General features: G+C 42.0%; 402 protein-coding genes, 25 tRNA genes, 3 rRNA genes and 3 pseudogenes (1 of these 433 only partly in view). 178 read left to right on the top strand and 255 right to left on the bottom strand.

Translation table 11 applies throughout. The features are described from left to right. Positions 1–134: 134 nt before the first annotated feature. The 4 genes from AC2CZC_RS13245 to AC2CZC_RS13230 all read left to right on the top strand — a co-directional run bounded on the left by AC2CZC_RS13245 (position 135) and on the right by AC2CZC_RS13230 (position 7207). On the top strand, positions 135–1415 hold the full coding sequence (locus AC2CZC_RS13245; RefSeq protein WP_484582124.1) for a PKD domain-containing protein: 1281 nt from the start codon (positions 135–137) through the stop codon (positions 1413–1415). Between the two features lie 546 nt (positions 1416–1961). After that, positions 1962–4259, top strand: a complete 2298-nt coding sequence (locus AC2CZC_RS13240) for a serine protease (protein ID WP_484582123.1) — start codon at positions 1962–1964, stop codon at positions 4257–4259. 341 nt (positions 4260–4600) lie between these two features. Further along, positions 4601–6667 carry an LruC domain-containing protein gene (locus tag AC2CZC_RS13235; RefSeq protein ID WP_484582122.1) on the top strand — a complete coding sequence of 689 codons (2067 nt, stop codon included), beginning with the start codon at positions 4601–4603 and terminating at the stop codon, positions 6665–6667. Positions 6668–6676: 9 nt separating this feature from the next. Beyond that, on the top strand, positions 6677–7207 hold the full coding sequence (locus AC2CZC_RS13230; RefSeq protein WP_484582121.1) for a hypothetical protein: 531 nt from the start codon (positions 6677–6679) through the stop codon (positions 7205–7207). 105 nt (positions 7208–7312) lie between these two features. Here the strand turns inward: AC2CZC_RS13230 and AC2CZC_RS13225 are convergent, their stop codons facing one another. The 4 genes from AC2CZC_RS13225 to AC2CZC_RS13210 all read right to left on the bottom strand — a co-directional run bounded on the left by AC2CZC_RS13225 (position 7313) and on the right by AC2CZC_RS13210 (position 12550). Further along, on the bottom strand, positions 7313–9019 hold the full coding sequence (locus AC2CZC_RS13225) for an ATP-binding protein (protein WP_484582120.1): 1707 nt from the start codon (positions 9017–9019) through the stop codon (positions 7313–7315). A 565-nt stretch (positions 9020–9584) separates the two neighbouring features. Continuing rightward, positions 9585–10949 carry a serine hydrolase domain-containing protein gene (locus AC2CZC_RS13220; protein WP_484582119.1) on the bottom strand — a complete coding sequence of 455 codons (1365 nt, stop codon included), beginning with the start codon at positions 10947–10949 and terminating at the stop codon, positions 9585–9587. Between the two features lie 171 nt (positions 10950–11120). Continuing rightward, positions 11121–11843: a L,D-transpeptidase family protein gene (locus AC2CZC_RS13215; protein ID WP_484582118.1), complete on the bottom strand. Its 723-nt coding sequence runs from the start codon at positions 11841–11843 to the stop codon at positions 11121–11123. A gap of 260 nt (positions 11844–12103) precedes the next feature. Next, on the bottom strand, positions 12104–12550 hold the full coding sequence (locus AC2CZC_RS13210) for a DUF4174 domain-containing protein (protein ID WP_484582117.1): 447 nt from the start codon (positions 12548–12550) through the stop codon (positions 12104–12106). A 126-nt stretch (positions 12551–12676) separates the two neighbouring features. Here AC2CZC_RS13210 and AC2CZC_RS13205 point away from each other — a divergent pair, with 126 nt between their 5' ends. Together AC2CZC_RS13205 and AC2CZC_RS13200 are read left to right on the top strand one after the other, a co-directional pair. Then, positions 12677–14680, top strand: coding sequence for a protein-disulfide reductase DsbD family protein (locus AC2CZC_RS13205; protein WP_484582116.1), 2004 nt, complete (start codon positions 12677–12679; stop codon positions 14678–14680). Further along, on the top strand, positions 14664–15272 hold the full coding sequence (locus AC2CZC_RS13200; RefSeq protein ID WP_484582115.1) for a thioredoxin family protein: 609 nt from the start codon (positions 14664–14666) through the stop codon (positions 15270–15272). The genes AC2CZC_RS13205 and AC2CZC_RS13200 overlap by 17 nt, the downstream gene beginning before the upstream one ends. 57 nt (positions 15273–15329) lie before the next feature. Here AC2CZC_RS13200 and AC2CZC_RS13195 read toward each other — a convergent pair whose 3' ends face one another. Then, entirely contained in the window at positions 15330–16016 is a 687-nt protein-coding gene (locus AC2CZC_RS13195) for a cupin domain-containing protein (RefSeq protein ID WP_484582114.1), read from the bottom strand. 463 nt (positions 16017–16479) lie between these two features. Between AC2CZC_RS13195 and AC2CZC_RS13190 the strand changes: the two genes are divergently transcribed. The 4 genes from AC2CZC_RS13190 to AC2CZC_RS13175 all read left to right on the top strand — a co-directional run bounded on the left by AC2CZC_RS13190 (position 16480) and on the right by AC2CZC_RS13175 (position 19595). After that, positions 16480–16893 (top strand): LexA family protein, encoded by a 414-nt coding sequence (locus AC2CZC_RS13190; RefSeq protein ID WP_484582113.1) that lies wholly within the window; start codon positions 16480–16482, stop codon positions 16891–16893. Beyond that, positions 16881–18140: a Y-family DNA polymerase gene (locus AC2CZC_RS13185; protein ID WP_484582112.1), complete on the top strand. Its 1260-nt coding sequence runs from the start codon at positions 16881–16883 to the stop codon at positions 18138–18140. The genes AC2CZC_RS13190 and AC2CZC_RS13185 overlap by 13 nt, the downstream gene beginning before the upstream one ends. Positions 18141–18553: 413 nt before the next feature. Then, positions 18554–19348 (top strand): substrate-binding periplasmic protein, encoded by a 795-nt coding sequence (locus tag AC2CZC_RS13180; RefSeq protein ID WP_484582111.1) that lies wholly within the window; start codon positions 18554–18556, stop codon positions 19346–19348. Between the two features lie 73 nt (positions 19349–19421). Beyond that, on the top strand, positions 19422–19595 hold the full coding sequence (locus tag AC2CZC_RS13175) for a hypothetical protein (RefSeq protein ID WP_155401410.1): 174 nt from the start codon (positions 19422–19424) through the stop codon (positions 19593–19595). A gap of 80 nt (positions 19596–19675) precedes the next feature. Here the strand turns inward: AC2CZC_RS13175 and AC2CZC_RS13170 are convergent, their stop codons facing one another. Genes AC2CZC_RS13170 through AC2CZC_RS13150 form a run of 5 tightly spaced genes read right to left on the bottom strand, consistent with a single transcriptional unit; the run spans position 19676 to position 25291 of the window. After that, the gene (locus tag AC2CZC_RS13170) at positions 19676–20707 is read right to left on the bottom strand and encodes a sugar phosphate isomerase/epimerase family protein (RefSeq protein WP_484582110.1); all 1032 of its coding nucleotides are present in this window, start codon (positions 20705–20707) and stop codon (positions 19676–19678) included. 20 nt (positions 20708–20727) lie between these two features. Beyond that, positions 20728–21645 carry a myo-inosose-2 dehydratase gene (iolE, locus tag AC2CZC_RS13165; protein ID WP_484582109.1) on the bottom strand — a complete coding sequence of 306 codons (918 nt, stop codon included), beginning with the start codon at positions 21643–21645 and terminating at the stop codon, positions 20728–20730. Positions 21646–21690: 45 nt separating this feature from the next. Continuing rightward, positions 21691–22209 (bottom strand): hypothetical protein, encoded by a 519-nt coding sequence (locus tag AC2CZC_RS13160; protein WP_484582108.1) that lies wholly within the window; start codon positions 22207–22209, stop codon positions 21691–21693. Next, a complete protein-coding gene (locus AC2CZC_RS13155; protein ID WP_484582107.1) occupies positions 22209–23372 on the bottom strand; it encodes a ferritin-like domain-containing protein in 1164 nt (387 codons plus the stop codon). The genes AC2CZC_RS13160 and AC2CZC_RS13155 overlap by 1 nt, the downstream gene beginning before the upstream one ends. Then, positions 23369–25291: a GMC family oxidoreductase gene (locus AC2CZC_RS13150; RefSeq protein WP_484582106.1), complete on the bottom strand. Its 1923-nt coding sequence runs from the start codon at positions 25289–25291 to the stop codon at positions 23369–23371. The genes AC2CZC_RS13155 and AC2CZC_RS13150 overlap by 4 nt, the downstream gene beginning before the upstream one ends. A 434-nt stretch (positions 25292–25725) precedes the next feature. Here AC2CZC_RS13150 and AC2CZC_RS13145 point away from each other — a divergent pair, with 434 nt between their 5' ends. From AC2CZC_RS13145 to AC2CZC_RS13135, 3 genes are all read left to right on the top strand, one after another. After that, complete coding sequence (locus AC2CZC_RS13145; RefSeq protein WP_484582105.1) at positions 25726–27162, top strand: glycoside hydrolase family 15 protein; 1437 nt, start codon at positions 25726–25728, stop codon at positions 27160–27162. A 338-nt stretch (positions 27163–27500) separates the two neighbouring features. Further along, positions 27501–28331 carry an MBL fold metallo-hydrolase gene (locus tag AC2CZC_RS13140; RefSeq protein ID WP_484582104.1) on the top strand — a complete coding sequence of 277 codons (831 nt, stop codon included), beginning with the start codon at positions 27501–27503 and terminating at the stop codon, positions 28329–28331. A 32-nt stretch (positions 28332–28363) separates the two neighbouring features. Then, positions 28364–30019, top strand: a complete 1656-nt coding sequence (locus tag AC2CZC_RS13135) for an alpha-keto acid decarboxylase family protein (protein WP_484582103.1) — start codon at positions 28364–28366, stop codon at positions 30017–30019. 105 nt (positions 30020–30124) lie between these two features. Here AC2CZC_RS13135 and AC2CZC_RS13130 read toward each other — a convergent pair whose 3' ends face one another. Further along, a complete protein-coding gene (locus AC2CZC_RS13130) occupies positions 30125–31357 on the bottom strand; it encodes a DEAD/DEAH box helicase (protein ID WP_484582102.1) in 1233 nt (410 codons plus the stop codon). A 143-nt stretch (positions 31358–31500) separates the two neighbouring features. Between AC2CZC_RS13130 and codB the strand changes: the two genes are divergently transcribed. Next, complete coding sequence (codB, locus tag AC2CZC_RS13125; RefSeq protein ID WP_484582101.1) at positions 31501–32709, top strand: cytosine permease; 1209 nt, start codon at positions 31501–31503, stop codon at positions 32707–32709. On the opposite strand, the gene AC2CZC_RS13120 is transcribed toward codB, so the two are convergent. Together AC2CZC_RS13120 and AC2CZC_RS13115 are read right to left on the bottom strand one after the other, a co-directional pair. Beyond that, positions 32704–33381: a hypothetical protein gene (locus AC2CZC_RS13120; RefSeq protein ID WP_484582100.1), complete on the bottom strand. Its 678-nt coding sequence runs from the start codon at positions 33379–33381 to the stop codon at positions 32704–32706. The genes codB and AC2CZC_RS13120 overlap by 6 nt on opposite strands. Before the next feature lie 63 nt (positions 33382–33444). Further along, on the bottom strand, positions 33445–34053 hold the full coding sequence (locus tag AC2CZC_RS13115) for a hypothetical protein (RefSeq protein WP_484582099.1): 609 nt from the start codon (positions 34051–34053) through the stop codon (positions 33445–33447). Positions 34054–34404: 351 nt separating this feature from the next. Between AC2CZC_RS13115 and AC2CZC_RS13110 the strand changes: the two genes are divergently transcribed. From AC2CZC_RS13110 to AC2CZC_RS13090, 5 genes are all read left to right on the top strand, one after another. Beyond that, positions 34405–37032 carry a TonB-dependent receptor domain-containing protein gene (locus AC2CZC_RS13110; protein ID WP_484582098.1) on the top strand — a complete coding sequence of 876 codons (2628 nt, stop codon included), beginning with the start codon at positions 34405–34407 and terminating at the stop codon, positions 37030–37032. A 140-nt stretch (positions 37033–37172) separates the two neighbouring features. Then, positions 37173–38027, top strand: a complete 855-nt coding sequence (locus tag AC2CZC_RS13105) for a bile acid:sodium symporter family protein (RefSeq protein WP_484582097.1) — start codon at positions 37173–37175, stop codon at positions 38025–38027. A gap of 266 nt (positions 38028–38293) precedes the next feature. Then, positions 38294–39160, top strand: a complete 867-nt coding sequence (locus AC2CZC_RS13100; RefSeq protein WP_484582096.1) for a hypothetical protein — start codon at positions 38294–38296, stop codon at positions 39158–39160. Positions 39161–39394: 234 nt separating this feature from the next. Further along, on the top strand, positions 39395–39808 hold the full coding sequence (locus AC2CZC_RS13095; RefSeq protein WP_484582095.1) for a hypothetical protein: 414 nt from the start codon (positions 39395–39397) through the stop codon (positions 39806–39808). A gap of 72 nt (positions 39809–39880) precedes the next feature. Beyond that, on the top strand, positions 39881–40525 hold the full coding sequence (locus tag AC2CZC_RS13090; protein WP_484582094.1) for an outer membrane protein: 645 nt from the start codon (positions 39881–39883) through the stop codon (positions 40523–40525). Between the two features lie 67 nt (positions 40526–40592). On the opposite strand, the gene AC2CZC_RS13085 is transcribed toward AC2CZC_RS13090, so the two are convergent. The 3 genes from AC2CZC_RS13085 to AC2CZC_RS13075 all read right to left on the bottom strand — a co-directional run bounded on the left by AC2CZC_RS13085 (position 40593) and on the right by AC2CZC_RS13075 (position 42478). Next, positions 40593–40928, bottom strand: a complete 336-nt coding sequence (locus AC2CZC_RS13085) for an amidohydrolase family protein (protein ID WP_484582093.1) — start codon at positions 40926–40928, stop codon at positions 40593–40595. Between the two features lie 60 nt (positions 40929–40988). Next, positions 40989–41804: an amidohydrolase family protein gene (locus tag AC2CZC_RS13080; RefSeq protein ID WP_484582092.1), complete on the bottom strand. Its 816-nt coding sequence runs from the start codon at positions 41802–41804 to the stop codon at positions 40989–40991. A 185-nt stretch (positions 41805–41989) separates the two neighbouring features. Further along, a complete protein-coding gene (locus AC2CZC_RS13075; protein ID WP_284022446.1) occupies positions 41990–42478 on the bottom strand; it encodes a Fur family transcriptional regulator in 489 nt (162 codons plus the stop codon). Between the two features lie 161 nt (positions 42479–42639). Between AC2CZC_RS13075 and AC2CZC_RS13070 the strand changes: the two genes are divergently transcribed. Next, on the top strand, positions 42640–44013 hold the full coding sequence (locus AC2CZC_RS13070) for an alkaline phosphatase PhoX (RefSeq protein WP_484582091.1): 1374 nt from the start codon (positions 42640–42642) through the stop codon (positions 44011–44013). 88 nt (positions 44014–44101) lie between these two features. Here the strand turns inward: AC2CZC_RS13070 and AC2CZC_RS13065 are convergent, their stop codons facing one another. The 5 genes from AC2CZC_RS13065 to AC2CZC_RS13045 form a co-directional block, all read right to left on the bottom strand. Continuing rightward, entirely contained in the window at positions 44102–44620 is a 519-nt protein-coding gene (locus AC2CZC_RS13065) for a PepSY domain-containing protein (protein WP_484582090.1), read from the bottom strand. An 8-nt stretch (positions 44621–44628) separates the two neighbouring features. Beyond that, entirely contained in the window at positions 44629–46500 is a 1872-nt protein-coding gene (locus AC2CZC_RS13060; RefSeq protein ID WP_484582089.1) for a TonB-dependent receptor domain-containing protein, read from the bottom strand. A gap of 194 nt (positions 46501–46694) precedes the next feature. Continuing rightward, a complete protein-coding gene (locus AC2CZC_RS13055) occupies positions 46695–49967 on the bottom strand; it encodes a WD40/YVTN/BNR-like repeat-containing protein (protein ID WP_484582088.1) in 3273 nt (1090 codons plus the stop codon). Between the two features lie 373 nt (positions 49968–50340). Continuing rightward, a complete protein-coding gene (gene sohB / locus AC2CZC_RS13050; RefSeq protein ID WP_484582087.1) occupies positions 50341–51345 on the bottom strand; it encodes a protease SohB in 1005 nt (334 codons plus the stop codon). Positions 51346–51515: 170 nt separating this feature from the next. Next, entirely contained in the window at positions 51516–53969 is a 2454-nt protein-coding gene (locus AC2CZC_RS13045; RefSeq protein WP_484582086.1) for a VolA/Pla-1 family phospholipase, read from the bottom strand. Between the two features lie 252 nt (positions 53970–54221). On the opposite strand from AC2CZC_RS13045, the gene AC2CZC_RS13040 reads away from it, so the two are divergent. Further along, the gene (locus tag AC2CZC_RS13040; RefSeq protein WP_063362171.1) at positions 54222–54965 is read left to right on the top strand and encodes a YciK family oxidoreductase; all 744 of its coding nucleotides are present in this window, start codon (positions 54222–54224) and stop codon (positions 54963–54965) included. Positions 54966–55027: 62 nt separating this feature from the next. Here AC2CZC_RS13040 and rluB read toward each other — a convergent pair whose 3' ends face one another. The 5 genes and pseudogenes from rluB to rnm all read right to left on the bottom strand — a co-directional run bounded on the left by rluB (position 55028) and on the right by rnm (position 58801). Further along, positions 55028–55888: a 23S rRNA pseudouridine(2605) synthase RluB gene (gene rluB / locus AC2CZC_RS13035; protein ID WP_039607882.1), complete on the bottom strand. Its 861-nt coding sequence runs from the start codon at positions 55886–55888 to the stop codon at positions 55028–55030. After that, positions 55885–56471, bottom strand: a pseudogene (gene scpB, locus AC2CZC_RS13030) (SMC-Scp complex subunit ScpB). Before scpB ends, rluB begins: the two are co-directional and overlap by 4 nt. A 55-nt stretch (positions 56472–56526) precedes the next feature. Further along, positions 56527–57327 (bottom strand): segregation and condensation protein A, encoded by an 801-nt coding sequence (locus AC2CZC_RS13025; protein ID WP_484582085.1) that lies wholly within the window; start codon positions 57325–57327, stop codon positions 56527–56529. A 3-nt stretch (positions 57328–57330) separates the two neighbouring features. Next, the gene (locus AC2CZC_RS13020) at positions 57331–57951 is read right to left on the bottom strand and encodes an L-threonylcarbamoyladenylate synthase (protein ID WP_237138177.1); all 621 of its coding nucleotides are present in this window, start codon (positions 57949–57951) and stop codon (positions 57331–57333) included. Between the two features lies 1 nt (position 57952). Next, a complete protein-coding gene (gene rnm / locus AC2CZC_RS13015; protein ID WP_484582084.1) occupies positions 57953–58801 on the bottom strand; it encodes an RNase RNM in 849 nt (282 codons plus the stop codon). A 503-nt stretch (positions 58802–59304) separates the two neighbouring features. Between rnm and AC2CZC_RS13010 the strand changes: the two genes are divergently transcribed. The 6 genes and pseudogenes from AC2CZC_RS13010 to trpA all read left to right on the top strand — a co-directional run bounded on the left by AC2CZC_RS13010 (position 59305) and on the right by trpA (position 65822). Beyond that, complete coding sequence (locus AC2CZC_RS13010; protein ID WP_484582083.1) at positions 59305–60885, top strand: anthranilate synthase component 1; 1581 nt, start codon at positions 59305–59307, stop codon at positions 60883–60885. Then, entirely contained in the window at positions 60875–61459 is a 585-nt protein-coding gene (locus AC2CZC_RS13005) for an aminodeoxychorismate/anthranilate synthase component II (protein ID WP_484582082.1), read from the top strand. The genes AC2CZC_RS13010 and AC2CZC_RS13005 overlap by 11 nt, the downstream gene beginning before the upstream one ends. An 8-nt stretch (positions 61460–61467) precedes the next feature. Next, a complete protein-coding gene (gene trpD, locus AC2CZC_RS13000; RefSeq protein ID WP_484582081.1) occupies positions 61468–62472 on the top strand; it encodes an anthranilate phosphoribosyltransferase in 1005 nt (334 codons plus the stop codon). Then, positions 62465–63827, top strand: a pseudogene (trpCF, locus tag AC2CZC_RS12995) (bifunctional indole-3-glycerol-phosphate synthase TrpC/phosphoribosylanthranilate isomerase TrpF). The gene trpD and the pseudogene trpCF overlap by 8 nt, the downstream one beginning before the upstream one ends. Before the next feature lie 10 nt (positions 63828–63837). Beyond that, positions 63838–65019 carry a tryptophan synthase subunit beta gene (gene trpB / locus AC2CZC_RS12990; protein ID WP_237138171.1) on the top strand — a complete coding sequence of 394 codons (1182 nt, stop codon included), beginning with the start codon at positions 63838–63840 and terminating at the stop codon, positions 65017–65019. Further along, positions 65016–65822 (top strand): tryptophan synthase subunit alpha, encoded by an 807-nt coding sequence (gene trpA, locus AC2CZC_RS12985; RefSeq protein WP_484582080.1) that lies wholly within the window; start codon positions 65016–65018, stop codon positions 65820–65822. Before trpB ends, trpA begins: the two co-directional genes overlap by 4 nt. A gap of 6 nt (positions 65823–65828) precedes the next feature. Here trpA and AC2CZC_RS12980 read toward each other — a convergent pair whose 3' ends face one another. Next, entirely contained in the window at positions 65829–66104 is a 276-nt protein-coding gene (locus AC2CZC_RS12980; protein WP_039607871.1) for an HU family DNA-binding protein, read from the bottom strand. Positions 66105–66226: 122 nt separating this feature from the next. Between AC2CZC_RS12980 and AC2CZC_RS12975 the strand changes: the two genes are divergently transcribed. Together AC2CZC_RS12975 and AC2CZC_RS12970 are read left to right on the top strand one after the other, a co-directional pair. Beyond that, positions 66227–66838, top strand: a complete 612-nt coding sequence (locus tag AC2CZC_RS12975) for an inner membrane-spanning protein YciB (RefSeq protein WP_484582079.1) — start codon at positions 66227–66229, stop codon at positions 66836–66838. Positions 66839–66963: 125 nt separating this feature from the next. After that, on the top strand, positions 66964–67608 hold the full coding sequence (locus AC2CZC_RS12970) for a CPBP family intramembrane glutamic endopeptidase (protein WP_063362183.1): 645 nt from the start codon (positions 66964–66966) through the stop codon (positions 67606–67608). Positions 67609–67643: 35 nt separating this feature from the next. On the opposite strand, the gene AC2CZC_RS12965 is transcribed toward AC2CZC_RS12970, so the two are convergent. Next, the gene (locus tag AC2CZC_RS12965) at positions 67644–69068 is read right to left on the bottom strand and encodes a sodium-dependent transporter (RefSeq protein ID WP_484582078.1); all 1425 of its coding nucleotides are present in this window, start codon (positions 69066–69068) and stop codon (positions 67644–67646) included. A gap of 176 nt (positions 69069–69244) precedes the next feature. Here AC2CZC_RS12965 and AC2CZC_RS12960 point away from each other — a divergent pair, with 176 nt between their 5' ends. The 5 genes from AC2CZC_RS12960 to AC2CZC_RS12940 all read left to right on the top strand — a co-directional run bounded on the left by AC2CZC_RS12960 (position 69245) and on the right by AC2CZC_RS12940 (position 72283). Further along, positions 69245–69544 (top strand): YciI family protein, encoded by a 300-nt coding sequence (locus tag AC2CZC_RS12960; protein ID WP_484582077.1) that lies wholly within the window; start codon positions 69245–69247, stop codon positions 69542–69544. Positions 69545–69623: 79 nt separating this feature from the next. Further along, positions 69624–69872: a PepSY domain-containing protein gene (locus tag AC2CZC_RS12955; RefSeq protein ID WP_484582076.1), complete on the top strand. Its 249-nt coding sequence runs from the start codon at positions 69624–69626 to the stop codon at positions 69870–69872. 2 nt (positions 69873–69874) lie between these two features. Further along, complete coding sequence (locus tag AC2CZC_RS12950) at positions 69875–70549, top strand: response regulator transcription factor (RefSeq protein WP_484582075.1); 675 nt, start codon at positions 69875–69877, stop codon at positions 70547–70549. Next, positions 70543–71886 (top strand): ATP-binding protein, encoded by a 1344-nt coding sequence (locus AC2CZC_RS12945; protein ID WP_484582074.1) that lies wholly within the window; start codon positions 70543–70545, stop codon positions 71884–71886. Before AC2CZC_RS12950 ends, AC2CZC_RS12945 begins: the two co-directional genes overlap by 7 nt. Then, the gene (locus AC2CZC_RS12940; protein ID WP_484582073.1) at positions 71870–72283 is read left to right on the top strand and encodes a hypothetical protein; all 414 of its coding nucleotides are present in this window, start codon (positions 71870–71872) and stop codon (positions 72281–72283) included. The genes AC2CZC_RS12945 and AC2CZC_RS12940 overlap by 17 nt, the downstream gene beginning before the upstream one ends. Here AC2CZC_RS12940 and AC2CZC_RS12935 read toward each other — a convergent pair. Then, a complete protein-coding gene (locus AC2CZC_RS12935) occupies positions 72273–73304 on the bottom strand; it encodes an AI-2E family transporter (RefSeq protein WP_484582072.1) in 1032 nt (343 codons plus the stop codon). The genes AC2CZC_RS12940 and AC2CZC_RS12935 overlap by 11 nt on opposite strands. 148 nt (positions 73305–73452) lie before the next feature. Between AC2CZC_RS12935 and AC2CZC_RS12930 the strand changes: the two genes are divergently transcribed. Both AC2CZC_RS12930 and AC2CZC_RS12925 read left to right on the top strand, forming a co-directional pair. Then, a complete protein-coding gene (locus AC2CZC_RS12930; protein WP_484582071.1) occupies positions 73453–74349 on the top strand; it encodes a TIGR01777 family oxidoreductase in 897 nt (298 codons plus the stop codon). Positions 74350–74496: 147 nt separating this feature from the next. Then, positions 74497–76530: an EAL domain-containing protein gene (locus tag AC2CZC_RS12925; RefSeq protein ID WP_484582070.1), complete on the top strand. Its 2034-nt coding sequence runs from the start codon at positions 74497–74499 to the stop codon at positions 76528–76530. A gap of 336 nt (positions 76531–76866) precedes the next feature. Here AC2CZC_RS12925 and AC2CZC_RS12920 read toward each other — a convergent pair whose 3' ends face one another. Next, positions 76867–77193, bottom strand: coding sequence for a hypothetical protein (locus tag AC2CZC_RS12920; RefSeq protein WP_484582069.1), 327 nt, complete (start codon positions 77191–77193; stop codon positions 76867–76869). Positions 77194–78346: 1153 nt separating this feature from the next. Between AC2CZC_RS12920 and AC2CZC_RS12915 the strand changes: the two genes are divergently transcribed. Continuing rightward, positions 78347–78634 (top strand): transposase family protein, encoded by a 288-nt coding sequence (locus tag AC2CZC_RS12915; RefSeq protein WP_484582068.1) that lies wholly within the window; start codon positions 78347–78349, stop codon positions 78632–78634. After that, the gene (locus AC2CZC_RS12910) at positions 78621–78872 is read left to right on the top strand and encodes an ISAs1 family transposase (protein WP_484582067.1); all 252 of its coding nucleotides are present in this window, start codon (positions 78621–78623) and stop codon (positions 78870–78872) included. The genes AC2CZC_RS12915 and AC2CZC_RS12910 overlap by 14 nt, the downstream gene beginning before the upstream one ends. 142 nt (positions 78873–79014) lie before the next feature. Here the strand turns inward: AC2CZC_RS12910 and AC2CZC_RS12905 are convergent, their stop codons facing one another. Next, positions 79015–79284: a hypothetical protein gene (locus tag AC2CZC_RS12905; protein ID WP_484582066.1), complete on the bottom strand. Its 270-nt coding sequence runs from the start codon at positions 79282–79284 to the stop codon at positions 79015–79017. Between the two features lie 393 nt (positions 79285–79677). On the opposite strand from AC2CZC_RS12905, the gene AC2CZC_RS12900 reads away from it, so the two are divergent. Both AC2CZC_RS12900 and AC2CZC_RS12895 read left to right on the top strand, forming a co-directional pair. Beyond that, complete coding sequence (locus tag AC2CZC_RS12900) at positions 79678–80580, top strand: IS5 family transposase (protein ID WP_484582065.1); 903 nt, start codon at positions 79678–79680, stop codon at positions 80578–80580. Positions 80581–80813: 233 nt separating this feature from the next. Beyond that, positions 80814–82514 (top strand): AMP-binding protein, encoded by a 1701-nt coding sequence (locus AC2CZC_RS12895; RefSeq protein ID WP_484582064.1) that lies wholly within the window; start codon positions 80814–80816, stop codon positions 82512–82514. A 119-nt stretch (positions 82515–82633) separates the two neighbouring features. Here AC2CZC_RS12895 and AC2CZC_RS12890 read toward each other — a convergent pair whose 3' ends face one another. From AC2CZC_RS12890 to AC2CZC_RS12855, 8 genes are all read right to left on the bottom strand, one after another. Beyond that, positions 82634–82855, bottom strand: coding sequence for a hypothetical protein (locus tag AC2CZC_RS12890; RefSeq protein WP_484582063.1), 222 nt, complete (start codon positions 82853–82855; stop codon positions 82634–82636). 365 nt (positions 82856–83220) lie between these two features. Next, the gene (locus AC2CZC_RS12885; protein ID WP_484582062.1) at positions 83221–86031 is read right to left on the bottom strand and encodes a bifunctional aconitate hydratase 2/2-methylisocitrate dehydratase; all 2811 of its coding nucleotides are present in this window, start codon (positions 86029–86031) and stop codon (positions 83221–83223) included. Positions 86032–86601: 570 nt separating this feature from the next. Further along, positions 86602–89280, bottom strand: a complete 2679-nt coding sequence (locus AC2CZC_RS12880; RefSeq protein WP_484582061.1) for a DUF349 domain-containing protein — start codon at positions 89278–89280, stop codon at positions 86602–86604. Continuing rightward, entirely contained in the window at positions 89270–89551 is a 282-nt protein-coding gene (locus tag AC2CZC_RS12875) for a YeaC family protein (RefSeq protein ID WP_063362201.1), read from the bottom strand. The genes AC2CZC_RS12880 and AC2CZC_RS12875 overlap by 11 nt, the downstream gene beginning before the upstream one ends. A 2-nt stretch (positions 89552–89553) precedes the next feature. Beyond that, positions 89554–89880 (bottom strand): hypothetical protein, encoded by a 327-nt coding sequence (locus AC2CZC_RS12870; protein WP_484582060.1) that lies wholly within the window; start codon positions 89878–89880, stop codon positions 89554–89556. Positions 89881–89952: 72 nt separating this feature from the next. Next, entirely contained in the window at positions 89953–91665 is a 1713-nt protein-coding gene (locus AC2CZC_RS12865) for an alanine/glycine:cation symporter family protein (protein ID WP_211037339.1), read from the bottom strand. Positions 91666–91731: 66 nt separating this feature from the next. Further along, positions 91732–92859 (bottom strand): M14 family metallopeptidase, encoded by a 1128-nt coding sequence (locus AC2CZC_RS12860; protein ID WP_484582059.1) that lies wholly within the window; start codon positions 92857–92859, stop codon positions 91732–91734. A gap of 181 nt (positions 92860–93040) precedes the next feature. Next, complete coding sequence (locus AC2CZC_RS12855; RefSeq protein WP_484582058.1) at positions 93041–94483, bottom strand: glyceraldehyde-3-phosphate dehydrogenase; 1443 nt, start codon at positions 94481–94483, stop codon at positions 93041–93043. Between the two features lie 330 nt (positions 94484–94813). Between AC2CZC_RS12855 and AC2CZC_RS12850 the strand changes: the two genes are divergently transcribed. Further along, positions 94814–95623: a DUF2989 domain-containing protein gene (locus tag AC2CZC_RS12850; protein WP_063362206.1), complete on the top strand. Its 810-nt coding sequence runs from the start codon at positions 94814–94816 to the stop codon at positions 95621–95623. Between the two features lie 12 nt (positions 95624–95635). Here the strand turns inward: AC2CZC_RS12850 and AC2CZC_RS12845 are convergent, their stop codons facing one another. The 3 genes from AC2CZC_RS12845 to AC2CZC_RS12835 form a co-directional block, all read right to left on the bottom strand. Next, entirely contained in the window at positions 95636–96178 is a 543-nt protein-coding gene (locus tag AC2CZC_RS12845) for an MlaC/ttg2D family ABC transporter substrate-binding protein (protein ID WP_484584887.1), read from the bottom strand. A gap of 403 nt (positions 96179–96581) precedes the next feature. Next, positions 96582–98141, bottom strand: coding sequence for a putative bifunctional diguanylate cyclase/phosphodiesterase (locus AC2CZC_RS12840; RefSeq protein WP_484582057.1), 1560 nt, complete (start codon positions 98139–98141; stop codon positions 96582–96584). Positions 98142–98272: 131 nt separating this feature from the next. Next, positions 98273–98509, bottom strand: coding sequence for an HP1242/YdcH family protein (locus AC2CZC_RS12835; RefSeq protein WP_484582056.1), 237 nt, complete (start codon positions 98507–98509; stop codon positions 98273–98275). Between the two features lie 353 nt (positions 98510–98862). Here AC2CZC_RS12835 and purM point away from each other — a divergent pair, with 353 nt between their 5' ends. Genes purM through AC2CZC_RS12820 form a run of 3 tightly spaced genes read left to right on the top strand, consistent with a single transcriptional unit; the run spans position 98863 to position 101268 of the window. After that, entirely contained in the window at positions 98863–99915 is a 1053-nt protein-coding gene (purM, locus tag AC2CZC_RS12830; protein WP_063362209.1) for a phosphoribosylformylglycinamidine cyclo-ligase, read from the top strand. Further along, positions 99915–100559 (top strand): phosphoribosylglycinamide formyltransferase, encoded by a 645-nt coding sequence (gene purN, locus AC2CZC_RS12825; protein ID WP_237139239.1) that lies wholly within the window; start codon positions 99915–99917, stop codon positions 100557–100559. Before purM ends, purN begins: the two co-directional genes overlap by 1 nt. After that, positions 100507–101268 (top strand): DUF3108 domain-containing protein, encoded by a 762-nt coding sequence (locus AC2CZC_RS12820; RefSeq protein ID WP_484582055.1) that lies wholly within the window; start codon positions 100507–100509, stop codon positions 101266–101268. Before purN ends, AC2CZC_RS12820 begins: the two co-directional genes overlap by 53 nt. Before the next feature lie 26 nt (positions 101269–101294). On the opposite strand, the gene AC2CZC_RS12815 is transcribed toward AC2CZC_RS12820, so the two are convergent. The 3 genes from AC2CZC_RS12815 to AC2CZC_RS12805 all read right to left on the bottom strand — a co-directional run bounded on the left by AC2CZC_RS12815 (position 101295) and on the right by AC2CZC_RS12805 (position 104775). Then, complete coding sequence (locus tag AC2CZC_RS12815) at positions 101295–102059, bottom strand: class II glutamine amidotransferase (RefSeq protein ID WP_063367726.1); 765 nt, start codon at positions 102057–102059, stop codon at positions 101295–101297. A gap of 343 nt (positions 102060–102402) precedes the next feature. Then, a complete protein-coding gene (locus tag AC2CZC_RS12810; protein WP_484582054.1) occupies positions 102403–102762 on the bottom strand; it encodes a hypothetical protein in 360 nt (119 codons plus the stop codon). A 9-nt stretch (positions 102763–102771) separates the two neighbouring features. Continuing rightward, positions 102772–104775 carry a methyl-accepting chemotaxis protein gene (locus AC2CZC_RS12805; RefSeq protein WP_484582053.1) on the bottom strand — a complete coding sequence of 668 codons (2004 nt, stop codon included), beginning with the start codon at positions 104773–104775 and terminating at the stop codon, positions 102772–102774. Positions 104776–104989: 214 nt separating this feature from the next. Here AC2CZC_RS12805 and AC2CZC_RS12800 point away from each other — a divergent pair, with 214 nt between their 5' ends. Further along, positions 104990–106582 (top strand): ABC-F family ATPase, encoded by a 1593-nt coding sequence (locus AC2CZC_RS12800; RefSeq protein ID WP_484582052.1) that lies wholly within the window; start codon positions 104990–104992, stop codon positions 106580–106582. 37 nt (positions 106583–106619) lie between these two features. Here AC2CZC_RS12800 and AC2CZC_RS12795 read toward each other — a convergent pair whose 3' ends face one another. Continuing rightward, on the bottom strand, positions 106620–107816 hold the full coding sequence (locus tag AC2CZC_RS12795) for a serine hydrolase domain-containing protein (RefSeq protein ID WP_484582051.1): 1197 nt from the start codon (positions 107814–107816) through the stop codon (positions 106620–106622). Between the two features lie 131 nt (positions 107817–107947). Continuing rightward, a complete protein-coding gene (locus AC2CZC_RS12790; protein WP_484582050.1) occupies positions 107948–109816 on the bottom strand; it encodes a DUF885 domain-containing protein in 1869 nt (622 codons plus the stop codon). Between the two features lie 515 nt (positions 109817–110331). Between AC2CZC_RS12790 and AC2CZC_RS12785 the strand changes: the two genes are divergently transcribed. Beyond that, entirely contained in the window at positions 110332–111897 is a 1566-nt protein-coding gene (locus AC2CZC_RS12785; protein WP_484582049.1) for a polysaccharide deacetylase family protein, read from the top strand. Positions 111898–111976: 79 nt separating this feature from the next. On the opposite strand, the gene mltG is transcribed toward AC2CZC_RS12785, so the two are convergent. From mltG to yceD, 9 genes are all read right to left on the bottom strand, one after another. Then, positions 111977–112957, bottom strand: a complete 981-nt coding sequence (gene mltG / locus AC2CZC_RS12780) for an endolytic transglycosylase MltG (protein WP_484582048.1) — start codon at positions 112955–112957, stop codon at positions 111977–111979. Then, positions 112954–113718, bottom strand: coding sequence for an aminodeoxychorismate lyase (gene pabC, locus AC2CZC_RS12775; protein ID WP_484582047.1), 765 nt, complete (start codon positions 113716–113718; stop codon positions 112954–112956). The genes mltG and pabC overlap by 4 nt, the downstream gene beginning before the upstream one ends. 57 nt (positions 113719–113775) lie before the next feature. Continuing rightward, positions 113776–115014: a beta-ketoacyl-ACP synthase II gene (fabF, locus tag AC2CZC_RS12770; protein ID WP_063362220.1), complete on the bottom strand. Its 1239-nt coding sequence runs from the start codon at positions 115012–115014 to the stop codon at positions 113776–113778. A gap of 81 nt (positions 115015–115095) precedes the next feature. After that, entirely contained in the window at positions 115096–115332 is a 237-nt protein-coding gene (gene acpP, locus AC2CZC_RS12765; RefSeq protein ID WP_010374019.1) for an acyl carrier protein, read from the bottom strand. Between the two features lie 208 nt (positions 115333–115540). Then, positions 115541–116287, bottom strand: a complete 747-nt coding sequence (fabG, locus tag AC2CZC_RS12760; RefSeq protein WP_484582046.1) for a 3-oxoacyl-ACP reductase FabG — start codon at positions 116285–116287, stop codon at positions 115541–115543. A 13-nt stretch (positions 116288–116300) separates the two neighbouring features. Next, positions 116301–117227: an ACP S-malonyltransferase gene (gene fabD / locus AC2CZC_RS12755; RefSeq protein WP_484582045.1), complete on the bottom strand. Its 927-nt coding sequence runs from the start codon at positions 117225–117227 to the stop codon at positions 116301–116303. 155 nt (positions 117228–117382) lie between these two features. Continuing rightward, entirely contained in the window at positions 117383–118423 is a 1041-nt protein-coding gene (plsX, locus tag AC2CZC_RS12750; RefSeq protein WP_484582044.1) for a phosphate acyltransferase PlsX, read from the bottom strand. A gap of 11 nt (positions 118424–118434) precedes the next feature. Next, complete coding sequence (rpmF, locus tag AC2CZC_RS12745; protein ID WP_063362224.1) at positions 118435–118605, bottom strand: 50S ribosomal protein L32; 171 nt, start codon at positions 118603–118605, stop codon at positions 118435–118437. 10 nt (positions 118606–118615) lie between these two features. Next, on the bottom strand, positions 118616–119140 hold the full coding sequence (gene yceD / locus AC2CZC_RS12740; RefSeq protein WP_063362225.1) for a 23S rRNA accumulation protein YceD: 525 nt from the start codon (positions 119138–119140) through the stop codon (positions 118616–118618). Between the two features lie 121 nt (positions 119141–119261). Between yceD and AC2CZC_RS12735 the strand changes: the two genes are divergently transcribed. After that, the gene (locus AC2CZC_RS12735) at positions 119262–119858 is read left to right on the top strand and encodes a Maf family protein (RefSeq protein WP_484584886.1); all 597 of its coding nucleotides are present in this window, start codon (positions 119262–119264) and stop codon (positions 119856–119858) included. Here AC2CZC_RS12735 and AC2CZC_RS12730 read toward each other — a convergent pair. Both AC2CZC_RS12730 and rluC read right to left on the bottom strand, forming a co-directional pair. After that, the gene (locus AC2CZC_RS12730) at positions 119838–120479 is read right to left on the bottom strand and encodes an HAD family hydrolase (RefSeq protein WP_484582043.1); all 642 of its coding nucleotides are present in this window, start codon (positions 120477–120479) and stop codon (positions 119838–119840) included. The genes AC2CZC_RS12735 and AC2CZC_RS12730 overlap by 21 nt on opposite strands. Then, complete coding sequence (gene rluC / locus AC2CZC_RS12725) at positions 120469–121431, bottom strand: 23S rRNA pseudouridine(955/2504/2580) synthase RluC (RefSeq protein WP_063362227.1); 963 nt, start codon at positions 121429–121431, stop codon at positions 120469–120471. Before rluC ends, AC2CZC_RS12730 begins: the two co-directional genes overlap by 11 nt. A gap of 546 nt (positions 121432–121977) precedes the next feature. On the opposite strand from rluC, the gene rne reads away from it, so the two are divergent. After that, positions 121978–125283 carry a ribonuclease E gene (rne, locus tag AC2CZC_RS12720; protein WP_484582042.1) on the top strand — a complete coding sequence of 1102 codons (3306 nt, stop codon included), beginning with the start codon at positions 121978–121980 and terminating at the stop codon, positions 125281–125283. 413 nt (positions 125284–125696) lie between these two features. On the opposite strand, the gene AC2CZC_RS12715 is transcribed toward rne, so the two are convergent. Together AC2CZC_RS12715 and AC2CZC_RS12710 are read right to left on the bottom strand one after the other, a co-directional pair. Continuing rightward, positions 125697–127025, bottom strand: a complete 1329-nt coding sequence (locus AC2CZC_RS12715; RefSeq protein WP_484582041.1) for a transglycosylase SLT domain-containing protein — start codon at positions 127023–127025, stop codon at positions 125697–125699. A gap of 44 nt (positions 127026–127069) precedes the next feature. Beyond that, positions 127070–127648 (bottom strand): LPP20 family lipoprotein, encoded by a 579-nt coding sequence (locus tag AC2CZC_RS12710; RefSeq protein WP_063363913.1) that lies wholly within the window; start codon positions 127646–127648, stop codon positions 127070–127072. Between the two features lie 204 nt (positions 127649–127852). Here AC2CZC_RS12710 and AC2CZC_RS12705 point away from each other — a divergent pair, with 204 nt between their 5' ends. Genes AC2CZC_RS12705 through AC2CZC_RS12695 form a run of 3 tightly spaced genes read left to right on the top strand, consistent with a single transcriptional unit; the run spans position 127853 to position 131175 of the window. Further along, positions 127853–129559: a COG3014 family protein gene (locus AC2CZC_RS12705; RefSeq protein WP_484582040.1), complete on the top strand. Its 1707-nt coding sequence runs from the start codon at positions 127853–127855 to the stop codon at positions 129557–129559. A gap of 13 nt (positions 129560–129572) precedes the next feature. Then, a complete protein-coding gene (locus tag AC2CZC_RS12700) occupies positions 129573–130187 on the top strand; it encodes a penicillin-binding protein activator LpoB (protein ID WP_063363911.1) in 615 nt (204 codons plus the stop codon). After that, complete coding sequence (locus AC2CZC_RS12695) at positions 130177–131175, top strand: hypothetical protein (protein ID WP_484582039.1); 999 nt, start codon at positions 130177–130179, stop codon at positions 131173–131175. Before AC2CZC_RS12700 ends, AC2CZC_RS12695 begins: the two co-directional genes overlap by 11 nt. A gap of 46 nt (positions 131176–131221) precedes the next feature. Here the strand turns inward: AC2CZC_RS12695 and yejK are convergent, their stop codons facing one another. Then, on the bottom strand, positions 131222–132232 hold the full coding sequence (gene yejK, locus AC2CZC_RS12690) for a nucleoid-associated protein YejK (RefSeq protein WP_063363909.1): 1011 nt from the start codon (positions 132230–132232) through the stop codon (positions 131222–131224). Between the two features lie 66 nt (positions 132233–132298). Between yejK and AC2CZC_RS12685 the strand changes: the two genes are divergently transcribed. From AC2CZC_RS12685 to AC2CZC_RS12660, 6 genes are all read left to right on the top strand, one after another. Then, positions 132299–132511 (top strand): YejL family protein, encoded by a 213-nt coding sequence (locus tag AC2CZC_RS12685; RefSeq protein WP_063363908.1) that lies wholly within the window; start codon positions 132299–132301, stop codon positions 132509–132511. A gap of 4 nt (positions 132512–132515) precedes the next feature. Next, entirely contained in the window at positions 132516–134009 is a 1494-nt protein-coding gene (locus tag AC2CZC_RS12680) for a DUF3413 domain-containing protein (RefSeq protein ID WP_484582038.1), read from the top strand. Positions 134010–134106: 97 nt separating this feature from the next. Next, positions 134107–134580 carry a DUF4124 domain-containing protein gene (locus AC2CZC_RS12675; RefSeq protein WP_484582037.1) on the top strand — a complete coding sequence of 158 codons (474 nt, stop codon included), beginning with the start codon at positions 134107–134109 and terminating at the stop codon, positions 134578–134580. A 236-nt stretch (positions 134581–134816) separates the two neighbouring features. Further along, the gene (gene aceK / locus AC2CZC_RS12670) at positions 134817–136550 is read left to right on the top strand and encodes a bifunctional isocitrate dehydrogenase kinase/phosphatase (protein WP_484582036.1); all 1734 of its coding nucleotides are present in this window, start codon (positions 134817–134819) and stop codon (positions 136548–136550) included. Next, positions 136547–137485, top strand: a complete 939-nt coding sequence (locus tag AC2CZC_RS12665) for a LysR family transcriptional regulator (RefSeq protein ID WP_484582035.1) — start codon at positions 136547–136549, stop codon at positions 137483–137485. The genes aceK and AC2CZC_RS12665 overlap by 4 nt, the downstream gene beginning before the upstream one ends. After that, the gene (locus tag AC2CZC_RS12660) at positions 137485–138957 is read left to right on the top strand and encodes a carboxypeptidase M32 (RefSeq protein ID WP_484582034.1); all 1473 of its coding nucleotides are present in this window, start codon (positions 137485–137487) and stop codon (positions 138955–138957) included. Before AC2CZC_RS12665 ends, AC2CZC_RS12660 begins: the two co-directional genes overlap by 1 nt. 30 nt (positions 138958–138987) lie before the next feature. Here the strand turns inward: AC2CZC_RS12660 and AC2CZC_RS12655 are convergent, their stop codons facing one another. After that, on the bottom strand, positions 138988–139350 hold the full coding sequence (locus AC2CZC_RS12655) for a hypothetical protein (RefSeq protein ID WP_484582033.1): 363 nt from the start codon (positions 139348–139350) through the stop codon (positions 138988–138990). Positions 139351–139490: 140 nt separating this feature from the next. Between AC2CZC_RS12655 and AC2CZC_RS12650 the strand changes: the two genes are divergently transcribed. From AC2CZC_RS12650 to AC2CZC_RS12640, 3 genes are all read left to right on the top strand, one after another. Further along, positions 139491–140354: a hypothetical protein gene (locus AC2CZC_RS12650; protein ID WP_484582032.1), complete on the top strand. Its 864-nt coding sequence runs from the start codon at positions 139491–139493 to the stop codon at positions 140352–140354. 107 nt (positions 140355–140461) lie between these two features. Further along, entirely contained in the window at positions 140462–140872 is a 411-nt protein-coding gene (locus AC2CZC_RS12645) for a hypothetical protein (RefSeq protein ID WP_484582031.1), read from the top strand. 63 nt (positions 140873–140935) lie between these two features. Beyond that, on the top strand, positions 140936–141847 hold the full coding sequence (locus tag AC2CZC_RS12640) for a M14 family metallopeptidase (RefSeq protein ID WP_484582030.1): 912 nt from the start codon (positions 140936–140938) through the stop codon (positions 141845–141847). A gap of 27 nt (positions 141848–141874) precedes the next feature. Here AC2CZC_RS12640 and AC2CZC_RS12635 read toward each other — a convergent pair whose 3' ends face one another. Continuing rightward, complete coding sequence (locus tag AC2CZC_RS12635; RefSeq protein ID WP_063363898.1) at positions 141875–142465, bottom strand: CBS domain-containing protein; 591 nt, start codon at positions 142463–142465, stop codon at positions 141875–141877. A 459-nt stretch (positions 142466–142924) separates the two neighbouring features. On the opposite strand from AC2CZC_RS12635, the gene AC2CZC_RS12630 reads away from it, so the two are divergent. Continuing rightward, positions 142925–143881, top strand: a complete 957-nt coding sequence (locus tag AC2CZC_RS12630) for an FHA domain-containing protein (RefSeq protein WP_063363897.1) — start codon at positions 142925–142927, stop codon at positions 143879–143881. A 33-nt stretch (positions 143882–143914) separates the two neighbouring features. Here AC2CZC_RS12630 and AC2CZC_RS12625 read toward each other — a convergent pair whose 3' ends face one another. The 5 genes from AC2CZC_RS12625 to AC2CZC_RS12605 form a co-directional block, all read right to left on the bottom strand. Next, positions 143915–144436 (bottom strand): Mpo1 family 2-hydroxy fatty acid dioxygenase, encoded by a 522-nt coding sequence (locus tag AC2CZC_RS12625; RefSeq protein WP_484582029.1) that lies wholly within the window; start codon positions 144434–144436, stop codon positions 143915–143917. Positions 144437–144681: 245 nt separating this feature from the next. Next, positions 144682–146571, bottom strand: a complete 1890-nt coding sequence (recD, locus tag AC2CZC_RS12620) for an exodeoxyribonuclease V subunit alpha (protein WP_484582028.1) — start codon at positions 146569–146571, stop codon at positions 144682–144684. After that, complete coding sequence (gene recB, locus AC2CZC_RS12615) at positions 146571–150098, bottom strand: exodeoxyribonuclease V subunit beta (protein ID WP_484582027.1); 3528 nt, start codon at positions 150096–150098, stop codon at positions 146571–146573. Before recB ends, recD begins: the two co-directional genes overlap by 1 nt. After that, complete coding sequence (gene recC / locus AC2CZC_RS12610) at positions 150085–153375, bottom strand: exodeoxyribonuclease V subunit gamma (protein WP_484582026.1); 3291 nt, start codon at positions 153373–153375, stop codon at positions 150085–150087. Before recC ends, recB begins: the two co-directional genes overlap by 14 nt. 125 nt (positions 153376–153500) lie before the next feature. Then, on the bottom strand, positions 153501–154529 hold the full coding sequence (locus AC2CZC_RS12605; RefSeq protein WP_237139572.1) for a GGDEF domain-containing protein: 1029 nt from the start codon (positions 154527–154529) through the stop codon (positions 153501–153503). Positions 154530–154873: 344 nt separating this feature from the next. Between AC2CZC_RS12605 and AC2CZC_RS12600 the strand changes: the two genes are divergently transcribed. Further along, positions 154874–155422: a hypothetical protein gene (locus tag AC2CZC_RS12600; RefSeq protein ID WP_484582025.1), complete on the top strand. Its 549-nt coding sequence runs from the start codon at positions 154874–154876 to the stop codon at positions 155420–155422. On the opposite strand, the gene AC2CZC_RS12595 is transcribed toward AC2CZC_RS12600, so the two are convergent. The 24 genes from AC2CZC_RS12595 to aspS all read right to left on the bottom strand — a co-directional run bounded on the left by AC2CZC_RS12595 (position 155372) and on the right by aspS (position 170502). After that, complete coding sequence (locus AC2CZC_RS12595) at positions 155372–157951, bottom strand: protein kinase domain-containing protein (RefSeq protein WP_484582024.1); 2580 nt, start codon at positions 157949–157951, stop codon at positions 155372–155374. The genes AC2CZC_RS12600 and AC2CZC_RS12595 overlap by 51 nt on opposite strands. Positions 157952–158286: 335 nt before the next feature. After that, a tRNA-Ser gene (locus AC2CZC_RS12590) sits at positions 158287–158376 on the bottom strand. A 99-nt stretch (positions 158377–158475) separates the two neighbouring features. After that, positions 158476–159519 (bottom strand): quinolinate synthase NadA, encoded by a 1044-nt coding sequence (nadA, locus tag AC2CZC_RS12585; RefSeq protein ID WP_063363890.1) that lies wholly within the window; start codon positions 159517–159519, stop codon positions 158476–158478. 122 nt (positions 159520–159641) lie between these two features. After that, positions 159642–159717: transfer RNA gene (locus tag AC2CZC_RS12580), tRNA-Lys, on the bottom strand. Between the two features lie 24 nt (positions 159718–159741). After that, positions 159742–159817, bottom strand: a tRNA-Lys gene (locus AC2CZC_RS12575). 23 nt (positions 159818–159840) lie between these two features. After that, a tRNA-Lys gene (locus AC2CZC_RS12570) sits at positions 159841–159916 on the bottom strand. Between the two features lie 26 nt (positions 159917–159942). After that, positions 159943–160018, bottom strand: a tRNA-Lys gene (locus AC2CZC_RS12565). 25 nt (positions 160019–160043) lie between these two features. Further along, positions 160044–160119 (bottom strand) — tRNA-Lys (locus AC2CZC_RS12560). A gap of 22 nt (positions 160120–160141) precedes the next feature. Continuing rightward, positions 160142–160217 (bottom strand) — tRNA-Lys (locus AC2CZC_RS12555). Between the two features lie 25 nt (positions 160218–160242). Beyond that, a tRNA-Lys gene (locus AC2CZC_RS12550) sits at positions 160243–160318 on the bottom strand. 24 nt (positions 160319–160342) lie between these two features. After that, positions 160343–160418: transfer RNA gene (locus AC2CZC_RS12545), tRNA-Lys, on the bottom strand. Between the two features lie 27 nt (positions 160419–160445). After that, positions 160446–160521, bottom strand: a tRNA-Lys gene (locus tag AC2CZC_RS12540). A 22-nt stretch (positions 160522–160543) separates the two neighbouring features. Continuing rightward, positions 160544–160619 (bottom strand) — tRNA-Lys (locus AC2CZC_RS12535). Between the two features lie 24 nt (positions 160620–160643). Then, positions 160644–160719 (bottom strand) — tRNA-Lys (locus AC2CZC_RS12530). A 151-nt stretch (positions 160720–160870) separates the two neighbouring features. Then, positions 160871–161626 (bottom strand): tol-pal system protein YbgF, encoded by a 756-nt coding sequence (gene ybgF, locus AC2CZC_RS12525; protein WP_046356432.1) that lies wholly within the window; start codon positions 161624–161626, stop codon positions 160871–160873. Between the two features lie 17 nt (positions 161627–161643). Further along, positions 161644–162177, bottom strand: a complete 534-nt coding sequence (pal, locus tag AC2CZC_RS12520) for a peptidoglycan-associated lipoprotein Pal (RefSeq protein ID WP_484582023.1) — start codon at positions 162175–162177, stop codon at positions 161644–161646. A gap of 41 nt (positions 162178–162218) precedes the next feature. Continuing rightward, a complete protein-coding gene (gene tolB, locus AC2CZC_RS12515; protein WP_484582022.1) occupies positions 162219–163577 on the bottom strand; it encodes a Tol-Pal system beta propeller repeat protein TolB in 1359 nt (452 codons plus the stop codon). 9 nt (positions 163578–163586) lie between these two features. Continuing rightward, complete coding sequence (gene tolA / locus AC2CZC_RS12510; protein WP_237139407.1) at positions 163587–164525, bottom strand: cell envelope integrity protein TolA; 939 nt, start codon at positions 164523–164525, stop codon at positions 163587–163589. Continuing rightward, complete coding sequence (tolR, locus tag AC2CZC_RS12505; protein WP_039607802.1) at positions 164525–164953, bottom strand: protein TolR; 429 nt, start codon at positions 164951–164953, stop codon at positions 164525–164527. Before tolR ends, tolA begins: the two co-directional genes overlap by 1 nt. Then, positions 164940–165644, bottom strand: a complete 705-nt coding sequence (gene tolQ / locus AC2CZC_RS12500) for a protein TolQ (protein WP_039607801.1) — start codon at positions 165642–165644, stop codon at positions 164940–164942. Before tolQ ends, tolR begins: the two co-directional genes overlap by 14 nt. Positions 165645–166463: 819 nt before the next feature. Then, positions 166464–167465 (bottom strand): Holliday junction branch migration DNA helicase RuvB, encoded by a 1002-nt coding sequence (gene ruvB / locus AC2CZC_RS12495; protein ID WP_046356427.1) that lies wholly within the window; start codon positions 167463–167465, stop codon positions 166464–166466. Positions 167466–167467: 2 nt separating this feature from the next. Beyond that, positions 167468–168085 carry a Holliday junction branch migration protein RuvA gene (gene ruvA / locus AC2CZC_RS12490; protein ID WP_039607799.1) on the bottom strand — a complete coding sequence of 206 codons (618 nt, stop codon included), beginning with the start codon at positions 168083–168085 and terminating at the stop codon, positions 167468–167470. Between the two features lie 2 nt (positions 168086–168087). After that, positions 168088–168609 (bottom strand): crossover junction endodeoxyribonuclease RuvC, encoded by a 522-nt coding sequence (ruvC, locus tag AC2CZC_RS12485; RefSeq protein ID WP_046356426.1) that lies wholly within the window; start codon positions 168607–168609, stop codon positions 168088–168090. A 111-nt stretch (positions 168610–168720) separates the two neighbouring features. Next, positions 168721–170502: an aspartate--tRNA ligase gene (aspS, locus tag AC2CZC_RS12480; protein ID WP_039607797.1), complete on the bottom strand. Its 1782-nt coding sequence runs from the start codon at positions 170500–170502 to the stop codon at positions 168721–168723. Between the two features lie 195 nt (positions 170503–170697). Between aspS and AC2CZC_RS12475 the strand changes: the two genes are divergently transcribed. Both AC2CZC_RS12475 and AC2CZC_RS12470 read left to right on the top strand, forming a co-directional pair. Continuing rightward, a complete protein-coding gene (locus AC2CZC_RS12475; protein WP_484582021.1) occupies positions 170698–171546 on the top strand; it encodes a DUF72 domain-containing protein in 849 nt (282 codons plus the stop codon). A gap of 68 nt (positions 171547–171614) precedes the next feature. Continuing rightward, positions 171615–171812, top strand: a complete 198-nt coding sequence (locus AC2CZC_RS12470; RefSeq protein ID WP_237139404.1) for a hypothetical protein — start codon at positions 171615–171617, stop codon at positions 171810–171812. Positions 171813–172040: 228 nt separating this feature from the next. On the opposite strand, the gene AC2CZC_RS12465 is transcribed toward AC2CZC_RS12470, so the two are convergent. Continuing rightward, entirely contained in the window at positions 172041–172466 is a 426-nt protein-coding gene (locus AC2CZC_RS12465) for a GFA family protein (protein WP_484582020.1), read from the bottom strand. Between the two features lie 66 nt (positions 172467–172532). Between AC2CZC_RS12465 and AC2CZC_RS12460 the strand changes: the two genes are divergently transcribed. Further along, the gene (locus AC2CZC_RS12460; protein ID WP_484582019.1) at positions 172533–173039 is read left to right on the top strand and encodes a M48 metallopeptidase family protein; all 507 of its coding nucleotides are present in this window, start codon (positions 172533–172535) and stop codon (positions 173037–173039) included. A 37-nt stretch (positions 173040–173076) separates the two neighbouring features. Here the strand turns inward: AC2CZC_RS12460 and AC2CZC_RS12455 are convergent, their stop codons facing one another. From AC2CZC_RS12455 to AC2CZC_RS12445, 3 genes are all read right to left on the bottom strand, one after another. Beyond that, complete coding sequence (locus AC2CZC_RS12455) at positions 173077–173874, bottom strand: M48 family metallopeptidase (RefSeq protein WP_484582018.1); 798 nt, start codon at positions 173872–173874, stop codon at positions 173077–173079. Positions 173875–174063: 189 nt separating this feature from the next. Beyond that, entirely contained in the window at positions 174064–174672 is a 609-nt protein-coding gene (gene grpE, locus AC2CZC_RS12450; RefSeq protein ID WP_284022531.1) for a nucleotide exchange factor GrpE, read from the bottom strand. A gap of 58 nt (positions 174673–174730) precedes the next feature. Continuing rightward, on the bottom strand, positions 174731–175675 hold the full coding sequence (locus tag AC2CZC_RS12445; protein ID WP_484582017.1) for an HrcA family transcriptional regulator: 945 nt from the start codon (positions 175673–175675) through the stop codon (positions 174731–174733). 94 nt (positions 175676–175769) lie between these two features. On the opposite strand from AC2CZC_RS12445, the gene nadK reads away from it, so the two are divergent. From nadK to recN, 3 genes are all read left to right on the top strand, one after another. Beyond that, positions 175770–176654 (top strand): NAD(+) kinase, encoded by an 885-nt coding sequence (gene nadK / locus AC2CZC_RS12440; protein ID WP_484582016.1) that lies wholly within the window; start codon positions 175770–175772, stop codon positions 176652–176654. A 62-nt stretch (positions 176655–176716) separates the two neighbouring features. Continuing rightward, positions 176717–177304 carry a hypothetical protein gene (locus AC2CZC_RS12435; protein WP_484582015.1) on the top strand — a complete coding sequence of 196 codons (588 nt, stop codon included), beginning with the start codon at positions 176717–176719 and terminating at the stop codon, positions 177302–177304. 61 nt (positions 177305–177365) lie between these two features. Then, on the top strand, positions 177366–179042 hold the full coding sequence (gene recN, locus AC2CZC_RS12430) for a DNA repair protein RecN (RefSeq protein ID WP_484582014.1): 1677 nt from the start codon (positions 177366–177368) through the stop codon (positions 179040–179042). A 52-nt stretch (positions 179043–179094) separates the two neighbouring features. On the opposite strand, the gene AC2CZC_RS12425 is transcribed toward recN, so the two are convergent. From AC2CZC_RS12425 to AC2CZC_RS12410, 4 genes are all read right to left on the bottom strand, one after another. Beyond that, positions 179095–179700: a cytochrome b gene (locus AC2CZC_RS12425; RefSeq protein ID WP_484582013.1), complete on the bottom strand. Its 606-nt coding sequence runs from the start codon at positions 179698–179700 to the stop codon at positions 179095–179097. Between the two features lie 197 nt (positions 179701–179897). Continuing rightward, positions 179898–181313 carry an FAD-dependent oxidoreductase gene (locus tag AC2CZC_RS12420; protein ID WP_484582012.1) on the bottom strand — a complete coding sequence of 472 codons (1416 nt, stop codon included), beginning with the start codon at positions 181311–181313 and terminating at the stop codon, positions 179898–179900. A gap of 10 nt (positions 181314–181323) precedes the next feature. Continuing rightward, positions 181324–185781, bottom strand: coding sequence for a glutamate synthase large subunit (gene gltB / locus AC2CZC_RS12415; RefSeq protein ID WP_484582011.1), 4458 nt, complete (start codon positions 185779–185781; stop codon positions 181324–181326). A gap of 436 nt (positions 185782–186217) precedes the next feature. Continuing rightward, positions 186218–186556 carry a Grx4 family monothiol glutaredoxin gene (locus AC2CZC_RS12410; RefSeq protein WP_023402222.1) on the bottom strand — a complete coding sequence of 113 codons (339 nt, stop codon included), beginning with the start codon at positions 186554–186556 and terminating at the stop codon, positions 186218–186220. Between the two features lie 235 nt (positions 186557–186791). On the opposite strand from AC2CZC_RS12410, the gene AC2CZC_RS12405 reads away from it, so the two are divergent. The 4 genes from AC2CZC_RS12405 (at position 186792) to AC2CZC_RS12390 (ending at position 192324) form a co-directional block, all read left to right on the top strand. Next, positions 186792–187373: a Fe-Mn family superoxide dismutase gene (locus AC2CZC_RS12405; protein ID WP_063361989.1), complete on the top strand. Its 582-nt coding sequence runs from the start codon at positions 186792–186794 to the stop codon at positions 187371–187373. A gap of 192 nt (positions 187374–187565) precedes the next feature. Next, positions 187566–189488 carry a PrkA family serine protein kinase gene (locus AC2CZC_RS12400; protein ID WP_063361990.1) on the top strand — a complete coding sequence of 641 codons (1923 nt, stop codon included), beginning with the start codon at positions 187566–187568 and terminating at the stop codon, positions 189486–189488. A 22-nt stretch (positions 189489–189510) separates the two neighbouring features. Continuing rightward, positions 189511–190797 carry a YeaH/YhbH family protein gene (locus AC2CZC_RS12395; protein ID WP_484582010.1) on the top strand — a complete coding sequence of 429 codons (1287 nt, stop codon included), beginning with the start codon at positions 189511–189513 and terminating at the stop codon, positions 190795–190797. Positions 190798–190815: 18 nt separating this feature from the next. Beyond that, a complete protein-coding gene (locus AC2CZC_RS12390; protein WP_484582009.1) occupies positions 190816–192324 on the top strand; it encodes a SpoVR family protein in 1509 nt (502 codons plus the stop codon). Between the two features lie 342 nt (positions 192325–192666). Here the strand turns inward: AC2CZC_RS12390 and AC2CZC_RS12385 are convergent, their stop codons facing one another. Both AC2CZC_RS12385 and AC2CZC_RS12380 read right to left on the bottom strand, forming a co-directional pair. Further along, complete coding sequence (locus tag AC2CZC_RS12385) at positions 192667–193638, bottom strand: sensor domain-containing diguanylate cyclase (RefSeq protein WP_484582008.1); 972 nt, start codon at positions 193636–193638, stop codon at positions 192667–192669. A 4-nt stretch (positions 193639–193642) separates the two neighbouring features. Further along, positions 193643–194647: a response regulator gene (locus AC2CZC_RS12380; RefSeq protein ID WP_484582007.1), complete on the bottom strand. Its 1005-nt coding sequence runs from the start codon at positions 194645–194647 to the stop codon at positions 193643–193645. A 188-nt stretch (positions 194648–194835) separates the two neighbouring features. Between AC2CZC_RS12380 and tpx the strand changes: the two genes are divergently transcribed. Further along, positions 194836–195423, top strand: coding sequence for a thiol peroxidase (gene tpx, locus AC2CZC_RS12375; protein WP_484582006.1), 588 nt, complete (start codon positions 194836–194838; stop codon positions 195421–195423). Positions 195424–195561: 138 nt separating this feature from the next. Here the strand turns inward: tpx and htpG are convergent, their stop codons facing one another. Next, a complete protein-coding gene (htpG, locus tag AC2CZC_RS12370) occupies positions 195562–197478 on the bottom strand; it encodes a molecular chaperone HtpG (RefSeq protein ID WP_484582005.1) in 1917 nt (638 codons plus the stop codon). A 216-nt stretch (positions 197479–197694) separates the two neighbouring features. After that, the gene (locus AC2CZC_RS12365) at positions 197695–197997 is read right to left on the bottom strand and encodes a helix-turn-helix domain-containing protein (RefSeq protein ID WP_063361997.1); all 303 of its coding nucleotides are present in this window, start codon (positions 197995–197997) and stop codon (positions 197695–197697) included. 189 nt (positions 197998–198186) lie between these two features. Between AC2CZC_RS12365 and AC2CZC_RS12360 the strand changes: the two genes are divergently transcribed. Beyond that, the gene (locus AC2CZC_RS12360; protein WP_484582004.1) at positions 198187–198639 is read left to right on the top strand and encodes a helix-turn-helix domain-containing protein; all 453 of its coding nucleotides are present in this window, start codon (positions 198187–198189) and stop codon (positions 198637–198639) included. Positions 198640–198677: 38 nt separating this feature from the next. On the opposite strand, the gene AC2CZC_RS12355 is transcribed toward AC2CZC_RS12360, so the two are convergent. From AC2CZC_RS12355 to AC2CZC_RS12305, 11 genes are all read right to left on the bottom strand, one after another. Beyond that, positions 198678–199022, bottom strand: a complete 345-nt coding sequence (locus tag AC2CZC_RS12355; RefSeq protein ID WP_484582003.1) for a hypothetical protein — start codon at positions 199020–199022, stop codon at positions 198678–198680. A gap of 1 nt (position 199023) precedes the next feature. Continuing rightward, complete coding sequence (locus AC2CZC_RS12350) at positions 199024–199575, bottom strand: hypothetical protein (protein WP_484582002.1); 552 nt, start codon at positions 199573–199575, stop codon at positions 199024–199026. A 133-nt stretch (positions 199576–199708) separates the two neighbouring features. Beyond that, positions 199709–200083, bottom strand: coding sequence for a hypothetical protein (locus tag AC2CZC_RS12345; RefSeq protein WP_484582001.1), 375 nt, complete (start codon positions 200081–200083; stop codon positions 199709–199711). Between the two features lie 284 nt (positions 200084–200367). Continuing rightward, a complete protein-coding gene (gene recR / locus AC2CZC_RS12340; protein ID WP_484582000.1) occupies positions 200368–200967 on the bottom strand; it encodes a recombination mediator RecR in 600 nt (199 codons plus the stop codon). Positions 200968–201097: 130 nt separating this feature from the next. Then, a complete protein-coding gene (locus AC2CZC_RS12335; RefSeq protein ID WP_484581999.1) occupies positions 201098–201697 on the bottom strand; it encodes a rhomboid family intramembrane serine protease in 600 nt (199 codons plus the stop codon). Between the two features lie 124 nt (positions 201698–201821). Further along, on the bottom strand, positions 201822–202148 hold the full coding sequence (locus tag AC2CZC_RS12330; protein WP_039607771.1) for a YbaB/EbfC family nucleoid-associated protein: 327 nt from the start codon (positions 202146–202148) through the stop codon (positions 201822–201824). A 59-nt stretch (positions 202149–202207) separates the two neighbouring features. Continuing rightward, positions 202208–204835, bottom strand: a complete 2628-nt coding sequence (gene dnaX, locus AC2CZC_RS12325; protein WP_484581998.1) for a DNA polymerase III subunit gamma/tau — start codon at positions 204833–204835, stop codon at positions 202208–202210. Positions 204836–204840: 5 nt separating this feature from the next. After that, complete coding sequence (gene apt / locus AC2CZC_RS12320) at positions 204841–205386, bottom strand: adenine phosphoribosyltransferase (protein WP_063362005.1); 546 nt, start codon at positions 205384–205386, stop codon at positions 204841–204843. A gap of 386 nt (positions 205387–205772) precedes the next feature. Next, the gene (locus tag AC2CZC_RS12315; protein WP_484581997.1) at positions 205773–206543 is read right to left on the bottom strand and encodes an HvfC family RiPP maturation protein; all 771 of its coding nucleotides are present in this window, start codon (positions 206541–206543) and stop codon (positions 205773–205775) included. After that, positions 206543–207382 carry an HvfB family MNIO-type RiPP peptide maturase gene (locus tag AC2CZC_RS12310; RefSeq protein ID WP_484581996.1) on the bottom strand — a complete coding sequence of 280 codons (840 nt, stop codon included), beginning with the start codon at positions 207380–207382 and terminating at the stop codon, positions 206543–206545. The genes AC2CZC_RS12315 and AC2CZC_RS12310 overlap by 1 nt, the downstream gene beginning before the upstream one ends. A 38-nt stretch (positions 207383–207420) precedes the next feature. Beyond that, positions 207421–207840, bottom strand: coding sequence for an HvfA family oxazolone/thioamide-modified RiPP metallophore (locus AC2CZC_RS12305; protein ID WP_063362034.1), 420 nt, complete (start codon positions 207838–207840; stop codon positions 207421–207423). A 195-nt stretch (positions 207841–208035) separates the two neighbouring features. On the opposite strand from AC2CZC_RS12305, the gene AC2CZC_RS12300 reads away from it, so the two are divergent. Then, positions 208036–209016, top strand: coding sequence for a tRNA-dihydrouridine synthase (locus AC2CZC_RS12300; protein ID WP_484581995.1), 981 nt, complete (start codon positions 208036–208038; stop codon positions 209014–209016). A gap of 44 nt (positions 209017–209060) precedes the next feature. Beyond that, positions 209061–209426: a hypothetical protein gene (locus tag AC2CZC_RS12295; RefSeq protein ID WP_063362009.1), complete on the top strand. Its 366-nt coding sequence runs from the start codon at positions 209061–209063 to the stop codon at positions 209424–209426. On the opposite strand, the gene AC2CZC_RS12290 is transcribed toward AC2CZC_RS12295, so the two are convergent. From AC2CZC_RS12290 to AC2CZC_RS12250, 9 genes are all read right to left on the bottom strand, one after another. Next, complete coding sequence (locus AC2CZC_RS12290) at positions 209413–210429, bottom strand: hypothetical protein (RefSeq protein ID WP_484581994.1); 1017 nt, start codon at positions 210427–210429, stop codon at positions 209413–209415. The genes AC2CZC_RS12295 and AC2CZC_RS12290 overlap by 14 nt on opposite strands. 204 nt (positions 210430–210633) lie before the next feature. Continuing rightward, the gene (locus AC2CZC_RS12285; protein WP_484581993.1) at positions 210634–211896 is read right to left on the bottom strand and encodes a tetratricopeptide repeat protein; all 1263 of its coding nucleotides are present in this window, start codon (positions 211894–211896) and stop codon (positions 210634–210636) included. Positions 211897–211906: 10 nt separating this feature from the next. Further along, complete coding sequence (locus tag AC2CZC_RS12280) at positions 211907–212521, bottom strand: energy transducer TonB (RefSeq protein ID WP_484581992.1); 615 nt, start codon at positions 212519–212521, stop codon at positions 211907–211909. Next, positions 212521–212925 carry an ExbD/TolR family protein gene (locus tag AC2CZC_RS12275; protein ID WP_063362012.1) on the bottom strand — a complete coding sequence of 135 codons (405 nt, stop codon included), beginning with the start codon at positions 212923–212925 and terminating at the stop codon, positions 212521–212523. Before AC2CZC_RS12275 ends, AC2CZC_RS12280 begins: the two co-directional genes overlap by 1 nt. A 14-nt stretch (positions 212926–212939) precedes the next feature. Beyond that, complete coding sequence (locus tag AC2CZC_RS12270; RefSeq protein ID WP_237138993.1) at positions 212940–213464, bottom strand: MotA/TolQ/ExbB proton channel family protein; 525 nt, start codon at positions 213462–213464, stop codon at positions 212940–212942. Continuing rightward, positions 213464–214828 (bottom strand): MotA/TolQ/ExbB proton channel family protein, encoded by a 1365-nt coding sequence (locus AC2CZC_RS12265; RefSeq protein WP_484581991.1) that lies wholly within the window; start codon positions 214826–214828, stop codon positions 213464–213466. The genes AC2CZC_RS12270 and AC2CZC_RS12265 overlap by 1 nt, the downstream gene beginning before the upstream one ends. 6 nt (positions 214829–214834) lie before the next feature. Next, a complete protein-coding gene (locus AC2CZC_RS12260; RefSeq protein WP_063362015.1) occupies positions 214835–215605 on the bottom strand; it encodes a DUF3450 domain-containing protein in 771 nt (256 codons plus the stop codon). Positions 215606–215984: 379 nt separating this feature from the next. Then, positions 215985–216650: a CatA-like O-acetyltransferase gene (locus tag AC2CZC_RS12255; protein ID WP_484581990.1), complete on the bottom strand. Its 666-nt coding sequence runs from the start codon at positions 216648–216650 to the stop codon at positions 215985–215987. A gap of 60 nt (positions 216651–216710) precedes the next feature. Further along, positions 216711–217751 carry a Leu/Phe/Val dehydrogenase gene (locus tag AC2CZC_RS12250; RefSeq protein WP_484581989.1) on the bottom strand — a complete coding sequence of 347 codons (1041 nt, stop codon included), beginning with the start codon at positions 217749–217751 and terminating at the stop codon, positions 216711–216713. A gap of 1064 nt (positions 217752–218815) precedes the next feature. On the opposite strand from AC2CZC_RS12250, the gene AC2CZC_RS12245 reads away from it, so the two are divergent. Then, positions 218816–218992: a hypothetical protein gene (locus tag AC2CZC_RS12245; protein ID WP_155731972.1), complete on the top strand. Its 177-nt coding sequence runs from the start codon at positions 218816–218818 to the stop codon at positions 218990–218992. Between the two features lie 51 nt (positions 218993–219043). On the opposite strand, the gene AC2CZC_RS12240 is transcribed toward AC2CZC_RS12245, so the two are convergent. Next, positions 219044–220570 carry a fumarate hydratase gene (locus tag AC2CZC_RS12240; protein ID WP_211037187.1) on the bottom strand — a complete coding sequence of 509 codons (1527 nt, stop codon included), beginning with the start codon at positions 220568–220570 and terminating at the stop codon, positions 219044–219046. 235 nt (positions 220571–220805) lie between these two features. On the opposite strand from AC2CZC_RS12240, the gene pabB reads away from it, so the two are divergent. The 3 genes from pabB to AC2CZC_RS12225 all read left to right on the top strand — a co-directional run bounded on the left by pabB (position 220806) and on the right by AC2CZC_RS12225 (position 224183). After that, on the top strand, positions 220806–222152 hold the full coding sequence (gene pabB / locus AC2CZC_RS12235) for an aminodeoxychorismate synthase component I (protein WP_484581988.1): 1347 nt from the start codon (positions 220806–220808) through the stop codon (positions 222150–222152). Continuing rightward, complete coding sequence (locus AC2CZC_RS12230; RefSeq protein ID WP_484581987.1) at positions 222149–222706, top strand: CoA pyrophosphatase; 558 nt, start codon at positions 222149–222151, stop codon at positions 222704–222706. Before pabB ends, AC2CZC_RS12230 begins: the two co-directional genes overlap by 4 nt. 100 nt (positions 222707–222806) lie before the next feature. After that, positions 222807–224183: an L-serine ammonia-lyase gene (locus tag AC2CZC_RS12225; RefSeq protein WP_211037189.1), complete on the top strand. Its 1377-nt coding sequence runs from the start codon at positions 222807–222809 to the stop codon at positions 224181–224183. A 54-nt stretch (positions 224184–224237) separates the two neighbouring features. On the opposite strand, the gene cysB is transcribed toward AC2CZC_RS12225, so the two are convergent. Then, a complete protein-coding gene (gene cysB, locus AC2CZC_RS12220; RefSeq protein WP_063362022.1) occupies positions 224238–225215 on the bottom strand; it encodes an HTH-type transcriptional regulator CysB in 978 nt (325 codons plus the stop codon). Between the two features lie 272 nt (positions 225216–225487). Between cysB and AC2CZC_RS12215 the strand changes: the two genes are divergently transcribed. Then, entirely contained in the window at positions 225488–226249 is a 762-nt protein-coding gene (locus tag AC2CZC_RS12215) for a hypothetical protein (RefSeq protein ID WP_484581986.1), read from the top strand. On the opposite strand, the gene AC2CZC_RS12210 is transcribed toward AC2CZC_RS12215, so the two are convergent. Next, on the bottom strand, positions 226250–227539 hold the full coding sequence (locus AC2CZC_RS12210) for an NCS2 family permease (RefSeq protein ID WP_237139002.1): 1290 nt from the start codon (positions 227537–227539) through the stop codon (positions 226250–226252). Between the two features lie 119 nt (positions 227540–227658). Between AC2CZC_RS12210 and AC2CZC_RS12205 the strand changes: the two genes are divergently transcribed. From AC2CZC_RS12205 to AC2CZC_RS12195, 3 genes are all read left to right on the top strand, one after another. Next, positions 227659–228114, top strand: coding sequence for a tetratricopeptide repeat protein (locus tag AC2CZC_RS12205; protein ID WP_484581985.1), 456 nt, complete (start codon positions 227659–227661; stop codon positions 228112–228114). A 113-nt stretch (positions 228115–228227) separates the two neighbouring features. Further along, a complete protein-coding gene (locus AC2CZC_RS12200) occupies positions 228228–228653 on the top strand; it encodes a SulA-like leucine-rich domain-containing protein (RefSeq protein ID WP_484581984.1) in 426 nt (141 codons plus the stop codon). A 15-nt stretch (positions 228654–228668) separates the two neighbouring features. Beyond that, the gene (locus AC2CZC_RS12195) at positions 228669–229124 is read left to right on the top strand and encodes a YchJ family protein (RefSeq protein WP_484581983.1); all 456 of its coding nucleotides are present in this window, start codon (positions 228669–228671) and stop codon (positions 229122–229124) included. An 85-nt stretch (positions 229125–229209) separates the two neighbouring features. On the opposite strand, the gene AC2CZC_RS12190 is transcribed toward AC2CZC_RS12195, so the two are convergent. Next, complete coding sequence (locus AC2CZC_RS12190) at positions 229210–229731, bottom strand: VC2046/SO_2500 family protein (RefSeq protein ID WP_484581982.1); 522 nt, start codon at positions 229729–229731, stop codon at positions 229210–229212. 112 nt (positions 229732–229843) lie between these two features. Here AC2CZC_RS12190 and AC2CZC_RS12185 point away from each other — a divergent pair. The 3 genes from AC2CZC_RS12185 to AC2CZC_RS12175 all read left to right on the top strand — a co-directional run bounded on the left by AC2CZC_RS12185 (position 229844) and on the right by AC2CZC_RS12175 (position 230144). Next, positions 229844–229928 (top strand) — tRNA-Tyr (locus AC2CZC_RS12185). Between the two features lie 22 nt (positions 229929–229950). Next, positions 229951–230035: transfer RNA gene (locus tag AC2CZC_RS12180), tRNA-Tyr, on the top strand. Positions 230036–230059: 24 nt separating this feature from the next. Continuing rightward, positions 230060–230144: transfer RNA gene (locus AC2CZC_RS12175), tRNA-Tyr, on the top strand. A 43-nt stretch (positions 230145–230187) separates the two neighbouring features. On the opposite strand, the gene AC2CZC_RS12170 is transcribed toward AC2CZC_RS12175, so the two are convergent. Next, entirely contained in the window at positions 230188–230850 is a 663-nt protein-coding gene (locus tag AC2CZC_RS12170; protein WP_484581981.1) for a M48 family metallopeptidase, read from the bottom strand. 78 nt (positions 230851–230928) lie between these two features. On the opposite strand from AC2CZC_RS12170, the gene AC2CZC_RS12165 reads away from it, so the two are divergent. Further along, on the top strand, positions 230929–231909 hold the full coding sequence (locus tag AC2CZC_RS12165) for an ion channel (protein ID WP_063362030.1): 981 nt from the start codon (positions 230929–230931) through the stop codon (positions 231907–231909). Here the strand turns inward: AC2CZC_RS12165 and AC2CZC_RS12160 are convergent, their stop codons facing one another. Beyond that, positions 231910–232545, bottom strand: a complete 636-nt coding sequence (locus AC2CZC_RS12160; RefSeq protein WP_484581980.1) for an HD domain-containing protein — start codon at positions 232543–232545, stop codon at positions 231910–231912. 95 nt (positions 232546–232640) lie between these two features. Here AC2CZC_RS12160 and AC2CZC_RS12155 point away from each other — a divergent pair, with 95 nt between their 5' ends. Continuing rightward, positions 232641–233831, top strand: coding sequence for a class I SAM-dependent methyltransferase (locus tag AC2CZC_RS12155; RefSeq protein WP_484581979.1), 1191 nt, complete (start codon positions 232641–232643; stop codon positions 233829–233831). A gap of 35 nt (positions 233832–233866) precedes the next feature. Here AC2CZC_RS12155 and AC2CZC_RS12150 read toward each other — a convergent pair whose 3' ends face one another. The 7 genes from AC2CZC_RS12150 to AC2CZC_RS12120 all read right to left on the bottom strand — a co-directional run bounded on the left by AC2CZC_RS12150 (position 233867) and on the right by AC2CZC_RS12120 (position 245132). Continuing rightward, on the bottom strand, positions 233867–235732 hold the full coding sequence (locus AC2CZC_RS12150; RefSeq protein WP_484581978.1) for a S8 family peptidase: 1866 nt from the start codon (positions 235730–235732) through the stop codon (positions 233867–233869). Positions 235733–237425: 1693 nt separating this feature from the next. Continuing rightward, entirely contained in the window at positions 237426–238466 is a 1041-nt protein-coding gene (locus tag AC2CZC_RS12145) for an IS481 family transposase (RefSeq protein WP_484581977.1), read from the bottom strand. A gap of 171 nt (positions 238467–238637) precedes the next feature. Then, positions 238638–238752: ribosomal RNA gene (gene rrf / locus AC2CZC_RS12140) — 5S ribosomal RNA — on the bottom strand. Between the two features lie 178 nt (positions 238753–238930). Further along, a 23S ribosomal RNA gene (locus tag AC2CZC_RS12135) occupies positions 238931–241812 on the bottom strand. A gap of 387 nt (positions 241813–242199) precedes the next feature. Further along, a 16S ribosomal RNA gene (locus AC2CZC_RS12130) occupies positions 242200–243732 on the bottom strand. Together the 16S, 23S and 5S rRNA genes form the textbook arrangement of a ribosomal RNA operon. 573 nt (positions 243733–244305) lie before the next feature. Continuing rightward, positions 244306–244644: a hypothetical protein gene (locus AC2CZC_RS12125; RefSeq protein WP_237135056.1), complete on the bottom strand. Its 339-nt coding sequence runs from the start codon at positions 244642–244644 to the stop codon at positions 244306–244308. 137 nt (positions 244645–244781) lie between these two features. After that, positions 244782–245132: a hypothetical protein gene (locus tag AC2CZC_RS12120; protein ID WP_484581976.1), complete on the bottom strand. Its 351-nt coding sequence runs from the start codon at positions 245130–245132 to the stop codon at positions 244782–244784. A gap of 245 nt (positions 245133–245377) precedes the next feature. On the opposite strand from AC2CZC_RS12120, the gene AC2CZC_RS12115 reads away from it, so the two are divergent. Continuing rightward, positions 245378–246301: a DMT family transporter gene (locus tag AC2CZC_RS12115; protein ID WP_484581975.1), complete on the top strand. Its 924-nt coding sequence runs from the start codon at positions 245378–245380 to the stop codon at positions 246299–246301. On the opposite strand, the gene AC2CZC_RS12110 is transcribed toward AC2CZC_RS12115, so the two are convergent. From AC2CZC_RS12110 to AC2CZC_RS12070, 9 genes are all read right to left on the bottom strand, one after another. Next, positions 246291–246596, bottom strand: a complete 306-nt coding sequence (locus AC2CZC_RS12110) for an Mpo1-like protein (RefSeq protein ID WP_046354545.1) — start codon at positions 246594–246596, stop codon at positions 246291–246293. The genes AC2CZC_RS12115 and AC2CZC_RS12110 overlap by 11 nt on opposite strands. Before the next feature lie 57 nt (positions 246597–246653). Continuing rightward, the gene (locus tag AC2CZC_RS12105; protein ID WP_484581974.1) at positions 246654–249803 is read right to left on the bottom strand and encodes an efflux RND transporter permease subunit; all 3150 of its coding nucleotides are present in this window, start codon (positions 249801–249803) and stop codon (positions 246654–246656) included. A gap of 13 nt (positions 249804–249816) precedes the next feature. After that, positions 249817–250995: an efflux RND transporter periplasmic adaptor subunit gene (locus AC2CZC_RS12100; protein WP_484581973.1), complete on the bottom strand. Its 1179-nt coding sequence runs from the start codon at positions 250993–250995 to the stop codon at positions 249817–249819. 261 nt (positions 250996–251256) lie between these two features. After that, positions 251257–251610: a hypothetical protein gene (locus AC2CZC_RS12095; RefSeq protein ID WP_484581972.1), complete on the bottom strand. Its 354-nt coding sequence runs from the start codon at positions 251608–251610 to the stop codon at positions 251257–251259. 164 nt (positions 251611–251774) lie between these two features. Beyond that, complete coding sequence (gene fos, locus AC2CZC_RS12090; RefSeq protein WP_484581971.1) at positions 251775–252194, bottom strand: fosfomycin resistance glutathione transferase; 420 nt, start codon at positions 252192–252194, stop codon at positions 251775–251777. Further along, positions 252191–252676, bottom strand: coding sequence for a GNAT family N-acetyltransferase (locus tag AC2CZC_RS12085; protein WP_484581970.1), 486 nt, complete (start codon positions 252674–252676; stop codon positions 252191–252193). The genes fos and AC2CZC_RS12085 overlap by 4 nt, the downstream gene beginning before the upstream one ends. Positions 252677–252688: 12 nt before the next feature. Then, positions 252689–253177: a GNAT family N-acetyltransferase gene (locus tag AC2CZC_RS12080; RefSeq protein WP_484581969.1), complete on the bottom strand. Its 489-nt coding sequence runs from the start codon at positions 253175–253177 to the stop codon at positions 252689–252691. Positions 253178–253329: 152 nt separating this feature from the next. Further along, the gene (locus AC2CZC_RS12075) at positions 253330–253782 is read right to left on the bottom strand and encodes a YaiI/YqxD family protein (protein ID WP_484581968.1); all 453 of its coding nucleotides are present in this window, start codon (positions 253780–253782) and stop codon (positions 253330–253332) included. Positions 253783–253863: 81 nt separating this feature from the next. After that, positions 253864–255747: a methyl-accepting chemotaxis protein gene (locus AC2CZC_RS12070; protein WP_484581967.1), complete on the bottom strand. Its 1884-nt coding sequence runs from the start codon at positions 255745–255747 to the stop codon at positions 253864–253866. 84 nt (positions 255748–255831) lie between these two features. Here AC2CZC_RS12070 and AC2CZC_RS12065 point away from each other — a divergent pair, with 84 nt between their 5' ends. Both AC2CZC_RS12065 and nfi read left to right on the top strand, forming a co-directional pair. Further along, positions 255832–257001 (top strand): porin, encoded by a 1170-nt coding sequence (locus tag AC2CZC_RS12065; RefSeq protein WP_484581966.1) that lies wholly within the window; start codon positions 255832–255834, stop codon positions 256999–257001. A gap of 138 nt (positions 257002–257139) precedes the next feature. Continuing rightward, a complete protein-coding gene (gene nfi / locus AC2CZC_RS12060; protein WP_484581965.1) occupies positions 257140–257811 on the top strand; it encodes a deoxyribonuclease V in 672 nt (223 codons plus the stop codon). Between the two features lie 19 nt (positions 257812–257830). Here nfi and AC2CZC_RS12055 read toward each other — a convergent pair whose 3' ends face one another. Beyond that, entirely contained in the window at positions 257831–258616 is a 786-nt protein-coding gene (locus AC2CZC_RS12055; RefSeq protein WP_484581964.1) for a helix-turn-helix transcriptional regulator, read from the bottom strand. 126 nt (positions 258617–258742) lie between these two features. Here AC2CZC_RS12055 and AC2CZC_RS12050 point away from each other — a divergent pair, with 126 nt between their 5' ends. The 3 genes from AC2CZC_RS12050 (at position 258743) to AC2CZC_RS12040 (ending at position 264034) form a co-directional block, all read left to right on the top strand. After that, on the top strand, positions 258743–259147 hold the full coding sequence (locus AC2CZC_RS12050) for a hypothetical protein (RefSeq protein WP_484581963.1): 405 nt from the start codon (positions 258743–258745) through the stop codon (positions 259145–259147). Positions 259148–259232: 85 nt separating this feature from the next. Continuing rightward, positions 259233–259742 carry a GNAT family N-acetyltransferase gene (locus AC2CZC_RS12045; protein ID WP_484581962.1) on the top strand — a complete coding sequence of 170 codons (510 nt, stop codon included), beginning with the start codon at positions 259233–259235 and terminating at the stop codon, positions 259740–259742. Positions 259743–259816: 74 nt separating this feature from the next. Further along, positions 259817–264034: a DEAD/DEAH box helicase gene (locus AC2CZC_RS12040; RefSeq protein WP_484581961.1), complete on the top strand. Its 4218-nt coding sequence runs from the start codon at positions 259817–259819 to the stop codon at positions 264032–264034. A 56-nt stretch (positions 264035–264090) separates the two neighbouring features. Here AC2CZC_RS12040 and AC2CZC_RS12035 read toward each other — a convergent pair whose 3' ends face one another. Next, positions 264091–265272, bottom strand: a complete 1182-nt coding sequence (locus tag AC2CZC_RS12035; RefSeq protein ID WP_484581960.1) for a hypothetical protein — start codon at positions 265270–265272, stop codon at positions 264091–264093. A gap of 249 nt (positions 265273–265521) precedes the next feature. Here AC2CZC_RS12035 and AC2CZC_RS12030 point away from each other — a divergent pair, with 249 nt between their 5' ends. From AC2CZC_RS12030 to AC2CZC_RS12005, 6 genes are all read left to right on the top strand, one after another. Further along, positions 265522–265941: an aspartate/glutamate racemase family protein gene (locus tag AC2CZC_RS12030; protein ID WP_484581959.1), complete on the top strand. Its 420-nt coding sequence runs from the start codon at positions 265522–265524 to the stop codon at positions 265939–265941. Then, entirely contained in the window at positions 265934–266227 is a 294-nt protein-coding gene (locus AC2CZC_RS12025) for a hypothetical protein (protein WP_484581958.1), read from the top strand. The genes AC2CZC_RS12030 and AC2CZC_RS12025 overlap by 8 nt, the downstream gene beginning before the upstream one ends. Then, positions 266224–266865: a hypothetical protein gene (locus AC2CZC_RS12020; RefSeq protein ID WP_484581957.1), complete on the top strand. Its 642-nt coding sequence runs from the start codon at positions 266224–266226 to the stop codon at positions 266863–266865. Before AC2CZC_RS12025 ends, AC2CZC_RS12020 begins: the two co-directional genes overlap by 4 nt. Before the next feature lie 114 nt (positions 266866–266979). After that, a complete protein-coding gene (locus AC2CZC_RS12015; protein ID WP_484581956.1) occupies positions 266980–267300 on the top strand; it encodes a hypothetical protein in 321 nt (106 codons plus the stop codon). Continuing rightward, positions 267290–267538, top strand: coding sequence for a hypothetical protein (locus AC2CZC_RS12010; RefSeq protein ID WP_063360615.1), 249 nt, complete (start codon positions 267290–267292; stop codon positions 267536–267538). Before AC2CZC_RS12015 ends, AC2CZC_RS12010 begins: the two co-directional genes overlap by 11 nt. Before the next feature lie 4 nt (positions 267539–267542). Next, entirely contained in the window at positions 267543–269141 is a 1599-nt protein-coding gene (locus tag AC2CZC_RS12005) for a PepSY-associated TM helix domain-containing protein (RefSeq protein ID WP_484581955.1), read from the top strand. A gap of 68 nt (positions 269142–269209) precedes the next feature. Here the strand turns inward: AC2CZC_RS12005 and AC2CZC_RS12000 are convergent, their stop codons facing one another. Together AC2CZC_RS12000 and AC2CZC_RS11995 are read right to left on the bottom strand one after the other, a co-directional pair. Continuing rightward, positions 269210–269749: a hypothetical protein gene (locus tag AC2CZC_RS12000; protein WP_484581954.1), complete on the bottom strand. Its 540-nt coding sequence runs from the start codon at positions 269747–269749 to the stop codon at positions 269210–269212. A gap of 147 nt (positions 269750–269896) precedes the next feature. Beyond that, positions 269897–271717 carry a cytochrome-c peroxidase gene (locus AC2CZC_RS11995; RefSeq protein WP_484581953.1) on the bottom strand — a complete coding sequence of 607 codons (1821 nt, stop codon included), beginning with the start codon at positions 271715–271717 and terminating at the stop codon, positions 269897–269899. Positions 271718–272057: 340 nt separating this feature from the next. On the opposite strand from AC2CZC_RS11995, the gene AC2CZC_RS11990 reads away from it, so the two are divergent. Further along, positions 272058–272414 carry a hypothetical protein gene (locus AC2CZC_RS11990; RefSeq protein ID WP_484581952.1) on the top strand — a complete coding sequence of 119 codons (357 nt, stop codon included), beginning with the start codon at positions 272058–272060 and terminating at the stop codon, positions 272412–272414. Positions 272415–272474: 60 nt separating this feature from the next. Here AC2CZC_RS11990 and AC2CZC_RS11985 read toward each other — a convergent pair whose 3' ends face one another. Together AC2CZC_RS11985 and AC2CZC_RS11980 are read right to left on the bottom strand one after the other, a co-directional pair. Continuing rightward, on the bottom strand, positions 272475–273872 hold the full coding sequence (locus AC2CZC_RS11985; protein WP_484581951.1) for a hypothetical protein: 1398 nt from the start codon (positions 273870–273872) through the stop codon (positions 272475–272477). Between the two features lie 285 nt (positions 273873–274157). Continuing rightward, complete coding sequence (locus tag AC2CZC_RS11980) at positions 274158–275543, bottom strand: hypothetical protein (protein ID WP_484581950.1); 1386 nt, start codon at positions 275541–275543, stop codon at positions 274158–274160. Between the two features lie 300 nt (positions 275544–275843). On the opposite strand from AC2CZC_RS11980, the gene AC2CZC_RS11975 reads away from it, so the two are divergent. Genes AC2CZC_RS11975 through AC2CZC_RS11945 form a run of 7 tightly spaced genes read left to right on the top strand, consistent with a single transcriptional unit; the run spans position 275844 to position 284260 of the window. Next, the gene (locus AC2CZC_RS11975) at positions 275844–277112 is read left to right on the top strand and encodes an efflux RND transporter periplasmic adaptor subunit (protein WP_484581949.1); all 1269 of its coding nucleotides are present in this window, start codon (positions 275844–275846) and stop codon (positions 277110–277112) included. A gap of 18 nt (positions 277113–277130) precedes the next feature. Then, positions 277131–277826, top strand: coding sequence for an ABC transporter ATP-binding protein (locus AC2CZC_RS11970; protein ID WP_039608773.1), 696 nt, complete (start codon positions 277131–277133; stop codon positions 277824–277826). Between the two features lie 8 nt (positions 277827–277834). Next, the gene (locus AC2CZC_RS11965; RefSeq protein ID WP_484581948.1) at positions 277835–279202 is read left to right on the top strand and encodes an ABC transporter permease; all 1368 of its coding nucleotides are present in this window, start codon (positions 277835–277837) and stop codon (positions 279200–279202) included. Between the two features lie 4 nt (positions 279203–279206). After that, positions 279207–280430 carry an ABC transporter permease gene (locus AC2CZC_RS11960; protein WP_484581947.1) on the top strand — a complete coding sequence of 408 codons (1224 nt, stop codon included), beginning with the start codon at positions 279207–279209 and terminating at the stop codon, positions 280428–280430. 44 nt (positions 280431–280474) lie between these two features. After that, entirely contained in the window at positions 280475–281809 is a 1335-nt protein-coding gene (locus AC2CZC_RS11955) for a sigma-54-dependent transcriptional regulator (protein ID WP_484581946.1), read from the top strand. Beyond that, positions 281809–283158, top strand: coding sequence for a sensor histidine kinase (locus tag AC2CZC_RS11950; RefSeq protein ID WP_484581945.1), 1350 nt, complete (start codon positions 281809–281811; stop codon positions 283156–283158). The genes AC2CZC_RS11955 and AC2CZC_RS11950 overlap by 1 nt, the downstream gene beginning before the upstream one ends. Before the next feature lie 28 nt (positions 283159–283186). Further along, entirely contained in the window at positions 283187–284260 is a 1074-nt protein-coding gene (locus AC2CZC_RS11945) for a hypothetical protein (RefSeq protein ID WP_484581944.1), read from the top strand. A gap of 50 nt (positions 284261–284310) precedes the next feature. Here the strand turns inward: AC2CZC_RS11945 and AC2CZC_RS11940 are convergent, their stop codons facing one another. Next, entirely contained in the window at positions 284311–286185 is a 1875-nt protein-coding gene (locus tag AC2CZC_RS11940) for a S8 family peptidase (protein ID WP_484581943.1), read from the bottom strand. Positions 286186–286897: 712 nt separating this feature from the next. On the opposite strand from AC2CZC_RS11940, the gene AC2CZC_RS11935 reads away from it, so the two are divergent. The 3 genes from AC2CZC_RS11935 (at position 286898) to AC2CZC_RS11925 (ending at position 291940) form a co-directional block, all read left to right on the top strand. Then, positions 286898–290455, top strand: coding sequence for an ATP-binding protein (locus AC2CZC_RS11935; protein ID WP_484581942.1), 3558 nt, complete (start codon positions 286898–286900; stop codon positions 290453–290455). A 157-nt stretch (positions 290456–290612) separates the two neighbouring features. Further along, positions 290613–291377, top strand: coding sequence for a hypothetical protein (locus AC2CZC_RS11930; protein WP_484581941.1), 765 nt, complete (start codon positions 290613–290615; stop codon positions 291375–291377). After that, positions 291374–291940: a hypothetical protein gene (locus AC2CZC_RS11925; RefSeq protein ID WP_484581940.1), complete on the top strand. Its 567-nt coding sequence runs from the start codon at positions 291374–291376 to the stop codon at positions 291938–291940. The genes AC2CZC_RS11930 and AC2CZC_RS11925 overlap by 4 nt, the downstream gene beginning before the upstream one ends. A 238-nt stretch (positions 291941–292178) precedes the next feature. Here the strand turns inward: AC2CZC_RS11925 and AC2CZC_RS11920 are convergent. The 12 genes from AC2CZC_RS11920 to AC2CZC_RS11865 all read right to left on the bottom strand — a co-directional run bounded on the left by AC2CZC_RS11920 (position 292179) and on the right by AC2CZC_RS11865 (position 297522). Beyond that, positions 292179–292265: transfer RNA gene (locus tag AC2CZC_RS11920), tRNA-Leu, on the bottom strand. A gap of 36 nt (positions 292266–292301) precedes the next feature. Next, positions 292302–292375: transfer RNA gene (locus AC2CZC_RS11915), tRNA-Cys, on the bottom strand. 15 nt (positions 292376–292390) lie between these two features. Continuing rightward, a tRNA-Gly gene (locus AC2CZC_RS11910) sits at positions 292391–292466 on the bottom strand. A 19-nt stretch (positions 292467–292485) separates the two neighbouring features. Continuing rightward, positions 292486–292572: transfer RNA gene (locus AC2CZC_RS11905), tRNA-Leu, on the bottom strand. A gap of 35 nt (positions 292573–292607) precedes the next feature. Then, positions 292608–292683: transfer RNA gene (locus tag AC2CZC_RS11900), tRNA-Gly, on the bottom strand. Positions 292684–292691: 8 nt separating this feature from the next. Next, positions 292692–292778, bottom strand: a tRNA-Leu gene (locus AC2CZC_RS11895). A 37-nt stretch (positions 292779–292815) separates the two neighbouring features. Further along, positions 292816–292889 (bottom strand) — tRNA-Cys (locus AC2CZC_RS11890). Between the two features lie 20 nt (positions 292890–292909). Continuing rightward, positions 292910–292985: transfer RNA gene (locus AC2CZC_RS11885), tRNA-Gly, on the bottom strand. Between the two features lie 172 nt (positions 292986–293157). After that, complete coding sequence (gene pgsA / locus AC2CZC_RS11880; RefSeq protein ID WP_484581939.1) at positions 293158–293703, bottom strand: CDP-diacylglycerol--glycerol-3-phosphate 3-phosphatidyltransferase; 546 nt, start codon at positions 293701–293703, stop codon at positions 293158–293160. Positions 293704–293745: 42 nt separating this feature from the next. Then, positions 293746–295569: an excinuclease ABC subunit UvrC gene (uvrC, locus tag AC2CZC_RS11875; protein WP_484581938.1), complete on the bottom strand. Its 1824-nt coding sequence runs from the start codon at positions 295567–295569 to the stop codon at positions 293746–293748. Positions 295570–295583: 14 nt separating this feature from the next. Then, the gene (uvrY, locus tag AC2CZC_RS11870) at positions 295584–296234 is read right to left on the bottom strand and encodes a UvrY/SirA/GacA family response regulator transcription factor (protein WP_023398753.1); all 651 of its coding nucleotides are present in this window, start codon (positions 296232–296234) and stop codon (positions 295584–295586) included. A 139-nt stretch (positions 296235–296373) separates the two neighbouring features. After that, positions 296374–297522, bottom strand: coding sequence for a dicarboxylate/amino acid:cation symporter (locus AC2CZC_RS11865; RefSeq protein ID WP_484581937.1), 1149 nt, complete (start codon positions 297520–297522; stop codon positions 296374–296376). A gap of 198 nt (positions 297523–297720) precedes the next feature. Between AC2CZC_RS11865 and AC2CZC_RS11860 the strand changes: the two genes are divergently transcribed. The 3 genes from AC2CZC_RS11860 (at position 297721) to AC2CZC_RS11850 (ending at position 302342) form a co-directional block, all read left to right on the top strand. Next, positions 297721–300021 (top strand): carbohydrate binding family 9 domain-containing protein, encoded by a 2301-nt coding sequence (locus AC2CZC_RS11860; RefSeq protein ID WP_484581936.1) that lies wholly within the window; start codon positions 297721–297723, stop codon positions 300019–300021. 177 nt (positions 300022–300198) lie between these two features. Continuing rightward, positions 300199–301167 carry a cysteine synthase A gene (gene cysK, locus AC2CZC_RS11855; protein WP_237135093.1) on the top strand — a complete coding sequence of 323 codons (969 nt, stop codon included), beginning with the start codon at positions 300199–300201 and terminating at the stop codon, positions 301165–301167. A 272-nt stretch (positions 301168–301439) separates the two neighbouring features. Beyond that, complete coding sequence (locus AC2CZC_RS11850; RefSeq protein WP_484581935.1) at positions 301440–302342, top strand: substrate-binding periplasmic protein; 903 nt, start codon at positions 301440–301442, stop codon at positions 302340–302342. Positions 302343–302412: 70 nt separating this feature from the next. Here the strand turns inward: AC2CZC_RS11850 and queE are convergent, their stop codons facing one another. Beyond that, positions 302413–303078, bottom strand: a complete 666-nt coding sequence (queE, locus tag AC2CZC_RS11845) for a 7-carboxy-7-deazaguanine synthase QueE (protein ID WP_484581934.1) — start codon at positions 303076–303078, stop codon at positions 302413–302415. A gap of 146 nt (positions 303079–303224) precedes the next feature. Here queE and queC point away from each other — a divergent pair, with 146 nt between their 5' ends. Next, a complete protein-coding gene (queC, locus tag AC2CZC_RS11840; RefSeq protein ID WP_484581933.1) occupies positions 303225–303881 on the top strand; it encodes a 7-cyano-7-deazaguanine synthase QueC in 657 nt (218 codons plus the stop codon). 166 nt (positions 303882–304047) lie between these two features. After that, positions 304048–304278: a hypothetical protein gene (locus AC2CZC_RS11835; protein ID WP_063360638.1), complete on the top strand. Its 231-nt coding sequence runs from the start codon at positions 304048–304050 to the stop codon at positions 304276–304278. Between the two features lie 40 nt (positions 304279–304318). On the opposite strand, the gene AC2CZC_RS11830 is transcribed toward AC2CZC_RS11835, so the two are convergent. Further along, on the bottom strand, positions 304319–305488 hold the full coding sequence (locus AC2CZC_RS11830) for an acyltransferase family protein (protein WP_484581932.1): 1170 nt from the start codon (positions 305486–305488) through the stop codon (positions 304319–304321). A 117-nt stretch (positions 305489–305605) separates the two neighbouring features. Here AC2CZC_RS11830 and AC2CZC_RS11825 point away from each other — a divergent pair, with 117 nt between their 5' ends. The 3 genes from AC2CZC_RS11825 to AC2CZC_RS11815 all read left to right on the top strand — a co-directional run bounded on the left by AC2CZC_RS11825 (position 305606) and on the right by AC2CZC_RS11815 (position 309640). Next, positions 305606–306445 (top strand): LytR/AlgR family response regulator transcription factor, encoded by an 840-nt coding sequence (locus tag AC2CZC_RS11825; protein WP_484581931.1) that lies wholly within the window; start codon positions 305606–305608, stop codon positions 306443–306445. A 271-nt stretch (positions 306446–306716) separates the two neighbouring features. Further along, positions 306717–309236, top strand: coding sequence for a TonB-dependent receptor plug domain-containing protein (locus AC2CZC_RS11820; RefSeq protein WP_484581930.1), 2520 nt, complete (start codon positions 306717–306719; stop codon positions 309234–309236). A gap of 221 nt (positions 309237–309457) precedes the next feature. Further along, positions 309458–309640 (top strand): hypothetical protein, encoded by a 183-nt coding sequence (locus AC2CZC_RS11815; protein WP_484581929.1) that lies wholly within the window; start codon positions 309458–309460, stop codon positions 309638–309640. A gap of 79 nt (positions 309641–309719) precedes the next feature. Here the strand turns inward: AC2CZC_RS11815 and AC2CZC_RS11810 are convergent, their stop codons facing one another. The 11 genes from AC2CZC_RS11810 to rlmE form a co-directional block, all read right to left on the bottom strand. Beyond that, the gene (locus AC2CZC_RS11810; RefSeq protein ID WP_039608751.1) at positions 309720–309947 is read right to left on the bottom strand and encodes a hypothetical protein; all 228 of its coding nucleotides are present in this window, start codon (positions 309945–309947) and stop codon (positions 309720–309722) included. Positions 309948–310064: 117 nt separating this feature from the next. Next, the gene (locus AC2CZC_RS11805) at positions 310065–310802 is read right to left on the bottom strand and encodes a hypothetical protein (protein WP_484581928.1); all 738 of its coding nucleotides are present in this window, start codon (positions 310800–310802) and stop codon (positions 310065–310067) included. 363 nt (positions 310803–311165) lie between these two features. Beyond that, positions 311166–313139 carry a UvrD-helicase domain-containing protein gene (locus AC2CZC_RS11800; protein ID WP_484581927.1) on the bottom strand — a complete coding sequence of 658 codons (1974 nt, stop codon included), beginning with the start codon at positions 313137–313139 and terminating at the stop codon, positions 311166–311168. 154 nt (positions 313140–313293) lie between these two features. Next, positions 313294–315480 carry a TonB-dependent receptor gene (locus tag AC2CZC_RS11795; protein WP_484581926.1) on the bottom strand — a complete coding sequence of 729 codons (2187 nt, stop codon included), beginning with the start codon at positions 315478–315480 and terminating at the stop codon, positions 313294–313296. A 358-nt stretch (positions 315481–315838) separates the two neighbouring features. Beyond that, a tRNA-Leu gene (locus AC2CZC_RS11790) sits at positions 315839–315924 on the bottom strand. Between the two features lie 9 nt (positions 315925–315933). Next, a complete protein-coding gene (gene secG / locus AC2CZC_RS11785; RefSeq protein WP_063360647.1) occupies positions 315934–316272 on the bottom strand; it encodes a preprotein translocase subunit SecG in 339 nt (112 codons plus the stop codon). 4 nt (positions 316273–316276) lie between these two features. Next, positions 316277–317020, bottom strand: a complete 744-nt coding sequence (gene tpiA, locus AC2CZC_RS11780; protein ID WP_484581925.1) for a triose-phosphate isomerase — start codon at positions 317018–317020, stop codon at positions 316277–316279. A 79-nt stretch (positions 317021–317099) separates the two neighbouring features. After that, positions 317100–318440: a phosphoglucosamine mutase gene (gene glmM, locus AC2CZC_RS11775; protein ID WP_284021938.1), complete on the bottom strand. Its 1341-nt coding sequence runs from the start codon at positions 318438–318440 to the stop codon at positions 317100–317102. Beyond that, positions 318437–319282: a dihydropteroate synthase gene (gene folP / locus AC2CZC_RS11770; RefSeq protein WP_484581924.1), complete on the bottom strand. Its 846-nt coding sequence runs from the start codon at positions 319280–319282 to the stop codon at positions 318437–318439. Before folP ends, glmM begins: the two co-directional genes overlap by 4 nt. A 179-nt stretch (positions 319283–319461) precedes the next feature. Continuing rightward, a complete protein-coding gene (gene ftsH / locus AC2CZC_RS11765; RefSeq protein ID WP_484581923.1) occupies positions 319462–321399 on the bottom strand; it encodes an ATP-dependent zinc metalloprotease FtsH in 1938 nt (645 codons plus the stop codon). Between the two features lie 67 nt (positions 321400–321466). Further along, positions 321467–322096 (bottom strand): 23S rRNA (uridine(2552)-2'-O)-methyltransferase RlmE, encoded by a 630-nt coding sequence (gene rlmE, locus AC2CZC_RS11760; protein ID WP_063360652.1) that lies wholly within the window; start codon positions 322094–322096, stop codon positions 321467–321469. A gap of 84 nt (positions 322097–322180) precedes the next feature. Between rlmE and yhbY the strand changes: the two genes are divergently transcribed. Beyond that, positions 322181–322477 (top strand): ribosome assembly RNA-binding protein YhbY, encoded by a 297-nt coding sequence (yhbY, locus tag AC2CZC_RS11755; RefSeq protein ID WP_063360653.1) that lies wholly within the window; start codon positions 322181–322183, stop codon positions 322475–322477. 19 nt (positions 322478–322496) lie between these two features. On the opposite strand, the gene AC2CZC_RS11750 is transcribed toward yhbY, so the two are convergent. Beyond that, positions 322497–323651 carry a serine hydrolase domain-containing protein gene (locus AC2CZC_RS11750; protein WP_484581922.1) on the bottom strand — a complete coding sequence of 385 codons (1155 nt, stop codon included), beginning with the start codon at positions 323649–323651 and terminating at the stop codon, positions 322497–322499. A 224-nt stretch (positions 323652–323875) separates the two neighbouring features. Between AC2CZC_RS11750 and AC2CZC_RS11745 the strand changes: the two genes are divergently transcribed. The 4 genes from AC2CZC_RS11745 (at position 323876) to AC2CZC_RS11730 (ending at position 328490) form a co-directional block, all read left to right on the top strand. After that, positions 323876–324679: a hypothetical protein gene (locus AC2CZC_RS11745; protein ID WP_484581921.1), complete on the top strand. Its 804-nt coding sequence runs from the start codon at positions 323876–323878 to the stop codon at positions 324677–324679. Positions 324680–324821: 142 nt separating this feature from the next. After that, complete coding sequence (locus AC2CZC_RS11740) at positions 324822–325529, top strand: response regulator (RefSeq protein ID WP_484581920.1); 708 nt, start codon at positions 324822–324824, stop codon at positions 325527–325529. Positions 325530–325628: 99 nt separating this feature from the next. Then, positions 325629–326942 (top strand): sensor histidine kinase, encoded by a 1314-nt coding sequence (locus AC2CZC_RS11735; protein WP_484581919.1) that lies wholly within the window; start codon positions 325629–325631, stop codon positions 326940–326942. Between the two features lie 201 nt (positions 326943–327143). Then, positions 327144–328490 (top strand): sodium-dependent transporter, encoded by a 1347-nt coding sequence (locus AC2CZC_RS11730; protein ID WP_484581918.1) that lies wholly within the window; start codon positions 327144–327146, stop codon positions 328488–328490. Positions 328491–328536: 46 nt separating this feature from the next. On the opposite strand, the gene AC2CZC_RS11725 is transcribed toward AC2CZC_RS11730, so the two are convergent. Both AC2CZC_RS11725 and AC2CZC_RS11720 read right to left on the bottom strand, forming a co-directional pair. Then, the gene (locus AC2CZC_RS11725) at positions 328537–328992 is read right to left on the bottom strand and encodes a GNAT family N-acetyltransferase (RefSeq protein WP_484581917.1); all 456 of its coding nucleotides are present in this window, start codon (positions 328990–328992) and stop codon (positions 328537–328539) included. An 11-nt stretch (positions 328993–329003) separates the two neighbouring features. Next, positions 329004–329747: a sporulation protein gene (locus tag AC2CZC_RS11720; RefSeq protein ID WP_063360658.1), complete on the bottom strand. Its 744-nt coding sequence runs from the start codon at positions 329745–329747 to the stop codon at positions 329004–329006. A gap of 193 nt (positions 329748–329940) precedes the next feature. Here AC2CZC_RS11720 and AC2CZC_RS11715 point away from each other — a divergent pair, with 193 nt between their 5' ends. Both AC2CZC_RS11715 and AC2CZC_RS11710 read left to right on the top strand, forming a co-directional pair. Continuing rightward, positions 329941–331509, top strand: coding sequence for a cation:proton antiporter domain-containing protein (locus tag AC2CZC_RS11715; protein WP_484581916.1), 1569 nt, complete (start codon positions 329941–329943; stop codon positions 331507–331509). Positions 331510–331798: 289 nt separating this feature from the next. Continuing rightward, a complete protein-coding gene (locus AC2CZC_RS11710) occupies positions 331799–332083 on the top strand; it encodes a hypothetical protein (protein WP_484581915.1) in 285 nt (94 codons plus the stop codon). 72 nt (positions 332084–332155) lie between these two features. On the opposite strand, the gene AC2CZC_RS11705 is transcribed toward AC2CZC_RS11710, so the two are convergent. The 6 genes from AC2CZC_RS11705 to ilvY all read right to left on the bottom strand — a co-directional run bounded on the left by AC2CZC_RS11705 (position 332156) and on the right by ilvY (position 340587). Beyond that, entirely contained in the window at positions 332156–333133 is a 978-nt protein-coding gene (locus AC2CZC_RS11705; RefSeq protein ID WP_484581914.1) for a sterol desaturase family protein, read from the bottom strand. 83 nt (positions 333134–333216) lie between these two features. Then, the gene (locus AC2CZC_RS11700; RefSeq protein WP_484581913.1) at positions 333217–335436 is read right to left on the bottom strand and encodes a TonB-dependent receptor family protein; all 2220 of its coding nucleotides are present in this window, start codon (positions 335434–335436) and stop codon (positions 333217–333219) included. Next, positions 335429–336715, bottom strand: a complete 1287-nt coding sequence (locus tag AC2CZC_RS11695; protein ID WP_484581912.1) for an imelysin family protein — start codon at positions 336713–336715, stop codon at positions 335429–335431. Before AC2CZC_RS11695 ends, AC2CZC_RS11700 begins: the two co-directional genes overlap by 8 nt. A gap of 87 nt (positions 336716–336802) precedes the next feature. Next, positions 336803–338623 (bottom strand): DUF4856 domain-containing protein, encoded by a 1821-nt coding sequence (locus AC2CZC_RS11690; RefSeq protein WP_484581911.1) that lies wholly within the window; start codon positions 338621–338623, stop codon positions 336803–336805. 298 nt (positions 338624–338921) lie between these two features. Then, the gene (locus AC2CZC_RS11685) at positions 338922–339629 is read right to left on the bottom strand and encodes a winged helix-turn-helix domain-containing protein (protein WP_484581910.1); all 708 of its coding nucleotides are present in this window, start codon (positions 339627–339629) and stop codon (positions 338922–338924) included. 64 nt (positions 339630–339693) lie between these two features. Continuing rightward, entirely contained in the window at positions 339694–340587 is an 894-nt protein-coding gene (gene ilvY / locus AC2CZC_RS11680; protein ID WP_484581909.1) for an HTH-type transcriptional activator IlvY, read from the bottom strand. A gap of 128 nt (positions 340588–340715) precedes the next feature. Between ilvY and ilvC the strand changes: the two genes are divergently transcribed. The 4 genes from ilvC to AC2CZC_RS11660 all read left to right on the top strand — a co-directional run bounded on the left by ilvC (position 340716) and on the right by AC2CZC_RS11660 (position 346444). Next, a complete protein-coding gene (gene ilvC / locus AC2CZC_RS11675) occupies positions 340716–342188 on the top strand; it encodes a ketol-acid reductoisomerase (RefSeq protein WP_484581908.1) in 1473 nt (490 codons plus the stop codon). Between the two features lie 182 nt (positions 342189–342370). After that, positions 342371–344275 carry a methyl-accepting chemotaxis protein gene (locus AC2CZC_RS11670; RefSeq protein ID WP_484581907.1) on the top strand — a complete coding sequence of 635 codons (1905 nt, stop codon included), beginning with the start codon at positions 342371–342373 and terminating at the stop codon, positions 344273–344275. 101 nt (positions 344276–344376) lie between these two features. After that, a complete protein-coding gene (locus AC2CZC_RS11665; RefSeq protein WP_484581906.1) occupies positions 344377–345564 on the top strand; it encodes a tetratricopeptide repeat protein in 1188 nt (395 codons plus the stop codon). Continuing rightward, positions 345545–346444, top strand: coding sequence for a M28 family peptidase (locus tag AC2CZC_RS11660; RefSeq protein WP_484581905.1), 900 nt, complete (start codon positions 345545–345547; stop codon positions 346442–346444). Before AC2CZC_RS11665 ends, AC2CZC_RS11660 begins: the two co-directional genes overlap by 20 nt. Positions 346445–346455: 11 nt before the next feature. On the opposite strand, the pseudogene AC2CZC_RS11655 reads toward AC2CZC_RS11660, so the two are convergent. Further along, a pseudogene (locus AC2CZC_RS11655) lies at positions 346456–346656 on the bottom strand (GIY-YIG nuclease family protein); the annotation flags it as partial. A gap of 155 nt (positions 346657–346811) precedes the next feature. Between AC2CZC_RS11655 and AC2CZC_RS11650 the strand changes: the two are divergent. Then, a complete protein-coding gene (locus tag AC2CZC_RS11650) occupies positions 346812–347171 on the top strand; it encodes an outer membrane protein assembly factor BamE (RefSeq protein WP_063360670.1) in 360 nt (119 codons plus the stop codon). A 66-nt stretch (positions 347172–347237) separates the two neighbouring features. Here the strand turns inward: AC2CZC_RS11650 and AC2CZC_RS11645 are convergent, their stop codons facing one another. Then, positions 347238–348572: an ankyrin repeat domain-containing protein gene (locus tag AC2CZC_RS11645; RefSeq protein ID WP_484581904.1), complete on the bottom strand. Its 1335-nt coding sequence runs from the start codon at positions 348570–348572 to the stop codon at positions 347238–347240. A gap of 273 nt (positions 348573–348845) precedes the next feature. On the opposite strand from AC2CZC_RS11645, the gene AC2CZC_RS11640 reads away from it, so the two are divergent. After that, positions 348846–349037 (top strand): DUF2897 family protein, encoded by a 192-nt coding sequence (locus AC2CZC_RS11640; RefSeq protein ID WP_484581903.1) that lies wholly within the window; start codon positions 348846–348848, stop codon positions 349035–349037. A gap of 39 nt (positions 349038–349076) precedes the next feature. On the opposite strand, the gene AC2CZC_RS11635 is transcribed toward AC2CZC_RS11640, so the two are convergent. Then, positions 349077–350447, bottom strand: a complete 1371-nt coding sequence (locus tag AC2CZC_RS11635) for a YjiH family protein (RefSeq protein WP_484584885.1) — start codon at positions 350445–350447, stop codon at positions 349077–349079. A 66-nt stretch (positions 350448–350513) separates the two neighbouring features. Then, entirely contained in the window at positions 350514–351575 is a 1062-nt protein-coding gene (gene bamC, locus AC2CZC_RS11630; protein WP_484581902.1) for an outer membrane protein assembly factor BamC, read from the bottom strand. A 310-nt stretch (positions 351576–351885) separates the two neighbouring features. Here bamC and AC2CZC_RS11625 point away from each other — a divergent pair, with 310 nt between their 5' ends. Then, positions 351886–352419, top strand: a complete 534-nt coding sequence (locus AC2CZC_RS11625; RefSeq protein ID WP_484581901.1) for a glycine cleavage system transcriptional repressor — start codon at positions 351886–351888, stop codon at positions 352417–352419. Between the two features lie 9 nt (positions 352420–352428). Beyond that, the gene (gene bcp / locus AC2CZC_RS11620; RefSeq protein WP_284021912.1) at positions 352429–352899 is read left to right on the top strand and encodes a thioredoxin-dependent thiol peroxidase; all 471 of its coding nucleotides are present in this window, start codon (positions 352429–352431) and stop codon (positions 352897–352899) included. 54 nt (positions 352900–352953) lie between these two features. Here bcp and pdxJ read toward each other — a convergent pair whose 3' ends face one another. From pdxJ to rpoE, 10 genes are all read right to left on the bottom strand, one after another. After that, complete coding sequence (pdxJ, locus tag AC2CZC_RS11615) at positions 352954–353688, bottom strand: pyridoxine 5'-phosphate synthase (RefSeq protein WP_484581900.1); 735 nt, start codon at positions 353686–353688, stop codon at positions 352954–352956. A 4-nt stretch (positions 353689–353692) separates the two neighbouring features. Further along, positions 353693–354439, bottom strand: coding sequence for a DNA repair protein RecO (gene recO, locus AC2CZC_RS11610; RefSeq protein WP_484581899.1), 747 nt, complete (start codon positions 354437–354439; stop codon positions 353693–353695). Beyond that, on the bottom strand, positions 354440–355339 hold the full coding sequence (gene era / locus AC2CZC_RS11605; protein ID WP_484581898.1) for a GTPase Era: 900 nt from the start codon (positions 355337–355339) through the stop codon (positions 354440–354442). Continuing rightward, positions 355329–356006, bottom strand: coding sequence for a ribonuclease III (gene rnc, locus AC2CZC_RS11600; protein WP_039608714.1), 678 nt, complete (start codon positions 356004–356006; stop codon positions 355329–355331). The genes era and rnc overlap by 11 nt, the downstream gene beginning before the upstream one ends. A 2-nt stretch (positions 356007–356008) precedes the next feature. Then, on the bottom strand, positions 356009–356944 hold the full coding sequence (gene lepB, locus AC2CZC_RS11595; RefSeq protein ID WP_484581897.1) for a signal peptidase I: 936 nt from the start codon (positions 356942–356944) through the stop codon (positions 356009–356011). A 15-nt stretch (positions 356945–356959) separates the two neighbouring features. Beyond that, entirely contained in the window at positions 356960–358747 is a 1788-nt protein-coding gene (gene lepA, locus AC2CZC_RS11590; RefSeq protein WP_063360682.1) for a translation elongation factor 4, read from the bottom strand. Positions 358748–358814: 67 nt separating this feature from the next. Further along, on the bottom strand, positions 358815–359264 hold the full coding sequence (locus tag AC2CZC_RS11585) for a SoxR reducing system RseC family protein (protein WP_484581896.1): 450 nt from the start codon (positions 359262–359264) through the stop codon (positions 358815–358817). Beyond that, positions 359261–360184: a MucB/RseB C-terminal domain-containing protein gene (locus tag AC2CZC_RS11580; RefSeq protein ID WP_484584884.1), complete on the bottom strand. Its 924-nt coding sequence runs from the start codon at positions 360182–360184 to the stop codon at positions 359261–359263. The genes AC2CZC_RS11585 and AC2CZC_RS11580 overlap by 4 nt, the downstream gene beginning before the upstream one ends. A gap of 33 nt (positions 360185–360217) precedes the next feature. Continuing rightward, positions 360218–360823 carry a sigma-E factor negative regulatory protein gene (locus tag AC2CZC_RS11575; protein ID WP_484581895.1) on the bottom strand — a complete coding sequence of 202 codons (606 nt, stop codon included), beginning with the start codon at positions 360821–360823 and terminating at the stop codon, positions 360218–360220. Continuing rightward, positions 360824–361405, bottom strand: a complete 582-nt coding sequence (gene rpoE / locus AC2CZC_RS11570) for an RNA polymerase sigma factor RpoE (protein WP_063360685.1) — start codon at positions 361403–361405, stop codon at positions 360824–360826. 247 nt (positions 361406–361652) lie between these two features. Here rpoE and nadB point away from each other — a divergent pair, with 247 nt between their 5' ends. Then, on the top strand, positions 361653–363248 hold the full coding sequence (nadB, locus tag AC2CZC_RS11565) for an L-aspartate oxidase (RefSeq protein ID WP_484581894.1): 1596 nt from the start codon (positions 361653–361655) through the stop codon (positions 363246–363248). A 1-nt stretch (position 363249) separates the two neighbouring features. On the opposite strand, the gene AC2CZC_RS11560 is transcribed toward nadB, so the two are convergent. Further along, positions 363250–363660: a hypothetical protein gene (locus AC2CZC_RS11560; RefSeq protein WP_484581893.1), complete on the bottom strand. Its 411-nt coding sequence runs from the start codon at positions 363658–363660 to the stop codon at positions 363250–363252. Continuing rightward, on the bottom strand, positions 363641–363892 hold the full coding sequence (locus AC2CZC_RS11555; protein ID WP_484581892.1) for an FAD assembly factor SdhE: 252 nt from the start codon (positions 363890–363892) through the stop codon (positions 363641–363643). The genes AC2CZC_RS11560 and AC2CZC_RS11555 overlap by 20 nt, the downstream gene beginning before the upstream one ends. Positions 363893–364122: 230 nt before the next feature. Between AC2CZC_RS11555 and ygfZ the strand changes: the two genes are divergently transcribed. Next, on the top strand, positions 364123–365031 hold the full coding sequence (gene ygfZ / locus AC2CZC_RS11550; protein WP_484581891.1) for a CAF17-like 4Fe-4S cluster assembly/insertion protein YgfZ: 909 nt from the start codon (positions 364123–364125) through the stop codon (positions 365029–365031). Positions 365032–365041: 10 nt separating this feature from the next. Next, positions 365042–365527 carry an FKBP-type peptidyl-prolyl cis-trans isomerase gene (locus AC2CZC_RS11545; protein ID WP_063360690.1) on the top strand — a complete coding sequence of 162 codons (486 nt, stop codon included), beginning with the start codon at positions 365042–365044 and terminating at the stop codon, positions 365525–365527. A 9-nt stretch (positions 365528–365536) separates the two neighbouring features. Here AC2CZC_RS11545 and AC2CZC_RS11540 read toward each other — a convergent pair whose 3' ends face one another. Genes AC2CZC_RS11540 through AC2CZC_RS11530 form a run of 3 tightly spaced genes read right to left on the bottom strand, consistent with a single transcriptional unit; the run spans position 365537 to position 367153 of the window. Further along, positions 365537–365986, bottom strand: coding sequence for a hypothetical protein (locus AC2CZC_RS11540; protein ID WP_484581890.1), 450 nt, complete (start codon positions 365984–365986; stop codon positions 365537–365539). A 6-nt stretch (positions 365987–365992) separates the two neighbouring features. Next, positions 365993–366772, bottom strand: a complete 780-nt coding sequence (locus AC2CZC_RS11535) for a DUF481 domain-containing protein (protein ID WP_484584883.1) — start codon at positions 366770–366772, stop codon at positions 365993–365995. Between the two features lie 60 nt (positions 366773–366832). Then, positions 366833–367153 (bottom strand): DUF440 family protein, encoded by a 321-nt coding sequence (locus tag AC2CZC_RS11530; protein ID WP_484581889.1) that lies wholly within the window; start codon positions 367151–367153, stop codon positions 366833–366835. Positions 367154–367402: 249 nt separating this feature from the next. Here AC2CZC_RS11530 and AC2CZC_RS11525 point away from each other — a divergent pair, with 249 nt between their 5' ends. The 6 genes from AC2CZC_RS11525 to AC2CZC_RS11500 all read left to right on the top strand — a co-directional run bounded on the left by AC2CZC_RS11525 (position 367403) and on the right by AC2CZC_RS11500 (position 374910). Then, positions 367403–368200 carry a crotonase/enoyl-CoA hydratase family protein gene (locus AC2CZC_RS11525; protein WP_484581888.1) on the top strand — a complete coding sequence of 266 codons (798 nt, stop codon included), beginning with the start codon at positions 367403–367405 and terminating at the stop codon, positions 368198–368200. Between the two features lie 35 nt (positions 368201–368235). Then, a complete protein-coding gene (locus AC2CZC_RS11520; RefSeq protein WP_484581887.1) occupies positions 368236–368589 on the top strand; it encodes a CidA/LrgA family protein in 354 nt (117 codons plus the stop codon). A gap of 1 nt (position 368590) precedes the next feature. Then, a complete protein-coding gene (locus AC2CZC_RS11515) occupies positions 368591–369271 on the top strand; it encodes an LrgB family protein (protein ID WP_484584882.1) in 681 nt (226 codons plus the stop codon). 31 nt (positions 369272–369302) lie between these two features. Beyond that, positions 369303–370142 (top strand): mechanosensitive ion channel family protein, encoded by an 840-nt coding sequence (locus AC2CZC_RS11510; RefSeq protein ID WP_484581886.1) that lies wholly within the window; start codon positions 369303–369305, stop codon positions 370140–370142. Positions 370143–370288: 146 nt separating this feature from the next. Next, a complete protein-coding gene (locus AC2CZC_RS11505; RefSeq protein WP_484581885.1) occupies positions 370289–372835 on the top strand; it encodes an Ig-like domain-containing protein in 2547 nt (848 codons plus the stop codon). Between the two features lie 233 nt (positions 372836–373068). Next, the gene (locus AC2CZC_RS11500) at positions 373069–374910 is read left to right on the top strand and encodes a methyl-accepting chemotaxis protein (protein ID WP_484581884.1); all 1842 of its coding nucleotides are present in this window, start codon (positions 373069–373071) and stop codon (positions 374908–374910) included. A 3-nt stretch (positions 374911–374913) separates the two neighbouring features. Here AC2CZC_RS11500 and mrcB read toward each other — a convergent pair whose 3' ends face one another. From mrcB to AC2CZC_RS11480, 4 genes are all read right to left on the bottom strand, one after another. Beyond that, positions 374914–377241 carry a penicillin-binding protein 1B gene (gene mrcB / locus AC2CZC_RS11495; RefSeq protein ID WP_484581883.1) on the bottom strand — a complete coding sequence of 776 codons (2328 nt, stop codon included), beginning with the start codon at positions 377239–377241 and terminating at the stop codon, positions 374914–374916. A 109-nt stretch (positions 377242–377350) separates the two neighbouring features. Continuing rightward, the gene (locus AC2CZC_RS11490) at positions 377351–378580 is read right to left on the bottom strand and encodes an ammonium transporter (protein WP_063360700.1); all 1230 of its coding nucleotides are present in this window, start codon (positions 378578–378580) and stop codon (positions 377351–377353) included. Between the two features lie 11 nt (positions 378581–378591). Then, complete coding sequence (locus tag AC2CZC_RS11485; RefSeq protein WP_023399545.1) at positions 378592–378930, bottom strand: P-II family nitrogen regulator; 339 nt, start codon at positions 378928–378930, stop codon at positions 378592–378594. Positions 378931–379061: 131 nt separating this feature from the next. Then, complete coding sequence (locus tag AC2CZC_RS11480) at positions 379062–380330, bottom strand: GGDEF domain-containing response regulator (protein WP_484581882.1); 1269 nt, start codon at positions 380328–380330, stop codon at positions 379062–379064. A gap of 248 nt (positions 380331–380578) precedes the next feature. Here AC2CZC_RS11480 and AC2CZC_RS11475 point away from each other — a divergent pair, with 248 nt between their 5' ends. The 5 genes from AC2CZC_RS11475 (at position 380579) to serA (ending at position 385483) form a co-directional block, all read left to right on the top strand. Beyond that, complete coding sequence (locus AC2CZC_RS11475; RefSeq protein ID WP_484581881.1) at positions 380579–382102, top strand: S10 family peptidase; 1524 nt, start codon at positions 380579–380581, stop codon at positions 382100–382102. 211 nt (positions 382103–382313) lie between these two features. Continuing rightward, the gene (locus AC2CZC_RS11470; protein ID WP_484581880.1) at positions 382314–382856 is read left to right on the top strand and encodes a hypothetical protein; all 543 of its coding nucleotides are present in this window, start codon (positions 382314–382316) and stop codon (positions 382854–382856) included. After that, on the top strand, positions 382856–383476 hold the full coding sequence (locus tag AC2CZC_RS11465) for a 5-formyltetrahydrofolate cyclo-ligase (RefSeq protein WP_484581879.1): 621 nt from the start codon (positions 382856–382858) through the stop codon (positions 383474–383476). The genes AC2CZC_RS11470 and AC2CZC_RS11465 overlap by 1 nt, the downstream gene beginning before the upstream one ends. 111 nt (positions 383477–383587) lie before the next feature. Next, positions 383588–384241: a ribose-5-phosphate isomerase RpiA gene (gene rpiA / locus AC2CZC_RS11460; RefSeq protein ID WP_484581878.1), complete on the top strand. Its 654-nt coding sequence runs from the start codon at positions 383588–383590 to the stop codon at positions 384239–384241. A gap of 12 nt (positions 384242–384253) precedes the next feature. Continuing rightward, positions 384254–385483: a phosphoglycerate dehydrogenase gene (serA, locus tag AC2CZC_RS11455; protein WP_063360706.1), complete on the top strand. Its 1230-nt coding sequence runs from the start codon at positions 384254–384256 to the stop codon at positions 385481–385483. Between the two features lie 126 nt (positions 385484–385609). On the opposite strand, the gene mdh is transcribed toward serA, so the two are convergent. After that, positions 385610–386545 (bottom strand): malate dehydrogenase, encoded by a 936-nt coding sequence (mdh, locus tag AC2CZC_RS11450; RefSeq protein ID WP_039611712.1) that lies wholly within the window; start codon positions 386543–386545, stop codon positions 385610–385612. A 242-nt stretch (positions 386546–386787) separates the two neighbouring features. Here mdh and argR point away from each other — a divergent pair, with 242 nt between their 5' ends. After that, on the top strand, positions 386788–387255 hold the full coding sequence (gene argR / locus AC2CZC_RS11445; RefSeq protein ID WP_046354427.1) for a transcriptional regulator ArgR: 468 nt from the start codon (positions 386788–386790) through the stop codon (positions 387253–387255). 2 nt (positions 387256–387257) lie between these two features. Here the strand turns inward: argR and AC2CZC_RS11440 are convergent, their stop codons facing one another. The 5 genes from AC2CZC_RS11440 to AC2CZC_RS11420 form a co-directional block, all read right to left on the bottom strand. Continuing rightward, the gene (locus AC2CZC_RS11440; protein WP_484581877.1) at positions 387258–388187 is read right to left on the bottom strand and encodes a Dyp-type peroxidase; all 930 of its coding nucleotides are present in this window, start codon (positions 388185–388187) and stop codon (positions 387258–387260) included. 24 nt (positions 388188–388211) lie between these two features. Beyond that, positions 388212–389243 carry an ABC transporter ATP-binding protein gene (locus AC2CZC_RS11435; RefSeq protein WP_484581876.1) on the bottom strand — a complete coding sequence of 344 codons (1032 nt, stop codon included), beginning with the start codon at positions 389241–389243 and terminating at the stop codon, positions 388212–388214. Further along, positions 389243–390874: an ABC transporter permease gene (locus AC2CZC_RS11430; protein WP_484581875.1), complete on the bottom strand. Its 1632-nt coding sequence runs from the start codon at positions 390872–390874 to the stop codon at positions 389243–389245. The genes AC2CZC_RS11435 and AC2CZC_RS11430 overlap by 1 nt, the downstream gene beginning before the upstream one ends. Further along, positions 390874–391878, bottom strand: coding sequence for a Fe(3+) ABC transporter substrate-binding protein (locus AC2CZC_RS11425; RefSeq protein WP_063360710.1), 1005 nt, complete (start codon positions 391876–391878; stop codon positions 390874–390876). The genes AC2CZC_RS11430 and AC2CZC_RS11425 overlap by 1 nt, the downstream gene beginning before the upstream one ends. Before the next feature lie 704 nt (positions 391879–392582). Next, complete coding sequence (locus AC2CZC_RS11420; protein WP_484581874.1) at positions 392583–393257, bottom strand: tRNA-uridine aminocarboxypropyltransferase; 675 nt, start codon at positions 393255–393257, stop codon at positions 392583–392585. Positions 393258–393325: 68 nt separating this feature from the next. Here AC2CZC_RS11420 and AC2CZC_RS11415 point away from each other — a divergent pair, with 68 nt between their 5' ends. Next, positions 393326–393925 carry a GNAT family N-acetyltransferase gene (locus tag AC2CZC_RS11415; RefSeq protein WP_484581873.1) on the top strand — a complete coding sequence of 200 codons (600 nt, stop codon included), beginning with the start codon at positions 393326–393328 and terminating at the stop codon, positions 393923–393925. Here the strand turns inward: AC2CZC_RS11415 and AC2CZC_RS11410 are convergent. Genes AC2CZC_RS11410 through folB form a run of 3 tightly spaced genes read right to left on the bottom strand, consistent with a single transcriptional unit; the run spans position 393910 to position 395551 of the window. After that, positions 393910–394713 (bottom strand): undecaprenyl-diphosphate phosphatase, encoded by an 804-nt coding sequence (locus AC2CZC_RS11410; protein WP_484581872.1) that lies wholly within the window; start codon positions 394711–394713, stop codon positions 393910–393912. The two genes, AC2CZC_RS11415 and AC2CZC_RS11410, sit on opposite strands and share 16 nt — an antisense overlap. Before the next feature lie 6 nt (positions 394714–394719). Next, positions 394720–395199: a 2-amino-4-hydroxy-6-hydroxymethyldihydropteridine diphosphokinase gene (folK, locus tag AC2CZC_RS11405; protein ID WP_484581871.1), complete on the bottom strand. Its 480-nt coding sequence runs from the start codon at positions 395197–395199 to the stop codon at positions 394720–394722. A gap of 1 nt (position 395200) precedes the next feature. Beyond that, positions 395201–395551 (bottom strand): dihydroneopterin aldolase, encoded by a 351-nt coding sequence (gene folB / locus AC2CZC_RS11400; protein WP_484581870.1) that lies wholly within the window; start codon positions 395549–395551, stop codon positions 395201–395203. Between the two features lie 105 nt (positions 395552–395656). On the opposite strand from folB, the gene plsY reads away from it, so the two are divergent. Beyond that, complete coding sequence (gene plsY / locus AC2CZC_RS11395; RefSeq protein WP_484581869.1) at positions 395657–396253, top strand: glycerol-3-phosphate 1-O-acyltransferase PlsY; 597 nt, start codon at positions 395657–395659, stop codon at positions 396251–396253. On the opposite strand, the gene tsaD is transcribed toward plsY, so the two are convergent. From tsaD to AC2CZC_RS11380, 3 genes are read right to left on the bottom strand one after another with little or no spacing between them, the layout of a single operon-like run. Next, complete coding sequence (tsaD, locus tag AC2CZC_RS11390) at positions 396250–397266, bottom strand: tRNA (adenosine(37)-N6)-threonylcarbamoyltransferase complex transferase subunit TsaD (RefSeq protein WP_237135194.1); 1017 nt, start codon at positions 397264–397266, stop codon at positions 396250–396252. The genes plsY and tsaD overlap by 4 nt on opposite strands. Before the next feature lie 24 nt (positions 397267–397290). Beyond that, on the bottom strand, positions 397291–397890 hold the full coding sequence (locus AC2CZC_RS11385) for a YjaG family protein (protein ID WP_063360718.1): 600 nt from the start codon (positions 397888–397890) through the stop codon (positions 397291–397293). Further along, entirely contained in the window at positions 397883–398233 is a 351-nt protein-coding gene (locus AC2CZC_RS11380) for a putative signal transducing protein (protein WP_231098055.1), read from the bottom strand. The genes AC2CZC_RS11385 and AC2CZC_RS11380 overlap by 8 nt, the downstream gene beginning before the upstream one ends. 35 nt (positions 398234–398268) lie before the next feature. On the opposite strand from AC2CZC_RS11380, the gene AC2CZC_RS11375 reads away from it, so the two are divergent. The 3 genes from AC2CZC_RS11375 to AC2CZC_RS11365 all read left to right on the top strand — a co-directional run bounded on the left by AC2CZC_RS11375 (position 398269) and on the right by AC2CZC_RS11365 (position 401270). Beyond that, complete coding sequence (locus tag AC2CZC_RS11375; protein WP_484581868.1) at positions 398269–398667, top strand: DUF2721 domain-containing protein; 399 nt, start codon at positions 398269–398271, stop codon at positions 398665–398667. 57 nt (positions 398668–398724) lie between these two features. Beyond that, the gene (locus AC2CZC_RS11370; protein ID WP_484581867.1) at positions 398725–400251 is read left to right on the top strand and encodes a DUF3369 domain-containing protein; all 1527 of its coding nucleotides are present in this window, start codon (positions 398725–398727) and stop codon (positions 400249–400251) included. Positions 400252–400361: 110 nt separating this feature from the next. Beyond that, positions 400362–401270, top strand: coding sequence for a LysR family transcriptional regulator (locus tag AC2CZC_RS11365; RefSeq protein WP_284021874.1), 909 nt, complete (start codon positions 400362–400364; stop codon positions 401268–401270). Between the two features lie 54 nt (positions 401271–401324). Here AC2CZC_RS11365 and ubiA read toward each other — a convergent pair whose 3' ends face one another. Both ubiA and AC2CZC_RS11355 read right to left on the bottom strand, forming a co-directional pair. Next, on the bottom strand, positions 401325–402188 hold the full coding sequence (gene ubiA, locus AC2CZC_RS11360) for a 4-hydroxybenzoate octaprenyltransferase (protein WP_484581866.1): 864 nt from the start codon (positions 402186–402188) through the stop codon (positions 401325–401327). Beyond that, positions 402189–402722: a chorismate--pyruvate lyase family protein gene (locus AC2CZC_RS11355; RefSeq protein ID WP_484581865.1), complete on the bottom strand. Its 534-nt coding sequence runs from the start codon at positions 402720–402722 to the stop codon at positions 402189–402191. It abuts the gene before it with no gap. 155 nt (positions 402723–402877) lie between these two features. On the opposite strand from AC2CZC_RS11355, the gene AC2CZC_RS11350 reads away from it, so the two are divergent. Continuing rightward, the gene (locus tag AC2CZC_RS11350; RefSeq protein WP_063360724.1) at positions 402878–403273 is read left to right on the top strand and encodes a flagellar basal body-associated protein FliL; all 396 of its coding nucleotides are present in this window, start codon (positions 402878–402880) and stop codon (positions 403271–403273) included. Here AC2CZC_RS11350 and glpG read toward each other — a convergent pair. The 6 genes from glpG to AC2CZC_RS11320 form a co-directional block, all read right to left on the bottom strand. Next, the gene (gene glpG / locus AC2CZC_RS11345; RefSeq protein WP_484581864.1) at positions 403251–404075 is read right to left on the bottom strand and encodes a rhomboid family intramembrane serine protease GlpG; all 825 of its coding nucleotides are present in this window, start codon (positions 404073–404075) and stop codon (positions 403251–403253) included. The genes AC2CZC_RS11350 and glpG overlap by 23 nt on opposite strands. Beyond that, positions 404072–404389, bottom strand: a complete 318-nt coding sequence (gene glpE, locus AC2CZC_RS11340) for a thiosulfate sulfurtransferase GlpE (RefSeq protein ID WP_284021870.1) — start codon at positions 404387–404389, stop codon at positions 404072–404074. Before glpE ends, glpG begins: the two co-directional genes overlap by 4 nt. Before the next feature lie 85 nt (positions 404390–404474). After that, positions 404475–405503 (bottom strand): L-threonine 3-dehydrogenase, encoded by a 1029-nt coding sequence (tdh, locus tag AC2CZC_RS11335; RefSeq protein WP_484581863.1) that lies wholly within the window; start codon positions 405501–405503, stop codon positions 404475–404477. 42 nt (positions 405504–405545) lie between these two features. Next, a complete protein-coding gene (locus AC2CZC_RS11330; protein WP_063360728.1) occupies positions 405546–406742 on the bottom strand; it encodes a glycine C-acetyltransferase in 1197 nt (398 codons plus the stop codon). Between the two features lie 308 nt (positions 406743–407050). Beyond that, positions 407051–407599, bottom strand: a complete 549-nt coding sequence (gene gmhB, locus AC2CZC_RS11325) for a D-glycero-beta-D-manno-heptose 1,7-bisphosphate 7-phosphatase (protein WP_484581862.1) — start codon at positions 407597–407599, stop codon at positions 407051–407053. Beyond that, positions 407596–408639, bottom strand: coding sequence for a glycosyltransferase family 9 protein (locus tag AC2CZC_RS11320; RefSeq protein ID WP_484581861.1), 1044 nt, complete (start codon positions 408637–408639; stop codon positions 407596–407598). Before AC2CZC_RS11320 ends, gmhB begins: the two co-directional genes overlap by 4 nt. A gap of 128 nt (positions 408640–408767) precedes the next feature. On the opposite strand from AC2CZC_RS11320, the gene AC2CZC_RS11315 reads away from it, so the two are divergent. Then, positions 408768–409493 carry a 3-deoxy-D-manno-octulosonic acid kinase gene (locus tag AC2CZC_RS11315; protein WP_484581860.1) on the top strand — a complete coding sequence of 242 codons (726 nt, stop codon included), beginning with the start codon at positions 408768–408770 and terminating at the stop codon, positions 409491–409493. On the opposite strand, the gene hldE is transcribed toward AC2CZC_RS11315, so the two are convergent. The 3 genes from hldE to AC2CZC_RS11300 form a co-directional block, all read right to left on the bottom strand. After that, positions 409490–410938, bottom strand: a complete 1449-nt coding sequence (hldE, locus tag AC2CZC_RS11310) for a bifunctional D-glycero-beta-D-manno-heptose-7-phosphate kinase/D-glycero-beta-D-manno-heptose 1-phosphate adenylyltransferase HldE (protein ID WP_484581859.1) — start codon at positions 410936–410938, stop codon at positions 409490–409492. The genes AC2CZC_RS11315 and hldE overlap by 4 nt on opposite strands. Continuing rightward, the gene (locus AC2CZC_RS11305) at positions 410935–411528 is read right to left on the bottom strand and encodes a D-sedoheptulose-7-phosphate isomerase (protein WP_484581858.1); all 594 of its coding nucleotides are present in this window, start codon (positions 411526–411528) and stop codon (positions 410935–410937) included. The genes hldE and AC2CZC_RS11305 overlap by 4 nt, the downstream gene beginning before the upstream one ends. A gap of 62 nt (positions 411529–411590) precedes the next feature. Further along, positions 411591–413030: a capsule assembly Wzi family protein gene (locus tag AC2CZC_RS11300; protein WP_484581857.1), complete on the bottom strand. Its 1440-nt coding sequence runs from the start codon at positions 413028–413030 to the stop codon at positions 411591–411593. Between the two features lie 145 nt (positions 413031–413175). On the opposite strand from AC2CZC_RS11300, the gene waaA reads away from it, so the two are divergent. Both waaA and AC2CZC_RS11290 read left to right on the top strand, forming a co-directional pair. After that, positions 413176–414438, top strand: coding sequence for a lipid IV(A) 3-deoxy-D-manno-octulosonic acid transferase (gene waaA, locus AC2CZC_RS11295; RefSeq protein ID WP_484581856.1), 1263 nt, complete (start codon positions 413176–413178; stop codon positions 414436–414438). Beyond that, on the top strand, positions 414439–414984 hold the full coding sequence (locus tag AC2CZC_RS11290; protein ID WP_484581855.1) for a DUF1415 domain-containing protein: 546 nt from the start codon (positions 414439–414441) through the stop codon (positions 414982–414984). A 51-nt stretch (positions 414985–415035) separates the two neighbouring features. On the opposite strand, the gene AC2CZC_RS11285 is transcribed toward AC2CZC_RS11290, so the two are convergent. The 5 genes from AC2CZC_RS11285 to purL all read right to left on the bottom strand — a co-directional run bounded on the left by AC2CZC_RS11285 (position 415036) and on the right by purL (position 424193). Next, entirely contained in the window at positions 415036–415356 is a 321-nt protein-coding gene (locus tag AC2CZC_RS11285) for a YdbL family probable chaperone protein (RefSeq protein ID WP_484581854.1), read from the bottom strand. An 11-nt stretch (positions 415357–415367) separates the two neighbouring features. After that, positions 415368–415547 (bottom strand): YnbE family lipoprotein, encoded by a 180-nt coding sequence (locus tag AC2CZC_RS11280; protein ID WP_023399504.1) that lies wholly within the window; start codon positions 415545–415547, stop codon positions 415368–415370. Between the two features lie 15 nt (positions 415548–415562). Next, positions 415563–418118, bottom strand: a complete 2556-nt coding sequence (locus AC2CZC_RS11275) for an intermembrane phospholipid transport YdbH family protein (RefSeq protein WP_484581853.1) — start codon at positions 418116–418118, stop codon at positions 415563–415565. 214 nt (positions 418119–418332) lie between these two features. Beyond that, positions 418333–419667, bottom strand: a complete 1335-nt coding sequence (locus AC2CZC_RS11270) for a hypothetical protein (RefSeq protein WP_484581852.1) — start codon at positions 419665–419667, stop codon at positions 418333–418335. Between the two features lie 641 nt (positions 419668–420308). After that, the gene (gene purL / locus AC2CZC_RS11265; RefSeq protein ID WP_484581851.1) at positions 420309–424193 is read right to left on the bottom strand and encodes a phosphoribosylformylglycinamidine synthase; all 3885 of its coding nucleotides are present in this window, start codon (positions 424191–424193) and stop codon (positions 420309–420311) included. Positions 424194–424437: 244 nt separating this feature from the next. Between purL and mltF the strand changes: the two genes are divergently transcribed. Further along, positions 424438–425820 (top strand): membrane-bound lytic murein transglycosylase MltF, encoded by a 1383-nt coding sequence (gene mltF / locus AC2CZC_RS11260; protein ID WP_484581850.1) that lies wholly within the window; start codon positions 424438–424440, stop codon positions 425818–425820. A 249-nt stretch (positions 425821–426069) separates the two neighbouring features. Here the strand turns inward: mltF and tadA are convergent, their stop codons facing one another. Beyond that, entirely contained in the window at positions 426070–426588 is a 519-nt protein-coding gene (gene tadA, locus AC2CZC_RS11255) for a tRNA adenosine(34) deaminase TadA (RefSeq protein WP_484581849.1), read from the bottom strand. Positions 426589–426760: 172 nt separating this feature from the next. Here tadA and AC2CZC_RS11250 point away from each other — a divergent pair, with 172 nt between their 5' ends. Next, the gene (locus AC2CZC_RS11250; protein WP_237135221.1) at positions 426761–428065 is read left to right on the top strand and encodes an inosine/guanosine kinase; all 1305 of its coding nucleotides are present in this window, start codon (positions 426761–426763) and stop codon (positions 428063–428065) included. A 40-nt stretch (positions 428066–428105) separates the two neighbouring features. Here AC2CZC_RS11250 and glsB read toward each other — a convergent pair whose 3' ends face one another. The 8 genes from glsB to AC2CZC_RS11210 form a co-directional block, all read right to left on the bottom strand. Beyond that, on the bottom strand, positions 428106–429023 hold the full coding sequence (glsB, locus tag AC2CZC_RS11245) for a glutaminase B (protein ID WP_484581848.1): 918 nt from the start codon (positions 429021–429023) through the stop codon (positions 428106–428108). Positions 429024–429137: 114 nt separating this feature from the next. Continuing rightward, positions 429138–429701 (bottom strand): phosphoribosyltransferase, encoded by a 564-nt coding sequence (locus tag AC2CZC_RS11240; protein ID WP_063360746.1) that lies wholly within the window; start codon positions 429699–429701, stop codon positions 429138–429140. Between the two features lie 222 nt (positions 429702–429923). Next, positions 429924–432212 (bottom strand): DNA topoisomerase IV subunit A, encoded by a 2289-nt coding sequence (gene parC / locus AC2CZC_RS11235; protein WP_484581847.1) that lies wholly within the window; start codon positions 432210–432212, stop codon positions 429924–429926. An 18-nt stretch (positions 432213–432230) separates the two neighbouring features. Continuing rightward, positions 432231–434120, bottom strand: a complete 1890-nt coding sequence (gene parE / locus AC2CZC_RS11230) for a DNA topoisomerase IV subunit B (protein ID WP_063360748.1) — start codon at positions 434118–434120, stop codon at positions 432231–432233. Positions 434121–434153: 33 nt separating this feature from the next. Continuing rightward, positions 434154–434711 (bottom strand): YqiA/YcfP family alpha/beta fold hydrolase, encoded by a 558-nt coding sequence (locus AC2CZC_RS11225; protein WP_484581846.1) that lies wholly within the window; start codon positions 434709–434711, stop codon positions 434154–434156. Then, a complete protein-coding gene (locus tag AC2CZC_RS11220) occupies positions 434696–435460 on the bottom strand; it encodes a metallophosphoesterase family protein (protein WP_484581845.1) in 765 nt (254 codons plus the stop codon). Before AC2CZC_RS11220 ends, AC2CZC_RS11225 begins: the two co-directional genes overlap by 16 nt. Then, on the bottom strand, positions 435447–435929 hold the full coding sequence (locus AC2CZC_RS11215; protein ID WP_484581844.1) for a DUF1249 domain-containing protein: 483 nt from the start codon (positions 435927–435929) through the stop codon (positions 435447–435449). The genes AC2CZC_RS11220 and AC2CZC_RS11215 overlap by 14 nt, the downstream gene beginning before the upstream one ends. Positions 435930–435944: 15 nt before the next feature. After that, positions 435945–436565 (bottom strand): NUDIX domain-containing protein, encoded by a 621-nt coding sequence (locus AC2CZC_RS11210; RefSeq protein WP_484581843.1) that lies wholly within the window; start codon positions 436563–436565, stop codon positions 435945–435947. A gap of 211 nt (positions 436566–436776) precedes the next feature. On the opposite strand from AC2CZC_RS11210, the gene tolC reads away from it, so the two are divergent. The 3 genes from tolC to AC2CZC_RS11195 all read left to right on the top strand — a co-directional run bounded on the left by tolC (position 436777) and on the right by AC2CZC_RS11195 (position 439815). Further along, positions 436777–438126, top strand: coding sequence for an outer membrane channel protein TolC (gene tolC, locus AC2CZC_RS11205; RefSeq protein ID WP_484581842.1), 1350 nt, complete (start codon positions 436777–436779; stop codon positions 438124–438126). 125 nt (positions 438127–438251) lie between these two features. Next, positions 438252–439175 (top strand): LpxL/LpxP family Kdo(2)-lipid IV(A) lauroyl/palmitoleoyl acyltransferase, encoded by a 924-nt coding sequence (gene lpxL, locus AC2CZC_RS11200; protein ID WP_484581841.1) that lies wholly within the window; start codon positions 438252–438254, stop codon positions 439173–439175. 31 nt (positions 439176–439206) lie between these two features. After that, positions 439207–439815 carry a TcpQ domain-containing protein gene (locus tag AC2CZC_RS11195; protein ID WP_484581840.1) on the top strand — a complete coding sequence of 203 codons (609 nt, stop codon included), beginning with the start codon at positions 439207–439209 and terminating at the stop codon, positions 439813–439815. 19 nt (positions 439816–439834) lie between these two features. Here AC2CZC_RS11195 and glnE read toward each other — a convergent pair whose 3' ends face one another. After that, positions 439835–442630 carry a bifunctional [glutamate--ammonia ligase]-adenylyl-L-tyrosine phosphorylase/[glutamate--ammonia-ligase] adenylyltransferase gene (glnE, locus tag AC2CZC_RS11190; protein ID WP_484581839.1) on the bottom strand — a complete coding sequence of 932 codons (2796 nt, stop codon included), beginning with the start codon at positions 442628–442630 and terminating at the stop codon, positions 439835–439837. Between the two features lie 80 nt (positions 442631–442710). Between glnE and AC2CZC_RS11185 the strand changes: the two genes are divergently transcribed. From AC2CZC_RS11185 to ruvX, 6 genes are all read left to right on the top strand, one after another. Further along, entirely contained in the window at positions 442711–443604 is an 894-nt protein-coding gene (locus AC2CZC_RS11185) for a DUF350 domain-containing protein (RefSeq protein ID WP_484584881.1), read from the top strand. A 40-nt stretch (positions 443605–443644) separates the two neighbouring features. Continuing rightward, positions 443645–444127, top strand: coding sequence for a hypothetical protein (locus AC2CZC_RS11180; protein ID WP_484581838.1), 483 nt, complete (start codon positions 443645–443647; stop codon positions 444125–444127). Between the two features lie 97 nt (positions 444128–444224). Next, positions 444225–444959: a 16S rRNA (uracil(1498)-N(3))-methyltransferase gene (rsmE, locus tag AC2CZC_RS11175; RefSeq protein WP_484584880.1), complete on the top strand. Its 735-nt coding sequence runs from the start codon at positions 444225–444227 to the stop codon at positions 444957–444959. 107 nt (positions 444960–445066) lie between these two features. Continuing rightward, a complete protein-coding gene (gene gshB, locus AC2CZC_RS11170; RefSeq protein ID WP_484581837.1) occupies positions 445067–446026 on the top strand; it encodes a glutathione synthase in 960 nt (319 codons plus the stop codon). 19 nt (positions 446027–446045) lie between these two features. After that, entirely contained in the window at positions 446046–446603 is a 558-nt protein-coding gene (locus tag AC2CZC_RS11165) for a YqgE/AlgH family protein (RefSeq protein WP_063360759.1), read from the top strand. A 4-nt stretch (positions 446604–446607) separates the two neighbouring features. Then, positions 446608–447063 (top strand): Holliday junction resolvase RuvX, encoded by a 456-nt coding sequence (gene ruvX, locus AC2CZC_RS11160; protein ID WP_284021841.1) that lies wholly within the window; start codon positions 446608–446610, stop codon positions 447061–447063. Position 447064: 1 nt separating this feature from the next. On the opposite strand, the gene AC2CZC_RS11155 is transcribed toward ruvX, so the two are convergent. From AC2CZC_RS11155 to AC2CZC_RS11145, 3 genes are read right to left on the bottom strand one after another with little or no spacing between them, the layout of a single operon-like run. Next, positions 447065–447958, bottom strand: a complete 894-nt coding sequence (locus AC2CZC_RS11155; RefSeq protein ID WP_484581836.1) for a hypothetical protein — start codon at positions 447956–447958, stop codon at positions 447065–447067. Beyond that, entirely contained in the window at positions 447933–449057 is a 1125-nt protein-coding gene (locus tag AC2CZC_RS11150) for a PilT/PilU family type 4a pilus ATPase (RefSeq protein WP_484581835.1), read from the bottom strand. The genes AC2CZC_RS11155 and AC2CZC_RS11150 overlap by 26 nt, the downstream gene beginning before the upstream one ends. 3 nt (positions 449058–449060) lie before the next feature. Beyond that, a complete protein-coding gene (locus tag AC2CZC_RS11145) occupies positions 449061–450110 on the bottom strand; it encodes a type IV pilus twitching motility protein PilT (protein WP_063360763.1) in 1050 nt (349 codons plus the stop codon). A gap of 2 nt (positions 450111–450112) precedes the next feature. On the opposite strand from AC2CZC_RS11145, the gene AC2CZC_RS11140 reads away from it, so the two are divergent. The 7 genes from AC2CZC_RS11140 (at position 450113) to AC2CZC_RS11110 (ending at position 456390) form a co-directional block, all read left to right on the top strand. Continuing rightward, a complete protein-coding gene (locus AC2CZC_RS11140; protein ID WP_484581834.1) occupies positions 450113–450823 on the top strand; it encodes a YggS family pyridoxal phosphate-dependent enzyme in 711 nt (236 codons plus the stop codon). Between the two features lie 16 nt (positions 450824–450839). Continuing rightward, positions 450840–451661 carry a pyrroline-5-carboxylate reductase gene (gene proC / locus AC2CZC_RS11135; protein ID WP_484581833.1) on the top strand — a complete coding sequence of 274 codons (822 nt, stop codon included), beginning with the start codon at positions 450840–450842 and terminating at the stop codon, positions 451659–451661. Positions 451662–451672: 11 nt separating this feature from the next. After that, positions 451673–452206, top strand: a complete 534-nt coding sequence (locus AC2CZC_RS11130) for a YggT family protein (RefSeq protein ID WP_063360765.1) — start codon at positions 451673–451675, stop codon at positions 452204–452206. Positions 452207–452226: 20 nt separating this feature from the next. Next, positions 452227–452667 carry a DUF4426 domain-containing protein gene (locus tag AC2CZC_RS11125; RefSeq protein ID WP_484581832.1) on the top strand — a complete coding sequence of 147 codons (441 nt, stop codon included), beginning with the start codon at positions 452227–452229 and terminating at the stop codon, positions 452665–452667. Between the two features lie 5 nt (positions 452668–452672). Continuing rightward, on the top strand, positions 452673–453266 hold the full coding sequence (locus AC2CZC_RS11120) for an XTP/dITP diphosphatase (RefSeq protein ID WP_484581831.1): 594 nt from the start codon (positions 452673–452675) through the stop codon (positions 453264–453266). Then, a complete protein-coding gene (gene hemW, locus AC2CZC_RS11115) occupies positions 453263–454399 on the top strand; it encodes a radical SAM family heme chaperone HemW (RefSeq protein WP_484581830.1) in 1137 nt (378 codons plus the stop codon). The genes AC2CZC_RS11120 and hemW overlap by 4 nt, the downstream gene beginning before the upstream one ends. A 161-nt stretch (positions 454400–454560) precedes the next feature. After that, the gene (locus AC2CZC_RS11110) at positions 454561–456390 is read left to right on the top strand and encodes a DUF885 domain-containing protein (protein ID WP_484581829.1); all 1830 of its coding nucleotides are present in this window, start codon (positions 454561–454563) and stop codon (positions 456388–456390) included. Here the strand turns inward: AC2CZC_RS11110 and AC2CZC_RS11105 are convergent. Further along, positions 456387–458207 carry a sensor histidine kinase gene (locus tag AC2CZC_RS11105; protein ID WP_484581828.1) on the bottom strand — a complete coding sequence of 607 codons (1821 nt, stop codon included), beginning with the start codon at positions 458205–458207 and terminating at the stop codon, positions 456387–456389. The two genes, AC2CZC_RS11110 and AC2CZC_RS11105, sit on opposite strands and share 4 nt — an antisense overlap. 531 nt (positions 458208–458738) lie before the next feature. Beyond that, positions 458739–458823, bottom strand: a tRNA-Leu gene (locus AC2CZC_RS11100). A 248-nt stretch (positions 458824–459071) separates the two neighbouring features. On the opposite strand from AC2CZC_RS11100, the gene AC2CZC_RS11095 reads away from it, so the two are divergent. After that, positions 459072–459569 carry an RDD family protein gene (locus AC2CZC_RS11095; RefSeq protein WP_484581827.1) on the top strand — a complete coding sequence of 166 codons (498 nt, stop codon included), beginning with the start codon at positions 459072–459074 and terminating at the stop codon, positions 459567–459569. Between the two features lie 29 nt (positions 459570–459598). Here AC2CZC_RS11095 and lptG read toward each other — a convergent pair whose 3' ends face one another. Further along, a complete protein-coding gene (lptG, locus tag AC2CZC_RS11090; RefSeq protein ID WP_484581826.1) occupies positions 459599–460666 on the bottom strand; it encodes an LPS export ABC transporter permease LptG in 1068 nt (355 codons plus the stop codon). Next, positions 460663–461373, bottom strand: the 3' portion of a protein-coding gene (gene lptF, locus AC2CZC_RS11085; RefSeq protein ID WP_063360773.1) for an LPS export ABC transporter permease LptF. 402 nt of this gene lie beyond the right edge of the window; the window shows 711 of its 1113 coding nt (coding positions 403–1113); the start codon falls outside the window, past its right edge; the stop codon is at positions 460663–460665. Before lptF ends, lptG begins: the two co-directional genes overlap by 4 nt.

Raw genomic sequence — 461373 nt, 5'->3', positions numbered from 1 at the left:
TTAACTACTATAAAACTTCTGCGTTTGATGAAAATATCAATGAGCACCTTGCATCATCACAAAGTATTCAGTGGAGCACTGGCGGTGATACCAACTGGTACACTGGTCGTACTGATGACGATACGAATGCTTTATTGAGTGGTGATATCAACGACAGTGAGCAAACCTTCGTCGTAGCCGAAATAAATGACCCACATATTGCTACGGTTAGCTTTGAATATCTTATCTCCAGCGAGTCGTGTTGTGATCATATTACTGTCTTCCACAATGGCGAGCAGCTTGCATTAAATACTAGAAATGGTACTGATAACCCCTTTGAAACCATTAATGTCACATTAACTGACGAACAAAATAAAATTGCAATCCACTATACTAAAGATGGATCTGTTTCAGATGGCACAGATAACATCATTATAAAAAATGTCTCTACGACGTTTAAAAATGCGGCACCTACAGCTAGCGTTGATAAAGCAGAAATTGAAGTGCGGAGTGAGCTTGAGTTTACTTTAGATGCGAGCATGTCATTAGATAAAGATGGGGATCAACTTACGTTTCAATGGGTAGATTTAGCACAACCTGATGAGGTTATTGCTACGGATTCTCTTATTTCACTGACAGCAGAGAAAGTAGACCTAGATACGATTAAAACTTACCAAGTGACAGTGAAAGATGAATATGACGCAATTTCAACGGCACAAGTAAGCGTTAATATAATCGCAAACCAAGCGCCAATTATTGAACTTGCACAAGACACAATTCACGTTAGAAGTGAAATGGAATTCACACTAGATGCGAGCGCATCGGTAGATCCAGAGTCAGACGAACTGGCTTTCTCATGGTTAAAGCTTGCAAAAGAAGATGTTATCGTTGGCGATGAAAGCGTAATCTCAGTCAATGCTGACAAAGTAGCTCAAAATTCAACTGTGATCTATCAACTGACAGTAACAGATAGCTTTGGAGCAAGCACAAGTGCACTTGTTAAAGCTGTTATCGCTAAAAACAACGCCCCTGAATTGAGCATTGCAAGCGAAACACAAAGTGTATCCGTTGGTGAAGAAGTACTAATTACATCAACAGCTTCTGACCTTGAAGGAGATGAGTTAACATATACTTGGACACAAACAGCAGGTACGGAGGTAACACTACCTGAAAATACTGATCAACTTAGTTTTACTGCTCCAGAAGTAACTAAGGATGAAACCTTAACATTTGTCCTGACGGTAAAAGACGTTTTTGGCTTATCTCATTCACAAGAGATAAACGTTACTGTGAAAGCGCCAGTTGTACAAGAAAAACCAGCTGAACCAGTTAAAATTGAGGCTGAGAAAAGCAGTGGTTCACTAGGCTCGTTTAGCTTATTAATGATAGCTTTAATCGCAGGTATCAGAAGAGTAACGGCTAAAAAAGCACTTTAAAACACTAAATTTAAAAGCCTTCAATTGATTATTGAAGGCTTTTTTTAACCACTTGACCCTTAATGTACTTAACCTTCATAAGCTTAACTCTTCTACTTAAACCTACCCTCTCAAAATAATTTCATATCCCTAGATTCAATATTGATGACTATTAGAGCGCCTGATTAATACAAATATCATGCTTTAATTAAGTACATCTCACATTCTCTAAATTATTCAACGTGTAACCCAACGATACTTTGATTAATATTACAGAAGATATGAAGCTCGTACTCTGCTGTAAATATAGGAAACATAAACTCAGTCTTCTTGTATCTGGGGTTCAACACTAGAAATGTGAATTTCAAATGTAGATGCAAGGCCAATGAAGACGACCCAGCAACTCAGATTAAAACTTTTCTCTATAGAAAAGCCAACAAGTCAAATAAGAAAACAATATATAACAATTTAAATAATACTTTTATAAGCAAAAGTAATACTCTATCAGCGTAACAAGTTTCTACATTTGATTTTTCATTCTTAGTTTAATTGATAATAGGATTTAACATGAGCGTTAAGATGAAAGGACTGCTTCTTGTCGTGACTGCCACCACTTCAGTCATTGGTAATGCAACAGAGTATAGAGCTTCAAAACAATCTATACATACGCCAAGCACACAGCAACAAATTACGCCCTATATAGTCGGCGGCGGTGAAACAAAGCCCTTTAATTACCCATTTATCGGTAGCCTGCAAAAAGGTGGACAGCATAAATGTGGTGTCTCTTTTATCGGAGAAAATAGAGTACTTACCGCAGCACATTGTGTTGTAAGCGGCTCATTTAGCGACTTTAAAGTCAAATTTGAAGGGCATGATCTGACCGATGAATCCCAATGGCAAACATACCGAGTTCATGAAGTCCTTTGGCATGACGAATATGATTGGGGGTCTCAAGAAAATAATGATATGGCAATTTTAGAGCTTGATAGACCTGTTGAAAATATCAGCCCTATCACATTGGCAGATAAAGAGATTAGAGAAAGCCTTATTACAGGCGAAACTCTGAAAGTATTAGGTTGGGGGCGACTCAGTCATGGAGGAGATGTTCCTAAAAAGCTTCATGAAGTCGACCTTCAATATGTTCCCCGAGATATTTGTAATGATAAAGACCATCACGATGGCGACATCACCGAGTCAATGATCTGTGCAGGTGTACCTGAAGGAGATAAAAGCCCTTGCCATGGAGATAGCGGTGGCCCCCTTGTCGTTAAAAGAGAAGGTGAATGGGTTCAAGTAGGTATTGTCAGCTGGGGAGTTGCTTGTGGTGCGCCAAATAAGCCTGGTGTTTTCGCTGATGTAGCGGCCCTTTCAATGTGGCGACTAGGAAAGACTTTAGAGTTCGGGTTTGATGAAAAAGCACTCAATTCATTCAAATTAGACCAGCCATCTTCTACCTTTACTGGCACATTTAGAAACACTTTAAGCTACCCTATTAGTATTACCAACTTTGCGATTGCAAACTATCCTGAACACCCAAATTTAAATTTATCAAATGCTGAATTAATTGAGCAAACATGTGCTAATTCAACCTTAGAGTCTGAACAAGAGTGTCAGTTTACCGTACTAACCAAGGATCAGCATGCTTATGGCAGCTATCTTATGGAAGTTGAGATGGACTCACCCTCTGACGTTTATTTCCCTGAGCTTTTGACCTACTATAAAACATCAGAGACCAACTCTAACTTTAATCAACACTTATCAACACCAACCAGTATTGATTGGTCAACCGGAGGCGATGCAAACTGGTATACCGAGACCACTGAATCTGGAGAACCTATATTAGTCAGTGGTGACATTGCAGACCAGACTGATGATCCAAACCTAGATGGATTTGAACAAAAGTCATACGTGATGGCTGTCATTGATGATGCGCACATTGATGCTGTCAGCTTTGACTACCTTATCTCAAGTGAATTTTATGTGGACCATGTCACGGTATTTCACAATAACAAAGAGATCCTCAAAGACAGTGGCTTACAAGACAGCTTAAAAAGCGTCAATATAGAGTTGGATGATGGCGAAAATCAAATCGCAATAGTTTACACCAAAGACTACGACTATTCTGCTGGAGAAGATAAGGTAACAATTCATAATTTTAATACAACTTTTACGAACCAAACCCCCATAGCCGAAGTGACACAAAGCCAAATTGATATTCGCAGTGAGTTAGAGTTCACACTAGATGCCAGTGATTCGTCTGACCCTGAAGACGACAAGCTCACTTTTACCTGGATTGAGTTAAACACACCTCAGGAGGTTCTTGGCCAAGAAAGTACAATCACTTTGACAGCCGACAAAGTCGCAGAAGACACAAAAAAAATCTATCAAGTGACCGTCACCGATGAATATGAGGCTTCAAGCGTCGCTGTAGTAACAGTCAACATTGCAAAAAACAATGCGCCTATTGTTGCTCTATCAAGTGACATGCTCGAGGTAAAGCAAGGCGAAAAAGTACTCATCACCTCAGAATTCTCTGATCCCGAGAATGACAGTTTAACCTACCAGTGGTCGCAAACTTCAGGCACAGAAATAACACTGCCACAAAATGCGCAAAACTTGGAGTTTACTGCGCCCAATGTAACGCAAAATGAAACTCTCTCATTTTCGCTCATCGTAACCGATACCTTTGGCCTTGCAAGCTCAGAGCACATAGATATCAAAGTCAGTGCACCTGAAGTAGCAGTAAGTAAACCCACCCCAACGGATAATGGCAGCAGTAGCGGAGGCTCACTCGGCTTCTTAAACTTATACTTGTTTGCTTTATTGCTCATCCAAAGGCGTAAACAAGCTAAAAAAGTGCACTAAACCACTCCACTTAATAGCCTTCATAATATCATTGAAGGCTATTTAACTATCAAAAATTGGAACAAACAGCACACGCTAGTTTGACTCGCTTCCAAAAAAAGTGTGTTAATGAACAGTTTACTCTCACTTCATTACATTTTTATCTCGCAAAACTACTCCCTTTTTTAATTAGCTCACGCCACACCAATTCATTTTTAAAATGAGAGTATCGATTTAAAAATGCTTTGCATTTTGCGATAATGCAAAAATGAATCATAAAAAACACATACAATTCAATAGTTTATTTTTGGCATCAGGATTGCAAACAGTTAAACCAGCAAAATTGCATCTTGGAGAAAGTCATGAAATACAAACTATTGAGCTTGTGCCTTTTGTCTGCGGGCGTCAACGCAGCACCTTTCGATACTTGCCCTTCTAAGGCATTTTTAGTGCAAGGAAACACAGCCGCTATTTACGGCGTTAATTTAGTATCCGGTGCGTACACCGAATTTGCACCCAACGTTGGCACCAATAACAAGCTTAACGGGTTTGGTTTTAACCTCCATGACCGTTATCTTTATGGTTGGGATTACAGCCGTAAAGATATTGGCCGCGTCGGTAACGACTACACATTAGAGCCTCTAACCACAGTTGGCTTTCCAGACACCAACTTTTACGTCGGCGATGTAGCAATCCACGAAAACGCTTATTATGTCTACAAAAAAGGGAGTTCTTATGGCTTGTATCGCGTATCCCTTGACGAATCAAGCAATGATTATTTACAAGCAACACGTGTCATTAATGGTGGTGACCTTAATTTAAATATTTTCGATATGGCATTTGCACCTAACGGTGAAGCTGGCATGGCATACAGTGTTGATAGCAACGGTAATTTGCACCGTATCAATACAACAACTGGCGCCAGCACTGTCCTTGGCAACGTTGGCCAATCAGGCACCTTTGGCGCCGTATATTTTGATGTCGATAACAACTTTTACATCAGCCGAAATCAAGACGGTCATATCTATCAAGTAAATATTGAAGACCCTGCTGATACACAGCTTTTTGCATATGGCCCAAGCTCTGGCTCCAATGACGGCGCACGCTGTGCAACAGCCCCTATTATTGATGAAAGTGAAGATCCAACCATGGACTATGGTGATGCGCCAGAGAGCTACGGCACTTCTTTAGCTGAAAATGGTGCCCGTCATGTCGCAGGTGACCTTTACTTCGGCGATGGTGTTAGTGCAGAGCACTTGCCAAAAGCGCAAGATGATGACGATGGCGTTAGTTTCGTCACAAGCATAGAAACTGGTTATGACGCCCTCATCTCATTTACATTGTCTACCAACGGCTACGTCAACGCATGGGTAGACTGGAATCAAGATGGTGAATTTCAATCTTCCGAGCGCATTATTAGCGAGTTGTCAGGCGTAGCAGGCGAAAACCGCGTGTTAATTCCTGTGCCTGTAGATGCTTTAGAAGGTAATACATGGGCCCGCTTTAGGGTGTCTAACAACCAAGATATCGCGCCAACAGGGGGCGTAGACAATGGCGAAGTTGAAGATATTTCGGTTTCAGTGGTTGCAAGTAGCTTAATTGAGTCTTCAACGGCTTGGCAAACGGCCGCATTTGAAGACTTATGGCCGCAAAAAGGCGATTATGATTTCAACGATGTGGTCGTGAGATACAGAGCAACAACTGGCCAAATTGGTAACCAAATCGTGCAATATAAAGTAGAAGGCGCTTTAGTTGCCGTTGGTGCAGGCTATCACAATGCATTTGCGCTGCGCTTTAAAGACATAGCACGCAACCATGTTAATGAGTCACAAATTAAGTTGACTATCGATGGCGTTGAGGCGCAAAACAGTCCGCTTGAAGCAAATAGAAACGAAGCCATTGCCGTTATTTTTGCAAACACTAGAGAGATGGTACCGACACAAGAAGGCTGCAAATTCTTCCGGACAGAAGAAGGCTGTAGTGATATTCAACGCGCGCCAATTCCATTCGAACTAACGCTGCCATTGTCCACAACTTACAGTGCTAGCGTAGCAACTTTGGACAAGCTCGACCCATTCATTTTCGCAGTCAATGGTCATTATCACGGCCCATATGTAGATAGCAATAACGGTCGCGGATGGGAAGTGCATTTGAAAAACCAGACACCAACAGAAGCCTTTGACAGCAGCTACCTAGACCAAGGTGACGATACGTCATCGACAAATGGATACTTCCAAACGGGTACTGGTTTACCGTGGGCACTGATCATCGATACCGATTGGCAACACCCTAAAGAAAGAGTTGATATGTCCATTGCATACCCTCAATTTGCAGAGTTCGCATCATCAGCAGGCCAAAATAACGTGACTTGGTTCGAAAACCCTGTCGCAAACTACCAATACACTATCAGCAGCGCATCACAGAACTAGGAGCAGACCATGAACAAGTTAATTATCACTCTAATGACATTAGCACTTACAGCATGTGGCGGCGGTTCTGGTGGCTCGGAAGGGCAAAGTAATTCAAGCGCAGCAACTTCAAGCAACATTACTGCAGCAGCGCCAGCGACAACCAGTACAAGTACGCCAACAACGGTAGAGCAAGATACGACTGATACAGGCGATACAGTAGCGGCACAACCTCAAGGTGAAGGTATGGATAGTATGGATGTTGACGTGGCATTTGATTTCAGAAGCAACGTGGCGGTCGAGGTAACCTTAAGCGACAACGTGGTCAGTGAGCGCGCTTTCATCAATATCTGTAAGCAAGGTGAAAGTATCACAAACGCTGATAACTGCTTCTTAAGAGCACCGCTGGACAGCAATGGTTTTACAACACAAATACAGCTACCGCATGCAGATCAGAAGCTCAAAGCAGAAATATGGTTCTACAGCACATCGAAAGAGCCTTTGGTATACAACTGGGAAGTAGATGCCAGTCAACAAACACAAACTTGGGTAATCAACTAACTCCAATTTGCTTAGGAGGCATGACCATCATGCCTCCTGCATTTTCATTGCTAAAGACTCACCTAAAATATCATCGAGCAACATCATCGACCTCACAGCCAATATTCAAATCAGGCGATTAATCGCCTTGAACATTGAATGCATCGCGACTGGCTTACCTATGTGATCGGCAAACCCCAATGCCTTATAATGTGCAATATCTTGGGGCATTACATTGGCGGTTAGCGCTATAATGGGTACGTTTGAGTTTACTTTATGAATTAGCGCAAAGGCTTCCAGCCCATCCATTTCGGGCATTTGAATATCCATCAGCACAATATCATAGTGCGCTTTTTCAAATGCCTGTACTGCTAAGCGGCCATTTTCAACCAAATCGACTTGCGCCCCTGTTTTTTCCAACATCTTTTCAATGACGAGTTGATTTACTTTATTATCTTCCGCAATTAACACTTTAATGCTTGAGAAATCAGGTAGCGTATCTTTGTCAGGCTTTGTGCCTACCTTAGCAGGATCAGCTTGTGCCAAGGGCAAAGTCACCGCGATTTGTGTGCCTTTACCTTCCTCGCTGGCAATGTCGATCTCTCCTTTCATCAAATCGACGAGACTCGAAGTAATCGCCAAACCCAGTCCCGTTCCACCATATTTTCGAGTTGTAGACGAGTCTGCTTGCTTAAAGCGGTTGAAAATAGACTTTTGCGTCTCTTGGTTCATACCGATCCCCGTATCTATCACCACAATAGATAGCCCGTTGCGTCCTTGATACTGCAGCGTTTTCACTTCAATTTGAATACCACCAGCATGGGTAAACTTGACAGCATTTGACACTAAATTAAGCAAAATTTGCCGAACCCGCACTGAGTCACCTAGCCAGATTGGATGACAGCTCTTCTCAATGTCTGTTTCAACAGTGATCGACTTCTCATGCGTTGCACTTTTTAAATCCGCGACTACTGACTCTACGGTTTCTAATATCGAAAAAGGCGCCACTTCTAACTCCAACTTATGTGCCTCTATTTTCGAAAAATCTAATATATCGTTAATAACGGTCAGTAAAGACTTTGCAGAATACATAGCCTTTGAAACTAGGTGCTTAGACTCTTTATCGAGGTTATCTTGCTCTAGCAACTGCAATGTCCCCAAAATGCCATTCATTGGCGTTCGTATCTCATGACTCATATTGGCTAAAAACTCACTTTTAGCACGAGACCCCTGCTCTGCCTTATTTTTTGCTTCTATTAATGCTTGATTTTGCTTACGCATTTTATCGCGAGAACGTCTTAACTGGCCTGAATACTTTCGATTAAAAAACCCCACGTTACAGCAATATAAATAAATACTTGAAGCCGCAACGACTTGAGTTATAAGCGGTGACTGCTCAACAAAATCAAACCCCAATAAAAGCCCACCTGATATGCCACCGACTATTAAACTGACGCTACAGCTGTAAAACCGCTTGATCCCACCTAATATTAAACTATTGAGAGAGTTGACAATTAACAGCGCAAACACCACCCAAACCTGAAAGCCCACCGCGGCAAACCAAGTGCCATAAAACAACGCATCAAGGTGCAAATTGGTATATTCTGCGGCTTTTTCATCGGATACTACTCGACTGTGAAAGCGGGCTAAGTGAGGCCAGATCAGGCAATTTAAAATGATAAAAACAATATAGGTTGGTGTTAGACTGGCATACAGCGCCCCTACTAACATCACCGCCATAAGCACGCCACCGATTACTCGAGGTGCATAATTTTGCTTTGCCAACGTGGGCTTGTGTTCGGTCGTTTTTCTTTTTGTTTGAGCAGACGTCATGTCAAAGGCTTCTGTCTAAGCGCAGCTTATCCTTTAATTTTATACACTAAATCACGCATTATTATCTATTTTTTAACTTAATTTGTTAAAAAGTTTCTTTGAAAAGCACCTCATAGCTGCCTCACGCCTATGAGAGCCCTCTTTTAGGTAGATTCAAAATAACGTAGATAAGGCATGTAACGTCATGACAATAGCCAAACTCAGCGCTTCCCCCACTCCAAGCCCTAAAGTGTGGCTTTTTGATCTAGTTCTTGACCATACAAACCAAGTCATAAGAGAGTAAAGCAGAATTTCGCTTACATACTTAGTCGATAACACACTGATTGATAAAACAGTTTGCCAAAACCCCGGAGATAAGCTCGAGAAAAGCCAAGATCAACTCAACTGATAGAGGACACCTAATGGTACAAAGCATAAAGTCACGACTTTCCATAACGGATAAACGTTTGGTGTACTCTCTTCAAGGTTCGTCTCGTCTTTACTCAAGCTTGTATAAAGCTCTTACTGAGTAAGGGTAAAACACGTGTTTTACCCACATATTTATTATTTAATGCTTTTGACCAATTTATAGCTTGGTATATGCGGCTTGATCACCATGGATAAGGTGCGTTGGCACTAGCTTAATTTTGTTAGCATTTTCCCGTAAAGTAAAATAATGTTCAGTACATTCATAGGAGTAAGCATTGTTCTCTCGCGGTATAATAAGACGCTTTTCTTCTCCTTCATGTTGGGAATAAAGACGATTGTTTTCAAACGTAATAGAAAGGGTTTGGGAGTCAATGGAACGATAATCGCCCACCAATTTTTCAGCCAATGAGGTTATTTTGTCTTGGTCTTTAATCGGCTTCGGAGACAGCTCAAGCGCAATGGCAACCATATCAAGCAATGCAAGACCCGGAAAGTACTTATCCTGATTACTCATACCGGTGGCGACCAAGTCGTGTTCAGGCAAATACACATGCCAAGTAAAAAAGCCAGGCACCATACCAGCATGGTTGTAACTTATCTCTCCCCCTAGCTTATAGACATTCAGCCCCAAACCATAATTTGCAGTTGAGTTGTCATTGAGTCGCACTTTTTGGGTCATCAAGTTCAAGCTTTTTTCACTGACAACTTGCCCAGACATCAACGCTTTATTCCATACCTTCATATCTTGTAAAGTAGATGCGATAGCGCCCGATGCGTGGATCCAGCTACGATCCACTTTCCATGCCCTGTCTTTTGATTTTTCTGCTTTAATGTGCTTTTTCGGCTCATCAAAGTTTGTCGTATATCCAACCACGTCATTCACACGTATCCCTTGTGTGACAACAAATGTATTGTCCATCCCCAAGGGCTTAAAAAATGTATCTTGCATATACTGGTTATAAGGCATATCAGTGGATACTTCGATTGCTTTGCCTAACAGGATATAGCCTAAATTAGAATAGATATGTGTATCGCCCGAGTTAAAACTCAGCGGCAGTCTCGTAATGATCTTTATCACTTTATCAAGTGATGCATAGTTTCCCCAGACACTGTTCACGACAGGGTCGCCTAAGTAATCGGATAGGCCAGATGTGTGGGTTAATAAGCTAGAAAGCGTTAAATCTCTATATTTAGGATTAATCTCAGGAATAAACTTCCCTATCGGATCTTGCAAAGACAAGACGTTGTTTTCAGCTAACTTTAAAATGGCAGCGGCCGTGAACATTTTTGTCACTGATCCTATCTGCATCACATCATCTGTCTTAAGCGGTCTTTTTGTCTTAAGGTCTGCCAAACCAGCCGCACCGCTGTATATGACTTCATCGGATTGCACCAACTGGACAATCAACCCCGGTTCATCAGCAGCACTGTGACACTGTAAAACTGCATCAAACTCTTTGTCATCTGCATGACTCGTAAATGCACATAGCCCTAAACATATACTTAGTACACTCTTTTTCATCTTAATTCATATCCTTTGGGTCTTGTTATTGTTGTGACCGAGATATAACGTGCAAAAGTGATAAAAAGGGTGAAAATTTATTCTTTTTTATCGAAGCAAATGACAGGGCGTGTTAAGGCCAACATATATCAGCCTTTTTAGGTACGTGGTCTACTTTTAATCAATTAAAAGCTAAGAGCTGTGTTGATACCTGCTAAAGTAATCAGTGATATTTGTATAGAGTTCAGAAACCCACTTTGGCTTTCCGTGGGCCAAAGGCAATATATTATGTTGTCTCGGATCATTAGGTGCTATCGCAACCTTCACCGACTCCTTGCCTATTTTTGCCGTTAACACAAAGAGCTCCTCTATGACTTCGTCGCCCATCGCTAAACAACCTACTGACATCGCTTTACCATGAATAAAAATATTGGTTCCTGGCGCTTCTCTCCCTTCCGCGTGGGCATGTATTAAGTCAAAGTCATTTGGATAGTTTAGCTTCATAGATAAAAGAAAAGCACTATTTGGATTTAAATACTCCAAGCTATAAATTCCTTCAGGCACCTGTTCATCACCCTCTTGCAGTTTTGGCCCTAATATCCCACTGGCAGCAAGCACTGGATATGTTCGAATAAATACAGGGTTATCATCATTTGATGCCCATAGCTCAAGTTGATCAGTCCCTTTGATAGCAAGCAATGTAACGCTTTTTGGCGGATATTGAACACCTGCTTGTTGGAAAAATGGACGTAGTCTCGCCTCTGACGTTGCACCATATTCCCTGATCACATCTGATACACTCTGTTTGCCAGCCACTTTGTGATACAGAGGAACCCAATAAGGCCTAAAAAACAAATAAACACAAACAATGCTTACAACCAAAACAGCAAGAATAGTCAATCTAAATATACTCATGGATTACTCATTTTACGCTCCACCTCGACCGCATTATTAACTCAACAACTTAATCAAAAGTTATTGAAACTACACAATCTACAATTTGGAACGCCATCTTAATGGTGCTTTAATTTAACCCATATTCTACCCATTCAAAAACTGGTAATAAAGCAACTTAGGTATCTGACTTTTCTCTCTGCTCAACCACAGAATTTTTGCATTTTTTAAAACAAATTTGATTGATTAATATACTTAAAAAGTAATGGGTTTTAACCATACTACTTATTAATTAACGCATGCCGTCGCATAGGCATAGCATCAATTCGTTCGTAAATGGACTCAAAAGAGAGATCTGAAAGCAAAAATGACGCTTTAACCTTGCTATCTAACCCAATGAGAAATGCATGACCTATAGCGTCTTTGCCACAGTAACCTGAATACCCAGATATATTTCTCAAGGAGCCGCCTATTTGCCATTCGAATAATCTCATAGAGTGCTCAACAAAAATTCGAAGCTTCCTGTCAACTAACTCATCGTTATTTACAGCGTGCGTAAGACTATCTATCTGGTCTAGAGATTTCGAACAGATGACGAGCAACCTATTATGCCATTGATATTGCTCCAATACTGCGCGTTCGCTTGCGAGAGATACCGAAGCCAAAAAACCTATTGCCATGACCGTGAAAACGACCAAAATAATATTAAGTGTATTTTTCAAACGCATGTACCCTCCCAAAACGATTTAATACGTCTTGATTACATAGTAAGCTCATCAATACGGTCATTTTATGATCTAACTTTCTCTGTATTGGTATAACTATTATTAAAAAATAATGGGATAAGCAGTGTCATGGTAAGACTCTTATATTTGTTATTGCTGATTTTCTCTGCAGGTGTATTTTCTCAAAATACAGCGACAGGGCCGCATATTGAAGTGGCACTGGTGTCAGAGCATAATCAAGTACGTGTTGGTGATACTCAGTGGCTAGGGGTTTTACTGAACCCAGATAAAGACTGGCATACCTACTGGCTAAACCCCGGTGATTCAGGTGAGGCGCCTACCATACAATGGCACAGTGATGCAGACATTGAATTTGGAGATATTCACTGGCCGCTTCCAAAGCCAATTCAAGTCGCTCACCTAGTTAACTATGGCTACGAAGGTGCGACCTTGCTCATGATCCCTATCAACCTCAAGCAGGCAACTAAAGAGCGCATCTCTATTAGCGCCAATCTGTCTTGGCTGGTCTGTAAAGAAGACTGCATCCCCGGCTGGGCAACATTAACGATAGATTTGCCTATCGCTGACACGATAACGCCATCAGAACACTCAAACCTATTTGAACAAACGCGATTAAACTTACCTGAAAAACACAAAGACACCGCACAGTTTGAACTTACAAGCACGCACCTAGGTTTACAGACCACCTTGCCTTATCAATCTGACTGGCACGTATTTCCATTTAGAGGAGATGTGATTGCTCATAATGCAGATCAGGCTTGGGCACATCAAGCAAACAGCGCACAAGTGGTCATATCCTTATCAGACTACTTTTCGACCCCAAGCGAACCACTTAACTTTTTAATCAGCGATGGTAAAAATGGCTTTTACGTTGAGGCCATTCCAAATGATACAAGTAGCGCGGATAACAATTCCCCGTCACAATCCCTTTGGTTAATGCTGCTATTCGCGTTTATCGGTGGACTCATTCTTAACATTATGCCCTGTGTACTGCCCATTCTGTCTATGAAAGCGCTGTCTTTCGCACAGTCACAAAAGGCAAATCACTGGGGATATCCTATCGGTGTTTTAGTCAGCTTTTGGTTATTTGCGAGCATCATTCTGGTATTAAAAGAGGCTGGGAGCGCTGTTGGCTGGGGCTTCCATCTGCAAGAGCCATTGCTTATTGCTGGGCTGGCGTTTTTATTCACCTTTATTGCCATGATGTTGTGGGATTTACTCCCAAAAGGCATCAATCTGGCAGGCGTGGGGCAATCGTTAACGGGCGAAAGTACCTTTACTCAGCAATTTTTCACCGGTGTACTGGCTGTCATTGTCGCCTCTCCCTGCACCGCGCCATTTATGGCTACAGCGCTCGGTGTAGCCATGATAAGTCCAATGTTAGATACCCTCGCTATTTTTACCGCACTCGCTGTCGGGTTTGCACTGCCTATGACGCTACTTTCGTTGTCGACTCGTTTTGCTAAATTGCTCCCAAAACCAGGGGCTTGGATGCAAACATTTAAGCATTTTCTTGGCTTTCCCATGCTGGCAACTGTTGTCTGGCTTGCTTGGGTATTTCTGTCTCAGACCAGCAGTTTTGGTCAGCTGTGGTTGTTATCAGGACTATTAGGGTTTACATTTTTTATTTGGTTGTCCGCAAAAGTCAATCGGGCCTATTGTGTGATGAGTCTATTGCTTGCAATAACGTTTGCAACGTTTTGCAGTGTCAAAGGCGCACAAGCAAGCAAAGTAGTCAGCGAGCAAAAAAACAATCACTTTAGTGCACAAAAACTCACCGAACTACGTAATAACAATCACGTGGTGTTGGTGAATATGACCGCAGATTGGTGCATTACTTGTAAAGTAAACGAGCAAGTGGCTTTGAACAATGCTGACCTACAAGCCTTATTTGAAGACAGCAAAGTCGACTATTTAGAGGGTGATTGGACCAACAAAAACCAAGCAATTTACGAGTACTTAGAACAGTATCAACGCTCTGGTGTGCCTTTATACGTTGTGTATGCAGGTAACCACAGTAAGCAAGTTTTACCGCAGGTTTTGACACCTGACATCGTTATAAATGCTATTCAACAAGCAAAGAAGGAGATTAATCATGCAACGTCTAACTAAATGGCTCATGCTGTCTATGCTATTGGCACCATTGCTCAGTATCGCTGCAGCGAAAGTAGACACAAACGCCCCTGATTTTAAACTACAGGACTCATTTGGCAAAACCGTTAGCCTGTCTGACTTTAAGGGCAAGTATGTGGTACTTGAGTGGACAAATCATTTGTGCCCATATGTCGTGAAACACTATGGTAGTGACAACATGCAATCTTTGCAGCGTCAATACACGCAAAAGGACGTCGTGTGGCTTTCCATTATTTCCTCAGCAGAGGGAAAGCAAGGTCATGTTAGCGCACAAAAAGCCAATGAACTAACCCAAAAGCGCAGTGCAGCGCCGTCACACGTATTGTTTGATGAAGATGGACAAGTCGGGCGATTATATAAAGCAAAAACCACCCCACATATGTACATCATAAACCCACAAGGTAAGTTAAGTTACGCTGGTGCAATCGACAGTATTAAATCAGCCAACCCCGCAGATATTGCAAAAGCAACCAACTATGTCACAGCAGGCTTAAACAACTTGCTGGCGGGTAAGCCTGTTACACAAAAAGTAACAAAGCCTTATGGCTGCTCGATAAAATACAAAAGCTAACTCAATATAGAATGTCGAGTTGAGTACCCAACGTGTGCGCTAACTCAATCGAAGCAATCACTCGACTTCTATCTCACCCAAGTTACAAATATACTCATCGCCCCACTCCATCACTTGATGCTCATCTAACTCCAATACGCCTTGGTTTTGCAACGCAATGACTTTAGAGGCAACCAGTTCAAGTTCATTCACTTCGCAGGGCACAAACAATTCAGGGTATGCCTCAGCTATTTTTTTCGCATTTTTTGGACAAACCGTATGTAATGGATGCTCGAATGGCACATAAGGACCCAGCAACACTTCGACCACCATAGGCTCGTCTTCAGCACCCCAAAAGCAATGGGGCGTCGCATGAGGGAATAAAATCACATCTCCCGGACCTACTTCTTTTTTCGCCATTTTTCCTTTGCATGTTTTCACAATAGCGGTACCAAAACCTTCCAAAACAGAAATAAGTCGACTACTTAAAGGATGTACATGCACATCACCTTTGGCCGCTGACTTTGGCGGAAACATATCAAATCCAAATGACAAACCATCTGCTTTTTGCATGACAATTTTAGTCAACATGCAATCTATTTTTTCCCATGCAACTGACTCAAACTCATTGTGGTTAGGCAAAACATGTGTGGGCACGCGCAAAAAGTGATTGCCCAGTTGCCACTGCGATAGAACAAACTTATCAAGCTCAGCTCTCGTTAAGTCACCTCTATTGGCAAGCAAATCGGTTAAGTTAGCAGGCATATTCATATTCCTTTTTGACACTATTCAAATTCCAGTTATCCGATAGCTGTGTGGCTGTAGCTGACAACCTAGACAACCTATTTATGGATGGCACTGACCGTAAAAACTCAAAACGTGTGCAAGGCGCACATATTTTTCGCTTTCCGACTGTTCAAACACAATTTAAAGTTAAAAAAATGTAACCAAAACATATGTAATGGTCAAATAAATACCCACAAAAGATATTAAGATTAAATAATACGAGCCCCAAATCACGCCCTCAAAACTGCGTATCAGTTCATGTAAAAACACTCAACTTGTTAATATTAATAACTTAAATAGCAGATTGGCAGCATCAGATAAGTCGATTCAAGGTGCACAGCTTCTTAGCTTTTATCAATTTTTTAGACACTTGATGACTGTGCTACTTGCACGACACGCAGGCCTCACACTATACTGTATATATAAACAGTATAGGTAACGTATGAAAGTAATCCCCATCAAAGCCCAAGCAGGTATCACTGGGTTTGAATCACCAGCGGCAGAATATAAAGAACTTGGTTTATCGTTAGATCAACTCTTAGTCAATCACCCCAACGCCACGTTTATCGGGCTCGCATCTGGCGACTCTATGCAAGGTGTTGGGATCTTTGATGGTGATTTGTTATTGGTTGATCGCGCTGTTTCTCCTCAGCAAAATGATGTCATTGTTGCAAATTTTAATAATGAATTTGTCTGTAAGCTGCTCGACTTGCACAATAGAGTGCTGCGCTCAGCATCCACCCTTTATGCGCCAGTCAAGATCAGTGAATGTGATCAATTCCAACTAGAGGGCGTGGTCACAGGTTCAATACGTATGCATCGCACAAACCCGGGCTTGACCAGATGTATGCGCTAGTCGATGCCACCTCATTTTATGCCTCTGCGGAGAAAGTCTTTGATCCGAGTATTCGCAATAAGCCTGTTGTGGTGTTATCAAATAACGATGGCTGTATTGTGGCAGCTTCGCCCGAGGCTAAGCGTTTAAATATTCCCAAGTTTCAGCCCTACTTTAAACTGAAGTCGGTTTTGGCTGAGCACAATGTCATTATTCGCTCTTCCAATTATGAGCTGTATGCAGATCTGTCAGACAAGATGATGAAGGTGATTAATCAATTCAGTGATAATCATCATATCTACTCTATCGATGAGTCATTTTTAAAATTCGAGGGGTTTAGCGACCTTGTTAACTCTTGGGAACAATACGGACATGTTATCAGGCGCAGCGTGTGGCGCTCCACCAAGCTGCCGGTTGGCGTGGGGTTTGGCCCAACTCCAACACTTGCAAAAGCGGCAAATCACGCCGCTAAAAAATTTAAAAATGCGACGGGTGTTGCGGTAATAGATAATCAACAAAGCCGCAGGCAAATACTGGCGAATTTAAACGTGGAGGATGTCTGGGGCATTGGCAAACGCCTGACCAAACAGCTCAATCAACAAGGCATCTATAGCGCCTTAGACTTAGCCAATCAAAACCCGCGTTTGATGCGAAAACAGTTTAGTGTGGTTTTAGAACGCACAGTATCTGAGCTCAATGGCGAAGCTTGCCTGTCTTGGCATGAGATCACACAAAGAAAAAAAGAGATATACAGCACACGTAGCTTTGGCGAGCGCATCACAGATCCAAAAGCACTTAAAGCCGCACTCGCAACCCACTGTGCCATTGTCAGTAAAAAGCTCAGAAAGCAAAATTCATTGGCAAAAAATATTGTGATTTTTGCACATAGCTCACCGTTTGAAGACAGCTATTACAAAAAGTCTTTTATTCAGAAGCTCCCCGTCGCTTCGAGTGATGTTAGAGTATTTACACATGCTGTTAGCGACATTTTTCATCAACTATTCAAATCTGGCGTCAAATATTACAAAGCAGGAGTTGGTGCGATTGAGCTTGAAGACGACACATTTTTACAAACTGACTTATTCAGTCAATCTCAAGATAGCCCAGCTCTGATGAAATGCCTAGATGAAATCAATACCAGATTTGGCAATCACACAGCACGCACTGGCGCACAATTACAATCTAACGCTTGGCACATGCGCCGCGCGTTTTTATCGCCTTATTACACCACGCGCTGGTCTGATATTCCCTTGATAAAATGTCAATGACACCAATTTAAGAACAGTGTTCAAATTGAGTCACCTTACTTTAGGAGAACTTAACGCAAAAAAGCCATCGCACCAAAACAGCATTTTCTATCCACAGTTTTTGTTAATAGGCTGTGGTTAACTTTTTTTGCTTCTCAAATTTAATCAAAATATATAACGGTGCAATGCTGTGCTCTATGCAACGCTAAGTAAATACAACAATACTGCTTCCTAATATATAAAACCAACATAACTAAATGAAAAATATAAAGTTTACCTATTTCACTCACAGGCCCACTATCATTACTTTTCACAGCCAAGCAATCAAAAATAAAAATAATGGTGAAAATACAGGCTGATACATCACATGTTTCTCCATATTTATGAGCTAAACTTGCATAGATATTAACTGGTTGTTTTTTGTTCCAAATAAAATGAGAAAGTATCTTTTTTTAATCTTGTTCAGTTGTTGGCATGCCTTTGCAGAAAACAGTATAAACATTGCGACTGGAGAATACCCACCATTTACTGGTAGCCAATTGGTTGATGATGGCTTCGTCAATCATATCATTCGTCTTGCTTTTGCAACGCAAGGAATACCAGTGTCTTTCGTTTATTTGCCATGGAAACGAAGCTTTCATGCCGCAAAACTTGGCCAATTTGATATGGCGTCATACTGGGTATGCGAAAGTGAATATCAAACGCACTTTTACTGTAGTGACGAGATATATCAAGGTGAGCTAAAAATGTACTTTAGAAAAGAGACGCCTTTACCAAACTGGGAAACCCTCAAGGACCTGCAACCCTACCGGATAGGCGCAACACTGGGTTATGAATATGTTCCTGAGTTCCACAAGGCCATTAAAAGTGATGAGTTGGATGTACTCATGGTAAGTAACGATCAGCTCAACCTCAATATGCTCTTAAATAACAGAGTAGATTTAATTTTACTCAATGAAACAGTTATGGAGACACTGTTAAAAGAGCAGTTTTCGAACGAGTACCAGAAACTACTTCAAGCACACCCAAAACCCTTTCTTAAATATCGTGCGCAGGTTTTGTTTCCAAAAGTACTAGAGGGGAGCCCAAAACTCAGGAAAGCTTTTAATTTAGGGTTACAACAGCTCAAAGAGTCTGGAGAGCTGAGCAAGCAATGGCAACGCATGATACGTGGTGATTTTTCCAAGCCTAACAATAAAAAGAAACAAAACCCACAAAATAAGGAATAAAATATTCACAAATGGACAATTAAGTGGTAAGTTTTAGTCTCAGTAAATTGGCTGACATTCATAAAGGAGTAATATGATGAAAAACATGAAATTGAAAAAGACCCAACTTAAATCTTTGTCACTTAAAAATAAAGCGCTTTCACACAAAAATACCCCAGCCGTGGGCGGTGGTGCATCAGGCACTATGTGCATTACGCTTTCAGTAGATGACTGCTGTACGATCCCCCCAACAAAAGATTTTTGTTAATAAGGAAGTGAAAGTAAAAGAAGTGACAGAGATGTCACTTCTATTGAACAACATTAAATATAAGCAACAAATTTACCCGTTCAACACCGGCTCTGCTGCAACTTACTTCTCACCTCATTAAGCTTCGCTTGAGTAAATTCATAAGCTTGCTGTGCTATTTGATAGGCATCAGGGTATTGATTAGGCGTATCCACTTCAGGCACCCAAAACTTGCGTCGGGTCAAACGAAGACCCTGATCAAATGCACCCACCGCATTAAAAATCTCCACCGCAATGGGACCATCAAATCGCGATAAAATAGGCGTAAATATGCCTTCCCATGGCAGCCAACAATGCACTAAATCCCCCCTATCTGGCGGTGATGCTTGTGCGTAGTGCAAACGATTTTGATCAGCAAGGTAATTAATTTGCTGTGCAAAAACCTCAGGCCCATCACCATCTAACGTCTCTTGTGCACTATCGAGTACCACCCCCACAGTAGGATCTTCTATGCCATCTAAAAACGTGATCAACTGCGCCAGTTTATTCGGCCCTGGCGTCTCCCAATGGCTAATAGGCTCAATCGCCAGTTTAACGCCTTTAGAAGAGGCATAAGCGCCAAGTTCAACAAAACTTGACTGTGCCGTTTGATAACGTAGCGCAAGTTCATCTTGTAACTTGTCACTCCATACGGCTTGACCATTTGGCGCATCAAATACAAAACCACCATAGGGGATCACCAAGGGGCCCATCATGATTTCACCACCTAATGCAGCGGTAATATCAATCCGAGATTTTAAATAAGCAATCCCGGCATCGCGAACAGATTTAATCGCAGAGCTTGGGTCACACGAAGTCGTTGCACCGACATTGGTTGCGACTTTGATATGACCGAACCCCTCATCATCCATACGCTGACGAAAAGCCTTATAGGCATTTAGTTCATCCTCGTAAGTGGCAAATGCATAGGCTGTGGTGTCCTCTCTACCGGGATGAAACTCAAAACCGGTATAACCCATTTCAACCAAACGCCGAATATGGGTCATCGCTTGGTCCAAAAATGTATCATCCTCTATTGAGAAGTTTGACCCAAACATAAAAAAGCTAAAATACATCTCCGTATTATGCTGCATGTGATAACTCCTTTATCACTTTAAAGGCCAGTAACTTCTTGAAGATACTTGCGCGCCATTTGCGCATACAGTAGCGGGGTTGCATTGGCAGGATTTTGTTCTGCCTCGACAATCAACCACCCTGCAAAGTTTTTATCTGCCAGCGTCTGTAATATCTCTTTAAAGTCTAAGCAGCCAGCAGGATCTCCCGGCACAGTAAACACCCCTTTTAAAATGGCCTCTTTAAATGACAAGTCATTGGCTAAACTGTAATCCATAATGTCTTTGCGGATATTTTTCAAATGAACATGTCTGATCCGCTCACCGTAAAGTCGAATAAACTCTAAATTGTCGCCACCGGCAAAAAAGAGGTGTCCCGTGTCCAAACAAAAGTGCACACAATCAGGGTCAGTTAACTCCGCAAATCGCGCAATTTCGTCCATCGTCATCACACCTGTGCCCATATGATGGTGATAACACATTTTCACCCCGTGGCAATTGGCTTTATGGCCAAGCTCATTTAAGCCATCGGCCAGTCTACGAAACTGCTCATCTGTAAACTTAGGTGCATTAGGCACTAAGGCAATGGGTTGCTGATGAGATGAACCACCAAGTTCAGCCAGTACTAAGTCCCCACTTTGCATCTCTTTCAAAAACTGGATTTCTTGCTCAAAACTTTGAAACGTTTGCTCTTTCATATCATTTATAGTGAAGTAAGTGCTAACCCATGGCTCAGAAATCACTAACCCGCGCATATCTAATTCACGTTTTAATACCGCGGGGTCAGATGGGTATTTATGGCCACGGCTACACCCTTCGAAGCCAGCCAATGCCATTTCACTGACAATTTGCTCAAATGGGATCCCGATATCAATATCTAAAAAATCATCGTTGACCCATCCAGTTGGGGTAATACCAAATTTTACAGCGCCTTGTGGAAACATTGTTTGTCTGCTCATGATAAACATCCTGTTGGTGACATAAATGAAAGTAAATACTTACATTTATTTTGATTGAACACTTTGCTGCTTTACAAACTGCCAGCTGTTGTCGAAATGAATTCTAGGTGGCTCGCTCCAAGAACCATAACCCGGCCCTTTTGCGCCTGATGGATTGGCATCAATCGCTTGCCAAAGTAAACCCTCTGTATATGAAGCAGAGCTTACAAAAAACGTTTTATCCTGCTCACTCTTGCCATAAGCCTCTCGCCAAGTACGTGGTAATTGATACCAAGTGCCGGTGTACCAAAGCTTGATGATATTTCTGGCGACAGGCCCCAGCTTCACATCCCCCATGATCTGTTGTCGTATACCAGTTAAAAACATTTGCTCGTCACAGGCACATTCATACACGGTTTGAAACACGCAAAGTAACTGTTCAACCGTGTCACGGCCAACAATGTCATTAAGTGTTTTATAGTAATGTTCAACTTGGCCTGTACCATGTAGTGCAAACGCATTGAAATCCGTGAGTGCACCTGATAGCTCAATAAATTGCTGCTGTTGATTTTGCTGAGTATTCATTACGCCCGCCCCTTATGTACACAAGTCTGCTCTACTTTATCGTTCAATGAATCACGGCTACTGGCGTCAATTTCGAATGTAGGGCCTGCGTGCATATTAGGCTCAATCGAAATCGGGTTACGGATCAGTTGGCTGGCGAACTCTTTCAACCGGAACATGTCGCACACTGCACCCAACAAAAGGTTTTGATGACCACTGAACGCATCATTGATGATGCCTAAAAACTCATGGTAACTATGGTTAAAATCTTTCGCGGCTTTTAATAAAGTTGGGTTTTCTGCAAAATCCGACAGCTTGGGGTTTGTCTTGATTGGATATACCTTACTAAAATCGACTTCGAACTTTGCGCCAGTTGGGTTACTTGGCCTATCACCTTTTTGATAATAACGGCCAAACTGTAACTGCTTGAATCGATAGTAATGGGATAGCTCTCCCTCATTATCAAACTCTTGATTCTCTGTATCTTCGCCCAGCTCTGCCTTCCCTTCTCCTTGCTCTTTGATCAAATTCAACGCGGCAATGGCCGATCTTTCATCCGTGACTTCTATGACTTCGCCACCGCCGGAGTAATAGTATTTATTGGAAACCTGATATTTAGGGTCGCCGATAAAAATGGTTTCTCCGCACTCTCTGGCCTGCGTCTCTAAAAATTTAATGCCGTCTATAATGGCATCGTAAAAATCACCAATGCTATAAAAGCTATATGTTGGCGATTTTAGCGGTTTTATCGCATCCAAATGAAAACGCGCATGATTTGCACGTGTGATACAGCCATTAGGGCAAGTACTTGAAGTATTTTTTGGAGGCTTTGAAGGCCGCTCAATATTCAAAAAAGTCTCAAGGGTCTCTGGTGTAAAAGCGGCAATCGAGACTTGGAAGTCTTTCTCACCATCCGGCAAATAAGTTGGAAATGAAGGCATAAAGCCTTCAGTCAATACATTGGGATGTCTACCCAATGCATTGAGCACATTCGCAGACAACGTCATATGAAGCATCTCTTCAACCAAAACCGCTCTAATAACCGCCGTGGCCTCTAAATTGGTTTCAGGATGGATACTATATAATGCCGTTAAATACGGCGGAATTGTCGCATGTTCCAATTGAATCGCGGCATCTAACATCTGATATAAATCATCAATGGTATTGATAATACGTTCGTTCATGAGCGCGCTCCTTTAGCCAGTTTAAAGGCATCATCAGCTACGACATTCACGGGATAACTGCTCAAATGTGCCAAAATATGCTCCGTGGTTTTAAAGCAAAGCGCTGCAAGTGTCAGAGTAGTATTCGACGTACCAATGCTTGGCATACTGCCAGAGCCAATCAGGTATAAATTACTGTGATCCCATGATTGCTGATATTCATTCACCACAGAGTTTTTGGCAGAGGTACCCATAACATGCGTGCCGGAAAAGTGATTGCCACCACGGAAGTAATAACTCTCACCTTGGTAATTGAACGAGCCATAATCAAGCAATGAATAACTTGAAAAGTCCTGCGCACCAAGGCGCTGGAAAAATACCTTTGACGTTTCACGTGCGTAGGCAATGCCCGCTTTGGAGTAATCAGACAAGTTATAATTGACGATTGGGCGCATGTTACCGAGCGCATCGGTATATTCTGGGTCGACCGTAATGCGGTTGCTCTCATCTGCTGGCTGTTCGACCATATAAGCAAACAGCAATTGATTTGATATTCTCTCAACGGTACTTTGGCGAAGTGCCTTACCAAATTTGTTTTCAGTATCGACTAACTCTTCAATATCTGAAAAAGGCGAGCCCGTTGCCCAGCCCCAACCATCATTATGAATGTCTACACCAAACGACGCTTGCTTGGCTCTGCTTTGTCCATATCTAAAGTCCGCAATACCAGAGGTGCATTTTGTCCCTCGCATTGTCCCCGCTGCTTCTGGCAACAAACCCCAAGCGAGCAAATAAGTATGATCCATTAAATTTTTGCCCATTAACCCGCTCGAACTAGGTAAATCAGACGCGAGCATGAGTCGGGCGTTTTCTACCGCGTTGGTCGCCAAAATAAAGGTTTTTGCAGTGATATTACCTGTCGTATGCTCAGGCGAAGAGGTCTTGGTATAGTGCTTGAATTCAATATGACTGACTTGATCAGTACATCCATTGACAAAGACTTTGCTGGCAACCGCTTGTGGTAAAAAGTCAAGGTTACCTGTTTGCGCTGCGCTGTATAAAGTTTTTCGTGCATCATATTTGGCTTGCACAGGACATATCGGCACACAGTTGTTATTACCTTGGCAGCGCCCGCCTTGCTCGCTCTGCACTGCGCCCACAGCTCCGACAGGATTAAACCCCGCACCGTTTTGATAATCCGCATTAGGAATGCCATTTCGACCTTGTGGAAACGGACGCACTTTGACCGTGTGTACTTCGCCAGCTAACTCAAACTCAGCCCCATCAATGCCTTTTCCCACCACTTGGTCAAGATAGGAGGCCGGCAACCCATGCATTGGGTATACGTAGCCAGGTTCGTACTTAAGCCCGTAAAAGCCTTGCTCCTCAACATTAGCAGATACGCCAATTTCACGTTCAGCCATACGGTAATAGGGCATCAAGTCATCATAGCTGATGGGCCAATCTAACCCAACGCCATAGTGGGTTTTGATTTTAAAATCATCTGGTAACATGCGCAGAATTTTGGCTTCCCAGTGCATGGTTGTGCCACCCGTTACCCGCGTGTAGGTGCTATCTAGTGCCAAAGGCCCATTTTGTACCATGTACCCTTGGGTATCCATTTGACCCAAACATAGCTTGCGAACATCAGTCGACCTAGGCATAGGTGCATTTGGGTTATCAGGATATGGCGCGTTGTTATCTTTTGACGCGTTGACATAATAATTAGATATATACTCCTTGAAGCCTTCATAACTTAAGCTTTTTGCGGGCGCAGCTTCAAGCACAAGTACTTGATACCCCTTAGAAGTGAGTTCTTTCGCGGCAATCGCACCGCTAATCCCTGAGCCAACGATCACTGCATCATATTTACCGTCATTCGAATTTTGAATTGCTTGCTCAGGTGTTACTTGCTCTATTGTTGAATTTGATTCACTCATTCAAGTGTCCCCATCTTATTCCATTAACAACAGCATTAACATTCAAGCTAAAAATCAGTGTAGCAGATATTACAAAATGGCAATTATAAATTAAGTACCCGAAAAAATTCCGGCCTGGATATAATAGAAATAGGTTCCTAAAATCGATGTATATGTAGACAAATTAAGCAAATAAGTACAAAAACTCAAAATCAACCATCCAGAAACTAGTCTTTCATAGCTACGTTTTAGTTTCTCCAACCAAATTAATAACTTGTTAAATAAATCGAAATATTTAAGCGGGTAGCTGTTTTTTGTGTATATACTTTCTGATGCACTCAGTGCGACTACAACGGATTGCTAATGTGAGACAGTTAGTGAATGAACTTGGTTGTATGTTTGATTTCTCACACCGACATTCCGAGACAATTAACACCTTTACTCTTGGAACACTTATGACAACTCAAACGAACACGGTACTCAAATCAGAGCAAGAATACCCGACAGCTATTGATGCACAACCACTTGAAAAGTGGGCAAAAGTGGCAAGACAACATGTGCTAGATAGGATGATTGCGAATATTTCACCCGACGATGGAGAGCGTGGCGCTGTACTCGCCTCTCCCTCTCGCACCAACCCAAACTACTATTACCACTGGGTCAGAGATGCGGCACGAACAATGAGCGAAATTGCCAAGCTCAATGGCCTTGATCGTAGAAATTTTAAAGATAACTACTACGACATGATGATTGACTATGTCGAGTTCACCAAAATAAACCAAACAACACCAACCGTCAGTAATAGTTTGGGCGAGCCCAAGTTTTACGTCACTGGACAAGCGTTCAACGGACCCTGGGGCAGACCACAAAATGATGGTCCTGCGCAACGTGCGCTCACCATCACTCGTTGGGCAAATACTCTCTTAGAGAATGGCGAAAAAGGCTATGTCACAGGCACTTTGTACGACTCAAAAGAGCCTTCATTTAGCATCATCAAAGCGGATTTAGATTTTGTTGCGAACCACTGGCAGGACCCTTGCTTTGATCTGTGGGAAGAAGTCGATGGCACCCATTTTTATACTCGACTGCTACAACGCACAGCGCTGCGCGAAGGCGCTGATTTAGCGAATAAGCTTAATGACCCAGGTGCAGCTGATTACTATAACCAACAGGCTGCTTTAATTGAAAGTTCAATAGATGATTTTTGGAGTGAGGAACAGGGCTACTTTCTAACCACGCTAAACCGTGTTGGCGGGCTAGATTACAAGTCGTCAAACCTTGACGTTGCAACAACTTTAGGTATTTGCCAAGCACTGTCTGACACCCATCCATTCCTAAACCCACACGAAGATAGAGTACTGGCAACTGCCTACGCACTCCATCAAGCGTTTGATCCACTTTATCTAATTAACGCCATAGAACACACCTCATCTGGCGATCCTGTTGCACCAGGAATTGGACGCTACCCAGAGGATAAATACGCAGGCAGTGCGCCTCTTGGGCAGGGGAATCCTTGGTTTTTGTGTACCGCCTCTTTGAGCAGTATTTGCTACAAAGCCGCAGCCCTATTTGCTGAGCAAAAAAATATTGAAGTCAACAAATATAACCTCGGCCAATTGAATTTGGCAGTGAAACTGGTCGACCCCAAATGCCAACTAGAAGTGGGCGAATGTTTCAGTAGCAGAACCAAAACATTCAAGTCCATTATCTCTGGCTTAAAAGCGCTTGGTGACGCGTATCTTCGCCGCATACAGATCCACGCAGGGGAGCATACGTCATTGTCGGAGCAATTTAGTCGCTACGACGGCTACATGACCAGTGCTGAGCACCTAACTTGGAGCTATGTATCCGTAGCAATCGCCATTGATTTACGCAATGCGTTAAAGATTTGAAATCACCGACGGCCGCAAGCACTGAGGTTACGGTCGTTATTAGAGTTTATTAAACCGTACTTGGCCAAAAGCAAATAATCACGCTTTTAGGATGTGGCACACAGTAACAGCGGATGTTGATATGGTAAAAGCACAACAACTTTACCCACACTATGCGCAGCGAAAGTTGCGCATAGCATCTGTGTTTACTGCCACATCACCTTGTGAACCAGCCATTTTTAATCGTCATACCCGCTACCTTTGGCCAGTCCTTCTACCGTCTCATTATCTATTTAGCTGTTACAAAGCACGCCGTGCATGTGCTTTGTCTCCTTTATCTATCACAGCGAGTAAATGCTATGAATATACCTATTACCAACCCAATCAAAATTGTTGTTAAACACACAGGCAATGTGAAAATTCACACCTTCATCTCTTCATACGAAGGCGATAATATTGCCAATGCAACACACATTATTGAAAGTGAAAATGTCCTAGTACTGATTGATGGCCAGTTTTTAAGTCCCTACGCGAAAAAGTTTCGTGAATACGCCGACAGTTTAAAAAAGCCCATAGAGCGTTTGTATTTATCACATCGCCATCCAGATCATTGGTTTGGCCTTGGAGATGCATTTGCAGATATTGAAATATATACACTGCCTGAAACCATCGATTTTTTAAAAGCACATGGTGAAGAGTCTCGTGAAGATCATATGGGTAAATTAGGTGATCTCGCGCCAGAAAAAGTCGTTATCCCACAACATGCGGTCAGCCCCGGTATTGAGGTCATCGACGGCGTGAAGTACGTTATCGAACGTATCGTCGATACGGAAATTGACTATGGGATCACCTTAAAGCTTCCTGACCTTGGCATATTTATCGCCCAAGACTTGCTTTACAGCGGCACGCATCTTTATCTCACTAAATATCTCGATCATTGGATGGAACAACATGAAGATATGCTGACATCCAACTATGACTTGTTCTTACCCGGGCACGGCGCGCCTGCAGATAAAAATGAAGTACTGGAAAACCTCAAGTATCTGATTGCAGCTAAGCAAGCCATTGCTGACGGCCTGAAAAATCAGGAATTTAAAGCGTTTATGCTCAACAAATTTCCAACTAGGCAATGTCCAGCCATTTTCGACATTTACCTACCCCGACTCTTTGACGGCGCTAGCGAATATTAATCAACACTAACCAAATTGATAGGTGGATCAGCATGGATACACAATACACAGTAGGACAGTACCTCACTCAAAGACTTGAAGAGCTTGGCCTAGGTCACTTGTTTTCAATCGCGGGGGACTATACCATTGAATGGATCAACAAACATATTGAGCCAAGCAGTATTGAGCTTATTGAAGAGGTCAACGAACTTAACGCAGGTTATGCGGCAGATGGCTATGCCAGATTAAAAGGCATTGGCGCTATGTGCTTTACATATTCTGCCGGTACCCTCAGCGCGGTAAACGCAGTTGCGGCATCCTATGCAGAACGCATCCCCGTAGTTGTGGTCAACGGTGCACCAAGTATACAAAAACGTCTCACCGCTCAACAAACTGGCTTTACATACCACCATATGATTGATGGCGAAACCGACTTAAATATCTACAAAAATATCACTGCGGCAGCAATCAAAATAGATAACCCTGAACTTGCGCCAAGATTGATTGACTATGCACTGACTGAGTGTATCTCACAAAAACGCCCCGCTTACATAGAGCTACTGGAAGATATGGTAGAACAGCCTTGTGCAGCGCCACAAGGCAAGCTTACACCGCTTACGCCTATCCCGCTGCAAGACAATGTAGACCAAGCCATTGATAAAATTCAACAAGCTTTATCACAAGCTGAGCGCCCTATTGTTTGGTTAGGTGCCGAAGTGGACCGTATGGGTCTTCATGAGGAAGCAAACGCTTTAATCAGAAAACTGAACCTGCCTTATGTGACAGAGCTCATCAGTAAAGCGGTATTTTCCGAAAATGACCCGCTCTTTGCAGGTGTTTTTGATGGTCAAGCCTCCTCTGAGGTCACCCAGAAATTAGTCAATGAGTCTGACTTTATTTTAGGCTTAGGTGTTTGGCTATCAGATATCAACTCACTGGGCCAGGCGGTAGATTATGATAAAACTGCACTTATTTCATGGGATACTGTGAAACTGGGCACCTACTTTGTGCCACAGGTGCCACTGGCAAACTTCATCGATGAACTGAATCAAAAGCCACTCTCAAACTTATCTGCATGTGCAATCCCAAGCGAAGCACCAGACAACAGCGAGCAATTTAGCGGAGATATCAGCTACCAAGGCTTTTATGACTTTATCCAGAGCAAAGAGTACATTAACGACAACGTGCTTATCGGCAGTGACGCCAGCTTAAACTTTTTTGGCAGCCTACTGCTCAAAGTCGGCACACCAAGAGGGTTTGTCGCCCAACCGACTTATTCGTCCATTGGCTATATTGGCCCAGCAGCAACAGGCATGAGCCTTGCTAAACAAGACCACCAGCGTGTGTTTGTATTTTCTGGTGATGGTGGATTTCAAATGACACCCCAGTGTTTGTCCACACAAACCAGATTTAAGCTCAACCCGATTATTTTTGTCATGGACAACGGTGTATATGGGGTAGAGCAGTGGCTATATGATGCGGAAATATTCTCAAGCGATCAGCCCTTCTTTGAGTCATGTATTTTGCACCAGTGGGATTACTGTAAACTTGCCAATGTATTCGGCTGTAAAGGCTGGAAAGCCAATACGTACGAAGAGCTCAACGAGGCAATTTTAGGCGCGCTTGAAAACTTGGATAGCCCTTCACTAATACAGGTTCGCGTGCCACCTAAATCACTGCCCGATAATGCTAAGTGGAAGAAAAAATGATTTGATAGCGCTGAATTCAAAGCCGAAAATATAAACACCATAGGTAAATAGGCGAATCATTGCCAAATAGGAAAAAGGGGCTTGTTATCAGCCCCTTATTTTCATTTACTTTTTTCTGCGCCTTGTGCGCTGGCCTAGAACGCGCTTTTTATCCCTTTGCTTTCTCGACTTCGCAGAGTTTTTACGATTGTCTTTGGGCTCTTTGGTTAAATCAGGCTCATACCCTGCCAACCACTGAGGTGTGAGTCGAGTATCGAGCAATACTTCTATTTCTTCTAATAACCACTGCTCATCAATACTCACTAAAGAAATCGATTGGCCGCTGTTTCCAGCACGGCCTGTACGCCCAATACGGTGAATATAATCTTCCGCTACATACGGCAGCTCTGCATTAATGACATAACTTAATGCTTTAATATCAATACCGCGTGCTGCAACATCCGTTGCCACAAGGACGCGTGTTTTACCTGATTTGAATTGCTCTAACGCGCGTTCTCGTGCCCCTTGAGACTTATCACCATGGATAGAAAGCGTCGCCAAACCATCTTTATTCAGCTCACTTGCATACTCATCTGCACTCTTTTTAGTCCGTGTAAATACCAGCACCTGCTGCCAGTTATTTTTACCAATCAGGTGCGAGATCAGTTCACGTTTTCGGTCTTCATCCACCGCATAGAAAGTTTGTTCTACCTTGTCCGCCGTGCTGTTTTGCTGCTCAACACCAACGCGCTCAGGGGTATTCAGCCACATTTTTACTTGCGTCAGCACGCTCTCATCCATTGTTGCCGAGAACAACATTGTTTGACGCTTTTCAGGCATTTTACGCATAATGCGCTTAATTTCGCCGATAAAACCCATGTCTAACATGCGATCAGCTTCATCAAACACCAGGTGAGAAATAGCATTGAGAGACAAAGTCCCTTTGATCATGTGATCCAACAACCGTCCAGGCGTGGCGATGACGATGTCGACCCCTTCTTTTAAGATCTTTTCTTGAGGACCAATATTGGCGCCACCATACAAACAAGCCACCTTTAAGTGACTGAACTTGGCCAAGCGTTTGGTGTCTTTCGCAACCTGTTGCGCCAGCTCTCGAGTCGGTGCAAGCACCAAAGCGCGTACCGCGGGCGTATCAAATTCACTTTGCAATAGGGTATTTAAGATCGGCAGCATAAAAGCCGCAGTTTTACCTGTACCTGTCTGGGCTGTGGCCAGTAAGTCTTTGCCCTGTAGAATGAGTGGAATACTCAGCGCTTGAATTTGTGTTGGCTCAGTAAACTCTAACTGTGCTAGCGCTTGATTGAGTTCATCTGCAAGATTTAAAGATTGGAAAGACATAGGTGCCCATTAGTACTGCCAAAGATTCGCCCAGTATAACAAACCCAGAACACACTTGTGTACAGTGCAATAAAGTTAACTCTCCATAATTGTGCTGCAATTTCACAATACACTTTATACTTACACAGTAAAATGGAGCCCTTATGTCAGCGCATGAATTCGATTTAAAACCTGTCCCCACAGTAGCAAGACGAGCATCAATCGCCATGGTGATGTTAATGTTGGGCCTGACTTTTTTCTCAGCGAGTATGTGGACAGGTGGCAAACTCGGCGTTGGCTTATCACAAGCTGATTTCATAACAGCGGTTGTTGCGGGCAACCTAATTCTCGCCATATACACTGCATTTTTAGCCTATATCGGTGCAAAAACAGGGCTTTCGACTCATTTACTTGCGCGCTTTTCTTTTGGCTTAAAAGGCTCTTGGCTGCCATCCGCACTTCTTGCTGGCACACAGGTTGGCTGGTTTGGTGTTGGTATCGCCATGTTTGCGCTGCCTGTGAGCAAAATTACCGGCTTTGATATTAGCTGGCTCATTCTCATTGCAGGCATATTGATGACCGCCACTGCATATATTGGGATCTCCGCTCTCATGATCCTCTCAATGATAGCGGTACCAGCCATTGCCCTACTCGGCGGATTCTCAGTATGGTTAGCGATTGACGGAGCAGGCGGACTATCCGGTTTGGCAGCTCAACCTATCACTTCACCACTGAGCCAAACTCAAGCGATCACCTTGGTAGTCGGTTCGTTCATCTCTGCGGGCACACTGACAGCAGATTTTATGCGCTTTGGCAAAAATGCTAAAAAGGCAGTGCTGATCACAGTTATCGCATTTTTAATCGGTAACAGCTTAATGTTTGTATTTGGTGGTGCAGGCGCCGCAGCAACGGGGAAATCTGATATTTCTGAGGTGTTGATGCTGCAAGGCTTATTACTACCCGCAGTGATTGTGCTGGGTTTAAATATTTGGACCACCAATGATAATGCACTTTATGCGTCTGGACTTGGGTTTGCCAATATCACGGGGCTTTCAAGCAAATGCCTTAGTGTCATCAATGGTCTCATCGGCACACTTTGCGCATTGTGGCTCTACAATCATTTTGTTAGCTGGTTAACCTTTCTATCCGCAGCAATTCCCCCTATTGGTGGTGTGCTGATCACGCATTACTTAACCCATAAAACGCGCTATCAAAATATGCAAAATGCACAGTGCCAGACAATAAACTGGACTGCCATCATCAGCGTTTTTATCGGTATCGCTGCGGGCCATTGGCTACAAGGGATCACGCCAGTTAATGCTGTGATAGCCAGTGCCACCAGCTTTTACTTGATGAAAAAATTAAAATTATAACGAAGCACTAACAGAATAATGGCCTTTAGCTAGCAAAGGAAAGTCATCCGATATAGCATAAATTTCAACTTGGTATATACCACTTTGCCACTGTTGTTTAGATAGTGTCACATAATGAAGATCATCAGCGGACTTAATAGAGACATTTTTAAATGCCAACAACTGCTGAGTATCTGTATTAATCCATTTCACTAATACTTTGTGACCGTAATCTGCACCAGTTTCAAATGTAGCTGTGATCTTTTTTATCTCAGCGTTAAATTCGTTTTGATTAGCATACCCAGCGAAAACCTGCTCACCATTGCTAAAATACACACGTGAAGGTCCATGATTGAGCATTTCAACTTCGTCACTGCCGTTTTTACCCACCGCTATTTTACTCAAGCGATTTGCGGCTTGTTTGACATCTGTAATTTGACCAATACTGTCTCTGTCTAAAATTCCTTGCTGTAGAGCAAAATGAACAATTTCTTCCTCATCTGCAAATTTCAATGCGAAGTTAGACAATTCATAAAAAGACCCTTCTACACCTTCTTTTTTTGTATTAATCGGAATAATATCCTGTTTGATGTTACATTTGATTTCTTGTGGCATGAGCTCAACTATTTGAGGCTCCACCTTAGTCATCGGCATATTTTCTTGTCGTATTGGTGTATCAAAGAGTATGTTCAAGAAAACACCCGTGAACAGACCCATTATAAATATGGCTAAATTTTTCATGTTCACGGGCAATACCTAATTGTTAAACGCGTTTTTCAGCCAAGTATCTCTTTCGCTAATACAGCTAGCTTTCAGATCAAAGCTTTTCAAGTAATTAACTCTATTGTCTCCACACTGATAATCAAATTGTTTAACTGGACCATAACACGACGCTAGCGCTTTTTTACCATCATTGATATAACCGACACACAAATTGTACTGCTCTTGGGAGGTCTCTGGTACTGCAATGCCACCGCCCGTGTTGCCAGTCGAATTAGTGCCACAGTTCATTTGACCTACGACTGTCAAAGCATAATTGGCCGCTTTTTTATATACCTCATAGGTATCTTTATATGTAGTCACATTTCCTGTATCAGGATCTGTACCAGTTTCACCACTGCGACACGCTTTTACGGCTGCTGCGTAATATACATCAGCATTTGCGATTTGTGATGAAGCTTGTACACCGCATGCATTGGCTGCACTTCTATCTGCCTCCGAAATTAGCTCTACTAGATCACAGTTATTACCGCTGCTACTCAGATCTGCGGTTAAATCATCTTCCCCAGTTCCTTCAGTACAACCACCAAGTAGACTTATACATGACAAGGAGACCAAAATTGTCTTTTTAGAGGTTTTCAACATTTTTTACTCTATCCCACTACATAAAAGCGCCGCATTTTATTGATTAAATAGCAACAAAACAAGCCGAAAAATCGTATAAACTGGGTTTATATAACAGTTGAGTAACTAACATTATGTTTTGTATTTGTTTTAATTAATCAATGTTAGATGAAGTCGACAATTGATAGACGCTCTATTTACATCTTTCGTCAAACAACACACTTTCTACTCTTTTTCTTCATTAAAATCAGCTTTGTTAATTAGTAACTTCATGTAAAGTTTACTTAAAATTTTGTTAGTGCGACAATTTGTCACATCTCAAACAAGGTCAACTTCATTATACTCGCCGCAGTTTTTTTCAGAGTTTTCTTTATGTTTTCGTATTCAAAATTATCTCTTGCGCTACTCGGCCTTGGCCTCTCTCACTTTGTTTCTGCGCAGCAAACAACACACATTGAACGTGTTGAAGTAACGGGTTCAAAAATTCAAAATATCGATTTAGAGTCAGCCAGTCCGGTAACCACCTTAACTGCTGAAGATCTTGCAATCACCGGTATGTCTAACTTAGAAGAGGTATTGCAAAGCTTAAGTGCATCAGCAGGCCCAGCAGGAAATGCCACTAATGCCTACTGGACTAGCAATGGCTACGCCACCGCGCAAGTCAATCTGCGAGGTATGGGCATTAAACGTACTCTGGTTTTACTCAATGGCAAACGCCTCGTTGCAGGGGGCACAGGTGCTAATGACAGCCCAGACCTGAATATGATCCCAATGGGACTCGTTGAGCGCATTGATATTTTAAAAGATGGCGCTTCAGCGATATATGGCGCCGATGCTGTCGCGGGTGTGGTCAATATCATCACCAAGTCTAATTTTGAAGGCACGACACTTGTTGCAAAAGTAGGTCAAAGCAGCAAAAAAGATGCTGAAAATGCAGAGCTAAACCTCTCTTATGGCAATTCATTTGATAAAGGCCATGTCACCGTTAATATCAATTATGTCGACAATGGTAACGCCTTACAATCAACTCGTAACCCCTGCCCATTAAGTGAAGTCGATGGCAAACTTGTGTGTATTTCATCTGGTTCAACCATTGGCGGGCGCGCACTGTTGGCGGATGGACAAGAAGTACAATTTAACCAAGTCGCAGGCCACAATGGTGACCTCTTTGAAGCCTATGACAATGACAAGCACGGCTACAATTGGTTTGAAGCGCTCAATGCATACAGCCCAATGCAGCGCCTGAATTTAGCGGCTTTTGTCTCTTATGAGCTGTCTGACTCTATTGTGCTTGATACATCCGTGCTTTACGCTAATCGACAGTCAGATCAAGTCGTCACACCAAGAGGGTTTAACTCTGTCGACGTTTCTAGATTGTTTGCTTACAACCCTACTGGACAAGATCTCACGTTAAAGCGTCGTCGAAATATTGAAGTACCCAACCCTGAGTTCTATCAAGAAACCAACACCACGCAAACCACATTCGCGCTCTCTGGCACACTAGCAAATAACTGGTTGTGGCAAGCAGGCTATAACTGGGGCAGAAATACCGGAACCGATGGCTGGAGCTATGATTTTGATGACACCAAAGTTGCGCAAACACTCGATGCGAATGTATGTAGCACAGCAAGTAATGCCGCCATTCCCTGTGGAGATTATTTTGGTATCGGTGAATTAACCCCAGATGTCATCGACTATGTGACTTACCAACGCGAAGGAACGGGTGGCAACCAGCTTCAATCTCTTAGCTTTGATTTGACGGGCGATATCACTGAGCTTAAAGCAGGCAGCTTAGCCTTTGCAACGGGTATCACTCTACGTAAAGAAAAAGGCTGGCGTGACCCAGATCCGATTGCGATACAAAACGGCGAAGAGGATGCAATTTCTGGTGACTCCGAAGTCAAAGAAGCATTTTTGGAGCTTTCTATTCCACTTTTAAGTGACTTACCCTACGCGCAATCCGTTAAAACGGATATGGCACTTCGCTACTCTGATTATCAGCATTTTGATGCCGAAACCACCTATAAACTGGGATTAACTTGGCGAGTTAACGACCAATGGCTGTTACGAGGCGTCCGATCTAGTGCATTTAGAGCGCCAACCATTACCGAGCAATTTGGCGGCACCAACATCGAAAACCTCATCACTATGGACCCATGCGATGGCGCAACAGGCATGATTTTAAATAACTGTCTCGCAGCTGGCGTACCTAATGGCTTTGAACAAGATGGCTCAACAATTCGCACAGGTGTGGGCGGCAACACCGAAGTCGGCCCAGAAACTGCGAATACCTTTACACTGGGCGTGGTATACCAAAACGGATTATTTTCAGCCACGCTAGACTATTTTGATATTGACGTTGATAACGCCATCAATAGTGTGTCTGGTTCTAACATGCTACGCCTTTGCTACAGCGATCCACTTGCCTACAAAGCTTATTGCGATAGCATTACCAGAGACACTATTACACACCAAGTCACCTTACTTGAAAAGCGCCCGATGAACGCCGCCAGTGAACAAGTCTCTGGGATAGATTTAAACATCAAATTTGCATCTAGTTATAAGCATCTCGACTACAAGTTCACTTGGGATACAACGCGCTTGCTCAAGCATGAAAACACCGCTTTTGACGGCGCAGAAACAGAAGTGTTACTTGGCAAAATCACCTCAGATAGGGGAAGCTTTGCGAAGTGGAAGTCTAATCTAACTACCAATGTCGCTGCTGCAAAGTGGCAAGGCAGCTATAGCATTCAGTATATCGGTAAAGCCCAAGACGAAAACGAAGGCGGTCCAATTGGCAGCCAAGTACCCAGTATCCTTTATCATGATGTGCAATTGGGTTATGCGGTATCTGACTCACTTGTTGTGTCCTTGGGTATAGACAACTTATTTGATAAGCGACCGCCATTTTTGACTTCATGGAATGATGCCAATACAGATGTATTTACTTACGACACGGTTGGCAGACGCGGCTATCTCAAAGCCACTTATCAGTTTTAAGCTCCTTCGGTGACAAGCATACGCTTGTCACCAAATCACTGCGTCATATAACCTTCACATCCTACCTGTTCATTTCAGTATGACGACATGTTAAATAACTTGTTAATATAAATATAATTTGGCCTAACAAGGATAACGACATGCCACCCGCTTTAATTGAAATAGGCTTACCCGTCGCGCTCATTTTTATCATGGCAGGCGTTGGATTAAGCTTAAAACTTGCTGATTTTCAGCGTGTATGCCTGCAACCAAAAAGCTTTTTCATCGGTGCTTTTTGTCAGCTACTCTTACTGCCTGTACTCGCTATTGCCGTGATTGCCTTAACAGGACTTACAGGGGAGCTTGCCATTGGCTTATTTATCTTAGCTCTGTGCCCGGGCGGTACAACCTCAAACTTGTACAGCTATTTAGCCAAAGGCGATGTCGGGCTCTCTGTGTCTTTGACTGCCGTTGTGGGTTTTATTACCCCATTTACTCTGCCCTTTTTAGCGGCATGGGCAATCGGTTATTACGGCAAAAATGACACCTTGATTGAGTTTCCAATTTTAAAAGCTTGGCTACAACTCATTGTTGTTGGTGTTGTGCCTGTCTTAATTGGTATGGCCATTAATACTAAGTGGCCCGAATTTGCAAAAAAAGCGAGCCCGTATATTAGTTGGTTTTCTGTTGCGGTATTGCTTTTAGTGATCGTCAGTATTTGCTTTAAACTAGGTGATAAACTAATTGATTATCTAGTCATGGCAGGCCCTGCCGTCATCGCGCTCAATTTGCTATCTATGTTGGCTGGGTTGTTGGTCGCCCATTTTTTACTACATAATGCCACACAAACACGCACCATTACTTTAGAGGTTGGTTTACAAAACGGGACGTTAGCACTTCTAGTGACAACCGGCTTATTAAATAGTGAAGTCATGTCTATCGCACCAAGTATTTACGGCCTATTTATGTTCATCAGTGCGGGGCTTTATACCGCTTGGGCCATTAAAAAAGCATAAGACTCGCCGTGTGATTGTAGAGAGTAGTGTTGTTTATTATCTAATACTATTCTCCCCCTCCCGTATAAAAAGAAAGCGCCCCTGAACACCATCTAAAATTCGCATTTTGCATTACTAGATTGCAAACATCCAACTACCACACACAGCTAAAAACCACCTAAAAATTATAAGTACCTAACATATATAAACATTTTCAAAACGTCCATCATGGCATGAGTTTCGCTCACCTCTACATACGCTAGATATATCAACATGGGTGCATCACAATGAAATTAGATAACAGAGAGCTGTCTTTACAAACAATGTATTTAAAGCATGGATTGCTCCCTTTTCAAAACATATATACACAGCAAATAATTGATAAATGGAATAGGTTGTTAGATCCCATTTTTCATGACCGTCAATCGCCGGAAACGAGTTATGTGTACTCAGATGAGCTTGTTGAGCTCGGCATTCTCGATGATGTGTTAAACAACAAACTGCTCAGCGCCATTACCGTATTGGACCCTTGCCCGATACTTTTTCAATGCCACTGCTTTGAGATAGATTGGAGTCAAACGACTAACCAAACCCATTGTGACCTTTTAGAGGGGTGGCACAAAGACCACCGTGATCCAAATATCAAATCTGTTTATGGGTGTCGACCATTCTCAATCTATATCTATCTCAATGATGTAAAAGAAACTCATGAAGGTGCCTTTGAGATTATACCTGGATATGCAACAGGCCCACTTGAAAGTAATCTAAACTACTGTAATTTGAAGGGGCAAAAAGGCACCTGCTTTTTATGGAATCGAGATTTATACCATCGCCTACATGAAAAGAACGGTTCAACAAAGCAACGCGTTTTAAAGCTATCTGTACAGACCAATGGCTGGGCACACTCAAAAACACAGCTAGATGAGTTTCATCAAACCCGTGCTTTATTAAACAATGCAAACCCAACGCTCTCATATTTATTTGGCAGTCACTGTAATAACAATCTAGCAATCCAAACGATCCCTTTTGCGCGAAAAGGTCAGTTACCTCAAATAAGGCCTATAGATTATTCTAGAAAAACACATATGCCTTCCAAAGCGTCAGTGATGTTTCGTCGCTTTAAAAGCAAAGTTGACCAAGCATTAGGATTTTAGCCTCGAAAAAGGGGCGGATATTCAATATGTCATCAACATGATGAAATTATAAACCTCACAACCGCACAGCTAAAAGTAAATTCAGGTTGAGTGGGAAAATAGCGTCTATCATTGCTAATGATAGCAGGATGTAACCGATCGATATGAAAAGACAGTCGATGGATCATGTGAGTATCTAGCTAAGCCGTTTTTACACATGCAGCTATTTACTTGATCTTAGGCTAAGGAGACTCAATGACAGTGCATAAATCCCAGCAACGCCACACTCACGTCAAACAACTGCTTGGCAAGATGGACCCCGAAGTTGCCGCCAGCTTTACCTATAAACAGCGAAAAGCGCTGGATAAAGTCATCAATACGCGAGGTTGGAATAATCACCAGATTGACTTTAGGCCGACGCTCGCCTTTCCATTTTTACCATGGAGTTTTTATATTGTATTTCTTGGCGGTGTGAATAAGCGCAGCTTAAACTCAACGGAGCGCTTTACTGCTGCCATGGTGTTTGTAACTGCATTAACCATTGTTGGAATGATGCTCCTCGGGCTTGTTTTCGTTATCTTGTATTTACTTAAATCTTGGCTGGGCATTGATCTTTTCCCTAATGAGTCTTTGGGAATATGGGACCAATTTAAAGATTTATTTAAATAGCACCGGCCAAGCTTTAATCTAAATACTTTATTCTCTCGTATAGCAGGTGGAGCTAATAATGGAGCCCTAGCCATGAATATTAAATTACTCTCTTTTGGTTGCTGTTGTTTAGTACTCTCCCCAATCTGCAGTGCAAAACATGATTGGTTTGTCAGGCCTTACGTTGGGCTGAGTCAAATGTCAGATATGACGCTCGTCGCACAAAATGTAGAAAGTCAGACGGGCAATAGCGATATACAACTTGATGGCGGGTTTGTATCAGGGCTTGGTGCCGGTTATGTCATACATAACAATTTAGCAATAGAACTGGCTTGGGAGTATCGAAGCAATGAATCAAATACCACATTGCCATCGATTAACGCACCCTATGAAGGCAACATTGCATCAAATTTATTTTTTCTTAATACTTATTATGTATTCAATACACCTAGCTCATGGCAGCCTTATATTGGCGCTGGGGTAAGCTGGGCACAAGAAGTAGACATTGATTTAGAAGAGCAAGGATCAGAGCGCTCCTATTCCAGTGATGGCGACACCGGATACCAAGTATTTGCAGGCATGTTGTTCAAAGTAGATGATACTTGGTCTTGGCAAGGCGAAGTCCGGTATGGGCAAATGAAAGATATAACACTCAATGCAGAAAGCGGCACAGGTGAATTCAATAACCTTGATTACGATACACTAACGCTCCAACTGTCGGCCGTTTACCACTTTTGATTAGACAAAGCGCCTAAATAATTCAGTGAGCAACAATTTAGCCGTCGCTCACTGAATATAAATACAACTAGTCTCTTTCAAACACCAGTGGCATTGCGTTGTCTTTCACTTCAATGACCGCGCCATCTTTGTAAACACATTGGCCGTTGACAAACGTATAGCGAATTTGATGAGAGAATTGATGCCCCACAAACGGTGACCACTGGCAATGGTACAAAGTATTGTCATGACGTACCGTGTCTCCCGCTTTCGCACTCACCACCGCTAAGTCGGCAAAGTACCCTTCTCTGATAAAACCTCGTTGCTGCACTTTGTAGCGTTTAGCAGGGTTATGCGCAGTTTTTTCAACTACTTGAGTCAAGCTCATGGTGCCACGTTTCACTTGGTCAAATAACGTCAGCAACGCATGTTGTACTAAGGGAAGACCCGCAGGAGCTTGTGCAAAGGCTTGCTGTTTTTCATCTCAAGTATGTGGTGCATGATCTGTCGCTATGATATCTAAACGACCATCGTTTAAAGCGCTTATCAAAGCAAGTCTATCTGACTCCGCTTTAATAGCTGGATTACACTTGATCAAATTCCCCAACTTGCCGTAATCATCTTGATTAAACCATAAATGATGCACACAGGCTTCTGCGGTAATTTGCTTGTTATCAATTGGTCCTGGGGCAAATAAATCTAGCTCTTTGGCAGTCGTCAAATGAAGAACATGTAGCTGAGTGCCATATTTTTTTGCAAGACTCACTGCATAAGAAGATGACTCGTAACACGCATTGACATCACGAATAACAGGATGGTCTTCGATGGTCAACTCTCTGCCACCCAGCTTTGCCAGATTGTCGCTGATCACATCCCCCTTTTCACAGTGCGTCGCAATCAGTACTGGGCACTCTCTAAAAATCGCTTCAAGGGCACTTGGGTGTTCAACCAGCAGGTCACCTGTGGATGCCCCCATAAATACCTTCACACCACATATAAAACTCGGATCACAGGCTTTAATTTCATCTAAGTTGTCTGGTGTCGCACCTAAATAAAACGAATAATTTGCAGCTGATGTTTCTGCAGCAATGTGATGCTTTTGAACCACAGCCAGTTTATCCGTCGTTGCCGGGCTCACATTGGGCATTTCCATAAAGCTTGTAATGCCACCAGCCACTGCTGCGCGAGATTCAGTGCCTATGGTGCCCTTCCAAGCAAGACCAGGCTCTCTAAAGTGCACTTGATCATCGATCATGCCCGGAATTAAAAAGTCTCCTTGCAAATCGATAACTTGTTCCATACCCGTTGGTGTAATACTGCTGGCAATTTTATCAATCCTTTGTCCGATAATTCGTACATCACAATGCTCAACTTGACCTTCATTAATCAGCTGAGCATTTTTTAATAGAATATTCGAAATTTCTATTTCACCTTAAGACACGCGTTAACAATAAAATTTCTGTTGCCCTTATAAATAAAGACACTTTAGGCGTTCGAGACCGCCTCTTCTTCCAGTGCCTGACAATCTGTGCAAATACCTTGAAACTCAAACTGAGGTGAGTTTAATTGATAGCCATGAGATTGAATTTGCGCTGATAATTGCGCCATTAGCTCAGCAGGCATATGCACTTCTTCTACTTTTTGGCACAGGGAGCAAATTAAAAACTGAGTATGTGGATGGGGTTTATGACAATCGATATGTGTACAGCAGATGTATTTGTTAACGGTATCCAGCTTATGGACCAAATCAGCTGCAACTAACAAGTCTAAGATGCGATAAATGGAGACAGCTGGCAAGGTAAGTCCCAAATTTTGCTTACAGTACTGAACCAATTCATAGGGTGATAGCGCTTTTCCCGCCATCTTTAAGCCCTTGAAAATAGCTATTCTTTTTTCAGTAGGCTTGATACCTGCGTAATTAAAAATTTCGACAAACTCACTTTCTTGGTTATTTTTATTATTTTTTTGACTCATAAGACCCTATTTACTTGCCACTTCACACTCAATGTTACAGTATAACATATCACAAAATACCTAAATGAATCACTTATTTTCGTGCAATCCACCGTTATGCCACGAAAAAAGCATAAAACATGAGTAAGATAATTACGTAAACGACTTTGGGAGTAGTAAGCATGGTCACACGTAGACAATTCACTAAAGGGACAGTTGCACTTGCATTTGTCGGGTTAAACAGCAGTATGTTGGGTTGTGCGCAAAAGCGCTCTATCACACCCACCCCAACAATCACAGGTTATGGTCCTCTCATCAAAGATCCCAAAGGCCTGTTGGACTTACCTGACGGATTTAGTTACCAAATTATCTCAACATTGCATGACAAAATGGATGATGGGCTCAGTGTGCCAGACAATGCTGATGGCATGGGGTGTATCGGATTAGACGAAAAACGCGTCGCTTTAATCAGAAACCATGAACTCAGCCCAAAGCATTTAAAAAATGCAGCACCAGATATTGCCGCGCATCGCACCGATAACGCTTATGACAGCTTAAACAAAGACATTGCACTACCTGGGGGCACCACAACCATGGTGTATAACCTTGAGACTCAGCATATTGAACAGCAATATTATAGTCTTGTCGGTACTATTAGAAATTGTGCTGGTGGGACAACCCCTTGGGGCACATGGCTTACCTGCGAAGAAACGGTACAACTGGCTGGAGATGGACTGGAAAAAGACCATGGTTACATCTTTGAAGTGCCCGCAAATCAGCAAGGGTTAACTCAACCAGTACCGCTTGTGGACATGGGCCGCTTTAACCATGAGGCTGCCGCAGTAGACCCAAGAACAGGAATTGTTTATCTAACCGAAGACCGAGGGGATGGCCTCTTCTATCGCTTTATTCCTAAACAAAAAGGCCAATTGGCGTTAGGCGGTACTTTGCAAGCCCTCGTGGTTAAAAACACCCAACAGCTCGATACCCGTAACTGGACACAAGCTAACATGCCTTTATCAACTTGGTTCGAGACTGAGTGGGTCACCTTGAATAACCCACAAAGTCCTGAAGATGACCTGCGGCTGCGCGGATATGACTTAGGTGCAGCTGTATTTGCACGGGGTGAAGGCATTCATTTTGGCGACAATGAGCTTTATTTTTGTTGTACCAATGGCGGAGAAAAACAACTGGGGCAAATCATGCGTTATCAACCTTCAGCTTATGAAGGCACCGCGCAAGAAGCCAAGCATCCGGGGCAAATTCAATTGTTTTTAGAAAGCAGTGATAAATCACTCTATGACTTTGGCGATAACCTTACGGTCACACCGCAAGGACACCTACTGGTGTGCGAGGACCAATATACTTTATTGCCAGACAATCACCTACGTGGTGTATCGCCCAAAGGCGAGGTATATCCATTTGCCAAGCTGCGCGCTAAAACTGAGCTTGCAGGCGCCTGCTTTTCTCCTGATGGGTCAACCTTATTTGTCAATATTTACTCGCCCACAAAGACATTGGCAATTCGAGGAGATTGGTCAAGCTATCAAGCTTAATTTGAAGAAAATTGCAGCCAGTTTTCTCTTCAGAACTTACTGGCTGCAAGCGTGATTTTTAAATTTAATTAGACCATTAAAGTAAAAATCATGAGACGACGCTTTGTCGTTTTCGGCGCTTTTTAAGATAAGGGAAAAAGAACAAAATCATACCTGTGATGGAAATAACTAAAGTCACAAAAGAAACAGGTAACATCAGCCATAAATTGGCGTTTTTCTCAAAGAAGGTACCATCATGTAAGCTTTCTATCAGCTCAGAGTTACGTTTTGCAATGTGTAAAATTTCGCCTGTCTGGTTGTCTATTTGAATCTCAATTTTATTATTACTGCGGATTTTAGTGATCCCTTTTGCAGGGCGCACATCTAATCGATTCACATCATCCCAGCTTTTGATTTCGGCTGACTCCACGGACTTAGCAATGTCTAAAATTTGCGTAAAAGTCACTTCAGGCACCGTACCAACCCCTTTTGCTGAAGGCGGCTGGATAAAACTAAACTCTTTTCTAACTAGCAATAAAATACCTGTTACGATGATCACAAGCAGCGGGATAGAAATAATAATACTCGCCCACTTATGAATACTTCTATTATTTTTATTAAAACTCATTGCTTCCTTTAAAATTGTATACTTGTTGATAATTTAACGCTGCGCTCGGGCTGCAAGGCAGCATCTTCGTCTAAACTGCCATAGTAGGTTTCGTCTGTGAGGTTATTAATCGTAACGGACAGCGTTTGCCTATCCGTTAATTGATGCTCAACTGACACATCCCACACAGTAAAAGCATCCCGCTGTGTTTCAGAGCCACCCACTTCATCAGCATCAAAAGTATGTCGGTATGCGTTTGACAGCGACCAATTGTCGAAATGTACTAACATGGTCCAGCTCAGTTTACGTGGATGCAAATCATCTAGTTTTTGTTGATGATTATCCTCACCAGACTGCTGCTGGTAACTCAGTATGTGCTCAAAATGTTCACTGGCGTACCACCTGAGCTCCGCTTCAAAGCCACTAATTTGGGCATGACTCAAGTTTTGATAAGTCAAATAACCTGACGCTGTCTCATAGCGATCAATGTAATTATCTAAGTCATAATGATAGATAGCACCATACACGCTCACCTCTTCAGATACGTGCCAGTGCAAAGATAACTGACTGCCAACACTGGTTTCAGGGTCCAATGCTTGATTACCCACAATAAGCCCTCTTGGCGTTTGACCATAAAATAAACGCTCAGAGAGTGTCGGATATCGAAAGCCCGTGCCAATATCGAGCCCAAGATCAACAGTATCTGAAAGTGGTAGCATGGCTGCAAAAGAAGCATTTAAGCGACCGTCAGTGGCATCTTCCGATTGGTCACTTTGCTGCTTAAGCCAGTCATATCTCAGCCCTAAATCAAAATCAACGCGCTCCCATTGCCAATGGGTTTTACCATACAAAGCGAGATTGTCTTCATCGGCATTCATCTCATTACCAAGTGGGCTAAGTGCAAACTCATCCACCACTAAATAATCGCTGGTAATTTTCACACCTTTACGTGATAGCCAATCTATCCCCCAATGGCTCTCATGGCCCACCAAGTCAACATGCTGTAGCCATTGACCTCCCAGAGTATGTCCCTGGTATTGACTCAGCCCGCCATAACGCTCAAACCTCACTGTCCTGCTATCCCAGTTTTGATAGTGATGATAAAACTTCGCCATCCAGTTTTCGTCACCGTTTAACTGAACCTGCGCCAATGAATGTAACTCCTCAGGGTAGTCACTTAGCTGCTGAGTCGGATATTTGACATTACTTTTACCAATACTCTCGCCATAACTGGGTAGCCAAGAATAAGTGGCTGTAAAGCCTTGGTGCTGCACTTTATACCTTACAAGAGCTGACGCACGCTCAAATTGCGTACTTAACTCATCCCCATTGGGGGCAGTGTCATTATTAGCATGCTGGTAGGCAAAGGCTGAGGTAAAGTCATCCTTTTGATGTTTTATGGAAAAGTTAACGCCTTGATTATTGCTTTGCACTGAACCTGCAACTTGCGTCTTATCTGACATCTCAGAGCTTAGACTGACTACGCCCCCCATTGCTTGTGAGCCATAAAGTGCAGAGCTAGGACCTTTAATCACGTGACCTAAGTTAAGCAAAGACGGGGCAATGAATGATGCTGAGTTACCAGCTCGTCTGTCTGTAATAATGGGAATGCCATCAATTTCAGTCCGTATTCTGCCACGGCTAAAGCCACGAATAGCATAGCTTTGAAATTGGCCGCCTTGACCATTCAAGCTAACACCTGATAAAGAGGTCAATTGATCAGCAATGGTGCGGTTCAAAGAAAAGGTAAAGCGCTCATCCAAATAAGCTGAGGTATGATTCGCGGATGCAATCGTCAGTGATTCTTTTGGTGCAAGCACCTCAATCACTTCAAACTGTTCACCATGTGCGCTCACCACGAACGGGGCGCAGGCACACAAAAAAGAAAATATCGTTTTCATCGTTAATAAACTACTCAATTAACTTGTTATGTGGTCTTGTCGTTATCTCATCAGGACATCTTCGTTGTTAACTGTTAAAAAAGCTAAGAGTGGTCGTCCTAGAAATTCACGCATAGAATGTAATCAACGTGAAGCTTAGCATTTGCATTCAAAATGGCGTCGCTATGTTATGCGACGCCATAATTTGAATAAAGCTACTTTGTCACAACAGCAGCGCCACGAGTCCAAGGCCCACCTGCATCAATCACTGATTGCTGCAGACTCGGAATCGTTTTTTCCTGTAAGGTAGAAACGCGTCTAATCACATCTTCTAGGCCTTGCTGCGCATAGCCAAACTGCTGACGATGCTGCTTTGTAGGACCATAAGTAGACCACAGCGCAGATATCGCATAGCCTAGGCGGCTAGAAATATTTGCAGGCTTTGCGCCTTTGCGATTACGTGACTTCAATCCTGTTAGTTCAAAGTTGATGGCATTGATATCAGCCTGAGCTTGCGCGTATGCCGACTCAAGAGAACTGATGTTACCAGGCGTGCGATCTATCGCTGTACGCAATGATTGCAGTGTCTTAGTGGCTTCATTTAGCGCAGCCGTTGTTGACGTGTAACGTCTTTGTACGCCTTTAAGTTGCTCACTAAATTCAGCGATGGCCTCTGCTGTAGGTCCTGATACAGCACCTTCGGAGATCGCTTGCAATTCAAACTCAACAGGTGTTGCTAACTGAGATACTTCGCCTTTTACACGCTTGTACAGAGTAGCTGTATAAGTGCCAGGCATAACCATACGCGCCATCGCAAACGGGTCCCATCTAGACGCTTTTTCGCCAGTGATAGCCTGATTAGCCGCATACTCCATATCCCAAGTTACACGGTGTATACCTTTGGTTGTTTTACCAGCGACACGGTCTACAAAGTTGCCCTCTGCATCACGAATTTCAAGATAAACAGCAGGCTTTGGTTCTTGGTTTTCTTTCTCAATCGCTTCCCAAGTCGGGTATTTTGGATACTTCTCATCTTTGACTAGCTTCTTCTCAGCTTGCTGACGTTGCTCTTTGGCTGTTAATAAACTGTCTTTTAGGAAGTAAGTTAATGTCGCACCATGCTCAGGGTTATCCGCAACATAGCGATCATCCCCGTCCGTACGGCTGTGATTTGTATCTTCTTGATACCACTTAACCGGGCGGCCAGGGCCCATCAAGATGGCGTCTTGTTCCATGGCTTTTTCAGTCAATGTACGCAGCGGTGTATAATCATCGAGAATATAAATACCGCGACCAAAAGTACCCGCAACTAGGTCATTTTCACGGCGCTGTATTTTAACATCGCGTGTAGAAATTGTTGGAATACCGCCGTTGAGCTCAACCCATTTTTTACCACCATCCACTGTGAAGAAAATACCAAATTCAGTACCAATGAACAGCAGGTCTTTATTTACATGGTCTTGGACAATACGCCAAACTAAGTGATTCTCTGGTAAGTCTTTCGCGAGTGATTTCCAAGTTTTACCTAGGTTCGTTGACTTGATCAGATATGGCTTAAAATCACCATACTTGTGATTATCTAGTGCAACGTACACTGTATTCGGATCAAATAAGTCCGCGCGAATATCATTCACATACGCGGTAGCTGGCACGCCTTTAACACGCTTGAGGTCAATTTTTTTCCAATTTTTACCGCCATCGCGGGTGACTTGAATTAGACCATCGTCAGTACCTGCCCATAAGATATTGTCATCGACCGGACTTTCGGAGAAGTTCGCAATCGTATGGTACTCAGACATTGCATAGAGATCCCAACCGGCTTCAACAGACCAAGTGCGGCCCATCATCGGTGTATGCATACGGTTACCATTTTTAGTCAAATCACCGGAAATAGGCGTCCAACTATCACCTCGGTCATCAGAACGCCACACACGCTGTGATGCAAAGTACACACGCTTAGGATCGTGAGTAGACACATTTACCGGTGCATCCCAATTGAAACGCTCAGCAGGATCGCCCGGCAAAGGTTGAGGTTTAATATAAACATTCTCACGCGTTTTGAAATCATGACGAGTCAAGTTACCCTGCTGCCATTGAGAATACATAATATCTGGGTTGCCCGGCTCAACTGCAGGCTGATGACCGTCTCCACCCAAGGTTAAGAACCAATCTTTATTTTTGATCCCCTCTGAACGCATAGTTCTAGATGGGCCGCCTTGCGTTGAGTTATCCTGTGTACCACCGTAAACCTTATAGAATGGTTTGGAATCATCCGGCGCGACTTTATAGAATTGAGTTAATGGCAAGTTTGCCATGAAACGCCAGTTTGCCATACGGTCATGTGACATATAAATACCGCCATCAGAACCAATCAGTACAAAATCAGGATCGGTTGGATGGAATGCCATCGCATGGTCATCTACGTGCTTGCGCTTGGTATTGATTGGCGTCCAAGTTTTACCGCCATCGTCAGAGACTTTACTGTAGTTACTGGCAATGTATATACGGTCAAATTGATGCTTATCTGCAAAGATTTCTTGATAATAGTGGGGACCGGTACCGCCACCTACTTCATCAGACATCTTAGTCCAGCTCTGACCACGGTTGGCAGAACGATAAAGACCACCTTTACGATTATCAATTTCAACCGCGGCATAAACAACATCAGGATTGATAGGAGAAATGGCTAAACCTATTTTACCCATATTGCCTTTTGGCAACCCAGTTTTAAGCTCTGTCCAAGTCTCACCGCCATCATCAGAGGTATGAATACCAGAACCTGGGCCCGTACCAACGTAAGCCTCAATCTTTCTTTGTCGAGACCAAGTTGCTGCATATAATTTATTTGGGTTTCTTGGGTCAATCAGCAGCGATGTCACACCAGTCCACTCATCTTCTGGCTTTAATACCAATTTCCAAGTTTCACCGCCATCCGTGGTTTTATATAGGCCGCGCTCGCCGCCATCTGTCCAAAGCGGACCCTGTGCAGAAACCCAAACCGTGTTTGAGTCTGTTGGATGAATGATGATATCAGAAATACGTTCAGACTTTTTCAAGCCCATGTTTTTCCATGTTTTACCGCCATCCATTGACTTATAAACACCGTCACCAAAGCTGATATGGCGACCACCATTGTTTTCGCCAGTGCCCACCCAAATAATATCCGAATTGCTCGGATCTATGGTCACATCTCCTGTCGAATAAACAGCCTGTTTATCAAAAATAGGTGTCCAAGTTGTTCCCGCATTAACCGTTTTCCAGATACCACCAGAACCCACTGCAGTGTACCAAGTGGACGGGTTGTTTTGGTCCACTTCAATATCCGCAATACGACCTGACATGTATGCAGGGCCAATATTTCGCAGTTTCATTGCCTCAAAGGTTTTACTGCTAAAGATGGCTTTTTCTTCATCAGATTTAGCGGCCAGCGTATTTGAACTGGCACATGCTAAAGATACAGCAACTGCTGCTTTTAATAATGCATTCATTTTCCCACCGATGTTGGTTTTTGTTTTTTTCAAAATCAACACTAACTTAAAAGATGCTATTAGTATGTAAATAAACGCTGAGATTACAGAAAATAGAGTCTAAAGTTATATTGTAACATTTTGTGTAAAAGTGAAACGCACCTTCACCCTTAAGTACGAAGTAAAATGGAATGAAAGCGTTTGTTCACCAATGAGAAAAAAGCAGAAAAACTCATTAGTTATAAATAGTTAAACCTGTAACAAATAACAGTTGTGGCTAGTCAATGTTTAATGATAGGTAATTCAGGTAGGATAGTAAGGTAATAAGAAACAATTCAGATATTGAGCCCAAACAAGTGTAATCTACTTTATTGGGCCCACTTTCAATTAACAATTATAAGTTGCTTGTTTGGATACGAGACAACATTTTAATGCCAAACTTTTCTGCAACCACACTTAGGCCAAGGCCAAAACGCTCAGCAAGTGCCTTTTTAGTCTTATACTTTACTTTGTAAAGTTGATGCGATTCATTTAACTCTAATAAAAGATCATCACTGGTTTTGATTTCATCAACAAGATCGAACTCTTTCGCATGCGTTGCAAACCAATGCTCACCCGTCGCCACTTTATCAATGTCCATATGAGGTCGATGCTCAGCGACAAACTGTTTAAACAAAGTATGTGTATGTTCAATTTCGCCTTTAAACTTGTTACGGCCTTGCTCAGTATTTTCACCAAACATAGTTAACGTACGCTTGTATTCTCCGGCAGTGATTTGCTCAAATTCAACATCATTTTTCTTCAAAATTTTATTGAAGTTAGGGATTTGAGCAAGTACTCCGATGGAGCCGACGATAGCAAAAGGTGCCGCGACAATTTTATCCGCCACACACGCCATCATATAGCCGCCACTTGCAGCGACCTTGTCTACGCTAATGGTGAGCGGTAAACCAGCCTGTTTAATACGATTTAATTGAGACGCCGCTAAGCCGTAGCCATGAACAACACCACCACCGCTTTCTACATTGACCAACACCTGATCTTTTTCTTTGTTCGCAATGGTTAATATTGCAGTCACTTCTTCGCGTAAGCTTGCCACTTCATGTGCATCAATACTGCCCGAAAAATCAATAACAAACGTCTTTTTTTCCGGCTTCTCTTCAGACTCTTTTTTACTGGCTTTAAGGTGTGCTTTCAGCGCTTTTTTATCTAGCGTTTGATGTAGAAACTCTTCTTTGGTTTCTGCTAATTGAGCAGATAAATCTTTGACCTCAATTTCACCCGATTTACTTTTTGGTTTTTGGCTTGCACCAACAACTAATACAATAATGGCACCTACAGCAATCACGATTGTCACTGCTTTAGCCAAAAATAAGCCATATTCAAACAAAAATGCCAATGCTATCTCCCAAACCCTTGTCTATAGTGTGTTTAATTCAAATCTTCTGACGTTAATCTTGTCTTAAAAAGTGCGACATTGCAATGAAACCTTGATAACTAGTCTCATTTAGAACAAATGAAAGGCATAAAAAAAGCCGCTATCCAGCGGCTTTTTGATGTTCATATGCATTACTTAGCAATAACGGTCGTATCTGTAATTGGTAAGATCAAACCTTTAGAGGCCAAATACGTCGCTACTTGTCTCTGCATCTCTGCTGTTGCCTGTGCATGACCCTGAGCGGTTCCGCCAGTGCGTGCATCAAACGATGGCGTTAACATTGAGCTATGGTGGCCCTGTGAGAAGTTCACTACGTAACGCCCTGCTGTACCATCTGTTGACTGTTTAGGCTCTGTCACAGTCTCTAAACCCATCAGCGCAGCAAGTGGTGTACTACCACCTAGCGGGTTGCGTGGTAGCGTTGTCGCTGGGATCACCTGATCCCCCTTGTTTTCGCCTTCACCACCAACGACAACACTCATGTACATAGGTGTATTTACCGCACGTACAAGTGGTGCATAGTTAAGTGGATCTGCGGTATCCAACACAGTTTGTGATGCATAAGCAAACTGATCAACGGTGCCATTGATGGCCGCAATTGATGCTAAATCGCCTTCAGCTTCTAGGTTTGCAACAAATGTGTTATACGCACATGCCGCAAATGCACTTGCGCTGCCAGCAAACGTACCACAGTCAGCAACTGCTCCTTCTTGAAGGTAACTTGCAAACTTTTTAGACACAGCAAGATCAGATGCGCCTTGCACAACAGCTGTTTTTACAACAGGTCCAAACGATGCAGATTCAACTAAGAAGTTTGCAATACCAGCACCACCGCTAGAAAGTGCCGCTGGCCCTACTTTAAACAGAGGCTCTGCTGCTTTTAGCAACTCATTTTCAATTGGTAAGTTTGCATGCGCAATAAAGCTTGGCGCTACAACTGAACCCAACGACTGACCAACAAAGCTAACATCATTGGTATTAAAGTTTAGAGGCACTTGAGAGAAGGCATTAATTGCATTTAGACCAAATCTTAATGCAAGTAAATCCGCCGTTGATTGACGAAGGTTATCACGAGCAACTAGCAGTGACTGAAGGTTCATGTAATGTAACACGCTCTTAGTCGTCGCATTAAACTCGTCTACACCATCACCGTCTACGTCAATACCGCGCTCACCGTGCATTGGGTGGTCTATCGCCACAGTTGCAAAACCAGCCTGAGACAGTGCTAACGTCAAGCTAAGCATATCTTCTTTTTTGCTGGTAATACCATGTTGCATAATGACCACAGGGTAGCCTGTTTCTGGCGCTTCTGACAGTGGGAATGTGATTTGTACAGGCACATTAGCAACCCACTGCTCTTTAGGAATGACATTGTATTTAGATACAAATTTTTGTGCATCAATACCTAAGTCACGTAATTGGCCGCCTGAAAGCGCATTACACTGCGCATCAACTGTGCCAGCTTCTGGTTCAGGTAACTGACCACCAGCTTGTGCTTTCGCCGCTGCAACGGCAACGCCGTTGTCACATAGTGCCTGCCAATAAGTATCAGCCAGCGCGGCATCTTCGCCATTTTTAGGTTGAGATAAATATTGAGGTAATTGAATGTTACCTTTTAGGTAACGGATACCGCCAGCTGCTTGTAACAACTCAGGTGGCAGTGCAGCAGCTAAACCTAGCTCCGTAAATTTATCAGCAACTGACATAAAGTCTTGATCAGGTACTGCTACAACCGGCTGTTTAGCAGTGCCAAATGTTGACGCTAGCAACTGCTTGATAGTGCCAACAACAGGACCTGTCGCTTGCGTCGTCATTGCCGCTGTGTAGACGATTTCATCCGCGCCAATGGATTCACTTGAGACAAGTGCTTGCTCATAGCTGCGAATAACTGCTTGCAGAGATTTTTGCGCATCTGTCACGAGCGGCGCTTCTTGACGAAGCAGAGTATATGTTGATGAAGGCGTTAAACTTCTGCCGCCATCAATGGTGTCTTTGATGTTGCTTGTTAGTACCGTGATATAGGTCGTATTCGACTTAAACGGTTTAACAGGAATAACATTGATGTTTTGGCCATCTTCACTCAGCTGTGAAACAAAGTCGCCGGTTGGGCCAAATGTCAGCTCACTCACTACGCGGCAAGCTAACGCAGGACTCAGGTTTTGACATGCCTCAGTTTGCGCATCATCACCCATAACGACTTCAAATATACGAACTGCGCCTGGCGCTGCTACTGTCGCCGCATCAATTGTCACGCCCGTCGGTGTATTCAAACCAATTTGATATGGCATTTGTGTAGACCAACCGTCTAAACCACCAAGTGCTAGAGAAGGATCAGCGTAACCCGCACGAGATAACAGTGGCTTAGAGTCGCCATCTAACTCACCAGGAATATTGAGCGTACCATCTTGTGTACCACTAAAGAGAATATCATTAGGTACGGAAATAACACCATTTGAGGGGTCAAATTTAACCGATGCAACTGGCGTTACAGGTTTGGTGTCTTGCTTTACATCTTCTAGCGTTTCACCGCCACCACAGCCTGCTAATGCAGCTGAAACAGCGAGTGGTAGTAACAGTTTCTTCATTGTATTGGCTCCGACATAATTTTATTATTATTGTTACCTCGGCCAGCGCCCACCCTTGCCTCAAGAATGTAAGCATAAATAAGCTGCCGAGAATAATTCGTTAAAACTATGTAATTTTGCTTTTAATAAGACATTAGACCAGTTTAACTTAACGCAAAGTGTAGCCTTTCGCCACTCATATTTGCAATAAATTCGATAACTTGCGTCATGACTATGATAAAATATAGCAAATGTATTTGTTCGAGGTCCAATATGCAAACATATAATGCAGCTAGTAATGCACTAGAAAATAAAGTGATTTTGGTCACAGGTGCGGGTGATGGCATCGGTCGTATTGCCGCTATCAATTATGCCAAGCATGGCGCCACTGTGATTTTGTTAGGGAAAACTACCAGCAAACTAGAAGCGGTTTATGATGAAATCATCAATGCCGGTTACCCACAGCCAGCCATTGTGCCATTGGACCTTAAAGGCGCAACTAAACAACACTACCGAGATCTAGCTTCTACGATTGAACAACAATTTGGTAAGTTAGACGGCCTACTTAATAATGCAGCGATTTTAGGCACTATGGGCCCGCTAGAGCATTTCTGCGTATCGACCTTTGAAAACGTCATGAAAGTCAATGTAACTGCACAGGCGATGATCACACGCTTCTTATTCCCTGTCATGCGAAAAGCCCCCAGTGCTTCTATTATTTTTACCTCTTCAGGTGTGGGACGCCAAGGGCGAGAGTTTTGGGGAGCCTACGCAATCTCAAAATTTGCCACTGAAGGCATGATGCAAACATGGGCTTGTGAAGTGGGTAAAACCAATATTCGCGTCAACTGTATCAATCCAGGTGCAACCCGTACAAGCATGCGCGAAGCCGCTTTCCCTGGTGAAGACAGAGACAAGCTAAAAACAGCGGAAGATTTGATGCCAACTTATTTATACTTGATGTCAGATGACTCATTAGAAGTGAACGGCCAATCGATTGATGCACAACCTAAATAAGTATTTATAGTTGCGCTAAAACTAAAAAAGGGCCAATCGGCCCTTTTTTAACGCATTTACTATTATCGACGCTTAGTTTGCTTCAAACGTTGATTATGCTTGTGTACAGCCTTTCTAATACGATTCACTTTAGCACGCTTATCTTTGCGCTTTTCAGGCATCACAGATAACTTAGTTTGTGTCTCAGGTCTCAGGCTCACTGACTTTCTCAAGTAGTTCACGTCTTCTAGCGCCAATTCTTCCCAGCCGCCTTGTGGTAGACGTTTATTCAGTTCTAACTTACCGTAACGCACACGGATCAAGCGTGATACTTCAACCTCTTGTGATTGCCATAAACGACGTACTTCGCGGTTACGACCTTCTGTTAGCGTTACATTAAACCACTTATTGATCCCTTCACCACCACGCGGCTTAATTGATAGGAACTTAGCAGGACCATCTTCTAACTCAACACCTTGTGAAAGTGTTTTCAAGGTTTGATTCGTAACCTCACCAAATACGCGTACAGAATACTCACGCTCTACTTCGTATTTAGGGTGCATTAAACGGTTAGCCAATTCACCATCATTGGTAAATAGTAATAAACCTGATGTATTGATATCTAATCGGCCGATTGCAATCCAACGATCGCCTTCTAATCGCGGTAATCTATCAAATACTGTACGACGGCCTTCAGGATCTTTACGCGTACACAGCTCACCTTCAGGCTTGTGATACATTAAAACGCGGCAAATACGCTCTTCTTTTTGCTCGATCTTAACCACATGGCCATCCACTCGGATCACCGCATTTTCTTCGACTCTATCGCCTAACTTAGCAACTTTACCGTCAACACTGACACGGTTTGAGTCAATATATTTTTCCATTTCACGGCGCGAGCCAACGCCCGCACGCGCTAATACTTTTTGTAGCTTTTCACTCATTCTGATGGTTCTCTCACAGAAGGATCATTTAACATCTGATCTAGCTTCTCAGTTTGCAGCTCTGGTAGTTTTGGTAACCCATCCAGGCCGTTCAATGAGAAGTAATCTAAAAATAACTTGGTCGTCGCATACAGTGCAGGCTTACCCGGCACTTCTTTGTGTCCCACAACCTTTATCCATTGTCGCTCTAACAAGCTTTTCATAATGTTAGAACTACAGTCACCCCACGAACTTGTTCAATTTCCCCTCGAGTAATTGGCTGACGATACGCAATAAGCGCTAACGTTTCCAAAGTTGCCCGAGAATACTTAGGGGCTTTTTCTTGCCAAAGCATATTAAGCCAAGGGCTTAAACTTGGACATGCTTGAAAGCGATATCCGGTTCCAACTTCAACAAGCCTTACACCACGTGTTTGGTAGTGCTCATAAATCGTTTCTATCGCTTGCCCTATACGCTGATCAGAAACATGAATATCTTGCAGCACGGTCTCTTTCATGTGCTTTTTCGATAATGGTTTATCTGCTACAAAAATCGCAGCTTCAACCAACTCGACAAGTTGTTCATCACTGACTCGGCGTTTCATGTCACTATTTCTTCATAAGGCTAGTAGAAGGCGCGGTATTATGACAGAGCTGACACTACTCTTGTAGCTTTAATGACAAATAAATTGCGCGCTCGAGCTTGATTTGAACAATCGAGATTAATTGCTCTTTAAGCAGCTCAAGCATGGCGATGAATGTCACCACGACACCGCTTCTACCTTCTTGAACACTAAATAGCCGACTGAACTCAACAGGCTCTGTATGCTCACTCAAGTATTGTAAGATCATCGACATTCGTTCGCGGGTTGAGAGGGCTTCTGCACTCACCTGATGATGCTCAAATTGCTTAGCTCTGGCCATCACTTCACTCATCGCCAGTAATAGCTCTTTTAAATCCACATCAGGTAATGAATCGTCATCTTGCTCATTGTCTTCAATGAGTGCACGTGCAATGAATATATCCCGCTCAACACGGGGGATTTTATCCAAGTTTTCCGCAGCCACTTTAAACTGCTCATACTCTTGTAAGCGTCTTACCAGCTCTGCACGAGGGTCTTCCTCTTCTTCGAGTTCTTCATGCTTAGGGAGTAACAAACGAGACTTAATCTGTGCCAATAAAGCAGCCATCACCAAGTACTCACCAGCAAGCTCCAATTGCAGTTCTTGCATCATCTCAACATATTGCACGTATTGCTGAGTAATGCTCAGTATTGGGAGCTCCAAGATGTCTAACTTGTGACGCTTTATCAGATATAACAATAAATCCAGTGGCCCTTCGAAGCTTTCGAGGATCACCTGTAAGGCATCTGGTGGAATATAAAGATCTTCTGGCTTTTCTAATACGGCTTCCCCGTTTAAAAAAGCCAGAGGGGATGTTTTACTAGAAACTTCTGTCATGAATTATTCAAATGGCGTGGTATCACCACATCCATGACGTAAAATTTCGACATTATCTTCAGACATATCAATCACAGTAGTTGCTTGTTCAATTAAATAACCACCATGCACAATAAGGTCAACATGCTTTTCAAGTTGCATGCGAATATCATCCGGATCAGACTCAGTAAACTGCTCGCCAGGTAAAATAAGCGAGCAAGACATTAGCGGTTCATTGAGTTCTTCTAAAATCGCGCAAGTGATTGGATGCTCAGTGACGCGAATACCTATAGTTTTTTTCTTGTCGTTTATCAGTCTTTTAGGGACCTCTTTGGTGCCCTTTAAAATGAAGGTATACGGTCCCGGCGTATTATTTTTTATCAAACGAAACATTTGATTATCAACACGCGCATAAGTCGATAATTCGGATAGATCGCGACACATTAGTGTGAAGTTGTGATGTTTTTCGATCCCACGGATACGCTCAATGCGTTCTTTTGCCTGCTTGTTTCCCAAACTACACCCGATCGCATACCCCGAGTCAGTTGGATACACAACCACTCCGCCTTTTTGGATGATTTCGACCGCTTGACGAATCAATCTGGCTTGCGGATTATCTGGGTGAATATGAAAAAATTGACTCATGCTAACATTCCTCTGTGGCTCCCCAAAACTGCCATACACCTTGGCAATCTTTTGGTAAGTATAGATTTCTTCCTAAATCTAACCAGCTCATAGGGTAATGAAAATCAGAACCTTGGCTGGCTAATAAATTATATTCTTGCGATAGCTGACCAAGAAACTGTCTTTCACTTGGCGCTTGTTGCGGCTGTGCCACCTCCATCGCTTTACCACCAGCACAGGTGAATTCATCCAGTAATTTTCTCAGCCATTTATTGGACATCTGATAACGTCCAGGGTGAGCCAATACCGCAACGCCGCCCGCCCCTTGTATGGCTTCTATGGCTTCTTGCATAGAGCACCAAACACTGGGCACATAGCCGGTCTTATTGCGCGCTAAAAACTTTTTAAATACACCCTGAATATTTTTTGCCACACCACGCTCCACCAGCGCCTTCGCAAAATGAGCACGGGTTATCTCTGCACCTTGTGCCAACTCTAAGGCCTGCGCATAAATACCTTCGTAGCCTCTTTTTTCAAGGCGAGCACCAATTTCTTTGGCTCGTTCACGGCGTTTTTGCTGCTGCTGTGTCAATAATGCCTGCAGATTTGCATCATCGATGTCAATATTTAGACCAACGATATGAATTTCGAAACTTTCCCACTTGGTAGAAATCTCAACGCCTGAAATCAATTCTAATGCTAAGTTTTTTTCTGCAATATAGTCACGTGCAACGGATACACCCGCCACCGTGTCGTGGTCAGTTAATGCCAGTACATCAACGCCTTTTTCTGTTGCCCGCTCAATAAGCTCAGGTACTGCTAAACGCCCATCAGAAAAAGTGCTATGACTGTGTAAGTCATATTTAATCAAAATTTTCCCCTTAAAAACCAAGTGAGCGCAGTATACCACGCCAGTCAGTTCGAGTGCGCTTTTATTTCCTCTCTCAAAACACTGGAGAATTTAGCCATTTTTACTAGGCCAAAAATCGTATTATTGAAATGAATAACGGACGATTGTTTATTTTTTGATATTAGTGCTTGACAGTTTACACCTGAGTAGGGTTTACTGTAGGCACTTAAATTGACATAACGAAAACTTTACAAATGAATCTAACACAAAAAACAAAAATCGTTTGGTGGTGGCGCTCGTAATTGCGGGTGTGATTCGTTGTGTCTAACAACTTTTAAACCCGCGCTGAGTCCGCGGGTTTTTTTATGGAATTTTTATAGTGATTAACAATTTTTGCAACAATTCATCTACAAAATCTTGGTGGTGGTGCCTGAATTAGCGGGAAGGCATTGTTGTAACTAATTACACACCCCCCGCAAGTAAAAATACTTCGGGGGGTTTTTTGTACTAAAGAGGAATGAGGTTTGATTTTTAGTCATATAACTACAACACCGGGTGAGGTGACGAGTATAAGGCAGCGGCGCGATTATATCGAAAGCCCTTTGTCATTATACGCGGCCCTCAATAAACCCAACACACTGTTGTTAGAGTCTGCGGAAATAGACTCAAAAGACAATGTAAAGAGCATCATTTTGGCGGACGCTGCACTACGTATAGAGTGCAACGGCCTTGAAGTGAAAGTACGTGCCCTTTCTAATAATGGCGAGCAATTACTTAATTACTTAGCAGAGCAAGTGAGTAACTGCACGGTTGTTAAAGAATATGCTGTACTGACGCTAACATATGATGCTCAAGACTTATCACTGGATGAATACAGTAAACTAAAAGCAGACAACGCATTTAGCGCACTACGCACCTGTATTAATTCAATTAAAAGTAACTCAGATACGCCATTTTCCGTCTTTTTAGGCGGAGTATTTGCCTATGATATGGTCGCCAATTTTGAAACATTGCCTAACGTACCAGACGGTAAAAATGATTGTCCTGACTATGTTTTCTACTTAGCAGAAACCTTAGTGATGATCGATCATCAAGCTAAAACCACTGAGCTAATTGGCAATGTATTCAATGGTCCAGATGTCCATGCTAATTGCTTTGAGGTAGGTAAACAGCTTGAAGAGCTTAATCGTCAATGCGATGAGTATGAAACATATAAAGAACAGCCAGAGCAAACGACACATGATGTGAGTGTAGATATCAGTGATGATGTATTTAAAGATCAGGTCGTACAACTGAAGAAAAACATCGTTGATGGCGATATTTTCCAAGTTGTACCCTCTCGTACATTTTCGCTGCCTTGTGCAAAGCCACTTGCCGCATACAAGCATCTGAAAAAGCAAAACCCTAGTCCATATATGTTTTATATGCGAGACGAGAAGTTTGTGCTATTTGGTGCCTCTCCTGAGTCAGCCTTAAAGTACTGCCAAGACAGTAATCAAGTCGAAGTATACCCAATTGCAGGCACGCGTCCTCGCGGCAAATTTGCAGACGGCTCCATTAATCCTGATTTAGATAGTCGCATCGAACTAGAGTTACGTGACGATAAAAAAGAACGTGCAGAGCATTTAATGCTCGTCGACTTAGCACGTAACGATGTTGCACGGATAAGTGTACCTGGAACTCGTCATGCTAAAGAATTGCTTAAAGTTGACCGCTACTCACAAGTCATGCACTTGGTCTCTCGAGTCGTTGGTCAGCTAAAACCTGACCTTGATGCTTTGCATGCTTATCAAGCATGTATGAATATGGGTACACTTGTGGGTGCACCCAAAGTAAAAGCAGCACAGCTTGTCAGAGACATTGAAAAGCAGCGTCGCGGCAGCTACGGTGGTGCGGTTGGTTATTTGACAGGTGATGGCGCAATGGATACATGTATTGTCATTCGCTCAGCATTCGTAAAAAATGACACAGCCTATGTTCAAGCAGGCGCTGGCGTTGTTTACGACTCAGATCCTCAAGCCGAAGCCGATGAAACAAAAGCCAAAGCCAGTGCAGTGATCAAAGCCATTCAATCTAGCTATCAAGGAGTGGGTCATGACGCCTAAAGTATACTTTTTAGATAACTTTGATTCATTCAGCTACAACCTTGTTGATGAACTGTCACAGCTTGGCAGTGAGTTAGTGGTTTATCGTAACCATATCGATGCAAGCACTATCTACGACAAAATGTGTAATGAAACCGTACCAGTAGTATTGGTATTATCTCCTGGTCCTGGGAAACCTAGCGAAGCGGGCTGCCTACTCGATTTGATTGAGCTCTGTAAAGGCAAATTTCCTATGTTAGGCATTTGTCTTGGTCAACAGGCATTAACACAAAGCTATGGTGGTACCATCGGCCATGCTGGCGAGACGGTCCATGGTAAATCATCACGTATTGATGTGGAAGAGCACCCTGTTTTTGCAGGTCTTGGTAAACAGTTTCCTGTCGCAAGATATCACTCATTAATGGCAACAAGTGTACCTGAGTGTTTAAAAGTCATCGCTAAATATCAAGATATTCCAATGGCGGTTTACCATACCTCTGACAAAGTGATTGGTTATCAATTCCACCCAGAATCAATTTTAACGCCAGACGGTGCCAAGCTGCTTAAGCAAAGCATCGATTACTTAACCTGTTAGGAGGCAACATGGAAAGTTTAAATCAGCTGATTGATCAGCAATCTCTAAGCTTTGAGCAAGCAACAGAGTTGTTTGGACTAGTTATGCAAGGCGAGTTCTCTGAAATAGAGCTCACCGCAGCATTGGTGGCACTCAAGATAAAAGGTGAAACCGCAGCAGAGATTGCAGGTGCTGCAAAAGCCATGCGTGACCATGCCGTCGCTTTTGATAACCGCGGTTTAAACTGCGCTGATAGTTGCGGCACAGGTGGTGATGGTACTAATACCATTAACGTCAGTACAACCGCAGCTATCGTCGCAGCAGCGTGTGGTATTCCTATGGTAAAACATGGTAACCGCAGTGTTTCTAGCAAATCTGGTTCAGCAGATTTACTGCGTACCTTGGGCATTAATCTTGAGATGAGCCCTGAGCAAGGTGCAAACTGCTTAGAGAAGACCAACTTTGCATTTTTATTTGCCCCGCTCTATCACAGCGGTGTTAAACACGCGATGCCAGTGCGAACACAACTAAAAACGCGTACCTTGTTTAATATTTTAGGTCCACTCGCAAACCCTGCAAAACCGCAGCTACAGCTACTTGGTGTATATGATCCAGCGCTGTGCCGCCCAATGGCAGAAACATTAAAAATGTTGGGGACAGAGCGAGCGATGGTTGTCCATGGTGCAGGATGTGATGAAATTGCACTGCATGGCACAACCCAAGTCACCGAACTTAAAAATGGTGAAATTACTGAATACACGCTGACACCAGCTGACTTTGGTTTAGACAATTACGCGCTTGAAGATATTGCTGGCGATACCCCTGAATATAATGCTCAAGCAACCCGTGATATCTTAGCTGGCAAAGGTAAGCCAGCACATAATGCCGCAATTGCAGCCAATGTCAGTGCGTTACTTGTGATGTCAGGCAGAGCAGACACGCTAAAAGCAGGTACACAACAAGTACTAGATGTGCTGGCGTCTGGCAAATGTGTTGAAACGCTTCAAGCCATTTCGGAGGTCAGTCATGGCTAATGTGTTAGAAAAAATTGTTGATGACAAAAAAGTTGAATTAGTCGAGCGTAAAAAAGCGTTCCCTTTGAGTGAGTTTCAATCTTTGGTTCAACCCAGCGAACGAGACTTTTATGGCGAGATGTCAAAACCCGGCATTCAGTTTATTTTAGAGTGTAAAAAGGCATCGCCTTCAAAGGGCCTGATCAGAGATAACTTTGACTTAGATGAAATTACCTCGGTATACGCTAAGTACGCAACCTGTATCAGTGTTTTAACGGATGCTAAGTACTTCCAAGGCAGTTTTGATTACCTAAGCTACGTACGCAGCAAGGTTGAGCAGCCGCTGATCTGTAAAGACTTTTTCATTGATGAATACCAAGTATACCTCGCGCGCTTAAAAGGTGGCGATGCTATCTTATTGATGCTGTCGGTGTTGGATGATGAAACATATGAAAGGCTAGCAACACTTGCCCACTCGCTCAATATGGCGGTGCTGACTGAGGTCAGCAATGAAGAAGAAGTGCACCGAGCACTTAAGCTTGACGCCAAACTGATTGGGATCAACAACCGTAACTTGAGAGATCTCAGCACTGATCTAGCGACAACGGAACAATTAAGAAAACTGATCCCGAGTGACAAAACCGTTATCTCTGAATCAGGAATTTATACACATAGCGACGTTAAACGCTTAACCGCACAGTGTAACGGCTTCTTAGTTGGTAGTTCTTTGATGGCTGAAGATGACCTAGAAGGCGCTTGTCGTAAGCTGATTTTAGGTGAAAACAAGGTGTGTGGATTAACCCGTGTTGACGATGCCCTTGCCGCTTACCAAGCTGGCGCCGTTTATGGTGGCTTAATTTTCTATCCAAAATCACCACGTTTTGTCGACTTTGATTGCGCTCGTGCAGTCGTAGACAGTGCACCTTTAAAATATGTTGGTGTTTTTGTGGATGCGCCTCTTGAGCAAATTGTGGAATATGCGCAAAGCCTGAGACTAAGCGTGGTACAACTTCATGGTCATGAGTCACAAGACTTCATCAGTAGCCTGCGTAAACAGCTACCTGTCAATTGCCAAATTTGGAAAGCACAAGGCATTGTAGATGAATTTCCTGTGCCTTTTGATGAAGTAGACAAACACCTATATGACACAAACAGCTTCAGCATTTGGCGGAACTGGAAAAGTTTTCAACTGGCAACTACTTAAAAGTGCAAAAAAACCATTTATGCTTGCAGGCGGTCTTAACGCAGACAATGTAAAAGACGCTTCCTATTTAGGTGCGGCAGGCTTTGATCTTAATTCAGGGGTGGAGACGAGCCCCGGTAAAAAGTGTCCGGAAAAATTACGCGATGCTTTTAACAATATTCGAAAATACTGAGGTGGATAGAATGAATACAGGATATTTTGGTGATTTTGGTGGCATGTACGTCCCAGAATTACTCGTACCAGCACTAAAACAACTTGAACAAGAATTTGAAAAAGCACAGCAAGATGAAAGCTTCAAATCTGAGTTCTATGCACTACTAAACGAATACGCGGGCCGTCCAACACCGTTGACGCTTTCTCGCAACCTAGTTAAAAACCCAAAAGTTAAACTGTACTTAAAGCGTGAAGACTTACTACACGGCGGTGCACACAAAACCAACCAAGTATTAGGTCAAGCACTACTTACTAAGCGCATGGGTAAAAAAGAAGTCATCGCTGAAACAGGTGCTGGACAACATGGCGTAGCAACAGCGCTAGCTTGTGCACTACTGGGCTTGAAATGTCGAGTTTATATGGGTGCAAAAGATGTTGAACGTCAGCAGCCTAATGTGTTCAGAATGCGCTTAATGGGTGCTGAAGTTATTCCTGTTACAGCAGGTTCTGGCACGCTAAAAGACGCCGTCAATGAAGCAATGCGTGATTGGTCTGCAAACTATAAAACAGCACACTACCTATTAGGCACAGCCGCAGGCCCTCACCCGTTCCCGACCATTGTTCGTGACTTCCAACGTATGATCGGTGAAGAAGCTAAGCAGCAAGTGCTTGAAGCTGAAGGCCGCCTACCCGATGTTGTGATGGCGTGTGTTGGCGGTGGCTCTAATGCAATTGGTATGTTTGCAGATTTCATCGATGAAAAAGAAGTCAAACTCGTAGGGATTGAGCCAGCTGGTAAAGGCCTTGATACTGACGAGCACGGTGCTGCACTGTGTAAAGGTAGCACAGGTATTTTACACGGTGCTTATACCTACATAATGCAAGACAGTGATGGACAAATTGAAGAGTCATATTCTGTTTCTGCTGGTCTTGATTACCCTGCTGTTGGTCCTCAGCACGCCTACTTACATAAAACAGGTCGTGCTCAATACGTTGGGATCACCGATACCGAAGCACTTGACGCCTTCCAAGCACTGGCAAAACATGAAGGGATTATTCCTGCCCTGGAGTCAAGCCATGCGATTGCGTATGCATTAAAGTACGCAGAGCAACAAACTGAAGAAACCGTTATTGTCGTAAACCTAAGTGGCCGTGGTGACAAAGATCTTGCCCATGTACACAACGTATTGAACGAGCGAGGTGCACTATGAGCCGTTACAGCAACTTATTTACACGCCTAAACGACGCCAGAGAAGGTGCATTTGTGCCATTTGTTACTTTAGGTGATCCGACAAAAGAGATCAGTATTGATATCGTGAAAAGCTTGATCGACGGTGGTGCTGACGCACTAGAGCTTGGGATCCCATTCTCAGACCCAATTGCTGATGGCCCTGTCATTCAAGCAGCGAATATCCGTGCACTTGAAAGTAAAATCAATACACAAGATTGTTTTGATATCATTCGCGAGATCAGAGAATACAATGCAGACATTCCTATTGGTCTGTTACTGTATTCAAACTTAATCTTTGCACAAGGTCTGGAAAACTTTTACCAGCAGGCAAAAGATGCGGGGGTTGACTCTATCTTAGTGGCTGACGTGCCTCTACATGAGTCAAAAATGTTCAGACAGGCTGCACAGCAAGCTGAGATTGAGCCGATCTTCATCGCAACACCCAACGCCAGCGATGATACGCTTCGTCAATGTGCAAGCTATGGCCGTGGCTACACTTACCTATTATCACGTTCAGGGGTTACGGGCACAGAAACTAAAGCGGAAATGCCTGCAGATACCATGATCAATAAGCTACATGAGTACAATGCAGCGCCTACTTTATTAGGCTTTGGTATCTCGGCACCGGAGCATGTACAAGCTGCCATTAAATCAGGCGCAGCGGGTGCAATCTCAGGTTCAGCGGTCGTGAAAATTATTGAAGATAATTTGAGTGAGCCGGCACTGATGTGCGAGCGTTTACGTGAGTTTGTTGCAACCATGAAGGCTGCAACAGCGAAGTAAGCCTACTTAATCAGCTAGGGCATCTTTAAATGCCTTAGCTGGTTTAAATAACACTTTATTTTGACCTTCTATGATAATTTCTTCCCCTGTTTTAGGATTTCTCCCAGGCTTAGCGGGATGGTAGCTTAGCGTCAACGAGCCAAAACCAGACAAAGCAACAGGATCGCCTTCAGACAATCGTTTTGTAATGGCATTTAAAATGCTGTCTAAAGCGGCTTTTGAATCCTTTTTAGTCAGTTCGTTGCGCTCAGACATCGCTGAAACTAATTCACTCTTATTCATTGAGTTCTCAAATTATTTTTAAGGTGTGCGGAGGCTAGAAGTTTAGCAGCTAAAAGTCAATCTTGAACTTATTGTCATAACTTGGTAAAACGCAATAGAGGTATGGTAACGCGAGGTTTTAAATGGCATTTATCGTTGAGTATTTACCCCTGATCCTATTTTTTCTTGTCTATAAATTTATGGATATTTTTTGGGCTACGGGCGTATTAATTGTCGCATCTTTAGTACAGATGGCATGGCAATATTTTAAGGAGGGCGCGATCTCTCAAAGGCACTGGATTTTCTTTGCCATTGCTTTATTACTCGGCGGATTGACAATACTGTTCCAAGACGAACAGTTTATCATGTGGAAAGCCACTATAATATACGCTGCTCTGGGCAGCACACTTTTAGTATCACACCACATGTTAGGGAAAAACCTGACTAAAAAAGCCTTGCTCGGCATCCTAAATAGCGCAATGAAACAAATGCAGCATGCAGACCAACACGACGATAAAGCACCAAAACGACAAAAAGCCGAAGAGCTCCCTATCCCTGAAACGCTCTTTGCACAACTTAACCTCGCATGGTCAGTACTATTTTTTGTTATCGCGATTTTAAATTTAATTGTGGCTTATACTTTTTCGCTCGATTTTTGGGTTAATTTTAAGGTCTTTGGTTTAATGGCAATCACTTTTATCGCCGTTATGTTAACCATTGCCAAGGTATCTAAATACCTCCCAGAAGACGAATAAATTCAACATTGATACCATTACGAAAACAAGCTTTACAGGTAAGAAAATAACTCTGTAAAAGTTCCAGCCAAAATGATGATGCTTGCTATATTTTATGCAGGGCAGATTTTCAGTATGGTGGTCTTTTGAACGCGCATCAATATAGATGGTTTGAGCTATTCTCTGTTTTTATTTTTCTTCCTTGTATCGCTTATCTATTTCGTGCAGAGCTTGCTAATTGGCTCTTCCCTGCATTGATCACTTTAATGGTAGTGTGCACTTACCTACTCATTTCTGATCCGCATTTTAAACGATTCAGACTCACCAGCCTTGGGCAATTCTCAGCCATAAAAAAACGGTTATTTTCGATGTTTTTTATCGGCGCTCTATTCTCTGGCATGCTGTATGGGCTGATAAGTCAGGAAAGTTGGTTTGCACTGCCCATTAACTCAACGTTTGACTGGTTAGTGCTGTTAATTGCTTACCCTATTTTATCAGTCCTGCCGCAAGAACTTATTTTTAGAAGCTACTTTTTCCACCGCTACAAACGAATTTTACCAAGTAAAACCGTAAGGGTTGTGCTCAGTGCCAGTGTGTTTGCACTCGCACACTGTGTATACGATAACTGGATGGCCATCATTTTATCATTTATGGGCGGATTGTTATTTGCGTATACCTATGCACACAGCCGTTCTTTAGCCGTGTGTGTGCTAGAACATAGTTTGTGGGGATTATGGATATTTACAATTGGCGCAGGAAAGTATCTAGATGCAGGTGTGACATTTACATAAATTGTGGGGCAAGCGCCCCACAACTTATGTATCAATTAGAAACCAAATAAGCTGACTGCAAAGTACTTGGTAGCAACCGTATTGACGAATATCACGAGTAATATCACTGGAATAAACGTCGACAGCGAGAAGTTGACATACTTCTCCATAAAGCTGCCTTTGTAACTTTCACAACCTTGAGACAACTCATCTGACAGATTTGCTTTTCTCCAACGGTATGTCACAAACAAACACAGTAACAAACCATTGAATGGTAAGATCGTGTCGTAGAATACGTCAGAAACAATGTCAAAGAAGCTCTTATCAACGCCACCATACTGAGTAAATTTGGTCAGCCACTCGACCATACCAAATGACATAGTACACATCACAGTTAACACACCCGTCGACACAGCAAGTACTGTCAATGACTTCTTACGGCTGTAACCTTTGGCTTCCATTAGGCTTGCAGTTGGTACTTCCACAATGGATACCAAAGATGTAATCGCCGCGAAGAACACCAATAAAAAGAAGATACCCGCAACAATCGATGCACCTGTATAGCCAATATCCGCTTGCATCGTTAAGAATAACTGAGGCAAGTACACAAAGATCATAGACACAGAGGAGTCTGATAACTCGTCAAGCTTAACGTCAGGGTTAAAGCTGAAAATGGCAGGTAGTACCATTAGGCCTGCGATAAATGCCACTAACGAGTCTGTAACTGCCACCATTTTTGAGCTACCGACAATGTCCTCTTTCTTAGAAATGTAAGACGCATAAGTAATTAAGATACCCATACCAAGTGACAATGAGAAAAATGCTTGTGACAGCGCGCCATTTAAGACACTGGCATCCATTTTAGAAAAGTCAGGAACAATGTAATAACGCACACCAGCCATCGCATTGTCGAGCGTAAGTACATAGGCCACTAATCCGATTAGCAGCACAAATAAAGCTGGCATCATAAGCTTTGCAGCTTTTTCAATCCCTTCTTTTACGCCACCAACTAAAATCAGATTCACCAAGATAGCGACGCCGGCCATATAGCCAAAAACACTATACTCGTTAATAAAAATACCAAAATTATTTGGGTTTGCTAGCTGGTCCAAGTTCCCCGTAACAGTTTGTACCAGATAACCAAAAATCCAAACAGTAATAACCATGTAAAAAACCGCTATCATAAACGGGGTTAACACAGCTAGTGCGCCTGCAAACGACCACTTTTTATCACCACCTGTAAGTGAATGATAAGCACCGTACGGATCTTTTTGCGCCTTACGGCCAAGTGCCATTTCGGCGATCATAACAGGTAAACAGATGAAGATAACAAACAGCGCATAAACGATTAAAAATGCACCGCCGCCATTTTTTGCAGCAGAAACTGGGAACCCAACCAGATTTCCGATCCCCACAGCGGACCCTGCCGCTGCCAAAATGAAACCCAGTCGAGAGCTAAATTGCTCGCGATTCGCACTCATTAAAACAACCTTATTATTATTTTTTCACGATAGTCGAAGGACTGTAACAGCCATGACCTGCGGATTTCAAGTATAAATCAGGATTCTCATCAGATAACGTCATTTCATTTACATTTAGGGACAATCCAGTCTATGATACGAAACACAAAATTAATTACGCATTATTTCTGACTATTATGCTTTACATGATTTACTCAACGGATGTGGAAAACTCGCTCGAAAAACGCATGAATGCCAGGCCTGCTCATTTGGTTCGCTTAAATGCGCTGAAGGAAGAAGATAGGCTATTTGTTGCAGGACCACTTCCTGCAATTGATGACGAGAATCCGGGCGAAGCTGGGTTTACAGGTTCTCTTGTTATCGCAGAGTTTGCTTCTTTAGAAGATGCGAAAGCATGGGCTGCAGCGGATCCTTATATCGAAGCAGGCGTTTACGCTGATAGTGTCGTTAAACCTTACAAGAAAGTATTACCTTAACTAAAGTTCAGCACGGGTTAAGACAACTCATCTTAACCTGCGTCACATGATGTTAAGCAACCCAAACGTGGAGCTTAGAATGCAGTTGCCCTTATGTTTTGCGATTTTTACGCTGGTTTTTTCCCTGACATTCACTCAGGTACAAGCAGCACAGCAGGACACCATAAGCAAAAAAGAAGCCGTACAATTAGCAACCACCGAGCAACCGGGGAAAACACTCAAGATTTCCCTTGAAGGTGATTATTTTGTTGTGCGTATTCTACAAAGCGACGGCAGAATAGTTGATGTAAAAGTCCACAAAGTAACGGGTGAGGTTAAGAAGGATTAACAATGCGAATTTTAGTAATTGAAGACGACGTTCAACTGGCTGAAAACCTGAGAAACGTATTAGAGAAAGAAAAGTACAGTGTTGATCTGTGCCATGATGGCGAAAATGGTCTATTTCACCTGACTGAGTATCCGCTTGACTTAGCCGTTGTAGATTTAGGGTTACCTAAACTAGATGGTATCGAGTTAATAAGACGTGCACGTGCTGAGGGGATCAAAATACCTATTTTGATCTTGACTGCCCGAGATCGCTGGCAAGAGAAAGTTGAAGGATTGGATGCGGGTGCCGACGATTACTTAACTAAGCCATTTCATATTGAAGAGCTTATTGCACGCTGTAATGCATTAATACGACGCAGTGCCGGACAGGCAAACCCTGAGATTAGCATTGGCCCAATCACTCTGCATACGCGCTCTCAACAAGTTTTTGTCAATGAACGAGAACTGACTTTAACCGCATATGAGTATAAAGTGCTTGAGTATTTGATGGTTAATCCTCACAAAGTCATTTCTAAATCAGAATTAACCGAGCATATTTACGACCAAGATTTTGACCTAGACTCTAACGTTATCGAAGTCTTTGTTCTACGCTTGCGTAAAAAGCTTGACCCTGATGGCACATTGAACCCGGTAGAAACCTTACGTGGTAGAGGTTACAGGTTTAAAACTCAGTGGTAAGCAGCGCCCAGATCTCTCTTAAAATAAGACAAGGATTTATCCTTGTCTTTGTGCTTATCATTGCGCTTCCCGCTCTCTTTTTCTCTATCGGTCGCGCCTATCATGCAACCTTAGTTGATGCGACAGAAAAAACACTTGAAGCACATCTCTATTCTTTAATATCTGAGGTCGAATTTGTATCCGATGGCATTTCTATGCCTAGAACGATACTGGCTCCAGAGTTAAATCGACTTAATTCAGATACTTACGCATTGGTATACCAAGAAAATACCCTAGTATGGTATTCAGAGTCAGCTGTAAGCCTCACTGTCACCCCCGATGTCTCTCAAACACAAGCGGGGGCATCAGAATTCAAAAAAGTGCGTTACAGTGGGGAAGATTTTTGGCAGCTCAGTTTAACGGTAATATTGGGTAACGCTGATCAATCTCAACAAGCCAAATTCATTTTATTAAAAAAGAACTCCGCCCTACTCGCATTAATGTCTGAGTTTAGAAACACCCTCGTCAATTGGATGTTGATTATGGGGGTTGTGATCGCCGCACTCATGGCATTTGGTTTTGTTTGGAATGCCCGCCCCTTGCAGCGACTAGATAAAGAAATCAAAGAAGTTGAATCTGGTGAACGGGACAAGATAAATGGTCTATACCCTGTCGAACTAACGACTATCAAAGCCGACCTTAATTTACTGCTTGACTCTCAAAGGCGACAAAAAGAGCGGTATCGAGCATCTTTGAGCGATCTGGCACATGCGCTTAAAACTCCGTTAGCAGTGCTTAAATCAAGCTCACTTGCCGCAGACTCAGAAGCGCAAGAACAATTAGATCGAATTAATGCGATGATCGAACATCAGTTAAAGCGCGCAGCCACTGGCGCTTCGGACACTTGGAAAAAGCAAACCAAAGTCAAACCTGTTCTAGATTCTATCCTCAATGCCATGGGTAAAGTCTATTTAGACAAAGAGATAGACTTCTCGGCAACTTGTGAGCATGACGCCGCTTTTCTCGGCGATAAAACCGATTTGATGGAAATTTTAGGTAATATCATCGATAATGCTTGTAAAGCATGTGTGCATAAAGTTGATATCACTGTTAAAACGGACACCACGAAAGGAATTGCATTCATAATTGGTGATGATGGCCCAGGCATTCCTGAAAACAAACGAGAAGAACTTTTGCAGCGCGGCTCTAGACTTGATACCTATGAAGCAGGGCACGGTGTGGGCATGGCAATCGTCTCAGATTTAGTTGCCTCTTATCACGGCCAAATCATTATTAACTACAGTGAGCTTGGCGGTGCCAAATTTACAATTGAGTTTAACTATGATCAAAACCATTAATATTTTTCTGTTGTTCACCGTATTTTCAAGCATCGACGCGTTTGCTCGTACTGAGGCGTTAAAAGATTGTAGTCACCTTGAGTCTGACCACCCTCAAAAAGCAAAAAAATATTTAATGTGCCTCGATGGTAATATTGAGTTGTTAGAAAGAAATCGTCAAACTTGGGTAAATAAATTGGTTATGGACACTGAAGAACTAGAAAAAAATACTGGTAACACACAACTTATGCCAATTATTCAGCGCAGTATCACAAACCAAAGCCGTTATATGGATGACGCCTGCAAATGGCGTTATCTAAAAGAGCTGCCCAACTCGACGCGCGCAGCAAAAGTCTTTAAGCGCTGTAAAATATCCTTTTTACAGCTGCATATCAAAGAACTACAAACTAAGTTTTAGATTCTTCATAACTGCCTAGCATGGTCGCCAACCAGCGGCCGTCTTCGCTATTCTCAAGGCCTATTTTCACAACCATCGTTAGTGGCACAGATAACAGCATGCCTACAGTTCCTAGTAACCACCCCCAAAATATCAAAGAAACAAAAACCACAAGTGTCGATAGACCAACACCTTTGCCCATATATTTTGGCTCAATCATATTTCCCATAATGGTATTGATAGACAAATATCCAGCCGCGACTAAACCACTCACAACTGGCCCATGTGTTACGAGCGCTAATAAAACGGGTGGTACAGCCGCAATAATAGAGCCAATGTTTGGAATATAATTCAGCAAAAATGCCAGTACACCCCAAAGTACAAAATAGTCGACATCGAGTAACCACAGTAAAAATCCTGCTAGTACACCTGTTGCCAGTGAAACACCAGTTTTAATCGCCAAATAACTATTAATGGAATCTAAAAAACGGTCAATTTGCTGCATTTTCATTTGCGGATCATCAAGTGCGAGATGCACTTTTTTACTCAGCATAGGCGCTTCAAACAGCATGAATACGACAGTCAGCAAGATTAAGAAAATATTGGCCATTACACCACCAAATCCAGCAAGCATATTAGTTGCAACATCTATCATCTTACCAGGATCAAACAGTGAGATAAGCTGCTGCTTATCAATGAGTATGTTGTAGTGAGCAGCGGTGTCTACTAACCAAATAAATTTATCTTGAAGTGCCTCGCGATAACTCGGTAATTGCAATGAAAAGTCATTTAAAGACTGCCCAACTAATCCAGCTAGGCTCATTCCTAATAATGCGACTAAGGCTATAATAATCACTATCGCTGCGCCTTTAGGAATACGATAGCTGGCAAAAAATCTTAAAAGTGGATTACAAATTATCGCTATGAATGCAGCCAGTATAAATGGCACCACTATATCATTCGCTAGTTTAATACCTGCCAATACAATGAATAATGAGGCCAATACAACCAAGCTCTTGTTTATTCCCGTCAATGATGACACTGTTGATCCTTATGCGAGGTCGCAACGTTGAAGGTAAAGTTAACACATAACTTTTATATGTATCTGCTACTATTGTAATTGAATTTAAATTCAAAGCACTAGGGCTAATTAAAAAACATACATAAACCAAATCATAATTGAGCGTGGAATGAATATATTGATCACGGGTGGAACCGGGCTAATTGGGCAAGAACTTTGTAAGTTTTTAGTCAATAAATATGACTTGATCGTTTTGACCAGAAACGAGATTAAAGCAAGGCAGCTATTAGGGCAAAACGCACGCTTTGTTGACAGTTTATCTAAAGTTGACTTCAACGATATAGATATCATCATTAACTTGGCAGGAGAGCCTATCGCAGACAAACGATGGAGTGATGAGCGCAAGCAAGCAATCATAGATAGCAGGGTTGGTATCACCAAACAAATATCTGACTATATTAATGCAGCCCAAACACCACCGCATACTTTTATTTCAGGCAGTGCCATTGGCTTTTACGGCAGACAAGCCCCAGAAACATCAGTAGATGAAAATTTTGACCAGCCACACGACGAATTTAGTCATCAATTGTGTCATGACTGGGAGCAAGCTGCACTGCAAAGTCAAAGTGAGCACACTCGGGTCTGTTTGCTACGAACAGGTGTCGTATTATCACGCCGAGGAGGGGCACTCAAAAAAATGTTACCCGCGTTTTCTTGGGGTATGGGTGGTCCTATGGGATCCGGTGAGCAGATAATGTCATGGATCCATATTGATGACATGATACAACTGATCCTTTTCTTGATCCGCCACGATGAATTGCAAGGTGCATTTAACGCAACGGCACCGAGTCCAGTGTCAAATAAAGAATTCTCAGATTGCCTTGCCAGTGTCCTCAATCGTCCCGCTTTTTTCTGGCTACCAGAAAGCTTCTTAAAATGGGCATTTGGAGAAATGTCAGACTTGCTTATTTACGGCCAAAAAGTCATCCCAAAAAAAGCTCTGGACGCAAACTATAGATTCCGCTATCAAACGTTAGAAGAAGCATTGAAACAAATAATGCACTAACTCATAAAGTACAACCCAAAAGGGCTGCAGTTTGAGCGCCCTTTTTGCCCCTTTTTATGAAAGAATCGTTTACAACCACACACATGAACATGCAGATTTCTAGAGTGTGATTATACTTAAACATACTATCTACAAAGAGCCGTATGATTGCCTTACTCTCGATTCAATAAATTCATTCAAACAACACTTCAAAGCAAGTACTTACTTTCGCTTCGTGAAGCTTTTATTGCTCTTTTACCTTATTTTGTCAGTAGTGCTCTTGCACTGCTTATTATTAACAGTGCCCTGTTCTTCAATTTAATCAACAAAAGTAATGGGTTATATGCTGTGCTATTTAATGGTGCGGCACTCATTTTGAGTCTATTTCCACTCATCGTTGCTACGTCTATTGGCTTCTTTATCTGTAAAAACTATGGGCAAAGTGGGATCATTGGTGCCATGCTCGCTTTACTGAGCTTCTCACTACATGGCCAGTATATCATTTCCGTAAATACAGGCTTTGAGCTTAATCCCACTGGCGCAACGCCATTTGCCATTATAATCCCAAGTATTAGCAGTTTGTTACTGGTGCTGTGTATGCGAATTCAACCAAGCTTTGATGGTTATTTATATCGCGTTAGCCACTTCTTAAGCGAAAAGCTACGAGCGATTATCCCATTCTCTTTGGTCTTTTTCAGTTTTTATCTATTTATACCTATCCTCTTTGCCATCGGCGACATCATTGCCTCATGGATCACGCCTGACACCACTAATACCTCTATTGCTTGGTTAACTTATCAAAGAATGCTCATAACACATGGTTTGTGGTTTCTTGGGATCCATGGCGATAATACATTTGATATGTTACTGAGCCCTCAGTTTTTGTCGCAACCCATATTGCCAGGGATCTCGGCAAAAGTATTTTATGACACCTTTGTACTTATTAGCGGCACAGGTTGCTTCGCAGGGCTCATTTTAGCGGCTCTATGCCTTAATCGCAGCGGCCATGAACGCAATATAGCCAAGCTTTCTATTCCTTTCACTGTCTTTAATTTTTGTGAGATTATTGTTTTCGCACTACCTATATTTTTAAACCCGATTATGCTTGTGCCATTTATCTTGGTTCCGAGCATCAATTTTATATTGGCCTACTTTGTCTTAAGTCATGGCTGGGTTGATGTCACAAACATTGAGATTAGCTGGATGACACCTGCGCTTATAAGTGGCTATAAAGTCTCGGGAGGTTTGTCTGGTGTTATTTTGCAAAGTTGCTTAATCATCACTAGTGCATTCATCTATTACCCTTTTCTATACTGGCACAACCGCCAAATTAACTTTGAAAGTGCCATTAACAAGCTGACCGATAAATTAAAAATTTCTGAGCAATTAAGAAGTACGGGAGAGTCTGCATTCATTGCCCACCAACGAGATATTGACTACGCCAGCAAAGAGCTTAATCAGGTGCTTAATGATATTAGTGAAGGCAAGCTCAAGTTGTATTACCAGCCGCAGATTTGTCAGCTCTCAGCAACCGTCAGTGGGTTTGAAGCACTCTTAAGACTACAAAAACCAAGTGGGAATTTAGTCGGCCCATATTTTTTAGATACATTAATAAAACATGACCAAACAGACATCATTGACAAATGGGTCATCGAACAAGCACAGCGCGATCTTGTATATTTTCGAAAAAAAGATTTTTTGCCAATCATTAGCATCAATGTAAACCCTAAGGTCATGACTGACCATGTACTCATTAATTATCTATGCGGAACGTTTCATCAATTTCCTAATCAACTAAAAATAGAAGTTGTCGAGTCCGGTTACTTAAGCGATAAAAATAAGGTTATTAAAAATATCCTCAAACTACGTGCCGCAAAAATAGAAACAGTCATTGATGATTTTGGCACCGGCTACTCCAGTTTATCGATGTTAGCTGATCTACCTATCGACATAGTCAAATTAGACAAATCGCTACTAGACAATGCACAAGAAGAATCTGGTGCAGATTTTTATACCTATGTAGTTGAGCTACTCCATAAAATGGATAAACATTTAGTTGCTGAAGGCGTTGAATCACAACATCAATTAGAGTTTGTTCGTGGTCTGCAAATTGAAACGGTACAGGGATGGTATTATCACAAGGCGTTACCCAAGCAAGAAATCATATCTTATCAGGCAACTTTCTCCTCCAATAGTAACTAGCGCGGTGTTTAGCATAAAATAACTCTTTAATTTCAATGAAGCGATATACCTAAAAATAACGGAGTAAAGTACTTAGATTGACTTTACCGTAACCATATGGATTAACACAGTAAACATTCATCACTCGGAAATATAGCCTGTGCAATGTGCATTGCTATTCACTTCACTATCATGTTTTATGACTTAGCTTTCAATTTTATAAAAATAAACTTTTAATATAAAACTTAAATGTAGACAAATTAAATCATATAAAAACCAAACAACACCAATAGAATTGCACGCGTATTTTTAATATTAAAAGGCGCATGAAAAATCCACGCACCTTTATAATTTAAATTATAAGTACCCTACAGTATAACGAGTACTGACTACATCAAAAACTCTGAGCCTTCTATATATAGGCCCTTTACACCTTGCTACACGTCCCCTTAGCCTAAGGGTTATTCTATCTGGATCCTCAAAGTACATTATGCTATCAGGTGGAAAAGAATATGGGTCTGTGCCAGGTATGCCAGGGTCTCCAATGGAATTACCATTCCATTCATATTCACAAATGGTAATAGGCCCATAATATCTCGATGACTTAATAGTATCGTCATCAATTGAGCTAGCAGAAACTGCAAGAGGTGACAACATAAAAATTAGAGGTAATAGCTTTTTCATAACATCTCCTTATTATTAGAATTAAATAAATTTAAAAAACACAAAAAAACCGCTAAAAATAGAAAAATTTGGTCTATCTAAAATTACAAGCAACCTATCGTATTACGATTAACAACAACACTTAAAATCTTACGAGAAGATCCAATCATTGTCCCCTTACACCTAACATTATGACCTTTTAATTTGATAGAGTAAAAATATGGACTCTGGCACTCTGCTGCACCATTAATATTTCTATAATAATAGAAAATTGGTTAAATAATCCCACCAAGCAAGTCATATTCACAAATATCGTTCAGGCCATAACACCCTAAACATTCAACAAAACCTTCATCAATTGAATTTTACAAAACAGTATTAGGCGAAAAAACAACGTTAAAAAATAACCCTCTTATTTTCACTCCTTATTCACATAAAGGCCAAAAACAAATTAAATCAAAAACCCCCTCAAATCAACACATTATTCAAAGATTAAAATATTAATAAAAACCATAAATGCAAATAACAAAATAAAAAACAAAGTTAAACAACAAAACGATAAAAACCACAAGCATATAAAACAAAAAAATAAAATCCATTAAATATCAATAATAGAATTAAAAAAACAAAATAATAATGATTTAAATGCTCGCTAACTAACAAAACAAATTTTATAATTAACAGTGAAAAAAATTACGAGAATAAACCATAGACCAAACTAATACTGACATGCCGAGCGCACCTCATAAGCAATTGAGTTCTTTTAACTTTATATGAACAGATTAAAAACATAACGCCACCCAAGCCAACAAAACAAAGAAAGTTACAAATAGCTCTGCTAATAATCAAGCAATGATACAAGGTGTCAATATTGAAAATTGGCTCAGCGGCGAGACCATTCAACGATGGCAAACTATAGAAAAACAAAGTGAAAATAATAGTTCAAATAAAATTCTGATTTCGAAATTTAAATTTTTCCACTTCGAGCACTGGAGGGGACGTTCATTCACTTATCAATCAATGAATATAACTGTCAGCTTAAACGAGGAAGAGACTTAAAAATAAATATCGAACCAAGCCAACAACTCGGGGGTTATTAAAGGGCAAGCTCATCAACTATAGCTTGACATAAACTTATGACCTTAAACTACTTTTCAGATTAATCAGCACAATTATGTCAGCCAATACGTTGTTTGAACACATTTCTTCCATTGATGAGCCACGCCAGCAAAGCAAAGTGCAGCATCCATTATCCGATATTCTGTTTCTAACTATCAGTGCCGTAATCGCAGGCTGCCAAGGTTGGGAAGAAATCGAAGATATTTCCCATGACAAACTACCTTGGTTACGTAAATTTATAACGTTAGCTAACGGCGTGCAACGACACGATTGCAAGGGGTATGAGCCGCATCGATATGATTCAATTTCAAACCTGCTTCTCTCAATGAATGCAAAGCTGTAGCGAGCTCACAGACGGAAGTGTGGTTACCATTGATGAAAAAAGGCTAAAAGGTTCATTTAAACAGTCAGATAGAAAAGATGCTATCCACATTATCAGTGCGTTTTCCCTTGAAAATGGTGTGACGTTAGGTCAATGCAAGACCGACTCTAAGTCCAATGAAATCACAGCTACCCCAGAGTTACTTCAGCTTCTAGAGCTAAAAGCAGCTAGGAACGAGAGCTATCTAGAAAAGGCATAGAATAGCATGTGATTTTTCATGTTCTTACCCTGCTAAAAAACCTAAAAAAATGGATTAATAAGAACGTATTAAATTCAGAAGTTTTAAAAAACCAAAAAACCCCGAAAAACGAGGTTTTAATTATATTAAATCTCTTAAAAAGTTACCTATAAGTCCAATATTCTCTATTAATTACGTAAGTAGAGCTGCCTACCCTCATGCGTGTCGGACAATGAATATGGCCATTGTATGTTCTCTCAAAGGCATATCGTCCGCTACCATATACTTTTTCATACTCACAAACAGTTATTTTCTGAGGCGTAGAGCTAAATGTCTTATTTTCCTTTACACCTTCATCGCTCGCAAATGATGATGAAGAGACTACTGCTAATAATGGCGCTGAAAATAATAAAGATATAATTTGTTTTTTCATTTCATTTCCTTTGTTAGTTTATTAATTTACATCCCGAAAACAAATCCAAACAATAAAAACAAAAATATCAACACCCGATTAGAAACCAACATATAAACAAAAATTGAAAATAACAAAACAAATAAAAACAAATTAGGGAAAAACAAATAAAATAAACAACCAATTCATAAACATAAACAACACTAAAATTTTAAAATTCAAAAAAACGCATTAAAAACACTTGTATAAAAAGTATAAATAAAACCATTTAATACAAAGCAATATAGTAAAGTCCAATAGACTTTAAACTAATAAACTTAAAAAAAGGACGCTGCGCGGCCTTGTTTCCTAAATATTTGAACTTCTGACCTTTTGCGTGATCAGATCAAAAAACATAACGCAACTCAAGCCACCATGACAAAGAAAATTAAGAACTGGTCTGCCTATAACCGAGCGTTGATACAGCGTGGCAATATTGCTATTTGGCTCAGCGACGACGCTATTCAACAATGGCAAACCGCAGAAAAACACGGTGGGCGTGGTCGTTCAAATAAATATACTGACTTGGCAATTGAAACTTGCCTGACACTTCGGTCTGTCTTTAATTTGCCACTTCGAGCACTTGAAGGGTTCGTTAATTCACTCCTCAATTTAATGGATGCACCTATTCACTCCCCTGGTTACAGCTGTTTGTGCAAGCGAGGAAAGACACTAGATGTTCAATATCGAACCAAGCCAACCACGCAGGGATTTATTGATATTGTTGTCGATAGCACTGGCCTAAAAGTTTATGGTAATGGCGAATGGCATACCCGAAAACACCGAGCCAGCAAGCGTCGGACTTGGCGTAAGTTGCATTTGGCTATAGATGCAGCCAGTCATGACATTGTCAGTGCAGAGCTATCAATGGTGAATGTATCGGATGGTGAAGTGTTAGGTGATTTACTACGGTCACTTCGGAGAAATGTTGACAGAGTAACAGGTGATGGTGCTTATGATACGCGTGATTGCTATGATGAAATTGCAGCCAAAGGTGCCGTAGCTCGTATTCCCCCAAGAGAAAATGCCCAATATTGGGAGAAAGGTCATCCGAGAAACAGCGCCATAATATTAATGCATCAATTTGGTTTAAAACACTGGAAGGAAAAGTCAGGCTATCATGAGCGTTCGCTGGCTGAAACAGGCGTTTATCGTTTTAAACAGCTTACGGGTGACAAATTAACAAGCCGCACCTTCAACAGCCAACACACAGAAGTAATGATTAAAGCCAAGGTGATCAACACGATGAACAGGCTAGGTATGCCTGAATATAGGTAAAAATAACAAGGCTGTCAGTAAAGGCCTATTTGATCAACAAGGCCACGCTGCGCCTACAATATTAGCTGAACCATTACTCCTTTAGTCTAATTTCGGCTCTACTCACCTTGTCCAGCTTGCATATTGCCGACTTTTAATATTTCTTATAGCTATACCTTATAACAAGGTAACGTGTTTGCAGTCACTCATAGCAGGCAAAGAAGGCACCATGGATACAAGGATTTGAAACCGTTATGACAACAGATAATAAAAAGCAATACAGCCACCAACAAGGTTCATCTGATCTTCCTCTTATAAATTACACAATTGGTGATTATTTAGCGCATATAGCAAATAAATTCCCCAATAACGACGCGATAATAGTAAAGCACCAAAATATTCGGCTCACTTATAGACAATATCTAACCCGCATTGATCAACTTGCCGCTGCATTACTCAATTGTGGTATTCGTTCAGGCGATAGAGTCGGTATTTGGTCACCCAATTGTCTTGAATGGTCATTAGTGCAATTTGCCACCGCTCGTATTGGGGCAATAATGGTGTGTATAAACCCCGCTTATAGGCCGTCAGAGCTTGAATTTGCACTTAATAATGTCGGGTGCAAAATGCTTATTATGGCAGGCCACAGTAAACACTGTGACTATATTGAAATGCTAACAAGCCTATCGCCTGAGCTATCATCATGTCAGTTTGGACAGTTGCAAGCAGCTAAATTACCCACCCTACGTCATGTCGTAATCATAGGCCATGACGAGAGTACGCTTAATTTACCAAGCTTATGTTTATTTGACTCACTATTAGAGCGAGCAACACCACAAGATCTTGAGCATGTAAAGGCATACTCAACACACCTCGTTGCAAATGATCCAATCAACATTCAATTTACGTCAGGCACAACAGGCAACCCTAAAGGCGCAACCCTTAGCCATCACAATATCTTAAATAACGCTTACCTAGCTGCACAGGCAATGCAACTAACAGATAAAGACAAGCTTTGCATTCCAGTTCCCTTATATCACTGTTTTGGCATGGTATTAGGAAACCTTGCATGTATCAGCCAGGGCGCATGTGCCATTTTTCCCAGTAGCAGCTTTGACCCATATAGCACTTTGCAAACAGTCGAGGAAGAGAGGTGCACGGCGCTTCATGGTGTACCGACCATGTTCATAGCCCAGTTAGAGCATGAGCAATTTGACCGCTTCGATTTATCATCTTTAAGGACAGGTATTATGGCAGGCTCTACTTGCCCTGAAAAAGTAATGCGCGAAGTGCAAAATAAAATGCACATGGAGCACGTGTTGATCGGATATGGTCAAACTGAATGTAGCCCACTCAATCACATCACAGACATCGACGCGCCCCTCATAAAACGTGTGACCACAGTTGGACAAGCTATGGCACATACAGAAGTTAAAATCATAGACGAGTTAGGAAACACCTTACCAATTGGCGCGACTGGAGAGGTATGTGCGCGAGGGTATTGCGTCATGCAAGGTTACTGGCAAGATGAACAAAAGACAAAGGGAACAATAGACGAAGAAGGCTGGCTTCATTCCGGTGATTTAGGCGTTATGGACGATGATGGCTATGTCACGATTGTAGGGCGGATCAAAGAAATGATCATACGCGGGGGTGAAAATATTTACCCTAGAGAAATCGAAGAAGTCCTTTATCATCACCCCAGTGTTCAAGACGCCGCAGTATTTGGAGTACATGATGAAAAGTATGGTGAAGAAGTTTGTGTTTGGCTGCAATCAAAGCCAGAGCATGAAATAGATAAGGAAAATATTAGAGAGTACCTTAAAGATAAACTCGCTTATTTTAAGGTGCCAAAGCATATCCGGATAGTGGAAGAATACCCTATGACTGTGACAGGTAAGCTGCAAAAGTTTAAAATGCGCCAGTCCATGGAGCAAGAACTGATAGAGTCGTGATAAGTTGAGCAGTCGCTCTCTAATGCCCAACTATTTTATAAAGGTTGGGCTCAATTCTTACGCTTTATTTTTGACATATTTTCTTTGAGTAGAACGCAGTGCTACAACAATTGATAAAACTAAGCTTCTTGCTCTGCTCTACTAAACCAATCAATCACCTGGTTTAGGTATGCCTCACCATATTTTGCTGCAAATTCTTTTGTATGGGTATCGCTCGCATCATTTAACGCAGCAATACGCGTTCGTGCATATTCTGGGGTGAGAGTGATATTGCAACGCACAGTGATCGCATGGCGCCACTGCTCATAACTTTGGAAATAAAAACTGCTGTGATCATTCATAATACCTGAGCTCCTTATTATTAGCGCTTTGTGAAGAGCACAGTACAGTACTCTACTTATGTTACTATATAACGATTCTGCAGAGCTAAAGTTTAGACTTGCTCAGCAAAAATACCTACCAAGTTCGCCTTTTAATTGAAGCTTCTACTTTTATGGCTCACTCAAATCCGCAGAAAACACACTTTTGAGCTCAAAGCTGCAACAGTTTAAAGCAAAGTATACGGGCTGATAATTAATCCGTGACAAGAAGCTATGGGAGTCAATAAACAAATACAGAAAATTTGAAGCTTGGGATAGCGACTCAAAGAGCAGCCATAAAAAAAGCGCGTTTTAAAACGCGCTTTTTCGTAGTCAGTCTGTAACGATTAAACTACTTTAACAGGCACTGCTTGCTCAAAACCAAACTTAGTTGTTAGCTCTTCTTCAAGTGGAGTAAATGCTGTTAGGTCGATACCTTCAACCGCAGCTTTGTACTCGTCCATCGTTGGGAAGCGACCTAATACAGTTGAAAGTACTACTAATGGTGTTGAACCAAGTAGTGACTCACCTTTCTTCTCTGATGTATCAGCTACAACACGGCCTTGGAATAGACGTGTAGACGTTGCGATTACAGTGTCACCAGGTTCAGCTTTCTCTTGGTTACCCATACATAGGTTACATCCTGGGCGCTCTAGGTAAAGGATATTTTCATACTTAGTACGTGCTGCTGTTTTTGGCTTTTCATCGTCAAACTCAAAACCAGCGTACTTAGCTAGCACTTCCCAATCACCTTCTGCTTTTAGCTCATCAACAATGTTATATGTTGGTGGCGCAACAACTAGAGGTGCTTTAAACTCAATCGAACCATTCTGCTTCTCAAGGTTACGTAGCATCTGTGCAATGATCTGCATGTCGCCTTTGTGAACCATACAAGAACCAACGAAACCAAGATCTACTGGCTTATCGTTGTAGAATGAAACTGGACGAATTACATCGTGCGTGTAACGCTTAGATACGTCTTCGTTGTTTACATCAGGGTCTGCAATCATTGGCTCAACGATTTCGTCAAGATCAACCACAACTTCTGCGTAGTACTTCGCGTTGTCATCTGGTGCAAGCGCTGGTTGCTCACCAGACTTGATACCTGCAATACGCTCGTCAGCAAGATCGATGAGACCTTGTAGTGTCTTCGCTTCGTTTTCCATACCCTTGTTGATCATGATTTGGATACGGCTCTTAGCCAGTTCAATTGACTTGATAAGCGTTTCGTCGTTTGAAATACAGATTGACGCTTTCGCCTTCATTTCTGCAGTCCAGTCAGTGAAGGTGAACGCTTGGTCAGCCATTAGTGTGCCAATGTGTACTTCGATGATACGACCTTGGAACACGTTCTCGCCGCCAAATTGCTTAAGCATCTGCGCTTGAGTTGCGTGTACAACGTCACGGAAGTCCATGTGCTCTGCCATTTTACCTTTGAAGGTTACTTTAACAGAATCAGGAATTGGCATTGCAGACTCACCCGTTGCCAATGCAAGTGCAACAGTACCAGAGTCAGCACCGAAGGCTACACCCTTAGACATACGCGTGTGCGAGTCACCACCGATGATAATAGCACGGTCGTCCACTGTAATGTCATTCAGTACTTTGTGGATAACGTCAGTCATTGAGTGGTAGATACCCTTCGGATCACGCGCTGTGATAAGACCGAACTTGTTCATGAATGCCATTAGCTTTGGAATGTTCGCTTGCGCTTTTTTATCCCATACAGACGCTGTATGACAACCAGACTGGTATGCACCGTCAACAAGTGGAGAAATCGTTGAAGCAGCCATTGCTTCAAGCTCCTGTGACGTCATAGGGCCCGTTGTATCCTGTGAACCTACGATGTTAACTTTAACACGAACGTTAGAACCAGCGTGTAGTGGTGCATCTGAAGCAACGCCTACCGCATTACGGTTAAAGATTTTCTCAACCGCTGTTAGACCTTGGCCTTCATGCGAAATTTCTTTCGAAGGTGCATAAACAGTCGGCGCATCAACACCTAGCGTTTCTGCAGCTAGTGTTTGAAGCTTCTTACCAAATACAACTGCGTAAGAGCCACCCGCTTTCATGAATTCAACTTTTTGTGGTGTGAACGCAGATGAGATATCTGCTAGTTCTTCTTCACCGTTGAAAAGCTTTTTAGCTTTAGTATCGATAGTAAGTACTGTACCAGTTGCAACTGAGTATGCTTCTTCTAATACTGGGTCGCCATTTTCGTCAGTCACTGTATTGCCATCAGCATCTACTTTCTTAACCCAGTTTTTAAGGTCAAGACCAATACCGCCGGTTACATCAACCGTAGTCAGGAAGATAGGTGCAATGCCGTTAGTACCCGCAACCACTGGCGCGATGTTGATAAATGGTACATACGGACTTGCTTGAGTACCAGCCCAAAGTGCGACGTTGTTCACACCAGACATACGTGAAGAACCAACACCCATTGTGCCTTTTTCTGCGATAAGCATCACTTTCGCGTTAGGGTGCTTTTCTTTAAGCTCAACGATTTCTTGTTGTGCTTCAGGTGTGATCATACATTGGCCGTGAAGCTCACGGTCTGCACGTGAGTGCGCTTGGTGACCTGGAGAAAGTAAGTCAGTAGAAATATCACCTTCACCCGCGATGAAAGTAACAACTTCGATTTTTTCAGCAACTTCAGGAAGCTTAGTGAAGAACTCCGCTTTCGCGTAGCTTTCTAAAATAGCTTTAGCAACGGCATTACCTGCTTTAAAAGCCTCTTGTAGGCGAGCAGTATCCGCATCGTATAGGAATACTTGTGTTTTAAGTACATCAGCAGCTTGCTTTGCAACTGCTTCATCATTGCCAAGTGCAAGGTCAAGAAGCACAGCGATTGAAGGACCACCTTTCATGTGTGAAAGTAGTTCAAAAGCAAACTCAGCTGAGATTTCAGCGACAGTTTCTTCACCTAGAATAATTTCTTTTAGGAATTGTGCTTTTACACCAGCTGCGCTAGTTGTGCCAGGAAGTGTGTTGTAGATGAAGAATTTAAGAGAATCTTCGCGGTGCTCGTTCTTTGTGTCTTTAATTTGGGCGATAATTTCTGATAGCAGATCAGCGCTATCAATTGGTTTTGGGTTAAGTCCAAGTTCCGTTTTACGGGTTTGGATTTCTTCCAAGTACTCAGTATACAAACTCATATGAACCTCGTCAGGCAGTAATACGCATATATAAATCAGGGTTATTTTACCCTAAATTTAAAGCGCTAGTAATCATTTAACTAAAAAGCACTTTTTAGTATTAGTTTGCGCCGCAAAATACACTAAATTCACTAGGTTACGCTAATTTATAAAGTTAATGGGCGGTATAAATACTATTTATGTGATAATGATTATTATTTCCGAGATAAATATTTGTCACTTTCCTCGCTAAAAGTAGATGACAGAACGCCCAATTTCAAACCGATTAATGTCAATAACTGCACAATTGAAAGTATAAGTTTCATCAGAAATAACCTTGCACTTGCTCTAGAAATATAAATAAATGAAATTAAATCAATAAATTCAAAGAAATAAGGTTGAACTTTCTGTTCAAAAGAAAGCCAAAAATTGAAACGACTGCAATTGATTAAAAAGGCTAGCAACTTTTGATTGAGAAAAATAAAACAAAGTAAAGCTTTGAGCAATGCATGTAGGAAAGGTTGTGATTTTACACTCTATGCCAACAACACGTGATAGACAAGAAAAAGGCCCTAAACAGGGCCTTCCATATTATGCGTTTAGCACACTTAAAATTCGGCTTGAATTGAATTCAATACCTTCAATCTTAGCTTGTGCAAAATAGCACACCAAGTAAAAATCAAGCTTGCGAGATTCACCTTGAAGCTTCTCATCTAACAGCGCGACCTGCTCCGCCATTCGAGCCTGCTGCTCATCTGCTGGAGATTCTACATTAGTTAAAATTTCAAGCCTCAATAATAACTGTGCTGCACTGATATCCATGGTGTTTTTGCCTTGCCAGCAAGCTGGGATTTCCTGGTTATTTTCAACCGCAGTAACAAGTTCTGAAAACTTTTCACGATTCAAGGTTGAGAATAGCTCATTGAGTTTTACTTCAACCTGTTCAAGCAGTGACTTTTTGATTTTGTTCAAACCACCTAGCACTTCCAGATTGCTGATCTGCTCTTGCAACTGAGTCAACTCCGATTGTGTTTTCGCGTCAATAACCAAACTATCGAAATTGGCTAACTGCTGACGTTGCTCTACTTCTAATGCCGCATTTTCACGCTTTTGCTGAGCAACTATTTCTTCTCGCTTAGCAAACACAGCATCGTTGTGTTGTCTAAACGACTGCCACAATACATGTTCGTTTTTGCTACCCGCAAAGCCGATACCTTGCCACTGCTTTTGCAATGATTTCAGTACCTCACATGCCTCAGCGACATTATCGCTCTCAACCTGCGCTAATGCTTCATCAACCAATTTTTGTTTTTGCTCAGCATTATTTTGATGATGCGCTTTTAAACGTCCATTCACTTTGCCATAAGCATCACGATACTGATTATTTAGAGCCTGATAAGTTTGCGCATCTAAACTACCTGCGCCTCTCCACAGCTTGTTGATACGATTAAACTGACTTTCAAGCTTACGCCAGCTGCCCTCTTCCTCGACAGAGAAGTGTTCAAGTTCTTGCATTTGCGTGATCAGCTTTTCGCGATCAACAATCACCTGCTTACGTGCTTCCTCTTGCTCTGCAAAGTATGCGCGACAAGGTGCGAATAGCAGCTCAATCTTTTCATCGAAGACTTTAGCTTGTTGTTTTTCTTCTTCACTTTCAATGCGGCCAAGTTCATTCCAGCGAATACGAAGCATCTTAACATCAGACGCTCTTACCTTGGGATCAATGTCGGTTTCAGCAAGCTTTTCATCTAATTGCGCAAGCAATTCCGTGCGCTTCGGTGCAGATGCATACTTTTGCCAATCTTTAAATTCAGCCAGCTGCGCTTGCAAGCCTTCATACTGTTTGCTTACTTGCTCTTTGTGTGACTCAGTTAACAACTCATAACTTTCAGACAAGCCACTAAATACACCAAAAGCGATGTTGAAACGACCTTGCTCTATTAACCTCTGCACATCACGCGCTTTCTTACGAGCTTCTTTTAGTAATTTTTGTTGCTGCTCAACTAAAGGCTTCATCGCATCCAAAAATGCTTTCGACACTTCAGCAAGCTCGCTTTTCGCATTTTGCTTTAACTCGCCCGGTAAAGACTTTAATACAGCATTACATGCCTGATATGCAGATTTTTGCGCCGCTAATAATTCGTCTAATTGCGCTAAATCATCACTCGCTTCGATTTGTTTCAGCTGCTCAAGTGTAACTTGAAACTCTTTCGTCGCTGCGATCATCTCAGGCAATGTGTTAAGTAAAATCTCTAACTTAACCAAACGCTGTAATAAATCTTTGACCTCTATTTGGTATTCAGACTCATTAAGCATGCTTTGTAGTTGTTCAAGCTGACTCTGAAGCGCAGCCTGTGATTCAACATCCAGCTTACTGACAGCATCATTTAAAACAGCTTCAAATGCATCTACTTTTGTCGCATAGTCAGCCAGTGCTTGCTGCTTTTCTTGTAGCGCTTTTTCAGCGGCCAAATCAGCATCAAACTGTGCTTTAAGCTTTTCAATATGAGCCGTCAGCTTTTCGGTCAGGACTTGATACTTGCTCGACTGTACATTGAGCGTTTCTTCATCAAGCCACTTTAATTCAAGACTCTGCCACTGCTGGCTCAATTCGTTAAATTGAGTATTGACGACTTGGTAGTCAAGCTTCTCTCTCAGTGCATTGAATTTTGCAAGAATCAATTTAACCTGCTCAGCAACTTGTTTTGGCATTACTTTCGCCAATCGAGCCTGCTCCAGATGCGCGTCTAATTGGTTTTTCGCGTCACCTTGCGCGCTTTTAAGCACGGCTTTCGTTAAGTCGTATTGATACACGAGTTCCAGTAGTGCAACTTGCAGTGCTTCTTCACCTTCTTTGAAAGCTTTTTCAATTAGACGCGCGTTAGCGATGCGCTTTAATAACTTGACTTTCTGAGTCTGCGCAATGTCTGAAAAAGCCAGCTTTTCTAAGGTCTTTTGTGGTGCATACCTATCGATATACTCTTCACGAATATCATTACTTAACATCTGGGAACCAGATAATACAGCTTGGCTAATATGCTGCTCAGCAATATCTTTAAGTTCTTGATCCTGCTTGTAGACTTTCCACCACAGACCTAAATCATCAATCTTGTTAAGGACTTTTTTTCTTATTTGAATTGAGTCGTCCTCTAGGGCTAAAGTTGTTAGCGCTTCGACATCCTTGGTTGTATCTAATTTATCCACCGCCGCTAAGCGCACTTGCGCCTTAGGGTGCTTCCATTTAGGTGTAAATAAGTGTTTAAAGATCATTTTCAGTGAACCTAGCTATTTCGTTTTCTGCTTTAAATTCTTGTTGCAATTCGCGTTTCGATTTTTGAACCATCTCACCGTCTTCATTTATCGTAAACTGCTCGTTAGATTTAGCGATTTTTGCCTGATACAACATGACGAGTTGAACGGTTTGCTCTTTTTGTGCTTCAGTTAATTCAGTGCCATCAGGCCAACGACCTGTAGAGGCACCATACTGCAAGCGTTCGAATACTTCTGGGGTAATGCTACTTACCAAATTATCTACATTCATCGTCACTTTTTCTTTTTCAAAATAACCAACATCACGCGATTAATCAGGTACCAGACCATGCCGATACCAATAGCGGATTTTGCAGCATACATTTCAATACTGCCTTCAACTGGGTGGTGCCAGTAAAGGTATAAAAAACCACCCAAAAATAAAATCAAGGCCAGAAACGAGTAATTCATAATACTCTGCTGTTTCTTTATACGGTTTTTGACCGCAATTCGACGTAATTCATCATCACTTATTTCTCCAATTTCAACATCGCAATGAGGACAAACCGTGTGCTTTGATGAAATTGATTTACTACAACTCGGGCATTGGGCTATTGCCATACTTACGTTACTCCGAATAAAAAATAAGGCGCCATATGGCGCCCTATTCTACTTGTTTTGAGCTACTTTGTCTTATTGGATATCGCGAGATTTTTCTATTTTATCGTCATCTAGCGCTTGACCTTTTCCATTTTCGAACTTTTCCCAATAGTCATCGACGGTTTCTTTCATTTCTTTTCTCAAAACCATGATGCCGAACAGGTTGGGTAAAGTCATCACAACAATACCTACAGCAGCCAGCTTCCAAACTAACTCCGTATCTGCAAAGGATGCCCAAAAGAAACCAGCAACGTAAAAGACACGATATGGCATAACAGAACGCGGGCCCAATAGATAAGTCATCGCTCGGTCACCATAGTATGACCATGCAATCGCCGTAGAAAAAGCAAATAATAATAAACCAATAGAAACGATATACTGACCACTATCGCCGAAGTAGCCTCGTGTAAACGCCTTAGTTGTCAACTCAGCGGAGTGTACCAGTGATTTACCTTGAACAGATATGCTCGGATCGGCTGGAATACCACCTTCAATCTCAACTGTGCCTGTATACTGATGTTTATCCGTGATGCCAAAGCGAATATCTTCACCGATAGAGCGCGAGTGGATCACTGTGAAGTCTTTATTGACTGCGATACCTTGTACCACTTGAATAGAACCACTGTATTCTTCCACTTGATGGTCTGAATAACCGTTCAAGTACTTGTATAACTCAGTTCGATCTGCTTCGTTCGCCTCGTCATAATTCCCTTTAATAAAGGTCATTGAAGAACGTTCAAATTCAGTTTCAAACTTTTCAGTCCAAACACCCGAAGATAAGATAACTAAGCCGGTTAAAGTACAAATGATAATGGTATCGATGAAAGGCTCTAAAATAGACACCATACCTTCAGATACAGGTTCATCTGCTTTTGCTGATGCGTGCGCTATTGGCGCAGAACCTTGACCTGCCTCGTTAGAGAATAAGCCACGGTTTACACCACGGTTAAATGCGTATGCAAACGATGCCCCTAAAAAGCCACCTGCAGCCGCTGAACCAGAAAATGCATTAGTAAAAACAGACGCGAATGATGGACCAATATTTTCAATGTTGTAGAAAATAACAGCAAAAGCACCTAGGATATAAACGACTGCCATAATGGGCACAACTTTAGAAGTGATCGCTGCAATGCGCTTAATACCGCCTAAAATAACCAATGCCAGTAAAATAGATAGCACAGCACCTGTCGCCATTCTTTCAAAACCAAAAGTGGCTTCCATACCAACGGCGATATTATTAATTTGAGGCAAGCTACCAGTACCGAACGAGCTGATAACAGTGGCTATCGCAAATAAGATCGCCAACCACTTCATATTCAAACGTCTATCCATGTAATACATTGGACCACCAGCCATGGTGCCATCTTCTGTTTTTACACGGTATTTATGTGACAATGTGACTTCCACAAATTTGGTTGTCATACCAAAAAATGCAGTCATCCACATCCAAAATAGTGCTGCAGGTCCACCGATTGAAATGGCAAGTGCAACACCGCCGATATTGCCTGTCCCGACCGTGCCGGACAATGCTGTTGATAGTGCTTGGAAGTGGGTCGTATCACCTTCATGAGACTGTTTATCATACTTACCAGAGACTACTCGGCATGCATGTTTAAAATAGCGAATTTGTGGGAACTTTAAATATATTGTGAAAAAGAATCCCACCCCCAGCAATACATAAGGAAACCACCACGAGCCCCCCAGCATGGCATCTAAGCTATCAAGAAAACTTCCTAATACGTCCACGACTTATCCTCTTTTAATTGTTGTTATATAAAAAAAGGCAACCTCATAGGCTGCCTTAGTTTTTGATTATCTCAGATTATCAACAACTTTCACTATTGCTGATAACGTGTCTTGTCCAAACTGATGAGAGCGTCTGTCTGACCAGCCATAGTATGGATCTGGTAGGTCTGCATTATCTTTGAATGGCATCTCAATTGTGTAAGACAGTGCTTTAAACTCTTCACCAACTGCACAAGAAGCGACTGTTAAGTTTGCTTGACCCGGTTCATCTTTTGGATAGCCATACACATCTTGGAAATCAGGTGTAATAGCAAGCAACGCATCTTTAAACTGTGTTTCCAAGCTTTCTAGGCGTGCATCATAGCTTGGGATCCCTTCGCTACCAGCCACAAAGTTATATGGCAAGGCCTCATCACCATGAATATCTAAATACAAATCTAGGCCTACCGCGCGCATTTTCTCAAGTACATAATAGACTTCTGGAGAATTTTCGATGCTAGGTGTCTTCCACTCACGGTTTAAGTTAACACCGTTTGCATTCGTTCTTAAATGACCACGCACACTGCCATCTGGATTCATGTTTGGCACGATATAAAATACTGCTTTTGATAACAGCGCTGCTGCATGTGGATCTTCATCATCTAACAGCTTCTGCAGTAAGCCCTCAACAAACCACTCTGCCATGGTTTCTCCTGGGTGCTGTCTTGCCGTGATCCAAATCTTTTTCTTGTTTTCACTTGGCTCGCCCACTACCAGTAAACTGATATCTCTGCCATCAATGGTTTCGCCAAGTGTTTCAATTTGACATGCATCATGACTTTGAGCCCAGTACAACAAGTCCAAATGACGCTCGTAACTGTATGGAGCAAAGTATGCAAAGAAGGTATGGCTATACTCAGGTTCAAAATCAATAACTAACTGACCGTTTTGATAAGTTGTTGATACTCGAAACCAAGTTTGTCTATCGTATGATGCAACCGCTTGGTAATCATCCCACCCTTCAGGGTATGCAGATGCTTTTAAATTATTAATATGTAATTTATGTTCTACAAAAGGAGTTGACTCTAGACGAAAGTGAAACCACTGAAAAAAGTCTGAGTTGTTGTCTTTGTTGATTTCAAGTTGAATATCGTGAGGCTGCTGTGCCGAAATTACCTTGATATTACCACTGTCAAAATTACTAGAAATTCTCATATATACCCTAAATTTTATGGCAAGATTCTTGCCCTGATATTGCGTTTTTTTCGCTAACTAATGAATTGTTATTCATGTTAGCCAGATGTAGCTAAAAACATTGATGAGCCTACCACACATCACGCAGATCAAAAACTAAAAAAGCCAGCAATTGCTGGCTTTTTTCATCGTCAAAGCGAAATTATGGCAAGCTTGGGAAAGCAACTTCTGCCATGTCACGCATTACGCGTACTACCTGACAGCTGTAGCCAAACTCATTATCATACCAAACGTATAGTACTACACGGTCACCATCTACGATTGTTGCTTGAGAATCAACAACACCCGCATAACGGCTACCTACTAAATCGGTTGATACGATTTCAGTTGAGGCTGTGTAGTCAATCTGATCACGAAGATCAGAATACAATGATGTTTCACGTAAGAACTCATTCAACTCTTCTGAAGTCGTTTCTGCGTTCAAGTTTAAGTTCAAAATTGCCATTGAAACATTTGGTGTTGGAACACGAATTGCGTTACCAGTTAGCTTACCAGCTAACTCAGGTAAAGCCTTAGCAACCGCTTTAGCAGCACCAGTTGATGTGATAACCATGTTTAGTGCAGCACTGCGACCACGACGCTCTGCTTTATGGTAGTTATCAATTAAGTTTTGGTCATTTGTGTAAGAGTGAACAGTTTCAACGTGACCATTCTTAATACCAAACTTATCATTCAATGCTTTAAGTACTGGCGTGATAGCATTTGTTGTACAGCTTGCTGCTGATACAATTTTATCTTCGTTAAGGATATCAAGGTTGTTTACACCGTAAACGATGTTCTTGATGTCGCCCTTAGCAGGCGCAGTAAGTAGCACTTTTGACGCGCCTTTAGATGCTAGGTGCTTGCCTAGACCATCTTCATCTTTCCATACACCTGTGTTGTCCACAACGAGTGCATTTTCAATGCCGTACTTAGTATAATCTACTTCTTCTGGTGAGTTCGCGTAGATCACCTGAATGTAGTTACCATTTGCTTTAATCGCACCCTTCTCATGGTCAACAGTAATTGAACCGTCAAATGGACCATGGATAGAATCGCGACGTAATAAGCTTGCGCGCTTTTCAAGGTCACCATCACGGCCACCACGCACAACAATTGCACGTAAACGTAAATCAGCGTGAGAGCCGCCGCGCTCGATAAGCAGGCGCGCTAATAAACGTCCAATACGACCAAAACCATATAATACAACATCGCGCGGTTCTGGGCCTGTGCCTTTATTTAATAAGTCAGCAAGCTCGCCATTTAAATACTCTTCGATAGAGCGGCCTTCACCTGCATTTTTGTAAATGTATGCATAAGCTAACTTACCTAAATCGATACGACCAGGTGCAAGCTCCATTTTGCTGATAGCTTCTAGGAAAGGGAAGCTTTCACGAAGACGCAATTTAGTCTCTTCAAAACGTGCTACTGTTTTATGTGCTTTAATTACGTCAATTGTGCTTGTGTTAACAAGTGGACGGCCATAAACAGCAATTTCAACACCCAAGTTACGGTATAAGCGACCAATAATAGGTTGCATATTTTCAGCGTAGTCTTGGCGTTCTTGCCAGCTATTTTGATATTCTTGCTCGTGAGATAAGGTCATTTTTTCTGCCTAATAAACAATTTTTTTGAACGGATAGCCCTATTGGGCACCGCCATTCTAATTTAATCTGCAATTATTCTCCACTCTTAGCCATACATTTCCTTTTGTTTTCGTAAAGGGAACGGTAAAAAGACAGAAAAATGTCTTATTTTTTCCCTTTATTGAAGAAAATATGCGTATACCTTATTTTTAATATCAGACTAAACTAGGTAATTAGTAGTAAAATGGCAGTTCTTCTATCAAAGTTAATGGCGTTAGACGCATTGGGGCTGTTTCGAAAGGAGCAAAAGTGGTATGTTGTGCGCGATTAAATATTACGTAGGATAAACAATGGCTAATAAGTGGATGCTAGCCATCGTTAGCGCTTCTTTATTAACATTATTAAGTGGATGTGAAGAACCGTTGACATTGGCAAAGGTGTGTGAGGAAACCCCTGGTTTTTGCAATGATTTGAACAAGGATAGTCATTGTAAAGAGGAAAGAGCATCTGTGATCATCGGTCGTTATGTTGAGTACAAAGATCCAACAGACGAAAATAAATACCAACTTTTAAAGCAGTTCGAAAGTTATAATTCATGTGTTTCCCTTGCTGCACAAATTGAACATATCAAGCTAAAAGAAAAGACGACCTCTCGTGTTGAAGGCCACCTCACCAGCCTAAAAGAAATGAATCGAATATATCAAGATACCAAACAAACCTCTCATCCAGGTTTGCTTTATTATCATTGGTCTCGAAACAATAGTCAGTATGCAATGAATAAATTGCTGCGCCAAGAAGATGAGCCTTATGTGCGTCAAAGCCAAGAGATACAAATGTTTTTGGCAACCTACTATGCCAAATTCGATGATGACAAAACCATCGACTTCCTCTATCGCGTACTGGAACTAAATCAAGCTGGTGAAACACCCGATTTAGAGGTGTACAAAGCCCTTGTGAGTATTTTTTATAAACAAAAGAAATATAAGCACGCATATACATTTGCACGTATAGCACAACTGTCAGGGTTTGAAGAGATTGATATTATAGACATCGAACATGAGCTGACATCACGGGGAAGAAGTATTGGCGTACTTAATCAGCTTGCATTAAAAACCCGCGAAGAAATAGAAACAGGTCAATTTCTATCTCCTCGAGGTTAACAAAAACTTTTACTACACTTTTTTGTTTAGTTCAGCAGTCACTTGAGCTAGGCCAACTTGCGAAATGCGCGAAACAATCTCTTTTTGTTTTGCGCTGAGCAAAGAGATGCCTTCAGCTACTAAGTCATAAACCTTCCATTTACCGTCTTTGCCTTTACGAAACTTAAAATGTAAGTCGATATCCGGTCCTGAGTTTTCTTTAATTACCGCTTTGACCGTCGCATATTTGCTGTCTTGTGGCACAGGGGCTTTCTCGAACACAACTTCTTGCCCTTTATACTGCATCAGTGCACTTGCATATGTCACTTCTAGGTAATGTGTCACTGCATTAATAAATTCTATGGCTTCTTGACGTTTAAGCCCTTTGATGTGTTTTCCAAGTAACTTTCTTGACACAAAACGCGTATCTATATGCGGCATTAATTGTGTTTTAACAATACTGCGCATTTCCTGTGATGTTGCCTTGCCTCCTGCATTGACCTTTTTAATGTCCGCAAAGAGCCCCTCTCCAACTTGATTTATCAATTGGTAAGGCGTCTCGTTGGCCATAGCCATCGTTGAGCAAACAAGTAACAATAAAAAACTGATGACTTTTTTCAATTTATATTCCTCTAAAAATGTTGTCGCTCCACACGGCTCAAATGTGAAAGCATGTTTAATTATTCAACCACCGCCTACAAGCTTGAATAAACGAAGCCATATATTACGGATTTATGATCGCAAAAGTTGTCAAAAATTGTATGGGATTTTACAGAATGATACATTCTCCCAAATAGAATGGACCGGACGACTCTTAAATCGTATTCAGATTCGCATACGTCGCTTTCTGGAACCTTACCGTTTATGTATTTTTGATTGATTTGACTCATTGGGGGTCTGAATGGACGCGCCTCTGACAATTATCTTTGCTTTTTGCCCCTCGCAAAGTAAAAGGCGCGTGACTATATAGATTGAAACCTTAATACTTCCTTAACGCAGTGTGTACTAGGCCATTACTTGATATCCATCGCTTTATTTCGCCCAATGATAGCGGCTCGCTGATGTTGTAGCCTTGTATATATTTACATCCTTGCTTTGCTAAGTAATGTGTTGTCTCATCATTCTCGACGCCTTCAGCAACCACAGAGCAACCTAGCCGCTTGGCAAGAAATAATGTGGTCTCAATGATAGCTCTGTCTTTATCTTGAGATAAGCACTGTGTGACAAAGGATTTATCAATTTTGATTTGTGAAATAGGCAGCTCTTTAAGAATAGAAAATGAAGAAAAACCAGTACCAAAATCGTCAATGCTCACTGCAAACCCCATTTCAATGAGCTGCTCTATCAAGGCTTTTGTCTGCTCTACATCTGTCATTACCATGCTTTCTGTAAGCTCAAAAATAATGCGACTGGGGTCAACATTTTTACTGCTTATCTGGCTATTTAAAACATTAATTAAGTTTTTCCCCAATAAATCTTGGCAAGAAAGGTTGATATGCACTGTGAGTTGTTGATTGAGCTTCAATAACATACCCAAATCACTGAATACAGTATTGATCACATAAGCACTCAAATACTTGATCATATTATTCTTTTCAGCGATCGGTATGAATCGCTCGGGCATGATGAAATTGCCGTCCTCTGATGGCCACCTCACTAAGGCTTCTACGCCATGTACTTTAGACGTTTGGGTATCCACAATGGGTTGATAAAACACCATTAAGTCACCACGAGCTAATGCCCCCTTAAAGTCGTTTAGCATATGAAACTCAGAGACAACCCCTTGATGTAAAGCTTTATCAAATAACACTAAACTTTGCTTACTTCTTTTGGCCGCGTACATGGCAATATCTGCACGCTTGAGTAACTCTGGGGCTGAAATATCTTCGCGTGGTATGCTTAATATTGCACCTGAACTGTAAATAACATCTACTGCCGTTTGTTCAACCACTAATCCATTGTGCAATGCACTTAAAATCGCATTGTTTTGAGCAAATAGCGCCGCCTCATTTCTTGCCTCACTCACAACTGCAAACTCATCTCCCCCAATTCTAAAAAGCTCACTACCGGGTAAAAGACTATTTGAAATCGCCTCTGAAAAGCCGACGAGTAGTTGATCGCCAAAAAAATGCCCCATCGCATCATTGATCTGCTTTAAGTTGTATAGGTCGAATATCACCACTGCGAAGTCGATTTTTTGCTGCTTTCTTTGCTCTATACACGCAAAACATTGAGGGCGATTTTGAAGCTTAGTAAGGTGGTCATGCTGCGCATTGTATTTTTCTAAATCTAAAGAGGCCTGTAGGCGTACTAAACTGCTTTTACCTAAGTGAACAACAACGATGACAAACAAACCGCCTAATGCGAGTATCATAGATAGCGCCAAAACTACTTGTGAGCGATCGACATTCAAATAAACGTATGCCGCAAAACTTGCATAGCCAAAAGTGAATATGCAAATCAAAGACAGAAGTAACCACCACCCTTTAGATTGTGCGATACCACATATCTCTACCGCGGGTCTGACTGATAACAACAAAAAAATCAGTCCCATCAATATTAAGCAAAGACTCAAGGTTTCCAAAAAAGTAGCCTATCAACAAAACCTGTCGTTATTATAGTTCAATATTCATACTCTGCGTGGCAAACTGCACTGATTTAACAGAGAATTCACTCACTATGTTTGAGGCGTATATACAGCCTGTCTTTGAGTGTTAAGCATCGAACTCTTAACTCTTTTAATGCTACTTCATCTTGAACTATATGGCTTTTTTCACAGATCTCAATTTGCTGCTCAAGTGCATAATAATCAGCTAAGAGTCTTGCAAACTCAGCATCTGTTACCTTTCGTTCAATAATTTTAGCTTTAAACTCGGGTAACTCTTTTATCAAGCTGCAACTTTTCATACACATGTTTAGCCCCCACTTAGTGCTATCTATCAAAAGACGTATGCTATTCCCTTGACTAACTTGGGCCCCCGCAGCATTTGTTATCCGCTTGCAGGCCAATTCATTTCATATTGCGTCATGCCGTATCTAAAATACTATGCGCATGCATAAATGGGGCTTTGATCTAACGCAACATCGTAACGGCTTAACATATTGAAAATTAAAGTTAACCCATATTTTTTAAGCGACCAAAGATGAGTAATCTCATGACCTTGGTTTTGGCGACTTATTTCAACTAGCCGCTTGCGCGCAATTGTTGTAAAATACGCGCGTTTCTAAGCAAATCTATACTGTTATTTTGAGGAAAACCTGTGAGCGAACAAAAACAGTCTCTGAGCTACAAAGACGCAGGCGTTGATATTGATGCGGGTAACGCATTAGTAGAGCGCATTAAAGGCGTAGTGAAAAAAACACGTCGTCCAGAAGTAATGGGCGGCATCGGTGGTTTTGGTGCACTATGTGAACTTCCAACTGGTTATAAAGAGCCTGTCTTGGTTGCTGGTACTGACGGTGTGGGCACAAAGCTTCGTTTAGCCATTGACCTTAAAAAACACGACACGGTAGGTATCGACCTTGTTGCAATGTGTGTAAACGACTTAATCGTGCAAGGCGCAGAGCCACTTTTCTTCCTAGACTATTACGCAACTGGCAAGCTAGATGTTGATACAGCAGCTGATGTAGTAAGCGGTATTGGTAAAGGTTGTGAGCTGTCTGGCTGTGCCCTAATCGGCGGCGAGACGGCTGAAATGCCAGGCATGTACGAAGGCGATGATTACGACATGGCTGGTTTTTGTACAGGTGTTGTTGAAAAGTCAAAGATTATTGATGGTACCAAAGTAAAAGCAGGCGACCAACTTATCGCTCTTGCTTCAAGCGGACCTCATTCAAACGGCTACTCTTTAATTCGTAAAGTGTTAGAAGTGTCTGGCGCTGATACAAACGAAGAATATGCGGGTAAACCCCTAGGCGAACATTTACTTGAGCCTACTCGCATTTACGTTAAGCCAATTCTTGAATTGCTAAAAGACGTTGACGTGCACGCATTATCACATATTACTGGCGGTGGCTTCTGGGAAAATATCCCTCGCGTACTACCTGAATCTGCAAAAGCGGTTGTAAAAGGTGATAGCTGGGAATGGCCTGCTATTTTCAATTGGCTTCAAGAAAACGGTAACATCAGCACACATGAAATGTACCGCACATTCAACTGTGGTGTAGGCATGATCCTAGTTGTTCCTGCTGATAAGCTAGCACAAAGCTTAGAAATTTTAACGGCTCAAGGCGAAAACGCTTGGCACATTGGTGAAATCCAGGATGCTGTTGAAGGTGAAGAGCAGGTTGAAATCTTAGGCGGTGCCCAGTAATGGCACCCTCTCGGATCGTTGTTTTGATCTCTGGCAGTGGCTCTAATTTACAAGCAATTATTGACCATTGCCAATCTGGTGATATCAATGGCGAAATCGTCAATGTCATCAGCAATAAAGCGGACGCTTTTGGTCTTGTTCGAGCTGAGCAAGCAGGGATCAATACAAATGTTTTAAGTCACAAAGACTTTGATAGTCGAGAGGCTTATGACGAGCAACTAGCAAAATTAATTGACTCTTGTAATCCAGATTTAGTTGTATTGGCTGGATTTATGCGTATTCTAACTCCTGACTTAGTGCAAAAATTTAAAGGGAAAATGTTGAACATTCACCCATCTTTGTTGCCTAAGTATCAAGGGCTGAACACCCACCAAAGAGCAATTGACGCAAATGATGCGTACCATGGCGCTAGTGTTCACTTCGTAACAGAAGAACTAGACGGTGGTCCTGTGATTGTCCAAGCAAAAGTTGCTATTTTGCCAGAGGACACAGCAGAGACACTAGCGAAGCGGGTGCATGAACAAGAACATGTCATTTATCCTTTGGTGGTCAAGTGGTTCAGTGAACACAGACTAACAATGGAAGCAGACTATGCAGTTTTTGATAAACAACCCCTTCCAACGCAAGGCGTCGATTACAGCTAAAATTAAAATCCACAGCGCTTTGCTCTTTGGCTTAAGCGCTGTTTTCTCTTCTTCCCTTCATGCTTCTACGCTCACCGAATACACAGCCGAGTACAATGTACTTAGAAAAGGGAAAATTCATGGCACCGCAACCAGAGAGTTTCTACAAGTTGCAGAGAATACTTACGCACTGAGCTATGAAACTGATGTGAAGTGGATGATCTTCACAGAAAAACGTACTGAACAAAGCCTGTTTAAATTTGAAGATGGGCAAACAAAACCACTGCACTATAGCTTAAGCCGAGAAGGCACAAGACCAGATAAGAGCTTTAAGATTAAGTTCGATAGAGAAAACAAACAGTTATTCTCCAAAGCACAAGAATATCCGTTAAAAGTTGATTGGGATGAATCCCGACAAGATGTACTTTCTTACCAAAACCAACTTCGAAATGAACTCAAGCAGGGAAAAACACAATTTAGTTATCCAATCATCGACAAAAACGGAAATGTACGCATGTACAATTTTAAGGTCGTTGGAGAAGAAACCATCACCTTACCAATTGGTAATGTCAAAACGGTCAAAGTCAAACGCCTATACGATAATAATAAACGCCATGCACTTGCTTGGTTTGCACCAGAATATGATTACATGCTGGTGCAAATGCTTAAAGGAAAAGATGGTGTAGAGCAGTTTCAAATTCAAATGACTGCCCAAACAGTCAAAAAATAAATAAAACAGGTGCATAAGCACCTGTTTTACATCTTTTCTCCGAGCTTGAATAGCACCGATTCACCCGGCTCCATCTTGGTCCATTGCTCATCATTGGTCAATGGACGAGTCGCTATCACAGAAACGATGTCATTAGGTGTCGTTTCTTTTTGAAAGTCCACCACCATATCAGCATCAATCAAGGTCGCTTTGCCAAACGGTGCTCTGCGCGTTATCCAATGCAAATTATTACTGCAATATGCCAGTACAAACACGCCATCAGTCAACAGCATGTTAAATACGCCTTTTTCTCTAAGTTGATCGGCTAATTTCGCCGCATAACGAAATACCGTTGCCATATTGGATGGCTTTTTTGGGTACTTTTCTCGGATCTTATCTAAGATCCAACAAAACGCCAGTTCACTGTCTGTATTGCCTACCGGTTTATAATATTCAGGCTTCAAGTCTTTATAATTCGACAACTGACCATTGTGCGCATAAGAGATCTCTCTGCCCCACAACTCTCGGGTAAAAGGGTGTGTATTTTCCAAGCACGTCCGGCCTCGGTTTCCCTGCCTGATATGACTTATGACCGAGACACTCTTAATCGGATACGCTTTAACGAGCTTGGCAATTTCGGACTGGCAACTCGGCTCAGGATCTTTAAACGTTCTACACCCTTTGCCTTCATAGAAGGTGATCCCCCACCCATCTTTATGAGGGCCTGTATTCCCTCCGCGCTCCAATAGCCCGGAAAAACTAAAACAAATATCTGTCGGCACGTTCGCTGACATGCCTAATAGCTCACACATTTTCTGGCCTTATCTAACACTATTTATGAGCTAACTTCTAACAACATGTTTGGCTGTAACACCTATTCTAGCCGCTAAATCAACTAATTGGTTGCTCTTAAATAAAAAATCAAACTGAGGTGATTATGGCTAATTTTTTACTTTGAGACAATCCGAAGCAACGCTTAATTAGCAATACCTTGGTCAGAGAAGAGCTGACCCCATACGCAGGATTAAAAAGCACGTTAGTGGAGAAATTCCACCAGCTATCAACAGTGAAAACAACACCTATTTCATAAAGAAAAAGTTCAGGCATGTAGCTTAGCTATATGCCTAAAAGAAAAGGTTCAAGCGATAAAGTATATTACCCACCGCACTTGTTGAATTCTTCAGACGCTTTTTCATATACCGTACAAAAGTCTTCACTGCCATTACTCGCTTTAATTTGCTGCCCGTCAAATAATGCGGCTATCACTTTAGACTCAGTAATAGTTAAGCGCTTATTGCGGCACGATTTTAAAGCCATTTCTCCACACTCTGCTGCTGTGGCGGCTTCTTTAAATTTAGAGCAGCGCTGCTTGCCCTTACATTTTTTATAACTGATTTTTTCTTTACCTGGACATGCGGTTCTGAGGTACTTAATTTCACATGTTCCGGCCTTTACCTCTACTGGCATGGCACTTAAAACCAGTGATACCGTCCCAATTGCTAAAAGTAATTTCATTTTCATCTCCTAAGTTTTAAATTGGCTCATCATCAGCCTAAGTGTTTCGGCCATTTCTGCCAGTTGCTGACTTGCCTGTTTGTTTTCTTGTGCGTGATTTGAACTGAGATTGGTGATGTCATGCATATGCTGCACATTTTCAAATTGACTTACCGCAGCTAGACTCTGTTGCTCAGAAGCCGCGGCTATCTGCTGGCTCATATCTTTGATAGTTTCAACACTGGTTACTATCGAACCTAGCGTGCCTTGAACAGCCTCAATACCGCTCACACATGTATGCGTTTCACGCTGTGAGTTAGACATGGTATCCACAGCCCCCTTGGCACCATCTTGCAAACCCGCAATGGCTTTCTCAATTTCTTCGGTAGCATCCTGTGAACGGCTCGCCAGTGTTCTTACTTCATCTGCTACAACAGCAAAACCACGCCCCTGCTCTCCGGCCCTAGCTGCTTCTATGGCCGCATTTAATGCTAATAAGTTAGTTTGCTCTGCAATGCTTCGGATCACTGCAAGGACCGTATTAATATTTTCAAGCTCATTACTGAGTTGATTAATAGCATTAGCTGAAGTCTCAATGGATGACTCTAGCCCTTTAATATTTTGCACATTCGTTACGAGCAGGCTTTCCCCTGATGCTGCCTCAGAGCTCGCTTGCTGCACTTGCTCCAAAGTGCGATGTATGCTGTCGGTAACGGAGCTCACTGTCTCCTTCGTCTCAGAGATAGAGCTGCTCATTGCGCTCATTTGCTCACTCTGTTGCGTTGCACTACTACAACTTTGCTCCGCTATGATGTTGGTCTGCTCGGCAGTCGATGCAAGCAACTGGGTGTTGCTGGTGACATCTCTGAGGGTTGACGCAAGCGTGGTGATCAACTTTTGTATATTTGTAGCAAGTTGGCCAAACTCGTCTTGTTTAAAGCCAGTCAGTTGCACCGTTAAATCGCCTTGTGCAGCTTGGTTAATTGAATCAATAATTGAATGTAAAGGCTTGCGCACACTGTTAATCACAAAATATGCAATCATCACAGACAATACTATCGTGACCACCGTCAGTGCCGTGGTGACTTGTTGGCTTTCTGCAATCGCATCTTCAGCCGCTTGTTGCGCCTCTTCCGTTGACCCAACAATACGCATATTGAGCTCCTTGAGCTGTGTTTGCAGTTTGTTCGCCGTAATAGAGGCTTCTTCGATTAGCGTTTTTAGACGTTTTTTCTCATTTAATGTCTCTATCCTTGATTTGAGCGCGTTATCTGAGCCCACAACCGCTTCTTTAAACTGTGTAAAGTTGCTCTCCATATCAGCCAGCGACTGGCTATTGGCCACATCAGGTGATTGCTTCAATGCTACTAACTGACCTTCCATTTCCGCTATCGACTCTTTGGCGACACTGGTCACATTCATGATTTCAAACGTGATACTCGAGGCCAACCCCGCATTTACTTCATCAACAAGCGACTCAACATTTTCTATAAGCGCATTTACCATATCTGATATGCTTTGGTCATCAGATATACCATCCAGATCGTAAGCTAGGCTAAGTGTTTCATCACCCATATCTGCAAACTCGCTGGCCAATTCTGATGTTTTCTCTTTTAACTTAATTCCACTGATTGCATTACCAAATGCTTGATCTGCCCGTTGAAAAAAGAGTGCGTTTAGCTTTCTTGAATTATCAAATGGTGTGCTTAATGTAAGTTCTGATTTGGTCAGTTCAGATAACTGACTCAGCGCACTTTCATTTATTTTTCTTTGCGTATCATACTCAGTACGAATCGCATTTACTGCACCAAGCGACGTTGCTTGATCGAGTTGTGTAAGAGACAATCTGGATAACAAAACAGACTGCAACATATTATTGCCAGAGATCAGCGTAGGTACGCTTTGTTTGGAAACCTTCTGAACAGATCCACCGATAGTTATGTTCCCTGTCAGCGCTACTATGTAAATAATGCAAGCTAAAACTACAACTGCCGTAAACCCACTCATTACACGAGCCGAAACGGTTAATTGCATATTGTAATGATCATTTTATGTCTACGTAATTAAACTTATAGTCAACAATCTGCATATTGGCGAGTTTGACACTAAAATTGAACGAATCTGAACAATGCCACAGTTTTCACCGCATCGAATTGCCGAAATCACACATTTATATGGTTCAGCACTTGCAGTTGTAGCCTTCAGCGGGTAACGTGGCGCCGATTTAAACTTTTTAAGGTATGAGATTTTGATTTCTACAGCGAATATCACACAACAATTTGGCTCTAAGCCGCTTTTTGAAAATATCTCCGTCAAATTTGGCGAAGGTAATCGCTACGGCCTGATCGGTGCAAATGGCTGTGGTAAATCAACCTTCATGAAAATTCTTAGCGGTGAGTTAGAACCAACTGGCGGTAATGTAAGTTACGATCCACAAGAGCGAGTAGCCAAACTTAATCAGGATCAATTTGCCTATGAAGAATACACAGTGATCGACACTGTTATCATGGGTTATAAAGAGCTTTGGGAAGTAAAAAAAGAGCGCGACAGAATTTACTCTCTCCCTGAAATGAGTGAAGAAGAAGGCATGATTGTAGCCGATCTTGAAGTTAAATTCGCGGAAATGGACGGCTATATGGCAGAGTCTAAAGCCGGCGAACTTCTCCTAGCTGTAGGTATCCCAACTGAACAGCACTTTGGTTTGATGAGCGAAGTCGCCCCTGGTTGGAAGCTTCGTGTGCTACTTGCACAAGTTCTATTTGCTGACCCGCATATTATGTTGCTGGACGAACCAACCAACAACTTGGATATCGACACGATCCGCTGGCTTGAGCATACCTTAAACGAGCGTAACTGCACCATGATCATCATCTCGCACGACAGACACTTCTTAAACAGTGTGTGTACACATATGGCTGATTTAGACTACGGCGAGCTGCGTCTTTACCCTGGCAACTATGACGAGTATATGACTGCGGCCTCGCAAGCAAGAGAGCGTTTACTAGCAGATAACGCAAAGAAGAAAGCACAAATTGCTGAATTACAAACCTTCGTTGCACGATTCTCTGCAAATGCCTCAAAAGCAAAACAAGCAACATCTCGAGCCAAGCAAATTGATAAAATTCAGCTAGAGCAAGTAAAGGCATCGAGCCGTCAAAATCCGTTTATTCGCTTTGAACAATCTAAAGAACTATTTAGAAATGCACTTGAGATTGAAAACTTATCTCAAGGCTTTGAAGATGATTTATTCAGTGGCTTTAGTGGCATTTTTGAAGTGGGTGAAAGAATCGCCATCATTGGTGAAAACGGCGTGGGTAAAACAACTTTGCTAAATACATTGGCAGGTCAATTACAGCCTCGCGATGGAGCATTTAAGTGGTCTGAAAATAGCAATATTGGTTACTACGCCCAAGATCATGCTGAAGATTTTGAAAAAGACATGGATCTGATGGAATGGATGGGCCAATGGCGACAAGAAGGTGATGATGAGCAAGTCTTACGCAGCTTCTTAGGTCGTATGCTGTTCTCTCAAGATAGCATCAAGAAATCGGTTAAAGTCCTGTCAGGTGGTGAGCAAGGCCGAATGCTACTTGGTAAGCTTATGATGCATAAACCAAATATTTTATTAATGGATGAGCCGACTAACCACATGGATATGGAGTCGATTGAATCATTGAATACCGCACTTGAGCAGTACAAAGGTACTTTGTTCTTCGTTTCTCATGACCGTGTATTCGTTGACTCTTTGGCAACACGTATCCTTGAAATCAAAGACAACAAGGTCACAGACTTTAAAGGCACTTATACTGAGTTCTTAAAGTTCAGAGGTATCGAGGATTAACCTCTTTTGCGCGGCGATTTAGCCGCGCATCTACCTGCTAGGACAGGCTAGCTATATTATCCAAAATCACTGCCTCTATGTCATAAAAAGCATCTTGGCATGGCGCACTTAAACCGCAATTTAGAAAATATACAATACTGGTCTTGAGCTCAAGAATATATAAGTTGTTAGAGATATAGCCATGATTTGCGCCACTATGGTGAAACACTGTGTAACCATGTATCTGCTGTTTAAACAAACCTAATGCATACTCCAATTCCTCAGACTCCCTAACCAGACTCCGCTGACCAATCAATTCATCGCGCTCATTTTTTGACAACCACGCATCATCATGGAAAATATGAGTCATTAACTTTGATAAATCAGCCACGGTGGAGGCCACTGGTGTTGATGCTGCGGTTACCTGACGCAGAATAGGCCAAGTATTCACGTGTACACCATCTTGTAGTTCATAGCCTGGCGTTACGCCCGCTAAATCGGGTTCAACCCCCACTGAAAAAGTTTTGGTGAGTCCTAACCTATCGATGATTTTATCGCGCATTGCATATGCGTTCGGTTGTCCCAATACCTTGTCTAAAATCATGCCAGCAAGCACATAGTTACTATTTGAGTATTCAACCCCTTCCCCCGGCTTAAAATAGGCAGGTTTTCCCAGTGCAAACTCAAGTAAATCCTCATTTGAAATGCCATTTTTATAGTTTGACAGCACAAACTCGACATATGCATCCGCACTGTCGCGATCCGAGTAGTTATATATGCCACTACTATGATTCAGTAGCTGCCTTAAAGTAATTTGCTCTGAGAATAAGATCTGTTGGGTGAGCCTCTCTGGCAACCAAGTGTCGATGGTGGCATCTAAATCAAGTAAACCTTGCTGATCTAGCTTAACAGCCAGCAATGCGGTAAATACTTTACCCGTGCTCGCCAAATGGTAAATAGCCCCCCCTTCAAGTGGTGCTTGTGTTGCCAAGTCAGCGATGCCGCTACTACCGGTAAAAACACTCTCTGGAGTTGAGACATGTAAAATAATCCCGTGCACATCATCTGATACCAAGCCGTCTATGAGTGCTTGGTAGTTTATTGTCTTTACGCCAGATATAGCATTTTCTGGCGAGTTTAGTGTGCTTTTTAATTCTGGGAGGTCAGTATTTAAATTGTGGCTGCCCCCACATGCAGTGAGTATGAATGTGGCAATCAAGGCGTAAATATGCGTTGTTATGAGTTTTGTCATCATTTGAGTCTCCATGCTGTTTTCTTTCTTAGTGTATGGATCTCATGACTTTAATTACGTATCACCTCATTTTTAGATGTACCAATATGTACCCACAAAAAAAGGGCCCAAGGCCCTTTTCTCAATAATGCGTTTTACATCGCTTTTCTTTTTTCTACCCACTTGGCGATATCTTGCTCTACCAAGGCCAACGGGCGCGCGCCTTTGAGTAAAATTTCATCGTGAAAAGCAGTCATATCAAATTTACTACCAAGCGCCTGTTGTGCATCTTTTCTCAACGCCTCAAACTTTAACATCCCAAGTTTGTAGCCTAATGCTTGGCCCGGCCATGCAATATAGCGATCGATAGCAGGTACCACATCACTCATTGCGGTTCCTGTTGCCTCTGCAAAGTATTCAATTGCTTGCTGACGTGACCACTTTTTATAATGAAGACCTGTATCGACTACAAGCCTTGCTGCACGGTATGCTTCCGCTTGCAATCTTCCTAAATCACCAAACGGGTCTCCTTCATACATGCCCATTTCATAAGCCAGTAATTCAGAATACAACGCCCATCCTTCAATATAGCCATTAAATGACGCATTTTGTCTCATCAAACCGATGTCTGTTTGCAGCATGTTTAAAGCAATTTGGAAATGATGACCCGGCACTGCCTCATGATATGTTAACGTCTTTAAACCAAAACTAGGTACAGCCTTCATATCTTTAAGGTTAATGGCAAAGACCCCCGGACGACTGCCATCTAACGACGGGCCATAATAATATCCGCCCGGCGCCCCGGCCTCAACTTCAACAGGGATACGCTTTACTTCCACTTTTTGTGGCGGTAGAGTCGAAAAATACTGAGGGGCTTTTTTATTAATGGTCTCAATTTCGCCTTCCAAGAAGTCAAGCAGGGCTTGCCTACCCTCATCACTGTCTTCAAACAAAAATCTAGGCTCTTCATTAAGTTGCTTCATTCGCTCGCTAACAGAACCTTTGGTATAGCCGTTGGCCTTGAGGATCGCGTCCATTCTGTGTGTAATACGATCCACTTCTGCAAGGCCAATATCATGGATCTGCTGAGCAGTCATATCTGAATCGGCCAAATAAGTGATTGCATGCTGATAAAACGCCTCACCATTAGGTTGTGACCAAATACCAACTTGTTCTGGAGCTTGTTTTTCAAGCGATTTCATCGTCGCCGTGACGCGTTCAAAAGCAGGATAAACTCGCTGCTCAAGTACTTGTGTGGCAGATAAAAGCAAGGCTTGCGTTTGCGTATCTGAGACAGTTGGTGCATTGGCAAGTTTTTGGGCAAATGAGGTGACCAATACATGTTCAGCAGCTTTTGGTTGAGTATATTTAGTTAAGTAAGATAGTGTATTTGGAAACAATGGCTTAGGTAGGATCACACCGCGCTTTGCATCGCTCAACACTTTTTCATTGACTTGGTTTACCATAGTAGCAAAGGCAGACAAGCGCGCTACATACGCTTCAGCATCAGATGCATTATTCACTTCATGCTGGTTTTGTAATACGCCTGGTATATCCATCAAAGGACCTGAAATCTGGTTCACAATGTAAGGCAAATGCCCACCCCAAGTGTCAATGTACCCTGCTGCAAAAACACTGTCTCCGGCATAGTAACGGGCTATGACCTCATTAACCTGCACATGTAAGCGATCTTTGTTACTCAGCGATGCTGATTGAAGTTGCTTGAGCTGCTGTGCCGCATGGGTCATGTCAATCTGCATGGCTTGCATGCCTGCTACAGAATAATCCGGGAGTCGATTTTCATACGCACCATACTGGTCACTGTCTAACTTTAAGGAGGTCGCCATCGCTGGCTGATGATTTATAAATGCTTTAGTATATTGATCAACGACTACATCAACACCGGCCCTGCTTACAACTTCTTGGGTGCTCACTGCATTATTGTTTTGATAAGATGTTGTTTCTTTTGCACATCCCGAAATTGCTAAAAGCACACCTGCTGCTAGCATACTGACCTTTCTCATTTTTATTCCCCAAGGTGTGTTGTCATTTTATTTTTAAAATACTCAGCAACGGATCATCACAGTATTTTAAATCCTCATGTAATCTACATAAGTTCAATTTGTATGTCACTTATAGCTGTAATTGTTTCGTCAAAAAAAGCGTGTGTTCTGTAAATAGTAGTACGTTTTCATAGTCAGTCTGTTCACAAATGCACACAGCTAATTTAACCCTAAGCTTACCCTAAACACACCCAAATACAACACTGTGTTCACACCTCATTTTTCAGTACATTTCAGTGCTTTTGAATATTTAAAAATAATGAATAATCACTTTGTAATGAAAAGCTTATCCAGCACAAAAATTAAACTCATATCATATTTTAAATCAATGTTTTTTATACTTTTATCCAATTGGATTACTTAATTGAGGCAGGTCAAATCCATATCAACTGGCTTACTTGTAGCCCCTATTTTTGGCTCTTTTTTATGTACAATGAAGACATCCCAATATGCAAAACTTTAAGTAAGGACCTACCATGAAGTTTAAAATGTCAGCGCTGTCACTCAGTGTTTTAATGAGCTTTTGTACTCTTGCAAAAACGAACTCACATGAGCTTGAAAACGTTTCATTACAGTCTCAGTCAAATCAGTATGATTATTCAGATAATCAACCGTGGAGTCAGATGCCACCTGCTAATTTAAGACCTGTACAAGTGCCGTTATTTGTTTCGATTGGTTTTGATGACAATGGCTCTAAAGAAGGTATGGATTGGATAAGTAATTATACCCGCCACCTTCAAAATGACATCGGCGCAAACAACCCTGCTACATTTGACGGTGCACCAGTCAGATTTACGTTTTTCCATACTCCATCATACATTGTGAAAGAAGCAGGAGATGAAGTGGGTATCAAACATGCGTGGCGCGATGCTTATGTAGATGGCCATGAAGTAGGTAACCATACTTTTAGCCACCGAGACGGCGGCCCTGACACAGGCAATTTCAGTGAGCAAGAATGGACCGAAGAACTCAGTATTACACAAACTTGGCTGAGTAAACCTTACGATCCAAGTGAAGTAACCAATGGCGCAAACAATGCTGCTGGCCCTGGCGTACCAGCCAATGAAATTATTGGCTTTAGAACACCTTACTTAAACCATAATAACGCCTTGTTCTCTGCTTTAGTGAAAGGTAACTTTGTGTACGATACCAGCATTGAAGAAGGCTGGGATAGCCAATTCAATGGCACCAATAACGCGTGGCCATACACATTAAACAATGGCACACCAACCAAGCGTGTTGGAAAGCCTGATGTGGGTAGCTACCCAGGACTTTGGCAGCTTCCATCTAACGTATTTGAAAAGCCTGAAGGCGGCAAAATGGTCGGCTTCGACACCAATATGTGGGTGAGCACAAATATGAGCAAAAATGCCGTACTTGAGATGCTTAAACATAATTTACATCTAAGGCTTGAAGGAAACCGCTCACCATTACTATACGGCGCGCATGCCCATATTTATGCACCAGCTTACGACCAAGGTGGCCGTGCGACAACCTATTTAGAACGTCAGCAAGCGATCGAAGAATTTATCCAATATGCGCTGAGTATTAAAGTAAATGGCCAACCAGTTGTCCGTATTGTACCGTTTAAAGACATCATAGAGTGGATGCGTAACCCAACGCCATTAACTGACGGTAAAGTTGTTACAGTCAGAAGCATTGGTGCGAGCCCGACTTATATCCAAGGCAATATCTATCAAAGAGGCGATCAGGTATACCACGAGGGTAAATATTACGAGGCGAAATGGTATGCGGATTCTATGCCTGGCTCACAGAGCCCAGATTACGATCCATGGAAGCTAATTACTAGAGATCAAGCAACTAAAGTAAGCCACTTAGGATCTGTAACACCGGTAGGCGACATTTATGGAGATACTTTAATTGCGCCAGATAAAGCACAAACCTTCTTCTTTAATGCAGCACCAGGTGCACAAGTTAAAAGTGTGACACTCAACGGCGTCAATTTAGGCGCAGTTGACCAGTATACATTTAGCAATTTAACAGCGAACCAAACATTAACGGTTGAGTTTAGTAAGCAGTAACCCTTCAAATATAGTCGGCTGCACTATCGTGCAGCCTATCTTAATTAACATCTTTTATATGTACATATATCAATGAACGCTATTGATTAAGTATATACTTTCGAACTGCTCGGTTATGTTCCTTCAAAGATTTAGAGAAGTGATGTGCGCCATTGCCTTTAGATACAAAGTAAAAATAATCCGTTTTCGCGGGTTGCACAGCAGCTAACAGTGCATCATGTGATGGCATAGCGATGGGTGTAGGAGGAAACCGCTCAATTCGATAAGTATTATACGGCGTATACTCTCTAAGATGTGAGCGAGTAATATCTCCTTTAAAACGCTCTCCTAATCCGTAAATAACTGTTGGATCAGTTTGCAATCGCATTCCTTTATTTAAGCGGTTGTGAAACACAGAAGAAATAATATCTCGCTCAGCCTCTTCACCCGACTCTTTTTCAATTATTGACGCTAATATGAGCGCTTCATACTTGTTTTTCAGAGGTAAATTATCACTGCGCTTGGCCCACGTATCTGCAAGCACTCGCTTCATTTTTTGATGTGAGCGTTCAATTAATGCTGACGCCCGAGTGCCGCCTTCATAATGATATGTATCTGGGTACAACCACCCTTCTGGGTGATGGTTATCATACTGTTTAAAGTTTGATCCATCCCCATCTACAATATCAAATACTAAAAAAGCACTGTTTTTAAGATTTTTCAGCACTGTGTTGTAGGTATCACCTTCAATAATCGTAAACGTGAAATCTGCTTTATCACCGTTGTGTAGCCTTTCAATTGCAGATAATACCGATAACCCCTGCAAATTATATACACCCGCCTTCAAGGTAAACTTGTTTGGATATAACTTGCTATAAAGTTTATAAGGTAAACAGCTCTTGAGTGCTTGCTGAGACTGCCATTTTGTACATAAGCTTGTAAATGTTTCGCCCTGTGAGATCTCTACATAATCATCAGACATATTCAGCATTTCACTGCGGATCGGCTCAAGAAAACGGTAGCCACTATAAACGGCAATGACAAAAATCAACGTAGCGGCCCACAACAACAGTCGGATCATAAAGAAATTTCTATTCTCGTTTTTAATTCAAGTGCAGTTTGCAGGTTAAAGGTTTTTTTGTCTATCGATTTTACTGGTACTAATCCCATCAAACTATTGCACATGAAAACCGCATCTGCATTCATTAAATCTTTCATTGAAAGCGTTCTAATGGCAATGTCATGATGATCTGACAACAGACTAAGATAGACCCCTCTAATGCCGCACAATGCTAAGTTAGGTGTAATGAGCTGCCCGTTTTTGACCATAATAATATTGCTTGCAGAGCATTCAATCACATTATCTTGTAAATCCAATACTACCACGTCGTCACCAGGTAGCCCCAAGGCATCTTCTTTGATCAAGACCTGCTCTATGCGATTGAGCGTCTTTAAACCAGCCAGCAAAGGTTGATGACCTAACCTTACATTACTGACTGACAATGAAACACCTTGCGCCTGCCAATGATCATAGTGGCTGGGAAACTCACTTTTAGAGACAACCACCGTCAGGTCAACGTGTTCAGGCAAGGCATAGCCTCTGCCACCTTCACCGCGTGTGATCAGAAGCTTAAGTACCCCTAGACGACAACCTTTAATCGCATTTTGACAGGCATCTAACAAGGCTTGCTCATCAAGCTCAGGGAAACACAGCACCTGCTGACATTGCTTTAACCTCTGGAGGTGATAAGGCCATAATTGAAGTGCCTCATTTTCGACTTTAATGGTGGTAAAAAAACCATCACCATAGTTTAAACCCCGATCTCGATGACTGATTTCCATATATTTCTCCAACAAAAAAGCCTGGCATTGCCAGGCTTTTTCAAATTTTAAATAGACTTAAATCTTTTTAAATAATAGTGAGCCGTTAGTGCCACCAAAACCAAATGAATTACAAAGCGTATATTCTAACTTTGCATCACGTGCTGTATGAGGTACATAATCCAAATCACAGCCTTCATCTGGGTTATCTAGGTTAATCGTCGGTGATACCTTTTGATCAACCAATGACAAGATACTGATGATTGACTCTACAGACCCAGCAGCGCCAAGTAAGTGACCCATCATTGATTTAGATGAGCTTACCATTACGTCTTTTGCTGCATTACCAAAAATAGACTTAACTGCAGATGTTTCTGCAATGTCGCCAGCTGGTGTTGACGTACCGTGTGCATTGATATAGCCAATCTGGTCTGCATTCACACCAGCGTCATTCAGTGCATTTTCCATCGCAAGAGCTGCACCTGAACCATCTTCTGGCGGCGACGTCATGTGGTAAGCGTCACCACTCATACCAAAGCCAACTAGCTCTGCATAGATTTTCGCACCGCGAGCCTTAGCGTGCTCATACTCTTCAAGCACGATCACACCAGCACCATCAGCCAATACAAAACCATCTCTGTCTTTATCCCAAGGACGAGATGCAGCTTGAGGGTCATCATTACGAGTAGACAATGCACGCGCCGCGCTAAAGCCACCCATACCGATTGGTGTAGATGCCTTTTCAGCACCACCGGCTACCATCGCATCTGCGTCGCCATAGGCAATCATACGCGCTGCATGACCAATGTTGTGAAGACCTGTTGTACACGCCGTTACAATTGAAATATTCGGACCTCTTAAACCATGCATGATAGACAAATGTCCTGAGATCATGTTAATTATGGTAGATGGTACGTAGAAAGGTGATAACTTGCGTGGACCACTGGCGATCAACTTATGGTGATTCTCTTCAATCAGAGTTAATCCACCAATCCCTGAACCGACTGCAACACCAACACGGGCGGCATTCTGCTCAGTGATTTCTAAACCTGAATCCTTTAATGCTTGGACACCAGCTGCAATGCCATATTGAATAAACAAGTCCATTTTTTTTGTGTCTTTTTTGGACATGTATTCTGTCGCATCAAAATCATTGACTAAGCCAGCAAACTTAGTTCCAAAACTTGATGTATCAAAATGCGTGATGTTTGAAATGCCACTACGACCTTCTAATAGGCCTTGCCAGGTTGACTGAACATCATTACCTAGCGGCGTCAACATACCTAAGCCAGTTACTACGACTCGACGTTTAGCCACGGTTTCCTCCAAAAAGGGATTTGAAATTTTGCGGGGGTAGAATGAATGAGGGCAGCGAGTGCTGCCCTTCAGATCCGTTAATTACTCAGCGTGAGCAGTAACGTAGTCGATCGCTGCCTGAACAGTAGTGATTTTCTCAGCTTCTTCATCAGGGATCTCAGTGTCGAACTCTTCTTCTAGAGCCATTACTAGCTCAACAGTGTCAAGAGAGTCTGCACCTAGGTCATCTACGAAAGAAGCTTCAGATTTTACTTCTTCCTCTTTAACACCTAGTTGCTCAACGATGATTTTTTTTACGCGTTCTTGGATGTCGCTCATTCTTCTTTCCTTTATTAAAACGCTTTTGCGTTAATTTCAGATTGCGGCGTAGTTTACGGCGCATCATGTATTGATTCAAGGATTGACTAAGACTTTTTTGTCTGGTCAAACCTGTTACTCATTTTTTTTACTCTTTATCGCCTATTTTCAGGGCAAATTCAAGCTTGTTTGCGGCAAGATCACAAAAATTTAAATTATTTTGTAATCTTTATACCATATACATCGCACCGTTTACGTGCAGTGTTTCACCAGAAATATAAGCTGCAGCATCTGAAGCTAGGTATGCAACTGCTGCTGCAATCTCTTCAGGCTGACCCAGACGACCTGCAGGTACATTTGCAAGCGTTGCCGCCTTTTGATCTTCAGTTAACTCATCTGTCATATCAGTTTTGATAAAACCAGGAGCAATCACATTTACAGTGATACCACGTGATGCAACCTCACGTGCCAGTGACTTAGAAAAACCAATCACACCCGCTTTAGCTGCAGCATAGTTAGCTTGACCAGCGTTACCCATAGTGCCAACAACTGAGCCGATATTAATGATACGACCTGACTTTTTCTTCATCATTGGACGCAAGACAGCTTTAGATAAACGATAAATTGCACTTAGGTTAGTGTCAATAATATCAGTCCACTCATCTTCCTTCATGCGCATAAGTAAGTTATCACGCGTAATACCCGCGTTGTTAACTAGCACATCGATGTCACCGAAATCAGCCTTAATTTGCTTTAAAACCGCATCAATAGATTCAACGTCAGTGACATTTAATTTATAGCCTTTACCGTTTTCACCTAGGTATTCACTGATCTTTTCAGCACCAGAGTCACTTGTTGCCGTTCCAAGTACTGTCGCACCTTGTGCTACAAGCGTTTGCGCTACTGATTTACCAATACCGCGGCTCGCACCGGTTACCAATACAACTTTATCTTTCAAATCAAAAATATTTGACATTGTTCTTCTCTAATTATTCTGCACTTTCAACTGATGCTAAATCGTTAGCAGCAGCACATTTAACTGATTTATCGATTCTCTTAGCCAAACCTGTCAATACTTTACCTGGACCAAACTCATAAGCTTGAGTAATTTCCTGCGCTGCTAGTTGTTGCACAGTTTCGGTCCAACGTACTGGGCTAAATAGCTGTCTAATCAAAGCATCTTTTATCTCTGCAGCATTTTGTGCCACTGCAACATCGACGTTGTTGATTACCTGATATTTAGGCTCAGCAAAAGCCAAACTTTCTAAATCTGCCGCCAAACGCTCAGCCGCAGGCTTCATTAACTCACAATGAGACGGCACGCTAACAGAAAGAGGCAGCGCGCGTTTTGCTCCAGCCTCTTTACATGCTTCACTTGCACGCTCAACCGCTTCTTTATGTCCAGCAATAACAACTTGCCCAGGTGAGTTATAATTTACTGGTGAAACGACTTGGCCTTGCGCAGACTCTTCGCACACTTTAGCAATAACATCGTCACCTAAACCGATAATAGCTGCCATCGAGCCCGTACCTGCAGGCACAGCTTCTTGCATATATAAGCCACGCTTTTCAACTAGCTTGACTGCTTCTGCAAGTTCAATAACACCAGCACACACCAACGCAGAATATTCACCTAAACTATGGCCTGCTAATACTAGCTCAACATCAAGGTTTTTGGTTTGCCAATGACGGAAAATCGCAACGCTTGCTGTTAATAGCGCTGGCTGAGTTTTATGCGTTTTATTTAACTCTTCCTCAGGACCATTCAATACCAAATCTTGAAGATCATATCCAAGTGCTTCTGATGCCTCTGCAAAAGTGTTTTTTACAACCTCAGAAGATTCTAGCAACTCTGATAGCATGCCAACGCTCTGAGAGCCTTGACCAGGGAAAAGTAAAGCAATTTTTTGTGACATATGATGCTCTTTTACTCGTCTTAAATTCGTCCATCAACAATGAGTGGAATAGAATAAACCGGTTACACTTACTGAAGACGTTTGACGAAAAATGATTATATAAAAACAACTTTATTTAAATGGACGCGAAATGTGCTAAAAAAGTGGCGTTCTTGCTAGCTTATAGACGTTTCTTCCACATCCGACATTTTTTCAAAAGCTGTTTGTATCTTTTCGGGAATGCGTCGATTAACCTCTCTAACAGCTTCATCGATCGCTGCTAAAAATGCCTTATTCGAAGCATTTCCGTGACTTTTTACGACAATACCACGCAATCCTACCAGACTTGCGCCGTTATACTGGTCGGGGTTCACCTTTTTATACAGTTTTTTTATCACCGGGCGTAATAAAAATGCAAGCGCCTTATAGAAAAAGTGCTTTTTCAAGGCTTTCGTGAATTTTAGCATGATTAACTTAGCAATTCCCTCGCAAGTTTTTAAAGCAATGTTACCAACAAACCCTTCACAGACAATCACATCTGACTTACCAGAGAAAATATCACTTCCTTCGCAATACCCTTGATAATTAATGTAGCTACACTCACTCATTAATTTGGCGGCTTGCTTAATACCTTCATGACCTTTGATATCTTCCGCACCGATATTTAGCAAACTCACTTTTGGGTTTTCTTTATTTAGCGATTCACCAGCAACAATGGAGCCCATAATGGCAAATTGAAATAGTGTTTCAGGGTCGCAAAGTACATTAGCCCCTAAATCGAGTAAGTATACCGGTTGTTTTTTTTCGGTCGGCATGGATGTGATTAATGCAGGTCGCTTGATACCAGGCAGCATTTTTAAGACATAATGCGCCATAGATAATAACGCGCCAGTATTGCCAGAGCTAACGCACGCTTGTGCTTGGCCCGATTTGACAAGATCAAGTGAAATGCGCATTGAGGACTTGCGCTTGTTTCTCAGCGCATGTGCGGGTTCGCAATTATTAGTAACGACTTCGTCGCAATGCTTAATTATCAGCCGAGGATGATTTAATTTTTGTTCTTGGCTGAGAGCTTGACGTAAAACAGCTTCATTACCGCACAGTAATAAAGTGAGATTTGGGTATTTTTCAACTGCTAGAATTGCAGCAGGAATAGATGAACGGGGGCCGTAATCGCCCCCCATCATATCTAACGCAATGGTTAGATTGGTCAGCATAAAGCAATCTCTTAGTTAGAAATTACTTTAACGCCTTTGTAGTAACCATCTGCAGTTACGTGGTGACGACGATGAGTCTCACCTGAAACTTGGTCTACAGTTAAAGCTGGTCCGCTGATTGCATCGTGTGAACGACGCATGCCACGACGTGAACGAGTCACTTTGCTTTTTTGTACCGCCATTAGCCTTCTCCTAAGAATCTTTCTTAAGTTGTTTTAAAATTTCAAATGGATTTGGTTTACTATCTTCTGCTTCGATTTCGCCAAAGCTCACAGGCTTGTTTGAAAACGAACATGAAGCTTCATCATGCATAGGAACTATAGGAATTGCCAAAATCAATTCATCTTCAATTAATTGCCGAAGATTAATTTCGCCTTCTTCATCTAATTCCACTACATCGTAGCTTTCAGGAAGATCATCCGACTCTGCACCTAATCCGACTGGCGAATACGCAAAGTCTTGAGCCAAATCCAACCCTAATTCATCATTACAACGTTGACACACCACAGTTACTTGTGCCCGAGCTGAGCCTCGGATCACAACCAAACCTTGCTGGTCAATATCGCAATGAATAGTTACCGCTATTTCACCTACCTGATCCTGCACAACTTGCTGCAGTCGAGAAAGTTCTTCAAGCGACACAATGCCGTCATAAGTAGCTCGACGTTGCGCTGCCCTGCCTGGATCAAGAGTGATGGGAATTTTCACCTTTTGCATAGGGGCTGCATCATATAGATTGTTAGTGGTTTAGTCAAAGTAAAAATAAACTTTCCTATTGTTTTTCGCTGACTAAGGCTTATCCTTGAGTCAATTACTCAATTCAGACACAAATAGCCTGATGAAAACACCTATTATATTAGCCTCAAGCTCACCTTTTAGGCAGCAAATTTTAAAAAAAATTGCTTTACCGTTCGCTGCTTTCTCACCAGACATAGACGAGTCCGCTCTAGAGGGGGAATCACCGCAATCGTTAGTGCATCGTCTAAGTGAAAATAAAGCACAAGAAGCAGCCAAACACTTTTCTGACGGCTTAGCTATAGGCTCTGATCAAGTCGCTGTATTCAACAATAAAGTACTAGGGAAACCACACACTAAAGAAAATGCGATAAAACAACTTTCTCTATTTAGTGGACAATGTGTTACTTTTTATACAGGACTAAGCGTTTTCTGTATTGAAGAGCAAAGATCAATCACTAAAGTAGTCCCATTTAAGGTCTATTTTAGGGAGTTAACTGAAACACAAATCTCAAATTATTTAGATCTTGAACAGCCATACAATTGCGCTGGCAGTTTTAAAAGTGAAGGTCTGGGAATTTGCTTGTTTAATAAACTGGAAGGAGAAGACCCAAACACATTAATAGGTCTTCCATTAATTGAACTGACAAAAATATTGGCTGAATTTGGTGTAGACGTATTAAGCCAAGCAAGTCAGTAATTGTTCAAATTCATCGATAATGTGAACTGGACTATACTGTGCCAGTTCATTTCGATTTGCCACACCAAACGTCACCCCAATTGCGGCGACCCCGGCGTTTCTTGCCATGTCCATGTCTATCGTTGTATCACCGATCATTACAGCCTGCTCTGGTGAAATATCCAGTTCACTCAAAATTTGCTGGATCATATCTGGACTTGGTTTAGACTCAGCTTCATCAGCTGTGCGCGTTACAGCGAAATAACCACCTAATCCAGATTCTAATAGCAGCCTGTCTAAGCCTGGTCGACTCTTACCCGTTGCAACCGCTAACTTGATATTGTGATTAGAAAGAAACTGCAGTACATCTTCAACCCCTTTAAACAACTCGGTAGGTGTTTGGTCTACATCACGATAAATAGTTTTATATGCTTCTGCTAACTCGGCGCTACGATAATTCTGCGCAGGAAACAATGTTTCCAGCGCAGTCTGTAAAGACAGGCCAATAATGCTTTGAGTTTTTTCTTGAGTTTCTCTGGGAAACCCATATGTATCAGCTACTTTGTTAATTGTATTTACAATTTTTGGCACTGTGTCCATCACAGTACCGTCCCAATCAAAAATGACCAGTTTATAATCCATTATCTTCTCTTAATGTTTTGATACATGAGGTAAGCGCATCGTCAAGCGGCGCTTCAACGTGCAACGTAGTCTCAGTTTTAGGATGTAAAAAACGAAGTTCTCTTGCATGCAGGAATAAACGACCTAACCCCTTGCTGCGCATTTGGGCATCAAAAGCTTGATCACCATATTTGTCATCACACGCAATTGGATGCCCTTTGCACTGAGTGTGAACACGGATCTGATGCGTGCGTCCAGTTACAGGAGACGCTTGTACCAATGTCGCACCATTAAATCTTTCAAGTACACGAAAACGAGTATGTGATGCTTTACCTTCTTCTTGATCCACGCGAACCACGCGCTCACCCGATTTAAGCGTGTTTTTTCTCAAAGGTTCAGTGACGTTTTTATGTTTTGAAGACCATTCTCCAGCAACCAGAGCCCAATAGTTCTTCTCCATGGTTTTTTCTCTTAACTGTTCGTGCAATCCTTTTAACACTGCTCGACGTTTAGAAATTAATAAGCAGCCCGAAGTATCTCTATCTAGACGATGTACCAGTTCTAGTGATTTCTCTTGAGGCCTTAACGCACGAATGGCTTCTATTAACCCATAGCTTAAACCACTCCCACCATGCACTGCCATACCTGAAGGCTTATTTATAACTATCAAGTACTTATCTTCATATATTATGCAGTCTTCAAGCCCAGCTACACGGTCTAAGTTTTTTGGTACAAACTCGGTTTTCTCCGCTGTCTTAATAGGAGGGATCCGCACTACATCATCAATTTGTAGTTTGTATACTGGCTTTACACGCTTTTTGTTTACGCGTACCTCGCCTTTTCTCAAAATTTTATAGACAGCACTTTTTGGTACACCTTTTAAGTGCGTAACTAAAAAGTTATCAATACGCTGACCTAACTGATCTTCGGTGATAGTTACAAAGGTAACTTGTAAACCATTCTTTTCTGACATTGCCTAATCACTGATTTGAGTAATAATTTAGTTGCTATCACACAGTTATTAGTGGGATAATCGACTCGCAAATTTTGCGAGCACTGCTTTTTATCGCAAATAAACTGTCGTGATGCACATCTTGGGTGGAGGATCATACAGATCAGAGCTAAGATTTCCAAAGCTTTTATCTCCGACCTAAGACAATTATTACGTGTAATTGGCATAAGGTGAAGCGTGTAACAGTTCATCTTTTAATCGCCAGACGCGACGTACAAGTAATGTAAAAGCAAAACTATCGTGTCTTGTGTAAATTTGTGGGTATGTTTAACCCGAGCGAGTTCTGTAGGCAAAATGAACGCTATTTTTTAACCCGCCTTTGAGATAATTCAGGCTGTAAGTGTTAAAACAGACTAAGTTCCCTTCTCCCCAGTCGTGAGACTGCATTAGTAACAGGAACATTTAAACTGCCTGCAATGGTACACAAGAATAGTATGAGTAAAATTTTACCCTTCGATGTAATGTAACTATCGGACGGTAAATATAGTAAATAGAGTATATAAGAATATGAAACGCATGCTAATCAATGCGACGCAGCAAGAAGAAATGCGCGTTGCACTGGTTGATGGCCAGCGTCTATACGATTTAGATATAGAGAGCCCTGGTCACGAACAAAAGAAAGCCAATATTTATAAAGGCAAAATAACCCGAATTGAACCCTCTCTTGAAGCTGCTTTTGTCGATTATGGCGCAGAGCGTCACGGCTTCCTTCCCCTTAAAGAAATCGCTAAAACATACTTCCCTGATGGCTACACATTTAATGGACGTCCTAATATCAAAGACGTTATTAAAGAAGGTCAAGAAGTTATCGTTCAAGTTGACAAAGAAGAGCGAGGACAAAAAGGTGCAGCACTGACAACTTTCATTAGCGTTGCAGGTAGCTACCTTGTTTTAATGCCTAACAATCCTCGTGCAGGGGGTATTTCACGTCGTATTGAAGGTGACGAGCGCATTGAGCTAAAAGAAGCGTTAAGCCGCCTTAAACTACCTAAGGGCATGGGGCTTATCGTTCGCACAGCCGGCGTTGGCAAGTCATTTGAAGAGCTTGAATATGATTTGAAAGCACTACTTGTGCATTGGCAAGCGATTCAAGAAGCCGCAGATAGCCGAAAAGCACCTTTTTTGATCCATCAAGAAAGTAACGTTATTTTTAGAGCGATCCGTGACTATTTACGCCGCGATATCGGTGAAATTCTTATCGACAAGCAAAAAGTGTTTGATGAAGCCAGAGCACACATCGAGCGCTTTAGACCTGACTTCATTAACCGCGTGAAACTATACAAAAACGATGTACCTCTATTCACGCATTACCAAATTGAAAGTCAAATTGAGTCTGCATTCCAACGTGAAGTGCGTTTGCCTTCTGGTGGTTCGATTGTCATAGACCCAACTGAAGCTTTGACTTCTATCGATATCAACTCGTCTAAGGCGACAAAAGGCGGTGATATCGAAGAAACAGCGCTGAATACAAATTTAGAAGCGGCTGATGAAATTGCAAGACAATTGAGACTACGAGATCTCGGTGGCCTGATTGTCATTGATTTCATCGACATGACTCCTCCTCGTCATCAGCGTGAAGTTGAAAATCGCTTAAAAGAAGCAGTAAGAGCAGACAGAGCACGCGTTCAAATTGGTAAGATATCAAGGTTTGGTCTTCTTGAGATGTCTCGCCAACGCTTACGCCCATCTCTTGGCGAAGCGAGTCAACATTCATGCCCACGCTGTAATGGACAAGGCACAATTCGCTCGAACGAATCTATCGCGCTGTCAATCTTGCGTTTGATTGAAGAAGAAGCGATTAAAGAAAATACAGCTCAGGTAAACGCACAAGTACCTGTCAAAGTTGGCTCTTTCTTATTGAATGAAAAGCGCCGTGCGGTACAACGCATCGAGAAAAGACATAATTGTCACGTTGTCATTATCCCAAACCAGCACTTAGAAACACCTCACTACGAAGTTGTACGCTTGAGAAAAGACGACGTGCCTGAGCTAGCAAGCTATGAGCAGGTTGCTGAGCCAGAAGCAGATATTGTTGAAGTGCAGATGACTCAGGCTACACCAAAAGAAGAGCCTGTACTCAAAGGCGTTGTTATGCCAACAGCGCCTGCACCCGCTTCACAACCGAGCGCACCAAAAGCAACTGCACCTAAAAATGAGCAACCAGTAGCTGAACAAAAAGCGGGTTTACTAACTCGTGTGAGTAACTGGCTTAAAGGGCTGTTTTCTTCTGAAGAAGAGCAACCTAAAGAAGATGAGAAAAAGCAGCAACCTAAGCGCCGTGGTAAGCCGGATAACCGTCGCCGTAATCAACGTAGAAAAGGTCGCGGCCGTGGTGATGCACAAAAAGATGCAAACACAACGAACGATAATTTGGGCAAAGGTGAGGATAAAGAACGTTCTGACAATCAAGAGCGCTCTGAGAATCGTAATAAGCGCCGCCGTCAGAACAATCGTAAACGTTCAGATTCCGATAAAGCGAAAAATGCGACTAACGAGAATCAGCAACAAGAAACTCAGCAAGAACCAAAAGAAAAGCCTGTTAAACAACGTCGTCAACGTCGTAATTTGCGCAAAAAAGTGCGTGTCGAAAATAAAGTCGATGCAACTCAAGAGCAAGTACAAACAGTAGAGACGCAAACGCCAGCAGAGCCAGTGAAACGTGACACAGTTGAAAGCCCTGTCAACGAACCTGCTGTAATTGAAGATGTTAAAGCGACTGCAGAGACGAATGTAAAAGCAGAGCCTGCCACAGCGCCAAACTCTGAAGTGGTCACACCTGTGATTGAAGACACAGAAACACCAACTGTTAATGCTGAACAAGCAGAGCAAAATGAAGAAGTCGATGCGGACAAGCGTGAAGCTAAGACGCGCTCTAGACGTTCACCTCGCCACCTAAGAGCGGCAGGTCAAAGACGCAAGCGTGGTGAATCAGCGAATCGTCAATCTGAACCGGCATTTGTTCCTGTTGCGGATCAAGCCGCAGCCGAGTTTGAAGCACAGATGCGCTCAAATCAGCCTCAATCAACTGAGCAAGTACCTGTTGCTGAGCAAGCACCTGTTGCTGAGCAAGCACCTGTTGCTGAGCAAGCACCTGTTGCTGAGCAAGCACCTGTTGCTGAGCAAGCACCTGTTGCTGAGCAAGCACCTGTTGCTGAGCAAGCACCTGTTGCTGAGCAAGCACCTGTTGCTGAGCAAGCACCTGTTGCTGAGCAAGCACCTGTTACTGAGCCTGCACCTGTTGCTGAGCAAGCACCTGTTGTTGAGCAAGCACCTGCTGCTGAGCCTGCGCCTATTGCTGAGCAAGCACCTGTTGCTGAGCCTGCGCCTATTGCTGAGCAAGCACCTGTTGTTGAGCAAGCACCTGTTGCTGAGCCTGCGCCTATTGCTGAGCAAGCACCTGTTGCTGAGCCTGCGCCTATTGCTGAGCAAGCACCTGTTGCTGAGCCTGCGCCTATTGCTGAGCCTGCACCTATTGCTGAGCCTGCACCTGTTGCTGAGCCTGCACCTGTTGCTGAGCCTGCGCCTGTTGCTGAGCCTGCGCCTGTTGCTGAGCAAGCACCTGTTGCTGAGCCTGCGCCTGTTGCTGAGCAAGCACCTGTTGCTGTAGCTCAGAGCCGTGTTCGTTATAGCAAGACATCTGCTTCACCAATGACTAAGGCAAGCTCTTCTGAAGCTTTATCAGATGTGGCAGTACCTCAGGCAATGCCAGATGAACTAAGAGCTGTAATTAAGTCAAGTGGTCTAGGAGTTGGATCCAAATCTCCAACGGCACGTGCAAGTGCTCAAATGGCCTCACCACAAGCTGTTGAATAACAACTTGTCACTCTTTTAGAAGCAAAAAAGCCAGTCATTATGACTGGCTTTTTTTTACTCTAAAATCCCTACCTTATCCAATTTAACTCAACTAACACTGTGCTTATTCAATGTTAGCTTTAAACCAAAGATTCTATCGGAGCATCCTTTTCAGGTCAGGTCAGGTCAGGTCAGGTCAGGTCAGGTCAGGTCAGGTCAGGTCAGGTCAGGTCAGGTCAGGTCAGGTCAGGTCAGGTCAGGTCAGGTCAGGTCAGGTCAGGTCAGGTCAGGTCAGGTCAGGTCAGGTCAGGTCAGGTCAGGTCAGGTCAGGTCAGGTCAGGTCAGGTCAGGTCAGGTCAGGTCAGGTCAGGTCAGGATTAATTTGGACCATCATTTACGAAGTAGCAAGCAAAAGCTTGCTACTTCTAATCGATTTAAATATATAACTTTTCAGCAGCCAACACTTTTTTAAGATAGTGCTTTGTTTCATCATAAGGCAAACCAGCTTGTAGAGCCTCTAGTACTCGTTCTGGTGGCATAGAATTGATAACTTTAGCCGCCTCACGGATATTTCTAGAATCATTCGTATTAAAGACTCTAGCGACATTGCCTGCACCAGTATTATATGCAGCAATCATACAATATTTACGACTAAGCGGATCTTTGATTCGGCTTAAATACCTATCGTTGAGTAGATGAAGGTAGGCGGTGCCTGCTTCAATATTATTGTTCACAACGTATAGATACGGTGCGCTCATAGGTGCATCAATTTTAAACAAAAACCGATTAACATCAACTCCCGCGCTGGTCGGTACAACTTGCATTAGTCCATATGCAGGAATATGTGACTTAGCTAACGGGTTGAAGTGACTTTCTGTGTGCATTACCGCCAAGACTAGACTTGAGTCTATCTTAAACCGCTCACTATGCTTGGCAATATCACCGGTGTAATTAGATGCCCTTTTTTTGGCTAGGCTACCCTGCGGTAGTTTGATAGTGACCTTGGTCACTTTTTCATCATTCTGACCCGCTATCTGTCTCACTGACTGTGCTAAGTTTTGGATGCGTTTAACTTCAAGCTGCTCTAACTTTGCTTTATCTTGCGCAAGCTTTTCAGCTGCGATTCTAGCACTCTCTTCATCTAGCGCCAGTTGCTCATCCGCTTTTTTATCTAATAGCTGCTTTTGCTCTACCGTTTGTTGTTTAATTTTTGCTTTCGCATCAATAATTGCATTGACCTTTAAATTTCGATCAATATCGTAATCGTGAATACTGGCCTGCTCTAGCGATACTTGTTCACCACTAAAAAACGTTTGCATTAAAGCAGTTTCGGCTTTTCGAAAGCGCTCGAACTCTTTTTGCACGTCCGATTTTGACGGTGCACCCTCACCTTCATGGCGAATACTTAAAACAATTTCATTGCGCTCAAAATCAACTTCTAACCTCGAACGATTGTCTTCAGAATAAGATACATATTCAGTCTGCGAGGCAACTTTAGCTTCACCCCACTCTTTGATAAGCTCATCTCTGAATGCGTCATATTCTGCAAGGTGCTGCTCAACAAACTCCTCATATTCTCCTAAATGCTGAGCTTTGAACTGTTCAAATTCAGATTGCTCCGAGCTTGATTCTGGGGTTGATTGCGCCTTACTATCATAACCCTGCATCTCTTTTGACAGTTCGCCAAAAAGTGCCGAAGTACTTGCAATAGCAGTACTTACTACAAATTGAGAAGCGATTGTTAATGCGAGTACTTTCTTCACTTTAATATCCTTAAAAGCAAAAACGCGCCAAAAGGCGCGCTGTATTAATTCGTCAATCGAGCAATTTCTTTTTCTAAATCTTTTTCAGCTTTATAAGCTTTAAATTCTTGATATAAGAATTTCTCATCTTGTGGGTTGATTTCTTTCTTTGTCTCTTTGATCACATCTTTAAATAGTGAATGAGTGAGTTGTGGTGATAATACAACCAGAGAACAGTAGTAATCTTTCCCGCCAATTTCCACCACATCTGCTTTATTTACACGAGAACCATTCAGTGTTTGCTTTGTTAGTTGCTTTGATACTGAACTAAACGTAGAACCTACTGTCGTATCGTCATTAGCATCAGTGCGGTTTGCAAATGTTTTGTCCAAACCTTCAATACGAGTTTCAATTTGTTGCGCTAATGCTAAACGCGCATTTGCAACAGAGCTTTTTTGATCGATTGAAATATTACCAGAGAATTTGACACAGTCAGCAGCCGCAATGCCGTTTTCAATCGTTGGGTTCAATACCCAATCTGGAATATTTACTTTAGATTGAGAAGCAGACTGATCTTGCGTCGAGCTACAACCTGCCAAGATCCCTGTAACAAGCACAGTAGTAAGTAGCGATTTAAGTTTCATGGTATTTTCCTTCGTAAGAATGATTGCCTAAGCGATGATTTAAATTTAACAAAAGGCTCGGCTAATTACAGTAATAAATTGTAAGAACGATTTTTTACAACTTTATTCTTTAAAAAAACTAAAAAAATCTTAAACTTGCTGACAATATAACTGAATAAATTGGTATAGTCACTGTCATGTTTTTAACAAGTCATGGATGTCAACGTGCAAAATAACATAACCACTAAACAGCACTTTGCTTTCTTTACAGTCATTTATCTGTTTTTTCTCAGTGGATGCCAAAGTACCCCAGCAAATAAAAATGCAATTCTACTCGCTCAGCAAGGTGAGTTTGAATCAGCGAAACAAACAATACGAGCAGATTACTCGGCTACAGGCAAGAGCAAACTCCTACATTACTTAGAGTTAGGTATGCTTAATCACCTACAAGGTAATTACCAGCTCAGTAACCAACAACTAACCCAAGCACAGCAAATCATAGAAGAACAGTACACCATCAGTGTGTCAGAAAGTGCACTTGCTTTATTAAGTGGACCGTCATTCACCACCTATGCAGGTAAGGTATATCATCGACCGCTCATCAACTTTTATAAAGCGTTAAACTATAATGCACTAGCGAATCAACCTAACGCTGACCGTCAAAGCTTTTTAGATTCAGCCCTTGTCGAAATGCGGCAACTTGATACCTATCTTTCAGGGTTGAAAGACACAACTGGGGGCTATGATGATGAAGAGCAGCCTTCAGGCTTAGATCAATTAACTGAGCAAATAGATAATTTAACAAGGCCATTATTTGCACCAAATGATTTGCTTAAGGATATAGAATATAAAGATGATGCTTTTGCACATTATGTCAGTGGCATCCTTTTTGAGCGCAGCCAAGAGCTAGACTCCGCTAGGATACAGTATCAACGTGCCATCCAAGCTTTTGAGAATGGCTTTGCTAAGCAATACGATATCAATCCGACGGTTATAAGCCAGATCAAGAAAGACCTTATTCGTGTGATGGAAATGGCAGGAGGTTACTCTAATGAAGTGGCACAACTAAAATCTGAGCTTAAAATCGCAACCAGTCAAACTGCTCAACCAATTTTAAACATTTTGCAAGATGTCGGGATTGGACCGCAAAGAAAGCAATTCAACTTACTTTTAAATGTAGATGAAGAAGCCAAAGCACTTGTTATGACACCCATTTTATGGGGTACGCGACGAGAGCAACAAGCGCAAATGCGCTGGTTTCAAATGCTTTATGCAGATACCAGCATATTTGACTTAATCCAAAATTATGCGACTGGTGATATCAGCGACGTCGTTATGGGTGGCCTTACGAAGCGTATACCGCTGGGCCCAATTTGGGATGACGCAGTAGATATCGGCTTGATCAGCGCCCTTCAGTACGGGAGCCGTATTTCAGTTACCTACCTTGAGCCTCTTAAGCAAGAAATAGAGCGCTCTGAAGTATGGGTAGGCGATAAAAAAGTCGCTAACTTAGATAAAATCTATTCAGTTAGCCTGCTGACGTTACAAGATGCGCTAAATAATGCCAACTCAGAAATACAAATTGCCTTGGCAAGAGAGATAGTCAAATCATTAACTGCTCAAAAAGCAATTTCGGCGACTGGGTTAGATGCTTCATTCTCAGGGTTTGCAAAACTTGCTACCTCCGTTGTAAATGCGGTGACGGCGTCTGCTGATTTAAGACAATGGCATTCTTTGCCTGCGCAAATCAATTATGTTCAGCTACCCGTCTCAAAAGGAGAACATACCATTACACTAAAAACCTATTTAGCATCTGGTATCGTTCTAGAGCAGAGCGAAACAATCCAGATTGTTGACGACGTGACGCTTTGGCACACACGTACATTTTTACAAGAAACACGTATCGAAACCCCAGATTCAACTTTTTTATAATGGAAAAATTGTTATGAAATGTAATAAGACCTTACTTAAACTTACTCCGCTTTTTGTTGCTTGTACTCTTGCGGTTTCTGGTTGCTCGTCAACCAAGGTCCAAAGAGTAGATGCAAATCAAGAGGTTGCATTATCAGACAAATGGAATGCAAAGGACTCGCAACTAGTTGCTGAAGCAATGATCAATGACATGCTGAGCTTTCCATGGGTAAACGATCACTTACAAAAAGAAGGTTCTAAACCTGCTATTATCATTCAATCAGTACGTAACAAGTCTCACCAGCACATTGCTGTAGATACTTTTTTGAATGACTTAAAGCGTTCAATTTTACGCAGCGGACAAGCTGACTTCGTCGCAAACAAAGATGTCAGAAAAGAAATCCGCGATGAACGTAAAGACCAAGAGCTGAATTCAAGCCTTGATAGTCAAAATGAAATGGGACAAGAGTACGGCGCTGATTATGCACTGTCTGGTACTATCAACTCTTTTGTTGATGAGCAAGGTGGTGATCGCGTGACTTTTTACCAAGTTGATTTACGTCTTATTGATATGACGACAAACCGTGAGGTATGGAATGGACAAAAGAAAATACAAAAACTGCAGGAACGTTCACGTTTTGGCTTCTAAACCACTTTTAGCGACAATGCTTAGTGTCGCTTTGCTTTCTGGTTGTCAGAGTAATTCAGCGAGCCAAACACAACAAAGTACCACACCACAGTGGATTACTGTGACACCAGCGTCTAGTTATATGGTATACGGTGTTGGCAATGCGCAAAATACAGGTGACATACAACAAGCTAAACTGGCAGCACAAGAGTCAGCCCGACTCGCGCTGGCGAAGCAGCTGAATGTGACCATTTCTGCAAATACGACCATTAGCCAGCAAGCTGACAATAAATCAATGACCTTTCACATTGATGAGTATATTCAGTCAAAAGTCCCAAATATCCAGTTACAGGGCGTAAAAATTGAAGATGAATATATCAGTGCTGATAAACAAACTGTTTATGCCTTGGCTGCATTCAATCGTACCGAAGCCGTCATGCAAACCGAGTTATCGATCAATGCACTTGATGACGAGATCAGTCAATTTTCATTATCTCAAGCTCAAAAAAGTAAAAGCTTAGCACTTAAAAGTGCAGTCGCACTCAAAGAGCTCGGTGTTAAGCGGCACAAACTGAATAATTATTTGCAAATGCTTCAAGCCGCGCACATCAGTATGCCAAATACTGTGCGAGCAAAGCTAGAAATGGCAGATGCACTATTAAATGACATTAGCTTTAGTATTAGTGCAGATAATAGCAAGCACCAAAAAGTCAGAGACATGCTTGCCAAAGCACTGACGAGTCAAGGGATCAAAATCACAAATCAGGGCGCTGATTTCGATTTGAGCTTCCGTGTTGATTGGCAAGATATGAAAAAGTCAGGCACTTTCTATAGCCTTGCTGAAAGCTACCTTGTGGTAAAAGAACAAGGCGAAGAAAAAGCGCACTTTAACGCTAAAGTGAAAGCCGCTTCAAGCTTTAAAGATACTGCAAAAAGCAATGCTATGGGAAAACTTGCCGATAAATTGGGCCAACAGTTGGCGCAATTTGTTGTAACAGGTAAGTCCTAGTCAGCGCTTTTTTGCAATGTAAATAAAAAGGCCATAGTGGCCTTTTTTATTTTTCTTGTGAATATTTTTCTAGCTGATCTTTTAAGTTAGGTGGGACGCCTTTGATAGTAAGCGTATCACTAACTGGATCATAAATGACGCGCTCACCTAAGTGCTTTCTCTCGAATCCAACACTTACGCCACCGCCCATACCCGAAAACTTAACCATTGCAGTCACAGTCTTTTTATCAAGTGGGAATGACTCTTCCAGTTCATAGCCCTGCTCTTTATAAAAATCCTCAAACTGAACATCTGAAGATTTCGAAAGCGTATCTGATAAGCCTTCGATATCAGCATCTTCGCCACTATTAATACAGTCATTGCAGTAATCAAATACTTCTTTTCTGATGACGTCTTTTTCTGATTTTTCAAACTGCTGCTCAGCTAAATAATCTTCAACTGCATGCAACATAGTCTGTGATTGCTGCTTAGGATCAACCCCTTCTGCACACCCTAAAAAGTCTAAGAAAAAGTCAGCAACTTTTCGCCCTGCTCGGCCTTTAATAAAAGAAATATAGCGATTCTCTTCTGCCTGTGTGTCCCATGCTGTCAAATCAATACGCGCTGCTAACTGCATTCGAGAAATATCCAAGTGTCTGGAACTTGCTAAATCAAGTTCAGAAGTGATCGAATAATGCTCTTTAATGCTAATTTGAGCAATCAGCATATAATCGCAACCGACATATTGATAATGGCAAAAAATTAAATAACCCGTTTCATGAAACGCATATTTATTTAGCTCTTCTTTTAACACTTCAGTTGCCTGCTGTGTCAAATGCCAAAAGCCCAGCTCATTATTACGATAACTTTGCATCGCAGATGCCACTGTACTATTTTTGTCACCATCAAATGCGCAAAAACCTTTGCCAGGTTTTCCATTATATGCATGGTGCAACTGCTCAATAAATACATTGACCCTATCATTAACGGCCATCTCGTCTTCACGTAAATGAATTTGCGTTTCTTCGTCTTGCTTGTCTACATAATGTACAACAAGCTTTTTCACCTCAATGCTCATCTTTGTTTTTAACGCCTCTGGTGTTAGAATATGAAGAATTGTAACTCTATTAATTTGAACCAACCGATGCCAATTCAGTCTAAATATTCCAATGAACAAGTAGAACAAATTGTTGATAGTTTAATCACTGTGCTACAAGAGCACAAAGCACCTGTCGACTTGAGTTTAATGTGTTTAGGAAATTCTATCACGCACATCCTAAAAGAGCATGTGCCAGAGAGTAAAAGAGAAGAAGTCGCAGAAAATTTTGCAAAGGCGCTTACTCAATCGGTAAAGTAACGGAATGAATTTAACACCACACAGTCCTTTTTCTTCAAAAGCGAGTCAACTGCTAAGTTGGGGACACTGGTTTACTTTTGCTAACATAGGCTTGGTGCTTGTTATTGCACTGGCCTATCTAGCAGCAGATGCAGCACCAAGCAGTGCGGTTGGCTGGGTATACATGATTGTCACCTGGTTAAGCCACACCAGCTTTATTACTTTTTGTGCCTTCGTGCTAACCGTGTTTCCACTGAGCTTAATCTTCCCTTATCCTCGACATATAAGGGGCATGGCTGCGCTCATTGCAACATTTGGCATTTCTGTTTTATGCCTAGACGCATTTGTATATTATCAACATGGTTACCATTTAAGTTTTCAATCTTTGTCGGAAATAATATCGCTGTTAATCGGCATGCTTAATAGCATGTCCATACTAACTGTCGTTTTCATCTTCCTAGTGTTTATAGCCATATTAGGGTTTGAGCTTGTTGTTGGAAATCATGCATGGCGACATTTAGACAAACTTAAATCTTACAAATTTCCTAAATACGCAACTGCTTTTTTAGTTACTTGTTTTGCCACTAGTCACTTAATGCATGTGTGGGCTGATGCAAATAATTATTTTGATGTCACCAAACAAGATAATGTTTTGCCACTTTCCTACCCCACTACAGCGAAAACATTATTAGCTAGACACGAGCTACTTGATTTAAATGAGTACGAACAAGCCAGAACTGTAAGGTTAGAAAACGCCACGTCTCATTTTCAGGTGCCAAATAATCTGCAATACTGTGCGTTTGACGCACCTGCTGTAGATATTTTTGTCTTGGATTCTATATCCAATGCGGCAAGCCAATTATCCAATGAAGACTTATTTAGTTACTCTCATGTATTAGTGCCCACTGATCCACAAGACCACTATTTTAATCTAATATATGGCCTGCCAGCTTACTATCGCAATACCATCACCGAGCAAAAATTATCCCCAACCTGGAACTCAAAAAACATATTATCTGTTTCCAGTGACAATGTTTTCGGTTACTTCAATGAACCGGAACAAGACAGTAAAGTCAGATTTCACTTTGCCTCAAAGCTGCCTAACCTTTCAGATGTTAGTGCATACATCGTTATCGAATACCCTATGGGTAGTGAAATCGTAACGCAAACAACGATGCACACTAACTTGCCCTACTTCTCAGATCATAACGGATTAATGCAGGGTACCGACATTATGTACACGTTACTGGACAAGCATTTTAGTTGTGGCCAACTCGCGTCTCAAACCATGATAGGTAACGTATCTGGTAGTAGTGAATTAAATCAAGGTGTGAACTATTCACAAGGTGTTCTGATAACCTATAAAAAAGACCGCATTATATTGGTTAATCATGATGGAAGGCATAAGCAAATATCTGCAAAGGAAGGCTTTCCTATTGAGCAAAAAATGGATATTCCCTTTCTCGTTCAGAGCATAAAGTTACTCAAAAGATTCACTGCAAAAGCACCCAATCAATAATTGGGTGCTTTAACTGCAATTTGTGCTCTCATTTCAACGTAACCTTTTATTTTTTGTCTATAGTTAAGTGATGCGCGACTACAGGGAAACGTCAGCTATGAAATTTACTTTACTATTATGCTTTTTATTTTATACCAATATCAGCCTTGCAAAAACGACGGTTTCTTACTATAAATGCGTCACTGACAAGAGCACCATCTTTAGCCAACACCCTTGTTCAAACAACGCACAGCAGTACACCCTGACTCACTCAGATCCACAAGCTACCATACCCTCTGAGCAACATTTTAAAACATTGAATGAGATAGAGCGCAAACAAATTATTCTTAACCTAAAAAATGCACTGCGAGCAAAAAAACAGCATGCTGCAATACTTGGCCGAAAACGTGATGAAGCAGCCAGAAAGCAGCAGCGTCGTGTGACCCGTTTGATGGATGATGACAAAAGAAAAGCCACAGTGAAAGATGTGAAAAAGCAATTAAAAACAATAAATAAAGATTACTTGCAAAGAGTAAAAGTCCTGAATAAAGAAATTGCACAGATTGAGAAAAAGCTGAAGCGGCTAGAATAATAAAATGGCCTATAGTTAGTTTATTTCCCTGAATTTAGAAGTCCCTTCATAAAATACTATGTACCGTGAACTTGTCATGACAGTTATTGTGCATATTTGCAAAAATTGACCAATTCAAGCTAGAGTATAAGCAAATTAAGCTATATGCTCTTTTATTTATGGCTTGAAACCCCTTGGATAATAATCCCTATTTTTAAGTTTGATCAGGGTTAATTTATTCGAAAAAGGAAGCTTTTATGGGCCCTCAAGATATTGCGTTTTTAATTATTTCTGGCTTTAAAAAGCACTATGCTCTTTTTCAAAGCATCACTGCACAGGCACCGGATGCATTCATATCACAGCAATGGGCCAATATAGAGCGGATCAGTAAAGCGCGGATCAGTCATTACGATGAGCGCATACAAGAAACCGTCGAAATACTAAAACTACAATTCCCAACCAAGCAAATTAGTAGTGACTTATGGCTCCAAGTAAAAGAAGCCTACATTGAGTTATTGGCTTTTCATCCTCAAGCAGAGCTTGCAGAAACATTTTACAACTCGGTGTTTTGTCACCTATTCCACCATAGCTACTTCAACAATGACTATATATTTGTTGATAGCTCAAAAAAAGGCATGCCATTACTCCCCATTGAAGCAGAGTATCGAAGCTACTTTCCCGTTATCGAAGGTCTGCGCAAAACAATTGAGCAAATTATTAAAGATACTGGCTTTTTTGATGACTTTCATAACCTTGAGCAAGATATCCGACTTTTACAAAGAGCATTTTTAAAACAAGCGCCCAACACACACCACCAACACTTTAGAATGCGCTTTGATATTTTAAAGGCACCATTTTATCGCAATAAAAGCGCATACATAGTCGGAAGAGTCATTTCTTGTTCTGGTGTGCAGCCGTTTATCATCGCACTATTACACCATCCGAGCGGTAAATTAAAAATAGATGCATTAATTACACAAGCATCTCAAATGAGCTTAATATTCGGCTTTGCTCGCGCTTATTTTTTAGTCGAAACACACGCACCATCAGCAATGGTGGGATTTTTAAATCAATTAATGCCCAGTAAAACTGTTGCGGAGCTATACAATTCAATTGGTTTTCACAAACACGGAAAAACTGAATTTTACCGTGAATTCTTGCTCCATCAAAAACAGTACAGTGAGTGTTTTACTATCGCACCCGGCACACCCGGTATGGTCATGCTAGTGTTTACCTTACCGACTTTCCCATACGTGTTTAAAGTCATAAAAGATAAATTTGCGCCGAGTAAGCCATTTGGTAAAGAAACAGTTTTGGCACGATACCAGCTGGTCAAAAACCATGACAGAGTCGGTCGAATGGCTGACACGTTAGAATATTCTAATGTAGTCATTCCCAAAAATCGTATCGAGCCAGACTTACTCGCTGTGATAAAGGAAAAAATAGCACAAAATATCATAGAAGATGACAAGTTCATCACCATTAAACACTTGTATATTGAAAGACGTATCACACCTCTAAACCTCTTTATACAAGATGCAACAGATGAGCAAATAGAGCATGTTATCGAAGATTACGGCAATGCCATCAAAGAGATGTTACAAGTTAATATTTTTCCAGGTGACATGCTCTTAAAAAACTTTGGTGTAAGTCGACACAATCGCGTGATCTTTTATGACTATGACGAGGTACAATACCTCACACAAATGTCATTTAAAGCACTGCCAAAGGTATCTCTTGACGATTTATATTCAGGACAAGCGACGCCATCGGTTGCACCCAATGATGTATTTCCCGAGCAAATGTGTACATTTGTACTGACAAACCCTAAACTCAAGGCAGCTTTTGAGCGCCACCACCCAGAACTCATGACTCCAATGTATTGGCAAAAAGTTCAACGGGATATAAGACAACATATCACCAAACATGTTTATCCATACCCGCAAAGTCAGCGGTTTGGACATCACAATAACAAGAAAGGAACATTGTGAACATTAGCAAAATTGACCTCAACTTACTGGTATACTTAGACACTCTGCTCAGAGAGTGTAATGTAACACGTGCAGCTAACCAGCTAAGTATCACCCAACCTGCGATGAGTAATGGTCTAAAGAGACTGAGAAACTTATTTAATGATCCCATACTCGTGCGCACCAGTGAAGGCATGGTACCCACCGAGCGAGCGTTAGAGTTGCAACCTGTCATACGCGGGATCTTAATGACTCTAGAGGAAACGCTCGCCCCAAATAGAGAATTTGAAGCAAGCCATAGTAAACGCGTTTTTCGTATTATGGCAAGTGATTATGCTGCTAGCACACTCGCTCCCAAGCTATTGGCCAAACTACATAATGAAGCACCAGATACTACGCTAGATATACTAACTCCCAGCGATGTTACTTTTCATGATGTTGAAAATGGTAAAGTGGATATGGCAATCAATCGATTTGAGAACCTGCCTCAGTCATTCCATCACAAGCAAATTTGGAAAGATAGCTTTAGTTGCCTAGTTAAATCCGATAACCCGATTAAGGAAGACTTCACGCTAGACGCCTATTTAAATGCACGTCATATTTGGGTGAGTAAAACCGGTTTTGGTGTAGGTGTCGGCATGAACCCAGAAGATATCCAAAAGCTAGGTTGGGTGGATGAAGCACTAGCAAACTTTGGTAAACACCGAAACATTGCCACCTTCACACGTAACTATCATGTTGCTATTCATCTTGCCAAAGAACAGAATTTAATTGCGACACTGCCATCAAAGGCTGCCAACATATACAGAGATGATAACTCGTTAGCCATTTTGGAGCCCCCGTTTCCTATTCCTCCCTTTGAACTAGATATGATTTGGAGCCCTCTACTTCACCGTGATGCCAGCCATGTGTGGTTGAGACAAAAAGTTGCAGAAGTGGCTGAGGAAATAAAATAATGACAACAAAAAACTACAACAAGCTCATCGGACACTACCACTCTATTGATAACTTTGAGCACCTGAGTGCAATTTGTAGTTGGGATCAGGCTGCAATGATGCCGTCGGGCGGGGCTGATAGCCGAGCTGAAGCCATGGCAGAGCTAGCTGTTCACCTTCACTCACTTCATACAGCACCGCAACTTGCCGATCTTTTCGACGCAGTTAAAGACGAGGAGTTAAACGAATCTCAACAAGCCAGTGTGAGAGAGATGCGCAGAGCTTGGCAAATGCGTACGGTACTGCCGGCTGATTTAGTCAAAGCAAAAAGCTTAGCGGGAGCCAAGTGTGAACACCAGTGGCGAACACAAAGAACAGAGAATAACTGGCAAGGCTTTGTTAAAAACTTTAAGCCAGTCGTACAGCTTAGCCAAGAAGAAGCGCAGATCAGAGCAAGTGCGAATAACCTGACGCCTTATGATGCAATGTTGGATATTTATGAACCAGGTATGAGCAGCGAAGAACTTGATCAACTGTTCAAAGACATAACTAGCTGGCTACCACAGCTTATCCAAGAAACCAAACAAATACCGCCACCAGCAACACATGCGTCCTACCCAGTAAAACAGCAAGAACTGCTAGCGCATGAGCTCATGACAATACTCGGATTTGATTTTGACCACGGTAGATTGGACACCAGCGTTCACCCATTTTGTGGCGGAACAAGTCAAGATACCAGAATAACAACACGGTATGATGAAGATGAATTTATCAACGCAATGATGGGCGTGATCCACGAAACAGGACACGCATGTTATGAGCAAAACTTGCCAACACCTCTGAATAAGTTACCTGCAGGTAAAGCCCGCTCTATGGCCATTCACGAGTCGCAGTCCTTATTTTATGAAATGCAAATCGCGAGAAGCCCTGAGTTTATCGCGCTAATCAGTGAACTTGCGGCACGCCACTTCCCCAACTATGCATCAATAAATACGACTCAAAAATTACAGCTGGACCTGCAGCGCGTTACCCCTAGTTTGATTCGTGTTGATGCTGATGAAGTCACCTACCCAGCACACATTATCTTACGCTATGAAATAGAAAGAGATCTCATTAACGGCAAGATTAATTGTCAGGACATTCCTGAGCTTTGGGATAAAAAAATGTCCACACTGTTAGGGCTTTCAACAAAAGACAATTACAAAAATGGGTGTATGCAAGACATACACTGGACAGATGGAAGTTTCGGATACTTTCCAAGTTACACGCTAGGCGCTATGTATGCTGCACAATTTAAACATGCTATGAGCCAATCTATCGATATTGCAACACAGATCAATAATCTAGATTTCAAACCTATTTATGATTGGCTAAACACGCATATTTGGCAAAAAGCGAGCTTGTTACCAACAAATGAGCTAGTGGTTAAAGCGACGGGATCTTCGCTTAACGCTCAGATCTTTAAGGAACATTTACAACAACGTTACTCTTAGAACCAAAAGTCGTTAATTTGAGGCAAGCTGCTACGCATTTGCCTCGCGCTTTACTTTATTGGCCATATTAATCTTATTCACCAAAAACTGTGCTGTTTCTTGAAGGGGGGCGTCTTCAATTTGCTGCATTCTATGGTCTATAAAGCCTTGCAATCTACCACTTTTCAATGCCAGCAGACACTTACTTATTGACTCATCCACATACTCGTTTAAAGAGATTGAACCACTCCAATGTAAAGAATTTGCCCATTGCAAAACATGACTCAGCTCACTCGGCTTAATTTCTCCACATATGCATTGTGACATTAATGCAATATCAAGTAGCGACTCTTTTTGCAGCTGTTCAACACACACCCCACTGTCAAGATGAGATAGCAATTGTTCAAACTTCATTTTTGACTCCTTCAATTGACGGCATGCCCTTAATGGCGATAGTACGAACATATAAAACTCCAATGACAATGTCACTTAAAAAATATACAAGTTGTGATCCATGCACTAGCCTTAGAACTGGGTAAATAAAATGGTCCGAAATGTTTAAAAAGCTCGGCATTATCGCATTACTTAGTATTAGTCATTGCAGTTTTTCTAAGGTAAGTAACACTATCTCTGTTCCAGTGAATAGGGACATTTACGGCTACGCTCAAACTATTTTAAATGCACAAGACCTTGATAGTATCTCTCCAGACATCTTTGATCACCCTCTCTGCCAAAGGGATGTTGTAGATCTAATTATTATTCAAAAAGCACTACAAGTTGGCAAAGCAGACGTGACTTTAGATTTTTTTATGATAGATCACGAAGAGCGAGAAGAAATCTTATTGCAATCTGGGATGTCGATGATTAGCGTAGATACAATATGGCTATCTCAAGCAAAAGCTTTGGGTGATAGCGTATTAATCTCTTCGCCTATTATTCGCAAAGGTGAGTACTTTGCAGGCATTTATACTGCTGAGAGCAGGGCTAAAACGCTAGCATTAGAAATAAAGCAGGACTTTTCTAATATAACGGTAGTGAGTAATAAAGCCTGGTCAGTCGACTGGTCTACCATCAAAAAACTCAATCCGAAACGGCTATTTAATGAATCAGACTGGACAATGATGGCGCGCTTGGTGAGTAATGAATGGGTGGATATTATGCTTATACCATTCAACAATCAAGCCCCTTTTAGGTACACAGGAAAAGGCTATAAAGTCGAAGCAGTTCAAGGCGTTAAAGTTGCACTACAAGATAGCCGCCACTTCGTAATAAGCAAAAAGTATCAAAACAGTCAAGCTATTTTCGACTCCCTACAATTGGGAATAAAACAACTCAGAGCCAACAAGTTCATCGAAAAATCATATAAAAAATGCGGCTTTCTAAACATTTTGGTTGATAAATGGAGGGAAATACCCTAGAAAAATCGTATTTTTAACTATTAATGGCCGGATTCATATTTACTCCATTTTGTTCCAATATCTTTCCCAAACTTGAAAAAAACACCAATAGGAAATAGGAATTTAAAATGAAAGAACTTAGGCTACAAGTTAATACTGTATTCTACTTAATCGTAATGCTAGCTTCATTAGTACTGCTAAGTGCTGCAAAATTATTTATGGATATGCAATTATCTCACTTGGCTACTTTACAGTTCTTTATCGCCATTTCAGCAATTTTTATGGCACTTGTGCATCTGATGCTCACCTTATCAGGACAGAAGAAAGTGACTATTTGCAATCAAGGAATCTCATACTTGAATCTTTTTGCGAGAAGAAAATTTGTTCCATCTGAAGAAATCAAAAAGTTAACGACTCGTAATTGCTTAGGGTTAAAAGTGATCCAAGTTCACACCCATGAGAAGACGATTACTTTATTAGCATTCAAAATAACCAAAGCACAAAAGAAATCCCTGGTTCAGCTTGGCTACTTAGCTTAAAAGTTTGCCATCTAAAGATAAACTGCATAGCATGCTGCGAACAGGTCAAAACAGAGTCAAATCATGTCAAAGCAATATCATATAGGCAAAACCGGAATTCCTTGGACAACAACTGAAAAGCAACTTTGGTATCAGTCTCAAACAATTAAACGCTCATACAAAGAGCTTGTATTAAAAGAAGTAAAAGCACTCGATACTTTTTGCGAAATTGAACAGTATGGGTCATTAGACTATCTAGATGGAATATACCCTTTACTTGCAATAAAGAATAAAGATGTTGACACATCACTGCCGACAATCCTTGTTACAGGTGGGGTGCATGGTTATGAGACAAGTGGCGTCATGGGGGCTTTGGCGTTTGCGCGGCACCAAATGCGACAGTTTACAGATAGTTTTAACTTTGTAATTTTGCCTTGTATCAGTCCATGGGGCTTTGAAACGATTAATAGATGGAACCCAGATGCGGTAGACCCTAATCGGTCTTTTTACGATAACAGCCCTGCATTGGAGTCTCACTTAGCAATGCACTTTATTAAACAGCTACAAGCCAATATCATTGCACATATTGACCTTCATGAAACAACGGATACTGACAACAGTGAATTTCGCCCAGCATTGGCAGCACGAGATGGCAAAGTAAACCTCAATTGGAATATACCAGATGGCTTTTATCTCGTAGGACATACTCAAAAGCCTGAGCCAGCATTTCAAAAATGTGTGATCGAACAGGTACAAAAAGTCACGCACATAGCCGATGCCGACGACAACTCACAGTTGATCGGTGTAGATATAGAACAGTTTGGTGTCATTAACTACGATGCGACTAAACTGGGCTTATGTATGGGCTTCACACAAGCTCAGTATGTGACGACCACTGAAGTTTACCCTGACAGTAAAAGCACCTCAGAACAAGAATGCATTGACGGCCAAGTTGCTGCCATACTCGGCGTAATACAATACCTAAAAACCCTTTAACCCTATTCGATAAGTAGCGGCTTTAAACTAAGCCGTTACTTCACCATGTTCATAAATGATTTCGAAAATCTCTTTGAATGAGTGGGCTTTTTGCAAAATGTTCACCGGAATATGCAATGCTCTTGCAATATCAGATGCTGAAATCATACCACGCAACACTTGGTTGTTATCCATAAGTAGCACATGCTGATGCCCCAACTCTTTCAGCGTTTCTAAAATATCGCCAATGCGCGCATCTTTAACACAGTCGTAAAACATTGCATGCAATTCACTTTTTTTGGTCATCACATCTTCTACGGTAAGATCTGAGCGAGAAACGCTGCGCTTTTGTGCAGTAGTGAGTACTTTCCTACCCGTCAAATCTTTCGAGTTAACAACGCCTACAAATGTGTCATCATGATCAATAACTAGCTTACATCGCACATGACCGTTCACCATCATAAATAGTGCGTGATCAATATCGACATCTTTTAATATCATTTGTGGCTGGCGCCTTGAAAAGTCGGTTACTACCTGCTCTGCCGGGCTAAATATCGATAATGGATTCCCTTCATAGTGCTCGCAAAACTGATAAATCCCTTTCAACTTAGTCGTGTTTAATAATCTAAACTCACTCATATACCACCTCTTGTGGACTCATCAACTACCTTTATTAAAAAAGGATGGTTCATTGTTCAGGGGATCGCAAGGTTGATTAGGGGTACGATTTGAATCATAGAAAAGTGCTGTAATCGGCTGTAATAGATAAAATAAGTTATTCTTCGTACAATGTATTTTATAGGTTAGTGAACTAACGAAAAGATCAATTTGGGCTTTATATACAGTCAAACTTGCAGTTTTCCCTTTATTGGTGCCCACCTAGGTTGGCCCACTTTTATGACACTATCTCGTGGAATGAAATATCAGTAAATACGGTTAAACAATGCGATATATGATATAACCAGTATTGCGTTACTTAGGATTTATCTTCGATTGAGATACTTTTTAGTGGCGATTTACTCCTCATATCAGGTAGAATTTCTGCAAATAAAACGTACTGCTGGCCCTTAGCACATATACGGAAATCTAGGAAACTCTATGGCTTACTTAATCGATGAACTCAAACTCGAAAAAATATATTTAAAGAGTTATCACACTTTTGGACGATACAAATTTAATGTAGACACATTTTTAGATAAGCCCGGTATTTCGAGACATCATGCCATCATAGAATACACCAATGACAATTGGTTAATTCGCGATGTAAGTACAAATGGTATATGGATAAATGATCGAAAAATTGATAAAAACCTCCCTTACCAACTCTCTGAAAATGATAAAATCGATTTTGCAGCACCGGGACAAAATTCATTTGTCGTAGGTAGTCTAAATGCCAATTGCCAGTATTTTGTGTCGCAAAATAACCGTAATAACGTCATTGAAGTCGAAAACCAAATGCTGCTTCCTAACGAAGAAGAACCGACTCATATTGTTTACTATGACGCCTTGCTCAATTATTGGTTCCTTGAAGATCTTACGACCTCAGACAGACAAGCCTTAATCGATGGCGGCATTACCAGCCTATTTGGCGAGCAATGGCTGTTCTATTGTGCTGGCATTTCAACCATGACAAAACACCTAGAGCAACAACCAGCGGTGAAACCACTGGCTTTAAGCTTTGCTGTTAGTCTAGATGAAGAAAAAACAGAGCTTTCTTTACACGTTGAAGGCGAGGAATATAACTTGGGTAGTAGAAGCCATCACTATCTCCTGTTACTGCTTGCTAGAACGCGTATTGAAGACAAACAAGCAGGTGTAGATACTGAATCTCAGGGTTGGGTTTACAGAGAAGATCTCGCTAAACAACTTGGTGTACAAATGAATCATATGAACATCATGGTGCATCGTGCACGCAAACAATTAAGTGAAGCAGCACCTGACCGAGCACCTGAAGCTGGTTATATCATTGAAACCAATAACGGGCAGCTACGCATGAATTGTCAAGATGTCACCATTTTAAAAGGCGCTCAACTTGAGACTCGCATTAGCTTGTAGCATATAAACCCTATCTACAATGGGCCCCAACTTTCAATTTCGATAGGGCCCAGCTTGCGCTACGATGCGCTCTTCGAGTTTTTTCATTAACCCAAACATGAATAATACTTCCACAAGTACAAAAAGTGGTCCAATTAAAAGTCCTACTAAATCATCTACAAACGCTGGCTTTTTCCCTTCATAGTAATGACCTATGAACTGAATGACCCAACCTAAAACAAAAACTGCTGCGCCACTCAAATAGAATACCCCTGTTGCAATATCAAAGTTTAAAAACTGTGTATAGATAAACATCGCGAGCACATAGCCCAAACTTAAAAATATCACCATAAGCACACCAAGCTTGAGTGACAAATACAGATAATAAACCGATACTAGGCCAATCAACAGACCTGACACAGTGATCGATACTGTATTTAAGTCAAATAAGGGAACATAGGTCATTAGGATAACGGACAGGACGATCAAGGGAACGCCAAACAAATGTGTGCGTATATTGCGATTATCTCTGTGATAAAGTGCATACTGAACCAGGTGACTTTCTAAATTTTTCATCTCTGTACTCATCAAGAGTAAATACTTTAATTTTCACTCTAACGCCTTACAGGAAAAAATGTCAATAAAACACCACTCACAAAGTAAACAACGTTTAACTTGGATATATTTTCCACACATAAAAAAAGGCCGCCTACGACTTTGGCGGCACATTCACTGGGCAATAAAAGCAGGTTTATCATCTCTTTCTGCTTTGCAAATAACCATAGCTCAACATTCAAAAGAAACAAATAAAAAACATTTTTTTAATTTTTCAGCAACCTTTCGCGCAATCCCGAACTTCGTCCAACGGTTTTTTCCATTGCTAGCCTCAGCACTTGAGGCTGACATACTAGCTCTAAATGGTTTTTAGCTCGGGTAATGCCGGTATACACCAATTGCCTATTAACTCCTTGCCTTGCTCTTTGTATCGGAGGCAATATCATTGCTGTATGAGCGAATTCAGACCCTTGAGATTTGTGAATTGTCATCACATACACCAGCTCGTAACTTGGTAAGCGTGCAGGATTGATAGACCTTAAGTGCCCTTGCTCATCAATGAAGGTAGCGAATAGTTGACCATTCTCATCAGGTAACACTATCCCAATATCACCATTAAAAAGTTTCAGCTGATAGTCGTTTTGCGTGATCATTAACGGCATACCTACGTAATATCGTGTGTACGGCCTAATCAAATTTTGCTGAGCAAGTTTATGCTCGATACGTTTGTTTAACTCATTCACGCCGTACGGGCCTTCACGAACAGCGGCAAGTAATTGATAGTCAGAAAATAGTTTATGTATTTGCGGTACACTTTCTCCTGCTTGAATCGCTCTTAAATACTCGCTATAAGCGATGGCAGCGCGCTCTATCATGTTGACATATGATGCATTTGATAGCCCGTAGAGACTTAATTCAGAGAACCCTTGATGTATTACCCAGTCCAAATGATTTGGATCATTATTGTTAACCGCTGAGGCTAATTGGCCGATACCACTGTCACTTTTAAAGCGATGGCTTTGTTGCAAAAACGCCATCATATCTTGCAACTGAAATTGACTTGCAGTCCCTGATAGCTTTTTAACACCACCAAAGCATACATCATTGAGCAATTGAGCCCGCTGCGAAGAATACTTGGGATGTTGCCCCAATTTTAAATCAGCACATAAATCATTAAGAATGCAGCCAGTATCAACGGACGCGAGCTGATCTTTATCTCCCAATAAATATAGCCGTGCGCCTTCAGGCAACGCGGCCACCAACTTGCTCATAAGTGACAAGTCTACCATTGAGGCCTCATCAACGATTAATAAATCAACGTGAAGCGGGTTTTTATCATGGTGTTTATACTTATTACTATGTGGAATAACACCCAATAATCTATGTATTGTTTGTGCGTCCTCGGGGATCAGATCGGCAAGCTCCGGCGCTAACGCTAACCGACCCTTTGCACCGATGATTGACTCACTGAGTCTCGCAGCTGCTTTGCCCGTTGGTGCCACCAGCTTAATATTGAGCGGTGCTTTGACATAAAGAGACTGTAAAATAGCGAGTAATTTTGTAACCGTCGTTGTTTTACCCGTACCTGGCCCGCCTGTGATAACACAAAATGCACTTGCAGCCGCTATGGCACACGCGACTTTTTGCCAATCAATGACATTGTCACCTTGCACTGGGAAATAGACATTCAACAATGCTTGCAACTGACCTAGGTCCAAATTGATCTCACGCTGAGACATGCTTATGAAGCGCTCAGCCAAAAATGCTTCATAATTGGCTAAACGTGCTAAATACAGCTGATTTTTAAATAGTACAATGGGCTTATCATGCCCAACTGCTTGGTGGCAAGAAAGCGCTTGCAATGCCTTGTCTTTATCCACAAATGGCGTCAGCTCTATGGGATGAGCCAATTGCTCGATATTTAGTTCAAACGGATTAAACCAGTCAATAGTATCCAACAATAAACAGCTATGTTGATTTTGCTCAGCTTTAAGCACTAACAATATAAGATAAAATACATCACAAAATTGAGAGTCACAGAGCAGTTTTGAGAGAGCAATATCAACACTTCGTACTTTTCGTTGCTCAATCAATGCCTCAATAAATAAGGCGTCATCAAAACTATCTTGCGTAAAATCTAAAGAAAATTGCGACATTATGATGCCTCCGACTCAAAAAGCGCATCGAGGGTAAGTAACTCTTGCTCCGTGAGAGCTTTGAAGAATACACCGCCACCCTGCGGTAACGCCCGTAAAAATAAGTAATACACACCACCCAAGTGCGTCTCAATCGTGTAGTCAGCGAGTCGATATTTCAATAGCCGATGCAAAGCAACACTATAGATAAGATACTGTAGGTGATATTGATGAGATGACATCGCAGACATTAAGTTATCATCACTATAATCACCCAACTCATCACCTAAGTAATTGGATTTATAATCTAACACGTAGTATTTACCTTGCCAGCGAAAAATAAGATCGATAAACCCTTTTAACATGCCCTGCACTTGGTCAAATTGTAAAAAGCTTGGCTGACCCGTTATATCCGTTAATACCTTATTTAGTTGACTCGCTTTAAGCGCACTTAATGGCAGGTGAAACTCCATTTCTACCAAGCAATTTTCAGGTGCCAAACGACTCAACGACAAGTCGCCAGCCCCATTAAGTGGACACGCCAAGCTTTGCACTACCCACTCAGTCACGCAGTCTCGCCACTGCTCATCAATCTGATATTTATCTAAGCAGGCTTCAACCACCTCGCTCACTGGTAACTTATCACCAGCCACTGGCGTATGAGGTGAGGTAAAATCAATCTGTTCATAGATTTCATGCAAACAGCTCCCCGCTTTTGCACCTTTTACAAAGCTATATGGCGTTTTAGTTGGGGTTTGTGTCATACGGGGCAGATCTAATTCATGATGCTCATCTAAGGCCCCTGCTGGTCTATCATCATGATGCGCATGATAACTTAATTGGCTGAAGCTGGTTGTCCGCCAATCGGTTTCTATTGCGGCGTTTTGCTCTTTTACCGCCAACGAAACAGAGACTTGAGCTTGCGGTTCACCAAAGTAGGCAGTTGGAGGCGTATCAAATATCTCCATGGACATACCAGAATGCTGCTGACATAGCTGTTCAAGTGCTTGATGCCACTGCTGCGCTTCTTTAAACTCGGTATCACCAAACAACGCAAAGCCCAGTGCTGTTTGACCAATACCCAGCTTTTTACTGCGGCCCAATGCAATGTTAAACAAGCCCAGCTCGCAATAGTGCACCGCACGTGTCAGCGCCACATATAATAATCTAATGTCTTCCGCTAAACGCTCTTTTGAGGCCGCTTGTACGCCATAATCATCTGCATCAAGGTCAATGATTAAGTGTTTATCTTGATGATAGATAATTTCACTCGGATCACGATAACCCAGTGCAAATGGCATATATACAATTGGGTACTCCAACCCTTTTGACGCATGCATAGTAACAATTTTAACCAAATTAGCATCACTTTCTAAACGTAACTGAGCACCATCTAACGTTGCTTCGCTGCATTGAATGCTCAACCACCTCAAGACACGTTGCGTCCCTTCTAACTCAATTTGTTTGTGTTGCAATAATTCGGCGAGATGACGATAATCGGTCAACCAGCGCTCGACTTCATAGCCATTTGCCCGCCAAACACTGGCAAGCTGGTTATGCACCATCAGCTTCTCTAACATGGCCATGGCACCACTTTGATACCAAACTCGCTTCAGTTCAGCAAAAAAGTCTAAATAGCTCTGCCATTGCAGCTCATTCTGAGAGAGGCCGTAGACTTGCTCATAATTTAACGCAAATAAAGGACTGACTAACACGCCACGCAGCGCCGCCTCATCATAAGCGCCATGAAGCACATGTAACAATTGATTTAACGCACTGGCAACGGGTTGCCCATATACGCTATCTCTGGCTAAATACACGGCACTCACACCACACGCATGCAGTGCTTGCTTCATCACGGAGGCTTCGTTTCTGTCTCGGACCAAAACACAGATATCAGCCGCTTTTATCGCTTCTCCCCCTATACTTACTTGGCCTAACTGTGCTTGAGAGAGCAAGGTTGCAATCTTAGCTGAAAAAGCTTGCGCCAATGCCTGATGCGCCTGTGCTTTACTGGTAACGCCATCTCCACTATCAAATACGCAAAAGTTTAAAACCTGTTCTGTATCACAACTAAACGACTGCTGCTCAGACTTACCCTGCGCGTCAACTGCGTAAAATGGAATATCCTCATTAAAGATAAAGCTGCGTTCGTGCTGGGTAAAAATCGCGTTGACGCTATCCACCACAGATTTAGCCGAGCGATAGTTTTTAGCCAAAGTAAAGTGTCTGGTTTCATCCACAGCCTGTTTGGCGGCGATGTAGGTGAAAATATCCGCGCCGCGAAACCCATAAATAGCCTGTTTTGGGTCGCCAATCATAGTCAAAGCGCAGCTAGCGCCGCCCGCGTATACGGTGCTGAAAATACCGTATTGAATAGGATCGGTATCCTGAAACTCATCAATTAATGCTACGGGAAATTGCTGTACGATTTTATTAGCTAAAACCTCGCCAGCATCTCCTTGCAACGCTTCGTATAAATTACTCAATAGGTCGTCTGGAGAAATCGTGCTCTGTATTTGCTTATGCTGTACTAACAGCGCTTTTACTTGCTTCAAAGCGTCTTGAAGCAGTGCTATTGGTAGTAAGTTTTTAACTTGATGGTGTAATTTCGCCATTTCGTCAAATTGCGAAATCATGTGATGGGTTATCAACTGGGCATTTTTTTTGTAATTTTTAGCATCCCCAAGTTGTGCGCTCCCCCACAAATTAAAGGAGTGCTTGCTTGTACCGAACTCAAAATACCAAGCGTCTGAAGCAGCATAATCACCCAGAGCATTAATATTAGCAGCACGCCCAGGCGCCTTATTTTTTGCCAGTGCTGACTCGTTTAGGCAAGTGATAAACTCACTTTCTCGGAGCGCCTGTTTAAACTCGGCAGCCCTCGCCTGATATTGCGTTCTTGCAGCTAAAACATCGTCTAATTTCACCTCAGGTGTCAGTTTTGCACCCGATTTACTCAGCAGTGGTATCAGCTTCTTCATCAAGCTTTGTGGATGTGCAAAATGCTCCAACACCAATGCGGTTTGATCTTTGTCCAATGTGTATAAAAATTTGCGCCAGTGGTCCTCTACCGCCATTTTTAAAAGCTCAGTTTCATCAAGAATAAACTCCAGATTAAAACTCAACTTTGACTCAAAGGCGTGCTGTTTAAGCATCCTCTGGCAAAATCCATGAATAGTGAAAATAGCGGCTTCATCCATGGACTTTGCTGCCGCATCTAGCAATTTAAACGCCGCTTTCTTATCCTTAACTTGCGCCAATAACATTGGAATAAGCGGATCTGCACACTCAGCACCGAGTAAAACATCTCGAGCATCTATTATCCTAGCTCTCACGCGGTCTTTTATCTCTTGCGTAGCAGCTTCAGTGAATGTCACCACTAGGATCTGCTCAACACTTAAGCATGTCGATTCTTGATGCTCTACCAAGCCCAATAAGTATCTAAGATAAAGTGCCGTAATAGTGTATGTTTTACCCGTCCCAGCACTCGCCTCAATCAAATTATGGCCATACAGTGGCATGGTGATTGGATTAAGCATCTCCATGAGACTGCTCCTTTTCTAACGCAATGATTGGCCCTAGTAATGATTTGCTGAGCGACATAAACTCTTCCATGCAGGACTCTAAATTTTTGAAATTGAGTGCCACATAAGGATCTTCAGACTCGCCAATGCCAATATACTGGCCACCAGCAAACTTTAAATTCGCTTTACCAATGTCATCCGTGCTCGCAAATGCATAACTTGAGGCTGGGAAAAATGCCACAGGCTGTGAGATCAATTGCTGATAGAAATCGACCCAGCCTTGCAATAACTGCATTGCATCTGATTTCTCAAGCGCATCAAACGTCACCTGCTCATCTAGTCCAATAATTGATGTGCTGGTCGCTGAGACAGTAATATTGGCCAATAGGTGATAAATGAACGCCCGAATTTTATCTTTGGCCTTAATGCTCGCGGGGCGGTAAAAGATCTGCTCATTTACAAAGATTTTATCAAGCCAACCCACTATCTTCATCCCATTAAGCTCTATACTGACCTCACGCGGTGACTGTGCGTTAATAAGCTTGGGCTTCAACACACCCACCATAGGTAACACGCGTTGCTCTAATAATTCTAACTGTATCTCTCCGACATACGCTTGCGGCAAATGACCCCTTTGCAACATTTGCTCTGTGCTGAGAGTGGTATCATTTACACGGGTATCCAGTATTTCTAGTAAATATTGATAACGTGTCAGAGGATCTAAAGAAAATGGTTCTGTATCATCCTGATACTCAAGTGCAGGATTAATTTTCACCCCTAAACAATTTTGATAAAAGTAGCTTTGCGGCGCCGTACACGCGCGTAAAAACTGCGTTAATTCTAGCTCACCTGGCAATTCAACGGATAAAGGCGCAGGCTGAACTAATGGCTGTTCTGATCCGTTAAATAACCAATTGGGGTTATAACTTTGTATAGGGCCTTGCTGATAGTGTTGTGCGTTAAATGGTTGCAGTGGGGCCTGACTTTTAAGCTGCGTACTAACCTGCGTATCGCAGCCTGAAAAATAAAAACTGCGATCAATATATTCAAACAACTCGCTCACTAACACGGATGGCACTTGTACTTCGTTATTAAAACATGAACGGCCAATGTAACTGACATAGAAGTGGCTTCTAGCACTAAGTAACGCCTCTAGAAATAGATATCTATCATCTAATTTTCGAGATCGGTCACCTTTTCTTCTTGATGAGGCAGGCACTAAATCAAAGCCAATCGGCTGAACCTGACGAGGATAATCGGCATCATTCATGCCAAGCAAACACACCACTTTAAAAGGCACCGCACGCATCGGCATCAGGGTACAAAAATTCACGGCTCCAGATAAAAAACGCTGTCCCACGCCTTTTTCTTGTATACCCTGTTTAACCAGATATGCCAGCACCCCAGGATCTATAGGCTCGCGCATATCTCCGCTTTCATAGTGCTTTTCAATGCCTTCGATCACTTTATTTAGTTGCATTAAATCCCAGCTTTGGTCCGCATCTTGGTGATAGAAGCGAGCTAAAAGTGCACGTAACAACGTGGCTTTTTCGCTTAGGTTTGTGGTTTGCAGTAGTTGTGCCTTAGCATCAGTAAGCGCCTCAATAAAAGCAATTAATTTACTTAAAATATGGATCGCCATGCCTTCAACCAAGTCTGCAGGGTATATGCCGTTAAACGCCCCTTCTTCATTTTCTGAAGCAACGCCAAGCAATAATCGATTTAAACCATGTAGCCAGGTGTTAAGAGAGATTTCTGGTAACCCATGTTCAGATTTGTTCTGTGCATCTAGACCCCACTTAATAACAACTTGGTCTAGCCAATATTTTATCTGCTCAAATTCCGTCGCTTCTAATTCAAAGCGACTAGATATAGATTCAACAGCTAATAAATCTAAAATATCTGTTACGCCAAAGCGACTAAAGGGTAAGTTAACCAAAATCACAAACGATGATAAAACAGGCTTTTCTTGCTCAATAGCCATATCTGCGAGGGCATATGGCATATACCGCTTGCCTTGTGCACTGCCAAATACCGCTTCAATATAAGGGCTATACGCACCTACATCAGGCATCATGACAATAATATCTTTAGGTGTTAAATCTGGATGTCGATTAAATAAATTAAGTAGATGATCATGCAAACACTCAACTTCTCTCAAAGCCGTATGGCAATCTTGTAAGAAAATACTGTCGTCACCTTGTTGAACCTGAAGTTTCCCTTCTTCGCTCACAAACCAATTAGGATCAGCTTGTAGAGATTCGCCTTTAAATGCCAGCTGGTATATCTCACTTTGAATTTTTGACAACAAAGAGTCATTAAAGTCTTCCACAAAGCCATCCAACCAACGAGCATCTAATTGCAATAACTGCTCTAGATAATCTCTGCCCAGTTTGCCCCAGGAGGACAGCAATGGATTCCCAACATTAAAGTAATCGTTTTCCTCATCAAGACTTGCCTCAATTTCTGGGCGCTTTGCATATTTAGCTTGGATTTTTGCCTGTGTTTTTTCATCTACCAAGTCTCCCCAATAATGCTCACTTGGATTGAAAAAAAACAGCAACACTTCAGTTTTACTGGCCAGCGCTTGAAACACTTCTAGTTGACTTGTGGGCATCGCAGATAAGCCAAAAATTGAAATACGCTCAGGTAATTGATGACTGTGAGCATTTTCTAGAGCAGCCAATAACTGTTCATGCATATTGGCACGGTTATAAGGGCTTTGCTCTAATTGATTTGTGTACTCGACCAAAGTGCGCCATAAGTCAGGCTGCCAAGGCGCAATGGTGACATCAACATCAGGTAGCGCATCGGTGCCAGACTCCCAGTAGGCTAACCAATCTGGTCGGTACATCAAATATTGATCGTACACATCCGCAATTTTCTCGCACAAGGTAAATAGCTTTAAGCCATCTATCTCCCCCAACTCAGCCGCTTCAGGATTATCAGCATGTAAGTAATTTGCCAATGGCATATACAAAGCATGATCCAGCTTGGATGGCAGTAAACTGTATAACTTCCAAGCTATATTGCCTTTATTATAAGGAGACTCTGCTGGGACATCTGGCAAAAACTGTTGATACAAACGCCAAATAAAGCTCAGCGGCAACGGGAAGTCGACCTGAGCGGCAACACCAATGTGTTTACTGAGCCCATTTTTCAACCACTGTGACATACCTGGCGACTGAACAAGAACGGTTTCTTGTACAAATGGGTCACTTAAGGGGGCTGTTTGCATTACCGTATTAAATTGCGCTTGCAATGCTTCCATTCGATTAGATTGAATTATATGCAACATGTGAAATTAGCTGAAAATCAATTAGATTGAACAGTTTAAGAGAAATACACAGGGTATGACAGAAAAAAGTGCACAGACTCGTTTAGAAGGCTTAGTTTCAGTACTCTTAAGTAGCTAACCAATTGCTAAAACAAGTCTATATCACTGCTTTCTATGTGATCCTTTATTTGCTTGCGAGAAATCAAATCCTCATAAAATCCGACCTGATCTCGCCCATGCTCTTTGGCAAAATACAGGGCTTTATCCGCGTTTTCTAACACATTAATGGGAAAGTCATAAGGGCTGATCCGCGCAAGACCAACGCTCACAGTTAACTTTTTGATAAAAGGAAAAGATGTTTGTCTCACAAGCTCTAAAAACGAGTTCATACGTTGCTTAATCGATTCATAGTCTGCGGGTTCAAATACAATGACAAACTCTTCGCCGCCAAATCGAAACAACAAATCTGTGCTTCGAAAGAAATCCTGCATACGCTGCGCTAATATCAACAGTACCTCGTCGCCACAAACATGGCCGTATGTATCGTTAACACTTTTAAAGTGGTCAATGTCTAACATCGCGAGCCAAGACGTTGCGCCTTGATGTAGAGTCCGCAAGTCAGAGCCATCTCGAATAGCGCGGTTTTGCTCTAACATTTGTTTTTCGAGCAGTTGCTTGAGCTTTTTATCAAAGGTTTGGCGATTTAAAAGCCCAGTGAGCTTATCTCGTTCATTCTCACGCAATATTGTCAGGTAGTTTTCATAGATACGAATAAACGCATTCAGCATTACTTGCTGTGCACTATCCAACCCCTGACATTGCACTTCTATTGCGCCAACAGGCTTATCATGAATGACGATGGGTAACCAACGCCGCTCTGCACCCGCAGCGTCTTGCATGGTGATACTACATGCAGACTGCAAACAAGAACTCAGCTCTGCGTGAGGGTTGTCTAAAATCACTCTGTCTAACCACTCATACTCGCCGACATCATGCACCATGAGCGCAAGGCTACGCTCCACGGTACATGGCCCATGCCCCTGAATCGTTTTGAACACTGAAATACGCTGACAATTTATAAACTCCTGTATTGTCGACAACAAGCTATATTCCAATGAATCGATGTCACGTGTTTTCGTTATTTTTATAACCGAATTTAATAGTTCTTCTTGCATCGCTTGCCTGTTCTATCTGTTCAGTTATATACCTTCATGGTTATTTAAGTGAAGGTGTATTAGTTCGTCACGTATAAGTATTGGTCAGAAAGTAAGGAACAGCAATGTCACCAAGTAAATTACTCTAAATTACTCACCTTAAGATTTCCCGTACTGCTTTGCCCTTAATTCCTTGATACACACTGTGTTGATGGGCAATTCGAATGCATGGTTTGCATGAGCACTAAGGCAAGCGCGGCCGTGTAATAGCATGTAATAGAATATTCTTCTATTCTCATAGTTGCCCAAAGGGCAAGTAAATACTTGCATAGGCTCGACTTAAATAAATATGAAAGGACATTACAATGAACGATGTGATAAACGAGCTCAACCTAGAGCTGCAAAATAGTGATGAAATCCCGCATTCGGGTTCTATTTTTGACTTCAGCGCGCAATTCAATCCACATAAAAGTGCAGATCAAGCAGTGATCACGTTCGACCCTTCGACATCACAAAAAGAAGCAATCAACTACGCCAATAACCCGTTTGAAGTAGTACTAAATGAAGATCAGTACCAATATGGGATTGCAGTGAACTTTTTATATAAATTAGATGATGATACAGCAAAAAATTACATCATTAGTGCAGCCAATATTAAACAGCTAGATCATGTAGAAAGTTTCAGTACAAGTATTCTAAACAACAGCGCAAGTGGGTACAGCAAAAGTGTACTTAAACTAGCCGTAATAGTACCAAAAGACCTCACATTAGATATCAAAACAGAGCTAAAATTCGATATCGTGTTAGCTGACAGGGTATCAAGCACTCAGCTTAACTCAAATTTGGCAACAGACACTGCAAACTTAATCATTGACCCGGTACTTATCATTGGTCGCCCAATTCCGCCCAGATAAGCACAATCCCTCATGTGATGATTTAAACTGCGGGTATTTACATAGTGGCTTAAACCAAGGCAAGTTAAACCAATTAGATGAATAGCCACCGTTAATCGTCTCGTTATAGTGGAGCAGCGCAGAGTGATGATCACCTGTGAGTGTAAAAATCACCGTTGCTCCATAAGCATATTCTATTTTGTCTGTGGTTAGCTTTATTACCTTGTATAAATAATGTAGAGCATCGCTGTAACGTTCTAGATGAGCCATGGCCTGCCCTGCTGCAATTAACTCATTGACAGACATATCTTCACGCACACCATTGGCTACCTGATTGTATTGCTCGACAGCTCGCTCATTTTGCTCACCCAGCAATAACAAATCCGCATAGTTAAGTCTCATCGCTAGGTTCTCAGGACTTAACACGGTCGCTTCCTTTGCAGCAGACAATGCCAATTCAATTTGCCCAGAGTACAAATAAGCAAGAGAAAGGTTATTATAATCCTCAGAGCTTTGACTATTTTCTAACACTGCTAGGTAACCTGCAGCGGCAGCCTGCCAGTGCCCATCAAACATATTAATATTTGCAATAACCCGATGTGCCCTCGTAAAATCAGGGAATGTCTGAACAACTTCATGTAACAATGATTTAGATTCAATAACTTGACCATTATTAAGATACATGACGGCCAAATTATATTTACTGTTTAAATCAGGTTTGAGTAACACAGACTTCAAATACATCTCTAATGCTTTATCTATTTGATGTCGCCTATAGAAAGAATAACCTTTTAGCTGATAATGCGATGCCGTCTCACCATAGACAGACAAGCGACGAAATAAATCGTCAGCAAGTGCTTGCTGCTGGCTTTCAATTGCCAGCACAATACTATCAACCAAATAAGGCTTAGATGATTTGTAACGCTCTGGTGCTGTGTCGAGTAACACTGTTAACCTATCAATGTACTGTTGTTCCCTATCAATATGATAGCGCTCCAGCAATAAATCTCTTGCAAGGCTATACAGGGGTAAATAATTAGGGTCCTGTTCAATCAACTCCAATGCGCGAGACAAGTTGGAATGAGACAGATCGCCTTTAATATTAACGTCATGATAAACACTTAAGTATTCCTCAAAGAAGGCCGTCTCTGTCGACATAACGCTTTGCCTTGCATCCTGCTGAGGCTGGCCAAGTAATTTAGTTGCAAACCGCTCATAGATTGAGTGAATAGCAAAGTAATTATCTTTACTCGTTTGTGTATTCAGCTCTCCCAAAACTAATTGGCTATCTCCACTGAGTAAGGAAAGGCGAACATTACACTGAGCATGTTCACACCTAACTTCAGGAAGAAAAACCGCTGTTGCGCCGGTTGCCTTTGCTAAATCAGCTACATCTTTGATATCACTATATTCTCTGTGATTAATCAACTCCGCATTAGTCGCAGTTATAATGACTTGTCGAATTGCACTATCAATTGTAGCGTGCAACAAATTAGCGCCAACTCTCTCACTATGGTCGCTAATTGTTATTTGCGGCTCAAGCACCAAGGCATAATGAAGCTCGCTTTTTGGCTGTAAAAAAGACCACCCTAAATAAACAATTAAGCACAACACACTCAACACAAAACCACTATAAACATATTTTTCTCGTATTAGCGTTCTGGGCTCATGTCTCAGCTCCTGTGTAGCTGACAATAACGCCGTATCGTCCGCACCGGTTACTTCGAGTAACGCCAATGTTCTACCAAGCACCAAGAGCACTTCTCTCGCTGATGGGCGTGACTCAGGCGATTTAGACAACATATTGCGAAGTAATTGAATAAATTCAACTGGGATATCAGGCGTTAAACTGCTGGGCTCGATAAAAGCATCGTGTTTAATGCACTCAGCCAGTTCAGTGCCTTTCGTAACACCAAAAGGATGGCATCCAAAGAGAAACTCAAAACAAAGCACACCAAAAGAAAATACATCCGTTGACTGTTCAACGAGCTTTCCTTCAAGTTGCTCTGGTGACATCGTACTTATACTGCCGAAACTCGCACCTAAGGGCTGATCTGATTTGTTGCTCTGTATCGAGTTTGCAATGCCAAAGTCAGACAGTTTCACCTCTGAGGTGTTGGAAATAAGGATATTGCTCGCTTTAATATCACAGTGAATAAGCCCTAGCTGATGAATATAGCAAAGACCATTGGCTACCTTTTCCAACAACGAGAACTTATCAGCAACAGTGAGTAGCTTTTGCTTCATATACTTAGCTAATGTTTGACCAGGAACATACTCCAGAACAAGTAATAAATCTGAGCCAACTTCAAGAATATCGTACAATTGAACGACATTTGGGTGATTAGCTTTGGCCATTAAGCGCGCTTCATAAAGCGCTCGCTCTCTGATTTTGAGGTCATCTGATTGATGATTTAACTTAATTCTTTTTACTGCAACTTGTCTATTTAGGCGAGTGTCATTGGCAAGAAACACATCTCCCATCCCACCCGATGCAATGTGCTTTACTGGCGCTAAGTATGTATCAGAAAAGCATTCTTCACTGCGCATTTATTCTACCTACCCTGGCTCAAAACTATATGAGAACGTCTAATATTCTACTCTAACAATGAATTTAATAGTAAACATTGTAGACAAAAGGTCAGTTTTTTAACCTAGAGGTACAGTTGCATAAAATCAAAAAACAAGCAATGCATACTTTTAAAGTCAATTTGTACAAAAAATCTAAACGATACATATCAAAATGATTTTTCTGACTTAGGAAATTGTATAAAACTCAGATCTACAGAAAGATACTGAAATTACAAAAGAAGATAATTGACTAGGTTAGGACGATGTAGAAATACAAAAGAGGGAATGTAGTTTTTACTTTCTAGGGAAAGAAATGGCGGAGAGGGAGGGATTCGAACCCTCGATAGGGGTTAACCTATACACGAGTTCCAGTCGTGCGCCTTCAGCCACTCAGCCACCTCTCCGCACTGAAAGCGGGCGTAATACTATGAAAACCCCCGCCTTTTAGCAAGTATTTTTTTTGTAATCTGTGTTAACTGCACAGATTACAAGCAAACTTGTTATTAACGCTTTAAACTCGCTGAAAAATCGAGCATACGATTAAGTGAGCGTAATGCTCCTTCACGCAACTCCATATCAACGAATACTTCTTTGCCTTCAGGGTTGATAAGTGCTTCTTCAATCGCCTGTAAGCCATTCATTGCCATCCACGGGCAATGTGCACAGCTACGACATGTTGCACCTTCACCTGCTGTTGGCGCTTCGAAGAACTCTTTCTCAGGGCAAAGCTGCTGCATCTTGTAAAAGATACCGCGATCGGTCGCCACGATAAACTTCTGGTTATCCATATCCTGCGCAGCTTTGATAAGCTGGCTAGTCGAGCCAACTGCATCAGCTAAATCAACGATTTCAGCTGGCGACTCAGGGTGGACTAATACAGCCGCATCTGGGTGAAGCGCTTTCATGTCTTTCAGCGCTTGCGTCTTGAATTCATCATGAACGATACAAGCACCGTTCCACATGATCATATCCGCGCCAGTTTTCTTCTGAATATAAGAACCTAAGTGCTTATCAGGGCCCCAAATAATGGTTTCCCCTTCAGAATCCAAATGCTCCACGATTTCAAGAGCACATGAAGAGGTAACAATCCAATCTGCGCGCGCTTTAACCGCGGTAGATGTGTTTGCGTATACAACAACCTTTCTTTCAGGGTGCTGATCACAAAACTTAGAAAACTCGTCAATTGGACAACCCACATCCAATGAGCAAGTTGCTGCCAATGTTGGCATCACAACGGTTTTCTCCGGCGTTAATATTTTCGCCGTTTCACCCATGAAACGAACACCGGCGACAATAATAATATCTGCATCTTCTTGCTTAGCACCAAAACGTGCCATTTCTAATGAATCTGCAACACAACCACCAGTTTCCTCAGCAAGCGCTTGGATCACAGGATCTGTGTAATAATGGGCAACCAATACCGCGTTTTTCTCTTTTAACAATGACTTGATACGAGCTTTATATTGCTCTTTTTCTTCATCATTCAACGGTGCTGGCTTTGGAGGAAATATATAATCCTCAGGCATGATTTGTTCTGCTAGACTCATTCTCTCGACCACATAGTCCACATTGCATAATTGCCGCGAATTATACGAAAAATACGGAGATAATCCTAGTAATAGACGATATTCACAAAGAATATTTAAGAATAAATGAATCGAAAAGATAATGGTGGGTCATGATGGACTCGAACCATCGACCAATGGATTAAAAGTCCACTGCTCTACCAACTGAGCTAATGACCCGCTCGAGGAGATTTTAAACTTGAATGGTGGGTCATGATGGACTCGAACCATCGACCAATGGATTAAAAGTCCACTGCTCTACCAACTGAGCTAATGACCCGCTCGGGAAGTTTTAGACTTGAATGGTGGGTCATGATGGACTCGAACCATCGACCAATGGATTAAAAGTCCACTGCTCTACCAACTGAGCTAATGACCCGCTCAAGAAATTTTTTAGCTTAATAATGGTGGGTCATGATGGACTCGAACCATCGACCAATGGATTAAAAGTCCACTGCTCTACCAACTGAGCTAATGACCCGCTCGGGAAATTGTTTAAGCTTAAATGGTGGGTCATGATGGACTCGAACCATCGACCAATGGATTAAAAGTCCACTGCTCTACCAACTGAGCTAATGACCCGCTCGGGAAATTTTAAGCTTAATGGTGGGTCATGATGGACTCGAACCATCGACCAATGGATTAAAAGTCCACTGCTCTACCAACTGAGCTAATGACCCGCTCTGATATCCAGGGTTAAGCTAATGGTGGGTCATGATGGACTCGAACCATCGACCAATGGATTAAAAGTCCACTGCTCTACCAACTGAGCTAATGACCCGCTCTGGATATGGATGTGCTTAAATGGTGGGTCATGATGGACTCGAACCATCGACCAATGGATTAAAAGTCCACTGCTCTACCAACTGAGCTAATGACCCGCTCGGGGATATGAATAACACTTAAAATGGTGGGTCATGATGGACTCGAACCATCGACCAATGGATTAAAAGTCCACTGCTCTACCAACTGAGCTAATGACCCGCTCGGGATATTTTAAGCTTAATGGTGGGTCATGATGGACTCGAACCATCGACCAATGGATTAAAAGTCCACTGCTCTACCAACTGAGCTAATGACCCGCTCATATCAAAATTAAGCAAAAGTGGTGGGTCATGATGGACTCGAACCATCGACCAATGGATTAAAAGTCCACTGCTCTACCAACTGAGCTAATGACCCACTCATTGCAGCAAGATGTTTATAACGTATCGCCTGCTGCGGGCGCTTATAATACTTATTTAAAATTCTAGTGCAACTGAATTACGCTGTTTTTTTTAAATTTTATGCCTAAGCGCCTATTTTTACACCACAGTGTTCACAAAGCAGCTTATTACAGCTTAGATAAACGCTCTGTTGCTAATTTTGCAGCAGTGGTGCTTGGGTATTCTTTTATCAACGCATTGAACAATTGTGTCGCTTTTGCCTTGTCTCCGGCATTCGCAGCCAATGTGCCAAGCTTCAACATCGCATCAGGGCGCTTGTTTGAGTCAGGGAACTGCTCAACAACAATGGTAAAGTGCTTAATCGCTTCCGCAGGCTTGCTTTTTATAGATTGTAGCTGGCCTAACCAATAATGCGCATTCGGAATATATACTGACTCTGGGAATTGTTGCAAAAAGCTTTGAAACTCTGGGATCGCCGCATCATAGCGCTTATCCTTCATGATCAGGGCAACCGCGCGATCATAAGCTTCATTCTCAGATAGGTTAGAGCTCACCGCTTGCTCGCCGACAGTAGGAATAGCCGTCGCAGCAATATCAGATTTGGTTTGCTCATAAACTTGGCTAACGCGGTTTTCAATTTCTTGATAAAGCTCACGTTGGCGCTGCAATACTTTTTCCAGTTTATAGCTTTGCTCGTCGGTAAAACCACGAACTTGGCTGACTTCGTCTTGCAATTGCTGCAACTGTAATTGTAGGTCTGCCTGTACTCGATTTCGATTTGTCATCATTTTTTCAAGTTCGGCAACGCGCTGTTCAAGCGACTTTTGATTATTTGCAGCATCATAAACAGTAGCGGGAGCTGCCAAAACCTGGGAGCTCCCGCTAAGAAAGATGATGGCTGCCAAAATAGTTTTCGGCTTCATAACATCTCTTGTCTAAATTAGTATACCAATACCGCGCGACGGTTCTTAGCAAAAGCTTCTTCTGTGCGCGACTTAACCATTGGCTTTTCTTCGCCATAGCTCACTACAGAGATTTGGCTTTCAGAAACACCTAGGCTCTCAAGGTATTTAGCAACTGACTTACCACGGCTTTCACCTAGTGCGATGTTGTACTCAGGTGTACCACGCTCATCCGCGTGACCTTCAACAAGTACTTTTACACTTGGGTTTTTCACTAGGAAGTCTGCGTGTGCTTGTAGTAACTCAACATATTCGCTGCGTACTGTAGAGCGGTCAAAATCGAAGTATACGATTTGCTCTTGACGCAAAGCTTCATACTTCTCTTGAAGTTTCTCTTCAGCAGTCTTCTGACGATCGATAGTATTTACATCTACCTTGTCATTGCTGTTTGAAGAAGCATTTGTCTGCTGGCTATCACCACCATCGACATCACCAGTTGATGAGCTACATGCAGCTAAAGTCATTACAGGCAACGCTACCAATAAAGCCTTTAAAGTTTTGTTAAGTTGCATCGAGTATATTCCTATATCTTTATAAGTCTAACCAGTAAATATTACTGTAAAAACGGCGACCAGGCCGGTGCCTTCACTTGCCCGTCAAGTACTGGCAATCTCGCTTTAAAGCGACCGTCCATCGACACCAGGGCCAAAACCTGCTTATTATTATGCAGGGTACTGTAAATAATCATAGAGCCGTTCGGCGCAATACTCGGTGATTCATCGAGTCTCGTACGAGTTAACACCTGAAACAGCCCTGAATCAAATTCTTTCTTTGCTATATGGTACTGACCTAATGTGCGATTTACCATTACTAATTGCTTACCATCTGGCGTAATTGAACCCGCTAAGTTCATATCGCCATCGAAAGTGACGCGTCTAGATCTACCAGTATCTAAATTTAACTTATAAATCTGGGCATTACCACCCCTTTCAGACGTATACACAATTTCTCGGCCATTTGGGTGCCAACTTGGCTCAGTATCTATACTTCTGTGCTTAGTTAAGCGCTTTTCGACGCGTGTTTCTAAGTCAATCAAGTACACCTCTGTCGCACCGCCTTTGTCTTTAGATAATACAACCAGCATTTGTGACCCATCTGGCGAGAACTGTGGTGCACCATTGATGCCTGGGTAACTGGTTAACTTTTCACGTTTACCAGTGTATATATCTTGAACATAGACCTGAGACTGACGATTTTCAAAGGTAACATACGCTAACTTATTGCCATCAGGTGACCATGCAGGTGACATCAAAGGCTCTTTTGAGCGCAGTAATACTTGCTCATTAAAGCCGTCATAATCAGCAACCACAAGCTGATAAGGCTTATCTTGCTCTTCTCGCACAATCACATACGCAATTTTAGTTCTAAATGCGCCGCGCTCACCAGTCAGGGCTTCATAAACAACGTCACTTATCTGATGTGAATAGTATCTAAATGAATCACTGTCAATCACGCTCTGACGGCTTTCCAAAATATGATCTTGGCTTTTCATCAATTTGCCGTTGCTCATCATGCGCGTTTCACCGCCTGTGATCTGCGCACGTAAAACATCGATCAATTCATATTTCACCAAATAGCGATTCGCTGGCTGTTGGGTGATAGTACCCACAATAATCGCTTCAACACCTAAATTGACCCAGGCGTCATAGTCTACTTCTTCATCTGTGGTTGGCAGTTGCGGCATCTGATCTTCCGATACCGCTTTAAACTTACCACTGCGCATTAAATCTGCTGCAACAACCGAACTAATCTCTGAAGGGACTTCACCGTTACCGATGTATTTAAATGGCACCACACCTAAAGGGCGTGCACTGTCAACGCCCTCAGTGATGACAATTTCTAACGCCGCGTGAGCGAGTGTTGTCATACTGAAAGCAAAAACCAGAACTATGTTTTTTAAATGCTTTAACATGGTTTTCCTTTAAAGATTGGGTTTAATCGTTAAATTAATATTCTTAAGTTGTTCAAACACATCTTTGTCTTTTGAAACAGGCAATGTATCTGCCATGCGAACGGCCCTCAGTGCCGCTTCACACACTAACTTATCTCCGCCTAACGAATTAGCCTGAGTAACTAAGCCATTGAAGCCTAAACGAATGTTCAAACGACACTGCTTACCCTTCATTTTTTCGTCTATTAATAGGTTAGACTGAATACGCTGCATGATCAGGGCTTTATACTTGTCCACTTCACCAAGTACTTGTTGCTGCCTCACTTTCGCACGTGCAGCCTGCTCTTGTGCTAACTGCTCTTGCAACAGCTGCTCTTGCAATGCTTTTTGACGTGCTTGCTCAGCGGCTTCTGCTTTGCGTTTCGCCTCTTCTTCTTGACGCTTACGTTGGGCTTCAGCTTGTCTTAAACGATCCTCTTCAGATTTACGTTTCTCGGCTGCCGCTTTTGCAGCTTGCTCAGCTTGTAGCCTTTCTTTTCTGGCCTTTTCTGCATCAGCGCGCTGCTTTTGCTCGACCTCACGGGCTTTTTTCGCTTGCGCTTCAGCTTTGCGCTTTTCAGCCAGCTTAGCTTGACGTTGCTGTTCAAGCTTTTTAATGCGTCTTGCTTCCGCTTCACGATCTTTGCGTGCTTGTACCGCGCGACGCTCTAAATCACGGATACGTTTTTCTTCTGCACGCTTTTGAGCATCTTCAGCTTGCTTGAGCTCTGCAATTTTGCGCTCGACTGCACGCTGGTCCACAGAAATCGCTGAAACCGCTTTTTCCTGCTCTTCTTGCATAACTGGGTTTAATTGCACCTGCATTACCGTGGGCTTAGACATTTGCAAATTAGCTGAAGCAAACAACATACCCGCTAACGCGATGTGAAGCAGAAACGACTTGATAATTCCGCTTGTTAACGCATCCATTAATTATCCTCAAACGATTTGGTCATCAGGCCAACAGACGGCACACCGGCATTTTTCAAAAAGTCCATAAGTAACAAAACTTCTTGATATGAAACTCGACCAGAACCTTTGATCATCACTGGTGTATCCGGATTTTGTTGCAGCTTTAATTTAATTACCGCAGCCACTTCAACAGCATCCATTGGTGCTTCAGGATCGGTGCCGACAGACACGTAATAACGGCCCTCTGCATCGATACTGGCAATAATCGGCGGTGCGTCTTTAGTCTCGACTAAATCAGACTCCTGCATTTGTGGTAAATCCACTTTAACACCATGGGTAATAAGGGGTGCTGTCGCCATAAAAATGATCAGCAACACCAACATGACATCAATGTAGGGAACAACATTGATCTCTGCAACCGGTCTTCTTTTTTTAGGCTGATACATTGGCTTTTGTCTCCACTAATGTGGCAGCTTGACGATGTAAGATATTGGCAAACTCTTCCATAAAGTTGGCGTAGTTTACTTCAAGCTTTTCAACGTGTTTTGCGAATCGGTTATATGCCATTACCGCAGGTATCGCGGCAAATAAACCCATCGCTGTTGCAATCAGTGCCTCTGCAATACCCGGCGCAACCATTTGTAGCGTTGCTTGCTGCACATTACCCAAAGCAATAAATGCAGTCATAATACCCCAAACCGTACCGAATAGACCGATGTAAGGGCTAATGGAACCAACGGTTGCTAAAAACGACAAACTGGTTTCTAGTTTTTCTACTTCACGGGATAAGGCAACACGCATAGAACGGTGTGTGCCATCTAAAATCATGTTCGCCGAGCCTGTATTATTCTTTTTATGTCTCGCAAATTCTTTAAATCCTGCCACGAACAGTGCTTCTAACCCTTTAGAACTGCCTGAGCGTGCGGTGATTTCGTTGTATAATTTGCCTAAGTCCATACCTGACCAAAACTGTTGTTCAAACTTTCGGGCTTCGCTTTGCGCTTCTGCTATCACCGAACGGCGCTGGAATATAATCGCCCATGATGCGATGGACATACCAACGAGTGTCAGCATAACAAGTTGAACCAACACACTGGCTTCTAAAATTAGATCGATGAAATTTAAACCCGATTCCACGTTTTAACACTCCTAATAATATTGTGTACCCGGCATGGCGCCTTTAAACAGATAGACTTCAAGCACGACAAAAGGTTCAGGTAGTTTAACCACACAAATAAGGCCTTACAACGACAAAGCTATAAAATTAGCTTAAATGTCGATAAATAACACAATGTCTAAGTTAGCAAGACTTTTATAACCCCATATGTTTGTTTCGGTATTTAAATCATTTTATTTTCCGCTTTCACTGATTAATTAACATTTTTATTCCTAACCATCAGACCAAGCGTAATTATTTACTCAGATTGCATAAAGTAAGGGATTTATTCACTTTGCGCGAATAAATGCTCAAAACACCATTGGTAATACCAATTAACAACAAATTATCTAATATTTACATTTTGCGCATAAATAGTACAAACTCATTTAAATCAATTAGATACACCTGCTGATATCAGCATATTCTACCAATGTAAAAAATGGTAAATAGCATTCGCATTAGTTATTTTTATCTGAAAGATATAATTTTTCTAGTTTGATAATAATCCATAAGATCTCTAATATACACCCTGTACTGAGCGCACTGCTTAACGCAATGCAAAGCCAGTTACCGAGTGATAGAGTTCTGATTTACTCTGTTGCTTTTGATGAGAACCTTTTGGATAAAACCTTAACAGACTCATCAGTTCCCTGGATTACTTCCTTCAACTTGTTGTTTTCGCCCGCACATATGTGCGGGCTTTTTTTTGCCTGAAATTTAAGTTCAGATTGAAGGGCTAGCAAATTCAGATGAATACAATCAAAAAAGCCACCGTAAATACGATGGCTTAATCGATGTTATTCTTTAGAAAGGTCAAAATGTAGATACGCTCGGTCAGATACTATCCGCCCTCTCGGCGTGCGTTGTATAAAACCTTGCTGGATCAGGTATGGCTCTATGACATCCTCTATCGTCTCTTTCTCCTCACCAATTGCCGCTGCGAGGTTATCAAGACCCACAGGTCCGCCAGTAAACTTCTCTATAATGGCCAGCAAGTACTTTCTGTCCATATAGTCAAAACCACATTTATCCACATCAACCATATCTAATGCCTGGTTAGCAATGGTTTTATCAACGCTGCCATCACCTTTTACATCAGCAAAATCACGGACACGACGTAACAAGCGGTTTGCGATCCTCGGCGTACCGCGTGCCCTTTTGGCAACTTCACGGGCGCCTTCTTCGGTTGTTTCTAAATTTAAAAAATGTGCAGAACGGCTGACAATTTGTGACAAATCATCCACTGAGTAAAACTCAAGCCTTTGCACAATACCAAAACGGTCTCTGAGCGGTGAAGTCAACGAGCCCGCTCTAGTCGTCGCACCGACCAATGTAAATGGCGGTAAGTCCAACTTAATAGAACGTGCAGCAGGCCCTTCACCGATCATGATATCTAATTGATAGTCTTCCATCGCGGGATATAAAATCTCTTCCACTTGCGGACTAAGACGATGGATCTCATCAATGAATAACACATCACCTTCTTCAAGGTTGGTCAACATAGCAGCCAAATCACCCGCTTTTTCGAGTACAGGCCCTGATGTTGTTTTAATGTTCACACCCAACTCATTGGCTACAATATTTGCAAGGGTTGTTTTACCTAACCCAGGCGGACCAAAAATCAATAAGTGGTCCAGCGCTTCTTCACGTGTGCGCGCAGCTTCAATGAAAATTTCCATTTGCTGTTTCACATGAGGCTGCCCCGTGTAATCACTCAGTAGTTTTGGGCGAATCGCTCTATCAATTTGTTCTTCATTACCCTGAACTTCGGGCTCGATTAGTCTGTCAGCTTCTATCATAATTACATCATAGACCTAAGCGCTTCTTTGATAATGGTTTCAGTATCTAAACCATCGCCTTTTACTGCTTTAACTGCTTTTTGTGCTTGAGCAGCTTTATAGCCCAGCGCAACCAGCGCCGCAATGGCATCATCAGCCGGTAAATTACCCACAGTAGGATCGTCCTGCGGCGGGATAACGGCATTATCACTAAATGGCGTAAACAAGTCATGACCAAAGTCTTTTAACTTGTCTTTCATTTCTAAGACTAGACGCTCTGCGGTTTTTTTGCCTACACCTGGGATTTTGACTAACGTGGATGCATCACCATGATTAACACACTGCACAAATTGCTCAGCTGACATACCTGACAAAATAGCGAGCGCAAGCTTAGGGCCCACACCATTTGCTTTAATCAGCTCTCTAAATAAAGCACGCTCTGTTTTGTTATTAAAACCAAATAATAACTGGGCGTCTTCACGGACAACAAAGTGTGTGAAAATCGCTGCTGGCTGACCCGTACTTGGCAGCTCGTAGAAACAAGTCATCGGCATTTGTACTTCATAGCCCACCCCATTTACATCAATGAGAATTTCTGGCGGCTGCTTTTCTAACAAAGTACCACTGAGTTTACCTATCATAATTATCTTAACCTTCCACGAACTGTTTTTTTAGCATTGCCTGCTAAGCGAATTAAGTTTTGTTCAGAGTGTGCATGACAAATTGCAATTGCCAATGCATCAGCAGCATCTGCTTGTGGGGTGCCCGGTAATTTTAAAATACGTTTTACCATTTCTTGCACCTGAGACTTATTTGCTCCACCGGTGCCCACCACAGCCTGTTTGATCTGCCTTGCCGAATATTCATGTACAACCACATCTTGCATAGTTGCTGCAACAATGGCGGCACCTCTAGCTTGTCCAAGCTTCAATGCTGAGTCTGGGTTATGTGCCATAAATACTTGCTCTATCGCAAAGCTGTCTGGAGAAAACTGCTCTATCAACTGACTAATGCCTTGAAAGATCATTTTTAATCGAGTCGGAAAATCATGCTCTCCAACTTTAATGCAGCCGCTACCCAAGTATTTAAATTTTGCACCTTGGTGCTCAATAACACCATAACCTGTAAATCTCGAACCAGGGTCTATGCCCAAAATAACTGCCAAGGCACTGCCCTCTTTGCTTTTTTCAACATCATGCCAAAATACTGTATGGATTTCCAGTTGTTAAACAAAAAAGGCGGCTATTAAAGCCGCCTTTTCAAAGTAAGTCAGTGACTACTGCTCTTCACTTTGTTCTTGCTGTGCTTGTACTGCAATTGCAAGCTCAGTCAGGGCATCTGGGTTTGCAACGCTTGGCGCATTGGTCATTAAACAAGACGCCTGAGTTGTTTTAGGGAATGCAATGACGTCACGAATGTTGTCTGTACCACATAAAAGCATTACTAGACGGTCAAGACCAAACGCTAACCCAGCGTGTGGGGGTGTACCGTACTTCAGTGCATCAAGTAAGAAACCAAACTTGTCTTGCTGCTCTTGCTCTTCAATACCTAAGATTCTGAATGCGGCTTGCTGCATTTCATTATTGTGGATACGAACAGAACCACCACCAACTTCATAGCCGTTAAGTACCATATCGTACGCATCAGAAATCGCCACAGCTGGATTTGCTTCTAACTCTTGTGCGCTGATGTCCTTCGGTGCTGTGAACGGATGGTGTACCGCGTGCAAGTTTCCTTCGTCATCTTCTTCAAACATTGGGAAGTCAACAACCCAAAGTGGCGCCCACTTGTTCAGATCAGTGATCTCTCTGTCTAGACCTACTTTCAGACGCAGTGCACCCATCGCTTCGTTTACCACGTTGCGCTTGTCTGCACCAAATAGAATGATGTCACCTGTTTGCGCGTTAGTGCGCTCTAGTAATGCACTGATCACATCTTCGTTTAGGAATTTAGCAATCGGTGATTGCACACCTTCCATACCTGCTTCACGGTCATTAACCTTCATCCAAGCAAGGCCTTTCGCGCCGTAAATACCTACAAACTTTGTATACTCGTCGATTTGCTTACGAGATAACTCAGCACCGCCTGGGACTGTTAGCACTGCAACACGACCTTTTTCATCGTTAGCAGGACCAGCTAGAACTTTGAACTCGACATCTTTAACAATATCAGCAACGTCAATAAGCTCTAATGGGTTACGTAAGTCAGGCTTGTCTGAACCAAAACGACGCATCGCTTCAGCATATGGCATGGTTGGGAACTCACCAAGATCAACGTTCAGTAGCTCTTGCCACATTTCACGGATCATACGCTCAGTGACTTCACGCACTTGATCAGAACTCATGAATGACGTTTCTAAATCGATTTGGGTGAATTCTGGCTGTCTGTCAGCACGTAAATCTTCATCACGGAAACATTTTACGATTTGATAATAACGGTCGAATCCAGACATCATTAACAACTGCTTGAACAGCTGTGGTGATTGTGGCAATGCGTAGAAGCTGCCTTTGTGAACACGACTTGGAACTAAGTAATCACGCGCACCTTCAGGTGTTGCTTTCGTCAGTACTGGTGTCTCAATGTCTAGGAAATCATTAGTATCTAAGAAACGACGCACGAAACTTGATGCTTTTGCTCGTAGCTTAATACGATCGCTCATCTCTAAACGGCGAAGGTCTAAATAACGGTACTTTAGACGACGCTCTTCTGAGTTTTGCTGGTTAAAGTCTAACGGCAAAGGCTCAGAACGGTTAATAATCTCAAGGCCTGTGCCCAAGATTTCAACTTCACCGGTTGCCATGTCTTTGTTAACTTGGCTGTCAGGTCTTGCACGCACACTACCTGTCACTTTCACACAAAACTCTTGACGCAGCGTATTTGCAACGTCCATCAAGCCTTCAACTTCTGGGTCAAAAACAACTTGAACCAAGCCTTCACGGTCTCTTAAGTCGACGAAAATTAATCCACCTAAGTCACGGCGCTTATTGATCCAACCACATAATTCGACTTCTTGACCTACGTGGTCCTTATTTAAATTTCCGCAGTATATAGAGCGCATATCGTTCCTATTTGCTTAGGCTTGCATGAAAAAGTGCTATCCAGCCTATAGCTATCGTAATTAACAAAAATAATCGCCAATTATATAAAACTGGGGGGCTTTGTCATCCTTATAAAGCAAGGAATCTTCGCAAAGTTGATTTTTTTAGGTACTCTCAATTTGTTAAACTCGAAAAAAACACTAATGAAGAGAACTATGTTGTATTTAGGTTGCCCACAATGGAGCTCATCGCACTGGAAAGGACGCTTTTTTAGTCAGCACTGTAGTAATGCCAACATGCTCAGTGAATATGCCACCATGTTTAATAGTGTTGAGGGCAATACAACGTTTTACGCTAACCCAAAACCTGACACCGTTTTACAATGGAAAAATGCCATTACCGATGATTTTAGGTTTACTTTTAAGCTCCCTAAACAAATATCTCATGAGCTAGCTTTGCAAAATTGTCACAAAGAACTCGAAACATGGTTAAGCCTGTTTGCGCCGTTGTTTGAAAATATAGGTATGGTCATGCTGCAATTACCCGCTAGCTGTGGGCCCGAACATCTGCCAAGGATACAAAACTTTGTGGCTCAATTACCCAGTGAACTTTGTCTAGGTATAGAAGTACGCAACTTAGCATTTTTTCGTAAAGACGATAATGAAAAGCGCTTAAACCAATTTTTGATGAGTAAAAGCATTAATCGCATTATGATGGATACGCGCCCTTTATTTAGCGAAGCGCCAAGCACACCAGCGATTGAAGATGCACAACGTAAAAAGCCCAGAGTCCCTGTCAACGTCATTGCAACCGGTGAGCGGCCTATGTTGCGTTTTGTGGGTTGCTCTGCACTTGAAAATAATCGCCCTTTTTATCAGCCTTGGCTCAAAAAAATCCATACATGGCTCGCTGAAGGTAAAGAGCCCATCGTATTTTTTCACACTGCGGACAATTACGACGCACCACTGTTAGCGCGACAATTTATTCAAGATTTAGGAATTGACCACAAGGTGCTACTGCCTTTCCCTGCGGAAAAACAACCGCAGCAACAAACATTATTGTGAAATTTGACAGTTCGAACGGAAAGTGGCATTTTGGATTTGGTTATAATAAAAATAGTGAAGGATTGACCATGTTACTAAAACTACAAAAAAAACGAGTAAAAACCTTATCCTATGACAAAGCCAGCTTACCTGACGCGCAAACGCATGATGTTGCGGGCGGAAAATCCGGTGGCAATTCACGCGCTTCGGACTGTTGCCAGGCAGTCTTTGCTTTACCAGGGGGCAACTCACGTGCCTCAGATTGTTGCACGTTAGAGACCAATTAATGCTATGTGGTGAGTGCCTCGCACTCACCTCAAATATAAAGTAACCTAAACGATTCCACTTCAAAGCATGCCTTCATTGCTATAATGCCCAATAACCTCGCATTCGTCATAAAGTGCTCTTCTTTCCTATAGAGCTACAACTTAATCAACGGCCTTTATTGTGCAAGTGATAACTTTAACCTTAAGACACGTTTTTCGTATAAAGTGAACATTAGCACTCAGTTTATATCATCCAGATGATTTGCTTTTCATCCGCCCAGGTTCAAATTCTTCATAATGGGGGATTTGGGCATTTACTTGGTCCCAATTCGCTTTTGAAGCCATAAAATTATGAGATTCAGGACGTTCATTAATGTCAGAATCGAGAATGCCGAGTCGGATCCGTAGCTTTTCGGGTAAATCCGAATTGGAGCTAAACAGAGGAGATGCACAGTTACGACAAAAATGCCTTAACCTGCCAGGTTTAAATGCGTAAGCATTTACCAGCTCTTGACCAGTAACGATTTTCAATGAGGATGTATCAATAAACCCATTTGTTGCATAAGCCGTACCACTTGATTTACGACATAAGGAACAATGACAATGAATAATATTGTCAATAGACCCATTAATCTCTAATTGTACACCTTTGCATAGACAGCTCGCTTTATACATTTGCATTATCCTTGCGCTATAATTCTGCGCTAGATTACCTATTAAAAGACCAAAAACACAATACAAATGCAGCAATTAAAGTATTTTCAACACTATCCTGACAGCTTACAAGCACAAATTGCTTCTTTGATAAAAGAGCATAAATTACAAAGCTATTTCAAAAATAAATACCCATGCAGCCACCAACTACAAAACCAGCAAGCGCTGTATCAATACTGTACTGATATTAAGCAGCGCTTTTTGAAAAATACCCCAAGATTAAATAATGTCAGCTTCACTAAACATACAGACATGATGAAGGGGACGCTTGGCACACACACTCACAAACAGCATCGTCATGGCCAAAAACTCAAAGTACGTTACGACATAGCTTTAAACAACCAACTAAAATATGCGCCCGAAGCCATATTACGCGCACTCATTGTTCACGAATTAGCGCACTTTAAACATGCCGAACATGATAAAGCATTTTATAAACTGTGCTGTAACATGGAGCCCGATTATCATCAATTAGAGCTAGATTTACGCCTTTTTATCGTCTTAGATGAGTTAGCACTTAACTTTTATAAATGATCTAAAGCAAGCAAACCAGTGCTAACTCAATGTTACCTCACACACGGCACTGCGGGCTAAATCCCTTTTGCTTAGCAGCTCTATACAGGGTGTTTGCCTCAACCATTTTGCTGTTGAGCTTTTCAATACGGTTATCCGGCGATGGGTGTGTAGATAAAAACTCCATAGGCCTGTCTCCGCCTAGCTTTTCCATGTTTTGCCAAAGCTCAACGGCACCAATAGGTTTAAAGCCCGCCTTAGCCATCAGGTCCAGCCCTATCACATCAGCCTCACTTTCATGTGCACGGCCAAAAGGTAAGGTTAAGCCCACTTGAGCACCAACACCAAGCCCTTGCATTATGGCGTTGCGCGACTGCACGTTATTCATTTCCATCACGGTATTGCTCAGTTGCAAGCCAGCCTGGACTAACCCACTTTGTGTCATTCGCTCATTGGCATGCTGCGCAATCACATGCCCTACCTCATGACCCATTACCGCTGCGAGTTGATGCTGATCTTGCGCAACTTTTAACAAACCTGTGTGAACGCCTATTTTGCCACCAGGTAGTGCAAACGCATTGGCACTGTCATCTTTGAACACCACCACTTCCCAACTTTGTTCTGCATATTTGTTAGGTAACTGAGCGATAAGTGCATCGGCTATACATTGCACATATTGGTTCGTCCTAGGATCTGCTTCTACCGCTTGCTCTGCTTTGATTTGCTCAAAGCCTGCTGAACCCAGCTCATTCATTTTTTGCTCAGAGTGCATCATAATTTGGGTTCTTCCTGTTGGAGACGTTTTACAGCCCGCTAAAAACATCGCTGCAATAACACAAGCAACAACTCGTTTCATATTACTTCCTATTCATTTCTTTCATCGCTACTCTACTTATCAAATTGCATATCAATAAGACAATGCCCTCGACCAAAATAGAATAACTCTATTGCTGTTCTATTAATAATAAAGCACATTGGAGTTGAGGTGAAAAAAATCCAATAAAAAAGCCCGCTTGATGCGGGCTTCTTTGGACCAAATAACGGTTTATTCAGCCGCTTTTGATACCATAACCATTGCAGGGCGAAGTAGACGACCATTCAACGTATAGCCTTTTTGCATAACAGCTAATACAGTATTTGGCGCAACATCATTACTTGGCTGCATAGACATTGCTTGGTGGAACTCAGGTGAGAAAGCTTCGCCTTGCGGGTTAACTTCTTCAACGCCAAACTTACCAAGTGCATCAGAGAAGCTCTTCAGCGTCATCTCAATGCCTTCAAGAATAGATTTCGTTGCTTCGTTGTCTTTATCAGCAAATTCAATAGCGCGCTCAAGGTTATCGATTACTGGTAATAGTTCATTTGAGAACTTCTCTAGTGCAAACTTATGTGCTTTTTCAACATCCTGTGCCGCGCGACGACGCATGTTTTCTACTTCTGCTGCAGCGCGAACTACGCCATCTTTTTGGCCTTCAATCGTTTGCTTTGCAGCTTCAAGCTCAGCGTATAAACCAGCAATTTCTTCTTCAGGGCTTATTTCGCCTTGTTCAGACTGTGGCGCTTCTTCCTGTGCTTGCGCTTCAGCAGCTTGTTCTACTACTTCTTCTTGTGCAGTTTCTAGTTCCTGCTCTGGTGCTTTTGTCTGCTCAGACATGAAAGTTACTCTCCGATTCTTTACAACTGCCGTAATTATGGGGATTGATTTTTTAGTTTCAAGAGTCTTTTTGCTCTAACCGACTAAATTCGTCAATTATTGCTTCAATTGGTGCCTCAGCTGGACACACGACACAAAATCGACTTTGATATTCTTGGTCCATAAAATAGGGCACACTTAAAATAACGTACCGCGATAAATTGTCCGCATCAACTTCACTACCAAGTATGACAGATAAGCCATCACGAAAAGCCAGCTTGTCTTCTATCTGATGTAAAAAAGGCACCCCTAAACTAATATCATTACTCTTGCCGAGTCGATTGTAGATATGTCGCTCTCCAACCACGATGCTATTATCAGTACCTAATTGCAAACTGAGTTCACGTGTCCACTGCGTTAGTAAGGCCCGACAACCTGGCATCGCAGTGTTGGCCATCGCGCGCATTCGATGCAGTCCCTCTTTTAGCGTGTGCTGACTAAATACAGTGTTCATCCAAAGTGCAAATTGATAACGCATTTCATCGGAATTGTCGGTAGGCTTGTTAATACAAATATTCTGCGACTGCCCAGCTTTATCAATAAGCAGCACTAGCCAATGCTTGCGGTCAAAATCTAACACCTCAACACGAAACACCTGTTGGCTACTCACTTGAGGTAAGCCGACCACACAACACACTTGATAATGCTGGCTCAATGAGTGCGCTAAGGTAACTAAATGTTCTTGCTCTGGCTGCCAGTAGGTTGCTATGTTATCGAGCTCAAAATATTCCTGTAGCCAGTACTTAATACCAACATCAGATGGCACACGCCCCGCCGATGTATGGGGGGAGAAGAGTAGTCCATGGTTTTCTAAACGCGCCATCGCATTGCGCACCGTTGCCGAGCAAATGGCCATGCCTTTCATTTTTGCAATTTTACTCGACGCGACAGGCAACCCCTCACCATTACAGTAAAGTGTCATAACCGCGGAGAAAACTTGTTTATCACGAGCACTTAATTTCATAATTCTTTATGTTGGGACGAATTTCAAAGTTTCAAGCGCTTCAAATTTAAGATAATCTTGGAGGGAGTTTACACACCAAGGATTTGCGTTAAAAATGAGCACTCCATTTAACACCATCGGCCTTATTGGCAAACCGAATCATGACGGCGCGGCTCAGACCTTACATCGCCTTTATACATTTTTGCAAGCACTGGGCTATGAAGTTTTTGTAGAACGCCGAGCAGGCAAACAGCTGGATATTCTGCAAGATGAACAGTTGCTCGACCTTGTCGAGCTTGGGGAAAAGTGCGACCTTGCCGTTGTGGTAGGTGGTGACGGTAATATGCTTGGCGCTGCACGAGTGTTGGCTCGTTTTGATGTTGCCGTGATCGGCGTGAACCGCGGAAACCTTGGTTTTCTAACCGATTTAAATCCACATGATTTCGAACCCGCACTTGAACAAGTACTCAGTGGTAAGTTTGTTGAAGAGCACCGCTTCTTGTTAGAAGTGGAAGTATATCGCCATGCTCAGCTAAAAAGCGCCAATTTGGCAGTCAATGAAGCTGTACTCCATGCCGATAAAGTTGCGCACATGATCGAGTTTGAAGCCTTTATTGATGAGCAATTTGTTTTCTCACAGCGCTCAGACGGATTAATAGTCACCACACCGACAGGTTCTACTGCATATTCATTATCTGGTGGCGGGCCTATCCTGACACCAGAACTCAATGCAGTTGCCTTGGTCCCCATGTTTCCACATACACTATCAAGCCGACCTTTAGTCGTGGATGCGAATAAACAAATAAAACTTAAGCTCAGCCCTGAGAATACCGCGAGTTTACAGGTCAGTTGTGACAGTCATGTAGTTCTTGCACTACTACCTGGAGATGAAGTGGTGATTAAAAAAGCAACACAAAAACTGAGACTTATTCATCCAACGAGCTATTCCTACTACCATGTTCTTAGAGAAAAACTAAATTGGGGCAGTAGGCTTTACTAAAGTGAATTTGTTAAGCAGAATAGGACAGATTTATTTTCTAATTTAGGGAAAAGTAAGACAACATGACTTACATAGTGTTTGTATCGATAGTGTTGCTCATCACTATCCTCGGCGTATACATGGTCATTGAAAACAATCGACAAAAAGCCCGTGACGCTGAGAAAAAAATTTTTAATGAGCGCGTAAAAGACATTACCTCTTTGTATAAAAGAAAAATAGCGGAGTATGTTGACTGTAAACTGATCAGACCCAAGCATGCACCAAAATTTAACGCTATTGTCGGCAATTTTTTCGTAGTTCAAGCGCATAATGAAGAAAACTTGGCACGCCTAGAAAGGGTCAGTGAGCATTTATTAAGCCAAGTTGGCTCAGAATTAAACAAATGCCGCAGCAATGACACGGTAGATTTACTCACTGAACAACTATTTTTGTTTGCTGCTGAGTTGCCTTCAGCTGGAATTGCTTACAATAAAAATTTTTACACAGAGATTCTGCCAGCGCTGATATCTCGAATACAGACACCAGATTCATACGAAGCGATACAACCTGAGCCAGAGCCTGAAGTAAACACTGAGTCTGAAGATGTTTCTAGCGATGGCAATGAGCAAGTGCCCCCTTCATCAAGGCAAGCAGCTGACGTCATCAATTAAAAGTTGATTTTTTAATAAATGCTGTATAAATTAACAGTAAAATACTGTTTGGATATACAGCATGCTTACTAGTTTGCAAATTAAAAACTTTGCCATAGTCAGTGAACTTAACATCGATTGGCGTTCCGGCATGACAGCCATTACTGGCGAAACCGGTGCAGGTAAGTCGATAGCAATAGATGCCCTATCCCTTTGTCTTGGCGAACGCGCTGATGCAAATGCGATCCGCCCTGAAAGTAGTAAAGCAGAAATTTCTGCGCAATTTGATATTCGTAAGCTGCCACAAGCACAAAAATTTCTTTCTGAGTTACTGCTCGATGATGAGGAGCAAAACTGTATTTTACGTCGCGTGATCACACGAAATGGTCGCAGTAAAAGTTTTATCAATGGCTCCTCTGTAACTGCAGCTCAGCTTAAAGAGCTGGGCCAAATGTTGATAGCCATTCACGGACAGCATGCTCACCAATTGCTGCTAAAGCCCGAGCATCAGCTTGGTTTACTTGATGCGTATGCAGGTCACCATAACCTGCTAAGCGCGGTCAAAACCCAATATAACCACTATCACAAACTGCAAAAAGAACACACCAGTTTGTTAAAACAGCAGCATGCACAAGCAGCAAAAAAGCAACTGCTTGAATATCAAGTTGAAGAACTCGATGAATTTGCGCTTCAAGAGGGTGAGTTTGAGCAAATTGAGGCTGAACATAACAGACTCAGCCACGCCCAAACTTTAGTGGAGAGTTCGCAACGTGAGCTAATGAGTCTGTATGAACAAGATGACCAAACAGTACTTGGCCAACTTCAACACAGTGTACAAACTTTTAGTGAACTGAGTACGTTAGATAAATCTTTAGAAGGCATATCTCAAATGCTCAGCGAAGCGGCTGTACAACTAGAAGAAGCCTGCCGAGAGATCCGTAGCTATGGTGAAAGCGTTGAGCAAGATCCTATCCGTTTACAAGAAATCGAAGAGCGGATCACGCAAGCGATGGCGCTTTCAAGAAAACACCAAATTCAACCAGATCAGCTCGCGGCTCACCATTTTGCTTTAAAGCAAGAGCTAGATAACATCTGTTCAGATAACGCGCGTATCGACGACTTAGAGCATGAAATTGCAGAAGCATTACACGCTTATCACATTTCTGCTAGCCAGCTAAGTGAAAGCCGTGCCGTTGCTGCGAGCACACTCAACACGCTGATCACAGACAGTATGCACGAACTTTCTATGGAAAATGGCCGTTTTGCCATTGAGCTTAGCAAAGAGACAGATCGACGCCCCAATGAACTCGGTATGGATAATATTGAATTTTTGGTATCTACTAACCCGGGTCAGCCGATGCAGGCACTCGCTAAAGTTGCTTCAGGTGGTGAATTGTCAAGAATAAGTCTAGCAATTCAAGTAATTATCGCAAATAAAGTCACTACACCTACTTTGATTTTCGATGAAGTAGATGTGGGTATCTCTGGCCCTACTGCGTCTCAGGTAGGAAAGCAATTACGTTTATTAGGTAAATCAACACAAGTTATTTGTGTAACGCACTTGCCGCAAGTTGCCTGTAGTGGTCATCAACAGTTTTTTGTGCAAAAAGCAGTTGAAAATGCGCAAACTTACACCTCTATGGTACCGCTAGACGAGCAAAAACGAGTAGATGAAATAGCCCGCTTACTCGGTGGTGACAGCGTAAGTAATACCACGCGAGCCAGTGCCAAAGAGCTACTCAGTGTACAGGGCTGTTAAGCCACTGTAGACAAGCAAAGAGGTATCCAGATTGATACCTCTCATGAAATAATTAGGGAGCGCTTGAGGTCATTTTTTTAAGGGTGCGATCTTTTTTCACAAAATGGTGGAACAATGCAGCACCGGCATGCCCGACAATCAATATCCACATAAGCCATGCACCTAATATTTCTTTATGAATAAAATCAATCGGCTTTTCAAACTCTTTGAAAGTCAGTCCCCAACTTTCAACTACAAGGTATTGAAACAGCGCTGTATCGGAAAACTTTGGTATATCGAATAAAAAGAAAAACTCAGTATGCACCCCCGTTCCAATATACCCCGTGATCGGCGCGATAATCATGACCGCATAGAGGGCGTAATGGCCTAAATGCGCAGCTAAATGCTCCAAGTTAGTACCCGGTTCAGGCTTTGGTGATTTATTCATTGCTCGCCACACCAATCTCAATACCACAATAGCCATTATCGATACACCAAACGATAAATGTAATTGCAATGCCGTCCAGTTTTCAGGTGTTTTGGTCTCTGTAAACCACTGGCGATAATATACGCTCACGTATGCTGCTAAAAATAACATAGCCATGAGCCAATGGATCCATTTGGCAATACTGCCATAGTCTGTATCGCTATTTTTAAACGCCATAGGTACCTCAATCATTTTGCTACTTAAGTTTAATCTTAAAGCCTATGATAATGCTAAAAACCTCCCTTGTATTGCGGTTAATTATGGACAAAGTATCCAAAAAAATAGAACGTAAGGGCAGTGCTCAGCTGTTAGCAGCTCTAAAACAAAAAAGCCCCATCATTAAAATGACGAGGCTTTAAGCAAAGTACTAAGTTATCTTAAGTTTTTGGTCATACTTCAAGGTAATCTAAAATACCTTCAGCGGCGTTTCTGCCTTCAAAAATTGCCGTTACAACCAGATCAGAGCCTCTTACTGCATCACCACCAGCGAAAATCTTGGGGTTACTCGTTTGATGTGTAAAGGCCCCCTGCTCTGGCGCTACAATCCCGCCCCAGTGATTAATTTCGACATCATACTGAGCGAGCCAATCTAGGTTGTGTGGTTTGAAACCAAACGCAAGGATGACAGCATCTGCATCTATGATATGCTCTGAACCTACAACTTCCTGCGCTCGTCGACGGCCATTACTGTCAGCCTCACCAAGCTCTGTTTTGACCATCTGCACACCTGTCACATTGCCCTGCTCATTTAATACTATGCCCTTAGGCTGCACGTTGAATTGAAAATTAACCCCTTCCTCTTTTGCGTTTTTAACTTCACGCTTAGAGCCCGGCATATTTTCTTCATCACGACGATAGGCACATACCACTGATTTGGCTTTTTGACGCACAGAAGTTCTCACGCAGTCCATAGCAGTATCACCACCACCCAAAACCACTACACGCTTGTCCGCCATACTAATATAGGCTTGCTGAGACTCATCATAACCCATCACACGATTTGTATTACCAATTAAAAATGGCAAGGCATCATATACCTGTTTAGCATCCTCATTCTCCAGGCCTCCGCGCATATATTGATAAGTACCTACACCGACAAATACAGCGTCATACTGGGCAATTAACTCGTCCATTGTCACATCTTTGCCAACTTCCGTATTTAACTTAAACTCCACACCCATTTCAGTGAAGATCTCACGACGCTTTTCCATTACCGTTTTTTCCAGCTTAAAAGATGGAATACCAAATGTAAGCAAACCGCCAATCTCTGGATTTCTATCGTAGACAACCGCTTTAACGCCATTTCTAACTAAAATATCAGCACAACCAAGCCCTGCTGGTCCCGCACCAATAATGGCAACCTTTTTGTCTGTCCAAGTAACATACGAAAGATCAGGTTTCCAACCTTGGGCAAAAGCGGTATCGGTAATGTACTTTTCTATATTACCAATGGTCACGGCACCAAACTCTTCATTCAAAGTACAAGACCCTTCACAAAGTCTATCTTGTGGGCATACTCGTCCGCATACCTCGGGTAAACTATTTGTACGATGAGATAGCTCTGCGGCTTCAAAAATCCGTCCGGTGCGGATCAGCTTCAACCACTGAGGAATATAGTTGTGAACTGGACACTTCCATTCACAATATGGATTTCCGCAATCTAAGCAGCGGTCAGCTTGTGAATCCACTTGCTGCCCTGAAAAGGGCTCATAAATCTCAACAAAAGAGCTCTTGCGTGTTGATATCGGTTTTTTTCTTGGGTCAACGCGCTGAACATCGATAAATTGGTAAACGTTTTCGCTCATAACTCCTCCTTTACTGCGCCTGTACTCTAAGTTCCGCACTACTGCGCGCTCGATGTCCAAGTAAGCTCTTTACATCACTTGACTTAGGTTTCACTAACTTAAACATAGGTACATATAATTCAAAGTTAGCAAGTACTTGCTCAGCTCTATCAGAGCCAGTGCATTCCAAATGCTCAGCAATCATGCCTCTTAAATGCTCTTGATGAGAAGGCAAGTTATCTAACGTTAACACCTCTACTAGTTCTGGATTAAAGCGTTTATCCATATCATTTTCTTCGTCCAAAACGTAGGCGAAGCCCCCTGTCATACCGGCACCAAAGTTCACGCCAATTTGACCAAGTACACACACTACGCCACCTGTCATATACTCGCAGCCGTTATCGCCTAAACCCTCAACGACAGCGTGTACACCAGAGTTACGTACACCGAAGCGCTCACCGACTTTTCCAGCAGCGAATAATTTTCCGCCTGTTGCACCGTATAAACAGGTATTTCCAGCAATCGTTGCTTGATGAGACTTGAAGCTAGAGCCAAGTGGTGGCCTGATCACTAACTTTCCACCTGCCATGCCTTTACCAACATAATCATTTGCATCACCAACAAGGGTTAACTCCAAACCACCAGCATTCCACACACCGAATGATTGACCAGCAGTACCGTGTAGCTCAATTGCCACTGGATCTGCTGCCATTCCCTGATTTCCATACAAGTTAGCAATATAGCCTGACAGCATCGCGCCTACTGATCGATCTGTATTCTTAATCCGGCTAACCAGCGATGTACCACTCTTGTCATCGATGGCTTGCTGTGCCTTATTGAGCAAAGATTCATTCAACTCACCTCGATAGTGCGAGGTATTTTCTGCACTACAGTACAAGGTTTGCTTACTTGGGTTATTCGGCTTGGCCAAAATTGGCGATAAATCCAGCTTTTGCTGCTTACTCGTCTTGCCTTCAAGTGCTTCCAGTAAATCAGTGCGACCAATTAAGTCCGTCAGTTTAGTCACACCTAAGGTAGCCATTAATTCTCGCGCTTCCTGTGCAATAAACTTGAAGTAATTCATCGCCATCTCTGGTAAGCCATGATAATGACGCTGACGCAACGTATCATCTTGTGTTGCGACACCTGTGGCACAATTATTTAAGTGACAGATACGTAAGTACTTACAACCAAGTGCGACCATAGGGCCAGTTCCAAAACCAAAACTCTCTGCACCTAAAATAGCCGCTTTGATGATGTCTAAGCCCGTTTTTAACCCCCCGTCAGTTTGCAAACGGATCCTGTGACGTAGACCGTTTTCAACCAGTGCTTGCTGCGTTTCTGCAAGGCCCAGCTCCCACGGACAACCCGCATATTTAACTGATGTTAGGGGGCTAGCACCCGTACCACCGTCATAGCCTGCGATGGTGATCAGATCAGCATACGCTTTAGCTACACCTGTTGCGATAGTGCCGACACCAGGTTCTGATACTAACTTCACCGAGATCATCGCCTTAGGATTGACCTGCTTCAAATCAAAAATAAGCTGTGCTAAATCTTCGATGGAATAAATATCATGATGAGGAGGAGGTGAAATCAAAGTAACACCCGGTACTGAGTACCTGAGTTTTGCTATATATGGCGTGACTTTTTCACCCGGTAATTGGCCACCCTCACCTGGTTTTGCACCCTGCGCGACTTTTATCTGGATCACATCAGCACTTTGCAAATAGTGGGGGGTAACGCCAAATCGACCTGAGGCAACTTGTTTGATGCGAGAGTTTTTCTCATTACCAAATCGCAGCTTATCCTCGCCACCTTCCCCTGAGTTTGAAAAACCACCTAAACGGTTCATCGCTATTGCCAGCGCTTCATGCGCTTCTGGAGAAAGTGCGCCAATACTCATCGCTGCAGAGTCAAACCGCTTATACAAAGCCTCTGCGGGCTCCACATCTTCAATTGAAACCGCGTTATGTGCTGGTTTTAATTTCAATAAATCTCTTAAATTAGTGACTGGACGATTATTAACAATATCTGCGTACTTTAAATAGTCTTCGTATTTACCCGACTTAACAGCTACTTGTAATGATTGCACGACGTCAGGATTGTAAGCATGATATTCGCCACCGTGGACGAATTTAAGTAATCCACCGTGACTTAATAGCTTACGTTTACTAAACGCCAATTGGTTTAATAGCTTGCTCTCAGCTTCAAAATCACTAAAGTCTGCGCCTTTTATACGGCTCACCACGCCTTTAAAGCAAAGATCGACAACATCATCAGCAAGACCCACTGCTTCAAACAACATAGAGCAACGATATGACGCAATGGTGCTAATGCCCATTTTCGACATGATCTTATACAGGCCTTTGTTTATGGCGTTGCGATAAGCAAGTGTCACATCTCGATATGATTTTTTAATCACACCTTTGTCACATAGAGAAACGAGCGTTTCGTAGGCCAAGTAAGGGTAAATTGCTGTCGCACCAAAACCGAGTAGTACAGCAAATTGATGCGGATCTCGCGCACTGCCCGTCTCCACAATAATATTAGAGTCACAGCGTAGGTTTTCATTCACTAAACGCTGTTGAATGGCACCTACCGCCATGGCCGCCGGTATTGGCAACTGGCCTCTAGTAATATCTCTGTCGCTCACCACAATCATCACACAGCCACTGACGGCTTTTTGCTGAGCCTCATCACACACTCGCACAATGGCATTTTGCAAGCCTTCGTCTGGTGCATAATTAAGATTTACTTTGCCAACTTGATAGTGAGCGTCATCTGCTTCAGTGAGTTGCTTGATATCTGAATACGTCAAGATGGGTGAATCAAACTGCAATCGCTTCGCGTGACCTGTGGTCTCATTAAATACGTTTTGCTCACGACCTATGCATGTTGCCAATGACATCACGTGATTTTCACGTAATGGATCTATTGGCGGGTTAGTTACTTGCGCGAATTTTTGTCTAAAATAGTCATAAATTGAGCGAGTCCCTTGCGAGAGCACAGCAAATGGCGTGTCATCTCCCATTGAACCAGTAGCCTCTTGGCCATTCGCGCCCATGACGCTTATCACCTGCTCAACTTCTTCATTACTATAACCAAATTGCTTTTGATAGGTCAGTAATGTTTCCTCAGAAAAGTCTCTTTGCCCTGCATCTTTCTCATCGAGCTCCTCAAATGGTGTTAAGCGCTGTACATTTTGTTCAAGCCAAGCTCTATATGGATGTCTTGCTTTAAGATCTTGATCAATTTCTGAAGATTGCCAAATTTTACCATGAAGCGTATCAACAACCAGCAGTTCACCAGGCCCTACTCGACCTTTTTCAACCACCTCATCAGCTTCATAGTCCCAGATCCCAATCTCTGAAGCGACTGTGATAAAACCATCTTGTGTAACCACATAGCGCGCAGGACGTAAACCATTTCTGTCAAGATTACATGCAGCGAAGCGGCCATCTGACATCACGATACCCGCAGGTCCATCCCAAGGCTCCATGTGCATTGAATTAAAATCATAAAATGCACGAAGGTCATCATCCATGGCGCGGTTTTTTTGCCAAGCAGGCGGCACTAACATACGCATAGCCCGAAAAATATCCATTCCACCCGCTAAAAATAGCTCTAAAATATTATCTAAGCTGGATGAATCAGAACCGGCTTCATTGACAAAGGGCGCAGCCAGTTGCAGATCTGGTAAAAGAGGCGATGAGAATTTATACGCGCGAGCACGTGCCCACTGCCGGTTCCCCATGATGGTGTTAATCTCACCATTGTGTGCCAAATAACGAAATGGTTGTGCTAGTGGCCACTTAGGCTGAGTATTTGTTGAAAATCGTTGGTGAAAAACACAAATGGCGCTGGTCATGCGTAGATCTGCCAAATCTAAATAGAAGTTTGGTAAATCCGCGGGCATCATCAGCCCTTTATACACAGTGACAAGGCCAGAAAGACTAGCAATGTAAAACTGTTCATCCGATGTGATGCGCTTTTCAATTCGCCTTCTTGCGACATACAAACGGCGTTCTAAGTCCTTTGGTCGCCAGCCTTCAGGCGCACTGACAAACACTTGTTCAAATTGTGGTAATTGTGACTTAGCAATGGGTCCCAACATATTAGGTTGAGTAGGCACCACTCGCCAGCCAACTATACTTAGCGTTTCTTTTTCTAATTCTTCATTAATAATACGTTTAGCAGACTGCGCCAATGCATCATCAGCGTTTAGGAAAACCATACCAACTGCATAGTTTTTGCCTAATCGCCATTCATTTTCCGCTGCTATAGCACGAAAAAAACTATCTGGCTTTTGCAACAGTAAACCGCAGCCATCACCTGTTTTACCATCTGCAGCTATCCCACCTCGATGCTGCATACGATCAAGACCCGTGATCGCTGTACGTATTAATTTATGGCTTGCTTGGCCTTGTGTATGTGCAATCAGACCAAACCCGCAGTTATCTTTTTCTAATGCCGAGTCGTATAACATAGACCCCTCCCCTTGCTACACCTGCCAGCTTGAATGACTTCGACGATTTACTGGCAGATATTCAAAATTAGCGCCGAAATCAAAGTGAGTCAACAAGATATCGAATAAATATTCACTATATTGAATATTTTTCAACGAATCTATAACGTAACCAAAATTTAATATAATGCACTAAACAGGCTTTTTTAGTTCCTTAAAAAGAATTGACACCGGTATCAAATGTTAAACTTTTGATTTAAAGAAAGGAGAAAAGGGCAGTTTACGTAAACGTAAAGAAATACACCAATGAATAAATATTCACTAAAGCAATATTTGACATTTCTTCAACGTATAGGGAGGTAAACACGGGTTGAATGAGTTTAGAGATTGGAAAGTAAATACTACGGACACAAAAAAGCCCGAAATAAATTCGGGCTTTTCAGTATATAGCGGCTGATTACTCTGCGGCTTCTTCTTTATACTTAGCAGCTGTCTCAGTGATCAGTGGTTGAAGTTCGCCTTTTTGGAACATTTCAATGATGATGTCACAGCCACCGATTAACTCGCCTTCTACCCAAAGCTGTGGGAATGTTGGCCAGTTTGCGTAATGTGGTAACTCTGCACGGATATCTGGGTTTAAAAGGATATCTACATACGCAAATTGCTCTCCACATGCCATCAACGCCTGTGAAGCTTGAGAAGAAAAACCACAGTTAGGTAACTTAGGAGATCCCTTCATATATAGAAGAATTGGGTTTTCTGCAATTTGCTGTTTGATCTTATCAATGGTTTCCATATATACCTCAAATGACGATATTAGCTGTTCGCATGCAACATTTTGCTCAAAATTAACGCATACGAAAAATTCACACTACAAGTCTTGGCCTCGGGCATTGCTGTTTACCAAAACTTGAGTAAAATACTCAGGAATTATAGTATCACTATATAGCACTAAAACGTACTTAAAAGTGCCCTAGCAATGGCATCTTTTTTAACTGTTTAGAGTATCCAACATAAAAATGGAGATTAAAATGGCTTTTGAACTACCGTCACTTCCTTATGCTATCGATGCATTAGAGCCACATATTTCTAAAGAAACTTTAGAATTCCACCATGGCAAACACCACAACACATACGTTGTTAAACTGAATGGCCTAGTAGAAGGTACTGACTTTGCAAACAAAACTCTAGAAGAAGTTATTGTTAGCTCTGAAGGCGGCGTTTTTAATAATGCAGCACAAATCTGGAACCACACTTTCTACTGGCACAGCCTTGCACCAAATGGTGGTGGTGAAGCTAAAGGTAAAGTAGCAGAACTGATTGACGCAAAATGGGGCTCATTTGCGGCATTCCAAGACGCTTTCAACGACAAAGCAGTAAATAACTTCGGCTCAAGCTGGACTTGGTTAGTTCAACTAGCTGACGGTTCTTTGGACATCATTAATACATCAAATGCCGAAACTCCGTTGACACAAGATGGTGTAACACCACTTATTACTGTTGACCTTTGGGAGCATGCTTACTATATCGATTACCGCAATGTTCGCCCTGAGTACTTGAAAGGTTTCTGGTCGCTTGTAAACTGGGATTTTGCTAACCAAAATCTAGCTTAATTACAACAGTATAACTGTACCAATTTAAGCAATAAACAAGGCGCGTAAGCGCCTTTTTTGCCCCTCATCAAAAACCTCTATCACATTAAATTCTCATATTTTTTAAGCAAATATCCAAGAACCTGACTAAGCTTTAAGTACGCCTAGCATTTTAGCCCACGCATTTTATTTAACAGGTTATTGGAGTTTGATATGACAATATTTGAGCATTACCAATCCCGATACGAAGCAGCAAAAGAAGAAGAATTCACAATTGCTGAATTTCTTGAAATCTGTAAAGAGGATAAGGCTGCTTACGCCAGTGCGCCTGAACGGTTGCTCATGGCGATCGGTGAGCCAGAAATGATCGACACATCAACAGATGCAAGACTTAGTCGACTATTTTCAAACCGTGTAATAGCACGTTATCCTGCTTTTAACGAATTTTATGGCATGGAGGATGCCATTGAACAAATCGTTTCATACCTAAAACACGCCGCTCAAGGTTTAGAAGAGTGCAAACAAGTGTTGTATTTGCTCGGCCCCGTAGGCGGTGGTAAATCATCTATCGCTGAAAAGCTAAAGTATCTAATGCAACAGGTGCCTGTTTACGCAATTAAAGACTCACCTGTTAACGATCACCCCTTGAGTTTGTTCAACCCTCAAGAGGATGGTGAGTTACTAGAAAAAGAATACGGCATTTCGAAACGTTATCTTAAAACGGTTATGTCTCCCTGGGCTACCAAGCGGTTACACGAATACAACGGAGACATCAGTAAGTTCAAAGTTGTCAAACGCTACCCTTCAATTCTTGACCAAGTTGCGATTGCCAAAACAGAGCCAGGTGATGAAAATAATCAGGATATTTCTGCACTGGTAGGTAAAGTGGACATCCGTAAACTTGAACATTTTGCCCAAAATGATCCAGATGCTTATGCCTATTCTGGGGCGCTATGTTTAGCAAACCAAGGCCTAATGGAATTTGTTGAGATGTTCAAAGCACCTATTAAAGTGCTGCACCCACTATTAACTGCAACACAAGAAGGTAACTACAACGGTACTGAGGGCATATCCGCATTACCATTTAATGGCATCATTCTCGCGCACTCTAACGAATCTGAGTGGCAGACCTTTAAAAACAACAAAAACAATGAAGCATTTTTGGACAGGGTATTTATCGTAAAAGTACCTTATTGCCTGAGAGTGTCTGAAGAAGTTAAGATTTATAAAAAGCTGCTTGAAAACAGTGAACTTAAAGAGGCTCAGTGCGCCCCAGGCACGTTAGAAACACTGGCTAAGTTTTCATCTTTATCACGCATTAAAGAGCCAGAAAACTCTAGTATTTACTCCAAAATGCGCGTGTACGATGGTGAGAGCTTAAAAGATACCGATCCGAAAGCCAAGTCTTATCAAGAATATCGTGACTATGCAGGTGTTGATGAAGGTATGAATGGCCTCTCTACACGCTTTGCATTTAAGATTTTATCTCGCGTGTTTAACTTTGATCATGCCGAAGTCGCTGCCAACCCAGTGCATTTATTCTATGTACTAGAGCAGCAGATTGAACGAGAACAATTTAGCGCAGAAGTACAAGAGCGATATTTGAGCCACCTGAAAGGCTACTTAATTCCACAATACGTTGAGTTTATTGGGAAAGAATTGCAAACCGCATACCTTGAGTCTTATTCAGAATATGGCCAAAATATTTTTGACCGCTATGTCACATATGCAGACTTTTGGATCCAAGACCAAGAATATCGTGACCCTGATACTGGTCAACTTTTCGATAGAGCAGCTCTTAACGCAGAACTTGAGAAAATTGAAAAACCAGCAGGCATTTCAAACCCGAAAGACTTCCGAAATGAAATCGTCAATTTTGTCCTAAGAGCACGAGCACACCATAATGGCGATAACCCTGTGTGGACGAGCTACGAAAAACTTAGAACAGTCATTGAGAAGAAAATGTTCTCAAACACCGAAGACTTGCTGCCTGTTATTTCCTTCAACGCCAAAACATCGGCAGAAGATCAGAAAAAGCATGAGGACTTTGTTAACCGGATGATGGAGAAAGGATACACCCAGAAGCAAGTACGTTTGCTTTCTGAATGGTATTTAAGAGTTCGGAAGTCACAGTAATCTAACGATTGGAGGGTGGTCAATGGCACATTTCATCGATCGAAGATTGAACGGTAAAAATAAAAGTACGCCAAATAGGCAACGCTTCATTAGACGCTATAAAAAGCAAATTAAAGAAGCAGTGTCAGATGCTATTAATAAACGCAGTGTGACGGATATTAGTAGCGGCGAGAGTATATCGATACCGCAACGTGATATTAGTGAACCTGTGTTCCATCAAGGTAAAGGTGGAAACCGTGAGCATATACACCCTGGTAACGATCAGTTTAGTACTGGCGACAAAATACAGCGCCCTCCCTCTGGCCAAGGAGGAGGTGCTGGAGAGGGCAATGCCAGTGATCAAGGTGAAGGCCAAGATGATTTTGTCTTTTCAATTTCTAAAGATGAATATCTTGATCTGTTGTTTGAAGATTTGGAGTTACCCAACTTACAAAAGAGTCAACTTGATAAACTGGTACAAATGAAAACGCACCGAGCTGGGTTTTGCAACGATGGCATGCCCAGTAATCTGGATATTGTTCGCTCGTTAAAAGGCTCTATCGCAAGACGAATAGCGATGACAGCCAGTAAGCGTAACAAGCTAAAGAAGCTCGAAAAAGAGCTTGAAGCATTATTGGCTGAGCCGGTGCCACCACAGCACAAAATAGAGACGCTTGAAGCAGAGATAGAGACCTTGAGAAGGCGCATTGCTGCTGTGCCTTTCATTGATAATTACGATCTCAGATTTAGAAACTATGAAAAACGTCCACATCCTACCAGCAAAGCTGTTATGTTTTGTTTGATGGATGTATCAGGCTCAATGGACCAAGCAACTAAAGACATGGCAAAGCGTTTTTATATTTTGCTTTATCAGTTCTTGACTCGAACCTATAAAGACATTGAGGTTGTGTATATTCGTCACCATACACAAGCAAAAGAAGTGGACGAGCAAGAGTTCTTTTACTCTCAGGAAACAGGCGGCACCATAGTATCCAGCGCATTAAAATTAATGGATGAAATCGTCGCTGAGAGGTATTCCCAAGGTGATTGGAACATTTATGCAGCACAAGCATCTGATGGGGACAATTGGGCAGATGACTCTCCTCACTGTACTGATATTCTTGCAAATAAGCTCCTTAAAGTAGTGCGTTATTACGCCTACATCGAGATAACAACAAGAGCACATCAGAGCCTTTGGAGAGAGTATCAAGGGTTATCTGCAGCCTACAACAATTTTGCTATGCAGCACATACGCTCCGTGGAAGATATCTACCCTATCTTTAGAGAGCTCTTTAAAAAGAACCGCCAAAAACAGCAAGGTGCAGCATAAACAGGAGGGGAAGCGCTAATGACCTATAACCCTTTGAATGATGGTCCAGATTGGACTTTTGAAAGGTTAGAAGTGTATCAAGCCGAGATTGCTCGTGTTGCCGAGCATTATCGACTTGATACCTACCCTAATCAAATCGAGGTAATCACCGCTGAGCAAATGATGGATGCTTACTCCAGTGTAGGAATGCCAATCGGTTACGCACATTGGTCTTATGGCAAAAAGTTCATTCAAACTGAGCAAAATTACAAGCGTGGTCAAATGGGGCTTGCGTATGAAATTGTCATTAATTCTGATCCCTGTATTGCATACTTGATGGAAGAAAACACCATGCCAATGCAGGCATTGGTGATGGCGCATGCTTGCTATGGCCACAACTCTTTTTTCAAAGGCAACTATCTATTTAAAACTTGGACTGATGCCTCTTCAATAATTGACTATTTAGTATTTGCCAAAAACTACGTCGCAGAGTGTGAGCAAAAGTATGGCATTGAGGAAGTCGAAAATTTACTAGATTCATGTCACGCATTAATGAATTATGGTGTTGATAGGTACAAACGCCCACAGCAGATTTCTTTGTTTGAAGAGCAAAAGCGGCAAAAAGAGCGTGAAGATTATCTGCAATCCCAGGTTAATGAGCTATGGAAAACAATTCCAAAAAGCAAGCAAGAGGATACCGAAGATTTACCTCAGTTCCCCTCTGAGCCTCAAGAAAATATACTGTACTTCATAGAGAAAAATGCACCTTTACTTGAATCTTGGCAGCGAGAGATCATTAGGATCGTAAGAAAGATCTCACAATACTTTTACCCACAAAGACAAACGCAAGTCATGAATGAAGGCTGGGCTACTTTTTGGCATTACACCATTCTTAACCATTTATATGACGAGGGTAAGTTAAGTGATGCGTTTATGCTGGAGTTTTTGCAAAGCCACACCAATGTCGTCTATCAACCGCCCTACAATAGTAAGTTTTATTCGGGTATAAACCCTTATGCACTTGGCTTCAATATGATGGTTGATATCAGACGCATTTGCGAAAATCCAACTGCAGAAGACAAAGAGTGGTTTCCTGAATTCGCAGGTAAAGACTGGCTAGATACACTTCATTTCGCGATGGAAAACTTTAAAGACGAAAGTTTCGTTAGCCAGTTTTTATCGCCGAAAATCATTCGTGACTTCAAGTTATTTACGATATTGGACAAAGAGTCATCTCCTCACTTAGAGGTGAAGGCAATCCATGATGAGGCTGGTTATCAGAAAGTAAGGAATAGTCTATCTGCGCATTATAACCTCAGTAATAACGAGCCGAATATTCAAGTGTACAAAGTAGATGTTCGCGGCGATAGATCTTTAACTTTAAGATATGTCCCTCAAGATAAAATCCCGCTAGCAGAATCGAAAATAGAAGTGCTCAAGCATCTATATAGACTCTGGGGCTTTGAGGTTAGGCTCGAACAAGTAGAGGATGATGGCAGTATTAATACGCTTGGCCAATGCCCACCAGCAAGCACTGACAGCGATTAAATCAAAACGGGCTTACGATACAGATTATTCAATACAACTGTATTGTAAGTCCACTTACAACAAGCTTATAAAGTACTTCTCTAAAAATTACCCATATGATGCCATTCATATAGTCGTGTACAGCCCCCCCAAAAAGCAGCGCTAAACTTAAAACTTTTAAAGATGTTAGATGAGGGTCGCCTGAGAGGATAGCTTGCTTGTAAGCAAAAAATAAAGTAAGGACAGAGTGAGTATCATACCTATGAATATAGGAAGTTTATCGACCGTCGTAGCTCTTTGGAATAAAAACTACGACGCAAGCTCGTTAAATATTAACTGAGTTATTACGCTTAAAATATTTAACTACTGTGACATGCTAGGGTCATACACTGTGACTTTATTTCTACCAGTCTCCTTTGACTGATACAATGCAGTATCCGTTGCTTCAATCCATTGCTCATGCTTTTCAAATGCCTCATCATAGCAAGCAATACCCAAGCTCACAGTCAACTTAATTTCTTTACTATCATAATAAATGACAGAGTTTTCTATCATGCTACGAAGTCGCTCTGCAAAAATCAATGCGCCATCAGCATCAGTATCTACAAGTGTCACCGCAAATTCCTCGCCGCCATACCTACCAGCAACATCGGTTTCACGTAATGTCTTTTTCAACAAGTCGGAAATATGGCGTATCGCCTCATCACCGCCACTGTGACCGTATGCATCGTTAATTTTTTTAAAAAAGTCGATATCAAACATAAGCAGACAGCTTGTGCCGTGATTACGCTTTAAACGCTTGAATTCAGTTCTTGAGCATTCTTCCCAATATCCTCGATTGGATAACTTCGTCAGAGCATCTGTACGGCTCATCTCTTCTAATGTCTTATTTGCTTTTTCTAACTCAAGCTTATTCATCGCTTCGTCAGTAACATCGTACAGAATCACGCAAATATGCCCCACTTCCCCTGTCAAAGTAGTAAGAGGGATAAATGTCGCATTTTGATACATATACTCGGCTTTGCCTGTTATTGGCCGATAATTTTTAAACTTGAAGATATAAGGTTGCTGCTCCCAAATAGTAAATGAGCGGTTTTTCAGCACAAATACAGGCTCGGCTTTTCCACGAAACCAAGACTCATCAATACTGGGAAATAAATCAAAGACGTCTTTGTCTTTCACCGCACTGGGTAATAGACCAGAGTGGTTTTCCATAAAGCCGTTCCAAACACACACTCGATAGTCTCTGTCTAAAACAACTAACCCAACATCTACCGTGTTAAACATATCCATTAACCAATGGATTTCATTCATATCAAAATCAGATGCAGGCATAATTCTAATCTTCTAATAAGTATGCGACTTTGTATCTCAACGTCTTCAGAGAGTCTTCTGTGAACAACAACATCAAATCGCAGTTAATATTATGGTGTTCAATTCCGTAGCTAATTTCTATTGCCAATGTCCTCTGCCACCTTGATTTGTTGGCTTTTACCAACTCAGATACTTCACAATGTTGACCAAGAACGACTGGGTGCCCTTGGCTAAAAGGCATGTCTAATTGCTTAGATAATCCCGTAAGAATGGCACCGATCAAGATATTACTAATATCCATGAGTAATTCCAGCTCAACTTTCTGGTTTAACTCCCCGTTATATTTCATCAAAGATGCAATTTCTTTGAAACTAGAGTCATTTAACAGCAGCAGTGCCTCTCCTGAAACTCCTCCGCCAATAAACCCTTGGCAAACGCCGGATGTAGAAGCATTGGCATCTATGGCTTGCAATGCCATGTGCAGTTCATTGACCTCAAGAACGTTTACATTAGGTATTGGCAGTTCAACAAACACATTAAGTAATCTTGCAAGTAAATCACCAGCCTGCCCCATCGCGACATTCGCTATTTCTTGGTAAATGTCACGCAACTCAGGCTCAACTTGCTCGCCTAGTTTATGCACTAAACTTTCTCGGATCGCCTTATCTTTAATGCCATGCTGTGTGATTATTTCTTCCAACTTTTTAGCATCGCAAGGCTTTCTAATAAAGTCTATGGCACCGAGTTCCATGACTCGCTGATGAGCGTTAGGTTGAATATCTCCGGATACCACAACAGTAAGTACATTTAAGTCTTGCTCTTGAATTGCTTGCAGTACTTCATAACCATCCATATGTGGCATATTGAGGTCTAAAAATAGTATTTCAGGTGAGATCTGTTTAATTTTTTCAATACAATCCAATCCATGTTCTGCAAATTCTACTTTGATGTCCCAATCGTCAGGTAAAGAACGCGCGAGCTGCCTTCTTGCAAGTTTGGAATCATCACAGATTAGGACGGGTGTAGACATAAAAGCTCTCTATATATTGGGTGCACTACCCAAAATTCTAATTATAGTTATCAAACAGCAGTGTTCAGACTAAATATGTTAATCAATGCATGATTAATTTACAATCCAAATTACTACCAAAGCTTGGTTATATAAAATCAGTATAATACACTGTCGTGAATTGCGAAAAATTTAAAAAGGAATACGTTATGCGTAAAGTCCCCTTTATTACTACAACCATATTCGCACTGAGCTGCTTTTCTGCCAGTGCATCCCTTAATGAGAACCAACTTGATAAGGGCAAAGTCACTGCTGGCGGCAAACCTGTAACCCTGCTTGGTTCTGGTGTAGAAATTGGTGATCAAGCGCCTAATTTTAAAGTCGTCAATGCTGACTTTACGCCAGTTGCGCTTTCTCAATTTGAAGGACAAGCCGTTTTAATCAGTGTAGTACCAAGCTTAGATACTGGCATTTGCAGTCTACAAACTAAGTACTTTAATGAAAAAGTTGCAAGTGACTATCCGAATATTGCAATGCTCACAATAAGTACTGATTTGCCTTTTGCTCAAAAACGCTTTTGTAAGCAAGAAGGTGTAGATAAAGTCCAAACGCTTTCTGATGCCGTATGGCGCAACTTCGGTGAGCAATATGGTTTGTTGATTAAAGATATGGGCTTATTAAGTAGAGCCGTATTTATCCTAGATAAAAATCACAAAGTAAAATATAAGCAACTGATAAGTAATCTCGCTTCTGAACCAAATTACCAAGAAGTGATAGACACATTGAAAGCACTCTAGTTCAAGCATTTTTAATACCAAATAAAAGAGCCAGCAAATGCTGGCTCTTTTATTTGGTTCTGTTAGGGCTAACTAACCCTGTAATTTAAAAGCACGCTTTAAAAATTAAGTCGTGCTTTAAACAATCATCTCTGTCTACTACTTGCTAAGATCTAGCATTAATTTGTTCAAGCGCGTGACAAACCCTACTGGATCTTTCAAGCTACCACGCTCTGCAAGCAATGCTTGGTCAAGAAGTACTTCAGACCACTGTGCAAATTTATCTTCATCTTGCTCATCATTCAAATGCTTAACCAATTGGTGTTCAGGGTTAAGTTCGAAGATAGGCTTGCTCTCTGGAGCTGATTGGCCGATTGATTCCATCAACTTCTGCATTTGAGAACTCATGTCATGGTCATCGACAACTACACACGCTGGAGAGTCTGTTAGACGATGTGTAAATCGAACTTCTTTTACCTTATCCCCTAGTGACTCAGTGATACGTTCAACCAGACCCGCAACTTCTTTTTCGCTCTCCTCTTGCGCTTTTTTAGACTCTTCATCTTCTAGGTTACCTAAATCTAAATCACCGCGAGTGATAGACTGGAATTGCTTACCGTCAAACTCTGTTAGGTGTCCCATCATCCACTCATCAACACGGTCTGACATAAGTAGAACTTCAATGCCTTTCTTACGGAAAATCTCAAGATGTGGAGAGCTTTTAGCTGTAGCAAAACTGTCTGCAACTACATAATAAATCTTATCTTGACCTTCTTGCATACGTTCAATGTACTGCGCTAAAGATACGTTTTGAGTGCTCTCATCCGTATGTGTTGAACTAAAGCGAAGTAATTTTGCGATAGCTTCTTTGTTTGCTGCATCTTCAGCAGGACCTTCTTTGATAACCTGACCAAACTCATTCCAGAAGGTCTGATATTCATCAGCTTTGTTTTTACCCATTCTATCTAGCATTTTAAGCACACGAGATGTACAGCCTTTGCGGATAGTTTGGGTTATTTTATTATCTTGAAGAATTTCACGAGATACATTAAGCGGTAAATCGTTAGAATCAAGTAGACCTTTCACAAATCTTAAGTAGCTTGGCATAAACTGCTCAGCATCATCCATAATAAAGACACGCTGAACATACAATTTTAGACCTGTTTGACGATCTCTATTCCAAAGATCAAAAGGGGCTTTTTTAGGGATGTAAAGTAAGCTTGTGTACTCAGTCTTACCTTCTACTTTATTGTGAGCCCAAGTTAAAGGCTCTTCCCAGTCATGGCCAACGTGCTTATAAAACTCTTTATATTCTTCTTCAGATACTTCTGACTTGTCACGCGTCCAAAGTGCTGTCGCTTTGTTGATCGCTTCCCACTCACCTGGTTGTGCTTCAATCTTTTCACCGTCAGGACCTTCTGACTCAGGTACCGGCGCTTTAAACATTTCAACAGGAATAGAAATATGATCAGAATACTTAGTAATAATTGAACGCAAGCGGAACTCATCTAAAAACTCGCTTTCGTCTTCACGAAGGTGTAAAACAATTTCAGTGCCACGTTCTGCTTTTTCAATTTCGACTAAGCTATACTCACCTTCGCCTTTAGATTGCCACTCAATCGCAGACTGTTCTCCTGCTTTGCGAGTACGGACAGTAACCTCATCGGCAACAATAAACGCAGAGTAAAAGCCAACACCAAATTGACCAATTAACTGAGAATCTTTAGCTTGATCACCCGTTAAGTTTTGGAAAAATTCAGCAGTACCTGACTTAGCAATTGTACCTAAAGAGTTGATCACTTCATCACGCGTCATACCGATGCCATTATCGGAGATGGTAACTGTATTTGCATCTTTATCAGCACTAACTCTTACTTTAAGCTCAGCATCCCCTTCATACAAATCACCATTTTGCAGGGCAAGATAACGCAACTTATCTGCTGCATCTGAGGCATTAGATACTAACTCACGTAAGAATATCTCTTTATTCGAGTATAAAGAGTGGATCATAAGGTTTAATAGTTTACCTACATCTGTTCCAAACTGGTGATTTTCTTTATTTTTAATATCAGACATCGACTATATCCTAATCTATTTAGTACTCAGGTCTAAACCTGCTAATCGTAATATGAAAAGATATATTGTGCTGAGGCGTTATATTTCAAGGGGGGAATGGAGATTTTTTTCAGATCTCATTTTTCTTTGTAAAGTACTGAGATGAGCGCCCGTTTTTGGTACTGCACTTACTGACAGACAAGTACAGTACACAACTACATATTGAGTCAGGGGAGTTTAAGCGCTTCTCTTGTCTTCAAATGTATTACTCTGAACATCACATTGGTCGAGTAACATTAAGAAGTTAGGCTTGCCAAACAGCATCATAACATCTAAAAGCTGCGAGGCTGACAGCTCAGTTTTACCAGACTCCCAATTAGAAATGGTTGCCTGATCGACAGGTGTTACTAAACTTTTGCCCAATTGTGCTTGAGTTAAGTTCATATCTTGACGCATTCTGCGTATCGTCATCTGGATGTAGCGCTTTGCATCTTGTGTCTGAGCTCTGCGAGAGCGTTCATTTCTAGAGATTATACTCATAACATATCCGTATTATTACATCACCGTACTGACAAATTACTTAACAAATGCTGATTTATTACAAGCTTAATGAAAGCACGTATGTCAGAAAAAATGATTAAAATTAACCCCGACCCAATTAGACAACTTGTTACATTTGATGTAGGCTATCTGGGTCAACTGAGTAAATAATTGATCGGATTGGGTTATATGTCAACATCTTTTGCAACAAGATTGAAACAACTAAGGGTTTCCTTAGAGGAATCTCAAATCAGTTTTTCTGAAATTTTGGATATACCTACAGCCTCTTATCGCAAGTATGAGAAAGGGGAAAGAGAGCCAACACTGTCCGTAATTGAAAAGTTTTTTTCACATCCATTAACAGAAGATCATGCTTACTGGTTAATTACGGGTGAACAACGACCCAATGCGACCACTTCCACCCAGAGCATGAACGCGGATAATGTAACCCAATCGTACAACAAAGACTTTGAAGACGAATTTATCAAAACAGCCAAAGAAAGCTTATTGTTCATTTGCCATTTAGGTTGGTTCAAAAGAGGAAAAGAAGTTAACTTTGAAAGTTGTGGAAAGATTTTACTTAGAGACCTAGAGCCATTCTTAAATAAGCAAATCAATGGTCAGAATAAAAAAATTAGTTAAGTGACCTCAAAGTGGTGGTGTCGCTGCTGATGTGATGTTTACTTTATCACTTTTAGCTGAGCTTTTTTTGGGCTGTGCTCTGTTGACTTTAATTGATAATCCTTAGACTCATCTCTAAAGCCTTCAACACGTTTTAGTGCCACTTGAACGGCATCGTGTTTCGTCATATCGTTGTCTATTTCTAATGCCTTACCTAGGTCCATAACAATCTCATACGCCTCGTCATAAAGCTCATCCGGTACTCCCTCGTCTAAATTAGGCTTAATAAAGAGCGCTCTTATTTTTTCTTCAAATCGATTTAAGTTGTGGCCATTAATAATGGCCGCAAGAATAAAACAAATTACAAGGCAGTGTATCAGCAGAATAACAATCAACAGTGGCATACTAGTAATCCTTTGCGTACTTTCTTTGCATAAAGCAGTTAAACGGATATTTTGCGACCAATAGGCTTTGTGCTGTGCTAAGCACTAATATAGACAGCATGTAGTAAGGAGAAAACCATTCGATATCTAAATAGCCATAAAGAACCAATTGCACCGTTTTTATAAGCATTGCTGCAAACGACAAATAGCAGGCATATCTGGCATCCTGAGAAAATGTGCATTCTCTTATCGCATGCAAAAGGGTTAGTGCGATAATAAATGATGCATTTCCACAGGCAGCAATAAAGTAAAAAATTTGCCTTTTGACCAGTTTATCTATTTGTAAACTAGGCAAAAGCTCTAGCAACTGCTGGAATAGAATAAAACTGGCAACAGTTACAAATGCGGTGAGGAAACATGAGTGCAGTTCATGGTCAGACTTAATTTTTAAGCTAGTATTACCTGCGAAAACAAGCTGCACCCAACGTTCTTTAAAAAGGTATAAGAAACAAAATACGACAATACAGCCAAACCCGATTGAGAACCAAGCCGCTAAATTTATTAATTCATCCATAAAGGCAAACTTTACTAGTGTTTATGACTACATTGATGTACTTAGCCTGTACCAAAATAAACATAAGCGATTTTAATCTCATGAAAAACTTCATTTATGAAATAAAGCTTCATTCAAAAACTACAAAAAAATATTATTTAACGACCCATAGATTGGCTTTCTTTTCACTAGGTAATTCTTCCATTACATCATCGAGTGAATTATTTTTCTTCATAGCATAGTTTTTTTGGTCTCTAAACGCTTCTACACGCTTAAACACACTCTTTACACCATTATACTTAACCATATCATTGTCACATTCCAATACAACGGCAAGATCATCAACTATTTCATATGCTTGATGGTAGTCCTTTTCAGAAATCTCTTGATCTGCAAAATCTTTATTATCTAGAGTTACATTTTTTATTTTTCTTTCAATAAAATTTAAGTTGTATCCTTTCACTATCACAGAAATACATATAGCGATAACAATAATATAAAGCAATATAGCGGCGATGAGCATTATCACAATGAAAACCTTATATATTTAAATAAGATAGAAAATTAGACGTGTCCTCTTTGGCCACTTGTTTAATAACGCCATGTCGATCAAAACCAAACATATATCGTAAAATAACAAGCTATTAGCCGTCTAATGATGCAAAAACTATCAGCTCCTCGATGATAAATTTCTCTATACCTAATTGCAACTTTTAATTTTACAACTTTTAAACAAACCTAATCAAAAGGCGATATTTAATACGATACGGTGCAAAAGAGCATCTATATTTAGGAAAAACAAAATAGTATAAGTTACAGAATCTTGCGACCAGAAAATGCATGCATCAATGTCATACCATCAACTAAATCAAGCTCTCCACCAACTGGCATACCGTGCGCAATTCGAGAAGCTTTCACATTTGAGTTATTACACAACTCTGCAATGTAGTGTGCTGTGGCCTCGCCTTCAACAGTTGGGTTTGTAGCCAGAATAACCTCTTCTATATTCCCCTTTTGCAAAGTCTGTTGCAATTTATCAAGACCAATCTCTTGCGGACCAATACCGTCAAGAGGTGATAAATGCCCCATTAATACAAAATACAAACCCGTATACTGACCTGTTTGCTCGATAGCTAATACATCAGTCGGAGACTCAACTATACACAGTAAACCGGTATCTTGACGTTTGACACTATCACAGATATCACAAATAGGTGTTTCAGAAAAAGTGCGGCAAGACTGACAATGACCAATATCTTGCATCGCTTGTGTAAGACAATTACCTAACTGAGAACCACCCTCTCTGTCTCTTTCTAATAAATGAAACGCTATTCGTTGAGCTGATTTTGGACCGATCCCCGGCAAACATCTCAGTGCTTCAACTAAAGCTGCTAATTTAGGTGATAATTGCATATATCCTCAAGTTAGGTGTTAAACACCAGTTACTTTTATCTTTAAAGCGCGATAATAAGACATCACGCGCTTGATTGAAAGGTATCACAGTACAGTCACTATCAAGCGTTCAAAAATCATCATTGAGTGTTTATTCTTTACTCGAACGCTTTGTCTGGTGAGTGCTTTTTTGTTTTTTAAACCTCAAAAAATAAGCTGTGACCACACCACTGGCAAAACCAAATAAATGACTCTCACTGCTAATATTTTCCGAGAAGTCAAATAATGTAGCAAGCAAGTTTATATTTGCGTAATAGGTAGCCGCGGCTAATAAAATTAAGCTGATTACACTCAGCAAATTTCTTTTGAAAACAGCAAAACCAATCATAAAACCATAGTAGCCCATTACAACGCCTGAAGCGCCAATATGATTACCACCACCCGCAAACAACCAAACAAGTATGCCCGTTAGAGAAATGATCGCTACACTGGCTATCTTAAAACCGGGTAAACAACTAGCTAAGTAGCCACAAATAATTAAGCCAACTAAGTTTCCACCTAAGTGAGACCAAGAGTCATGTACAAAAGGTGCTGTCGCAATACCTGAAATATGATATTGACTAAGAGGAATAATACCCAGTCTTTCAACAGGCACTCCAAACGAACTGACCAACATCACGACAATCATTGTCAAAGATGCATAAAGTACATATTTAAAATTTCTTGGAAAAAGAATATTTGAGATGCGCATTCCAATTTATCTTACTGCCTGATGTCATTGGAATAATATAGCGGCTTGAAGAAGAAGTCTTCATAATTTGCAACTGACAAATAAAAGCCGCTAAAGATTTAGTTAGAAGTTAGTTAGCTTCTAATTAGAAAGGCATTTTGAAGCCTGGTGGCATTTGCATTCCGCCAGTTACATCAGACATACGCTTTTGTGTCTCTTCACCTACACGGCGAACAGCATCGTTTACTGCAGCGGCTAGTAAGTCTTCGATCATGTCTTTGTCGTCTTCCATTAGGCTTTCATCAATTTCTACACGACGAACGTTGTGGCTACCAAGCATAGTTACTTTCACAAGACCAGCACCTGCTTCACCAGTTACTTCTAAGCTTTTGATTTCTTCTTGGGCTTTTTCCATGCGCTCTTGCATTTGCTGAGCTTGCTTCATGATATTGCCCATTCCACCTTTAAACATAGTGTACTCTCTTACTTCAATAATTTAATTGGCTCAAAGATAAAGTCTATTGCTGTCAATTACAATGCCTTTACCGATTTTTCATTTACTACCGCGTCAAACTCAACCACCATAGTCTGAATTATGGGATCTGAGTTTACTGCGTCAACGGCTTCTAAATACCGTTTTTGATCAATATCTTGTTGAATTAAAAATGGCGTTAATTGCACCTGTTCAACAAACTCCATTTGCAACTCCACCGGCTCGTTCAAAGCAAGTGTAAATGATTGCTGCAATTTATCCCTTAACATAGGTGAGTCTAAATGTTGTTGGCTCTGTTCAGCCTTCAAAACACATGTATTACCCTGCTTTTCAAACATGGCATGCAAAGCAAACTGCCTAACACGGCCACTCAATCCCATTTTTTCTATCAAGTTTGCCCAGTCATCTTTCTCATAAGCAAATTTCAAGCTACTAATTGGACTGGTAAAATTCTCGGGGATCGGCATTTCAATCACGTGCTCTGGCTCATCTGTTTTGGCCGGTGCAGGAGATAACTGCTCGAGTAATTCTGGTGCTAATTTACTCTCGTCTTTTTTAAAGCGCTCTGTGATTTCAGGCTTTTTAGCACGAGGTACTGGTACACGATGGGTCGACGCCGTATGTGTATTAGGTCGTTCTGTGCTCTGAGGCTGCGCCGTCGTAGAAGAAGGCTGTGCCTGAGTTTGTGCAGGCATATTCGGATTATTCACAGCAGTTCTGTGAGCGTTAAAACTACTTTGATTAGCCTCAGGCTTTTTTGGCTCTTCAGTGCCGCCCAGTAGCTTGCCTGCGCCAGATATTTGTCTGTTTTGTAAGATCTTGGCTATCGCTGATTGCGCTTGGCCTTGCTTTTGCGAATAAAGCTGACTAGCCGACGGTGCAATCTCAGCATTGCCTGGCGATGACATCTCGCCAGAATTTGAAAAGCCTTCTGATGAACCCGATTCACTAAAGCCCTGCGCAGTCGCTTGAGCCATTATATCATTATACTGTTGATCAAACTCTGATGGGCCTGAGTCTGCCTGCGAAGAATCACTCTCAGGTAAAGAGGGGTTAGCAGGCTCAGGTTGTTGAGGCGCATGTTGCTCAGGTGCCATCTGCGGTGTCTGCATAGATGGTTGCAGAGGCGAATGTTGCTCAGGTACCACTTGCGGTGTCTGCATAGGTGGTTGCTGAGGCGCATGTTGCTCAGGTGCCATCTGCGGTGTCTGCATAGGTGGTTGCTGAGGCGCATGTTGCTCAGGTGCCATCTGCGGTGTCTGCATAGATGGTTGCAGAGGCGAATGTTGCTCAGGTACCACTTGTGGTGGTTGCTGAGGCGCATGTTGCTCAGGTGGCATCTGCGGTGTCTGCATAGATGGTTGCTGAGGCGCATGTTGCTCAGAAATCGCGGCTGGCGACTGCTGAAGCATACCTTGCGCAGCTGCATTTGACGCATTAGCTAAATTCGATTCAGGTGCGTTTTGAACTGTTTTTTTTTGGTTTTTATTCAGTATATCGCGCAGTGCACCAGCCTTAGACTTTTTAACCTCTCCATGATTTGAAGCAGTTGAAACTGGCGCTATGCTCGCTTGTGAAAAATCAGTACCTTCAAAAGCAAGCAATCTCAACATCACCATTTCAAAGCCAAGTTTTGCATCTGGAGCCCAGCTCAGGTCTTTTTTACCACTTAAAAGTAGTTGATATAACAACTGTGCGGTTTGAGGGGATAATTGTTCTGCAAGCGTTTTAATTTGCTGTTGGTCAAATTGACCTATATGTGCAGCTTGTGGCACTAACTGAGTCAATTGAATAACGTGTAATAGCGAGATTAAATCATCGATTACACTGACAAAGTTTCCGTTTTTGAGTGCGATATTTTCAACTTCTGCCATCATGGCATTGCCATCTTGACATAGCACTGCGCTCATCAATAGCATCGCATGGCTACTGTCCATCAACCCAAGCATCTGTTGTACAGCTGTGACGGTCAAATTACCATTAGTCTGCGCAATAGCTTGATCAGTTAAACTCAACGCATCACGCATACTACCATCGGCAGCTTTTGCCAAAATATTGAGCGCATCATCTTCAAATTGAAAACTTTCTTGCGGCAGTATCTTAGCCAGCTGTTCTACAATTTGGCCTTTTGCCATTGCATTAAGGTTAAACTGTAAGCAGCGCGATAAAATTGTAATCGGGAGCTTTTGAGGATCGGTCGTCGCTAGTAAAAACTTGACGTGCTCTGGCGGCTCTTCCAATGTTTTAAGCAAAGCATTAAAACTATGCTTAGACAGCATGTGTACTTCATCAATAAGGTACACTTTATAGCGTCCACGAGTGGGGGCATATTGGACATTATCTAAGATCTCTCTTGTGTCCTCAACTTTTGTCCTTGAAGCAGCATCAATCTCAATCAAATCAATAAACTTACCTGATTCGATTTCTATACATGTGCTACATTGACCACAAGGTGTCGATGATATGCCCTCTTCGCAATTTAGACTTTTCGCGAAGATCCTAGCAATAGTCGTTTTACCCACACCTCGGGTACCTGTAAACAAATAAGCGTGGTGTAACCTTTGCTCATTTAAGGCGTTTATTAATGCCTGTTTTACATGTTCCTGCCCCATCATTTCATGGAATGACTGGGGTCGCCACTTTCTTGCTAAGACCTGATAGCTCATTGATACTACTCGCCGTCGAACTCTACTAATTTTAGAATATTAATGCCTAATGCAGTAACTCGCTCTTCACCGCCTAACTCAGGTAGTGAAATAACAAAAGCTGCATCTGTCGCTTGACCACCTAAGCGAGATACCAATTGTGCTGTCGCTTCAATTGTGCCACCAGTTGCCAATAAATCGTCAACCAACAATACTTTATCACCTTCTACTACTGCATCAGTATGAAGCTCTAATGTATCTTCACCATATTCTAATTGGTAAGACTGACTGATCACTTCTCTTGGCAATTTGCCCGGTTTACGCACAGGGATAAATGGAATACCAAGCGCCAATGCCAGTGGGGCACCAAAAATAAACCCGCGGGATTCAGTACCAATAATCTTATCAAATCCTTGGTCCTTATACGCTGCAACAAAAGCGTCGATTGTTGCTTGGAATGCTTTTGGGTTAGCAAGTAATGTAGTTACATCTCTGAACATGATCCCAGGCTTTGGGTAGTCAGGAACAGTTGCAATGCTATCTTTGATCAAAGACAAGTTTTGTTGTGTCATAATCGTTCGTTTTTCAGATTTCTTTTAGAAAGAAAGTGATTATAACAAGAAAGGATCGACTTTAAACGAGAATGGAAAAAAATCGAAGAAAAAACGAGTAAAGGTACAATAAATGGGCCAAACTCGGTGAATAAGTAACCCATAAAATCTTGCTAATTTGTTATCTTAGACGCATCTAGAAGTTTAGCCACCTAAATAGATCCAGCCAAGGATCGCATTTAAGCATCCGATACCAACAAAGCATGCAAGAAAAGCGAGAAAATAGGAAAGTTTGAATGGATCTTTACGTTCAGAATTAGACATGAGGACAACCTTAGTTTTGTGCCTTGAAACCAAATAAGAGACTCAAGGCGTTAGCACAAATCGCGTTCACATCTTAGTAGAACTTATGACATCAATAAAGGTGAGCGGCTGCTTTTATCTACGACAATTCCTTTTTCAGCGAACTGTTGTAAAGTTTGTAGTGCACCCACTACCAATTGTGTAGCTGTAAAACCAGAAGTTTGTTGGACTATTTGCTCACAAATCTCCGAAACACTCATACCTGGTTGCTGCTCAACGCTCGCCAGCAATAGACTTGTCATTGGATTTAATGCGATAAACTGGATCTCTTCTTCTAAATCTCGATACACGACAAAGCTATATGACCCCTCTTGAGGTTGCTCTGGTTGATAATCAACTTGAATTTGGTGGACTGGAAACCTGTACTGCACACATTGAGCAACACTAGAAAGAAATAAGGGTTGATTTTCGTCGAGCTCAGCATCAAATAGTAAGTCATATTTATCACGCTGCAAAATCGACACGTTCAGCTCTACCCATTCATAATGTGCTAATTCAAACATAAATACCGGATCTGACTCTTTAGGGCGATAACCTTGATCCAAATACTTTAAAAACTCCTGACTGATCTCCAAAAAATAAGGACTTGTACATTCATGCTCAGCAAAAAACTGCCTGACTAATGCTATCCAGCTTTTCTCATCATATAGGCTTTTTAATACAGGAAACGCTGATGCAACAAACCCCTCTACATTATTAAAAAACAACTCTCTGTAAATTTTCATTCTGCGATCTTCAATATCGCTGGGTTTTACTGCATTTTCAGGATCTTTAATATGGGCAACAAAGGCAGCTTGAACTTCTTTAAACGACATTAAGCAATCCCTCTTTGCAGCTTCTGATGCTCAGCTTGAGCTTGATGTATTTGTTGTACTTCAGTGAGCAGTATATTTAAAGGTGGAATATTAAAGTCACGCTCCAATAACGTTGGAAACAGTCCGTGTAACTCATACGCTTTTTGCAGTAACGTCCAAACAGGGTCGCAAACATCTGCTCCATGAGTATCGACTAATAAATCTTCCGCTTCTTCGTAGTGGCCCGCAATATGACCATATGCAATACGTTCTGTTGGCATTGCGGCAAGAAAAGACATGGCATCGTAGCCATGATTAATCGAGTTTACATAGATATTATTGATATCCAATAGCAAATCACAATCTGCCTCTTGTAAAACAGCAAGCGTGAAGTCAAGCTCAGACATCTCTTGTCCTGGCGCCGCATAATACGACACATTTTCGACAGCTATGCGCCTCTCAAGTCGCTCTTGAACTTCAGCAATCCGCTTGGCTGTATGCATGACCGCTTCTTCAGTAAACGGGATGGGCATCAAATCATACATATGCCCATTGCCCGAACAATAACTGAGATGCTCGCTATAGCACTTAACGTTATGCTGTTCAAAAAAAGTTTTTAAATCAGCAATAAATTGAGTATCTAGCGGATCTGAGGAGCCAAGTGATAACGATAAACCATGACAAACAAAATTATGCTGCTCAGTTAACTGCTCAAACTGCTTAGCAAACCGCCCACCCAGTGTCATCCAATTTTCTGGTGCAACCTCGTAAAAATCCACCATATTAGGCGCGCTATTCAAAATATCATCTAACATTTCTCTGCGCAGGCCCAGTCCGACATGGCCGAAACTCTTATTCATTATCACTTCCTAATCTAAATGCCACGCGACACTATTTATTAGTGGCTACCACCACATTTTCCTTCACCGCATTTACCTTCTTTGCTTTTAGTGCTGCCACCACATTTACCTTCGCCACACTTGCCTTCTTTACTTTTTGCTGCGCCACCACATTTACCTTCGCCACACTTACCTTCTTTACTTTTTGCTGCGCCGCCACATTTACCCTCGCCGCACTTGCCTTCTTTGCTTTTAGCACCGCCGCATTTACCTTCACCACACTTGCCTTCTTTGCTCTTTGCGTCACCGCCGCACTTACCTTCGCCACACTTGCCTTCACTCGCATCTACTTGGTAACCCGATGTCATAACTTCATAAGAAAATGGGTTTGCCGAAGCCTCTCCAGAAGCCAAAGCCGCAGAGCTGACAACTGCTGCACTTAAAGTTAACGCTAAGGAATTTTTCTTTACTGTATTCATAATTTTTCTCTCAATCATTAATTCGGGTTCATTTAATAGACCCAGTTACCTGAAAACAAATTTCAAAGTTTTTCTTTTTTGAGTGTACAGCCATACACAGTGGGTACTTAGAGTATGAGGAACAGATAAGATTTATATTAATAATTCGCTCCATCTCATATAGAATAGCCCGAATTTTAATTTGGTGCAGTACTGATGAAGCTTATATTGGCCCCAATGGAGGGCGTTGTCGACTTTAAAATGCGTGAATTACTCACAGATATCGGTGGTTTTGACCTATGTGTCACTGAGTTTGTTCGTGTTGTTGACTTAACTTTGCCTAGACGTGTATTTGTTCGTTACTGTCCTGAATTACTCAATGGGGGCTTAACGAGAGCGGGGACTCCAGTCAGAATACAGTTATTAGGCCAAGTGCCTCATGTACTCGCAGCCAACGCACGTAAAGCTGTAAAACTTGGCTCGCATGGTGTTGACTTAAACTTTGGCTGTCCTGCAAAAACAGTCAATAAGAGTAAAGGCGGTGCCGTATTACTCAAAGAGCCAGAACAAATTTACCAAATCATCAAGGCAGTGCGTGAAGCTGTGCCTAACGAGCATGTGGTAAGCGCGAAAATCCGACTCGGATTCGATGATGATGCAAATAGCAGTGAAATTGTTGACGCAGTGCAAAGTGCAGGAGCGTCTAGCTTAGCTATTCACGCAAGAACTAAACGCGACGGCTATCGTCCTCCTGCGTATTGGGAAAAAATCCCTCCTCTACTTGAAAGACTCACCATCCCAGTCGTTGCTAATGGTGAAATATGGCAAGTAGAAGACGCAATTAGGTGCCAACAGCAAAGTCAATGTGAAGATTTAATGTTAGGCCGTGGTGCCCTTGCTACCCCTGATTTGGCGGCAAAGATAAAAGCACATATCAATAAACAAGATTACAAACCACTTGAATGGCAAGAGGTGGTATACCATATTGTTCATTCATCTATGCATCAAGATGAGAATGTCAGTGAGAAATACTTTTCTGCCAGAACAAAACAGTGGCTTGGTTACCTAAAATTACAATATCCTCAAGCACACGATTTATTCGAGGAAATTAAACGCTTAAAAGCCAAGTCCGAAGTTGTTAGCGTGTTACAGAAATACGCAAAATCTCCGTCTCTTGATTCAAATCATAACGTCTAAGTTACTCTGCAATAGATAATGGGCCTTCAGAGGAGAAGCTGCCCATGAATGAAAATCTACTAAAGCAATGTCAAGAAAAGTTAAGGGAAGAGCTTGCTCGTACACGAGCAAGCTTTGTCCTAGATTTAAAAACAAACACTAACCCCGTTATATTGGCGTTAGCGGAGTTATTAGAAAATACGGCACCGTCTGATTGGATTGATAGCATTAACGAGAAGATATGCCCAAGCCAATTTCCGAGCTATCAACGGTTAGTACAACTAGAAGCTGCCTTGTGTCAAATTGATATTGGCCAATTTGGCTTTTGTTGCGATTGTGAACAAGAAATCGAAGATGCCTTATTAATGCAAGATCCTGCGACACAAAGGTGCACACAATGTTGCCCAGTAACTAAAATTAAAGAGGCTTAAACTGCTCAAGCAATACAAATATCGAAGCAGGATAAAATACGATATTTTTGAGTAAAGCATAGGCTTGCGCTTCATCCAGCGATAATTTAGATTGTAGCCTATGCATTGCTTGTTGCTGTGACCATGAAAATGCATGCACACCTAGGTCTACTTCAGCAACAATGGCGGCAATATAGAGATTATCGTTATCTAATTTATATTCACAACGACTAAATGTTTCACGAATATCAATAAAATGGTCTCGCCAATTTAAACCTGATTTGTATTGACAGGCATTTGCGAGAAAAGCCAACACAAATGGTTTGTTATATCCTACAGAGCGCCATTCAAAAGCGACTTTCGACAAGCCTTTCTTTTTACTGTCTTGTAATATGCGCAAAAAGTCATGTGGCGCTTGCACTGTTCTAGTATAGTAATTTAGCTTACTTTGATACCACTCGGCGCCGTTTGGAAGTTGAGATAACCCAATGCCTGAACGCGTTTTATATTGTGTAAGAAACGCCTTAAACGCATTTACCGTATCACTTTGGTGATCTGAGTCAGATAAATAATCCATTAATTGGCTTTTTTCGATTCTAGAGAGATAGATATTACTCTCGGCCCCATCTTCCAATCGTCTTTTGACATTCAGTAACCATGTATCAATTTCTTGAGGTGAGAAATAGGCTTGTGACAATGCTAGAACATTAGTCTGTACCGGCCAGCTTAAGTAACGCTCGGGATAGCGCTGCTGTATTTTTAAATACATAATTGTGCTCGCGTCGAACTGAGACAACTCTTGTGTATTAATTGAATCGAGCAACGCATGCCTTTGTGATAAATACACCTCATCATATGGCATTGCCTTGTCAAAATCAGACTCTTGAGAGCCAGGCATAAACCAGTTTAGAGCATGAAGCTTTTGCGTAAATTCAGCTAAGTTAACAGGCGCTATAGGTTCGTTACAAGCGCTTAAAATAAATATGCTCGATAGTATGGTGGCAAATACACGACTTTTTGACATTTTCTCTCCAAACAAACGGCTTTCTGATGGCCTAAATTTAACTTGTTAGATTTGAACTTAGCTATATCTCTATTCCAACCGGATAAGAGCTAGATTTACTCAGAAATACAGAACTTGCTAGTTTACGTAAAAAATGCGTTGTGGGTGTGTTTTGAATCAAACTTTTCTGTAGACAATAAAAAAGCCCCTATTGGGGCTTTTAAATTAAAGACTGATGCCTTTACGCTGTGCTTTTTCTTTTATGAAAGCCGCCCAGCTGCGAGCAAATCTGCGAGTCTTAGGGTCTTCTTGAGCCTTAGTAATCGCACGATAAGCTTGCTTGTACTTTTCTTGATAAAGATAAGCCTCGGCTAAATCAGAGTAGATCGTACCCTTCTTCTTAGAGCCCAGCTCAAGCGCCTTGTTTAAACGAACAACAGCAGCTGCATATTGAAGGTCCTGTAGCAACAAGCTACCTGCCTTTCTATACAGCTCTGCATCATTATCAAACTTAGCTGCTTCCTCGTAGTACTTCGCTGCTTTGTCAATGTTCTTCGCTTGGTGGAAGTAACTTGCCGTCGCAGTCACATTTTGCTTTGTGCGCTCAATGTGCTTGTTTTTCATCGCCTTTTCAAACGTAATAGCCGCTTTGTAAGGGATCTCATTCAATGAGTAGTAACTACCAAGAATCTTGTAGTGGTTCTCTTTTTCGAAATAGCCTTTGTCATATGCAACTTCCATCACAGTTTGACCTTTACGGTACTGCTCTGTCTGCATATAGAAAGAACCAAGTTGAGTCCACACTTGCTTATCTTCAGGGAAGATTTTAACAAGCGTTTCTGCAACACTAACTGCGTTCTTATACTGTTTTAGCTCAAAATACGAACCAATTTTCAGCATATAGTAAGACTTGTTAGGCTCTTCTTTATTTAAGGCAATCGCTTGGTCAGCAGGCTCAATTACATCAGCAAACTTTTTAAGTTCATAGTTTGCTTGTGCAATACGACCGTAAACTTTAGCGTCTTGTTCGCCGGTAAAGTCCATCCAGTCATAATAAGCTTTTTTAGCTCCTTCGTACTGCTCGGTACCGATCAACAGGTCACCAAGAAGCTTCATAAGATCCGCATGATCTTTGAAGTTAAGTACATCAGGCGCTACTGCTTGACGAATATACTTGATAGCCGTTTTATACTCTTCTTTCTGAGCATATAGGTTACCAAGGTAGCGATTAACAGTGGCTTTATCAAAATCGTCGGATGCATCGATTTCAAGAAGTAAAGTGATGGCTTCATCAACTTTGTCTTCGTTGTAAAGGTCAAATGCTTTGATGACCTTTTTACCAACACGCTCACCCATGACTTTAGTCTTTGCATTTTTACGCTCTTCGATCTTTGCTGGATCTGGCGCTGCAACAGCCGCGGTGCTAAGAGCACCGCCAGCTAGTGACATCATCAGAGCAAGAGCTGTTGCTTTTGACATTTGCTTCATATCTTACTCCTTAGTCCTGGTTAAGGTTGAAATCAAGTTGAACCTGGATACCAAATTGTTTCTGAGGTTTACCATCAACAATTTTTGGTCTGTATTTCCACTTACGAAGTGCACGTTGCGCTTCGCGGTTGAAGATACGCTTTGGTTCAGCTGCGATAATCTTAATATCTTCTACACCACCTAGCTCGTTGATTGTAAATTCAAGCTGTACCCAGCCTTCTTTACCATCACGCGCAGCTTGCGGTGGGTATTTAGGTTCAATACGAACGATAGGTGTTGCTTCACCATCACGACCGAAATCACCTGGGCCACTTAAGCCACCTGCCGTACCACCAATATTGATGCTAGGCATGTTGAAACCAATTGCACCAGCAGCAGGATTTGACGTCTCTGGCTGTGGCGGCTGCGGTTTAGGCGGCTGCTTTGGCGGTGGAGGAGGTGGAGGCGGTACACGCTTCCTCTCCTGCACATCAGATTCAGGCGGATTCGACATAATCTCGACTATGATCTCTTCCTTCTGGTTGTCTGCCCTTTCAGCTCCACCGGAGATAAGGTAAGACATGAAGAAAAATAAGCCGAAAGTTACTGCCCCACCTGCTAGAAGTGAAAACAGAAATCGAATCATTACTTAGCTCCAGCTATTGAAATCTTCAGTGCGTCATCAGTCGCCTTGATTTGGTCCATTACCTTCACAACAACACCGTGCTTAGCGCCTTTATCCGCTTGGATAATGACTGTTTCAGTCTGTTGTTCAGCTAATAGGTTCTCAAGGTTAGCGCTCACACGCTCAACATCAACTTGACGCTTGTCCATCCAAATCTCACCGTTTTCACGGATAGCGATAAAGATGTTTGCATTTTTCTTAGTTTGAGCCTGTGCAGCTTTTGGCTTTTTAACTTCAATGCCTGCCTCTTTAACAAAAGAGGTAGTTACGATGAAGAAGATCAACATGATGAATACGATGTCAAGCATCGGCGTCATATCTACTGCTGCTTCTTCTTCCTCACGAAAACGCTGTTTACGTGCCATATTTATATCTCTCTCTAGTGATGTGGCAAGCTATCGATTAGTTTTTCTTTAGCCATTTTTGCTCTCGCCTCAAGACGAGTGCTAAAGAATACACCTGATAGTGCCGCAACCATTCCAGCCATTGTTGGTATCGTTGCCATTGAAATGCCTGACGCCATCAAACGCGGATTACCTGTACCTTGTGTAGCCATGGTTTCAAAAACTGAAATCATACCTGTTACTGTACCTAGTAGACCGATTAATGGACACATTGCAACCAATGTTTTGATAATCAACATACGCTCATCTAATTTTTCAGACGCTTCAGAAACCCATGCTTCACGGATTCTGTGTGCGTACCAAGATGTAGTATCTTGGCGGGCATCCCACTTAGTTACAATCCCCTTATGCATTCTAGGGAACTCAACTAGTAGGAACCAATAGCGCTCAATCATTAATACCCACATAAGAAAGAGTGCCATCGCGACAACGAACAGTACGTCGCCGCCTGTAGCAACAAAATCCCTGATAGATTCCCACGTCTCCACCAGGACTAGCATTATGCTTTCTCCTTCTCCGCGTGCGCAGCAACGATACCCGCGCTTTGCTCGTCAAGAATGTGTAGGATTGATTTACTACGACCAGCAACGATTGCGTGAAGTAGGATTAATGGTAGTGCTGCAATTAGACCAAGCGCTGTAGTAACAAGTGCTAGAGAGATGTTACCTGCCATGATCTTCGGATCACCAGTACCGAATAGAGTGATTGATTCGAACGTCAAGATCATACCAACAACCGTACCTAGTAGACCTAGTAGTGGTGCGATAGCTGCAAGGATCTTGATGATGTTGATACCAGCTTCGATGCGAGGCGTTTCACGTAGAATTGCTTCGTCAAGTTTAAGCTCAAGGTTTTCAACGTCTTGGTTCTTGTTATCGTGGTACACTTTCAAGATACGACCAAGTGGGTTGTTATCAGTTGGGTTGCTAGCGTTCTTGATTTGAGATTTGATCTTCGCACCAACAAGCATTAGGTCAACAAAACGTACCAATGCAATTAGAGCACCTAGTGCTAGTAATGCAGTGATGATGTAACCTACTGTGTCACCTTGGTGCCAACGCTCTTCAACACTTGCTTTTTGCGTGTTAAGACGAAGGATAGCGCCACGAGTTGGATCAACTACGAAAGGAACATAACCAGTTGCTGGTGTGTTCAGTAGATCACCAATTGTAGAAACAACGTTTGAAGCAGGCTGCTTACCTAGAGGTACGATTGCTTTGTTCTCTGCATCGTATACAACATAACCATCTTGAGTGATTAGGTTGAAGTTACCGATACGAGTAACAGACTTAACGTTGATGTCACCGCTTAGCTCAGCTACTTCAGCTTCGAAAGTAGACGTCTTTGCAGATTCAGTCATTTCAGTTTGGAATGCAATCCAAAGATCTTCTAGTTCACGTGTAGTAGGTAGCTCTTTAGCAGCAGCTAGTGAACGAAGAACTTCTGCACGTCCTGGCTTTTCAGCACTTACGATTGACGCTTCGATTGAACCGATAGCATCTGCAGCTGAACGACGAACAACACCGAACATCTCACCAAGAGTACCCTGTGCATTTACAAGCTCAGTCTCTTTCTCTGCAAGTGTTACTTCGTTTTGCTTAAACTGCTTGTTCAGACGCTCACCACGTGCTTTTTCAGCAGCAAGGTCACGCTTAGCTTTGTTAAGAAGCGCTTGCTTGTCTGCACGTTCAGACAAGAACTCTTGCTCACGCGCTTTGTTAATTTTACCTTCAGAGATACGGTTTTGCTTAACTTGCTCAAGTATCTGATCTAGTGCTTCCGTGTTTGCGTGTGCATTCAACGCGGCACCAGCAGAAACTGTTAATGCTGCAGCAACTGCAAAACCTTTAAATAGTTTCTTCATGTTTTATTACTCCGCGCCGAAAATAGGAAGTTTAACTAGTTCAGGGGCAGCCTGACCACGTGCGATACGGATCATGTCTTTAACAGGCTTAAGGTACTCTTCACCTAGAGATTGCCACTGTTTTGCACTGTTGTCCCATACCCAAGCATTCTTTTGATCGAATGACTGAGCAACATATGCAATACGACCTAGACGTGCGAAGTCAACATTGATGTTCTTACCGTTGATTTCCAGTGAACCTTGAGAAGCTGTCATTGCTGTACCGTAAGCAGTTTCAACTGTGTATGCTTCAAGTACTTGACGGAATTTCTCAGAAGTGGTTACTTTTGCGTTAGAAAGTGTTACGCGTAGTCTTTCAACACGCTCTAAACGCTTTTCTGTATCAAACGGGACGTCCGCTTTGATGAATTGCTCGAGTGTATCAATCATGCGATACATCAAAGGCACAACGTCTTGCTTAGTTTTATCAACTGTTGCGATCTGACGCTCTAGAGACTCAATGTTTGCATTTTGGTCCGCTACCAAACGTGCAACGTGGTCGTTGTATACTTTTAGAAGCTCTGTTTCATCTACAGTAGTACGATAATCTGCAATCATGTCGATTGACTGACTGTAAATGTTATCAACTTTTTCTTGAGACTTTTGAGCAGCCTTTTGAGTTTGCTGACCTACTTTCTGTATGTCATTCAAAGGATCTGCCATCACATTGCTGCTTGCAAATGCTGCCGCGCCAAATAACGCTGAAGCTACAAGACTCTTTCTGATTTTAACAGACATAGTTCCCAACCAATTAAGTAATGTTACTTTTATAATTTTTGCACTCAACTAAAGAAGAGTACCCCGGATACCTTTTTAGAAGTATCAACCGTGCAATAATGCTAAATGCATTTGCCCATGTCAACTTCATGTTCAAAACTAATTTTGCATCACCACTTTTAATAAATTGAAATAAAACATTGCATTAACAACAAAACAAAGAAAAAAAACTTAAATCACTTACTTTTCATACACAAAGCAACTTAATTAACAATTTATTACAGTCGAAAATTAACCAAAACCAGCTCGAAAATACGTTCTAATATGCACTTTTGGCTTTATAATTCATTACTTTAGACCATTTTTTCAGTAAAAAAGAATTGCATATAACACAATATTATCAACTCTGAAAATTATTTTTACTTTGCAAGTATTCACATAATGCAATGATCTTCAGAAAAAACTCATTTAAAAACAGTGATAAATGATAACCATCAACTAAACCGTGGTGTACCTCTATCGATACAGGCAAACGATTTTCTTCTATATTAAATTTTCCAAAAACAACCTTAGGTATGCCTAAATTATCTCCATTATGTCTAGCGTGCTTAAATCCAGCTATATCAAACCACGGTAAAATGGAAACAAATACCAAATCAACATTGCCACTATAAGATAAAAAGTCATCGCTCAAAAGTGGCTGTCCAAGTCCTCTTTGCTTCTTCTCTTTATTTTTTGCGACAAACTCATCAATGGTGTTGGCGTTATCTAACAAAATAAAACGAAAAGTTTTATCCTCAGCTAAAAATGTACTACTTATCGCTACTTTTTCAACATCTATCGGTAGCTGGTCAACAATTCGAAAGCGCATAAAGTCACATGACTGAAGGGCTTGGCTCAAGCAATAGAGATAACAATCGGTAAAAGAAATATTGGCAGCTTTGGCGTCTGCATAAAGCGTATGGGTATCAACAGAAGTGACAAGATTGAAATTAGGGTCTTCAAAATGCTGATAGAATTTAAAGTGTTCAGCACGTTCCCACTTAGATAGATCTATTTTTTTCATAGGTTACTGCAATAAAAAAGGGCGTAAAACGCCCTTAATTATAGCTGTAATCTATTTAGATTATAGCCCGTTTTCTATGATTTCTTGAGCAAGCTCATCCGCTATGATGTGCGTAGACTTTTGCTCTACATCAGAACGCTTGAAGATCTCAGCCAACGTATCGTAGATACCTTCCACATGTTTTGTAGAAAGGGCTTCATCATAGCCTTCAGGCTTAGTCTCATAGTATACGTTGATAATACCACCAGCATTTATCACATAATCCGGAGCATACAATACGCCCTTTTCACGTAATACATCACCATGTCTTGGCTCTGCTAATTGGTTGTTGGCACAACCAGCAATAATAGAAGCTTTAATGCGCGGAATCGTCTCATCGTTAATGGTCGCGCCCAGTGCACAAGGCGCATAAACATCGACATCTAGGTCATAAATCTCATCAATAGCAACCGCTGTTGCACCAAAATCATTTACCACACGTGCTACCGACTCTTCATTGATATCAGTTACAAATAACTCTGCACCAGCTTCGTGAAGGTATTTACATAGTGTATATGCCACTGCGCCTAGGCCTTGAACTGACACTTTTACACCAGACAAATCTTGATGACCAAACTTATGCTGATATGCAGCTTTCACACCTAAGAAAGTACCTAGCGCAGTAAATGGCGATGGGTTACCACTTTTGCCTTCTAAGCCAAGTACATAGTTTGTTTCTTTATGCATCATCATAACATCACCAGTTGTGATGTTTACGTCTTCAGCTGAGTAGTAGCTACCACCTAGTCTTTCTAAATGCTTGCCAAATGCTCTAAATAGCGCTTCCGATTTAACTGTTTTTGCATCACCAATGATAACTGATTTACCACCACCAAATGGCAAACGCGCAACGGCATTCTTGTATGTCATACCTTTTGATAAGCGAAGTACGTCATACACTGCATCTTGATCTTCTGCATAGTCCCATAGACGACAACCGCCTACAGCAGGGCCTAGTTTAGTACTATGAACCGCGATAATTGCTTTTAAACCCGACTCTTTATCCGAGCAAAACACGACTTGCTCATGGTTATCAAATTCAACTTGGTTAAATACAGCCACTTTGATTATTCTCCGATTTTTGTCTGACAAAGTCAGATAGCGCTGAAATTGCGCCTGACTCTATCATTAACTATTTAGGCAATCCAGCAAATGAGATGATCTAAGCTAACATACGCAACAAAGTACATATATAAACCAAAATAAAAGTAAATATTGATTAAACAATTCATTTAAACTCAAATTTAAAACATCTTTAATTAAAATTATCTCAATTTTTTACAGTCTCTGTTTACGTAAACGTAAAGCAAGATACCCTTGTAAGTATAAATTTACATTTTTGAGTTTACAAAGATATTACCTAGAAAAGTTACATACCAAAACTCCGATGACTATCCATTTTTTATTACTAAATCGCCATTTCTGTACAAAGAAAAAACCTCGCTAGGCCCAATTAATATAAATTTTGAAATCAGTTTTACAAAACATCAAATTCTTCGTTTTTTTGCTTTACGCATGGCAGAGCTTTGCGTGTGCACATTGACACCTTAACTACTCACGCATTCTGATAAGCTTTTCCTGAGTTAATTAGGCCATTAAAGCGCTTGAGGACAGTATCTCGACTAATGAAGTATAACAACAACGTTCCACCCACCTTTCTACCTTGGATGCCGTCATTAGCTATAGGAAATGAACATACTTTTAAGTCAACCTCATTTCATCTGCAGAGTAAGATTACTAACAGATAATCAGTTTGAGAGCCGATAAGCTCAGTAACGCAGCTTGCAAATGCACTATTCATCATGAAGTGCATCAATTGATACCCCTCGCAATTTTCAGGGTGTGTGAAGTTAAAGGCTGCAGGAGCTGGAAAAGATACTAATCAAGTGATCTTAGTCGCGACACCATAGAACAGCATGCTCAGAACACTATATACATCTGTGTCGACGCAGGAGAAGTATGGCAACAAACAATTTAGGCTATTCATTACTGGTTAAAAACCCACCTGTACAAAATAACAGTCTTTATTGACAATATTTGCACGATATTGATATAAAAAAACGGCTTAACCAACAGTTAAGTTAATATAATAACTATTAAAATTATAACTTTTAAAGGAAATGATTATGAAAATTAAGTTATCAAAAAAATCTCTAAAGTCGCTCGCATTGCAGGATTCAGCAATTGACCAAAAAAGAACTCAATTCATTGCAGGTGGTTTTGAGCCACCGGTTATTGTACTGCCAGATGTCACAGACACTCCAAGATGCCGTAAAATTACATTCAACTCGCAATGTTGTTAATTACTTTCTAAAGTAGGGCGGTATTGACCGCCCTTTTGATTTACCGGCTTTTTATTTCAGTTTGCTATCCAGCTCTTCTATCTTAGCTTTCCAAATAGCAGGGCCTTGTGTATGCGCATTAGCACCTTCACTATCTACAGCAACCGTTACTGGCATATCTTCTACTTCAAACTCGTAGATAGCTTCCATACCCAAGTCTTCAAACGCGACAACGCGAGACTTCTTAATTGCTTTAGCAACTAGGTATGCAGCACCACCCACAGCCATTAGATAAACAGCTTTATTTTGCTTGATTGATTCAACCGTTGCAGGGCCTCGTTCCGCCTTACCAATCATGCCAACAAGGCCTGTTTTCTCCAACATCAAGTCAGTAAACTTATCCATACGTGTTGACGTAGTTGGGCCTGCAGGACCTACAACTTCATCACCCACTGCATCAACAGGGCCAACGTAGTAAATAAACTTATTGGTAAAGTCGACACCTTCCGGTAAGCCTTCTCCTGAATTGATCATTTCTTGTAGACGCTTATGAGCAGCATCACGACCCGTTAAAATTTTACCGGATAGCAATACAGTTTCACCCATCTTCCAATCTTGGATGTCATCTTTAGTCAATGTATCTAAATTCACACGACGCGTGTCTTCGCCCACTTCCCACGTTACTTCTGGCCAATCTTCTAGTTTTGGTGCTTTAAGATCTGCAGGACCAGATCCATCAAGTGTGAAATGGACGTGACGAGTAGCGGCACAGTTCGGGATCATTACTACTGGCTTTGATGCAGCATGCGTAGGCGCAGTTTTGATTTTCACATCAACAACTGTTGTTAAACCACCAAGACCTTGAGCACCGATACCGAGTTTATTTGCTCTTTCAAAAATCTCTAAACGTAACTTTTCTTCCGCAGTTTCGGCGCCACGCTCCTGAAGGTCATGGATATCCACTGGATCCATCAAAGATTCTTTCGCTAAGACAGCGGCCTTCTCTGCTGTTCCGCCAATGCCGATACCGATCATGCCTGGTGGACACCAACCAGCGCCCATTGTTGGTAATGTCTTTTCAACCCAAGCTGCCACATCATCTGATGGGTTAAGCATAGCCATCTTAGTTTTATTTTCAGAGCCGCCCCCTTTAGCAGCAATCATCACTTCAACTTCAGCACCAGGTACCAAGTCTACGTGCACAACAGACGGTGTATTGTCTTTGGTATTCTTACGGCTGCCAGCAGGATCTGCAACAATTGAAGCACGAAGAGGATTATCTGGGTTGGTGTATGCACGACGAGTACCTTCGTCTACCATTTGTTGCACAGTTAGATCTGTCTTATCCCACTTAACATCCATACCAACTTTAACGAAACAGGTAACAATGCCTGTATCCTGACAAAGTGGGCGCTTACCTTCTGCCGACATGCGTGAGTTGATTAAGATCTGTGCAATGGCGTCTTTTGCAGCCTTGCTCTGTTCATTGTTATACGCTTTTTCTAGTGCTTGAACAAAATCAAGTGGGTGGTAAAAAGAAATATATTGTAATGCATCTTCAATGCTATCAATAAAATCTTGTTGACGGATAATACTCATGACGGTTCCTTTAGTAACCATTAACTTTATAAATGGTGTGTTCTTAATAAGTGGAAAAATGATGGCCCTACCACTCAAATGCTAGTTAAACGCAAAATGATTTTATGCCCCCATTTTACTAAAACTATTCATTTAGTCGCTGTGGTTATGAGTTATCACTCCTCTACTCTATAGATTCATTTCTAATTATGATAACCTCCTCGCCCGTTTCGGGCTAGTTTTCAGGGTCAAGTAAATGATAAATGCACAGAATAATTGCATTGCCGTTGACATTTCACTCTCTACAGTTGAAGTTTTCGAAAAAATTTCAACTCAAGATCACGCTATTCTTCTAGATTCCAGTGACGCTGCACACGAAAATAGTCGCTACGACATCATCAGCTTTTCACCAGCGCATGTATTAGAAGCCAGAAATGGACAGGTCTTCTTAGATGGCATTGCACAAGGTAAAAGCGTTTTTGAGATATTACATCAAGAATTAGAGCAATTATCCCCTGAGCGCATAGAAACAGTGCCGTTTTGTGGTGGCTGGTTAGGTTACTTTGGCTATGACTTAGGGCGTTATATTGAATCATTGCCACAAAATGCAATATCAGATATCCCTTTGCCAGATACTGTCGTAGGGCTCTACATGGATGCCTTGATTTACGATAACAAACAGCACCAGTGGTACTATGTATCTCAACCTCATGTCGATCGCCTAAACGACTATCTCCTACTCATAGAAAGCGAAAGTACTAAATCCCACTGCTTTGAATTGCAGAGCAATTGGCAATCCAACATGACAGAACAAGAATACCAAACTAAATTTCAGCGTATTCAGGACTACCTACTCAGTGGAGATTGTTACCAAATCAATCTCGCGCAACGCTTCAGTGCTGATTATCATGGCTCTCCATGGGCGGCTTACAAAAAATTAAGGCAGCAAAACCGAGCGCCATTCTCTGCGTTTTTCAATTTAGGAGAAGATGCTGCGATCATTTCAGTTTCACCAGAGCGTTTTATATCCGTTCGCCAAAAGCAAGTAGAAACGAAGCCAATTAAAGGCACCTTGCCACGATTATCTGACAGTCATTTAGACTTAGCGCAAGCCAATAAATTACAAAATAGCAGCAAAGACCGAGCTGAAAATGTCATGATCGTAGACCTGTTACGTAACGACCTCGGTAAGGTTGCAGAACCAGGCTCAGTGTCTGTGCCTAAACTATTTGAAATTGAAAGCTTCCCTGCTGTGCACCACCTCGTTAGTACCGTCACCAGTAAATTAGCCAAGGGTAAAAGTGCCGTAGACCAGCTTGAAGCTGCATTTCCAGGAGGGTCAATCACTGGCGCGCCAAAAATCAGGGCAATGGAAATCATTGAAGAACTTGAACCTCATCGCCGAAGCGCGTACTGTGGGTCTATGGGTTATCTCAGTGCCTGTGGCGATATGGATACATCCATTACCATCCGCACACTAGTCTGTGAAAACAATAAGATACACTGCTGGGCTGGCGGCGGCATTGTCGCTGACTCTCAGGTAGATGCGGAATATCAAGAAACTTATCATAAGGTCAATAAGATTTTACCTATATTGCAATGAAGCTTGAACATGTAATAAGCCGTTTTAGACTCGCTCACAGCCCTACTCCCGACAAGAACTTACAGGGAGTAGAAAGTGCAGTGTTAGTGCCATTGATTAAAGTCAATCAATGCACACATATTTTACTGTGTAAGCGTGATGCCAGCTTAAGATCTCACCCAAGTCAAATTTGTTTTCCCGGTGGAAAAGTCGAGCAAAGTGATCGCTCTGCTATCGACACTGCCCTTCGAGAAACCTACGAGGAAATTAGCTTGTGCAGGAAAGATATTACTGCACTTGGCCAGTTGCCAATTCACAGCACCTTGAGCGGATTTCATATTACACCTGTTGTTGGTAGAGTTCAGGAATATGCAACTTGGGCAGAAAAAAGTAGCGAAGTAGAGCGTGTATTTACCATCCCTTTAACTGCGCTTATGGACCCTATTCGGTGGCAAAGCTATCCATGCAAATATCGCGGCAAGCCCATTAATATCAATGGATTCATGACTTCACATGGACTTTTATGGGGCGCCACAGCCAGTATTATCAAAAAATTCACTGACACACTTTCTTAATCTTATTACATTTGTCAATTTTCCGCTCAATAACGGGTTACTTCTGCAATAATTAACGTTATTATGTGCGCCCGTTCAGAGGCAATGATGAGTAAATTTTATGATTAGTGCATTCGATATGTTCAGCATAGGTATAGGACCTTCGTCTTCTCATACTGTTGGACCAATGCGCGCTTCGCGTCTTTTTGTCAAAGATTTACAAGCTAGTAAGTTGATTGATGACGTCACTTCTGTAAAAGTCGAACTGTTTGGCTCACTGGGACAAACAGGTATCGGCCATGGTTCTGGTAAGGCAGTTATTTTGGGCCTTGCGGGTCACGATCCTGAAACGATAGATGCTGACCTTGTTCCAGAAATCCTAGAAAAAATTGAACAAGAACAAGTTATTTACCTTGATCAGCAACATAAAGCCGACTTTCCAAAACAAGGAGCGGTTGTTTTTCATCGCCGTAAAACATTACCTAAGCACTCTAACGCAATGGAAATCCAAGCGTATAACGGTGATGAGCTTATACATAGCCAAATTTATTATTCTATTGGCGGCGGCTTTATTGTAACCGATCAAGATTTTGAAGCCGAAAAACAAGCTGCACTTGATATCCGTGAGCAAAACCCTGCACCTTACTTATTTGATACCGCAGAAGAGCTACTACAAATTTGTAAAGAAACCGGGCTGAGCGTATCGGCACTTATGATGGCCAATGAAAAAACATTGCGCAGTGAAAAAGAAATAAAAGCAGAGCTTTTTAATATTTGGCAAGTAATGAAAGCGTGTATCGAGCGTGGTATGCGTACTGAAGGGATCCTGCCCGGCGGTCTAAAGGTTAAGCGTCGAGCGCCCAGCCTATACCTAAAACTTAATGTTGAAAACAGTAACGACCCACTTCGTGCTATGGATTGGGTAGACTTGTTTGCACTTGCGGTCAATGAAGAAAATGCTGCGGGCGGTCGAGTAGTTACCGCACCAACTAACGGTGCCGCAGGGATCTTACCATCTGTGCTCATGTACTATCATACTTTTATCAAAGAAGTAGATGAAGAGATTGCAACTAAGTACTTACTGACAGCTGCCGCCATCGGTATTCTTTACAAGAAGAATGCTTCAATATCAGGGGCTGAAGTAGGCTGCCAAGGCGAAGTCGGTGTTGCCTGCTCTATGGCTGCTGGTGCACTAACTGAGATCATGGGTGGGAATGTTGTGCACGTTGAAAATGCTGCGGAAATTGGTATGGAGCATAACCTAGGACTAACTTGCGATCCTGTTGGTGGGTTAGTTCAAGTACCTTGTATTGAACGCAATGCCATGGGCGCGGTAAAAGCAATCAATGCATCAAGGCTGGCATTAAGAGGTACAGGTGAGCAAAAAGTCTCTCTCGATAAAGTTATCAAAACCATGTTAGATACAGGCAATGATATGAAGACCAAGTATAAGGAAACTGCTCGCGGTGGCCTTGCCGTCAATATCATCGAATGCTAATACAAAAAAACCCAACGCAAGTTGGGTTTTTTTATGCTGCTGTCTGATAGCTTTTTATTTTACTGGTAATGTCACTTTCTCAAACAAAGCATCAACATCATCTTGATTTCTCATCAGGCTTGCTTTTTCCACGACATCTTTTGTCAGATGAGGGGCAAATCGCTCTATGAAATCATACATATAACCACGTAAAAAACTGCCTTTTCTAAAGCCAATTTTGGTACTACTCGCTTCAAATAAATGGCTGGCATCAATACAGACTAAATCTTTGTCCGCAACTTCATCAACAGCCATCGTTGCTAATACGCCCACGCCTAAGCCAAGCCTAACGTATGTTTTAATCACATCCGCATCTGTTGCTGTAAATACAATATGCGGTTCTAGACCATGTGCGTTAAACGCCTTATCCAATTCTGAACGCCCTGTAAAACCAAACACGTAAGTGATCAGTGGGTATTTAGCCACATCCTGTACTGTAATATTTTTACCAAGCTGCGCCAGCGGATGGTCTTTTGTCACTACAATGCTTCTGTTCCAGTGGTAACAAGGTAGCATGATCAAATCACCGTACAGGTGAAGTGCTTCTGTCGCGATTGCGAAATCAGCATCACCTCTAGCCGCCGCATCGGAAATTTGTTGCGGTGTGCCCTGGTGCATATGCAATGATACTGCTGGGTATTTTTGCATAAACCCTTGGATTACAGGCGGAAGTGCGTATCTGGCTTGCGTATGAGTGGTCGCGATATTTAATTTACCTTGATCCGGTAAAGTGTGCTCATTGGCAACCGCTTTAATCCCCTCCACTTTTGAAAGGATCTCTCTGGCAATGTTAATTATCTCATTACCAGCACTGGTGACATGTGTGAGGTGCTTACCACTGCGACCAAAAATCTGCACACCTAATTCATCTTCTAGCATACGTACTTGTTTTGAAATACCTGGCTGAGAGGTATATAAGCTCTCGGCAGTGGCAGATACATTCAAATTATGATTGAGTACTTCTACTATGTATTTCAATTGTTGTAATTTCATAACATTGTTTATTTTTTTAGTTGTTATCCAATAAGTGACTAGGTTTACGCTGAGTCGGATCTTTTGTAAGACTAGCATAGTTATTGTTTGCCTGATAGTAATTGTAACATTTACGCAATCATATAAGAAAAACGAATTAGAAACGTCTATACTGAAAAATGGTGTATTTAAAATCGTTTACATACACCTTGTTATTAAAACTATCCAATATACAATTGTTTGATGTAATATAAAAAATTATCGCCTTGGGTAGTTTTCGTAGAGAATCGGGTATGTTTGTTTACATAATAGTATTGTTGATTGTTGCTTTGGTTATTATTGCTGTCTGGGTTAGTGCAATTCAACAACACAAAGAAAAACAAGAAGCAGAAAGACGTAAAGAGCTAGCAAAGCAAAAGCGGATAATCGAAGAATCCGAGGATGTCCTAGTGAATAGTTCAAATATACCTATGTCCAGTGAAATGCTCCGGGTTATCCAAAAAAGAGTGCACAATGCACTAGCCACTATGGTTGAGCTGTCCCCTACGTCACGAGAGTTGAAAAACCGTCTGCATGAATCTACTGAACGAATGAACTCGGAACCCGCCAATCTCAGCGACAGTGATAACGTCGCTTTACCGGATAACGACAAACAGCTAATTGCACTTGTACAAGGAATAAAAAAGCTTCGTCAACTTCTTCGTTCAGAGCACAGTAAAGGCAAAGTTGATACGCAAATCTTTGTTAAAGAAGACCGCCGCTTGGAAAAAATTCAGTTAAGAATTAATGTAGAAAGTCAAATCAAACGAGGGCTCTCTGCAAAAACAGCCAATATGGTTGGCTCTGCAAGACAGTACTTTGAAAAAGCTTATGCAACCATTATGGCAGTGACTTACAACGACGAATATGTAACAGAGAAAAAGAACCAATTAGAAGGTTATCTCAATGAGATCAGTACTGAACTCAAAGCGTCTAATGCCTCAGCAGTAAAGAAAAAAGCAGAGAAGGAAAAGGACGACTTGGACGTCCTTTTCGCACCGAAAAAGAAATGGTGATCAGCTTAGTGCAAATTTCACGATAAATAATATTGTCAGCACCCAGACACTAATAGATATTTCTTCTTTTTTATTGCACGCGAGCTTCACAGCGGTGTATGCAATAAAGCCTAAGGCAATACCATGCGCAATTGAAAAGGTGAGCGGAGTCATCAATAGTACAACGCTCACTGGAATTGCATCAGTCATATCATCCCAGTTCACCAACTTTAGATTTTGCAGCATTAACACAGATACGTACAGAATTGCGCCTGCCGTAGCGTAAGCTGGGACCATTTTAGCCAATGGCGCAAAAAACATCATTAGTAAGAAGCAGCAACCTACGACGACCGCAGTCAGGCCAGTGCGCCCACCGACAGACACCCCTGAGACAGATTCAATATAAGATGTTGTCGTTGATGTGCCCAAGAAAGAGCCTGCTACTGTGGCAGAACTGTCTGCAGACAAGGCACGGCCCAATCTGGGCATGTTGCCTTTATCATCAGCAATCCCCGCTTTTTGTGTCACAGCAACCAAGGTGCCACTCGTATCAAAGAGATCAACAAATAAAAATGCAAATACCACGCTTAGCATTGAAATTTCCAAAGCACCGGCAATATCTAACTGGCCAAATGTTGGCTCAATGCTTGGAGGAGCAGACACTATGCCTTGATACTCAACTAAACCGAGCCCCCAAGCAATTACTGTCACCAACAAGATGCTGATCAACACCCCACTTTTCCATTCTCTATACATCAATGCAGTGATCACAAACAAACTAAAAATCGCCAATAAAGGACCTGGACTGGTAATGTCACCTAACTGAACGAGCGTTGCTGGGCTTGCGACAATAATACCCGCATTTTTAAGCGCGATGAGTGCTAAGAATGCACCAATACCCGTAGCGATTGCTCGCTTTAGCACAACTGGAATTGCCTGTATAACCCACTCTCTGACTTTAAAAAGGCTTAATAGTAAAAATAGACACCCAGATAAGAACACTGCACCCAAAGCAGTCTGCCAGCTATGGCCCATACCAAGTACAACACCATAAGTAAAAAATGCGTTTAAGCCCATACCTGGCGCTAAAGCAAGCGGATAATTAGCAATAAACCCCATGATGAAACAACCAATTGCTGCAGCCAGGCAGGTAGCAACGAATGCCGCGCCGTGATCTATCCCGGCCTCAGCGAGCATTGCTGGATTAACAAATACAATATATACCATGGTGATAAACGTAGTGAGTCCCGCTACAACTTCTGTTTTTACGTCCGTGTGTAACGCCTTAAGCGAAAATAATTTTTCTAGCATGTCTTTGTATTTTAAATGGAAACGAGGTCGGCGATTTTACCACAAATCATCACCATAAACGGACAAATAAAGCAAAAATCAGCTACAATGAAGACTAAGTTGTAATAAGTGAAGTGAGTATGAAAAGCAATCAATCTACAAAAGCGCATGGTGGTGACCTAGAGCAACAATTACTCAATGTGCTCGAGTTTGTGACGCAAGAGCCCGATCCGAAACACAGCTGGCCAAAACAGCAGGATCCCGAGCAAGCTTACAAGAAAGGCCTTTATTACATCAAAGAAAAGCAATACCCGCTAGCCGCAAAGTGGATGAGGTTAGCAGCCATGTCTGGTGATAACAAAGCACAGTTTTATCTAGGCCTACTATTTATCAAAGGGCAAGGAGTACCAAAAAGTGCATTTCACGGCGTTGCTTGGTTGAGCCTTGCCCAAAGTCAAGGCAACATCGCGGCACAGAGCACATTGAATGAAGTTCGGCCACACCTAACTACTAAGCGCTACATTGATGCACAATGTTATGCCGCTACTTTGTTTGAGCAAATTCATCAGCAAATGCATTTTGGTTCAAATAATTAATTAGCAATCGAGTTTCGAACAATAAAAGTACAAAAAAACACCAAACAATACTTGATTAATACCACTGTATGAAATACTGTATATGCACTGTATAGATAATCAGTGGTCTAATCATGTTGCACATATCAGCAAATTTAAATACGTATTCAGAAAACGTTAATCACTATCAAAGTTTTAATGTCTTGGATGCAATTGACGAGCAAAGCACCAATGATATGCTCTTACAAATTTTATACCGTTGTAATTCAAAAGCAGGTTGGACTTTACTCATAGCACCAGACCATGTGCTTAATAAGTCTATGCTAGATAGCTATGACATAGATGCAAACAAGCTGCTGGTGCTTAAACAAAGGGATCTGATAAACTTAGAGCATACTCTGGATAGCGCTTTGTCCAATGGTAATTTTGCAGCGGTCATAACTTGGCCAGGGATTTTATCACATAAGCAAATTGAGCATAGAAGTCTTAGTAAATCTAAAACGACACTATATTGCTTTAAAAATTCAGCTAAATTGCCATTATCAAAGTTTGCACACTAATTATGTAGGTCACTTATGTGTTTTTGTGGTAACACACAAACTTTTGAGCAATGTTGTCAGCCATTTATTACTGGGGCAGCAGCCCCCAAAACAGCTGAGCAATTGATGCGCTCTCGCTTCAGTGCGTACTGCACACACGCTGGGGAGTATATTTTAAAAACATATGCTTCCAAAACGCGCACCGAACATACCGTTGATGACATTTTATTATTTGCCAAACAAGTTGATTTCGTTCGCTTAGATGTCATTCAAACAGATCAAGATGAGCAGTATCAATATGTTGAATTTAAAGCAGCATATATCGAGGGAGGTGTATTGAACGCACTACATGAACGCTCAAGGTTTATTCAAGAAAATGGCGCTTGGTTATATCTTGATGGCGAACTATATCCAGCCGATAGTAAAAAAGTAAGCCGTAACGATCCTTGTCCGTGCTTAAGTGGGAAAAAGTTTAAAAAGTGTCACGGCTAATCATAATACGCTTACGCTTCCTGTGGCTTAGTCAAAAGACTAATGCCACACAAAATACGACTATGCATCCAACTTCAATTACTTGTTAAACAGCAACATTTAACTGAGACTGCATCTCTCCACTTGCGATCTGATCATAAAAAGCAGCGGCATCCATTTCTTTTTCTTGCACATCAATTTCTGGGTTTTTCTGACGATATAATTTTGCTCTGACAGCTGGTTCTAAATTTTCAATAACATTTAGAGGTATGTGTGCTTTATCATCGCGAATATGAAAAGGCTCAGGATCTAAGCATTCGTTTAATTTTATATCTTCGAGACCACCATCTTTTACGAAATAGCGATTGTACTGGCCGATTGAAAAATCAAATTCATCTGGCGCTAATGGCTGTTTGGGACCGACTTGTAGTTCTTTGCGAAGTGCTTCTTCAGATTTATCTGATTCATCTAATGCACTGCGCGGTAAATCAAATTGACTAAAATCCAATGCATCTTGAGAAAGTGCGCTTAGCAAAAGTGCAAAGTCACCTCTTCTTGATTCATGAACACTCAAACTCAATGCATTACCTAATTGAGCTTCCTTGAGTAACAATTGTTCTATCTGCATGGATTTTCGCCAAAAAATATTAATTCTGAAAATTTATCGGCATTTTTTAAAAAAACTTTAGGACATTTCTTTACTTCGTCAAAAACTTTGTTATTATCAGCGCCGTTGTTGAGGAGGGGTTCCCGAGCGGCCAAAGGGATCAGACTGTAAATCTGACGGCTCAGCCTTCGCTGGTTCGAATCCAGCTCCCTCCACCATCAACGACAACAAAGTACAATTGGAGGGGTTCCCGAGCGGCCAAAGGGATCAGACTGTAAATCTGACGGCTCAGCCTTCGCTGGTTCGAATCCAGCTCCCTCCACCACTTTGTACTTGAAAAATCTGTTATGGAGGGGTTCCCGAGCGGCCAAAGGGATCAGACTGTAAATCTGACGGCTCAGCCTTCGCTGGTTCGAATCCAGCTCCCTCCACCACTTCCTTTTATCTCTTTATTTCCATCTATAATTTCTCTTCATTTTATTGAATGTGATGCATCTCGTTTTTTAAATAGTTTTTTGCTTTTTCAAACTCAGGGTAAAAACGCGCTACTATTTGCCAAAACGCATGGTTGTGTGCCATCACATGATAATGTGCTAATTCATGCACTATAACATAATCGATCACCCATTTTGGCGCGCCAAGCAAAGCACTATTAAAAGCCAGAACACCTTTACTTGATAAACTCCCCCAACGACGTTTATAAAAACGTACTTTAAGTACCTTGTATTTTGAGCCCATGCAGGTTTGGAAATAAGGTAAACGCCCTTGTAGGTAGTTCGTCAACTCAACTTGAAAGAGCTGGTTAAGCTCATCAATGTGACTCTCTTTGCTCCCTTTGCTAAATGCTGTCAAATAAATGCATTGATTCATGTGGTCAATAAAGCGAGACTCTGAATCAAAAATCAATTTGTAAGACTCACCATAGACATTAACAGACTTTAACGGTTCAAGGCCCAGCTCTCTTTTTTTAGCGACTATATCTAGTTTTTTCTCAACCCACTCCTGTTTTGTATCTAACCATGCATTTAGCCAATTGTGACAAATACCGTAAGGGGCATGAACAACAACGCCTTGAGGTTTAACAGTAATAGCGACCGTTTTTCTACGGCGGCTTAGTTTGAGTTGGTAATTGAAATTCATAGTAAATTTATTGCTTTTTCATATATCAATCTAAATTGCTGCTAACCTTTATACTTATTACGGAAAAAACAGGCTGCCATGAATAGCAAACCTAAATGTCAGTACACGTCACCTGATGGACACAAATGCCAAGAAATAGACATGGGATCAGGATATTGTTTTTGGCATGACGCTAAGTTCGATAAAAGTGGATTAGAGCTATCTCATAAACTCGAACGTTATGCCAAAAAAGGAGGGCTACTGCAAGGCCTTGAGCTCAAGCGGGCCAATTTAGAAGGGTTAAACCTTGTTAAATTCAATGACCACAATGGCTATGACCTCTCGTACAGTAACTTTTACCGCGCTAATTTGCATGGTGCTCACCTGTTTAACAGCACGATACGTAATGCCTCGCTCATGAAGGCAGATTTAAGAGATGCAAACTTACACTGCTGTAAGATCGAAAATACCAATATATTAGGTGTAAAACTCAATGCGACCAGAATAGATAACTTGGTACTTGGAGACAAACTTCTCCAAGAAAGCCAAGCGATTGAAGCAGCAAAGCAAAAAAAGACCGATGACGCACAAGACTTGTACTTACAGAGCGAAGAAATTTATCGTTTACTAAGAAAAGGTGCAGAACAACAGGGGTTGTTCGAAATGGCTGGAAAGTACACTTACAGTGAACTTCGCATGCGCCATGCACAGTATCCAAAATATTCAAAAAAACGACTCGTTTCAAGTTTTATAGATATGTTATGCGGCTATGGAGAAAAGCCAGAAAATGTCATTCGCTTTAGCCTGGGCATGATTTTACTCTGTGCACTGTGCTATTTTATGCTCGGTATAAACTACAATGGCGACGTCATCCAATTTGCCGCCAATGCACCTCTAAAGCAAAATTTACACTCCATGCTCAATTGCTTTTATTTTAGCGTCGTCACTTTTACAACCTTAGGCTATGGGGATATTACTCCCGTCGGGATCACCCGGCTCATCGCCACCATAGAAGCATTTATTGGCAGCTTTTCTCTTGCATTGTTCGTCGTGGTCTTCGTCAAGAGAATGACGAGGTAATCATGCTTCGTTAGATATTTCCCGCCCTAATTCATCTAAGAATAAGCGCATGAACTCAGTGCGCTTCTTCGCTTCCTTTTGTGCCGCCTGCGTGTGCATTTGTGACTCTATATGCAGTAGCTTTACAAAAAAATGATCTATGGTGTAGCTTTTGTCATCAGGCTCTCGAGTGCGACAGAATGGGTCGTCAGTATGGTAAAGATGTCTGGCAATTGCGCCACCTACTTTCATACAACGACTGACACCAATTGCCCCAAGTGCATCCATACGGTCCGCATCCTGTACTATTTTGGCTTCTAAAGTCGTTGGGGTCACGTTAGCACTGAAGCTATGAGCCACTATGGCATGGTGGATCCCTTCTAGCTTATCCTGCGGATAACCTATTTCTATTAAAAATCGCTCAGCTTTATCCGCTGCCATTTTTGAAGCGAGTGCTCTGTCTGGATGATTTTTTGCAACAGCAACGCAATCATGTAACCAAGCTGCAGGTATAACAATATCTAAGTCCGCACTTTCTGCTATTGCAAGCTGTTTTGCAGTTTTAACCACCCGTTGTATATGAGAAAGGTCATGCGCGGTATCGGCAAAAGGCGTATCAAGCATAAATTCCTTAAATGCTTCTTCAAACTGTTTCATATTTTCCATCATTTTTACGTAAACCTTATGCTTTAGATTGTATGTTGGAACCCCCTTCACTAAAATGACAGGATTCTACTTAGTAAGGAATTTATATGTCTTGCGCGCTGTATTTACAACCCGGCCGAGAAAAATCTCTTAAAAGAAAACACCCTTGGATATTCTCTAAAGCAATTAAAAAAATCAAAGGTAAGCCAGGACTGGGCGATATTGTTAAAATCTACAGTCACGATGGTCAATACTTGGCAACAGCGGCGTATAGCCCGAGCTCCCAGATCAGAGCAAGGATCTGGAGTTTTGATGAAAACGAACAAATTGATCAAGCTTTCTTTAAGCGTCGTTTGGCCCGTGCCTTTGCAGTCAGAGAATATGCGATCTCAGAGGGTGGGCTAACTGGTTTTAGGCTCTCTGCTGCAGAGTCTGACGGCTTGCCGGGAATTACCATTGATAAGTTTGATAACTACCTTGTATGTCAAATGCTAAGCGCAGGTGCAGAACGCCACAAAGGTGAAATTGTTGCCGCATTACGTGAGCTTTTCCCAGATTGCCATGTATATGAGCGCTCAGATGTTGATGTACGTAAAAAAGAAGGTCTTGAGAAAATCACAGGTGTATTACACGGTGACGCACCAACAGAACCTGTGATCATTGAGGAAAACGGCTTAAAATTAGAAGTCGATATTATTGGCGGCCATAAAACTGGGTTTTATCTAGACCAAAGAGACAGCCGCGCCGCATTGGAGCGCTTTTCAAAAGGCAAAAATGTTCTAAACTGCTTTTGCTACACTGGCACATTCAGTTTATATGCACTCAGAGGCGGATGTGATGAAGTGATCAATGTCGATGTATCTCAACCCGCTTTAGACACTGCCAAGAGAAATGTCGAGCATAATAACCTAGATTTAAGCAAAGTCGATTTTGTCAAAAAAGATGTCTTCAAGTTACTTCGTGAATACCGAGACGAAGGACGCCAATTTGATACCATCGTCATGGATCCACCTAAGTTTGCTGAGAGTAAAGCCCAGTTAACAGGGGCATGTCGAGGCTACAAGGATATTAATATGCTTGCAATGCAACTATTAAAGCCAGGTGGTACTTTACTGACTTTCTCATGCTCAGGGTTAATGGATCAAAACCTATTCCAAAAAGTCGTCGCAGATGCAGCGCTGGATGCGGGTAAAGACCTGATGATAATGGAGAGACTAAATCAAGCAGCTGATCACCCGATTGCAGGCTTCTACCCTGAAGGGTTTTATCTCAAAGGTCTTATTTGTAAAGTATATTAAAATAAAGGGAGCTTATGCTCCCTTTATTTTCTGACTTAGAAGCTACCTGTTAAAGTAACACCTGAATACGCATTATAGCCACGTAACATGATGTGATAAGTCGCATCTGTACCAGAATTAGTCAAGCTGCAAGTCTCCGAATTACCACTGCGATATGGTCTACAGTCGTAAGTGCTAGTTGTCGGTGCAGCTCCCTTTCTAACGTATAAATCCGCGTCACCAGAGCCGCCTGATATCTGCACACTTAATGTCGCGTTAGCTGGTACATCAATTGTGTAAGCGACTTCACTACCTGATGCGCCAGAAAGATTAGTGACAGGTACACCGTTCGTTAGACAATTATTACCACAGCCACCACCATCACCAGCCGTGCTTGCGACTAAGCTTGCGCCAGAATAAGCTGAATATCCATGCAACATGATGTACCAATCACCCGCCACTGGATTGTTAAATGTACAGACTTCTTCGTTGCCATTTTTGTATGGACGACAAGAGTAGCTACTTTGAGTTGGTTGCTGACCTTGTTGCACATACAGGTCAGCATCACCTGTGCCACCGGATAGTTTAACTGTTAATGTTGTTTTACCTGCTGGTACCTTGAATACATAGTTTGACTCTTCACCCGCAGCGCCGCTAGCACTGACAGCTACACCATCATCTAATTCTGGTAATGGCGGTGGTGGAGGTGGTGGTGTTGAATCAGCTAATGCAAATAACAGCTCATTTGGAGAACCAGACTTGGCATCACTCACTTTGTTTTTGGAGCTGCGAGAGCTTAGTAACGTATCAATCTGGCTTGGAGTAAGAGACGGATTTTCATCAAGGTATAGTGCAACAACCCCCGCAACATGAGGTGCTGCCATCGATGTGCCGCTGATTGTATTTGTCGCAGAGTCTGAATTGTACCAAGCTGACTTGATGCTTGAACCTGGCGCGTAAATATCTAGACAATTACCATAGTTTGAGAAACTCGAACGTGCATCTGAACTTGTAGTAGAACCTACTGTCACAGCGTCCGCAGCCCTAGCTGGAGAGTAATTACACGCACTGCTGTTATCATTACCTGCCGCTACAACAAATGTTACACCTGATGCTACTGCCGCATTTACCGCATCATCAACTGCTTGTGATACACCACCACCTAAACTCATATTAGCAACAGAAGGGCCTGATGCATTATTCTTAACCCAATTGATACCTGAAATAACGCCTGAATACGAGCCTGACCCATTACATCCTAAAACACGAACACCCACGACGTTGACGTTTTTAGCAACACCATAAGCACCGCCACCAATTGTACCCGCCACGTGCGTACCATGACCGTTACAATCGCTTGAGTCGGCGTCATTATCTACAAAGTCATAACCGTGACTTGCACGTCCACCAAACTCAGCATGTGTAATACGTACACCCGTATCAATGACATAAGCTGTTACGCCACTGCCGTCAAAGTCATAATGATAGTTACTATTTAGCGGTAGATCTCTTTGATCAACTCTATCTAAACCCCAAATTGCGTTACCTTGATCTGCACTCGCATCAACCAGAGGCGTCACTGTGACGATTTGGTCTTGCTCAATGTAATCGATGCTAGGATTGCTCAGCAGTTCTTTTACTTGTTGCTTTGACGCATTAACCACAACCCCATTTAAAACACCTTCAAATTGCTTGGATACTTGTACATTATGCTTTGTTGTCAACGCTCTCGCTTGATCAGCTGCATAACTGGCAATTGCATCACTGCTTGCTGCATTCATAACTGTGGGTGTCTTAAAGACTACGATGTACTGATCTTCAATCGCACTAGTTTGGTCAACAGTCATTAACTGGGCTTGCGCTAAACAGCTTCCTGAAAGACCTGTCAAGACCGCAAATGCTAGTGTGTTTAATTTACGCATACTTGTTCCTTTATTATGTCATTTGGTTAATTTCCAATCAAAATGTAGCTCAAATGTAGAAATAATAAACAATATTTTTAACTAAAAATTAACCAAAAACCAAACACTTTGTAATCAAAAATTTACAATAGAAAGTTTTATTCATTAATTTCAATTCTTAAACAAACTTAATTCAAGTTGAGTAGTTGATGCGACTAGAACACTATATAAAGCGGAGTAATTTATGACTTTAAGGAGGTTTTTCAGATGGTTAATATATTTTTTAAACGTGAGAATATGAAATTTATATCCTTATAATTTATAGCAATAGTGCAAAAAGTTTATACCCAGTCTAAATCAGATGTATTTCAAATTATATCTCGATGATTTAATCTCATAATCAGTTTGTAGATTTATTCTAATTACAGAAGAATAACGCACACTTATAAACACCTTCAGTGCTGCTTTAACCTATGAGTAGATACTTTTCAAAAGCGCCTGGCATGAGTTTTTTCCCTTGAAACTTCTTGCTTCAGTTTCGCGACTATTCCGAGTAACTCCGTGTGGTCAACTTGTCGTATATAAATAGAATTGATTTCTTTTGATAGCCGACTATGTACCTTACTTTTAACAATACCATTGGTAGTGGAACAAACAATCTTGACGACAGCGAGGTATTCAATACACCTCTGTAAACGCAGTAACCAAACCAAAAAGACGGAACATGGACCCTGAAACGAGTTGAGGCAAGATCGTTCAAAACTAGCGACAGCGAACACAGTGAGTACGCATCTTTTGCGCAAGGTGATTAACGTGCAAAATGTAACGACAACGAGCGAAGCGAGTACGTTCAATTTGCGCAAGGTGTAAAAGGTTAGCGACAGTGAACGAAGTGAGTACGCTCTGCTAGTTTAGCTGTTGCTCAGGAAATGTATTTAGCAGGAGTAAAGGGTGAAAGCTGTGAAGGATGCTTCCTTCACCTTGCGCTTATCGTGCAAAAGGCTAGCGACAGCGAACGAAGTGAGTACGCTTCTTTTGCGCAAGGTGATTAACGTGCAAAATGTAACGACAATGAGCGAAGCGAGTACGTTCAATTTGCGCAAGGTGAAATGAGCCGTTTTAGCTGTTGCTGAGAAAATCTTAAGTTTATCTTGTCGGCGGTGAAGGTTACTCCCTTCACCTTGTGCTAATTCGTCTCTTTATCAATGTGCATGAACTCTGCAACGGGTTTGACGTACATGGATGTACTAATGTCGATTAGATTCATGGATGAATTAAGTGCAAAGTACAGTGACATAGAGCGAAGCGAGTACATTTACTTTGCGCAAGGTGAATTGAGCCATTTTAACAGCAGCGGGGTTATTTAATTGGGCCCTTGGTGCGCTACGCAGTAGAATGTCCTACTTTCACATGGACGAAATGAGATCGAAGCGAAGCTTCTCAGTTATGGTGTAAAGGGCTAATGACAGAGAACGAAGTGAGTTCATTCTCTTTGCGCAAGGTGAAATAAGCTATTTTAAACAGCGCCGATTAATGTATTGGCGCGATGGAACCCAGCTTCAGGGGTGAATAGACAACGCAGAACTATCTACAAAGAAATAATGTAATGCAATGAAACATATAACCGTGAAATAAACCAGTTTAACCGATGCTAAGGTGTACTAGCTCAGACTTGATCTGACAGTTACCCGTTTTTCAATCGGTGATTGTCAGCTTAGATTTGAGCTAAATTCTTTTCTGCCCAAATACGTTTTCCATCTTCCAATGTTTCAAGTGGCGTTCTGCCACAGCACATTTTTCCTTGATGAGTTCGGTCATTATTGTAATAAACCATCCATTCGTCCAGATCCTTTTGTAATTCTTCTAGGGAGCTATATAGCTTTTTACGGAATGTAACCTGATAAAACTCATTTAGTATTGTCTTATGGAACCGCTCACAGATACCGTTTGTCTGTGGCGACATGGCCTTAGTTTTTGTATGGTCGATATCGTTAATCGCCAAATATAACTGGTAATCATGATGCTCGACTTTACCGCAATACTCCGTGCCTCTGTCAGTGAGTATGCGTAGCATTGGCAACTCATGCTGTTCGAAGTAAGGTAGAACCTTATCATTGAGTATGTCGGCCGCTGTAATTGGTGTTTTGGTGGTATAGAGCTTAGCGAAAGCTACTTTGCTGTACGTATCTACGAATGTTTGCTGATAGATACGTCCAACACCTTTTAGGTTGCCAACGTAAAACGTATCTTGTGAGCCTAGATAACCAGGGTGAGCTGTTTCGATTTCGCCACAAGCCTCATCGTCATTTTTCTTTTTTTCAAGCGCAGCGATTTGGCTGTCTGTTAAGATAATACCTTCGTTAGCTACTTTGTCTTCCAATGCTTTCAGGCGCTTCTTAAAGTTCTCTAAATTATGACGTAGCCATATCGACCGAACACCACTGCCTGATACAAATACACCTTGCTTTCTTAATTCATTGCTCGTTCTGTGTTGGCCGTGAGCAGGGTAATCAACAGCATATTTTATAACAGCTTGTTCAGTTGCCTCATCGACTCTGTTTTTAATGTTTGGAGACCTACGACTTTTATCAACTAACGCATCGAGCCCGCCATCTTCGACCAGCTCTTGATATCGATAAAATGTATCTCTTGAAACGCCCATAACTTTACAGGCTTTAGAAACATTACCTAATTCTTCAGCAAGATTAAGCAAACCAGTTTTGTGTTTAATGATTGGGTTGTTAGTATGTAACATGAGAGTTACCACCTTTAAGTTGTTTTGATTAAAAGATTCGACACCTTTATCAAAACGGGTAACTCTCAATTTTTCAAATCGAAATGTCAGATCAAGTCGAGACTAATTCAGCTAAGGGACTTAAATGCAAAAAACCCGTCGCATTTCTGCAACGGGTTTCTTTTATTTGGCGCTTGGCAATGTCCTACTTTCACATGGGAAACCCCACACTATCATCGGCGCTATTTCGTTTCACTACTGAGTTCGGCATGGAGTCAGGTGGTTCCAAAATGCTATGGTTACCAAGCAAATTCTTTTCGTGCAAATGGCTAATGACGTCTTTTTGTCATTTCATTTGCGCAAGGTGAATTGATTTCTCATTAGAGCTCATCTATTCACAATGCTAAAATCTGGAAGCGTAATTAAATTCTTATCGTCTACTTTCTATTCTTAACTTCTAACAAGTCAAACCACTTTGGCGTTGTATGGTTAAGCCTCACGGGTAATTAGTACGAGTTAGCTCAATGCCTCACAGCACTTCCACATCTCGCCTATCAACGTTGTAGTCTTCAACGGCCCTTCAGTTAACTTAAAGTTAAAGTGAGAACTCATCTCGAGGCTCGCTTCCCGCTTAGATGCTTTCAGCGGTTATCGATTCCGAACGTAGCTACCGGGCAATGCTATTGGCATAACAACCCGAACACCAGCGGTTCGTCCACTCCGGTCCTCTCGTACTAGGAGCAGCCCCTCTCAATTCTCAAACGCCCACGGCAGATAGGGACCGAACTGTCTCACGACGTTCTAAACCCAGCTCGCGTACCACTTTAAATGGCGAACAGCCATACCCTTGGGACCGACTTCAGCCCCAGGATGTGATGAGCCGACATCGAGGTGCCAAACACCGCCGTCGATATGAACTCTTGGGCGGTATCAGCCTGTTATCCCCGGAGTACCTTTTATCCGTTGAGCGATGGCCCTTCCATTCAGAACCACCGGATCACTATGACCTACTTTCGTACCTGCTCGACGTGTCTGTCTCGCAGTTAAGCTGGCTTCTACCATTACACTAACCGTACGATGTCCGACCGTACTTAGCCAACCTTCGTGCTCCTCCGTTACTCTTTGGGAGGAGACCGCCCCAGTCAAACTACCCACCAGGCACTGTCCTCAATCCCGATTAGGGACCTAAGTTAGAACATCAACACTACAAGGGTGGTATTTCAAGGACGGCTCCACACAATCTAGCGACTGTGCTTCAAAGCCTCCCACCTATCCTACACATGTAGGGTCAATGTTCAGTGCCAAGCTGTAGTAAAGGTTCACGGGGTCTTTCCGTCTAGCCGCGGGTACACAGCATCTTCACTGCGATTTCAATTTCACTGAGTCTCGGGTGGAGACAGCGTGGCCATGGTTACACCATTCGTGCAGGTCGGAACTTACCCGACAAGGAATTTCGCTACCTTAGGACCGTTATAGTTACGGCCGCCGTTTACCGGGGCTTCGATCAAGAGCTTCGACCTAAGTCTAACCCCATCAATTAACCTTCCGGCACCGGGCAGGTGTCACACCGTATACGTCATCTTACGATTTTGCACAGTGCTGTGTTTTTAATAAACAGTCCCAGCCACCTGGTCACTGCGGCTCTCGTCTGCTTATGGAGCAAGTCCTTCACAAACAAGAGCGTACCTTCTCCCGAAGTTACGGTACAATTTTGCCTAGTTCCTTCACCCGAGTTCTCTCAAGCGCCTTAGTATTCTCTACCTGACCACCTGTGTCGGTTTAGGGTACGATTCGATATAAACTGAAGCTTAGAGGCTTTTCCTGGAAGTAGGGCATCAACAACTTCACTACCGTAGTAGCTCGTCTCGACTCTCAGCCTTAGCGACCCGGATTTTCCTAAGTCACCAGCCTACAGCCTTTCACATGGACAACCAACGCCATGCTTGCCTAGCCTGCTCCGTCCCCCCATCGCATTTATACCAAGTACGGGAATATTAACCCGTTTCCCATCGACTACGCTCTTCAGCCTCGCCTTAGGGGTCGACTCACCCTACCCTGATTAACATGGGATAGGAACCCTTGGTCTTCCGGCGTGCGGGTTTTTCACCCGCATTATCGTTACTCATGTCAGCATTCGCACTTCTGATACGTCCAGCAAACCTTACAGTTCACCTTCAGCCGCTTACAGAACGCTCCCCTACCCCGCATACTAAGTATGCAGCCGTAGCTTCGGTGGTATGTTTAGCCCCGTTACATCTTCCGCGCAGGCCGACTCGACTAGTGAGCTATTACGCTTTCTTTAAAGGATGGCTGCTTCTAAGCCAACCTCCTAGCTGTTTTAGCCTTCCCACATCGTTTCCCACTTAACATACACTTTGGGACCTTAGCTGACGGTCTGGGTTGTTTCCCTCTCCACGATGGACGTTAGCACCCACCGTGTGTCTCCCGGATATTACTTTACGGTATTCGGAGTTTGCAAAGGGTTGGTAAGTCGGGATGACCCCCTAGCCTTAACAGTGCTCTACCCCCGTAAGTATTCGTCCGAGGCTCTACCTAAATAGATTTCGGGGAGAACCAGCTATCTCCCGGTTTGATTAGCCTTTCACTCCTAGCCACAGGTCATCCCCTAACTTTTCAACGTTAGTGGGTTCGGTCCTCCAGTCAGTGTTACCTGACCTTCAACCTGCCCATGGCTAGATCACCGGGTTTCGGGTCTATACCCTGCAACTTAAGCGCCCAGTTAAGACTCGCTTTCGCTACGGCTCCCCTAAATGGTTAACCTCGCTACAGAATATAAGTCGCTGACCCATTATACAAAAGGTACGCAGTCACCCTCGAAGGGCTCCTACTGCTTGTACGTACACGGTTTCAGGTTCTATTTCACTCCCCTCACAGGGGTTCTTTTCGCCTTTCCCTCACGGTACTGGTTCACTATCGGTCAGTTGGGAGTATTTAGCCTTGGAGGATGGTCCCCCCATATTCAGTCAAAGTTTCACGTGCTCCGACCTACTCGATTTCACTTCAGATAAATTTTCGTGTACGGGACTGTCACCCTGTGTCGTCCAACTTTCCAGAAGGTTCCACTAATTACACTGAAGCTTAAGGGCTAATCCGATTTCGCTCGCCGCTACTTTCGGAATCTCGGTTGATTTCTTTTCCTCGGGGTACTTAGATGTTTCAGTTCTCCCGGTTTGCCTCTTACAGCTATGTATTCACTGCAAGATACCGCTAAGCGGTGGGTTTCCCCATTCGGAAATCTAAGTCTCAAGTGCCTCTTACTGGCTTGACTTAGCTTATCGCAAGTTAGTACGTCCTTCATCGCCTCCAACTGCCAAGGCATCCACCGTGTACGCTTAGTCACTTAACCATACAACCCAAAATGGTTTTTCTTCGCTTTTGTTTGTTATGCTGCGTTCCTTTCGTTTTTTACTTGGTCACATAACACGTTATGCTTCCGTCGATAAAAAACTCAAGCGCCTTGCCTAACAATCAAAATCATTGAAAAATAAGTTAGGTTGTCTAATCAAAGACAGTTTTAACTTCGCCAGAAGTTAAGTAATACTAAAGTAGACGCTAATTAATCAACTAAATGATTAATCGGCATTTTCTTTCGAAAACTCTGAATAACAATTGCTTGTTATTCGAGAATTTAATTATCAGCTTTCCAAATTTTTAAAGAGCAATATTAATTAGCTATTAAAGCTAACTAACAATCATCTGTGTGGACACTTCGAACAAATCTGTTCTAAATCGTTAAGGAGGTGATCCAGCCCCAGGTTCCCCTAGGGCTACCTTGTTACGACTTCACCCCAGTCATGAATCACTCCGTGGTAAGCGCTCTCCCTAAGGTTAAGCTACCTACTTCTGGAGCAACCCACTCCCATGGTGTGACGGGCGGTGTGTACAAGGCCCGGGAACGTATTCACCGCGGCATTCTGATCCGCGATTACTAGCGATTCCGACTTCATGGAGTCGAGTTGCAGACTCCAATCCGGACTACGACAGACTTTAAGTGATTCGCTTACTCTCGCAAGTTCGCAGCACTCTGTATCTGCCATTGTAGCACGTGTGTAGCCCTACACGTAAGGGCCATGATGACTTGACGTCGTCCCCACCTTCCTCCGGTTTATCACCGGCAGTCTCCTTAGAGTTCCCGACCGAATCGCTGGCAACTAAGGATAGGGGTTGCGCTCGTTGCGGGACTTAACCCAACATCTCACAACACGAGCTGACGACAGCCATGCAGCACCTGTATCAGAGTTCCCGAAGGCACCAAACCATCTCTGGTAAGTTCTCTGTATGTCAAGTGTAGGTAAGGTTCTTCGCGTTGCATCGAATTAAACCACATGCTCCACCGCTTGTGCGGGCCCCCGTCAATTCATTTGAGTTTTAACCTTGCGGCCGTACTCCCCAGGCGGTCTACTTAATGCGTTAGCTTTGGAAAAGTTGTCCGAAGACCCCAGCTCCTAGTAGACATCGTTTACGGCGTGGACTACCAGGGTATCTAATCCTGTTTGCTCCCCACGCTTTCGTACATGAGCGTCAGTGTTGACCCAGGTGGCTGCCTTCGCCATCGGTATTCCTTCAGATCTCTACGCATTTCACCGCTACACCTGAAATTCTACCACCCTCTATCACACTCTAGTTTGCCAGTTCGAAATGCAGTTCCCAGGTTGAGCCCGGGGCTTTCACATCTCGCTTAACAAACCGCCTGCGTACGCTTTACGCCCAGTAATTCCGATTAACGCTCGCACCCTCCGTATTACCGCGGCTGCTGGCACGGAGTTAGCCGGTGCTTCTTCTGTAAGTAACGTCACAGCTAGCAGGTATTAACTACTAACCTTTCCTCCTTACTGAAAGTGCTTTACAACCCTAAGGCCTTCTTCACACACGCGGCATGGCTGCATCAGGCTTGCGCCCATTGTGCAATATTCCCCACTGCTGCCTCCCGTAGGAGTCTGGACCGTGTCTCAGTTCCAGTGTGGCTGATCATCCTCTCAAACCAGCTAGGGATCGTCGCCTTGGTAAGCCATTACCTTACCAACTAGCTAATCCCACTTGGGCCGATCATAAGGCGAGAGCCGAAGCCCCCTTTGGTCCGTAGACATTATGCGGTATTAGCCATCGTTTCCAATGGTTGTCCCCCACCTTACGGCACGTTCCCAAGCATTACTCACCCGTCCGCCGCTCGTCATCTTCTAGCAAGCTAGAAATGTTACCGCTCGACTTGCATGTGTTAGGCCTGCCGCCAGCGTTCAATCTGAGCCATGATCAAACTCTTCAATTAAAAGTTTTTTGAATCCGAAGATTCGTGCTCAATGAATTCTGTATAAATTGACTATATAGCCACTCATAAGAAATTGAGACTCTAATTCTTTTGCTCCTGAATCAAGAGCTGTTAGAACTCAATCTGTACGAGTGCCCACACAGATGATTGCTTCATATTTTTAAAGAACAGTGTAACTAACCCTTGGTTAGTTACCGCAGCGTTGCTGCGAAGAGGAGCGCCATATTAACCGCTTCACTTTTAAAGTCAACTAGAAAATTTAATTTATTTTCAATTAAGCTTTCAGTTTAACTTTAACCTTCACTTTGCTGCTTGCTTTTGTGCGCGTTGCTCCGTGTCAGTGGGTGCGCATTATAGGGACTTAAAGTGTTTGGTCAAGCCTTTTTATAAATTTTTTTATGTAAAGCAAAAGAGATAGTTTGCAGTTAATAGTGATTACGTAAAGAGGGTATATTATGCAGATGCAGATATAAAGGAAGCTGATGTTATCAATAATAAACGAACGCAGGCTTCAAGCTGCGCTCTCTATTGGGGAAACTTACTATAAAAAGCCGCTATGAATTACATTATCACTTAATGACCTATCGCAGTGTCATAAAAGTAATGTTTGCGTTTTAATTTTAGGTCACCGTTTGTCACGATCTCCATTGCTCCTTCATTGTCCAAAGTTACATTGAAGTCTGTTATCCCTCTTTTAACATCTAGCTGCATTTCCAGTTCAGCTGCTGACCAAGACTGACCAAATCCAACTTGTAGATCTTCTAAATGTTCAACCTCTTCAGATAATCTATAAGCCGATCCAGGAAATATTTGCGTTAAAGTTAGCGCTAAAATTTGTTTTCCTTGGCACAAAAACGCAAACATTGGCGTTTTGGTTTTATTAATGAATGTAACTGTAACTTTTGCAGCCATAGCGTTTCCCTCAAACTGAATAATCTATGTGCAACTATAGGGAGATTCAGATTAAAAGCAATTACGGGGCATTACAGCTAGATTGTAATCACCCATCAAGGGCTGTATTTCAGTGAGTCACAGGTATTGTTTCGGTTTCAATGCAACACCCCTTTCATTTCCCACGAACCATATTGATTTTTTATTAGATAGATATCTTCAATATCATCATCAATAATCAACTGCACAGAAGCCAACGCCCCCTGAATTGACATGACCCTTACATCCAGCATAGACATATCGTCTGTGTGACCTTTTTCTCGATCTTTTTTATTCTTCTCGATGTTACCGCCATCATCAACCTGCTCTTGAAAACTATTCGCAATTAATGAATTAAAGTGGTTTCTTATGATCTGCTCAACTTGCAAGTGATCGTTAAATGAATTGGCTTTACTGACATTGCTGGCTAAAAGTGAACTCAGGAACATCACTCTCATTAATAACGCCATATTATTTCCTTTATTAGTCTGCCCAGCTATGCACGTAGGCACAATTGTAATAAACTCGTCCCTGTTTACCTTATACTCTACACTGACTTGCTTTTTGTACTTATGATTTTGTGAAGCTAGAACCAAGATATTCTTATTAAAATAAAATCATAAAAATCATTATTTTAACTTTGTTCATAATTCAATATGCACACTAGTAGTGCATCACAGTGTTGCTTATTATGTTGCAATTAACGAGGAAATTAATGTCTACCGCGGTTTTACAAAACACTTCAAAGAATACAACGGTCGTTTTAGCGCTTATCATGGCAATGCTCGTATGGGGTTCAAGTTGGATATCTGGAAAAATTATTGCGGATATGGCGCCCGCTGAAATCACTGTCTTTTATCGTATCGCACTGGCTACTATTAGTATGGCGCCTATTTTATTTCTGATGCATAAATCTCGGCTGCACAAACTTGCTTTCTCTCGTAAAGCATTATTATGGTCCATTCCTGCTGGTTTATTGATGGCGGCCTATAATCAATTCTTCTTTTTAGGGTTACATGACGGATTACCAGGCAAAGGAGGCATGCTTGTTACTACAACAAACCCTATCTTTACCATTATTCTTAGTACTTTGATTTTACGTAGCACTCTTTCTAATACACAACTCATAGGCTGTATATTGGGGGTCATTGGTGGGCTCTTCATGATTGAAATTTGGCTTTTTGATGTCGCTCAAATACTGGCATCAGGAAACGCATATTTCTTATTAGCCTCTTTAACATGGGCTTTTTTAACACTTATCAGTAAGCAAGGTACTAAATTTAGTGACTTTCTAACGTTCAGCACATTGATGTATTTTTGGGCAATGCTTTTAAGTTATCTATTCGCATATGACTTGTCTCCAATCAGTAATATAGCAAACTATTCAAGTACCTACTGGTACCATATGCTGTATCTGTCAATTATTGTGGTTAGTATCGCCACCAGCATTTTCTTTTTTGCCACTCAGCAATTAGGACCGAGTCGTTCTAGCTCGTTTATTTTCATTGTGCCGGTTACTGCTATGGGCATGTCGATATGGTATTTCGACGAACACCTAAGTTTAACCATGTCTTGTGGCGCATTATTGGCTCTAAGCGCCGTTTATTTGCTTAATAAGCCCACAAAACTTAAATCGTAACTTTTCGGGTAATGATATCTTTGAACATCACCCAGTCTGCAAGAAAGCTGTAGAGTGGATATTGAAAAGTTGCTGGTTTGTTGTGTTCATAATAAACATGTCCAAACCACGCAAATCCATAGCCACATATCGGCAGCGCAAATAAGAGTGCCCAATATTGCGTGATTAACATAACAATCAATATCGATATAACCAGCGCAGAACCAACAAAATGCATTCTGCGGCAATGCTTGTTTTGATGCTCTTGCAAATAAAACTGATAAAACGCTTGGAAGCTCTCAAATTTTCTAGCCATTTTCATGCCCCTTTAAAATATAAAGCTCACATAGTGAGCTTCATATTTAATCATCAATTATGATGTTTCACTATTACTCAACCACTTTTGCCGTGAAAAAGTTGGGTAAAAAATTGGAATGATAATAAGCGTTAAGAGTGTTGAGCTCACCAAACCTCCAATGACAACTGCTGCAATTGGCTTTTGTAGCTCAGCTCCCACACCATGTGATAACAGCATAGGTATAAGGCCTAATGCTGAGGTAATAGCAGTCATTAACACTGGACGTATACGCACACTTGCACCACTTAGCACCGCACTATAAATATCTTTATCACGTTCTTGTTTATTAATGCTCTCTACCATCACAACCCCATTTAAAATAGCTACACCAAACAAGGTAATAAATCCCACGGAACTAGCAACTGATAGATAGAGACCAGAAAAATAGAGCGCGCACACCCCACCTACAATGGCGAGTGGGATGGTGAGCAATATCAATAGAGCCTGCCTGACTGAACGAAAGATGCAAAACAGCATTAAGCTAATTAATATCAAAGATAAAGGTACTATCATCATTAACTTCTGTTGAGCACGCTGCTGACGCTCAAACTGTCCTCCAATCATGACTGAGTAACCAGCAGGAAGTACGACTTGCTCTGCTACTTGCTCATAAATATCAGAGACAACACTGCCCATATCTCGGCCCTCTATATTCGCCTCGATAACGACACGTCTTTGCACATCGTCTCGCCTAATTTGTGGTGTGCCTGTCGTTATTGCCACGTGAGCGACATCACCAAGCCGCACCCACTCTCCACTCGGCGCAACCAATATTAAATTTGATATTGCTTTGGGGTTGTTACGAAATATTTTGTCTAAGCGCAGATATATGTCGTATCGTTCATTTCCATTGACAATTTGGCCCACATATTGACCTCCTACACCTTCATTAACCACTGACATAATATCTGACACTGTCAAATTAAATCTCGCTAGCGCCTGACGATCCGGAGTGATTAAAAGCTGCGCCTCACCATTAACTTGTTCCATCGCGACATCTACAGCCCCCTCGATTTGTCGAATAACGGCCTCCACTTCCGTTCCCTTTTGCGCCAATACATCTAAATCCGGCCCCATTAATTTAATTGCCAATTGCGCTTTGACACCCGATAGCAGCTCATCAACCCGTGTTGCTATTGGCTGAGAGAAGTTAAGTTGTATGCCTGGAAACACCGCAAGCTTATGCTTCATGAGTGCTTGAAGTTCAGTGCGATTGGATGCACTTTGCCACTGATTAATTGGTTTAAGCCCAATATAAATTTCTATATTATTAACCGGTTCTGGGTCCCCGCCAATTTCCGCTCGGCCAATTCGACTAAGTGCATAAGTTACTTCAGGTATCTCTAGTAAATATGCTTCAAGTTTTGGCGCAACCTCGAGTGCGGTTTCTAAACTGGCCGATGACGCAAGCGTAACACGTAAATTAATCGTGCCTTCTTCTAACTCTGGCGCAAATTCAGTACCTAATTTAGTCGTTAAAAAAGCGCTTATGCATATCAAGCTAATTACAGCCACAACCAAAGCCCTGCGCTTATCCATCACTTTTACCAAACACGCTCGATACATCGCCTCTAATTGAGCCGCAGTTTTATTGGGTCGAATGGATATGCCACTTCGATAAGCGATACAGGCAAGCGCTGGCACAAAGATCAAGGCAACGATAACAGCAAAAGCCACCGCTAACATGATGCTAATGGCCATAGGTTCGAACATCTTGGCTTCAACACCCTCGAAACTAAACAATGGCATAAATACGAGTAAAATAATTAATGAAGCAAAGAAAATAGAATGTGTCACTTCTTTAGCTGCAAAAGATACGATGGATAACACACTGTTCTGGTTATTTTTCATATCATCACCTTGCTCTTGAAGCTTTCGAACGATATTTTCAACCATTACTACCGAGCCATCTACTAACATACCAATGGCAATGGCTAACCCTCCCAATGACATCAAATTAGCCGAGATCCCAAGCCACGTCATTGTCATTAGCGCCATACCTATAGACAACGGAATGGATATCAGCACTAATAGCGCCGCTCTTAAATTTAATAAAAATAACGTCAGGACAAGACTGATAAATATAAATGCAAGACCCAATGCGCTAGCAACCGTTTCCACCGCCTTATCTACTAAGTCACTCTGATCGTAAAATGGCATAATTTTTACGCCTTTCGGTAAGGCTTGCTCTAAACGCGCTAATCTTTCATAGATAGCATCAATGGTTGCTTTACTATTGGCACCTGTGCGTTTGAGTACAATCCCAGACACAACCTCCCCCATCACCTCTACTTCCCCAAGGTTATTTCGCCGAGTCATCGTCACCGCACCTTGTCGAATTTCGGCGCCGATCTGAACATCTGCAACGTCGCCGACATGTATCGTTGTGCCCTCAATGACTTTAACTGGGACTTTACTAATTTGCTTTAGCCCTTTCTCACCACTGGCAAACCAACCAGCCCCTCGGATCACTAACTGCTCTTGCCCTCTCTCCATATACCAGCCACCAGCGTTCACATTGTTTTTTTCCAACGCGGATTGAATATCTGACTGTCTAAGTTCGTAGGAAAGTAATTTTTGCGGGTTAAGGTTCACTTGGTACTGCTTTACCTCACCGCCAAATGACAATACATCGGTAACGCCATCAACTGGCATAAGTATCATTTTTACCAACCAGTCATTTAAACTTCTTAGTGCCATAGTGTCGTAACCAGAGTCAGGCTCCGATACGATTAAATATTGAAATATTTGGCCAAGTCCTGAGGTGTTTGGGCCTATCTCTGGTATGCCGATACCAATGGGGATCTGCGCTTTAGCCTGTTGCAACCGTTCAAAAACAAGCTGTCTAGCAAAATAAATATCAACCCCTTCTTTAAAAGCAACAGTGACGCCTGACAGCCCCGTTTTTGATGTAGAACGTACTTGAGCAACATCCGGTAAAGCATACATCACAGCTTCAATCGGGTAAGTGATCAACTGTTCAACTTCATCTGCACCTAGCCCGGGCGCTTCCGTATTTATAACTACCTGAGTATTTGTTACATCAGGAAAAGCATCGAGAGATAACTTTTGTGTCACAGTAATGCTTGCAAGCATCAACGCGAGTACACCAACGAGTATCAAATAGCGGTTATTCACTGACCATGAAATCATATAATTTAACATATTCGATCTCCCATCAGTGGTTATGCGGGTCAAAGTTATTTTTAGCTAGCTCTGAGGCAATAAAAAATGCACCTCTAACCGCTAATCGACTGGGGCTATCTAAACCATAAATCACCCGGTGTTTTCCAACTTGAGCACCTAAACGTATCTGAACAGGTTTCAATGCACCATCGCTCTGTTCCACAAACACAACCCAATTTTGTGCTTGGTCTCTGACCACTGCAGACTCTGGCACCAGCATAGCTTGAGCTGCTGAGTGCATTGTTAACTGCACCTCAACAAACATACCTGCATGTAACACATCACCTTTGTTATCTACTGATAATCGGATCACCTTGGTACGAGTAATGGGGTCGATTGTATGAGTTTGCTGGATCACCTCGGCAGCGTACTTTCTGTCTTTAAACACCACTTCAGCTTGGTCTATATTGTGTGGCTCTATATCAGCCTGAACGGGTAACTTAGCCTCCACCCACAGTGTACTTTCATCCGCTAGCATCATCAGCGCATACCCTGCTTCAACTCGTTGCCCTTGCGAAAAGTCGTCATCGAGCACCACCCCAACTTGCTGCGCAATCAAGGTGTATTCACCCAAGGTCTCATTCGCTAAACTATGTAAGCTGTTAATCGCAGAATCACTTAACCCCAGAGCAATAAGCTGACCATAGGCTGCATCAAAGCGGGTTTTTCCTGCTAGCTTTTCACTTTCACTAACAGCGGTTCCTGTCAATTTCGCCATTCTCAACCACTCACTTCTCGCCAACCGATATTCAGCTTGCGCGCTAGCCACCTCTTGACTAAACAAAGTCACCAATTTTTGACCTTGTGATACTTTATCTCCCAATGTGACATGGCGATTTACAACAACAGAATCAGTTCTAGGAGAGACTATATAACTGGTATAGCCGTTTGCTTTCACTTCAGCTGACGCAGATTGAGTTAATTGATAGTTTGTTTTTTTGACTTCAGCAATTTCAATACCCACGATACGACGCTGTGCTTCATTGAGTACCGCATATTCATTTGTATGTTGATGAGTGTCATCTTTATCTCGGTTTACATCGACGTGATGAGAATGCTCATCCTCTTGATGGTCATGATCATGACCTGTCGTTAATGCGCACGCAGAAAAACTAAAAAATCCGCTAAGAATTACCACGATTAATACATATCTTGTATTTAAAAAGTTCATAATTTAAACCTCCATCTATCCTCCAATACGCTCAATTCACTCTGGTATTGGATGATAAAAGCCACGCACCAGTTCGCTACCTACCAAACAGGTATGCATACTGATGTGAGGCATAACGCAACATGCTGTTTGCGTTAAAACTATGTTTGTCACTTGTACACATGTCACAATACTCAGCAAACATGTGCTATGAACAAACGCCTAATTAATGGCTCACTAAACACGCTCTAAATTTAAAGCGAATGAGTAAAAAAAAGGGATTTAAGAATAGATTGGAGGTTTGTATTTTGATTCCGCCCTTCTGCGGATACGTGTATCAGGTGTATTCACCACAACCAGTGAAGTCATGATTGTGGCATCCTCTTGCCAGTGTCGGCTAAGCCAAGAGGTATGACTGCCAGAGCAATGACCACAGTGATGGCAATCCTGAATGGCATGACCATGCTCATCGAGCTCTACTGTATTGGTCACTTGCAGATCATATTGATGAGAATGTGTAGACTGAAGGTGCTTTACATCAACTAAATGTACATCGGATAGAGATGCCACAAAAGAGACCGACTGCAATGCAATCACGGTCACGAGCACCCAATAAACCAATATCCGACAATTCAAATCTAGCACCTTATCATGATAAATGAGCCGTCAATATAATCATTGGTCGAATTAAAGTCAATCAAGCCAAGACTAAAAAAACAAACCTAAATCATTGTTATGTAATAACATTATCTATTTTAGTTGTGATTAATCGGACAATAATAACTGTTAAGCGAAGTTGTTCAAAGTTCGTTGTACCACACGAGCCCTTGATATGGCTTAGCTTTTAAACTATCGAGACGACTTTGCAATGACCCTACATGCAATTCCAACTTATGCCCATCTGGGTCAAGAATATAAAGCGACTCACCTTCGCTGCGATTCTCTTGCCAAGTCTTTATATTAAGCTCTGACATTTTATGACGGAAGTTCGTTAGCTCAACTTGATCTACGTTCAAAGCAATATGGGTATAGTCACCTTGAGTACTTAATGGGCTATGCGGTTTGTCACACAAAGACAAACATAGCCACAAATCGCCCAGTGATAAATAGGCACCATTTTCCCAACGTACATGGGCTTTAGCGCCGAGCAAACGATAGAATTCAATCGATAAAATAAGATCTGATACTGACAAAGTAATATGATTTACACCCGTTATCATACCGGCAAACTCAGTGATTTTTTCATCACAAGCACATGGTAGCCCTTTGAATATGTCTCAAACATTGGTTCAAAGCCCAATTGACAATATAAACCGCCATCTAATTGCTCTGTTTGCAAGTAGAGCGTATTTATCTGCGCTAATTTCGCTTGCGACACCACATAAGACATCAGCCTTTTACCAATCTGCATGCCTCTCATTTGTGCGTCCACATACACTCCGCCAACCCAATGTTCATATTGTGGGTAGTCATCCATTTCTCGAATTTTTAGCTCCGCAGCCGCAACCAACTGACTGCCCATCATCGCGATAACAATTTTTGGTAACGCGTTTCGATTTAATGAATTGTGTAGTTTTTCGGTGATCTGCGCTAATGTGTAGCGACCACTTTGCTCACACCACTGTGCGTAATACCAACGAGCGACTGTCGGTAGGTATTCAGGTTTATCTGCTAAATAATAAAACACTAATTCCTTGTTCAAGGTTTACTCCTTCTATTTTTTCTCCAACCACTTATACATAATATAACTATCAATAAGCCCCAATTGAGGGTGACGGTAAGCGTTCGGAATAGTACCAATGATCTCATACCCCAACTTTTTCCAAAGCGAAACCGCAATTTCATTGCTCGAAACAACTGAGTTAAATTGCATTGCCTTAAACCCAAGTGCCAAAGCTTGTACCTGTGAGTGCTCACATAATTTTCTTGCTAACCCCTTACCACGCGCTTTCGGTGAAACCATATAACCACAGTTGCAAATATGATCACTGGGGCCCATTGCATTGGCCTTAATATAATAAGTCCCTAATACTTGTTCATTTTCAACATACGCAAATGCTTTTAATGGCTGTGCACACCAAATTTGGTAAGCTTCTTCTTGTGACATATTCGGATGATATGCATAGGTTTCTTGCTGTAATATAATCTCTTTAAACACAGGCCAAAATGCCACAAAGTCTTGCTGTGTCATCTCTCTTATCATATTACTCTCCTTCGATAGACTATGTGCCCTTTATTGATTGGACATCTTACTTTACAAAAAGTGCACCGAAGGTCAATACAAGTATGGGTATTAAAGAGGACAGGTGAATAAGAAAAGTAAGCCTGCATCATCAGCAGGCTATAAAACGAATTTTACTGTGTTTTGTGTTGCTGCAGCCACCGGTCTAGACAATTTGCGAATTGCTGTTTCTCACCTTGACTCAAAGGCGGCGGCCCACCGGTTTGGACACCACTACTTCTCATCGTATCCATAAAGTCACGTATATTTAAACGCGCACGAATATTTTCAGTAGTATACATTTCACCTCGAGTGCTTAGCGCAAGCCCGCCCTTTTCTATGACTTCTGCCGCGAGAGGGATATCACTGGTGATCACCAAGTCACCTACGTTCATACGCTTTACGATTTCGTTGTCTGCAACGTCAAAACCCGCACTCACCTGCAGCTTGCAAATGTAAGGAGACGGTGGCGTTTTCAAATATTGATTTGCCACCAAAGTGACCGTCACCTGAGTGCGCACCGCTGCGCGAAACAAAATTTCTCGAATTACAACAGGGCACGCGTCTGCATCTACCCATATGGCCATGATTTGCTCCTACAATCACTGACTATTTCAACTGAGCAAAATCATACGTGCTTTTGCTTCAGCTGAAAACATCTCACCACACTATAAAGTAAATTTAGACAGGAGTACCTCTTGCTCATGTGATTGCTCAGCCAGCTCTTGGCTCGCTTCATATTGCTGACTAGAGAAATTATCAACTTCAACGCTAATATCATTGATATTCGCAGTGTTTTTATTTATCTCTTCAATGACAACACTTTGCTCTTCAATCGCAGTCGCAATTTGAATATTGCGATCCATGATGTCTTTTACTGACTCAGAAATTTCATTCAGCATTTGCGTCGCATGCTCTGTTTGCTCAACACATAACAAAGTTTTATCTCGACTTGCCCCCATGGCATTTTGCACCTGATTCGACGATACCTGTATTTGTTCAATCATGCTTTTAATTTCGGTTGTCGACTCTTGCGTTTTGGTGGCAAGCGAGCGTACTTCGTCGGCCACAACTGCAAACCCTCTGCCCTGCTCACCAGCTCTTGCCGCTTCAATCGCGGCGTTAAGCGCCAGTAAGTTTGTTTGCTCAGCAATCCCATTTATGACCGATAGAATGTTTTCGATACTATGGCTGTATTCAGCAAGTTGCGTACTCATCGCATGAGACTCATTTATCTCCTCAGATAACGCTGAAATCTCTTTTTTCGTTTCTAAAAATACTTGCTGTCCATCTCGAGTTTTGTCGTTCACTGTTGTAATAGAGCTGGCTGCATTTTGCGCACTGCCCGCTATCTCGCCGGAGGTTGTACTCATTTCATGCATGGCAGTTGCCAAACTTTCCACGAGCCCAACCTGCTCTTGCAAACGCGAGCTTGATTGCGTTGCCAATTCTCGGGCTGCTTGACTGCTCGACACCACCATGTCTGTTCCATGTTTTACTTGTGAAACGAGCTGATGGAGTGACCCTAAAAATATATTAAACTGCTGCGCCACCTTGCCGCACTCATCATCATTTTGAATGGTTAAACGCTGAGTCAAATCACCACTACCCGACGCGATATTGGTAATGGCAGCTTCTAACTCTTTTAATGGTTTTAAAAGGTGTATAGCGAGCGTTCTGATTGTTAATGACCCTAACACAACGGCAATGATTGCCACAACAATCGTATTCAATGTCATCTTGTTGAGCACTTGATAGACTTTGTCTTTATCAAGCATTACAGCCAAGTACCATGCATTACCATATTGGTCATCCAGTGGGTAGTAATACATGATTTTATCTTCACCACCCACTTCTACCTCAAGCACTGTTTTTGACTGAGCCAACGACAAGTTGGGCGAGATGTCACGTAATGTCTTACCGTTTAAATCTTTTTGCTGATGCGAAATGATTTCACCTTGCTTATCCACTAAGAATGCAAATCCAGTTTCGTCAAAATCAACCGCATTGATACTATTTGCAATGGTCGTCAGGCTCAGGTCTCCACCGATCACCCCTTTAAACTGGCCTTGATAATTAATTGGGGACACGACCGAAAGTAATAGTTCACCCGTTGCGGCATCCACATAAGGGCTGGTAAATACCGTTTTGCCTTTTTGTTTTGCCAATGAATACCAAGGGCGCTGGCGGAAGTCCACGCCAGGTGGATTCTGACGATTTGGATTGTTCGACCTGAGCCCAGTTTCCGTATCCACAGTACCAAACGCCAGCAAAAATGAGGTGCTAAAGTAAGGCGTGTTTAACGCTTGCTGAAAATTTTCGACACTAAAATCAACATCTAACTGTGTTTTCACTAAATGTACTTGTGAGGCTTTTTTCGACAGCCAGTTATTAATGCTAATCGCCAGCAGCTGAGTAGTGTCTCCTACATACGCAGCCGTTTTTTGCTTCATTGAATCATTGATAAACCAGTAAGTAGAGCCGCTGAATACAATAATGATGATAAACACCACCAGCGCAGAAGCGACTGAAAACTTGGTTCTAATCTTCATAGTTACTCGCCAGAAAAAAAATCAGTCAACATCGCAAAGTGTTGTCTATAATTCGCTTTATCGCAACTAATTGGTTTAAAGACTATGAAAACAGCGAGCCGTTCTTTATTTGCTCTTTTGCTATCAACGTCATTTGCATCTCCGGTAATTGCAAATGATAACCGTCCCGTCACCATGGATGACATAAAGGCACTTGAAGCCCAGCTTGCGGAACTCAAACGACGATTTACAGCGCAGCACCCAGAACCCGAAAAACCAGCAGACACCAGACAACACACCGCCACTGCCAAAGCAGCACCAAAGCCTGCACCTAAAGTGGCAGAAAAACCTGTGACGCATAAAGTCAATGTCTATGCGACCATGCGCCCAACCTATGGACGCATCGAAGACAAAGGGGAAGATACATACGATGTGCGTGACGCATTATCCCACGCAGGAATTAAAGCCACCCACAGATTCAACGATGACTGGGCCGCAGAACTGCATGGTGAGTGGAGTATCGACATTCAAAATACAGGTGAGTTTGGCCGCTCTCGTCGTGCCTACACCGCCCTAGTAACACCGGTTGGGCGCTTTGGTATTGGTAAACAGCGACCAGCGCAGTACTTGTTTATTGCCGAGTACGTCGATATTTTTAATCATGCTAACAGCCCTTACGCCTATGATAACGAAAGCTTATTTTTCGTTGACAACTTGTTGAGTTACCGCCTTGATAGTGGTCCTATTACTTTCGTAGCTGTCGCACAGTATGACGGAGCAAATAACGAAAACTATGCAGACTTATTCAATGCTGGTGTCAGCTATGACAAAGATGGATTACATGCCGCAATCACCTACCAAATGAATGATGTCTACGACCAGCAAGTCAGACAAGGGGAAAACTCTATCTGGGCAGGCTCATTAGCCTATGATTTTACAGACCGCTTTTACGCTGCAGTTGCCTATCAAGATAAAACATATGAAAGAAACAACATCGCAGATAGAGATGGCTCAACACTTGATCTCTCCTTTGCTTATAAACTGACAAAATTTTATAAGCTAAAAGCGGGCTTTTTCGATTTTGACGACGGCTACAGCGATAACGACCCAGCCAATCAGAGCTACGATGGTTACAACGTCACTTTAGAATGGATGCCAACGCCACCGCTGCGCGTACACCTTGAATACCTCACCAAGTCGTATACGAACGACCAAGATTTTGACTCTTTGTCAGTTGGCTTCAGATATGACTTTAGAACGTCGATAAATTACTAGAACTCAAAGAGCCTCTGTTATTCACGATACAGAGGTTCTTTTATCCATTCATAGATCAAAAAAGTCACATAAACTATTGATAATCATATTTTACGCCCCATGATAATCACAACATCAATACCAACATAAATCATCAGCATGATCCAATACAACGCACCCACAACACAAGAAGACGCATTGCACATTCAAGCATCTTTAGCCAATACCGTCATTATGACTGATCAATTCAATGAGATTGATACAATCGCAGGCGTGGATGTTGCCTATGATGAAGAAAATAACCAAGTGGTTGGCGCAGTGGTACTATTAGACGCAAAAACACTGCAAGTCATCGAGTCATGTAGTGTGGTAGAGACCATCAGCTTTCCTTATATTCCAGGGTTATTTTCTTTTCGTGAAATCCCCCCGTTAATCAATGCCATAAAAAAACTTTCGATAATGCCAGATTTAATTGTCTGCGATGGGCAAGGCGTCGCACACCCTAAGCGTTTTGGTATGGCAAGCCACCTAGGTGTACTTTTAGATATTCCCACTATAGGGTGTGGTAAAACCAAGCTGGTCGGTGAGTATGAAACACCGGATTCATGTAAGGGCAGCATGTCTGATTTAATGCATGATGAGACTCTTATCGGCAAGGTGCTGCGCACGCAAAAAGATATCAAACCAGTTTTTGTCTCGGTGGGGCATAAAATAAGTATTGAAACGGCTGTGCAATGGATTGAAAAGCTCACGCCCAAATACCGCTTGCCTGAAACGACACGACAAGCAGATCAACTGGTTAATCGCAGCTTAAAAGCACTGAAGGCTTAAATACCCATAAATTGGCACACTAGTGCTTTTGACTTTTTCGCCATGCCGCAGGCGTTTGGCCAATATATTTTTTAAATTGGCGAATAAAATGGGTGGTATCACTCCACCCAAGTGTTTCTGCTAATTGACTGATAGGCTGCGAAGTATGCAGCAGGTGAGTACACGCCTGCGATAAGCGCTTTTGTGTGATCCATTGACCAACCGTATGCCCCGTTTCTTGTTTAAACAGTTGAGCAAGATAAGGAGGCGTCACATGAACCGCCTCACTTACTTCATTGAGTCCAATAGATCGCAAATAGTTGGTTTGTATGAACGCGAGCGCCCTTTCAACTTTCTCGTTATACTGAGGCGAATTTGCGCCACACGAGACAGCCAGACTGAGTTCACTCAACAACAAGACAACAAAGCTGCGCTGCACTTCAAGGCTCAATTTTTGTCGTTGAGCCGCAATCAACTCGTAAAATAAAGTTGTAATGAAGGCATGCCGGTCCAAGCTCGCCGCTTTCACAGGCAACACGCCTTTTTTGACCAACTCAAAAGGCGCCAGTAAATCACTGTCGGCTAAACCCAAGCAATCAGGACAAAAACTCAGCCATAAAACCTGCAGATTTTCACCTGTTAACAGCGTATGAGGAACTCCCGGCGGCACAATATTAAATGAGCCAGGCTTAACGTGATAAGGCAGGCGATGGGCAATGGTCATTTCACCAGATACGATAAAAGTCAGTACGCATTCCGCATGTGAGTCATGTTTTTGCTCTGTTAGCGTTTCAAAAAACGCCTCGCCAGCGGCCAATGCATGCATACTGTTACCCCATTTTCTAAAAAGCTTAAAAAAAGCCGATTTTTACTAAATTCTATCAATTATCGTCCAATACATTTAGCTCTAGAATAGCTCCCATATTAAAACACGCATATTTAGAGGTATATTATGGTTGATTCTCCAATGACAATAAACTTTTCCATTGCTTTGATGGGACTGACATTACATATTCTGATCTGGGAAAAGCTACCTGATTGGGGAACGTGGTTTAACACGCTCGTCGATAAACTCCCTAAACCACTTGCTTACCTTTATGAAGCATGGCATTGCCCATACTGTTTTGGTTTTTGGGTCGCCTTAGCGCTGCATGCACTCACTCAACAAGCAACCTTACCCGCGCTGCAAAATATGCCTGAATTTTTAGGGGTAACAGCACTGCCTATAGCCTGGTTTTTGGATGCATTGGTAACCGCCCTCTTCATTTACATAGGCAGCCTACTATTAAAAGCCCTCGCAGGTCCTGCACTCACTGGTCACCAAAAAATGATGGCGTTTAAGCAATCTCAACAATAAGTGCATTAGAGTCAGAAAGTAACTAACCTTTATTAATAAACCAAGCTTGCGGCACTGATGCTGCCGCTTTTGGGGAGCTCAACAGATGTCCTCTTTATTCACTACGCAAAGACTCAGTGTATATCATTGCCAATCTTTATTATCAAAACCAAATCATGCTCAGCAAATTACGCGCATACTCACCCCTGCTGTCACTGCATTTTTACCTAAAGAGTGGCAATCACCGCCGCTAGATGAGCACGCAGTGCAATGGCTCAGCGACAAGCTCAAAGAAGCAGACATATTCATAGCGATGAGCAAAGAAACCGCACTCAAAGACCGCACTCTGCCAATTGGGTTAACCTTAGTCCACCGCTCTGGTGACACAGCACACATCGGGTATTTGGTCGATGAACAAGCTTGGGGACAGGGCTTTGGCAGCGAGCTTTTGTCTGGGCTAATGGCGTATTTATCAGATACCTGTGCCATCAAAACGGTGTATGCTGGAGTAGACCCGCATAATAAAGGCTCTGTTCGTGCACTTGAGAAGTGCCAATTTCATCTCGATTCGACAGCGAAAGACGGGCAAAATGCCTTTTATGTCTATCACTTTTAGTCCCTCATAAAGCTTGTGACATTGACGACCATTTGGTACTTTCCCTGCGTCAGTCTGTACGCATAGGAATACTCTTGCACTCACTTAATCGCCCACTCACTCTCACGACAGATACCAATGTCATCATAGAGCGACTCTATCAAGACTATTTAGCCCTTGATGAAGACTACCAAACACTGGTGCAAGTGCTTGCAGTGGTTTTTAAGTCGGTGTCTACCATAAAAATAAAGCAAATATTAAAGCGTTTAACAGAGCAAAAAGTCATCGCACAAGGTAGGCCTGTTTCTGCCCTCAGCTCAGAACTGGCAACCCTATTAGAAACAAAGCAGCTGGCTATTGTTGAGCACCTCAATGTTCGGATAAACCCACTTATCGCCAACCTTGTGACTCAACATGCACAAAAGCTTGGGCGATTGTTACCAATCTTAAAATATGCAGAAGAGTTTATCCCGGTGCTCAATGCCTACGAGTGGGAGCGAGACCCAGAAGATGAAAATCGTCTCACTCGCGACTTTTTGTTACTTGGTCACCTACCTAAAGCAAAAGCAAGATTGGCTTTTCACAAAAACCCACAAATAGTAAACACACAAAATAATAGTGCACTGGTACAGTTTGTTTTTTTCCCATTCCAACTGGATACTTTTGCTGAGTTACCAGAAGACATGCAATACCAAGCATTTGCAACATTACTTGCGAACCAAAAACACTTTGGTATCAATAACCATGTTGCGCTTGAGCTGCTTATTCAAGCGCAAAAGCACTGTCCAAATAATAGAAACTTGCGCTTTTTGCTCAGTGAAACCTTGTTACTCGATAACCACGTATACCAAGCACAACAATTAATAAAGCCCAGCGATATAACCAGTTATGCGCTGCAGCTTAAGGCCAGCTTTTTACTGCTTAACAATCAAAGCGAGCATGCATGTCAGCAATTTAATAGTGCACTTCAAGCACAGCAAAAGTATTCCAAGAAGAAAGCACCTTATTTGGACGGTGTTTTTGGCTGGCTCCATCTCATTGCCCTTTTAGCGTCGGCGTCAAGTAATAATGATCATACTCAGCAAGCTATGTCCCTTGCCAGTAATCAGCTATCCGATAAAAAAGGGAGTAAAGCGAATTACTATATTGGCCAATTATTTGAGTGCTTGAGTGAGTCTTTATTGACTGCGGCCCCCTTCATTAGCCAGTTTGTAGAGCATGAGCGGGACTTGCAAAATCGTCCTTTGGATTATTACGCATGTCAGCTCTTTTCACTGCTGGCGCTGCACTGGTGTAAGCAATCGCTCAATGAACAACATCTCGAAAGACTGCAAGCATGCCGCGCTTTTTTTAGTAACGCGACACTGGGCTTATTTACCGACATTACCGATCAGCTATACACCTCTGTGACGAATGAACATAGAGAGAGTGGGCTGAGTCTTAACTTCGCAAAACTGATTAAGCAGCAGTCTGAATGGGATCTCGCCCTAGATAGATTGCTCGCGCTTGCGCCAAAAGAAGCCATATCAGATGACGCTGACTCAACAGCCAGTGAACGCTTGATTTGGCTACTTGATATCACCAATGGTAAAGCTTCGTTTCAAGCAAAAGTGCAAAAACGCCAACCTAATGGTTGGAGCAAAGGCAAAGCCATGCCGCTTGAGACGCTATATCAAAATCAACAAGCTTTGACCTATTTAACGGCATCAGATTTGGCCGTTATCGATGCCATGTCCATCGAAAAACATTGGCAAGACACCACCTATCACCTCAATAGCGTTGAAGCGCTTCGTGCGGCAGCACTGGCACCCAATGTATTTACTACCAATGATTTGAACGAACCTCTAGACATCATCGAGTCTCCAGCACAACTCGCCATCACAGCATGTGGGGAGCAATTGTTGCTTAGCTTGACTGATTTACCCGATGACTTTGCAAAGTACTCAACGGCCTATGCCATAAAGCACATTACATCGCATCAATATGCATTCACTTACTTTGATAAGCAACACCTGAAAATTGCGCACATCATTGGTGAAAATGGCTTACTTATACCAAAACAAGCCAAGCCAAAATTGATTGCCAGCATCGCAGCTATTGCGCCGCTACTGAATATCGCCTCTCAAGTAAGCGACATAGAGATCGGGTTAGAAACGGTTGAGCCGCAAGCTCATCTCATCATTAATGTTAGCCCTTATCAACAAGGACTTGAGTTTCACTGCCTTAGTATGCCGTTTGGTGATTTGGGACCCGCATTCCATCCAGGTGTTGGCAATGCCAGTATCAGTGCTGAAATTGAAGGTAAGCGAATAGCCACGAAACGTAACTTAGCCCAAGAGCAAGAGCTGCTCGACAGCTTAGATGCTCATTGTCCTGCCTTTTTAGCCATGGCTGATAACCGCTTGTGCATTGCTGATTTACAGGATGCTCTATGTGCCCTTGAACAGTTAGAGCTGGGCTTGCAAAGCTCGCCGCCCTTACAGGTTAAAATCCGTTGGCCTAAAGGGAAAAAGGTCAATTTATCGAAACCTTTGGAGTCACAACATTTACAATTGGCCATTTCTAGGAAAAACCAGTGGTTTGACTTAAATGGTGAGCTAAAAATTAATGACCAACAAGTCATCGAACTTAAAGAGCTGCTAAAACTGGTTGAACAAAGCCATGGCAGATTTATCGAGCTCAGTGGACAGCAGGTCGTCGCACTGTCTCATGCCCTGCATGAAAAGTTAGTGCAGCTCAATCAAAGTACCGAGCAAGGTCGCTTTCATCCTCTTGCCAGCCCTATCGTCTCTGAGGCTGTTACGGGTATGCGAATGAAAACCCTGCCAGCGTGGGAAGAGCAATCACAAAAAATGCATCAGGCCAATACGCTTAAAGTAACCCCGCCAGCTGACTTAAACGCAACCCTTCGCGATTATCAGCACACGGGTTTTGACTGGGCCATGCGTCTGGCACATTGGGGAGCAGGTGCGTGTCTTGCCGATGACATGGGTCTGGGTAAAACACTGCAATCTCTGGCTGTGCTACTCGCAAGGGCAAAAGAAGGGCCCAGCTTAATCATCGCGCCGACTTCGGTATGCTTTAACTGGCAGCAAGAAGCAACGAAATTTGCCCCCACACTCAGTTTAAAATTACTGTCACACTATGGTGCCGGTGACGCCCGAACAGCATTGTTTGCGCAACTCAAAACGCAGGATGTCGTGATCATCAGTTACGGATTATTGGTGCGCGACATTGAACTGCTCAAAAGTATTAATTGGTCTTGTATCGTGGCAGATGAAGCACAAGCCATCAAAAACCCGCTGTCACAGCGCGCCAAAGCAGCCTGTGCACTCAAAGGGCAGTTTAAAATGATCACCACAGGCACGCCTATTGAAAATAACTTGGTAGAATTATGGTCATTATTTCGCTTTGTTAACCCCGGACTATTGGGTAATCTCAAGCGCTTCTCTGAACGATTCATCCAACCCATAGAGAGCAAAGAAGACAAACCGATTGCAGCACGCTATGCACAGCAAAACTTAAAAACCTTGTTGCAACCGTTCATTTTAAGACGCATGAAACATCAGGTACTAACGGAGCTGCCACCACGCACCGAAATCAATGTCCCGATCCAACTTAGTGATGAAGAGCACACCCTCTACGAGGCACTGCGTCAAAACGCCATTGCCAATATCGCACAGGCCAATGAGCAACAAGATTCGGGCTCTCAACACCTTGCGATGCTCGCTGAGCTCACCAAACTGCGCCAAGTCTGCTGTAACCCCAATTTAGTAGCCCCAGAATTGGGGTTAAGCAGTGCCAAATTAAATAAATTGGATGAGCTGTTACAAGAGTTGAAAGAAAATGGCCACAAGGCTCTGATATTCAGTCAGTTTGTCGGCCATTTACAACTGCTAGCGCAACATTTGAAAACACGGGGTGTGAATTATCAATACCTAGATGGTTCAACGCCTGCGGCGCAGCGCCAAGCACGTGTTAATGCATTTCAGCGCGGTGAAGGTGAGGTATTCTTAATTAGTCTCAAAGCCGGCGGCTCTGGTCTTAACCTCACGGCCGCGGATTATGTGATCCACATGGATCCTTGGTGGAATCCAGCGGTTGAAGCACAGGCATCAGATAGAGCGCATCGCATTGGACAATCTCGACCTGTAACCATTTATCGCTTGATCGCACAGCAAACCATAGAGGAGAAGATCATTGCCATGCATGAGCAAAAGCGCGACTTAGCGCAGCAGCTATTGAGCGGCCAAGATACAACTTACAAGCTCTCAGTAAAAGAAGTGCTAGAACTACTTAAAGATACCCTCTAAGACCCTTTCAATATACGCTTTGATAGAGCAGGCTGTTGCCTGCTCTTATCTGACATTTATGGATATGTCACCGTCAATGGAGTAAGTTTTAAGGTGCCATTGAATGAATCATATATCCCGGTCATCGCAATGCTGCTCGCTTTGTTTTTCGCTTGATACTGCACTTCGGAGTAGCCATTATTCAGTGCGTCTTCAAGGCTGCCAAGCGGATTTCTTTGTATTGCGAAGTTATACAAAAGGTATGTATTGTAATCACGTACGAACGTACCATGACTTAGAAATTCACCATACTCTACTGGGATATCCCATGCAATAGTCGAATTCATTTTGCCCGTGTCTGCGTTCATGCTATGGCTTAGCATCATAAATTGTGACAAAAAAGCTTTACTATTTGGGTGTAATGCACCTAATTGAAATGGCTCAGACACGCCTGCATTCCATACGCCAATGTCTGTTGCCATCACCTTCATATCCGAGGTTATGTCTTCTTTATAAAGGATAGATGACACATAGCCATCTAAGGTTAATTGGCCTTTAAATGGCAGCGCAATACCCATTGTATCCCATCGTGCATCATCGGCCCTTGGATGCTCATAAATAGAATAATCACAATTGTAATAACGACTATTAAGACAATACACAATGTCGTTTTCACCATGCTGCGTTTCCAAATCACTTGGGTGTGCGATAGTTAATTGATAAGGCAAAGTAGTGTCAGACTGATGATTAATTAGCTCTAATAAAGCTTGCTTATCATACGTTATTTCACTGATCCGGTCTTCCTCTACACCATTGACGTTATGAAGGCTGATCAACCATATTGCGAGTTCCTCCTCCTGATTTAATATAGTTGGTACGTCAGAGAGCGGTATGTTGATAGCCCATGCAAAATTGTTCTCTCGTACTGGACCATATACTTGACCACACATTAAAGTGTGATCACCCCAATACACGTCAGCATATGCATATGTCAGTCCGTCACCACCAGCAAAGCGAGCCGTCAGGTTTTTCCCGCCCCCGCTTTCGGTGATGTCAAAGCCCAAAAATCTTATACCTGATTTTTCACTAGACTGCGTGTTAGCAGCATTGGTTAACATACTGTCATATCGAACTTGCTTTGACTCAGGCTGCATTGCACCGCTTGGTCCACACATATTATCTACCTGTATGACCCTTGATTGTCCAAATGCCGAAAAGCAAAGAGCAAATAATAACAAAATACTCTGTAAATATTTCATGTTCAGATCCTTGTAAATATTACGACTAAATATATCTGCGCAATTATCACTCAAATTACGCTTATATAGCCTATCTCTTTAATTAAAATAAAAAACCTAATATTTACATTGAATATACATTATAACTAATATTTATCTACCAAAAACTCTTTTAGTTAATAATTAAGTGTAATATTTGTGTAATAGACTTGATTGGGAATGTATAGATAATCAGCAAAAATAATGTTTACATACGGCTGAATTGTGATCATGCATACCATAAGTATCATCGGAGGTGTTGGACCCAGTGCCAGTGCTCAGTTTTACTTGACCCTACAGCAGCACGCTAACCATCTAACTCATAGACCGCATATTTTACTAGACAGTCTACCCATACCTTTTTGTTTAGAAGAAAACATACTAACGAAAGGGGCAAAGCTGGAACCCTATAAACCACTCTTAATTGAGTCTGCTAAAAAACTCGTCAAAGGCGGCGCAGATTTTATTACTCTACCTTGCAACACACTGTCTTGCTTTATTAGTGAGATTCAATCTCACGTACCAGTCCCTGTGCTCAACATCATTGACCTTACTGTAAAATCACTTGCCCACAACGAAGTAAACAAAGTGGGGGTTATTCGCAACCTCTCAAACCATACAACAGAGCTTATATTTAAATACGTTGAGTGAACATGATATTTCTCTTGAGCTGCCAACCTCATTTGAACAAAAGCAAATAGATCAATTCATTCTCTCTCAAGTATCAAATGCACAGGCATTAAACTCTGATTGCACACCGCGTACCTTACTTTGTATTGCTAAACGTATGATTGAAAGTGGTGCTGAGCACATTATTCTTGGCTGCACCGATCTGCCGCCATTAACAAATAAGCCAACCGTAAACCCTATCTCCTTGCTTGCACAAGAGAGTTTACGCTTAATCTCAAAACCACAAAAAATGGCTTTAACCTCATGACTAAAGAACAAAACCTCATCGAAAAAATGACCAGTAGAGCCGCTCATCTTGACTACAAAGCCTTTAGTCTTGAGTCTATTGGCGGCGTTGATGTATTAGCTGATTACCTTCATCAGGCCTACTGTGAAAATGATTCAGTTGTGCAATTGGGGCATGTTTGCCCGCACTGTAAAGGCAACGAGTTTAATGTTAGCACCGGGACATATCGCGACAAAACACACTGCCCTATTTGCGATACGCCGCTAGTCTCTTTTTGGAGCAAACCCCGTACCCAACATTACTTTTCATCTAAGAGAAATAGCTTAGGCTATCTTGCATTTGACCAAGGAAAACTCATTGGCCTCATTTGGGGGTTTCCAAGAACACTACCAAGCAATACCAAACCCGGCTTGTATGCGGATATGATAATTATTAATAAGAAATTTCATAAAACTAAGCTCGGCATGGGCATAATATTTAAGTTAACTGAGCATTTCTTGAGTGGCGCAAAAGCACAAGGTTACTGTCATATGATTGGCAGAACACAAATCACTAATGCACCACTTATCAGCGCATTTAAACTTATAGGTAGCAAGGAGGTAGGCCCAGATCCCAGCGACCCCAAAACAAGAACGCTGTGGTCTTTATCATTAATTTAAGCCCTACCAATTGCCCGATTTAGCTCTGATTGTAAGATCTTCATACTTTTATTGTTGAAATTTGATTCACTTATTGAAACAATGAACAACAAAACAACAATGATTTTTATTTACATGAGCTTTCTCGCTATTATCCCCATATGGGCAGCTTCTATCCTGTTATACCTGTCTAGCCCAAAACAGCGCTTAATGGCAAAGCCGCTGAATAAACCCGTCGGCTACCTGAGTGCGATAGCACTGTATGTATTTGCAAATGGCCTTTTTGCAAATACCTTCCCACTTGTATCAGCACTTTTAGCGAGCATTGTGGTACTCATGTTGGGGCTGGTATCCGTCACAATTTTATCAGGTAAATCCAAACGTCTGTTTATGTCTGTATCGGTTTTACTCGTTGTACTTTGTACAACAGTTGGAGGAACGATTTATGTGGCCTAAAACCATTCTTGGCTTTTTTGCCGGGTTATTTATTTCAATTTCATTGGCCCTCAACACCAACTTGATTTTACCCTTTGCTGAAGATACGCGGTTGCTCATAGGGCTCATTTTAGGCTTTCCAATTTGGGCTGGAGTTATGGTGTGGGTCTATGCATTTGATACCACACTCAAAGCTGCAAAACATGTGTTTTTAGTTCTGCTCCCATCTGCACTCCTTAACGTTATTTTACTGGTATAACACGATGAAAAACCAAACTTTAAAGACACTCACCAATGCACACGCTTGGATTGGTCTCATCATTTCATTTGTTTTATTTATCGTATTTATTGCCGGATCAATTAGCCTGTTTAGAGCGAATATCGACACCTGGGAAAAAGTGTCTTTGATAGGTGAGCATGCGCCGCATAGTAAAGGTGTGTCCTATGATGCCGTGCTCGCTAAGCTCGATGAGCAATATCACGTAGATACGCACCATGGCTTCTATTTATACGAGCCATCAGAGCGAAACCCATTCGTTCAGGTCTACTTTGCCGTTGAGCTTGATGAACCACACCCAGAAACCGGTGAAGATCACCAAGACATGTACTTATTGCTCGACCCAATAACAGGTGATGTGATTGCCGACGCCAATGACTTTCAATACGCCAATTTTGTATACCATTTACACTATGATTTGGGCCTCGGACGCATTGGCTTATACTTTGTCGGTATTATTACCCTGTTCTTTTTTGTCGCCCTGCTCAGCGGTGTAGTTATCCATTGGCGCAAATTGTTTAAAAACTTTTATCAATACCGCTTTGGCGCAAATAAAGATAAATGGCTTGATGCACATAACTTGATTGGTACCATGGGCTTGCCATTTCATATCATGTACGCATTCACAGGCCTGGTATTCAACCTGGTGATCATCTACCAAATCTCGTACGCACTTATTTTGTATCAAGGTAGCCAAGAAAAAGTACTCCAGGCCGCTGGGTTTAATGAACCCCACATTGAAGAAGCTGACAAACGCATGCCGATGCAAGGCATTGATGCACTATACCCCAGAGCCATGGAAGAAATGGGAGATGTTACGCTTAGGCTGATGATGATCGAGCATTTTGGTGATGAGAATGCTGTATTAGTGTTTATGGCCAAAAGCAATGACGAGTTCTCTAACGAAGTGGATGTGCGTTATACCCTTAAAGATCAGCAGCAAATATATATCACCACTGACAACTACGACAATAACTTGCGTGGTGGTCTTGCAACGATTGCCAGCTTACATTTTGGCGACTTTGCTGGTTATGGGATGCGTATTGCCTTTTTCATTCTTGGGTTAGCAACCGCGTATGTGATCATTACTGGTAATCTCATGTGGATCAGCAAACGCGCCAAACAAAAGAAACAAAGCAAACGTAGTTTGACTTTTGTTACTCGCTTAACCTCGGGGGCATTTATCAGTTGCATGGCTGCTATTGCCTTAGGCGCTGTTGCTGTAAAAGTCATCCCGCTTGACCTAGCAGGTCGTATGACCAGTATTCAAGCAATCGTGTATATAAGCTTTTTCATTAGTATCATTGCGTCGCTGTTTATTAAACAACAATCAATGTTTTGTCACTACACCTTGAAATTATCAGGACTGTTGTACGCCTTGGCTGCACTACTCAATATACCAAATTACCTACAATTTGGTGATGTGTTATCAAACATGGTATTGGTGGATCTTGTGATAGTCGATGTGATGTTAATCACGATTGCCAGCTTATGTTGGTATGGCGCATTGAAGTTTGCGAAGAAAACGGAGCAGGTACAACAGGATATTAGCCAGCCTGACGCTGAGTTAAGTACTACATCTTAGCCACGACCTACGCAAGTTAAAAAGCCCAGCTTAACAGCTGGGCTTGTTAATTAAGTGGGTCACTTTGATTACTCACACTTTTGATTCATGTTATCTGCGTTTAATTCTGCCAATAACTTCCATGAACTTGTGGTCACCAAGGCAAGTGTCCATATGACCAACCCCACAACCAAATATAGCGCTTTATCAATGCCAAGAAACAGCAGCACGGCAACAATGCCGAACATCAAGTAAGTTAACATCGAAAGCAGGTAGATTTTGCTCGCACCTGATACCTGTACGGCATATTCACATTTATCTTTTAATTCAATATGTAGACCTCTTGCAGTAATAACAAATGCATAGAGGGCAACTAAAAATAACGGAATGGTGGTGCCCAATAGACCCGCTTTAGGGATTATAAAAATGAGTGCAAATATCACCAGAAACAAAAAGGCTTTAAAGGTGTGCTGAGCCAGTCGTTTTACTCGAACAAACTCAGGGTGATTGAGCAATTCATGACGCAAAGATAAACTCACAAAGAGCAAACCCGCAAACGTTGCACTGACTTGTGACAAGACGGAGTAAAAGTCATGCCAAGTCTCAATAACGGAATTAAAATCTACCACACTACTTTCCTTAATGCTTTAGGCTATTAATTGCTTATATTTACACAATCCTAAAACAAAAAAAGATCAATAAAAAGCCAGTCTAGACAGTAATTCAATGATTTATATAAATAGCAGGTGTACTCATACACCTGCTTAAAGTTGCGATTACAGCGTATCTCCATCAAGATTTATCGCATCGAATTGGTGGCCATCCGGCCCACCATCACGAAGCGGAATAAGCGCATTAATTTCATTACTACCAGCCAATGCTTCTGGGTCAGTTAACGCATGCAAAAATGCTGCAAGGTAGCTGATTTGTGTCTCGGTGAAACCGCGAATAATGGCTTCATCCCCCCGATCTGAGGCCGCACGATTTTGCGCATTCAATGTCAGAACGTAATCTCCTGCCTCACCAACAACCGAGGCACATTGCTCTGCATTCAAGTGCTGGAATTGAGGTAAACCACAGGTTTCGTGCTCACCATAAAAGCGCTCTAACGACCCTGTCACATCTGAGTAATGCTCAATAACACGCTCTAATGTGGCAAATACCCCTTTGTCTCCATACGGCGCAGTGATGCCCACATTTAGTAAGCTTGGCATTCTAAATTGGTTTTTAAAGTTTCCATCTGCAACACCATGTACACCTATTTGCGGATACAACGGACCGCGAGTGCGTTCAGGTGTAAACATCACACCGTCATGACAATTTGCACAACCTGCTGCGGTATAAAAAAACAAGGCCCCTCGTTTTTGCGCTTCACTTAGTTTTTGCTTCTCGCCATCGATATAATCAAAAAATGGGTTATCTATGAACATGAATGACGCTTGGTAAGCAGCCATAGCACGTGCTATACGCAAGAAATTTATCTGCTCATCGCCAAACGCCGCTACAAAGTGAGGCTTCCAATTATCGGATAGACGCTGTGCGATAAACTCACGGTAAGCTTGTGGCGATTCAAAGCCACTGGGGTCGCCCATTTCTGCTGCTGCGGTTATCGGAAAATGAGCCTGTGCCATCAACAAACGTAATGGTTCTGAACTCTCCACCTCTTCATTCATCAAGCGTGTCACATCAAGTTCTGGTGTTTGTATATCTGCCGTTGAGACAGTACCCACCTCACTATCACGGTTCGCTTCTCGTAACCGTACCCGTTGATCCCAAAACATACTGTCAACCCAAAGTGCAGAATTACATATTGGTGGTGAGTTTCTGCCAACAGCAGGAACCGTCTGCCCATCACTGCGGCCCAGCCCCATGACATCAACATCTTCAGCATTCACACCAATAGATAGCGATAAGCCATCACTGCCGCAACCTTGCGCAGGGTGATGACAGGAAGCACAAGAGGTATCAAAGTTCTGACTTAAGGCTTTACTAAAAAATAAGCGTTTACCAAGCTCTATCATTTGACTGTCTTCTTGCCGACGATAGCGCGCCACATAAGCCTGCATATCCTCTAAGCCCGCTTTGAGCGTATAATGCTCGATCAGCTTATCCATACAAGCATCCAGCGCTTGCGTTGGTATTGCATCCAGATCATTGGTACCACAGTGATCCACCAGCCTTGCAATCCCCACTCTGATCACCGATCCATTACGCATACCATCATTGGCATCATCGGTAAGTGTTTTTACACTATCGGTATTAGAACGTTGACTGATTTGTCTGCCCTGTGCTCTTGCCACAGCCACAACATGATAAGTGTGCTCAAAATTAGGGCTCGCTGACGTATCAACATAAAAGGTCATTTTAGTGCGGCCAATGCGTTTGCCATCACGAAACACGCGATAACCCGTAATGCCTTCAACACCGATAGGTGCCTGCCAACTTAGCCCGACTTCAGTTGCTGAGTGCACTTTAGCAATCAACTGAGTGGGCGCGGAAGACTCTATGGGTATGCTGGCATAAAGTGATGATGCCCATATTGTCAAAGGGATGAGTAAAAGTAGATTTATCAATTGACGGTAGCTTTTTCCAAACATTGCAGTTCCTCCATAACGACTACCAGAATTTGTTGGGGTTATATCGGTAGCCTACCTGGTTTTCCACATATCTATCCCGATAATAACAACAAGTGTATTAAAATCAGGTATTTAACTGGATATAGGCCACCAGCACTGACCATGGGTATAAAACAAGGAAAAAATATGAATTAATTTAAAAAAGGCAACCCTTAAGTATTGTCATTAACTTCAGAATATTAAACAGAACCACTGAAAAGTATCATTGATTTTGCTGGTGGTTATACCTTTCAGCTAGCCTGCGCCACACTAATATGAAATAATTACCTCAATTGGAAACTAATATTTTATAGATTGTTAAATGGATTTAAACTATCCCATAGAGTCTGCTTTCTTAGTCTTATCACTGTTATTTGCCATCACCCTAATACCCGCCAAAGTCACAATCCAGTTTATTGGTGCCGACTACAGCAATATTTTGCGCTGTGCACTCGCTGTATTCATTGCCACAATCACGACCTTATATGCAATAAATACAATTGATCATCTAGTCGGAATCATATTGTCATTCACTTGGCTGGTCTTTATTTTTAATCGAATTTTGGGGATGTCTAAGTCTTGGAGTAGTCTATTTACGATTTGGTTGGTGCTAATACAACTTGCTGTATTGCATGGACTTGGTGAATATGGACTGAAATTAGAGTGTGCTCTACCTTAGCTCAATGTAGCTTACTTTTATGCAGCTTGGCTTCAGCCAAGCTACAATCCAAATTTTTAATTATTGATTTTGATATTTCTCAAAGAAATACACAGCCTGTACAAAAGATTTATACTCTTCTCGGTCAAAATCAACAACTCGAGAAGATTGTCTAAACTCTCTATAATCTTTGAAGCCCTGTGGCGCATTAGGGTGGCCAAATATCGAAATTTCAAAACTTTGCATGGAAGAAAATTCTGCACTGCTAATGTCTAACAGTTCACCAAATTGAAAGGCAGGTATAGTGCCCGATGTATCGCTCACTATATTCCAATCAACTGATTCACCAGCAGAATCCGTAGGATTTAAATACCACGACACAGCATGAAACCTATCATCCAAGTCGCTAAAGTCGTAATCAAAGCTATAGCTGTTATTCATATTCCCAGATAAAAAGCCAGCTTCAATACCTTTCGTTAACTCGGTTGGCGTTTCAAATTCAAGTTGCCCTGTTTCTTTGATGCTCGAACGAGCAGCATAATGCCTGTCAACTGTATACTCGCCTACCGTTACCTGTTCATTCCAACGTGCTCGATACTGGTGCGTATCAGCTAAATCTGGAAAAATGAATTGCATGGCTGTTGTTGAAGCAGAAAAAATAACCTCAAATGGCTGTTCGCTCTCTTGCGCTTTTTTATAAGACACAATTGATGCATTCCCTACAAAGTCACCATCCGTCTTATCAACAGGCACACCATCATAGATAAAATCTTCTGCCACCAGTTCAATTGTTAATGGCGTAATATATTGTGAAGGTTCAACTTGTGCAGCTTTTGCAATCGAGCCATCTGGTGATACCAAGGCAAACCGGAAAACATCATCTCCAGTGCAATTTTCAATTTCTGATAGTCCCGGACCAGCAACCAAATGATCTGATATCGGTAAACCAAGGATCTGGCCCCTTTGGGTAATGACTGAATAGTTTGGATATGTAGACTCAATTGCAGTATAGTCCACTTGCAATGTACGACAAGGCGATACAGTTGGAGCAGCACAACTTTGGTAATCCTGAGGCGCTGAAAAACGAATCGTTCCTAATTTTAGCCCATCTTCTATGTCCATATGTGTCACAACTTTGCTTTGGTGAACTAAGCTCTCTTTGATATCAGTATCGACAATAGAAATGTGCTTAGCATCTGCAGGAATATCCCCTTTAAATATTCCTTCTCCGTTTGATGCCCCTTGCCCAACAATCGCACCCAATGCGTCATGAAACACAATATTGACATTAGATTTCGGTTCTTCGCCAGCACACCCCTCAAACACCGTTTTTAACTCTATGCTTTTTAGGGGGGGTGGTATAACCAGAGTCGGTTTTTCGGTAACAACCGGGCTGGGTTCATCTTTTGATGAAGAGCCGCATCCAGCAAGACCCAATCCAGCAACTACAGGGAGAAGTACAAACAAACTACCTTTCATTTTTTTTCCTTTTTATTTTTATTAAAATTACTTTTTCCTTTATATATTAGAGCATTATGAAGTCTAACCACAACCTAATCAGGTCATTTTTTGTGACGGCTACATCACTGGCTTTTTGTCAATGCTTGTAGTAGATCACTGATTGCGAGAGCTATTTATGGTTTGTTTCACTTCAATACAACTTGCCATTCAACAAGGGTGAGAATAATAGACCTTTGAGTGATATCAAACCTCATGCAGACGGAATTAATACCACTTTTATCAATAGCTCAGCACATGCAGTACTTAATTAATACGACTACTTTTATTTATGAATTTATAGTCAAATTGTATATAAGATTGGTTTTCAGCTTTTGAAAAATCGTCTTTATCCTGAGTCGCTAAAAAGGTCCGGTAATCATTCAATGCCGCAGGGCCTTTTGGATATGCCGACAAACTGATTTGAAATGATGGCAGCGCACTAAACTCAACACTGTCTAAAGTGAACGCGTTACCAAATTGAAACTCTGGTATGTTGCCCGCCGTACCACCCGTAACATGCCATTGATAGCTTTCACCTTCGCTGGACGAAAACGAAAATTGCCAGTCAACCAGCTTTAATCTGTCATCCAATGCGCTAAAGTCATAGCTAAAGCTGAAATTACTGCTGTCATGACCAGACAAAAATGCCTGACCTAAGTCATTATCTAACTCAACAAGATCGGTAAAGTTCACTTCCCCTTCAGAGGAAATGGCAGATTCTGAGTAGCTAGTAAGAATCAGTTGGAAAACATCTAAATCGATATCATCGCCAACTTGTGCACTATACTGCGAATAGTCTGCTAAGTCAGGAAAAATGGCACGTGCTATGGGTGCTGGCATATTAAACAGTAAATCATACCCATCCGTCTCTTGTTTTCCTTTCATATAAGAAGCAATAACTACGTTAGCGCCCTCAGCCAATTCAGGTGTCGTGACCGCTACCCCATCATAACTAAAATCTTCAGCTAACAACTGAAACACTCCCGTATTGGCATCGACATTCGGTTCAACACGGGCGAGTTTGACTATCTCTTTGTCATCTGACACAACAGCAAATGGGATATACTTTTCACTCCCACAAAGATGCGCTTTTTTCAAAGACTCTCCTAACGGCGCTTTATATGCATGGTTCAAAAAGGTGGAATCTAAACCTTTAGTTAGCATCTTATAATCGGGGTATGTCAGCGCAGCATCTCTTACATCAACAAAATAAGTCTGACAAGGTATTGCCGCGGCCACACTGCACTCTTGCGGTGAATCAAATACCATGGTGCCCAAATTGACATCTCCTGAGATATCCATATGCGTATATACTTTTCGCAGCGTACGACTATCTTCTCGAACAACTGTATCAACCACTGATACATGTTTAGCATTTTCGGGGATATCTCCTTGATAGGCGCCATTTTCATCTGGACTCGCAGTCGCAACAACCGCGCCGCTTTCATCATGGAAAATTATTTCGATATCCGTTTGGCTATCTGCCGTAGCACATCCATCAAACACGGCTTTGAGTGTCACTGAGCCTAGCTCTGGCGCTGGCACTACGGGGACAACTTTAACTGTATCATCATCTGAGGAACTGCAGCCCGATAGCGCCATAACTATTGCACTGGTAATAAACGCATGTTTTAGATTTATTTTTTTCATTTTATTTCCTTTTAAAACAACTGGGTAATTCCAATCAAAATCGGAACAAACCTTAGCACGCAGGCTCCCCAATAAGAGTTAACAAATGTTACTCTATGCTATTATTTGCAACCGAAAAACCTGTGAGACATCGTCCGTTGTCCGCCTTCATTTACTGTCCGCGTACTGTCCGGTGTCCGTCCGGCTCCCAAATCCAAGCTTACCCAAAAACAAAATAACACAATAAATACAACAACTTAAATTTTGGCACATTGCTTGATATAGGAATAAAAACGACATAGCTTCAAGGAGTCGGACATCATGATCCGAAATACATCTCAGCAGGACAAGGTAATCACAAAGAGATCAACTAACAAAAAATGGATGCTCTCGAGCATTGGCGCCATTGGACTTATTAGCGCAGTGGCATTCTCGTATGACAGCTTCTCTGCGCTCTTATCGGCAGAGCAAGCAGTATCGACACAGCAGCTCAAAACAGCTCAAGTCGTACGTGGCGATATGATCCAAGATATACGCGTTGAAGGTCGCACCCTTGCCGCCGTCAGCCCGTCACTGTATGCCATTGCTTCAGGTACTGTGACACTCCATGTCAAAGCTGGTGATACCATTGCCAAAGGGCAAGTATTAGCGAGCTTAGATAGCCCAGAATTGCATAATCAGCTACTACAAGAAGAGGCCACATTAAGGCGCATTGAAATGGAAGTAAAGCGTCAACAAATCGCAATCAAACAACAGCAATTAGACAATACGCAAGCCATGGAACTCGCCAAGGTCGAACTAGAAGCTGCACAAAGCGAAATGGCTAGGGCCAATGCCAGTATTGAGAAGCAAATTATCTCCAAGTTAGAACTAGAACAAACCATGGTCGAGCTCAAACGCGCAGAGCTCAATGAGCGTCACGCAATCGATAGTTTAAAACTTTCTCAAGAGCAACTTAACTTTGAATTACAAAGTACCCAACTTGATTTAGATAGACAACGCCATCTGGTAGCTAACTTGCAAAGACAAGTTGATGCGCTCACGCTGACCTCGCCACTAAGCGGTATCGTGGGCAATTTAAACGTCCAGCAAAAACAGCATGTGCAAAGAGACAGTGAGTTAATGTCTTTAGTCGATTTAAGTGAACTTGAAGTGGAAGCTTATATTCCAGAAAACTTAGCGGATGAATTAGGCATCGGTTTAACTGCAAAAGTACAGATCAACAATCAATACTTCCCTGCAACACTGATGGCCATCTCTCCAGAAGTAGAAAATGGGCGTGTATCAGGTCGCATTCGCTTTGATAAACAACCAAAAAGCTTACGACAAAATCAACGTGTTAATGCACGGATCATTATCTCCCATAAGAAAAACATACTCAAAGTTGACCGTGGCGCATTTATTGAAACAGGATCTGCCTCAACAGCCTATAAAATAAGCAATGGCAGTGCGTATCGAACTAATATTCAGCTAGGTGTAAAAAGCATCAGAGAAGTTGAAATTAAAAGCGGCTTGCAGGTCGGTGATACCATAGTAATATCTAGCCTCACACCATTTCAACAAGCGCAACAAGTCATACTAAGTGAATAAAAATAAAAGGATAAACCCATGCTTAAAATGAATAACATCAGCAAAATTTACCGCACAGACTTAGTCGAGACACATGCACTGAGTGGTGTTAACCTCACTGTAGATGAAGGCGAGTTTATCGCTGTGACCGGTCCGTCGGGATCCGGTAAAACAACCTTTTTAAACATTACAGGCTTACTAGAAACGTTTGAGGAAGGTGAATATATCTTGGATGGTGAAGATGTCAGTCAGCTCTCAGACAAGCATCTATCAAGGCTTAGAAATGAAAAAATTGGTTTTATTTTTCAGGGCTTCAATCTAATTGCTGACCTTAACCTCTACGATAATATTGAAGTCCCATTAATATTCCGTGGTATCAACCAAAAGGAGCGAAAGCAACGCATTGAAGAAAGCCTTGAATTGGTAGGTCTAGGTAGCCGTGCCAACCACTACCCCGCCCAGCTAAGCGGGGGCCAGCAGCAACGGGTCGCCATTGCAAGAGCTCTTGCAGGTAAACCACGATTTTTACTCGCCGATGAACCAACAGGTAACTTGGACACCATGATGGCACGTCAAGTCATGGAACTATTGCAAGATATCAACCGTCAAGGCACCACACTTATCATGGTGACACATGACAATGAATTAGCACAGCGCGCGCATCGTAATATCCAGATCTTAGACGGTCAAGTCAGTGACATTGCTAAAAGCCAACTTACAGATTTAGCGGTATAGGTGAATATATGAAAGACGCACTTCACCTTGCATGGCAAGGATTTAAACAAAAATCTAAATTAACAACCTTGATGATAGTCAACCTCGTCATCGGCATTACCTTGCTGCTCACAATGAGTACCATCATAGATCAAAGTGGCCGCTCTGCGATGTCACATAAGCTAAACGAGCTTAATCATATCAGCCTTAACTATATGGACAGCGAATTCGACAGACGCCATGCACTGAGAACACCGCCAATGACTTACCGTGATGCGCAAGCGCTGTCGATGGCCCTTGAACAAAAAGAAGTATCATTAGTAAACCTGAGCTTTAATTACACCACGTCATTTATTTTGGATCTCAATGATAATAGTGCAAGACCTCTTAATGCCACAGGCTCCGCAGTAGATGAGCACTTCTTTGCAATCATGGACGCCCCATTTTTATTTGGCAGCCCTTGGCCAGAAAATATGAATGACTCAGCAATTATAGTGCTAGAGAAAAAAGCCAATGACCACTTATTCGCAGGTCAAAACTCTATCGGCAAATTTGTCGTGATCAATAATCAACAACTCGAAGTCGTCGGTGTTGTAGATTTATCGCATCACACTTTTCGTTTTCAAAATAATAGCTTTAGCAATAGAGAAAATGATCTTGCGTTTATTCCCTTAGACTATGCAATGGCAAATAACTTACCTCGAGTTGGCTACATGCCATGTATGACTAAAGAAGAGCCGCTACGGACTCAGTTCCGTCAGTCAAACATGACGGGGTTAAAAAGTGCGGAATGTGGTTTTCTGCATGCTTGGGCACAAGTCAGCACTGATAACGCGCAGCAACAATTAGACGAATTAACCCTATGGCTGAGGAATTATACCCAACAGCAAATGAGTCAGGGGCGCTTCCCACACAGTGAGCCTTACTATGTCCAATCCTTAAAACTATTACATGACACTATTTATAGCTTTATGGACTGGGAACGTGTTTATCTCAATTTTGCTTATCTGCTTTTTGCCATCACCTTGGTCAACACTGTTGGGATTTTACTGGCTAAAAACCAACATCGTGCAAAGTTAGTGTCTTTATACCGGGCGCTCGGTGCAAATCGCATGTACATCATCAAGCTGCAAGTCATTGAGCTATTAATCGGCGCAACCATTGCCATTATTTTAGGCTTAGTAGGCGCACAGTTAGGCTTATATGTCATGTACCTTTTAGCTATGTATTCGATGGATTACGTCGGTGTTGCAGAGCAAGTACAAAGACTTTACAACATGGATATTTGGTTTGCTTTAAAGGCAGCTCTTAGCATTTATGCCACTATTTTGATTGCCGGCTTGTTCCCTATCATCGCTGCCAGCCGCATTGCGCCTGCATCTCAATTAAGAGGATAAATTTATGGCGATTAAACATATTTTAAAACTCATTTTAAAGCATAAAAGTATCTCTTTGCTGATCACCTTGCAAATTGCCATCGCAGTGACCATTATCGGTAATACCAGCTTTATTAGTTACCGTACCTTGCAAAATTGGCTGATCCCCTCGCATATAGCAGAGCAGCAGATAGTCAATGTCTATACCCGTGTTTTCGATAAAAACCTTGATAAAGGCGCGCTCATTGAGCGAGATTTACAAACCCTACAGTCCATCGCAGGTGTTGAGAGCGTTAGCTATGCCGCAAACGAATTAGTGCTAGCCACAGTGAACGGACGTAACTTTGCTCACGCGACACTGGATGAAGATAAGCAGGGTGAAAACGTTGCGCTTTTTGCGCAAACACCGGGAGGGCTTGAAACGCTCGGTATTAAGGTGACTCATGGCCGTAGCTTTTACGATACAGAATATATATTCGGTCACGCTAGTGAAGGTCAAAGAGCAAGTGTTGTGATGATAAGTAATGCGCTTGCTAAGGCTTTATTTCCTGAGCAAAGTGCGCTTGGGCAAACCGTCTATCTTCATAACGACCGTCTTCCTTATCAAGTTATTGCGACTTATCAAGACATGATGCTAGGTGAAGCAGCGGCTTACACCAACAGCTGGTATCACTCTGCGATTATTCCAGAAGCTCACTTTGGCACTAACAGTCAAGTAAACTATTTGGTCAAGGTGACGGAAAATACTGACGATGCAATCTTTGAAACCATTGAGAACAAACTGTTTGAAGAAGAAGGTCGCTTAGTTCAGCAAGTAGAATTTGCAGCGCGTGCCAAAAAACGTCTATGGGATGGCCGTAGTACTTTTGCATTTATTATGATGGGGATCAGTGCCATCGCCATCCTTGTGACTGGGGTTGGGATCATCGCTCTGGTTTCATTTTCCATTTCTGTTCGTAAAAAAGAAATTGGTGTACTGCGAGCACTGGGCGCCTCTCAAGGCAGAGTAATGAGAACATTATTGTTAGAAAATTCAATCTTAGCCATAGTGGGCATTGCCTTTGGTTTATTTGCAGCCATGTGGCTTAACCAATACTTTGTAACCAACCTGCGTATTCAAGGATTGATAGTCCCATGGCTTGCTGCGGCCGTTGCCCTCTGTGTTTGGGGACTAAGTGCCTCAGCTGTCTATATCCCAGCGCGAAAAGCAGCTAAAATATCTCCAGCACAGGTTACAAAAACCAGTTAAATAACAAGCCGGTACATGGTACCGGCAAAAATAACGATAAGAATATGCAAAATAAAATACTTGTGATTGACGACAATCAGGACGTTATAAAAGCACTTAAGCTGCTGTTTTTACTCAATGACATTGACTGTGATGGCGCAACAAGCCCAGAGCAAGGCCTCGATATGCTCAACAACCAAGCTTACGACCTAGTCATCCAAGATATGAACTTTACCCAAGACACCACCTCTGGCGCAGAGGGTCAGGCGCTTTATCAAGCGATCCGTGCCTTGAACCCTGACTTACCTATTATCCTACTCACCGCTTGGGCAAATTTAGAAACCGCTGTCGCACTAATTAAAGATGGGGCAGCCGATTATTTAGAAAAACCATGGCGAGAAGAAAAGCTACTCAAGTCAGTCACTCAATTACTCGAAATATACCGTCTAGAAAAAGCACAATTCCAACAGCAAACACAAGCCCGAAATCGGGCAAATAAACTGGCAGAACACTACGACTTAGCCGGTCTTATCTATGCAGATCCAGCCATGCTTAACTTGTTGGAAATCGCGACCCAAGTCGCGCACTCAGACGCACCGGTGCTCATAACTGGGCCCAATGGCGCTGGGAAAGAAAAAATAGCTGAAGTGATTGTCGCCAATAGCGCCTACCATAGCAATGCTTTTATCAAAGTCAATGCAGGTGCGCTTCCCGCTGATTTAATCGAAGCAGAATTATTTGGTGTCGTCGGTGGTGCCTATACAGGGGCCAATAAAAGTCGGATCGGCAGATTTGAAGCGGCTGATGGCGGCACCCTATTTTTAGACGAAATAGGTAACTTGCCGCTGTCTGGGCAACAAAAGCTATTGCGCGTGTTACAAACGGGTGAATTTGAACCCGTAGGCAGTAGCCAGACAAAAAAAGTCAATGTGCGCGTACTGAGTGCGACCAATGCAAATTTAACGACTGCAATTGCACAGGGCACATTCCGAGAAGATCTCTACTACCGACTAAACATGATAGAGTTGAAGTTACCTGCTCTGATGGAACGACCAGAAGACATTATCCCTCTTGCAAATCATTTTATAGAGGATAATAAACAACTTAGTTCAGGTGCTGTCAATGCGCTAAAACGTCATACTTGGCCAGGGAATGTCAGAGAACTACAAAATGTGATTGGTCGTGCACAGTTACTTGCAAAAAGTAACCTCATTGAAGCCTCTGATCTAGGGCTAAAAACTAAACCAGCTAATTCTGCAGCCAATACAGAGCTGTCAGCGCAGGATATACAAAGCGCATTAAGCAGCCATCAAGGCAATGTCACGCATGCAGCAAAGAGTTTAGGTCTCAGTCGCCAAGCAATGTATCGACGCATGGATAAATTTGGAATAGCGCGCTGATGAACACAACTTTCACGTCTTTGGCTGGAAAAATGGCCGCATTTTGCACAGCCTTTATTGTGCTTGCAGTGTCAATTCAAACTGCTTTGGTTTTTATTGGCGCACCTATCTTAGTTGCACTCCCTCTCTCATTACTAATCACGTTGCCGTTCATGTTTTTTTGTTGTGAGTTTATATTTCAACAACACAAAATGATTATTGATACACTCACAAATGGCCTCAAAAGCCTCTATGACAATGATTTTTCTATCCGTATAACAGAGCAAACACACTCTGAACTAGATGCAGCTGTACACATGTATAATAAGCTCACCAAACAGTTAAAAAAGCAACGGCAAACACTCAATCAACGAGAGATACTACTTGATAGCATTGTACAGGCCTCACCCATGGGGATTGTTTTAGTAGATCCCTATAAACACATCGTTTACTTTAATAACGAATCTACCCAGTTATTACAATCTGCCCAACTTGATGGCATGACTTTGCACCAATGCTGTGAAAAGCTCCCACCACAACTGCAAAAGTCAATTATTCAGGCTCAATCGGGCTTGATAAGCTTTGAACACAATGATGTAAAGCAAAGCTATTACCTAAGTTTTAAAACTGTCACCTTTAACCACCAACCACATCAATTAATGATCATCAAAAATGTTTCTGTGGAATTAGGGCAAGAAGAGCTACATATGTGGAAAAATGCCATTCGGTTAATTAGCCATGAACTGAATAATTCATTAGCCCCCATTAGCTCGCTGACGTCATCAGCCCAAAATATGATCAAAAAAGGCAAGCATCTCGATTTGCTCCCTGATATATTGCAAACGGTCGACCAACGCGCACAAAATTTAAGTGAATTTATTGCACAATATGCGCGTTTTGCCCGCTTGCCCAAACCAAACCTTGATTACCATGCAATCAAGCCACTACTCGAGCAAGTAAGTGCACTTTATTCATTTAAACTACTTGACTCATTACCTATCGAACACGCTTATTTTGATAGTACGCAAATTGAGCAGGTATTGATTAACATCTTAAAAAATGCCCATCAGTCTGGCAGCGACCCCGAACAAATCGCCGTTAAAATAGTAAAAGATTACAATCGCCTCCGCGTCGCTGTCGTCGATCGCGGTTCGGGGATCAGTAACGGTAACCTTCATCAGGCACTCTTGCCTTTTTATTCGACTAAGCCTGATGGCAGTGGGATCGGTCTCAGCTTGTGTAACGACATCATTCATGCCCACCAGGGACAACTAAAATTAAAAAACCGAGTGCAAGGGGGCTTGATGGTTGAATTTGATATCCCTTTAAGAGACACTCAATGTCATCAAGGATCAAGCGATACAATTTAATACGCTAGCCTCTACAAGGGACTTTATCATGTTATGTTATTCTCGATTTTGGGTCGGTATTGGTGCCTTGACACTCGCAGCCTGCCAAACTACAAAACCAAATAGTACACCTCCCTCTGTTCAAGTTCCCTGTTGGCTACATAAGCCGGTGTCATCACAACAAATCGGCTTTATTGGTACCGCCGCGCCATTCAGCGCTATCAAAGACGGCTCCATTATTGCCAGCAGACAAAGAGCAGTCTCACACTACACTCAATACTATGGACTGCCCAGTGTTCACGAAGAAGTTAAACAGCTACCTGCTACACAAAACAGCTTCACACTCCAAAATGGCCAAATACTATACTTTTCAGAACCATATACAACCTCAGATACCTTATATACCTATGTAAGCACCAGGCCAATCATCAACAGCAATCAATGTGAAGCGGTCACATGCAACTTCAGTTTATGTGAACCAAAATGGCTATGTAGTGGGGAAAATAATCACGTCATCGGTGCAAGTTATTATACAGCCTCTGCACATCAACAACTCCCGATGACAGCAACTAACGCAAAAGCACTAGCTGGTTACCTAGCCCAAGCGAACGTTAACATGCAAGAGCGCTATATTGAATCTTTTTCAGAGCAGCAGCATGCCTCACAATTTTCCCGACAAGGCGAGGTAATAAGTAGCGATTATCAGCACCCCTTACTATTGATACAAAGTTGCCATTACGGCTCAACATTATTTGCGACCTATCAAGCCAACCTGTCGTTTAACAAACAAATAACGCAACAAACATGGCGAGATATACAGCAATATCAAGGGAGAAGTATTGTAATGGGTAACTTTGGCGAAGATGGCACTATCGCACCGGATAACTTAATAAGTAGCGCCATCAGATACGCCATTCATGATGCATTGGTTGAGATTGCAAAGAACAAAGGCGTTACTGTCTCAGCATCAAGCACTTTACTCAATCAAAATGGCCGCTACTATTTAAGTAATGCTCAATTTGATATTCAGCAGACAGTCAGTGGTCAGTTGTTGGATTTACAGATCAACTACAAAGAAGGATTTCCAATCGTTTATGTCTGGCTTCTTGAATCGGAGTCATAACACATGGAATTCGCGTAGTTGGGGCGTGAAAACGCCCCGGAGTTCAAGCTTTAACCTCCACAGGTTAGACTAAGCCCTTTACAACTATAAGTAGAATCTTCATCTTCCAAACCAGAAAAGTCCAAAATACTGAATCCACCATCTGTTGACGTTGAATGCGTTTGATTACTTGAATCACACTCTCCTTGTACTTGCCACATTTTTGTCGCATGACTAGGCGTTGCACCTTTGTTCCAGTAATAAGCACTATAAATCTTACCTTGATAGGTCACCTGCTCACCACCATCATAAGGCTTGTTGTGATACCAATTTTGTGGGCACGCTGGTGTCTTTCCTGATTGTAAATAAGTCAGCGCACGTGCAAAGTTTGGCAATCCATGACCATATACACTGTCTTTGCCTGCTTGACCTAAATCATGGCTGGTCGCTTTAAGCGCATCAATAACTTGCGTTCTACTCCAGCTCGGATTTTGCGACCAAAGCCTCGCAATACCACCAGAGATAATTGCCGTAGCTTGAGAGGTGCCCGCACCCACCACATAGTCACTGTGGTAACTATTAATTGAAACCGATATATTTGACTCATCAGCCTTTGCTGGCCACTGATGTACCAATAACGTTGGGAACTCTGTATAATAATCAATGCCTTTTAAACGCCCCTCTGGATGCTGTGGGTAGTTTATCATCAATACTTTACCACCAGCCGAGACACAGTTAGATTGTGCATTGCTCAACTGCTGACGAGTCTCATAAGACAATGTACGCTCTGTCATTTGCTGCTGCACATCACCAGCAGACAAAGTATATACGCACTGCTCAGGTAGGGTTGTTTGCATTGACTGACTACTAATACCGACATCAATTTGTGTATATTTCAGAACATCAGAAACAGATCCACTGTGCTGAATTACAACTTCTTGAACCGCATAGTGACTTCGATTAGCCGTGGAAATAATTTTACTCCCCGGTGCAACAAAATCTATATTCGGATTCGTTGGCGAAAAAGAGGCGATTGTTCCATCTGTCTCTAACGCACCTATTGATAAAACATTATGATATGAGGCAGGGTAATGTAATACATCATCATGTCGACCTTGCTGTTTTTTCTCTGACGTCCCATGGTTACCAGCCGCAGCAACAAAAATCAGCCCTCGGTCATAAGCTAACCTGTCAATAACTGACATCGTCATTGGAGAAAATTGCTCCCCACTCAAAGACATGTTTATTACTTTTGCACCGGAGTTAGCACAAACTTCAATGGCCTCAATTAAATTACCACCCCATATTGCTGAGTTTTTACCATTGGCTGTTTTAATTAATTTGTGAACTTGAAGGCGAGCAACCCCATTACTTAGTGCTCCCTTTACACCGAACCCATTGCTTTGAGCCGCAATGATACCAGCCATATGCGTCCCGTGACTAAGTGCATCTTGATCCCAAAAGCCAGCATAAACGCTATGGTAGCCATGAATATTAATAGGTAAGTCAGGGTGGTTACTGTCTACGCCTGAATCGATAACACACACTGAAATATCATTCGTTGCAGATGGAAGCTTACTGATTGATGTTGCGCGTAACCAATAGGGCTCAAGCTCACTATTTGCTAATACATCTAAGCTATTAGTAGCAGCATTATAGTAATCAAGTGAATTACTACTTAAAGAAAGGCCATAATCAGCTTCAAAGGTAACGCCTTCAATATGGCTTAATTCATTGATTTGAGTTGATGATAATACACCTTGAGCAATCACTTTATCGCCACTTTGTCCTATCACCTTTAAAGAGCTCAGTATACTTTGAGATAGCTGTCCGTTCTTAAATTGTACCAGATAAGCACCATCGTGACTTTGCTCCTGTGCAATTGCACTCAAGCTCAAACTACCTAATACACTTAAAAAAACTGCATTTCTTTTAAAAAATCCCATACTAACTCCTAGCAAAGCTATGTTTATATTTTTATTTTATTTATCCTTAAACCCCTGTTTTCATGCATTTAACTATTAAACCTTCACTGGATATTTACTTCCTTCAATACGACATTTACTCGATCGCAGCGTCATACCTATTTACAAAAAGTTTAGATTGTTAACCTTACTCTCAAGAAGGTTACCACTCAAGATAATTGTTAAATTCAAGATAGATCTATTCAAGACTTTTTATAAAAACGGATAAGTTACGCGTAAAATAAAGACAAAGTTAATCAATAGACGCGCCTACCCTTCACAATTCGAGACTCAAATCCTGAATAGAAAACAGGCTTTCAACAATTAAAAACGCCAACTTGATTAAAAAATAACAAATCAAACCATAAAAATTAAAAAAAAGTAGATTTATTAAAAAATTCATAGTAAGCAAATTAGAGTTATAGATAGGATATTAACTTTTTCGAATAAGTCGAGAATGTTATGCTAAAAAGTTTCATAAAAGTGAATAATATTCACTAGACCAGTACCTTTTTCTGGTGTATTGGTTTTTTTATCGTATTTGTTATTTTTTACTCTAATTACACGTTTTAATAGACAGCAAGACTCACAATGCATGACTTTTATGTACTTGCCTTGCGCAATGGGTTAAAAATAATATTTAAAAGCAGTGATGATCGTGAGACAGACGATTTACCAATAAGAGCAAAAAAAAATGCACATTCTTTTATCTGATAAGCGCTACACGTATAGTCCCAAATTCAGATTTATAAAACCTAAAGATCGCCAAAAGGTAAAAGTAAAATTTGCCAATGACTTAATACTTGCACTCGGCTACAAATTCAAAGAACAGCGCAACTATTTTGAAATGGCAGCTGAAGCTGCTTTTATGTCTCTCAACCCATTGGACAGGCAACAAAACCAGTTCTTTATTGAATTAGATTTGGTCACTAGCAACCAGCAAACAGTAAACTTACAAGAAGATAGTACCAGTGTTGGATTAGGGTATGCGCTCAGTTGCGCACTGGCATACCGCGCTCACATACAAAAAACAACCGCATTTAATAACACCTGTTTCGCCACTGGTGAGGTTTCACCAAGCGGTAACGTCCATGCAATTGGCCATATAAATAACAAAATCGAAGGTGCGCTTTATGCAATGACATACAGGCATAGTGGACCATTCATTATTTTTTATCCCCGTGCCAATCATGATGAAATCGATGAAGATCTCATCCATAACGTCGAGTTATTAGGCGGGCAGTTATCGCCTGTGGAGCACATAAATGAGGCGCTACAACTATTACTTGGTGAAGAATATGACGGCACACAACAATCAGGCTCATTAACTTTTAAAGGCTTAAGGAGCTTCGAACCCCATGATGCTTATTACTTTTTTGGTCGCGACACACTCACCTCGGATTTGTTGGCTTTATTTAACAATAAGCCGTCACTCATCAAAGTACATGGTGTTTCTGGGAGCGGAAAATCAAGCTTAATTAAAGCGGGACTATTGCCTGCACTCGCTCAACAAGGCGAAAATGTAAAGTGGCATATCGGGTTACCAAAAGATTTTGATAGCAGTGCATCGTTATTAAAACACTTTATTTGCTCCAATGAAGCAGGGTTTGAAGCGGTGTTAAAGACCATGTCGGTCAGCTTAGAGCAGTTTGTCGAAGAGTTACTAAAGTTAAATACAACATTCTTGGATGAACTCGCGCTTCATCTTACAGCTCATAAAACAACCTACGTTTGGTACATTGACCAATTCGAAGAAATTTTTGAGATTGAGCCAGATAATCGACTGCTACAAAGCTTAGCAAAACTATCAGAATATACTCCCTTATCTGTAATAGTCAGCATACGAAGTGAATACTTACATAACACAGATATGATGGGGAGAGACTTCTATGTACCCCATAGTCTCACTGCCGAAGACTGGCTTAAAATTATAAATAATCAAGCTACCGCACTTGGAATTACACTGGAAGAAGGGCTTTCTCAAACAATTCAAACCGAGGCATTAAAGTTGTCCCATGCTCTGCCTGCGGTAGAATATTTGCTTGCACAGATGCATGCACTCGCTATTGACAGTGATCAACCAAAAAAACTTACGTTCAGCCAATATAATCAACTTAATAAATTGACAGGCGTCATCTACAGGCAAGCTGAATATATTTTAGGGCAATTTGAGCCACTCACTGAACAGTTTTTTGAGCTGTTTATTGGCGTGAATATCAATGGTACTTGCTATTCAAAACATGTTGACTTTATTGCCCTTGAGCAAGAAAACCCGCAGTTACTGGAACTTGTCAATGCGCTTATCGAGAAACAACTCGTTATCCGCCATCAAGCTCATAAACTGCCCCCTTACGTAAAATTGACTCACGATTGCCTAATTTCGATCGCTGAGGAACGTACACTTGATCAACAAATTTGGCCACGTTTTTTCATCTGGTTAAGTGCCAGAAAAGAATACCTTCAGTGGTTTCATGGGATTGAAGCTAAATATAAGCAGTGGAAAAACTTTTCAGCACAACCTGAAGAACAAAATAACTTCACTTTAGGTAAGCATGAGCTACAAGATGGCATAAAGTACCTTAGCCAGCCAGGTACTATCAGCCTACAATCGACAAAGAACTATATTCTGTCATCTCAAAGCTATTATCAAACAGCGTTAGAACAGCAGAATAAGACGCAAAAAAGGCGTCTTCTGACAACCAGTGTGCTATTTTTATGTGCATTAGGTACCGCTACTTTTGCTTATCATCAAAAACAGCTTGTAATATCAGAACAGCAAAAAACTGCACAAGCACTTTCTCACCTTAAAGACAACGTACTGCTTAATATAGATGCAATTGAGCCAGTATTGGCGCAATACTTGCCCACATTCCAACGTAAATATCTCAATAACCACATAACAAAGCTCGTTTCTAGTGTCGATAGCATACCGCTAGATGACACTGATAAGCTGCGAATTTTGTTAATCAAGGTAAAAGTTTTAAGACAAGATGACTCCACGCATATTGATGAAATACAACAAATACTCGCAGAATTAGAGAGTAAAATTACCAAGATTGGAAGTGGTGATCAAAAAAACTTACAGCTGACCATCTCCTTCAACTACGAGTTTGGTAGTTTGTTGATAAAGCAAGGCCGAAATGAAGAGGCGAAAACCTATTTAGAACGTGCTTTAGAGCAAGTACAGTATTTGCCGTCAGATCCCGCATCTGCACTTATAGAAGCAAGACTTGTCTCCCAAATTGCTTTTATGGCGCTTTGGGAAGGAGATCTTAATCTTGCCGCCGCTAAATACGGTGAAGCACTACAATTACTCGACAATCAAGTTCCTTCAGACAGCCTTGAATCAGCCTACAATATTGTCAGGATTAATACTTATAGAAATCTAGCTAAAACAGCGCCTTCTGAACAGCAGGCCAGTGACTTTTTACTCCGGGCAAAAACCGCCCTAGAAAAGCAGTTAACCAAAGATCCAAACCATTTAATCTCTCAATACAATTTACTCAGGATATATATTAACTTAGCTGAAAACAGTAGTAACCAAGTAGAAGCGAACCGGTTCTATAATCATGCTCATGAATTAGTAAAGCTCTACTCAATTAAAGATCCTGATAATATTCATGTGCAAGTCGCTCAATTGCTCTTAGCAAGTAGGTTGGGTAGTAGCAAATTAAAGCAAGGCTACTTAGTCGAAGCCCAAACACACTTCTTAGAAGGTTTGGACATAACTAGAAAACTACGTGTATTAAATGACAGCAACATAGATTGGCAGGGGCATAGTATAGAGTTGTACATGGCCTATGCTGATTATTTTACACAAATGAATCAAATCGAGCAAAGTGCTCAGTACTATGAAAAGGCACTCAAAGCTGCGAAACTGCTACACAGTCAAGATACACAGAACCTTGATTTTATAAGCCTTTTGCAAGGTGCTTATTCAAAAGTGGCTATTCATTTATACAATCAAGGCGAGAAGAAATCCGCACAATCTCATCTTGAGCAAGCAAAACAATACGCATTGCATTTAACTGAAGCGACACCAAACAACCAAGGTTATCAAGTTAGCTACCGTAAGAAGCTATTTAATCTTGGCTATATTGCATCAGAAATCGGTGAAATTGACAGCGCCTGCGATTATTTTTTATCTGGGAAGACTCTTTCGGACAAATTCCTGCAGTCTCATACCAGTATTCAATGGCAAAAAGCAAAAAATAAATTTGAACACTATATAGAACTACTTAAGTGTAACTAAAATGGCAACAATCCTTGATAACATCCATTAGGAATAAAAACAATATGCTGAAACTTACAGAGAAGTTGTTATATCGCAAGCAGTTTTCAGGCTATTCCTAGTAGTGTAAAAGAAACGAATGATATAAGGGATACAGCAACAATCAAAGGGGGTATGGATGTGGTTTGATAACAAACAAGCCGTACAAGAAGCATATAAGTTTATAAAGTTTTTGCTTCGGAAAAAAGCGATTACTGATCATAGGATCGACACTGAAGCACTAATTCAAGAGACATTGTTAAAAGTGATAAAAGCGACAAAACAAGAGGATAACAATAGCTCTTGTAGTAATAGCGATAAACAAAAGCTCAATGCTCAAAAAGATTTTAATCATGTTTTAAAAGCTTATACATATCGCGCATTTGAAAGCGTCTATTTAGATATGGGAAGTAATGTCACGTATCGCAGAAAGTCTGCTTCGGAGCAAGCTAAAGCGCCCGAGGAAGGGCGTTCAGTACAAATTGTTCACCTCTACGAGAGCAACAATAATGCAGATGGTTCAAGCAGTAATATTTATGAGTTAATGCCAAGTGATCAGCCTTCCCCTGATCAAGTGGCTAAAATGGATAAAAATGCACGGTTATTTATCAATCTTTTATTGGAAACGATCGCACAAGAAGAAGACAAGAAAAAGCAAGCACTGTTTTATGACTTTTTTTCACTGTCTTTTAGACAAAATGCACTTACTCAGAAGCAACTGGGTGAGCGTCATGGCTTCAAAGGCAATGCCGCTATCACCTATATTTCAAGATTTGTTAGTAAATTATCAAAACGAGTCGAAGAGTCCGGTTTGAGCTTAGAAATAGGCAACAGTCCGCAAGTGGACTTCGACATATACTTTCTCACTCACAGCAATAAAATAAATGAGACGATATCGGTATGAATAAGGTTAAGATCACAGACAAGGTATTAGAGTCGCTTGAAGATCACCTCATTGCAAAATCAATTACGGAGTATGAGCATGAAGAAGACCATGCCCTCACCCCTCAAGAAATCGCAATTATTGAGCGGATCTATAATCAGCAAAAGTCAACAGAACAGGGGGTCAAAGCATTAAGCTTTGAAGTGCCATTGCTTGCTGCAAGTTCCGAGTTAAAGTCCTCAGACAAGCCATGGTGGGATTTTGATACCATCATCAATGATACCTTTCAACTGGCTGTCTTTAGTTCATATGGGCAGGAATTAAGTGAGAACGTTGACTTCGAATTAAACCCCTTAAAAGGCAAAGAGCGTGAATTTAATGACTACTTTGATACTTTTAGAGGAACCAAGCAAGGTATTAGAATTTACTGGGCTAAAAATAGTCGACAAGTCGTCATGGAGGGAGAACTTGTACATTCATATGAAGGCGATTACGTAAGTGGTCATGGTAAGATCATATCGAGTGAATATTTCGGAACTGGGCACTTTAAACTGATGTTAGAGTTTTTCTCACTACCTAACTAAAAAGGACTGTTAGGTAACCAATTTAAATTATGCTGACTCAATTATAATTTAACAAATGACTCCTATTCGCTGTGAATTAACCAATCAACGGGGGCTCACCCGTTGATTATTCACGTTTATACGCCACTATTTATACCCTCCCATGTAATTTTACACAACTATGCTGGAAAACTAACCGTTGCATTACGAAAAATATATCTAGTCTTGAAATAATACAGAGAAGTAATATGGAGTAAAGTGGTGCCCGGGGCCGGACTTGAACCGGCACGCTGTTACCAGCGAGGGATTTTAAATCCCTTGTGTCTACCAATTCCACCACCCGGGCATCGGATGTCTACTGATGTAGAAATTGTGGAGTAAATGGAGGCGGAACCCGGAGTCGAACCGAGGTAGACGGATTTGCAATCCGCTGCATGGCCACTCTGCCATTCCGCCAAACTCTGAAAGAGTTGGAGCGAGTAACGAGGTTCGAACTCGTGACCTCGACCTTGGCAAGGTCGCGCTCTACCAGCTGAGCTATACTCGCATATTCACTTATAAATAAGTGGTGCCCGGGGCCGGACTTGAACCGGCACGCTGTTACCAGCGAGGGATTTTAAATCCCTTGTGTCTACCAATTCCACCACCCGGGCATCGGGTTTTGCAAAAGCCAACCTTAAAATAAAGTTGGAGCGAGTAACGAGGTTCGAACTCGTGACCTCGACCTTGGCAAGGTCGCGCTCTACCAGCTGAGCTATACTCGCACAATAAATGGTGCCCGGGGCCGGACTTGAACCGGCACGCTGTTACCAGCGAGGGATTTTAAATCCCTTGTGTCTACCAATTCCACCACCCGGGCATCGGGTTGCTTTCGCATGTGGATAATATTGAGAAAATGGAGGCGGAACCCGGAGTCGAACCGAGGTAGACGGATTTGCAATCCGCTGCATGGCCACTCTGCCATTCCGCCGTCAATCCAGCATCAAAATTTGGAGCGAGTAACGAGGTTCGAACTCGTGACCTCGACCTTGGCAAGGTCGCGCTCTACCAGCTGAGCTATACTCGCAACATCAGCTAAGCAGGTTAAAGTGCTTTAGCTACGTTTCGTTTTGATGACTGTTGTCTCTCAACACGGACGCATTCTACAGAACTTCTTGATTGCGTCAATATAAAAAATGAATGTTTTTAACTGTTTGCTTATTTTTTATCTAAACCGACCTATAATTGCTCAATATCAATTAAGATTTGAGCAATTCGCTCTTGGCAGCATTCAGATACTGCATCATAGAGACTATCGTCAATAAGGTAGCTGTTGCTAATAGCATATAACTAAGCATCAACATCCAAGGTGAAAACTGCCAAATTAATCCTATTATCGCCAACATCTGCGCGGCAGTTTTAAACTTACCCAAAGAAGACACAGCTACGCTTGCTCTTTTACCAATCCCAGCCATCCACTCTCGAAGGGCTGATATGACTATTTCACGACTAATAATCACAACTGCAGCAAATGTGATCCATACATTTTGATAATGAGCAGCAATCATCACAAGCGCAACGCTCACCATGACCTTATCAGCGACTGGATCTAAAAAAGCACCAAAAGGTGTAGACTGATTTAATTTGCGTGCCAAATAACCATCTAAAATATCTGTCACAGACGCAAGCCAAAAAATAAATGCAGCAGCAAAAAATGCCCATGAATACGGTAAATAAAACACCACAGCAAATACTGGGATGAGAAACAACCTAAATGTTGTTAACGTGTTTGGAATATTCCACATAACTACTTAAAGAAAACTTTTTTTATATGTTCGCATGAAGTATCAAGCTTTGTCATGCAAATGGTTAAATATCTTTTCAGCCAACTGCGGACTGATCCCAGGTACTTGCCCTAATTGTTGAATGTTTGCAGATTTAACGCCCTGTAACCCTCCTAAATACTTCAATAACGCTTGACGACGTTTATTCCCTACTCCACCTATTTCTTCTAACACAGACTGAGTTCTTTGTTTTTGTCTCTTATTGCGATGACCAGCAATGGCAAAGCGGTGCGACTCATCTCTAATATGCTGTATTAAGTGCAATGCAGGTGAGTCACTTTCTAAATTAATTGTTTTACGGCCTGCATCAAACAACAAAGTTTCCAACCCCGGTTTGCGACTTGTGCCTTTTGCAACACCAATCAGCATCGGCATTTTTTCCAATTGCCAATGCTCAAAAAAGGCTTCTGCTCTCGCTAACTGACCTTTTCCCCCATCAATAAAGATGATGTCTGGTACTTTGGACTCCTCTGTGACTTTTGAGTAGCGCTTATTCAATGCAAAGTCCATTGCAGCATAATCATCTCCTGGCGTAATACCGGTGACATTATAGCGGCGATACTCTCTTGTATTGGGGCCTTGTGCATCAAATACAACACAAGAGGCGACGGTATTTTCCCCCATCGTGTGACTGATATCGAAACACTCCATGCGATTAATATCAGCTAACCCCACCGCTTCTTTCAATAAAGCGTAACGTTTGCTGACGGCATCCTGTGTGCTTTGTTTCACCATAATACTATTCATGGCATTTTTAGTTGCTAATGCTAAGTAATTTGCCCGCTCGGCCCGAACATTCGTTCGCACATGTACTTTGCGCTGTGCAAGCTGTGTAAGCGCCTCTGTCAGCTCTTTTTGCTCAGACAACTCAAATGGCAACACGATATCATTCGCAATTCGTGCATTAGAACCGTTCGACACATAATACTGCCCGACAAAAGAAGTTAAGATTTCATCCTCTGAAGAATCCTTTGGTACCTTTGGAAAATACGTTTTACTGCCTAAAATCTTATGATCGCGGATCATCAACATATGGATTGCAGACAAACCATTACGCTGTGCAAAACCAATCACATCCATTTCTGCAAAATTACCAGCAACAGATTGCTGTTCCTGCATTTGTCTTAATAGCGCTATTTGGTCTCGATACTTAGCGGCCGCCTCAAAGTTGAGTGCCATACTCGCACTTTCCATTTTGCTCACCAGGGACTCTATAACTAAATGAGATTTGCCACTCAAAAACTGCCTAACTAAATCGACTTGCTCAGCATATTCACCTTGCGACACTTTATCAACGCACGGCGCTGAGCAACGCTTTAATTGATATTGCAAGCAAGGCCTGCTTCGAGCGCGATAATACGCATCTTCACATTGGCGAACTGGAAATATTTTTTGCATTAGACGCAAGCTTTCTGAAACAGCTGCGCTACTAGGAAACGGGCCGAAATACTCGCCCTTTTGTTTTCGAGCCCCACGATGAAATGCAATCCGTGGATGTTTGTGATCGGTCAGAAGAATGTAGGGATACGACTTATCGTCTCGAAGTAAGATATTGTATCTAGGCTGGTATTTTTTTATTAAGTTATTTTCGAGTAACAGCGCTTCAGTTTCAGTATTTGTCAGCGTAACTTCGATATTATCGATGTTACTCACTAGTACACGCGTTTTACTATCAGGGATATTTGAGCGAAAGTAACTGCTTACTCGCTTTTTTAAATTTTTAGCTTTACCAACATATATCACCTGGTGCTCTTTATCATACATACGATAAACACCAGGTTCTGTAGACAATGTTTTTAAAAACGATTTGTGATCAAAATCAGCCATTCAAATGAAGTTGATTAACGTGAACTATCAATATCAATCATTTTATGACGAATCGCTAAATGAGTCAGCTCTACATCGCCACTGACATCTAATTTTTCAAACATTCTATAACGATAACTATTCACTGTTTTAGAGCTTAAATTTAATCGCTCGGCAATATCTTGTGCTTTCTCACCTTTGGTGATCATGAGCATAATTTGCAGTTCTCGATCTGACAATGACTGAAATGGGTTTTCATCCACTTTGCCACTGAACTGGGCCAATGCAATTTGCTGTGCGATTTCAGGCGCTATGTAACGCTGGCCTGAGTTGACAGAGCGGATCGCATTGATCATTTCATCAGGACCTGCACTTTTGGTTAAATATCCATGTGCACCAATTTGCATCACTTTGCTTGGAAATGGGTCTTCACAGTGTACAGTGAGTACTATTACCTTCACATCAGGGCAATAACGACAGATTTTCTTCGTCGCTTCTAAGCCACCGATCCCCGGCATATTCATGTCCATTAATACGATATCAGGTTCATTTTGACGGCAAAAAGTAACCGCTTCTTCCCCAGTTTTAGCCTCTCCGACCACCTTGAAACCACGCACATCATCTAAGATACGCTTAATTCCAGTCCTTACAAGTTCATGATCATCAACTAAAAGTACGTTAATCAATGGAACATCCTCACGCTAGCCCTTGGTAAAAAATCTTTTCGATTTGCTTTGCGAGATTAACATATAATTTCGCAAAGCATAATCAGTTACATTAAGCCAATCTGCTAATATACGACTATATTACTAGATTTCATATTGGCTACTCTGCTTTTTCAGAGAATCGGTTCACCCACAATGCAATCACACCATCACCCGTCACATTACAAGCAGTACCGAAGCTGTCTTGCGCAAGATAAAGTGCAATCATCAATGCAATCGCACTTTCATCAAAACCAAGCATCGACGTTAACAAGCCCAGTGCCGACATGACCGCACCACCAGGTGCGCCAGGCGCTGCAATCATAACAACCCCAAGCATAAATATGAACGGCAACATTTCTAGTAATGATGGAATAGCCATTGTTGGCGATAAAAACATCACCGCCATAGCACATGTCACAATCGTTATCGTTGAACCGGATAAATGAATTGTAGCACATAAGGGAACAGAAAAGTTTGCCACTTCTTCCGAAACACCATTTGCTTTACTCGCTCTCAATGAAACCGGGATGGTTGCTGCACTAGACATAGTACCAATTGCGGTGAAATAAGCCGGCAACATATTTTTGACCAACTCCAACGGGCTTCGCTTTAACATAAGCCCTGTTACAATAAATAATGTTGTAAGCCATAGCCAATGCATACCAACCGCAGCCACTAAAACCACACCAAATGTACTGAGTGTATCAACAACCGTGCCAGCAACGGCCATTTCAGCAAATACACCCGCAATATAAAACGGTAATGCAGGAATAATGACTTTGGCCAACAAAGCATCAATTACATCTCGACCTTGGTCTACCACATCCTTCAATTGGCCTAAGTTTAATTGACTAATGCCGATACCAAAAATAAACGCAGCGGCTAATGCCGTCATTACACTCATAATTGGTGGAATTTCTAACTGAATATACCCTGTGAGTTCAGCACCCTTAGCCGCCTCATAGACGATACTGCCTTCAAAGAAACCAGTGGCAAATAATACGAGTAGCACAGCAAGCGTACCGGCAATCACCGTAGAACTATATGCAAAGCCGACCGTCTTACCTAAAAGATGTCCAGACGTTTTAGGTAAACCGGCAATACCAGATGCGATAAAAAATAAGATAATCAAAGGAATTGTAAAGCTAATTAGCTGGCCTATAATCACTTTCGCTGTATATAACAGCTCAGTCAGACCCAAAGGCAAGTACAAACCTGCCAAGATACCGCCTAGGATACCGGCGATGAGTTTTATTATTAGAGACATAGTTTGCCCGATCTACATTTAAACCAACCCCCTTTTTACCAGCTTTTACCTCTTAGGTATACAAATACGATACTTTAAGTTAAGTATGTTCACTTGATTTCACCCGATATTAACGCTGTTCAACGATAATGAATTGTTGCTTTTATACTATTATTATTAAATTAACACCCTAAAGTTTCTGCGAAAAAATCACCTATCATGTTTAGAAGTACCAGCCTTACATGCGCGTTGTTGTTGTCATTTAATAGTACGGCAGCGCCACAAACCATTGAAATCCCTTATATTGCACAAGCAGCTTCCATTGATGGCAAAATCAATGAGGCAGTTTGGCAATCAGCAAAAGAAATTACAATAAATAATGTCACTTGGCCCCATGACAACACACCGAGCCCAGTAACAACAGCAGCATATGTATATGAAAATGGCGAAGCACTCTACATCGCCTTTATTGCCAAAGATGCAAAACCGGAAGAAATTAGAGCGCACTACAGAGACAGGGATAAAATTTGGAACGACGATTTGGTTGGTATAAAAATAGACTCGCTCAATTCTAGCCAAAATGCTTATCAATTTTTTATTAATCCACTTGGCGTGCAGATGGACTCAATTGAAAATGAGCTAACCAAAAACGATAACGCGTCATGGCATGGTATCTGGTCAAGTAAAGGGGAAATTACGGAAGACGGTTATCGCGTAGAGGTCAAGATCCCGCTTCGAGTGCTCAACTTCAATGATTCAGCGGGCAGTAAAAAAATGGCGATGGAGTTTTTACGCTTTTTACCGAGGAATGAGCGCCTGAGAATTTCCAATATGCAGTTAGATCATAATAATAGCTGTTGGATATGCCAAATGCCTACGGTAAGCGGGTTTGCGTCTGCCAAGCAAAGTAGCAACCTCACTATTACACCCGCACTCGCTGTCACACACTCTCAAACTCGGGATATTGATGGTGCAAGTGTCCCAGACTTTGAAAGTGAAACAAGTTACGACCCAGGTTTAGATGTAAAATGGGCAGTCACCCCCGACACCACGTTAAATTTAACCCTTAACCCAGACTTTTCTCAGGTCGAAGCAGATACAGGGCAACTGAGCGTTAATAATAGTTTTAGTTTATTCTTCCCAGAAAAACGTGCGTTTTTCTTAGAAAACAGTGACTATTTCTCGTCTCATCTCAACTTAGTCCATACACGTAACGTATCTGCACCAGACTATGGTGTAAAGGCAACCAGTAGCCAAAGCGGACACACGTTTGCTGGGTTTATTGCTAATGATGATGCGACACATGTGTTAATCCCAGGCAACCTTGGCTCAAGCATCGTGTCTCTTGAGCAAAAGAGTGAAAACGCTGCTTTTAGATATCGCTACGATAAGGGAGATGAACTCTCTGTCGGTGCCACCAGCACATTAAGGCAAAGTGAAGACTACCAAAATCACCTTATAAGTATTGACGCAAAATACCGCCCTACCAAACACGATACAGTTAAGTTGCAGGCCATCGGCACTGACACGCAATATGACCAACACTTCATAAATGAGCTATGTGATGACGACCCAATCGAGTCATGTGACATTGATGAAAGTGTTTTGCGTGTCCAAAACCAAGACGAGCAAAGAGGTACTGGTTACTACGCCAGCTATGAGCATAACCGTAAACACTGGCGAGCATTTGGCTCCTACCGCAATTACGACAGTGCGATGCGTGCTGACTTAGGCTTTGTTTCTCAAGTCGACTTTAATAAATTCGTGACTGGATTTGAGTATCGCTGGTATGGAGACGAGGGCAATTGGTGGAACCGAGCCAATTGGTATAGTGATTGGGATATCACGCATAATGAAGATGGCGAACTGTTAGAAAAAGAAGTGCAGTCTAATTTCAAAGTACAAGGCCCACTGCAAAGTACCATTCAATTTGGTTTTGATCATAGAAAGCGTACTGGCCAGCGACATGACGAATCACTGCTCAATATCGATGGCAATACCGATATGTTTACTGAAAACTTTCAGTGGATGTATTTGGAAATGAAGCCCAAAGCGGGTGTATTTGCAGGCCTAACACTCAACACAGGTAATAAGTTAGACATTGCGAATAACCGGTTAGGTCAGAGATATATTGTCAAGCCTACGCTCGATTTTAATTTAGGCCGCCATTTTGAAGTCAAGCTGCGCCACACCTATGAGCGATTAGAGCATGAAGGCGACAATGTCTACACAGCGAGTTTATCTGATGCAAGATTTACTTATCAATTTGGCATCAACAGCTATGTGAGATTAGCCTTGATCAATCTAGACATAGAGCGCAGCCAGCAAAAGTATATCGACGATGTTGATAGCCAATACAAAAAGCTAAGCACGCAATTATTGTATGCCTACAAACTCAATCCAGAAACCGTACTCTTTGTTGGCTACTCTGATAGCGGCTACAAAGATGATGACCTGAGTAATATCACCAAAGACAGTAAAACCTTCTTTGCCAAATTCAGCTATGCGTGGCTACGTTAAATTGCCAAACTCTTAATTCCTCATGGTAATTAATAGATTGTTTTTTATTCGTTATAGCTATAAGCTTTTTTAATATATCTTATAGCCATTCTTTACTTCTTGTTTTGCTATATGACCAGTAAAGTGTGGCTATATTAAATATTACGAATAGTCCTAAGCTCATTTCAAGGGAACATTATGTCAAAAGTATTTTCAGATAACAGCCTAGCAATAGGCCAAACACCAATCGTTAAACTTAACCGTGTTACTGGTGGTAACGTGTACGCAAAAGTTGAGTCACGCAACCCAAGCTTCAGCGTTAAGTGCCGTATTGGCGCTTCTATGATTTGGGAAGCTGAAAAACAAGGTTTACTTGGTGAAGGTAAAGAACTAATTGAGCCGACTTCTGGCAACACAGGTATTGCGCTGGCTTTTGTTGCTGCATCTCGCGGTTACAAACTTACATTAACTATGCCAAATACAATGAGCCTTGAGCGTCGTAAGCTATTAAAAGCATTAGGCGCAAATTTAGTACTGACTGAAGGTGCTAAAGGCATGAAAGGCGCAATCGAAAAAGCGAACGAAATTTTAGCAAGCGATCCTGAGAAGTACGTACTTTTACAGCAGTTTGAAAACCCAGCTAACCCGAAAATCCACTTCGAAACAACAGGTCCTGAAATCTTCGATGCATTAGAAGGCAATATCGATTATTTCGTAGCAGGTGTTGGCACTGGTGGTACTATTTCAGGTGTGAGCCGTTATCTAAAAACTGAAAAAGGCCTTGATGTTAAATCAATCGCTGTTGAGCCAAGTGACTCTCCAGTAATTTCTCAAACACTTGCTGGCGAAGAAGTAAAACCAGGCCCTCACAAAATCCAAGGTATCGGTGCAGGCTTTATCCCAGGTAACCTAGATTTAGAATTAATTGATGGCGCAGAGCTAGTATCTAATGAAGATGCAATCGCGATGGCACACCAATTAATGAAAGACGAAGGTATTCTAGTAGGTATTTCTTCTGGTGCCGCTGTGGTTGCTGCAAAACGTATTGCAGAAAGACCTGAAAATGCTGACAAAAACATCGTCGTCATTCTACCAAGTGCAACTGAACGTTATTTATCTAGCCCAATGTTTGCTGATGAGTTCAGCGAGCAAGAGCTTGTTCAGTAAGTCACTGATAAATCTCCAGGCCAGCAACTCGCTGGCCTTTTAATCTGATTACATTCTCTTTCACCTTTCTCAAGATCCTGACTAGACTAAGTAAATAAACAATACACCTGTCTTCACAGCTAATCGTTGTCTATGTTTTTACTGTGAAAATTAAAACACTTATATCAATGGCGTCATGAAACTCTGTTTATATTGTGCAGTTGTCGACTTATCGCCTACTCGGCACTGATATGTAGAACAGAAAAAGTAGTATTTAAATAGGATTTAGTCACATGAAGTTTGTAACGAGCCTAATTTTTGGCTTTTCTATTCTGTTTTCCGCTCTTGTGAATGCAAATTTACAAGTCGGCTTCTTCAAATCTGGGCAATATCAAATGATTGCTGGCGAGTCATATAAAAATGGCTATTTATTCAGTAAAACCCCGAGCAAAGAACAGCTTCATCTCGTTACCCTAGACTGGCCGCCCTATATCGGCGATCAATTATGCAATAAAGGCTGGGTGTTTCAGTTTACTATCGCGTTGCTGGTTGACCAAGGTTACCCAGTTTATGTTGAGTTTTTACCATGGGCCAGAGCGGTCAAGGCGGTAGAGTCTGGCCAAGCTGATATTTTGTTTCCTGAATATTTCATCGAAGATGCATCCCCCTCTGATAATTTTCCAAATAAGACCAGAAGAGAACTACTGGCATTATCAAATGCATACCCAGGTGGAGAAATTGGTTTTATTAAACGCCGTGGCGAGCGCGACAAGTTTAAAGGGAATCTCAATGATCTAAAAGGAACCACCATAGGAGTGGTACGAGGTTATCAAAATACACCTGAGTTTGACGCTATGATGGACAATGGTGAATTTGTGATAGTCAAAGCCGTGGATGACTTACAACTGGTTAAGCTATTGGTGGGCAAGCGGGTTGATCTGATCATTGGGGACCCTAAAGTCTTGCGCTTTACTGTAAGTTACTCAAACCTTTCTAAATCAGAAAAGGTCACCCTATTACGTGCACTAGAAGATGTTGAACCCGCACTGCGCTATAACAACTTATTCTTTGCCCTGAGCAAAAAGAAAGACAAGTGGCGTCAAATACTCAACGATATTAATAAAGGCTTATATATTTTTAATAACAGCGGAGAAACCGAACGCATAATCGAGATGGGAAGCTCTGAATGCTATTAAGCAAAAAAGCGGTATTTCACCGCTTTTAAATACACTTTGTACACCAGCTGCTTTTCCCGATGTATGGTCGTTAGTTGATCCCGATATACTTATGCACTTGAATTGATAAGCGCCAGTTTTTCTTAACGCACGTGTCTATGGCCAATTTAGTTGCTTTGGCTTTTTGACTTATTGGTTGCAAGTAAATCAGTTTAGGCCGTACCCCTGTTTGCTCAAACAAGGCTTCTAGCTCATCAATGTGCTTTTGCATGGCTACTGGGTGTTTTATCTCATCCGCTCTTTGCATCGCTGACGTCAGTACGTCATATCCACCACGCATATTAATCTTAGGTGACACAGTTACCCAAGTTTCTTTCGGTACCAAAACTTCAAACGTACCACTGGTCTCAACCTGTGTGGTGTATCCTGCGTCGTGCAGTGAATTACACAGTTCATGCAAGTCGTACATGCAAGGCTCCCCGCCGGTGATCACGATGTGCTTTGCAGTATAACCACGCTCTTCAAATTGAGTAATTATCTCCTGCGGTGTGGCATTCGCCCACCACTCTGAGTCTGCTTTTTTCTCAACCGTTTTCTCCAAGCTCACCAAATATGTTGGATTCACATCCCAGGTTTGCTTTGTGTCACACCAAGCACATCCTACAGGACAACCTTGTAAGCGAACAAAAATAGAAGGGGTGCCCGTAAAGCTTGCTTCACCTTGGATGGTTTCAAAAACTTCATTAATCTTGTACAAAACAGCTCCAAACTACTCAATATATTTTGCGAAAATAACCTGCTAAAATTGTCATTTTTTCAGCGGCCGTGTAGTATATCGCGCCCTGAAGCAAACCTCTATTAAAATCGAGGCAAAACCTGAGGCATTTATCCGAGGTATCTCTTATGAGCGAAAAAGTCGTTGTTATCTATTCTGGAGGCATGGATTCTTACACCGTGCTAAACAAAGCCCTACAAGAGGGTCATGAAGTCTATGCGCTGTCTTTCAATTATGGACAACGACATGTCAAAGAGTTAGAAGTCGCTAAAAATGTCTGTGACAGTTTAAACGTAGCACATAAAATTGTTGATATATCTGCAATCAACCAGCTTCTTGCAGGATCATCGCTAACCGATGACATCGAAGTGCCTGAAGGCCACTACGAAGAGGAAAGCATGAAGAGCACAATAGTGCCAAATCGTAATATGATCTTACTGTCTCTGGCTGTAGGCTACGCGGTGTCTTTAAAGGCCAATAAAGTTTTTTATGGTGCTCACTCTGGTGATCACGCAATCTATCCAGACTGTAGACCTGAATTTGTCAAAAAGATGGATGATGTATGTCGTATTGCTAACTACGATGAAGTAGAGATCGTCTGCCCATATTTAAACAATACTAAAATCGATATCTTAACCGATGGCTTAAACATGGGATTAGACTACAGCCATACATGGACCTGTTATAATGGTCGTGAAAAGGCGTGTGGTAAATGTGGCGCATGTCAAGAACGCTTAGAAGCATTTGAACTCAATAAAGCTACAGATCCGCTCTCTTACGAATAAAGCATATCAATTTTGCTATACCCTAAATACGCAGGGTATAGCAAAGCTTTCTCATTCCCCTCACTTCATCCTTTCACTTTCTCTTACATTTAATCTGACACTTGTCACTATACTCAACACAAATATCGGCTATGATTAAGACAATTCAAGTTAAGGAGATTGGGCTATGTCTGGTACAACTATGGTGTTTTTAATCGTACTTGTTAGTGTCGGCTTTGGCGTGATAAGCGATCTATATGGCAAGTACTTACAAGCTAAAAAACAAAGTGGGATTAATAAACAAGAGAGCGATCAGCTCAAAACTGAGCTCGCACATTTAAAAGACCGTGTTGCAGTCCTTGAGAGGATCGTAACGGACGAGGGCTACCAAGTAGATAAAAAAATCAAAAGCCTGTGAATTTGCATATCGCCAGCAATGTCACTGGCGATATGAAAATCTATTTAGATAAACTCGGTAGACCAAAAAGTAGTTTAACTGGACCAGAGCGCTTTATTATCTCATATCCCACATAGCACCCCGTCACAGTGAACAAAACAATCAATATTCCTTCCCAAAGGATTGATATACCATAGGGCTTAAGCCAAGCAGCGGCAATCATTATCAGCGTTTGATGTAGAATATACCAAGGCAAAATTGCCCCAGTTGCATACGCCAGCTTATTACTAGGCTTATCCAAATGCTTGGCACCGTAGCCAATCAACATCAATATCCATGCCCAGTGATTGATACTGAGTAGCACGCCATACAAGCTCTTTACCCATATGCTCGTATCGAAGTGCTGCGCGAGTTCATATAAAACCCCGTGCTTATCCATAATAATAAAGCTATATCCCAATAAGGCGAGTATCAATAAAATATGGCGCTGTGCAATGACGCTCGCTTTAAACCGTGGCAATAGCGCAAAGCAATATCCAGAAAAGAAGACGAAAAAGTACTTGCCATGGTTATACCAGTCATCAATCAATGCATGTGTTGATGGATAATTGGCTCGCAAACTGAACCAGACACAAAAAATAAAGCTGACCACAAGCACAAATGCAAACGCTGGCGATAGTCGCGTCAGACATGAATGAAAGAAATGGTGAACGGGAAGCAGTTTAAAGATCAGCAACAAACAGACGCAATATGTCCACAAATAAGCTAAAAACCAGAGATGATTCCATGTTAGTAACCCAATGATAGATTGATATTCAGGTAACAGCACCGTATTGGGGTTGATATAAGCGAACCAAAATTCAATGAATGTCATATCTATCAGCCCCTTGCCAGACGCTTCTAGATACAATTGCGGCGCAACTACGATATACATGGAAAATATCAGCGGTATAAACAAACGGATAAATTTCGCCTTAAACAGAGTCCATGTCGACATCTTCCGCTCGCAGTAAGCAAATACAATCCCCGAAATAAAAAACAGTAAAGACATACGCCAAGGGTTAGTTAACAACATCAAATCTTGTAATAGCACAGAAGTGTCCGCACTTTTAATATGAAACGCCCACCCTTCTACATAGTACATCCCGACATGATATAAAATGAGTATTGCAAACGCCCCCACTCTTACCCAGTCTAGATACCACTGTCGAGAAAAGTTCGACTCAATCATACATCCTCCGATTACATTAAGGTGTTTATATGTTTAAATAACCACCTAAGTAAATCACCTAGCTTATTGAAATTCATGGATATAGTGATGAGCGGTGGGAATTAGGGATAAGTTGAGATGTGGATAACAAAAATCATAAAGCAACATACAACTTGGTGTGGCTACGCAGCCATTGTGCTCTACGTTTTGATTAATAACACCATCAATGCGTTTTCAAATTGGACAGAGCAAACTAGAAATGGAACAGCAACCATACAACTTTGGGAGCCCTTTGTATGGCAATACTCAAGCGCCTTATCATTATTCTTGTTGCTGCCTGCTCTATTTATTTTTTTTAAGCGATTTCCGCCTCGTGCAAATGGGCTTTTGAAGCAGCTCACTGTTCACATCAGCACCTCTTTTTTATTTTCGCTGTGTCATGTGCTGCTTATGGTCTTATGCCGACATGGCGTATACATATTTCTTGGAAGAGACTATGACTTTGGAAATTACTACACTGAATTTATTTACGAGTACCGTAAGGATGTACTTACTTACGTTAGTATCTTTGTCTGCTACCACTGCGCAAAGTGGATAATTAGCACACAACTCAACACGATTGAACAGCCAGAAGCCACTGCGCCAATTACGCAATTTATTGTTAAAAAACAAGGTAGCGAATACCAAGTAAAAGTAGCCGATATCCAGTGGTATGAAGCATGTGGGAACTATGTTAATTTACATAGCCGAGGCCGAGTTTACCCATTGAGGCACACACTAAACCGACTATGTGCTGAATTAGAAAATAGTCATGTGACACGCGTCCATCGCAGTTTCGCCATCAATGACCAAGCAATAAGGTCAGTGCGCTATAACTCTAGTGGCGATGGCGTGATCACTTTAACCTCAGGGGATGAAATTAATTTATCAAGGCGATATAAAGAAGGCTTTAGAAAAATATACAAAGCATCTGTGTAGATAAAATAATACGGTATTCCAAATATCAACAAGATTATAAATGTTAAAATTAACTACAAAAGGCGCCAAACCAATTAATTTTATTAATTATTTGAAAGCAAGTGGTAGCACTATCTTTCTAATAAAATAGCCAAAAGTTAGAAGTTATAAACTATAACAAAAATGAATTTAACGACGCATAAATTACTCTTTAGTATCCCCTCCTCTATAAAGAATTAGTCTCATTCATTGAGCTTCTCAGAATACCGAAATCAACTCGCTAGGATATACAATGTTAAAACCAAGCTTCTTGGCAGCGTCAGTCAGCCTGATATTAGCTTCTGCACCTGCTTTCACATTTAAGGCACACGCATCCTCAAGCCAGTCTCCTGAGCTAAAGCCAGAAGTCATCGAAGTCACGGGTACCAGACGAAGCTTACGCAGCATAGCTGAAAGCACGGTACCAGTAGATATCATCAGCTTAAATGAAATTAACAGCTCTGGTCAGCTTGAATTAAGCCAAGTATTAACCACCCTTATTCCTAGCTTTAACTTCCCTAATTCACAATTAGCAGATGGCACAGATCATGCTCGTCCAGCTGTTTTAAGAGGTTTGGCGCCAGATCACACCCTCGTACTGGTTAATGGTAAGCGTCGTCACTCAAGTGCCTTGTTAAATCTAAATGGTACTGTGGGCCGTGGCTCCTCTGCTGTCGATTTAAATATGATCCCAACTGCGGCAATTAAGCGAATTGAAGTACTGAGAGATGGCGCTGCAGCACAATATGGTTCAGATGCCATTGCTGGTGTCATTAATATTGTCTTAAAAGATGCAGACGAAGGCGGATCACTCAACTTTACCTATGGTAAATATGACACTCAAATGGCTGGGGCAAAACAGTTAGAGCGCGTATATCAAGGTGATGATGGCGAGCTAGCATTTGATCTTGGTGAAGACCGCCGCATCAGCGACGGTAATACAGGCACCTTAAGTGGCAATATCGGCCTGCCTCTTGGTGATAATGGATTTGTCCATTTAAGTGCTGAGATGCGTAACAAAGCGCCTTCTAATCGCTCTGGATTTGACCCACGAGCACAATATGCCAAAGACGATGCGGGTAACTTTGACCCAAGAGAATTTGATGCCGAGCGATATAACCACAGGTTTGGTAAAGCGGATATAGAAGATGTCGCTTTCTTTTACAACGCAGGATATGACCTAAGCGATACATTATCTCTATACTCTTTTGGTAGCTACTCCGAGCGCGAAGGTAACTCAGGTGGTTTCTTCCGTCGCCCACAAGATGGCAGAAACGTTGTTGAAATATACCCTAATGGATTTTTACCACAGATCACTACGCAAGTAGACGACTTTGCTGTTGCAGCGGGTATCACATCTCATACCGCAGGTTGGGACTTAGACAGTAGTATTAACTACGGCCGTAACCAATTTAGCTTTGGTGTCACTAACAGCTTAAATACATCAATGGGTGCGCAAAGCCCAACAGACTTTGACAATGGTGACTTAGTCTATGATCAATTAACGCTGAACTTTGATGCTAAAAACAGCATTGATTTAGGTTTATATGAGGAAGTATTCATCACTGTCGGTGCTGAATATCGCAATGAGTCATACCAGATTAAAGTCGGTGAAGAGGCCTCTTACCTCACTGTTTTAGATGCGCAAGGTATCCCTGTTGCCGCAGGCGGCGCACAAGTTATGGCCGGCTTTTCACCAGCCAGTGCGGTTGATGAATCTCGTCACAACATTGCTGTATTCACAGAGCTAGATACCTATGTAACGGCAAAATGGAACCTTGTTGCTGCAGCACGCTTCGAAGATTACAGCGATTTTGGCTCTACATTGACTGGTAAACTTGCCACGCGTTATGAGTTTAATGACGCCTTGTCATTTAGAGGTGCGATTAGCACAGGATTTAGAGCCCCATCACTTGCGCAATCAACATATAAGTCCGTCAGTACTGTATTCGAAAATGGCATACCAAATGAAGTGGGCCTATTTCCTGTAGACACACCAGCGGCACAAGCACTGGGTGCAAAAGCACTCGATGCTGAAGAGTCAATTAATTTAACTGCTGGTTTTATTTATACTTATGATGCTTTCAGTTTTACTGTCGATGCATATCGAATTGATATTGATGATCGTATCGTATTATCAGAGAACTTAAGCGGTGATGCTGTTGAAGACATTTTGAAAAGTGCGGGTGAGCATAATGTACAGCGCGTTAGGTACTTCACCAATGCCATTGACTCTCGCACACAAGGTGTTGATATTGTAGCAACTTATAGCTTTGACTTGAGCGCCTTAGGTGAGCTGAGCTTAAGCGCGGCTTTGAATCTTAACGATACAGAAGTGACGCATGTTAAAGACAACCCTGCTGAGCTTGCTGCATTGGGTGATGAGTACCAGTATTTCGCTCGCAGAGAAATTGCACGCTTCGAAGATGGTACGCCAAAAGATAAGCTCAATCTCGTAGCCACGTGGCAATACCAAGATTGGACAGCTATTTTAAAGGCAACCCGCTATGGTGAAACAACAGACTCATCAAGCACGGTAGAAAAAGATGAAGTGCTAGATGCAAAATGGATAACAGATTTAGAAGTCGCTTATCAAATGACCCAGCAATGGCGTGTTGCTATTGGCGCGAATAACTTATTTGACCAATACCCACAAGATACTGTTGGCAACATTGGTTTTAGTAACTTCAACCAAATTTTCCCATATTCAGCGTTTTCTGCGTACAACACAGATGGCCGATTTGTATACGCAAAAGCATCATTTAATTTCTAATATGTTTTTTGTCGCCAGTACTATCTGCTGGCGGCAAACCTTCCTCTCTGTACCATTACCTCTTTCAAACCCGTAAGTAATTACTTGTACAAAAATCACCCTTGATTTCTTTGTAATAAATATGTTATCAAAGTATTTGGGGTAATAATTTACCAATGGAAGTTTGCTTTATATCCCGCACGAAGCCATGAAATAATCTAAATTAATAGAAGGAAACTAGTATGGACTTAAAATTAAATAAAAAGAGCATTAAAAAACTCAACTCAGATATCAATACATTGCCAAAAGCAGCAACGCCTCAAATAGGTGGAGGTACTATCCAACCGACTGACATATGCAATTCGAACGGTGTTTGCTGGACACAAAGAGGTCCTGGCAGGCCATGTGAAATCTTTCCTGAATAAAATCGTACTTTAAGCTACGTACTTAATCAGTACGCAGCTTAAAGTTATAAAAAAACCGCGATTATCGCGGTTTTTTAAATTACCAATAATGGATCATTTGATGTCTATAGTTCATAAATTTATTTCGATATTTACATGAACCAATGGCTTTATATTCAACACCATAAAATCCCGGAGCGCTGTGCGTTCTAGTTACTTGCCAGCTACAGTTATCATTAAAACTTGGGTCATTTGAAGTCCAAGCCAGCGCTTGGCCTGAAGCGACCAATAAAGCCGCCAATGCGGTGCTTTTTAAAACCTTATACATATTTTTCTCCTTAAGATGAATGTTGGCCATAAGTCCTATATTTATACCTATGGTTTATAAACTTACTTGAATACAGGTACCAGTTCATTACCTCTTATTTTTCTTTTGCAATTATCATTAATTAGAACCAGATAAATTAAACCCCTTCATTGTTCTTGCTATATACACAGTAAAATGATCTGAGTCTGGGTCTCGTTCAATCATCACAGGCAACGCGCCGCGCCCTTGAGACTGTTTATCCAAGACTGAATTTAAATCTTCAGATAACGCATGTATCTCATCATCGCTTTGCAAAAATACCTTAGTTGCACACTGGTTGCTGCGACATTGGGTATGCTCAAATGGGTAAATACTTAACGCATCTTCAGTGAACAACTCACCATATTTTTGCTCTTGTCGTTGAGCCCACTGATGATCTATCGGCTCATCAGAGAAGCGCTCAGCTGCACTGACTCGCTTACCACCTTGGTTTTGTAAGGCTTGCATATATAGCTCAAAATCTTTTATCGCAAGCTCTGCCTCCAACTGCATAATTGTGAGCTGCTCTGGCGCATCTGCGCTTGGGGTCATATCCTGATAAGGATGTTGTTTTCCTATATCTACTAAATTGGCTGACGTGAACACATCTGTTGAGTCCGCAACGAACTTGAACTCTTCCGCTGCTTCTGTTTCAGTCTCTAAAGTATGCTCGTCGAGAGGATTACTAAGTACATGTTCTTGATCATGCTTCTTCTGCGGTATAGTGCTAACACTGTCACTTTTAACTGAAAAGTCAGTAAGGTATACACCTAACAGCAGAGCCAACACGTATTTGACAGAGATTTTTGCATCTAAAAAAGCTGCGATTGTCTTCATTGTTTTTTAATTAAATTTATTAACTAATCAATTTTTATCGCCTAGACGTGCAAAAAACAATCAAACAGTTTGCTTTTGTTAGAATAATATTGAAATTGGCTTGAAATCGCATTGTTCAACTATACTAAAGCTGTCTTTTGCAGCTTACTTATGGCGTATCACCTTAGCTTTAATCACACTATTGATAAAATAGAGTTCATGAAATGGTTTATCTTCCCTAGGGCTTATTTACTGCGTGTTTTATCTCATTAAGCATCTGGGATATAGGGCCTGATTTTAGACGTTAAACTTGATATCGATTACACCGAATCAATATAGACTCTATAAACTTAGCCATTTTGTATTTTAAATGAAGCTATAAGATTAGGATTCCAGCTCTTTAATAAAAATGCTCGGCTCACTAGGAGACATGATATAAGCTTGACGTTTTGCACGGGTTAAAGCCACATAAAATAAACGACGCTCTTCAGCATTTGGGTAGGCCTCTAGTGGGGGAAGAAATGCATCAATAATTCGGTCGTTTTGGCGCAATGCTGGTACAGAGTTTTTATCTAACCCAGTTAGAATGGTAAAGTCAGCTTCTTTACCCTTCGCCGCATGAAATGTCATGGCAATAATATCAAGCTGTGCATACTGATCATTTAACAACATAAGCGCTTCTTTAGAAGGAAGCTGCTTATGGTAGCGCGCAAGGATCATGACCGATGTATGCCCCGAATGTCGCATGGCTATTTGCTTAATCACTAGGGTGTAAGCATTCACCGACATTTCTGGTGTGATCACCACAGAAGGCACATCGGGAACACTCTGCGCACGGACTTGTTTAACAATTTGCTGCGGGTTTTGGCACACAAAATGACTGGCCAAATCGAGTAAATCTTGACCGTAGCGGAACGTTTTATCCAGTTGCATGACTGTAGAGGCACCAAAGTGATGTGTAAAATTTGTAGTAAGCCTAAGATCTGCACCATTGAAACGATAAATCGACTGCCAGTCATCTCCAACGGCAAATAAATGACTTCGTGTATGCTGTGCCAACAACGCCTTGATCAACTCAGCCCTGACTAAAGAAATATCCTGAAATTCATCGACCAAGATATGCACCCAAGGACTCTTGAAACGCCCCTCTTTGACATATTTAGTTGCACGATTAATCATGTCATCATAATCAATCGTCTGTTCATTATTAAGATACAGTTGATATTCCGTGATGACAGGGCGAAATACACTGAGTAAATCTTCAAATTCTGTTTCTAAATTTTGTATACTGCCAAGGCTAGCGGCCTGCTTATACAAACTTATAAGATCACTAAACTGCTTAACCAATCGCGCCACAGAGCTTGCAGAAAAGTCCAGCTCCCTTTCATCTGGTTTATATCCAAAATGCACCATCAATAACTGCAGTAATCGTTGCTTATAAGCGCGGTCTTGGCAAAGAGACACCAATGCATCGTGGATAAATTGCTGCTTCTTTTTATCGTGATGACATAATTGAGAAAGAATCGGCGGCTTTCCTTCCACTTGGCCTAAAATATACGTCCCTAGACTGTGAAAAGTGCGGCAAGTGGCATCAAAATTTGCGTTTTTAAGCCTCTGTTGCATTTCATCTGCAGCATCTTTGCCATAAGCAAGCATTAAAATTTGCTCGCTGTTTGCCAGTTTAGCGTTCAGTAAATAACCCACTTTTGCGATCATCACACTGGTTTTTCCCGTACCAGCACCCGCGAGCAACAATTGTCTTTCATCAACAACCACACACGCTCTACGCTGAGCTATGGTCAATGGCTTGGACGCAACTGAATCAAAGTAGGCTTCATAATCAAGCAGCTGCTTTTTAATATAGGCTTCTCTAAACTCATCGATATCTTGCTGCTGCCATGTGTGTACTTCTTCTAAAGTGAATCGGGTTTGAGCGAGATGCCTTTCAAAACGTTTGTCTAGCGACCAATTTAACCAGTAACCTGCCAACTCTGAGGTCATTTTTTGCGCTGTAAGCAATAAGCTGTGAGACAGATACCGTTTTTCCAATAACGACTCTAGTTTAGCTATGCTTTGCGCCAACTTATTAACGTGAGAGCTTAACCAGAGCTTTTGTAATTCAAATTGTGCAGCCTCTAAATCACATCCTTGGATCCGTACTTTAAAGTTAGACTCTGGCGTAAAAACTTGAATTTTAGGTGTGATTTTACCAAGCAAAATAGCTGGAGGCTGAGATTGAATTTGCCATGTGTACAGTTTTTTTACCGATTTAGTTTCAATCACGATGCCTTTGGTGGAAATTGACATGGCACTGATCCCATCCATGAGTCGCGATAATGTATGAACTGTAAACTGCATTAAATCTACTGAAGAAGCTGAATATAAGTCAGAGTTTAGGGGAATATAAGAGGACTGTCATTGATTATTCAATGCCATTGAACAAATAAGGAGTAACACTGCACTTTTGCCCAAACAGCAAAAGGCCAGCAGAAGCTGGCCTTTTCTGAGTTGCTTAATCTAGCCAAAAGTCTTTTCTAAATTTAAGGCCAAACTCGCTGCGGTCATTGCTGCGCATGACGCCAACAAAGCCAGCTTGTTGTAAACGACCAACATCATATACTTCGTTGAATACGTTTTCACCGTATAAGGTCACTTCTGTATCGCCTTCGCTATTGGTATACGAGATATTAAACCCAAACAGCTCGCGAGACTCAATGAATTCATTTGGATTATTCACTGATTGACCTTGCATGTCTGAGCGGTAAGAGTAACTAGCGTTAACAGCCACGGTTGCACCTGAATCTAGGTCCATAAAATAAGACGGCGCCACCATAACCGTCCAACGTGGTGTCAATGCAGGTGCGTTACCTACTGTGATACCTTGAACACCATCATCAACGTGTGTAATTTCTGAGTCAAGATAACCCACTGAACTGCGGATACTGAAATCATCTGTTACTGCAACAGTTGTCTCTAGCTCAATACCTTGCGCGCGTGACTCTCCCGCATTTTCAATATATGTGTTGAACCCATTTGACGGATCGTTAAATGGCAATGCCAAGTCTGTGTAATCTGTAACAAACAGAGCAACCATCATAGACACACGGTCATGCACTTGACCTTTAAAACCAACCTCGTAGTTAAGTGCCTTAGTCTCATCAAATGAGACAAAGGCATCAGCACCACCAAATGGACGCGGCGGGAAGCCACCACTTTGATAACCCTTTTGAATTTGTGCGTATACGTTCATATCACGATTTAGTTGATATGCCGCATTCACGTCCCAAGTTACTTCATCAAATTCAGCTTCTGCGTTTTTTGCAAAGTACGTAAAGTCAGCTTTTGCCTCTTTAGAGTCCTCTGAATATCTTAAGCCACCACCTAAGCTTAATCGCTCAGTAATATCAAAGCTTGCATTAAAATAAGCGGCATAAGAATCCGTTTCTTGCTCAATACGAAACGAGCCCGGTGCTGAAGGTGTATTGAACGGACTATAAACATAAGGTGCCGACGCTGTGAAACCATCTTCATTGAAGTAGTACAAGCCAGATACAAAGTCCCAAGAATCAAATGTACCATTTAACTGAAATTCAACTGAGAACTGATCAGCACCGCCTTCTTCAGGGAATTCAGATAAATGCAGTGGTGTACCATCATCATCAAGACCACCCGTATAATCTGAGCTACGCTTACTGGTGATAAATTTAACCGCATATTCGTCATTCACTTGCCAATCAGCAATGACTGAAGCGCCCCAGCCTGAGTAATCTGTGCTTTCAATACCTGCTACCGTTGAACCTAAGTCATCAGGGTTCTCAGGTAACATACTTTCCTTTAACAACGGAAAGTCACCATTATTCGGGTCATTTGGATCAAGGCCACCTGTTACTTCAATAGTATAAGGTGATTGGCCGGATTCATTGTCTACCGCATCAAGGGCAACATTCAGACTAAAGTCACTGCTAGGCTGCCACTTAACAGCTAAACGGCCACTCATTTCTTGTTCTTCACCGATTTCTTTTTCAGGGTTTGCTAGATTAACAGCATGACCAACACCATCACGCTCTTTATAAGAGGCATTGGCTGCAAAGCTCCACTCATCATTAATCATTTGGTTGGTATAAATATCACCACCAAGTCTGCCACGAGAGCCTACTTTTGACTCAACGCGCACGATGTCTTCACTACCCGGCTTTTTCGTAATGATATTTACCGCGCCACCCAGCGTATTACGACCATACAAAGTACCTTGAGGCCCGCGTAGGACTTCAACACGTTCAATATTCGGCAAAGATAAGTTAGACCCCATTTGGCGGCCTAAGTACACACCGTCAACATATACACCCACGCCTGGATCTGTCGTAATTACGTGGTCTTGAAGACCAATACCGCGGATAAATACGGATGCATGGGCAGCATTACCCACGCCGTAACGGGTAATATTTAGGTTAGGAACAAATTTACCAATATCATCTAGATTACTCATGTTGCCTTTTTCAATGGCATCCGAGCCAATCGAGGTGATCGCTGTTGGTGTTTCAAACAGGCTTTCAGTACGTTTACGTGCTGTTACCTCTATTTTTTCAAAGGTCGTATTTTTAGCCTGAGTTTCTTCAGCTGCAAAGGAAGGTAAGCTCACTGCTGTTAAAATTGCAGCGCTTAGCGCAGATAGACCAACGCGTGGTAAAACTGTTGTCATAAAATCTCCAAAGGAATCGCCGTGTGTGTTCAGCCTGAGGGAGGCTGCTCGCTCATATCTGCATAAAAAACAGACATAAAAAAAGATGCGTAATACGCACCTCTTTCCTCTGGAAGGCCATTATACTCATTTAATGTATAAAACGAAATAAAAACTTCATAAATAAATTAATAAGCAAATTTACTACCATTTAAAAACCAACTGTTTACAAGTGAATTAGAAATTCAACACTCTTTTAGAAACACTGACGGGTGATAATTTGAAAGCGTAAGACAGAAATAAACTGCAAGCAAATGAGAGCACCAAGCTGGATGATAAAAAACAAAAAACCCGCAGCATAAGCTACGGGTTTAATATTTGGTGCGAATGGGGGGACTTGAACCCCCACGAGCATAGCTCACCACCCCCTCAAGATGGCGTGTCTACCAATTCCACCACATTCGCAAATCTTTTTTAGTTTGGTACGTCCGAGTCTTCGTTAGAAGCTGGTACGTCCGTTGCTGCTGGGACAGTGACTGCCGCAGGAGCTTCTAGGTTTTCCCACTGATCAGTTTGTTTTATCTGACCTGCAGTAAGGTTACCTAGCGCAATACTTAACACGAAAAACACGGTTGCAAGTACTGTCGTAGTTTTTGTCATAAAGTTGCCTGCACCAGACGAACCGAAAACGGTTGCTGAAGCACCTGCTCCAAATGAAGAGCCCATGTCGGCACCTTTACCTTGTTGAATCAAAATCATTCCAACTAACGCTAAAGCAACGACTAAGTAGACAACCAAAAGAATTTCGTACATTTACTTATCCTTTTGCACTCTCGCAGATAGATGTAAATGAATCAGGTTTAAGGCTTGCGCCTCCAATTAAACCGCCATCAATATCTGCTTGTGCGAACAATAATTCACTATTACTTTCATTAACGCTACCACCATATAGTATCTGTAGCGTTTGTGAAACTTCAGCGTCATATTTTGACACCAAATCTCTTATAAACTTGTGTACTGCTTGAGCTTGCTCTGGGGTGGCCGTTTTACCAGTCCCGATAGCCCAAACAGGCTCGTATGCTATCACAGACTTAGCCAGTGATGCTATACCTAATTTGTCTATTACAGCAATTATTTGCGCTGCAACAACTTCTTCAGTCTGCCCTTGCTCTCTTTGGCCTTCTGTTTCACCAACACATAATATTGGTGTTAACTCATTTACCTGAGCTTGAGCAAACTTGTTGGCTACATCTTCATTAGACTCACCAAAAATACTTCTTCTTTCAGAATGACCAACTAGCGTATACTTCGCGCCAAGTGACTTAACTAAAGAAGCTTGAACTTCTCCAGTAAAAGCACCTTTGTCATGCTCTGAAACAGTCTGCACACCGGCGACTACGCCTGACGCAACAACGTTACTTAATAGTGCAGTAGGTGGAATAACAACAATTTCAACATCTTGATTTTTGACGTTTTTAACTGCGCTTGTAATTGACTGAACAAGTTCAAGAGAACCATTCATTTTCCAATTACCTGCCACCATAGGCTTTCTTTTCAACATCCGATACTCCGCGTCAGAAAGCGGGTGAGATACTAACGCTACTCACCCAAAGTTACAAGAAAAATTTTAATTTTGTGGTTTAATTGCTTACAGATTCAACAACTTCTGCAATTTGCTGAGAGAAGTCCATCACTTGCTTCTCTTGCTCAGCCTCGACCATGACACGTACTACAGGCTCTGTACCTGACTTACGGAGAAGTACTCTTCCCTTACCATCAAGTTTAGCTTCTACATCTTTTACTGCGGCTTGTACCGCTTCATTACTAACAGGATCAGTGCCCTTTGCATAACGTACATTGATCATATTCATTGGATACTTAGTAAAACCGGCGCCTAAGTCCTTCAACGTTTTATTCTGAGCAACCATTGCAGCAAGCACTTGCAAGCTAGAAATGATGCCATCACCTGTAGCGATTAAATCAAGATTCAAAACGTGACCAGAGCTTTCCCCACCAATGTTCCAGCCTTCTTGAATAAGTAGCTCTAACACGTAGCGGTCACCCACTTTACTGCGTAAGAAAGGAATGTCTTGTGCTTTAAGGGCGTTTTCTAGACCCATGTTTGACATAACAGTCCCAACAACTCCACCCTTAAGCGTATCGTTAAACTTGGCTTGCAGTGCAGCAATGTAGACAATGTCGTCGCCATCAAAAACACGACCATTATGATCAACCATCATCACACGATCGCCATCACCATCATATGCAATGCCCACATCAGCTTTGTGTTCGAGCACCTGACGTTTAAGCGCATCTACATGTGTTGCACCACACTGCGCATTAATATTTGTACCGTCAGGTTCACATGCTGTCGCGATAACTTCTGCACCAAGTTCTTGCATAACGGAAGGCGCTATGTGATACGTAGCGCCGTTAGCACAATCTAAGACAATTTTTAACCCTTCTAAAGAGTACTCTTTAGGGAACTGACTTTTACAAAACTCAATGTATCTACCACTTGCACTATCCAAGCGACGTGCCTTACCAAGTTGTTCAGAAGGTACGCACGTCATCGGTTCGTCAAGCATAGCTTCTATTTCAAGCTCTACAGCATCATCTAATTTCTTACCATTGCCGCCAAAAAATTTGATTCCATTGTCATGATAAGGATTATGCGATGCACTGATGACAATACCAGCCTCAGCTCTGAATGTTTGCGTTAAATACGCAACGGCTGGTGTTGGCATCGGGCCAAGTAAAACCACATCAATACCAGCTGCAATTAAGCCAGCTTCAAGAGAGGTTTCTAGTAAATAGCCCGAAATTCTCGTATCTTTACCGATGATCACTTTTTTCGTGCCTGACTTAGATAAAACTTTACCTGCAGCCCAACCTAACTTTAAGGCAAATTCTGGTGTAATAGGGAACTCACCTACAAGCCCTCTCACACCATCTGTACCAAAATACTTTCTCGTTGTCATTTAGTTACTCCATGCATTGCTGCAGACCACACCCGCAGCACATCATTGGTTTCTTTTACATCGTGAACGCGAAGAATGTGCGCGCCTTGCTGCGCGCACAATAAAGCACCAGCTAAACTTGCTGGCAAGCGCTCACTTGTATCCCGATTTAATAAATTTCCAAACATTGATTTACGTGACAACCCCGCCAAAACAGGCAAGTTAAAATCTGTAAACTGATGAAACTGTCCAAGTAATTCAAAGTTATGCTCAAGTGATTTCCCAAAGCCAAAACCTGGATCGAGGATCAATCTAGAACGCTCAATCCCAGCCTTCTCACACACCGCAATACGTGTATGAAAAAAATCTTTAATGTCATTTATGAGATGTTCGTACTTAGGTGCTTGCTGCATTGTTCTGGGCTGCCCCTGCATATGCATCAAGCAAATGGGTGCATCTGGAAATTGCGCAGCGACTGATAAGCACCCTTCTTCGCGTAAAGCGCGAACATCATTAATAATATCTGCGCCAGCCAACAATGCCTGACGCATTACTTCTGCTTTGCTAGTATCAATAGAAATAACACAATCTGACTGTGTTCTTATACGTTCAATAACAGGGATGACGCGTTCAAGCTCTTCATCTAATGCAACATCAGATGCGCCTGGCCTGGTGGATTCTCCACCAATATCAAGAATAGTTGCGCCCTCTTTAAGTAGTGCTAACGAATTTATGACAGCGCTATCATTTTTATAGTTCTTGCCGCCATCAGAAAATGAATCTGGAGTTGTATTTACGATACCCATTATGTGTGGGCTAGAAAGGTCTAAGGTGCGACCTCGGGGTAATGAAAGTTTAAACATGTGTTATCTTCCTGCTATTTGTATCTAAGCATACTTTAACTAGCCCTTCCAGATTATTGATTAGATTCACTTAAATATAAAGTTAGCTAGAAATAAGCAGGTGTAAAGTAAATAAAAGATACAAAAAGGCCCCGAGATAGCTCGAGGCCTAAATTCTTACAGTGCTATTTTACCTTTGATTAAGGCTTATCATCAAGCTCTGTATTCGATTGAGGTGGAATTTGCTGACTAGGCTCTTCAGCCTGAGTTGCTGAAGTACCACCATTCACACCACTATCTTGATCTGGTTTGCGATCGTGTGCATCTCTTGGTGGACGCACTTCTTTGCGTTCCATCAGATCGTCAATCTGCCCTGCGTCAATTGTTTCATACTTCATCAGTGCATCTTTCATTGCATGAAGTATGTCCATATTGTCTTTTAGGATTTGCTCAGCTCTATCATAGTTGTTAGTAACAAACTTCTTGATTTCAGCATCAATTAACTTAGCCGTCTCATCAGACACACCAGCCAATCTTGAGCTACCACCACCCATGTACATCTCACCTTGCTCTTCCATGTACATCTGTGGACCTAGGACAGGGCTAAGACCCCATTGTGTTACCATCTTCCGGGCTATATCAGTCGCACGTTCAATATCGTTGCTTGCGCCAGTTGTTACCTTATCATCGCCATAGATAATCGCTTCTGCAATTCGGCCACCATATAAGCTAGATAGCATAGATTCTAAATGCTCTTTAGAATGACTAACACGATCTTGCTCAGGTAGATACATGGTCACACCAAGTGCACGGCCTCGCGGTATGATAGACACTTTGTAAACTGGATCATGCTCAGGAACTAAACGTCCAACAATTGCGTGCCCAGCTTCGTGATATGCCGTCATCTCTTTTTCTTTCTCAGACATGACCATCGACTTGCGCTCTGCACCCATCATGATCTTATCTTTTGCAGCATCAAACTCAGCCATGCTGACCTTACGCTTGTTTCCACGAGCGGCAAATAACGCAGCTTCATTAACTAAGTTAGCTAAATCGGCACCAGAAAAACCAGGAGTACCACGTGCTATCAATGACGCTTCAACATTCGAGTCAAGCGGCACTTTACGCATGTGAACGTTTAGGATTTGTTCACGGCCTCTCACATCTGGCAGTCCTACAACAACTTGACGGTCAAAACGCCCAGGTCTCAATAGAGCAGGGTCTAAAACGTCAGGTCTGTTTGTCGCAGCAATCACGATGATGCCTTCATTACCTTCAAAACCATCCATCTCGACGAGCATTTGGTTGAGTGTTTGCTCACGCTCGTCATGGCCACCACCCATACCGGCACCACGCTTACGACCAACTGCGTCGATTTCGTCGATGAAGATAATACATGGCGCTGCTTTTTTAGCCTGCTCAAACATGTCTCGAACACGCGATGCACCAACACCAACAAACATCTCTACAAAATCTGAACCAGAAATTGTGAAGAAAGGTACTTTTGCTTCACCGGCAACAGCCTTAGCAAGTAGCGTTTTACCCGTACCAGGAGGGCCTACCATTAATACCCCTTTAGGGATATTGCCGCCAAGCTTTTGGAACTTAGAAGGATCACGCAAGAAGTCAACAAGCTCTGTTACATCTTCTTTTGCTTCATCACAACCTGCTACATCGGCAAACGTCGTCTTGACTTGGTCTTCACTCATCAAGCGAGCTTTACTTTTACCAAACGACATTGCGCCTTTACCGCCACCGCCTTGCATCTGACGCATGAAGAAAATCCATACACCGATTAACAGCAGCATTGGGAACCATGAGATGAACACATTCGCCAAGAACGATTGCTCTTCCGGTGCAACGCCTTTCACGTTTACATCATTTTTTAGCAAATCATTAATTAGGTCTTCATCATATAATGGCATGATCGTTTGAAAACGCTCGCCATTGCTTTTAATCCCTGAAATAGTGCCAGCTGTACGATCTATATTTGCTTCTCTAATCGCACCACTACGCACTTCTTTTACAAACTGAGTGTAACTTGTTTGACGATCAATTTGCTCGCCACCATTGAAACTCTGAAACACAGTCATAAGCACTACTGCAATGACCAGCCAGAGAATTAAGTTCTTCGCCATATCGCTCAAGGGGTTAACCTCTTGTATCCAATTTATTTAAAATCATCTTTAATGCACCTCAACTGTACTACAGTTTGTATCCTGTCGCCACTATATATACTTCACGTGACCTTGGTCGAGACGCTTTTGGTTTACGGATCTTTACAACTTTAAATGCATTACGCACTTCCTGTACAAATTGATCAAATCCTTCACCTTGGAAAACTTTGACTGCAAAAGCACCATTAGATTTAAGTACTTGGTGGCACATATCCAATGCTAATTCGACCAAATACATGCTTCCAGCTTGGTCTATCACATTGTTTCCACTCATATTTGGTGCCATGTCTGAAAAAACAACATCAATATTTTTTCCACCAATACGGTCTAACAACGCCTCAAGTACGCTCTCTTCACGGAAGTCACCTTGTAAGAATGCGACGCCCGGTAACGAGTCCATAGGGAGAATATCACATGCAATAACTTCTCCTTTATCACCAACTTGCTCAGCTAAATACTGCGACCAACTTCCCGGTGCAGCTCCCAAATCCACGACATGCATACCTGGACGAATTAATTTGTCTCGTTGTTGTATCTCTTCAAGCTTAAATACAGCTCGTGAGCGATAACCACGCTTTTGTGCTTCATGAACAAAGGGGTCATCTACATGCTCTTTTAACCAGCGCTTAGAACTCGCTGAATGTTTTTTATTTGCCATATTCACTGTAACTCATTAGTAATCTTCTTTAGATGGCGTTAGAATAACGAGAATTCAAGCCTTAATTTAGTAAATTGTACCAATATGACTTTATCAAATAAACAAAAGCAGCACCTTAAAGGGTTAGCTCACCCTCTTAAACCTGTCGTTCTACTTGGTGGTAACGGCTTAACAGAGGGCGTATTGTTAGAAATTGAACAATGTTTAGAAATCCATGAATTGATCAAAGTTAAAGTCCCAACTAATGACCGAGAAACCAAGCAACTTATTTTTGATGCCATTATTCGCGAAACTGGCGCACATAAAGTGCAATCAATCGGCCACATTTTAGTACTTTATCGTCAAAGCGAAGAGAAGAAAATTATTCTTCCTCGTAACTAAACATCAATTTCCAGAGCCGCTAACGCGGCTCTGCTCCCCTCGCTACAGTGATTGCATCGCGGATAAAGTTGGTGGTCAGCTGATTAATTACCCCACTTTCGGCATTAAGTAATAAGCTAAACCCTATTCCCAAATACGGGATCACAACCACATCTGTTCTGTAACCTTGTACCCAACCGCTATGATAGTATAGGGTCTCACCTTCAAAATCATAAATTCGCCACCCCAACCCGTAATACGCATGGTCAACATATTTGCGCCATACTCTGCGCTTTAATTCTCGCTTTGTCCGCGTGAATGGACGAGATTGAATTGTCAGAGCATCGAGCGACAAAACACTCGGGTATGCACCAAGTTGGGCCTTCAACCAGGTAACCATATCTTCAGCACTCGCATTGACACCAGCAGCCGGTGCAACTTTATAATAATGCTTTTTTAGTCTTGCGGTATGCCAGTTCTTGCGCCCTTTGACATGCGGTAATGCATAGTTGTCATTGCTTGTCATGTGTTCAAACCCTAGGCCTGCATCTTTCATACCCAGCGGCTTAAACATAAACTCATTCAACCAAGTTTCGTAGCTCAACCCCGTTGCTTGCTCGATGACATTACCCACCAAACTAAACATCACATTTTGATAGCCGTAACAAATCCCTGGCCGGCAAAGGCTTTCAACTTTGAGCAATCTGGGGTAAATATCTTGGTAAGACATTCGAGACTCAATCAGATTGTCATAGGCATTGGGTACTAACCCACTCGAGTGACTTAATAAATGATAGACCCGCAATGTAGAATATTGGCTATCTAAGAAAATTGGCAAATAATCAGCAACATACTTATCCAAATCCACACGATTTTCAGCTGCTAATTTAGCTGTTAATGACCCTGCAAATGTTTTTGAAACCGACGCTAATCGAAAACGGGTTTTGCCATTAACCTTCTTCCCATTCTTAACTTTAGTTCGACCGTAACCTTTCGCTAAATCTCCAAACTCCAAGTGGGTAATACTCAAAGCAGCACCTGGTACCGATTTTTCTTTTAGTTTTCGCTGTACTTGCTTAGAATAGTCGCTTACAAAATGCTCCCACGCTTTGGCTTTGTCTATCTCATTACTTTTTACAGGCTGAGATAAAACCATCAACATCAGGCATTTTGAAAATATAAATAGTGACTTCATAATGACTCAGTTCATTAACACGCGATGTTATGGTATCACGTAAGTTGCTGTCTCACGACATACATTGATTTAAAGCGCTAATCTTTTTGTAGAATAAAGTTATATTATATAACGAGTTACAATCTTGAACATTTTTAGACTGTATCTGACCAATGATTACAAGATAGAATTTAGCACATTGACTTTACATGATAATAAAGAAAAGTAATTTGAGGTATTTAATAATGCGAGTAATCATAGGCGCTATTGCTTTAACAGGGCTTACAGGTTGTATGCTTTCACAACCACTTGCACCAAAGTTAAGTACGCCTCCTAAGCCACTATTACAAAAATCTGTATTCCAAATAAGTTACAGTAGTGAACTTGAGTCTGCCCGTATTAAATCTGTTCAATTACCCGCCCATGCAGTCAAAAAGCTTGACTCTGTGTACATAGATACAAGTAAAGTCACAATCACAGATGAGCTTCATCGCGCACTTGTGGATATTCTGAGTGAAAAGGGCCTAATTGTTGATGATCATCAAAACACAGATTATCGCTTGATCATTCAGCAAATCGACCTTGCCTATGGCAAAGATAAAACCTATGTTTTCAACAAACCTACCAGTGACCACCCATATATCGCGAAAATATCGCAGACTATGCCAACAAAGCAGTGCAGCAATATCACCGCTTCTCTAAGCATGCGATTGACCCATAACCATTCATCGGATGTTGTTTGGTTTGCAAAATCTTCAGTAGATAGCGCTGGATTCCAAGGCATACCTATGCAATATACGTTTACCGAAACGCAGCGTATCACTAATGAACAAGAGGTTCTTGAGTTTATTGCTGAACAAAATACGGATGAAGCGAGGCAGCAACGATATCAATCCGCGGTTGATATCCCCAAATACATCGTGGAACCGACACAAACACCTCTTATCAAGGTTGCAGGGGCATGTGAACAAGAAGAAGTACGCGCACTGACCCCAAAAATGCTGTTAAAGTTAACAAGTGGCCTGGTTGATAAGTTAAACGTGCAATAATCAACAAACTCATACACTTCATTACATTTTTTCAGTCAACAATAAATATAATTGGCGCAATAAAAATAAAAAGTTAGTATGGTTTTATCAAAAAAATTTGCCTCATTACATGGGCATTTATGTGATTTAAAGGAGCTTGTTTATGGAGCAATACGGAACTATTTTACTGGTAGAAGATGATGAGTCACTTGCACAATGGGTTGCGGATTATTTAAATAATCAAGGCTACGATACGACGTGCTGCCATAGAGGGGATGAAGTTGTCGCCATGGTAAAGCAACTCAACCCAGACTTAGTGCTACTCGACATCATGCTGCCAGGTCAAGATGGAATAAGTGTATGCAGAGAGCTAAGGCAATTTTACAACAAACCTATCATCATGTTGACCGCAAAAGATGAAGAGATGGATGAAGTCATTGGCCTAGAGGTAGGGGCAAGCGACTATGTTATAAAGCCAGTAAGACCAAGAGCACTTTTAGCAAGAATAAAAGCCAATGCCCGAGCAGCGCAAGACTCAAGCAATAAAGAACAAAAAAATAGCGCACTTTTAACGGTAGGTAATCTCAAAATTGACACACAGTCACGAAAAGTAATGGTGTCTGAACAAGAGGTCGTTATCTCTAGTGCAGAATACTTATTGCTTCACTTTTTGGCCTCCAATGCTGGGGAAGTCGTCTCAAGAGATGCGGTATTTAAAGCAACCAAAGGTCGTGAGTATGATGGCTTGGATCGCAGCGTAGATGTCCTAATTTCAGCGCTCCGTAAAAAGTTTGATGATGACCCACAAAATCCTGAAAAAATTAAAACCATCTGGGGTAAAGGGTATTTATTGGTGCCGTCGGCTTGGTAGTATTGTGTAGCTTAGTATTATAACTAGGCTACAACAAACCTTGATTACTTTACATCTCTGTTTTAGACAGCTCTACGTTACTCTTATTGGGGCTTAATAATGAGAAAGCTATACGTTGCTTTACTAACTGGCGTGATCATCTCTATCATTCTTTTGGGATGGCTAATTGATACGTTCAGTGAGCAAACCACACCAAATGAAGACAACTTTTTTTGGCAAGCTAAACTACTTGTGGGAATTGCAAATCAAGCTGGCAATACCCCCATATTAGCGCGCGCAGACTTTATTAAACAAGCTGGTGCAGACTTTGATCTTAAGATCGAATATCACTCAGGTGCCTCTCTAGCACTTCCTTCTGAACTCACTGAGCAAATGCATCGACCTCAGGGCCTGCTGATAGATTCTGACGAAGGGTACTTTTACTTGCTTAAGTCCACACCCGCGATCAAACCCGATTACATAGAGCTGCAATTGGAGAAACCACCTGAAAGCAACAGCTACGATGTACTACTGACCTTAGCTTTTTATTCCGGTGTTTGTGCATTTATGTGGTTTGTATTGGCGCCACTTGCTAAAAGATTGTCAGTACTTACTCACGCAGCAAAGCAATTTGCAAGCGGAAATTTAGAAACAAGAATCGAAGTCAACCATTTTACTTACATCAAAGACGTTGAACTTACGTTTAATCGTATGGCGAATCAAATTGAAAAGCTGCTTGCCGAAAACAAACTGATGGCCTCTAGTCTGTCACATGATATAAGAACCCCCGTTGCCTGTTTAAGGTTTGGATTTGATGCTGCACTAGAAGAAAATGATATTGATGAGATACATCATTTACTTGAACGCATGGAAAAAGATTTAGATCAAATGGAAGATATGCTCTCCAGTTATCTATCGTTCGCTACCTTGGAACAAAAATCTCACCTATTAAAGTTTGAGCCCATCACGCTAAAAGGTTACATCTCAGATATTGTCGCCCAAATGCACCCTAAAATGTCGAAAAATGGACTTACCGCGAATATCTCAGTTCAACCAGAGCTTATCATGGAAGCCGATCTCCACTGGCTCGCTCGTGCTATTTCAAATCTGCTAAGCAATGCCTGTGATTTTGCTCAAATGCAACTATTTATTAGTGCAAAATTACTCGACCATGAAATCGAAATAACCGTAGAAGATGACGGCCCTGGTATTGAGCCTGAAAACTGGAACAAAGTTTTTAACCCATTTTTTCAGGAACAAGGACACCGTAACAGAGCTGGTAAAAGCTATGGGTTAGGCCTTGCTATTGTTTCAAAAGTTGTTGATTGGCATCACGGTCAAGCCTCTGTAAATCGCTCAGAACTGCTAGGGGGCGCTAAATTTACATTAACTTTACCCTGTAAAGCAGTCTCTCAAACCGTACAGAGTGACTGACATCCATTACTAGACAAGCACAAATAGCTATTAAAAAACAATAGGTTGAGTAATTGTTTAATAAAAAATTATGGATACTGATCTGCACGCTGTTTTTTCCACCAAAAACTTGTGCTAGATCAGTGCAGATAAACCTTTTTATTTCGCCTCAATTACAGTAGATTGTTGCGGCCGTCTTCAAAAAAAGAGAAATATAAAAACATGAGCAGTATTCGAGGAGAGTTTAGTTCTCGGTTTGGATTTATAATGGCTGCGGCAGGCTCTGCAGTAGGTCTAGGTAATATTTGGGGGTTTCCCACACAAACAGCAAGTAATGGTGGTGCTGCATTTGTGCTAGCCTATTTAGTGCTGGCTTTTTGTCTTGCTTATCCGGCTTTGATGGCTGAGCTAGTGATTGGACGCCATGGTCAAGCAAATGCAGTGACCTCTTTGCAAAAGCTAGCGAATAACTCAATACAAAAACGTTTTGCATTTATCGTGGGTTTCGGCGGTATTATTTGTTCTGGCTTAATTTTAAGTTTTTATGCGATTGTCGCAGGTTGGATGTTCAGTGCCACTTTGGAACCTATCGCAGTGATCAGTGGCAGCGAGTCGGCTACTAGTTGGCTTGGTGAACAATCATTATCAAGAAACCTGATTTTTACAGCAGCATTTATCCTTCTTACTGTCGCCATCATTAGTAAAGGTGTTGAAAATGGTATCGAGAAGTGGTCGAAACGCCTTATGCCAGCACTGCTGTTTATACTCTTCGCACTAATTGCCTATGTCTTAACGCAAGATGGAGCAATGGAAGGCGTTAAGGCCTATTTGGTTCCTGACTTTGGCTCAATTTTAGACCCTAATTTATTGGTCAGTGCACTTGGACAAGCATTTTTCTCATTATCACTTGGTACCAGCGTGATGATCATTTACGGCTCTTACATCAGTAAACAAGAAAATTTAGTGTCTCTTGGTGCCTACGTTACGCTTATTGATGTATTTATTGCATTTGTTGCAGGCATGCTGATCATTCCGGCCATGTACGTTGCACAAGCACAAGGTGTCGAAATATTCTCACAGACAGGTGAGTTACTTTCTGAAGACACACTTGTTTTCCAAGTGCTTCCTGCTTTGTTTGACAGTATGGGCAGCATCGGTATTTTTATTGGCTTTGCTTTCTTCGCACTGATGAGCATTGCAGCACTCACCAGCTCTATTTCAATGTTAGAAGCACCGGTTTCCTACGCTGTTGAAAAGTTTGCTTTGGCGCGAGTGCATGCGACAAGATTAATTGGCCTGATTGTTAGTGTGGTAAGCGTCACGATTATACTGAACTTCAATAGCTTATTTGGCTTTGTAGTGCAGTTAACCACACAATTTGCCCAACCGTTAATTGGCATGTTGTGCTGTGTCTTTGCAGGTTGGATTTGGCACAGAGGCAAACTGCTTAACGCCATCAAAGAAGGCAATGAGTCTGTAGAAAACAGCTTCTTTTGGAAGATTTGGCCTTGGTATATTAAATTTGTTTGTCCGCTGGCAATCGCTTTAGTTTTCATTAATTCACTATAAGAAAAGGCGCTTATGCGCCTTTTTTAGTCATCATTACAGCAGTAAATTATCGAGCGTATTGCATATCAATATGCTCAATCCCATCCTCTAAATAAGCTTCACCAATACTTTTAAACCCAAGTTTTTGATAAAACGCTTGTAAATAGGTCTGAGCTGAAATCTCAATCTGTTTATCGAGATAACGAGATTGACAAGACTCAATCGCCTTCTCCATCAATGTATACGCAACCCCTGCGCCTCTTGCTGCTGGTGAGATGAGTACACGCCCTATTGCAGCTATATCATCGCTTTTCACATAACAGCGAGCATAAGCTTGCACTTGTTCATCGTCAGACAACAAAATATGTAGCGTAGAGGAGGCGCGATCTATCTCATCAATTTCAGGATAAGGGCATTGTTGTTCAACAACAAAAATATCAACACGTAATTTAAAGACTTGAAAGAGCTCATCATGGCTGAGCTCATAAAATGATTTGATTTTAAACTCTGTCATTGGCGACATAGTGCTCTACATTAAGCAAACAACCGTTCCAACTGATCACAAATGCGCGACAAGTTGACTTGATCATGTTCAATCGTTAAATCTACATAGCCATCACTTCTAAAAGCACGGTCCAGTTCAATTAGCACGTGCGTTTTGTGCGCTTCAGGTACAAATGACAATTCAACTTCTTGCAAACCAAACACCGAGCGACTATTAGGACGATACTCGATCTCTTGGTAACAACCAGAAATTGACTGGAAACTTGATGCTCGTAAATAGCCTTTTTCAACATCGGCTTTGACTAATTGAAAGCCCAGCTTATCCATGGCACTCAACACCGCTTTAACCGCTTCATTAGGGTAAACATGCAAGGCATCTTTATCAGATGGATCAAGTGCAAGATCTATGTCTAAGCCCGTTTCAAGCCACACATGACAATGATTATAAGGAGCATTTATTTGCGTTATTGGTGTTTCTGAGTGTAAACGAGCTTCAAAAGGGATCACCTTCTGTTCACCTGGAGAAATCGTAAACTCTTCAGGAATACGCCATTTTTCAATAACATGGTTTGTAAAGTACTCGCCATCATCATTCTCAACTTTTACTTTGGTCATTAAAGCGAGCTCTAAACCTGAAATTTCTTGTTCTACATCACCGCCCATTACGATAATTTGAGCTTGAAACTTCTGGCCTGGGTGTAAATGTTCCGTTTCTAATACAGTATCTACTTTTGCTGCACCTACTCCGACAGATGCTAAGAGTTTTTTAAACATCATTACTCCTCTCGAGGATGTTCCGTTAAGGCATCTTAAACACATTTATTACAGCTTGTCAGTGAAAATCTGCCTATTTTTGATAAATATAGCTCTGTTTGAACACAACATGCACCATACTTTCGTCCAGAATAGATTTATAAACTAGCTCGATTTGATAGAATCGATGCACCAAACACTACCAGCGTAACTTATGGAACTACTTTATTTTGCAATTGCTTTCGCGTGTGGTTTTTCAATTTATCAATTAAAGCTGCCACCTTTGATAGGATTCTTAATGGCTGGGTTTATTCTCAACCTAATGGGACAACAAACAACACCTCTGCTCTCTCAATTGGCTGACCTAGGTGTCACAATACTGTTATTCAGTATCGGATTAAAATTGCGAGTGAAAAACTTGGTAAAACCGCAAGTTTGGGCCCCCGCAACGTTGCATATTGTTTTAAGTAGTGCTTTTTTTGCCTCTCTGTTACTGCTTTTATGTGTCTTCAATTTACCCCTATTCAACGAACTCGACTGGCAAAGTGCTTTACTAGTCGGCTTTGCATTTAGTTTCTCCAGTACCGTTTTTGCTGTAAAGGTGCTGGAAGAACGAGGTGAAATGGCAAGCTTACATGGCAAAATTGCCATCGGTATTTTAGTCATGCAGGACATTTTTGCCGTGGTTTTTCTAGCGATCAGTACTGGGAAAATGCCAAACCTTTGGGCACTGGGCTTAATCGCTGGTTTATTTGTATTTAGAAAAGTAATGTTCTGGGTACTTAGTCGCTCAAAACATGGCGAACTACTTCCTCTATTTGGCTTTTTCTTCGCGCTGGTCGTCGGCTACCATGCCTTTGAGTTTGCAGGCTTAAAAGGCGATCTAGGCGCATTGATCATCGGTATGATATTCGCACCTCATAAAAAAGCCAGTGAGCTTGCTAAATCTTTACTGAACCTTAAAAACGTGTTGCTTGTCGGATTTTTCTTAAATATCGGTTTAAACGCCAGTATTTCTTTAAACGCGTTCCTCATTGGCTTGCTGCTCGTTTTGGTATTGCCTATAAAAGTCATGCTCTATTACGTATTGACAAATATGTTCAGACTGCGCGCACGTACTTCACTGCTCAGCGCCTTTACACTCTCAAATTACAGTGAATTTGGCCTTATCGTCTGCGCAGTGGCTGCAAGCTCTGGGTTGATTGCACCTGATTGGCTTGCTGTTGTCGCCATCGCGGTATCAATCACGTTTATTCTGGCCTCACCGTTGAATAAACGTGCCAACGAAATATACGTTAAGTTTGAGCATATACTACAAAAATTTGAAAGTCCGAAACGCTTAGAGGAAGAGCTACCCGTTAATCTGACCGATACACGGATCGTCATTTTTGGTATGGGCAGAATTGGTACTGGTGCCTATGAAACAATCCACTGCTCCCACCCAAACTCGGTTGCAGGGATAGACATCAAACCGGAAGTCGTCGACAAACACATCAAGCGAGGCCGTAGGGTGTTACTCGCTGACGCAACGGATCCGGATTTTTGGCAACGTGTAAATCACTCTAGTGTCGAAATGGTTATGCTAGCCATGCCAAAACACATGCAAAATATTTACGCATTAGAGCAGCTTCAAGCGTCTGGATATACGGGGCAAGTAACAGCCATTGCCAACTATCCGGATCAGCAAAAGGAACTGGAAGACATGGGTGTGCATTCAACTTATAACTTCTATCTTGAAGCGGGTAGTGGTTTTGCAGAGCACGTAAAAGAAAAATTATTCTAAATCCACTAAATAGTTCTTAGAACCCCTAAAGGGTACTAAGAACTATTTTTATTTCCCTGTCATATAGTTACATCTAGACGTCCAAAATCTTCCTCATTTTTTAGCGCTTTTTGTAATAGTGCGATTTACAAAACTTTACATCGAAGTTAGTAATTCGACATCGAAACAGAGTACACTGGCTGTGTCAGTTAGAGAGCGCATCTCTAATTTTTTGTACTTAAATCTGATACTTAGTATCCTCTTTTGGGAACATTCGAGGATCATAGTAAGAATATTGATGAGGGTTTGCATGAGCAAGAATAAGTTAAATTCGCACTTTCCAGCAGCAGTTGACGACGTCAATGCAGGCCCGTTTGCCGATATACAAAAACGCTTAGATGATATCCAAGACTCGGGTATGACAGCGCTGGCAATTCGTAATATTTTATTTCAAAAGATGTTAGATTTACATGCTGTACCTGACGACCATTTTTTACGTAGTGAGTCGACTCCAGAGCGTTTAGATGACCCAAGCTTGATTGCCAAGCTGAATGATCTTGGGTTTTATCGCGCTTCTTCACGCGTGATGCACTAAAAACCGATTTTTGGAGAGCCTACTCTCTCCTAAAATAGGCTGGCCATGCCCGTCGCCAGCCTACCTTCTTTCCTACTGATTATCATGTTTTTTCCTAATAAATACATTCGGCATGAGCGCTTTAGCAGCACCAACAACAGGTTTATAGTAAATTGCCCACAATGAATCGTGACCAGCGTCATATTTACCAACGCCAATAGTGATACCTTTCGCCTCTGAAGCACGTATCAAGCTGCCAGCCATACGGTCCCATATAGCCAGTGCAGAGCCGATATTGGTATCAAAATGCTTAGGGTTATCACTGTGATGAATTTGATGCTGTGCAGGACTTATCACCCACCCTTCCAGTTTATCCCCCCAACTAAACCAAATATGAGAGTGACGCAGGTTCGAGCCACAAATGTTAAACACAAAAACAAACACATTTGCACCCAAAATATCAAACATACTCAGGGCTGAACCAAAAAAGAAATAGCCAAGCCCCACCACAATACCCTGCGTAAGCGCCATGCGACAGGCATAAAAGTAACTTTCTATCGGGTGTGAACGATAAATAGTAAATGGGGTAAGCACCTTAGCCGAATGGTGCACTTTGTGAATTTCCCACAAGCAAGGGATTTTATGTAATGCCAAATGAAGTAAATACCGCGTCAAATCATCAATAAGAAATAGCATCAATGTGAACACACCAACCACAATAAACGGAGGCCACTGTAAATGGAGGGACGGGCCAAATAATGCCTCAAGCCCATCTGAAATACCAATGGCTACGGGCACCATGGTTAAGACGATAGGCGTAAAGGTCAGCGCCTTAATGACGCGATTAATAACAAACAGTCCGTAGTCTTGCTTGGCACTATCGTGAAGCCAAACAGATCGAGGAAACAAAAAGTGCCAAAACCCTTTAACAGAGCGCGACTGGTTAGTTGCATAGTAAACGAAAGACGCCATCACCACAGCCGATGCTAAGTACAACCAAAAAATACGCTTATTGGCATCAACTAAATATCCTGGCAAGGTAGATATACTTTGCCAAATCGTCTCTATCATTAAATTTACCCACTCCAATTTAATTCAAAAAAGGCCACATAATGCGGCCTTAATAGTATGAAAACTGTTTACAGCAATATCAATTAAAACTGATATTTGTACCCTACTGTAAGCTGTCTAGGCTTACCTGGGCGCGCACCATATGGTCTGCGGCTCACAATTTTGTCTTCATCAAGTAGGTTGTCTACTTTTAAGTATACCTGACCATAGCTATCGAAGTCGTAGCTTGCTGAAAAGTCAACGGTTGTCGAAGACGGTACTTCTTGGCCTTCTAGATATAGAGTAAACTCTTGTGTCCCCTCACTCCAGCTTCGGCCCGCAGCTTCTGGCATAGAACCGATGTACTTAACCGCCAAAGAGGTGCGCCATTTCTCTGCACTCAAACCAATATTAAAGCTCACCTGATGCTCAGGTAAATATGGCAGTGGATCACCATTTCTTACCTCACCCCATTGGGCGAAGGTCGTGAGGCGATCATTTTTAAACTCACCTTTGGTATAGGTGTACACCAAGCTGTAAGGTATATCCAATTGTAAGTTTAGAGGGTAACGTTGAGAGAACTGTGCTTCAAGACCATATACATGAGCAGCACCACCATTAAACTCTGCATCTTGTTGCGTGCTATCACCACAGTTAGACTGGCCACAGCTTTCTTTTAAATTGCTATAGTCGTTAAAAAAGCTCACCACTTCAAACTCAGTTACGCCATCGTTAAAGCGGCCACCAAATTCATAGTTTGTGCTTTTTTCAATTTCAATTTCAGACGATTGCGCAGGCGATGCTGGTGAAAAACCACGGTGAATACCAAACAATAAGCCAGCATCTTCACTCAGTTGATAGAAACCACTCAAACCTGGTAGCCAGATCCGAGTTGTTTTATCAAGCCAGTCATTTGCATTGTTATTATTTTGGTAGTGCATGTCCATAAGCTCACCACGAACACCCACACCTAAAGTTAAAGCATCAAACTTCACTTTGTCTTCAATATACACAGACAAGGCTTCTGTATGCTCAGTGTTAAGTGTTGTAAAGCGCTTACTATTTTCAACCAAGGTTGAAACGCCAGATTTCATCTCATAGCTTTCTTCAAAGTGCTTACGTTCAATTTCATCTTCATGAAATCTCACACCAAACGATAACTCATGATCAAAATCAAGCAGTTTGAATGTCAAATCACCATCGATTTGTAAGCCTTGAGAGTAGTATTCTCTATCGTTTGTGCCCATGGTTAAAAAGTTTGCTGCACCAGGCACGACAGAGTCTTGTTCACCCTTTAGGATCTCAAACAAACGAAGATTGTCTTCCGCTTCTGGGTTTAACAAAATTTCCTGAGGTGATTTACCTTCAATACTATTTAACTTCAGCCATGCGCGTTCGTAATCGTTACGATACAAACGCGTAGTTAAGCTCAAGTTATCACTGCTCATGCTATGCGTAAACATCACTTGTTGATGCTCAGTATCCATTTTAGCAGGCGCTGTTGCAGCGTACCGGCGGTAAGGGTTTTCTGCAAAATCAGCTTCTGTTAACCCCAGATAGGTTTCGTCAGAAATTTCATCTGCATAGCTTAATTTCAGACCGAAATTATGTTCAAAATCGCCTTGCTGTAGTCTGTAGTTAAACTTAGCTAAGAAATCGTTTTTATCAAAGCCTGTATCGCCGCCGCCATCAAGCTCTTTAAAGCCATCAGCCTGCACATTCACAGCTTCAAATAAAAAGCCAACATTGTTGACTACTGAGCCAAAATAACCGTGTGCTTTAGTATAGCCATCACCGCCTGCTGCAATATCAATTGCACCTTCGGTAAACTCAGGCACTGAACGTGTCACGAGATTAAGTGCACCCGCGATGGTTTGCGGACCATGTTTGATTGCAGCCGGGCCTTTGAAGACTTCAACCGCAGTCATGCGTGTTGTTTGTGGGAAATAATAAGCAGCTGGCGCAGAATATGGTGCAGGGCCAATTAAAACGCCATCTTCCATGATCGTAATTTTTTTACTACGCTCTGGCGTCACACCACGAAAACCAATATTAGGACGAAGCCCATATCCATCTTCTTCACGAATATTCACACCTGGTACAGACGAAAGTACGCGATGTATATCATCGTACTCGTACTCACCTAGCTGCTCTTCTGTAAGTAATGTCGCAGAGCCAGCTTCTGTTCTTAGCTTGTCATAATGGCTAATAATTTGGATATGTTCGATATCGTCTTTCGCGGTTTCATCAGCGAAAGCACTTGGTAATGCAACAGCAACCGCCACTGCAAGCAATGATTTATTCATACGTGTGTACTTAGTCATTATCACCTGCCGATGTTTGAGGAAGTTCTAAGGCTAGCTTGTTGATGAAGTCACTTTTAAGTTCATCAGTCACATCTTTAACCTTATCATGCACGTTTGTTACAGAAGCCGTATTGTTTTCAACTGCGTCTTTCAAAGACCCATCAATTGCCAATAAAGCTGCTTCTGCCTCATCTAACCCTGTCAACATACGCTGTTTCACATCAGAGCCTTGCTCTGCATCTAGGAAATCATCAAAGCCCAAAGTGTTATCAGCGTTACTGCCCTCACCGGTAAAAATCTGTCTAAACGCGCGGATATTAGCAAGTAAGTTTTCTTTTGAATGCTCAGAGATGTCAGACTCAACATCTTGTGGACAAATATTAGAACCACAACTGTTCGTAAACAAGCCTAAAGGTTCACCCAACTTTTTGTCTTTAAGCTCTTTGGTCATATAAAAAAGTGCTGTTGATATTTCGTTCAATGCGGTATGCGCTGAGTCAAATTTTGAATCTGAACTGCCCGCATTAATCAATTGACTTGCAAAGCCACTATCGCCTTGCCAACGGGCTAAAATCGCTTCACTATTTACGACAATATCACCTGCTGCTGTATGGGCAAATTCGCAACGAGCAACTTTTCGTTCTTCCACTGAACGACTGTTCCATGGAGCTAGCGCTTCATTTGCAAAGCTACAACTGTGATCATAGTTTGTGTTGAATAACGCATGCTCGATCGCAATTAAACCTTTTCTATCGGATGTACGTGCTTTGATATCATAAGGCTTGCTTGTATCGCCATTTATAAATCCATCCTCGTGATATACGATATCCTGATCAATGCTACAAAGCGCACCACCTGCAGGCCAAGAGTAAATGTTACTCTTAAATGCTTTACCGTTTTCTAATAGTGGGCCTACTTGCATTAATTCAACATATTGCCAACCTACCATAGTTGCACGCCAGCTATCTTTAGCTTTGTCATGAAGCTCAGCTGCATTATCGCTTTGTGCCTTTGCTGCAATACAGTACTCTGCAATTTGAGCTTGCTGTGCTTTGGCAAATTGATCGAATTGAGTCAATGTTGGCGTCAATACGTTATTAACCAAGTTTGCAACCAGCGCAGCCTCATCGAATGAGGTTGGCGTCGTCGGAGTCGTTGGCGTAGTCGGATTAGTAGTACCGTTACCGCCTGCAAACTCAGACCCTGCATTACTTGAGCTACTCTCTCCACAGCCAGTTAATAGCAAGGTGACAGTGACAGCCACAGCAACTGTACTCAATGGGGTTAACACTCTCATTGTGTCTCTCTTTTTTGATACCTATAAATAAAACAAAAGGTTAGCTACGTACGTAGCTAACCTTTACGTTATAAATAATAAAACAGATTACCAGTTAGCAACATTATCTGCATCAAACTTATATGCATCAGCAATGATGTCACGTGCTTTTTCTAAATCAGCAATATAAGCATCAACATCAGCAGCTGCAAGTTTAGGTGCATCACCCATTAATCTGTGAATTTCTTTGAAATTTTCATCAGTAATTGGTGAATGTGGGTTGAACTGTGAATTCAATGCGAAACCTTTCATCTCAGACCAGTGCTTAGCAACGGCATAGAACTGTTCAGCATTGTATTTACCGCCAGCGATGTCTTTTAGGTCACCATCTTCATGACTAATCGTATCATTGATGTAATGTACGACTGTTGCTGCGATTGATTTTTCCCAGTATAGAAGTGCTTGGTCACGGTACTTTTTAAGCTCAGCTTGATCTTCAGGTGACCATTGGTCAATATTCGTACCAACATTTTTGTTGATGATTGCACGACCATTAATAAATGCGATTTGAGCTGCTGCACTGAAATCAGTTGGGTTTGCGTTGTCTTTTGTACCACGGTCACGCTTCGCTGCGTTTCCTGAGTTACCAAAGTTATACTCTGATTTCAGGTTAATTCCATTTTCACCATCGTAGTCGTTATAGCCTTTTTCAAATTCTGGGCGACCGCCTTTACCAGCAATCTCGTCATCCGAGTACTCTAAGTAGTTGATTGCTGAACCAAAGTAGCCATAAGCTTCATCCCACTTATGCTCCATGTCTGTGTAGTTTTTGTCAGCATCAACTTCTGCGTTCTGCGCTGGAGAGATCTCCGTGTTGCCATTTGGATTGTTGAATAACAACTCATCCATATAATCGTCCGCACCTTGAGACAGAGATACAGCACCATTTAAGTGCTTTTGAATAAGCTGTGCTAAATCTAAACCTTCTGGAGTTACATACAATTTTGTAATTGGTTGCTTACCACCATTGTGCTCAGCAAAGATCTGTGTGCCATCATTTGCAATAGCAACTTGTTTCTCGATTAGGTCAAAATAATATTCAACCAAACCGTTTGGCGTATTTGCAAAACTATCAGGTATGTCCCAACCAGCAAAAGCACCATTGTTCCAATCTTTATTCATCGGTTTAGCATCGCTACCAGCAATCTTACCACCTGCACCAGCGACTGTTTTTTTGCTGCTGATTTCGCCTAAGTTAGCCTGTGCTACCCCTTTGCCTTCAGTAAACGTGAAAGCAGAGCCATGGAAACTCGTATCTTGCGCAAGGATAAAACCTTCAGCCAAAGTTAATGTATTATTACGCTCATCTACACTCAAATCTGTCGTTAATTTACCCAGTAACGCCTTTGATTCAGCCATAGCTGCATGACGAGATGTTTGGCCTGAATAAGAAACACTTGATTTATCATTATGACCAAAAGCATACAGGTTTTTACCTGCTGTTGGTGCCATATCTTCGATTGCAATCTCAATAGCTTGCTCTACTTTTTCACCTGCAGAGTCTGTAGCTGTTACTGTTACTGATACTTTTTGCTCAGCTTCTTGCTCGAAGTTTAGCGCGTTAAACGCTTTCAGCTTTAATTTACCTTCAACAACCTCAAAACGCCCATCACTCACTGTAAACGTCAGTGCTGCTGCATCATCATTGTCATCTGCAATCGTGATACCGGTCACTTCTGCACCCAGCGTATCTTCCATAACACTTGCAGTTTCAACAACAATTGTTGGTGCTTTATTTGAAGGAGTTGTTGGTGCAGGTGTATCTGGAGTAGTTACTGTATTGTTATCGCTACTAGAGCCACCACAACCTGTTAAACCAACTGTTGCTGCTAAAATTGCAGTTGCAAGCAGAGACTTTCTTAATGCCATTAGACGTCTTCCTATGAAAATTATTTGTATTTGCATTTTCTTAACGGGCAAAAGTATACACCCACCTAAATAGGAATCAATATTGTTTGCGTTGTTAAGAACATATTGATTAGTAGGCAGTGTTAAGACTAACTATAGAAGAGATAATGAGAGTCACTAGCATTTTACAAAAATAAATACATAAGACTCTGTAATAAAAGGTAATTAATTTTTTAAATACAAATTATAGAATATTTAGTTATATAATTTTCACAGGGTTTGGTTGATTTATAGTTCGAAAAATTCGAACTATAAATTTTTACCATGCTTCTTTGACAAACAGATACCCTTGACGCCACACAGTTTTTATCTTTTGTGGGCTAGTGGCGTTGTCCCCTAGCTTTTTACGCAAACAAGATACGCGCACATCTATGGTGCGACTATTAGCCTGATAATCTTGCCCGATGATCTTTTCATAAATTTCTTCGCGGCTAACCACCTTGGGGGCTTTAGACGCCAATAACCAAATTAGATCAAATTCGTGCGTTGTCAAACTCACACGTTGATTTTCAAACATAACCGTTCTTTCCTCCCCTTTTATGGTCAATGCACCAAACGACAGTTCTTTGCCATTACTGCAATTATGTTGGGGTTTAACAGACTGGTATTTACGTAACATGGCGTCAAGACGTGCTCGCCACAACCGGGGTTTAGCATGAGTTGCGATAACATCATCAGCGCCCAGTTCAAGTAACAGGCTTTGAATGTCATCATTGTTATCTTCAACAGACACCAGAACAGGTACTTGATAATAACTTTTTAAAGTATTTATGGTGTCGAATTTTGCACTGGTAGCGATACTCTGATCAATCACAATACTACTTACCATTCCTTTACGATTTTTTTGATTTACATGGTCTAAATTTTCTAGAACCATCGTTTGCACATCAAATCCTTGATCTTGAAGTGCAGCTTGTGGCACAGCCAAACTGTTACTTTTACTCTCTGCGATCAGTATGGTACGCACTACCTACCCCTGTTCAATACACCTAATTTTGTGCGAGTCTACTCCTCTTACCTGAACATCAGCTTTACGAATTAAATATTCCACAAGATACCGAAAACAATTTATTTATTACCGGATCTTGGAGCCGTTTTTTCTTTGCTACCAAGCCAATATCTATTTCTTCAGATTGCAAATTCAATTGCTGAACTTGATTTTTAAACGGGCTTTGTGACAACACAATCTCTGGAATATAGGCTACACCAAAACCTAAGCTTGCCATGGCAACCATGGCTTCATGACCGGAGATATGTGCATAGACTTGAGGCTGGATCGACATACGTTTAAAAAAATTATCTATTCTCTCCTTAAGTACTCCCTGCTCAGGTACAATGAAGGGTAACTCTCCCCACGGCAAATCACTTTTATTATGCTTATCCAACAACTCCGTTAATGGACAAGCCATAGTTGGCGCGATAAACACCAATCGAGAACGGCCAATTGACTGATACTCAATACCTTGAGGTAATGCAGCAGGTTTGACAGCCACAGCTACATCCGCCAAATCACCTTGTATCTGGGAAAGAGAAAAAGCGGGATCACCCGTCATCAAATTTAGTTCCACCTGAGGAAACTCTTTACGATAGCGTGCAAATAGATCGTAGATGAAGCTATATGATGCTGTAACGGAGCAGTATAAACTGAGCTCGCCTGTTAATGGCTGGGACTCATCCTGGCATTCACTTTTAAATTGACGCCAGCTTGCCAAGGTCGCTTGCGCATATTGAACAAATGCCTTGCCTTGTGGTGTCAAAGATACACTTCGGTTATCTCTAATAAAAAGTGGTGCACCTACCTCATTTTCTAATTGTTTAATTTGGCGACTTAATGTCGGCGGGCTGATATAACAGCGTTCACTTGCTCGAGTGAAATGCAAAGTATCTGCCAAAGCTAAAAAGTAGTTCAGTTGCTTATGATCCATCTAGGCACCCTATCTTTCAAAATATGAAATACAATAATTTAAATATATCATTTTACGCAAGTACAAGATCTCACTATCTTAGCTCTAACACTAACAAATCACATTAAGACGACAAAGCAGGATCTGACATGGCGAATTATTTCAACTCTTTACCATTACGTGAGCAACTGGCTCAATTGGCACAATGTAAATTTATGGATCCCTCAGAGTTCAATGACGGTGTAGAAGCACTAAAAGGCAAAAAGTTGGTGATTGTTGGTTGTGGCGCACAAGGGCTAAACCAAGGTCTTAACCTGAGAGATTCTGGGTTGGATGTATCGTATGCACTTAGGCAATCTGCAATCGATGAAAAAAGACAATCATTCCTCAACGCCAGTGATAATGGCTTTGTTGTCGGTAATTATGAAGAGCTCATTCCAACAGCAGATTTAGTACTCAACTTAACACCAGACAAACAACACTCAGCCGTTGTCACAGCAGTGATGCCTATGATGAAGCAAGGCGCTACATTGGCCTATTCACACGGTTTCAATATTGTTGAAGAAGGCATGCAAGTACGTGAAGACATTACGGTCATCATGGTTGCACCAAAATGCCCAGGTACTGAAGTAAGAGAAGAATATAAACGTGGCTTTGGTGTACCAACGCTTATTGCTGTTCACCCAGAAAATGATCCTGAAGGTAAAGGCTTAGCACAAGCAAAAGCATATGCAGCAGGCACAGGTGGGCACAGAGCTGGTGTCCTTCACTCATCGTTTATCGCCGAAGTGAAGTCCGATTTAATGGGCGAGCAAACTATTTTGTGCGGCATGCTACAAACCGGCTCACTACTTTGCTTTGACAAGATGGTAGAGCAAGGCATCGCTCCAGACTATGCGTCCAAATTAATTCAATATGGCTGGGAAGTCATCACTGAAGCGCTCAAGCATGGCGGTATTACAAACATGATGGATAGGCTCTCTAACCCTGCAAAAGTCAAAGCATTTGAACTCAGCGAAGAGCTTAAAACGATTATGGCGCCGCTCTATAACAAGCATATGGATGACATTATCAGTGGTGAATTTTCTAGTGGCATGATGGCTGACTGGGCAGAGGATGATGCAAAGTTACTAACATGGCGTGCTGAAACCGCTGAAACCGCTTTTGAAAAACAAGCAAATACTGAACAGCATATATCAGAGCAAACGTTTTTCGATAAAGGCATCTTAATGGTTGCTATGGTCAAAGCGGGTGTTGAGCTGGCTTTTGAAACGATGACTGCTGCGGGGATCATCGAAGAGTCAGCTTACTATGAGTCTTTGCACGAAACGCCACTTATTGCTAACACAATTGCACGTAAAAAGCTTTTCGAGATGAATAGAACCATCTCTGATACTGCTGAATACGGGTGCTACTTGTACAACCATGCCTGCCTACCACTGCTGAAGCCATTTATGGAGAATATTAGCAGTGACGTAATAGGTGCAGGGTTAAGCAATACAGACAACTATGTTGATAATCAGAAGCTTATAGCTGTAAATAGCGCAGTTAGAAACCACCCTGTTGAGGTTATTGGAACAGAATTGCGCGGCTACATGTCTGCCATGAAACGAATTGTATAAACCAGTTCGCTTGTTAGAACCAAGGCCCAACAGTGAAAACTTTGGGCTTTTTTTCATACATTTAAATTAGAAATACAATAAACTACTCATAAATTTATACGACATAACGAATAAATCTATATGTGTTAATTATTGACCATGTTAGAATTATCGCCACGCGGTAATTAGTTTCTGTAGGTTAAATGAGTAACACAAGCTTTACAATCACTCAAAAAATCACCATCCTAGGTAGTGCAACAGCAATATTAGTTGCAAGTTTAATTGGCTTTATTTCGATTTATCAATCCAAATCCATGGTTGAGTCCAGAATGCTCGGATCCGAGCTACCAAGCAAAGTCGAAAGTATCACTAAGTCTCTTGAGCAAGAAATTGTCGTATTAAAAAATGCGGCAGAGCAACTTTCTAGTAATCGATTCATACTTGAATCAGCTCAGAATGGTCAGTTAAACGAAGATCTTTTACTTAGCGAACTAAAGAGGTTACAGCAACAATACGGTTTGGCTACAGCGTCTTGGGCAAATAGACAAAACAACAAATACTGGAACCAAGACGGCTTCTTACGCGTGCTGAATATGCAACAAGATAGTTGGTTTTTTGCTTTTACCCAAAGCAGAAATGCCTATTCAATTAGTATTTTTCAAGAGTCGCCTGGCGATGTGAAAATGTTTGTTAATCACCAGCAAACCAATGGTATTGGCCTTGCCGGCCTTGCCAAAAGCATTGATGATATGCAGCAAAAACTTGCTAACATGCGTATTGAGCAAACTGGGTTTGTCTTTGTGGTCAATCAAGAAGGTCAAGTGCAGCTCCACCCTGATGCCAGCTTAGTCGCAAAGTCGACTCTTGCTGACTTCTATGGTGCGCGCTCGGCAAGCGAGCTTCTAAATAACTCTCGATTAAATATTTTGGAGTTAACAGCAAATGAGCAAGCAGTACTCGTCGCCGCTCACCGCATTCCGGATACAGACTTGTATGTCATTGCTCAGGTGCCGCAGCAAGAAGTATTTGCTCAAGTCACAGAGCTGCAGTGGCAAATAGTAACTTTTGCTCTCATTATTGCTTTTGTTGCGAGTATTTTTAGCGTATTGCTAGCACGTACTTTAAGCGCGCCTTTATTAAAAATGGCAAACGTATTCAAGCAATTGGGTAGTGGTGATGCAAATTTAAACTATCGCGTACCACGCTCTGAGCAGCCAGAGTTGGCGGCACTTGGCGACGGTTTTAATCAATTTATTGGCAAAATAGACACGGCAATAAGTAAGGTCGCAACAGAAAGCCGAGATATTCGTGCAGCAAGTGAATTGGTGTTTGAGCAAACCCAACGTAACTCTCAATCTCTTGATGAGCAAAAGAATCAAACCATTTCAGTGGCGGCCGCTATCAATGAAATGGCAGCGACAGTACAAGAAATAGCGGGTAGTGCAAGTAATACTGCGAAGCTAACCCTGGCCAGTAAAGAAAGTTCGCTTGAGAGTCACAGCTGCGTGCAAACCAGCCAAGAAACCTTGATGGAACTTGCCACGGATATTCAAAACATGGCCACTCAAGTTGAGACTCTTGCAAGTAAAACGCAATCCATTGCTAATATTTTAGATGTGATCAGAGGTATATCTGAACAAACCAATCTATTAGCGTTGAATGCCGCCATCGAGTCTGCAAGAGCGGGTGAACATGGTCGAGGATTTGCCGTGGTTGCGGATGAAGTGCGTGCACTGGCCAGTCGTACGTCTCAATCTACAGACGAAATCCAAGCAACAATCACAGAGCTAACCGCAGCATCTGATTCAATCGTTGAGCAAATTGCGCTGTCATCACAGCAAGCTGAACAAAGCGTCTCTCAGATGCAAACATCTGTTGAACTCATGGATAGCATCACTGAAACAGCTAATCAAATCAATGATATGACAACACTCATTGCAACGGCGACAGAAGAGCAAAGTAATGTAGTTGTCGATGTCGGAAGAAGCATAGAGCAGATCAGTGTAATAAGTGATGAAGTCATGAACGATCAGCTCAGTACGGAGCAAGCCATTCAGCAATTAGCTGACTCAGCTAAGGAGTTAGATAAATTGGCTGCCAGCTTTTAGAATAAAAGCTCAATAATCAAGCAACGCTTTGTAACAATTTTTTCTTTATTTACTCTCAGGGTTCGCTAGTCTAGTAAGAAAGAGCTGTGGGAGTAACTACCATGAAAATTAATTTTCAAAGCGTTGTTTTAACTTTAACTTTAGCGATATCCAGCATCACGCTGAGTGGTTGTCAATCAACCGCGTCAGTCGATACCAATAATCTTGCCTTACTTAACCAAGCGCCATTCAAAACACTGCCAGTCGAATCACAGCAAGATATTTTTGTATTAGACGAGCAAATAATAGCTTCTCTTGAACAACACTTTAAGGAAGGCGAGCAACCAGAGATAAAACATGCACAGCTCTTAATGCAATTTTTACTGGAAAATGGCGATGCCTCACTCTCTTATATGAGTGACGCCAACCTCACTGCTTCTCAAACTTATGAAAACCTCAACGCCAATTGTTTATCCTTATCAATTTTAGCGTACAGCTTGTCCGAATTTTTAAACCTGCAAGCGGAATTTCAAAAAGTACATGTCCCAGAGTACTGGGCTACCAGCAGAGGTTATAACTTTCTCAGTGGTCATATTAATTTGAAAATCCATGAAGATAGAATGCGTTATTTCACAAAACAAGTACTTCATACTGCCCCCAGAACGCTAACCATAGACTTCGACCCAAATAGCCGCCGCCAAGCATTTAAGACAACTCCGATAAGCAAAGATCGTGTCACAGCTATGTTTTATAACAACAAAGGTGCACTCAACATGGTCGAGGGTAACCATGACCTTGCTTTTAGTTATTTTCAAGCGGCAATAAAATTGGACTCAAATTATACAAGTGCCTGGGCTAATTTAGCGATACTTTATCGAATAAAAGAGGAGTTCAAAACCGCAGAGGCATTTTACAATCAGGCGATATCATTAGACCCAAATAACAACACCGCAAAAGGTAATTTGGCAGTGCTTTATGATTTGACTAATCGAAAAAAACAAGCTGAAGAAATTAGGACAGCCCTGCATCAATACAGAAAAAACAACCCATATTATATCTTAACGCTTGGTAATCAAGCGATGGAAGAAGGCAAGATCAATAAAGCAATTAGACACTACAGAAACGCACTTAAGATTAATAATCAATTACATGAGGGGCATTTTGCACTAGCCAAAGCCTACTACGCAAAAGGAGATTTGGTGCAAACAAAACGTCATATGAAACGCGCACTCGATCATGCTGAGTTCGAACATAACCAAAAACAATATAAAGGTAAATTGGAGTGGTTAGATGCAGTGGCTAAGAATTAGCCTTCTTATTACTTTAGTATGTGGCAGCGAAGCATATTCACTTGAACGAGATATGCGGATATTAACCAGCCCTGAATTTGAAGGAAGGCCGTCTGGGGCTGATAAACCACATCAAAGCGCACACTATATTACTCGGCAATTCGAAAAGTATGGCCTTGATGTTCACTTTCAGCATTTTGAATTTGAATATGGCTTTTTCGACTCTGCATCAGGGCATAATGTCGTTGCAACCCAAGCATGTAAACGTGTGCAGTGTCATCCCCCCATCGTCATTACAGCTCACTACGATCACTTGGGAAAACGCGGTAGTAGGCATTACCCCGGTGCAAATGACAATGCCTCTGGGGTTGCCGTCATGATAGATATCGCAAGGCAATTACAAGGAGTAGATATTGCTAGAGACATCATCTACGTGGCAACAGATGCTGAAGAGAAGGGGCTGCATGGCGCAAAAGCATTTGTGAAAGAACTTGGCGAGCGACAAATTTATATGAATATCAATCTCGATATGCTCGACTTACAGAAAAAAAATCGATTATACGCGCTAGCCTCACGCACATTAAAACCTCTTGAAGCGCACATTGAAGAGACATTTAAGGCGACTTCGGTCAAATTTAGGTTGTTTTTCTCAGCTAAAATCATGGCCAGAAGGTTAGCTGCTCCTCAGGTTGACTGGCTTAGAGCCAGTGATCACTACCCGTTTCACAGAGCGGACATTCCATTTATCTACTTCGGTGCGGGCATGGATAAAAACCATCATTCAGTCAAAGACTCATTGGATAAAATCAATTTTGAAAAGCTCACGCAAGTCTCAAATGCGATCACTAAGTTTGTACTTACACTCGTATCTGAGTCTGATATCGCCTCCAAAACCAATTGACGCTTTTGCGCTTTTGTCAGTTGTTTTATTTGCCACTCAAGTTTGGCAGCTTGCACTTTTGTCAGACCTGATATAGCAATGATCAGTGAAATGGGGCCCTTGCCACGCAGGCTTTTAGCCCCAGTACCATTATTATGCTGCTCTACCCTACGATCTAAATCCTTGGTGATCCCGGTATACCAATGACCCAATTTATTTTCGACGATATACAAATACCAAGTTTTAATCGTGTGATTATTTTCGTTCAATTTAAATTTCTCAATTTTAGAAACTTTTTAGAAATTGCGCAGTCGAAATGCACAATCTACTTTACCTTCTTAGTGCAATCTGTATCATTCGTAATAACCTAAAATAAGGATACACATACATGCAGTACAATAAACCCCTTTTGACTTGGCTAGTCGCCGCCATAATGACTATATTTTTGTCCGGTTGTTCAAGCTGGGTTTATAGGATTAACGTGCCTCAAGGTAACTTTTTAGAGCAGTCCGATGTAGACAAGCTTCGGATCGATATGACCAAAGAGCAAGTAATGTTCGTTTTAGGCACACCGGTTGCTAAAGATGCATTTGACTCTTCAAAGTGGCACTACAAATATGTGTTTAACATAGATAGAGAGTCTGAAGTTCGTAAAAGCTTAGTGGTGCATTTTGAAAATGATAAACTACTTAAACTGACTGGCGACTTCGAAACTCCCGAACAATTTAATACCCCATTAGATAACTAGCCACATCAATAGTTAATATGGCAGATTGTCTATCTGCCATTCGAATCTCCACTCATCTTACTGTCGCTAAATTGTGACGACCGCCAAGCTCATTACCACGGTAAAAATAGCTTGAATAAATAAGCTCACCCAACTCAATGCCCCCAAAAAGCGTAAACTTAACGGCAACTTAGTCGTTGGAAACAGCCGACGATTTTTTAATAGGCGCGCTAAAGCAAATATAAATAAAGTACAGCTTGAAAGCAGTATCACCATAGACAATTTATTGTCTCGTCCTGCGTCTAGAAAAAGTACCAGCTGCAAAGGCAAAAACAATACAGTCAATGCTTTTAGCATATAAACCCTAAAAATACGCTGATACTTAGCTTGCTCGCTAAGTTCAATAATACCGCGCTTTTCTAAATATTTCTTTGAATTAACCGATTGATTCTCAGTCGCTAATCGATAAGGCGTGCAACCTGATGCATCGGCAAGACGAGGGTCCACGCCCATATCTTCAACCAATTCAAGCATAGGACGGGAGTTAGACAGTACAGCATAATGCATCAGGTTTCGGCCTAAGTCATCTAAGGAGATCCCACAGTGAAACTCTTTAAGAGCTTTTGCAGCACTGACAAAGCCCTTTTCAACGATCCACATCATCGCTGACTTTCCTGCGCTATCTGCACCAAGCCCTCTTGCGCCCTTTTCAATCAACGACAACATATTTGATTGCTTTGCTGCCCCAGACATGACTTGCTCTAACAGCGCATTATCAAGGATCTGTAGTCGCTCTTCTTCATTACACAACAGAGTCAACAAACCTTCGCAATCACGTCCTTCGTTAAGGTTTTTAACTGCCTCAGCTTGGGTGAGCGCCATATTCTCTAACACTTCTCTATAACAAGACGTCAAACAATCACGACTATGTTGCCCGCCATTGAGCCATAACTCACATGTCTGTGTAGGAGAAAGTATAAACCCCTGTGGCAGTAGCCAACATAAGGTTTTAAATTGCTCATACTTTAATAGCAAATCGACAAAAGATATTTTGTTCTGAATTTTAGCCTGTGATGCAATACTAGAGTACTGAGATAAGCAGCCGAGGAGCTTCACGGTGAGCTCGTCTCGGCTTATACCTGCCTGCTCAATATGATTAAGTAATTGCGCCACATAAAGGTGCTGCTCCTCATCATAGTCGTCAATATGTTGGAAAAAGCAAGACTCAAATGGATCTAAAGGTTTTAGCCATGCCACATAAAAAATGGGCGGCAATACTTGAGAAATAACGCCTTGCTCATCTTTCACCACTTCACATTCAGGCCAAGCCTCTAGCGCATCGAGAATAAACGCGCCATTATCTTCCACAAGACCTTTTAGCAAAAGCGGAAACTGAGAAGGCCAAATTAAAACTTGCTCCATGGGTGCACAAACCATTTAATTAGTAATATCAAAATAACAATTATCGAAGGCAGCATATGCCACAACCTTAGACAGCAAGATGATACCAAGTGTAAACATAAAAAGCTGCGAATATCTCACACTATTTACAACTATCCTCGAACAACCAGCAAAGACAGTATAAACTCGTACAATAGCAGTGATTTTAGTAGACTATAGGTAATCAATAAACTGATATGTGTAAGCCTATGGATATCAGATTTATCTACGCTGAACACCTTGTATGGAGCCATTTTGGAAAAATTAGAAACTTGGAAAGTCATCCTGATCATCGTCGCCGTACTAGGCTATATCATCGGAAATATCATGCTGCTCAAATATGCCAATAAATTTGACGTGAAAGGTAAAATTGACAAGCAGCTCAAACCAGATGAAAAGGAAAGTAGTGAAAAAAGCCAAGCTGAGGACAGAGATAAACCGGAGTAAACAGTGAGTACCCGAAAGCACTCACTGCTAAGAGTAAAGTTAGCCTACAAGCCAATGTGCCATCAATGCAATGACTGGTAACGTCACCAAAGTTCTCAAGATAAATACCGCAAAAAGCTCAAAGATATTAACTGGAATTTTGCTACCTAGAAGCAATGCGCCCACTTCAGACATATAAATCAATTGCGTTACGCTCAATGCAGCAATGATAAAGCGAGTAACATCACTTTCAATATTGCTTGCTGCTAATATTGATGGAATAAACATATCAGCAAAGCCGACTACAATGGTTTCTGCCGCTTTAGCAGCTTCAGGCACTTGTAGCAGCTCTAAATATGGAATAAACGGCTGACCTAAAAACTGAAAGATTGGCGTTTCCTCAGCAATGATGAGTGCAAATGTGCCCACAGCCATGACAACCGGTAATACTGCAAATAGCATATCCAAGGCATTGGATACACCTTCTTTCACGGTGCCTTTTACGCCCGGTGCATTATGTGCTTTTTGCAGTGCAACATCGAGTGCATGACCAAACAATGTTTTTCCTTCAGGTACTGCTTCAGAATCTTGGTTATGTGTTGAGCCATCAACATAGATATCTTTTTTAAAGCTCAAAGGCGGAAGCCTTGGCACAATGATCGCAGCTACCACACCAGCCGCACACACAGTCAAATAAAATGGGGCAAATAAGTGCTCTAACTTAACCTGACCAATTACGACCAAGCAGAAAGTAATAGACACTGCAGAAAACGTGGTGCCAATAATAGCGGCTTCACGCTGTGTATAGTGCTTGTCTTCATATTGGCGTGAAGTCATTAAAATACCGACACTGCCGTCACCTAACCATGAAGCCACGCAGTTAACTGCACTGCGACCAGGCACACCAAATAGTGGCCTCATAACTTTTGTCAGCAAAGTACCGACTAACTCTAGCAGACCAAAATTAAGCAATAAAGGTAATAGGAGGCCAGCAAACACGAAGACAGAAAATAAGACAGGTAATAAATCGTTTAAAACCAACGCCCCAGTCCCACTGGAGTGAATAAGCTCAGGACCAACTTTAAAAAATGTCATTAAGATAAATAACATGCCGAAAAGTCTGGTGACAACCCAAATCCAGCTCACATCAAATAAATGCCTGATCAGGTCATTCTTTAACAAAGCGCTTGGCTTGAATAGCTTAACAACGACACTGAGAACCCCGGTTATACATACGATACTGACTATCAGTGCATGTATAAAGGGACTCGTTAAGCTTTGCAATTCTTTTGCTAGTACAGCAATTGGAATTGTCATCGCATCGCCTATTGCGACAGGGGTCATAAACAGGAATACACCCACGAGTGACGGCACTATAAAAGCAAACCAAGTTCGCCAATTTACCGAAGATGCTTGCGTTGTATCTGACATCATTTCTAAATCCCAAAAAAAAGAAAAGAGCTTTCGCTCTTTTCTGAACTACTTTGCGGTTTGTAATTATATACTTAGCCCGCGACTACGTAGGGCGTCTACCAGCCCTTGTTGAAGTGCTTCCATAGCGACCGCATCAAGTACATTACCTTCTGCGTCAAACCATGTCAGTGAAGTTTGCTCATCGTCTGTGACACCCACTTTGATAGTATAATCACCATCTTCGAGTGACAGAGTCGTGTCTTCTTCACCCCAAATTGAGTCCCATACACTGTTTTCAGGTGCTTGGTATCTCACTAATACTTCATTTGAGTCTTCATCCATACGAATAACGGTAAAGTTTACTCGCTCAAGGAAATTTGATAAACGTTCCATCACAGACACTCTGTCTGCGAGTGTGATCAACGCAGCGTTACCCTCATTATCAAAACCTAAGTCAAGAGACAAAACACCTTGTTGTTTGCGTAATTCAACTTCTAATAAGCGGTATCTATAATCAAACTCAGCAACCACTGCATTTAACGCGCGCACTTCTAGTTGCTGTTGCAATAAAGGATCCAATGCGACTTTGTCACTTTGATAGTCTAATAGCTTTGCCTCAAGAGATGCTGTGCGCTGATGCTCTTCTTGCGATAAAGTAAACTCAAAGCGCTGTCTTGATACTTCAGTAACGGTCTCCCAGAACCAGCCTTCTTCCGCCTTAATAATTGAATACCAACCGGTCGCAATCTTGCCGTTCGCACGATCATCTACGCTAATAGAAGTTTGGTTATTTTGAAGTACACCTTCAACCGCTTCCCAAATAAAGGTATCAAGTGCGTCGATACCATCATTTTTATCAAAATAGATACGTGCGATATCTTCTTTATCTTCGGCCCAGCTACCTTTGGCAAGTGTTAGTACTTGTTGAGGCGGTCGAAAACTGAGGGGATCAGCATCATTTTCATAGACAGCAACATTCATTTGAAATTCTTTATCTTGAAAAGGTTGCTCGAGATCTGCTGGAACTTGCACAGCCTCGTGGACACGATAGTTTTTCTTATGATGCGTGTCATTGGTGAAAACACTACAACCTGATAAACCGAGTATAACGCCGAACGTTAGCGCTTTAGGGACCCAATACTGCACTAATAAAACTCCTTAGCAAACCCACTATATAATTATTCTTTCACTTAAGATTAAGGAATGCTGAAATGGTTCACTGCCAGCCACACTAATTTTCTAGAGAGCAGACAATTAAATTTCAAAAAATCCGCACTATGTTACTTGGCAAACTCAGCAAACACAAGAAACACGCGCTTGAATTGTCTGATCCATATAATAGTGCAAAAGTAGTGACAAGTAGGACTAGCATTTAATCTATGGTAATATGCGCCGCTATATAGTTTTAAGATAACCTCTATGACTCACTTTGGCGCAAGCTAACTAGGACGTCGGTATGACTACTTTTACTTCACATCAACTTGTTTTAACTGCAATAGGGGAAGATAGATCTGGTATTGTCAGTGAACTTACTCAGCTAGTCAGCGAGTGCAACTGTAATATCATTGACAGCCGTATCGCCATTTTAGGCAATGAGTTTACGTTTACTATGCTACTCTCAGGAGATATCGCTGCAATCAGCCGAGTAGAGCACACTCTACCATCAAAAAGCATGGAGCTAGGCTTACTCACCATGATGAAGCGCACCGCTAGCCACACAGAAAACGACTTCAGTGCAGGTTATACTTTGGAATATACCGGCATTGATACACAAGGTACATTGAGCAGAGTAACGCGCTTTTTCGCTGAGCAAAATATCAGCATCTGCTCACTTAAATCAGATACCTTTGAGGAAGATGACGAGCTACGCATGCGCTGCGAGCTGGAATTTAACACCCCCTCAGAATTAAATTTTGAAAAATTTAAAGTAAAGTTTGAAGAACTATCTAGTATTTCAAACGTACATTATGTTTTCAGACGCATTCGCTAAGGATCATTAATGAATACATTACAAGCAGGTGATAATGCACCTAGTTTTACATTAGAAAACCAAAATGGTGAAACGGTTGCACTGAGCGCACTGCTCGAGGCAAATCAGGTTTTAGTTTACTTTTATCCAAAAGCACTTACTCCAGGTTGTACGGTCCAAGCAGAACAGCTTCGTGACCACAAAGCGCAACTTGCTGAGCTGAATACTGTTGCAGTTGGCATTAGCCCAGATCCGGTTAAAAAACTTAAAAATTTTGAGACTAAAAAAGAATTAAACTTTGACCTTTTATCAGACGAAGACCATGCCATCGCAGATGCATTTGGTGTTTGGGGCCTGAAAAAGTTTATGGGTAAAGAATATGATGGTATTCACCGTATTAGTTTCTTAATTGGACAAGACGGTGTGATCAAACACGTATTTAATAAGTTCAAAACAAAAGAGCACCACCAAGTGGTTATTGACCACCTGTCAGCTCAATAATAAAAAAGCCCAGCTTAGAGCTGGGTTTTTTTATCGCTATCGTTTTGTGACACGTTAAGCTTGTCTCGCCTCAAGCATAATGCGTTTCATATCTCTTACAGCCTTTTCTAAGCCGTCTATCGCTGCACGCGCAATAATTGCATGGCCAATATTGAGTTCGTATATTTCAGGCATCTGAGCAATTGGTTTTACGTTATGATAGTGAAGACCATGCCCTGCATTGACAATAATGCCAATAGAGTCTGCATATTGCACACCTTCACGAATGCGCTCAAGTTCCGCACTCTGCTCACTATCTGATTCAGCATCAGCGTAAGCCCCTGTGTGAATCTCAATGTAAGGTGCTTTTGTCGCTTTAGCAGCATCAATTTGTGCTTTATCAGCGTCGATGAATAAAGAAACTTTAATACCCGCTGCGCTTAGCTTTTCAACTGCATCACTGACTTTTTCGAAATTTCCAACGACATCCAAGCCACCTTCAGTGGTCAACTCTTCACGTTTTTCTGGAACAAGGCAGACATATTCAGGCTTTACTTCGCACGCAATATCGAGCATCTCGTCTGTAACGGCAATTTCAAGATTCATTCGTGTTTGAATCGTCTTTGCCATAACATATACGTCACGGTCTTGAATATGGCGACGATCTTCTCTTAAATGAATGGTGATGCCATCTGCCCCTGCATGCTCTGCAACAGCGGCTGCATGTGCTGGATCAGGGTAACTTGTACCACGAGCTTGTCTTAACGTCGCAATATGGTCGACATTTACACCTAATAAAATATCTTTCATTACTCTACCTTGGTTGAAAAAGTTCTCTGCTTTTAAGTGGCTTATTACCAAGCAAAGGTTTTAATAAATAACGGCTTAATGCCTTAGCCTGCCGCCGCGATACTAAGGAGCTATATTCTCCATGGGCGATAGCAAGCAGGGTTTGTCCAGAAAAGCTGCGTTGGATATCATCACTGGGACAAAAGCCAACTTCCCTGACAAATTGATAATAGTTAGCTTCCTCAATAGGGGCACCAAACGCATCGTAATCGAATTCAATGCCAACCCCGAGTTCATGTAACAGCTGAAACTCATAATTACGCAATATTCCCTCAATTTGTTCACTATTGTCAGCTTTTTTTAGGTGCTGTTCATGCGAAACAATTGCCATCGTATTACCAATATCATAGAGCTGCTTAAGGTGCTCTTGATACAAGCAAAATACATGATCAAGGGGTTCATTTACAGGGATAATGCGATGAGATAATTCGTTAAGATAAAAAGCACAGTATAAATCTGTGCCTTTAAACATCATAGGGGGAGACTGGATCTCAAAATCATTTAAATACTTTAAATCATACTTGCCTGCATAGCGTACCAGCAAACAAGTGAAAGGCTGCAAAGACGCATTTTGACGTAATGCACGTTTACCTTTGATCCTCACCAACATAGACAGTTGGCCGATGCCTTCAACGAGCATATTTAGCATCACTTGCGAATCTCTATAAGGTCGCCGGTGGAGCAAATATGCCTGCCGAAAGTCACTATCCAATCAGTCTTCTCCGTAACCTAAGCTGCGAAGCGCACGTTCGTCATCAGCCCAGCCAGATTTAACTTTGACCCAAAGTTCTAAAAATACTTTGTTATCAAGCATATCTTCTAAATCACGACGTGCTTCGCGACCGATAACTTTAAGCTTCTCGCCTTTATTACCAATCACCATGCGTTTTTGAGATTCTCGCTCAACCAAGATCAATGCATTGATCTGCCACACGCCATTGTCTTGCCATTTAAATTGCTCAATTTCAACGGTTACTGAGTATGGCAATTCGTCGCCCATAAAGCGCATTAACTTTTCACGGACAATTTCCGCAGCCAAGAAGCGCATAGAACGATCTGTAACATAGTCATCTGGAAAATAGAACTCACACTCAGGAAGGCGGTTTCTAACCTCTTCCTTGACCATATCGATATTTTTACCAATCTTCGCTGAAACTGGCACAATACCGACAAATTCATGCTGCTCACTGAGCCACTGCATATGATGCAATATCTCTTCTTTTTCTTTAACTTGGTCACTTTTATTCATCACGACCAAAACAGGACGGCCACTGTCTTTTACCTTTTTAAGAACCATTTCATCATCTTGGTTCCAAAGGGTGCCTTCTACTACAAAGATAATTAGCTCAACGTCACCAATCGAACTGCTCGCTGCGCGGTTCATTAAACGGTTAATGGCTCGCTTTTCATCAATGTGTAGACCTGGTGTATCCACGTAGACAGCTTGATAGTTGCCTTCAGTGTGAATACCCATAATTCTATGGCGTGTCGTTTGCGGTTTGCGAGACGTAATGCTGACCTTTTGCTCAACAATTTTGTTGAGCAAAGTGGATTTACCTACATTTGGGCGGCCAACAATCGCAATCATGCCGCAGTGGGTGTTAGGATTCATCTTTTAAAATCTTCAATGCTTGCTCTGCGGCTTTCTGTTCCGCTTTACGGCGTGAACTACCCACAGAAATAATACTATCCATACCCTTTACAGTACACTCAACCGTGAATGTCTGATTGTGTGCTTGCCCTTTTGTATCAATTACCTGATAGGCAGGTAATGGTAGCTTTCTCGCTTGCAAATACTCTTGCAATAGCGTTTTAGGGTCTTTCTGGTTGTGACCTGGAGAGATAGCCTCTAAACGGCTTTGATACCACTTAAGTACAAGCGTCTTACAGGTCTCGATGTCTGAATCTAGAAACACCGCGCCAATAATCGCTTCTACCGCATCAGCCAAAGTCGACTCTCTGCGATAGCCACCACTTTTAAGTTCACCAGGGCCGAGCCTTAGATAATCTCCTAAGCCAAACTCAACACCAAACTCTGCAAGTGTTTGACCACGAACCAAAGTTGAGCGCATACGGCTTAAGTCGCCTTCGCGTGCTTTTGGAAACTTGTGATACAAAGCATCTGCAATTACAAAGCTTAAAATAGAATCGCCTAGAAATTCTAGGCGTTCATTATGCTGACCTTTATGGCTGCGATGCGTCATTGCCTGTTCAAGTAATGCTTGCTCTGCAAAGTCGTAGCCAATCTTTTTATATAATTCTGTGACGTTCTTTTTCATTGTTACTGAATGTTACCTAGGCGTTCAAAACGAACCCCTGTTGGAACCCAGCCTGGCAATAAGCTATCTGGACCGTTTTCAAAATCAAAACTCATCCAGATGAATACAGCTTTTCCAACTAAGTTTTCTTTAGGAACAAAGCCCCATACGCGGCTGTCCTGACTATTGTTACGGTTATCGCCGACAGCAAAATAGCTGTCTTCTGGAACGACCCACTCATCTCGGCGAGTACCAGGTTGCTGGTAATAACGCTCCGACAGTTCCAGTGCTTTCGGGTTAATTAAAATATCATGTTCAACATTAGGTAGAGATTCTGTCAAACGTACTAGTGGCATAGAGCCTTGTTTGAATTCATCACGATTAACAATTTCAACGTCAATCTTGTTGAACTCTCCACACGCTAGTCCATTTCGGCTTTGCTCGCCCTCTTCACACTTTGGATGAATGAAAAGCTGACGATTACGATAAACAATACGATCGCCAGGCAAACCGACAATACGCTTGATAAAGTCAATACGCTCGTCCAACGGGAATTTGAATACAGCAATATCACCGCGCTCTGGGTCACCAATATCAACGAGTTGAGAACGCCAAACCGGGTCTTTAATGCCGTACGCATATTTTTGTACCAAAATAAAGTCTCCATCCAACAATGTTGGCATCATTGAACCCGACGGAATTTGAAAAGGTTCAAAAATAAATGATCGAAACACTGTAATTGCTGCAATCATTGGAAATATAGACTTTGCACTATCAGTTATGGCAGGCACAGGTGCTATCTGGTCAATCACCTCTTGATCAAGAGGCTGCCCCGATGCGCCTTGAGCAAGCGCAATACGTTCCTTACGTTTTGGTGCATACACTAAATGATCTATCAACCAGATCAGGCCCGATCCCAAAGTTAACAGCACGAGAAAGACCGAAAAATAACCTGCCATAAATAATAATTCCTGTTACTTACCTACTTTTAATATTGCAAGGAACGCATCTTGCGGTACTTCAACGTTACCTAATTGCTTCATGCGTTTCTTACCTTCTTTTTGCTTTTGTAATAGCTTCTTCTTACGACTCACGTCACCACCGTAACACTTCGCGATTACGTTTTTACGTAACTGCTTAACAGTCGTACGGGCAATAACATGGTTGCCAATTGCAGCTTGAATCGCAATATCGAACATCTGCCTTGGAATTAACTCTTTCAAAGCATCAGCAAGTTGACGGCCACGGCTTTGTGAATTATCGCGGTGAACAATGATCGCAAGCGCATCCACTCTATCACCATTAATCAAAATATCACAGCGAACCATGTCAGATACTTGGAAACGCTTGAAATTGTAATCTAGTGATGCAAAACCACGGCTAGTCGATTTCAATTTATCAAAGAAATCCATGACCACTTCAGCCATAGGTAATTCATAAGTCACTGCAACCTGATTACCATGGTAACTCATCTTAGTTTGTACACCACGTTTCTCAATACACAAGGTAATCACATTACCTAAGTACTCTTGTGGTACCAAAATATTCGCTTCTACGATCGGCTCTCTGATTTCTAAGATGTCATTAACCGGCGGTAAATCAGACGGGTTATCGATTTGAATAACACCATCTTTGGTTTCAACTTCATAGACCACGGTAGGCGCAGTGGTGATAAGGTCCATGTCATATTCACGCTCTAGACGCTCTTGGATGATTTCCATGTGTAGCATACCTAAGAAGCCACAGCGGAAACCAAAGCCCAGTGCCGTAGAGTTTTCAGGCTCGAAGAACAAAGATGCGTCATTCAAGCTCAATTTATTCAGTGCATCACGGAAGTTTTCATAATCATCTGAAGAAATTGGGAACATACCTGCATAAACTTGCGGCTTCACTTTCTGGAAGCCCGGCAGTGTTTCTTCTGCTGGCGTTTTTGCAAGGGTTATCGTATCACCAACTGGTGCACCATGAATATCTTTAATACCTGCGATGATAAAGCCCACTTCACCACTTGTTAGCGCACCTGTCTCGGTTTGCTTAGGCGTGAAGATACCAATTTTATCTACGATATGAACTTGATCCGTAGACATAATTTTTATTTTTTCGCCTTTACGTAGTTGGCCATGCTTAATACGTACAAGTGATACAACCCCTTGGTAAGGGTCAAACCATGAGTCAATGATCAGCGCTTGTAATGGCTTATTCACATCACCCTCAGGTGGTGGGATTTCCTTTACAATCTCTTCTAGAACGGCATCGATACCAATACCGGTCTTCGCACTACATTGCACAGCTTCTAGCGCATCAATACCTACAATTTCTTCGATTTCTTCTGCAACGCGCAGAGGGTCGGCCTGAGGTAAATCAATCTTATTCAGAATTGGAACGACTTCTAAGTCCATTTCAATTGCTGTGTAACAGTTGGCAAGCGTCTGTGCCTCTACACCTTGACCTGCATCGACAACTAATAATGCACCTTCACAGGCAGCCAAAGAACGGGATACTTCATAGGTGAAGTCAACGTGTCCTGGTGTGTCGATAAAGTTTAACTGATAGGTTTCGCCATCTTGTGCTGTATAGTTCAAGGTAACACTTTGCGCTTTAATCGTAATACCGCGCTCACGCTCGAGTTCCATTGAATCCAGTACTTGCTGCTGCATTTCGCGGTCTGACAAGCCACCGCATACCTGGATTAAGCGGTCCGAAAGTGTCGATTTTCCATGATCTATATGGGCTATAATTGAAAAGTTACGGATATGCTTCATATACTGGATTCTAAACTTCTGTTATTCACAAATAGAGATTAATCGCCGATTTTACAATTTATTTGACTTAATCACCATCTATTTGCGTGACTGGAAGGCTAATTGGATAAATTTTTATCACTTTCACCTCATGTTTTAGGGTTTGTCCCTTCATTTTTGCTATCCAAAACCCAAAAATCGCAAAACCAACTGCAAACCCAATTTGGCCAAGCTCCGGAAGTGAGAATATCAGTAGCGCACTAAACATACCTATAAATGCCATGATCAGCGGCAACAGATAAACCCAAAGCGCATGCTGAACAACTTTGCTATCATCGAGTGCTAGTTTTACTTTCTGGCCAACACTCAGTTTTTGCGAAATGGAAATGGGAAATGCTTTTTTGTGGGTACCAAAAAGCTTACTAAAGACTTGAGAGCCGCACTTACCATTGCAGCCCTCACAGGCGGGTTTTTGTTCTGAGATAAGCCAAGCTGTGTTCCCTTTAAGCTCAGACACGGTAAGTGTTTGCTCAATCATAGGGAACGCTTTACTGATTCTGCAATAGACTTGGCAGTTTCTACAGGCACTTTACCAACAACTGAGACATCAAAGGCACCTGCGTTGTGAACATACACTGTCGTTGCACCTGAAGTCAGTGCACCACTTGCACGTTGACCAGTCAATGGTCTCTGCACAAACACAGATACTTCTACTAACCCGTCAGAATACAAGAAGTAATCCGCCAGTTCGTTGTTTAAGTTTAATTTATGCCTGTCTGACTTAAGTAGCTTAAAGCCGCTCGGTAACCAGCCGATTTGCCAATTGTTCTGAAGTTTAGACTGCGCTTCATCAGCTATCACTGAGACAGGGACAGGTAATGTCTTACTTTTCAATTCTAGCAACTGTCCTGCAGGCTTTTCAGTCACTGAAATATGTGTCAATTGCAACTGCTCAAGCACTTCTGCGCGCTGGTTTACGTATGCCGCTTTGAGTAATAACGCAGATTGTAAATCAACCCACAGCCAATAGTTGTACTTACTCTCATCTTTGGCGACTAATCGAACAAGCTGAGCCGGTCGCCCTGCAATACGCTCTTTACCACCCAGTACAAAATCATAGCTTGCGTCAAGCGCACTGATGTCACGTAACAATGCCTCAGGGATAGGCCCGTCAATCACATCCGTACTCAGAGAATAAGGTTCAGTTTGCGGCTCAAAATAAGTAACCACATCATCGACTCTGACAACCTCAAGCCCTGCACCATTTAACAAGGTCAAAATTTCTAAATCGGTTTGTTCTACCTGACCATGCAACCATCTATATGGTTCCATGCCTTTACCTTTGACAACAACAAACGATGCATCAAAGTTTCGCTCTTGTACAGCCAAAGACATATCTTTAAGTAACTGCCTTGGGCTTATATTTTCATTGGCGTATACCTGAGCAGCCAGCAACATACTCAGTACAACCGAGAGCCATTTAATCAAGGTTTAATTTTCCTCTTGTTTATCCTTTTCAGCTTGATTGGTATTTTTTGATAAAGCATGCGCCATTCTAGACTGACGTTGATGCTCTAATACCAAAGCGCCTATTCGTTGCTTTTGCAGCTCTCTCACGCCTCGTTCAGCAGACTGCATTGCAGGCTCAGAAGATAAGCTTACCGGTGCAACAGTACCCGTTAGTGGGATAGATTGTAACACAGGCGCCTGTGCATCAATGCTATTTTGTGGCATAAAATTATTCACCCCAACGACGGTACATAAAGCAACGCTAGCCGCGATGGCCACTTGGGATAACGGACGACGCCAAAACGACATCTGTACGACATTACTCTCTTTATCTTGCTGCTGTGACGTCGTCTTTTCTTCAGTCATGTTGTAAACAGGTTCGTCAGCAATGGCAGCTGCAACACTTGCTGTAATATCTATACAAGGCGCTGCCTGTTCTTTTTGTCTCATTACATCACCGATCAGTGCGTAACGAGCAAACTTTTCTGCGTCTAATTGAGCTTGGTTCCCTATATTAAGTTCGCGCTCTGCATCTAATATCTCAGACGTCATTTGCTCATTGTTTACATCAAACTTTGACTGCGTCATTTAATCTTTACCTATGAGTGGGTTAATATTTTTATCTATGGCTTCACGTGCCCTAAAAATCCGTGACCTGACCGTACCGACAGGACACTCCATTACCACAGCAATTTCTTCGTAACTCATTCCTTCGATTTCTCTCAAAGTAATCGCTGTTTTTAAGTCATCGGGCAACTCTTCAATTGTTTTAAAGATAACTGCTTTAATTTCATCGCTTAAAAGTAAACTCTCCGGAGATGCATTTGACCTTAATTGGTCAGCACCATCGTAAGTCTCGGCTTCTTCAGCGTCTATATCACTAGCAGGGGCTTTACGACCCTGTGATACTAAATAATTTTTAGAACAGTTCACTGCAATTCTGTACAACCAAGTGTAAAAAGCGCTATCGCCGCGAAAATTAGGTAATGCCCTATACGCTTTAATAAATGCCTCTTGAGCCACATCGGCTACATCACCTGAGTTAGATACATAACGAGATATCAACGCCGCCACCTTATTTTGATATTTGGCAACCAGAAGGTTAAAAGCGTTTTTATCTCCTTGCTGAACTTTTCTAACTAGTTCTAAATCCAAATCCTGCTCGTTCATTCGAGCCGGTACTCCTCTTTGTTATTACTTATATTCGCGCAGTGTTGCCATCATTTTACAGCTAGTCTGACTCTACCATGAATAAAAAGTTCTGTTTTTTTAATATTTTTTTTAAAATACTTCGTATTACTTCGTCTCAGACGTGACCCAGCTACAATTTTTATTTCGCACCCGCGTCCTGTATTGATATATGATAGACGCTATCTTTGTAGTTGTAACAAAACTTTAAAAGCTAAGAACCACTAACATGAAGAAAAAAATGCAGCATCAGACAGATGTAATTATTGTCGGTAGCGGCGCCGCCGGACTCAGCCTTGCCCTTTCTTTGGCAAATCACTGCCAAGTTACTGTCATTAGTAAAGGGGATTTAAAGGAAGGGTCAACATTATACGCCCAAGGCGGTATCGCTGCAGTATTTGATAAAAAGAACGACAGCATTGAGTCTCATGTGGAAGATACGCTCAAAGCAGGCGGTGGCTTATGTGACAGAGAAGCTGTTCATTACACTGCATCAAATGCCAAGAAATGTCTGAAATGGCTAATAGAGCAAGGCGTGCCATTTGATATGGAATTTGATAGTAAAGGAAAAGAACGCTATCACTTGACTCGAGAGGGTGGGCATAGTCACAGACGAATTTTACATGCAGCCGATGCCACAGGTAAAGCCGTGCAAACTACGTTGGTCGAGCGTGTACTTGAACACAACAATATAACTGTATTAGAGCAATACAACGCCATTGACCTCATCACAGATAAGACTACTGATGATAAACAAGTAAACGGTCTATACGTCTATAATCGAAAGCATAACTGTGTTGAGTCTATCGCTGCCAAATACGTTGCTTTGGCAACAGGTGGTGCGAGCAAGGTCTATCTTTACACTTCAAACCCAGACGTTTCAAGTGGTGATGGTATCGCCATGGCTTGGCGTGCTGGCTGTAAAGTTGCCAATATGGAATTTAATCAATTCCACCCCACCAGTTTGTATCATCCTGAATTGCAAAACTTTCTTATCACCGAAGCCATGCGTGGTGAAGGCGCACATTTAAAACGCCCAGATGGCACACGTTTTATGCCTGATTTCGATGAACGAGAAGAGCTGGCACCCAGGGATGTCGTCGCGCGTGCAATTGATTATGAAATGAAACGTTTAGGTGCAAACTGCGTTTACTTAGATATTTCTCATAAAAACAAAGATTTCATTATCGAGCATTTTCCAACCATTTACGCTAAGTGTTTGAGCGTCGGTCTGGATATTACCAAAGAACCCATTCCTGTCGTACCAGCGGCACATTATACTTGCGGTGGTGTCATGACGGATTTCAATGGTAAAACAGATATTGGAAATTTATATGCAATCGGTGAGGTTGCTTATACCGGTTTACATGGTGCAAACCGCATGGCCAGTAACTCTTTACTTGAGTGTATTGTATTTGCTCACGCCGCAGCACAAGACATTCTTGCAAATATAGACTCGCAGCCTGAGGTTAAACCTTTGTCCCCTTGGGATGAGAGTCAAGTAAGTGATTCTGACGAAGAAGTCGTTATTACCCATAACTGGCATGAACTCAGACTGTTTATGTGGGACTATGTCGGTATCGTGCGCTCAACAAAAAGGCTGGAGCGTGCACTAAGGCGCGTAGAGCTACTACAGCAAGAAATTCACGAGTATTACGCTAATTTCCGTGTCAGCAATAACCTGCTGGAGCTGCGTAATCTCGTGCAAGTTGCAGAGCTAATTATTCGTAGCGCACTAGCCCGAACAGAAAGCCGCGGTCTTCATTATACTTTGGACTTCCCTGAACAGCATGATAAACCAGAGCCAACAATCTTAAAGCCCTAGTTTATCGCGCTTGCAATGCAATGCGACTTAAGTGACACCAACTGTCAGGGTCCATTGCATTGTCAATAAACATCAGCCTGCACTTTTCCCCGCAATCACTATAGAGCTCAAAAGTAATTATCGACGCATATTTTTGCGCATGTCTTATTACCCCTTCAAAAATGACCTCATTGTCTGAAAGCTGTACCCAAGCATCCTGTTCAATTAACAGCAAATCACCCGAGACTGGCATGATTTTAGCGGTGTGCTTTAATGCAAATAAATACCCAGCGTAGCAAAGCGCACTGATAGACCACCATATTGAGGGAAAGATAAGAAAAAGAATGAAAGCCAATGAAATGAAGCAGACCACAATGATCTTGTGGTCCAGAATATTGTTTTGAAAAGAGATACTAAACGCGGACTCTATCAAGGATAAATTTCACCATCTTTTCTAAGTCAGGGTGAGGACACTTTTCATGGCCCATAAACCATGCAAACAAATCTGGGTCTTCGACCTCTAATAAGCGTTGAAAGACAAGTTTGTCCGCATCACTTAACTGATCATAAGCTTCGTCAACAAACGGCTCAAGCAATACATCTAACTCTAACATGCCACGGCGACAAGCCCACTTAATGCGGGGTTTTGGATACAATTGCTCCATATTGCTCAACTACCTCTTATTTTGCACATAAACATCTCGAGAGGCAGTATAACCGATACTCACCGATCAGGAAAATGAGTTCGTACTTCTATTGCATCAGCGCAAAATCAACTGCACTGTACAACCCATAATCATTATTAAGAATTATTGTCATTTGATCTTGCTTTTGCCTATCTCAGCACCCATTTATCAGGTAACATTATCTAAACTATTTACTCAGGATCAGCTTGATGGCCACTGTATACAAACTCCCTCTTCGCTTACTCTCAGTATCCGGACAAGACAAACTTAGTTACCTACACGGACAGGTTACCCAAGATATTAACCTCGTCCAAGAAAATAATTTTTTATGGACAGGTCACTGCAGCCCGAAAGGTAAGTTATGGGCAGCACTGCGCGTCTTTCGTCTTGACGATGCTTTTTGCTTGCTAGGCTCAGAACCTGAAGCCGAGGTAGCCTGTCGTGAGCTAGGTAAGTATGGTGTATTTGCCAAAGTGGATATCAAGTTAACTGAACATCTGTGCTTCGGTGTTCTAGCAGATGCGTATGATGAAGTATCTCAGGCCCTTAACTTAGAATTCGAAGCAGATAACAACGCATGTCAATTTGCGTCAGGTAAAGCGCTAAAACTAGATGATAATAGTCTTGTACTCATTTTTGATAAAATTGAATCTTTACCTGAGTTGTTCAACATAGAGCAAGATGCAAGTGCCTTTCAAATTCGTGATATTTTGGCAGGAGAGCCACAATTAGGCGAGCGTGGTATCGATGAGTTCGTTCCACAGATGGTCAACCTGCAAGCGTTAAATGGTATCAGCTTTAAGAAGGGCTGCTATACTGGTCAAGAGACAGTAGCGCGAATGCGTTATTTGGGCAAAAATAAGCGTGCTATGTTCATTGTTCAAGGTCAATCTGACGCACAACTTGACGCCACAGATCTAGAAATGCAATTAGAAGAAAATAACTGGCGTAGGGCAGGTAAAGTCATTCATCAAGCATATGACTCTAAAACTAAAACATATTATGCACTCGCAGTCTTACCAAACGACTTAGAAGATTCAGCAATATTGAGACCTAAAGACAACGACTCAGTATCGCTAAACATCAAGGCATTGCCTTACTCTATAGAAGATAATTAACGGAAATACTATGAAAATTGCTCAAAATGCAGTGGTAAAAATGCATTATGCTGTTTTGGATGATGACCAAAACACCATTGACAATACGTTTGACGAAGAGCCTCTTGAATTTATCATTGGTACAGGCTTTTTGATTGAAGGCTTAGAAAATGCACTCATCGATAAGCAAGCTGGTGACAAAATTAGTGTGACTGTGAAACCTGAAGAAGGTTACGGTGAGCGCAACGACAATTTAACCCAAGCAGTTCCTAAAAGTATGTTTGAAGGAATTGATGTTGAAGTTGGCATGCAATTCCGTGCAACAACAGATGAAGGTGAACAAGCAGTTATCGTCATAGGTGTTGAAGACGATGAAGTCATCGTCGATGGCAACCACCCACTTTCAGGTCTTACACTGCATTTTGACGTAGAAATACTAGATGTACGTGAAGCAACCGCCGATGAGCTAGCACATGGGCATGTGCATGGTGCTGGCGGCTGTGGTCACGACCATTAAAAAAAGCGCCTATTCGGCGCTTTCTTCTTGCTTTACTTTATCTTTCATTGCAGCAAGTAAACCAGCTTGATCTGATGTCCCTAATCGGTATTTGGTGCCATCAGCCATGCTCACCTCTATCGCTTTAAAACCTGACACACTATAAACCCAGCCGTCATGAGAAATACGTATTCCAATCCCATGCCTAAAAGAGTTAGTGACCGCACGTACTTTCTCGATATCATCAAATGAAACCGTTTTTTTCGCGACTTTTGGCCCAAACCACCAGCTCAGTTGTTGATTTTGCGCATCAACCTTAATGGTTAAGCCATAGAATGCGACAGCCACGAGCAATAAGATCACACCAAATGCGATAACACCAACATTTGCGCCGAGCAAAACTAATCCAATTACAACAAAAATACCTAGCCAAGCTAAAATACCCCAAATTGCCCATGCGAGCTGTGTTTTTTGATACATATTGCCTCAATCAAAACCGTATACAAAGGTCACCCCAAACTCGGTGTCCACTTTACTTTTATCTTCTTCAGGGTCTGAATTATACCGATATGTATAAGAAACCTTAAGTGATAACCCTTCAATCACTTGGCTAATTAGAGACGTTTCAGAGAAACTTCGATGGCCTAGGCCAGAAACTGATCGCTCGTAACTAAAGTCTTGATTAAAACGAGTTCGCTTAGAAATATTTCTCTCCCACTGCAAAGAAGCACGTAAAAGATAACCTTTTTCGGTCCTTTTCTCGTGAGGCATTAACTCTGTTTCATCATCAACACGGTAAACTAAAATACCTGGTCCCAGATTAAAGTCTACAGTGTTTTTACGCCCTTCGAATAAACGGTTACCATAACCAACAACAAAGGTACTGGTATACTCCCTGCCATTAAACTCATCAACCTCGTAGTCCCCATATAAAAAGAAAGACTCATTATCGATACCAAATTTATAGCTGGTTTGCGCCGAAACAAAATATCTTGATGCGGTTTCATCTTCAATACCCGTCTCAGTATCGGTTTCATCAGCGTAATGACTGTCTATTTTAAATTGATTGCGCCAGTATCTAAAATCTTGATAAAGGTTACCATTTAACTTGAATGAGGAGTTTTTGGTATTGCCACTATTGGCAATATAGCCGAACTCCACATCTCCATACAAAAATTCCCCTTCATGTAATTCATGGATCTCTTCTTCGGATAGCTCACCATATTCATGAAAGTCTTCAAATGGATCGACGGCATATGCCTGCATACTGCAAAACGCGAAAATAAAAGGGAGTAACTTCACACTGTTCACTACACAACTAACTCTTTACGATTGCTTCCAGACAACATGACAAAACGGTGCATCTAAGTCTCTACTGATCAGCACCTTAGCAAACACTTCATCACCATCCTCAAATTCTATGCCTATCGTGACTTGAACAAAATGCGCTTTTTCTGCCTCTTGCTCAAAGGCAACAACAGCATGCCAGCTATCGTCAACATCAGCCTCTTCTATAAAGCCAAACTCTTCACGATGCTCATTGAACAGGTCAATGTCTTCTTGAGTTAAGTTATCCGGCGCCAATTCAAGAAAAATATCATATGCCTGATGTGTTACTTCTTCAATACTGCTCAGTCTTGCACTCATATCCTCACCCCTAACTAAAATAAGCCAATTAATCATACCAAAGTCATCTATTTTTTTTCTACACAGATAGGGTGTAATGAATAAATTTAACGCCAAATAACAGCGTGAACTAGCATAATCTCAACTGAATTACATTTATATGCTATTAGTCTCTTTACCTGCGCCTAAAAAACCACATTTACTAGCAGTATTAGTTCTTTTACTCTAGCCTTAACTTAAAAGAAAAATAATAAAATATCGGGAGCCTATATGGTGCAATTAAAAATAGCTAATGACATTGCTTGGGTCACATTACAGCGTCCACAAAAACAAAACGCGCTGTCTTTTGACATGTTTAAGCAGCTGGATAAAATCATAAAAATAATTCGCTCAAACCATAACATTAGAGCGGCTGTGCTTCAGGGTGAAGGTGAGCACTTTTGTGCTGGGCTCGATGTCAAAAGTGTGACTAAGCGCCCTAGTCAAATCATAAAGCTTTTAGCCAAAATACTCCCAGGCAATCAAAATTTAGTACAGCGTGTTGTGCTTGGCTGGCGAACATTGCCTATTCCAGTATATGCAATTTTACAGGGTAATTGTCTAGGAGGAGGACTACATATTGCACTCGGTGCTGACTTTAGAATAGCTACATCAAATACCCAAGTTGCCATTATGGAATCAAGGTGGGGGCTTTGCCCAGATATGGGCACAAGTGTCATTCTCCCATCCTATATACGCCAAGATCATGCTTTGCTCCTTGCTATGAACGCTGAGCGTATAGACACACAACGTGCACAAGAACTAGGCCTGATCACAACTATCACTGATGAACCGAAAAAGTATGTTGAGCAACAAGTCGATGCGCTACGCCAACACTCTCCCGATGCGCTCGCAGCGGTCAAGCTACTTTATAACCAAGCCTATCAACAACCCTCACGTAAGTTATTGTGGCTAGAAACCTGGTATCAAATTAAATTGTTATGTTCAAAAAACACTCGTATCGCCATGAAAAATGGTGTAAAAGAGAATGACACGCAACCTTATCAGAAGCGCTCAAGATGGAAGTAACCGCCGCATTCTCATTAACTTGTCAATAAAACGCCGTGCAACTATTTAACGCTTTTTTATCTATGCTCTGTATCGTGGTTTGCCTATACAGTGCCAAACTGCTCGTCGCACTCACTACTCTGAATATTCCAGCGCCTTTAGTGGGGCTAGTGATGCTCTTTATTTTGCTGCATTGGCGTATTATCAAGCCACAGAGACTCGCACATACCAGCCAATTCTTAATTAAATACTTGCCACTATTTTTTATTCCCGTCGGTGTTGGATTTATCAGTGATTTAAACACAATAACGGACAACTTACTTTTAATAGTCCTGCTGCTCACGCTATTACCCTGTTTAGTATTGATCCTTGTTGGTAAGCTGGCATCAAAAGGAAGGTACCGTGATTAGTATGCTTGTTTGTTTATTTACAATTTTACTTTTCATGATAGCGAGAAAAATACACCTTACTTGGCCCAGCCCACTATTAAACCCAGTCTTAATCTGTATTGCATTGATTAGTGTGTTACTGCTCATTTCTGGGGTCAGTTACGACAATTACTTTCAAGCGAGTATGCCAATTGACTGGTTCTTAGAACCCGCGGTCGTCGCGCTTGCTTTTCCGCTCTATCAGCAATATGCCTATATTAAACCCGTTTTCATGCTGTTGCTCGTGTGTACCTTCGCGGGGATTTCGTGTTCAACGGTCATCGCGTATACGCTGTGTACACTTTTCAATGCAAACGACGTATTGATGAGCACCATGATGGCACTGTCTGTGACCACCCCTATCACCCTACTGATCACAGAATCTTTGGGTGGGCTGCCAAGTGTCGCTGCAGCTATGGTCATTTTAATCGGTGTGTTTGGTGGTGTATTCGGTATATATATCCTAACACGACTCAAAATCACTCAACCACAGGCCAAAGGTATTGCATTGGGTGTAAGCTGCCATGCTATTGGGACAGCCGCCGCGATGGAACATCACCCTTTAGCTGGGGCATTTGCATCAGCAGCCATGATTTTAAGCGCACTTATCAGTGCGTTTTGGGTTCCTGTATTATTTACTATACTCAATCACTTAAGCATTTAGTTAACTCACATTATTGATCAAGGAGCAACGCTTGATAGAGCAAGAAATCGCCCAGTTTGAAAAGTACTACGATATGATCCGCACTTACTTGCTCACCTACAGTATGCAATTACTTGCGGCTATTTTGATATTAATTTTTGGTTTATGGCTTGCCAAAAAGTTGGCCGGTACAACGCATACGTTGATGGCACGACATGATATCGACATCACCTTAACAAACTTTGTCGCTAACGTCGTCAAGGTCATTGTGGTGACCATGTTCATCATTATTGCCTTAGGTAAAATTGGCATTAGCGTCACGCCGTTTGTTGCTGCAATAGGTGCGGCTTCACTTGGTGCAGGCTTAGCAGTACAAGGCATGTTATCAAATTATGGTGCTGGACTTGCGCTCATCGCAACACGCCCCTTTGTTGTGGGAGATACAATCTCCATTAAGGGCGTCAGCGGGCAAGTTAAATCGATTGAGCTTGGTCATACTATTTTAATCAATGAACAGAAAGTCGAAATCACCGTACCAAATAAACATATTATTGGTGAAGTGCTGCACAACTCATTCAACTATTCACATGTCGAAGGTCAAATTGGTATCGCTTATAGCGCCTCAGCCGACGCCGCCATTTCGGTGATCGAGAATATCCTCAGCAATTACGAAGGAGTGGCAACAGATCCCGCGCCACAAGTGGGCATTGAAGGCTTTGCTGACAGTGCTGTTACCATCAGCTATCGCTATTGGACACCAACAATTTCTCTGATTGAAAACAAACTCAACGTTAATTTAGCGATTTACCAAGGCATCAAGGATGCCCAAATCGAAATCCCATTCCCTCAGCGTGTTGTCACTATTAAATCAAGTGCAGCAAAGTTCGACTGAACTTGAAGACAGTCAGTGGCATGTGCCACTGACTCACTTGGTTTGCGTACATCGTCAAAAGAAAAAAGCCATTGATTAACCCTTAACATAGCTCTATGCTGGATACGTTTTGTTCACAAAACATACAACATGTAAGGAGAAAAACAATGAGAAAAAGCAATATGAGCTATTTGCTCGGTAGTAGCGTGCTGCTGCTATCTAGCATGCAAACCCTAGCTGCAAATTGTACTGGTTTAGCCACTTGGCAAGCGTCTGAAGTCTATCGTGCTGGAGATCAGATCAAGCACTTAAATAGCGCGTTTGAAGCCAGATGGTATAGCCAAAATGAAGATCCTCAACTGAATTCTGGGGACTATCGAGTTTGGAAAAATTTAGGGGTTTGCGGTGGCAACCAAAACCCAGAAGTAACCCTATTAACCCCTGCTCAAGGAAGTGTTTTTAAGCAAAATGACAGCGTTGTCTTGTCAGCAAATGCATCCGATGCTGATGGCGCGGTTGGGCAAGTCGAATTTTTTATCGATGATGTTTCAGTGGGCTTTGACAATCAAGCGCCCTATCAAATTAACTGGGTCGCACAGTTGGGTCCGCATGTCGTATCCGCAGTCGCAACCGATGATCAAGGAGCGATTAGCCAAACAAGCTCCGCGAATATAGAAGTCAAAGATGCTAGTAATAATACGCCGCCAGTCATTGAACTGAGCTCACCTAATAATAATGCTCAGTTCACGCTGGGTGATGTTGTACGTATCACAGCCACGGCAAGCGATACCGATGGCTCGATTGCTAGCGCGTCAATATCAGTCAATAGTACAGAGATTGCTACATTTGCCAATGGCAATATCGCTTATGACTGGGTTAGTGACACAACAGGTCAAGTACAAATTAAAATCTCAGCCACCGACAACAACAATGCAACCAGTGATACCACGGTTAACGTTAAGGTCGCTTCTGCCTCGCAGGGTGGGTGTGCAGGTCTCAAGTCCTATCAGGCAGGGCAAGCCTATCAAAATGGTGAACTTGTCTCTCATAACAATAGAAAATATCGCTGTGACGTCAGTGGCTGGTGTAGCTCAAATGCTCAGTGGGCATACGAGCCTGGTGTCGGGCAACATTGGGCTGATGCGTGGAGTGATTTAGGCATTTGCGCCATCGCACCTGAAATACGCTTTATTTCCCCACAGCCAAATAGTACTTTATTGCAAGGGCAAGCCACAGAAGTCTCAGTGACAGCAAGTGATGCAGATGGCACGGTAGCACAATTAGATGTCTACGCCGGTCAAACCTTACTAGGTAGCTTTACAAGCGGTACAGCCACGGTCAATTGGCAGCCTTCGACACTGGGTGCCGCCACGTTATCTGCCAATGCCACCGATAATGAAGGAAATATCGCTACCCAGCAGATCCAAGTAAACATTACAGACAAACCTGTTGTTATTGACTTAACTTCACCCACTGCGGGCACCCAATATGTTATTGGCGATACAATAAATATGAGTGCCCAAGCGCAAGCTCTCACCGGCACCATTAGCAGTGTAGATTTTTACGCCAATGGTACGCTGCTCGGTAGCGACACGACATCACCATACACTTGGACTTATACAGCCTCAGTCCTCGGTAATCAAACTCTGACAGCCGTTGCCAAAGACAGTGCTGGCAATCAAGCAACAAGCTCAGGGACAAGCATCTCTGTCATTGACAAGCCAATAGGTAAAACACATAAGCTCATTGGTTATTGGCACAACTTTGTCAATCCAGCTGGCTGCCCCATCCCATTGGCACAAATGTCGCCTGCATGGGACATCATTGATATCGCTTTTGCAGAAAATGACCGTAATTCAGATGGTACGGTACACTTCAAACCATTTGAAAAAGACATACGTTCAAACTGTCCACCGATTGATCCTGTGCAATTCAAAGCTGATATGAAGGCACTGCAAGCTCAAGGCAAAGTATTTGTTTTAAGCTTAGGTGGCGCAGAAGGTACAATCACGCTCAACACGGATGCTGACGAAGCAAAGTTTGTTTCAAGCCTCACCAACATCATTCAAGAGTGGGGATTTGACGGACTAGATATTGACTTGGAGAGTGGCTCAAATTTAGTACATGGTTCACAGATACAAGCGCGTTTACCTAGAGCACTCAAGCAAATTGAACAGAATATGGGCGGGAATATGGTTCTCACCATGGCTCCTGAGCACCCTTATGTTCATGGCGGAATGATTGCTTACACCGGCATTTGGGGTGCTTATATTCCCCTTATTGATGCGCTAAGAGACACGTTAGATTTACTCCATGTCCAGCTATACAATAACGGCGGACTACCTAATCCATATGAGCCAGGTAGTGCACCTGAAGGCTCTGTGAATATGATGGTTGCTCACGCTAAAATGCTTATTGAAGGGTTTGATTTAGCCGATGGTACGCGTTTCGCACCACTGAGAGACGACCAAGTTGCGATTGGTTTACCATCAGGTCCAAAATCAGCAAACTCAGGACAAGCGCCAACCGCAAATATCATTGCAGCGTTAGATTGTCTAACAAAAGGCTTAAGTTGCGGCACGATTAAACCGGCATTTAACTATCCTAAGTTCGGTGGCGTGATGACCTGGTCTATCAATTGGGATAAGTATGATGGTTATAACTTCTCTAAACCGATTGGCGATAAATTAACGCAAATGAATCAGGGTAATTAATTACACCGAATCATTTGCCTCTTTTATAATGACACCAAACGCCTGATAGTATTTATCAGGCGTTTTATGTTTTAAAACCCGCTACAGTTACTTGAACATAGAAGGCTTATTAACCACTCACCAGCCCCTTAAACTGGCTTTTTTTCATCTAGAAAAATATTTTCTGTTCCTTTGAACTATTCTTTGTCTTAATAAGGTCTCTATCACGTGATTCAATAACAAAGACTTAAATTATGACAGGACTCAGATCACTATGTAGCCCCGCCATTTCATTCATGGCACAACTTAAGTACAAAACTAAAATTAGCCTTGTATTTGGTATCTTACTCTTACCACTGGCATTAAGTCTGTTTTTTCTAAACTCCACGCTCACTCATTCAATAAAAGTGAGCCAGCAGCAACAAGAAGGACTTAATTTATATCCTAAGCTGCTAGAAAACATCATTAATGACAGACAAAAAGGCAATCAAAGGCTACTCGCTCAAAGCGGCTTTTCAGTCAACACTCAAGCCTCTAATACCCCTTTAGAACAGGTGTCTATCGCATCAAAGCTAGCCATTGATAACGATTTAAGTCGCTCTTACTTAAACCGCTCATTGGTTGAGTCATTACCCAAAGTGGTCTATCAAATCAATGATATTGCCGAGCAAGCAAATGGTATTATCAACCGTGGCAGATTTACGCCAGACTCCTTTATTGCGCTGTCTAACCTCAATAAAGCGCTCCCCATTGTCAAATCACAGCTCCTCGACAAACTTGAAGTAGCTGCCATAGAAAGTCCATTCGTAAAACAGCAGCTATCGACCCAAATTAACGCGCTCAACTCAGCGCTCGACAACTACCAAAGAGCGATTAAAACCAAGTTACTCGACCCTGATGACATTGAGTTAACCGCCAGTGCTTTTTCAACAGCTCATCGTGATGTTCAGCGAAAAACGCAAAACTTAGTGGAAGCAGCCCTACCCACGCTTAAAGCGATGCTGCAAGAAAAGCTTGAACGCGAACAAACAATTCGTAATTTGGTCGCGACTGCTTCGATTATCAGCTTGGCGGTTGCACTTTACCTCATGCTCGGCTTTTATTTTGCGGTCGTTGATACGATCTCAGAGTTTTCAAGCTCCGCGCAAAAAGCCGCACAAGGTGATTTACGTTCTCGCGCCATGTCACAGGGCAATGATGAGCTTAATGATATTGTGGGGCAATATAACCGAGTTTTAGATGCATTCACTGAGTTGCTAGGAGATGTGCACAATACCACCAGCGATTTACATCATGCCACGGACAAACTCAGTCACATTAGCCAGGATACGCGCCATGATGTCGCTCAGCAGCAAATTAAGATTTCAGGGATCCACACTGCATTATCAGACATGGCGAACGCAGCTGACTCGGTTGAAACCTCAGCGCAACACGCCACAGAACTCGCCAGCGCCGCGGCAGACCAAGTCAAACAAGGTAGCTTAAATACCACTGAATTAGCACAGCATATGACTGTGTTACAAAACGAGTTTGAAGAAAGTCGACAGGCACTCGATAAATTGGCGCAAGACAGCCAAAACATCAGTAAAGTCAGTTTAGGGATCAGCGAAATTGCCGAGCAGACCAACTTGTTGGCGCTCAATGCAGCCATTGAAGCTGCACGAGCTGGCGAGCAAGGGCGGGGGTTTGCCGTTGTAGCAGATGAAGTGCGTACTCTTGCCAAGCGGACTCAGCAACAAACAGAAGAGATCCATACAATCATCAAATCACTACAAAACGCGTCCAACGATACCCAACAAAAAATGCTAAGTAGCGTTGAAAAGATGGAGCGAGGTGTCACTGCAGCCAATGAGACCAATCAAATTCTCAGTGCTGCAGAGCAAAGTATGAGTGATATAGATCAACAGGGGCATGTGATCCGAGAGCTTGTACAACAGCAAACGCAAGCGACGCAACAGGCACTTTCAGAGTCCAGTGAAATCAGTGACCTCGCTGAACACACATTAGGTTCTGCCGAGGCCACACAAGAAGATGCGCATCAGTTAAGTAGCATGGCGGCTAACTTAAAATCAGCGATGAGTCAGTTTAAAACTTAACAGTCACTGACAACTTGGTTTTGGGTTAAACAGCTCTGCGCGCAGCGGCAGTTGAATTGTTGGGCCACAATGTGGTGCAGCTTGCTCCCCTGTTTTCTTATTTACAAATGCCCATTTCACTCCCGCAGGTCGTTCATCAGCAATGGCCTGCGGGTTTAAGGGCTTAAGATAACGAATATAGAGTTCAAGTGCCCCAGTACCGCCAGTTAATTTAGTTGGTTTATTATCATCACGACCAACCCAAGCAACGGTTACCGTATTGTGATCAAACCCTGTAAACCAACTGTCTCTCATATTGTTGCTTGTTCCTGTTTTCCCAGCCAATTGAACAGATGGGAAGTGTTTGTTTAAACGTTTACCTGTGCCACTTTTGGTTACCCTTTTTAAACCATACTTGGTCATGTAAACTGAGGCAGGATCAAACCTGTTTTCTCGTTTTGGATGATGTTTATAAAGCGTTTTACCACTGGCATTAGTGATAGCAGAGATACTGGTTAATTCGCTGTATTTGCCATTAGCGGCTAAAGTAGTATACATCTGAGCGACATCAAAACTGGATAACTCAACAGCGCCTAGTAACATCGAAGGGTAAGTCGGGATGTCACTCTTAACACCCAGCTCAGACATTGTGTCCGCAACTTTATGTACACCCACATCTAGCCCTAAATTGACCGCAGGGATATTTAAGCTTTTACTAAACGCTTCATATAGTGGAACAGGGCCTCTAAATTGATGGTCGAAGTTTTCTGGCGACCAAGTCTTACCTGATGAGTCTGTCACCTGTAACGGCGAATCATCTAGCAATGTCCCCAAAGTGAAGTCTTGCTGCAATGCAGTCAGATAAATGGCTGGTTTAACGAGTGAGCCAACACTGCGTTTAGTATCTAGTACTCGATTAAAACCCGAAAAACGCATTTGCCTGCCAGACACCAACGCAGATACACCTGCTTTCTCCGTATTCACAGAAACCATCGCAACTTCTAAGCCTGAAATACCAAATCGACGCTCCAAGTATGGCAGACCTGAAGTAATGGCTTCTTCCATCGCACTTTGCTTTTGCAACTCAAAGTAAGTAAATATACGCACCCCAGCATGGATCACATCCTCATTTGGCACCAAGTCCTTCAGCTCACGATTCACCAACTCCAAATAACCTGGGTAAGACTGCAATAGACTTTCTTTCAAAGGCTGAATGTCAATTTTTCGCTCTAACGATTGTCGGTATTCGGTTGTCGTAATGATGCCGTTTTCTGCCATAAGCCTGAGCACCAAGTCTCGACGTTCCATGGTTCTTTCTGGATACCTACGCGGATTATAAAATGATGGGCCCTTTACCATAGCAACCAATAATGCAACCTGATCGAACTCTAGCTCATCTACTGGTTTTGCAAAATAGAACTCTGACGCCAGTCCCATTCCATGCACACCCTGATTGTATGCCTGACCTAAATACACTTCATTAAGATAGGCCTCTAATATCTCATCTTTGCTGTAACGATAATCCAAAATAAGCGCAATAAAAGCCTCATTGATTTTTCGAACCAAAGAGCGCTCACGTGTAAGGTAAAAGTTTTTGGCAAGCTGCTGAGTCAATGTGCTACCACCTTGCACCGTTCTACCTGCGCGAATATTACTATAGAGCGCACGCATAATTGACCACACAGACACACCATGGTGTTCATAAAAGTTGCGATCTTCTACAACCAACAGTGCTTGCTTTAATACATTCGGAAACTTTTCAAGAGGAACAAACTCACGATCTTGATTGGTCTCATTACCAATTCGTGCAATTTGTACCGGCTCTAATCGCTCGCCAGCGATACGGCGACCGCCTTTATCGACTATATTAGCGAGCTTTTTACCCGCAAAATTAAGTGTAAATACTCTGGATGACTCAGCACCCTCGTAAAACTCAAATGCACGACGGAAAACCGTTATTGTGCGTCCTTGTACTAAATATTGGCCTGTCCTATTAATTCTATTCACCCTCGAGTAATTAAGTCTCTCAAGTTCCCAAATTACCTCTTGCTCAGACAAGTACTGATCTGGATAAAAGGTCATAGCACGGGCATAAACCTGAACTGGAAGCTGCCATTTGTTGCCTTCAAACTGCTTACTTACTTTTGCATCTAAGTACACAACATACATGGCAACCGCGCAGCAAACAGCAAGGCCGCCTTTCCAAATTAGCGACCAAAGCGTTTGCAGTATTCGAGACTTTAAAATACCTACACGTTGCTTAAACGAGACCTTTTTTGAGTTAGGTGATTTTTTTTTCGTGGTGCGCTTTGGTTTTGATTTATTTGCAGGCGTGCGTTTTTTCTCTGACATTTACCGGAGCAATATTTACCATAATTACAATGATGCTAGAGTAACTTAGATTAACAGCCACTGAAACCAAAAAAGCAGGCTAACGCCTGCTTTTTTAACTGCTTAAGTATTAATGGTTTCGTATTGTGACAAATTCTGGGTAGGCATCTACGCCACAGTCATGCTGATCCATACCACTGAGCTCCTCCTCTTCCGTCACACGGATCCCCATAGTCGTTTTTAAAAGCGCCCATACCAAATAAGAAGTGATAAAAACAAACCCAAGAATTGACACAAGGCCAATCAACTGCGAAACGAAGTTTGCATCGCCATTTGAAAACGGCACCATCATCACACCCAGACAACCACATACGCCATGCACCGAGATGGCACCTACAGGGTCATCAATTTTAAGTTTATCCAGCGCCACAATGCTAAATACCACTAAGCTTCCACCTAACGATCCAATAATGCACGCAAGTAGTGGCGTCGGAGAAGCTGGCTCCGCGGTGATAGTGACAAGTCCGGCCAATGCGCCGTTTAAAATCATCGTCAAATCCGCTTTTTTCCACATGACTTTACACACAAGTAAAGCCGATATTGCGCCTGCGGCGGCAGCGGCATTGGTATTCAACATGATTTGACTCACTGCAATGGCATTTTCTTTATCAGCTAAAAACAACTGCGAGCCACCATTAAAGCCGAACCAACCCATCCACAAAATAAAAGTACCCAGAGTCGCTAAGGGTAAGTTAGAACCGGGAATTGGATAAATCTCCCCATGTTTACCATACTTGCCCTTTCTCGCACCCAGCAGCAAGACCCCGGCTAATGCGGCAGCGGCACCCGCACCATGAACGATTGCAGAGCCTGCAAAATCAACAAAACCCAACTCAGATAAGAATCCAGCTCCCCAACTCCAATAACCTTGGATGGGATAAATAAGCCCAGTCAGCACCACAGTAAACAATAAGAATGCCCACAACTTCATGCGCTCAGCCACGGCGCCAGAAACAATTGACATGGCTGTTGCAACAAAAACAACTTGAAAGAAAAAGTCAGACTCAAGCGCATGGTCGGCATCCGCTGACGCATCACCAATCAGCGCTCCAAAACTTGGCACAAACCCGCCTTCAGAGTTGCCAACGTACATAATGTTGTAACCAATCAACAAATACATAGTGCAGGCGATTGCGTATAGTGCAATATTTTTAGTTAAGATCTCAGTCGTATTTTTAGATCTCACTAACCCAGCCTCTAACATGGCAAACCCTGCTGCCATCCACATCACTAACACGCCAGATATGAGAAAGTAGAAAGTATTGAGTGAAAATTGTAATTCTATAATTGTGTTTTCCATCAGATTGCACCTCAGATTGCTTCTTCGTCTAATTCACCGGTGCGGATCCGCACGATTTGCTCTAGGTCATAAACAAAAATTTTGCCATCACCGATTTTTCCAGTATTTGCAGCTTGTGTTAATGTATCCACTACCCGTTGGCAGTTTTCACTGTGCGTTGCAATCTCAAGCTTAATTTTTGGTATAAAATCGACTTGGTATTCAGCTCCTCGATACAATTCTGTGTGACCACGCTGACGACCAAATCCTTTCACGTCAACGACTGTCATGCCTTCTATACCGAGTTCAGCGAGTGCTTCTCGGACTTCATCCAATTTAAAAGGCTTAATTATCGCACTTATCATTTTCATTGTTGGCCTCCAAAGGAGTGTGATTCCTGTTGATGATGGAATACACAATCCAACCTTTATGCCAAAAAGATTAGTGCTTATTTATCAGTGAGGTATGAAAAATATAGAAAGGTATTTAGCGAAAAGTGCACTTAGCTGGTGCACTCTTCAAAGATTTGATTTGATTTGGTGCAAGCTGTCACAGCGCTATTACGACCTTGGGCTTTGGCCTTATATAACGCCTTATCAGCATGTCGCATCACTTCACTCAATGTCGCAAACTCACATTTTGCAATACCAATACTCAGGGTGCAATGTAAGCGGTGGTCATCGACTTGGAAAATGTTCTCTGCAAATTTGAGACGAAAAACATCAAATTTGGCTTTTGCTTTTTGCAAATCACTTTCAGCGAGTAAAACAGCAAACTCCTCACCACCGACTCGAGATACTAAACTACCCGAGAATGACTCATTGAGTAAGTGAGCAACCTGAGTGAGTATGCTATCGCCACCTAAATGGCCATATTTATCATTTATTTCTTTAAATAAGTCTAAATCTAACAGAGCTAAGCAGCTATCTTCTAGCCCGGATTTAAGTAACCTATCCATTTGTTGGCAAAAATAACGACGATTATATAAACCCGTCAAATAATCACGATGTGCATAATCTTTAATCTCTGCAATTAGATTTAATTGCTCCATCGTTTGCATTACGCGGCAGTGGAACTCCTCGTTCATAAATGGCTTCATTAAGAAATCATTTGCGCCATATTTAATGAACTTTGCGGACAGGCCATGTGTTCCAGCACCAGATAACCCAACTATCGCCAAATCATCGCGACCACGAAAATTGCGCACTGCTTTAACCAACTCAAACCCATCCATCGTAGGCATAGCATAGTCAGTCAATAAAAGTTTAATCTCATGATCAGCCTTGAGCATAGTGAGTGCTTGCTCACCATCTTGAGCTTCGAACACAGTGAACAACTGTTTTTCTAGCATCTGTCTCATCACAGCACGGCTGATCATAGAGTCATCGGCAATCAATGCTTTACAGCCTTGATTGCGCAGCAAACGACTGACCAATTTAATGGCATATAAATAAGAATCACGATTATCTTTGATCACATAATCAACGACCCCCATTTCTAGCATCTGTTGTCGGCTGTACTCATCAATCTTAGAGGTCAAAACAACCGTAGGAACATTGTGACTCAAAGTTAACTGGACGACTTCTGCATCCATTGCATCAGGCAATGTTAAATCTACCAAGGCCAGTGTGTAGCAATTGCTCGCAAGTAACGCTTTACTTTCCTTGAGAGACCAAGCAAAGTCTATATCGACACTTAGATGTTGTGATGCCAGATGGCGTAAGATCTGTTGGACAACCTTACTATCTTCAACAATCAATACTTTTTGCATGGAAACTTTCTCTAGTGACTGCAATGAGAAATGTAGCTATACAAGTATTTAACAGACTCAAATACTTTAATACTACAGACATAAGGGTGAAATATACGCGATTTTTGTGACAAAAAAAACCTGCACCGCCCCTAAATGGTAAACAAATTGTAATGGGCAGCAAATATTGCGAGTTAGTCTCATTGACTTTGAAATCAACGTTAAAAACGATTTAAATGTAGGCGATAAGTGAAAACACGAGGAACCCCATGGCAGCAGTACCTAAAATAGTATCTAGTTTACTACTACTTTGCGTCAGCACATTCAGTGCTGCTAATAGTAATCAACAAGGCACATTAAGCTTTGATATAGATCATCAAGTCACCACAAAACACAAAGCCACAATTAATGGCTCAAGAATAAACTATACCGTTTCGACTGGCACTCAGCCTTTGTGGGATGACGAGGGGCATCCAATTGCATCTTTACACTACACTTATTACAAAAAAGACAAAGTAAAAGATAATGCAAAACGCCCGCTACTCATTTCATTCAACGGTGGTCCGGGCTCAGCTTCTGTGTGGATGCACATAGCTTATACTGGTCCTCGTGTTCTAAAAATAGACGATGAAGGATATCCACTTCAGCCTTATGGACTAAAGGATAACCCCTATTCTGTTTTAGATACCACAGACATAGTTTTTGTGAACCCAGTCAACACTGGCTATTCACGTGTCTTGCCTGATAAACAAGGCAAAATGCCGAGCAAAGACGTTCAAAAAAAGCGTTTTTTTGGTGTTAACGCCGATGTTAAATACCTCGCCGCTTGGCTAAACACCTTTATTAATCGTCATGACAGAGCGTTGTCACCTAAGTTCTTAATTGGTGAAAGCTACGGAACAACACGTGTTGCAGGGCTTGCACACGAACTGCAAAACCAGCAGTGGATGTACTTAAATGGTGTGATCCTTGTCTCGCCAACAGACATCGGTATTAAGCGTGAAGGCCCTGTGAAAGCGGCTAACAGATTACCTTATTTTGCGGCGACTGCTTGGTATCACAAAGCACTCAACAATGAGCTACAAGATAAAGACTTACTTGAAGTATTGGAAGAAGTTGAAGCCTATACCTTGAACACCTACTTACCTGCGCTTGCCAAAGGCGCAATGATCAGTGATAAAGAGAAACAAGCCGTCACTGCTCAAGTTGCCAAATATTCAGGGTTATCAGAAAAGTTTGTCGCACAGAACAATTTGGATATTCCAAATGCTGCATTTTGGAAAGAGCTGCTTCGAGATAGAGAAATGACAGTTGGCCGACTGGACTCAAGATATTTAGGCATTGATAAACGCGTCGCTGGTGACATACCGGATTATTGGCCTGAACTCACGTCGTGGTTACACTCATTCACACCAGCAATTAATCACTATTTCCGCCAAGAGCTGAACTACAAAACTGACATAAAATACAACATGTTTGGCCCCGTCCATCCATGGGATAGAACTCTAAATACCGTGGGTGAACGTCTTAGATTAGCAATGGCTCAAAACCCATATTTACATGTCATGGTTCAATCTGGGTATTACGATGGTGCCACCAACTATTTTGATGGTAAGTATAATTTATGGCATTTAGACCCAAGTGGTAAAATGAAAGACCGATTAAGCTTTAAAGGTTACCGCTCTGGTCATATGATGTATCTGCGTTATGAAGATCTTAGACTCTCTAACGAAGATTTAAGAGATTTCATCATCCAAGCATTACCTAAAGCAGGTGAAGCCGCTAAATACTAACTTTGGTCGTGATGTGGAAGCACACTTCCACATCACGACAATAACGTAACTCTTTATTTTTATACCGTCATTACATCCCAACCTATAACTGACTCTTCAGTACTTCAAAAACCATCTAGTTCACAAGCTTTATATCCTTGAATAGATTAATTCAATGCTTCCGATTACTTTTTGGGTATACTCTTCATATTAAAATAAAATGAGATTGTCTATGAGTGATCAGTTTAGAGTTGTCTTTGTTGGGTTTAACGCCGACACAGATAGCCACAATGCCATGGAAAGCCTAGCCACCAAACTGGGCGTGTCACAGCAAAAAGTTATTGCATTTACTCAAGGGAAACCCCTGTTTGGCGCCGCTGAAAAAAGTAAGTGCTTAAAACAGGCCAAACTCCTAGCAATTTATGGATTCCAAAGCAAAGTGCAAGCCGTACAAAGCAGTATGACAAACGCCCCTCAAGTTAACAATGCTGCAAATGAACGTGTATTTGAAGCGCTTGATTACATCACCAGTAGCCTGATCAGAATCGAAGAAAAGTTAGAAGAACTTGAACAGCGTATCGATGGACAAAACAAAAGTAACGAAGAAAAAGAAGATGACGGCTGGGAAAATGACGAGTTATTCGATGAACTTGACCTAGATGCAGAGCCCAAGCCAAGGTCCAAAAAGCTTTTATATACACTGTTAGCCGTATTATTCATTTTACTTATTGTACTCGGATTTAGTTTGGCTTTCCCTGAAATGGTTCAGTTCTAATGAAAGAAAATTCAAGTTTAAATGTAGAAAAGTCGGAAACACGCAAAAAAATTCGAAGTTCAATAAGAGCGCAAAGAAACAGTCTTGATGAAAATTTTCAAACTTCTGCTGAAATCGACCTTAGTATTAATTTTTTTCAACACGAAAACCCACCTAAAAACGCCGCAATTGGGGTCTACTTACACAACGACGGTGAACTCAGAACTAACCTTTTAATTCAATCACTTTGGGAAAATAATATTCAAGTATACTTGCCCGTGATCCACCCCTTCAGCGGCACCAGTTTACTGTTCCAAAAGTATGAAAAAAACTCAACCATGATTCAAAACCGCTATGCTATCTTAGAACCTAAATTGAATTGTTATGAAATTTGCCCAATTGAGCAACTGGATTACTTGTTGATGCCTTTAGTTGCTTTCGACGAGCACGGTAATCGATTAGGCATGGGTGGCGGCTATTACGACAGAACGTTAGCTAACTACTATTCACAAGGGTGGGAAAAGCCCAAATTGATAGGATTAGCACATGACTGCCAAAAAGTCAGTGAATTGCCAATTGAAGCATGGGATGTACCTTTGCCTGCAATACTAACCCCTACCCAATATTATCAGTGGCGCTAACATAACCCACTGCTAAAAAATCTGCGCTTAAGAGTGTAATTTATTGTCATACAATTCGAGTGTTTAAGCGTATAATCTCAACTTAATTAAAGACAACAAAGTGATTACGTTATGACACAAGATGAAATGAAAAAAGCGGCAGCATGGGCTGCGCTTGAACATGTAAAAGAAAACACCATTGTCGGTGTCGGAACAGGTTCCACTGTCAACCATTTTATCGATGCACTCGGTAGCATCAAAGATGATATTAAAGGTGCGGTTTCGAGTTCAGAAGCATCAACAGAAAAACTAAAAGCACTCGATATTGAAGTCTTTGAGCTTAATGATGTTGCACAATTAGATGTGTATGTTGATGGTGCTGATGAAATTAACGAACATGGACACATGATTAAAGGCGGTGGTGCGGCGTTGACCCGTGAAAAAATCGTTGCCGCGGTTGCTGACAAGTTCGTTTGTATTGTCGATGAGAGTAAACATGTTGACACGCTGGGCAGCTTCCCATTGCCGGTGGAAGTTATACCAATGGCACGTAGCTACGTTGCTAGAGAGCTGTTAAAGCTTGGCGGCGATCCGGTGTATCGCCACGGCGTCGTCACTGACAATGGCAATGTCATTTTAGATGTACATGGATTAAGTATCACGGATCCAAAAGCGCTGGAAGAAAAAATAAACCAAATCGTCGGTGTTGTAACCAATGGGCTATTTGCTCACCGTGGTGCAAATACCGTAATTACAGGGACTCCAAAAGGTCCACAAACTAGGTAATAGGAATGAGTCATGAGTAAGGTATCTTTGTCTAAAGATAAGATTAAAATATTATTGTTAGAAGGCGTGCACCAAAGTGCAGTCGAAACATTAAAGCGTAATGGATACAGTAATATTGAGTATCTCAAGACATCGCTGCCTGAAAATGAGTTGATTGAGCGTATCAAACATGTTCACTTTGTCGGTATACGCTCACGCACCCACCTCACAGAAACAGTCTTAAATGCGGCGGAAAAACTCGTTGCTGTTGGTTGTTTTTGTATTGGTACAAACCAAGTAGATTTAGATGCAGCAAAACGTCGTGGTATTGCCGTATTTAACGCGCCATTCTCAAACACACGTTCGGTTGCAGAATTAGTACTCGGTGAAATCTTGTTACTACTTCGTGGTATTCCGAAGCGAAACGCCATGGCACATCGCGGCCAATGGCTTAAATCTGCTATAGGCTCTTTTGAAGCTCGCGGAAAAACCCTAGGTATCATTGGCTACGGTCACATCGGCACACAGCTTGGCATCATGGCTGAAAATATCGGTATGAAAGTCGAGTTTTATGACATAGAAGACAAGCTCACTCTTGGTAATGCACAGCAGGTGCAAAACCTGACACAGCTGCTGCAACGTGCAGATGTGATCAGCCTACATGTACCAGAAACACCGCAAACTAAAAACCTGATCGGTATGGCTGAAATTGAAGTCATGAAACAGGGTGCGATCCTAATCAATGCATCACGCGGAACCGTTGTAGATATTGACGCCCTTGCAGAAGCGCTACAACATGAAAAACTTGCCGGTGCTGCCATTGATGTTTTCCCGGTTGAACCGAAATCAAATGATGAGGAGTTTGTGTCGCCACTGAGAGAGTTTGACAATGTCATTTTAACGCCGCATGTGGGTGGCTCTACACAAGAAGCACAAGAAAATATCGGTATTGAAGTGGCGGGTAAATTAACCAAGTACTCAGACAATGGCTCCACTGTCACAGCTGTAAACTTCCCTGAAGTATCACTGCCAGAGCTGTCTAACCGCAGCCGTTTATTACACGTGCACGAAAATAGACCGGGTGTGCTTACGCAAATCAACCAAGCGTTTGCTCAACATGGGATTAATATCGCTGCTCAGTATCTGCAAACAGACGATTGCATTGGTTACGTAGTTATTGATGTAGACAGTGACCACTCAGAAGTTGCGTTAAAAGAACTAAGTGCTGTTGAGGGGACGATCAGAGCGCGTATTTTACACTAAATGTGTAATACATGAGTTGACAAAAGAGCCGGCAAACTGCCGGCTTTTTAATGACTGATTAAACAGTTAATCAAAATAAAAAAAGCTGCTTTAGAAGCAGCTTTTTATCAGGGTCATTTCTGGGCATTAAGCCATGAAATCAACACCTTCTTTAATGTCTTTTTCAAGCGTCGCTAACATGTCGTCTTTTGCTTTTTGTTCAAAAGCGCTTAGCTCGCCGTATGGTAATAGCTCTTCAACACCATTTTTACCAAGACGGATAGGCTGTGCAAAGAACTCTGCATCGCCAGTGTTACCTTCAACGTATGCGTACTCAAATACGTTTTCTTCGCCTTGAAGACCTTTAACTAGTGAGAAGCAGAAACGCGCTGCTGCTGCACCCATTGAAAGCGTTGCAGAACCGCCACCCGCTTTTGCTTCAACAACTTCAGTACCCGCGTTTTGGATACGCTTAGTAAGAGAAGCAACTTCCTCATCAGAGAACTCAACACCTTCAACTTGAGAAAGAAGAGGTAGAATAGTTGTTCCAGAGTGACCGCCGATAACAGGTACTTTTACTTCTGATACATCTAGGCCTTTAAGCTCTGCAATGAATGTTTCAGCGCGGATAACATCTAGTGTTGTTACACCGAAAACGCGTGCAGCATCATAAGTGCCTGCTTTTTTGAATACTTCACGTACAATTGGTACAGTGCCGTTTACTGGGTTTGTGATGATACCAACAAACGCCTTAGGGCAGTTTTTAACGATACCTTCAGCCAGAGTTCTAACGATACTCGCGTTCACATTGAACAGATCCGCACGGTCCATGCCAGGCTTACGTGGCATACCAGCTGGGATCAAAACGATGTCTGCGCCTGCAAGTGCAGGATCTAAGTCATCTTTACCGTAACCAGCAACTGACACAGCAGTTGGGATGTGAGAAAGATCTACAGCAACACCTGGAACAACTGGTGCAACATCGTATAGTGCTAGCTCAGAGCCTGCAGGCAAACCGTTTTTAAGCAGAAGAGACAATGCTTGACCGATACCACCAGCGGCACCTAATACAGCAACTTTCATTATAATTCTCCATATATTGAAGGTAGGAATTTTGTGTGCTGTAAAGATAATGAAAAGCGAGGGTAAAGACAAATTTATCCGCGTTATTTTCAAGATTTTTTCGACTATAGTTGTAAACAAGAGACAACTTTGTCGCAATTTGCCTTTACGATATACCATGAAAATTACTCCAGCGTTAAAATTTGGGTAACTGTTGGGATTTGTGTAAAATCGGGCAACCAAAATTAATAGAAGAGATGTATATGCAAGCGCAAGACAAACAAGAAGCCTTAGTTAAAGCCTTTAAAGCACTTTTAAGAGAGGAAAACTTTGGCTCTCAGGGCGAAATCGTTGATGCGCTAAAAGATCAAGGCTTTGACAATATAAGTCAAAGTAAAGTATCAAGAATGCTGAGCAAATTCGGCGCGGTTCGCACCAGAAATGCCAAACAAGAAATGGTTTACTGCCTGCCAGCAGAAATGGGAGTCCCAACAGCAAAAAGCCCACTGAGACAGCTTGTTATCGATATCATGCACAATGAGATGATGATCATTATCAGAACCAGTCCCGGTGCAGCACAGCTGATTGCTCGTCTGCTAGACTCTTTAGGCAGTGCAGATGGTGTATTAGGCACAATTGCAGGTGACGACACTATTTTTATCGCACCCGCAAAAATATCTGAGATTGACGCGACTTTAGACAAAGTAAAAACCTTGTTTGACAACGTTTAGATTTAATCGTCAGTCATTATTTGCGCCATCTCTTTCAAAAACTGTAAGGATGGTGCAAAAAAAGACGCGCCCATATCCGCTTCAGAATAATCTAATAGTGGATCGTAACAATCTTGCCCTGATAGCAAACCGAATCGACTCATTAGTACCGTCTCAAATGCATTCCCGTGAGCCGCACAACTCAGATTAATGCTACCTTGCTCAAACACATCCCCAAACGGCATACTCTGATCCAACAGCAGCACTAGCCCTTGTGCATCTTTAAGCTCTGCACGACTAGCATGACTGAATGCCACTGCCGGCTCAATCAGCTTATTATCTAAGCGCGTACGGCCCATCAGCGCCTCTTGCTCATCAATTGTAAGTTGCTGCCACCTCGCCAAATCAAACTTCACTCGCTGAATATGAATGTAGCTGCCTTGATGATCTAGTCCTTCGGGGTTATCAACTAACGCGACTTTACGCTTAAAGCGACCGTGAGGTGACTCACTGGCGTAAATAAAGCCGTTAAAATTGCGCCCATCCAAAAAGCGAAAACCGCGAACATGCGCAACGAGTTCAACACAGCCTCCCAACATATGTAAGACACTTTGCGCAAATAGATGATTTACATCTTCTCTATCTGAGCGAATGACATAAAGCAAATCAAAAGGCTGACTATGTATTAAGTGATCGGTAGAACGAATATGAGGAAAGCTTTTTAGTTCAGGTGGTATAAATTCAGGATAGATATGAGGCCAATATTGGGCACCAATCGCGACGAAGCTGCTAAGCATAGATTCAGAGAATCTATCACTTAATTCATCTTGCAGTCGCCCAGCTTGCGCTAGTGCTTCTCGCACAGCTTCATCCTGCCCTTCAAGCACATTGAAGAATAAATGTAAGCCATGCAAGTTTGCCTCTGCACAGATCCCCGATTGCGGCTGGGCCATACCTTTTCCTTATCGTTTATCGCTCTAAGAAAAGAAATTTACCGCATGGGGCTTAATTTTTAAAGAGATAGGTTTAGACAAATCTAACGGTTTGTCAGCAGGTTTTGCTATTTCTAGCTGTTGACCCTGTAATTCTATGGCATACAAATACTCAGTACCCACAAACCTCTCTTGATTCACTTGGATCGCACCATGGTCGGTATTATAAAGTTCAATGTGGCTCGGCCTGACAAATATTTTCCCCTTGTCTTGTCCGTCATTTTGCTGAGTTAATGAGTTCACTTGCCCAAATTGAGTGCTAAATGCCCCATTACCAGCATGTGTTGCATCTAAATAAATCCCTTGGCCTAAAAACTCTGCAACCACTTGGTTTTTTGGCTGATGGAACAATTCGGTTGGGCACCCTAATTGTGCTATTTGGCCTTTGTGCATAATGGCAAGTCGATCTGAAAAAGCGAAGGCTTCATCTTTTGAGTGACTGACAAAAATCGCAGATACTTTTTGATCTTTGATAATACTGCGTATGTCACTGATAAGTTGAAAGCGAACTTGCGCGTCTATATTTGAGAAAGGCTCATCTAACAGTAACAAGCTCGGGCGATAAGCCAGCGCTCTTGCAATAGCGACCCTTTGCTGCTGACCACCAGACAACTCATGCGGGAAGCGCGCGGCATAAGCACCTAAATGCACCAGCTCTAACATTTCAGATACACGAGATTGCTTTTCAGCGCGGCTTAACTTTCCTAGCCCAAATGCAACATTTTGCGCTACCGTCAAATGCGGAAATAAAGCATAGTCTTGAAACATCATACCGACATTTCGATGTTGCGGCGCGACAAATATGTTTTCACCGTTGACTTGGTTCTGGCCAATTTTAATACTGCCTTGTTGCGGCCTGATAAGTCCGGCAATGGCTTTAAGTGTGGTCGTCTTTCCACATCCGCTGGCGCCTAACAAGCAGACGATTTCATTTTCCTTTACCTGCAAATCAAGGTTGTCGATCACAGCATGACCGTCATAACTGTATTGCAAAGATTCTATAGCAAGACTGTACATTATGTTTGCTGCTCCATTGAGCGGTTAACCAAATAAAGCGGGATTAACCCAACCAGTACGATAAACAAGGCAGATATTGATGCTAACTCTAACTGTTCATCGCTTACAAACTGAAAAACATGGGTTGCGAGTGTTTCAAAATTAAACGGCCTGAGCAGCAGTGCTGCCGGTAGCTCTTTCATACACTCAATAAATACCAATAAACCCGCGGTTAATATACCGCGCTTTAATAGAGGAATATGTACGCGACCCAATGTCTGCAGATTATTTTTGCCCAAAGACGCACTCGCCATATCAATACTTGGGCTGATCCGCACAAAACTCGCTTCTACAGCACCCTGAGCTATGGCGTAAAAGCGCACTACATACGCAAAAACAAGTGCAAAAATGGTACCACTGAGTAACAGCCCGGGTTCAAATCCAGTACCATCCAGCCAGCGGTTTAAATAGTCATCAAATAATGTGAGAGGCAATAACACCGCGATAGCTAAAACGGTACCAGGCAAGGCATACCCCATACTCGCTACCTTCCCCGGAACGCTCTTGGTTTTTTGCTCGCCTATACGCTGATAAAACACCACCAAAATACTAAAGCAAATAGCGATTGCGCTGACATAAAGACTGATTTTTAAACTTTGCCACGCATAATTAAAAAACGCGTCATTCCAAGCCTGATCAAAATAACCAATCGCGTAACTGGTCAATACGCCCACGGGAATAAAAAACGCAACAATCAATATAAGGCTGCAAAAACCTGTCGCCAACCAGCCACTTCTACCGCTCAGTTCATATAGGCTGGTATCATTTACACTACTTTGACGCTCATGTACGACCTTACTTTTACGGCTCATTTTTTCTAGTGACAATGCAATGAAGAGAAACAGCAACATGATCCCTGAAATTTTTGCTGCGGCAGTGAGAGAATAGTAACCGAGCCAAGTATCATAAACAGCAGTAGTGAGTGTACTGACTGCAAAATAGTGCACCGTAGCAAAGTCCGCCATCGTCTCCATGCTTATTAAAGCAAGTGCAGCAACAATGGCACCACGGGATAAAGGCAGACTTACTTTGAGAAAACTCTGAAATGGCGATAAGCCCATTAACTGGCTAGCCTGAACCAATTTGAAGGACTGCTCTCTAAGTGCTGTTTTAAAGATTAAGTACAAATAAGGGTAGAGTACCAAAGCTATCATCACAATAGCACCTGGCAAAGTGCGTATATCAAAGAACCAGTAATCATCGGGACTCGTCCAGCCAAACCAGTCTCTCAGAAAGATCTGCACAGGGCCTGCATAATCCAATAAATCTGTATACACGTAGGCAATGATGTAGGTGGGCATCGCAAGTGGCAGCATTAAAGCCCACTCAAACACTCGCTTTCCGGGAAAGTGGCAATATGCTGTTAACCAACCAAGGGGTAGTGCAATTAATGAGCTCAGTAACAACACCCCTGCAATCAGCCAAATAGTATTACTGATGTAGTCCCAAAGAACTGTATCCCACAGGTGTGAGAATACTTCAGATTCTCCTTGTAATGATTCAAAAATGAGAAAAGCCAGCGGGGTCGACAGGCATACGCCAATCACCCACGCTGTTATCTGCCAATTGGACAGTTTATTTTTTAGCTGCATTAAAGGTCAAATTTTACCTCATCGATTAGCTTTAGAGCCAATGGACGGTATTTACTAATTTCAGCAAGTGGCAAGCTGTCTTCCTTAAACACTCCCCATGACGCTACCATTTGAGATAATTCGACGCCCGGCTTGACCGGATATTCCATATTCGTCGATGCGTACATATTCTGCGCCTTATTGTCCGTCATAAACTCTATGAGTTTCAAGGCATTTTCTTTATTTTTTGCATACTTGGTTAGAACTACACCAGATACATTTAAGTGCGAACCGCGATTTTTTTGGTTAGGAAAGTTGATGTAAACAGACTCAGCCCATGACTTTTGCTTTTCATCTGCCATCATCTTTCCGAAATAATAGCTATTACCTAAAGCAATATCACACAAGCCTTCTTTAACTGCCTTAACTTGTGCACGGTCATTACCTTGAGGTTTTCGTGCAAGGTTGTTTTTAACTCCGACCAACCATTCTTTGGTTTCAGTTTCACCATGATGCGCGATCATTGATGCAACTAACCCTAAATTGTACGGGTGCTTACCAGAGCGAGTACAAATTTTTCCTTTGTACTTTGGATCGGCTAGCTCTTCGTAGCTTAGTGACTCCAATTTACCAAGCCTTGCTTTTGATGAGTATACGTTACGCACACGTTTGGTAAGTGCAACCCATTGCCCTTCTGGATCTCTAAAAGAGGCTGGGATATTTTGCTCAACGGTCTTACTTGCGATTTGCTGCGTAAGGCCAAGGTCTTCTAACTGGATCATAGCGCTAAAATTTGAAGTTAAGACTAAGTCTGCACGCGAGTGCTTCCCTTCTCTTTTAACACGTTCAATTAAGCCTTTTTTTGCAAAAACAACGTTAGTTTTAATCCCAGTTTGCTTTGTAAAGTCATCAAGGATAGGTTGAATTAAAAACGGTTGGCGAAATGAGTAGATATTTACTTCATCGGCTGCAAAAGCTGGCATACAGGTCACAGCGGTCAATAATGTGGCGATAGCTCGTTTCATGAAGACTCCAAATCCAAACAATTATTATTATCAAGTAATTCTAACGCGATTATACATAAATTACAGCCCGCTGAGTGGGTGAACAAAATTATTATTACCGCATAAAGACAATTTATCTGTAAGAGATTTCTCACTCTGTTTGTAGATATCGAGTAATCTAATCCAGATTTAACCGCCCTCAAATAAGGAACCTATTGTTATTTAATAATTTTTATATATCAAATAGAAGATAGCCCTTTTTTGATAATCTTCAAGCTAATGTATTAATACGCAGCACAGCATATACTTTAATTGTCTCTTGGGGAGAGACATAGCAGGGAAAACGGATGTGATTGGCGCAACATGGATTGACCCCCGAATGGAGTATGGAACTAGGATTATGATGTACTTGCAGGAAGTAAGTATTTAAGTAAGGATGTTCAGATATTCAGGATGTCAGGACTAGATGGAATTAGGAAGGGTAATGGATTAGCCCAAAGGAATAATTGCAGGGTAATGTCAAACAATGGATATGTTTGATGCAAATGAGGATGGGGTCAGGATGAGCCAAGTGGATTAGTACATGATGTGCAAGAATTCGCAGAACCAAAACACCAAGCGAATTGTATGGAAATGAATTAGGGAGTTGAGTTACTCAACATAGCAGGATGCTGTTTAGAAGATTCCGTCAAGCGCGGCTCGAAAGAGTCGCGCTATCTTCGTGTTTATAAGTCAGAAAATTTACTTCGTTTGCCTCGTAAATACGCATCTCTAAAATCAATAAAATGCGATGTGAGATTTTCAGCCGCTTCTGTTTCACCATTTTCTTCAAATACAACACAAGCGACTTCCGCCGTGCCGAGCTGGTGCTCATGGGGCGCAACTCTTAACTTATAATTTGACAAGCTTTGCGGTGACACAGATAACACAGGGAATTGATCCAAATATGGACTCTTTCTGAACATTTTCTTTGCTTCACGCCATGTACCATCAAGAAAGATAAACAACGGCTTTTTCCCTTCTATACGCTCTACTGTTTTTATCACCCGCTGTGGTTGCACATTTTCTTCAGGAAAAACCACAATAGGCTGATACAATGGATTCTCCAATAACGCAATCAATGCATCGCTCGGCTCTGTTCGATCCCATCGAAATGCGTGGTTATCAGGCACAATATCTGCGATTAAACGCCCGGTATTGGATGGCTTAAAACTTTCGTTATGATACATTAACAAGCACACTGCGCTTGAGCACTGAGCCTGCTTAACGCCAGCGCAAATACACAATGGCTCTGCGAGTAAGCAAGTCTCACATCGAGTAAGTTTTGAACCTCGTGCTTTGAACTCTCTCTTAGATTCAGAAATTTGCTGTGCACGAAGCGCCAATACAGAGTTACCCAAAATATTCTCCAAACAAAAATGACGCACTATTGTACCAAGTCTAATAATAAAAGGATAAAGCTATTATAATGAAAGTTAATCAGACAAATCGACTCAAGTACAGACTACTCACTCCAGACGATGCCCACCTGCTCTTTCAATTAGATCAAAATCCTGATGTGATGCAGTTTATAAATGGTGGCAAGATCACAAGTCAAGAAGACATAGATTCAATATTTATACCTCGACTCAAACAATTCTCTAACCCAACGAGTGGATGGGGATTATGGGGCTGCTTTTTACAGCAAAGCAACGACTTTATCGGCTGGATCCTCGTGCGCCCTATGGACTTTTTTACAGAAAAAAGAGACGACACCAATTTAGAAATCGGCTGGAGATTTATGCAATCAAGCTGGGGAAACGGCTATGCGACAGAAGCAGCTAAGCAGATTGCTGATGCCATAGCCGAACATAAAGTCGCCAAAAAGCTCACAGCCTTAGCTCGCCCAGACAATCAAGGTTCAATTAATATCATGAAAAAAATTGGTTTAGAATACCGCACCAAGGCTATACACACAGGGCCTTTAGGCAGTGCCGAAGTGATTATTTACGATAAAAGCTTTGATTGTGATAGCAGAATAAAACAATGGGGCTCATATCGCCCCATATACAATTACATAGATAAATAGATGACTAAGAAAGCGCCTAGTGCGAGTCGATAAATCACAAATGGTAGCATGCCCATTTTCTCAATAACCTTTAAGAAAAAGTGAATACATGCATAAGCCGCGAAGAATGACAACACTGCACCCGTAGCAATATCTGCAATATTAAACTCATCTCCTTCAGAAATAAGCTTATAAGTTAGATAGCTGCCAGCAGCGGCAATGACTGGAATTGACATTAAAAATGAAAATCGCGCTGCACTTTGTTTGTTCAGACCCATCAATAAGCCTATTGTCATCGTGATCCCTGAACGAGACGTACCAGGCAGTAGCATTGCAATTACCTGAGACAGGCCAATGCATAACGCCATCAACCAGTTGATCTGGTAAATCGTTTTTATTTGTTTCGCCGTTTTATCTGCATACCAAAGTAATAAACCGAAACCAATGGTCGTCCCAGCAATGATCCAGGCGTTTCTTGAGTACTCTTCCACCAAGTCTTTGGCAAAATAACCAATCACCAACGAAGGTAAAGTGGCCAGCAAAATAAACCAACCTAATTTGCTATCATCAGTTGTCCCCTGACTGCCAAAGGACTTAAACCAAGCGACTAAGATTTCACTTACCTCTTTACGAAAATAAATAATCACTGCAAAAAGGGTACCCACGTGAACCGCAACGTCAAATGCTAAGCCTTGATCTTGCCAGCCAAAAACCTGTGAAGGTAATATTAAGTGAGCAGAGCTCGAAATTGGTAAAAACTCAGTTAAGCCTTGAATTAAGGCCAGAACGATAATTTCAATTAAACTCATTGTAAATTAGAACTCCACTTTCCATAGTTTTTGACTAGGGTTATGATAATTTTCCCAAATAGATGAAATAGTTTCACCTGTGGTTGGGAGCGTAATGTGACCACCGACTTCAGACAAAGGTAATAGCACAAAAGCGTTTTTTGTGATCTCGTCTCGAGGTAATTGAGCAGGTTGTTCACAGATCAAATCGTCATAAAGCAACAAATCAAGATCTAAAGTGCGGGGGCTAAACTTTTTATCGCCTTGCGTGCGACCGTTATCACGCTCAATCTTTTTGAGTAAGTGACAAACTTCATCTACTGACATGTGCGTATTAGCAGCAAATACCGAATTGAAAAAATTTCGCCCATTAAAGCCCACCGGCTCGCTCTCATAAACATTTGAATGCTTATAATCTGGGAAGTGGTCAATTAACGCCGTCAACCCGTTTTTAAAATGCCGCTCCCGATCTACATTGGAACCAATACTGATATAAATCTCTGACATGCTATTTTTTCCGATATATTTCAATGCCAACGGTAGCTGCTTGTGCGACTGCTGCTGGTTTACTGACTTTAATTCGAACATCACTGACAGCAAATTCAGTCAAAATCATCTTAGCCAATTTTTCTAACAAGGTTTCCAATAGCTCTACTTGAATTGATTCAGATAAATCAATCACTCGCTCACTAACTTTTGCGTAATCTACGGTAAGATTTATATCGTCAGTTTGCGCTGCTGGGGTAATATCTGTAGACATTTCAATATCAAAATAAAGGCTTTGTTTACTTTCTTTCTCAAAGTCGTAAACTCCTATTATGGTCTCGACGTGTAATTGCGAGATATAGACCTTGTCCATGTATACTCCTAGCATGACTAAAACGGGGTCGGCGAATAATATTAGGCCGTGTAAAAAGAATCGCGATCATAGCCCAAAACAGAGCAATAAAAAATAAGGAAGCTTGTGTTAGTCATTTTAATGTGTATTTGTGCTTATTTATTTGGTTCGATTTCCTCAGCAATTTTAATATCAAGGCTGTTTTCTTTGCCTGATCCCCGCTTTTCAGGTTCGAATAATCCGGGCGCAACCAATGTATTGCGTATTGGTGGAAAACTGCCGGCGGCCTTGGTACTTATTTTTGATGTTTTAAAAGGCACGATCCCAGTTTGGGGCGCTTATTTCTTAAATATAGAACCGATTTGGTTAGGTGCAGTCGCTGTATGTGCTTGTCTTGGCCATATTTACCCCGTTTTCTTCCACTTTAACGGTGGGAAAGCGGTCGCCACCGCGTTTGGGGCTTTATTGCCCATTGGCTTACCTTTGGCAGGCATGTTGGTAGTGACATGGTTGCTTGTACTTTGGGCTTTTCGTTTTTCCTCACTTGCAGCCATCGTGACCGTCACCGCAGCACCGCTTTATACTTGGATTATCAAGCCACAATACACGCTCCCAGTTGGCTTTTTAACGCTGCTAATTATTTTCCGTCACAGAGCAAACATCACTAGGCTCCTCCAAGGAAAGGAGCCTAAAGTCGGGAAGAAAAACACTGAAAAAGATTAAGAAATCGCAGGAAGACTATCTAATGGCCAGCGAGGTTGGGTTTTCATATCAAGCGGTGCTGTATGACCCGCTTTTAAACGCTGCATACCAGCAAACGCAATCATAGCCCCGTTATCTGTACAAAATTCAGTACGAGGATAGTAAACACGCCCTTTCATACCTTGCATCATACGCTCAAGCTTTGTTCTCAGTTCAACATTAGCACTCACCCCACCAGCGATGACAAGGCGTTTTATGCCTGTTTGCTTTAATGCGCGTTTACACTTAATTGCTAATGTATCAATGACAGCGGTTTGAAACGCATGCGCAATGTCAGCTTTAGTCTGTGTGTCATCACCCTCATTCTTTATCGTGTTCGCTGCGGCGGTTTTAAGGCCACTAAAGCTAAAATCCAACCCGGGTCTGTCTGTCATTGGCCTAGGGAATACGAAACGTTCAGGCACGCCCTGTGTCGCTAGTTTCGCAAGTAATGGGCCGCCAGGGTAATCCAAACCCAATAACTTGGCAGTTTTATCAAATGCTTCACCTGCAGCATCATCCACAGACTCACCTAATATCTCATATTCGCCAATACCAGCCACTTTGACCATCATAGTATGGCCACCAGAAACAAGCAGTGCCACGAAGGGAAACTCGGGTTTGTCATCTTCTAACATGGGTGCAAGTAAATGCCCTTCCATATGATGTACAGCAACTGCAGGAATGTTCCAGCCAAATGCCAGCGAACGCCCGATAGAAGTCCCGACCAGCAATGCCCCGACCAAACCTGGGCCCGCCGTATAGGCAATACCATCTAAAGACTCAGGGCCACAGCCAGCCTGCTCAAAAGCGGCTTCAATCAGTGGAATAGTTTTACGTACATGATCCCGAGACGCAAGCTCCGGAACGACGCCACCATAATCGGCATGCACTTTAACTTGACTGTAGAGCTGATGAGCAAGCAACCCTTGTTCATCATCATAAATAGCGATGCCAGTTTCATCACAGGAAGATTCAATACCTAAAATACGCAATCTTATTCTCCACTACACTTTTTACTACACATTCTCGATGGCCAAGCCAATGTTAGTTTGACCATCAATTATCGCTTGCGCTTTTAACTGCTTAACGCTCTCAGAAGAAATGCGCCCCATATTTTCAACAAAATCTATTAGTTCGCCCAATACTTCAATTTCATATTGCATCAATGGGTGCTCACGAACCTGTTTATTGTCTGGAATAACATCTTCTTGGGCGAATAGAAACTCGATATATCGCGCTACAGTGGCCTGCGATATTTTTGCGACATTGACGAATTCTACGTCATCTTTGGTCATGATCCCTTGGATAAAACCCAACAATGCAGTTGCGACATCTATCGCAGGGTATGTACCAAACATATCAAAGTCAGATAATTCAGGGACATTAGGCTCGATTTTCTCAATTTGCTTTTCTAAGCTGATTTTACTTTTTGGTAATAGCAGCTTTTCCCAGCATAAATTCAATGCACTTCTAAAAACTTGCTCGTCACCAAATCCAGTTGCTTCACTAAATAATCCATAGTTTGGTGTCATTCTTTCCAAAATAGCCGCCGCAAGTACCGCTTTTTGTAAATAGTTCAGTTCACGAATGCGCTGAAAGTTGTTTGCTTTACTCATACTCTCTTCCACAATGCCAACAATACTCGAAAGCTGAGCCATTGAGCTCATTGCAATGCTGACATTGCCAATCTAATTTCGATTTTTTCTGGTGGTAGTTTACCAATATTTCTTCTCCAAGGGGCAACTTTATCGCAGGCACAAAGATCTTAATGGTATTATCAGCAAACGGAAGCTCTCCAAGGGTAGATGATAACGCCTCCCCTTGCATAGTCGTCTTGATGCGAGCTTGATGCAATAGACCATTCACAAGGTGGGCTTCGATCATATTATCAGTGCTGAATACGCAGCACCATTTATCTAAATCATTAACCATCGCACTCAATGTTAATTTTGCTATCATAAACAATATTGTAGTGTGTAAATTGGAAGAGCTCTATGACGCTTACCACCCCAGGGTTATTATTCCCCGCAATTTCGTTGCTATTATTGGCTTACACGAATCGTTTTTTAGTACTTGCTCAGTTAATCCGAGAGCTCAACGCACGTGAAGGGGATACTTTGCGCCCACTTGTTGTTCAGCAAATCAATAACTTAAAAAAACGCATTAAATTGATCCGTTTAATGCAAGTCTGGGGTGTCTTTTCATTTATTCTCTGCACACTCTCCATGTTTGCGCTGTTTATCGACATTGGTTTACTCGGCATAGTGCTGTTTGGCGCCAGCCTTTGCTGTCTAGTTGCTTCTCTTATGCTCTCACTTTACGAAATCCATATTTCGTGTGATGCAATAGAAATTGAACTCAATAATATCGAAAAAAAGCCGATGCAAGAGTAAGCAACTCGTTTTGACCTTACTATACTGAGATTATCAATAGTTAAAGGTAGGTCATGTGTGAGCGGTTTTCTTTTTTCAAATGAGCAATTAAGAGAAGAAGCATCACAACCTGAAGAGCGTGCTTTTTGGGATGTGTTAGTCGTTGATGACGAGGAGGACATTCACCAAGTCACCAAATTGGTTCTTTCTGATTTTAAATTTGAGGATAAAGCATTACGCTTTCATCACGCTTATTCGGCTAAACAAGCCATGGAAATTTTAGAGACCCAAGATTGCATATCTGTTGGACTGATTGACGTTGTCATGGAGAGCAACCATGCAGGTCTCGACCTCATTAAGTTCATCCGCAATGAAATGGCTAACCATGACATCAGGTTAATTCTTCGAACAGGTCAACCTGGAGAAGCCCCTGAAGAATCTGTGATCCGCGATTACGATATTAATGATTATAAAAATAAAACAGAGCTCACCGCAGTAAAACTGAAAACGCTCCTCTACTCTGCACTTCGCTCGCACCGAGACATTCAAACCATCGAGCTGCACAAAAAAGGCCTAGAGAGGATCATTGCTGCATCGTCTAGCTTTTTAGAATGTGACAATGTGCAAGATTTTGCATCAACTATTTTAGAGCATGTTGCACAAGTCTTAGGGCTATCTGATTCAGAAATTTATTGTGCTGCAGCAACCAATAAACAAACAGACTCTGGCTCTCAATTCAAACTATTAGCTGCTTCAGGAGAAGGCATAGAACCCAGCTCAGATAAAATTCCAAATAACGTTAAAAACTTATTCATCGAAACACATAACAGAAAGACTTCTTGCAAGTCTTGCAATGAATATGTCGGCTATTTCACCTCTAAAGGTGGGCTAGAGACCATGTTATACGTAAGTAAAGAAAGCTCGCTACGTAGCACCGATTGTCAGCTCCTTGAATTTTTTGCAAACAACATTGCACTGGCGCACGACAATATAAAATTGCGTGAAACCGTTAAAGAGTCACAACGTGAACTGTCTTATATTCTAGGTGAAGCAGTAGAAAAACGCTCAAAAGAAACCGGTTCACATGTTAAACGTGTCGCGATGTACAGTAAGTTACTCGCTGAATTATCAGGCATCAATAGTTACCAAGCCGAAATAATCAAAATGGCATCCCCCTTACATGATATTGGAAAGATTGGTATTCCCGATGTGATATTAAATAAACCTGCAAAACTGACCAGTGATGAATGGGAAATAATGCAAACACATGCTCAGCTAGGTTACGATATCTTGAAAAAATCAACGAATGAAATATTGCAATGCGGCGCAACAATTGCTCATCAGCATCACGAAAAATGGGATGGTTCAGGTTACCCTCAAGGCTTGAAAGGCGAAGACATTGATATTGTTGGAAGAATTACTGCAATAGCTGATGTTTTCGACGCATTAGGCAGCAAACGTTGCTATAAATCGGCATGGTCCCTAGAAAAAGTACTTGAAGAGATAAAATCTCAAAAATCCAAGCAATTTGATCCCAAATTAGTTGATTTATTTATAAATAATCTGGAACAATTCATTTTAATCAGGGATACCTATCCCGACTAAAACTTTGTAAGCGAAATGTAAAAAATTCACTTGGATGTTTCCTGAAACTGTATTAGTATTAGGAAATCAACGTCATGATTGCATTTTTGTTGAAATAAAAGGAATTTCAAATGAGATTTGAACAACTTGAGCAATTCGTTGCTCTAGGCAACCTTCGTCACTTTAGACAAGCTGCCGAACAAACCCAGATAAGTACATCAGCTTTAACGAGAAGTATACAGACTCTGGAAGATGAAATTGGGTGTGAACTGGTAAAACGCTCTACACGCTCAGTAAAACTAACCGAGCAAGGTGAGCTATTTCTCAATTACTGTAAAGCAACCCTAAGTGAACTGGACGTCACAAAAAATACCATTAAACAAAGCCTATTTGGCAGAGATCAACAAAAGTTGGTCGTTGGATATACCGCGAAAGCAAGCGAAATTGTTCCTATGTCATGTGGCCGATTCTTAGCTGACTCTCCTAATGTCAAAATTGAGATGCAGCTATTAGATGAACATGAGTTAACCAGAAAGCTTCAGTTAGGTGAAGTGGATATCAGTGTTTATTTATCATCAGCAACAAGCCTTATCAGTGATATTCATTTGCCGGATCAGCTGATTTTATTTGTATCCAAGCAGCACCCTCTTGCCCAACAAGAGTGTATCCGTAGAGGAGAATTATCTCAGTACCCAATGTACAGCTGCTTCTCGCAGTCAAAGCAAGTGCAGAGCATGTTAAACGAGTCTGTAGAAGGTCTAAACAAATCAACAAGTGTGAAGATAGGTAATATCACTCAAGTTATTGATGGACTTAAAAACAGCCAAAGTTTTGCTATTGCAAGCATTGAGCATTCAAAAACAATTGCACAAGACCCTGAGCTAGTTCTTTTGAAGACCAACAAAGACAACAGTCATGAGCAATTAGTTATTAATACCAACCACCAACTTAGTGGGAACAGCCATGTAAACAGCCTACTTCAATTGATTGAAAAAACAGCCGCTCAATTGCAAGTAAATGGTGCGCCGGTGCATTCTTAATTCCTTTTATACTTGACGCACTAAGCCCACACTTTAAATGGTGTGGGCAAAAATCTAACCTAAAAGCACGCCAATGAATATTGTCAAGCCTACATAATTGTTATTTAAAAAAGCTTTGAAGCATGCGTCTCTATCACGCTCTACAATCTCTCGTTGTAAATACACTAACATCATAGTGGCAATAATTATTGCAGCCCAATACCAAGTGCCTAACATGAAATGAACACCCACTATAAACATGCACAATAAAAAGCATATATTTAATAAGGCAATAATGTGTCTATCCCATTTGCCAAATAATATCGCGGTCGATTTAACCCCAATCTTAATGTCATCATCCCTATCTACCATTGCATACATAGTGTCATACGCAACGGTCCACAGTACATTGGCGACAAATAATAACCATGCCACAAGCGGGACTTCACCTGTTGCAGCCATAAATGACATAGGGATACCCCAGCTAAATGCAGCCCCTAAAACTACCTGAGGTAAATGTGTATATCGCTTCATAAATGGGTATAAAGCGGCGAGTACGACTCCACCGACTGACAAGACGATTGTTTGCCAATTTAAAGTCAGCACCAGTAGGAATGAAATTAAGACAAGTAAGAAAAAGAGCGTCAGCGCTTCTCGTTCTGATACAGCTCCACGGGCTAGCGGGCGCATTGCTGTTCTTTTTACTGAGCCATCTACTTTTCTATCAGCATAATCGTTAATTACACAACCAGCACTGCGCATCATAAAAGTGCCTACGCCAAAAACTACAATATGTAAAAGGCTTGGCATGCCTCCAGATGCTAACCATAAGCTCCACATAGTAGGCCACAACAATAAGAATGTCCCAATCGGCTTATCCGTTCGCATCAATTGTTTATATTCGGCAACATTGGCATATTGCAACGAGGCTACTTTCATTTAATTAATCTCATTATTAAAAATTTCACATACCAAGACTTTAGCAGAGCCTTTGGTAAATATACTTCGTCTAGCAAAGATAGGGCTATGCTGTGCGCCGAGTAATGTACATAATTGCATGTGAGAGTGTGTATCATCAACATAGCTTACTTCTAGCTCTCCTCTATGCCAAAGCGACTGTTGAAATAACTTTTCTCCAAGTGGTTTATCACCAAGATTCATCAATCCTTGCTCATTTGCATTCAACAAAATCCAACTTTGCGCATAAACATGGGGCAAATCATCGCAATAGAGTAACACCTGCCGACATACTGCTTGCTCAACCTCGCTTTCGAGTGCCTTGGCAATATCTGGCGGTAACATCAGATGCTGTTCATCGAGAACTTTTACTTTAAAGCTGTCACTCTGGCTTTTTAACAATGCCGTTAAGGAACCTTGCTCAATCAAGCGTTCATATATTTTTGAAGGTGCTTTGGCGACAACCTCGTCGCAGCTCCCCCATTTAAAATCTAGAGAAATAGGATGTTTTAACAATGCAATAATTCAATAAAGACCAAACCGCTGCCATGATAGCAAAGCTTAGCAATGCAAAAAAGTTCGTGATTATCTAAATGCTGGCTGTTCATGCTTTAAGTTTAAGTATAAACTAACCATATTGTTGATATTTAGTTACGTATTTTCAGACGATTATGGTTCGCACTCTTTTATTATTTATGGCGTTAACGGTCAGTGTTGCAAGCTTTAAGCTTAAAGCAGAATCAAATGTTGGCTATTACGGTTTTGAGCCAGATATCATTACGAACTATATCGGCCAATCAAATAAAAAACTCGGTTACGTGCGCGTTACTATTGACTTGATGCTGGATGATATTGCTAATATTGCTGTAGTCGAACACCACACCCCATTGCTAAGAGATGCAATCGTTCAAATATTAAGCAAAGAACCAGAAGAAACGATAAAGTCTCTTACTGGTCGAGAAGAGATTAGAAAGCGCTGCGCAGAAAAGTTGAAAACATTGCTCAAAGATGAAACTGGACAAGAAATTATCCGAGAAGTTTTATTTACGAAGTACCTTTACCACTAGTTTGATATATCATCGCAGCTAGGCTCATTCCTGTTAGTAGTCCAACTAAGTGGGCCCAATTTGCCATGCTGATAAATAGCACATCAGTAAATCCTAAAATCATCCACACCAACATAAAGCCGATCATGGGTTTAGACAAAATAACCTGCTCATCTTTATTAAGGTATGAGTAGATCCAGCAAAACCCCATCTGTGCGTAAACAACTCCGCTCAAACCGCCAAAGTTCTCATCAACAAGTAAAAACTGCGCCCAATTGCTCAATAATGCACTGACCGTGAAAAGAGAGAGCAAAATTATAAAACCTGCTCGGTTGACGATTTGGTTACCCAAAAAAACCCACCAGCTTAAGTTAAACAATAAATGTACCGCACCAAAGTGCATAAAAGCAGGAGTTAGCCAGCTCCAAGGGTGGTTTATATCAAATTTAAGCGCTTCGAATACAGCCGACGGCGTGAAGTAATAAAAACTGATGTAGACAAGTAAAACGAAGATTGTGACAGCCTGTACGAGCCAGTTTAGACGCACAAAACGCTGAAATAGATTTAGCTGTGTGCCTTGATATTTTAATACCCCGTCTGTCTCGCCCACTTGCCAAGAGGCATTGCTATACTTTTCATGATAAGGGTTATCTAGAAACTCTTGCCAAATCGCTTGAGCGGTCAGCAAATCCTGCTCTTGTACCCACACTGACACAGTTCTTCCATCTTCACTGTGTAACTTACTTTCTACCCCAAGTGTTCTTAGGTAATCAACGGCTCCTTGAACCGCTCTAGGGTCTGAAAAGGAGCCAAGTAATTTCATTTTTCTACATGTTCCGGAAGTGTTTGCTCCCATTGAGTAAAGCCACCATCCATACTGTAAACGTCTTCAAAGCCTTGCTCGACTAAATAGTTTGCAGCATTTTGAGAGCTGATCCCATGGTAACAAACAATAATGATCGGCTGCTCAAACTCTTTTTCCTGCATAAAATGCGCTAAGTTTTCATTCGAAAGATGCTCCGAACCAGGAATGTGCCCCGCGGCAAACGAGTTAGGGTCGCGGATATCTGCAACAACCACGTTATCTTGTGCGATTAATGCTTGTGTTTGTTCAATACTAATATGTTTAAAAGCCATATCTCTCTCATTAAAAAAGCGGCTCAATTAATACAATACCTTATACAAAGGAAAGTACAATTTAAAGCCGCCTGTTGGACTTAAATTACTTTGTCCAGTCTAGAATCACTTTACCAGACTGACCTGAGATCATTGTATCAAAGCCCTTCTGAAAATCATCCACATTAAATTCATGGGTAATGATAGGTTCTAGGTTCAAACCAGACTGAATCAAACTTGCCATCTTGTACCAAGTCTCGAACATTTCACGTCCGTAAATACCTTTGATAACTAAGCCTTTGAAAATGACTTGGTTCCAATCAACCGCCATATCACTTGGTGGAATACCCAGCATCGCAATTTTACCGCCATGATTCATGTTGTTCAGCATGCTATTAAACGCAACCGGTACACCAGACATTTCTAAGCCTACATCGAAGCCTTCTGTCATGCCTAATTCTTCCATCACATCTTCAAGGCTTTCGCTTGCCACGTTGACCGCCTTAGTGGCACCCATTTTACGTGCAAGATCTAGTCGATATTCATTCACATCAGTGATAACAACATGGCGCGCACCGACATGTTTAGCAACCGCTGCTGCCATAATACCAATTGGGCCTGCGCCAGTGATTAATACATCTTCACCCACTAAATCAAATGATAAAGCAGTATGTACAGCATTACCAAATGGGTCAAAGATCGATGCTAACTCATCTGAAATATTATCTGGTATTTTAAATGCGTTATAAGCTGGGATAACTAAGTATTCAGCGAATGAGCCTTCTCGATTAACACCCACACCAATGGTATTACGACATAAGTGTACTCGACCTGCTCGGCAGTTTCGACAATGTCCGCATGTAATATGGCCTTCACCAGAAACACGGTCGCCAACAGAAAAGCCTCGTACCTCTTGGCCCATATCGACGATTTCACCCACATACTCATGGCCAACGACCATAGGTGTTGGGATCGTATTTTGAGACCACTCATCCCACTTATAAATATGGACATCGGTGCCACAAATTGCCGTTTTACGGATCTTGATCAGTAAGTCGTTGTGCCCCATTGCAGGTTTGGGCACATCGGTCATCCAGATCCCTTCTTCAGCTTTCAACTTGGATAATGCTTTCATAATATTCACTCGTTAGAAAGTAGGTGCATTAGCACCTAGCAATTAAATCACACCTAAATCTTTACCAATGCGGATAAACGCTGTAATCGCTTTGTCCAATTGTTCTTTAGTGTGCGCAGCTGAAATTTGCGTACGAATACGAGCTTGACCTTTTGGCACCACAGGGAAAGAGAAACCAATCACGTAAATACCTTCAGCTAGCAATCTGTCTGACATTTCAGCTGCTACTTTAGCATCACCAAGCATAACTGGAATGATTGCATGATCTTTACCTGCACATGTAAAGCCAGCCGCTTCCATCTCGTTACGGAAGTATGCTGCGTTTTCCCATAGCTGGTCACGTAATGCTTTGCCGTCTTTAAGCATATCAAGCACTTTGATAGATGCTGTCACGATAGATGGCGCTAACGAGTTAGAGAACAAATATGGACGAGAGCGCTGACGTAACCACTCTACAATCTCTTTTTTACCTGATGTGTAACCACCGGATGCGCCACCTAGTGCTTTACCTAGGGTACCTGTGATAATGTCAACTCTGTCCATAACGCCACAGTACTCAGCCGTGCCTGCGCCATTTTCACCAACAAAACCAACTGCATGTGAATCATCTACCATAACAAGTGCGTCGTACTTATCCGCAAGATCGCACACTGCGGCTAAGTTACAGATAACACCATCCATTGAGAAAACACCATCAGTTGCTATCAACTTAGTTTTAGCACCCGCTTCTGTCGCTGCAATCAGCTGCTTCTCTAAATCAGCCATGTCATTGTTTGCATAACGGAAGCGTTTAGCTTTACACAGACGCACACCATCGATAATAGATGCGTGGTTCAAAGAGTCTGAAATAATTGCATCTTCTGGGCCAAGGATCGTTTCAAATAAGCCCGCGTTAGCATCAAAGCATGACGAGTATAAAATCGTATCTTCAGTTTTCAAAAACTCACTGATTTTTTCTTCTAACGTCTTGTGAATATCTTGAGTACCACAAATAAAGCGTACAGATGCAACGCCAAAACCATGATCAGATAAGCCGCTTTGCGCTGCCGCAATCAAATCTGGATGGTTAGCCAAGCCTAGGTAGTTGTTCGCACAAAAGTTAATAACGCTCTCACCTGTTGATACAGCGATTTCTGCTTGCTGTTGTGATGTAATAATGCGTTCTTTTTTATATAAGCCTTCAGCTTTCACTTCTTCTATTTGTTGTTGAAGTTGGCTGTAAAATGCCGCTGATCTCATGTAGAGTCTCCATTGGTTGCACGGAGTGTGTACGCCTAATTTTATTTCTGAGGTGACACACGACTATGATGCCTCGAATACTGCATGGTTTATTTAATTCAATGCAATGTTTTTTCGATTCAATAGACGATGAAACTCAGGTTAAATCAATTAAAAGGGTACACACCAAATGAAAAGTCATACTCAAGCCAATTACCCACTTGTTGTATGAATGAGTTAAATTACTTGAGTATATTTTAAAAGGTTCGCAAGCTAAATGCACGGATTGTGATTATCTTGTTTTATGTGAGCGTAAAGCTAAATGGGCGTTAACCCAATTTTTGGGGCAGCTGTGCCAAAGAGTCGCAAACAAAATCTGCCAATGACTCATCCTCAGCGGTGAACTCTTGCCCTGAACGCACCAATATTTTGGTTGTCACATCTGCTGCAGTGGCAGCTTTCATATCTGAAGCTTTATCTCCAACCATGATACTTGTTTTAGGATCGATATCATGCTCTTCGATCGCTTGTAATAACATACCTGGTTTTGGCTTTCGGCAATCGCAATCGCGCAAATACTGCGGTAGTGCTTTTTTGGGGTGATGTGGGCAAAAATAAACGCCCGCGATATCAATACCGTGCTTGTTAAACTGCTCACACATCCACTGTGTCAAACGCTGGAACTGAGCTTCATCGTAATATCCGCGACCAATACCAGATTGATTCGTCACCACGATAAGTTTATAGCCTAACCCTGTAAAATATTGACACGCTTCAAACACACCATCGATAAACTCGAAGTCTTCAATGGCATGAACATAAGCATGATCATGATTGATCACACCATCTCTATCTAAGAATACTGCTTTAGATTTCATAATTTCTCTTGCTGAACGACTTTGTCAAACATCGATGTCACATCATCAACACTAATTTGTGCCATTAAGTCCGCACCTTTTACACGAGTGCCCCACGGTAATTCACTAGCCGACTTGCCTTTTTGTTGGAGTAAATTTTGATGATACACCTCAACAACATATTGCTGATATAAGTATGGCCCTGTTCGCTTTGGATTGGAATGTGCGTATAGGCCAATAACGGGCGTACCCACCGTCACTGCCATATGGGCAGGCCCTGTATCAGGTGCAAGTACTAACTTTGCTTGTTTAAGCACACATAAAAGGGTTTTCAACCCCGTTTGACCCACGAGATTTAAAACCTGGCATTTTGCATGCTCAATAATGGCTTGACTTAGACTAACTTCTAACTCAGTTGGGCCTCCGGTTATTACAACCTGAAAGCCTTGCGCGGTGGCATAATCTGCAAGCGCTGCATAACGCTCTGGCAACCAGTTTCGCTCTTTTTTACTCGCAGCAGGTGAAATGACAAACACACGCTCAAGACCGTGCAAAAGCGCTTTTGCCTGTTCCTCATCTTCTGCTGTATAGGGCATACTCCAAGTCGGGTCTTGAGACTGTGCGCCAATTGCCTGAGCGAAATGATGAAAACCTTCTAGGACATGCGGCTCGGTTTGACCCGTGATACGTTGATTGACGACTAACGAGTGCAACTCTTTTGAGCGCGCGCTATCAAAACCAATTTTCACTTTTGCAGGAATACACAGCGTAGCCACATTTGAACGGAACGCAACCTGCATGTGCAGCAGCACATCAAATTTTGTGCCTTTAAAATGCGCTCTTAAATCCTTAAAAGCCGCTTTGCCGCGTTTTTTATCAAACACCACAAGCTCAACACCTGGTAAATCGGCCAATAACATCGCCTCTACTTTACCTATTACCCAAGTTATTTTCGCTTGAGGATGTGCGCGTTGAATCGCTTGTACTGCTGACACTGCATGACATACATCGCCAATAGCTGATAGTCGAAGCACGCAAATAGAAGAAATTGTTTTTGACACTCGCCTTACCCAATCAGTTTAAGAACGCACGATCTTAAATTAATCGTCTCGATTTGCAACACTTGTGCATTTCCCTATTGAGAAAAAATCGCTAAACTTGCGACATATTTCCACTTTGCTAGCCACTTATGCTCAAAATAGACAATACCGGCAACCACTTCATATTAACGCCACAAAATAGCGTATTAAACATTAACCATGACTGGTTTGATGTCGAATATTGGCGGCAAAAAGACGCTATCGTCAACAGTAAACTTGGCCGCGCGCCAGCTTGGTTTATTCAATATCAAAAAGGAAGTATTGCCGTATTAAAACATTATTGGAGAGGCGGCTTAATAGGCAAAGTATTGAATGATCAATACCTATTTTTAGGCTTGGAGAAAACCAGAGTATATAAAGAATTTAAACTTCTTTTAGAGCTGAAGGCGTTAAACCTACCTGTGCCAGATCCCATTGCGGCATATGTTGAACAAGCCTATGGTATTTATCGTGCTGATATACTTACACAAGCAATCCCAAGCGCACAAAGTTTGTGTGAAAAGCTACAACAAAGCCACCTATCAGAAAATGAATTAGTGTCTGTCGGTCAAACCATTGCTGATTTCCACCATCAAGGTGTTTATCATGACGACCTCAATATCAATAATATCCTTTTTGATGGACAGGGTAATGTCAATTTAATCGACTTCGATAAAGGAGAGATCAGAGCCACAAATAAAACATGGCAACAGGCCAATATTGATAGGCTTGCGCGTTCTTTTAAAAAAGAAGCCGGCAAATGGCCGACTTTCTTTTTTGATGATTCACACTGGCAAGTGCTGCTTCAGGCTTACGAAAAGCACTTAAACAATTAACTCTTGCTTAAACGCGCTTTTTTAATGATATTCGAGGTTGAGCAACCGTCTAGAAAAGACAATACCTCAACCTGACCACCTTGTGCTAAAACATGATCAGCACCCGCGATCTCCTCGACCTTATAATCACCGCCTTTGACAAGCACATCAGGGCTTATCGTCGCAATTAAATTAGTAGGCGTATCGCCCTCTGCTTCTTTGCCAAAAGGAATCACCCAATCAACCGAAGCCAGAGCTGAAATAACCATCGCACGCTCGCTTAAAGGATTAATTGGCCTATCGGCCCCTTTCAAACGCGAAATTGACTCATCATTGTTTAACCCTACAACTAAACGGTCGCCCATCGATTTAGCCTGCGCTAAATAACGCACATGGCCTGCGTGCAAAATATCAAAACAACCGTTCGTAAACACGATTTTCTCGCCATTTTGCTTTGCAAATGAAATATGTTGCAGCACATCTTCAAAAGGTGCCTGGTAATGCTCACCTGTTTCTTTCAAATACTGGCTCAATTTTGCACTCAACTCTTCCGGTGTTACCGTAGCTGCGCCTAATTTACCAACCACGATACCCGCTGCCAAATTAGCCATTTCAACAGCCTCTTTGGCATTCATACCTGCACCTAGCATAGTCGTTAGTGTTGCAATAACTGTGTCACCAGCTCCTGTTACATCACTTACTTCAAGTACTTGTGCAGGGAAATCATGCTTTTCGTCCTCAGAGATAAGAGACATTCCATGCTCAGAGCGCGTAAGTAACATAGCATTGATACCCGCTTCTGAGATTAACTGTCGAGCACTTTGGGTAATCGCAGCCTCTGAGCTAACATCACCACCAGCGAGCTTAAATTCATTTAGATTCGGCGTAATGAAATCGGCACCGCGATAGAGTGATAAATCACTTAATTTAGGGTCAATAAGTACCGTTTTGCCTGCTCGTTTTGCGATAGCAATCATCTCAGAGATGTTAGCAAGCGCACCTTTATTGTAATCAGAAAACAATACATATTCGTATGCATCAATTACTTGCTCAAGCTTTTCGGTAAGCAATGCGCTGTGCTCCGGTAAGAATTGCTCTTCCATATCCAAGCGAACAACTTGCTGATGACGACTGATCACTCGCATTTTTGCAATGGTCGGTAGGTGTTCCACGCTTACTAGCTGAGAATCAATATTTTCATCTGCCAAAATAGTATTCAGCTTACGGCCATTGTCATCTTGGCCAATCAGGCCTAGAAGCCCAACCTTGCCATCAAGATGTGCGATATTCTTCGCAACATTGGCTGCACCACCGGCTTTGTCATCTAAGCTACTTACTTTAACGACAGGCACCGGGGCTTCAGGTGAGATCCTACCGGTATCACCATGCCAATATCTATCTAGCATCACATCACCTACAACAAGCACGCGTGCATTATTCAGGTTTTGTAAGGCAGCTAAATTCATTTGCTTTGCTCCGCAATTAAAAAGTCAACCGCTTCACAAAGCCAATGACCAATAAACATATGCGCTTCTTGAATACGTGCTGTTTCATCATAATTTATAATAATAGGCAATTTAGCAATGTCTTTGACTTCGCCGCCCTGACGACCAGTTAAAGCCACTGTATAAGCTCCAATTTCATTTGCTGCAGCCAAAGCCAAATTGATATTCTCGCTAGTACCTGACGTTGTCAGGCCTATGACCAAATCTTCTGGCTTGCATAGCGCTTGAACTTGCCTTTCAAATACCGTGTTAAAATGATAGTCGTTGCTATGAGCAGTCAGTATTGACGTATCTGTTGTGAGTGCGATTGAGGCCAATGGCCCGCGCTCTAGTTTATAACGCACCACAAATTCCGCGGCAAGGTGTTGTGCATCTGCCGCACTACCACCATTACCAAACCAAATAACTTTACCACCTGAGGCAAGTGTCTTCTGACACGCTTCCAAAAGCGCTATCGACTCTTGATGATAATTCGCCATATTCGCAAATAGCGCCATATGGCGTTCCAAACTGTCTAAGTAGCTATTCGCAATTTGTTCATTGACTGACATAGTGAACCTTAAATTTCCTACAAACCCCAACATTGGGCTAGTTCTTAATTATTACCCGTGTATTACCAGTATACATTGACTGACAGCCAAGTGTAATTTTCTCCGAAGACATCTTTGCCCACTGTTAGGCTCGTTTCTAGCTGATAATCATCAATTTTTCTAGAGTTAGAAAGCTTAATTTCATTTTGCTTTTTATATTCATATTTCTCATTATCTTTATTATCAACAGTTGACCACTTTAGACGCCATAAAGAATCAAAGCTTTCTGCATAAGTAACTTCAACAACTTGGCTTTGCGTCGCTACTCCATGATTAAACACGCGGTGATTACTTGCAAAGTGTCCTACCACAAAATCATCGATACTATTACCCTTAACAGGATAAATATGGTGGGTATACCACAGCTCACTAATATCTGAAAATTCGTAACGCAATGAGACATCTTTAGTTAATTCTGGCATGTAAAAACCATAGCTTGTGACAGAGTTACCAAACAAGTAGTTCTTATGCTCTCTTGTGTCTTCACCACCATGCTCGATATACCACTCAACAGGTTTATACCAATTCGTTTTAAACGATGTAGTGACTGTCGCCCATTGGTCGCCCAGTTCAAAGTCAGTGCCGCCGGTGAGTGCATTATTATCGCTGCCTGCTGGGTCAACAAATGCCTTAATTAAATCCTTACCTGAAACTTCTCTAGGACCGCCTCCGAATTGCATCATTCGGTTGATGCCGATTTTCCAATTATTCAGAGGCTCAAAACTAAAATGCGTACCCGCCAGCTTTGGCGTACCGTCATGTCGCTTGTTCTGATAATCAATCCCTTTTTCAACATGTTCTAACTCAGCATAAAAGAATTCAAAATCAAGGTTCCACCAGTTTTTCAGTGGAGAATTCAATCCTAAAGACACTGATAGAGGAGTCGGTGCATTCGTTGAGTAGACTTGAGCTGAGTGTTTAAAAGGCGAAAGCCAATGCTCCTTATAACCTATATTAAGTTGAAGGTTCTCTCCACCTAGTGCATAAAAAGTATTATAAGGTACTAACTTGCCAGCCTCTACGCGATATTCGGCGCCTAACTGTAATAGTGAGCTGTCACTGCCTCGATAGATACCATCCAGAGAAACTTCAGCATATTCACTGGAATAATTTCCTCGATCATTTGCAATTTGTTGCTCTTCCCCAGAGTCAATACGTAATTTAATTCCCCTACGAGTGATTGCATCTGTTTGCAAATATGGTGCAATTCGAGCTCGGATACTCGCTTGCAAAGCAGGGTCAATGTCGCCAAGTTTTACAATATGTTGGTTAATTTCTGAAATTCTATAAGGCTTACTCATTGGCGTTACAGCCGTTAGAGTGAACATCTTTTCAATTTGATACTCGAGAATATTATCTTTACCAACAGGAAGATAAGCTGTCGGCTTAGCAAAGGCCGATTGAGCAACAAAAGACAATGGCAAAGAAACAGCAAACAACAACTTTTTATAAATTGACAACATTTTATTTCTTTCAAAAACAATCAGGGGCAAGCATACTAGCAAATTAAGCTCAGTTGGGCACCTCCCGATATGTGTAAAATTGTTATAGTCATTTTCATTCACCTTTAATCACGTTAAACTGCGCTTTTATTTGTGCTCTGATACCATGACCCGATTTATTTACTCACTCACCTTATTGCTACTTTCGCCGCTTATTGCGTTTTATTTGTATCACATCAGAGGTAAAAAAAATCAGGGTTATAGGGCACACTTTTCACAAAGATTTGGCGCGGTAAGCTCACATTTGCCACAAGAGGCTATTATTATTCACTGCGCCTCCGTTGGTGAAATATTAGCTGCAGCACCATTAATCAAAAAAATACAACGCCAGCACGCAGCGCACCCCATAATTATTACGACAAACACCCCCACTGGTAGAGATGAAATTAAAAAACAGTTTAATGGCTCAATCCATAGCTGTTATCTTCCTATTGATTTTGGATTTGCTACACGCCGATTTATAAAGCGTTTAAAGCCTAAACTACTTGTCGTATTAGAGACTGAGCTTTGGCCGAATCTATTTCATTATGCAAACCAAAATCACTGTCCAGTTGCAATTATCAATGCGCGGTTGTCAGATAAATCCTTGCGCGGATATCAAAAGTTTTCTTCACTCAGTAAAGGCATCATGGACAATATCACTGTGCTTGCAAGTCACAACGACGAAGATGCTCAAAGGTTCATGAAACTGGGGCTTAAACAGGATAAAACCATCACGACTGGGTCTATTAAATTTGACGTCACCCTCAGTAGCTGCGAATTGGAACAATTGGCAGTATTAAAGTCTCAACTTGGAGATAGGCCCATTTGGATTGCTGGCTCAACCCACCCAGGTGAACATGAGCAAATCATTGAAGTACATAATCAGATACTAAAAGAAAATCCTACAGCGCTGCTTGTCATTGCGCCTCGTCATCCTGAACAATTTAATCCCGTTGCGACTTTGCTGACAGATTCAGGCCTCAATTTTAGCCGTCGAAGTGGGACATATGATGCAAACAACTCAGTTTTGTTGGCGGACACCCTTGGTGAGTTAAAATTTCTTTATGGCTGCGCTGACATTGCATTTGTCGGTGGCAGCCTAATTGAGCGAGGTGGTCATAATCCACTAGAGGCCGCTGCAAGCTCCATAGGCGTATTAAGCGGACCGAGCACCTACAACTTCTCCCATATCTACCCGCAATTAATTGCGGCAAACGGTGCTCAGATTTGCTCAGGTAAAAACGAATTATTTCAGCAGTTAAGTCTATATCTACAAGATAGTACTGCCGCGAAAAAACTAGGGCAAAACGCACATACTTGTCTTGCAAGTAATCAAGGCGCCATTAATCGTACCCTAGATGTTATCGATTCACTATTGGAGCAGTAAATGAGTGAACATATTAGCAACGCGATGAAAAACTGGGTCAGTAATGTCATCGTTAAATATAACTTTTGTCCATTTGCCAGAAAAGAAGTGGAACAAAATGCCATACATTACTGCATAAGCGAGGCAATGAGTCATGACGATGCGGTCATGGATATGTTGGAACAATGTTTTGAGTTGAATCAAAACCAAGATAGAGAAACGACCCTACTTATTTTCTCCAATGGTTTCAGCGATTTTGACGCCTTTTTAGATTTAGTCGACTTAGCTAATGCGATGCTGTGCGCGCAAGGGTTTGAAGGTACTTATCAAATTGCGAACTTTCATCCTGATTATGTCTTCGCAGACAGTGATGAAGACGACCCCGCAAACTATACTAACCGCGCGCCTTATCCTACATTACATTTGATCAGAGAGGATAGCATGGCTGAAGCACTTGAAATGTATGATGATCCTGAGTCTATTCCCGACAACAACATTCGCCTTGCTAGGCGCAAAGGTGAGGCATTTTGGCAGCAGTTGTTGGCAAGCTGTATTCACCAAAAATAAAGCTTTAAACCAAATAACTGCGCTATACAGCGCAGTTATTACAAAGTGGCTTTATTTTTTCACCCACTTGCCATTTACTTGAATGAAGTGTCCTGAAGAGGTCTTCTTATAGGTCTTTTCTGCTGCAAGCTTTTCCACTTGTGACAAACTAATACCATTTTTCTTGGCCAGCTGCTGATACTTTGCTTTGCGTTTTTTATTGATATCAGCGACCAGTTTCTTAACATCACCTGATCCCTTAATAACGCCTAAATAGCCTGCTGAGTTTTCGCCAACCATGCCTTGTGATTTAGCTTCATTAATCGTTAAAGCCATCACCGAAAAGCTCATACATGCCGCTGCGATGGTAGTCAGTATAATTTTTGCTTTCATGTTCTCACTCCTTAGAATAATTCACTGTCGTCGCTAAACAAGTCGTCTAGTTCTTTGTCTACTTTAACACGGATTTCGTGGTCAACTTTTACATTTAAATTGATGGTAATTGGCTCTTTTGTCTCAACCTGAACTTTATGAGTACAGGCTGAAGTAACCAAGACCAGCATCAAAGTTAGCATCCATTTCATGCTTTCTTGCTCCTATTAGTTTAATGCTTTTTCAACTTCTTTGGTGATTTCATCGCTCAACCGCAATGCCCTAAATAACTGAAAAATATTTTCTTTATGTGTGTAATTAAAATTAATTGGCTGCCCCTGCTGCTCGTTAACACCCGTAATTTGCACAGCTAAGTCAAGCCACCCGTCCGATGACATATTCACGTCGCTGGTCAACTTCTCTATATTTAATCGCTCTAACATGCCAAAAGCCATTTCCAAACTTGGCTGCTGCGCCTTAAGCGCTTCAACGGACTGGTTATTCTCAATGCTCAATAAGCCAACATCTATGTTATTTAGCTTACCGCCATGAATTTCTAGTGCGCCATCAACAACGGTTACAGGTAGTTGCCCATAAACACGACCACTGAGTTCGACACCTGCATTTTTAGCTGCATGAGCTATTACAGCCAACTCCCAATCTTTTGCTTCAACCAGAAAGCTCTGATCTTCCTCAGATAAACTGATCTGCTGAGCACTTAGCTGACCATCAAATATATAAGCACTGATATTACTCAACATGGGCTTTGAATCATAAGATGAGAGACTCGCCTGAAAGTTCTCAAGCACTGCCCCTGAGCGGATCTCTCGAATGCCTATCGGTGACTCTTCAATGACCAACTGTTGGGCCTTAATCATGCCAGTGACTGGCATATTCAAACCACTTAAATAATGGGAATCGTATAAGATCCCCCCTTCTTCTAACGTCATATCAAAATGGTAGCTTTGTTCTGAAACATCCCCACTGATATTGGCCGAAATTGTCCCTTCACTTAACTGTATCTTTGGATCAAATTGTTGAATGATTGGTTGTAACGTTAAAAAGCTTTGTTCAGGTACCGAAACATCAACTTCATTCATCTGTGGCCCGACTTTATGCTTTATCAATACTTCAAGCTCTTCCAAGTGTAAGACATGGTCTAAATTAAGTTGCTCATTAAAGTTCCCTGAAGAGGTCACAACCGCATTTCGAAAAGAGAGTTGAGGGGTGGCGACTAACCCAAGATGGGTTTCACCATCAAAGAGAAGACTCGTTGCTACATTCGCTAATTCACCTTTAAACGTCATGCTCTGTGAAACATCTTTCCCTCTTAGTTCACCCCTTTTAAATGAACCTACTTCCATATTAAGTTGACCTTTGAAGTGTTTTAACTCATCAGTATTGAGCTTACTCTCCAACAAAATATGCTTTCCTAGCGCCTCTTCAAACCTGTATCGTTCTACGCTCACTTGAGTATCAAACACATCCACTTCAAATGCCTGAAGTGGAGCCGCTGCCAATTTATTCATATCAGTACTTAAACGCGTGCTTAAATTCAGTTCTGTATTATTCAGCAAGGCTTGTGTATTTTTTAGCTCACCCATTGATGTTTGAGTTGCTAGTTCAAGATTGATATGTTGGTCAAGTATGCCGACCAAAGTAAACTCCCCTTGACTAACTAGATCTTCGACTATTATCTCATTAGCTAAATTCAACGCCGAGCTATTTAATAGCCAATCTCCACTTGTTGATAAATGATTGCCTTCGGCAGATAACTTAGCCTGAAGTTCTAACCAACCAAACTGGGGGTTATGATGACTCAGCTTGATGTCTAATAATGCTTTTTTTTGAGGTACTACAAGTCGAACATTATTTAATGCTATCGCAGTCAAACCATTTTGATCTTTGGCACTGAGCGAAGGTATTTCCACTTTTGCCAGCGTCGCTGTAAATGGTTCAGGTATAAATAGTTGCCAATCTGTACTCACTACCTCTGCGGGTAAAGACTGCTGGAAATCGGTGAGGTTTCGACAAGACTGACCATTTATTTTCACCTGTAGCTTGGATAAGTCGACGTTAGCTAAGAGTGAATTTAAATTTAGCTGACTCACCAAACCACCCTTTATATCCGCCATCATATGGCAATCTTCCAGACTGATATCCAAAATACTCGCTTGTAAATTGGCCCTAGAGTCAATTTCAACACCATCAAAGGTAAAAGATAATAGCCCGGACAACGCCTTTATTTGTGTTGGTAAGTAAGGCTTAAATCCTTGGCTTGATAAATCCGTTTCAACACTGATTTGATCTGGCAGCAAGGCAACGAGTGCGGATACATCACCATCAATGCGAAACCTATTGAGTTCTGGTTCATTAATGGAAAAAGAGAGCGGCTGCTGCAATTGCAGCGACTTAATATTCACATCTTTTATCGTCAGCAGCGGTCGATTTTCAACCAGCGGTAGCAACAACTTTTGCAATGGCTTTGATTGTTGCGCAGACGGATCGGCAATATGTTCAAATTGCAAATGCTCTATCACAAGAGCATCAGGTGTTACCGTTGCCTCTTTTACCGTGATATTTGCCTGTGTATGTGACAAGCAGGCTTTACTGATGTCGACTTTGTTAAACCCAGCAATTGACCACTCTAAACAAGTTAGCTCACCCTGCTCTTGCGTTAAATAATGATCCGCAACCACAAGACTCAAAGGCATTCGAAATATATACAAAGAGATCAGCAATAAGCAAAAGCTTATCCCTGCATAAACTAAAAAGCGCCGCATGCGTTCCTAAACTAACTTTTCATCAAAACAATGAGTTTAAGCCATCACGCTCACAATGTAATGTAGAAGAGCGTAAGAAGTTGTAAAATTAACAAAAATACCTGATAGGTTATCGTTGCAAGTATATAACAGCCTGCTTTTTAGCCATAATCAATGCCATCATATTTTTTTGAGAGACAAACAAAAAAGGTCACCAAAGTGACCTTTTGTGACATTAGTCAAGCTCAACTAATGCTCTAACATAAATATAGTCCCCAAATTCAGCTCTATGGCGAGATTCCCCCTTTGCAATGAAGTCTAACAACTTGGCATATGTTTCACTGTCTTTTGCATTGCCTTTATATCCATATATGTAAGCACCAAGCTCTTCTAACTTTGTCTCTTCTACTGGCAGTGCAAATACATCACCAAAGGATAGTTGTGGAATAGTGCCCTTAATACCACCATTTATCTTCCAGTCGTAACGAGTCTCAGTATTATCACTGACCAAATAGCTATATCTAAATTCGACGCGAGCCAAGTCCTCATTTATTGCACTGAAATCATAAGTCACATTTTCTCTGCCAGAAATGCTCATTACCTCATCATTCAAACTATCAGATAACAATGGTATTTCATTTACGCCAAACTCATGCTCAGTATTCGCTCTGCTTCTGGCCGATTTCCACACCTTGAACCTAGCGGTATCAAAGTTGGTTTGATTGAACTCTACTTGGTGGTAATAATTGTGCTCAACTGCATCAGGGAAAATATACAGCGGCATCGTTTCATCTGTTGCTTGCCGTTGATTAAATACCAAAGAAGATGCGTCTGTTGCAGCACCAAAAGCACCGATTATTTGCGTATTGGCACTGATTTGTTTATCCACGATTACGCCATTATGAGTGAAATCCGCATCAGAGATTACGATTGTTTGAGGGCTTGTTGGTAACGCGATAACCGCGGCTTTCGCATCATTATGCTCACGTGATATCGCTGCTAAATATAATGTGTCACTGCCATCACAAACGGCTAAGTTACCATTGGATGGTAAAGTACTATTCGAAAGTAGAAAATACCCATTTTTTGTTAAGGTTAACGCCGAATCATCAACGCGGTACATCTCACAGCTACATTCTGTAGATGTTTTAAAATAGTAAGTTCCTAAGTTTTCTCTATGCTCAATATCTAATTCTGTCCGGATATATTTATATTCACCGTCAGCACTATCACTCACTTCACCAATAACAGAAAGGTGCTTTGTACCTACCGGCAGCTCTCCTGAGAAATCGCCATTCAAATCCGTCTTTGCAGACCCTAGAGGTGCACCATTTTCATCGTGAAATACAATATCAACCTGCTTAGGTTGATAATTCGAGCACTCTTGTGATTCTGCTCTTAAAGTAATTTTTTGTGCTTCAACTTTGTTAACCGGTGTTTCAACGGTTGTATTATTTTGTTGAGCTTGCCTACTTACTTGATTATTGTTGTCTCCCCCAGAAGACCCCCCACAAGCTGCCAGCGCCAGCGTGATTGAAGCAGCTAGCGTTGTATGTAAAAGCTTTTTCATTACTTCTTCCTTTTATTATTATAAATCCGAGTGTTTCTAAAGTGTTGCCAATTTACACTGAATCAAACACACCATAAACTGATGGTTGGCAACTTATGATTATTTTTATGAACAGCGCTATATACCCCAGCGCTTTGGTATGTGTGATTAGTACAAGCTTTAGCTACGTGCTAGTTATAACGATACTAACCTTAAAAAGGGGCTACTTTTTTAAATAAAAAAGCCACCGAAGTGACCTTTTTCAATAAATGAGCAGAGACAGTGCAGACTAATTCGTCCTGAAGCTGCGGCCCAGTGCGTTACGCAGTAATCGTCATCCATGACTCGCGTTTTACCCCACATTCTTTCGTGCGTTACGGAACATACGCATCCATGGGCTATGATCGATCCACTCCTATCACAGGTATCGCTGCCAAGAGTTAGCCTGCTTCAAAAACAAAAAAGGCCGCTTTCGCGACCTTTTCTTTAGAGTAATATATTACTCGATTAACCCACGTTTTTACGTGCATTACGGAACATACACATCCACGGGCTATGATCGATCCACTCCTATCACAGGTATCGCTGCCAAGAGTTAGCCTGCTTCAAAAACAAAAAAGGCCGCTTTCGCGACCTTTTCTTTAGAGTAATATATTACTCGATTAACCCACGTTTTTACGTGCGTTACGGAACATACGCATCCATGGGCTATCTTCTTTCCACTCATCTGGGTGCCAAGAGTTAGCTACTGCACGGAATACACGCTCTGGGTGTGGCATCATTACTGTTGCACGACCATCTGTTGATGTGATACCGGTAATACCTTCAGGTGAACCATTCGGGTTATTCGGGTATTGTGTCGTAGGTTGACCAAAATTATCAACGTATTGAACGGCTACTGTGCCAGACTCAAGCGCTGCTTTCACTGCTGCGTCGTTTGCAAACTCAGCGTGGCCTTCACCGTGAGATACGGCGATTGGCATACGCGAGCCAGCCATACCTTGGAAGAATACTGACGGGCTTTCTTGTACTTCAACAAGGCTGAAACGTGCTTCAAAGCGCTCGGACTTGTTGGTTACAAAACGTGGCCAGTGTTCAGTACCTGGGATAAGCTCTTTCAACGTTGATAGCATCTGACAGCCGTTACATACACCTAAACTGAACGTATCTTGACGCTCAAAGAATGTTTGGAACTGATCGCGTGCCATATCATTAAATAGAATAGACTTAGCCCAACCTTCACCAGCACCGAGTACGTCACCGTAAGAGAAACCACCACATGCTACAAGGCCTTTAAACTCTTCTAGCGTTAGACGACCTTCAAGGATATCACTCATATGTACGTCAACTGCTGCAAAACCTGCACGGTTAAATGCTGCTGCCATTTCAACGTGTGAGTTAACACCTTGCTCACGAAGGATTGCCATCTTAGGCTTAGCACCTGTTGCGATGTAAGGTGCAGCAACGTCTTCGTTTAGGTCAAAGCTTAGTTTTACGTTAAGACCTGGATCTTTTTCGTCAAACTTAGCATCAAATTCTTGCTTAGCACATTCAGGGTTATCACGAAGTGCTTGCATCTTGTAAGTTGTTTCAGCCCAAATAGTACGTAATTCAGTACGTGTATTTGCAAGAACAACTTCGCCACCACGGTTGAAGATAACTTTGTCTTCAGTGTTTAATGCACCAATAGTATGGCAAATTGCCGCAAGGCCGTTATCAGCTAAAACAGCTTCAACTGCTGCAAGGTCGTCATTGCGAACCTGAATCACTGCGCCTAGCTCTTCGTTATAAAGTGCTTCGATGTCTGAACCTGTTAGGCTATCAAGGTTTACTGTCACACCTGTGCGACCTGCGAATGCCATTTCAGCAACAGTAGTAAATAAACCACCGTCTGAACGGTCATGGTAAGCAAGTAGCTTCTCGTCTGCTACTAGCGCCTGCATCGCTTCATAGAAGCCTTTTAATAGCTCTGGGCTATCAACGTCAGGCGTCTTATCACCAAGCTGCTTGTAAACCTGTGCAAGGCTTGATGCACCCATACGGTTTTGACCTGCACCTAAATCAACTAGGATTAGGCTTGAGTCACCTTTATCAGTGCGAAGCTGAGGCGTGACTGTTTTACGGATGTCTTCTACACGACCAAATGCAGTGATTACGAGAGAAAGTGGCGCAGTAACTTCTTTGTTTTCACCATTCTCTTCCCACTTCGTCTTCATCGACATTGAGTCTTTACCAACTGGGATAGTTAGGCCAAGTGCTGGACATAGCTCTTCACCTACCGCTTTAACAGCTTCGTAAAGACCTGCGTCTTCACCCGGGTGACCCGCTGCTGCCATCCAGTTAGCAGATAGCTTGATGTTCTCAAGGCCACCAATGTTTGCGCCAGCAATGTTCGTTAACGCTTCTGCTACTGCTAAACGTGCAGATGCACCATAGTTTAGAAGTGCCGCAGGTGTACGCTCACCCATTGACATCGCTTCACCGTGGTAAGTATCAAACGCTGCTGCCGTTACAGCACAGTTTGCCACTGGTACCTGCCAAGGGCCAACCATTTGGTCACGTGCCACAAGACCTGTTACCGTACGGTCACCAATGGTGATAAGGAATGTTTTCTCAGCGATAGTCGGTAGACGAAGTAAGCGCTTAGCGGCTTCCTCTACATCAATGCTATCTGTTTGAAGTGTTTCACCAGATACCTTTTTCGACTCAACGTCACGGTGCATCTTTGGTGCTTTACCAAGTAGTACTTCAAGCGGAAGATCAACTGGGTTGTTGTCAAAGTGGCTATCCGCAACGGTTAGGTGACGCTCTTCAGTTGCTTCACCAATTACCGCATACTGTGCACGCTCACGCTTACAAATTTCTTCAAAACGTGCGAAGTCTTCTGCCGCTACTGCAAGTACATAACGTTCTTGTGATTCATTACACCAGATCTCGTGTGGTGCCATGCCCGGCTCATCGTTCGGGATATTACGTAGTTGGAATTTACCACCACGGCCACCGTCGTCTACAAGCTCTGGGAATGCGTTTGAAAGACCACCCGCGCCTACATCGTGAATAAATGCAATTGGGTTTTCGTCGCCTAACTGCCAACATTTGTCGATAACTTCCTGACAACGGCGTTCCATCTCTGGGTTTTCACGCTGTACAGAAGCAAAATCTAGGTCTTCGTTTGACTGACCCGATGCCATTGATGATGCAGCGCCACCACCAAGACCGATGTTCATTGCAGGGCCACCTAATGCCACTAGCTTAGCGCCTACTGGGATTTCACCTTTTTGAACATGCTCAGTACGAATGTTACCAAGACCACCTGCAAGCATAATTGGCTTGTGGTAACCACGTACTTCTTCACCGTTGTGGCTATTCACTTTTTCTTCGTAAGTACGGAAGTAACCTAGTAGGTTAGGACGACCAAATTCGTTGTTAAACGCCGCGCCACCTAGTGGACCGTCAATCATGATGTCCAGTGCATCAACGATACGGCCTGGCTTGCCGAAGTTAGTTTCCCACGGCTGCTCGAACCCTGGAATGCGCAGGTTAGATACGGTAAAACCAACTAGACCTGCTTTTGGCTTAGAACCACGACCTGTTGCGCCTTCGTCACGAATTTCACCACCAGAACCAGTTGATGCACCAGAGAATGGTGCGATTGCAGTTGGGTGGTTATGCGTTTCAACCTTCATCAAGATTTCAATGTTCTCTTGATTGTAGCTGTACTCACCTTCTTTATTTGGGAAGAAACGACCCGCTTTAGAACCCTTCATGACCGCTGCGTTATCTTTATAAGCAGATAGTACGTTTTCAGGGTGCGTCTCGTAAGTATTCTTGATCATTTTAAACAGCGATTTAGGCTGCTCTTCACCGTCGATTGTCCAATCAGCGTTGAAAATTTTGTGACGACAGTGCTCCGAGTTCGCCTGTGCGAACATGAATAACTCGATGTCGTTCGGGTTACGACCTAGTTTTGTGAAGTTTTCTACTAGGTAGTCAATTTCGTCATCCGCTAATGCAAAGCCTTGCTCAACGTTTGCTGTTGCAAGTGCTTCACGGCCACCGCCAAGAATGTCAACAGATGACATTGGGCGCGGCTCTTCAACACGAAATAGCTGCCCAGCATCTTCTAAGTTGCTGTGTACAGACTCTGTCATGCGGTCATGAAGTAACTTAGCCACATCCGCTAATTGCTCTGCGCTTAGTGCGCCCTCAACATAGTAAGCGATACCACGCTCAACACGGTGAACTTTATCTAGACCACAGTTGTTCGCGATGTCAGTTGCTTTAGAAGCCCATGGAGAAATAGTTCCAATGCGAGGCGTCACTAAAATAAGTGTTCCCTCAGGCTTGTGCTCGACGGCGGTAGGCCCATACTTTAATAACTTGCTTAGCTTGTCGAGTTCTGTCTCTGAAAGGTCAGCTGTTACATCAGCAAAATGCATAAACTCAGCATATACGCCTGTAACAGGTAACTCTGCATCCGCGCAGCTTTTAAGGATCTTTTGGACTTTAAAATCAGAAAGTGCAGGTGCACCACGTAGGATTAACATAGATATTTCATCCGGGGTTAAGGATTGAACGATATTTTGGGCCGCCATTATAGTCGAATTGACGCACAGATTTAACTCAAAATTGTCATTTATCGAAAAAAACCCGCTTCACAAATAGGTATATACTTGAGAGCATACGATTAAAAGTTTGAATTTGCTTTTAAAGCACACCATCATTGCGTAAAAACACTCTGTATCTTATAGAGTTAATCGGTAACTTAATAAATTTCATAATGGAAAAGGCATGGTACAAAACAAGCTAACGGGTTTATTAAGCACGCTGGTGTTCATTCTATTACTGGCAGGTTGTGATAAAGCACCACCGAGCCAGCTTCAACAAATAAAAAACAATGGCAAACTCAATGTTGGGATCTTAGTCGGTCCTGCTACTTATTATCAGGGCCATAACGAAGAAGAAGGCTTTGAATATGAACTTGCAGGCATGTTCGCCGATGAACTGGATGTCGAGCTTAATATCATCCCCTTTTTCAATTTAGAAAAACTCTTTGAACAGTTAGAGCGAGGTGATGTCGATATCATCGCCTCTGGGATTAGCTATCACCCAAAGCGAGCAGAAAACTTTCGCTTTGGTCCTTTTTACCGAGATATCAGCCAAAAGTTAGTTTATAAACAAGGTAAAAAGCGCCCTAGGCACTATGGCCAGCTTTCAGAACCTGTTACCGTGCTTGCCAATAGCCATCACGTGCTTTCGTTACAAGCGGCACAACAAGATTACCCTGAGCTACAATGGCAAACGACCCAAGCCTTAGATCAAGAAGAATTACTGCAGGGGATTTTAGCCGGCGAGATTGAATACACGATTGTGGATTCTCACTCCCTATCGCTTTTTCGTCGCTATCACCCGAACCTCAGTATTGCGTTTTCTGTCACCCAATCAGATCCCATCGCTTGGGTGATGAAAAAGCAAAATGATGATTCATTATATGCTTTACTGCTGCCATTTTTTGCCAAAATTCAAAGTAACAACCAACTTGCTGCTTTAGAAGAAAAGTACTTTGGTCATGTCGAGCAATTCAATTACGTGAATACCGTGGCGTTTGTCGAAGCCAGCAAAGCAGTTCTACCTAAATACGCGCCTTGGTTTATCGAATATGCAACGGCACATAACGTTGACTGGCGATTACTTGCAGCACTGAGTTATCAAGAATCGATGTGGAACCCAAGGGCAAAATCTCCCACTGGCGTTCGCGGCATCATGATGCTCACTCAAAGCACAGCCAAACGTGTTGGTGTTAAACATCGACTTAAACCGGAACAAAACATCCGGGGCGGCGCAAAATACCTAGCTAACTTAATTTCACGGGTGCCAGAAGAGATATCTGATCCAGATAGAACCTGGTTGGCCTTAGCTGCGTATAACGTCGGTATGGGACATGTAAGAGATGCATTAAAACTGACAAAACAACAAGGTGGCAATCCGAATAGTTGGGCGGATGTTAAAAAACGACTACCACTGCTGACTAAAAAACGCTACTATCGAAGTACAAGATATGGATATGCGCGTGGCGATGTTGCTGTACATTATGTCGATAATATACGCCGCTACTTCGACGCTCTGGTCTGGTTAGACGAAAATGGAGCGCTCCCTTTCAGTTCCGGTAATTAACGGCATCCCAGTCTCGTTGTCATAAGCCTGTCATACAAAGCAGGTATTTCTGTCACGCGTAATACAGTTTTTCTCTCACATTAAGGAGGTTCAGATGCTAAGAAGACGTCGAACTCATCAATTTAAACGTAACATGCGCAATACAAATCCAAATCGCCGCCGTGTCATGCTAAAAAACATACATAAAAAGATTCTCCTGCGCCGCCGTATTTATTCTCTATTACAGCTTGCCGCAGATGCTAAAACGGCTCAATCTTGAGCCGCATTACTCGCTTGTAATTTTCGCGCTTTTTTTGCCGCTTTATGCTCTTTTCTTCTGCGTTTAAAAAAATCAGATAACTTCTCACTACACGCTTGAGCAAGCACGCCACCAGTCACTTCTGGCTGATGGTTTAGTTGTGGTTCTTGCAATAAATTCATGACCGAACCTGCCGCACCTGTTTTTGCATCGCTTGCACCAAAAACCACACGCTTGACTCGGCTATGTACCAAAAGCCCAGCGCACATCGGGCAAGGTTCCAAAGTGACATACAAGGTGCAATCTACTAAACGATAATTTTGCACACGTTTGCCCGCTTCACGAATTGCTAGCATTTCCGCATGTGCAGATGGATCGTGGCAACCAATTGAGCAATTCCAGCCCGCAGCAATCAGCTTACCATCTTGTACAATCACTGCACCAACCGGAATTTCATTCTCTGCTTCTGCTTTATCAGCATATGCCAGCGCTTGGCGCATCCAATATTCGTCTAATTCTTGGTTATTCATACTAAAATTAACAGAGTAAATATGAAACCTAGTATACCAGCTTGTACTGTAGAAACCCCTTGCTTACAGAATTATTGCTAAAATTACCAAATTACCATGGCTCACTAATATAAAATTAGGCTATAATTCGCCGCTTTTTTTATTTAATGAGCTCAAAACACACGGGTAAAACATGAAATTTCCGGGACACCGTAGGCATAAGCATTATTTTCCTGTGGAAGATAAGGACCCACTTATCAACCACTTAAATGCTGAAGATCGCTTGAAGCGTAACTATATTTGCGGCATCGACCAAATCGTTGTCGACATCGAAGCTAAAGTCGACCAAGCTTTTTTGGATGAATTCCACCTGCAGCGTGGTATGTCACAAGTCATAGACAATGATGTCACCAATGCGCTTTATGAGCGTTTAAAACGTGATGACATGATTGACTACGAATTTGCTGGCGGCACCATAGGCAACACCATGCACAACTATTCGGTACTGGCTGACGACCGCTCTGTACTATTAGGTGTGATGAGTGAAAGTATTGAAATCGGCAGCTATGCATATAAGTTTTTATGTAATACATCCAGCCGCGTCGACTTAGACCACCTTCAGCCAGTTGCCGGTCCTATTGGCCGTTGCTTCACACTGATTGATGATAGTGGTGAGCGTACCTTCGCTATCAGTGCAGGTTTAATGAACTACTTGCGTCCTGAATCGATTAGTCAGTCATTAATCGAAAACGCCTCAGCATTGGTGATCAGTGCTTATCTCATGCGTACAAAAGGCGATGAGACAATGACACAAGCAACCATGCAAGCCGTTGAGTATGCGAATAAAGCAGGTGTGCCAGTGGTATTAACCTTGGGCACTAAATTCTTGATCGAGCAAGATCCACAGTGGTGGGCTGAGTTTGTTGAAAAACATGTTGATATTCTTGCGATGAACGAAGAAGAAGGCGAAGCAATCACTGGCTTTGACGATCCGCTGATGGCGGCAGATAAAGCACTTGACTGGGTTGACTTAGTTATCTGTACGGCAGGCCCTACCGGCTTGTATATGGCAGGTTACGTTGAAGACACGATGAAACGTGAAACCGAATACCCACTGTTGCCGGGCGCTATTCCTGAATTTAACCGCTATGAGTTCTCTCGCGCCATGCGTAAGTCTCATTGTGATAATCCAATCCGAGTTTATAGCCACACAGCACCTTATATGGGTGGCCCAGATACCATTAAAAATACCAATGGTGCCGGTGACTGTGCGCTAGCTGCGGTATTACATGATTTATCAGCAAATGTTTATCACCGTTTGAACGTACCAAACTCAGCCAAACACGAACAGGCTGCAATCACCTATTCGTCACTTGCACAGATCAGCAAATATGCAAACCGTGCAAGCTTTGAAGTACTGGTTCAACACTCACCACGATTATCTCGTGGTTTACCAGAAAGAGAAGATTCACTAGAGCAATCTTACTGGGATCAGTAATTTAATTTGCGCACACACTGTGTGCGCAAAATGTGCTGCGTTAGAAAATAGCTGTTCCGAGCTCTTCAGCAAGAAACTCTAACGCGGCAATTCCTGCAACTGAATTCCCCACTTTATCAAGGCCCGGCGACCAAACAGCTATCGTAAAACGGCCCGGTACCACCGCAATAATGGCCCCAGATACACCTGATTTTCCTGGCATACCAACTCGATAACCAAAATCTCCTGCCGCATCATACAAACCACTGGTAAATAGCAATGAGTTAAGTTGCTTGATCTGTTTGGCAGGCAAAATTTGCTGCTGTGTTTGCGTGCATACACCACCATTGGATAGATAAGAAAAGCACTTCGCCAACTCAGCTGCATTCAATTCAATGGCGCAAAAATTAAAATATGACCAAAGTACCTCTTCAACTTCATTATTGAAGTTACCAAATGATTTCATTAAATATGCCATCGCTGCATTGCGATAACGATGCTCATATTCTGACTGTGCAACCACTTTGTTGACGCCCAGCTTAGGGTTGCCGGTTTGCACTCGATAGCTTTCTAGCATGGTATGTATAGGCGCACTTAAACGCGAGTAAAGCGCATCACAGGTCACTATCGCACCCGCATTGATAAACGGGTTTCTCGGGATGCCATTTTCGAACTCTAACTGTGTAAGTGAGTTAAAAGCAGTGCCTGAAGGCTCTTTTCCGACTCTTTGCCATAATTCATCACCATAACGCTGCAGCGCCAGTGTAAGTGTCATTACCTTTGAGACGGATTGCACCGTAAATTTCGCCTCACAGTCACCGGCACTATAGGTGTCACCACTTTGCGTTTGAATCGCAATAGCAAACTGGCCTAACTGCTGCTCAGCAAGCGCTGGAATGTAATCTGCAACTTTACCATGGTGCAGCAAAGGCTGAACATGTCGCACTGTTCGCTCTAAAATAGATTGATAGTCTGTCATATCAAAAATGCAAAATTCACAATGAGCGGAGTGTAACAAAAGCGCTATCACCCGGCCATAAAAAAGCCGTTGAAAACGCTGTTTTCAACGGCTTTTAAAGAAATAAGAAATTACTTATTTCGCAAATAAATCTTTGATGTTGGCCAAGTCTGACTTACCTTCAATCAACTCATCTGGTGTTAAACCTGATAGTTCATGTGGGAACACCAACCACTCATCAGACTCATGAATGTAGTAATCTGGCGTCATTGGCACCTTTTTGTTTGCCGGTTTGTAGTACGGGCAAGCAACGCGGATATCTTTAGGCAAGTTTAGACGCATCAACTCTTCAAGCTTTTCTTTCAATGCGTAAATACTGCGGCCGGAATCAAATACATCGTCAACAATCAATAAAGAGTCACCCGCGTTGGCATTTTCAATGATGTAATGTAGACCATGTACTTTAATCTCTTTCGACTGCTTGCCGATGCCGTAGTATGAAGAGGTGCGCACCGCGATATGATCTGTTTCTATGCCTTTGTAGTCATAGTACTCTTGCACAGCAATACCAATTGGCGCACCACCTCGCCAAATACCGATGATAAAATCCGGACGAAACCCATCTTCATACACTTGAGCCGCCAGACGAAATGAATCCTCTAATAGCTGTTGCGCTGTGATATAGCACTTATCAGACATAAAAACCCCGTATTGTCAGTGCGAGTGGCACCTGATCATGTGTCACTCTGAACAAGAATAACTTATAACCGTGTATTCTAGCTGAGTCGGGTAGAAATTGCTTGTGATACATCAGAGTTTTTACGACAAAATGACGGAAAAGAGATATTAAAAAGAAGAGTTGTAGAAAGGTGATTAGCAATGATTAAATCGTGAGCAGGCAAGAGCCCGCTCACGATGGAGTTATTCTGGCGTATCTGCTTCTGAGTCGTCTTGTTCAATTAACTCAATTTCAAAGTTATCAACGCGTTGTAAACCTCGAGGTAATTTATTACCACGACGACCGCGCTCACCAAAATAGTGCTCTAAGTCTGAGTTCTTGAGCGTTAATTTACGCTTACCTGCATACAGCGTCACTGCACGTCCATCTGGTACTACAGCGAGTACTTTAACAAACTCTTCTCGCGCTTGTACCTTGGCACTTGGAATTGAGATGATTTTATTTCCCTTACCCTTTGCAAGCTTCGGTAAATCCCTTAACGGGAATAAGAGCATACGGCCTTCATTTGAGATAGCCATACAACGATCAGTCGCCACATCATTCACCGAGATGGGCGCGATGAGCTCAGCTCCCTTAGGAATACTAACCAATGCTTTACCGTTTTTGTTTTTACTGACTAAATCGTTAAATTCAGCAATAAAGCCATAACCTGCATCGGTTGCCATTAAATAAAGCTCTTGCTCCTCACCCATCACGACATGTTCAAAGTTCACGCCCGCTGAGAGGTTAAAGCGCCCAGTCATAGGCTCACCTTGGCTTCTTGCCGATGGCAAGCTATGCGCATCGGTGGCAAACGCACGGCCTGAGCTATCCAAGAAGACCGCTGGCTGATTACTCTTACCTTTAGCTGATGCCTTATAGCTGTCCCCTGAGCGATAATTTAAGCCTTCAGCATCGATGTCATGACCTTTTGCGAAACGCGCCCAGCCCTTTTCAGATAACACAACTGTAACGGCTTCAGATGGAATTAAGTCTTTTTCACTCAGTGCTTTCGCTTCTTGACGTTCAATCACAGGTGAACGTCTTTCATCGCCATATAACTCTGCCGCTTCTTGGATCTCTTTTTTCATCAAGGTCGACATGCGACGTTCTGAGCCTAAAGTAAGTTCAAGCTTGTCACGCTCTTTGCTCAACTCATCTTGCTCACCGCGGATCTTCATCTCTTCAAGCTTCGCCAAGTGACGAAGTTTCAGATCCAAAATGGCTTCAGCTTGTGTTTCTGATAAACCGAAACGTTTTATCAGCTCCGCTTTTGGATCATCTTCATTTCTAATGATTTCAATCACTTCATCAATATTCAAAAAGGCGATCATCAAGCCTTCTAGAATATGCAAACGCGCTAAGACTTTATCTAGGCGATATTGCAAACGTCTGCGCACTGTCTCACGGCGGAAGATCAACCACTCAGATAAAATCTGTTGTAGATCTTTCACCTGAGGACGGCCATCTAGCCCGATCATATTGAGGTTTACACGGTAGTTTTTCTCAAGATCTGTGGTGGCAAACAAGTGCGCCATCAACGGCTCAGACTTCACCCGATTGGAACGCGGCACGACGACAATGCGCGTCGGGTTTTCGTGATCCGATTCATCGCGTAAATCTGCAACCATAGGCAGCTTCTTTGCGGTCATTTGCGCTGCAATTTGCTCCAGCACTTTTGCACCTGATGTCTGGTGAGGCAGCGCTGTAATGATGATTTCACCCTGCTCTTCATGGAACACCGCACGCATCTTAATTGAGCCACGACCCGTTGTGTAGATTTTACGAATATCGTCTTTTGGTGTGATAATTTCAGCTTCAGTTGGATAGTCTGGCGCTTGAACAACTTCTAACAACTCTTCTAGCGTTGTTTTTGGCTTGTCTAACAACATACAACAAGCTGAGGCTAATTCATTGACATTGTGTGGTGGAATGTCCGTCGCCATACCAACGGCGATACCCGTAACCCCATTTAATAAAATATGAGGCAGCCTCGCTGGCAATACTTGCGGCTCTTTCATTGTGCCGTCAAAGTTAGGCACCCAGTCAACAGTACCTTGCCCCAGCTCTTTGAGTAATACTTCAGAAAACTTAGACAAGCGCGCTTCGGTATAACGCATTGCCGCAAATGATTTAGGATCGTCAGCAGCACCCCAGTTACCTTGACCATCGACCAAAGGATAACGATAAGAGAATGGCTGTGCCATTAATACCATGGCTTCGTAACAAGCACTGTCGCCATGTGGATGGTATTTACCCAATACATCACCGACTGTACGTGCTGACTTTTTATATTTTGCTGCAGCTGATAAGCCCAATTCACTCATCGCATATACGATACGACGCTGCACAGGCTTAAGGCCATCACCAATATGTGGCAATGCCCGGTCCATGATCACATACATGGAGTAATTTAAATAGGCGTCTTCAGTAAAACGCCCCATAGGTAATTGTTCTATGCCCTGTAAAGAGAGGGCCTGTGGATCAGTCATGACACACCTTACTTCTTGTTATACCTCGGCTTTATCGCCATGTTGCTCTAACCAAGCCTTTCTATCACCAGAGCGTTTCTTCGCCAGTAGCATATCCATCATTTCTAATGTTTGCTCTTGCTCATCTAATGTGAGCTGGACCAAGCGGCGAGTATTCGGGTCCATCGTCGTTTCACGCAATTGCATTGGATTCATTTCACCCAAACCTTTAAAGCGTTGAACGTTCACTTTCCCGCGTTTCTTTTCGGCTTCAATACGATCTAAAATGCCCCGTTTTTCATCTTCATCCAGGGCATAAAATACTTCTTTGCCGACATCAATTCTAAATAACGGCGGCATAGCAACGTACACGTGCCCCGCCTGTACTAAGGTTGGAAAATGCTTAACAAATAACGCACATAACAGCGTTGCAATGTGCAGCCCGTCGGAGTCCGCATCGGCAAGAATACACACCTTGCCATAACGCAGCGTAGATAAATCAGTTGAATCCGGGTCGATACCAAGCGCAACTGAAATGTCATGTACTTCTTGTGACGCAAGGATCTGACCTGAGTCCACTTCCCACGTATTTAAGATTTTACCACGCAGTGGCATGATGGCTTGAAACTCTCTATCACGTGCTTGTTTAGCGGATCCGCCCGCCGAGTCACCCTCTACCAAAAATATTTCAGAACGCTCAGTTTCACTGCCCGAACAATCGGTGAGCTTACCTGGCAGTGCCGGTCCGCTGGTGACCTTTTTACGTACCACCTTTTTCGCTGCACGTAGACGCTTTTGCGCATTGCTGATACACAGCTCAGCTAATAACTCTGCTGTTTCTGTGTGCTCATTGAGCCATAAACTAAATGCGTCTTTCACTATGCCTGACACAAAGGTTGCGCATGATCGCGACGACAGTTTTTCTTTCGTTTGGCCCGCAAATTGAGGGTCTTGCATCTTAACAGATAAAACGTAACTGCATTTATCCCACACATCATCTGGCGTTAATTTAACGCCTCTTGGTAACAAGTTACGGAATTCACAGAACTCTCGCATTGCTTCAAGCAAGCCTTGCCTTAAGCCGTTCACATGCGTACCGCCCTGCGCAGTTGGGATCAAGTTCACATAACTTTCAGCTATCGACTCGCCTCCCTCAGGTAGCCAGTGCAGTGCCCAATCAACCCCTTCTGTTGAGCCACTAAAGCTCCCAGTAAATGGCGATTTAGGTAACACTTCTAAATCTTTTGCACTGTCACTTAAATAGTCTTCTAAACCAGATTCATAATGCCATTCTTGCGTTTCTTTGGTTTGCTTATTAATAAAACGAATACGTAAGCCCGGACATAAAACAGCTTTCGCTTTAAGTAAATGATTTAGCTTGGTCAAAGAGAAATTAGCAGAATCGAAGTAGCTCGCATCAGGCCAAAATTGTACAGAAGTACCGGTATTGCGTTTGCCCACGCTGCCAGTGACTTCTAAATCCTGAACTTTATCACCGTTTTCAAAAGCTATTTCATATTGCTGAGCATCTCGTTTAACAGTGACCTCTACTCGCGTAGATAAGGCATTAACAACAGAAATACCTACCCCATGCAAACCACCAGAAAACTGATAGTTTTTATTTGAAAATTTACCACCAGCATGAAGCTTAGTCAGGATCAATTCAACGCCTGGGATCCCCTCTTCAGGGTGAACATCCACGGGCATGCCTCGACCATCATCAATGACTTGCAATGAATTGTCTTCATGCAAAATTACATCAATCTTGCTTGCATGCCCTGCAAGTGCTTCATCGACACTGTTATCAATGACTTCTTGGCCCAAATGATTGGGCCTAGTGGTGTCTGTGTACATTCCAGGGCGGCGTTTAACCGGCTCTAAGCCATTCAACACCTCAATGGCTTCTGCGTTATAATTTTGCTGACTCATAAATGCTACTGACTAATTTTAGTTCTAACTGTTTTATTTAATTTTAAGAAAGTTGGCAAGGCGACTAAAATGCCTCTCAAAGCCGATGAAACTATGGTCGCCACCAAATTCAATGATTGATGGACAGTCTCGATAATAATTTACAGCATCTTGATAAGGTAACACTTCATCTGCTGTTTGTTGCAATAGAAAAAGATTACTTGGCATTGAGAGCGTTTCAATATGCATGCGCTGTAATGCCGTCATATGTTCTATTGTAAGTTCATAATTCAATTCTTGATAGGGATTATACTGAGGACCAAGGTAATCCCATAGTAATTTGTCTGGTCGTACAGCCGGATTGACCACTACCGCGCGTAAATTAAACGCTTGCGATAAACATGTGGCAAAAAAACCACCCAAAGAACTGCCAACCAGCGCACACTTATCATCAATGATATTTTCCAGCTGAAGCATTGCAATGCGCGGATCATAATGTAACCGAGGAACTAGGTATTCACAACGGTCTTTAAAATACTCCCCCAGTTGCTGCGCTTTAAACGACTTTTCTGAACTGTTAAACCCGTGGATATAAATTACTTTACTAACCATCTGACCTCTGTCTGCACACCTGCCTGTGACCAATTGATAAGTCGATAGCCAGCTCCTAAGTCTTGTTGCTGCCAATCACTGGTATGTTTCGTAAACTGGATTGACGTCGCGGGAGTTGCGTAAACAGGAAGCTCTCTGAAACTAAACACATATTCATTGTGTACATGGCCATGAAAAAGCGCCAAAACATGTTCTGAATCGACCAGCGTGTTTAGCAATTGCGGACCATTTTCTAGCATATGCTTATCTAAATAGCCTTGGATAGATAATGGGTTATGATGACAAAAGACAAGGCTTGGTACAGTGCACTGTTGTTGTATTTCTGATAAATGCCTTTCCGTTATCCAGCCCGCTGGAGTAGCACCTTTGCTATTCACTAACAAGATTTGTCCCAGCTTAAAACTCATTTTTTTCGCTGCTACAATTTGGCCTTGACTGATTTCATTTAAATACGCGATATCATCATGATTGCCCGGCAACCAAAATACAGGGCATTGTAACTCCGACTCACTCACTAGAGTCGCAAATAATTGATAAGAACCAAAAGTATGATCCTGAGTAAGGTCTCCACCAAAAATCACCGCATCTAAATTTTGCTGTGCTAAATCGACCAGAACGTGTTTAAAGTGCTCAGCTGTCTTAACTGAAAAATACTCACCGTCTACATGCTCAAACAGGTGAGTATCTGTAATGTGGGCAAGCCTTAGCCGTGTTTGGTCGAAGTGATACGCTTCATTAAACCAAACCATTATTGACATCCCAATCTAGTGGTACGCGGCCATTTTCAACACATGCCAACAACCAGTCACCTAAAAACGCATTGAGCTGATACTTTTCATCTTTATGGTGCATACCCGGATTCGGGTAGCGGTACGAAGGCTTCACACGTTGATGGTAATTATGCTGATATACTTCAGCAACTTTTGCATCGTGATATAACCTCACGGCCAACTCAAATTGCCCTAAATGGCTGCTCAAACTGTGCTGCTGAGTGATTTTTATGTCTGTCGTGTATTTTTCTACACTGTCTACTGAAATGAAAAAATCCATTGAACCAATTTTAATTTGGCGACTCGACCCTACCGTTTCTTCAGGTAGCACCTTAAGTGCACGCAAATAATTACGCTCACACAAGGTGATGTACTTTGGTAAAGACTGAACATAACCTCGGCTTATTGCATTTTCGTTATGCTCTTTATGATGGATTAAGTCAGACAAAGCGACTCCTGTTTACTACTTAAATGACAACTTGGATTTGTTTAGCGCTAACCATTGTAGACTAATCACTGTCGCAGCGTTATCTATTTCCTCTGATTCTAATCTACACATCGCTTCATCAAATGACATAACATGGGCTTTTATATCTTCCCCTTCCTCAGGCAAACCAAATGTGCCCCCTTGATAGTCTCGCAAATTTACTTGTGCAAGATATAGATACAAACGCTCTGTTGTGCCACCAGGGCTGGATAAATATGAACGCATATAATGCAACTCGCTTAGATCTAAACCAGCTTCCTCTTGCGCTTCTTTTCGAGCAACAGCTTCTAAGTCGTCACTGCCTTCTGCCATGCCTGCGATACATTCCAACAGCCAAGGTGAGTCTTTCGTCGCCAACGCACCAATTCGGATCTGCTCTATCAATAATATCTCATCGCTGACAGGATCATAAGGAAGGACTGCGACGGCATGCCCTCGTTCAAGGATTTCCCTTCTGATCGGTTCACTCACCCCTCCGGCAAATAACGCATGTTCAAATACATATTCCTCAATTTTGAAAAAACCATCGTACAGCACCTTATTTTCAGATGTCTTGAACATCAAATTTTCTCGGTTGTACTGACTAATTTCTTTCATATTTCATCCTACATTCATCAAACGGGGTTTAATCTAAGCTATTTTATCCCCATAACGTTCTTAATTAACGTGAGTATACCTAGCAGGAGAATTTGCTAAGTATTATATTCTGTTACACTTGTTTTGCCTTTATCTCTGGTTAGCCGTTGGGATTTTGTTTTAAAACAAGGTAACATGCTGACATCAAAATTGTCTAAGGACTGCACAAATAATGAAAAAAACCATTTTATCTATGCTGGTTGGCTTGAGCTGTGCTTTGTCAAGCAATGCCGCTAACGCAGAAGACTTATTACAAGTATACGATATTGCAACTGCAAATGATCCTACTGTTTTACGTGCAAAAGCAAATGCGGATGCACAAAAATATGCTCAAGACAGCGCACTTGGTGAGCTGCTCCCTTCTTTAAATTTAAGTTTCAGTTACTCTGATACAGACACAACTGGTGCGCCAAACACACAAAATGACGCAACAGGTTATCAACTGATGGACAGCTGGAATGATTCTTTCGGCCGTACTCTGACACTGAACCAGACTATTTTTAACATGGGTGTCTGGGAAAGCCTGACAATTGCAGAGAAGCGTGCAATGCAGTCAGTAACACAATACGAGCAAGAGAAGCAAAATCTTATTGTACGCATTGCTCAGGGTTACTTTGACGTCTTGAGTGAACTTGATAAATTAGAGTTTGTCCAAGCTGAAAAACGCGCAATTGAACGCCAGCTGGAGCAAACCAAACAACGTTATGAAGTCGGTTTGACTGCAATCACCGATGTACATGAAGCACAAGCTCAGTTTGACCAATCTGTGGCCAATGAAATTGTTGCAACGAATGACGTAGAAACAGCCCGTGAAACGCTTCGTACGATTACTGGTAAATACCACTCAAAACTGAATGCTCTGAATACTGATAAATTTTCTACAGTTAAACCAAATAAAAAATCAGATAACTTCATTGACATTGCAAAAGAGAAAAACTTAGCGTTACAAGTTGCGAAAGCATCTTTAGAAATTGCAGAAGATCAAATTGACTTAGCGCAAGCTGGCCACTATCCAACACTTTCGCTGACAGCGACTCATGGGGATTCGCTCGCAAACTCTCCAGGTAGAGAACTTGCTCCTCGCGGCGATTCAACAAACATCTCTCTAAATCTTAATGTGCCTATATACTCAGGTGGCCGCACTGTTGCAGCAACCGACCAAGCACGCGCTCTTTATGTTGCTGCAAGCGAAGATTTAGAAGCATCAATGCGTAACGTGACGCGCTCTGTTATCACGTCATACAACCAAGTGATGTCAAATGTTGCAACTTATCGTGCACTTGAGCAAGCGGTTGTTTCTGCAGAAAGTGCATTACAAGCAACTGAAGCTGGTTTTGAAGTAGGTACTCGTACAATCGTAGATGTGCTAGTTAGCACACAAAACCTTTATAGAGCAAAACGTGACTTAGCTAACTTGCGTTATAGATACATTGTTTCAACGCTACAGTTAAAGCAAGCATCAGGTGAATTAAGCCGAGCAGATTTAGAAGCGATCAACAGAGGCCTTCAAGCTTCGCTTTAATTGCATTCAATATCAGATCAGCATTTAGCTGGTCTGATATTTCCCACCATTCTCCGCCGCTACTTGAGCATCACAGCTGTTATCGATAAACTACGCTCTTTTATAGCTGTACGAGAGTATTTCACTTGGTCCATAATCCAACATTTAAACTGCAATTTTTAGCACCTAAGTTCTGGCTAACTTGGATTGGTGTTATCGTTTTATACTCTTTGTCTTGGCTACCACAAAATATACAATTCATGCTTGGCAGACTGCTCGGTCGAATTGTGCATCGCTTTTTGAAAAAACGTCGAAAAATTGCCGAGGTCAACCTCAAGCTGTGCTTTCCTGATATGGACGAGCAACAGAGAAATGCCATGGTGTTAAAAAATATGGAAAATACCGGTATAGCTACTTTTGAAACCGGCATGGCTTGGTGGTGGCCAGAATGGCGAGTTAAGCGTGCTGTCGGATCTATTTCAGGGTTAGAACACTTTGAGGCTGCGCGTAACAATGACAAAGGTGTCTTACTCCTTGTGCCACACATGCTGCATTTAGAAATGTTAGGAAGGGTGCTGGGCACGGATACTCAGGGTATTGGTTTTTATCGTCCCCATAATAACCCGCTCATGGAATACTTCATGACCAAAGGCAGATTGCGTTCTAATGAATTTTTGATTGGCAAACGAGATGTAAAAGGGCTGCTCAAAGCACTGCATAATAAAAAAGTTTGTTATTACCTACCAGATCAAGACTATGGTAGAAAGCGCTGCGAATTTGCACCATTTTTTGCAGTACCCGATGCAGCAACAACCACTGGTACATTACTATTTGCTTCTAGTAAAAAGTGTGAGACATTGAGCTTAGTGGGTTTACGTGATAAACAAGGTAAATACCATATCACTATTAAGCCAGCGATGGCTGAGTTTCCAAGTGATAATGAAAATCATGATGTCACTCGAGTCAACAAGCGAATGGAGCAATCAATCATGGAAGCACCTGAACAATATATGTGGTTACATAGACGCTTCAAAACACGACCAGATAAAGATGCGCCTTCGTATTATTAATAATTAAACAACGACGTCGAACTAAAATAAAATGGCTAGAAAAAATAAAAAACGAATATCGGCAATGTGGTTTTGGACTAGGCATCTTACACTAGGTGCGGTACTCGTGTGGGCAGCATATTATTTTTTATACGGTAATATTCCAAAACTGGAGTTCAAGGAAACGACAAATGCCGCGGCCCAAGGTCTATCACAGTTTTACGCTAATTACAGAAACCGCGTCAATGAACGTGACACTGAGCGAGAAAAGTTTGTCATGGAGATTGGTAAGCCCACCTTCCCACTTGATGACGCACTCGCTCAACGCGGACTTGTCGTGAAACCAACGCACCAGAGGTGGACGGGAGAGAGCCAACCTCGTCGTTTTGAGATGGGGAATACGTTAAAAAGTGTGCTCACCAATTATGCAAAAAAAGAAGACATCGAACTATTTTGGTACCTGAGTAAAGATTATGTTGTAAAGCAAAACTTTCGCGTTGACTCAGATTTTGTCAGTGCCCTGTATCAAGTCGGTCGTGCCATCAATGATGATTTTGAATTCGAGGTATATACCTTTTTCTGCCACCGCCAGCGTGCCGCTGTAATAACAGAAAAGCCCTCCGTCTTCGTGCGTGAAAATTGCCGCAGACTAACAAACTAAGTTCTGATTTTAAGGCCTACTACTGCAAGTAGGCCTGCCAAATTTCTCTAACATATTTGCTTTGCTCAGCCATGAGTGAAGCATCCACTGTTTTACCTGAACTATTCAAACTATTTAGATGATAATGCTCTCTTAGCTGACAATAAACCTGTGTAAGCGTGCTTTTTTCATCACTACTTATGACTGATTCTTGGCTGGCCAGTTCAAAGATCCGAATATTATCTGAGTAGCGTGTCAACGCTTTGTAGTCATAAGCGAATGCTAATACCAGATATTGCGCTAAAAACTCAATATCCGTCATACCACCTAGACCTTGCTTTAAATCAAACACAAGCGAAGAGTCTTGAGATAAATGTTGGCGCATTTTTTCACGCATTGTCACAATATCCGATTGCAACTTTGCTGTATCACGCTGCTGGCACAAAATATCGTGTCGAATCGTGTAGAAGCGTTTCGCCATCACTTCTTCGCCTACTATCATACGCGCCCTCACCAGTGCCTGATGTTCCCATGTCCAAGCCTGCTCACGTAAATATTGGTGATAGCTTTCAATATTAATGGCAAGTAGGCCTGAATTCCCTTCTGGCCTCAATCGAGTATCTAGTTCATATAAAATCCCCGAAAGCGTACGGGTATTAAATAAGTGCATCAACCGCTGCGCCATTTTAAGATAAAACTGTCTTGAGGCGATTGATTTATCACCTGTTGTTTTACTCTGCCCGTCACAGTTATGGACAAACACCAGATCCAAGTCAGAGTCGTATCCCAATTCAAATCCACCAGCTTTACCGTATGCTATCACCGCAAAGCCTTTTGCCTCTGATGAAGCTCCTTGAGGTGCACCATATCGCGCTGTCATTTGTCCCCATGCAATATCAACAGCTTTGGCGACAATTGATTCAGCTAAAGCTGTTAAGTGATCGCTAACTTTCATAATATCCAACACCCCCGTTGCATCTGCAGCGGCTATTCGCAGTTGCTGTGTTTGCTTAAACTGACGGAGCGCTTCCATTTGCAGCTCAAGGTCTTGAGGGTCGATACGCAAAAAATACTGCTGGATTTCATTGTAATATGCATTCAGTGGTAGCGGACGATAAAGTACAGCTGGGTCAATAAGTTCATCTAGCAAAATAGGATATCGTGCAATCTGTTGTGCAATCCATGCGCTGTGAGAACACAGCTTAATAAGCTGCTTGAGTGCGCCTAAATTTTCATAAAGCAGCTCTAGGTAAGCAGTACGAGAAGCAACTTTGGAGATCACGCCAAGCACACGCTCTAATACTTGCGGTGAGTTTAATGGCGTAATTTCACTGAGCACCAAAGGCATGAGCTTATCGAGCACATCACGGCCTCGCACACCAATCTGTTTTTTGGTTATGTCGGTGTAAAAAAGATTTAAGGTGTTTTGCCACAAGGTCTGCGCTTGGTCACTGAATTCGATGTCTAGGTAGCTCACATCCTGATATTCCCAAGCAGATATAAAGCATGCTTTTAACGTCTGCGTATCATGGGGTTCTTCACCTATCACCTGAGAAAACTCAGCCCTTATCTGGGCTTGAGCCTGTTCAAGATAATCCACTAGCTGCGCATAGTCTGGCAGACCCAACAATGTGCACAATCGGCTTTGATTCAGCGTGTCATCAGGTAAAGTTTGTGTTTGCTCATCATTAAAAGCTTGCAAGTACTGCTCAACCCGACGTAGTAACAAATACTGCGATTTCAATCCTGATGCGACAGAGCTCGGGATCACCTCTTGTCGCGCTAATATGCTCAATGCACTTAACAGTGACGGCGTCTGCAGATCAGGTTCCCGTCCACCTCGGATCATTTGCAGCGCTTGAACAATAAATTCAACCTCTCTGATCCCACCTGCACCTAATTTGATGTTATTGATCAGCCCTTTTCTTCTGACTTCTTGCGCTATCATATGTTTCATTTTGCGCAGCGATTCAATCACAGAAAAATCAATATATCGGCGAAATACAAAAGGTTTGATTAACGCTTTAAACTCATCCCAATACTGGTTTGGCTGACCGAGCAAGCGCGCTTTGAGCATCGCGTAACGCTCCCACTCTCGGCCTTGATCTTGATAGTAATCTTCCATCGCGGAAAAGCTCATGACCAACGGACCACTTTCTCCAAATGGCCTTAACCGCATATCAACCCTAAACACTTGTCCATCTGCCGTTAGCTGATCAAGCGCAGCAATTAACTTTTGGGCCACCTTCGTATAAAAGACCTGCGCTTCGATACTGCGGCGACCACCTTGCGTCTTCACCGACAGTGGATAGGTAAATATCAAATCAATATCAGATGAAAAATTCAGCTCCTGTCCGCCCAGCTTTCCCATTCCCAAAACAAGCATAGGTAAGGGTGATTGCGCGTCATTCAGTGGCATACCATTGCTTTTAGCGACTTGAGCAAATGCCCATTGATTCGCACTATCAATGAGTTGCTCACTAAGTCTCGATTGGTATTCAATGCTGTCAGCAATATCGTTACCCATCACCAAATCAAGCCACATCAGTTTTAACCAAAACCGTTTGCGGTAAACTCTTAATTGAGCAAAGCACTGTGCCTCTGTTAACGCTTCAAGCTCGCCTGTCAGTGCAGGCTCTATATCTCGGCAATTCATCGCGTTTTCATCAAGTAACCAATCCAACCACTGTGGGTGTTGAGAGAGTATACGATAAGCAAAGTCACTGAGTGCCAATAGCCTCAAAGCTTGTGGATTTAAAGCTTGCCCTGGAAATAGCTCAGTAAAACGCTGCTGCGCTAAAGCTGTTAACTCGGGACTTAATTGGCCTTGTTCCATAGAAAAACCTCCAGTGCTTTATGGCTCATTTGTTGTGCGATGTTATAGTAACGCTAAATAACAACAACCTTACACCGAGCATGAGTTACTTGTCTTTAGAAAACAGCAATTTTTTGACCTTTTTAAGCGGTTTATTCCTCGCCTTTGTGGCATTAATGTGTCTGAGAGTTACGGTTCAAATGCGTGCCAAAATGCATTTAAAAAAAGAATTAGCTCAACATGACAACTTCGCACTAGGCATTAACTATGCAGCAAAAGTTGCCGTGTTATGTGCAAGCACTGGATATTTTTTTGGTCACTTAAAGACATTTGAGTTGTCACTGTTACACACTCAAATCGTTCTGCCACTCATATTAATATGGTTCTTTATCTATATTGGCCAAGCTATTCATAGGAAGTGGATCCTATACCGCTTTAACGAGACACAAGCCATCCTCAAACAAAACGTCTGCGCAGCGCTTGTCGATTCTGGCATGCTGATTGGCAATTGTATTTTGGTACTTGGCTTGTATCACTGGTTAACGCCAAGCTCACCGCAAGCACTACTTATCGTGAGCATCTGCTTTTTGTTTTTACAGGGTGTCTTTGCACTTGATAGCAAGATACGCGAATCTCGATTTGCGAGGAAAAATCAAGGCGCATCTTTACAGTATAATTTTAGTTTGGCCAATACATCGATAGGGATCCGCTATGCTGGCAAGACAATTGGCTTAGCATTAGCTATTTATGCTGGATTACACAGCGCACCAAGCTACCCAGATAAAATCGTTGATAACCTACTCACCGTGGTCATGCATTCTATTTTTATGTGGTTTTTATTGTACGTATTTAGCCGTTTAATGGTCGTCATTGTGCTGCCAAAAGTAGATATAGGTCTAGAGGTTGACCACCAAGATAATATTGGGATTGCCTGCTTAGAATTTGCTGTTTTTTGTAGCATGGGCTATTTACTAATAAACATGTTTTCAATTTAAACGCCTAACTAGATTATGGATATCTTAATTCCGGAGACTTATGTCCTTGAAATTAGATAACTTTTTACTTGTAGACAGCAACTGGGAGTTTAGTCAGGAGTTTGTCGAGTTTGTTAAATCTCTCGCCCCTGACACCCCCAGTCAATTAATTATCGCTGGCGACAATACAAAGCAGATGCTCAAAATGATGTTTAAAGATCAAATCAAGGATTACAGTTACTGTGACTTTGACAATGAAATAAGCGTCTCTGAGCTCGCCACCTATTTACATGAACACCACAAAATCCAAGGGGTGCTCATTTATGCGCTCGACTACAATCTAGCAGACGAAAAGCAAAAGTTTATCTTCAATTCACTGCACGCAGAACGTTACACCATTGAACAATTAGCCAATGGCTACGATTATCACCGAGTAAATGACGCGTTTAACAATAACCACCTAACGTGTAATTCTAGTTTAGCGGCAACCAAGCACGATACATTTAGCGAATTTGTTGTATTGAAAACAGATACCACTGATTAACGCGGTGGCACCATACTCAATCACCTGTCATGTTTTCTAGACTCATGACCACGAAAACCTTAACATGAGCGCATATTCAATTGAGACATTCAACACTATGCGAATTCCACATATTTACCAACCATCGGACTTAGTCATTAATCAACCTACGACTTTAGATGAGGATGCTGCAGGGCATATTGCGCGTGTACTCAGAATGAAAGAAGGTGAACACGTCAGTCTGTTTAACGGACAAGGTGGTGAATACTTAGCAAAGATCACCGCTATCTCAAAAAAAACTGTCGAGGTTACCCCTTTCGAATTTGTCGATAAATGCGTCGAGTCACCTCTAAATGTTCACCTTGGTCAGGGTATTTCTCGTGGTGATAAAATGGACTTTACTATCCAAAAATCAGTGGAGCTCGGTGTCAGCGAAATAACACCATTATTTACCACGCGATGCGGTGTGAAACTCAGTGGCGAACGGCTAGCCAAAAAACATCAGCAATGGCAAAAAATTGCGATTTCTGCGGCCGAACAATCAGGCAGGAACTTCGTTCCTATCGTGCACCCGCCTATCACGTTAGAGCAATGGTTAAGTCAACAAAGTGAAGAACTAAAACTCACTTTACACCCAAGAGCAGATCACTCTATAAAGACTTTGCCAGCCCCGGAGCAAGGTGTGCGCTTTTTAGTTGGGCCTGAAGGTGGCTTTACTGATGAAGAAATGGCTAACACAACAGAGCAAGGGTTTATCGACATAAAAATTGGACCTAGAGTGCTACGCACTGAGACCGCTGCATTAACTGTTTTAAGTGCTTTACAGTTACAGTTTGGAGATTTGGCCCTTTAAATCCGTTTATAAGCCCTCATATTATAGTAAGTTAGCAGTCAGGCATGGTGATTTGGCTGCTAAGCACTTATTCACTTACATCGAAAATAACACATAAGGTAACGGCGATGGCAGTCAAACTTGGAATAGTTTCAGATCCAATCAGTGGTTTTAATATCAAAAAAGATACCGGTTTTGCCATGATGATGGCAGCTCAACAACGTGGATTTGAGCTGTATTACATGGAAATGGACGACCTGTACATGTACCAAGGTGAAGGTAGAGCAACGGCCGCAAAAGCCCATGTGTTTAATGATGAAAGTCGTTGGTATGAATTAGAAGATAAGCAAGACATCGCATTAAGTGACCTAGATGTGATTTTGATGCGTAAAGATCCGCCTTTTGATACTGAGTATATCTACGCAACCTATATCCTAGAGCGAGCGGAATTAGCAGGTACCCTAGTCGTTAACAGACCGCAAAGCTTAAGAGATGCCAATGAAAAGCTTTTCACTGCTTGGTTTAGCGAGCACACGCCTGACACTCTCGTTACTCGAAGTGCAGCACAGATCAGAGCCTTTTTAGATAAACATCGAGATATTATTTTAAAGCCGCTCGACGGTATGGGTGGGGCTTCTATTTTTAGAGTGCAACACAACGACCCTAATATCGGTGTGATCTGTGAAACACTGACAGAGCACGGTAGCAGATTTGCGATGGCGCAAAATTATATCCCTGAAATAAAGCAGGGGGATAAACGCGTATTAGTCGTTGATGGCGAAGTCATTCCTTATTGCTTAGCACGTATCCCACAAGGTGGCGAAACTCGCGGCAACTTGGCCGCTGGCGGTCGTGGTGAAGCAAGACCTATTAGCGACAGTGATCGCAAAATTGCAGAAGCCGTTGCACCGACTCTAAAAGAAAAAGGGTTGCTATTTGTGGGTTTAGACATCATTGGCGATAAGCTAACCGAGATCAACGTAACCGCACCGACTTGTGTTAAGGAAATCGAAGCTGCGTACGATATATCTATTATGGACAAGTTTTTTGATGCGATTGAAGCAAAACTCAACCATACTGAAAGTTAAATCATAGAAGGGGTCTCGCATGCAATCATTAGCTAATCACTTCCTTATCGCAATGCCTAACTTGCAGGACCCGATGTTCAAACGCTCCGTCACCTACATCTGTGAACATAACGAAGAAGGCGCAATGGGGTTGATAGTAAATCACCCCATTGATGTCACTGTCGGTGAACTACTCGATCAAATTGAAATCGATAATGACAAGGACAGTAGTGCTGCCGAGCAAACGGTTTTTGCTGGTGGACCGGTGCATACGGACAGAGGGTTTGTGTTACATACACCCAAAATAGGCTATGCCTCAAGTAAAGAGCTCAGCTCAGACATCATGATAACGACCTCTAAAGATGTACTTGCATCTCTGACCTATCATGATAGTCCAGATGCTTTTATCATTACGCTCGGTTATTCAGGGTGGGAAAAAGGCCAACTGGAAAAAGAAATCTTAGAGAACTCTTGGCTTATTATTCAAGCCGATCCGGAAATCATATTCAGCACACCACCAGAAAAAAGATGGGAAAAAGCCGTCAGTATGCTGGGCATAGATATCGCACAGCTTAGCAACCAAGCAGGACACGCATAACAGAATGAGTAACAAAAAACCAAAAACCCCAAAAGGTCAACGCACCGTAATGGGGTTTGATTTTGGTACAAAAAGTATTGGTATGGCCATTGGCCAAGAAGTCACAGGTACAGCCACCAGCCTAGGCGCAGTAAAGGCAAGAGATGGCATTCCAAATTGGCCTGATATTGAGCAGCACGTTAACGACTGGAAACCCGATTTATTAGTGGTCGGCTTGCCGCTCAATATGGATGGCACCAATCAACAAGTCACCTTTTCCGCAAAGAAGTTCGCTAATCGTTTGCATAACAATTACCGTCTACCCGTTGAAACACAAGATGAGCGTCTTACAACAACCGATGCCAAAGCTCGATTGTTTGATCAAGGCGGTTATCGCTCTTTAGCAAAAGATAACGTTGACGGTATGTCAGCGGTGATTATTTTAGAGAGTTTTTTTGAGCAAATGTGGGATGAAGAGTAGCTTACTCTTTGTCTTCTAACACATTTAATTGCTTATATTTGGTCAGATCAGGGAGTAATCCAGCTTGACGATAAGCATCTTGGATCCTTCCCTGTTTACGCAGCTTTTTTAGACCCTTCTGCAGCGCATCAAATGCCCGCTCACCATCTGGGTGAAGCCTTGAGACCACAAAATGACGACTGCTATCAAGTAACACAACCCATTTGGGATGAGACACTAGATTGATGTTCGCTAATTGAAAGTCGTTTCCTAACACGGGCATCAAGGGGATCAACATAAAATCAGCCCACTGTTTATTCACGATTTGGGCTTGGGAAGACCAGTTAGGCTCATCCACCAGCTCTTTAAGAGGCAACCGACTCAGCGTGTACCAATCAACTGGCCAACGGCTAGACGATACGGCTGTAAGTTGCTGTAAATCAATTAATGTTTGAATGCGCTCCATTCGTTTATTGTCTTTTGCATGGTAGATCCCTGCAAAGAATTCGCCTTTGCGGATCACCGGATCGCTGACAAACAATTTATGCGCTTTGAGCTGCGTTTCTTCATACCAATAGGTATCAAAGCTCAATAGCTGCTTACCCTGATCAAGTAAATTGGAATCTCGGAAGTTAACATTACCGGGGCGGTAACGAAATGGCTTGTTAAAGCCACCTAAAAGAAGCGCTTGATGTAACAGCACCATATCAATGACATCTCGACGCACGAACTGCCCACCAAAATTATCGACTTCAAGTGGTGAGCGCCCAGACAATAATGCCGTGTAATTCATATACACATCGTCTCTGATGTATATATCCACATAGTCAGATTGAGCCCAGCATATATTAACTAGGCTCAAATAATAACAAGCGATAAAGCCCAGCAGCTTAGTTTTTCTTGCTGTCCAGGCCATCAATGGTAACCCCTTGCAAAAACCCTGCACCTTTTTGCTCGTTATTTTGCAGCTTGATCATCAAGCGCAAGTCATTCGGCGAGTCAGCATGATGTAGCGCATCAGCATAATTTATCCGCTGTGCTTTATACAACTCAAACAGCGCTTGGTCGAAAGTTTGCATGCCCATCTCTTTGGACTTGGACATAGTTTCCTTAATTGAGCCTATGTCTCCTTTTTTGATTAATTCAGCAACCATAGGAGAGTTTAGTAAGATTTCAATGGCCGCAACCCTGCCCTCCCCTTTGGAAGTTGGTACTAATTGCTGAGCAACAATCGCTCTCAAATTCAGCGCCAAGTCGTATTTCAATTTATCATGCTTTTCTTTTGGCACGAGATGCATAATACGGTCAATGGCTTGGTTAGCATTGTTGGCATGCAAAGTAGCAACACATAAGTGACCTGTTTCAGCAAAGCTCAGCGCATACTCCATAGTTTCTTGTGAACGAATTTCACCAATCAAAATTACGTCCGGTGCTTGACGCAAAGAGCTTTTTAGAGCCGCCTCAAAGCTTTCGGTATCAAGCCCCACTTCACGCTGTGTAATAATACTTTTGCGATGTTCATGCACAAATTCAATCGGGTCTTCGATGGTTAAAATATGACCCCGTTGATTTCGGTTGCGATAACCTAACAATGCAGCTAAAGACGTCGATTTACCCGTGCCCGTACCACCGACAAATAAAACCAAGCCGCGCTTAGACATGATCACATCAGTCAATACCGAAGGCAGACCGAGCTGATTCACATCTGGTATGTCCGTCACGATACGTCGAATGACCATACCTGCGCAATCTCGCTGCCAAAATGCAGACACACGAAAACGACCCGCATCGTTGGCAACGGCAAAATTACATTCTTTTTCAGCGTGGAACTGCTGCCTTTGAGTCTCTGACATGGCAGACTCAACCATAGCTAAAGCACCCTCGCTGTCTAATACGTCTTCATCCAGTGCACGCAACTCACCGTCAATTTTTGCACTGACTGCCAATCCAGATGAGACAAACAAGTCCGAAGCCTCTTTGTCTACCATCAACTGTAAATAATCTATTAAAGCCATACGTTAAAACCCTGCCGCACCAAACTGGTTTTTATCATGCGCTTTCGCGTGCGCATCTTGCGTTGTGATCAAACCGTGATTAACCATATTCATCAAACACTGATCCATCGTTTGCATACCGTGCAGTGCACCTGTTTGAATCGCTGAATACATTTGCGCAATTTTATCTTCACGAATTAAGTTACGAATTGCCGGCACACCGAGCATGATCTCATGCGCAGCGACTCGTCCCCCGCCCACTTTTTTAATTAAAGTTTGAGAAATAACCGCTTGCAAGGACTCAGACAGCATAGAACGAACCATGTCTTTCTCTTCACCAGGGAATACATCGATAATACGATCAATGGTTTTAGGTGCCGACGTGGTATGGAGTGTGCCAAACACAAGGTGGCCTGTTTCTGCTGCAGTCATTGCTAAACGAATGGTCTCTAAATCACGCAACTCACCAACTAAGATAACATCAGGGTCTTCACGCAACGCGCTGCGCAGTGCCGCATTAAAGCTATGGGTATCTCTGTGAACTTCACGTTGGTTAATTAAGCTCAACTGATTTTGATGCACAAATTCAATCGGGTCTTCAATAGTCAGAATATGGTGGTGTTTACAACTGTTGATGTAATCCACCATGGCAGCAAGTGTAGTCGACTTACCAGACCCTGTAGGGCCTGTCACCAGCACGAGTCCACGCGGGTTATCAGCGATTTTCTTAAAAATATCCGGCGCTCCCAAGTCATCCAGCGTTAATACCTGACTTGGAATGGTTCGGAAGACTGCGGCAGGCCCTCGGCTGGTATTGAAGGCATTGACACGAAATCGTGCTAAATTTGGTACTTCGAATGAAAAATCCACCTCAAGATTTTGCTCATAGTCCTTGCGCTGGTTATCATTCATAATATCGTAAATTAAGCTATTTACGTCTTTCGCTTCTAAAGCGGGAATATTTATGCGACGTACGTCACCATCCACGCGTATCATCGGGGAAACTTCCGAAGAAAGGTGTAGATCCGACGCTTTATGTTGCACACTAAAGGCTAATAATTCAGTAATATCCATCTATGACTCCACTACGAGCAAATAATAATATGGTTACAATAGCAGAACGGCTAAATAACGCCTACGATCGCATCACAAAAGCAGAACAAAATAATCAGATTTCTGATCCTATTCAGCTCCTAGCTGTATCTAAAACGAAACCCATTGAACTAATCCAGCAAGCTTATGATGCAGGGCAGCGCTTATTTGGTGAGTCTTATGTTCAAGAAGCCGTCGACAAAGTAATACATTTCAAACACTATCGAGACATTGAGTGGCACTTTATCGGGCCCATTCAATCAAACAAATCTCGGCATATTGCTGAGCACTTCAGTTGGGTGCAAAGTGTTGACAGGATAAAGATTGCTAGGCGCTTAAGTGAACAGCGTCCAACTAACTTAAAGCCATTAAATATATTAATACAGGTAAACATCAGCGGTGATGAGAAAAAATCAGGCTGCATGTTAGAAGAGCTGGCTGAACTCGCTGAATTTATAGAGAGTTCAAAGCAGCTAACTTTAAGAGGTTTGATGACTATCACCGCTCAAACCGATGACGAAACCCTGCAACTACAATATTTTCAGCAAATGAAAGATTGCTTTGATAAACTAAAGACCCAATATCCTAATATCGATACACTTTCTATGGGTATGAGTGGTGACTTAGAACTAGCCATCGCAGCTGGTGCCAATATGGTAAGAATTGGTACTGATATTTTTGGAAAAAGACAATAAAGGCCAAACACAGAATATGTCTAACAAAACAATTGCATTTATCGGCACAGGAAACATGAGCTATGCCATCATTGGCGGTATGCTAAAAAATGGATTCAATGCCCAAAATATTATTGCAACTAATCGCAATCAAGAAAAACTCGAAAAAGTTGCAAGCGACTTCGCAGTGCAAACAACCAGTGATAACTTAGACGCCATTGCGCGTGCTGACGTTGTGGTGCTTTCGGTAAAACCGCAGATGATGGAAGCATTGTGTGACTCTTTCAAATCAGCAAATCTTGATTTACGCGATAAAGTAATCATTTCTGTTGCAGCGGGTATTACTATTTCACGTTTAAAAGACATGCTGCAATGTGACACCAAACTCGTTCGCTGTATGCCAAATACCCCATCACTGGTCGGCCTCGGTGTATCCGGGCTCTTTAGTCAGGATATTGATGATCAGGAAAAAGCACTTGTTGACACGATTTTTAGCGCCACCGGTATCACTACTTGGCTCAAAGAAGAAAGTCAGATCAATGATATCATTGCTGTGACTGGCTCTTCTCCTGCCTATTTTTTCCTGTTTATGCAGGCGATTGAGGAAAAAGCCCGCCAGTTAGGATTTGATGAGCAACAAGCGAGACAACTGGTACAACAAACTGCACTTGGCGCTGCGCAAATGGCGGTCGCACAGCCTGATGTGAGTCTCGAGCAGTTGCGTGCAAACGTTACTTCTAAAGGCGGTACCACTCATGCAGCCATTGAGTCAATGAAAGCCAATCAACTTCCTCAAACCGTGGCAAACGCGATGGATGCTTGTATAGCCCGTGCTGAAGAAATGGAAACACAAATTTAAGGACCCTCTACATGAGTGCAATGCATTTTTTAATTGAAACCGTTTTTAACTTGTTTTTGATGGTCGTGCTACTGCGTTTTTGGATGCAGTGGGCACGCGTCGACTTTTACAACCCAGTCAGTCAAGCGGTGGTGAAAGCAACTTCATTTGCAGTAAACCCTCTACGTAAAATTATCCCTGGCTTTGCAGGCATTGATGTGGCTTCTTTGGTCCTTGCATTTATCGTCGCAGGTGCCAAGCTGTCTGTATTAATGTTGGTATTCAGTGGTTATTGGGACCCAGCAACAGCGGCGCTTGGTGGATTGCTCACCTTACTAAAAGAAGCATTTAGTTTGGTTTTTTGGATTTTGATTATCCGCGCCCTTTTAAGTTGGGTAGTACAAGGGTATAACCCTGCAGCCGCAGTATTTGAGCAATTAACAGAACCACTATTACGCCCAGTAAGAAAAATCATTCCTCCTCTGGGTGGACTAGACTTATCTATCATGGTGGTGCTATTTGGCATGATGTTCTTACAACGTTTGGTCATGGATTTTATGCATTAAGCATATGTGAGTGAGGTACTATGCGAGTATATCTTTTAGCAGTTTTACTTTTAGTGATTTCCTTTACTGGCCATACTCAAGGCACAGAGTCTGGGGGCCAGTTCAAGAAGTTAGGTAATTGGGAAGTGCATTACATTGCCTTTCCATCCACCTTTATCCAACCCAGCGTCGCCAAAGCATATGGTGTTGTGCGCAATGAAAATAAAGCGTTAATCAACATTTCTGTTCTAGCCACAGATAAAGCAAAAACGGCACAACAGGTGCAAATTTCTGGATTTGCTAAGAACTTATTGGGAAATAAAAAACCGCTTACCTTTAAGCAGGTCGTCGACGGTGACGCTATTTATTACCTCACTCAACTTGATTATTACAATGAAGATGTTTATCGCTTTGAGCTCAATATTCAACAAGGCAATGAACATCAAACCTTAAAGTTTCAACAAAAGTTCTACGTAGATTAAAAAATATGACAAAACAAATCGTGCTGGCCACAGGCAACCAAGGCAAAGTAAAAGAACTCGGCAGTATGCTTGAGTCTCTGCAAATAGAAGTATTACCTCAAAGTCAGTTTGAGGTGTCAGATGTGGCAGAAACCGGCACTACTTTTGTGGAAAATGCCATCATTAAAGCCCGCCATGCAGCCAAAGAAACCGGGCTGCCAGCCATCGCTGATGACTCAGGTTTAGAGGTTGACGCACTTAATGGCGCACCAGGTGTGTATTCAGCTCGTTTTGCTGGAGTCGGCGCAAGCGACCAGCAAAACATTGATAAATTACTCGACGCAATGGCAAGTAATGACAATCGCACTGCTCGATTCTGGTGCGTATTGGTATATATGCACCATGCTGAAGATCCAACGCCCGTGATCTGCCAAGCGAGCTGGGAAGGCACGATCGCCAATTTGCAGCATGGTGACGGTGGTTTTGGTTATGATCCTGTATTTTGGGTCGAAAGTTTACAAAAAATGGCCGCAGAGCTAACAAAGGAAGAAAAGAACGCCATCAGCCATAGAGGGAAAGCACTGCAACAATTAATGACCCACTTTAAGAGTACCCTGTGAATCTCCCTCCATTAAGTTTATATGTGCACGTGCCTTGGTGCGTGCAAAAATGCCCATATTGTGATTTCAATAGCCACAGCCAAAAAGGCACTATCCCTGAGCAAGAATATATTGGTCACCTTCTTGATGACCTCAAAGCAGATTTACATCTTGTGCAAGGTAGAAAATTGCACAGTATCTTTGTTGGTGGCGGTACACCTAGCTTACTTTCTGGTGATGCATATGTGTACTTGCTAGAACAAATCGAAGCATTGATTGGCTTTGAAGATGATATTGAAATTACGTTAGAAGCCAATCCAGGCACCGTTGAAAGCGATCGTTTCAAACACTATGTACAAGCCGGTATTAACCGTATCTCGATCGGCGTGCAAAGCTTGCAAAGTGATAAACTCAAAGCGCTAGGGCGCATTCATGGCGAGCAAGAAGCCTTAAATGCAGCAGCAGAGGCACACGACGCTGGTTTAAATAGTTTTAATATGGATTTGATGCACGGTCTACCAAATCAGACTATTGACGATGCATTAAGTGATTTGCGACGAGTCATTGAATTAAATCCACCACATATCTCTTGGTATCAACTCACCATTGAGCCTAATACCCAGTTTGCGTCTAGACCTCCCAAATTACCTGAGGATGAAACCCTTTGGGCGATACAAGAAGCTGGTCAAACTTTATTGGCAGAGCATGGCTATCAGCAATACGAAATATCCGGCTATGCCAAACCCAATTATCGTTGCAAACACAACTTGAATTACTGGCGCTTTGGTGACTATCTAGGAATTGGCTGCGGCGCACACGGTAAAATTACGCTACCAGAGCAAAATGAGATTTTACGTACTGTCAAAGTTAAGCATCCAAGGGGCTATATGGATCTCACTAAGCCTTACTTATATGACAGCTGGCATGTCGCACCAGAAGATAAGCCCTTTGAGTTTTTTATGAATACTTTCCGCCTATTAGAGCCAACACCCAAGTCTAATTTTACGGCGTACACAGGGCTGCAAGAAGCTGAAATAGAACAACAATTGAACCACGCAATTCGCTTGGGGTTATTAGAAATGCAGGCTGATTCATGGTTTGTAACAAATAAAGGTCACAGGTACTTAAATGACCTGTTAGAATTGTTTGTCTAAATTTAGGTGACATGTAGTACGGACATTACGTAGCTATAAAGTTTGCATTAACGCTTATTGTAGCTGTCGCTCGCCGCTTAACATATAATGGCCTACACTGAGGTTTATCTTCAGTTAGGCTAATGATGTCTACAAGATTTAAAAAGAAAAAAGGGTAAAACATGCGTAAACTTACCATCATCGCTGCTGCAATATCAGCAACGTTACTGGCAGGCTGTCAGCAAACAGCTGAGCAACCAAAACCAGTTACTCCTGTGCAACAAGTTGTTCAAAGTGAAGTAGAAAAAGCAAATGCGTTATTTGAAGAGTCATTTAATCGCAGTGTAATGCGTAGTCCTATCTACCAAACCTACCTAGGTATTAAAAAAGACTATGATAAATGGGATGACGGCTCTGAAGCACGTCAACTAGAAGATCTAGAGCTAACGAAACAAGACCTTGCTGCTATTAATGCCATCGACAGAAGTAAGTTAGACCTGCAAACTCAAGTAAGCTATGACCTATTTAAACAAGGTTTAGAAGAAGAAATCGAAGACTTTAAATGGCGTCGTTACTCTTACCCTGTAAATCAAATGTTTGGCACTCACTCGATGATCCCTGCATTTTTGATTAACCAACACCAGATCTCTGATGTGAAAGATGCGAAAGCTTATATTGCGCGTTTAAATGGTGTACCGAATGTATTCGATCAACTCATTGAAGATTTAGGCAAACGCGCTGATGCAGGTATTATTGCACCTAAGTTTGTATTTCCTCATGTTATCGATTCAAGCAAAAACATCATCAAAGGCGCGCCATTCGCAGCAGGTGATGACTCTACATTGTTAGCTGATTTCAAAAGAAAAGTCGCAAAATTAGAGATTGCTCAAAGTGAAAAAGACGCGTTAATTACACAAGCAAACAACGCTTTGACCTCTGCCGTCAAACCAGCTTATAGCAAACTGATCAGCTATTTACACAAGCTTGAAAAGCGTGCAGATGATAGAGATGGCGTATGGAAGTTCCCTGAAGGTGAGAAGTTCTTCAACGTGGCATTGGAGCGTACTACCACAACGAAACTTTCTGCTGCTGAGATCCATAAAATTGGTTTAGAAGAAGTCGCTCGTATCCATGACGAAATGCGTGAAATCAAAGAAAAGGTTGGTTTCAAAGGTGACCTTAAAGCATTTATGGAGTTTATGAGAACAGATAAGCAATTCTATCTGCCGAATACTGAAGAAGGTAAAGCAAAATACCTTGCCGATGCTACAGCAATGATCGATAACATGAAGTCTCGCCTTGATGAACTTTTCATTGTAAAACCAAAAGCAGACATGATTGTTAAGCGTGTAGAGGCATTCCGTGAAAAAGCGGCAGGTAAAGCGTTTTATCAGCAACCTACACCTGATGGCTCTCGCCCAGGCATTTACTACGCAAACCTGTATGATATGGAAGCGATGCCAACATACCAAATGGAAGCTTTGGCTTACCACGAAGGTGTACCTGGTCACCACATGCAGATTGCAATAGCTCAAGAACTTGAGAACATGCCTAAGTTCCGTAAGTTTGGTCGCTATACTGCGTACACTGAAGGCTGGGGACTTTACTCTGAGCTAGTACCAAAAGAAATGGGCTTATATGAAGACCCATATTCAGATTTTGGCCGTCTAGCGATGGAACTATGGCGTGCATGTCGTTTAGTTGTTGATACTGGTATCCACGCAATGAAGTGGACGCGCCAAGAAGGTATTGATTACTATGTAAACAACACGCCAAATGCCAAGTCTGATGCCGTTAAAATGGTTGAAAGGCATATTGTTATGCCAAGCCAAGCAACAGCATACAAAATCGGTATGATCAAAATTGTTGAACTGCGTGAAGCCGCGAAAAAAGAACTGGGTGATAAGTTCGATATCCGAGAATTCCACGATGTTGTACTTAAAAATGGACCAGTTCCACTTAACGTACTTGAGCAATTCGTTGATCAGTGGGTTGCGAGCAAAAAAGGCTAATCACCCGCTAATCGAAAAGGCGAATTAGCTAAAATAATATGCAAACAAGCCCCGCCATGCGCGGGGCTTTGTATTTTCACTTCCCCGCCAAGTTTTTGTGTCACTAAGTTATAAATAATGCTTAGACCTAACCCAATACCACCTTGATTTCTTTGTGTTGTTATAAATGGTTCAAAAATAATCGGCAATAACTCTTTATCTATGCCTTTACCATCATCTTTAATATAGAGGTGTATATAATCGTTCACGACCAAAGCAGAAATAACAATGTTAAGTAATTGACCCTCTCTTTTTGCATGCTGAATACAGTTACTGAGACTGTAGGTAAAAACCTGAACAAATACATTCGGGTAACTTTTGAGCATTAACTGCTCTGGAATTTCTATCTCCATATGATAATCAGGCGTGCTTAACTCATGCTGATAACAATCAAGTACGCCACTCACAAGGGCCTTAAGATTGAACTCTTGTATCTCATCATATTCTTGCTGTACCGACACTTTTTTAAAATCATCGATCAGCGAGGCTGTCCGCAGTAAATTGTTTTCTAATAGAGACAGTGCAGACTCGGCCTCTGCTATCAAGTTCGTTAATGCATGCTTTTGCAGCTGTCCTGATTCCAAGTCCTTTTTAAGTACTTCAACTTGCTCTTTCAGGTGAGATTGGCTAGTAATTGCCACACCCAACGGCGTATTAAGTTCATGGGCAAAACCGCTGACCATATTGCCTAAACTGGCCATTTTCGCCTCTTCAATCAATCTTTGTTGAGCAGCACTGAGACGTTCTAGCAACGTTTCTATAAATGCCAGTAGACTATCCAAATGATGGGCTATTTGAGCAATTTCGTCTTCTCCCTCAATATTAACGCGGATCGAAAAGTCCTCATGCTGTGCAACGTTTTTGAGTACACGGCTGATAGAAATAATATGGTCAGAAATGCGGGTATTAAGAATATACAACAACAGCAGGCTAAAACAGCTGATCAGGACAATGATCACAAGACACGTGAGGATTAAGTTTTGCTTCTCAGTCAGGTCTTCATTAAACAGTTGTTTTGATACAACTTCGAAGTGGCTTCTGATTGAGAGCTTTAACTGATGCAATTCAGCTCTTACGCCTTGGCTGTGATCTAGCCCTTGCTGCTGTAACACACTAATATAAGTCTTAAACCCTTGTTGATACTGATTTAGTATAGACATCAAGTCCTGCGACTTGTCGGGAAACTGGGTAGTAATAAGCTGCTCTGTTCGAGCTAGTAGATCTTGATGTATCAATAAATAATTAGGATCTAGTCGCAACAAAAAATCCTTTTCTCGACGCCGTAACTCCAACAAAAGTATTTCCAATTGCGGATATGATGTTTGCTTGGCAATATCTTGCAGCGCATGTGCTTGACGCCTAAAATTGCCATAAACACCTTCTTCTTTATCATACCCCAGCAGAGCTTGCATTGAAGCCAGCTGTTCATATTTAAGTGTAAAACGCTTCACCTCTTCATCTAGCTTAAACAGCAGGTCAAGGTCTCGTTGCTGGGCAACTAACATACTGAGCAGCACACTATAACTTTCTCGGTAAGAGAATCTATCATCCTCAATGGAAGCGAGGCTATCTCTTTGACGCTCGATAAGAAATCGTTCTTCTTGGTCTAATAAACGCTGGATTTGTGTTTGTAATTGAAACAAATGATCATTTAACAGCCTTGTTTGTTGTAATTGAACGTAGAGAAACCAACTTGCAATAATGATCACAATGGCTGATCCTACTGCTGCTGTTTTGAAAAGTAAAAGTGACTGCCTTAACTGCACAAACTGCCTCATACTGAATTTTGCCCCAACTAAAGTTTAGTCGAAGAAAATTATTATGGTATTTATTAAACTTTTCTGCGAAAGAGAGCATTTCAAAGTCAGAATATCTTTTTATGAACTATTTTATGCCAACAATTGACATCATTGTTTTTGACTTCTGCCTGCGAGAAATAAAATGGAAATTTTCATAGCCCTATTCGTATTATTAATACTCATAGTACCTGCTGTCATATATACAACTTATGTCCAAATGTCTACGCGGAATAAAGTACGCCTTGCTGATTCTATTATTTACATGATTAAACACGATGAACCTGTCAAAATCGATATGGAAATTTTAGAAGGCCTTAAACTTTCCCCAAAAGAAAAAAGTTATCTGCTAAGTGTTTATAAGGCACCAATCAAGCTACAAGAGTAATTTTAAGTCTAAACTTTAAAACTGCAGGAAGCTGTTTTTATACTGGGTATGAAGATAAAAAAGTGAAGTGTAAATTTCTGAGATACAAATAAAAAAGCCTCAGAAAACTCTGAGGCTATAAAAAGTGGTACCAGTGGGCGGACTTGAACCGCCACGCCCGAAGGCAACGGATTTTGAATCCGTCATGTCTACCAATTCCATCACACTGGCATCATTTTTCTTTAATCTTCTAGCTTTGAGAAGATAAAGAAAAACCACTTTGAGCTTAGGCTTTTTTTATTTGCCCTCGTCTCTATGCCCTGCATTATACAAATATGTGACAGCCCCGCAAGCAATTTTTTTAATAAATATGTTCAAGTGCTTTGTATTTGACCAAAATCATAAAATATCGAGGTTTTATCTATAAGTGTCTATATTAAGTGTAAAATATCGCGATACGATTTTAGATAGGTTTTTAAATGTCAACTTTTCCTCGTGCTGGGTTTAATAGAAGAGTGGCATCGTTAATATATGATGCGCTCGTTGTTATCGCTTTTGCAATGCTCACAACCGTGGTTTTTTTGGGCCTAGTTCAAGGCATGCTATCTCTAGGGTGGTACTCATTGGAAGGACATGAAGATGTGTCAGCCCTTATTCAAACAACACCCACTTTATATTACAGCCGTTCAATATTGCTTGTTATTGTGTCAGTCTCTTTTTTTTCGTATTTCTGGACAAAAAGCGGTCAAACAATTGGTATGAGAGCTTGGCGACTGAAAGTGCAAAACCCTGATGGTAAATTGCTAACCTGGCCTCAAGCTATATTAAGGAGCCTAACAGCTTTATTAGGCTTGGGAAACGTACTTGTGCTCATTGATATAAAGCACAAGCGTGCACTGCAAGACTTACTAAGCGGGACTGAAGTACTCGTGCTCAGTAAAGAAGAAAACAAAAGAGTCTACGATAGCTTAGATTGATACATGAAAAAGGCGCCATTGGCGCCTTTCTATTGTCTTCGCTGTAAAAAATACATTGCCACGAGTGTAAAAATAATGCTCGGCATGACTGCGCCAACAAACGGCGAAATTTGATACACCATGACAATTGGGCCAAATACTTCATTACTCAAATGGAAGATCAAGCCAGTTACCACGCCCATAATAATTCTTGCCCCCATACTCACTGAACGTAATGGTCCAAAAATAAATGACAAGGCAACCAACAACATCACCGCAATCGTGACTGGTTGCATCACTTTTCGCCATAACGCCAGTTCGTAATTACTGGTATCTTGTTCGTTTTGCTCAAGGTATTTTAAGTACGATAATAAGCCTGTAAATGACAAAGACTCGGGCTCAAATGAAGCAACTCCTAGCCTATCAATCGTAAGCTGAGAACCATAAAGCTTTGTTTGCGCATAGTAGGTGCTAACTTGTTCGTCACTAATTTGCACTTCTTCTACCGCTTTGAGCATCCATCCTTGTTCAGAGGTGACTGCAGACTGTGCTCTGGTTATTTTTTCTAAGTTTAAGTCATCAGAAAAGTGATAAATATTGATATTGGTCAGTTCACCTGACTTCTCAACATTGGCTATATTGATAAAGTTATTTCCGTCTTTTGCCCATAGTCCCTTCTGTGCATCGTAGACTTCACCACCATAAATTGCCTGATTTCTTAACTGTTTAGCGGTACGCTCGGCTTCCGGTGCTCCCCACTCTCCTAGAGCCATCATACATATTGCTAATATGATCGCGGTTTTCATCACCGACCCAATAATTTGTAGGCGTGACATACCCGCAGCTTGCATCACCACTAACTCACTGCTTGAGGCCAACGCCCCCAGCCCCGTCAAACCGCCTATCAGCGCAGCCATAGGGAAAAACACCACGATGTCACTTGGCACACTATACAGAGTGAATAATAGTGCATCAGACACTTCATAAGTACCTCGACCGACTGAGCGAAGCTGCTCGATGAACTTAATAAGTGTATTTATGCCGACAAATACTAATAATGCGAAGCTCGTAGTTTGCAAAATACTTCGACCTAAATACCAATCAAGCATTTTCATCATGCGACAGCCTCCCTTTTTCTCAACATAGATCTAAGCCATACTCCAAAAGGTCTGCCTTTGACGATGAGATAAGTCCCGATGAATAAAATTGATAAATGGATCCACCACAATCCCACTGAAGGCGGGATCTTGCCCTCAGCCACCAAATATTTACCAGCATTGAGTAAAATAAAGTACCCCAAATAAATGCCAATTGCAGGTACCAGCTTAGCAAACTTGCCTTGGCGCGGATTTACAACACTGAGCGGCACCGCTAATAAGGTTAAAAGCAAAATAGAAATAGGTGTAGCAATACGCAACTGAAATTGTGCAATTGCTTCTGGTGTATTAAGCTCCAGCAAACGACTAGAAGGGAGGTCTTCTAGTTCACGTCTTCGGCGTTCAATTTCTTGCTCTTGGATCTGAACCTGATAACTGCCAAATTCAGTCTTGTTTAATGCTTGACTAAATCCATCCGTTTCATAGCGCTTGCCATCTTTCAAGATAAGTTGTTGCTCTCCAGATTCCCCTTCAGCAACTTCCCCTTGTTGTGCATAGACAATTCGAGCTGCGTTGTTAGACTCTTTTTCTGGCAACTGAGCTACAAAAACTTTATTTAAAACAGAGCCCTGCTCGCTGGTATTGTGAATAAACACCACTGCTTTTTCATTGCCAGTTTGCTGAAAACGTCCCGCTCGCAACTGTGTTAGACCAGACTCTGCATTAGC

The organism is Pseudoalteromonas sp. MMG033 (genome assembly GCF_057197785.1).
This window is presented reverse-complemented; position numbering and strand designations above follow the sequence as displayed.

Coding starts and splice junctions, on each gene's coding strand:
- AC2CZC_RS13240 (WP_484582123.1), top strand. CDS start 1,962: ATGAGCGTTAAGATGAAAGGACTGCTTCTTGTCGTGACTGCCACCACT.
- AC2CZC_RS13235 (WP_484582122.1), top strand. CDS start 4,601: ATGAAATACAAACTATTGAGCTTGTGCCTTTTGTCTGCGGGCGTCAAC.
- AC2CZC_RS13230 (WP_484582121.1), top strand. CDS start 6,677: ATGAACAAGTTAATTATCACTCTAATGACATTAGCACTTACAGCATGT.
- AC2CZC_RS13225 (WP_484582120.1), bottom strand. CDS start 9,019: ATGACGTCTGCTCAAACAAAAAGAAAAACGACCGAACACAAGCCCACG.
- AC2CZC_RS13220 (WP_484582119.1), bottom strand. CDS start 10,949: ATGAAAAAGAGTGTACTAAGTATATGTTTAGGGCTATGTGCATTTACG.
- AC2CZC_RS13215 (WP_484582118.1), bottom strand. CDS start 11,843: ATGAGTATATTTAGATTGACTATTCTTGCTGTTTTGGTTGTAAGCATT.
- AC2CZC_RS13210 (WP_484582117.1), bottom strand. CDS start 12,550: ATGCGTTTGAAAAATACACTTAATATTATTTTGGTCGTTTTCACGGTC.
- AC2CZC_RS13205 (WP_484582116.1), top strand. CDS start 12,677: ATGGTAAGACTCTTATATTTGTTATTGCTGATTTTCTCTGCAGGTGTA.
- AC2CZC_RS13200 (WP_484582115.1), top strand. CDS start 14,664: ATGCAACGTCTAACTAAATGGCTCATGCTGTCTATGCTATTGGCACCA.
- AC2CZC_RS13195 (WP_484582114.1), bottom strand. CDS start 16,016: ATGCCTGCTAACTTAACCGATTTGCTTGCCAATAGAGGTGACTTAACG.
- AC2CZC_RS13190 (WP_484582113.1), top strand. CDS start 16,480: ATGAAAGTAATCCCCATCAAAGCCCAAGCAGGTATCACTGGGTTTGAA.
- AC2CZC_RS13185 (WP_484582112.1), top strand. CDS start 16,881: ATGTATGCGCTAGTCGATGCCACCTCATTTTATGCCTCTGCGGAGAAA.
- AC2CZC_RS13180 (WP_484582111.1), top strand. CDS start 18,554: ATGAGAAAGTATCTTTTTTTAATCTTGTTCAGTTGTTGGCATGCCTTT.
- AC2CZC_RS13175 (WP_155401410.1), top strand. CDS start 19,422: ATGATGAAAAACATGAAATTGAAAAAGACCCAACTTAAATCTTTGTCA.
- AC2CZC_RS13170 (WP_484582110.1), bottom strand. CDS start 20,707: ATGCAGCATAATACGGAGATGTATTTTAGCTTTTTTATGTTTGGGTCA.
- iolE (WP_484582109.1), bottom strand. CDS start 21,645: ATGAGCAGACAAACAATGTTTCCACAAGGCGCTGTAAAATTTGGTATT.
- AC2CZC_RS13160 (WP_484582108.1), bottom strand. CDS start 22,209: ATGAATACTCAGCAAAATCAACAGCAGCAATTTATTGAGCTATCAGGT.
- AC2CZC_RS13155 (WP_484582107.1), bottom strand. CDS start 23,372: ATGAACGAACGTATTATCAATACCATTGATGATTTATATCAGATGTTA.
- AC2CZC_RS13150 (WP_484582106.1), bottom strand. CDS start 25,291: ATGAGTGAATCAAATTCAACAATAGAGCAAGTAACACCTGAGCAAGCA.
- AC2CZC_RS13145 (WP_484582105.1), top strand. CDS start 25,726: ATGACAACTCAAACGAACACGGTACTCAAATCAGAGCAAGAATACCCG.
- AC2CZC_RS13140 (WP_484582104.1), top strand. CDS start 27,501: ATGAATATACCTATTACCAACCCAATCAAAATTGTTGTTAAACACACA.
- AC2CZC_RS13135 (WP_484582103.1), top strand. CDS start 28,364: ATGGATACACAATACACAGTAGGACAGTACCTCACTCAAAGACTTGAA.
- AC2CZC_RS13130 (WP_484582102.1), bottom strand. CDS start 31,357: ATGTCTTTCCAATCTTTAAATCTTGCAGATGAACTCAATCAAGCGCTA.
- codB (WP_484582101.1), top strand. CDS start 31,501: ATGTCAGCGCATGAATTCGATTTAAAACCTGTCCCCACAGTAGCAAGA.
- AC2CZC_RS13115 (WP_484582099.1), bottom strand. CDS start 34,053: ATGTTGAAAACCTCTAAAAAGACAATTTTGGTCTCCTTGTCATGTATA.
- AC2CZC_RS13110 (WP_484582098.1), top strand. CDS start 34,405: ATGTTTTCGTATTCAAAATTATCTCTTGCGCTACTCGGCCTTGGCCTC.
- AC2CZC_RS13105 (WP_484582097.1), top strand. CDS start 37,173: ATGCCACCCGCTTTAATTGAAATAGGCTTACCCGTCGCGCTCATTTTT.
- AC2CZC_RS13100 (WP_484582096.1), top strand. CDS start 38,294: ATGAAATTAGATAACAGAGAGCTGTCTTTACAAACAATGTATTTAAAG.
- AC2CZC_RS13095 (WP_484582095.1), top strand. CDS start 39,395: ATGACAGTGCATAAATCCCAGCAACGCCACACTCACGTCAAACAACTG.
- AC2CZC_RS13090 (WP_484582094.1), top strand. CDS start 39,881: ATGAATATTAAATTACTCTCTTTTGGTTGCTGTTGTTTAGTACTCTCC.
- AC2CZC_RS13080 (WP_484582092.1), bottom strand. CDS start 41,804: ATGGAACAAGTTATCGATTTGCAAGGAGACTTTTTAATTCCGGGCATG.
- AC2CZC_RS13075 (WP_284022446.1), bottom strand. CDS start 42,478: ATGAGTCAAAAAAATAATAAAAATAACCAAGAAAGTGAGTTTGTCGAA.
- AC2CZC_RS13070 (WP_484582091.1), top strand. CDS start 42,640: ATGGTCACACGTAGACAATTCACTAAAGGGACAGTTGCACTTGCATTT.
- AC2CZC_RS13065 (WP_484582090.1), bottom strand. CDS start 44,620: ATGAGTTTTAATAAAAATAATAGAAGTATTCATAAGTGGGCGAGTATT.
- AC2CZC_RS13060 (WP_484582089.1), bottom strand. CDS start 46,500: ATGAAAACGATATTTTCTTTTTTGTGTGCCTGCGCCCCGTTCGTGGTG.
- AC2CZC_RS13055 (WP_484582088.1), bottom strand. CDS start 49,967: ATGAATGCATTATTAAAAGCAGCAGTTGCTGTATCTTTAGCATGTGCC.
- AC2CZC_RS13045 (WP_484582086.1), bottom strand. CDS start 53,969: ATGAAGAAACTGTTACTACCACTCGCTGTTTCAGCTGCATTAGCAGGC.
- AC2CZC_RS13040 (WP_063362171.1), top strand. CDS start 54,222: ATGCAAACATATAATGCAGCTAGTAATGCACTAGAAAATAAAGTGATT.
- rluB (WP_039607882.1), bottom strand. CDS start 55,888: ATGAGTGAAAAGCTACAAAAAGTATTAGCGCGTGCGGGCGTTGGCTCG.
- AC2CZC_RS13025 (WP_484582085.1), bottom strand. CDS start 57,327: ATGACAGAAGTTTCTAGTAAAACATCCCCTCTGGCTTTTTTAAACGGG.
- AC2CZC_RS13020 (WP_237138177.1), bottom strand. CDS start 57,951: ATGAGTCAATTTTTTCATATTCACCCAGATAATCCGCAAGCCAGATTG.
- AC2CZC_RS13005 (WP_484582082.1), top strand. CDS start 60,875: ATGACGCCTAAAGTATACTTTTTAGATAACTTTGATTCATTCAGCTAC.
- trpD (WP_484582081.1), top strand. CDS start 61,468: ATGGAAAGTTTAAATCAGCTGATTGATCAGCAATCTCTAAGCTTTGAG.
- trpB (WP_237138171.1), top strand. CDS start 63,838: ATGAATACAGGATATTTTGGTGATTTTGGTGGCATGTACGTCCCAGAA.
- trpA (WP_484582080.1), top strand. CDS start 65,016: ATGAGCCGTTACAGCAACTTATTTACACGCCTAAACGACGCCAGAGAA.
- AC2CZC_RS12980 (WP_039607871.1), bottom strand. CDS start 66,104: ATGAATAAGAGTGAATTAGTTTCAGCGATGTCTGAGCGCAACGAACTG.
- AC2CZC_RS12975 (WP_484582079.1), top strand. CDS start 66,227: ATGGCATTTATCGTTGAGTATTTACCCCTGATCCTATTTTTTCTTGTC.
- AC2CZC_RS12965 (WP_484582078.1), bottom strand. CDS start 69,068: ATGAGTGCGAATCGCGAGCAATTTAGCTCTCGACTGGGTTTCATTTTG.
- AC2CZC_RS12960 (WP_484582077.1), top strand. CDS start 69,245: ATGCTTTACATGATTTACTCAACGGATGTGGAAAACTCGCTCGAAAAA.
- AC2CZC_RS12955 (WP_484582076.1), top strand. CDS start 69,624: ATGCAGTTGCCCTTATGTTTTGCGATTTTTACGCTGGTTTTTTCCCTG.
- AC2CZC_RS12950 (WP_484582075.1), top strand. CDS start 69,875: ATGCGAATTTTAGTAATTGAAGACGACGTTCAACTGGCTGAAAACCTG.
- AC2CZC_RS12940 (WP_484582073.1), top strand. CDS start 71,870: ATGATCAAAACCATTAATATTTTTCTGTTGTTCACCGTATTTTCAAGC.
- AC2CZC_RS12930 (WP_484582071.1), top strand. CDS start 73,453: ATGAATATATTGATCACGGGTGGAACCGGGCTAATTGGGCAAGAACTT.
- AC2CZC_RS12920 (WP_484582069.1), bottom strand. CDS start 77,193: ATGAAAAAGCTATTACCTCTAATTTTTATGTTGTCACCTCTTGCAGTT.
- AC2CZC_RS12915 (WP_484582068.1), top strand. CDS start 78,347: ATGTCAGCCAATACGTTGTTTGAACACATTTCTTCCATTGATGAGCCA.
- AC2CZC_RS12910 (WP_484582067.1), top strand. CDS start 78,621: ATGCAAAGCTGTAGCGAGCTCACAGACGGAAGTGTGGTTACCATTGAT.
- AC2CZC_RS12905 (WP_484582066.1), bottom strand. CDS start 79,284: ATGAAAAAACAAATTATATCTTTATTATTTTCAGCGCCATTATTAGCA.
- AC2CZC_RS12900 (WP_484582065.1), top strand. CDS start 79,678: ATGACAAAGAAAATTAAGAACTGGTCTGCCTATAACCGAGCGTTGATA.
- AC2CZC_RS12895 (WP_484582064.1), top strand. CDS start 80,814: ATGACAACAGATAATAAAAAGCAATACAGCCACCAACAAGGTTCATCT.
- AC2CZC_RS12890 (WP_484582063.1), bottom strand. CDS start 82,855: ATGAATGATCACAGCAGTTTTTATTTCCAAAGTTATGAGCAGTGGCGC.
- AC2CZC_RS12885 (WP_484582062.1), bottom strand. CDS start 86,031: ATGAGTTTGTATACTGAGTACTTGGAAGAAATCCAAACCCGTAAAACG.
- AC2CZC_RS12880 (WP_484582061.1), bottom strand. CDS start 89,280: ATGATCTTTAAACACTTATTTACACCTAAATGGAAGCACCCTAAGGCG.
- AC2CZC_RS12875 (WP_063362201.1), bottom strand. CDS start 89,551: ATGAATGTAGATAATTTGGTAAGTAGCATTACCCCAGAAGTATTCGAA.
- AC2CZC_RS12870 (WP_484582060.1), bottom strand. CDS start 89,880: ATGGCAATAGCCCAATGCCCGAGTTGTAGTAAATCAATTTCATCAAAG.
- AC2CZC_RS12860 (WP_484582059.1), bottom strand. CDS start 92,859: ATGAGAATTTCTAGTAATTTTGACAGTGGTAATATCAAGGTAATTTCG.
- AC2CZC_RS12855 (WP_484582058.1), bottom strand. CDS start 94,483: ATGACCTTATCTCACGAGCAAGAATATCAAAATAGCTGGCAAGAACGC.
- AC2CZC_RS12850 (WP_063362206.1), top strand. CDS start 94,814: ATGGCTAATAAGTGGATGCTAGCCATCGTTAGCGCTTCTTTATTAACA.
- AC2CZC_RS12845 (WP_484584887.1), bottom strand. CDS start 96,178: ATGGCTATGGCCAACGAGACGCCTTACCAATTGATAAATCAAGTTGGA.
- AC2CZC_RS12835 (WP_484582056.1), bottom strand. CDS start 98,509: ATGAAAAGTTGCAGCTTGATAAAAGAGTTACCCGAGTTTAAAGCTAAA.
- purN (WP_237139239.1), top strand. CDS start 99,915: ATGGCACCCTCTCGGATCGTTGTTTTGATCTCTGGCAGTGGCTCTAAT.
- AC2CZC_RS12820 (WP_484582055.1), top strand. CDS start 100,507: ATGCAGTTTTTGATAAACAACCCCTTCCAACGCAAGGCGTCGATTACA.
- AC2CZC_RS12815 (WP_063367726.1), bottom strand. CDS start 102,059: ATGTGTGAGCTATTAGGCATGTCAGCGAACGTGCCGACAGATATTTGT.
- AC2CZC_RS12810 (WP_484582054.1), bottom strand. CDS start 102,762: ATGAAATTACTTTTAGCAATTGGGACGGTATCACTGGTTTTAAGTGCC.
- AC2CZC_RS12805 (WP_484582053.1), bottom strand. CDS start 104,775: ATGCAATTAACCGTTTCGGCTCGTGTAATGAGTGGGTTTACGGCAGTT.
- AC2CZC_RS12795 (WP_484582051.1), bottom strand. CDS start 107,816: ATGATGACAAAACTCATAACAACGCATATTTACGCCTTGATTGCCACA.
- AC2CZC_RS12790 (WP_484582050.1), bottom strand. CDS start 109,816: ATGAGAAAGGTCAGTATGCTAGCAGCAGGTGTGCTTTTAGCAATTTCG.
- AC2CZC_RS12785 (WP_484582049.1), top strand. CDS start 110,332: ATGAAGTTTAAAATGTCAGCGCTGTCACTCAGTGTTTTAATGAGCTTT.
- mltG (WP_484582048.1), bottom strand. CDS start 112,957: ATGATCCGACTGTTGTTGTGGGCCGCTACGTTGATTTTTGTCATTGCC.
- pabC (WP_484582047.1), bottom strand. CDS start 113,718: ATGGAAATCAGTCATCGAGATCGGGGTTTAAACTATGGTGATGGTTTT.
- acpP (WP_010374019.1), bottom strand. CDS start 115,332: ATGAGCGACATCCAAGAACGCGTAAAAAAAATCATCGTTGAGCAACTA.
- fabG (WP_484582046.1), bottom strand. CDS start 116,287: ATGTCAAATATTTTTGATTTGAAAGATAAAGTTGTATTGGTAACCGGT.
- fabD (WP_484582045.1), bottom strand. CDS start 117,227: ATGTCACAAAAAATTGCTTTACTTTTCCCTGGTCAAGGCTCTCAGAGC.
- plsX (WP_484582044.1), bottom strand. CDS start 118,423: ATGCTGACCAATCTAACCATTGCGTTAGATATGATGGGGGGCGATTAC.
- rpmF (WP_063362224.1), bottom strand. CDS start 118,605: ATGGCGGTACAAAAAAGCAAAGTGACTCGTTCACGTCGTGGCATGCGT.
- yceD (WP_063362225.1), bottom strand. CDS start 119,140: ATGCAAAAGGTGAAAATTCCCATCACTCTTGATCCAGGCAGGGCAGCG.
- AC2CZC_RS12735 (WP_484584886.1), top strand. CDS start 119,262: ATGAAAACACCTATTATATTAGCCTCAAGCTCACCTTTTAGGCAGCAA.
- AC2CZC_RS12730 (WP_484582043.1), bottom strand. CDS start 120,479: ATGGATTATAAACTGGTCATTTTTGATTGGGACGGTACTGTGATGGAC.
- rluC (WP_063362227.1), bottom strand. CDS start 121,431: ATGTCAGAAAAGAATGGTTTACAAGTTACCTTTGTAACTATCACCGAA.
- rne (WP_484582042.1), top strand. CDS start 121,978: ATGAAACGCATGCTAATCAATGCGACGCAGCAAGAAGAAATGCGCGTT.
- AC2CZC_RS12710 (WP_063363913.1), bottom strand. CDS start 127,648: ATGAAACTTAAATCGCTACTTACTACTGTGCTTGTTACAGGGATCTTG.
- AC2CZC_RS12700 (WP_063363911.1), top strand. CDS start 129,573: ATGAAATGTAATAAGACCTTACTTAAACTTACTCCGCTTTTTGTTGCT.
- yejK (WP_063363909.1), bottom strand. CDS start 132,232: ATGAGCATTGAGGTGAAAAAGCTTGTTGTACATTATGTAGACAAGCAA.
- AC2CZC_RS12685 (WP_063363908.1), top strand. CDS start 132,299: ATGCCAATTCAGTCTAAATATTCCAATGAACAAGTAGAACAAATTGTT.
- AC2CZC_RS12680 (WP_484582038.1), top strand. CDS start 132,516: ATGAATTTAACACCACACAGTCCTTTTTCTTCAAAAGCGAGTCAACTG.
- AC2CZC_RS12675 (WP_484582037.1), top strand. CDS start 134,107: ATGAAATTTACTTTACTATTATGCTTTTTATTTTATACCAATATCAGC.
- aceK (WP_484582036.1), top strand. CDS start 134,817: ATGGGCCCTCAAGATATTGCGTTTTTAATTATTTCTGGCTTTAAAAAG.
- AC2CZC_RS12660 (WP_484582034.1), top strand. CDS start 137,485: ATGACAACAAAAAACTACAACAAGCTCATCGGACACTACCACTCTATT.
- AC2CZC_RS12655 (WP_484582033.1), bottom strand. CDS start 139,350: ATGAAGTTTGAACAATTGCTATCTCATCTTGACAGTGGGGTGTGTGTT.
- AC2CZC_RS12650 (WP_484582032.1), top strand. CDS start 139,491: ATGTTTAAAAAGCTCGGCATTATCGCATTACTTAGTATTAGTCATTGC.
- AC2CZC_RS12645 (WP_484582031.1), top strand. CDS start 140,462: ATGAAAGAACTTAGGCTACAAGTTAATACTGTATTCTACTTAATCGTA.
- AC2CZC_RS12640 (WP_484582030.1), top strand. CDS start 140,936: ATGTCAAAGCAATATCATATAGGCAAAACCGGAATTCCTTGGACAACA.
- AC2CZC_RS12635 (WP_063363898.1), bottom strand. CDS start 142,465: ATGAGTGAGTTTAGATTATTAAACACGACTAAGTTGAAAGGGATTTAT.
- AC2CZC_RS12630 (WP_063363897.1), top strand. CDS start 142,925: ATGGCTTACTTAATCGATGAACTCAAACTCGAAAAAATATATTTAAAG.
- AC2CZC_RS12625 (WP_484582029.1), bottom strand. CDS start 144,436: ATGAAAAATTTAGAAAGTCACCTGGTTCAGTATGCACTTTATCACAGA.
- recD (WP_484582028.1), bottom strand. CDS start 146,571: ATGTCGCAATTTTCTTTAGATTTTACGCAAGATAGTTTTGATGACGCC.
- recB (WP_484582027.1), bottom strand. CDS start 150,098: ATGGAGATGCTTAATCCAATCACCATGCCACTGTATGGCCATAATTTG.
- recC (WP_484582026.1), bottom strand. CDS start 153,375: ATGTTGCATATAATTCAATCTAATCGAATGGAAGCATTGCAAGCGCAA.
- AC2CZC_RS12605 (WP_237139572.1), bottom strand. CDS start 154,529: ATGCAAGAAGAACTATTAAATTCGGTTATAAAAATAACGAAAACACGT.
- AC2CZC_RS12600 (WP_484582025.1), top strand. CDS start 154,874: ATGAACGATGTGATAAACGAGCTCAACCTAGAGCTGCAAAATAGTGAT.
- AC2CZC_RS12595 (WP_484582024.1), bottom strand. CDS start 157,951: ATGCGCAGTGAAGAATGCTTTTCTGATACATACTTAGCGCCAGTAAAG.
- nadA (WP_063363890.1), bottom strand. CDS start 159,519: ATGAGTCTAGCAGAACAAATCATGCCTGAGGATTATATATTTCCTCCA.
- ybgF (WP_046356432.1), bottom strand. CDS start 161,626: ATGAAGCCGAAAACTATTTTGGCAGCCATCATCTTTCTTAGCGGGAGC.
- pal (WP_484582023.1), bottom strand. CDS start 162,177: ATGCAACTTAACAAAACTTTAAAGGCTTTATTGGTAGCGTTGCCTGTA.
- tolB (WP_484582022.1), bottom strand. CDS start 163,577: ATGTTAAAGCATTTAAAAAACATAGTTCTGGTTTTTGCTTTCAGTATG.
- tolA (WP_237139407.1), bottom strand. CDS start 164,525: ATGGATGCGTTAACAAGCGGAATTATCAAGTCGTTTCTGCTTCACATC.
- tolR (WP_039607802.1), bottom strand. CDS start 164,953: ATGTATCAGCCTAAAAAAAGAAGACCGGTTGCAGAGATCAATGTTGTT.
- ruvB (WP_046356427.1), bottom strand. CDS start 167,465: ATGATAGAAGCTGACAGACTAATCGAGCCCGAAGTTCAGGGTAATGAA.
- ruvA (WP_039607799.1), bottom strand. CDS start 168,085: ATGATAGGTAAACTCAGTGGTACTTTGTTAGAAAAGCAGCCGCCAGAA.
- aspS (WP_039607797.1), bottom strand. CDS start 170,502: ATGCGCTCTATATACTGCGGAAATTTAAATAAGGACCACGTAGGTCAA.
- AC2CZC_RS12475 (WP_484582021.1), top strand. CDS start 170,698: ATGTTGTATTTAGGTTGCCCACAATGGAGCTCATCGCACTGGAAAGGA.
- AC2CZC_RS12470 (WP_237139404.1), top strand. CDS start 171,615: ATGTTACTAAAACTACAAAAAAAACGAGTAAAAACCTTATCCTATGAC.
- AC2CZC_RS12465 (WP_484582020.1), bottom strand. CDS start 172,466: ATGTATAAAGCGAGCTGTCTATGCAAAGGTGTACAATTAGAGATTAAT.
- AC2CZC_RS12460 (WP_484582019.1), top strand. CDS start 172,533: ATGCAGCAATTAAAGTATTTTCAACACTATCCTGACAGCTTACAAGCA.
- AC2CZC_RS12455 (WP_484582018.1), bottom strand. CDS start 173,874: ATGAAACGAGTTGTTGCTTGTGTTATTGCAGCGATGTTTTTAGCGGGC.
- grpE (WP_284022531.1), bottom strand. CDS start 174,672: ATGTCTGAGCAGACAAAAGCACCAGAGCAGGAACTAGAAACTGCACAA.
- AC2CZC_RS12445 (WP_484582017.1), bottom strand. CDS start 175,675: ATGAAATTAAGTGCTCGTGATAAACAAGTTTTCTCCGCGGTTATGACA.
- nadK (WP_484582016.1), top strand. CDS start 175,770: ATGAGCACTCCATTTAACACCATCGGCCTTATTGGCAAACCGAATCAT.
- AC2CZC_RS12435 (WP_484582015.1), top strand. CDS start 176,717: ATGACTTACATAGTGTTTGTATCGATAGTGTTGCTCATCACTATCCTC.
- recN (WP_484582014.1), top strand. CDS start 177,366: ATGCTTACTAGTTTGCAAATTAAAAACTTTGCCATAGTCAGTGAACTT.
- AC2CZC_RS12425 (WP_484582013.1), bottom strand. CDS start 179,700: ATGATTGAGGTACCTATGGCGTTTAAAAATAGCGATACAGACTATGGC.
- AC2CZC_RS12420 (WP_484582012.1), bottom strand. CDS start 181,313: ATGAGCGAAAACGTTTACCAATTTATCGATGTTCAGCGCGTTGACCCA.
- gltB (WP_484582011.1), bottom strand. CDS start 185,781: ATGTTATACGACTCGGCATTAGAAAAAGATAACTGCGGGTTTGGTCTG.
- AC2CZC_RS12410 (WP_023402222.1), bottom strand. CDS start 186,556: ATGGAAACCATTGATAAGATCAAACAGCAAATTGCAGAAAACCCAATT.
- AC2CZC_RS12405 (WP_063361989.1), top strand. CDS start 186,792: ATGGCTTTTGAACTACCGTCACTTCCTTATGCTATCGATGCATTAGAG.
- AC2CZC_RS12400 (WP_063361990.1), top strand. CDS start 187,566: ATGACAATATTTGAGCATTACCAATCCCGATACGAAGCAGCAAAAGAA.
- AC2CZC_RS12395 (WP_484582010.1), top strand. CDS start 189,511: ATGGCACATTTCATCGATCGAAGATTGAACGGTAAAAATAAAAGTACG.
- AC2CZC_RS12390 (WP_484582009.1), top strand. CDS start 190,816: ATGACCTATAACCCTTTGAATGATGGTCCAGATTGGACTTTTGAAAGG.
- AC2CZC_RS12385 (WP_484582008.1), bottom strand. CDS start 193,638: ATGCCTGCATCTGATTTTGATATGAATGAAATCCATTGGTTAATGGAT.
- AC2CZC_RS12380 (WP_484582007.1), bottom strand. CDS start 194,647: ATGTCTACACCCGTCCTAATCTGTGATGATTCCAAACTTGCAAGAAGG.
- tpx (WP_484582006.1), top strand. CDS start 194,836: ATGCGTAAAGTCCCCTTTATTACTACAACCATATTCGCACTGAGCTGC.
- htpG (WP_484582005.1), bottom strand. CDS start 197,478: ATGTCTGATATTAAAAATAAAGAAAATCACCAGTTTGGAACAGATGTA.
- AC2CZC_RS12365 (WP_063361997.1), bottom strand. CDS start 197,997: ATGAGTATAATCTCTAGAAATGAACGCTCTCGCAGAGCTCAGACACAA.
- AC2CZC_RS12360 (WP_484582004.1), top strand. CDS start 198,187: ATGTCAACATCTTTTGCAACAAGATTGAAACAACTAAGGGTTTCCTTA.
- AC2CZC_RS12355 (WP_484582003.1), bottom strand. CDS start 199,022: ATGCCACTGTTGATTGTTATTCTGCTGATACACTGCCTTGTAATTTGT.
- AC2CZC_RS12350 (WP_484582002.1), bottom strand. CDS start 199,575: ATGGATGAATTAATAAATTTAGCGGCTTGGTTCTCAATCGGGTTTGGC.
- recR (WP_484582000.1), bottom strand. CDS start 200,967: ATGCAATTATCACCTAAATTAGCAGCTTTAGTTGAAGCACTGAGATGT.
- AC2CZC_RS12335 (WP_484581999.1), bottom strand. CDS start 201,697: ATGCGCATCTCAAATATTCTTTTTCCAAGAAATTTTAAATATGTACTT.
- AC2CZC_RS12330 (WP_039607771.1), bottom strand. CDS start 202,148: ATGTTTAAAGGTGGAATGGGCAATATCATGAAGCAAGCTCAGCAAATG.
- dnaX (WP_484581998.1), bottom strand. CDS start 204,835: ATGAGCTATCAGGTCTTAGCAAGAAAGTGGCGACCCCAGTCATTCCAT.
- apt (WP_063362005.1), bottom strand. CDS start 205,386: ATGACACAACAAAACTTGTCTTTGATCAAAGATAGCATTGCAACTGTT.
- AC2CZC_RS12315 (WP_484581997.1), bottom strand. CDS start 206,543: ATGTCGTTTAAAGAAGTTCAAGCTGCCTTTGTTGCCCATATTAAAGAT.
- AC2CZC_RS12310 (WP_484581996.1), bottom strand. CDS start 207,382: ATGAATAAGAGTTTCGGCCATGTCGGACTGGGCCTGCGCAGAGAAATG.
- AC2CZC_RS12305 (WP_063362034.1), bottom strand. CDS start 207,840: ATGAATACAGTAAAGAAAAATTCCTTAGCGTTAACTTTAAGTGCAGCA.
- AC2CZC_RS12300 (WP_484581995.1), top strand. CDS start 208,036: ATGAAGCTTATATTGGCCCCAATGGAGGGCGTTGTCGACTTTAAAATG.
- AC2CZC_RS12295 (WP_063362009.1), top strand. CDS start 209,061: ATGAATGAAAATCTACTAAAGCAATGTCAAGAAAAGTTAAGGGAAGAG.
- AC2CZC_RS12290 (WP_484581994.1), bottom strand. CDS start 210,429: ATGTCAAAAAGTCGTGTATTTGCCACCATACTATCGAGCATATTTATT.
- AC2CZC_RS12285 (WP_484581993.1), bottom strand. CDS start 211,896: ATGAAGCAAATGTCAAAAGCAACAGCTCTTGCTCTGATGATGTCACTA.
- AC2CZC_RS12280 (WP_484581992.1), bottom strand. CDS start 212,521: ATGATTCGATTTCTGTTTTCACTTCTAGCAGGTGGGGCAGTAACTTTC.
- AC2CZC_RS12275 (WP_063362012.1), bottom strand. CDS start 212,925: ATGGCACGTAAACAGCGTTTTCGTGAGGAAGAAGAAGCAGCAGTAGAT.
- AC2CZC_RS12270 (WP_237138993.1), bottom strand. CDS start 213,464: ATGCTAGTCCTGGTGGAGACGTGGGAATCTATCAGGGATTTTGTTGCT.
- AC2CZC_RS12265 (WP_484581991.1), bottom strand. CDS start 214,828: ATGAAGAAACTATTTAAAGGTTTTGCAGTTGCTGCAGCATTAACAGTT.
- AC2CZC_RS12260 (WP_063362015.1), bottom strand. CDS start 215,605: ATGTCTGTTAAAATCAGAAAGAGTCTTGTAGCTTCAGCGTTATTTGGC.
- AC2CZC_RS12255 (WP_484581990.1), bottom strand. CDS start 216,650: ATGAAAAAAATAGATCTATCTAAGTGGGAACGTGCTGAACACTTTAAA.
- AC2CZC_RS12245 (WP_155731972.1), top strand. CDS start 218,816: ATGAAAATTAAGTTATCAAAAAAATCTCTAAAGTCGCTCGCATTGCAG.
- AC2CZC_RS12240 (WP_211037187.1), bottom strand. CDS start 220,570: ATGAGTATTATCCGTCAACAAGATTTTATTGATAGCATTGAAGATGCA.
- pabB (WP_484581988.1), top strand. CDS start 220,806: ATGATAAATGCACAGAATAATTGCATTGCCGTTGACATTTCACTCTCT.
- AC2CZC_RS12230 (WP_484581987.1), top strand. CDS start 222,149: ATGAAGCTTGAACATGTAATAAGCCGTTTTAGACTCGCTCACAGCCCT.
- AC2CZC_RS12225 (WP_211037189.1), top strand. CDS start 222,807: ATGATTAGTGCATTCGATATGTTCAGCATAGGTATAGGACCTTCGTCT.
- cysB (WP_063362022.1), bottom strand. CDS start 225,215: ATGAAATTACAACAATTGAAATACATAGTAGAAGTACTCAATCATAAT.
- AC2CZC_RS12215 (WP_484581986.1), top strand. CDS start 225,488: ATGTTTGTTTACATAATAGTATTGTTGATTGTTGCTTTGGTTATTATT.
- AC2CZC_RS12210 (WP_237139002.1), bottom strand. CDS start 227,539: ATGCTAGAAAAATTATTTTCGCTTAAGGCGTTACACACGGACGTAAAA.
- AC2CZC_RS12205 (WP_484581985.1), top strand. CDS start 227,659: ATGAAAAGCAATCAATCTACAAAAGCGCATGGTGGTGACCTAGAGCAA.
- AC2CZC_RS12200 (WP_484581984.1), top strand. CDS start 228,228: ATGTTGCACATATCAGCAAATTTAAATACGTATTCAGAAAACGTTAAT.
- AC2CZC_RS12195 (WP_484581983.1), top strand. CDS start 228,669: ATGTGTTTTTGTGGTAACACACAAACTTTTGAGCAATGTTGTCAGCCA.
- AC2CZC_RS12190 (WP_484581982.1), bottom strand. CDS start 229,731: ATGCAGATAGAACAATTGTTACTCAAGGAAGCTCAATTAGGTAATGCA.
- AC2CZC_RS12170 (WP_484581981.1), bottom strand. CDS start 230,850: ATGAATTTCAATTACCAACTCAAACTAAGCCGCCGTAGAAAAACGGTC.
- AC2CZC_RS12165 (WP_063362030.1), top strand. CDS start 230,929: ATGAATAGCAAACCTAAATGTCAGTACACGTCACCTGATGGACACAAA.
- AC2CZC_RS12160 (WP_484581980.1), bottom strand. CDS start 232,545: ATGAAACAGTTTGAAGAAGCATTTAAGGAATTTATGCTTGATACGCCT.
- AC2CZC_RS12155 (WP_484581979.1), top strand. CDS start 232,641: ATGTCTTGCGCGCTGTATTTACAACCCGGCCGAGAAAAATCTCTTAAA.
- AC2CZC_RS12150 (WP_484581978.1), bottom strand. CDS start 235,732: ATGCGTAAATTAAACACACTAGCATTTGCGGTCTTGACAGGTCTTTCA.
- AC2CZC_RS12145 (WP_484581977.1), bottom strand. CDS start 238,466: ATGTTACATACTAACAACCCAATCATTAAACACAAAACTGGTTTGCTT.
- AC2CZC_RS12125 (WP_237135056.1), bottom strand. CDS start 244,644: ATGGCTGCAAAAGTTACAGTTACATTCATTAATAAAACCAAAACGCCA.
- AC2CZC_RS12120 (WP_484581976.1), bottom strand. CDS start 245,132: ATGGCGTTATTAATGAGAGTGATGTTCCTGAGTTCACTTTTAGCCAGC.
- AC2CZC_RS12115 (WP_484581975.1), top strand. CDS start 245,378: ATGTCTACCGCGGTTTTACAAAACACTTCAAAGAATACAACGGTCGTT.
- AC2CZC_RS12110 (WP_046354545.1), bottom strand. CDS start 246,596: ATGGCTAGAAAATTTGAGAGCTTCCAAGCGTTTTATCAGTTTTATTTG.
- AC2CZC_RS12105 (WP_484581974.1), bottom strand. CDS start 249,803: ATGTTAAATTATATGATTTCATGGTCAGTGAATAACCGCTATTTGATA.
- AC2CZC_RS12100 (WP_484581973.1), bottom strand. CDS start 250,995: ATGAACTTTTTAAATACAAGATATGTATTAATCGTGGTAATTCTTAGC.
- fos (WP_484581971.1), bottom strand. CDS start 252,194: ATGATAACGGGTGTAAATCATATTACTTTGTCAGTATCAGATCTTATT.
- AC2CZC_RS12080 (WP_484581969.1), bottom strand. CDS start 253,177: ATGATAAGAGAGATGACACAGCAAGACTTTGTGGCATTTTGGCCTGTG.
- AC2CZC_RS12075 (WP_484581968.1), bottom strand. CDS start 253,782: ATGGCCATATGGGTAGATGCAGACGCGTGCCCTGTTGTAATTCGAGAA.
- AC2CZC_RS12070 (WP_484581967.1), bottom strand. CDS start 255,747: ATGAAGATTAGAACCAAGTTTTCAGTCGCTTCTGCGCTGGTGGTGTTT.
- AC2CZC_RS12065 (WP_484581966.1), top strand. CDS start 255,832: ATGAAAACAGCGAGCCGTTCTTTATTTGCTCTTTTGCTATCAACGTCA.
- nfi (WP_484581965.1), top strand. CDS start 257,140: ATGATCCAATACAACGCACCCACAACACAAGAAGACGCATTGCACATT.
- AC2CZC_RS12055 (WP_484581964.1), bottom strand. CDS start 258,616: ATGCATGCATTGGCCGCTGGCGAGGCGTTTTTTGAAACGCTAACAGAG.
- AC2CZC_RS12050 (WP_484581963.1), top strand. CDS start 258,743: ATGGTTGATTCTCCAATGACAATAAACTTTTCCATTGCTTTGATGGGA.
- AC2CZC_RS12045 (WP_484581962.1), top strand. CDS start 259,233: ATGTCCTCTTTATTCACTACGCAAAGACTCAGTGTATATCATTGCCAA.
- AC2CZC_RS12035 (WP_484581960.1), bottom strand. CDS start 265,272: ATGAAATATTTACAGAGTATTTTGTTATTATTTGCTCTTTGCTTTTCG.
- AC2CZC_RS12030 (WP_484581959.1), top strand. CDS start 265,522: ATGCATACCATAAGTATCATCGGAGGTGTTGGACCCAGTGCCAGTGCT.
- AC2CZC_RS12020 (WP_484581957.1), top strand. CDS start 266,224: ATGACTAAAGAACAAAACCTCATCGAAAAAATGACCAGTAGAGCCGCT.
- AC2CZC_RS12015 (WP_484581956.1), top strand. CDS start 266,980: ATGAGCTTTCTCGCTATTATCCCCATATGGGCAGCTTCTATCCTGTTA.
- AC2CZC_RS12010 (WP_063360615.1), top strand. CDS start 267,290: ATGTGGCCTAAAACCATTCTTGGCTTTTTTGCCGGGTTATTTATTTCA.
- AC2CZC_RS12005 (WP_484581955.1), top strand. CDS start 267,543: ATGAAAAACCAAACTTTAAAGACACTCACCAATGCACACGCTTGGATT.
- AC2CZC_RS11995 (WP_484581953.1), bottom strand. CDS start 271,717: ATGTTTGGAAAAAGCTACCGTCAATTGATAAATCTACTTTTACTCATC.
- AC2CZC_RS11990 (WP_484581952.1), top strand. CDS start 272,058: ATGGATTTAAACTATCCCATAGAGTCTGCTTTCTTAGTCTTATCACTG.
- AC2CZC_RS11985 (WP_484581951.1), bottom strand. CDS start 273,872: ATGAAAGGTAGTTTGTTTGTACTTCTCCCTGTAGTTGCTGGATTGGGT.
- AC2CZC_RS11980 (WP_484581950.1), bottom strand. CDS start 275,543: ATGAAAAAAATAAATCTAAAACATGCGTTTATTACCAGTGCAATAGTT.
- AC2CZC_RS11975 (WP_484581949.1), top strand. CDS start 275,844: ATGATCCGAAATACATCTCAGCAGGACAAGGTAATCACAAAGAGATCA.
- AC2CZC_RS11970 (WP_039608773.1), top strand. CDS start 277,131: ATGCTTAAAATGAATAACATCAGCAAAATTTACCGCACAGACTTAGTC.
- AC2CZC_RS11965 (WP_484581948.1), top strand. CDS start 277,835: ATGAAAGACGCACTTCACCTTGCATGGCAAGGATTTAAACAAAAATCT.
- AC2CZC_RS11960 (WP_484581947.1), top strand. CDS start 279,207: ATGGCGATTAAACATATTTTAAAACTCATTTTAAAGCATAAAAGTATC.
- AC2CZC_RS11955 (WP_484581946.1), top strand. CDS start 280,475: ATGCAAAATAAAATACTTGTGATTGACGACAATCAGGACGTTATAAAA.
- AC2CZC_RS11950 (WP_484581945.1), top strand. CDS start 281,809: ATGAACACAACTTTCACGTCTTTGGCTGGAAAAATGGCCGCATTTTGC.
- AC2CZC_RS11945 (WP_484581944.1), top strand. CDS start 283,187: ATGTTATGTTATTCTCGATTTTGGGTCGGTATTGGTGCCTTGACACTC.
- AC2CZC_RS11940 (WP_484581943.1), bottom strand. CDS start 286,185: ATGGGATTTTTTAAAAGAAATGCAGTTTTTTTAAGTGTATTAGGTAGT.
- AC2CZC_RS11935 (WP_484581942.1), top strand. CDS start 286,898: ATGCACATTCTTTTATCTGATAAGCGCTACACGTATAGTCCCAAATTC.
- AC2CZC_RS11930 (WP_484581941.1), top strand. CDS start 290,613: ATGTGGTTTGATAACAAACAAGCCGTACAAGAAGCATATAAGTTTATA.
- AC2CZC_RS11925 (WP_484581940.1), top strand. CDS start 291,374: ATGAATAAGGTTAAGATCACAGACAAGGTATTAGAGTCGCTTGAAGAT.
- pgsA (WP_484581939.1), bottom strand. CDS start 293,703: ATGTGGAATATTCCAAACACGTTAACAACATTTAGGTTGTTTCTCATC.
- uvrC (WP_484581938.1), bottom strand. CDS start 295,569: ATGGCTGATTTTGATCACAAATCGTTTTTAAAAACATTGTCTACAGAA.
- AC2CZC_RS11865 (WP_484581937.1), bottom strand. CDS start 297,522: ATGTCTCTAATAATAAAACTCATCGCCGGTATCCTAGGCGGTATCTTG.
- AC2CZC_RS11860 (WP_484581936.1), top strand. CDS start 297,721: ATGTTTAGAAGTACCAGCCTTACATGCGCGTTGTTGTTGTCATTTAAT.
- cysK (WP_237135093.1), top strand. CDS start 300,199: ATGTCAAAAGTATTTTCAGATAACAGCCTAGCAATAGGCCAAACACCA.
- AC2CZC_RS11850 (WP_484581935.1), top strand. CDS start 301,440: ATGAAGTTTGTAACGAGCCTAATTTTTGGCTTTTCTATTCTGTTTTCC.
- queC (WP_484581933.1), top strand. CDS start 303,225: ATGAGCGAAAAAGTCGTTGTTATCTATTCTGGAGGCATGGATTCTTAC.
- AC2CZC_RS11835 (WP_063360638.1), top strand. CDS start 304,048: ATGTCTGGTACAACTATGGTGTTTTTAATCGTACTTGTTAGTGTCGGC.
- AC2CZC_RS11830 (WP_484581932.1), bottom strand. CDS start 305,488: ATGATTGAGTCGAACTTTTCTCGACAGTGGTATCTAGACTGGGTAAGA.
- AC2CZC_RS11825 (WP_484581931.1), top strand. CDS start 305,606: ATGTGGATAACAAAAATCATAAAGCAACATACAACTTGGTGTGGCTAC.
- AC2CZC_RS11820 (WP_484581930.1), top strand. CDS start 306,717: ATGTTAAAACCAAGCTTCTTGGCAGCGTCAGTCAGCCTGATATTAGCT.
- AC2CZC_RS11815 (WP_484581929.1), top strand. CDS start 309,458: ATGGACTTAAAATTAAATAAAAAGAGCATTAAAAAACTCAACTCAGAT.
- AC2CZC_RS11810 (WP_039608751.1), bottom strand. CDS start 309,947: ATGTATAAGGTTTTAAAAAGCACCGCATTGGCGGCTTTATTGGTCGCT.
- AC2CZC_RS11805 (WP_484581928.1), bottom strand. CDS start 310,802: ATGAAGACAATCGCAGCTTTTTTAGATGCAAAAATCTCTGTCAAATAC.
- AC2CZC_RS11800 (WP_484581927.1), bottom strand. CDS start 313,139: ATGCAGTTTACAGTTCATACATTATCGCGACTCATGGATGGGATCAGT.
- AC2CZC_RS11795 (WP_484581926.1), bottom strand. CDS start 315,480: ATGACAACAGTTTTACCACGCGTTGGTCTATCTGCGCTAAGCGCTGCA.
- secG (WP_063360647.1), bottom strand. CDS start 316,272: ATGTACGAAATTCTTTTGGTTGTCTACTTAGTCGTTGCTTTAGCGTTA.
- tpiA (WP_484581925.1), bottom strand. CDS start 317,020: ATGTTGAAAAGAAAGCCTATGGTGGCAGGTAATTGGAAAATGAATGGT.
- glmM (WP_284021938.1), bottom strand. CDS start 318,440: ATGACAACGAGAAAGTATTTTGGTACAGATGGTGTGAGAGGGCTTGTA.
- folP (WP_484581924.1), bottom strand. CDS start 319,282: ATGTTTAAACTTTCATTACCCCGAGGTCGCACCTTAGACCTTTCTAGC.
- ftsH (WP_484581923.1), bottom strand. CDS start 321,399: ATGGCGAAGAACTTAATTCTCTGGCTGGTCATTGCAGTAGTGCTTATG.
- rlmE (WP_063360652.1), bottom strand. CDS start 322,096: ATGGCAAATAAAAAACATTCAGCGAGTTCTAAGCGCTGGTTAAAAGAG.
- yhbY (WP_063360653.1), top strand. CDS start 322,181: ATGACTTTATCAAATAAACAAAAGCAGCACCTTAAAGGGTTAGCTCAC.
- AC2CZC_RS11750 (WP_484581922.1), bottom strand. CDS start 323,651: ATGAAGTCACTATTTATATTTTCAAAATGCCTGATGTTGATGGTTTTA.
- AC2CZC_RS11745 (WP_484581921.1), top strand. CDS start 323,876: ATGCGAGTAATCATAGGCGCTATTGCTTTAACAGGGCTTACAGGTTGT.
- AC2CZC_RS11740 (WP_484581920.1), top strand. CDS start 324,822: ATGGAGCAATACGGAACTATTTTACTGGTAGAAGATGATGAGTCACTT.
- AC2CZC_RS11735 (WP_484581919.1), top strand. CDS start 325,629: ATGAGAAAGCTATACGTTGCTTTACTAACTGGCGTGATCATCTCTATC.
- AC2CZC_RS11730 (WP_484581918.1), top strand. CDS start 327,144: ATGAGCAGTATTCGAGGAGAGTTTAGTTCTCGGTTTGGATTTATAATG.
- AC2CZC_RS11725 (WP_484581917.1), bottom strand. CDS start 328,992: ATGTCGCCAATGACAGAGTTTAAAATCAAATCATTTTATGAGCTCAGC.
- AC2CZC_RS11720 (WP_063360658.1), bottom strand. CDS start 329,747: ATGTTTAAAAAACTCTTAGCATCTGTCGGAGTAGGTGCAGCAAAAGTA.
- AC2CZC_RS11715 (WP_484581916.1), top strand. CDS start 329,941: ATGGAACTACTTTATTTTGCAATTGCTTTCGCGTGTGGTTTTTCAATT.
- AC2CZC_RS11710 (WP_484581915.1), top strand. CDS start 331,799: ATGAGCAAGAATAAGTTAAATTCGCACTTTCCAGCAGCAGTTGACGAC.
- AC2CZC_RS11705 (WP_484581914.1), bottom strand. CDS start 333,133: ATGATAGAGACGATTTGGCAAAGTATATCTACCTTGCCAGGATATTTA.
- AC2CZC_RS11700 (WP_484581913.1), bottom strand. CDS start 335,436: ATGACTAAGTACACACGTATGAATAAATCATTGCTTGCAGTGGCGGTT.
- AC2CZC_RS11695 (WP_484581912.1), bottom strand. CDS start 336,715: ATGAGAGTGTTAACCCCATTGAGTACAGTTGCTGTGGCTGTCACTGTC.
- AC2CZC_RS11690 (WP_484581911.1), bottom strand. CDS start 338,623: ATGGCATTAAGAAAGTCTCTGCTTGCAACTGCAATTTTAGCAGCAACA.
- ilvY (WP_484581909.1), bottom strand. CDS start 340,587: ATGGATCATAAGCAACTGAACTACTTTTTAGCTTTGGCAGATACTTTG.
- ilvC (WP_484581908.1), top strand. CDS start 340,716: ATGGCGAATTATTTCAACTCTTTACCATTACGTGAGCAACTGGCTCAA.
- AC2CZC_RS11670 (WP_484581907.1), top strand. CDS start 342,371: ATGAGTAACACAAGCTTTACAATCACTCAAAAAATCACCATCCTAGGT.
- AC2CZC_RS11665 (WP_484581906.1), top strand. CDS start 344,377: ATGAAAATTAATTTTCAAAGCGTTGTTTTAACTTTAACTTTAGCGATA.
- AC2CZC_RS11660 (WP_484581905.1), top strand. CDS start 345,545: ATGCAGTGGCTAAGAATTAGCCTTCTTATTACTTTAGTATGTGGCAGC.
- AC2CZC_RS11650 (WP_063360670.1), top strand. CDS start 346,812: ATGCAGTACAATAAACCCCTTTTGACTTGGCTAGTCGCCGCCATAATG.
- AC2CZC_RS11645 (WP_484581904.1), bottom strand. CDS start 348,572: ATGGAGCAAGTTTTAATTTGGCCTTCTCAGTTTCCGCTTTTGCTAAAA.
- AC2CZC_RS11635 (WP_484584885.1), bottom strand. CDS start 350,447: ATGTCAGATACAACGCAAGCATCTTCGGTAAATTGGCGAACTTGGTTT.
- AC2CZC_RS11625 (WP_484581901.1), top strand. CDS start 351,886: ATGACTACTTTTACTTCACATCAACTTGTTTTAACTGCAATAGGGGAA.
- bcp (WP_284021912.1), top strand. CDS start 352,429: ATGAATACATTACAAGCAGGTGATAATGCACCTAGTTTTACATTAGAA.
- pdxJ (WP_484581900.1), bottom strand. CDS start 353,688: ATGAAAGATATTTTATTAGGTGTAAATGTCGACCATATTGCGACGTTA.
- era (WP_484581898.1), bottom strand. CDS start 355,339: ATGAATCCTAACACCCACTGCGGCATGATTGCGATTGTTGGCCGCCCA.
- rnc (WP_039608714.1), bottom strand. CDS start 356,006: ATGAAAAAGAACGTCACAGAATTATATAAAAAGATTGGCTACGACTTT.
- lepB (WP_484581897.1), bottom strand. CDS start 356,944: ATGGCAGGTTATTTTTCGGTCTTTCTCGTGCTGTTAACTTTGGGATCG.
- lepA (WP_063360682.1), bottom strand. CDS start 358,747: ATGAAGCATATCCGTAACTTTTCAATTATAGCCCATATAGATCATGGA.
- AC2CZC_RS11585 (WP_484581896.1), bottom strand. CDS start 359,264: ATGATTGAGCAAACACTTACCGTGTCTGAGCTTAAAGGGAACACAGCT.
- AC2CZC_RS11580 (WP_484584884.1), bottom strand. CDS start 360,184: ATGTTGCTGGCTGCTCAGGTATACGCCAATGAAAATATAAGCCCAAGG.
- AC2CZC_RS11575 (WP_484581895.1), bottom strand. CDS start 360,823: ATGACGCAGTCAAAGTTTGATGTAAACAATGAGCAAATGACGTCTGAG.
- rpoE (WP_063360685.1), bottom strand. CDS start 361,405: ATGAACGAGCAGGATTTGGATTTAGAACTAGTTAGAAAAGTTCAGCAA.
- nadB (WP_484581894.1), top strand. CDS start 361,653: ATGAAGAAAAAAATGCAGCATCAGACAGATGTAATTATTGTCGGTAGC.
- AC2CZC_RS11555 (WP_484581892.1), bottom strand. CDS start 363,892: ATGGAGCAATTGTATCCAAAACCCCGCATTAAGTGGGCTTGTCGCCGT.
- ygfZ (WP_484581891.1), top strand. CDS start 364,123: ATGGCCACTGTATACAAACTCCCTCTTCGCTTACTCTCAGTATCCGGA.
- AC2CZC_RS11545 (WP_063360690.1), top strand. CDS start 365,042: ATGAAAATTGCTCAAAATGCAGTGGTAAAAATGCATTATGCTGTTTTG.
- AC2CZC_RS11540 (WP_484581890.1), bottom strand. CDS start 365,986: ATGTATCAAAAAACACAGCTCGCATGGGCAATTTGGGGTATTTTAGCT.
- AC2CZC_RS11535 (WP_484584883.1), bottom strand. CDS start 366,772: ATGCAGGCATATGCCGTCGATCCATTTGAAGACTTTCATGAATATGGT.
- AC2CZC_RS11530 (WP_484581889.1), bottom strand. CDS start 367,153: ATGAGTGCAAGACTGAGCAGTATTGAAGAAGTAACACATCAGGCATAT.
- AC2CZC_RS11525 (WP_484581888.1), top strand. CDS start 367,403: ATGGTGCAATTAAAAATAGCTAATGACATTGCTTGGGTCACATTACAG.
- AC2CZC_RS11515 (WP_484584882.1), top strand. CDS start 368,591: ATGCTTGTTTGTTTATTTACAATTTTACTTTTCATGATAGCGAGAAAA.
- AC2CZC_RS11505 (WP_484581885.1), top strand. CDS start 370,289: ATGAGAAAAAGCAATATGAGCTATTTGCTCGGTAGTAGCGTGCTGCTG.
- AC2CZC_RS11500 (WP_484581884.1), top strand. CDS start 373,069: ATGACAGGACTCAGATCACTATGTAGCCCCGCCATTTCATTCATGGCA.
- mrcB (WP_484581883.1), bottom strand. CDS start 377,241: ATGTCAGAGAAAAAACGCACGCCTGCAAATAAATCAAAACCAAAGCGC.
- AC2CZC_RS11490 (WP_063360700.1), bottom strand. CDS start 378,580: ATGGAAAACACAATTATAGAATTACAATTTTCACTCAATACTTTCTAC.
- AC2CZC_RS11485 (WP_023399545.1), bottom strand. CDS start 378,930: ATGAAAATGATAAGTGCGATAATTAAGCCTTTTAAATTGGATGAAGTC.
- AC2CZC_RS11480 (WP_484581882.1), bottom strand. CDS start 380,330: ATGCAAAAAGTATTGATTGTTGAAGATAGTAAGGTTGTCCAACAGATC.
- AC2CZC_RS11475 (WP_484581881.1), top strand. CDS start 380,579: ATGGCAGCAGTACCTAAAATAGTATCTAGTTTACTACTACTTTGCGTC.
- AC2CZC_RS11470 (WP_484581880.1), top strand. CDS start 382,314: ATGAGTGATCAGTTTAGAGTTGTCTTTGTTGGGTTTAACGCCGACACA.
- AC2CZC_RS11465 (WP_484581879.1), top strand. CDS start 382,856: ATGAAAGAAAATTCAAGTTTAAATGTAGAAAAGTCGGAAACACGCAAA.
- rpiA (WP_484581878.1), top strand. CDS start 383,588: ATGACACAAGATGAAATGAAAAAAGCGGCAGCATGGGCTGCGCTTGAA.
- serA (WP_063360706.1), top strand. CDS start 384,254: ATGAGTAAGGTATCTTTGTCTAAAGATAAGATTAAAATATTATTGTTA.
- mdh (WP_039611712.1), bottom strand. CDS start 386,545: ATGAAAGTTGCTGTATTAGGTGCCGCTGGTGGTATCGGTCAAGCATTG.
- argR (WP_046354427.1), top strand. CDS start 386,788: ATGCAAGCGCAAGACAAACAAGAAGCCTTAGTTAAAGCCTTTAAAGCA.
- AC2CZC_RS11440 (WP_484581877.1), bottom strand. CDS start 388,187: ATGGCCCAGCCGCAATCGGGGATCTGTGCAGAGGCAAACTTGCATGGC.
- AC2CZC_RS11435 (WP_484581876.1), bottom strand. CDS start 389,243: ATGTACAGTCTTGCTATAGAATCTTTGCAATACAGTTATGACGGTCAT.
- AC2CZC_RS11430 (WP_484581875.1), bottom strand. CDS start 390,874: ATGCAGCTAAAAAATAAACTGTCCAATTGGCAGATAACAGCGTGGGTG.
- AC2CZC_RS11425 (WP_063360710.1), bottom strand. CDS start 391,878: ATGAAACGAGCTATCGCCACATTATTGACCGCTGTGACCTGTATGCCA.
- AC2CZC_RS11415 (WP_484581873.1), top strand. CDS start 393,326: ATGAAAGTTAATCAGACAAATCGACTCAAGTACAGACTACTCACTCCA.
- AC2CZC_RS11410 (WP_484581872.1), bottom strand. CDS start 394,713: ATGAGTTTAATTGAAATTATCGTTCTGGCCTTAATTCAAGGCTTAACT.
- folK (WP_484581871.1), bottom strand. CDS start 395,199: ATGTCAGAGATTTATATCAGTATTGGTTCCAATGTAGATCGGGAGCGG.
- folB (WP_484581870.1), bottom strand. CDS start 395,551: ATGGACAAGGTCTATATCTCGCAATTACACGTCGAGACCATAATAGGA.
- AC2CZC_RS11385 (WP_063360718.1), bottom strand. CDS start 397,890: ATGAGTAAAGCAAACAACTTTCAGCGCATTCGTGAACTGAACTATTTA.
- AC2CZC_RS11380 (WP_231098055.1), bottom strand. CDS start 398,233: ATGATAGCAAAATTAACATTGAGTGCGATGGTTAATGATTTAGATAAA.
- AC2CZC_RS11375 (WP_484581868.1), top strand. CDS start 398,269: ATGACGCTTACCACCCCAGGGTTATTATTCCCCGCAATTTCGTTGCTA.
- AC2CZC_RS11365 (WP_284021874.1), top strand. CDS start 400,362: ATGAGATTTGAACAACTTGAGCAATTCGTTGCTCTAGGCAACCTTCGT.
- ubiA (WP_484581866.1), bottom strand. CDS start 402,188: ATGAAAGTAGCCTCGTTGCAATATGCCAATGTTGCCGAATATAAACAA.
- AC2CZC_RS11350 (WP_063360724.1), top strand. CDS start 402,878: ATGGTTCGCACTCTTTTATTATTTATGGCGTTAACGGTCAGTGTTGCA.
- glpG (WP_484581864.1), bottom strand. CDS start 404,075: ATGAAATTACTTGGCTCCTTTTCAGACCCTAGAGCGGTTCAAGGAGCC.
- glpE (WP_284021870.1), bottom strand. CDS start 404,389: ATGGCTTTTAAACATATTAGTATTGAACAAACACAAGCATTAATCGCA.
- tdh (WP_484581863.1), bottom strand. CDS start 405,503: ATGAAAGCATTATCCAAGTTGAAAGCTGAAGAAGGGATCTGGATGACC.
- AC2CZC_RS11330 (WP_063360728.1), bottom strand. CDS start 406,742: ATGAGATCAGCGGCATTTTACAGCCAACTTCAACAACAAATAGAAGAA.
- gmhB (WP_484581862.1), bottom strand. CDS start 407,599: ATGAAATCTAAAGCAGTATTCTTAGATAGAGATGGTGTGATCAATCAT.
- AC2CZC_RS11315 (WP_484581860.1), top strand. CDS start 408,768: ATGCTCAAAATAGACAATACCGGCAACCACTTCATATTAACGCCACAA.
- hldE (WP_484581859.1), bottom strand. CDS start 410,938: ATGAATTTAGCTGCCTTACAAAACCTGAATAATGCACGCGTGCTTGTT.
- AC2CZC_RS11305 (WP_484581858.1), bottom strand. CDS start 411,528: ATGTCAGTCAATGAACAAATTGCGAATAGCTACTTAGACAGTTTGGAA.
- AC2CZC_RS11300 (WP_484581857.1), bottom strand. CDS start 413,030: ATGTTGTCAATTTATAAAAAGTTGTTGTTTGCTGTTTCTTTGCCATTG.
- waaA (WP_484581856.1), top strand. CDS start 413,176: ATGACCCGATTTATTTACTCACTCACCTTATTGCTACTTTCGCCGCTT.
- AC2CZC_RS11290 (WP_484581855.1), top strand. CDS start 414,439: ATGAGTGAACATATTAGCAACGCGATGAAAAACTGGGTCAGTAATGTC.
- AC2CZC_RS11285 (WP_484581854.1), bottom strand. CDS start 415,356: ATGAAAGCAAAAATTATACTGACTACCATCGCAGCGGCATGTATGAGC.
- AC2CZC_RS11280 (WP_023399504.1), bottom strand. CDS start 415,547: ATGAAATGGATGCTAACTTTGATGCTGGTCTTGGTTACTTCAGCCTGT.
- AC2CZC_RS11275 (WP_484581853.1), bottom strand. CDS start 418,118: ATGCGGCGCTTTTTAGTTTATGCAGGGATAAGCTTTTGCTTATTGCTG.
- AC2CZC_RS11270 (WP_484581852.1), bottom strand. CDS start 419,667: ATGAAAAAGCTTTTACATACAACGCTAGCTGCTTCAATCACGCTGGCG.
- purL (WP_484581851.1), bottom strand. CDS start 424,193: ATGTTAATCCTACGTGGTGCACCTGCACTTTCTGATTTTAAAGTCCAA.
- mltF (WP_484581850.1), top strand. CDS start 424,438: ATGGTACAAAACAAGCTAACGGGTTTATTAAGCACGCTGGTGTTCATT.
- tadA (WP_484581849.1), bottom strand. CDS start 426,588: ATGAATAACCAAGAATTAGACGAATATTGGATGCGCCAAGCGCTGGCA.
- AC2CZC_RS11250 (WP_237135221.1), top strand. CDS start 426,761: ATGAAATTTCCGGGACACCGTAGGCATAAGCATTATTTTCCTGTGGAA.
- glsB (WP_484581848.1), bottom strand. CDS start 429,023: ATGACAGACTATCAATCTATTTTAGAGCGAACAGTGCGACATGTTCAG.
- AC2CZC_RS11240 (WP_063360746.1), bottom strand. CDS start 429,701: ATGTCTGATAAGTGCTATATCACAGCGCAACAGCTATTAGAGGATTCA.
- parC (WP_484581847.1), bottom strand. CDS start 432,212: ATGACTGATCCACAGGCCCTCTCTTTACAGGGCATAGAACAATTACCT.
- parE (WP_063360748.1), bottom strand. CDS start 434,120: ATGAGTCAGCAAAATTATAACGCAGAAGCCATTGAGGTGTTGAATGGC.
- AC2CZC_RS11225 (WP_484581846.1), bottom strand. CDS start 434,711: ATGGTTAGTAAAGTAATTTATATCCACGGGTTTAACAGTTCAGAAAAG.
- AC2CZC_RS11220 (WP_484581845.1), bottom strand. CDS start 435,460: ATGGTTTGGTTTAATGAAGCGTATCACTTCGACCAAACACGGCTAAGG.
- AC2CZC_RS11210 (WP_484581843.1), bottom strand. CDS start 436,565: ATGAAAGAAATTAGTCAGTACAACCGAGAAAATTTGATGTTCAAGACA.
- tolC (WP_484581842.1), top strand. CDS start 436,777: ATGAAAAAAACCATTTTATCTATGCTGGTTGGCTTGAGCTGTGCTTTG.
- AC2CZC_RS11195 (WP_484581840.1), top strand. CDS start 439,207: ATGGCTAGAAAAAATAAAAAACGAATATCGGCAATGTGGTTTTGGACT.
- glnE (WP_484581839.1), bottom strand. CDS start 442,630: ATGGAACAAGGCCAATTAAGTCCCGAGTTAACAGCTTTAGCGCAGCAG.
- AC2CZC_RS11185 (WP_484584881.1), top strand. CDS start 442,711: ATGAGTTACTTGTCTTTAGAAAACAGCAATTTTTTGACCTTTTTAAGC.
- AC2CZC_RS11180 (WP_484581838.1), top strand. CDS start 443,645: ATGTCCTTGAAATTAGATAACTTTTTACTTGTAGACAGCAACTGGGAG.
- rsmE (WP_484584880.1), top strand. CDS start 444,225: ATGCGAATTCCACATATTTACCAACCATCGGACTTAGTCATTAATCAA.
- gshB (WP_484581837.1), top strand. CDS start 445,067: ATGGCAGTCAAACTTGGAATAGTTTCAGATCCAATCAGTGGTTTTAAT.
- AC2CZC_RS11165 (WP_063360759.1), top strand. CDS start 446,046: ATGCAATCATTAGCTAATCACTTCCTTATCGCAATGCCTAACTTGCAG.
- ruvX (WP_284021841.1), top strand. CDS start 446,608: ATGAGTAACAAAAAACCAAAAACCCCAAAAGGTCAACGCACCGTAATG.
- AC2CZC_RS11155 (WP_484581836.1), bottom strand. CDS start 447,958: ATGGCCTGGACAGCAAGAAAAACTAAGCTGCTGGGCTTTATCGCTTGT.
- AC2CZC_RS11150 (WP_484581835.1), bottom strand. CDS start 449,057: ATGGCTTTAATAGATTATTTACAGTTGATGGTAGACAAAGAGGCTTCG.
- AC2CZC_RS11145 (WP_063360763.1), bottom strand. CDS start 450,110: ATGGATATTACTGAATTATTAGCCTTTAGTGTGCAACATAAAGCGTCG.
- AC2CZC_RS11140 (WP_484581834.1), top strand. CDS start 450,113: ATGACTCCACTACGAGCAAATAATAATATGGTTACAATAGCAGAACGG.
- proC (WP_484581833.1), top strand. CDS start 450,840: ATGTCTAACAAAACAATTGCATTTATCGGCACAGGAAACATGAGCTAT.
- AC2CZC_RS11130 (WP_063360765.1), top strand. CDS start 451,673: ATGAGTGCAATGCATTTTTTAATTGAAACCGTTTTTAACTTGTTTTTG.
- AC2CZC_RS11125 (WP_484581832.1), top strand. CDS start 452,227: ATGCGAGTATATCTTTTAGCAGTTTTACTTTTAGTGATTTCCTTTACT.
- AC2CZC_RS11120 (WP_484581831.1), top strand. CDS start 452,673: ATGACAAAACAAATCGTGCTGGCCACAGGCAACCAAGGCAAAGTAAAA.
- AC2CZC_RS11110 (WP_484581829.1), top strand. CDS start 454,561: ATGCGTAAACTTACCATCATCGCTGCTGCAATATCAGCAACGTTACTG.
- AC2CZC_RS11105 (WP_484581828.1), bottom strand. CDS start 458,207: ATGAGGCAGTTTGTGCAGTTAAGGCAGTCACTTTTACTTTTCAAAACA.
- AC2CZC_RS11095 (WP_484581827.1), top strand. CDS start 459,072: ATGTCAACTTTTCCTCGTGCTGGGTTTAATAGAAGAGTGGCATCGTTA.
- lptG (WP_484581826.1), bottom strand. CDS start 460,666: ATGATGAAAATGCTTGATTGGTATTTAGGTCGAAGTATTTTGCAAACT.